Origin of the sequence: Arthrobacter cheniae, assembly GCF_003602275.1 — a bacterium.
GTDB lineage: Bacteria > Actinomycetota > Actinomycetes > Actinomycetales > Micrococcaceae > Arthrobacter_D > Arthrobacter_D cheniae.
Genome location: NZ_QZVT01000004.1, coordinates 114926 through 502604, shown reverse-complemented (window position 1 = coordinate 502604; position 387679 = coordinate 114926). Strand labels below are relative to the sequence as shown.

At 66.5% G+C, this 387679-nt stretch carries 354 protein-coding genes, 9 tRNA genes, 1 other RNA gene, 2 pseudogenes and 2 riboswitches; of the genes and pseudogenes, 196 read left to right on the top strand and 170 right to left on the bottom strand.

The genetic code is table 11. The features are described 5' to 3' along the window. Positions 1–145 precede the first annotated feature (145 nt). Positions 146–1999, top strand: coding sequence for an alpha/beta fold hydrolase (locus D6T63_RS10215; RefSeq protein ID WP_120148912.1), 1854 nt, complete (start codon positions 146–148; stop codon positions 1997–1999). Positions 2000–2210: 211 nt separating this feature from the next. Next, the gene (locus D6T63_RS10210; protein WP_120148911.1) at positions 2211–3242 is read left to right on the top strand and encodes an LLM class flavin-dependent oxidoreductase; all 1032 of its coding nucleotides are present in this window, start codon (positions 2211–2213) and stop codon (positions 3240–3242) included. A 171-nt stretch (positions 3243–3413) separates the two neighbouring features. Here the strand turns inward: D6T63_RS10210 and D6T63_RS10205 are convergent, their stop codons facing one another. Both D6T63_RS10205 and D6T63_RS10200 read right to left on the bottom strand, forming a co-directional pair. Then, on the bottom strand, positions 3414–4214 hold the full coding sequence (locus D6T63_RS10205) for a response regulator transcription factor (RefSeq protein ID WP_120148910.1): 801 nt from the start codon (positions 4212–4214) through the stop codon (positions 3414–3416). A 108-nt stretch (positions 4215–4322) separates the two neighbouring features. Further along, the gene (locus D6T63_RS10200; protein WP_120148909.1) at positions 4323–5807 is read right to left on the bottom strand and encodes an MFS transporter; all 1485 of its coding nucleotides are present in this window, start codon (positions 5805–5807) and stop codon (positions 4323–4325) included. Between the two features lie 89 nt (positions 5808–5896). Here D6T63_RS10200 and D6T63_RS10195 point away from each other — a divergent pair, with 89 nt between their 5' ends. Continuing rightward, entirely contained in the window at positions 5897–6457 is a 561-nt protein-coding gene (locus tag D6T63_RS10195) for a TetR family transcriptional regulator (RefSeq protein ID WP_120148908.1), read from the top strand. Positions 6458–6671: 214 nt separating this feature from the next. On the opposite strand, the gene D6T63_RS10190 is transcribed toward D6T63_RS10195, so the two are convergent. The 3 genes from D6T63_RS10190 to D6T63_RS10180 form a co-directional block, all read right to left on the bottom strand. Continuing rightward, a complete protein-coding gene (locus D6T63_RS10190; RefSeq protein WP_120148907.1) occupies positions 6672–8111 on the bottom strand; it encodes a phytoene desaturase family protein in 1440 nt (479 codons plus the stop codon). A gap of 43 nt (positions 8112–8154) precedes the next feature. Beyond that, positions 8155–9258 (bottom strand): lipid II:glycine glycyltransferase FemX, encoded by a 1104-nt coding sequence (locus D6T63_RS10185; RefSeq protein WP_182976947.1) that lies wholly within the window; start codon positions 9256–9258, stop codon positions 8155–8157. 140 nt (positions 9259–9398) lie between these two features. After that, on the bottom strand, positions 9399–10868 hold the full coding sequence (locus tag D6T63_RS10180) for a glycosyltransferase family 87 protein (RefSeq protein ID WP_120148905.1): 1470 nt from the start codon (positions 10866–10868) through the stop codon (positions 9399–9401). Positions 10869–11058: 190 nt separating this feature from the next. On the opposite strand from D6T63_RS10180, the gene D6T63_RS10175 reads away from it, so the two are divergent. After that, positions 11059–12144 (top strand): inositol-3-phosphate synthase, encoded by a 1086-nt coding sequence (locus tag D6T63_RS10175; protein ID WP_120148904.1) that lies wholly within the window; start codon positions 11059–11061, stop codon positions 12142–12144. A gap of 67 nt (positions 12145–12211) precedes the next feature. Here D6T63_RS10175 and D6T63_RS10170 read toward each other — a convergent pair whose 3' ends face one another. Then, complete coding sequence (locus D6T63_RS10170; protein ID WP_120148903.1) at positions 12212–12832, bottom strand: MerR family transcriptional regulator; 621 nt, start codon at positions 12830–12832, stop codon at positions 12212–12214. 103 nt (positions 12833–12935) lie between these two features. Here D6T63_RS10170 and D6T63_RS10165 point away from each other — a divergent pair, with 103 nt between their 5' ends. Beyond that, a complete protein-coding gene (locus D6T63_RS10165; protein ID WP_120148902.1) occupies positions 12936–13433 on the top strand; it encodes a DUF2306 domain-containing protein in 498 nt (165 codons plus the stop codon). A gap of 42 nt (positions 13434–13475) precedes the next feature. Here D6T63_RS10165 and D6T63_RS10160 read toward each other — a convergent pair whose 3' ends face one another. The 5 genes from D6T63_RS10160 to D6T63_RS10140 all read right to left on the bottom strand — a co-directional run bounded on the left by D6T63_RS10160 (position 13476) and on the right by D6T63_RS10140 (position 20286). After that, entirely contained in the window at positions 13476–15143 is a 1668-nt protein-coding gene (locus D6T63_RS10160; protein ID WP_120148901.1) for a formate--tetrahydrofolate ligase, read from the bottom strand. Positions 15144–15169: 26 nt separating this feature from the next. After that, positions 15170–15949 carry a phosphatase gene (locus tag D6T63_RS10155; RefSeq protein WP_120148900.1) on the bottom strand — a complete coding sequence of 260 codons (780 nt, stop codon included), beginning with the start codon at positions 15947–15949 and terminating at the stop codon, positions 15170–15172. 24 nt (positions 15950–15973) lie between these two features. Beyond that, positions 15974–17221, bottom strand: a complete 1248-nt coding sequence (gene mshA / locus D6T63_RS10150; RefSeq protein ID WP_120148899.1) for a D-inositol-3-phosphate glycosyltransferase — start codon at positions 17219–17221, stop codon at positions 15974–15976. Between the two features lie 972 nt (positions 17222–18193). Further along, positions 18194–18844 (bottom strand): histidine phosphatase family protein, encoded by a 651-nt coding sequence (locus tag D6T63_RS10145; RefSeq protein WP_235830659.1) that lies wholly within the window; start codon positions 18842–18844, stop codon positions 18194–18196. Continuing rightward, complete coding sequence (locus D6T63_RS10140) at positions 18841–20286, bottom strand: CCA tRNA nucleotidyltransferase (protein ID WP_120148898.1); 1446 nt, start codon at positions 20284–20286, stop codon at positions 18841–18843. Before D6T63_RS10140 ends, D6T63_RS10145 begins: the two co-directional genes overlap by 4 nt. Before the next feature lie 192 nt (positions 20287–20478). Here D6T63_RS10140 and D6T63_RS10135 point away from each other — a divergent pair, with 192 nt between their 5' ends. The 5 genes from D6T63_RS10135 to trxA all read left to right on the top strand — a co-directional run bounded on the left by D6T63_RS10135 (position 20479) and on the right by trxA (position 25971). After that, on the top strand, positions 20479–20958 hold the full coding sequence (locus D6T63_RS10135) for an NUDIX hydrolase (RefSeq protein ID WP_235830673.1): 480 nt from the start codon (positions 20479–20481) through the stop codon (positions 20956–20958). 70 nt (positions 20959–21028) lie between these two features. Continuing rightward, entirely contained in the window at positions 21029–22756 is a 1728-nt protein-coding gene (murJ, locus tag D6T63_RS10130) for a murein biosynthesis integral membrane protein MurJ (protein ID WP_120148962.1), read from the top strand. 73 nt (positions 22757–22829) lie between these two features. After that, positions 22830–24395, top strand: coding sequence for an ABC transporter substrate-binding protein (locus D6T63_RS10125; protein ID WP_147394330.1), 1566 nt, complete (start codon positions 22830–22832; stop codon positions 24393–24395). 189 nt (positions 24396–24584) lie between these two features. Then, positions 24585–25622, top strand: coding sequence for a thioredoxin-disulfide reductase (gene trxB / locus D6T63_RS10120; RefSeq protein ID WP_120148895.1), 1038 nt, complete (start codon positions 24585–24587; stop codon positions 25620–25622). Positions 25623–25644: 22 nt separating this feature from the next. Beyond that, entirely contained in the window at positions 25645–25971 is a 327-nt protein-coding gene (trxA, locus tag D6T63_RS10115; protein WP_120148894.1) for a thioredoxin, read from the top strand. Between the two features lie 2625 nt (positions 25972–28596). Here the strand turns inward: trxA and D6T63_RS10110 are convergent. From D6T63_RS10110 to rpmH, 8 genes are all read right to left on the bottom strand, one after another. Further along, complete coding sequence (locus tag D6T63_RS10110; RefSeq protein WP_120148893.1) at positions 28597–30015, bottom strand: ParB/RepB/Spo0J family partition protein; 1419 nt, start codon at positions 30013–30015, stop codon at positions 28597–28599. A gap of 77 nt (positions 30016–30092) precedes the next feature. Then, a complete protein-coding gene (locus D6T63_RS10105; protein ID WP_147394331.1) occupies positions 30093–30971 on the bottom strand; it encodes a ParA family protein in 879 nt (292 codons plus the stop codon). Between the two features lie 332 nt (positions 30972–31303). Then, positions 31304–31975: a 16S rRNA (guanine(527)-N(7))-methyltransferase RsmG gene (rsmG, locus tag D6T63_RS10100; RefSeq protein WP_120148892.1), complete on the bottom strand. Its 672-nt coding sequence runs from the start codon at positions 31973–31975 to the stop codon at positions 31304–31306. Further along, a complete protein-coding gene (locus tag D6T63_RS10095) occupies positions 31968–32528 on the bottom strand; it encodes a Jag family protein (protein ID WP_120148891.1) in 561 nt (186 codons plus the stop codon). The genes rsmG and D6T63_RS10095 overlap by 8 nt, the downstream gene beginning before the upstream one ends. Further along, positions 32525–33487 (bottom strand): membrane protein insertase YidC, encoded by a 963-nt coding sequence (gene yidC / locus D6T63_RS10090; protein WP_120148890.1) that lies wholly within the window; start codon positions 33485–33487, stop codon positions 32525–32527. Before yidC ends, D6T63_RS10095 begins: the two co-directional genes overlap by 4 nt. Before the next feature lie 14 nt (positions 33488–33501). Further along, complete coding sequence (gene yidD, locus D6T63_RS10085) at positions 33502–33852, bottom strand: membrane protein insertion efficiency factor YidD (RefSeq protein ID WP_407923730.1); 351 nt, start codon at positions 33850–33852, stop codon at positions 33502–33504. Then, positions 33849–34208 (bottom strand): ribonuclease P protein component, encoded by a 360-nt coding sequence (gene rnpA, locus D6T63_RS10080; RefSeq protein WP_328588669.1) that lies wholly within the window; start codon positions 34206–34208, stop codon positions 33849–33851. Before rnpA ends, yidD begins: the two co-directional genes overlap by 4 nt. A gap of 103 nt (positions 34209–34311) precedes the next feature. After that, the gene (gene rpmH / locus D6T63_RS10075; RefSeq protein ID WP_022892375.1) at positions 34312–34449 is read right to left on the bottom strand and encodes a 50S ribosomal protein L34; all 138 of its coding nucleotides are present in this window, start codon (positions 34447–34449) and stop codon (positions 34312–34314) included. A gap of 465 nt (positions 34450–34914) precedes the next feature. On the opposite strand from rpmH, the gene dnaA reads away from it, so the two are divergent. From dnaA to D6T63_RS10020, 12 genes are all read left to right on the top strand, one after another. Then, positions 34915–36330, top strand: a complete 1416-nt coding sequence (gene dnaA / locus D6T63_RS10070) for a chromosomal replication initiator protein DnaA (RefSeq protein WP_120148960.1) — start codon at positions 34915–34917, stop codon at positions 36328–36330. Positions 36331–36814: 484 nt separating this feature from the next. Then, on the top strand, positions 36815–37939 hold the full coding sequence (gene dnaN, locus D6T63_RS10065) for a DNA polymerase III subunit beta (RefSeq protein WP_120148887.1): 1125 nt from the start codon (positions 36815–36817) through the stop codon (positions 37937–37939). 64 nt (positions 37940–38003) lie between these two features. Beyond that, positions 38004–38900 (top strand): phosphogluconate dehydrogenase (NAD(+)-dependent, decarboxylating), encoded by an 897-nt coding sequence (gene gnd / locus D6T63_RS10060; protein ID WP_120148886.1) that lies wholly within the window; start codon positions 38004–38006, stop codon positions 38898–38900. Between the two features lie 10 nt (positions 38901–38910). Continuing rightward, positions 38911–40194, top strand: coding sequence for a DNA replication/repair protein RecF (gene recF, locus D6T63_RS10055; RefSeq protein ID WP_120148885.1), 1284 nt, complete (start codon positions 38911–38913; stop codon positions 40192–40194). After that, positions 40187–40813 (top strand): DUF721 domain-containing protein, encoded by a 627-nt coding sequence (locus D6T63_RS10050; protein ID WP_235830658.1) that lies wholly within the window; start codon positions 40187–40189, stop codon positions 40811–40813. The genes recF and D6T63_RS10050 overlap by 8 nt, the downstream gene beginning before the upstream one ends. A gap of 273 nt (positions 40814–41086) precedes the next feature. Next, positions 41087–43099, top strand: a complete 2013-nt coding sequence (gene gyrB, locus D6T63_RS10045; RefSeq protein WP_120148959.1) for a DNA topoisomerase (ATP-hydrolyzing) subunit B — start codon at positions 41087–41089, stop codon at positions 43097–43099. Between the two features lie 134 nt (positions 43100–43233). After that, entirely contained in the window at positions 43234–45909 is a 2676-nt protein-coding gene (gene gyrA, locus D6T63_RS10040) for a DNA gyrase subunit A (protein ID WP_120148883.1), read from the top strand. Continuing rightward, positions 45906–46442, top strand: coding sequence for a DUF3566 domain-containing protein (locus tag D6T63_RS10035; RefSeq protein WP_120148882.1), 537 nt, complete (start codon positions 45906–45908; stop codon positions 46440–46442). Before gyrA ends, D6T63_RS10035 begins: the two co-directional genes overlap by 4 nt. A gap of 87 nt (positions 46443–46529) precedes the next feature. Next, positions 46530–46603: transfer RNA gene (locus D6T63_RS10030), tRNA-Ile, on the top strand. A 38-nt stretch (positions 46604–46641) separates the two neighbouring features. After that, entirely contained in the window at positions 46642–46758 is a 117-nt protein-coding gene (locus D6T63_RS19530; protein WP_220725914.1) for a DLW-39 family protein, read from the top strand. 43 nt (positions 46759–46801) lie between these two features. Next, a tRNA-Ala gene (locus D6T63_RS10025) sits at positions 46802–46874 on the top strand. 88 nt (positions 46875–46962) lie between these two features. Further along, on the top strand, positions 46963–47883 hold the full coding sequence (locus D6T63_RS10020) for a DMT family transporter (protein ID WP_120148881.1): 921 nt from the start codon (positions 46963–46965) through the stop codon (positions 47881–47883). 100 nt (positions 47884–47983) lie between these two features. Here the strand turns inward: D6T63_RS10020 and D6T63_RS10015 are convergent, their stop codons facing one another. Beyond that, positions 47984–48916, bottom strand: coding sequence for a hypothetical protein (locus tag D6T63_RS10015; protein WP_120148880.1), 933 nt, complete (start codon positions 48914–48916; stop codon positions 47984–47986). Positions 48917–49078: 162 nt separating this feature from the next. Here D6T63_RS10015 and D6T63_RS10010 point away from each other — a divergent pair, with 162 nt between their 5' ends. Together D6T63_RS10010 and D6T63_RS10005 are read left to right on the top strand one after the other, a co-directional pair. Next, a complete protein-coding gene (locus D6T63_RS10010; protein WP_120148879.1) occupies positions 49079–49621 on the top strand; it encodes a peptidylprolyl isomerase in 543 nt (180 codons plus the stop codon). A 4-nt stretch (positions 49622–49625) separates the two neighbouring features. Then, a complete protein-coding gene (locus D6T63_RS10005) occupies positions 49626–50498 on the top strand; it encodes a rhomboid family intramembrane serine protease (protein ID WP_120148878.1) in 873 nt (290 codons plus the stop codon). A gap of 219 nt (positions 50499–50717) precedes the next feature. Here the strand turns inward: D6T63_RS10005 and D6T63_RS10000 are convergent, their stop codons facing one another. Further along, a complete protein-coding gene (locus D6T63_RS10000) occupies positions 50718–50966 on the bottom strand; it encodes a cell division protein CrgA (protein ID WP_120148877.1) in 249 nt (82 codons plus the stop codon). Positions 50967–51229: 263 nt separating this feature from the next. On the opposite strand from D6T63_RS10000, the gene D6T63_RS09995 reads away from it, so the two are divergent. Genes D6T63_RS09995 through D6T63_RS09990 form a run of 3 tightly spaced genes read left to right on the top strand, consistent with a single transcriptional unit; the run spans position 51230 to position 52779 of the window. Next, positions 51230–51964 carry a class E sortase gene (locus D6T63_RS09995; RefSeq protein ID WP_120148876.1) on the top strand — a complete coding sequence of 245 codons (735 nt, stop codon included), beginning with the start codon at positions 51230–51232 and terminating at the stop codon, positions 51962–51964. 5 nt (positions 51965–51969) lie between these two features. Then, on the top strand, positions 51970–52131 hold the full coding sequence (locus D6T63_RS19225) for a hypothetical protein (RefSeq protein WP_182976946.1): 162 nt from the start codon (positions 51970–51972) through the stop codon (positions 52129–52131). 3 nt (positions 52132–52134) lie between these two features. Beyond that, the gene (locus tag D6T63_RS09990; RefSeq protein WP_120148875.1) at positions 52135–52779 is read left to right on the top strand and encodes an aminodeoxychorismate/anthranilate synthase component II; all 645 of its coding nucleotides are present in this window, start codon (positions 52135–52137) and stop codon (positions 52777–52779) included. A 56-nt stretch (positions 52780–52835) separates the two neighbouring features. Here the strand turns inward: D6T63_RS09990 and pknB are convergent, their stop codons facing one another. From pknB to D6T63_RS09955, 7 genes are read right to left on the bottom strand one after another with little or no spacing between them, the layout of a single operon-like run. Then, positions 52836–54812 carry a Stk1 family PASTA domain-containing Ser/Thr kinase gene (pknB, locus tag D6T63_RS09985; protein WP_120148958.1) on the bottom strand — a complete coding sequence of 659 codons (1977 nt, stop codon included), beginning with the start codon at positions 54810–54812 and terminating at the stop codon, positions 52836–52838. Between the two features lie 37 nt (positions 54813–54849). Continuing rightward, complete coding sequence (locus D6T63_RS09980) at positions 54850–56649, bottom strand: protein kinase domain-containing protein (RefSeq protein WP_120148874.1); 1800 nt, start codon at positions 56647–56649, stop codon at positions 54850–54852. Then, positions 56646–58088, bottom strand: coding sequence for a peptidoglycan D,D-transpeptidase FtsI family protein (locus D6T63_RS09975; protein WP_120148873.1), 1443 nt, complete (start codon positions 58086–58088; stop codon positions 56646–56648). Before D6T63_RS09975 ends, D6T63_RS09980 begins: the two co-directional genes overlap by 4 nt. Continuing rightward, on the bottom strand, positions 58085–59509 hold the full coding sequence (locus tag D6T63_RS09970) for an FtsW/RodA/SpoVE family cell cycle protein (RefSeq protein WP_120148872.1): 1425 nt from the start codon (positions 59507–59509) through the stop codon (positions 58085–58087). The genes D6T63_RS09975 and D6T63_RS09970 overlap by 4 nt, the downstream gene beginning before the upstream one ends. After that, complete coding sequence (locus tag D6T63_RS09965; RefSeq protein WP_120148957.1) at positions 59502–61088, bottom strand: PP2C family protein-serine/threonine phosphatase; 1587 nt, start codon at positions 61086–61088, stop codon at positions 59502–59504. Before D6T63_RS09965 ends, D6T63_RS09970 begins: the two co-directional genes overlap by 8 nt. A gap of 44 nt (positions 61089–61132) precedes the next feature. Then, positions 61133–61621 carry an FHA domain-containing protein FhaB/FipA gene (locus D6T63_RS09960; protein ID WP_120148871.1) on the bottom strand — a complete coding sequence of 163 codons (489 nt, stop codon included), beginning with the start codon at positions 61619–61621 and terminating at the stop codon, positions 61133–61135. Then, positions 61618–62355 (bottom strand): FhaA domain-containing protein, encoded by a 738-nt coding sequence (locus D6T63_RS09955; protein ID WP_120148870.1) that lies wholly within the window; start codon positions 62353–62355, stop codon positions 61618–61620. The genes D6T63_RS09960 and D6T63_RS09955 overlap by 4 nt, the downstream gene beginning before the upstream one ends. A 321-nt stretch (positions 62356–62676) precedes the next feature. On the opposite strand from D6T63_RS09955, the gene D6T63_RS09950 reads away from it, so the two are divergent. Continuing rightward, a tRNA-Leu gene (locus tag D6T63_RS09950) sits at positions 62677–62759 on the top strand. A gap of 153 nt (positions 62760–62912) precedes the next feature. After that, positions 62913–63950, top strand: a complete 1038-nt coding sequence (locus D6T63_RS09945) for a M14 family zinc carboxypeptidase (RefSeq protein ID WP_120148869.1) — start codon at positions 62913–62915, stop codon at positions 63948–63950. A gap of 39 nt (positions 63951–63989) precedes the next feature. Here D6T63_RS09945 and D6T63_RS09940 read toward each other — a convergent pair whose 3' ends face one another. The 4 genes from D6T63_RS09940 to D6T63_RS09925 form a co-directional block, all read right to left on the bottom strand. Next, positions 63990–67412, bottom strand: a complete 3423-nt coding sequence (locus tag D6T63_RS09940) for an error-prone DNA polymerase (protein ID WP_120148868.1) — start codon at positions 67410–67412, stop codon at positions 63990–63992. Positions 67413–67477: 65 nt separating this feature from the next. Further along, positions 67478–69094 (bottom strand): DNA polymerase Y family protein, encoded by a 1617-nt coding sequence (locus D6T63_RS09935; RefSeq protein ID WP_120148867.1) that lies wholly within the window; start codon positions 69092–69094, stop codon positions 67478–67480. Further along, complete coding sequence (locus D6T63_RS09930) at positions 69091–69894, bottom strand: hypothetical protein (protein ID WP_120148866.1); 804 nt, start codon at positions 69892–69894, stop codon at positions 69091–69093. Before D6T63_RS09930 ends, D6T63_RS09935 begins: the two co-directional genes overlap by 4 nt. 138 nt (positions 69895–70032) lie before the next feature. Then, positions 70033–70425 (bottom strand): DUF5997 family protein, encoded by a 393-nt coding sequence (locus D6T63_RS09925; RefSeq protein ID WP_120148865.1) that lies wholly within the window; start codon positions 70423–70425, stop codon positions 70033–70035. Positions 70426–70467: 42 nt separating this feature from the next. Here D6T63_RS09925 and D6T63_RS09920 point away from each other — a divergent pair, with 42 nt between their 5' ends. Further along, complete coding sequence (locus tag D6T63_RS09920; RefSeq protein WP_120148864.1) at positions 70468–71202, top strand: LysR family transcriptional regulator substrate-binding protein; 735 nt, start codon at positions 70468–70470, stop codon at positions 71200–71202. A gap of 82 nt (positions 71203–71284) precedes the next feature. Here D6T63_RS09920 and D6T63_RS09915 read toward each other — a convergent pair whose 3' ends face one another. The 8 genes from D6T63_RS09915 to D6T63_RS09880 form a co-directional block, all read right to left on the bottom strand. Next, positions 71285–72382, bottom strand: a complete 1098-nt coding sequence (locus D6T63_RS09915) for a phosphatase PAP2 family protein (RefSeq protein ID WP_120148863.1) — start codon at positions 72380–72382, stop codon at positions 71285–71287. Positions 72383–72540: 158 nt separating this feature from the next. Continuing rightward, complete coding sequence (locus D6T63_RS09910) at positions 72541–73236, bottom strand: FadR/GntR family transcriptional regulator (protein WP_120148862.1); 696 nt, start codon at positions 73234–73236, stop codon at positions 72541–72543. Further along, positions 73233–74414 carry an L-talarate/galactarate dehydratase gene (locus D6T63_RS09905; RefSeq protein ID WP_120148861.1) on the bottom strand — a complete coding sequence of 394 codons (1182 nt, stop codon included), beginning with the start codon at positions 74412–74414 and terminating at the stop codon, positions 73233–73235. The genes D6T63_RS09910 and D6T63_RS09905 overlap by 4 nt, the downstream gene beginning before the upstream one ends. 71 nt (positions 74415–74485) lie before the next feature. Then, entirely contained in the window at positions 74486–75406 is a 921-nt protein-coding gene (locus tag D6T63_RS09900) for an AEC family transporter (protein WP_120148860.1), read from the bottom strand. 91 nt (positions 75407–75497) lie between these two features. Then, entirely contained in the window at positions 75498–76766 is a 1269-nt protein-coding gene (locus tag D6T63_RS09895) for an enolase C-terminal domain-like protein (RefSeq protein WP_120148956.1), read from the bottom strand. A 59-nt stretch (positions 76767–76825) separates the two neighbouring features. Continuing rightward, entirely contained in the window at positions 76826–78436 is a 1611-nt protein-coding gene (locus tag D6T63_RS09890) for an aldehyde dehydrogenase (NADP(+)) (RefSeq protein WP_120148859.1), read from the bottom strand. Positions 78437–78446: 10 nt separating this feature from the next. Continuing rightward, entirely contained in the window at positions 78447–79361 is a 915-nt protein-coding gene (gene kdgD, locus D6T63_RS09885; protein WP_120148858.1) for a 5-dehydro-4-deoxyglucarate dehydratase, read from the bottom strand. 131 nt (positions 79362–79492) lie between these two features. Further along, positions 79493–80377, bottom strand: coding sequence for a LysR family transcriptional regulator (locus D6T63_RS09880; RefSeq protein ID WP_120148857.1), 885 nt, complete (start codon positions 80375–80377; stop codon positions 79493–79495). A 136-nt stretch (positions 80378–80513) separates the two neighbouring features. On the opposite strand from D6T63_RS09880, the gene D6T63_RS09875 reads away from it, so the two are divergent. Genes D6T63_RS09875 through D6T63_RS09860 form a run of 4 tightly spaced genes read left to right on the top strand, consistent with a single transcriptional unit; the run spans position 80514 to position 84063 of the window. Beyond that, the gene (locus tag D6T63_RS09875; protein WP_120148856.1) at positions 80514–81527 is read left to right on the top strand and encodes a Bug family tripartite tricarboxylate transporter substrate binding protein; all 1014 of its coding nucleotides are present in this window, start codon (positions 80514–80516) and stop codon (positions 81525–81527) included. Further along, positions 81527–82120: a tripartite tricarboxylate transporter TctB family protein gene (locus D6T63_RS09870; RefSeq protein WP_235830657.1), complete on the top strand. Its 594-nt coding sequence runs from the start codon at positions 81527–81529 to the stop codon at positions 82118–82120. Before D6T63_RS09875 ends, D6T63_RS09870 begins: the two co-directional genes overlap by 1 nt. A 9-nt stretch (positions 82121–82129) precedes the next feature. Then, on the top strand, positions 82130–83656 hold the full coding sequence (locus D6T63_RS09865) for a tripartite tricarboxylate transporter permease (RefSeq protein WP_120148854.1): 1527 nt from the start codon (positions 82130–82132) through the stop codon (positions 83654–83656). Further along, complete coding sequence (locus tag D6T63_RS09860) at positions 83653–84063, top strand: universal stress protein (RefSeq protein WP_120148853.1); 411 nt, start codon at positions 83653–83655, stop codon at positions 84061–84063. The genes D6T63_RS09865 and D6T63_RS09860 overlap by 4 nt, the downstream gene beginning before the upstream one ends. A gap of 263 nt (positions 84064–84326) precedes the next feature. Here the strand turns inward: D6T63_RS09860 and D6T63_RS09855 are convergent, their stop codons facing one another. Next, positions 84327–84821 (bottom strand): Dps family protein, encoded by a 495-nt coding sequence (locus D6T63_RS09855; RefSeq protein WP_120148852.1) that lies wholly within the window; start codon positions 84819–84821, stop codon positions 84327–84329. A 216-nt stretch (positions 84822–85037) separates the two neighbouring features. Between D6T63_RS09855 and D6T63_RS09850 the strand changes: the two genes are divergently transcribed. Continuing rightward, positions 85038–85574 (top strand): SRPBCC family protein, encoded by a 537-nt coding sequence (locus D6T63_RS09850; protein WP_326964152.1) that lies wholly within the window; start codon positions 85038–85040, stop codon positions 85572–85574. Between the two features lie 53 nt (positions 85575–85627). On the opposite strand, the gene pstS is transcribed toward D6T63_RS09850, so the two are convergent. The 5 genes from pstS to D6T63_RS09825 form a co-directional block, all read right to left on the bottom strand. Continuing rightward, a complete protein-coding gene (gene pstS, locus D6T63_RS09845) occupies positions 85628–86734 on the bottom strand; it encodes a phosphate ABC transporter substrate-binding protein PstS (RefSeq protein WP_120148850.1) in 1107 nt (368 codons plus the stop codon). 78 nt (positions 86735–86812) lie between these two features. Then, positions 86813–87028 (bottom strand): hypothetical protein, encoded by a 216-nt coding sequence (locus D6T63_RS09840; protein WP_120148849.1) that lies wholly within the window; start codon positions 87026–87028, stop codon positions 86813–86815. A 103-nt stretch (positions 87029–87131) separates the two neighbouring features. After that, the gene (locus D6T63_RS09835) at positions 87132–87929 is read right to left on the bottom strand and encodes an SDR family oxidoreductase (protein ID WP_120148848.1); all 798 of its coding nucleotides are present in this window, start codon (positions 87927–87929) and stop codon (positions 87132–87134) included. 134 nt (positions 87930–88063) lie between these two features. Then, positions 88064–88531, bottom strand: a complete 468-nt coding sequence (locus D6T63_RS09830; RefSeq protein ID WP_407923728.1) for an Hsp20/alpha crystallin family protein — start codon at positions 88529–88531, stop codon at positions 88064–88066. A 209-nt stretch (positions 88532–88740) separates the two neighbouring features. Next, a tRNA-Val gene (locus D6T63_RS09825) sits at positions 88741–88814 on the bottom strand. 177 nt (positions 88815–88991) lie between these two features. Here D6T63_RS09825 and D6T63_RS09820 point away from each other — a divergent pair. The 3 genes from D6T63_RS09820 (at position 88992) to nhaA (ending at position 91459) form a co-directional block, all read left to right on the top strand. Continuing rightward, a complete protein-coding gene (locus D6T63_RS09820; protein ID WP_120148847.1) occupies positions 88992–89243 on the top strand; it encodes a DUF2630 family protein in 252 nt (83 codons plus the stop codon). After that, positions 89243–89974 carry a haloacid dehalogenase type II gene (locus D6T63_RS09815; RefSeq protein WP_120148846.1) on the top strand — a complete coding sequence of 244 codons (732 nt, stop codon included), beginning with the start codon at positions 89243–89245 and terminating at the stop codon, positions 89972–89974. Before D6T63_RS09820 ends, D6T63_RS09815 begins: the two co-directional genes overlap by 1 nt. A gap of 69 nt (positions 89975–90043) precedes the next feature. Then, positions 90044–91459 carry a Na+/H+ antiporter NhaA gene (nhaA, locus tag D6T63_RS09810; protein ID WP_120148845.1) on the top strand — a complete coding sequence of 472 codons (1416 nt, stop codon included), beginning with the start codon at positions 90044–90046 and terminating at the stop codon, positions 91457–91459. A 7-nt stretch (positions 91460–91466) separates the two neighbouring features. On the opposite strand, the gene D6T63_RS09805 is transcribed toward nhaA, so the two are convergent. Then, entirely contained in the window at positions 91467–91718 is a 252-nt protein-coding gene (locus D6T63_RS09805; protein ID WP_147394329.1) for a hypothetical protein, read from the bottom strand. Next, positions 91715–92554: a non-homologous end joining protein Ku gene (ku, locus tag D6T63_RS09800; RefSeq protein ID WP_120148843.1), complete on the bottom strand. Its 840-nt coding sequence runs from the start codon at positions 92552–92554 to the stop codon at positions 91715–91717. Before ku ends, D6T63_RS09805 begins: the two co-directional genes overlap by 4 nt. A gap of 69 nt (positions 92555–92623) precedes the next feature. On the opposite strand from ku, the gene D6T63_RS09795 reads away from it, so the two are divergent. The 3 genes from D6T63_RS09795 (at position 92624) to D6T63_RS09785 (ending at position 96395) form a co-directional block, all read left to right on the top strand. Next, the gene (locus tag D6T63_RS09795; protein ID WP_120148842.1) at positions 92624–93118 is read left to right on the top strand and encodes an SRPBCC domain-containing protein; all 495 of its coding nucleotides are present in this window, start codon (positions 92624–92626) and stop codon (positions 93116–93118) included. Between the two features lie 77 nt (positions 93119–93195). Next, positions 93196–95790 carry an ATP-dependent DNA ligase gene (locus D6T63_RS09790; RefSeq protein ID WP_120148841.1) on the top strand — a complete coding sequence of 865 codons (2595 nt, stop codon included), beginning with the start codon at positions 93196–93198 and terminating at the stop codon, positions 95788–95790. Positions 95791–95930: 140 nt separating this feature from the next. Next, positions 95931–96395 carry an SRPBCC family protein gene (locus D6T63_RS09785; protein WP_120148840.1) on the top strand — a complete coding sequence of 155 codons (465 nt, stop codon included), beginning with the start codon at positions 95931–95933 and terminating at the stop codon, positions 96393–96395. A 111-nt stretch (positions 96396–96506) separates the two neighbouring features. On the opposite strand, the gene D6T63_RS09780 is transcribed toward D6T63_RS09785, so the two are convergent. After that, positions 96507–97208 (bottom strand): FadR/GntR family transcriptional regulator, encoded by a 702-nt coding sequence (locus D6T63_RS09780; protein ID WP_120148839.1) that lies wholly within the window; start codon positions 97206–97208, stop codon positions 96507–96509. A 136-nt stretch (positions 97209–97344) separates the two neighbouring features. Here D6T63_RS09780 and D6T63_RS09775 point away from each other — a divergent pair, with 136 nt between their 5' ends. The 3 genes from D6T63_RS09775 to D6T63_RS09765 are packed head-to-tail and all read left to right on the top strand — an operon-like array spanning position 97345 to position 101494. Next, the gene (locus tag D6T63_RS09775) at positions 97345–98709 is read left to right on the top strand and encodes an SLC13 family permease (protein ID WP_120148838.1); all 1365 of its coding nucleotides are present in this window, start codon (positions 97345–97347) and stop codon (positions 98707–98709) included. Between the two features lie 44 nt (positions 98710–98753). After that, positions 98754–99986, top strand: a complete 1233-nt coding sequence (locus tag D6T63_RS09770) for a CaiB/BaiF CoA transferase family protein (protein WP_120148837.1) — start codon at positions 98754–98756, stop codon at positions 99984–99986. Next, positions 99983–101494 (top strand): carboxyl transferase domain-containing protein, encoded by a 1512-nt coding sequence (locus tag D6T63_RS09765; protein ID WP_120148836.1) that lies wholly within the window; start codon positions 99983–99985, stop codon positions 101492–101494. The genes D6T63_RS09770 and D6T63_RS09765 overlap by 4 nt, the downstream gene beginning before the upstream one ends. A 102-nt stretch (positions 101495–101596) precedes the next feature. Here D6T63_RS09765 and D6T63_RS09760 read toward each other — a convergent pair whose 3' ends face one another. Together D6T63_RS09760 and D6T63_RS09755 are read right to left on the bottom strand one after the other, a co-directional pair. Next, a complete protein-coding gene (locus tag D6T63_RS09760) occupies positions 101597–102829 on the bottom strand; it encodes a saccharopine dehydrogenase family protein (RefSeq protein WP_120148835.1) in 1233 nt (410 codons plus the stop codon). Between the two features lie 55 nt (positions 102830–102884). Continuing rightward, the gene (locus D6T63_RS09755) at positions 102885–103997 is read right to left on the bottom strand and encodes a GTP pyrophosphokinase (RefSeq protein WP_120148834.1); all 1113 of its coding nucleotides are present in this window, start codon (positions 103995–103997) and stop codon (positions 102885–102887) included. 64 nt (positions 103998–104061) lie between these two features. Between D6T63_RS09755 and D6T63_RS09750 the strand changes: the two genes are divergently transcribed. Next, complete coding sequence (locus D6T63_RS09750; RefSeq protein ID WP_407923727.1) at positions 104062–104958, top strand: alpha/beta hydrolase; 897 nt, start codon at positions 104062–104064, stop codon at positions 104956–104958. Between the two features lie 24 nt (positions 104959–104982). On the opposite strand, the gene D6T63_RS09745 is transcribed toward D6T63_RS09750, so the two are convergent. The 3 genes from D6T63_RS09745 to D6T63_RS09735 are packed head-to-tail and all read right to left on the bottom strand — an operon-like array spanning position 104983 to position 107403. Next, positions 104983–105780, bottom strand: a complete 798-nt coding sequence (locus tag D6T63_RS09745; RefSeq protein ID WP_120148833.1) for an isocitrate lyase/PEP mutase family protein — start codon at positions 105778–105780, stop codon at positions 104983–104985. After that, on the bottom strand, positions 105777–106415 hold the full coding sequence (locus D6T63_RS09740; protein ID WP_120148832.1) for an alpha/beta hydrolase: 639 nt from the start codon (positions 106413–106415) through the stop codon (positions 105777–105779). The genes D6T63_RS09745 and D6T63_RS09740 overlap by 4 nt, the downstream gene beginning before the upstream one ends. 10 nt (positions 106416–106425) lie before the next feature. Further along, positions 106426–107403, bottom strand: a complete 978-nt coding sequence (locus D6T63_RS09735) for a ring-cleaving dioxygenase (RefSeq protein WP_120148831.1) — start codon at positions 107401–107403, stop codon at positions 106426–106428. Positions 107404–107564: 161 nt separating this feature from the next. On the opposite strand from D6T63_RS09735, the gene D6T63_RS09730 reads away from it, so the two are divergent. The 5 genes from D6T63_RS09730 to D6T63_RS09710 all read left to right on the top strand — a co-directional run bounded on the left by D6T63_RS09730 (position 107565) and on the right by D6T63_RS09710 (position 111370). Continuing rightward, on the top strand, positions 107565–108047 hold the full coding sequence (locus tag D6T63_RS09730) for a PGPGW domain-containing protein (RefSeq protein ID WP_120148830.1): 483 nt from the start codon (positions 107565–107567) through the stop codon (positions 108045–108047). Between the two features lie 118 nt (positions 108048–108165). Further along, entirely contained in the window at positions 108166–109086 is a 921-nt protein-coding gene (locus D6T63_RS09725; RefSeq protein ID WP_120148953.1) for a carbohydrate kinase family protein, read from the top strand. A gap of 68 nt (positions 109087–109154) precedes the next feature. Next, positions 109155–109682, top strand: coding sequence for a YbhB/YbcL family Raf kinase inhibitor-like protein (locus tag D6T63_RS09720; RefSeq protein ID WP_120148829.1), 528 nt, complete (start codon positions 109155–109157; stop codon positions 109680–109682). Between the two features lie 67 nt (positions 109683–109749). After that, a complete protein-coding gene (locus tag D6T63_RS09715; protein WP_120148828.1) occupies positions 109750–110559 on the top strand; it encodes an HAD family hydrolase in 810 nt (269 codons plus the stop codon). Next, positions 110537–111370: a glycerophosphodiester phosphodiesterase family protein gene (locus D6T63_RS09710; protein ID WP_235830656.1), complete on the top strand. Its 834-nt coding sequence runs from the start codon at positions 110537–110539 to the stop codon at positions 111368–111370. The genes D6T63_RS09715 and D6T63_RS09710 overlap by 23 nt, the downstream gene beginning before the upstream one ends. A 155-nt stretch (positions 111371–111525) precedes the next feature. On the opposite strand, the gene D6T63_RS09705 is transcribed toward D6T63_RS09710, so the two are convergent. The 3 genes from D6T63_RS09705 to D6T63_RS09695 form a co-directional block, all read right to left on the bottom strand. Further along, positions 111526–112989, bottom strand: coding sequence for a glycoside hydrolase family 43 protein (locus D6T63_RS09705; RefSeq protein ID WP_120148826.1), 1464 nt, complete (start codon positions 112987–112989; stop codon positions 111526–111528). Positions 112990–113108: 119 nt separating this feature from the next. Then, entirely contained in the window at positions 113109–114110 is a 1002-nt protein-coding gene (locus tag D6T63_RS09700) for a hypothetical protein (RefSeq protein WP_120148825.1), read from the bottom strand. Between the two features lie 56 nt (positions 114111–114166). Beyond that, the gene (locus D6T63_RS09695) at positions 114167–115495 is read right to left on the bottom strand and encodes a uracil-xanthine permease family protein (protein WP_120148824.1); all 1329 of its coding nucleotides are present in this window, start codon (positions 115493–115495) and stop codon (positions 114167–114169) included. A 100-nt stretch (positions 115496–115595) separates the two neighbouring features. Between D6T63_RS09695 and D6T63_RS09690 the strand changes: the two genes are divergently transcribed. Further along, entirely contained in the window at positions 115596–116444 is an 849-nt protein-coding gene (locus D6T63_RS09690; protein ID WP_120148823.1) for an SDR family NAD(P)-dependent oxidoreductase, read from the top strand. Then, entirely contained in the window at positions 116444–117811 is a 1368-nt protein-coding gene (locus D6T63_RS09685; RefSeq protein WP_120148822.1) for an aldehyde dehydrogenase family protein, read from the top strand. The genes D6T63_RS09690 and D6T63_RS09685 overlap by 1 nt, the downstream gene beginning before the upstream one ends. Before the next feature lie 5 nt (positions 117812–117816). Here D6T63_RS09685 and pgm read toward each other — a convergent pair whose 3' ends face one another. Next, a complete protein-coding gene (pgm, locus tag D6T63_RS09680) occupies positions 117817–119448 on the bottom strand; it encodes a phosphoglucomutase (alpha-D-glucose-1,6-bisphosphate-dependent) (RefSeq protein ID WP_120148821.1) in 1632 nt (543 codons plus the stop codon). Positions 119449–119579: 131 nt separating this feature from the next. Here pgm and D6T63_RS19220 point away from each other — a divergent pair, with 131 nt between their 5' ends. Together D6T63_RS19220 and D6T63_RS09675 are read left to right on the top strand one after the other, a co-directional pair. Next, on the top strand, positions 119580–119747 hold the full coding sequence (locus tag D6T63_RS19220) for a hypothetical protein (protein WP_182976944.1): 168 nt from the start codon (positions 119580–119582) through the stop codon (positions 119745–119747). A 52-nt stretch (positions 119748–119799) separates the two neighbouring features. After that, the gene (locus D6T63_RS09675) at positions 119800–120996 is read left to right on the top strand and encodes a glycerate kinase (RefSeq protein WP_120148820.1); all 1197 of its coding nucleotides are present in this window, start codon (positions 119800–119802) and stop codon (positions 120994–120996) included. Here the strand turns inward: D6T63_RS09675 and D6T63_RS09670 are convergent. Both D6T63_RS09670 and D6T63_RS09665 read right to left on the bottom strand, forming a co-directional pair. Then, a complete protein-coding gene (locus tag D6T63_RS09670) occupies positions 120993–122516 on the bottom strand; it encodes a long-chain-fatty-acid--CoA ligase (RefSeq protein WP_120148819.1) in 1524 nt (507 codons plus the stop codon). The genes D6T63_RS09675 and D6T63_RS09670 overlap by 4 nt on opposite strands. Before the next feature lie 119 nt (positions 122517–122635). Further along, positions 122636–124027 (bottom strand): amidase, encoded by a 1392-nt coding sequence (locus D6T63_RS09665; protein ID WP_120148818.1) that lies wholly within the window; start codon positions 124025–124027, stop codon positions 122636–122638. 166 nt (positions 124028–124193) lie between these two features. Between D6T63_RS09665 and D6T63_RS09660 the strand changes: the two genes are divergently transcribed. From D6T63_RS09660 to D6T63_RS09645, 4 genes are all read left to right on the top strand, one after another. Beyond that, positions 124194–124520 carry a rhodanese-like domain-containing protein gene (locus D6T63_RS09660; protein ID WP_120148817.1) on the top strand — a complete coding sequence of 109 codons (327 nt, stop codon included), beginning with the start codon at positions 124194–124196 and terminating at the stop codon, positions 124518–124520. After that, positions 124517–125455 (top strand): prephenate dehydratase, encoded by a 939-nt coding sequence (gene pheA, locus D6T63_RS09655; RefSeq protein WP_120148816.1) that lies wholly within the window; start codon positions 124517–124519, stop codon positions 125453–125455. Before D6T63_RS09660 ends, pheA begins: the two co-directional genes overlap by 4 nt. A 79-nt stretch (positions 125456–125534) precedes the next feature. Beyond that, positions 125535–126509, top strand: a complete 975-nt coding sequence (locus D6T63_RS09650) for a DNA topoisomerase IB (RefSeq protein WP_120148815.1) — start codon at positions 125535–125537, stop codon at positions 126507–126509. 109 nt (positions 126510–126618) lie between these two features. Beyond that, positions 126619–126966 carry a hypothetical protein gene (locus D6T63_RS09645; RefSeq protein WP_120148814.1) on the top strand — a complete coding sequence of 116 codons (348 nt, stop codon included), beginning with the start codon at positions 126619–126621 and terminating at the stop codon, positions 126964–126966. Here the strand turns inward: D6T63_RS09645 and D6T63_RS09640 are convergent. Next, positions 126963–128096 (bottom strand): diacylglycerol/lipid kinase family protein, encoded by a 1134-nt coding sequence (locus D6T63_RS09640; RefSeq protein WP_120148813.1) that lies wholly within the window; start codon positions 128094–128096, stop codon positions 126963–126965. The two genes, D6T63_RS09645 and D6T63_RS09640, sit on opposite strands and share 4 nt — an antisense overlap. A 92-nt stretch (positions 128097–128188) precedes the next feature. Here D6T63_RS09640 and serS point away from each other — a divergent pair, with 92 nt between their 5' ends. After that, on the top strand, positions 128189–129469 hold the full coding sequence (gene serS, locus D6T63_RS09635; RefSeq protein WP_120148812.1) for a serine--tRNA ligase: 1281 nt from the start codon (positions 128189–128191) through the stop codon (positions 129467–129469). 44 nt (positions 129470–129513) lie between these two features. Next, positions 129514–130350, top strand: coding sequence for an HAD family hydrolase (locus D6T63_RS09630; protein ID WP_120148811.1), 837 nt, complete (start codon positions 129514–129516; stop codon positions 130348–130350). Positions 130351–130363: 13 nt separating this feature from the next. Here D6T63_RS09630 and D6T63_RS09625 read toward each other — a convergent pair whose 3' ends face one another. Together D6T63_RS09625 and D6T63_RS09620 are read right to left on the bottom strand one after the other, a co-directional pair. Next, positions 130364–130993, bottom strand: coding sequence for a hypothetical protein (locus D6T63_RS09625; protein WP_120148810.1), 630 nt, complete (start codon positions 130991–130993; stop codon positions 130364–130366). Between the two features lie 121 nt (positions 130994–131114). Beyond that, positions 131115–131681 (bottom strand): inorganic diphosphatase, encoded by a 567-nt coding sequence (locus D6T63_RS09620; protein ID WP_120148809.1) that lies wholly within the window; start codon positions 131679–131681, stop codon positions 131115–131117. A 191-nt stretch (positions 131682–131872) separates the two neighbouring features. Between D6T63_RS09620 and dacB the strand changes: the two genes are divergently transcribed. The 25 genes from dacB (at position 131873) to dhaM (ending at position 156387) form a co-directional block, all read left to right on the top strand. Beyond that, positions 131873–133312: a D-alanyl-D-alanine carboxypeptidase/D-alanyl-D-alanine endopeptidase gene (dacB, locus tag D6T63_RS09615; protein WP_120148808.1), complete on the top strand. Its 1440-nt coding sequence runs from the start codon at positions 131873–131875 to the stop codon at positions 133310–133312. A 79-nt stretch (positions 133313–133391) separates the two neighbouring features. After that, the gene (locus D6T63_RS09610; protein WP_120148807.1) at positions 133392–134531 is read left to right on the top strand and encodes a zinc-dependent metalloprotease; all 1140 of its coding nucleotides are present in this window, start codon (positions 133392–133394) and stop codon (positions 134529–134531) included. Next, positions 134524–135708 (top strand): tRNA lysidine(34) synthetase TilS, encoded by a 1185-nt coding sequence (gene tilS, locus D6T63_RS09605; protein ID WP_120148806.1) that lies wholly within the window; start codon positions 134524–134526, stop codon positions 135706–135708. Before D6T63_RS09610 ends, tilS begins: the two co-directional genes overlap by 8 nt. A 3-nt stretch (positions 135709–135711) precedes the next feature. Continuing rightward, positions 135712–136263: a hypoxanthine phosphoribosyltransferase gene (gene hpt, locus D6T63_RS09600; protein WP_120148805.1), complete on the top strand. Its 552-nt coding sequence runs from the start codon at positions 135712–135714 to the stop codon at positions 136261–136263. A 178-nt stretch (positions 136264–136441) separates the two neighbouring features. Then, entirely contained in the window at positions 136442–138499 is a 2058-nt protein-coding gene (gene ftsH / locus D6T63_RS09595) for an ATP-dependent zinc metalloprotease FtsH (RefSeq protein WP_120148804.1), read from the top strand. A gap of 66 nt (positions 138500–138565) precedes the next feature. Beyond that, positions 138566–139183 carry a GTP cyclohydrolase I FolE gene (gene folE / locus D6T63_RS09590; RefSeq protein WP_120148952.1) on the top strand — a complete coding sequence of 206 codons (618 nt, stop codon included), beginning with the start codon at positions 138566–138568 and terminating at the stop codon, positions 139181–139183. A 12-nt stretch (positions 139184–139195) separates the two neighbouring features. Further along, positions 139196–140107, top strand: coding sequence for a dihydropteroate synthase (gene folP / locus D6T63_RS09585; protein ID WP_120148803.1), 912 nt, complete (start codon positions 139196–139198; stop codon positions 140105–140107). Further along, positions 140104–140565, top strand: a complete 462-nt coding sequence (folB, locus tag D6T63_RS09580; RefSeq protein ID WP_120148801.1) for a dihydroneopterin aldolase — start codon at positions 140104–140106, stop codon at positions 140563–140565. The genes folP and folB overlap by 4 nt, the downstream gene beginning before the upstream one ends. Beyond that, entirely contained in the window at positions 140562–141056 is a 495-nt protein-coding gene (folK, locus tag D6T63_RS09575) for a 2-amino-4-hydroxy-6-hydroxymethyldihydropteridine diphosphokinase (protein ID WP_120148799.1), read from the top strand. The genes folB and folK overlap by 4 nt, the downstream gene beginning before the upstream one ends. 6 nt (positions 141057–141062) lie before the next feature. After that, on the top strand, positions 141063–141548 hold the full coding sequence (locus tag D6T63_RS09570; RefSeq protein ID WP_120148796.1) for a DUF3180 domain-containing protein: 486 nt from the start codon (positions 141063–141065) through the stop codon (positions 141546–141548). Continuing rightward, positions 141541–142056, top strand: a complete 516-nt coding sequence (locus D6T63_RS09565) for a PH domain-containing protein (protein WP_120148793.1) — start codon at positions 141541–141543, stop codon at positions 142054–142056. The genes D6T63_RS09570 and D6T63_RS09565 overlap by 8 nt, the downstream gene beginning before the upstream one ends. Then, positions 142053–143582, top strand: a complete 1530-nt coding sequence (locus D6T63_RS09560) for a PH domain-containing protein (protein WP_120148791.1) — start codon at positions 142053–142055, stop codon at positions 143580–143582. Before D6T63_RS09565 ends, D6T63_RS09560 begins: the two co-directional genes overlap by 4 nt. Next, positions 143583–144020, top strand: coding sequence for a hypothetical protein (locus tag D6T63_RS09555; RefSeq protein ID WP_120148789.1), 438 nt, complete (start codon positions 143583–143585; stop codon positions 144018–144020). It begins immediately after the preceding gene. After that, on the top strand, positions 144007–144936 hold the full coding sequence (locus D6T63_RS09550) for a Rossmann-like and DUF2520 domain-containing protein (protein WP_120148787.1): 930 nt from the start codon (positions 144007–144009) through the stop codon (positions 144934–144936). Before D6T63_RS09555 ends, D6T63_RS09550 begins: the two co-directional genes overlap by 14 nt. 93 nt (positions 144937–145029) lie before the next feature. Continuing rightward, positions 145030–145956: a pantoate--beta-alanine ligase gene (gene panC, locus D6T63_RS09545; protein ID WP_120148785.1), complete on the top strand. Its 927-nt coding sequence runs from the start codon at positions 145030–145032 to the stop codon at positions 145954–145956. 83 nt (positions 145957–146039) lie between these two features. Then, complete coding sequence (gene lysS, locus D6T63_RS09540; RefSeq protein WP_120148951.1) at positions 146040–147497, top strand: lysine--tRNA ligase; 1458 nt, start codon at positions 146040–146042, stop codon at positions 147495–147497. A gap of 38 nt (positions 147498–147535) precedes the next feature. Then, positions 147536–147697, top strand: coding sequence for a hypothetical protein (locus D6T63_RS09535; RefSeq protein WP_326963926.1), 162 nt, complete (start codon positions 147536–147538; stop codon positions 147695–147697). Between the two features lie 83 nt (positions 147698–147780). After that, positions 147781–148110: a histone-like nucleoid-structuring protein Lsr2 gene (locus D6T63_RS09530; RefSeq protein WP_120148781.1), complete on the top strand. Its 330-nt coding sequence runs from the start codon at positions 147781–147783 to the stop codon at positions 148108–148110. A 123-nt stretch (positions 148111–148233) separates the two neighbouring features. Next, the gene (locus D6T63_RS09525) at positions 148234–150741 is read left to right on the top strand and encodes an ATP-dependent Clp protease ATP-binding subunit (protein WP_120148779.1); all 2508 of its coding nucleotides are present in this window, start codon (positions 148234–148236) and stop codon (positions 150739–150741) included. Positions 150742–150898: 157 nt separating this feature from the next. Further along, the gene (locus D6T63_RS09520; protein ID WP_120148777.1) at positions 150899–152923 is read left to right on the top strand and encodes an alpha/beta fold hydrolase; all 2025 of its coding nucleotides are present in this window, start codon (positions 150899–150901) and stop codon (positions 152921–152923) included. 37 nt (positions 152924–152960) lie between these two features. After that, positions 152961–153470, top strand: a complete 510-nt coding sequence (locus tag D6T63_RS09515) for an amino-acid N-acetyltransferase (protein WP_120148775.1) — start codon at positions 152961–152963, stop codon at positions 153468–153470. 130 nt (positions 153471–153600) lie between these two features. Continuing rightward, on the top strand, positions 153601–153777 hold the full coding sequence (locus tag D6T63_RS09510; RefSeq protein WP_120148773.1) for a CsbD family protein: 177 nt from the start codon (positions 153601–153603) through the stop codon (positions 153775–153777). Positions 153778–153995: 218 nt separating this feature from the next. Then, positions 153996–154997: a dihydroxyacetone kinase subunit DhaK gene (dhaK, locus tag D6T63_RS09505; RefSeq protein WP_120148771.1), complete on the top strand. Its 1002-nt coding sequence runs from the start codon at positions 153996–153998 to the stop codon at positions 154995–154997. A gap of 2 nt (positions 154998–154999) precedes the next feature. Continuing rightward, complete coding sequence (gene dhaL, locus D6T63_RS09500; protein WP_120148769.1) at positions 155000–155650, top strand: dihydroxyacetone kinase subunit DhaL; 651 nt, start codon at positions 155000–155002, stop codon at positions 155648–155650. Then, the gene (gene dhaM / locus D6T63_RS09495) at positions 155647–156387 is read left to right on the top strand and encodes a dihydroxyacetone kinase phosphoryl donor subunit DhaM (RefSeq protein WP_120148767.1); all 741 of its coding nucleotides are present in this window, start codon (positions 155647–155649) and stop codon (positions 156385–156387) included. Before dhaL ends, dhaM begins: the two co-directional genes overlap by 4 nt. Before the next feature lie 7 nt (positions 156388–156394). Here the strand turns inward: dhaM and D6T63_RS09490 are convergent, their stop codons facing one another. Then, entirely contained in the window at positions 156395–157426 is a 1032-nt protein-coding gene (locus D6T63_RS09490; protein WP_120148765.1) for an HhH-GPD family protein, read from the bottom strand. A gap of 86 nt (positions 157427–157512) precedes the next feature. On the opposite strand from D6T63_RS09490, the gene D6T63_RS09485 reads away from it, so the two are divergent. Continuing rightward, positions 157513–158241 (top strand): hypothetical protein, encoded by a 729-nt coding sequence (locus tag D6T63_RS09485; RefSeq protein ID WP_120148763.1) that lies wholly within the window; start codon positions 157513–157515, stop codon positions 158239–158241. 79 nt (positions 158242–158320) lie between these two features. Here the strand turns inward: D6T63_RS09485 and disA are convergent, their stop codons facing one another. The 3 genes from disA to D6T63_RS09470 form a co-directional block, all read right to left on the bottom strand. Then, complete coding sequence (gene disA / locus D6T63_RS09480) at positions 158321–159397, bottom strand: DNA integrity scanning diadenylate cyclase DisA (protein ID WP_120148761.1); 1077 nt, start codon at positions 159395–159397, stop codon at positions 158321–158323. A gap of 183 nt (positions 159398–159580) precedes the next feature. Beyond that, entirely contained in the window at positions 159581–160966 is a 1386-nt protein-coding gene (radA, locus tag D6T63_RS09475; RefSeq protein WP_120148759.1) for a DNA repair protein RadA, read from the bottom strand. 58 nt (positions 160967–161024) lie between these two features. Further along, positions 161025–162152: an FUSC family protein gene (locus D6T63_RS09470; protein WP_120148756.1), complete on the bottom strand. Its 1128-nt coding sequence runs from the start codon at positions 162150–162152 to the stop codon at positions 161025–161027. A gap of 224 nt (positions 162153–162376) precedes the next feature. Here D6T63_RS09470 and D6T63_RS09465 point away from each other — a divergent pair, with 224 nt between their 5' ends. From D6T63_RS09465 to pstB, 4 genes are all read left to right on the top strand, one after another. After that, positions 162377–163495: a phosphate ABC transporter substrate-binding protein PstS gene (locus tag D6T63_RS09465; RefSeq protein ID WP_120148754.1), complete on the top strand. Its 1119-nt coding sequence runs from the start codon at positions 162377–162379 to the stop codon at positions 163493–163495. A 138-nt stretch (positions 163496–163633) separates the two neighbouring features. After that, positions 163634–164566, top strand: coding sequence for a phosphate ABC transporter permease subunit PstC (gene pstC / locus D6T63_RS09460; protein WP_120148950.1), 933 nt, complete (start codon positions 163634–163636; stop codon positions 164564–164566). Continuing rightward, positions 164567–165673 carry a phosphate ABC transporter permease PstA gene (gene pstA, locus D6T63_RS09455; protein WP_120148753.1) on the top strand — a complete coding sequence of 369 codons (1107 nt, stop codon included), beginning with the start codon at positions 164567–164569 and terminating at the stop codon, positions 165671–165673. Positions 165674–165703: 30 nt separating this feature from the next. Next, a complete protein-coding gene (pstB, locus tag D6T63_RS09450) occupies positions 165704–166483 on the top strand; it encodes a phosphate ABC transporter ATP-binding protein PstB (RefSeq protein ID WP_120148751.1) in 780 nt (259 codons plus the stop codon). Positions 166484–166591: 108 nt separating this feature from the next. Here pstB and D6T63_RS09445 read toward each other — a convergent pair whose 3' ends face one another. The 3 genes from D6T63_RS09445 to D6T63_RS09435 form a co-directional block, all read right to left on the bottom strand. Next, on the bottom strand, positions 166592–167602 hold the full coding sequence (locus tag D6T63_RS09445) for an inorganic phosphate transporter (RefSeq protein ID WP_120148749.1): 1011 nt from the start codon (positions 167600–167602) through the stop codon (positions 166592–166594). Continuing rightward, a complete protein-coding gene (locus D6T63_RS09440) occupies positions 167603–168220 on the bottom strand; it encodes a DUF47 domain-containing protein (RefSeq protein WP_120148949.1) in 618 nt (205 codons plus the stop codon). A gap of 216 nt (positions 168221–168436) precedes the next feature. Then, positions 168437–169084, bottom strand: coding sequence for a hypothetical protein (locus D6T63_RS09435; RefSeq protein ID WP_120148747.1), 648 nt, complete (start codon positions 169082–169084; stop codon positions 168437–168439). 139 nt (positions 169085–169223) lie between these two features. On the opposite strand from D6T63_RS09435, the gene D6T63_RS09430 reads away from it, so the two are divergent. Then, a tRNA-Lys gene (locus D6T63_RS09430) sits at positions 169224–169297 on the top strand. 62 nt (positions 169298–169359) lie between these two features. On the opposite strand, the gene D6T63_RS09425 is transcribed toward D6T63_RS09430, so the two are convergent. Next, the gene (locus tag D6T63_RS09425) at positions 169360–170115 is read right to left on the bottom strand and encodes a ZIP family metal transporter (RefSeq protein WP_120148746.1); all 756 of its coding nucleotides are present in this window, start codon (positions 170113–170115) and stop codon (positions 169360–169362) included. A gap of 261 nt (positions 170116–170376) precedes the next feature. Here D6T63_RS09425 and D6T63_RS09420 point away from each other — a divergent pair, with 261 nt between their 5' ends. The 4 genes from D6T63_RS09420 (at position 170377) to D6T63_RS09405 (ending at position 173717) form a co-directional block, all read left to right on the top strand. After that, complete coding sequence (locus D6T63_RS09420) at positions 170377–171645, top strand: endonuclease/exonuclease/phosphatase family protein (RefSeq protein WP_120148744.1); 1269 nt, start codon at positions 170377–170379, stop codon at positions 171643–171645. Between the two features lie 227 nt (positions 171646–171872). After that, positions 171873–172115: a hypothetical protein gene (locus tag D6T63_RS09415; protein WP_120148742.1), complete on the top strand. Its 243-nt coding sequence runs from the start codon at positions 171873–171875 to the stop codon at positions 172113–172115. 145 nt (positions 172116–172260) lie between these two features. Further along, entirely contained in the window at positions 172261–172998 is a 738-nt protein-coding gene (locus D6T63_RS09410) for a hypothetical protein (protein ID WP_328588666.1), read from the top strand. Beyond that, positions 172995–173717 carry a hypothetical protein gene (locus D6T63_RS09405; protein WP_120148739.1) on the top strand — a complete coding sequence of 241 codons (723 nt, stop codon included), beginning with the start codon at positions 172995–172997 and terminating at the stop codon, positions 173715–173717. The genes D6T63_RS09410 and D6T63_RS09405 overlap by 4 nt, the downstream gene beginning before the upstream one ends. A gap of 274 nt (positions 173718–173991) precedes the next feature. On the opposite strand, the gene D6T63_RS09400 is transcribed toward D6T63_RS09405, so the two are convergent. From D6T63_RS09400 to D6T63_RS09380, 5 genes are all read right to left on the bottom strand, one after another. Next, positions 173992–174270 (bottom strand): HPr family phosphocarrier protein, encoded by a 279-nt coding sequence (locus tag D6T63_RS09400; protein WP_120148737.1) that lies wholly within the window; start codon positions 174268–174270, stop codon positions 173992–173994. A 51-nt stretch (positions 174271–174321) separates the two neighbouring features. Further along, positions 174322–176448, bottom strand: coding sequence for a PTS fructose transporter subunit IIABC (locus D6T63_RS09395; protein ID WP_120148736.1), 2127 nt, complete (start codon positions 176446–176448; stop codon positions 174322–174324). After that, the gene (locus D6T63_RS09390; RefSeq protein ID WP_120148735.1) at positions 176448–177470 is read right to left on the bottom strand and encodes a 1-phosphofructokinase family hexose kinase; all 1023 of its coding nucleotides are present in this window, start codon (positions 177468–177470) and stop codon (positions 176448–176450) included. Before D6T63_RS09390 ends, D6T63_RS09395 begins: the two co-directional genes overlap by 1 nt. Next, positions 177467–178234 carry a DeoR/GlpR family DNA-binding transcription regulator gene (locus D6T63_RS09385; RefSeq protein WP_120148733.1) on the bottom strand — a complete coding sequence of 256 codons (768 nt, stop codon included), beginning with the start codon at positions 178232–178234 and terminating at the stop codon, positions 177467–177469. The genes D6T63_RS09390 and D6T63_RS09385 overlap by 4 nt, the downstream gene beginning before the upstream one ends. A gap of 176 nt (positions 178235–178410) precedes the next feature. Beyond that, positions 178411–178665: a DUF6458 family protein gene (locus tag D6T63_RS09380; protein ID WP_120148731.1), complete on the bottom strand. Its 255-nt coding sequence runs from the start codon at positions 178663–178665 to the stop codon at positions 178411–178413. A 347-nt stretch (positions 178666–179012) separates the two neighbouring features. On the opposite strand from D6T63_RS09380, the gene D6T63_RS09375 reads away from it, so the two are divergent. Together D6T63_RS09375 and D6T63_RS09370 are read left to right on the top strand one after the other, a co-directional pair. Next, complete coding sequence (locus D6T63_RS09375; protein ID WP_120148729.1) at positions 179013–179282, top strand: GlsB/YeaQ/YmgE family stress response membrane protein; 270 nt, start codon at positions 179013–179015, stop codon at positions 179280–179282. A 216-nt stretch (positions 179283–179498) separates the two neighbouring features. Then, positions 179499–180254, top strand: a complete 756-nt coding sequence (locus D6T63_RS09370; RefSeq protein ID WP_235830655.1) for a hypothetical protein — start codon at positions 179499–179501, stop codon at positions 180252–180254. On the opposite strand, the gene D6T63_RS09365 is transcribed toward D6T63_RS09370, so the two are convergent. After that, complete coding sequence (locus D6T63_RS09365) at positions 180251–181498, bottom strand: DUF445 domain-containing protein (RefSeq protein ID WP_120148726.1); 1248 nt, start codon at positions 181496–181498, stop codon at positions 180251–180253. The two genes, D6T63_RS09370 and D6T63_RS09365, sit on opposite strands and share 4 nt — an antisense overlap. A gap of 131 nt (positions 181499–181629) precedes the next feature. Here D6T63_RS09365 and D6T63_RS09360 point away from each other — a divergent pair, with 131 nt between their 5' ends. Both D6T63_RS09360 and D6T63_RS09355 read left to right on the top strand, forming a co-directional pair. Continuing rightward, positions 181630–182496 (top strand): glycerophosphodiester phosphodiesterase, encoded by an 867-nt coding sequence (locus tag D6T63_RS09360; protein WP_120148725.1) that lies wholly within the window; start codon positions 181630–181632, stop codon positions 182494–182496. Between the two features lie 38 nt (positions 182497–182534). After that, a complete protein-coding gene (locus D6T63_RS09355; protein ID WP_120148723.1) occupies positions 182535–184349 on the top strand; it encodes a glycoside hydrolase family 15 protein in 1815 nt (604 codons plus the stop codon). A 149-nt stretch (positions 184350–184498) separates the two neighbouring features. Here D6T63_RS09355 and D6T63_RS09350 read toward each other — a convergent pair whose 3' ends face one another. Beyond that, a complete protein-coding gene (locus D6T63_RS09350; RefSeq protein WP_120148722.1) occupies positions 184499–185689 on the bottom strand; it encodes a zinc-dependent alcohol dehydrogenase in 1191 nt (396 codons plus the stop codon). A gap of 102 nt (positions 185690–185791) precedes the next feature. Between D6T63_RS09350 and D6T63_RS09345 the strand changes: the two genes are divergently transcribed. Continuing rightward, positions 185792–186529, top strand: a complete 738-nt coding sequence (locus D6T63_RS09345; protein ID WP_120148720.1) for an AzlC family ABC transporter permease — start codon at positions 185792–185794, stop codon at positions 186527–186529. Beyond that, complete coding sequence (locus D6T63_RS09340; protein WP_120148718.1) at positions 186526–186837, top strand: AzlD domain-containing protein; 312 nt, start codon at positions 186526–186528, stop codon at positions 186835–186837. Before D6T63_RS09345 ends, D6T63_RS09340 begins: the two co-directional genes overlap by 4 nt. A gap of 22 nt (positions 186838–186859) precedes the next feature. On the opposite strand, the pseudogene D6T63_RS09335 reads toward D6T63_RS09340, so the two are convergent. The 3 genes and pseudogenes from D6T63_RS09335 to pta form a co-directional block, all read right to left on the bottom strand. Continuing rightward, positions 186860–187199 (bottom strand): annotated as a pseudogene (locus D6T63_RS09335) (YnfA family protein). A gap of 36 nt (positions 187200–187235) precedes the next feature. Then, complete coding sequence (locus D6T63_RS09330) at positions 187236–188351, bottom strand: acetate/propionate family kinase (protein ID WP_120148717.1); 1116 nt, start codon at positions 188349–188351, stop codon at positions 187236–187238. A gap of 37 nt (positions 188352–188388) precedes the next feature. Continuing rightward, positions 188389–190470: a phosphate acetyltransferase gene (gene pta, locus D6T63_RS09325; protein ID WP_120148716.1), complete on the bottom strand. Its 2082-nt coding sequence runs from the start codon at positions 190468–190470 to the stop codon at positions 188389–188391. A 196-nt stretch (positions 190471–190666) separates the two neighbouring features. Here pta and D6T63_RS09320 point away from each other — a divergent pair, with 196 nt between their 5' ends. Beyond that, on the top strand, positions 190667–191014 hold the full coding sequence (locus tag D6T63_RS09320; RefSeq protein WP_120148714.1) for an ArsR/SmtB family transcription factor: 348 nt from the start codon (positions 190667–190669) through the stop codon (positions 191012–191014). A 12-nt stretch (positions 191015–191026) separates the two neighbouring features. Next, entirely contained in the window at positions 191027–191524 is a 498-nt protein-coding gene (locus D6T63_RS09315; protein ID WP_120148712.1) for an SRPBCC family protein, read from the top strand. A gap of 60 nt (positions 191525–191584) precedes the next feature. Here D6T63_RS09315 and D6T63_RS09310 read toward each other — a convergent pair whose 3' ends face one another. Together D6T63_RS09310 and D6T63_RS09305 are read right to left on the bottom strand one after the other, a co-directional pair. Continuing rightward, positions 191585–192730, bottom strand: a complete 1146-nt coding sequence (locus D6T63_RS09310; protein ID WP_120148711.1) for a fatty acid desaturase family protein — start codon at positions 192728–192730, stop codon at positions 191585–191587. A gap of 21 nt (positions 192731–192751) precedes the next feature. Next, positions 192752–193864, bottom strand: a complete 1113-nt coding sequence (locus tag D6T63_RS09305) for a ferredoxin reductase (RefSeq protein WP_120148710.1) — start codon at positions 193862–193864, stop codon at positions 192752–192754. A gap of 97 nt (positions 193865–193961) precedes the next feature. On the opposite strand from D6T63_RS09305, the gene D6T63_RS09300 reads away from it, so the two are divergent. Then, entirely contained in the window at positions 193962–195161 is a 1200-nt protein-coding gene (locus D6T63_RS09300) for a PucR family transcriptional regulator (protein WP_235830654.1), read from the top strand. Here D6T63_RS09300 and D6T63_RS09295 read toward each other — a convergent pair. Both D6T63_RS09295 and D6T63_RS09290 read right to left on the bottom strand, forming a co-directional pair. Further along, positions 195158–196021 (bottom strand): DNA-3-methyladenine glycosylase family protein, encoded by an 864-nt coding sequence (locus D6T63_RS09295; protein ID WP_235830653.1) that lies wholly within the window; start codon positions 196019–196021, stop codon positions 195158–195160. The two genes, D6T63_RS09300 and D6T63_RS09295, sit on opposite strands and share 4 nt — an antisense overlap. Beyond that, positions 196018–196812: an SDR family NAD(P)-dependent oxidoreductase gene (locus D6T63_RS09290; RefSeq protein WP_120148946.1), complete on the bottom strand. Its 795-nt coding sequence runs from the start codon at positions 196810–196812 to the stop codon at positions 196018–196020. Before D6T63_RS09290 ends, D6T63_RS09295 begins: the two co-directional genes overlap by 4 nt. Positions 196813–197065: 253 nt before the next feature. On the opposite strand from D6T63_RS09290, the gene D6T63_RS09285 reads away from it, so the two are divergent. From D6T63_RS09285 to D6T63_RS09270, 4 genes are all read left to right on the top strand, one after another. After that, a complete protein-coding gene (locus tag D6T63_RS09285) occupies positions 197066–197371 on the top strand; it encodes a DUF4193 domain-containing protein (RefSeq protein ID WP_120148709.1) in 306 nt (101 codons plus the stop codon). A 121-nt stretch (positions 197372–197492) separates the two neighbouring features. Beyond that, positions 197493–198134: an alpha/beta hydrolase gene (locus D6T63_RS09280; protein ID WP_120148708.1), complete on the top strand. Its 642-nt coding sequence runs from the start codon at positions 197493–197495 to the stop codon at positions 198132–198134. A gap of 76 nt (positions 198135–198210) precedes the next feature. Then, positions 198211–199155, top strand: coding sequence for an AEC family transporter (locus D6T63_RS09275; protein WP_220725913.1), 945 nt, complete (start codon positions 198211–198213; stop codon positions 199153–199155). 110 nt (positions 199156–199265) lie between these two features. Beyond that, complete coding sequence (locus tag D6T63_RS09270) at positions 199266–200078, top strand: YsnF/AvaK domain-containing protein (RefSeq protein ID WP_120148707.1); 813 nt, start codon at positions 199266–199268, stop codon at positions 200076–200078. 25 nt (positions 200079–200103) lie between these two features. Here D6T63_RS09270 and D6T63_RS09265 read toward each other — a convergent pair whose 3' ends face one another. Beyond that, the gene (locus D6T63_RS09265; RefSeq protein WP_120148706.1) at positions 200104–200502 is read right to left on the bottom strand and encodes a VOC family protein; all 399 of its coding nucleotides are present in this window, start codon (positions 200500–200502) and stop codon (positions 200104–200106) included. A gap of 212 nt (positions 200503–200714) precedes the next feature. On the opposite strand from D6T63_RS09265, the gene D6T63_RS09260 reads away from it, so the two are divergent. After that, on the top strand, positions 200715–201356 hold the full coding sequence (locus D6T63_RS09260) for an HAD hydrolase-like protein (protein WP_120148705.1): 642 nt from the start codon (positions 200715–200717) through the stop codon (positions 201354–201356). 65 nt (positions 201357–201421) lie between these two features. Here D6T63_RS09260 and D6T63_RS09255 read toward each other — a convergent pair whose 3' ends face one another. The 6 genes from D6T63_RS09255 to D6T63_RS09230 all read right to left on the bottom strand — a co-directional run bounded on the left by D6T63_RS09255 (position 201422) and on the right by D6T63_RS09230 (position 211791). Beyond that, positions 201422–202414 (bottom strand): Gfo/Idh/MocA family protein, encoded by a 993-nt coding sequence (locus D6T63_RS09255; protein WP_120148704.1) that lies wholly within the window; start codon positions 202412–202414, stop codon positions 201422–201424. A gap of 670 nt (positions 202415–203084) precedes the next feature. Continuing rightward, positions 203085–204965: an allophanate hydrolase gene (atzF, locus tag D6T63_RS09250; RefSeq protein ID WP_120148703.1), complete on the bottom strand. Its 1881-nt coding sequence runs from the start codon at positions 204963–204965 to the stop codon at positions 203085–203087. Beyond that, positions 204962–208711 (bottom strand): urea carboxylase, encoded by a 3750-nt coding sequence (gene uca, locus D6T63_RS09245; RefSeq protein WP_120148702.1) that lies wholly within the window; start codon positions 208709–208711, stop codon positions 204962–204964. The genes atzF and uca overlap by 4 nt, the downstream gene beginning before the upstream one ends. Further along, positions 208708–209373: an urea amidolyase associated protein UAAP2 gene (locus D6T63_RS09240; RefSeq protein ID WP_120148701.1), complete on the bottom strand. Its 666-nt coding sequence runs from the start codon at positions 209371–209373 to the stop codon at positions 208708–208710. The genes uca and D6T63_RS09240 overlap by 4 nt, the downstream gene beginning before the upstream one ends. Continuing rightward, a complete protein-coding gene (locus D6T63_RS09235; protein ID WP_120148700.1) occupies positions 209370–210245 on the bottom strand; it encodes an urea amidolyase associated protein UAAP1 in 876 nt (291 codons plus the stop codon). Before D6T63_RS09235 ends, D6T63_RS09240 begins: the two co-directional genes overlap by 4 nt. A gap of 46 nt (positions 210246–210291) precedes the next feature. Further along, entirely contained in the window at positions 210292–211791 is a 1500-nt protein-coding gene (locus tag D6T63_RS09230) for an amino acid permease (protein WP_120148699.1), read from the bottom strand. 216 nt (positions 211792–212007) lie between these two features. On the opposite strand from D6T63_RS09230, the gene D6T63_RS09225 reads away from it, so the two are divergent. Beyond that, positions 212008–212724, top strand: coding sequence for a TetR/AcrR family transcriptional regulator (locus tag D6T63_RS09225; RefSeq protein ID WP_120148698.1), 717 nt, complete (start codon positions 212008–212010; stop codon positions 212722–212724). A gap of 31 nt (positions 212725–212755) precedes the next feature. Here the strand turns inward: D6T63_RS09225 and D6T63_RS09220 are convergent, their stop codons facing one another. From D6T63_RS09220 to D6T63_RS09205, 4 genes are all read right to left on the bottom strand, one after another. Continuing rightward, positions 212756–213103, bottom strand: coding sequence for a hypothetical protein (locus D6T63_RS09220; RefSeq protein WP_120148697.1), 348 nt, complete (start codon positions 213101–213103; stop codon positions 212756–212758). A 146-nt stretch (positions 213104–213249) separates the two neighbouring features. Continuing rightward, on the bottom strand, positions 213250–214179 hold the full coding sequence (locus D6T63_RS09215; protein WP_120148696.1) for an NmrA family NAD(P)-binding protein: 930 nt from the start codon (positions 214177–214179) through the stop codon (positions 213250–213252). Between the two features lie 214 nt (positions 214180–214393). Further along, positions 214394–216856 (bottom strand): Ig-like domain-containing protein, encoded by a 2463-nt coding sequence (locus D6T63_RS09210; RefSeq protein ID WP_235830652.1) that lies wholly within the window; start codon positions 216854–216856, stop codon positions 214394–214396. A gap of 27 nt (positions 216857–216883) precedes the next feature. Continuing rightward, a complete protein-coding gene (locus D6T63_RS09205; RefSeq protein WP_147394328.1) occupies positions 216884–217492 on the bottom strand; it encodes a hypothetical protein in 609 nt (202 codons plus the stop codon). Positions 217493–217721: 229 nt separating this feature from the next. On the opposite strand from D6T63_RS09205, the gene D6T63_RS09200 reads away from it, so the two are divergent. Next, on the top strand, positions 217722–218789 hold the full coding sequence (locus D6T63_RS09200) for a hypothetical protein (protein ID WP_147394327.1): 1068 nt from the start codon (positions 217722–217724) through the stop codon (positions 218787–218789). Positions 218790–218900: 111 nt separating this feature from the next. Here D6T63_RS09200 and D6T63_RS09195 read toward each other — a convergent pair whose 3' ends face one another. Next, entirely contained in the window at positions 218901–219809 is a 909-nt protein-coding gene (locus D6T63_RS09195; protein WP_120148944.1) for a LysR family transcriptional regulator, read from the bottom strand. Between the two features lie 74 nt (positions 219810–219883). On the opposite strand from D6T63_RS09195, the gene D6T63_RS09190 reads away from it, so the two are divergent. Then, positions 219884–220816 (top strand): EamA family transporter, encoded by a 933-nt coding sequence (locus D6T63_RS09190; RefSeq protein WP_120148693.1) that lies wholly within the window; start codon positions 219884–219886, stop codon positions 220814–220816. A gap of 340 nt (positions 220817–221156) precedes the next feature. On the opposite strand, the gene D6T63_RS09185 is transcribed toward D6T63_RS09190, so the two are convergent. Then, positions 221157–221921, bottom strand: a complete 765-nt coding sequence (locus D6T63_RS09185; RefSeq protein WP_120148692.1) for a metallophosphoesterase family protein — start codon at positions 221919–221921, stop codon at positions 221157–221159. A gap of 119 nt (positions 221922–222040) precedes the next feature. On the opposite strand from D6T63_RS09185, the gene D6T63_RS09180 reads away from it, so the two are divergent. Then, on the top strand, positions 222041–222502 hold the full coding sequence (locus D6T63_RS09180; protein ID WP_235830651.1) for a BLUF domain-containing protein: 462 nt from the start codon (positions 222041–222043) through the stop codon (positions 222500–222502). Between the two features lie 224 nt (positions 222503–222726). Then, positions 222727–222993, top strand: coding sequence for a hypothetical protein (locus D6T63_RS09175; RefSeq protein ID WP_147394326.1), 267 nt, complete (start codon positions 222727–222729; stop codon positions 222991–222993). A gap of 716 nt (positions 222994–223709) precedes the next feature. Here the strand turns inward: D6T63_RS09175 and D6T63_RS09165 are convergent. The 3 genes from D6T63_RS09165 to D6T63_RS09155 all read right to left on the bottom strand — a co-directional run bounded on the left by D6T63_RS09165 (position 223710) and on the right by D6T63_RS09155 (position 226678). Then, on the bottom strand, positions 223710–224636 hold the full coding sequence (locus tag D6T63_RS09165) for an SDR family oxidoreductase (protein ID WP_120148690.1): 927 nt from the start codon (positions 224634–224636) through the stop codon (positions 223710–223712). Between the two features lie 187 nt (positions 224637–224823). Next, positions 224824–225663, bottom strand: a complete 840-nt coding sequence (locus D6T63_RS09160; protein WP_120148942.1) for a helix-turn-helix transcriptional regulator — start codon at positions 225661–225663, stop codon at positions 224824–224826. A 391-nt stretch (positions 225664–226054) separates the two neighbouring features. Continuing rightward, complete coding sequence (locus D6T63_RS09155; protein ID WP_120148689.1) at positions 226055–226678, bottom strand: maleylpyruvate isomerase family mycothiol-dependent enzyme; 624 nt, start codon at positions 226676–226678, stop codon at positions 226055–226057. Positions 226679–227310: 632 nt separating this feature from the next. On the opposite strand from D6T63_RS09155, the gene D6T63_RS09150 reads away from it, so the two are divergent. After that, positions 227311–228390, top strand: a complete 1080-nt coding sequence (locus D6T63_RS09150; protein WP_120148941.1) for a TerC family protein — start codon at positions 227311–227313, stop codon at positions 228388–228390. Positions 228391–228450: 60 nt separating this feature from the next. On the opposite strand, the gene D6T63_RS09145 is transcribed toward D6T63_RS09150, so the two are convergent. The 4 genes from D6T63_RS09145 to D6T63_RS09130 all read right to left on the bottom strand — a co-directional run bounded on the left by D6T63_RS09145 (position 228451) and on the right by D6T63_RS09130 (position 231788). Further along, complete coding sequence (locus D6T63_RS09145) at positions 228451–229218, bottom strand: SCO1664 family protein (protein ID WP_120148688.1); 768 nt, start codon at positions 229216–229218, stop codon at positions 228451–228453. After that, positions 229218–229790, bottom strand: a complete 573-nt coding sequence (locus D6T63_RS09140; protein WP_120148687.1) for a DUF3090 domain-containing protein — start codon at positions 229788–229790, stop codon at positions 229218–229220. Before D6T63_RS09140 ends, D6T63_RS09145 begins: the two co-directional genes overlap by 1 nt. Positions 229791–229805: 15 nt before the next feature. Then, positions 229806–230507, bottom strand: a complete 702-nt coding sequence (locus tag D6T63_RS09135) for a histidine phosphatase family protein (RefSeq protein ID WP_120148686.1) — start codon at positions 230505–230507, stop codon at positions 229806–229808. Positions 230508–230648: 141 nt separating this feature from the next. Further along, positions 230649–231788, bottom strand: coding sequence for an ROK family transcriptional regulator (locus D6T63_RS09130; protein ID WP_235830650.1), 1140 nt, complete (start codon positions 231786–231788; stop codon positions 230649–230651). Between the two features lie 227 nt (positions 231789–232015). On the opposite strand from D6T63_RS09130, the gene D6T63_RS09125 reads away from it, so the two are divergent. Genes D6T63_RS09125 through D6T63_RS09105 form a run of 5 tightly spaced genes read left to right on the top strand, consistent with a single transcriptional unit; the run spans position 232016 to position 236393 of the window. Continuing rightward, the gene (locus D6T63_RS09125) at positions 232016–233023 is read left to right on the top strand and encodes a substrate-binding domain-containing protein (protein ID WP_120148684.1); all 1008 of its coding nucleotides are present in this window, start codon (positions 232016–232018) and stop codon (positions 233021–233023) included. A 31-nt stretch (positions 233024–233054) separates the two neighbouring features. Then, positions 233055–234092: an ABC transporter permease gene (locus tag D6T63_RS09120; protein ID WP_120148683.1), complete on the top strand. Its 1038-nt coding sequence runs from the start codon at positions 233055–233057 to the stop codon at positions 234090–234092. After that, a complete protein-coding gene (locus D6T63_RS09115) occupies positions 234089–234847 on the top strand; it encodes an ATP-binding cassette domain-containing protein (RefSeq protein WP_120148682.1) in 759 nt (252 codons plus the stop codon). Before D6T63_RS09120 ends, D6T63_RS09115 begins: the two co-directional genes overlap by 4 nt. 20 nt (positions 234848–234867) lie before the next feature. Further along, entirely contained in the window at positions 234868–235743 is an 876-nt protein-coding gene (locus tag D6T63_RS09110) for a sugar phosphate isomerase/epimerase family protein (RefSeq protein ID WP_120148681.1), read from the top strand. Further along, on the top strand, positions 235740–236393 hold the full coding sequence (locus tag D6T63_RS09105; RefSeq protein ID WP_120148680.1) for a nucleoside/nucleotide kinase family protein: 654 nt from the start codon (positions 235740–235742) through the stop codon (positions 236391–236393). Before D6T63_RS09110 ends, D6T63_RS09105 begins: the two co-directional genes overlap by 4 nt. Positions 236394–236473: 80 nt before the next feature. On the opposite strand, the gene D6T63_RS09100 is transcribed toward D6T63_RS09105, so the two are convergent. Then, the gene (locus D6T63_RS09100; RefSeq protein WP_120148679.1) at positions 236474–237937 is read right to left on the bottom strand and encodes a protein adenylyltransferase SelO; all 1464 of its coding nucleotides are present in this window, start codon (positions 237935–237937) and stop codon (positions 236474–236476) included. A gap of 71 nt (positions 237938–238008) precedes the next feature. Beyond that, positions 238009–238923: a LysR family transcriptional regulator gene (locus tag D6T63_RS09095; protein ID WP_120148678.1), complete on the bottom strand. Its 915-nt coding sequence runs from the start codon at positions 238921–238923 to the stop codon at positions 238009–238011. A gap of 71 nt (positions 238924–238994) precedes the next feature. Here D6T63_RS09095 and hisD point away from each other — a divergent pair, with 71 nt between their 5' ends. The 6 genes from hisD to D6T63_RS09065 all read left to right on the top strand — a co-directional run bounded on the left by hisD (position 238995) and on the right by D6T63_RS09065 (position 243721). Then, entirely contained in the window at positions 238995–240341 is a 1347-nt protein-coding gene (gene hisD / locus D6T63_RS09090; RefSeq protein ID WP_120148677.1) for a histidinol dehydrogenase, read from the top strand. Continuing rightward, positions 240338–241144 (top strand): ABC transporter substrate-binding protein, encoded by an 807-nt coding sequence (locus tag D6T63_RS09085; RefSeq protein ID WP_120148676.1) that lies wholly within the window; start codon positions 240338–240340, stop codon positions 241142–241144. The genes hisD and D6T63_RS09085 overlap by 4 nt, the downstream gene beginning before the upstream one ends. Positions 241145–241178: 34 nt before the next feature. Next, positions 241179–241838, top strand: a complete 660-nt coding sequence (locus D6T63_RS09080; RefSeq protein WP_120148675.1) for an amino acid ABC transporter permease — start codon at positions 241179–241181, stop codon at positions 241836–241838. Beyond that, a complete protein-coding gene (locus D6T63_RS09075; protein ID WP_120148674.1) occupies positions 241831–242682 on the top strand; it encodes an amino acid ABC transporter ATP-binding protein in 852 nt (283 codons plus the stop codon). Before D6T63_RS09080 ends, D6T63_RS09075 begins: the two co-directional genes overlap by 8 nt. Positions 242683–242768: 86 nt before the next feature. After that, the gene (locus D6T63_RS09070; protein ID WP_120148673.1) at positions 242769–242963 is read left to right on the top strand and encodes a hypothetical protein; all 195 of its coding nucleotides are present in this window, start codon (positions 242769–242771) and stop codon (positions 242961–242963) included. Between the two features lie 62 nt (positions 242964–243025). Continuing rightward, positions 243026–243721, top strand: a complete 696-nt coding sequence (locus D6T63_RS09065) for a DsbA family oxidoreductase (protein WP_120148672.1) — start codon at positions 243026–243028, stop codon at positions 243719–243721. Here D6T63_RS09065 and D6T63_RS09060 read toward each other — a convergent pair. After that, positions 243718–243981 (bottom strand): hypothetical protein, encoded by a 264-nt coding sequence (locus D6T63_RS09060; RefSeq protein WP_120148671.1) that lies wholly within the window; start codon positions 243979–243981, stop codon positions 243718–243720. The two genes, D6T63_RS09065 and D6T63_RS09060, sit on opposite strands and share 4 nt — an antisense overlap. A 73-nt stretch (positions 243982–244054) precedes the next feature. Further along, positions 244055–244900, bottom strand: a complete 846-nt coding sequence (locus tag D6T63_RS09055) for a metal-dependent hydrolase (protein WP_120148670.1) — start codon at positions 244898–244900, stop codon at positions 244055–244057. A gap of 213 nt (positions 244901–245113) precedes the next feature. Between D6T63_RS09055 and D6T63_RS09050 the strand changes: the two genes are divergently transcribed. After that, entirely contained in the window at positions 245114–246082 is a 969-nt protein-coding gene (locus D6T63_RS09050; protein WP_235830649.1) for an MsnO8 family LLM class oxidoreductase, read from the top strand. 55 nt (positions 246083–246137) lie between these two features. Here D6T63_RS09050 and D6T63_RS09045 read toward each other — a convergent pair whose 3' ends face one another. Beyond that, positions 246138–246380, bottom strand: a complete 243-nt coding sequence (locus D6T63_RS09045; RefSeq protein WP_120148668.1) for a hypothetical protein — start codon at positions 246378–246380, stop codon at positions 246138–246140. 107 nt (positions 246381–246487) lie between these two features. After that, positions 246488–246952 (bottom strand): Fur family transcriptional regulator, encoded by a 465-nt coding sequence (locus tag D6T63_RS09040; RefSeq protein ID WP_120148667.1) that lies wholly within the window; start codon positions 246950–246952, stop codon positions 246488–246490. A 284-nt stretch (positions 246953–247236) separates the two neighbouring features. On the opposite strand from D6T63_RS09040, the gene D6T63_RS09035 reads away from it, so the two are divergent. The 3 genes from D6T63_RS09035 to D6T63_RS09025 all read left to right on the top strand — a co-directional run bounded on the left by D6T63_RS09035 (position 247237) and on the right by D6T63_RS09025 (position 251527). Next, positions 247237–248307 carry a PRC and DUF2382 domain-containing protein gene (locus D6T63_RS09035; protein WP_120148666.1) on the top strand — a complete coding sequence of 357 codons (1071 nt, stop codon included), beginning with the start codon at positions 247237–247239 and terminating at the stop codon, positions 248305–248307. A 38-nt stretch (positions 248308–248345) separates the two neighbouring features. Continuing rightward, positions 248346–249482 (top strand): aminotransferase class V-fold PLP-dependent enzyme, encoded by a 1137-nt coding sequence (locus tag D6T63_RS09030; protein WP_147394325.1) that lies wholly within the window; start codon positions 248346–248348, stop codon positions 249480–249482. Positions 249483–249688: 206 nt separating this feature from the next. Beyond that, positions 249689–251527 (top strand): immune inhibitor A domain-containing protein, encoded by a 1839-nt coding sequence (locus D6T63_RS09025; RefSeq protein WP_235830648.1) that lies wholly within the window; start codon positions 249689–249691, stop codon positions 251525–251527. A gap of 62 nt (positions 251528–251589) precedes the next feature. Here D6T63_RS09025 and D6T63_RS19525 read toward each other — a convergent pair whose 3' ends face one another. Next, positions 251590–251940: a hypothetical protein gene (locus D6T63_RS19525; RefSeq protein WP_147394324.1), complete on the bottom strand. Its 351-nt coding sequence runs from the start codon at positions 251938–251940 to the stop codon at positions 251590–251592. A gap of 823 nt (positions 251941–252763) precedes the next feature. Between D6T63_RS19525 and D6T63_RS09015 the strand changes: the two genes are divergently transcribed. Continuing rightward, a complete protein-coding gene (locus D6T63_RS09015; protein ID WP_120148662.1) occupies positions 252764–253615 on the top strand; it encodes an alpha/beta fold hydrolase in 852 nt (283 codons plus the stop codon). A 126-nt stretch (positions 253616–253741) separates the two neighbouring features. Here the strand turns inward: D6T63_RS09015 and D6T63_RS09010 are convergent, their stop codons facing one another. Genes D6T63_RS09010 through D6T63_RS09000 form a run of 3 tightly spaced genes read right to left on the bottom strand, consistent with a single transcriptional unit; the run spans position 253742 to position 255617 of the window. Then, on the bottom strand, positions 253742–254263 hold the full coding sequence (locus D6T63_RS09010) for a flavin reductase family protein (protein ID WP_120148661.1): 522 nt from the start codon (positions 254261–254263) through the stop codon (positions 253742–253744). Between the two features lie 46 nt (positions 254264–254309). Next, on the bottom strand, positions 254310–254750 hold the full coding sequence (soxR, locus tag D6T63_RS09005) for a redox-sensitive transcriptional activator SoxR (protein ID WP_235830647.1): 441 nt from the start codon (positions 254748–254750) through the stop codon (positions 254310–254312). A 9-nt stretch (positions 254751–254759) separates the two neighbouring features. Beyond that, positions 254760–255617, bottom strand: a complete 858-nt coding sequence (locus D6T63_RS09000; protein ID WP_120148659.1) for an SDR family oxidoreductase — start codon at positions 255615–255617, stop codon at positions 254760–254762. Positions 255618–255826: 209 nt separating this feature from the next. On the opposite strand from D6T63_RS09000, the gene D6T63_RS08995 reads away from it, so the two are divergent. The 6 genes from D6T63_RS08995 to D6T63_RS08970 all read left to right on the top strand — a co-directional run bounded on the left by D6T63_RS08995 (position 255827) and on the right by D6T63_RS08970 (position 262718). After that, complete coding sequence (locus D6T63_RS08995) at positions 255827–256915, top strand: Gfo/Idh/MocA family protein (RefSeq protein ID WP_120148658.1); 1089 nt, start codon at positions 255827–255829, stop codon at positions 256913–256915. Beyond that, entirely contained in the window at positions 256915–257676 is a 762-nt protein-coding gene (locus tag D6T63_RS08990; RefSeq protein WP_120148657.1) for a ThuA domain-containing protein, read from the top strand. The genes D6T63_RS08995 and D6T63_RS08990 overlap by 1 nt, the downstream gene beginning before the upstream one ends. 102 nt (positions 257677–257778) lie before the next feature. Continuing rightward, a complete protein-coding gene (locus D6T63_RS08985; RefSeq protein ID WP_235830646.1) occupies positions 257779–258477 on the top strand; it encodes an SGNH/GDSL hydrolase family protein in 699 nt (232 codons plus the stop codon). A 102-nt stretch (positions 258478–258579) separates the two neighbouring features. Beyond that, positions 258580–261063 (top strand): sensor domain-containing protein, encoded by a 2484-nt coding sequence (locus D6T63_RS08980; RefSeq protein WP_120148655.1) that lies wholly within the window; start codon positions 258580–258582, stop codon positions 261061–261063. Positions 261064–261104: 41 nt separating this feature from the next. After that, entirely contained in the window at positions 261105–262358 is a 1254-nt protein-coding gene (locus D6T63_RS08975) for an amidohydrolase (protein WP_120148654.1), read from the top strand. Positions 262359–262403: 45 nt separating this feature from the next. Further along, positions 262404–262718, top strand: coding sequence for an MmcQ/YjbR family DNA-binding protein (locus D6T63_RS08970; RefSeq protein ID WP_120148653.1), 315 nt, complete (start codon positions 262404–262406; stop codon positions 262716–262718). Between the two features lie 34 nt (positions 262719–262752). Here the strand turns inward: D6T63_RS08970 and D6T63_RS08965 are convergent, their stop codons facing one another. The 7 genes from D6T63_RS08965 to D6T63_RS08935 all read right to left on the bottom strand — a co-directional run bounded on the left by D6T63_RS08965 (position 262753) and on the right by D6T63_RS08935 (position 270942). Then, positions 262753–263754, bottom strand: coding sequence for an acyl-CoA thioesterase (locus tag D6T63_RS08965; protein WP_120148652.1), 1002 nt, complete (start codon positions 263752–263754; stop codon positions 262753–262755). A 44-nt stretch (positions 263755–263798) separates the two neighbouring features. Beyond that, positions 263799–264842, bottom strand: coding sequence for an alcohol dehydrogenase catalytic domain-containing protein (locus D6T63_RS08960; protein WP_120148651.1), 1044 nt, complete (start codon positions 264840–264842; stop codon positions 263799–263801). A gap of 53 nt (positions 264843–264895) precedes the next feature. Then, a complete protein-coding gene (locus D6T63_RS08955) occupies positions 264896–266521 on the bottom strand; it encodes a BCCT family transporter (protein WP_120148650.1) in 1626 nt (541 codons plus the stop codon). Positions 266522–266847: 326 nt separating this feature from the next. Then, a complete protein-coding gene (locus D6T63_RS08950; RefSeq protein WP_182976942.1) occupies positions 266848–268050 on the bottom strand; it encodes an MFS transporter in 1203 nt (400 codons plus the stop codon). Between the two features lie 171 nt (positions 268051–268221). Continuing rightward, on the bottom strand, positions 268222–269508 hold the full coding sequence (locus D6T63_RS08945) for an ATP-binding protein (RefSeq protein ID WP_120148648.1): 1287 nt from the start codon (positions 269506–269508) through the stop codon (positions 268222–268224). 23 nt (positions 269509–269531) lie between these two features. Continuing rightward, positions 269532–269876 (bottom strand): hypothetical protein, encoded by a 345-nt coding sequence (locus tag D6T63_RS19210; RefSeq protein WP_182976941.1) that lies wholly within the window; start codon positions 269874–269876, stop codon positions 269532–269534. Between the two features lie 145 nt (positions 269877–270021). Next, a complete protein-coding gene (locus D6T63_RS08935; protein WP_120148647.1) occupies positions 270022–270942 on the bottom strand; it encodes an AEC family transporter in 921 nt (306 codons plus the stop codon). Positions 270943–271337: 395 nt separating this feature from the next. Here D6T63_RS08935 and D6T63_RS20095 point away from each other — a divergent pair, with 395 nt between their 5' ends. From D6T63_RS20095 to D6T63_RS08910, 5 genes are all read left to right on the top strand, one after another. Continuing rightward, on the top strand, positions 271338–276368 hold the full coding sequence (locus tag D6T63_RS20095) for a rhamnogalacturonan lyase family protein (protein WP_328588665.1): 5031 nt from the start codon (positions 271338–271340) through the stop codon (positions 276366–276368). A 160-nt stretch (positions 276369–276528) separates the two neighbouring features. Beyond that, entirely contained in the window at positions 276529–276870 is a 342-nt protein-coding gene (locus D6T63_RS08925; protein ID WP_120148646.1) for a thiamine-binding protein, read from the top strand. 46 nt (positions 276871–276916) lie between these two features. Beyond that, a complete protein-coding gene (locus D6T63_RS08920; RefSeq protein WP_235830645.1) occupies positions 276917–277477 on the top strand; it encodes a GNAT family N-acetyltransferase in 561 nt (186 codons plus the stop codon). 56 nt (positions 277478–277533) lie between these two features. Further along, positions 277534–278346: a spermidine synthase gene (locus D6T63_RS08915; RefSeq protein WP_120148645.1), complete on the top strand. Its 813-nt coding sequence runs from the start codon at positions 277534–277536 to the stop codon at positions 278344–278346. Positions 278347–278476: 130 nt separating this feature from the next. Then, positions 278477–280207 (top strand): cation:proton antiporter, encoded by a 1731-nt coding sequence (locus D6T63_RS08910; RefSeq protein ID WP_120148644.1) that lies wholly within the window; start codon positions 278477–278479, stop codon positions 280205–280207. 111 nt (positions 280208–280318) lie between these two features. Here the strand turns inward: D6T63_RS08910 and D6T63_RS08905 are convergent, their stop codons facing one another. Further along, positions 280319–281233 (bottom strand): LysR family transcriptional regulator, encoded by a 915-nt coding sequence (locus tag D6T63_RS08905; protein ID WP_235830644.1) that lies wholly within the window; start codon positions 281231–281233, stop codon positions 280319–280321. A 116-nt stretch (positions 281234–281349) separates the two neighbouring features. Here D6T63_RS08905 and D6T63_RS08900 point away from each other — a divergent pair, with 116 nt between their 5' ends. Beyond that, positions 281350–282159 (top strand): 3-hydroxybutyrate dehydrogenase, encoded by an 810-nt coding sequence (locus D6T63_RS08900; RefSeq protein ID WP_120148642.1) that lies wholly within the window; start codon positions 281350–281352, stop codon positions 282157–282159. Between the two features lie 68 nt (positions 282160–282227). On the opposite strand, the gene D6T63_RS08895 is transcribed toward D6T63_RS08900, so the two are convergent. Next, the gene (locus D6T63_RS08895) at positions 282228–283679 is read right to left on the bottom strand and encodes an NCS2 family permease (protein ID WP_120148641.1); all 1452 of its coding nucleotides are present in this window, start codon (positions 283677–283679) and stop codon (positions 282228–282230) included. Between the two features lie 153 nt (positions 283680–283832). Between D6T63_RS08895 and D6T63_RS08890 the strand changes: the two genes are divergently transcribed. Beyond that, complete coding sequence (locus tag D6T63_RS08890) at positions 283833–284459, top strand: copper resistance CopC family protein (protein WP_120148640.1); 627 nt, start codon at positions 283833–283835, stop codon at positions 284457–284459. 23 nt (positions 284460–284482) lie between these two features. On the opposite strand, the gene D6T63_RS08885 is transcribed toward D6T63_RS08890, so the two are convergent. After that, positions 284483–285136 carry an FAD-dependent monooxygenase gene (locus D6T63_RS08885; RefSeq protein ID WP_235830643.1) on the bottom strand — a complete coding sequence of 218 codons (654 nt, stop codon included), beginning with the start codon at positions 285134–285136 and terminating at the stop codon, positions 284483–284485. Between the two features lie 250 nt (positions 285137–285386). On the opposite strand from D6T63_RS08885, the gene D6T63_RS08880 reads away from it, so the two are divergent. Beyond that, positions 285387–286418 (top strand): universal stress protein, encoded by a 1032-nt coding sequence (locus D6T63_RS08880; protein ID WP_120148639.1) that lies wholly within the window; start codon positions 285387–285389, stop codon positions 286416–286418. 19 nt (positions 286419–286437) lie between these two features. Here the strand turns inward: D6T63_RS08880 and D6T63_RS19205 are convergent, their stop codons facing one another. Both D6T63_RS19205 and D6T63_RS08860 read right to left on the bottom strand, forming a co-directional pair. Then, the gene (locus D6T63_RS19205) at positions 286438–287949 is read right to left on the bottom strand and encodes a C40 family peptidase (RefSeq protein WP_182976940.1); all 1512 of its coding nucleotides are present in this window, start codon (positions 287947–287949) and stop codon (positions 286438–286440) included. A 179-nt stretch (positions 287950–288128) separates the two neighbouring features. Then, a complete protein-coding gene (locus D6T63_RS08860; protein WP_326963824.1) occupies positions 288129–288500 on the bottom strand; it encodes a metallopeptidase family protein in 372 nt (123 codons plus the stop codon). A 195-nt stretch (positions 288501–288695) separates the two neighbouring features. Between D6T63_RS08860 and D6T63_RS08855 the strand changes: the two genes are divergently transcribed. The 13 genes from D6T63_RS08855 to D6T63_RS08795 all read left to right on the top strand — a co-directional run bounded on the left by D6T63_RS08855 (position 288696) and on the right by D6T63_RS08795 (position 296991). Next, positions 288696–288768: transfer RNA gene (locus tag D6T63_RS08855), tRNA-Glu, on the top strand. 88 nt (positions 288769–288856) lie between these two features. After that, positions 288857–288930, top strand: a tRNA-Asp gene (locus tag D6T63_RS08850). Positions 288931–289000: 70 nt separating this feature from the next. Next, positions 289001–289073, top strand: a tRNA-Phe gene (locus tag D6T63_RS08845). A 273-nt stretch (positions 289074–289346) separates the two neighbouring features. Continuing rightward, complete coding sequence (locus tag D6T63_RS08840; protein ID WP_120148636.1) at positions 289347–289847, top strand: hypothetical protein; 501 nt, start codon at positions 289347–289349, stop codon at positions 289845–289847. Positions 289848–289965: 118 nt separating this feature from the next. After that, entirely contained in the window at positions 289966–290424 is a 459-nt protein-coding gene (locus D6T63_RS08835; RefSeq protein ID WP_120148635.1) for an Asp23/Gls24 family envelope stress response protein, read from the top strand. An 8-nt stretch (positions 290425–290432) separates the two neighbouring features. Next, a complete protein-coding gene (locus tag D6T63_RS08830; protein WP_120148634.1) occupies positions 290433–290624 on the top strand; it encodes a DUF2273 domain-containing protein in 192 nt (63 codons plus the stop codon). Positions 290625–290713: 89 nt separating this feature from the next. After that, a complete protein-coding gene (locus tag D6T63_RS08825; RefSeq protein WP_120148936.1) occupies positions 290714–291073 on the top strand; it encodes a hypothetical protein in 360 nt (119 codons plus the stop codon). Next, positions 291070–291672: a DUF6286 domain-containing protein gene (locus D6T63_RS08820; RefSeq protein ID WP_120148633.1), complete on the top strand. Its 603-nt coding sequence runs from the start codon at positions 291070–291072 to the stop codon at positions 291670–291672. The genes D6T63_RS08825 and D6T63_RS08820 overlap by 4 nt, the downstream gene beginning before the upstream one ends. Further along, positions 291669–292379: a hypothetical protein gene (locus D6T63_RS08815; RefSeq protein ID WP_120148632.1), complete on the top strand. Its 711-nt coding sequence runs from the start codon at positions 291669–291671 to the stop codon at positions 292377–292379. Before D6T63_RS08820 ends, D6T63_RS08815 begins: the two co-directional genes overlap by 4 nt. A gap of 181 nt (positions 292380–292560) precedes the next feature. Then, positions 292561–293910, top strand: coding sequence for an ABC transporter substrate-binding protein (locus D6T63_RS08810; RefSeq protein WP_120148631.1), 1350 nt, complete (start codon positions 292561–292563; stop codon positions 293908–293910). Between the two features lie 142 nt (positions 293911–294052). Further along, positions 294053–295018, top strand: a complete 966-nt coding sequence (locus D6T63_RS08805) for a carbohydrate ABC transporter permease (RefSeq protein ID WP_120148630.1) — start codon at positions 294053–294055, stop codon at positions 295016–295018. After that, positions 295015–295977: a carbohydrate ABC transporter permease gene (locus D6T63_RS08800; protein WP_120148629.1), complete on the top strand. Its 963-nt coding sequence runs from the start codon at positions 295015–295017 to the stop codon at positions 295975–295977. Before D6T63_RS08805 ends, D6T63_RS08800 begins: the two co-directional genes overlap by 4 nt. A 3-nt stretch (positions 295978–295980) precedes the next feature. Then, positions 295981–296991, top strand: coding sequence for a LacI family DNA-binding transcriptional regulator (locus D6T63_RS08795; RefSeq protein ID WP_120148628.1), 1011 nt, complete (start codon positions 295981–295983; stop codon positions 296989–296991). Positions 296992–297119: 128 nt separating this feature from the next. Here D6T63_RS08795 and D6T63_RS08790 read toward each other — a convergent pair whose 3' ends face one another. From D6T63_RS08790 to D6T63_RS08765, 6 genes are all read right to left on the bottom strand, one after another. Beyond that, the gene (locus D6T63_RS08790) at positions 297120–297959 is read right to left on the bottom strand and encodes a hypothetical protein (protein WP_120148627.1); all 840 of its coding nucleotides are present in this window, start codon (positions 297957–297959) and stop codon (positions 297120–297122) included. 5 nt (positions 297960–297964) lie between these two features. After that, a complete protein-coding gene (locus D6T63_RS08785; RefSeq protein WP_120148935.1) occupies positions 297965–298774 on the bottom strand; it encodes an exodeoxyribonuclease III in 810 nt (269 codons plus the stop codon). A 26-nt stretch (positions 298775–298800) separates the two neighbouring features. Next, complete coding sequence (gene nadE, locus D6T63_RS08780) at positions 298801–299625, bottom strand: ammonia-dependent NAD(+) synthetase (RefSeq protein WP_120148934.1); 825 nt, start codon at positions 299623–299625, stop codon at positions 298801–298803. A 122-nt stretch (positions 299626–299747) separates the two neighbouring features. Further along, positions 299748–300746 carry a sugar phosphate isomerase/epimerase family protein gene (locus D6T63_RS08775; protein ID WP_120148626.1) on the bottom strand — a complete coding sequence of 333 codons (999 nt, stop codon included), beginning with the start codon at positions 300744–300746 and terminating at the stop codon, positions 299748–299750. A 96-nt stretch (positions 300747–300842) separates the two neighbouring features. After that, a complete protein-coding gene (locus D6T63_RS08770) occupies positions 300843–302015 on the bottom strand; it encodes a Gfo/Idh/MocA family protein (protein WP_182976939.1) in 1173 nt (390 codons plus the stop codon). A gap of 89 nt (positions 302016–302104) precedes the next feature. After that, positions 302105–303148, bottom strand: coding sequence for a substrate-binding domain-containing protein (locus D6T63_RS08765; protein WP_120148625.1), 1044 nt, complete (start codon positions 303146–303148; stop codon positions 302105–302107). Between the two features lie 154 nt (positions 303149–303302). Between D6T63_RS08765 and D6T63_RS08760 the strand changes: the two genes are divergently transcribed. The 3 genes from D6T63_RS08760 (at position 303303) to D6T63_RS08745 (ending at position 307777) form a co-directional block, all read left to right on the top strand. Further along, on the top strand, positions 303303–304823 hold the full coding sequence (locus tag D6T63_RS08760) for a sugar ABC transporter ATP-binding protein (RefSeq protein WP_182976938.1): 1521 nt from the start codon (positions 303303–303305) through the stop codon (positions 304821–304823). Further along, complete coding sequence (locus tag D6T63_RS08755; protein ID WP_120148624.1) at positions 304820–305872, top strand: ABC transporter permease; 1053 nt, start codon at positions 304820–304822, stop codon at positions 305870–305872. The genes D6T63_RS08760 and D6T63_RS08755 overlap by 4 nt, the downstream gene beginning before the upstream one ends. A 615-nt stretch (positions 305873–306487) precedes the next feature. After that, complete coding sequence (locus D6T63_RS08745; protein ID WP_120148622.1) at positions 306488–307777, top strand: ROK family transcriptional regulator; 1290 nt, start codon at positions 306488–306490, stop codon at positions 307775–307777. A 104-nt stretch (positions 307778–307881) separates the two neighbouring features. On the opposite strand, the gene D6T63_RS08740 is transcribed toward D6T63_RS08745, so the two are convergent. The 7 genes from D6T63_RS08740 to D6T63_RS08710 all read right to left on the bottom strand — a co-directional run bounded on the left by D6T63_RS08740 (position 307882) and on the right by D6T63_RS08710 (position 317449). Next, a complete protein-coding gene (locus tag D6T63_RS08740) occupies positions 307882–309966 on the bottom strand; it encodes a PQQ-dependent sugar dehydrogenase (protein ID WP_220725911.1) in 2085 nt (694 codons plus the stop codon). Positions 309967–310353: 387 nt separating this feature from the next. Next, a complete protein-coding gene (locus D6T63_RS08735; protein WP_120148620.1) occupies positions 310354–311754 on the bottom strand; it encodes an alkaline phosphatase family protein in 1401 nt (466 codons plus the stop codon). A 37-nt stretch (positions 311755–311791) separates the two neighbouring features. After that, a complete protein-coding gene (gene eboE / locus D6T63_RS08730) occupies positions 311792–312925 on the bottom strand; it encodes a metabolite traffic protein EboE (protein ID WP_182976937.1) in 1134 nt (377 codons plus the stop codon). Beyond that, positions 312925–313803: a TatD family hydrolase gene (locus tag D6T63_RS08725; RefSeq protein WP_120148619.1), complete on the bottom strand. Its 879-nt coding sequence runs from the start codon at positions 313801–313803 to the stop codon at positions 312925–312927. Before D6T63_RS08725 ends, eboE begins: the two co-directional genes overlap by 1 nt. Positions 313804–313815: 12 nt before the next feature. Next, a complete protein-coding gene (locus D6T63_RS08720) occupies positions 313816–315324 on the bottom strand; it encodes an EboA domain-containing protein (RefSeq protein WP_220725910.1) in 1509 nt (502 codons plus the stop codon). Continuing rightward, entirely contained in the window at positions 315321–316202 is an 882-nt protein-coding gene (locus tag D6T63_RS08715; protein WP_120148618.1) for an SCO3242 family prenyltransferase, read from the bottom strand. Before D6T63_RS08715 ends, D6T63_RS08720 begins: the two co-directional genes overlap by 4 nt. After that, positions 316199–317449, bottom strand: coding sequence for an inositol-3-phosphate synthase (locus D6T63_RS08710; protein WP_235830642.1), 1251 nt, complete (start codon positions 317447–317449; stop codon positions 316199–316201). Before D6T63_RS08710 ends, D6T63_RS08715 begins: the two co-directional genes overlap by 4 nt. 720 nt (positions 317450–318169) lie before the next feature. On the opposite strand from D6T63_RS08710, the gene D6T63_RS08705 reads away from it, so the two are divergent. The 4 genes from D6T63_RS08705 to D6T63_RS08690 all read left to right on the top strand — a co-directional run bounded on the left by D6T63_RS08705 (position 318170) and on the right by D6T63_RS08690 (position 322494). Then, positions 318170–319354 (top strand): ROK family transcriptional regulator, encoded by a 1185-nt coding sequence (locus tag D6T63_RS08705; RefSeq protein ID WP_407923732.1) that lies wholly within the window; start codon positions 318170–318172, stop codon positions 319352–319354. A 449-nt stretch (positions 319355–319803) separates the two neighbouring features. After that, on the top strand, positions 319804–320745 hold the full coding sequence (locus D6T63_RS08700; protein ID WP_120148617.1) for a sugar phosphate isomerase/epimerase family protein: 942 nt from the start codon (positions 319804–319806) through the stop codon (positions 320743–320745). Between the two features lie 133 nt (positions 320746–320878). Then, positions 320879–321454 carry an orotate phosphoribosyltransferase gene (gene pyrE, locus D6T63_RS08695; protein ID WP_120148616.1) on the top strand — a complete coding sequence of 192 codons (576 nt, stop codon included), beginning with the start codon at positions 320879–320881 and terminating at the stop codon, positions 321452–321454. 38 nt (positions 321455–321492) lie between these two features. Then, the gene (locus D6T63_RS08690; RefSeq protein WP_120148615.1) at positions 321493–322494 is read left to right on the top strand and encodes a thioesterase domain-containing protein; all 1002 of its coding nucleotides are present in this window, start codon (positions 321493–321495) and stop codon (positions 322492–322494) included. A 16-nt stretch (positions 322495–322510) separates the two neighbouring features. Here D6T63_RS08690 and D6T63_RS08685 read toward each other — a convergent pair whose 3' ends face one another. Beyond that, a complete protein-coding gene (locus tag D6T63_RS08685; RefSeq protein WP_120148614.1) occupies positions 322511–323290 on the bottom strand; it encodes an HAD-IIA family hydrolase in 780 nt (259 codons plus the stop codon). A gap of 74 nt (positions 323291–323364) precedes the next feature. Here D6T63_RS08685 and D6T63_RS08680 point away from each other — a divergent pair, with 74 nt between their 5' ends. The 6 genes from D6T63_RS08680 (at position 323365) to D6T63_RS08650 (ending at position 328178) form a co-directional block, all read left to right on the top strand. Next, positions 323365–324033, top strand: coding sequence for a TrmH family RNA methyltransferase (locus D6T63_RS08680; RefSeq protein WP_407923726.1), 669 nt, complete (start codon positions 323365–323367; stop codon positions 324031–324033). Between the two features lie 600 nt (positions 324034–324633). Continuing rightward, positions 324634–325344, top strand: coding sequence for a ribulose-phosphate 3-epimerase (gene rpe / locus D6T63_RS08670; protein WP_120148611.1), 711 nt, complete (start codon positions 324634–324636; stop codon positions 325342–325344). Between the two features lie 20 nt (positions 325345–325364). Next, a complete protein-coding gene (locus D6T63_RS08665; RefSeq protein ID WP_120148610.1) occupies positions 325365–325838 on the top strand; it encodes a ribose-5-phosphate isomerase in 474 nt (157 codons plus the stop codon). A 197-nt stretch (positions 325839–326035) separates the two neighbouring features. Continuing rightward, positions 326036–327055, top strand: a complete 1020-nt coding sequence (gene fbaA / locus D6T63_RS08660; protein ID WP_120148609.1) for a class II fructose-bisphosphate aldolase — start codon at positions 326036–326038, stop codon at positions 327053–327055. A gap of 5 nt (positions 327056–327060) precedes the next feature. Further along, positions 327061–327192, top strand: coding sequence for a hypothetical protein (locus D6T63_RS20015; RefSeq protein ID WP_268878016.1), 132 nt, complete (start codon positions 327061–327063; stop codon positions 327190–327192). Continuing rightward, positions 327189–328178, top strand: a complete 990-nt coding sequence (locus D6T63_RS08650) for an HAD-IIA family hydrolase (RefSeq protein ID WP_182976936.1) — start codon at positions 327189–327191, stop codon at positions 328176–328178. Before D6T63_RS20015 ends, D6T63_RS08650 begins: the two co-directional genes overlap by 4 nt. Positions 328179–328365: 187 nt before the next feature. On the opposite strand, the gene D6T63_RS08645 is transcribed toward D6T63_RS08650, so the two are convergent. The 5 genes from D6T63_RS08645 to D6T63_RS08625 form a co-directional block, all read right to left on the bottom strand. Next, complete coding sequence (locus D6T63_RS08645; protein ID WP_235830640.1) at positions 328366–329349, bottom strand: arsenic resistance protein; 984 nt, start codon at positions 329347–329349, stop codon at positions 328366–328368. 218 nt (positions 329350–329567) lie between these two features. Continuing rightward, positions 329568–330749, bottom strand: a complete 1182-nt coding sequence (locus tag D6T63_RS08640) for a cation:proton antiporter (RefSeq protein WP_120148607.1) — start codon at positions 330747–330749, stop codon at positions 329568–329570. Between the two features lie 281 nt (positions 330750–331030). After that, positions 331031–331726 (bottom strand): DUF5134 domain-containing protein, encoded by a 696-nt coding sequence (locus D6T63_RS08635; RefSeq protein WP_120148606.1) that lies wholly within the window; start codon positions 331724–331726, stop codon positions 331031–331033. 186 nt (positions 331727–331912) lie between these two features. Next, positions 331913–333415: an APC family permease gene (locus tag D6T63_RS08630; protein WP_120148605.1), complete on the bottom strand. Its 1503-nt coding sequence runs from the start codon at positions 333413–333415 to the stop codon at positions 331913–331915. A 434-nt stretch (positions 333416–333849) separates the two neighbouring features. Continuing rightward, positions 333850–334317: a copper amine oxidase gene (locus D6T63_RS08625; RefSeq protein ID WP_235830639.1), complete on the bottom strand. Its 468-nt coding sequence runs from the start codon at positions 334315–334317 to the stop codon at positions 333850–333852. Between D6T63_RS08625 and D6T63_RS08620 the strand changes: the two genes are divergently transcribed. The 5 genes and pseudogenes from D6T63_RS08620 to D6T63_RS08600 all read left to right on the top strand — a co-directional run bounded on the left by D6T63_RS08620 (position 334242) and on the right by D6T63_RS08600 (position 336929). Next, positions 334242–334661 (top strand): DUF3151 domain-containing protein, encoded by a 420-nt coding sequence (locus D6T63_RS08620; RefSeq protein ID WP_120148604.1) that lies wholly within the window; start codon positions 334242–334244, stop codon positions 334659–334661. The genes D6T63_RS08625 and D6T63_RS08620 overlap by 76 nt on opposite strands. 212 nt (positions 334662–334873) lie before the next feature. Beyond that, positions 334874–335077, top strand: a complete 204-nt coding sequence (locus tag D6T63_RS08615; RefSeq protein WP_120148927.1) for a helix-turn-helix domain-containing protein — start codon at positions 334874–334876, stop codon at positions 335075–335077. A gap of 126 nt (positions 335078–335203) precedes the next feature. Next, entirely contained in the window at positions 335204–335701 is a 498-nt protein-coding gene (locus tag D6T63_RS08610) for a DUF2975 domain-containing protein (RefSeq protein ID WP_120148603.1), read from the top strand. Continuing rightward, positions 335701–335934, top strand: a pseudogene (locus D6T63_RS08605) (helix-turn-helix domain-containing protein); the annotation flags it as partial. The gene D6T63_RS08610 and the pseudogene D6T63_RS08605, both read left to right, overlap by 1 nt. A gap of 131 nt (positions 335935–336065) precedes the next feature. Then, the gene (locus tag D6T63_RS08600) at positions 336066–336929 is read left to right on the top strand and encodes an oxygenase MpaB family protein (protein WP_120148602.1); all 864 of its coding nucleotides are present in this window, start codon (positions 336066–336068) and stop codon (positions 336927–336929) included. 180 nt (positions 336930–337109) lie between these two features. On the opposite strand, the gene D6T63_RS08595 is transcribed toward D6T63_RS08600, so the two are convergent. Next, positions 337110–337715 (bottom strand): hypothetical protein, encoded by a 606-nt coding sequence (locus tag D6T63_RS08595; protein WP_120148601.1) that lies wholly within the window; start codon positions 337713–337715, stop codon positions 337110–337112. A 231-nt stretch (positions 337716–337946) separates the two neighbouring features. Here D6T63_RS08595 and D6T63_RS08590 point away from each other — a divergent pair, with 231 nt between their 5' ends. After that, complete coding sequence (locus tag D6T63_RS08590; RefSeq protein ID WP_120148926.1) at positions 337947–339236, top strand: adenylosuccinate synthase; 1290 nt, start codon at positions 337947–337949, stop codon at positions 339234–339236. 81 nt (positions 339237–339317) lie between these two features. Here the strand turns inward: D6T63_RS08590 and D6T63_RS08585 are convergent, their stop codons facing one another. After that, positions 339318–340103, bottom strand: coding sequence for a SurA N-terminal domain-containing protein (locus D6T63_RS08585; protein WP_120148600.1), 786 nt, complete (start codon positions 340101–340103; stop codon positions 339318–339320). A gap of 114 nt (positions 340104–340217) precedes the next feature. Continuing rightward, complete coding sequence (locus tag D6T63_RS08580) at positions 340218–340724, bottom strand: DUF427 domain-containing protein (RefSeq protein WP_235830638.1); 507 nt, start codon at positions 340722–340724, stop codon at positions 340218–340220. A 79-nt stretch (positions 340725–340803) separates the two neighbouring features. Here D6T63_RS08580 and D6T63_RS08575 point away from each other — a divergent pair, with 79 nt between their 5' ends. The 8 genes from D6T63_RS08575 to mmsB all read left to right on the top strand — a co-directional run bounded on the left by D6T63_RS08575 (position 340804) and on the right by mmsB (position 350866). Then, positions 340804–341610, top strand: a complete 807-nt coding sequence (locus D6T63_RS08575; protein WP_120148598.1) for a carbon-nitrogen hydrolase family protein — start codon at positions 340804–340806, stop codon at positions 341608–341610. A 4-nt stretch (positions 341611–341614) separates the two neighbouring features. Then, positions 341615–342715 carry a LacI family DNA-binding transcriptional regulator gene (locus tag D6T63_RS08570; protein ID WP_120148597.1) on the top strand — a complete coding sequence of 367 codons (1101 nt, stop codon included), beginning with the start codon at positions 341615–341617 and terminating at the stop codon, positions 342713–342715. A gap of 165 nt (positions 342716–342880) precedes the next feature. Continuing rightward, positions 342881–344575, top strand: coding sequence for a ribulokinase (gene araB / locus D6T63_RS08565; RefSeq protein WP_120148925.1), 1695 nt, complete (start codon positions 342881–342883; stop codon positions 344573–344575). Then, positions 344572–345294, top strand: a complete 723-nt coding sequence (locus tag D6T63_RS08560) for an L-ribulose-5-phosphate 4-epimerase (RefSeq protein ID WP_120148596.1) — start codon at positions 344572–344574, stop codon at positions 345292–345294. The genes araB and D6T63_RS08560 overlap by 4 nt, the downstream gene beginning before the upstream one ends. Beyond that, a complete protein-coding gene (araA, locus tag D6T63_RS08555; protein WP_120148595.1) occupies positions 345291–346805 on the top strand; it encodes an L-arabinose isomerase in 1515 nt (504 codons plus the stop codon). The genes D6T63_RS08560 and araA overlap by 4 nt, the downstream gene beginning before the upstream one ends. Positions 346806–346863: 58 nt before the next feature. Continuing rightward, a complete protein-coding gene (gene chvE / locus D6T63_RS08550) occupies positions 346864–347979 on the top strand; it encodes a multiple monosaccharide ABC transporter substrate-binding protein (protein ID WP_120148594.1) in 1116 nt (371 codons plus the stop codon). 117 nt (positions 347980–348096) lie between these two features. Next, on the top strand, positions 348097–349626 hold the full coding sequence (gene mmsA, locus D6T63_RS08545; protein WP_120148593.1) for a multiple monosaccharide ABC transporter ATP-binding protein: 1530 nt from the start codon (positions 348097–348099) through the stop codon (positions 349624–349626). A gap of 4 nt (positions 349627–349630) precedes the next feature. Next, a complete protein-coding gene (gene mmsB, locus D6T63_RS08540) occupies positions 349631–350866 on the top strand; it encodes a multiple monosaccharide ABC transporter permease (protein WP_120148592.1) in 1236 nt (411 codons plus the stop codon). A 178-nt stretch (positions 350867–351044) separates the two neighbouring features. Here mmsB and D6T63_RS08535 read toward each other — a convergent pair whose 3' ends face one another. From D6T63_RS08535 to sfnG, 4 genes are all read right to left on the bottom strand, one after another. After that, positions 351045–351665 carry a PTS sugar transporter subunit IIA gene (locus D6T63_RS08535; RefSeq protein WP_120148591.1) on the bottom strand — a complete coding sequence of 207 codons (621 nt, stop codon included), beginning with the start codon at positions 351663–351665 and terminating at the stop codon, positions 351045–351047. 142 nt (positions 351666–351807) lie between these two features. Next, positions 351808–352308, bottom strand: a complete 501-nt coding sequence (locus D6T63_RS08530) for a CoA-binding protein (RefSeq protein ID WP_120148590.1) — start codon at positions 352306–352308, stop codon at positions 351808–351810. Beyond that, complete coding sequence (locus D6T63_RS08525) at positions 352305–353684, bottom strand: O-acetylhomoserine aminocarboxypropyltransferase/cysteine synthase family protein (RefSeq protein ID WP_235830637.1); 1380 nt, start codon at positions 353682–353684, stop codon at positions 352305–352307. The genes D6T63_RS08530 and D6T63_RS08525 overlap by 4 nt, the downstream gene beginning before the upstream one ends. Next, positions 353684–354862 carry a dimethylsulfone monooxygenase SfnG gene (gene sfnG, locus D6T63_RS08520; protein WP_120148589.1) on the bottom strand — a complete coding sequence of 393 codons (1179 nt, stop codon included), beginning with the start codon at positions 354860–354862 and terminating at the stop codon, positions 353684–353686. Before sfnG ends, D6T63_RS08525 begins: the two co-directional genes overlap by 1 nt. After that, positions 354856–354960: riboswitch (SAM riboswitch) on the bottom strand. Its footprint overlaps the gene before it by 7 nt. 230 nt (positions 354961–355190) lie before the next feature. Between sfnG and D6T63_RS08515 the strand changes: the two genes are divergently transcribed. The 4 genes from D6T63_RS08515 (at position 355191) to D6T63_RS08500 (ending at position 358858) form a co-directional block, all read left to right on the top strand. Further along, positions 355191–356450 carry a glycoside hydrolase family 6 protein gene (locus D6T63_RS08515; protein ID WP_182976935.1) on the top strand — a complete coding sequence of 420 codons (1260 nt, stop codon included), beginning with the start codon at positions 355191–355193 and terminating at the stop codon, positions 356448–356450. 97 nt (positions 356451–356547) lie between these two features. Beyond that, positions 356548–356775 (top strand): hypothetical protein, encoded by a 228-nt coding sequence (locus D6T63_RS08510; protein WP_120148587.1) that lies wholly within the window; start codon positions 356548–356550, stop codon positions 356773–356775. Positions 356776–356894: 119 nt separating this feature from the next. After that, a riboswitch (cyclic di-AMP (ydaO/yuaA leader) is annotated at positions 356895–357075 on the top strand. 3 nt (positions 357076–357078) lie between these two features. Then, positions 357079–357975: a LysM peptidoglycan-binding domain-containing protein gene (locus D6T63_RS08505; RefSeq protein WP_120148586.1), complete on the top strand. Its 897-nt coding sequence runs from the start codon at positions 357079–357081 to the stop codon at positions 357973–357975. Between the two features lie 220 nt (positions 357976–358195). Continuing rightward, positions 358196–358858 (top strand): DUF6766 family protein, encoded by a 663-nt coding sequence (locus D6T63_RS08500; protein ID WP_120148585.1) that lies wholly within the window; start codon positions 358196–358198, stop codon positions 358856–358858. A 74-nt stretch (positions 358859–358932) separates the two neighbouring features. On the opposite strand, the gene acs is transcribed toward D6T63_RS08500, so the two are convergent. From acs to D6T63_RS08480, 4 genes are all read right to left on the bottom strand, one after another. Continuing rightward, complete coding sequence (gene acs, locus D6T63_RS08495; RefSeq protein ID WP_235830636.1) at positions 358933–360867, bottom strand: acetate--CoA ligase; 1935 nt, start codon at positions 360865–360867, stop codon at positions 358933–358935. Further along, positions 360858–361721, bottom strand: coding sequence for an ABC transporter permease (locus D6T63_RS08490; RefSeq protein WP_120148584.1), 864 nt, complete (start codon positions 361719–361721; stop codon positions 360858–360860). The genes acs and D6T63_RS08490 overlap by 10 nt, the downstream gene beginning before the upstream one ends. Further along, positions 361718–362755 (bottom strand): aliphatic sulfonate ABC transporter substrate-binding protein, encoded by a 1038-nt coding sequence (locus D6T63_RS08485; RefSeq protein ID WP_120148583.1) that lies wholly within the window; start codon positions 362753–362755, stop codon positions 361718–361720. Before D6T63_RS08485 ends, D6T63_RS08490 begins: the two co-directional genes overlap by 4 nt. Positions 362756–362853: 98 nt before the next feature. Further along, positions 362854–363666 carry an ABC transporter ATP-binding protein gene (locus D6T63_RS08480; RefSeq protein WP_120148582.1) on the bottom strand — a complete coding sequence of 271 codons (813 nt, stop codon included), beginning with the start codon at positions 363664–363666 and terminating at the stop codon, positions 362854–362856. Between the two features lie 252 nt (positions 363667–363918). On the opposite strand from D6T63_RS08480, the gene D6T63_RS08475 reads away from it, so the two are divergent. Next, positions 363919–364335 carry a CoA-binding protein gene (locus D6T63_RS08475; RefSeq protein ID WP_120148581.1) on the top strand — a complete coding sequence of 139 codons (417 nt, stop codon included), beginning with the start codon at positions 363919–363921 and terminating at the stop codon, positions 364333–364335. A gap of 3 nt (positions 364336–364338) precedes the next feature. On the opposite strand, the gene D6T63_RS08470 is transcribed toward D6T63_RS08475, so the two are convergent. Continuing rightward, positions 364339–365187, bottom strand: a complete 849-nt coding sequence (locus tag D6T63_RS08470) for a DUF1206 domain-containing protein (RefSeq protein ID WP_120148580.1) — start codon at positions 365185–365187, stop codon at positions 364339–364341. Between the two features lie 183 nt (positions 365188–365370). On the opposite strand from D6T63_RS08470, the gene D6T63_RS08465 reads away from it, so the two are divergent. After that, a complete protein-coding gene (locus D6T63_RS08465) occupies positions 365371–365937 on the top strand; it encodes a DUF1990 family protein (protein ID WP_120148579.1) in 567 nt (188 codons plus the stop codon). A 79-nt stretch (positions 365938–366016) separates the two neighbouring features. Here D6T63_RS08465 and D6T63_RS08460 read toward each other — a convergent pair whose 3' ends face one another. Beyond that, complete coding sequence (locus D6T63_RS08460; protein ID WP_120148578.1) at positions 366017–367636, bottom strand: amidase family protein; 1620 nt, start codon at positions 367634–367636, stop codon at positions 366017–366019. A 241-nt stretch (positions 367637–367877) separates the two neighbouring features. Here D6T63_RS08460 and D6T63_RS08455 point away from each other — a divergent pair, with 241 nt between their 5' ends. After that, complete coding sequence (locus D6T63_RS08455; RefSeq protein WP_147394323.1) at positions 367878–368279, top strand: hypothetical protein; 402 nt, start codon at positions 367878–367880, stop codon at positions 368277–368279. A gap of 39 nt (positions 368280–368318) precedes the next feature. Here the strand turns inward: D6T63_RS08455 and purL are convergent, their stop codons facing one another. The 5 genes from purL to D6T63_RS08430 all read right to left on the bottom strand — a co-directional run bounded on the left by purL (position 368319) and on the right by D6T63_RS08430 (position 373432). Further along, positions 368319–370592 (bottom strand): phosphoribosylformylglycinamidine synthase subunit PurL, encoded by a 2274-nt coding sequence (gene purL, locus D6T63_RS08450; protein ID WP_407923731.1) that lies wholly within the window; start codon positions 370590–370592, stop codon positions 368319–368321. A 15-nt stretch (positions 370593–370607) separates the two neighbouring features. After that, entirely contained in the window at positions 370608–371396 is a 789-nt protein-coding gene (gene purQ / locus D6T63_RS08445) for a phosphoribosylformylglycinamidine synthase subunit PurQ (protein ID WP_407923725.1), read from the bottom strand. Further along, positions 371393–371653, bottom strand: coding sequence for a phosphoribosylformylglycinamidine synthase subunit PurS (purS, locus tag D6T63_RS08440; protein ID WP_120148575.1), 261 nt, complete (start codon positions 371651–371653; stop codon positions 371393–371395). The genes purQ and purS overlap by 4 nt, the downstream gene beginning before the upstream one ends. A gap of 208 nt (positions 371654–371861) precedes the next feature. Then, positions 371862–372464: an SSI family serine proteinase inhibitor gene (locus D6T63_RS08435; RefSeq protein WP_182976934.1), complete on the bottom strand. Its 603-nt coding sequence runs from the start codon at positions 372462–372464 to the stop codon at positions 371862–371864. An 83-nt stretch (positions 372465–372547) separates the two neighbouring features. Further along, complete coding sequence (locus tag D6T63_RS08430) at positions 372548–373432, bottom strand: 3-methyladenine DNA glycosylase (protein ID WP_120148573.1); 885 nt, start codon at positions 373430–373432, stop codon at positions 372548–372550. A gap of 219 nt (positions 373433–373651) precedes the next feature. Here D6T63_RS08430 and D6T63_RS08425 point away from each other — a divergent pair, with 219 nt between their 5' ends. Next, positions 373652–376825 carry a S8 family peptidase gene (locus D6T63_RS08425; protein WP_120148922.1) on the top strand — a complete coding sequence of 1058 codons (3174 nt, stop codon included), beginning with the start codon at positions 373652–373654 and terminating at the stop codon, positions 376823–376825. A gap of 149 nt (positions 376826–376974) precedes the next feature. On the opposite strand, the gene D6T63_RS08420 is transcribed toward D6T63_RS08425, so the two are convergent. Continuing rightward, complete coding sequence (locus D6T63_RS08420) at positions 376975–378264, bottom strand: aspartate kinase (RefSeq protein ID WP_120148572.1); 1290 nt, start codon at positions 378262–378264, stop codon at positions 376975–376977. Positions 378265–378494: 230 nt separating this feature from the next. On the opposite strand from D6T63_RS08420, the gene D6T63_RS08415 reads away from it, so the two are divergent. Continuing rightward, the gene (locus D6T63_RS08415; protein WP_120148571.1) at positions 378495–379427 is read left to right on the top strand and encodes an ABC transporter ATP-binding protein; all 933 of its coding nucleotides are present in this window, start codon (positions 378495–378497) and stop codon (positions 379425–379427) included. Next, the gene (locus D6T63_RS08410) at positions 379424–380560 is read left to right on the top strand and encodes an ABC transporter permease (RefSeq protein ID WP_120148570.1); all 1137 of its coding nucleotides are present in this window, start codon (positions 379424–379426) and stop codon (positions 380558–380560) included. The genes D6T63_RS08415 and D6T63_RS08410 overlap by 4 nt, the downstream gene beginning before the upstream one ends. Before the next feature lie 51 nt (positions 380561–380611). On the opposite strand, the gene recR is transcribed toward D6T63_RS08410, so the two are convergent. The 4 genes from recR to ffs form a co-directional block, all read right to left on the bottom strand. Beyond that, on the bottom strand, positions 380612–381208 hold the full coding sequence (gene recR, locus D6T63_RS08405; protein ID WP_120148569.1) for a recombination mediator RecR: 597 nt from the start codon (positions 381206–381208) through the stop codon (positions 380612–380614). A gap of 203 nt (positions 381209–381411) precedes the next feature. Further along, the gene (locus D6T63_RS19770; RefSeq protein ID WP_235830635.1) at positions 381412–385401 is read right to left on the bottom strand and encodes a DNA polymerase III subunit gamma and tau; all 3990 of its coding nucleotides are present in this window, start codon (positions 385399–385401) and stop codon (positions 381412–381414) included. Next, complete coding sequence (gene gluQRS, locus D6T63_RS08395) at positions 385398–386351, bottom strand: tRNA glutamyl-Q(34) synthetase GluQRS (RefSeq protein WP_120148568.1); 954 nt, start codon at positions 386349–386351, stop codon at positions 385398–385400. The genes D6T63_RS19770 and gluQRS overlap by 4 nt, the downstream gene beginning before the upstream one ends. Positions 386352–386381: 30 nt before the next feature. Continuing rightward, an RNA gene (gene ffs / locus D6T63_RS08390) (signal recognition particle sRNA small type) lies at positions 386382–386477 on the bottom strand. A 111-nt stretch (positions 386478–386588) separates the two neighbouring features. On the opposite strand from ffs, the gene D6T63_RS08385 reads away from it, so the two are divergent. Continuing rightward, a tRNA-Ser gene (locus D6T63_RS08385) sits at positions 386589–386673 on the top strand. Between the two features lie 51 nt (positions 386674–386724). Here the strand turns inward: D6T63_RS08385 and D6T63_RS08380 are convergent. Beyond that, complete coding sequence (locus D6T63_RS08380) at positions 386725–387642, bottom strand: oxygenase MpaB family protein (protein ID WP_120148567.1); 918 nt, start codon at positions 387640–387642, stop codon at positions 386725–386727. Between the last annotated feature and the right edge of the window lie 37 nt (positions 387643–387679).

Here is a 387679-nt window from a genome sequence, read left to right as displayed (position 1 = left end):
ACAGCGCCGTCATCACCTACCTCAACCGCGTCGGACTCGCCGCACGCGACCCCTTCGACTGCCCCATCATCAACCAATACCGCCGACGCTAGACACACACCGACACCGTCTGCTTCGCTTCCCCACTCGAGAGTGACCTGCACCCATGGCTTCCATCCGTCTGAGCGGGTTCCTGCCTTTCCTCCTTCAGCGACGCACCAACCAGCCTGCCGACGATCCGACGAGCGCAGAACCCGTGCCCGTGTCCTATCGCGCCTCGACCACTGTCCGGACGACTCTTCGTCCAGGCAGCGGCGATCACCTCGACGTGTCGTATCGCCTCCATTCCTCACGCAGGGCGACCGACGGTGGACAACGACAGGTCTTCGTCCTGGTGCACGGCATCGGGATGTCGCACCGCTACTTCGCTCGCCTGCAGGCAGAGCTGCTCCCCTATGGCGACACCATCGTCCTTGACCTGCCCGGATTCGGGGGAACCCCCACACCGGCCAGGCAACTCGGCGTCGCGGACTACGCGGCTGTCATCGCAGGGGCGCTGGAGGACGCACGGCTCTCCTCGTGCGTCGTGATCGGGCACTCGATGGGCGCCCAGTTCGTCACCGAGCTCGCGATCCAGCATCCCGAGCTCGTCTCGGCCGTGGTGCTCATAGGCCCGGTCACGGATACGTCCCATCCGTCCGCTGCCCGGAACGCCGGCGTCCTGGCACTGGACACCCTGCTGGAACGGCCGGTCACGAACCTCCTGGTCGGCGGGGCCTACCTGCGGTGCGGTATCCGCTGGTACCTGCAGGAGTTGCCCGTGATGTTGGGGTATCGACTGGATGAACGGATAGCCCACGTGGCCCGGCCGGTGCTGATCCTGCGCGGCTCGCTGGATCCGATCGCCAGCGGGACTTGGTGCCGCAAGCTGGCCGGGGCGGCCCGGGACGGGAGCGTGGTAGAGGTGCGAGGCCAATCCCACGCCGCGCATCGCGCTGGTGCCCGCGACGTCGCTGACGCCATCCTGCACCTGGTCGGCAGCCTCCCGGTCCACCCATCCGTCACCGCCAACGTCGACGGACATGCCCGGGCGGATCACGAGGAGCATCCCTCCCGCCGCACCCTCGCCGTTCCCTCACGGACGTCGACGGTCTCTGCCGAAGGATCGACGACGACACCGCGTCTCCCCCGCTCGGGATCACCCTCGGACTGGCGGAGCATCACCGTCGGCGACCGCGAGTGCCGCGCGTACGTCATGGAAGACCGGATCAGGGACCACGAAGCCCGGGGTGGAGGTCGCCCGTCGACGGACCCGATCCCGGTGTTCGTGCTGGTCCATGGGATCGGCATGTCCCACCGCTACTTCCTTCGATTGGGGCGGCAGCTTTCCCGTCATGGGACGGTCCTCGTGATCGACCTGCCAGGTTACGGTTGGACCGGTCGACCCGCCCACAGGGTCACCAACCCCGCAAGTGCCGAACTCCTCGCCACTCTGCTCGACCACCTGGGCGTCTCATCGAGCATCGTCATCGGCCATTCCATGGGTGTCCAGACGGCAACGGAACTTGCTGTCCGGCGGCCGGACCTCGCATCCCGGCTCGTCCTCATCGGAGCGGCAGTCGACGTTCGACGACGAACCGTGCCCGAGCAGGCGCTCACGCTGGGGTTGAACTCGATCCTCGAGAAACCACTGCTGAACACGGTGCAATTCCTCGACGTCCTTCGGTGCGGGCCCCGCTGGTACTTCGCGGAACTGGCGGTTGCCATGAGCTATCCCCTGGAGGAACGCCTACCCCTCGCAACCCAACCGGTTCTCGTGCTGCGCGGGTCCCGCGACCTGGTCGCAGGAGACCGTTGGTCGCGGAGCCTCGCGGATTCCTCACGCGACGGCACGCTCGTCGTCGTCGACGGAGCTCCGCACGCCGTCCACCACAGTTCGGCCGCCGTCGTCGCGCGCCACATTGTCGCATTCATCGCAGAGGCCGAGACCCGCATGCCGGCCGAGGTGTCATCGCACTGATTCACCCGGTCCTGGTGGTCGGTGGGTTGTGCCGGTGCCGGCGCGGGTGGATCGAAGCCCTCCTTACCTTGCCCGGCACTGCCGATCGCGCAGCGTCTCTCCTTTGATCGTCGGTCGATTTCCATGCGTATGCATGGAATAAGCCGGAGCCGCGACCCGTTCTATCTGCAGGTCCGCAGTGGGCCTGATCTGCAAACACGGGAGTTGCACCATGGCGCGCGAACTGGAATTCGGACTGGACACCTTCGGGGACGTCACACGCGGCGAGGACGGTCGGCCCGTCTCCTATCCGCAGGTCATCCGGAACGTGATCGCCGAAGCCGTCCTCGCGGACGAGGTAGGCGTCGACTTCATCGGCGTGGGCGAACACCACCGGGACGACTTCTCCATCTCGGCTCCCGAGATCGTCCTCGCCGCCATCGCCGGACAGACGAAGCGCATTCGCCTCGGCTCGGCCGTCACGGTGCTCAGTTCCGACGATCCGGTCCGCGTCTACCAGCGCTTCGCCACGCTCGACGCCGCCTCGAACGGCCGGGCCGAGGTAATCCTCGGCCGCGGATCCTTCACCGAGTCCTTCCCCCTCTTCGGTTACGAGCTCTCCGACTACGAGCGGCTCTTCGAAGAGAAACTCGACCTGTTCTCCGAGCTGATCAAGGAGGGTCCCGTGACGTGGTCCGGCAGCACGCGACCCGGACTGGAGCAGCACGAGGTCTACCCGAAGACCGACGGCGGACGCCTGAAGACATGGATCGGTGTCGGTGGAAGCCCTGAATCGGTGGTGCGTGCAGCACGCTACGGGATGCCCCTCATGCTCGCCATCATCGGTGGCGACCCCGCGCGCTTCGCACCCTACGTCGACCTGTACCACCGGGCGCTGACGCAGCTCGGCCAGCCCACGCTTCCCATCGGTGTGCACTCCCCGGGGTACATCGCGGATTCGGACGAGCAGGCCCGTGAGGAGCTGTGGCCGGACAATCGCATCATGCGTGATCGTATCGGCCGCGAGCGCGGGTGGGGCCCGACGACAAGGGACGAGTTCGACCAGGAGGCCGACTTCGGCTCGCTGTACGTCGGCTCTCCGGAAACCGTCGCGAAGAAGATCGCGACGACAGTGCAGACCCTCGGTATCGACCGCTTCGACATGAAGTACAGCGCCGGCCCGCTGCCACATGAGAAGTTGATGCACAGCATCGAGCTCTACGGCACGAAGGTCATCCCGATGGTCCGGGAGATTCTCGCCTAGGTTCGGCGACGCTCCGACCCGCCTTCGCCCTTTCTTCGGTTTTCTTTCGGCGTTCAGGCATGGCCCCCTTGAAGGGTGTCGACCAGAGTGGACGTAAGGAGTCCACCACTCCTTTTTTCTCCCCGCCGGTTCCGGTCCGTCCACCGCAACCGGCGGGGAGACTGGAGAAATTCAGCCGAGGCTTGACGGCATCATCCGGTAGCCCACGCCGCGAACCGTGCGGATGAAGCGCGGGGCCTTCGTGTCCTCGCCAAGCTTCTTCCGCAGATTCCGGATATGAACCTCGACCAGGTGCTGGTCGTTGACCCAGCCGTCCCCCCAAATACGCGAGAGCAGTGTCTCCCGCTGCCAGACCCGCCGTGGTCCCGAGACGAGCGTGGCCAGGAGATCGAACTCGATCCGCGTCAGCGGTAGCTCGGTCCCGTCGAGCGTGGCGATCCGGCCCTCGGTGTCGATGGTGATGGTGCCGTGGACCAGGAGACCCTCAACCTGCTCCGCAATCGCGGGCGCCGCGGTCGCGGTGGCGACCGACGCCGGGGACGCCTCGTCCGGGTCTGCGCCGAGCAGGGGCTGGGACACGTTGCGGACGGTGCTCCTCGGGCGACGGAACATCGCGTTGACCCGCGCACCGACCTCCCGCGGACTGAAGGGCTTGACCACGAAGTCGTCCGCGCCGATTTCCAGGCCGATGAGGCGGTCGATCTCGTCCTTCCGGGCGGTAATCATGATTACGTAGGCGTCCGTCAGCGGCCGGATCTGGCGGCACACCTCCACACCGTCGATATCGGGGAGGTTGAGGTCCAGGGTCACGAGATCGGGCTGGTGTTCCCGCACGAGTGCCACTCCCTGCCGTCCGGTCTCCGCCTCGATGGTGGTGAACCCGTTCATGCCGAGGGTCATGACCAGAAGTTGCCGCACATCGGCGTCGTCTTCGATGATGAGTGCAACACGCGCGTCGGGGTCGGAGGTCATAACTGACACACTGCCAGAAGATCGAAGCGCGACCGAGCGCATCGGAGTCGTTCCTCCGATTTTTCGGTCGGCACCCCCGTCGAGGGCACCACGCGAGAGCCGGATGGCCTAGCCAAGGTGTGCGGACTCGCCCGACTGCGAAAACTCTTCCCTCGCGACCCTGATCATGAACCAGGAGATCGGCGAGGCGAGGGCGAGGGCCACGGCTGCGGCCAGGAACACGACGGAGTAGCCGTCCACGAGTGGCTGCAGTCCACCGGCGTTCCCTTCCGCCGTGCCGGTACCCGCACCTACGGCGTAGAGGGCGGTGAAGACCGCGGTGCCGATGGATCCGCCGATCTGCTGCGTCGCCGTCACGGCGGCGCTGGCCACTCCCGAGTCCCGGGGTTCGATCCCGAGGAGGGCGACGTTCTGGAGGGGGACGAAGATGAACGCGAGGCCCACGCCCAGCAGGATCTGCCCGGGCAGCACCTCGAGCACGTAGGACCCGCCCACGGTGATGCGGCTGAGCAGCAACAGTCCGGTCGCGGCGATCAACGGACCGACGGTCATGAGGATGCGGGGACCGACCCTGGGCAGGAGGCGCGACACCACGCCGGCACAGATGATGATGGCCGCCGTCATGGGTAGCGAAGCTAGTCCGGAGTGCAGCGGGCTCAGGCCGAGGACGATCTGGAAGTAGAGCGTCAGGTAGAGCAGTGCCCCGAGCAGTGCGGCGCCCACCGCGATCGACGAGAGGTAGGCGCCGGCCCGGGCCCGGTCCGTGATGATGCGCAGCGGTAGCAGTGGATGTGCCGCACGCGATTCCACGAGGATGAAGAGGGCCAGCAGGAGGACGCCGAGGGCCAGGAAGCCGAGGGTGTCCAGGCGGATCCAGCCGGCCTCGGCACGCGAGAAGCCGTAGACCACGGAGGCGAGCCCGAGGCTCACGAGGACGGCACCCGGTATGTCGTAGCGGGTGCTACCCTCGGCCCGGCTCTCGCGGAGCAGGGGGATGCCGGCAGCAATGGCCACCACGGCGATCGGGACGTTCACGAGCAGGCACCAGTGCCAGCTGAAGTACTCCGTCAGGACTCCACCGAGCAGGAGGCCGACCGCTGCTCCACCGCCGGCGATCGTTCCGTAGACCGCGAAGGCCCGTACCCGGTCGCGGCCTCCGGGGAACGTCACCGAGAGGATGGCGAGCGCTGCCGGAGCCAGCAGTGCGGCGAACGCACCCTGAAGTCCGCGGGCGAGCAGGAGCAGTTCACCCGAGGTTGCGATGCCGCCCATGGCCGAGGCGAGGGCGAAGCCGCCCATGCCGACGAGGAAGGAGCGCTTCCTTCCCCAGAAGTCGGCGATCCGACCACCGAGGAGCAGGAGGGCGCCGAAGGTCAGGGCGTAGAGCGTGACGACCCAGCTGCGGTCGCTGTCGGACATTGCGAGCTCCAGCTGGGCCTGGGGCAGGGCGATGTTCACGATGGTTCCGTCGAGGACGACGGTGAGCTGCGCGAGGGCGACGATGGCGAGTACGAGCCATCGGTTGGCGGGCGCCTTGTCCCTGGCGGTGTCCAGAATGGACGGGTTGGCGAAACCCGAGGGTGGGGTGGTCATGGATCTCCTCAGAAGTGGTGTCGGATCGAGGGTATGGTCCACGTCGGGCGGGAGTCAAACGAACTAGTTCGTTTGGGTATACTCGAGGGATGCACTCGACGACGGACGTAAGGTCACGCATCCTCTCGGCTGCCCGGACCGAGTTCGCGTCCTCCGGGCTGGCGGGTGCGAGAATCGATCGCATCGCGAAGGCGGCGAGTGCCAGCAAGGAACGCCTCTACGCGCACTTCACCGACAAGTCGGCGCTCTTCCAGGCCGTCCTGGATGTCAATGCAGCCGAGTTCCATCAGGCCGTCGTGCTCGATCCGGGAGATGTGCCCGCTTTCGTTGGTGCGGCCTTCGACCACACGCACGATCATCCCGACATCCTTCGGATGCTGACGTGGGCGCGGCTCGAGGGCGTCCAGTACGACCTGCCATCGGGGTCCTCGCCGGACAGCAAGCTTTCGGCGCTGAGGGAAGCGCAGGAACGCGGACTCGTGGATACGTCGTGGGCCCCCGAAGAGCTCCTGCCCCTGCTGTTCGGAGTCGCGCAGGCGTGGGTCCAGGCTCCCCTGGTGGCCCGCTGGAATGCACCCGCGACTCCTCTTGCCGCACACCGCGCCTCCGCGGTGGAGGCGGCACGCCGGATCATCCGATCCGAAGCCTGACCCGAGGTCGCACCCCGCCCATTGCACTCGACGTGGACTCGACCGGGGTCCCGGCAACCGCAGGATGGTCCGACCCGGGCGATAGTGGCGGGGACCGCGCACTCCTCGGTCCGGCAAGGTCCGGCAACCGGACGTTATGAAAGGCCTTTACGGAGACGCAGTGGGTCACCCTGCAGGGAAGATCGCGCGGTACCCGTTCTGACCGACGGGCTCCTCAGAGGCCGAGCGCCGGGACGGACAGGCCGAACTCGCGCCTGAGGGCGAGCTTCGCCGCGTTGAGCCCGGCCATGCCGTGCACTCCTGGCCCGGGCGGTGTCGATTGCGAGCACAGGTACACCCCCTTGATGGGAGTCGCCCATGGCTGCAGCGAGGGCACCGGCCGAGCGACGATCTGCCGCAGGTTTACCGCCCCGCTGCTGAAGTCCCCGCCCACATAGTTCGCGTTGTACACCTCGAGCTCGCTCGCGGTCGTCGTATGGCTGCGGACGACGACGTCGCGGAACCCGGGCGCGAAGCGCTCGACCTGCGCGGTGACGGCCTCTGCCATGTCCCGCGTGGAACCGCGCGGTACGTGGCAGTAGGTCCATAGCGTGTGCCGACCGTCCGGCGCGCGCGTCGGATCGAACGACGACGGCTGGGACAGGAGCACGTACGGACTGTCCGGATGCTCGCCCTGGTTGACCTGCTTCTCGCCGGCGGCGATCTCCTCGCGGGTCCCCCCGAGGTGAGCCGTCCCGGCCCTGTGGAGTTCGGGGTGTGTCCATGGCACCGGACCGGACAGGATGAAGTCCACCTTGCAGGCCGCGTTGCCGTACGTGAATGCGGAAAGGGCCTTCTCGTACGCCGCGGGCAGACGCCCGCGGGACATCGCCTGGAACGTCTTGGGCGCTACGTCGAGGAGCACCACGCGCGCGTCCGACACCTCGGCCAGGGTCTCGATCCTGCTGTTGGTGATGATCTCGCCGCCGTGCCGCCGGACGTCCAGGGCGAGGGCGTCCGCGATGGACTGGGATCCGCCCACCGGGATGGGCCAGCCCACGGTGTGCGCCAGGAGGTTGAGCACCAGGCCCGCCCCCGCTCCCGTCAGGGACGGCAGCGTTCCCACCGGGTGCGCCATGACACCCGTGACGAGCGCTCTGGCCTCATCGGTGCGGAAGCGGCGGTTCCAAGTCGGCAGTCCCTGGTCGAGGACCGCCAGCCCGAAGCGGAGCGCGGCCTCCGGCCGCTTCGGGATGCGGACGACATGGTTGAGCGTGAACGCGAGGATCCCCTCCTCGCGATCACTCAGTGGCTGCAGCAGTCGGCGATAAGCCTCGCCGTCAGCACCGAGCCCGGCCACCGTCTGCTCCATGCTCCGGTAGGCCACTCCGGCCCGGCCGCCGTCGAGCGGGTGGGCGAAGGACACCTCGGGGACGGCGAATCCGATGCGGCGGCTCAGCTGGAAGGCGCGGAAGAAAGGGGACGCAAGTGCCATCGGGTGGACTGCGGAGCAGAAATCATGGAGGTGGTCGCGATCCATGAGCTCGACGGAACGCGAGCCGCCACCGATGGTGGGAGCAGCCTCGTGCACCCTGACGGACAATCCGGCTCGTGCCATGACGACGCCGGCCGCGAGTCCGTTCGGCCCGGAACCGACGATCTCCACATCCACCATGGGATTTCCTCTCCTGAAGCAGCGGGGTGTCTCCCCACCCGGACTACATTTCTGCGGCGGTCGGGCTGACGCGTCCGCTTTCTGATCTCCGTACCAGACCGGACGCGCGCCGGACGATACCTCCTGCAGCGGCAGGAGCTGCCCGCCGTGCGGCCAGCAGGGCCGAGACGGCGCGATAGCGGACAGGACTCAGCGGGATGTCATAGGTGGTAGGCACCACCACGACATTTTTCGAGAAGTTCCGCTTGAAGGTGGTGACGTTCGCGAGCGACGGGTAGTTCGCGCTCTCGATGCCCGTCAGGCCACAGGCGGTGTTGCCCGCGGCCTTCAACGTCCGGAACGCCTCCCACAGCAACAGGTACGGGGCGAAGGTGCTGCGGGCCGCGTGGGTGCTGCCCGCGAAATAGTAGACCGCGTAGCCGCGGTATTCCGTGGTGATGAGCCAGCTCAGGGGAATGCCATCGCGATAGGCGACGAGAAGGCGCAGGTGGTCACCCAGCACGGCCAGCAGCGTCTCGTAGTAGGACGAGTCGAACGACTGGAAGCCGTCGCGCTCCGCGGTCTCCTGCATGATGGGGAACAACTCGCGCGCGAAGACGTTCTTCCATTCCTCTCGAGGAATGTGTTCGATGGTGACTCCGTTGCGCTGCGCCCTGCGGATGCTGTTGCGTGCATTGGGGCGAAAACTCTTGAGGAGTCCGGCTTCCGACGGCGTGAGGTCGACCACGATCTCACGCTCGTACCAGCCGTGCTCGATCGGACCCGTAGCCGGAGCCTGGAGTGTTGCGACCTGCATCCTCACGTACAGCGGATGCGCGGTCGGATGGTTGCGAAACTGCTCTCGCACCGTCTCCATCATCACGCGCTCGGCAGCCGGTGTCCGCTGGGCGAACCACACGGGTCCGTTGACGACGACGACGGATTCCCTGGAGCGGCGCACCACGTGGACGTAACTGGCAGTCGCTACGAGTGCCCCCGCCATGTCCCTGTATTCCCAGATCCCGAGCGGCGAGCGGCCCAGTGCGCGCTCGAACTCCACCCAGTCGGGCGTCTGTTCAAGCGGTATCACGACGTCGGGATGCGTGGCGGCGATCGCGTCGAAAGCGCTCCTGTCGAGCGTGCTGGCGGTCAGGGATGGTGCAGTCACTGAGGTCTTCCGGTGGAGGTTCATCTGGGGCCTGGTCGACGGGCGCCCTGGTGGCCGGCCATTCGTACCCACGGGTGCTGGCTCGGCCGGGCGATCCGCGCGGTCCGGCCAGCCTATCGGAGCAGAACGGCGACGTCCGGTCACCGCTCGCCGAGGGGTCCTGCTCGCACGGCCTTGCGCGGACGGAGGCGGGAGTGCAGTGTGAATCGGTCCGGTGCGTCATCGAACAGTCCGCCGTGCGGATCATCGATGCCGATGCGCCGCACCAGGTCCTGCCGCGGAGCCAGGATCTCCGAGACCACGACGGCCATGACGTATGCCATTCCTAGAATATGTGCCATGACCGCCCAGGCATATACGCCCAGCCCGAGGTTGTGCTCCGGGGCTCCTCCACTCGTCATACCGCCCAGGTATAGCCAGACCGCCCACCAGTGGAGCACCTCGCCGAGTTGCCATACGAACACCACCCGCCATCGGGGCACAGCCAGGGCCACCAGGGGGACGAGCCATAGGGCGTACTGCGGTGAATAGACCTTGTTGCACAGGATGAACGCCCCCACGATCAGCAGGGCGAGCTGTGCAAGGCGCGGCCGACGCTCCGCACGCAGGGTGAGGACCGCGACGCCGGCACATGCGAGCCCGAAGATCCCGACGGCTCCGATGTTGACCGCGGCGGGCGACAGCGCCGCGACGTCGGCCTGACGTGCCAGTGCGTTGTAGACGTACCACCCCGAGGAAAAGCCCGCGTCGCGCGTTTCCGAGAACGTGAGGAAGTAGCCCCAGCCCTCGGGGTCCCGCAGGAGGAACGGCACATTGACCACGAGCCAGGCGCCCGCGGTGCCCGCGAGCGCCGCGAGGAACGGCCGGTACCGCCCCGAGCGGAGGGAGAGGACCAGCACCGCACCCAGGAGCAGCACCGGATAGAGCTTCACCGCCGTGCCCAGACCCCAGAGAATGCCCGCAAGGACCGGGCGGTCGCGGGCGAAAGCCAGCATCCCAGCCGTCGCGAGGAGCACGGCCCACAGGTCCCAGTTGATGCTCCCGGACAGGATGATCACCGGGGCCGTCGCGACGATGGCCGCGTCCCAGGGCCTGCGACTTGCGAGGCGCAGGGTCACCAGCACGGTCAGAAGCCAGACCCCGGCGACGAGCACCATGTTCAGGTCGAAGAAGAGCAACGCTTTCGACTGGATCTCTGCACCACCGGCGACGGCGTCGACGATGAACGCGGTGGCGGACGCCAGCAGGCCGAGCAGCACGGGGTACTCGAAGAGCGCACCGGGTGTGATGAACGGCAGGACGCCCTCACCGAGCCCCCGGCTCTGGTAGAGCTCCGGCCAGTCGGAGTAGCACGCGCGGTAGAAGTGGTCCGGCGAGGACCACCCGCCGACCCTGCAGGGGTTCTTGGCGACGGCGGCGAGCACCGCCGAGCAGACGGTGAAAAGGATCAGGACGCGCTGCAGGGTGAACCAGCGCGCGGAGACGCGTCCCGGGTCCGCATGGCGCCCGAGGGGGCCGCCGATCCCCTCCACCAGGGGCCGGAGGAAGGCGTCGGACCGGCTCGGGATGCTGATGCGGTAGGGCCCGCGCCCGCCCGTCCCGGAAGTCATGCACCGAGCCTAGCGGCCCGGCCGCGGCGTACTTCCGCTGCTGACCCGGTTGACGGGCGGAACCGGAGGAAGGCAAGGAATGGGGGTGCATACTCCGGCGTTATGAAGTGAACGTAGACTGGCAGTTCCTGCCGACCGCGCCCTGCGCGATGACGGCGGGGGCATATTCAACGGGCTTTCGAGGAGAACTGTGGGACAGAACCCCATTCGCGTGGCAATCATTGGAGTCGGCAACTGTGCCGCGTCGCTTGTACAGGGCGTGCACTACTACCGTGACGCGGACGCATCGGGGGTCATCCCCGGCCTCATGCATGTCGAATTCGGCAAGTACCACGTGGGGGACGTGCAGTTCGTGGCGGCGTTCGACGTCGACGGCAAGAAAGTCGGCCACGATCTCGCCGAAGCCATCGGTGCGAGCGAGAACAACACCATCAAGATCGCCGACGTGCCCCCCACCGGAGTGATCGTGCAGCGCGGCCACACCCTGGATGGCCTGGGCAAGTACTACCGCGAGACCATCGTCGAGTCCGACGAGGAACCCGTCGACATCGTCGCGCAGCTCAAGGCCTCGAAGGCCGACGTCCTGGTCTGCTACCTGCCCGTCGGATCCGAGCACGCAGCGAAGTACTACGCGCAGTGCGCCATCGACGCCGGCGTGGCCTTCGTCAATGCCCTTCCCGTGTTCATCGCGGGCACCAAGGAATGGGCGGACAAGTTCACCGAGGCCGGGATCCCGATCGTGGGCGACGACATCAAGAGCCAGATCGGCGCCACGATCACGCACCGGGTCATGGCGAAGCTGTTCGAGGACCGCGGCGTCACCCTGGACCGCACCTATCAGCTGAACGTCGGCGGCAATATGGACTTCAAGAACATGCTCGAGCGCGATCGCCTCGAGTCGAAAAAGATCTCCAAGACCCAGGCCGTCACGTCGAACGTCAAGGCCGAGCTGCGCCCCAACGACGTACACATCGGCCCGTCCGACTACGTGGCATGGCTCGATGACCGCAAATGGGCCTTCGTGCGCCTCGAAGGCCGCAACTTCGGTGACGCTCCGGTCTCCCTCGAGTACAAGCTGGAGGTCTGGGACTCCCCGAACTCGGCCGGAGTCATCATCGACGCCATCCGCGCCGCGAAGATCGCCCTGGACCGCGGCATCGGGGGGCCCCTGCTCTCCGCTTCCAGTTACTTCATGAAGTCCCCACCGGAGCAGTACGCGGACGACATAGCCCACGAGAAGGTCGAAGCGTTCATCCGCGGCGATATCGAGCGCTAGAACTGCAGGTGGATGAGGGGGGCGGGACACGTCGTGTCCCGCCCTCCTCATCTCTAACCGGGCCGCGTCACCGTGCACCGTACCGCCGGATGGAGTGGCTCGCCTGGGCAAGGGCGACGAGCGCGAGGATGAGCTGGTTGTGCAGGTGCATTCCGATCGCCGCCGTCAGGATGAACTCCTCGATGCTCTCCTGCACGTCGGTGACCGCCAGTTGTGCTTCGGCGATGGCGTCGGCCGCCCGTGCGTAGGAGGCCAGGACCGCTGGGTCCGTGACCACGCCGGCAGCCTCCATCACGGCGAGGTGCTCACCGACGGCGGCACGCGCTCCGCTCTCCTCATCGGCCCACCCCATCACTTGGACGAGATCGTCGACTGCCGCGGACTCGCGCACGCCGTCTCCGCGGTATCCCAGGACCACCGATTGCACCGTTGCCAGCAGGGCGAGCCGCTGCTCGGCCGAGGCGTCGGCGCCGGCGGACGCGTCGATGATCCGGCGGATGTCCTCCAGGCCCAGGCCGATGGAGGCCCGGAGACCCTGAATGAGCCGTAGCCGCCGCACGTGCCGAATCCCGTAGGCCGCCCTGGTCGGATGGATGGCGTCGCCCGCCTCCAGCAGCCCTGAGCGAAGGTAGAACTTGATGCTCGCAGCGCTGATCCCACTCGCCTCGCTGAGTTCGCCGAGCCTCATCCAGGCGCTCCTTCCACAAGTGCGTACAACGGCGGGTGGGATAGCTGCACACGCATCAGCTGTCCTGATATCCATCACGAGATAGTAGAACTATCCTAACAACATGGACTGGAACCCGCTTCTCGCAACGCATGTCGTCGCAGCCCTCGTCGCACTGGTCATCGGGCCGGTGAATATCCTCCGTCGACGGCGCGACCGCACCCACCGCGTCCTCGGCTATACGTGGGCCGCCTCCATGTACTACGTGTGCGGAAGCAGCTTCTGGATCGTGACCGACGGACGCTACAGCTGGCTCCACGGCCTGTCGGCGTTCACGGTCGTCACGGTGAGCCTCGGCATTCTGGCAGCGGTGAGGGGGAACATCCCGGGACACCTGATGAACATGGTCGGCAGCTATCTCGGTCTCCTGGCAGCGTTCGGCTTCGCTGCTGGTGTTCCCTCCCGCGCGATTCCGCGCCTGCTTGTGAGCGATCCCGCCACGGCCTGGTTCGTGGTCGCCGTCGTCGTCGCAGGCGTCGCCGCGCTCTACCTGACGGTGCGCCCGAGACGACGGCAGACGACGGCGATCGTCCGCGTCACTTCGGCGCGTGTCGGCACCTGACCTGGAGCGGCCCGCGCCGGACAGGAGGGCTGGAGAGGGCGGCTAGAACAGTCCGACGGCGTTGCCCTCGGCGTCGACGTCCATCCGGAGGGCGGCAGGCTCTTTCGGCAGTCCCGGCATCGTCATCACGGATCCCGTCAGGGCGACGATGAAGCCCGCCCCTGTCTTCGGGATCAGGTCACGGACGTGGACAGTGAACCCCTTCGGCGCGCCGAGCACGCTCGGGTCATCGGAGAACGAGTACTGCGTCTTGGCCATGCAGACGGGCAGGCGCGACCAGCCGTTCGCCTCGATCTCCTTGAGTCGTCGCAGGGCGGGCACCGAGAAGTCGACCCCGTCGGCCCCGTAGATCTCCTGGACGATCGTGCGGATCTTGTCCTCGACGGAGAGGTCGAGGGAGTAGAGATGGGAAAAGGTGACGGGCCGCTCGAGGGCGGCGAGCACCTTCGCCGCGAGCTCGTCCCCGCCGGGTCCACCACCGCCCTGGCCCCACACATCGGCGACGGCGGCGTCGATGCCTTCGCCTGCGCACCAGGAGATGAGCCAGTCGAGCTCCTCATCCGTGTCCGTCCCGAACCTGTTGACGGCGACAACGGGTGCGATGCCGAACCTCTCGATGTTCCGCACATGACGGAGCAGGTTGGCGCTCCCGTGCCGGAGGGCTTCGACATCGGGTTCCGAGAGATCGGCCTTCGCTACTCCGCCGTGCATCTTCAGGGCACGGATGGTCGCGACGATGACGACGGCGTCGGGCGCGACATCCGCGACGCGGGCCTTGATGTCCATGTACTTCTCGGCCCCGAGGTCCGCTCCGAACCCTGCCTCCGTCACCACGATATCGGCGAGGCTCCGGGCCGTCCGCGTGGCGATCACCGAATTGCAACCATGGGCGATATTCGCGAAGGGTCCGCCGTGCACAAGGGCCGGTGTGCCGGCAATGGTCTGCACGAGGTTCGGCTTGATGGCGTCCCTGAGTAGCAGCGCCAGGGCACCCTCGACGCCCAGGTCGCCGACGGTCAGCGGCGTGCGTTCGAAGGTGTAACCGAAGGTGATGGCAGAGAGGCGCGCCTTGAGGTCGTCGAGGTCCCGGGCCAGGCAGAAGACCGCCATGATCTCCGAGGCGACGGTGATGTCGAACCCGTCCTGCCGCGGTGTACCCTGAGCCGGTCCGCCGAGCCCGATGACGACCTCGCGGAGAGCCCTGTCGTTGACGTCGAGGACACGCTTGAACGTGATCCGGCGCGGATCGATCCCGAGCTCGTTCCCTTGGTGGATGTGGTTGTCGATCAGGGCGGCCAATGCGTTGTTCGCCGAGGTGATGGCGTGGAAGTCACCCGTGAAATGCAGGTTTATCTCGTCCATGGGTAGCACCTGCGAGAGCCCGCCGCCCGTCGCGCCTCCCTTCATGCCCAGCACCGGACCAAGGGACGGCTCGCGGAGCGCGATCATCACGCGCCGGCCGGCCCTGGAGAGCGAGTCGGCGAGGCCGACGGTGCAGGTGGACTTACCCTCCCCCGCCGGAGTCGGGCTCATGGCGCTGACCAGGACCACCTTGCCGGGCACCCGGCCGTTGTCAGGGAGCAGTCGTGGGTCGATCTTCGCCTTGAAGTGACCGTGGAGCTCGAGCGCCTCGCGCGGTATGCCCGCCGCGTCGGCTATGTCCCCGATGGGCCTGACCGCGGCGGCGCGGGCAATCTCAAGATCGCTCATGCAGCAAACCTATCAGCGCCTTCGTGTCATGCCGGAGGCAACCCGGCGCGATCGAGGACGTAGGCGATCAGCGGATCGTAGAGCCCCGGACATACGTTGTCGTCGAGCGGGACGGCTACCTCGATCTGCCCCTGCGCCTCGGAGACGAAGAGTCCCGGATCGTTGCAGTCGGCGAATCCGATGGTCGGCAGGCCTGCGCTGGCTGCCTGTCCTGCCCACCCGTGATCAGCAACGACAAGGTCGGGCATATCGAGACCCTCACCGGCGAGGGTTTGCAGGCTCAACCGCATGGGTTCCGGCAGGTGCGTGTGCATCAGGCCGCCGTGCTGGTGCCATACCAGCACCCCGAAGATCTGTCGGATGTCGCCCGCACCGAAGCGGCGTCCCTCGGACACCTGCACCACGGTGGCACCGGCGGCCGCGGCGCCCCGTGCCAAAGCTGCGTGAACGGGCAGCAAGCCTGCCGGATGCCCGGTCGCGAAGAGGATCCGATCCCCCCGATGGGCGGAGGTACCCAGGCGGTCGGCGAAACGGTCGAGTGCGGCGACGCAGAGGGCGGCGTCGATGGTGTCATCGCCCCCGAGATGACCGCGGTCGGGGCTGATTCCCACGCGCTCGTGCATGAGGTCGAAGACGTCGTCGTACGTCCAGTCCCGCGTCAGCCGGACGCCGAACTCGAGGTTCTCGTTCCCCTCGAGGAACAGGCGCATGTGCTTGAGGTTGTCCTGTCGCGAGGTCGCCACCTTGCCGGTGATGCGGACGGAATCGAGGTACGCAGCGAGCTCGGAGGGAATCACACCTCCCATCCTAGGCGGCGTCGACGGCGTGCTTCAGCCCGCGGTCGCGGGTGAGAAGCGCTCCACAGCGGTGCGGTAACTCTGTGCGGTCAGCAGGGCGGTGCGCTGCCAACCGAAGGCGAGTGCGTGCGTGGCGGCCCCTCGCCCAAGCGACTCCCGCAGGCGCATGTCGTCGTACAACCGCTCGAGGGCATCGGCCCAGCCGCTCGCGGAATGCCCGTCCACGAGAAGTCCGCTCCGCCCGTCGCTGATGGCCTGCGGCAGTCCGCCGACGTTCGCGGCGATGACCGGGGTACCGCAGGCCTGTGCTTCGAGCGCCACGAGGCCGAAGGACTCGCTGAAGGACGGCATGACGACCGCGTCGGCCGACCGGAACCACTGCGCGAGATTCGTGGCGGTGACGGGCGGATAGAGCCGGATGTCCTCGGTCAGCTCGGCGTCGTCGATGAGGGGCTGCAGGGCGAGTGCCTCCGATCCGCTGCCGGAACCGAGGATGCTCACGGTGAAGGGGATGTCGGGCCGACGACGGCGGAGCTCCTCGGCCGCGGCAACAAGCACCTGGGGGCCCTTCAGCTTTTGGATCCGACCGGCGAAGACCACGTGGAACTGCTTCAACGGGAAGCCGAGAGCGGCCCTCGCGGCACGTCGGTCGCCGGGATGGAAGGTCGAGAGGTCCACGCCGGGAGCCACGACGTCGATGCGGTCCACTGAGGCGCCGTAGAGCGAGACGAGTTCGGCAGCCTCGGTGCTCGTATTCGCGATGAGCCGCGCTGCGCCGGTGACGATGTCCTGCTCGCCGGCGATCCTCTCGGCCGGCTCTGGTGTGCCGAGCGACTTCATCCGCAGGTCCTTGACCTTCGCCATGGTGTGCATCGAGTGCACGAGGGGCAGGTTCATCTGCCTGCTGAGCGTGAGGCCCACTGTCCCGGACACCCAGTAGTGGGAGTGCAGGACATCGAAATGACCGTCTGCAAGGAGGTGCGCGGCGTCAGTGATCGCGTCGGCGAAGGTTCCAGTGAGCCCTGGGAGGGATTCCTTGGGGATGCGCTTGCGGGGTCCTGCCTCGAGATGGTGGACCACGACGCCGTCGCCCAGCACCTCACGGCTCGGACGCCCCTCGCCCGCCGCGCGCGTGAAGATCTCGACGTCGATCCCCACGCGTGCGAGTTCGAGGGCCGTGCTCCGGACGTAGACGTTCATGCCGCCCGCGTCTCCCCTGCCGGGTTGCTCGAGGGGTGAGGTGTGCAGGGACAGCATGGCTACGCGCCGGACGCCTGACACACCTTCTCCCTTCCGACCGGCGTGGGGAAGGGAGCCGGTCGAGTGACCCTCACGACCCTATAACGCGCTGTTCGTGCACCGAATTCCGGCCCAGATATACCGGGCATACGAACACCGACCTTCAAGGCGAAAGCCCGCGCCGGGAAGCGCGGGCTTCGCTCATTGTCGTGATGATCCTCGGGTCCGTCACTTGATGTACAGCCTGTGGCTCGGTTGCTCGAACCGTTGTGAATCGTCCCAAGGGCCGCGGGACTGGCTGGACAGGATCCGTCCCCAGAGGGAGAACCCGTTCCTCCATCTCCCGAGCATGCGCTGCACATCCTTCCTATGGTGGAAACCGGGCATGGAAACCGATGGCACACCCGACAGGTCCTGTACGGGACCGGCGCCGGGCGGGAGGGGTGTCAGTGATCCGCTCATGATGAATTCACCGCCGGCTGCAGATTCCAGCGCAACGGGTGGAGGTGGCAGGGCACGTCCTTCGGCCACCGTCCCGGAGGGAGGGGCCGCTGACGGTGCAGCCTTATTGACGAATTGGACATGGTTGGGCTGGGAATTGGGCATTATCGACTTTCAATAGGTGCATTCAGGCGCAGAAATGCCGCGAATTGGCATTGCTGAAATGAAAAGGAAGGAAGCCGCACACGGGTGCGAGGGTGGTAGAGCGATCAACCGGCTGACGCCGGTGCGCGAACTTCCTAGTGCGAACGAATGACGAAGGCAGGATTGGCGCCGCGGGCAAGGGCACCGCCGGACATAGTATTCACAATCTCCACCTCCAATTCGTTGATATCACCTACGGTCGTGCGGCCAGGCGTTCCCCGAACTTCAAGTTGGGAAGGCCCAATGGCACGTACATAAAGCTACCGTATGAATTACCTTTTGGCATAGCCTTGTACAAATATTCATTCAGGTAATTTCGCGGGAAGTACTTCCTGCCGGCGGGCGTGGGGCATGCCGCCCGATGAGGTCCTAAAGGTTCCAGTGCACGATAGCCGGCGTGTGCTTGTCCCAGCCGAGCGCGCAGACAGCAGCCGTGCCGAGGACGAAGTGACGACCCTCGATGGCGTCGAGCTGCAGCCACCTCGCCGCGACGATCCGCAGGAAGTGCCCGTGTGCCACGAGGAGCGCATTCTGCACGGGCTTCGCATCGGGATCCCTGTCCGCAGGAGTACCACAGCCTGCCTGTACCCGTGAGATGACGCGGTCCGCACGCTCCGAGACCTGGTTCAGCGTCTCGCCGTTGGGAACCCCGTCCTTCCAGATCAGGTAGCCCGGATTTTCCTTGCGGACGACTGCACTGTCGCGGCCCTCGTTGTCGCCGTAGTCCCACTCGTGAGCGAAGGGAAGGATCTCCGCGTCGGGAAAGCCCGCTAGTTCTGCCGTGCGGACAGCGCGCTGCAGCGGTGAGGTGACCACGAGATCGAAATCGATGCCTGCGAAGTGCTCACGCGCAGCCAGCGCCTGCTCCTCTCCATGCCCGGTCAGCGGCAGATCCGTCAACCCCGTGTAGCGACCATCCCTGGACCACTCCGTCTCGCCGTGCCGCAGGAGCCAAAGCTTCGGAAGGGGAGTTCCTGCGGCGGTGGGGTCCGCTGCTGCTGCGCCTGTCATCGGCTTCATGGTGTGCTCTCCTGGGATTCGGGCTGCTCGCTCCACCACTGGCGGAGCTTGGTCTCGGCGTCGACCGGGTTCTGCGGACCGTGCTCCATGCGTTCCTCGAGGAGGAAGCGGTACGCACGCCCCACCACGGGGCCGGGACGGATTCCGAGAAGGCCCATGATCTGCCCGCCGTCGAGGTCGGGGCGGATCGAGTCCAGTTCCTCCTGGTCGGCGAGCGCGGCGATGCGTGCCTCGAGATCGTCGTATGCGAAGGCCAGCCTTTCGGCCTTGCGCCGGTTCCGGGTGGTGACGTCGGAACGTGTCAGTCGGTGGAGTCGCTCGAGGAGGGGTCCGGCGTCGCTCACGTACCGCCGCACTGCCGAGTCACTCCAGCCGGCCTCGCCATAGCCGTAGAACCGCATATGGAGTTCGACCAACCGGGCGACGGCCTTGATGGTGTCGTTGTCGAACCGGAGCGAACGCAGCCGTTTGGCTGCGAGCTTGGCGCCGACGGCGTCGTGGTGACGGAAGCTGACTGCTCCTCCAGGCTCGAATTTCCGGGTGGCGGGCTTGCCGATGTCGTGCAGGAGCGCTGCGAGGCGCAGGACGACGTCGGGTGTGGGGACCGGTCCGTCGTCGCGCGTCTCGAGTTCGCAGGCCTGGCGCAGGACAGTGAGCGAGTGCTGGTAGACGTCCTTGTGACGGTGGTGCTCATCCGATTCGAGACGGAGGGCGGAGACTTCCGGGAGGACATGTTCGGCCAGCCCGGTGTCCACCATGATGTTGATGCCGGCGTCCGGTGCCGCGCCCTGGATCAGCTTCACCAGCTCATCCCGAACGCGTTCCGCCGAGATGATAGAGATGCGGTCGGCCATCCTGGTCATCGCCTCGGACACCTCCGGAGCCACCGTGACGCCCAACTGGGAGACGAAGCGCGCTGCTCGCATCATGCGCAGCGGGTCGTCGGAGAACGACGACGTCGGTGTGCCGGGGGTGTGCAGAATCCCCGCGTGGAGGTCCCGGACCCCGCCGAACAGATCGACGAGTTCGAGGGAGGGCAGCCGGAGGGCCATGGCGTTGATGGTGAAGTCACGGCGCACGAGGTCCTCTTCCAGGCTCGTACCGAAGGCGACGATCGGCTTGCGCGAGGACGGATCATAGGCCTCTGCCCGATACGTCGTGATCTCGATCTGGTAGCCGTCCTTGCGGAGGCCGATGGTGCCGAACGCCCGCCCGATCTCCCAGTAGGCGTCCGCCCAGCGCCGGACGACGGCGAGTGTCTGGTCCGGATCGGCGTCGGTAGTGAAGTCGAGATCCGGCGACACCCTGCCGAGGAAGAGGTCACGCACCGGTCCGCCCACCAGGGAGAGCTCGTAGCCCGCGTCCTCGAAGAGCTCGCCGACCTCGAGGACAACGGGAGGGAGGTGTGCGGTGAGGGTCGAAGTGTCCAGCAGGTGCGCCATAGTCCCTTAAGGGTGCCAGATCGAGACCCGTTTACCACACCGCGTCCGGGTCCGCACCGGCCCCTGACGGTGCCATTCACCCCGGCCCGTGCCGGGTCGCGCCGTCATCGTCCTCTGTTAAAGATCGATAGAGTGGTCTGCATGGACCGACCCGTTCCAAGTGCTCCGAAGCGCACCCCTTTGACCGTGTCAATGGGAACCACGGGTATGCCTGCCGTACAGCACCAGTTGCCCACGGTGGAGGAGGTCTCGGCCGGCGGAATCGTCGTCGATGCCTCGAAGGAGACGCTCGACGTCGCCATCATCGCCCGGTTGAATCGCGGTGGACGCCTCGAATGGTGTCTGCCGAAGGGCCACCCCGAAGGTGTCGAGGACAACGAGGAGGCGGCGGTCCGGGAGATCGCCGAGGAGACCGGTATAGAGGGCAGGATCGTCTCCGCCCTCGGCAGTATCGACTACTGGTTCACCGTCAGCGGCCACCGCGTGCACAAGACCGTCCACCATTTCCTGCTCATCGCGACCGGCGGCTACCTGACCATCGACAACGACCCCGACCACGAAGCCGTCGACGTCGCCTGGGTACCCCTGCAGGAGCTTGGACGCAGGTTGTCCTTCCCCAACGAGCGGCGCATCGCCGACCTCGCCCGAGAGGTCCTGCCCGAGCACCTCTGAGCTCGCCGCACCTCTTCCCGTGAACGCCGTCGCACGCCGTCGTGCCCACAGGGGTGAGACGATGGGAACGATGTCTGAAACGAACACAGCCTCGATCCCCCTGCAGGATGCGGGCCGGCCCGTCCGCGAGGACCGGTCCGCCCCCCGCAATGGTTCCACTGCCCGCTCGAGTGCGATCATGGCCGCCGGCACCCTCGTCTCGCGGCTCCTCGGCCTGGTGCGCGTTGCTCTCCTGGCCACGGCGATCGGGGCAACCGGGCAGGTCTCGGACCTTTTCACCTCGGCCAACAATCTTCCGAACTTCATCTACCTCATGCTCGCGGGAGGGGTCTTCAACGCGGTCCTGGTGCCGCAGATCATCCGCGCCAGCAGGCAACCCGACCGGGGAGCGGATTACGTCAGCCGGCTTCTCACCCTCGCGGCGGCGGGCCTGCTCGTGTTGGCAGTGCTGGCGACGCTCGCCGCACCGGTCATCGTCGGCCTGACGACGAGCTTCACGGGAGCCAACCTCGCCCTCACCACCGCCTTCGCCTTCTGGTGCCTGCCGCAGATCTTCTTCTACGGCTTGTATGCGGTGGCCGGCCAGATCCTCAACGCCAACGGATCCTTCGGCCCCTACATGTGGGCGCCCGTCGTCAACAACGTCGTGTCGATCTGCTTCCTGGTGGCCTTCATCATGCTCATGGGAAGCGAACAGGCCGAACGGCACACCCCGGAGACATGGACTATGACGCAGACAGTCCTGCTGGCGGGCGGGACCACGCTCGGCATCATCATCCAGGCGCTCGTGCTGTTCATCCCGCTGAAACGACTGAACCTGGGCCTGAGGCCGAAATTCGGTATCCGCGGAACAGGACTCGGACGAACCGGGAAGCTGGCGTCCGTCACTATCGTGACGATGCTGATCGGCAACGGTCTCTACCTCGTCAACCAGCGCGTCGCCACCATCGCCTCCGATGCCCGGCAGGGGCTCCTCGCACAGGATCCTCCTGTACAGATCGCGGGCTCGACGAACCTCGAGTTCGGCGCCATGGTCTACCAGTTGCCGCACGCGGTCATCGCCCTGTCGCTGGCCACGGTCATGTTCAACCAGCTCTCGTCCGCGCACGCCAACGGTGACCTACCGGCCGTGCGGGCTACCCTCTCGCAGGGACTCCGCATTATCGGTGTCGCAACGGTCTTCGGCGCAGCCGCCCTTCTCGCCTTCGCCGGCCCTTTGGGGATCCTGTTCAGCGAATCACCGGAGAGCGCGGCTATCAACGGAGTGATCATCGCGATCCTCGCGGTGGGTGCTCCGTTCCTCAGCGCCAATTTCTTCCTCAACCGCGTGTTCTATGCCAGCGAGGACGTCAAGACGCCGCTGAAGATCCAGTTGATCCTCTCGGTCGTCGGAGTCGCCTTTGCCCTTGCCGCCGGTATGTTCGATCCCCGGCTCATCGTTCCCATGCTCGCCGTCGCCTACTCACTCGGCAACGTGATCGCCGTCGTCGTGAGCCATGTCTTCCTGACCCGCGCGATCGGGTCCTACGGCGCAGGGCACGTCTTCGACGTACACGTCCGGCTGACCATCGCCGGCCTCATCGCCGCCGTTGCCGGCACCACCCTGTGTTGGGCGTTCGGTGGATACGACCCCGCAGGGTTCGTCTGGCAGTCCAAACTCAACGCCGTTCTCGTGCTGGTGCTCGGCGGGACAGTGATGTTCGCCGCTTACCTGGCCATGCTGAAACTGCTGCGCGTCACCGAACTCAGCGAGTTCGCAGACCCCGTCCTCGCGCGATTCCGGCGCGGCGGCGCCTGAGGTGCCAGCCCGGGAATAAGCTGACCGACCGGTAGCATGGGTAAAAATCAGCCAGCTTTGCCGGGAGGAACACGTGCCAGAAGCAGTAGACGTCGGTTCAGTGCTGGGCGGTCGCTACAAGGTGACCGCCTACGTGCTGGCATCTGCTGAGAAGGATCTCGTGCTCGACGGCGTGGATCAGGTCCTCAACCGGCCCGTCAGTATCCTCGTGGCATCGGCAGGGAACGCGGCACAGGTCGCCACCAGCGCCCGCGAACTGGCGACAGGCGACAGGAACGAGGACATCCAGGTCCTGGACCTCGGCATCACGGAGTCAGGCACCTACCTCGTCACCAACCGCGCGGCCGCGGCGGACATGCTGGACCTGATCGTGCAGCAGGATGCACCGGTCCAGGATCAGCCCTATACAGAGCCGTTCTTCACCGACACCCTCGGTTCGGAGATCTTCGGCGGGCCGAGGTCAACGGAACCCGAGACCTACGACGACGACGAGGACCACTACGAGGAGTACGACCGCCGGCACCAACGGAAATCACGCCTGTCCGGCCTCCGGGAGCGCTTCGGGCGGCACGGTGACGAGGAACCGCAGCAGAACCACACCCCTGATCAACCTCCTGTCGCGGCCGAGCCGGTTCCAGAGCGCCGTCCGTCCTCGCACCTCGTACCACCGCCCCCTCGCCAGCGCCCGAGCGCGGCTTCACCCACGGCCTACCTCGACGAACCACACGAGCAGGATGACGACTCCAGCCGGCGTCGCTCGGGTGCGTCCGGGGCCGTCGGCGCAGGGGTTGCAGGAGTCGCGGCCGGAGCGGCAGCAGCCTCGGCCTCGCAGCCGTCAGCGCGGGCTGCATCACGTTTCCCGCTGTCCGGCGGCCGCGACCATGGGAACGCGTCTGACGGGGCCGACGGCCCTGACGACGTGAATGACGACGACCGCTTCGACGATGATACTGATGACAACGACAGCGGCGGCCGCGCGTTCACACGCATCCTCGTCGGCGTCGTGCTCACCGTCGTCCTGGTGGTCGCAGTCGTGATCGCGGCAACACAGCTCGGGTCCCTCTTCAGTGAAAGTCCGATCGCGGCAAGTGACCCGGAGCAGAGCACCAGTGCACCGGTGACGGAGGGTCCGACGACGCCGGCCACACCATCTGCCGAACCCACCCCAGAAGCCGTCAGCCCTGTGGTTTCCGGCATAACCCGTGTCGTACCGGACAACCAGGGGCTCGACGCCGCCAACGATCTCAATCTGCCCCTGATCATCGACGACAACCCCGCGACATTCTGGGGAAACCAGGTCTATGCCAGTGAGACCTTCGGTGGCTTGGCGACCAGCCTTGCGCTGGTTGTGCAGCTCGAACAGGATGCCACGATCACCCAGGTGGCCATCGATCAGCTGAACGGCTCGGGCGGAAGTTTCTCCGTCCTCGTCAATGACCAGCCCACGCTCAGTGGAGCCCAGCAGATCGCCCAGGGCGGATTCACAGCGCCTACGGTGACTCTTCCCATCCCGGATGGTTCCGACGGTCCCCGGACCGGTCGCTACGTCATCGTCAACTTCACTCAATTGCCGAGGCTGTCCAACATCCAGGCGCAGTACCCCTTCGGCCTCCGTATCGCGGGAATCCGCGTCAGCTGAGCCCCAGGCGGCCCGACAACGCGCTTTACCGGCCCCTTTTCCGAGGCGCCAACTCGGAGTCCGCGACGGAATAACCAGATGTGTGGTTCCGTTGAAAGAGGTGTCCGCTGGTAGTCCCGACAGGCCATATCAGCGATCGAAATGACAGAAAGGTCTTCCGAGAACGTGACAACGCACACTGAGGTCCAGATGGACACGCCCACATCAGCAGGCCCCGACGGCGAGCAGAAGGTCCACGACGTCATCATCGTTGGATCCGGACCGTCCGGGTATACGGCGGCCGTCTACACGGCGCGGGCGAACCTGAAGCCGGTGATGATTGCGAGTTCCGTCAAGGCGGGCGGTGAACTCATGAATACCACCGACGTCGAGAATTACCCTGGCTTCGCCGATGGCGTGATGGGGCCCGATCTCATGGAGCAATTCGAGAAGCAGGCACGCCGCTTCGGTACCGAGATCCTGTACGAGGACGTCGTCTCAGCGGACCTGTCCGGCGACATCAAGAAGCTCACCATCGCCACAGGTGAGGAATTCCTAGCTCGCGCAGTCATCATCTCCACCGGTTCGGAGTACCGCGAAATCGGACTGGACGACGAGAAGCGACTGTCCGGACACGGCGTCAGCTGGTGTGCAACGTGCGACGGTTTCTTCTTCCGCGATCAGGACATTGCTGTTGTCGGTGGCGGGGACTCCGCCATGGAGGAGGCCCTCTTCCTGACGAAGTTCGCACGCTCGGTTACGGTCATCCACCGGCGTGACAGCCTTCGTGCCTCGAAGATCATGCAGGATCGCGCGTTCGCCCACGAGAAGATTTCCTTCCTCTGGAATTCGGAAGTGGTAGGCATCCACGGCGCTGACAAGGTCACAGGGCTCAAGGTGGCCAGCACGGTCGATGGCACCACCACCGACATCAACGTGATGGGAGTTTTCGTTGCTATCGGTAACGATCCGCGGGTGGACCTCGTGAAGGGTCAGCTCGAGCTGACGACCGAGGGCACCATCGCTGTCCAGGGTCGGACCTCGAAAACATCGCTGGCCGGTGTGTTCGCTGCAGGAGATGTTATCGACCCGACCTACCGTCAGGCCATCACTGCCTCCGGTAGTGGATGTGTCGCAGCCTTGGACGTCGAGCACTACCTTGCTGACACGGTCAGCGCGTCTCTAACTGCTGCGCGTGTGCCGACCCCGCCGGCTGAAGCAGTTTCTGAAACCGCATCCCTCTCGTAGATCAACCATAAGGAGTTCGCAAATGAGCAACGCAAAGGATGTGACGGACGCGTCTTTCGACGCCGACGTCCTGCAGTCAACCAAGCCGGTCATCGTAGATTTCTGGGCAGAATGGTGCGGCCCTTGCCGCATGCTGTCACCGATCCTCGATGCAATCGCGGCTGAGCACGCCGAGAAGGTCGACGTCGTCAAGGTGAATGTCGACGACAATCCGGCCATCGCCGCAAAGTACGGCATCACGTCGATCCCGGCCGTATACGTCTTCCAGGGTGGAGAGGTTGCCGCTACGTCCATCGGTGCCAAGCCCAAGCAGGTCCTGGAACAGGAATTCGCAGCTTTCATCAATTGACTCACGCTCAAGAGAAAAAGGGTCTGCCGACATCGGCGGGCCCTTTTTCTCTTGAGTGGCAACATCAGTCCTCGGGAGACCCCCTCCAGGATGTGGCGCCGGGCTAGATCTGCCGAGAAGGACCCGCTTGCTCGCAGCTGTCACCAGTGTCTCGGTGTCGACGACGTCAGCAGCGACGAGAGTGCACGGCTACCTGGTTTCGACTCGGACCGGGGAACATGGAAGGGGTGAGGAGAACGAGAGTTCGTACCGCCCTCAGAATGATCTGGGCCCCTGAGAGTGTCGGAGGGGTGAGGAGAACGAGAGTTCGTGCCGCACTGAAATTGACTTGGGCCCCTGAGCGTGTCAGCCAGAGCCCTAGCGAATGTGCATCCTAGCGATCATCACCAAGATGCTGGCGCACTGACAGCGTTGGGCATCGCGGACCAACCGCCGTCGGTCGCTCGACCCGGTTACGGAGAAGCCACCTGCTGCACCCCAGACCGGCAACCCTCCTTCGTTTCACGTGAAACTATCATCGCCGTGCTCCGGAAAGCGACAAGGAAAACAACCGTGGAACATTGTCGGGCAATGGCCATATGGATCAACGTGGACCTGGGGTGAAACAGCCGGGACTGCTCGTCTGGTGGGCGCAGGGTGCATACCCTTGAGCCTCAATGGATGACTTCACCGGCAATCACCAGCCGCTAAACGAGTAGTTAGATAGTGAGCCTCAGCCCCTCTCAGGGAACAACCTGCCGCCCCGCGAGCCAGCAACGGAAACAGGCGCCAATTCCATTCAACGAATAATAGTCCAGGGCCGACTGAAGCCAGATCAATGTTTCACGTGAAACAAGGCGTACCTCTCGCTGCTATTCGGACACAACGGCTCCCACTGATCACGCCGGCCGCACGAGGTACTGCAATCGGTAGACCCGCAACTACGTGGGTCCTACCCAGCCTGTAGCCCCGACCCACGAGCGGGGAGGGGATCGATGGCAGCGCGCGCTGCACCAAGCTGCCCAGCACCAGGTCACCGCTCACAGTCCCGCTCGCACCCACTAAACATCCTGCTCCCCGTTGAGCTCCCAGGACGGCGGGCCCTCTCCGGCCTTCTCCTGTTGAGACTCCGAACAATGGAGGAACCTTCCCTCCCGCGATACAGAGCGTGCAAGAATCGTCTAGGAAAGTGGGAGTCCCGAGGATTCCATAATCTGACCGGCGGCGTTGGCCGTGTACATCGGTCGGACGAGGTGAGTGCTCCCGTGGAGATCCAGTAGGGACGCCGCAGGAGGGATGCTCACGACCCGCTCCTCGGCGCATGCGACCAGGAAGCCATTTTCATGCCCCTGGTGGCCTTGTCAATCCTCAGTGTCCTCGTCAGCGCGGGGTACACCTCTCGGAAGGATTGTCACTCCAGGTCGGCGAGACCTTGGGAAGGTAAGGGGGCTCGAGCACATATTCCGCCCGCGAGGCGATAGCCACCGCTGACACTGCTATAAGCCGTATGCTGAGCCGCTTTATTCACACCCAAATCAATATCCATCGCTCCTTCTCTGGCCGCACCAAAGCACCTCCAGCTCGGCCCCGTGCTCCGGTTTTCAGTCCAGTCCCAGAACGCCGCTCTGAATATTCTTACTCTGCTGCACAACACAAGAACATGGACTGATCAGATGCGTGCTAGCAAAATCTGAAAAGCAGGAGCCGACAACAAGGAGCACAGAAGCAGGAGCGAAACCAAGGAGCAAGGCACTTTGAGCAAGGAGCAAAGATCCACAGGAGACTAAACACGAGAGACTCGCAAGAGCTACCGATCATCAGTGGGAACGATCGGCCAAAGACACCAGACAAGGCAATGACTACCGAGTCGTCAGCATCAGCCGCTGGCCACGGGCTTCGGATCTCCAGCAGTGACTGCTAGCGATCCTAGAGGAATCACGAACGTCGGCGGTTGCCTCCCGCTAGCCGAGGGGTAGCTCTTGCCTGTTTCACGTGAAACATGCGCCGGCTTTGCTCGTCGGAGTGTCCGCCAAAACGGACCGCACCGGAATCTATAGAAACAGTCCACGGAGTGAAAACAAAGCCGACAGGAGCTTGGCGCTGCGCTGATCTCAGAACTGAACCCGAGCGGCTTTAGGTTGCTACTTCTGGTCTTCCGGCCGCGCACGCCGGTCGCTCGAGTCCACGTAACGCCCTCTTCTAACTGCACAGCCACCACGGGCACGGCCCTTTTACCAACCCGCTCGCGTATGCTGCGACCGTGCCGTTCTGGCGCGAGACACACCTGCATCCATTCCCACTAGAGTGCGCCCCTGGTCAACAGACAGTGGGACAACGCAAATCACAGCCCGGCGCGGCTATCACGTGTTGGAATAGGCGATTTGAGGGACGAGGAACACGGGCATGTTTCACGTGAAACAGGCGGGGTCTATGCCGCCGAGCACTCTGACGATCTGTTGGAGCAGTGCTGGCCGGTCAGGGAGCATGGGATAGCGTGACCAAAGCTGCCTATAGCGCGAAACCCGAAGCTGGACTTGCGGGTGCAAAACACCTGTCCGCCACTGCAAATCGTGTTTCACGTAAAACTTCACTGATGGACTAAAGAAGCGGTGCGGTCGTCATTTAGCGACGCCTACTGCAGTCCATCTACTCAGGAGAAGGAGAAAGGACGCCAATAATTCGATTGAGGTCGTCGACGCTCGCAAACTCAATACTGACGCGGCCCTTTTTCGCCCCCAGTGTGATCTTCACACTGGTATCCAAACGGTCCGACAGCGACGTAGCAAGGTAGTCCAACCGCTCGTGGCGCGCTCCATCTTTCGGCGACGCGGGCTTACTAGCCCTGCGGAGCCCACCGCTCAAGGCGACAATCTCCTCCGTTGACCGCACAGACAAGCCTTCAGCGACGATACGCTGAGCAAGCTTCTCCATCTCTGCACCGTCTGCCAGTCCGAGGAGGGCGCGCGCGTGACCTGCTGACAAGATCCCGGCTGCAACCCTCCGCTGAACCATCGGTGGCAGCTTCATCAAACGTAGGGTGTTGGAGATTTGTGGACGCGACCGACCGAGACGCCCTGCGAGTTCGTCATGTGAGCAGCCGAAGTCCTCGAGGAGCTGTTGGTAGGCAGCTGCCTCCTCAAGGGGGTTCAGTGCGCTCCGGTGCAGATTCTCGAGCAATGCATCCCGCAGCAGATCATCGTCAAGGGTAGATCTGATGATGGCCGGAATCGTCTCCAGCCCTGCTTCACGTGAAGCGCGCCAGCGACGTTCGCCCATCACCAGCTCGAACTCGGTCTCGTCGTTTTCCTGGGAGGGCCTGACGACAACCGGCTGCAGGACACCGACTTCACGAATGGAGTGAACGAGCTCGGCTAGCTCGTCCTCGTTGAACTCGACTCGGGGTTGCTTGCGATTGGGGTGGATGCTGCCGATGGGCAGCTCGGCGAAGGTAGCTCCTGGCACGGCAACAAGCCCGCTGGCAGCCTCCCCGGCCGCACTCGTAGCGGCCGGCATGTCAACAGCGCCGGTGTTAGTTGAACCCGCCGAAGGAACTGTCGTTTCACGTGAAACATCCTCGGTGACTGACCCAACATTGTCTGTCGTGTCCCGATCCGGCGCTGTCTTCTCTACCTGCCCGCGGTTCGCTCCCTCAGTCGTAGGCGATAACACGAGCCCCGTCTCGTCCTTTTTAAGGGAAGGAGAAACGTCCACCTTGGACACCGGCGCATTGGCGTTTGAGGCTTGCTTTTGATTTACAGGATCTTGCTTTGACGGCCGTGCAACTCGTTTTGATTGCGCATCGAGGACGTTCTTGTTGATGCCGCTTCGAAGCGCCGAGGAGTAGGAACGCCGCTGCTCGGCCACGTCTTCCGCGGTAACACGCTCGAAGAACAGGTCGGCAGGACGTCCGGACTGCTTTCTGGAGGCAGCGTCGTCCGATTCCGTTATCGATTCCTCCGGATCGACACGAGGAACGGGATGCGTCTGCTCCCGAACCTCTTCCTCAGGTGCACTGGGGATGAGTGCTCCCAGCCCCCTGCCAAGACCGCGCCGCTTTTCCGCCATGTCATTCCTTCCAAGGTGTGGAGACTTCATCCACAGCTACACTTCGTCGGCTCACGAGGAACCGGTATTCAACACTGCTAAGAGCGGGAGGCAATCTCCGCTGCCGCTTCCTGGTAGGAGAGCGCGCCGCTCGACGAGGGGTCATAGGTCATGACGGTCTGCTGGTAACTAGGGGCTTCGGAGATCCGAACCGACCGCGGTACAACAGCTTTCAAGACCTGCTGAGGGAAGTGTTCGCGCACCTCTGCGGCGACCTGGGCTGCGAGATTGGTGCGGCCGTCGTACATGGTCAGGAGAATCGTCGATACAACGAGATCCGCGTTCAGATGCTTCTGAATCATCTCGATGTTCTTGAGCAGCTGGCTCAATCCCTCGAGTGCGTAGTATTCGCACTGGATCGGAATCAACACTTCCTGCGCCGCAACGAAGGCGTTGACCGTCAGAAGCCCCAGGCTTGGCGGACAATCGATGAAGACGAAGTCGAGCCGAGGTTCCCCCTTCGATTCCCGTTCCCGCGCGTAGACATCGATGGCCCTTCGCAGCCGCTGCTCCCTTGCAACGAGGGATACGAGTTCGATCTCCGCGCCGGCGAGGTGGATCGTAGCCGGTGCACAGATCAGGTTCGGCACATCCGGGCAACGTGCAACGACATCGCCCAAAGGAACATCATCGATCAGGACGTCGTAAATCGAATCGACATCCGCGTGGTGATCGATGTTCAGGGCTGTAGAGGCGTTACCTTGCGGATCGATGTCTATGACAAGAACCTGGAGACCAGCTGTGGCCAGAGCGGCGGCGATGTTCACCGTCGTCGTCGTCTTGCCGACTCCGCCCTTCTGGTTGCTGATGGTCATGATACGAGTGCTGCTCGGTTTTGGCAGCTCCTTGCCCGAGAGCTTCTCGCGACGCTTGGCCTCGCTCGCTAGTTCCCGTCCGAGCGGGGAAGAATCGTCCATCGTTTCCAACACGTTTTTGCCCTTTCCCGGCTTCTTTGCCGCCGGAGCTTCAGTCGCCGCCGGAGCTTCAGTCGCCGCGGGCAGCGGGACGCTGGTTTCACGTGAAACTACTCCGGTGTTCGCCGGATCACCAAACACTCCGGTTTGTATTTCCCGTAGGCCCATCGCGAGTGAGGACCCTGTCAGCAGCCGGGGCTCGGGCTTTTTCATGGGGGCGTCCTTGATGGTCACTCAGTAGCTCACTCTCACATGCCAGACGTCGTTATCTACAAGGGTAGCCGGAAGATCACGGCTCTTCGGGACCAGCACTTCGTGGACCACGCGGGGTCCGGTCAGGCTGGACGAACCGGTATCCGGACGACGGTGGTCGGCTCTTCGAGGACGTCCGTGCCGACCGTGACGATCTCCGGAGTTCCCCCGCCCAATTTGCGGATCACCTTCCTGGCCTTTTCAATCTCTTCTGCAGCACTTTGCCCCTTGATGGCCAGCACCGCTCCACCCGGCTTCGACAGGGGAATCGTCCATCCGGCGAGCGTGGTGAGTGCAGATACTGCCCGGGCAGTTACATAGTCACCGGCGATATCCCCGATCACCTGCTCGGCGCGGGCTCTGTGCACCGTCACGTTGGTCAGGGACAGGTCCTCGATGACCTCGGCGAGCCACGTGACGCGCCGCTCGAGCGGTTCGACGAGATGGAGGTGGAGGTCTGGCCTGGCAATGGCAATGGCCAGGCCAGGAAGCCCTGCGCCACTACCTACGTCTACAACGGTGGAATCGCTACTCATCAGATCGGCAACCACGGCGCAGTTCAGCACATGCCGTCCCCACAGCCTGGGGACTTCCCGCGGACCGAGAAGCCCACGTTCGATGCCGGAGGAGGACAGGTGCCCGACGAAAGCGCGAGCGGAGTCCACATGCTGTCCGAATACAGATCGGGCGGCGGCCAGCTCCGCCGGACTCGGCTCGGGAGCGGCACCTGAAGGCTGGCCGGCGACCTCAGTCATCACTGGGCGATACGACGATGTGTCGTGCCTGGCCCTCGCCCTCGGACTCACTGACCAGACCGAGGTCTGCGACGACGTCGTGAACGATCTTGCGCTCGTACGCTGACATCGGGGCCAGCGCCAGGTCCTGGCTGCTCTCCTTGACCTTGTCAACGGCTTCCCGCGCAATCTTCGTCAGTTCACGGCCGCGGCGGTCCCGGTAGCCGTCGACGTCCAGCACGAGACGCGATCGCGCGTCGGTCGCGGTCAACACGCTCAGCCGCGTGAGCTCCTGCAGCGCCTCGAGCACCTCGCCGTCGGCTCCGACAAGTGCACCCAATCCGGTATCTTCAGTTCCTTCGGAGACGATTGAGATGTAGGTTCGACCGCTCCGCACCTCGATGTCGATGTCTCCATCGATGTCGGCGATGTCCAGCAGCTCCTCCAGGTAGTCCGCTGCCACATCGCCCTCTTCATCGAGGCGCGAGGACTTGGTCCCATCCGATGCACCGGCCTCCTCCGGGGACTCTGCCTCGCCGAGCTCTGGCGTCTGCTCTTCATTGTCCACGGTCATCGCTTCTTCCTCTTCTTACGCTGGGGCTGAACGCGCTGCACACGGGCCTCAGGAACGGCTTCGATGGCCGGCTCGGTCTTACGCTCACCGAGCAGCGGAACCATGGGCAGGCCCTTCTTGGCACGGCGCTCCGCGAGCGCCTTCGCCGCGGGAGAACCAGGCGTCGGCATCCTCCGGATCACGTAGAACTGTTGCACCATGGTCCAGATGTTCGTGGTGGTCCAGTAGACCAGGACGCCGATGGGGAAGTTGATGCCACCGATGCCGAAGACCAGCGGGAGGATGTAGAGCATGATCTTCTGCTGACGCATGAAGGGGCTCTGCATCGCCTCTTCGGACATGTTCTTCGCCATGATCTGCTTCTGCGTGATGAACTGCGACGCCGTCATGGCGATGATCATGACGACGGACAGGAGGATCACGCTGAGGTTCCCGTCGGCACCGAAGCTGCCGAGGAACGTCGAGGAGAGGGGGGCACCGACGATCGTGGCGTTGTCGAACTGCCGGACCGATTCCGCCGACAGGGCTCCGATCGTCTCACCCTCTTCGCTCGCACGGGAGATGCCGTTGAGCACAGTGAAGAGTGCGAAGAAGAAAGGCATCTGGATGATGATGGGCAGACAGGCAGCGAACGGGTTGGTCCCGTGCTTCTTGTACAGCGCCATCTGTTCCTGCGTCATCGCCTGGCGCGAGAGCTGGTCCGTCTTGCCCTTGTACTTCTGTTGCAGCTTGCGAAGATCGGGCTGCAGCGCCTGCATGCCCCGCTGGGCCTTGATCTGCTTGACGAAGACCGGGATCAGGGCGGCACGGATGACGACGACGAGCCCGACGATCGACAGCACCCAGGTCCACCCGGATGCGGGGTCCATTCCGAGGAACGAGAAGCCCTCGTGGAACATGAACATGATCCACGACACGAGCCACCTGAACGGCGCCAGGATCGTCTCAAAAAAACCCATAATCTGTTAGCTCCTCAAGCCGCGGGGCGGCTTTCGTCATCGACCGGGATCACCGGGTGGTTCAACACAACAATCGGGGGGATCTTCCCTGGCGGGAAGATCCTGGAACCTTCGGGCACGTGGTCAACGCCGCCGTCGTTCCAGGGGTGGCAGCGGGCCACCCGTCGGGAGGCAAGCCAGCTTCCCTTCACGAAACCGTGTACGGTGACCGCCTCGAGTGCGTACGCCGAACAGCTCGGGTAGAAACGGCACACCTGTCCATACAGCGGAGAGACGACCTTCCGGTACGCGATCAGCACAGCGATCGCAGCCAGGCGGGGCAAGCCGATGAGGAAGGCCAACACACTGACGGCGACTCTGCTCACGATACTCCGCCTTCCTTCTCCGACTTCTCCCGGCGCTCCAGCTTGCGGGCCACCGCGGTCGAGCAGGCTGTGAAGTCATCCTGCAGAGTGCCCCAGTCAGCCTCTGCTGCCGCCGGAAGTGCGCGGACAACGACGTCGAACCCAGAAGGGTGCAGGGTGACCCACTCCGCCGAAGCATGGCGCAGCCTTCGTTTAACGACATTGCGCGTGACGGCGTTCCCCACGTTCTTACCGACGATGAAGCCGACTCTCGAGGGCGAGGACTCCGACGTCCTGAAGCCGTATAACACGACGTTCCGGCGCCCTGAGCGGGCACCGGAACGTACGGTACGTGCAAAATCCGCTGCCGTTCGCACTCGGTGGATCACTGGAAGCACGTGGACCTCCTGCTCCTTGCTGAAGGAGGAGACCCTGTGCCGTTGCGATCACCCGAGGGTTGCATGGCGAGGGAGGAACCGCTTATGCCGAGAGTTCGGTACGGCCCTTGCCACGGCGCGCCGACAGGATGGCACGACCAGCGCGGGTGCGCATGCGAAGACGGAAACCGTGCTTCTTGGCACGACGGCGGTTATTCGGCTGAAAAGTCCGCTTGCTCACTGTGATTACTCCAGAACGATCTTGAGATGCGTCCGGCCCATTACAACAAGGGGGAAGAACAGACTGACGCGATGAAGGTGTACATCCGACATTCGCTGGAGGAGCTGTCACATCCCGAGGCCTCTTAGTACCCGGGAACACCTGTGATGGCATGCGAAATGCAGACATGTTGGACTACATCACGTTAGGGGACGCGGCTGTTGGGCGTCAAACTCGCCGTCGTCGGGCTGTGGGCTGGTTTCATCTACAGCCTGTGGACAACTAGCGCTCGAACCACACTACACGCATCGTCAGGAGCACCGGGTGAGCCCCTCCTCACCACCCCCGCAGCCGCTCCAGTCCGCTATCTTCTGCACTTTTGATCCCTTAGTCTTGGCTCTGGTCCGTTTATCCACGACATGTGTACAACTCTGTGGATGACGGACCTTTTCGAGCGTGGACAGCACAGCCAAGAGGGGTTTTTTCGTGGGTACTGATGAGGTAAATGACGTCGGGAGTTCCTGGCGTAAAGTCATCCGGACCCTCGAACAGGACGATCGCGTGACGCCGCGGCAACGCGGTTTCATGGTCCTTGCGCAGGCACAGGGACTCATCGGATCGACCATGCTGATCGCCGTTCCGAATGAACTGACTCGGGAAGTCCTGCAGACACAACTCAAAGGAGCCCTCGACGACGCCCTCCGTGACGTCTTCCGGGAGGACATCCAGTGTGCTTTCGTCATCGATCCCGAGCTGACTCCCGCGGTGGAAGAGGTTCCCGACCAGGAACCTGTCGAGCAGAGCTTTCCCGAGCCGAAGGGTGATGCAAAACCGTCTCCGACCCCGCCCAGCAACTCCCACGAGTTCGGGCGTCTCAACCCCAAGTACATTTTCGATACGTTCGTCATCGGCTCGTCGAACCGCTTCGCGCATGCCGCTGCCGTAGCTGTCGCCGAGGCTCCGGCAAAGGCTTACAACCCCCTTTTCATCTATGGGGACTCGGGGCTCGGCAAGACCCACCTGTTGCATGCCATCGGCCATTACGCCCGCCACCTGTACACCGGCATCCGCGTCAGGTACGTGAACTCCGAGGAGTTCACCAACGACTTCATCAACTCCATCCGCGACGACGAGGGTTCGAGCTTCAAGCAGACCTACCGCAACGTGGACATCCTGCTGATCGACGACATCCAGTTCCTGTCCGGCAAGGACCGGACCATGGAGGAGTTCTTCCACACATTCAACGCACTTCACAACCACAACAAGCAGGTCGTCATCACCTCCGATCTGCCACCCAAGCAGCTCATCGGATTCGAGGAGCGCATGCGATCTCGTTTTGAGTGGGGCCTCCTGACCGACATCCAGCCACCCGAACTCGAGACGCGCATCGCGATCCTCCGCAAGAAGGCGATCAGCGACAGCCTCAGTGCACCCGATGACGTCCTCGAATACATCGCCTCCAAGATCGCCACGAACATTCGTGAGCTGGAGGGGGCCCTCATCCGGGTGACGGCGTTCGCCAGCTTGAACCGCCAGCAGGTGGACGTCAACCTGGCGGAGGTGGTCCTGAAGGACCTGATTTCCGACGACGGTGCACGCGAAATAACGTCGGCGGTGATCATGGCGCAGACTGCGGACTACTTCCAGATCAGCATGGAGGAACTGTGCAGCAAGTCGCGGACGAGGACCCTCGTCACCGCGAGGCAGATCGCCATGTACCTGTGCAGGGAACTAACTGATATGTCGCTGCCGAAGATCGGGGCGGAGCTCGGTGGGCGAGACCACACCACCGTCATCCACGCTGACCGCAAGATCCGCGAGCTGATGGCGGAACGACGCGCGATCTTCAATCAGGTCACGGAGCTGACGAACAGGATCAAGCACAAGCAGCGTGAGGCCTGACCGTTCCTGACCGGGCTCGTCAGCCACGACTGTAATTAACAGGTGTGGATACGGCTGTGGATAACTAGGGGATCAACCGCTGTCATCCTGAGGACAACTCCCTGTCTCCCTGTGGATCCGCAGAACTACAAGGATTCCGCCCACAGGCGCCCACTGCAGGCAGTCGTGTGGACCCACACCTTGTCCACAGGGCAGATCGGCATCAGCTCCCGGAGGAGAGCACTTATCCACAGAATCCACAGCAGTTATTAACACTACGAACCTTAAACTTCAAAAGTTCTTCAAATAACATTCCACGTACCGATCACACCTCGCCCCCGGGCTCCGGACCCTCCTGGGATCGCCTGCTATCGGGCTAAGCTTTCACCCAGTAGGGTTGTAGTTCCCCGTGCCCGGGCACTCCGTGGACGACGTTCGACCCCATTGCCCGCCGGCATCTCGCTGGTGGCTGTTTTTTTGATCTGGCGAAAGGCGGCACTGCTCCGTGAAATTCAGAGTTGAGCGGGATGTATTGGCAGAGGCTGTCTCCTGGACCGCACGCTCGCTTTCGCCACGTCCGCCGGTGCCCGTGCTCGCAGGTCTGCTCATCAAAGCCGAGGCCGGCACCCTGAGCCTCGCGAGTTTCGACTACGAGATCTCGGCACGTCTGGAGATCGCTGCCGACGTTTTGGAAGAAGGCACGATCCTGGTCTCGGGCCGGCTCCTGGCGGACATCTGCAGAAGCCTCCCCTCCGCACCCGTCGAGGTCTCGACCGAGGGCTCGAAAGTCACTCTTACCTGTCGTAACAGCCGCTTCAACCTGGCAACGATGCCCGAAGCGGAGTATCCGGAACTGCCGAAGCTGCCGGACGTCAGCGGCGTCGTCGATGGCGAGGCTTTCTCTCAGGCTGTTTCCCAGGTGATCATCGCCGCGAGCCGCGACGATACCCTTCCCATCCTCACCGGGGTCCGCATGGAGATCGAGGATGACCTGATCACCCTCCTCGCGACCGATCGTTACCGCCTGGCACTCCGCGAAGTCTCATGGAAGCCCACAACTCCGGGGATCTCGACCAGCGCACTGGTCAAGGCAAAGACCCTCAATGAGGTCGCAAAAACTTTGGGTGGTGCAGGCGATCTCAACATCGCTTTCTCCGAGGACTCGGAGCTCATCGGGTTTCAATCCGGGGGGCGCCGCACCACCTCACTCCTCGTCGACGGCGACTATCCGAAGATCAGGTCCCTGTTCCCGGAGAAAACGCCGATCCACGCTACTGTCCAGACGAGCATGCTGGTCGAGGCAGTTCGCCGTGTATCGCTCGTGGCCGAGAGAAATACGCCCGTCCGGCTCGCGTTCGCCGAGGGTCAGGTGACACTTGACGCCGGCACCGGAGAGGATGCGCAGGCATCGGAAGTCATTGAAGCCACCCTTGACGGCGATGACATCACCGTGGCATTCAACCCCCACTACCTGAGTGAGGGACTCGGTGCGTTCAGCAGCCCCTACGTCCGCTTCTCCTTCACCTCACCTCCCAAGCCTGCAGTGATGTCGGCTCAGGATGATTCGACGGGTGAGGACAGGGAAGACTACAGGTACCTCCTGATGCCTGTGCGGCTGCCGAACCAGTAGCCGTACGGCACGTTCACCAGTCGTCCGGACCGTCGTCGGATTCGTCTCGCAGAAAGAGAAACTCATGCACATCGGCCTCATTGGACTCGGAAAAATGGGCTTCAACATGAGGGAGCGATTGCGTGGGCAGGGTATCGACGTCGTCGGCTTCGATCGAAACCCCGGGCTCACCGATGTAGCGGACCTCCAGGAACTGGTCGCCGCACTCCCCGCTCCCCGAATCGTCTGGGTCATGGTGCCGGCGGGCGAGATCACCCATGGCGTGGTCAAGGACCTGTCCGAAGCCCTGTCAGCGGGTGACATGGTCATCGACGGCGGCAACTCGAAGTTCACGGATGACCAAATCCATGCGACGCTGCTTGCTCAGAAGGGCATCAGGTTCCTGGATTGCGGCGTCTCCGGTGGTGTCTGGGGCCTGGAGAACGGCTACGGACTGATGGCCGGTGGCAGTCAGGAGGATGTCGAACTCGCGATGCCCATCTTCGATGCCCTTCGCCCTGACGGGGATCGGGCAGAGAGTTTCGTGCACGTGGGCGATGTCGGGGCCGGCCACTACGCCAAGATGGTCCACAACGGCATCGAGTACGGGCTGATGCAGTCGTACGCCGAGGGCTACGAACTCCTCGAGGCCAAGGACATCGTCAAGGATGTCCATGGCACCTTCGCCGCCTGGCAGAAAGGAACCGTCGTCAGGTCCTGGCTCCTGGATCTTCTCGTCAAGGCATTGCAGGAGGATCCGGGTCTGTCGAAGATCGCCGGCTTCGTCGAGGACTCCGGCGAGGGTCGATGGACCGTCGAGGAGGCCATTGCCAATTCGGTTCCTGCTCCCGCCATCACGGCAGCCCTTTTCGCTCGTTTCACCTCGCGCCAGGAGGACTCACCGTCCATGAAGATGGTGTCCGCGCTCCGCAACCAGTTCGGCGGTCACGCCGTGAAGCCCGCCCAGCCGAAAGTCGAGTAAGTGATGTCCGGTGTACGTTGAGCACCTCTCGCTCACCGGGTTCCGGAGCTATGCGCAGCTCGATATCGCGATAGAACCCGGCATCACGGTGTTCGTCGGACCGAATGGTGTGGGTAAGACGAACATCGTCGAAGCAATCGGCTACCTCGCCACGCTTTCGTCCCACCGGGTCAGCACCGACAGACCGCTCATCGCTCTCGACGCTGACCGGGCGATCATTCGCGGACGCTTTGTACGTGGTGAGCAGCGTACGAGCGTCGAGGTGGAGATCAACGCCGAGACGGCGAACCGAGCAAGAATCAACAGGGCGAACCCGGTGAGGGCACGGGATGCCGCGGGCATCCTCAAGACGGTCCTCTTCGCACCCGAAGACCTGTCCCTGGTCAAGGGTGATCCGTCGGCCAGACGGCGTTACCTGGACGACGTCATGGTGTCCCTGCTTCCGCACCAGTCCGCGCTGCGCGCCGACTACGAGCGAGTGCTCAAGCAGCGGAACGCCCTGCTGAAATCGGCCCGTGCCGCCGGAAGGTTCTCGACGGCACACGACGCAACGCTCGATGTGTGGGACCAGCACCTCGCCGAAGCAGGGGCACGGTTGTTGTCCGCCCGCCTCGTACTCGTGGACCAGCTTCGCCCCCACGTGCAGCGCGCCTACGAAGAGCTGACCGATGGATCGAAGGAAGTGGACACCCTGTATGCGTCGAGTATCTCGTCCTCGGACGTTGATATGGTCGCCGCGATCGATGACGCCGGCGGTGCCACGGCTCGGGGCGACGCGGCGCGAGCCCTGCGGGAGCTTCCCCTTCCGGACCTCACCGAACTGTTCGTCGCGAGTCTGCTGCGACATCGGAAGAAGGAATTGGAACGGGGCATCTCGCTCGTCGGGCCTCACCGGGATGACCTCACGCTCCAGCTCGGGCAGGTGCAGGCGAAGGGATATGCATCGCACGGGGAGACCTGGTCGATGGCCCTCGCGCTGCGCCTCGCCACCCACTACCTGCTGCTGGAGGAGGACCGCACCCCCGGGGGCGACCCCGTCCTGATCCTCGACGATGTTTTTGCAGAGCTCGACACACAGCGGCGTAACCGCCTGGCCGCCATCGTGGCCCCGGCCGAACAGGTGCTCGTCACGGCCGCGGTAGGAGACGACATTCCGCAGGCGCTCCTCGGCCGACAGATCCGGGTGGTGCCCGGCGGTATCGCAGATGGGGGAACATCTCCAGACTGCGGTTCAGGACACGAACCGGGGCCGCAGGCCTCCGAAGGCGGGGATCGCGGTGATTCGAGTGTCTGAGCAGCGCCCGCCGGAGGATTCCGCGAAGGGTGACGCAGGAACACCGCCCGCACCGGACCGCCGCCGCACCAGCGCCGATGACGGGGAGGAACCGGACGTCGCCCCGGCAGAAGCCCAGGGATTCCCGGAGCAAGATGCTCCACAGGCGCTCCTCAATAGATTGCGCAACGCCTCGCAGTCCAGGGGTACGCCGCGTGAGGCCGGAACGAAGCGGACGGCGAAGTCCGGCCGCCGGCGCTACTCGCCCGAGCCGGTGTACGGCGGTCGGGACCCGGAGGGTGTCGGGAACGTCTTCTCCCGCATGCTGGCCGAACGCGGCTGGAAGTCCCCTGTCGCCGTCGGATCAGTGCTCTCGCGCTGGAGTGAGATCGTGGGAGCCGACATCGCAGCGCACTGCGTGCCGGAAAGCTTCGACGCCGACACCGTGCTGGTGCGGTGCGACTCGACCGCCTGGGCCACCCAGCTACGCCTCATCACTCCGCAGGTGCTGAAGAGGTTCGAAGCCGAGCTGGGAGCCGGCGTCGTCACCCGGCTCTCCGTCGTCGGACCGGCCGCTCCGAGTTGGCGCAAGGGTGGGCGCACTGTGAAGGGGCGCGGCCCGCGCGACACCTACGGATGAGGTGGAACGGGTGGAGGTACGGACGATCGCTGAGTGGCCTGTAGGGCAATTGTGGATGTGCCCGGCGTATCCGTCCTCATGGACGGACGCGGGTCGGCTCTGAAGCCTCTTCAGCGGCCAATGAGGGCCTGTTGGTGCGGGTTTGCCGCCCTCCGCAGGGTAGAATAGGACGAGATTGTTTTGGTCCACCCAGTTGAGGAGCCGTCTGCGCCTGTGGCACAAGAAAACGAGTTGAACGCGAGTGATGTGTTGATCGGCGAGGGTGAGTCCCCGATTCTGGAGGCGGCGACGGAGCACGCTTACGGAGCCAACGAGATCACCGTCCTCGAAGGACTGGAGGCGGTTCGCAAGCGCCCCGGTATGTACATCGGATCCACCGGACCTCGCGGGCTGCATCACCTGGTCTACGAGGTCGTCGACAACTCGGTCGATGAAGCCCTTGCAGGATACTGCGACCACATCAAGATCAACCTGCAGGTCGACGGTGGTGTCAAGGTCGTCGATAACGGCCGCGGCATCCCCGTGGACATGCATCCCACTGAAGGTCGGCCGACCGTGGAGGTCGTCATGACCATCCTCCACGCCGGCGGCAAGTTCGGCGGTGGCGGTTACGCCGTCTCGGGCGGCCTGCACGGGGTCGGCATCTCGGTCGTCAACGCACTCTCGAAGCGTGTGGAAACCGAGGTCCGGCGCCAGGGCCATGTCTGGCACCAGTCGTTCGCGGATGGTGGAAAGCCCGTGGGTGAGCTGAGGATGGGTGAGGAGACCGCGGAAACGGGTACCACCCAGACCTTCTACCCTGATGATTCGATCTTCGAGAGCACCGAGTTCGACTTCGAGACGCTCCGGGCGCGGTTCCAGCAAATGGCCTTCCTCAACAAGGGCCTGCGCATCACCCTCACCGACGAGCGCGTGCAAGCGATCGAAACGGATGAGGTCGTCGAGATCGCCGACGCGCAGAAATCCGATGAAGGGCCCAAGAACCGGGGCGTGGAGTACCTGTACGAGAACGGGCTCCTCGACTACGTCCGCTACCTCAATTCGGCCAAACGCGTGGATGTCATCCATGAGGATGTCATCGCTTTCGAAACCGAGAACCCGGACCGGAAGATGGCCGTCGAGGTCGCCCTGCAGTGGACCTCCGCCTATTCGGAGAGTGTCCACACGTACGCCAACACGATCAACACTCACGAGGGCGGCACCCACGAAGAAGGTTTTCGTGCAGCCATGACGACCCTGATCAACAAGTACGCGCGCGAGAAGAACATCATCAAGGAGAAGGACGACAACCTGACCGGTGATGACATCCGCGAGGGTCTGACTGCTGTCATCTCGGTGAAGCTGTCCGAACCGCAGTTCGAAGGCCAGACCAAGACGAAGCTCGGCAACTCCGAGGTGAAGGGCTTCGTGCAGCGCGTGGTCACCGACCAGCTGGGTGACTGGCTGGAGCGCAATCCCGGCCCGGCCCGCGATGTGATCCGCAAATCGATCCAGGCCTCGCAGGCACGCATGGCTGCCCGCAAGGCGAGGGAGTCCACCCGACGCAAGGGACTGCTCGAGTCCGGCGGCATGCCGGGCAAGCTCAAGGACTGCCAGTCCAAGGACCCGGCTCGTTCGGAGATCTACATCGTCGAGGGTGACTCGGCCGGAGGTTCGGCCGTCCGCGGACGCAACCCAGAGACGCAGGCAATCCTCCCGCTGCGCGGCAAGATCCTCAACGTGGAGCGGGCCCGCCTCGATCGCGCCCTCGGCAACAGCGAGGTCCAGGCGATGATCACCGCGTTCGGAGCCGGCATCGGGGAGGACTTCGATGTGGCCAAGGCCAGATACCACAAGATCGTGCTGATGGCGGATGCCGACGTCGACGGCCAGCACATCACCACGCTGCTGCTCACCCTCCTGTTCCGCTACATGCGGCCGCTGATCGAGAACGGCTTCGTGTACCTCGCGCAGCCGCCGCTCTATCGCATCAAGTGGTCCAACGCGAAGCACGACTACGTGTTCAGTGACCGCGAGCGTGACGAGGTCATCAAGATGGGACTGGCCAAGAACCAGCGACTGCCGAAGGACAACGGGATCCAGCGCTACAAGGGCCTCGGTGAGATGGACTACACGGAGCTGTGGGACACCACCATGGATCCCGACCACCGCACGCTGCTCCAGGTGACCATGGATGACGCCGCTGCGGCGGACCAGGTCTTCTCGGTGCTCATGGGCGAGGACGTGGAGTCCCGGCGCAACTTCATCCAGCAGAACGCCAAGGACGTGCGTTTTCTCGACATCTAAGTGCCAACACACGGCATCTCGCCGGCGCGAAGAGTCATGCTCGCTCCTCGCGATGTCGAAGCGCCTACACGATATGCCGGGCAGCGACCGCGTCTTCTTTGTGGTTGAGAACCTTTCACGAACGGAATTGATTCATGAGTGACGTCACCACCGGAAACGGCAATGGACCGGACGAGCCCCTCGAGGGTGAGGTCCTGACCGACCGCGTCGAGCAGGTCGACCTGCAGACCGAGATGCAGCGGTCCTACCTGGACTACGCCATGGCGGTCATCGTCGGACGTGCGCTGCCGGACGTGCGCGACGGACTGAAGCCTGTTCATCGCCGTGTCCTGTATGCGATGTTCGACGGCGGCTACCGGCCGGACCGATCGTTCAACAAGTGTGCCCGTGTTGTCGGCGAGGTCATGGGGCAGTATCACCCGCACGGGGATTCGGCGATCTACGACGCCCTCGTGCGCCTGATCCAGGACTGGACCATGCGCTATCCGCTGGCGCTCGGACAGGGTAACTTCGGCTCACCCGGCAATGACGGCGCTGCGGCTCCGCGGTACACCGAGACGAAGATGGCCCCGCTCGCCATGGAGATGGTGCGGGACATCGATGAGGAAACCGTCGACTTCCAGGACAACTACGACGGCAAGAACCAGGAACCGACGATCCTCCCGTCGCGCTTCCCGAATCTGCTCGTCAATGGGTCATCCGGCATTGCCGTCGGTATGGCCACCAATATCCCGCCGCACAACCTCCGCGAAGTCGCGGATGGCGTGCAGTGGTACCTCGAGAATCCCGAGGCCTCGAAGGAAGAGCTGCTCGAAGCGCTGATCACCCGCATCAAGGGCCCGGACTTCCCGACCGGCGCCCAGATCCTGGGACACAAGGGCATCGAGGACGCCTACCGGACCGGTCGTGGCTCGATCACGATGCGCGCGGTCGTCAATGTCGAGGAGATCCAGAACCGGACCTGCCTCGTCGTCACCGAACTGCCCTACCAGGCGAACCCCGACAACCTGGCGATCAAGATCGCCGAACTGGTCAAGGACGGCAAGGTCAGCGGCATCGCAGACCTGCGGGACGAGACATCGGGCCGAACCGGCCAGCGCCTGGTGATCGTGCTCAAGCGCGACGCCGTCGCGAAGGTCGTGCTCAACAACCTGTACAAGCACACCCAGCTGCAGGACAACTTCAGCGCGAACATGCTGGCGATCGTTGATGATGTTCCCCGGACGCTCAGTCTCGATGCCTTCGTGCGGCACTGGGTCACCCACCAGCTCGAAGTGATCGTCCGGCGCACGCGGTACAGGCTGCGGAAGGCGGAGGAGGAGGCACACATCCTCCGCGGCCTCCTGAAGGCGCTCGACGCACTGGATGAGGTCATCGCCCTGATCCGGGCCTCCTCCACGACGGAAGAAGCGCGCGACGGGCTGATGGGGCTGCTGTCCATCGACGAACTCCAAGCCACAGCCATCCTGAACATGCAACTCCGCCGCCTCGCGGCGCTCGAGCGGCAGAAGATCCAGGACCGACACGCAGAACTCGAGACGATGATCACCGAGTTCAACAGGATCCTCGCTTCCGAGGATGTCCAGCGCGGAATCGTCAGCACCGAGCTGTCCGACATTGTCGCGAAGTTCGGTGACGATCGACGCACGGAGATCCTCATGGGCTACGACGGCGACATGAGCATGGAAGACCTGATTCCCGAAGAGGAGATGGTCGTCACCATCACACGCGGCGGGTACGTGAAGCGCACGCGCAGTGACAATTACCGTCAGCAGGCCCGCGGTGGCAAGGGCATCAAGGGGGCCCAGTTGCGCGGCGACGACGTCGTCGAGCACTTCTTCGTGACCACCACCCACCACTGGCTCCTGTTCTTCACCAACCTGGGCAGGGTCTACCGTGCGAAGGCCTACGAGCTCGTGGAAGCGGCACGGGACGCCAAGGGGCAGCACGTAGCGAATCTCCTGGCCTTCCAGCCGGACGAGACGATCGCCCAGGTCCTGGATCTGCGGGACTATCAGCAGTCGCCCTATCTTGTCCTCGCCACCAAGCGTGGACTGGTCAAGAAGACACGCCTCGAGGACTACGACACCAATCGGACCGCCGGTGTCATCGCTATCAACCTCCGCGACAACGACGAGCTCGTCTCGGCGCAGCTCGTGTCCGGAAGTGACGACATCATGCTCGTCTCGCGCAAGGGACAGTCCCTGCGGTTCACGGCCGACGACGACGCTCTGCGACCCATGGGGCGCGCCACCTCCGGCGTGACCGGCATGAAGTTCCGAGAGGATGACGAGCTCCTGGCGGCCAATGTCGTCACTGACGACTCCTTCGTCTTCATCGTCACCGAGGGGGGCTTCGCCAAGAGGACCCGCGTCGACGACTACCGCGTCCAGGGACGAGGTGGGCTCGGCATCAAGGTCGCGAAGCTCGCCGAGGAGCGAGGTGACCTCATCGGTGCCCTCGTGGTGCAGGAAGAGGATGAGGTGCTGGTCGTCATGGGCGGCGGGAAGGTCGTCCGTTCGGCTGTCACCGGTGTTCCCGCGAAGGGACGCGACACCATGGGCGTCATCTTCGCCAAGCCGGACAAGACCGACCGAATCATCGCCATCGCCCGCAACAGCGAGCGGAGCGTAGGCGTGGAGGAAGGCCTCATCGAGGATCCGTCCGAAGCGAGCCCGGACGTCGAGGTCATCGACACCGTGACGCCGGCGGAGGAACCTGCAGAGTTCACAGCCGATGAAGTACGGTTGTCGACAGAGGAAACGGCTGAGCCTGACGCTGAGTCGCCGGAACACGGAGGTAACGAGTGAGCTCGGCCAACACCAACCCGCGGACTACCAGTGGACAAGTGCGATCGCCTGGTGCTCCGCCGCGCGTGAATGCTCCGGCTCGTCCCGCGCAGCGTCCTGCCTCGGCAGGCAATCAGTCCGGACGCCCGACCCAGCGACCGGGGCTGGTCAAGCCGGCTCCGAAGGCGAAGGCCCGCAAGGCACGCCTGCTCGTCAGCAAGGTGGACCCCTGGTCCGTACTCAAGATGTCCTTCCTGCTCTCGGTCGCCCTTGGCATCGTCACCGTCGTGGCATCGTTCGTGATCTGGACCGTGCTCGATCTGACGGGCATCTTCGATGGTGTCAACGAGTTGCTGCGTGAGATCGCCGGGTCCGAGAGCGGGGGCTTCGATCTTCGTCAGTTCGCTTCACTGCCGCAGGTACTGTCCTTCGCGACCATCATCGCCGTGGTCAATGTGGTCCTTCTGACCGCCCTCGCCATGCTCTCGGCGGTGCTCTACAACATCTCCTCCACCCTGGTTGGCGGCATCGGCGTGACGCTCACCGATGATTGAGATACCGGCCTCCTCGGTTCTTCCGTGACGATTTGAAGATTCCCGAGACACTACTGTAAAGTCGTATCTCGGCCCGAAGAGGTATCGGGGCGTATAGCTCAGGCGGTTAGAGCGCTTCGCTGATAACGAAGAGGTCCCAGGTTCAAGTCCTGGTACGCCCACGGATCCACCACTCGCAGGTAACTGCTAGGAGACTGTCGTGAAGAAGTTGCTCATTGCAGTAGCGGCTGCGGCCGGTGTTCTGGCCTACAAGCGGTGGCAGGATTCAGAGAAGAGCAAGAACGTCTGGAGCAGTGCGACGGACGACGTAGCGTAAGCAACGGACAGTGTGCACCTTCACGGTGAATGCAGTCCGATTCGGGGGCATGGCGCAATTGGTAGCGCACCTGCTTTGCAAGCAGGGGGTTCGGGGTTCGAGTCCCCGTGCCTCCACCGAAGAGAAGGCCCCGGTCATGGACCGGGGCCTTCTGCGTTGGCAGCCCGCCGCACACTCGTCCGAGCAGTGCCATAGTGTTGCCGGGTGATCATCTTCCTCTCTGTCCTGGGCGTGATCGGTGTGTCCGCATCCGGGCCGATCATGGCAGCAACGGCAGCTCCGGTCCTCGCAATCGCTTTCTGGCGAAATCTGCTCGGGGCGATCCTCATGGGAGGGCCTGCGGCGGTGTCGAAGCGGGCCGAGTTCGCGTCGCTGCGGTGGTCGGACTATCGGCGGCTCGCGATCGCTGCGGTTTCGCTTGCGCTCCACTTCGTCTGCTTCATCACCGCACTCAAACTGACGTCCGTCGCTGCGGCTACCGCGCTCGTCTGTCTCCAGGTGGCATGGATCGCACTGTTCAACGCGCTGCTCGGATCCCGTCCGCACAGTGCAGTGGTGGGGGGCTTGGGTGTTGCGTTCGTGGGGGTCGTGATCATTACCGGATTCGACCTGTCACTGTCCCGGGACGCAGTGCTGGGGGACCTCCTGGCCCTTCTCGGCGGGGCGCTGGCAGGTATTTACCAGATGGCCGGTGCAGCAGCGCGACGGACGATGTCAACGGGAACCTATACGACCCTTTGCTACGGAGCCTGTGCGGTGATCCTGCTGATCCTGTGCGCCGCTACCGCACAACCAGTCGTCGGCTTCACCCCGGCTGCCTGGGCGGGCATCCTCGCCGTGACACTCATGGCGCAGATCATGGGACACTCGGTCTTCAATCATCTTCTCGCCGTGATGAGTCCGCTCGTTGTCTCCATGATCATCCTGTTGGAAATTCCGGGTGCGGCGGTCCTCGCAGCTATATTCCTCGATGAGAAACTACCGACAGGAACCTACGGCGGGCTGGTGTTGATCCTTGTTGGGCTCGCGATAGTCATCCGTGGTCAGCAACGGAGGAACGGACAGCGCCAATCCCCGAAGATGGCAGCAGCATCGGATCCTCCGCCGACCCCCGGCGGAGACTGACTCTTCGCACGATCGAACATTCCGTCAGGTGCATATTTATATCCGCCACGAAAAAGCCCCCCGGCTCAGCCGGGGGGCTTCTCCGTCCGACCGTACGGTCTCAGGCCTTGGGCTCGTCCGGCGAATTGGCCGAGTGCTTGGCCGAATCGGTGACATCCTTCGCCTTGTCGGCAACGGTCTGGGCCGCGTCGGCGGCCTTGTTCTTGCTGTCGGCGTTCTTGCTGACGTCCGACGCATCGCTGGACAAGGCTGCGGCGCGGTCGGCTGCCTCCTTCATGCCGGCGACGACCTCCTTTGCTTCCTGCGACTTCTGGCTCGACACGGGGGCGGGGGTTGCCTTGATAGGAGCCGGGGTCTTCCAAGGATCCTCGACAGGCTTCGAGGCCCGCCATGCAGCTACACCGGCGATGATGCCGGCCGCGATGATACCGAAGATCAGCCAGCCCTGACCGGACTTGCGGGCCTGGCTCCTCTTCAGGTCCTTGGACGCCTGCATTGCTGCAGCGGCGAGGCGCTTCTGGGCATTCTTCACGGCATTCTTGTCACCAGTCGCCTTGATGACGGCCTTCTCGACGACGGGGGGAAGGGTCGCTGCAGCGAGTGATCGGGAGGCGCTGTCAGCGGCTTCTCCGAGCTTCGCGGAGAGCGCGGGCAGATAGTCGTCGACAACCTTGCCCTTGGCCGAGTTCAACGCGGGCGAGGCCTTGTCCAGCGTCCCCTGGATCCTGGGGGTCGTCTCGTCGATGAGCTGGGAGATGGCCGGACCCACCCTGTCGATGCTGTCCTGGATCCTGGGGGTCACCACGGAGATGCCTCCGGAGATGCCCTCGGTCACCTTACGGACGGTGTCCTGAAGGGCCGGACCGGCCGTTTCGATGCCCTTCTCCCAACGGGGCTTGGCCCAGCCGTAGGCCGTGGCCACGTGTGGTGTCGCCCAGGTCTGTGCTGCGGTGACATTCGTCGCCAGGCCAGCGGCAAGTCCGGCAGCGAAGCCTTCCTCGAGTTCGCGGGTGGCGCGTGCGTTCTTCTTCACAAAAACCTCCAGGGGTGGCTGATCGTTTTCACCAGCCTACTTCGCATGGGCAGGGGGTGCCATCCATGCCACCTGAGGGTGCTAGGTCGGCGACCCGTTCCACTCTGCGCGGAATAAGACCGGTCACCTTTATTGTCAGGACCCGCATGAAAGAATAGCGCTATGACTGCTATACCGACAGCAAAAGCGACCATCCATACCAACCAGGGCGACATCGAGGTGAATCTCTTCGGGAACCACGCTCCGAAGACGGTCAAGAACTTCATCGGCCTCGCCACCGGCGAGATCGCCTGGACCCACCCGCAGACCGGTGAGGAGAGCAACGCCCCCCTGTACAGCGGCACCATCTTCCACCGGATCATCAAGGACTTCATGATCCAGGGCGGAGATCCCCTGGGCCAGGGCATCGGCGGACCCGGTTATAAGTTCGACGACGAGATCAACCCCGACCTGACATTCGCCGAGCCCTACAAGCTGGCCATGGCGAACGCCGGTCTTCAGGGCGGCCGGGGAACCAACGGTTCGCAGTTCTTCATCACGTCGGTGCCTACGACCTGGCTTCAGGGCAAGCACACGATCTTCGGCGATGTCACGGACGAGGAGTCCCGCAAGGTCGTGGACAAGCTGAACTCGATTCCCACCGACAGGAGGGACAAGCCCTCGGACGACGTCGTCATCGTGAGCATCACCGTGGAACAGCTCTAACCGCATGTCCTATGGTCTCCCCGCGCCTGACGCCGAAAGCCAGCAGGCGCCCGTCTGCCCCCGGCACCCTGATCGCATCAGCTATGTGAGGTGCCAGAGGTGCGGCCGTCCGGCGTGCGCGGAGTGCCAGCGGCCCGCAGCCGTCGGTTTTCAATGCGTCGACTGCGTGCGTGAACAGGCTGCCCGCGCACCGGTCCGCAAGACGGCTTTCGGTGGCGTCGCGCGCGGGGGGGCCCCCGTTGTCACATACACCCTCATCGGCGTGTGCGTGGTGGTGTTCCTGCTGCAACTCGTGGTGCCGGGACTCACCAGGGCTTTCTCCTATGCCCCCATCTATACGGCGGGCGCGGGCGGAGTGATTCCGGCGGAGCCCTGGCGGATGCTCACGGCGGCTTTCCTCCACTCGCCGAGCTCGTTCCTTCATGTGGCGTTCAACATGTACGCGCTGTACATCCTGGGCAAGGTCCTCGAACCCGCCATGGGCAGGGCGAGGTTCCTGGCGCTCTACCTCATCTCGGCGATCGCCGGCTCCGTCGGGGTCTTGCTCCTGAGTAATTTCCAGCAGTCGGTCGTCGGTGCATCGGGGGCCGTGTTCGGACTGTTCGGGGCCCTGTTCATCATCCAGCGCAAGCGTGGGGGCGATGTCCGCCAGATCGTCGTTCTGATCGCCATCAACGCCGTCCTCGGTTTCGTCGTCCAGGGCATCGCCTGGCAGGCGCATCTCGGTGGGCTTCTCGCAGGCGCCGCTTGTGCCGCCGTCGTCGCCTACGCTCCGAAAGGCTCGCGCCAAGCGCGGCTCCAGTGGGCCGGGCTCGCGGTGGTCGTCTTGCTGTTGGGTGTGCTGACGTTCGTCGGGGTCTCGCTTCTCCCTGTGTGAGGTATCAGGTGAGGGAGGGGTCGGTGTGCGAACACCGACCCCTCCCTCACTTGTCCACACCCTTTATCCACACGGGGGATAACTTACACACATGTAATTCCACACCTGTGGATAAGCAGGGCCCGGAGTTTCGCGGAATTTGGTGAACGATCAACAATCCTGTGCACACCTGTGGATAACTTCATGCACATGGTGTGTACAGAGGCAGGGTGAGATCGGCTAACGCCACCGCGTCGTCATCAGGAAGCCGATGATCGCGATGCCGAAGCCCGCGAGGATGTTCCACGAACCCCAGGCTGCAACGGGCAGGGTGGACATCGAGATGTAGAACGTGATGATCCACAGCAGGCCGACGATCATCAGACCGAACATGACGTACTTGTACCAGGCGGGATTCGGCTTGGGCTGTGAGGATTTCGCGGCGGGCGCAGCGGAGCTGGCTCTCTTGCGGGGCTTGGACTCGGGCACGGCTTCTCCTCGACGGGGTGCAGCTGCTGGTCAGCTGCACCGATGTTCTTGCTGGCCGCTCAGAAGTGTCCCGACCTGCAGGTTATCCTGAAGGAGAATCGACACCCGGCGGTCCGGTTCTTGCACGATTCTAGCCAAGAACCGCAGGATACCGGTGCATCCCGAGCTCAGGAGTGGCAGTGGCCAGATCAACGCTCGACGCCGCCGTCGAAAGCCGACCTCAACGCACCAGGCCCACGCGCCGTCGTCGGACGCCCTTCCAGATGGTCGCGCAGATTCTGGGTGAACTGCTCATCACCGTCGGAATCGTCCTGCTGCTGTTCGTGGGTTGGGAGCTCTGGTGGACGAACATCGACTCGGGGATCAAGCAGGATCAGGCGCTGGAGCAGTTTTTCTCGGATGTGACCCTTGCACCTGAGCCTCCAGCGCCCTCGACCGACGGCGGTGAAGACGCACCTGCCGTCGAGGACTTCGGGGAACCGGCAGTCCTTGCGCAGAGTGCACTCACCGGTACCTTCGGAGTGGTGTACGTCCCCCGCTTCGGCGAGAACTATTCACGGCCCATCACGGCCGGCGTAGGAACCGATGTGCTGGACAACCTCGGACTCGGCCACTACCCCGGCACCGCTGCACCCGGGGCGGTAGGGAATATAGCGCTGGCAGGCCACCGGCAGACGCACGGCCAGGTGCTCGACCAGATTCATACCCTGGTTCCCGGTGACCGCATCTACCTCCAGACGCGCGACGGCTACTACACCTATGTCTTCCGCAACACGGAGATCGTGCTGCCGGATCGTGTGGATGTCATCGCTCCCGTCCCCACGGATCCCGCTGCTGAACCCCTGGACCGCATTCTCACGCTGACCAGCTGCAATCCTCGCTTCGGCGCCCAGGAGCGTATTATTGCGTACTCGGTGATGGAGTCCTGGCGTCCCTTGGATGCCGGGCCGCCGCCGGAGATCGCGGAGCAGGTCGCCCGCGCTGCAGGACAGGCATAGACACGATGTACGGATCGATTTTCCGCGCTCTTCCCGGTCCCCTGTGGATGCGCATCGTCCTGTCCGTGGTCCTGGTGCTGGCAGCCGTCGCGGTACTCCTGGTCTTCGTGTTTCCCTGGATATCCCAGTTCAGCCCGCTCACAGATTCAACGATTGGTTCCCCGTAACTCATGGCTCACACCACCCGAATCCTCGTCGTCGACAACTACGACAGTTTCGTCTACACCCTGGTCGGCTACCTGCAGGAACTCGGCGCCGAGACCACCGTGGTCCGGAACGACGACGTCACGCTAGCGGAAGCGCAGGACATGGCGGCATCGCGGAACGGTGTCCTCATCTCTCCAGGTCCGGGAACACCGGCCGACGCCGGTGTCTGTGTCGATCTGATCCGTTGGTGCGGTGAGCAGGCCAAGCCCATGCTCGGGGTCTGCCTGGGTCATCAGGCGCTCGCCGAGGCATACGGGGGAACGGTCACGCACGCACCTGAACTCATGCACGGCAAGACGTCGCTCGTCGAACACGACGGGACGAGTGTTTTCGCGGGACTTCCGTCACCGGTTACCGCGACGCGGTACCACTCTCTCGCAGCCGTCAGCGACAGCGTACCGGCAGAGCTCACCGTCACGGCCCGCACCGCCAGCGGCATCATCATGGGCCTCGAGCACAGGACGGCACCCCTCTGCGGCGTACAGTTCCATCCCGAGTCCGTCCTCACGGAGGGCGGCTACCAGATGCTGGGTACCTGGCTCGAATCCCTCGGTCTCGAGGGTGCGGCAACCAGGGCCGCGGGCCTCAGTCCGCTCATCGCGCGCTAGGTACCGCCCGAAGGGAAGGACCAGGCCCGTCGACGAGCTGACCTGCTGGTCGTCGCCTAGTTACCGTCCTCGGTGGGACGGGTGTTGGATCCGTCACCCGTGCCTTCGGTCGGCCGGTTACCCGGTTCCTCCGACGGGGCCTGTGTGGGTTCTGGGGACTGCGTGGGCTCGGCCGGCTCCACAGGTTCGGGGGCAGGTGCCTTCGCGACGGTCAGGACGATCTGCGTACCCTGATCGACCTCGGATCGAGCCTGCGCGGATTGTGCCGTGATGATGCCCGGGGCGACGACGCTGTTCTCCACCTCGCGAACGGTGAAGGGCAATTGCACCGCGGGGTCCGCCAGGAGTGCCTCGGCCTGCTGGACGGTCAGATCGGTGAGCAGGGGCACGGTGACCTTGCCGTTGGACAGCACCAGATCGACGGAACTGCCGACCGGCACAGTCTGGCCGGCCTGGGGGTTGGTGGTGATGACCCTGCCGTCGGGAACCTCGGCGCTGGTCTCCTCCGTGATGGCGCCACCCCGCAGACCGAGTTCCTCGAGTTGGTCACGAGCCGAGGATTCGGTGAGACCGGCGAGCGAGTCGGGCAGCAGCACGTTGGCGGGGCCCTGCGAGACGGTGATGTTGACGCGCGATTCCGGCTCCACGGAGGCACCCGCGGACGGATCCGACGAGATGACACTGCCGGCATCCACCGTTGCGTTGTACTCCTCGTCGGTAGAGGGGATGAGTCCAACATCGACGATGGCATCGGTTGCGTCCGCCTCCGTCATCCCGACGAGTTCGGGAACGACGACGGTCGTCACTTCAGGCTGGTCCTGATTGCCCAGCAGGGTGCTGAGCACGAAGTAGCCGGCAGCAAGGACCAGGAGAACCGCCACGAAGAAGACGGTGATCCAGGCAGTACGGGCGGAATTCCGCCTCCGGTCCGGTTGCTGCCCCGCACCCCCCGAACGCAGGACGTCGGACCGGTCATCCTCTTCGATCCGATCGGAGGCCTGGAGGCGGCCGTCCGTCATCGCACGTTCGGCGGAGACCCGATCCATGGCGCGCGTGTGGGGACCCGACAATGCGGCTGCGGCGGACCCGGCAAGCGTCGCCGCGCCGACTCCTTGCGCACGCGTCTGCGGGGCAGTGATATTTATCGCTTCCGTCGGTGCTACGACGGCGCCGGGCAGGATGATGCCTCGGCCGGCGTCCAGCAGTGCCTTGCGGAAGCCCGCTGCATCCTGGAAGCGGTCCTCGCGGTCTTTCTCAAGGGCCCTGGCCAGCACGGAATCCAAGGCGGGCGTCACATCGGTATTGAGACTGCTCGCCGTCGGAGGTTCCTCCCGGACGTGCTGGTAGGCCACGGATACCGGGCTGTCCCCGACGAACGGTGGCCGGCCGGTGAGCAGTTCGAACAGCAGACACCCGGCGGAGTACAGGTCGCTGCGTGCATCGACCTTCTCACCCCGTGCTTGCTCGGGCGAGAGGTACTGCGCCGTGCCGAGGACGGCCTGCGTCTGCGTCATGGTGGCCTGCGAATCGGCCATCGCGCGGGCTATGCCGAAGTCCATCACCTTGACGGCGCCGTCGAGCGTGATCATCACGTTGGCCGGCTTGATGTCCCTGTGGACGATGCCGGCCCTGTGGCTGTACTCCAGCGCGTCGAGGACACCCGCAAGGTAGGTGACGCTGTCCTTGGGCGTCAGGTCACCGGCCTTGACATGGGCGCGGAGGGTTCGGCCGGCTACGTACTCCATGACGATGAAGGGGACACGGACCTCGTGCTGCGGTCGGTCGGGGATTTCCTCCTCGCCCGTGTCGTACACCGAGACGATGTTCGGGTTGTTCAGCCCCGCAACAGCCTGTGCCTCCCGCCTGAAGCGCGACTGGAACAGCGGATCCCGAGCCAGGTCCTGCCGCAGGAGCTTGATCGCGACCGAGCGCCCGAGCCGCAGGTCTTTGCCGAGGTGGACGTCGGCCATCCCTCCGCGCCCGATCAGCTCGAGTACCTCGTATCGTCCGTTCAGGACCCGCTGGGTATTCACCGGCTTCCGTTCCCCGGCCATTGGCGCTCCGGAGGGATCATGGGCTGGAGGTCGCTGTCGCTGTCGGCGCCGGCGTCGGGGTCGGCGTCACCGGGGCCACCGGGGCCTCGGTCTCCGGCGGACCGGACGACACGACGTAGTCGACCTGTGTTCCCGCGGGCAGTACGGCTCCCGCCCCCGGATTGAGTCGGAGGACGGTCCCGGCGGGCTGCGGGGACTGCTCTTCACCGACGTTGACCGGCCTGAGCCCGAGATCCACGAGGATCCCCTCGACGTCGGCCGCGGAACGGCCCTGCAGTCCTCCCGGGACGGTGACCTGCTCGACCGGCTCCGGGCCCTGGGACACGGTGAGCGTGATGGTTGTGCCTGGTGCCTGTGCGCCGCTGGGATTGATGGCAAGCACCGTCCCGGCTTCCTGGTCCGCGAACTGCGGCTCGACGTCGACGCCGAAACCAAGGGCGATCAGTCGCTGGGTGGCTTCCTGCTGGGACAGTCCGAGGTACTCGCTCGGCGAGATGATGACGTCGTCGCTCGCCTCGGTGGTGCTCGGGGCAGGTGACGACGACGGTGTGGTCGGGGTGGCAGAAGGGGACCGGGATGGAGTGCTCGACGACGACTCAGCGCTCGCGGAAGAACTGGTCGTCCCGGCGGGTACGTTGTCGGAAGTGTCGCCGGTCAGCAGTGGCTGGAGGACCAGAAATGCGATGGCGGCCAGGGCCAGCAGCAGGAGCACGATGAGCGGGATCAGCCAGGGGCTCCGGCGGTCCTCGTCCTCACGGTCGGCCGGGGCGGGCTCGGGTACGTCGGGATCCTCCTCGGACCAGTCCCGTGATGCTGCGATACCGGCAGCTGCACCGGCCGCGGCGGGAGCGGCGACGGTGGGCAGGGCCGACGTGGTCGGTGCGGGGACCGCCGTCGTCGCCTGGGTGTCCTGGCGCGGCACCGCGGCGGTCGGCACGTCCGCACCGGCGGCAGCGAAGGCCAGCATCCCCGGCACGGCCGCCTCGGCGGCGCGGACGTCACCGGAGCGGATGGCCGCTACGGCGCGTGCAAGCGATTCGGCGTCGCGCGGCCGGCCGGCCGGATCCTTCGCGAGCATCGATCCGATCAGGGCGCGCACGGGGCGCGGGATGGACTCGGGCAGCGGCGGCGGAGCATCGTTCACCTGGGCGAGGGCGATCGCGATCTGGGACTCGCCCGAGAACGGACGCCGCCCGGCCAGCAACTCGTAGCCGATCACTCCGAGCGCATAGATGTCGGAGGAGCCCGTGGCCGGCTGGCCGGTGGCCTGTTCGGGAGCGAGGTACTGCGCGGTGCCCATCACCTGGCCCGTGGCCGTCAAGGGAACCTGGTCGGCTAGCCGGGCGATACCGAAGTCGGTGATCTTGACCCGGCCGTCGGGCATGACGAGGATGTTGCCCGGCTTCACGTCCCGGTGCACGAGGCCCTGACGGTGCGCGACGGCGAGGGCCGTGGCGGTCTGCCCCACGATGGAGAGCGTGCGGTCCGGTGAGAGGACCTGCTCCTTCTCGATGACGGCGGACAGGGGTTGTCCCGGGACGAGTTCCATGACGAGGTAGGCGGAGCCGCCCTCCTCGCCGTAATCGAAGACGTTGGCGATGCCCTCGTGGTTCAACAGCGCTGTGTGGCGCGCTTCGGCCCGGAAGCGGTTGAGGAACGCGGGATCGCCCGAGTACTCCTCCTTGAGGATCTTGATCGCGACGACCCGGCCGAGGATCTGGTCCCGGGCCTTCCAGACCTCGCCCATACCGCCGATGGCGACGCGCTCGGTCAGTTCGAACCTGCCGCCCAGGGTGATTCCTGACGTGGGCCTCATCTGTTCAACACCGCCTCTATGAGTCTCTTGGCACTGGGTGAGGTCAATTGCTGACCGGTGGGGATGTCCACGTTCTCCATCACGATCGATATGGCTACCTGCGGGTCATCCGCGGGCGCAAAGCCGGTGAACCACGCGTTGTCACCTGTTTCGGAGAACTCGGCGGTCCCTGTCTTGCCGGCTACCGCGACACCGGGGACCTGAGCTCCCGTCGCCGTTCCGTTGTCCACCACGTTGACCATCCAATCGGTGAGCTGGTTCGCAGTCTCCTGGCTGACGGACTGCCGGAGTACCTCCGGCTGGGGAGACTCGATGAGCTCGAGATCGGCGGCGCGGACGGATTTGATGAGCTGCGGCTTCATCTGCTCGCCGTCGTTCGCGATGGCTGCGGAAACCATGGCCATCTGAAGGGGCGTCACCAGGGTGTCGAACTGCCCGACCGCGGACTGTGCCAGCTCTGGTTCCGTCAGATCCGACGGGAACGTGCTGGCGATGACCCGCGTGGGTATGGCCAATTCCTCGCCGAAGCCGAACTTCGCGGCCTGCTCCTGGATGGCGGCCTCGCCGAGGTCCAGTGCGATGTTCGCGAAAGCCGTGTTGCATGACTGCTCGAGGGCGAACTCGAGGTCCGCCGTCGTCCTGCTCGCACAGCCGCCCGTCACGAAGTTCGGCAGGGTGTACTGGATGCCCGGGAATTCGAGCGCCGGTGGATTGGGAATCTCCGATTCGGCGTCGTAGCGGCCGGACTCGACTGCTGCAGCGGCATCGATGAGTTTGAACACGGACCCGGGTGACACGAGCGACTCGGTGGCAGGATTCGTGTAGATCGACAGTCCGGGCTGTTCGGAAAGCGCGGCGGCGTTCTCGGCGATAACGGCCGTGTCGTGACCCGCGAGCAGGTTCGGGTCATAGGTGGGCTTCGACACCATGGCGAGGATGTTGCCGGTGGAGGGTTCCATGACCACGATCGAGCCCCGCTGGCCGTCCGGGATGAGGTCGTAGGCGAGTTGCTGGATCTCCGGGTCGATCGTCAGTTCGACGTTGGCGCCCTGTGCGTCGACGCCGGAGAACAGCCGCACCACGCGGTCGTAGAACAAGGAGCTGTCCGTGCCGGACAGGATCTCCGATTGAGCATCCTCGAGTTGTGTGGACCCGAGCGACAGGGAGTAGTAGCCCGTGAGGTGCGCGTACAGTTCGGGCTCCTCGTAGACGCGCTGGTAATTGAACTGATCGTTCGACGGGACGGATTCGGCGACGGCGCGACCGTCCACGAGGATGGCTCCTCGTTGCCGCCCGAACTCCTGGTACAACTGGCGGCTGTTCCACGGGTTCTCCGTGAGCTCCTCCGCCTGGAAGAACTGCACGAAGGTCAACGATCCGAGCACGAGGGCGAACATGCCCATGGCTACGACCCATGCGCTGCGAATGGCCTGGTTCATCGGGAAACCTCCTTCGTGGACTTCTTCTTGACGGGCTTTCCGTTGACGCCGAGTGGCTCGAGGAACGAGTCCTTCATCGGGGTGGTGGGAGCCGGCCGACGGGCCGTCTCCGAGATGAGCAGGATCAGCGCCACGATGAGCCAGTTCGCGAGCAGCGATGATCCTCCTGCGGACATGAAGGGCGTGGTGAGTCCGGTGAGAGGGATCAGACGCGTGATCCCGCCGATGACCACGAAGCACTGGAGGGCAATGGTGAAGGACAGTCCGCAGGCGAGCAGCTTCCCGAAGCCGTCCTTCGTGCCGAGGGCTGCCCTGATGCCTCGGGAGACCAGGAGGACGTACAGCATCACGATGGCGACGACACCGATGAGTCCGAGTTCCTCACCGAGCGCAGCGATGATCATGTCGCTGTTGGAATACGTGACCAGATCGGGTCTTCCCGCTCCCAGGCCTGTCCCCATCAGGCCGCCGTTCGCCAGCCCGAACAGACCCTGCACCACCTGCGCACTGCCGCCTGGCGCGCGGTCGTAGACCTCGGGGGCGAAGGCATTGATCCACGAATCGAAGCGGAGCGCCACATGGCTGAACAGTTCAAGGGCGACGAAGACGCCGACGGCGATCATGGCCAGGCCGATGAGGACCCAGCTGACTCGGCTTGTGGCGATATAGATCATCACCATGAAGAGTCCGAAGAAGAGGATCGAGGAGCCGAGGTCGCGCTGGAAGATGAGGACCCCGATGCTCACGAGCCAGGCGGCACCCATCGGGGCGAGATCCCGGAAACGAGGGAGCTGGAGCGGACCTATCTTCTTGCCGGCAAGAAGGATGAGATCGCGGTTGGTGGAGAGGTATCCGGCGAAGAATACCGCGAGCGTGATCTTCGCGATCTCACCAGGCTGGAAGGTGCCGAAGCCCACCGATATCCAGATTCGGGCTCCGTTGATCTCGAGGCCGAGCGGAGTCAGGGGCAACAGGAGGAGGATCGCGCTGACGATCAGCGAGATGTACGTGAAACGACGAAGGATCCTATGGTCCCGCAGCAGGATCAGGAGGACCGCGGCCGCACCGATGGCCACTGCCGTCCAGAGCACCTGTTGGGGCGCCACCGGAGTGAAGTCGGGATTGATCTGCGCCGCTGAGAGATCGAGGCGGTGGATCATCGCCAGACCGATCCCGTTGAGTGCGACGACGATGGGAAGAATCACCGGGTCGGCATATTTCGCCCTGAACCGCAGGATCAGGTGGATGAGCAAGCTCATCGCACTAAGGGTGATCGCCTGTGACCAGAAATAGTCGCCGAGCGCCTCTTCGCGTCCGATGCCCGCGAGGTAGTTCGCGCAGACAGCGACGGCGAGGGCCAGCAGGAGCAGGAAGAACTCGACAGTGCGACGGGATCGTGGAGCGGTCAGGACATCACTCATTTGCTGCACCTCCGCAGTCGACGGGGGACGGCGCCGCGTCCGAAGTAGCACCGGTTGAAGCGTTGGACGTCGGCCTCGCCGAACTACTCGGCTCCGGCGTAGGGCTTCCGCCGGCGGTGCGTGCCGCTGTGGGTTCCGCTGACGGGGACGGCGACGGGGACGGCGACGGGGACGGGGACGGGGATGCGGTCGATGGTGAGGGCGACGCTGAAGACGTCGGTGCCGCACTCGGCCCGGCAGGCTCACAGGAGACGGCCCGTAGTTCACCCCGAAGATCCCCGACGATGCGCTGTGCCTCCTCGAGACTGCCCGCCGGCAGGGTGTTCGACACCTGCGACCGCTGGTACTCGGGCAGGTTCGCCACGGGAATATCAGTCATCTCGTAAACCTCGCTGAGGCCGATGGGACCGATCCGCTGAGGGACACCCGTGTAGATTGCCACCCGGTTCTCTGCCTCTGCGACGTAGTACCGCGTCTGCGTCCAGGTGTAGCCGAGTCCCAGGACCGCCATCAGGATCAGGGTCATCAGCGAGAGGAAGGCCGGGACAAGCCAGCGCCTCGTGCGGGTCGGTTGCTCGTCCTCGCCGTCCTCGCCATCCTCGGTGGCATCGGTCCCGGCTCTGTGCGTCAGCATCATTGCTGCACGGCGTTCGGTGGATCGCTGCGTGACGATCGGGATCTGGCCGGTCTCGGTGGCAAGGGCGGCGGAACCGACCAGCACGTGCGGCCTGGTCAGCAGATCCTGGCGGATGACGTCCGCGCGGATGGCGGCCCCGGAGAGCTCTGCCGTTGAACCGGTTTCCTGTGACGCCGAGGCGGAACCATCGACAGGTTCATCGCGCTCACCCGCTGCCTGGCGTGCTGGGGGGATGCTCGCCGGTGGCGTGACGTCGTCCCGGGCTTCAGCTACCTCGACGACGCCGATCGTGATGTTGTCCGGTGAGCCTCCGGCGAGGGTCAGTTCGACGAGCGTGTTCACGCAGTCGCGGATGTCTCTCGTCTCACGCATGACCTGCTCGACCACGCGGTCGTTGAGGACGGCGTTCAGCCCGTCGGAGCAGAGCAGCCAACGCTCTCCCGGCTCGGCATCGAAGGAGTCGAGATCGAGCTCGGGGCTTGCGTCCACGTCTCCGAGAACCCGCATCAGCACGTTCTTGTGCGGGTGGACGTCCACGTCCTCGGGTTTCAGGCGGCCTTCCTCGACCAGGCGCTGCACGAAGGTATGGTCCGTGGTGATCTGCTCGAAGACGCCGTTCTTGAGGCGATAGGCCCTGGAGTCCCCGATGTGGGCCAGATGCAGGGTCTGGTCCTCGAGGAGGATGGCGGTCACGGTGGTGCCCATGCCCGCGAGTTGCGGGTTCGTGGCCACCAGTTCGGAGAGCAGTGAGTTCGCTGTCTGGATCTCATCGGCGAGGTGCGTTCCGGCATCGCCGTCGTGCCGGTCGTGATCGAGATGAACGAGGTCGAGGACCGTGGAGGCGGAGGCGACATTACCGCCCGCATGGCCGCCCATACCGTCGGCCACGACGGCGAGATATCGGCCTGCGTAGGCGGAGTCGTCATTCTTCGCGCGCACCATGCCCACGTGGGAGCGGGCGGCGAACCTCAGGGCAAGCCGCACTCCTACGGCCTCAATTCGATGACCGTCTTACCGATCCGGACGGGAACGCCCGGTTCGACGGGCAGCGCACGCGTCAGTTGGGCGCCGGCAAGATAGGTTCCATTGGTCGAACCGAGGTCCTCGATGAACCATCGGCTGCCCTGCGGGAACAGGCGCGCGTGGCGCCCGGACGCGTAATCGTCCTCGAGGACGAGCGTGGCTTCCTGGGCGCGTCCGAGGAGGATGGGACTCGCTGCGAGTTCCACGCTGGTCCCGGTGAGGGGCCCCTCCGTGACGACCAGTCTCCGGACAGGCGTCCGGACAGGAGCCGGTTCCTCGACCAGGTTCGGGTTCTTGCGGATCTCCCGGGCTGTCGGCGTACCCACCTTGTTGCGACGTCCCACCACGAGGTCACGGCGCAGGGCTCCGACAGTACTGAGCACCAGGACCCACAGAAGGATCAGGAACCCGAAACGCAGCAGCGTGACGGTGAGTTCGCCGGCCTCGCTCATCGCCCGCCTCCGTCTTGCGTCGGCACGAGGCGGAACGTCAGGCGCGAACGCCCCATGGTGATCGTGGAACCATCCGTGAGCTCAGCCTGGCCGTTGACACGCTGACCATTGACGTAGCTGCCGTTGGTGGAGCCCAGGTCGACGGCGTAGGTCCGGCCTTCCTGCAAGCGGATCTCCAGGTGCCTCCGGGACACACCGGTGTCATCGACGAGGATGTCCGCCTCGGAGGAGCGTCCGAGCACGATCGAACCGGAATTGATCGAGTAGCGCTGGCCATCGATCTCGAGAACCGGTTGGTAGCGGGTGGGCTGACGCCGGGGTGCTGCCGGGGCTGCCGGCCCGGCGGGGCGACGCGCGGCCGCCTGCTTCTCGATCGACGAATCGATCTCGAAGATTCCCGCCTTGAGGTCGGGGTCGTGCTCGAAGGAAACACGCACGGGCCCCTGAAGGGTGTACTGCTGGCTGTCGACGTGGGCGATGACGACGTCGCACAGTTCTTCGGCGAGGGCAGATCCCCACTGCTGGGCACGCTCGAAGTCCGCATCCGACAAGCGGGCGGTGAAGACATTGGGGGCCAGGGTGCGACCCTGCGCGAGGACGAGTGACCTGTTGTCCAGTTCCTTGCGGAGGGCACTCGCGATCTCCAGGGGCTGTACCTGGGACCGGGAACTTGTGGTGAAGGCGCCACGAACCAGTTTTTCGAGGCCGCGCTCTACTCTGTCGAGAATCCCCATCGTCTGCCTCCTCCCCCTGTCGCACTGTGGTTTCAGGCCCTGGCAGCAGAGTGCTGCCGGGCTTCACCCGGTCTTCCTGACGGCAGTGTCCAGCCGGGCATGTTCCATCCGATACTACTGGGAGCCTCTGGCAATGGGCTCCAAGCAGGTGTCCGGGCGATTGCTTTGTCCTAACGATCACCGGCCACCGTCCATCGGAGGCTCTCCTCGGGTGGGCTCGATCGCAGGCCTGTTTAGGTAATTGCGGTTGCGCTCCGCTATGCTTATTTCTGCTGTTCACAACCCCCTGCGCATGGCGCAGAGAGTTGGAATCTCGAAATTGCGCGAGTGGCGGAACGGCAGACGCGCTGGCTTCAGGTGCCAGTATCCGAAAGGGTGTGGGGGTTCAAATCCCCCCTCGCGCACAGTGATCGACAGGTACAGGGCTCCCGCTCAGCGGGGGCCCTTCTTGCGTCTCCGGCCCCTTTCATCGGCGGAATTCCCGATCGGTTGGTTGACAGAAGCAACGGTCAGCGGTTCACTGTGAGCACCGCACCCCCCTCCCGAGGAGACCGAGTATGAAGACATCCAGGACTATCGCCGCACTGTCCCTTGCAGCGCTCATGGCATCAGGCACGGTTGCCGCTCCCGCCGTCGCCGTCGGGGAAGGCCCGAACTACGGTGGGAACGAGACGATCAACACCTCGATCCTGCGCACCTACGACGAGATGGTCACCGAACTCCAGAAGCAGGATGCCCGGCAGCCTGCTATGGAACTCGAGGTGATCGGGCAGTCCGTCAAGGGCCGCGACCTCTACCTCGCGAAATACATCACCAACCCCGATAACCCGACGATCCTCTACCTGACACAGCAGCACGGCAACGAGCAGCTGACCACGGAGGGGGCGCTGGAATTCATCAAGCACCTCGGCACCGGTAAGACGACGGGAGTGCTCGGTGGAGTCAACATCCTGATCGTCCCGATGCTCAATCCCGATGGTGCGATGGGCGACGTCGATTTCCCACTCGACGGCTACATCGCCGACGGTGGCAGGAACCTGACCCGAGCCAATGCGACGGGGACGGACCTGAACCGCGATCACGTGGCCAAGATGCAGCCGGAGACCCAGGCGCTGCATGAGAACGTGATGCGGGCCTACGACATCGACTACATGATCGACCTGCACCACCAGGGCACGCAGAGCGAGCGCGACGGCGAGCTGGTCTCGGGTTCGATCCTCTACCCCACGACGCCGAACGCCGACCCGGCCGTGGTCGAAGGTTCGAAGCGTCTCGGCGCTGTCGTGTTCGACGCTGTGGACTCGACCGGCTGGGGCCACCTCGGCCGGTATGTGGGGGGATCGGCAGAGACGATCAGCCGCAACGGGATAGCTGTCGAGTACGGCATCTCCACACTGCTCTTCGAGATGCGCGGCATGTCCGACAACACTGCTGAATCCGCTGTGCTCGGTCAGAAGAGCAACGGCTACCTCATCAAGCAGACGGTGACCACGCTCGATGCCACCACGAGGGCTATCGCGGACGGATCGATCGATTCGGTCGATACCTCCTTCTGGGAGACGTTGCCGGAGCAGACGACGCGCGTCACCGAGTAAGGAGTCCGTCCCGGCTTCCGCCGGCGGGTCCCGTACCCGTCAGCGGAAGTCGCGCGACTTGGTGGTGGCCTTCAGCTGCAGCACCTCGATGCGGTCCGCGACGATGTTGACGATCCCCTCGGACGACCTTTCGAGCAGGCCGCGCACGATCACGCTGCTGGCTTCCCGCGCCACCCGGCGGTGGCGCTGCCAGACGCCCACGGAGCAAATGACGTTGACCAGTCCCGTCTCGTCCTCGAGGTTCATGAAGGTGATGCCACTCGCCGTAGCCGGCCTCTGCCGGTGGGTGACGACTCCCGCCACCTCGACGCGCCGTCCCGATTCCGCCGTCTTCAGCTCGACGGCGGTGAGGGCGCCGCGGCGGGTCAACCGGCTCCTGGCATGACGCACGGGGTGATCGTCCGGTGTGATGCCGGTGGACCAGAGATCCGACCCCACCTTGTCGATGTCCGAGAGTTCCGGCATCAGCGGGGGCTGGATATAGACGGCCGTGCCCTTGATCTGGCCCTCGCGCTCCGTGGAGGCGGGCCCCGCGTTCCATAGGGCCTCGCGGCGGCTCAGGCCCATCGAGTCGAAGGCGCCCGACGCAGCGAGGGCCTCGAGTTGGCCCGCGTTGACCCCTGTCCGTCGTGCGAGGTCCGGCATGTCCTCGTAGGGTCCGTTGCGTTCCCGCTCGGCGACGATCTTCTCAGCCAGCTTCAGGCCGAGTGTTTCGACGCTGACGAGCCCCAGCCGGACCGCGTAGTTGCCGTCGCGGCGGTGTGGCGTCGAATCGAACGGTGTGTCCCGGTCGAAATAGCCGACCGGAGGCTGCTCGTCCTCCGTGCAGCAGTCCATGCCGGTGCTCCGTCCGCGGGGATCGTCCGATGGTTCGTACCCCTCGAGCGGTTCGAGGTCGGCGTGTACCCCCGAGTGCAGGATGTCGGGGCGCAGCACGACGGCGCCGTGTCGCCGGGCGTCCGCCACGAGTGTCTGCGGTGAATAGAACCCCATGGGCTGGGCACGTAGGAGTGCTGCGAGGAACGCCCCGGGATAGTGGAGGCGCAGCCAGGCACTGACGTAGACCAGCAGCGCAAAGCTGATCGAATGGCTCTCTGCGAACCCGAAGTTCGCGAAGGCATGGATCTTGTTGTAGATGGTGTCCGCGATGTCCCCGGTGATCCCGTTGGACTCCATGCCCTCGTACAGCTTCGCTTTGAGGGAGTCGATCCGCTCCTCACCCCGCTTGGAGCCCATGGCCCGGCGTAGGAGGTCCGCATCAGCTCCTGAACAACCGCCCACCACCATCGCCATCTGCATGAGTTGTTCCTGGAAGAGCGGTACGCCGAGTGTCCGTTCGAGGACCGGTTTGAGGTCGGGGTGGATGTACCGGACCTCCTCCTCGCCCATCTTCCGCTTGATGTACGGGTGGACGGCTCCGCCCTGGATGGGGCCCGGCCGTACAAGGGCCACCTCGATCACGAGATCGTAGAACTGGCGCGGCAGCAGGCGTGGAAGCATGCCCATCTGTGCGCGGCTCTCCACCTGGAAGACCCCCACGGAATCAGCGAAGCACAGCATGTCATAGACGCCCTGCTCCTCCTTGGGGATGGTGTGCAGCTCCCACTTCTCCCCGAAGTGCCGCTCCACGAGGTCGAAGTTGTACTGGATGGCGGCGAGGATGCCGAGGCCCAGCAGGTCGAACTTCACCAGTCCCATCCAGGCACAGTCGTCCTTGTCCCACTGCAGGACCGTCCGGCCCTCCATCCGTCCATGCTCGATAGGGCATACTTCTCCCACCGGCCGGTCGGTCAGCACCATGCCGCCGGAGTGGATGCCCATGTGGCGCGGGAACTTCAGGATCTCCTGTGCGAGGCTGACCACCGACTCCGGGATGTCGTGGTCGCTGCTCGAGACGAGACCTCCCCACCGTTCGATCTGCTTGGACCACGCGTCCTGCTGGCCCGGGCTGTGGCCCAGGGCCTTCGCCATGTCCCGAACGGCGAATTTGGGACGGTAGGTGATGACATTGGCCACCTGCGCTGCATTGAAGCGTCCGTACTTCCGGTAGACGTACTGGATGACCTCCTCGCGGCGGTCCGAGTCGAAATCGACGTCGATGTCCGGTTCCTCGTCACGCATGCTCGAGAGGAAACGCTCGAAGGGGAGCTGGTACTTGATGGAGTCCACGGCCGTGATCTCCAGCAGGTAGCAGACCGCCGAGTTTGCCGCCGATCCCCGTCCCTGGCAGAGGATGCCGTTGCGGCGCGCATAGTGCACGAGGTCGTGGACGATCAGGAAATACCCCGGGAAGTTCTTGTCCTCGATGACCTCCAGCTCGCGTTCGATCCGTTCGCGGACATCCTCCCGGTTCGCATAGAGCTTGTCCGCCCCCTGCCAGACGAGCTCACGCAGGTAGCTCATCTGCGTGTGGCCCTCCGGCAGGTCGATATTCGGCAGGCCGGGCCTGACGCTGCGGAGCGTGAAGGAGAGGTCGGCGGCGATGTCCACGGTACGCTCCACCGCTCCGGGGTAGTTCCTGAAACTCCGCGCCATCTCCGCCCCGCTGCGCAGGTGGGCGGCACCGGCGGCAGGAAGCCAGCCATCCATCTGGTCGAGGCTCCGCCGGGCCCGGACCGCGGCCAGTGCGGAGGCGAGGCGGTGCTGCCTGGGAGTGGCGTAGTGCACGTTGTTGGTGGCGACGGTGGGGAGCGCCAGGCGGGCCGCGACGGAGGCCAGGGCATCATTGTGGGCGGTGTCGAGAGGATTGCCCTGGTTGATGAGCTCGACGGCGACCGACTCGTGGCCGAACAGGTCGACGAGCTTCCGGAGTTCGGCCTCGGCCGCGGACTCTCCGCCAGCGACGAGTGCCGAGCGGACAGTGCCCTTCCGGCACCCTGTGAGCACCATCCACTGGCCGGCAGCGTGCCCGGCCAAGCTCTCGAGGTCGTAGCGTGGCTTTCCTTTCTCGGCATCGGTGTTGAGCTGGGCCTCCGTGATGGCGGTGGACAGGCGGTGGTAGCCGGCAGATCCTCGGGCGAGGATCACGAGGTGCTGCCCCTCGGGATCGGCCTCCCCGTTCTGCGGCTTGGACAGATCAAGGGACAATTCCGTGCCGTACATGGTCAAGAAGCCGGGGTACTTCTCAGCGGCTTCGGCGAAGTGGACGGCGCCGTACAGCCCGTCATGGTCGGTGAGGGCCATACCGGCGAGGCCGAGCCGCTGGGCCTCCTCGGCGAGGTGCTCGGGGCTCGATGCGCCGTCGAGGAAGCTGAAGTTCGAGTGGACATGCAGCTCCGCGTACGGCACCACGGGACCGTCGGGAACAGGGACCTCTGCGGGAGCGGTGTAGGGCTGGCGCTTCCGGGACCAGGCGGGGCTGTCGCCGCCGTCGGCCCCGAGGGGTGGCGCGCCGGGCCGTGTGGTGTCGGAGAGGTTCCGCTCGAAGTCCGACCAGGGAATAGGTGGGTTGTTCCAGCCCATGGCGTCCCTCCCTGTCCTGGATGTGTTGCGGTGCTTCGGTTGTCTGAGAAGTGCTGGGTGAGTGGTCAGTCGTAGCTGGCTTCGACCCACCACGCGTGGTCCTCGAGCAGCAGCAGCCAGGCTGAGCCGGACTGGTCCACCAGCTGGAAACGGTTGAGCACCCGGCCCTTCGGGTCCCACCAGCGCTCGTTGATGGGCCAGGGACCGGCCCAGGAGTGGACCGGCCGCCGTCCGCCGTCCGGTCCTGCGCTGAAGAAGGCGGGATCAGCGCTCAGGAGTCCGCGGAGGTCGACGTCCACCGGGTTGCCGCGGGAATCGACGACGACGGCGGGAACGGGCTCGGCGAACACGGTGGCGGGAACCGGGCCGGGCAGGCGTCCGGGCCAGGGCTGGTCGCGGTCCTTCACCGGGGTTTTCGCGGACTGCTGTGGGTTGACCGCGGCGTCGCCCCACGGGATGAAGACGCGGCGGTCCGCCAGGAGCCGCCCGCCCGCGATGATCGCGGTGAGCACGGCCCCGTGGCCCAGCATGCTCTGTACGCGGGCCAGGCCATGGTGGATGCCTTCGTCCGGTCCCGTGCCCCAGAGACCGTCCGCGTGGTCGCTGAGGTTCTCGACGATATCGGGCACGATCTGGACGCGGGTGATGCCCGAAGTGAGTCCGTGGTCGGATGCGTTGGTGCCCTGGAGCTGCCAGCGCACCCGGTCCACGACGTCGTCGGCGTCGAACCAGCGCGGGTGCTGCCAGCGGCGCTCGGATACCTCTCCGGATTCGGTGTGCAGCGAGACGTGCAGTGCCGTGCAGACGAGTCCTGCCTCGCGCAGGGCGTCGACGAACTCGCCGGCCCTGGTCCGAAAGGCGAAGGCGAGTTGGTCGATGCGGGCGAGGGGTGGCTCGAAATCGGCGACGGTGTCCAGATGGGGCGGCGGTTTCCGGGCGACGACGGTCCGGTGGTCGAGCCCGCTGGCCTGGCGATGCGCGAGGGCGCCCTCGATGCCGAAGCGATTGCGGACATCGGAGGCCTGGAGCGCCGCGAAGTCGCCGAGGGAGCGGATGCCGAGGCGCTTGAGCAGCACGGTGAGCTTCGGTTGCTCGAGGACCTCCAGGGGGTAGCTGCCGAGGAACCAGGCCGAGCCGCCCTCGGGGATGACGACCAGCTGCTCGACGTCGACGTCCAGCTGATCGGTGGCCTTGGCCGCCTGCTCGGCCGCGAACGGCCCGTCGGCTATCCCGATCCGCACATCGGTGAGGCCGATGGCTGCAAGGGTCTGGAAGACCACCTCCGCGGCCTTGGCCTCGCTCCCGTAGTAGCGCGAAGGCCCCTTGACCCTGATGGCGCACAGCCCCGGACGGATGACCTGGACGCCGGGCATGATGGTCTCCACGGCGGCGATCACGGGCTCGAAGGTGCGTTCATCGAGCGACGGATCGTAGGGAAGCGAGACGAGCCCCGTGCTGCGCGCCTGAGCCTCCCTGATGCGCAGGCCCCGCTTCACTCCGTCCTGCCGTGCCGTGGGAGAACACGCGAAGACCTCGCCGCGGTCCACGAGGGCGAGTGCGGTATCGGTGGGTAGGGAGTGCTCGCGCAGGGCCGCCGTGATGGGCCAGTCGGGACACCAGAACGTCATGATCCGGGTGGCAGGAGCCGTGCCGGCGGGGACTGGGGACAGGGTGGCCGTCATGAGGACCTCACCAGCTGGGGCTCGAAGAGGGCGTCTGTCCCGGCGGCGACCTGTGGTGTCAGGGCGTCCGGAAGCACGTGTCCGTCCGGTGTGGTGCCCTGCAGATCTGCCAGTCCCACATAGGCATGGCGAAGACGTCCCGAAGGCTGGGTCGCGGTGATCTTCATGCGGCGCGTCCTCAGGTGTCCGGTCCCCGAGCCGAGGCCTTCCCAGGCGCTCTCGGCCACGCCGAGCGTGGAGTCGCTCTGCTGCCAGGGGCCGAGGGTGATCAGTGCTGCGCCGCGCTGGCGGAGCCGCGCCTTCAACCGGGCACCTTCAGTGGGGGCGAGGTGCTCCGGAGCCCGGGTCAGGACGATCGAGACGACATCCACGAGGGCGGCCGTGACGGTGAGCCACTGGGATCCGGGGTCCGGGACCAGGATGAGGCGTTCGAGGTTGATGCCGAAGCCCTGGGCCGCCTCGATGCTGAAGTCCGGTATGCCGATGACGCTGCACCAGGCGCCCGTCGCGGAGGGGCCGGCCAGCAGGGCCATGGCGAGGGTCGTGGAGTTGCGGACGGCGTAGGAGCCGCCGGACTGGAGGCCTCCGCCGGGCAGGATCCGCGCGAGGGCGGGCACCGTGGGCAGCCGCCGGGAGTCGAGCTTGCCGGCCTGCATGCTGTTGATGCGGGCCTGGAGTCCGAGTACGACGTCGACTGCCGGGCTTCCCGAGAGGCCTCTGGGCTCCGTACGTGACGGTCCCTCGAAGTCGGGGGAGGGCTCATCCCATTCAAGGGCATGGCCGGCAGCTGGAGGCGTCACTCCCTAATATTCGAATACGTGTTCGATTAAGTCAATCGGCGCGCCTCCGCAGGAATGGGCTCCTTCTGTGGTATGGGCGCGCTTCTATTCCATGCCGGTCCGGCTTGCAGAAGCCCGGCAGTTCGTGGAACCCGATGATCAGGAGTCGGCGGCCTTGCCCTCGGCGTCGCGCTCCTTGACCCGCGCGGCCTCTGCGCGCACAGCTGCCTGCGTGGACCGCTCCGAGACCAGCCATGCCGGCGGCTCCTGGAGGAGGGCGGTGATCTGCTCGCTCGTCAGGGGATCGGTGATCCCGCCACGGGCCAGCCCGCTGATCGATATGCCGAGCTTCTGCGCGACGACGGGACGAGGGTGCGGGCCGGTGCGGCGCAGTTCGGCGAGCCATTCCGGCGGCGTCTGCTGCAGTTCGTTGAACTCCGCGCGCGTCAGTTCCGTCTCCTGGAAGTCCTGGGGGGCGGCGGGCAGGTAGATTCCCAGTTTCTTGGCCGCGGTGGCGGGCTTCAGCGTCTGGGGGGTTTTAGCGGGAGTCATGGACCCAGCTTAACGGTCACGGGCAGGCGCTACTGTGATCAGGTGCCCACCGACCAGCCCAGAAGCATTTCCGTCGGCTTCGTGCCGGGTGTGACACCGGGCAAGTGGGTTGCCCGGTGGCGCGAACGGCATCCGGATGTGCCCGTCGAATTGCACCAGCACGACGACGCCCTGCCGGCGCTCAAGGACGGTTCCGACGATGTCGTCTTCGTGCGCCTGCCCGTCGAACGCGAGGGGATCCACCTGATCCCCCTCTATGAGGAGCAGGCCGTCGTCGTGATGTCGCCCGAGAACGAGCTGTCGCTCTACGACGACGTGCCGGCGGAAGAGCTCGACGGGGAGGCACTGCTCGACGTCGCGGAGTGCGGCGGCCCGAGGACGGCCGTGGAGGTCGCGGCCTCCGGCGCCGGCGTCGTCATCCTGCCGATGTCCCTCGCCCGGCTGCATGCGCGGAAGGATGCGGTGCACCGGCCGGTCCCGGGACTGCCGACCACCACCATCGGCATCGCCTGGCGCGTGGAGGACGAGTCCGACGACGTCGAGGAGTTCATCGGCATCGTCCGCGGGAGGACCGCACAGAGCTCACGGCAGCCGTCCCAGCGTGAGACGCCGAAGAAGACGGCGTCACAGAAGGCTGCCGCGAAGAAGGCGGCTGCCGGGGGTGCCGGTGAGCACAAGGGCAAGGATCAGAAGGGTGGCACAGGCCAGAAGGGTGGCAGGAAGCCTCCGCCGAAGAAGCCGTCCCGTCCCTCCGCCTCCCGGGGGAAGCGCCGCTGACCTCGCAATGACACCGGTGTCGGGTGGATCCGCCGTCGTGCCCGCGCTGTAACCGTTCGAACCCTCGTGGGGTGGAGATTCGCTACGTGGCCCGTTCCTGTGCTGGTGTCCCGCGGGACACCAGTGGTCCCCTAATGCGGAGACCTTCGTCCCCCAGCAGGGTGGAACGTCGGTTGGTCGGCTGCGTCGCGCGTGCTGCCAGCCACGTCGCGAATGCACCTAGGGCAACGCCGGCAACAACATCGACGAGGTAGTGCCACCCGAAGTAGACGGTGGCAAGGGCCGTGAGCAGGACGTAGATCCAGAGCATCGCCCGGAGGACCACCGGTAGGCGGATCAGGTGTGCTACCAAGGCGGCGGTGAAGGTCACGGACACATGGAGGGATACGAATGCCGCGATACCGTGCACGGATTCGGTGGCATACGGATCGGAGAGTACTCGTACCCGGTTGCGGTACAGGGACTCGCCGAGGTTGGTGACAGCAGTGTCGGGCAGGTCCGTGAAGTGGGCAGGCTCAACGAAGATCGGACCCAGGGAGGGCAAGACGTAGTAGCTCGCCGCACCGAGGATCCAGTTGAAAGCCAGTGCACTGACATACCAGGCGCCCTGGGAAAGCTGCCGCGACCAGACGAGGGCCGCGGCGACGGACAGGGGAACGAAGATCAGGTAGGAAAGGTAGACGGCGGACAGGACATGGGCACTCACTCCCGTACCCAGAATCTGCTGGAGTGCGTCCCCCGGATGGACGCCCCCCGTGAGCCATCGATCACTTTCCTGCAGGAGGGGATCCACCACCCGGTCACGGACGAACGGCAGGAAACTCTTCATATTGCGGTACGACACGTATGCGAGATAGAAGGTCAGCAGGCCCACCGAGGTGGTCACCAGTCGTTCTACGGGCCAGCGACGGCGGAATTCGGCCGCCACCAGATGGTGCGCGTTCCGCATGGGGGGCCGCTCGAGAAGCGTCCGCGGAACTACGTCGACGAAGATCATCGCCATCAGGATCAGTGGCAGGCGGACGTAGCTGGGACCGAGGAAACCGTCCGGGTCACGTAGCGGAAGGCCGTACACCAATGCCGTCAATGCTGTGAGCACGGTGAAGGACACCGCCACCGCGAACGGGATATGGAAAAGCCCATGGGAGAACCGCCTGGGCGGTAGGGCTTGTAACTTCATCAGATATTTCTAACCCATAATGATGGGTTTAGGTGAATGGGCTCGCTGTTGCGATGCCCCGAGTCGCGTGGATTCGCTTCAGCCAGAGCCCCTTCGTTACCGAAACCCCGGTGCTTTTCGTGATATCCGCCATCGGCATCGCCGACAGGAGCACACCGTCAGCCGCGTGTAGTCACCAGGGCCAGGCGTGCTCGAGTCTGGGAGAGGTGCGTGCGCATCGCAGCGGCGCTGCCTTGTGGATCCTGTCGTTCGATGGCGTCATGAATCGCCTGGTGTTCATCGACGACGCGACGGAAATGCGTGGCTTGCGCTTCTTGATCCGCCTGCAGGAGTCGTGTTTGCGGCATGGAGATCATCGTCGGTCCAAGGGATTGGAGCAGGTCGAGATAGAGCCGGTTGTTAGCGGCAACGGCGATGGAGCGGTGGAAGTCGAAGTCGGTGGTCACGGCTGCTGATGGCTTGTGGTTCGCATGCTCGAATGCGTCCAGGGCTGTACGGATGGCGGCAAGTTGCGTGGTACTTCGTCGTTGCGCGGCCAGTCCCGCGGTTTCGACTTCGATACCGATGCGGAAGTCGAGCAGGTCGAGTCGATCCTGGTGGCTCTGGTTTTCCTGCAGTGGCGCCGAGAATGAGTGATCAGTCGGTCGGGTGAGGACGTAGGTACCTTTGCCGCGGTACTTTTCTACGAGGCCTGCGGTTTGCAGGCGGGACAGCGCTTCGCGAATGACCGTGCGACTGACCTTGAACTCGTTTTCGAGTGCGCTTTCGGCGGGCAGTTTGTCTCCGGGGCACAAATGCCCCTGGATGATCTGCTGCCGGATGGTCTCGACGACGGCGGTGCTGAGGTTGCTCATTTCCTCCCGAACTCTACGGTGTCCGTAACCCATGCGTGTGCCTGGTCGCTGAGGGTGAAGCCGAGTCCGGGGCGGTTGGGGACGATCATTCGCCCTTGATGGGTTTCGAGTCGCTCGTTGAAGAGTGGGTTGAGCCATTCGAAGTGTTCCACCCATGGTTCCCGCGGGTAGCTTGCCGCCAGATGTAGGTGAATCTCCATGGCGAAGTGCGGGGCCAGCTGAAGTCCTGCCTGGTCGGCGAGGGCGGCGAGGCGCAGGAACGGTGTGATGCCTCCGATGCGGGGGGCATCGGGTTGGATGATGTCGACGGACCGGTTGGTGATGAGGTTGATGTGTTCGCTGACGCTGGAGAGCATCTCGCCGGTCGCGATAGACGTGTCGAGGGCTTGTGCGAGTTGGGCGTGGCCTTCGGCGTCGTAGGCGTCGAGTGGTTCTTCGATCCAGACGAGGTCGAACTGCTCGAGGGTCCGTCCCATGCGCATGGCTGTCGGCCGGTCCCATTGCTGGTTCGCGTCGACCATGAGGGGAACATCTGCCCCGAGGTGTTCGCGGATCGCTGTGACCCGGGAGATATCGACCTTGGAGTCGGGGTGGCCGACCTTGATCTTGATGCCTCCGATGCCCTCGGCCAGGGACAGTGTGGCGCGTTCCTTCACTTCCTCGATGGGAGCCTGGAGGAAGCCGCCCGAGGTGTTGTAGGTCTGGACCGAGTCGCGGTAGGCGCCCAGGAGTTTGGCCAGGGGCAGGTCGGCGCGCTTGGCCTTCAGGTCGTACAGGGCGATGTCGAGGGCGGCGATGGCCTGGGTTGCCACTCCGCTGCGGCCCACCGAGGCGCCGGCCCACAGCAGCTTCTGGTAGAGCCGGCCGATGTCGCTGGGATCCTCCCCGAGCAGGTTGTCCGCGATTTCCTTCGCGTGGGCGTACTGTGCCGGCCCGCCTGCGCGTTTGGAGTAGCTGAAGCCGATGCCGCGGTAATTGTTCCCGGTAGTGATTTCCGCGAAGAGGAACACGATCTCCGTCATGGGCTTCTGCCGCCCGGTCAGCACCTTCGCATCACTGATGGGGGTCTGAAGGGGAAGTGTCAGGGTTGAGAGCTTGACATGCCGGATCCGGTCCGTCGTCGCTACCCCTCCCGACAGTACGGAGAGGGGGTTGGGGAATCTGGTTTCGGTCGTCATCGGTCGTCCTTCATCGGCGGGCCACGTCATACATATAATACATGTTTGTAAGTTGTATGACAGCTGCGAGTTCAGGCGAGGAGGGCAGCGGCCAGGAGAAGAACGGGGACCGCACCGGCAGAGGACAGGAGCACGACGTCCCTGGCGGTCGCCGTCGCCTTGTCGTAGCGGCTGGCGAACATGAAGACGTTCTGCGCAGTAGGTAGGGATGCCATGAGGACGGCGCCGAAGACGAGCTGATCGTCGAGGTGGAATACAAGGGCAGCGAAGACGAAGGCGATGGCCGGCATGACGACCGATTTCAGGACCGTCGCGGTAATGACGTCCACCCGGTTCACCCGCTCTGACAGGGGTGAGTTCCCGTGGAGCGACATGCCGAAGGCCAGCAGGACCAGGGGCACCGCGGCTCCACCGAGCAGGAGCAGAGGCTCCCACAGGACGGCAGGGAGTGTCAGGCCGCTCCAGGACAGGGCCACACCGACGAAACTGGCGATGATCATGGGGTTCCTGACGGGCTGGCTGATGATGCGCCGCACGGATGGTGGATGACCCGAGGTCAGGTCGAGGAGTGCCAGGTAGGTAGGGGCGAGAACCAGCAACTGCAGGAGCAGGACCGGCACGACGGGCGTCGCGTTGCCGAGAGCGTAGACGGCGATGGGGATACCGATGTTGTTGGCGTTGACATAGGAACTCGACATCGCCCCGATGGCGGTTTCTGCCGCTGGGCGCCGGAAGAAGAGCCTGCTCGCCAGGATGTACAGAGCTGCCGTTCCGAGTGCTGAGATGACGGCGACAGGAACGTAGGCGGAGAAGATGTCCGTCATGTCCGCTTCGGCCACGACGGTCAGTAGCAGTGCGGGGTTGGTCAGGAAGAATGCGGTTCCGGTAAGCGCCTGCGGTGCCGTCGGGCCGCCGATCTGCAGGCGGCCGGCGATGTAGCCGACGAGGATGACGATGCCGATGACGGTGAATCCGGCGAGTACCCCGATCACGGCCGTCTGTTTCCAGCAGGAGTACCCTCCCCGGAGCCGCGGACAGTGCGGAGCCGGGGAGGTACGGACGACCGTTTCCTGGTGGGTGCGATCAACGGACGAGGCAGGGTTTCTTCGGGTCGAACTGCCAATCCGGGACGAGGTACTGCATGGCGGCGGCATCGTTGCGGGAGCCCAGACCATGCTCGAGGTAGAGCTCATGTGCTGCCTGAAGGGCGTCCCGGTCCAGCTCGATGCCCAGGCCGGGTCGCCTGGGAACGGTGATGAAGCCGTTCTCGATGGTAAGAGGCTCCTTGGTGAGGGGCTGGCCATCCTGCCAGATCCAGTGCGTGTCCAGGGCTGTGATCTTCCCGGGCGCTGCGGCGCCTGCATGGGTGAACATGGCCAGGGAGATGTCGAAGTGGTTGTTCGAGTGCGATCCCCAGGTGAGGCCGAAGTCGTTGCACAGCTGCGCGACGCGGACGGAGCCCTGCATGGTCCAGAAGTGGGGATCGGCGAGAGGGATGTCGACAGCGTTCGAACGGATGGCATGCGCCATCTGGCGCCAGTCCGTGGCTACCATGTTGGTTGCTGTCGGCAATCCTGTCGCTCGCTTGAATTCCGCCATGGTCTCGCGTCCGGAGAACCCGCCTTCCGCTCCGACGGGGTCCTCGGCGTAGGCAAGAACCGCGTGAAGGTCGGAGCACAGCTCGATGGCGTCCTTGAGCAGCCACCCGCCGTTGGGGTCCAGCGTGATGCGGGCATCCGGGAAGCGGGCAGCCAGGGCCCTGACCGCTTCCACCTCCTCCGCACCGGAGAGCACGCCGCCTTTGAGCTTGAAGTCCTGGAATCCGTACCGGTCCTGGGCGGCTTCGGCGAGGGCAACGATTGCTTCCGGCGTCATCGCTTCCTCGCGCCGCAGCCGACCCCAGGCATCGGAGGTGTCATCCCCGCTGAGGTAGGACAGGTCCGTCTTGTTGCGATCGGCGATGTAGAAGAGGTAGCCGAGCATCTGGACGCGGTCGCGCTGCTGACCTTCACCGAGCAATTCGGCAACCGGAACCTCGAGGTGCTGACCCATGAGGTCCAGGAGCGCGGACTCAATGGCGGTCACGGCGTGAATGGTGGTGCGCAGGTCGAAGGTCTGGGCACCCCTGCCTCCGGCGTCGCGATCCGCGAACCGCTCGGACACCTGGCGGAGCAGTTGCCGGTAGAGCGCGATCGGCTTCCCGACGAGCAGTTCGCCGGCCTCCTCGATGGTTGAGCGGATTGCTTCCCCGCCGGGGACCTCTCCGAGTCCGGTGTGGCCGGCAGTGTCGGTGATGATGGTGATGTTGCGGGTGAAGTACGGGCCGTGCGCACCGCTGAGGTTCAGCAGCATGCTGTCGTGCCCGGCAACGGGGACGACCTCGATGGAGACAATGGTCGGTGTGGAGGATGTCACTGGGACTCCTCCACGCTGACGACAGTGCCGTCGACCCGGCGGTTCAGCTTCCAGGGGTTTGCTTCCTGCAGCGGTGCCGGCAGCAGCTCGTCGGGGATGTTCTGGTAGCTGACGGGGCGCTGGAACCGCATGATGGCCAGCGAGCCGACGGACGTGGAGCGGGAGTCCGATGTTGCCGGGAACGGTCCACCATGGACCATGGCGTGCCCTACCTCGACACCGGTGGGCCAGCTGTTGAACAGGATCCGGCCTACCCGGCGCTCCAGGACCGGCAGCAGGGGTGCGATCGCGGTATTGTCCGACGACGTCGCATGAATCGTTGCCGTGAGCTGACCCTCGAGCGCTTCGGCGGACGCGAGGAGCTCGTCTTCACTGCTGTAGCGGATGAAGATCCCGGCGGCACCGAAGACTTCCTCCTGAAGGCCCAGGTTGTCCCTGAAGGTGTCCGTCGTGGTGGAGAAGAGCACCGCGCCCGGCGCATTCTCCGTGGGGCCCGGCCGGCCCTCGGCGACGACGGTGACGTCGGCTTCGTTCCGAAGCTTGGACACCCCTGCGGCGCATGCGTCGGCGATGCCCCGGGTGAGCATGGTGGAACCCTGCGTCGCGCGCAGTGCCGTGGAAGCTGCGGCGACGAGGCGGTCTCCCTGCGTTCCGGTGGGAACGAAGACAAGGCCCGGGTTGGTGCAGAACTGTCCTGCACCCATGGTCAGCGATCCGACGAGGCCGGACGCGAGGGTGTCGACGTCATCCAGGATGGCCCCGGGGAAGACGAAGACCGGGTTGATCGAGGACATTTCCGCGTACACCGGGATGGGTTCGGGGCGCGCCGCGGCGGTCGCCATGATGGCGGTGCCGCCTCCGCGGGATCCGGTGAAGCCGACAGCCTTGATGTGCGGGTCGGCGACGAGTGCCTGGCCCACGGATGTGCCGGCCCCGAAGATGAGGGAGAAGACTCCTGCCGGGAGCCCGGAATCTTCGACAGCCCGGGTGATCGCGTGACCTACGAGTTCAGCGGTACCGGGGTGTGCGTTGTGCGCTTTGACGATGACGGGGCAGCCGGCCGCCAGGGCTGAGGCCGTGTCGCCTCCGCCCGTCGAGAAGGCGAGCGGGAAGTTGCTTGCCCCGAAGACGGCGACCGGACCGAGTCCGATGTGGCGCTGCCGGATGTCCAGCCGGGGCAGGGGTGCACGGTCGGGCAGGGCTGGGTCGATGCGTGCCTGCACGTGGTCGCCCTGGCGGACGACAGCGGCGAAAAGGCGCATCTGTCCCACGGTGCGGGCACGCTCACCTTCGATGCGGCCGGCGGGAAGACCGGTCTCGAGGACAGCCCGTTCGGTGAGTTCCGAACCGAGGGCATCGATGTTGTCGGCAATGCGCTCGAGGAATGCAGCCCGCTCGACGGGGGTTGTAGCGCGGTACGTGTCGAAGGCGGCGGCTGCGGCGGCCGTCGCCTCGGCGAGCTCGGATCCGTCGATCAGGGTGATGAGTGGTTCCAGTTGCTCATTGGTGGCCGGGTTGATGGCCCGCGCGGTGCCCGCGGATCCCTCGACCGGGCGGCCCGCGATGAGGGACTGGCCAGTGATGGTCGGGCTGAAGGTGGTGGTCATGGCGGAGCTCCTAGCTGATCTTCTTGATCAGGGTGGACAGTTCGAACTGGTCGGCGTCGGTGAGGTTCTGCAGGGGCGGACGTACGAGGCCACCGTTGCGGCCTACGGCGTCGAGCCCGCCCTTGATGATGCTCACGCCGTATCCCTTCACCCGGTCACGGATGTCCAGGTAGGGGATGACGAAGTCGTTGAGCTTCTCGTAGACGGCAGTCCTGTTCTGCGCGATGACGTCCTGGTAGAAGGCGAGGGCGAACTCCGGAACGAAGTTGAACATCGCTGACGAGTAGGTGCTCACCCCGAGCTGCAGCAGGGGCAGCGCGAAGGTCTCGGCGGTGGGAAGTCCTCCGATGTAGGTGAGGCGCTCACCGACCCGGGCGTAGATGCGGGTCATCTGTTCGATGTTGCCGATGCCGTCCTTGAACCCGATGAGGTTTGCGTTGCGGTCGGCGAGGATCGCGACAGAGCGGTCGTTGAGGACCGCATTTGCGCGGCTGTAGACGATGACACCCAGCGAGGTTGCTGCGCAGACAGCGCTCACGTGTTCGATGAGCCCTTCCTGGTCGGCCTCGGTCAGGTACGGCGGCATGAGCAGGATTCCGTCGGCTCCTGCGTCTTCGGCGGAGCGGACATGTTCGATCGCCGAGAACGTACCACCGGTGGCTGATGCGATGACGGGCACCTTGCCGCCGATCTCATCGACGGCAACGCGGACGACACGGTCCATCTCTGCGGTCGTGAGTGAGAAGCCTTCACCGGTGCCGCCGGCAGCGAAGAGTCCAGCGACGTCGAAGTCCGACTGCCATGCCAGGTGCTCCCGGTAGCGGGCTTCGTCGAACTGGAGTTGCTGGTCGAAGTGCGTGACGGGGAATGAGAGGAGACCCGACTTGATGCGTTGCGCCAGCTCGGAGGGATTCAGGTGAGCCACGGGGAGACCCTTCGGTAGAGGTGGCGCGACCGTCGGGCGCCAGGAGGTTTGATAGAACCCAGCGTATGAACGACACCGATACGTGTCTAAGACTGTTTTAGAATGAAGCGATACCTTCCGGGTATCACGGGTTAGTGGATTCGTTCGGTGATCGCGTCGAGGACCCGGTGTAGAGCAGGGTTCTTGGATGCCTTCAGCCAGATGGCGAAGAGCTCGACGGCGTCGGACCCGAATCCGTCGAGGTCGCAGTACTGCACCCCGTCGATCCCGAGAGCCGTGGTGGAATGCGGCACCAGCGCGATACCCCGGTGGGCTGCGACGAGGGAAACCATGGTCAGGATCTGCGCCACGGTGTGGACGTAGTGGAGCTGGCCGGACGGAGCCAGTCGGACGATGAGGTCGTAGAAATACTTCGCCTGGGTGGGAGAGTGCATGATCAGCGCTTCGCTCTTCAGGTCCTCGATGGTGAGAGGCCGACCCGTGGCGGCAAGGTGGTGACCTTCAGGCACCGCTGCAACGAGCGGTTCGCGATACAGCAGGCGGGAACCGAAGACTTCCTGATCGAAGGGAGGGCGGGCGAGCCCGAGGTCGATATCGCCGTCCCGTAACGCGTCGATCTGTTCGCGGGTCACCATCTCCCGCAGCTCGATGTCGACTTCGGGCAGCTCGCTGGAGATCTCGTTGAGCAGGGCGCCCAGGATCCCGAAGGTGGACGCCGCCGTGAAGCCGATCCTGATCGATCCAGCCGATCCCTTGGAGATGCGCCGGGCCAGGTCCGGGGCGCTTTCGGCCAGTGCCAGGAGGCGCTGCGCTTCGCCGAGGAACGCGTTGCCGGCAGCTGTGAGGGTGACGCCACGACTGTCCCGCTCGAAGAGCTGCACAGCGATGGCCTTCTCCAGCTTCTGGATCTGGCGGCTCAGCGGGGGCTGCGTCATGCGCAGCCGCTCGGCCGCCCTGCCGAAGTGCAGTTCTTCGGCGACGGCGACGAATCCACGTAGCTGATCGAGGGAATACATGATGCACAGAGGGTATCAGTTCATACTTTATTGGGCTTAGACATGCATGATGCTGCTTTCTAAGCTTCTTCTATCAGGCTCTGCGTGACTGCCATCACAGGTAGGTACTCCCGGGTCTTCATCAAAGGAGATTGCAATGATCCATTCGAAGTTCGCCCGTCGTTCCACCTCGGCCCTTGGCGTAGCGGCTGTTCTGGCACTGACTCTCTCGGCCTGCGGTGGCAATGTCGCCAACTCCGGCGCAAGCGAGGACGGAACCGAGTTCCCCTCCGGCCCGGTGACACTGACCATCGGACAGGATCCCGGTGGGAGCACCGACCTCATCGGTCGTGCCATCGCCGAGAATGCCTCGGAGGCCCTTGGAGCTCCGATGCCCGTCGTGAACAAGCCCGGTGCCAACGGCGCCCTTGCAACCCAGGAAGTGGCCAACGCGACGCCGGACGGGCAGACGCTCATCCTTCTCAATGCCTCCCTGATCGCCATCACACCCCTGGCCGTGAGCGAGGACGAAGCGGTAACCCTCGACGATCTCGACGTGATCAGCGGCATCTCACAGGACGACTACGTCCTCGTTGCAAACGCTGAATCCGAGTACGAGACCGTGGAAGACATCGTCGCCGCGGGCAAGGCATTCAATTTCGCGACCACCGGTGTCGGCACAGGCAGCCAGCTCGCCCAGGCACTGCTGTTCAAGCAGGCAGGGGTCGAAGGCACCGACGTTCCCTTCGACGGCGGATCCCCGGCCATGACGGCGATCCTCGGCAACCAGGTCGACTTCGCCACCATCCAGCTCGGGGAGGCGATGCCCCAGATCGAGGCCGGTACCCTGAGGCCGATCGTGACGTTCTCGGACGAGCGCAACCAGTACCTCCCGGACGTCCCGACCGCCCTCGAGGCAGGCTATGACGTCCCGGTGTCGCAGTACCGTGCGATCGCAGCCCCCAAGGGCACCCCGGAACCGGCGCTCAAGAAGCTGCGCGAAGCGGTCTCGGCCGCGTTCGAGAGCGAAGAGTACAAGACCTTCAACGAGGAGAACCTCTTCACCCCTCACGAGATCGACGGCGAGCAGGTCACCGAGGAATGGACGGCCAACGCCGCCAAGTACAAGGAATTGGTGGAGAAGTACGACATCGACCTCGGCGGCGAGTAGTGACTTCATCACCTGACGCGAGCCGCCGGGCAACCGGCGGTTCGCACCCCCTCCACCCTGAGCCCACACACCAGGCTCCCGACCACGGGCACCACCTCGTCGACGACCTGACGCCGGAAGACCTCGCTGCCCAGTGGGAGCAGGAAAAACCCCCTGCAGCCGGACCGGGTGCGAACATCGCCTCCGCGATCGTCGTCACCGCCATCGGGATCGCCGGCACCATCGGTTCACTCGGGCTTGGCCTGGGCTCGCCGGCAGATCCCGAACCGGGCCTGTGGCCGTTCCTGATCAGCGTCCTGCTGATCGTCCTCGGCATCGCCCTTGCCCTGTTCGGACGAAACGTCCTTGATGCGGAGAAGTTCTCCCGCTCCAGCCTCCAGGTCGCGGCGGGGCTGGGCAGCCTCGTCGTCTTCACGCTCCTCATCGGCCGGATCGGCTTCGAGATTCCCGCCCTGCTCCTGAACGTGATCTGGCTCCGCTTCCTGGGCAAGGAAACCTGGCGAATGACGGCACTGCTGAGCGTGGGAATCACCACCGCGTTCTATCTGCTCTTCGTCCTCGCCCTCAATGTGCCCATCCCGCATCTGTTCTAGGGAAACCCCATGGAATTTTTTGAACCGGTACTGAACGGTTTCGGCGTCGTCCTCGAGCCGACGAACCTCCTGTACTGCCTGCTCGGCGTCGTCATCGGCATGCTGATCGGCGTCCTGCCCGGCCTCGGTCCTGCGGCGACCATCGCAATCCTGCTGCCCCTGACGTACGGCATCGAACCCGTCACCGCCATCATCATGCTCTCGGGTATCTTCTACGGCGCACAGTACGGCGGTACGATCACCTCGGTCCTGCTCCGGCTACCCGGAGAAGCCTCTTCTGTCGTCACCGTCTTCGACGGATACGCTCTCACCAAACAGGGCAGGGCAGGCACCGCGCTCGGTGTCGCCGCCATCGGATCCTTCGTCGGCGGCACGGTAGCCATCATCGGCCTCACCTTCCTCGCACCGCTCGTCGCCGGCTTCGCCCTCGACTTCGGCCCACCCGAGTACACGGCGCTGGCTCTGCTCGGCATCCTCCTGGTCGCCACCGTCAGCAATGGCGGACGCCTCAAGTCGCTGATCGCAGCTGCCATCGGGCTCCTGCTCGCCACCGTCGGCAGGGACGGATTCACGGGTGAATCACGCTTCACGCTCGGTAGCCTGTCCCTCGCGGACGGACTCGACTTCGTGCCCATCGCCATGGGGATCTTCGGTCTCGGCGAGATCCTGTACAACCTGGAAGAGCGCCACAACAAGGTGCAGGCGCCCGCGAAGGTCGCCAACGTGTGGCCTTCACGCAAGGACCTCAAGCAAGCTTCCGGTGCCATCGGCCGCGGTTCCGTCCTGGGCTTCTTCCTCGGCATCCTCCCCGGCGGAGGCGCGACCCTGTCGTCGCTGGCCGCCTACGCCATGGAGAAGAAGCGCGCGAAGGACCCCTCCCGGTTCGGTCGAGGCGCGATCGAAGGGGTTGCAGGACCGGAAACCGCGAACAACGCGGCAGCAACTTCCTCGTTCATCCCACTGCTCACACTCGGCATCCCCGCCAATGCGACCATGGCCATCATCTTCGGCGCACTCCTGATCCAGGGTGTGACCCCGGGCCCGCAGCTCGTACAGAACGACCCCGAATTGTTCTGGGGCGTCGTGAACTCGATGTACATCGGCAACATCCTGCTCCTGATCATGAGCATCCCCCTCGTCGGGATCTTCGTACGGATCCTCCGCGTTCGCCCTGCGATCCTCGCCCCGGTGACAGTGCTCATCACCCTGATCGGCGTCTACACGATCAACAACAGCGTCTTCGACATCTGGCTGGTCATCTTCTTCGGAATCATCGGCTACCTCATGAAGAAGTTCGGGTTCGAACCCGGCCCCCTCGTCCTCGCCTTCGTCCTCGGAGCGCTGCTCGAGGAAAGCCTCCGCCGCTCGCTCCTGCTCTTCGGCGGCGATGCGACACAATTCGCCGGCCGGCCCATCACCGCCGTGCTCCTCTTCGTGTTCATCGTCGTCATCATCCTGCCCTTCATCCAGAAGGCCCTGAAGCAGCGCACGACCAGGAACTCGACCGTCACCAACGACCACAAGGAATCAGTATGAGCATTCTCATCGGATACGTCCCGACACCCGAAGGGGAAGCGGCCCTCGAGGCGGGCCTCAAAGAGGCTCGGCTGCGCGACACGAACGTCGTCATCCTCAACTCACCCCGCAAAGGTGCCCCCGTCGACGCCGCCCTCATCCCCGAGGAACAGGTCACGGAGCTCATCAGGCGGGCCAGGGCTCTCGGGGTCGACGCCGTCGTCCGACAGCCAGGACACGACAACGACCTCACCGAAGAATTCATCGACCTGGCCGAGGAAGTGGACGCATCGCTCATCGTCATCGGGCTACGGAAGCGCAGCCAGGTCGGCAAGTTCATTCTCGGCAGTCACGCCCAACGCATCCTGCTGCAGGTCGACCGACCCGTCCTCGCCGTCAAAGCGAGTGACGAATTCAGCTCCCGCTGAGGACTCGTGCCGGCGATAGCCGGCACGTGACAGTTCCGGGGCCATCCTGAAAACCGTAGCGCGGCAGGGTGGCCCCGGTCATGTTCCACCGTTCTTCCCTCGTCCTCCAACGGGCGGACAGCGGTGAAGAGCGTGAACTCGTGAGGAACTCCTCGACACCGTCGGTGTCGAGGAGTTCCTGGCCGTGGTCTACAGGAGGCCGCCTGGACGCAGGAATGGGGCGCCGATGGGCGCCCCATTCCTGGCTGGACGGGTACTGCGAGTCAGACCGTCGCGTGATCCGTGCCGGCCGGCGTGACGACCTCGGCGGTCGGCTCCATGTTCTCGGCATCGACCATCCATGCGTACTGCTCGAGCTTGGCGATGAATCCGTGCAGGAGGTCCGCGGTGGTGGGGTCCTCCTCGTCGATCTGGTCATGCACATCGCGCATGGTCTTCACCGAGGCATTGAGCATGCGGACCACGAGACCCACGGTGTCCTTCGTCGAGACGAGACCGGCCGGGAACGGGTCGATCTTCGTGCCCTCGGCGACGGCAACGCTGCGGCCGTCGGGAACGGCGTGCAGTGCCCGCATGCGCTCCGCCATCTCGTCTGCGAAGAGGCGTGCGTCGTCGATGATTTCGTCCAACTGCAGGTGGAGGTCGCGGAAGTTCTTGCCGACTACATTCCAGTGCGCCTGCTTGCCCTGCAGGTGCAGTTCGATGAGGTCGACCAGGACGGCCTGCATGTTGTCCGTGAGGGTGGGTGAAGCCTTCATGAATCCTCCAGTGCTAGAGAAATTTCCTTCACCCGGCAGGGCGCGAACGCGCCGTTCAACGCCGGGTGGACTCCTTTCACCCTAGCCCTGGGCGTTGGCCAAATCCAACCGATCTGCATACGCTAAGGGAACTTACGGTTTTGCCGTGCCGGATGTCCCGAAAGGGAGTATGGGCGGTGCCGACATCCCTACGAAGGAGGAACCGTCTTGGCTTCAGTGCAGGAATCTATCGACGTAGCAGTACCGGTCAGCACGGCCTACAACCAGTGGACCCAGTTCGAGAGCTTCCCCCAGTTCATGGGCGGCGTGGACTCGATCACGCAGACCTCGGACACCCACACCCACTGGGTGACGAGCATCGGCGGCGTGAAGCGCGAGTTCGACGCCGAGATCACCGAGCAGCACCCCGATGAGCGTGTCGCCTGGAAGAGCACGGATGGCGAATCGCATGCCGGAGTAGTCACGTTCCACCGCCTCGACGAGAACACCACGCGCCTCATGGTGCAGATCGACTGGCACCCTGAGACCTTCATCGAGAAGGTCGGCGCCGTCGTCAATGCCGACACCACTCAGGTGAAGGGTGACCTCAAGAGGTTCAAGGCGTTCATCGAGAAGAGCGGCGGAGAGACAGGCGCATGGCGCGGGAATGTCGACGCGCCGCCCACCGGCGGTTCGGACGCCACCCCGGCGAACAGCACCCTGCCGGACACGTCCACGAACGATCCGGACTCGGGCGGGCCGCGCGTCGGCTGACACAGGGAGACAGGCAGGCGGATCCCGTTGGGGCTTCGCCTGCCATCCCCTGACTAGGGGATGTCGCCGACCTCGATCGAGGCGAGGGCGTCGGTGGCCTGCCGGGACAGCTCCTCGGAGATGGGTGAGCTCTTCGCGGCTTCGGCGGCTTCCGCCTGGCCGTCGGCGCTGACCGCGTAGGTACCGAAAGCGCGGACGACGGCGGCCGTGGCCTCGTTCTCGTACCGTGCGCAGTACACGTGGTAGGACACCAGGACGAGCGGGTAGACGCGTGCGTCGTCAGTCGTGCGGTCGAGGTCCAGCGCTATGTCGTAGTCCTGGCGTCCTTCCACGCGCGTAGCGAGGTCGACAGCAGCCGCGGCCGCGTCCGAACTGACCGGGACGTAGGCCTCGCCGACTTTCAGGGCCACGCGGCCGAGGGGGTCGCCGACGGCGGAGTCGTCCGCATAGGTCACGGCACCCACCGTGCTCGCAACCGTACTGACCACGCCGGCGTTTCCCTTGGCGTTCTCGTTCTCCAGCTCCGCGGGCCAGGTGCCGTCTGCCTCCTCGGTCCAGACCTCGGGCACGACGGCATGCAGGTAGTCCGTGAAGTTCTCCGTCGTCCCGGAGTCGTCGGACCGGCTGACGGCCGAGATCGGCAGGGCCGGGAGGTCGACGTCGTTCTGGGCCGCGATCACGGGATCGTTCCACGTGGTGATCTCGCCACGGAAGATGCGCGCGACCGTTGCGGCATCGAGCTTCAGTTCCGTGATGCCGGGCAGGTTGAAGGCGACGCTGATCGGCGAGACGTAGGCCGGGATGTTGAACGCGCCGCCCGGCCCGCAGGCGTCCGTCGACTCGGCGAGCTCCTCATCGCTCAGGTAGGCATCCGAGCCGGCGAACCCGACGGCGCCCGCGAGCAGGGCACCGCGTCCGGCTCCCGAGCCGTCGGGGGAGTACTGCACCTGTGCCCGCGGGTACAGGGTCGCGAAGCCGGAGCGCCAGGCATCCATGGCCGGTCCCTGCGCGGAGGACCCGGCGGCGGTGACGGCACCCTGCAGGCTCGTGTCCCCACGCTGCGCTGCCGCTTCCTGCTCATCGCCCAACGGGTAGTCGGAGCCGCACGCGGTCAGTACGACGACGGCGAGGGTCAGGGAGAGGGTGGCTCGGATTCTCACCGGAGCAACGTTACAGGTGGCTAATCGGTGAACCCAAGGTGAACAGCGGGTGGACGGGCCGCTCGGGTGAGGGTCGGGTCAGCCCCGACGAAGGCGGTACCCATCCGCCCGGTGTACGAGCCGTCGGCCGGCACCGTCCCTCAGCTGGATCCACACCACAGAGGCGTCGTCGGTCCTCATGTCCAGGACGCCGCGGAGCTGGGCCCCGGCCGGATGCTGGAGGGTGACATGCTCGCCGCACAGGAAGCCGGACCAGTCCTGGACATCGGGATCGTCGGAGGGGGAGGTGTCCACGGTGGGCCTTTCGAGAGGTTCAGGAGAATCCCACGCTAGCCAGCGCCCCTGAACACCGGATGAACGCGCGCTGAAGGTTGTCACACGCGCTCATCGGTCCGGGTCAGAGCGTGCGCCATTCCCCGCTGGTGAGGTGGGAGCCGGCCTGTGGACCCATGAGCAGCATGCCGCCGTCCACCACGAAGGAGGCGCCGTTGACGTAGCTGGAGGCGCCGGAAGCAAGGAAGACGACGACGTCGGCGATCTCCTCCGGCGCACCGGGCCGGCCCAAGGGGATGCCCGGGCGGTCCATGGTGTGGGGATCCTGTTCCTCGGAATCGTTCATCGGAGTATTGATCTCACCGGGCAGGACAGCGTTGGCGGTGATGCCGCGGTCGGCGAGTTCCAGTGCGATGGTCCTGATAAGACCGCCGAGCCCGTGCTTGGAGGCGTCGTAGGCGGCCGATCCCACGCGCGGCTGCTCCTGGTGCACGCTGGTGACCGCGATGATGCGCCCGCCCCTGCCGCCGTCGATCATGTGCCGCGCCGCACGCTGGAGGCAGACGAAGGCCCCGTCCAGGTTGGCGCCCATGGTGCCTCGCCAGGTATCCCAGTCCGTCTCCATGAACATGGTGCCGCCGTTGACGCCGGCATTGTTCACGAATACGTCGAGGCCGCCGAGCTCCTTCGCCAGTTGGTCGACGACGTCGCCGCAGGCAGGGGCATCGGTGGTGTCGAGCTGGGCGACGGCGGCCTTGGCGCCCTTCTCCCGGACGAGGCGCGCGGTTTCCTCGGCCCCCTCCTGATCCGAATGCCAGGTAACGCCGACGTCGCACCCCGCAGCCGCGAGGGCTATGGCGGTGGCCCGGCCGATGCCGGAATCGGAGCCGGTGACGATTGCTTTGCTCGGTGTGAAATCCATACGGCCATCCTCAGGGCCCGGGTCAGTGCCGGGCAAGGGAAATCTGGACTCCGAAGCCGGGCCGGTCGTCACAGGTGGTATGGCGTTAAATAAAGTACCCCCGGGCGCGGGCCCGGGGGTACTCCAGGGAAAGATCACGCCTCGACGGCGCCCTGTCCTTCGGAGCGGGACTCGACCGCCGTCGACTCGACCGGAGTGGAGGACTCCCCGCTCACGATCTCGATCTTGCGGGGCTTTGCACGCTGGCTGACGGGGATGGTCACACTGAGCACCCCGTTCTCGTAGCGGGCCGCGATTCCCTCGGTGTCGACGCCCTGACCGAGGTTCAGCTGCCGCAGGAACGAGCCGCTCTCACGCTCGCGGGTCAGCCACTTCACTCCCTCGGCGCCGCGCAGGGTGCGTTCCGCGCGGATTGTCAGGAGCTGACCATCGACATCGATGTCGACCGACCCGGGATCGATACCCGGAAGGTCGGCGGAGAGGATGTAGTGGTCCTTGTCGCGGTACAGGTCCATCGGCATGACACGGAGCCCGGGACGGTTCTCCAGCAGGGCGCCGGCAACGCGGTCGAGCTCGCGGAACGGATCAAATTTCATGGCCACTGGAAACAACTCCTTCGCTTGTGCCACCGGCAGGTGGTCTGTTCTTCGTAGTTGAGCGTCCTTCGCTCAACTACGAAAAATGTTAGCACTCGACCTCCTTGAGTGCTAACCCCTTCCTGTTCGCCCAGGACGAACATTACCGACACGAAAAAGGCCCGTACCGACGTGCCGATACGGGCCTTTCCTTCGCTGTCACCAGCCGATCCTCGTGCCTGCGCGGGGCCTCGATCCCCGGGCCTTCCGCGTGTGAAGCGGGTGCTCTACCAGACTGAGCTACACAGGCAATTGGTTCTCACATAGCTTAGGGCATCCCGGCGGCGCGCCAAATTCCCCTGGCCCGTCGAAGGTGGGATCACCGTCGCTGGTCTTCACTCCGCAGCCTCAGTAGCCTGAAGGAAAGCCGCCTGAGTATCTTGCAGCCACTCCGCTCATGCCGGCACGACGACGAAGGGAACGCATCATGGACGACCAGGAAATCCTGCAGCGCATCCAGGCACTCGTGCAGGAGGAACACGAGCTCCGCGACCAGCCCCAGGACGCCGGCGACGGCGAGGCCCACCAGGAGCACGCCGCGCGACTCAGGAAGGTCCAGGAAGACCTCGACCAGAGCTGGGATCTCCTCCGCCAGCGTCGCGCGAAGGCCGACGCCGGTGAGAACCCCGCCGACGCCGATGCACGGCCGATCAGCCAGGTTGAGGGGTACCGCCAGTAATGACGCTGCCGCTGGTGCTGTTCGATGTCAACGAGACCCTCTCGGACATGGGCCGCATGACCCAGCACTTCGAGGAGATCGGGGCTCCTCCGCAGCTCGCCGGGCTGTGGTTCGCCTCCGTGCTGCGGGATGGTTTCGCGCTGACCGCGGCCGGGCAGAACCCCTCCTTCCGTGATATCGCCGCGGGTGCATTGAGGGTGGTCCTGGCCGACCAGGTGCTGAACAGGGACGGCGATGCGGCCGTGGAGCACGTGCTCACGGCGCTGCAGAACCTCCCGGCACACCCCGACGTGCACGACGGCGTCCACGACCTGTCCGGTGCTGGTTTCGACATCGCTGCGCTGACCAACGGTGCAGCGACGACGGCAGTGGGCCTCCTCGAGCGCACCGGTCTCCGCAGTTCCTTCACCGCGGTCCTCTCGGTAGAGGATGCCCCGCGATGGAAGCCCTCCCCGGAGGCGTACGCCTATGCCCTGTCCGCACTGGGCCGGGAAGCGGGCGATGTCGTGCTCGTCGCCGTCCACCCATGGGACATCGACGGGGCCGCACGGGCCGGGCTCCGTACGGCCTGGCTCAACCGGAGCGGTGTGCCCTACCCTCCCGTCATGATGCGCCCCGATCACGAGGTGTCGACGATCGGCGGCCTGCCGGGCGTCCTGTTGGGGGAGAGCGCAGCTCGTCAGCTCCCTGATCCAGGTCCCGGGGAGACGGACCGAGGCCCTGCAAGCTAGGCTGGGAGTTCTGGTGAGCCGGGAAGTCTGGTCGGCGCTCCCATGAGCGTGCCCGATAGAAGGACCCCGATGAACACCCAGCCATCATCCCCGCAGCCCCCGTCACCGCCCGGCAGCCACGTCTTCTCCCGCAGCAGCTATCCCGAGCACCTGCGCATCACGACCATCCTGCGTAAGGAGACGGTGGGTGGGGCACTCCTGCTCCTGGCCACGGTCCTCGCCCTGATCCTCGCGAACTCGCCGGCCGCTGACACCTACTTCGCCCTGCGGGACTTCCGGTTCGGCTACGAACCCTGGCATCTGGAACTCAGTGTCGGTGCCTGGGCCGCGGACGGACTGCTCGCCATCTTCTTCTTCCTGGCAGGGCTCGAACTCAAGCGCGAGTTCGTCGCGGGGGACCTCCGGAAGTTCGACCGCGCCGTCGTCCCCGTCGCCGCGGCCATCGGCGGTGTGATCGTGCCCGCGCTGGTCTACGTCGCCATCACCGCGACTGCCGGACCGGAAGCGCTGCGTGGCTGGGCCATCCCGACCGCGACCGACATCGCCTTCGCCGTCGCGGTCCTCGCGGTCGTCGGTTCCTCGCTGCCGAGCGCGCTGCGGATCTTCCTCCTCACGCTCGCCGTCGTCGACGACCTCCTGGCCATCAGCATCATCGCCTTCTTCTACTCCGAGGACATCCAGGCTCCTCCACTGCTCATCGCGATCATTCCGCTGGCCCTCTACGCCTTCCTCGCACAGCGCTTCCCCACCTTCTTCCAGCGCCGCGCCTGGGCCCCCTGGGTGATCCTGCTGCCCATCGGCTTCGTGGTGTGGGCGCTCGTCCACGAGTCAGGGGTCCACGCCACAGTGGCCGGCGTGCTCCTCGGCTTCGCCATCCCGGTGCTGCCGAAGGGCACGAAGGCGGGCGGGGGCGACGTCGACGTCCGGCGAATCGACGTCGAAGACGAGGACGGGCCCACGCAGGCGCACGACGTCATGCCCGACGGACTGGCGGACACGCTCGAGCACCGCATCCGCCCGCTATCCGCCGGTTTCGCCGTGCCGGTCTTCGCGTTCTTCTCCGCGGGGGTGGCCATCGGCGGTCTCGAGGGGCTGATCAGTGCAGTCACCGATCCCATCGCCGTCGGGATCATGGTGGCGCTCGTCATCGGCAAGCCTGTCGGGATCCTGCTGGCTACCGCGGTGGTCACGAAGACCACGAAGGCGAGCCTCGATCCTGATATCGCCTGGGTGGACATCGTCGGTGTCGCGATCCTGGCAGGCGTGGGTTTCACGGTCTCGCTGCTCATCAGCGAGCTCGGCTTCGGGCAGGGGACTCCCGAGGACGATCACGCCAAGGTGGCCATCCTCGCCGGTTCGCTGATCGCCGCGCTCTGCGCCTCGGTCCTCCTCCGCCGACGCAACACGCGCTACCGGCAGCTCGAGGAGCAGGAGAAGATCGACGCCGACGGAGACGGCGTTCCCGACGTCTTCGAGAGGCGCTAGGGCAGGGTCAGACCTTCCGCCAGAGCCAGGACAGGGTCAGGGCGCCTGCGCTTCGGCGGAAGCCGCTTTGCCCGGTGACGACTTCCAGGGCCGCCCAGACGGCGAGGCATACGGAACTCGCGAGGCGCAGGCGCTCGCGGTTCTTCTCCTCGAGCGCCAGAAACGACGCCGCGCCCAGCAGGGCCCAACCCAGGATCGGTGCGTTCGGCTTCTGCGCCACCGTCTGGCGGCCGAGGTCGTCCGTGAAGAAGCCCATCATGCTCCCTTCTGCTTCGAGGTGGCGGCGGCCTTCTTGGCCCCGGCCTTCTTCTCACGGTTCTTCTCGACGCTGCGGCGAAGGGCCTCCATGAGGTCGAGCACGTTGTCGCCGTCGTCCTCGTCCTTGTTCACACCGAAGGTTTCTTCGGTATCGAGGGTGTCGCCCTTCTCGATCTTCGCGTCGATCAGGGTGCGCAGCTGGACCTGGTAGTCGTCGGTGAAGTTCTCCGGGTCGAAGTCGGTCGAGAAGGATTCGACGAGCGCAGCCGACATCTGCTTCTCCTTCGCCGAGATCCGCACCTTCTCCTCGAGAGCGGGGAACGCGGCCTCCCGCACCTCGTCATCCCACAGCAGCGTCTGCAGCATGAGCACGTCCCCGCGGACCCGCAGCGCGGCCAGGCGGCTCTTCTGCCGTAGGGAGAACTGCACGATCGCCGTGCGGTCCGTCTCCTCGAGGGTGCGTCGCAGCAGGACATATGCCTTGGTCGAGGTGCTGTCCGGCTCCAGGTAGTAGGCGCGGTCGAACATAATGGGATCGATCTGGTCGCTCGGGACGAACTCTACGACCTCGATCTCCCGGCTCCGCTCCACCGGCAGGGAGGAAAGGTCCTCGTCCGTCAGCACCACGGTGTGTTCGCCGTCGTCGTACGCCTTATCGATGTGCTTGAAATCGACCACCTCGCTGCAGACCTCGCAGCGGCGCTGGTAGCGGATCCGGCCGCCGTCCTTGTCGTGCACCTGGTGCAGGGAGATGTCGTGGTCCTCGGTGGCGCTGTAGACCTTCACCGGCACGTTGACCAGGCCGAACGCGACCGCACCCTTCCAGATGGCTCTCATGGACCAAGTGAACACCAAGCAGGCTTACCGGGCCAGTGGAGGCGGGGCTGCCACCCCTAGACTTGGGGGGTGACTTCCGAGACCATAGAGCCCATCGTCAGCAAGACCACCACCGACGACGGCGGCACCGTACTGCGCCTGGAGTTCCAGTTCGCGTCTCCTCCGACCGTGCTGTGGAAGCACCTGACCGACGCCGACAAGCTGAAGTACTGGTTCCCCTGCGAGATGGAGTTCGAGCCGCGGAAGGACGAGGAGATCCTGTTCCGGTACGCGGACCAGAAGCCCCTGCGCGGCACTGTTCTGGAGGCGGAGCGGCCCTCGGTGCTCGCCTACACCTGGGAGACCGACACACTCCGGTGGGAACTGACCCGGACCGGTGACAACGGTGCGCAGCTCGTGCTGTTCCTGACTCCGGGTAGCCCCAGGCACTCGGCGACCATGGCGGCCGGCTGGCATCTCACCATTGCCGGGCTCGACGACTTCCTGAACAAGCGCAACCTCGGGCAGAACCCTGCGCTCTGGGACGTCTACGTGGATCGGTACCGCAAGCAGTTCGCCGACTAGGGATTTCGCCGCGCTTCCACGCGCCGGGACGCTGATTGGTACTGGAATCCCGGGAACATCCGGTCAAGACTGGGTCAATGGCTCCTTCCCGCACTGCACGGCAGCAGACCGTCACCGTGGAAGGTCGCACGCTCCGCCTCTCCAGCCTGGACAAGGTGCTGTATCCCGCCACCGGGACCACCAAGGCGGACGTCCTCGCCTACTACGCCGCCGTCGCCCCCCACGTCATCCTCCATGCGGGCCACCGTCCGGTCACGCGGAAGCGCTGGGTCCACGGCGTGGGGACGGCCGAGGAGCCAGGGCAGGTGTTCTTCCAGAAGAACATCGATGACAACGCTCCGGCCTGGGTGCCGCGCAACGCCATCCAGCACAAGGACCACACCAACGTCTATCCGATGGTCGACGACCTCGCGACCCTGACCTGGCTGGGGCAGATCGCCGCGATCGAGATCCATGTGCCGCAGTGGCGCTTCGGGCCGGACGGCGCGAAGGGGAACCCGGACCGCATGGTCCTCGACCTCGATCCGGGTCCCGGAGCCGGTCTCGCCGACTGCGCCGCGGTGGCCCTGTTGGCGCGGCCCATCCTGCAGGACATGGGGCTCGAGCCGTTCCCCGTCACCAGCGGGTCCAAGGGCATCCATCTCTACTGCGCGCTCGACGGCAGGCAGACCTCCGAGCAGGTATCCGCCGTGGCGCACGAACTGGCACGGGCGCTCGAGGCGGATCACCCTGACCTCGCCGTCAGTGACATGAAGAAAGCGCTGCGCTCCCGCAGGGTCCTGGTGGACTGGAGCCAGAACAACGCGAACAAGACGACGGTGAGCCCCTACTCCCTGCGGGGGCGCTTCGAGCCGACAGTGGCCGCACCCCGTACCTGGGAGGAGATCGAGGCCGAGGATCTCGCGCATCTGGGCTACCGGGAGGTCCTGCAGCGGGTCGAGACCCTCGGTGACATCCTGGCACCGGCGACGCCGCCGCTTCCGGCCAGCGACGGCGCACCCGCATCGGCGTCGGACCGGTTGTCGACCTACCGGGCCATGCGGGACGCGTCGAAGACTCCGGAGCCGGTCCCCGACGGCGTCGGCCCGACAGGAGGCAACAGCTTCGTCATCCAGGAGCACCACGCGCGGCGCCTCCACTACGATTTCCGGCTCGAGCGCGAGGGCGTGCTGGTGTCATGGGCCATCCCCAAGGGACCGCCCCTGACGCCGAGCAAGAACCACCTCGCTGTGCAGACCGAGGATCATCCGCTCGACTACGGCGCCTTCGAAGGAACTATTCCGAAGGGGGAATATGGTGGGGGAGAGGTGACCATCTGGGACACAGGCACCTTCGAGCTCGAGAAGTGGCGCGACGGCAAGGAAGTCATCTGCACACTGCATGGCAAGCCCGACGGCGGCCTGGCCCTGGGCGGCACGGCGATCCGGCGCTACGCCCTGATTAATACCGGCGGCGGCTCGAACGGCAGGAGCAACTGGCTGATCCACCTCATGAAGGAGCAGCCGGCGGAGGCGCGACTCCCGTCGGCCGGTGCTGACGGGCTTGATAACCCGCAGGCAGAGGACCCAGCGAGGCATCCGGTCGTGTCCGGGGACGACCCCGAGAATGCATCCGCAAACCGGGACGCGGACGTGATCGAGGACGCGCGGTCGGTGTCCGCAGAGTCGCCTGGACAGGCCGCGACCGCATCGGGCAGATGGGTCGGTGCGGGAAGTGCCCGACCGATGCTCGCGACGCTCAGCTCCGAACAGGGAATTGCCGATCCCGATCAGTGGGCCTACGAGATGAAGTGGGACGGCGTTCGCTGCATCGCGGTGGTGAAGGACGGGACGGTGACCCTGGCGAGCCGCAACGGCATCGACACCACGCCGACCTACCCGGAGTTCGCTGACCTGGGGAATCTCCTCAGTGCCGGGAGCGCCGTGCTCGACGGCGAGATCGTAGCCCTCAACGCCAAGGGTCGCCCGGACTTCGGCCTGCTGCAGACCCGCATGAAGCTCACCCACCGGGCCGAGATCGACGCCGCACGGAAAAAGACACCCGTGGTGCTCATGCTGTTCGACCTTCTCGAGCTCGACGGCAACGACCTCACCGGGCTCGAGTACTGCCAGCGGCGGGAGCTGCTCGAGAAAGCCGTCGACGAAGCGGAGGACCGCCACATCCAGGTTCCCCCGACCCTCGACGCGACACTCGAGGAAGCGGTGGAGGCAAGCCGGCACCTGGGCCTCGAGGGCATCATGGCCAAACGCCTGACGAGCGACTACCAGCCCGGGGCGCGGTCGGCGTCGTGGGTGAAGATCAAGCACCTGCACACGCAGGAGGTCGTGGTGGTGGGCTGGAGGCCGGGCAGGGGAAATCGCGCCTCGAAGGTCGGTTCGCTCCTCGTCGCCGTGCCCGACGGCGTGGACCTGCGCTACGTGGGACGTGTGGGTTCGGGACTGACCGAGCGCGATCTCGCAGAGGTCGGCTCGCGACTGAAGAAGCTGGCGCGGAAGACGGCTCCGCTCGACGGCGTTCCCGGCGCTGATGCGTCGGACGCGCACTGGGTACGGCCCTCCCTGGTCGGGGAGGTCCAGTACAGCGAGCACACCGGTACGGGACGGTTGCGCCATCCGGTATGGCGGGGCTGGCGACCCGACAAGACGCCGTCGGACGTCGTCGTCGAGATGTGACTCGAGGGGTCCTGCGCCGATCACCGGCGGAACAACCACAGGAACCTGCGCGTTCGGGGCTATAGGGGGGAAGGCACGACGACCGCGTGCCGACCCTCGCAAGCGACGCATGTCGACCACCACCTGAAGGAGAACGCCGTATGAGTGAGACAAGAATTTCCGCGACACGGACCATCGATGCTCCGGCGGGAGCAATCTTCGCCTTCCTGTCCAACCCCGCGCACCACGCGGCGCTGGACGGATCAGGCATGGTGCAGTCGGACAGCAAGTCCGATCGCATCACCGCCGCCGGCCAGGTGTTCACCATGAACCAGAACTGGGACAAGATGGGCGGTGACTACCAGACGGACAACCACGTGGTGGGCTACGACGAGAACAAGCTGCTCGCGTGGAAGACCGCACCGGCCGGCGAGGAGCCCCCGGGATGGGAGTGGGTCTGGCGCTTCGAGGCCAGCGGCCCCGATTCGACCGACGTCTCGGTCACCTACGACTGGTCCGCCGTGACGGACAAGGACCTCCTGAAGACGATCAGCTTTCCTGCCGTGCCGCAGGAGGCACTGGACACGACGCTGGCGAACCTCGCGGCGCAGGTGTCCGAGGACTGATCCCCGCAGTACCCGATAATCGAAGGCGGCCGGCTCCCCAGGGGGTCGGCCGTCGTCGTTCCCGGTGGTTCGTGTGCTGGCCGGGTGCACGGTCTTCCGGACCCGGCGACGCTACTTGAGGAGCGCGACGTCCGATACGAGCTCGATGTGCCGCTGCATCGCCTCCGCGGCGGCAGCGGCATCCTGTGACCGGATGGCGCCGGCGATACCGCGGTGCGAGACCAGGGACTGCTCCGGCCGGCCCGGCTGGGCGAGGGACTCCAACCGGGTCTCGAGGACCATCTCGCCGATGAAGGCCATGAGCTGCGCCATCACGGGGGAGTGCGCCGCTGCCGTCACAGCCTGGTGGAACAGTTCGTCGCCGTGCGCTCCGCGGTCGCCGTCGTCGATCTCCGCCTGCATCGCCGCGAGGGCGTGATCGATCGCTACGAGATCCTCCTCGGTACGCCGTTCCGCGGCGAGGGCTGCGAGTCTCACCTCGAGTGTGCTGCGGGCCTCGACGATGTCGGGAAGGCGGCTCTGGTGTTCACGCAGCCCCTTGATGACGCTGGCCACGCTCGCGCGGTGACGGAGGACTGCGCCGGTGCCGTGCTGGACGTCGATCACGCCGAGGACTTCGAGGGCCACGAGCGCCTGGGCGAGGGTGGCCCTCGAGACGCCGAGCCGTTCGGCGAGGTCGCGTTCTGCGGGTAGCAGGTCCCCTGGGCGCAACCTGGCGGACTCGATATAGCCCAGGAGCTGCTCGACGAGCTGCTCGTACAGCCGGGGGCGGGCAAGGCGCCCCAGCGGTTGCGGACTCGCGGCGTCACTCATTCTGGCTCTCCCCGATAGTGGTGGGCTCATGCTACCGGTCCATTATTGACAGGGACACCCACTCTCCTACAGGCTAGTCCAGTGGTCCTGTGCTTCAGGTCACACCACCCTGTCCGTCGCCCGCTGGAGGATAACGATGTCCGCTCCACTCCTATCGATCATCATCCTCGCGGCGATGTTCCTGATAGCCACCCTGCTGCCCATCAACATGGGCGCACTCGCGTTCGTGGGGGCGTTCCTCCTCGGAGCGGTCTTCCTCGGCATGGAGACCGACGACATCATCGCCGAATTCCCGGGCGGGCTCTTCCTCACCCTCGTGGGGGTGACCTACCTCTTCGCCATCGCCCAGAACAACGGCACCATCGACCTGCTCGTCCGGGGCGCGGTGAAACTCGTCCGCAACCGCGTCGCCCTCATCCCGTGGGTCATGTTCCTGATCACCGCCGTCATCACCGCGGTCGGCGCCCTCGGCCCCGCCGCTGTCGCCATCATGGCTCCCGTGGCGCTCGGTTTCGCGGCCCGCCACAAGATCTCCCCGCTCCTCATGGGCATGATGGTGGTCCACGGCGCACAGGCCGGCGGGTTCTCACCCATCGCGGTCTACGGCGTGATCGTCAATGACATCGTCGGCGGATCCGGCTTCGATTCGAGCCCCCTCGCACTCTTCCTCGCCAGCTTCATCTTCAACCTGCTCATCGCCGTCGTGCTCTTCGTCGTCCTCGGCGGGCGGACGCTCATGTCCTCGCGGATGACCCACTTCGTCGAGGAGGCGGCCGAAGCCCGGCTCAACGCGAGTCCCGGGGCGCGCCGCGCGGACGTCGCCTACAAGGGCACCGGCAGCGGCACCTACGGTCCTCGTGACCCTGCCGGCGACGGCGGTGTCGCCACGGTGACACGCGAGGACCGCATCTCGCAGGTCGCCACCATCATCGGCCTGATCGCGCTCGCCGTCATCGCACTCGGCTTCAAGGTCGACGTCGGATTCGTCGCCATCACGGTCGCCGTCATTCTCGCGCTGATCTCGCCGAAGGCCCAGAGCGGTGCCGTCAACAAGATCGCCTGGTCCACCGTGCTGCTCATCTGCGGCATGCTCACGTTCGTGGGCGTCCTGGAGGCCGCCGGGACGATCGAATACGTATCCGATGGTGTCGCTGGCCTCGGTATGCCGCTGCTCGCGGCACTGCTCATCTGCTACATCGGCGCCGTGGTCTCCGCCTTCGCCTCGTCGACGGCGATCCTCGCGGCCCTGATCCCCCTCGCCATCCCGTTCCTCGAGACCGGTGCCGTGGGCGCGGTCGGCGTGGTGTGCGCCCTGGCGGTGTCCTCCACCATCGTCGACGTCTCGCCCTTCTCCACCAACGGTGCCCTCGTGCTCGCCAATGCACCGGAGGGGACGGACAAGGAACGCTTCTACAAGCAAATCCTCGGCTACGGCGCGATCGTCGTGGTCGCCGGACCGGTCATCGCGTGGCTCGTCCTCGTGGTGCCGGGCTGGCTGTAAGCCGTCCGCCCGCACGCCACCGCACGAGCAACTCCGGAGGAAGAATGAACGCCGAGACATCCGAAGCCACCATCCACGGGAGCGGTGGACGCGGGGGCCCGCTCGCCGGGCGCCTCGTCGTCGACCTCAGCCGGGCGCTCGCAGGCCCGCACGCCGGGATGATGCTCGGGGACCTCGGTGCGCGCGTGATCAAGGTCGAGACCCCCGGGACCGGTGACGATACCCGAGGGTGGGGGCCGCCCTTCGTGGGTCCGGAGGATGATCGGCAGTCCACCTACTTCCTGTCCTGCAACAGGAACAAGGAGTCGATCGCGCTGGACCTCAAGAGCGACGACGGCAGATCCGTGCTCACGGAACTGCTGCGCCGCGCCGACGTCGTGATCGAGAACTTCCGGACCGGTGTCCTCGACCGGCTCGGCTTCTCGACGGACGCGATGCTCGAACTCAACCCCGGCCTGGTCATCCTCTCCATCACTGGCTTCGGCCACGACGGGCCCGAGGCGAAGCGCAGCGGGTACGACCAGATCGTCCAGGGTGAGGCAGGACTCATGTCGATCACCGGGCCGGACCCTGACAATCCGCAGCGCGTGGGCGTCCCCATCGCGGACCTCCTGTCCGGGATGTACGGAGCGTACGGCGCCGTCGCCGCCCTGCTGGAGCGCGAGCAGACGGGCCGGGGACAGGTGGTGCGCACCTCGCTGCTGGCGGCCATCATCGGAGTCCACGCCTTCCAGGGGACACGGACCACCGTGGCCGGTGAGGTGCCGCAGGCGCAGGGCAACCACCACCCGTCGATCGCGCCGTACGGCCTGTTCAGCTGCCGCGGCGGCAAGGTGCAGATCAGCGTGGGCAGCGAGAAGCTGTGGGCCACCTTCACGGCGGCCTTCGGGATCGACGCCGCCAGGCCGGAGTTCGCCACCAACGCGGACCGCGTGCGGAACCGGGACCTGCTGATCGGCGTCATCGAGGATGCCTTCTCCGCCTACGAGGCCGAGCCGCTGCTCACCAGACTCAATGAGGCGGGCATACCCGCCGGCAAGGTGCGCACCCTCGATGAGGTGTACGCCTGGGAGCAGGTGCACTCGCAGGGGCTGCTCATGACCGTGCAGCATCCGGTCCTCGGCGACATCGCCCTGCCCGGACCGCCACTGCGCTTTTTCGACGGCACCTCCGAGACCACGACCACCAGCCATACGGCCCCGCCACTGCTCGACGGCGACGGTGCGGCAATCCGCGCCTGGCTCGCGCAACCCGCGCCCGGCGGTGCCGGCGCGTGAGCTCCGATGCTCCGGCCAGGCACCTCACGGCCCTCGAGCTCATCGACGCAGTGCTCGACACGGGGTCCTTCGCCTCGTGGGACAGTGCCGTGCCCACGCCGTACCCCGGCGCCACAGCGTCCTATGAGGAGGAGCTACGGCGGGCTCGGGAGAAGAGCGGTGCTGACGAATCCGTCCTGACGGGTGAGGGGCTCATCCACGGCCGACGCGTGGCCGTCATCGTCTCGGAGTTCACGTTCCTCGCAGGCTCGATCGGGAGTGCTGCCGCGCACCGGATCACCGCGGCGATCCTCCGGGCCACGGCGGAGCGGTTACCCCTGCTCGCCGGACCGGCCTCGGGCGGTACGCGCATGCAGGAGGGGACACCGGCGTTCCTGTCCATGGTGGACATCACCGGGGCGGTCCGGGCCCATCGGCAGGCCGGACTGCCGTACCTCGTCTACCTCAGGCATCCGACGACCGGCGGCGTCATGGCATCCTGGGGTTCCCTCGGCCACGTCACGGTCGCGGAACCGGGGGCGCTGCTCGGGTTCCTGGGTCCCCGCGTCTACGAGGCGCTGTACGGGAAGCCGTTCCCGCCCGGGGTCCAGACCGCCGAGAACCTCTTCGACAAGGGCCTCATCGACGCCGTCGTCCCGCCCGAGCACCTGGCGGGGATCGTCGACAAGGCCCTGACCGTGCTGCTCGCGCAGCCGTCCGCCATGCCCGAGCCACCGCCGACCGCATCCGTCCGCCCTGGGGCCGGTGACGCGTGGGCCTCGATCCTCATCTCCCGCAATCGCCGGAGGCCCGACCTCCGCCGCCTGCTCGCCTATGGTGCCCGGGACGTCCTGCCCCTGAACGGTACGGGCCAGGGGGAGAAGGACCCGGGACTCCTGCTCGCCCTGGCACGCTTCGGTGAGCAGCCGTGCATCGTGCTCGGGCACCAGCGGCCCCGCCAGCCGGGCGACTCCGTGATGGGGCCGGCGTCGCTGCGCGAAGCCCGCCGCGGCATGAAGCTCGCCGAGGAACTCGGCCTGCCCCTGCTCACGGTCATCGACACCGCAGGCGCGGACCTGTCGAAGGAGGCCGAGGAGGGCGGGCTCGCCGGCGAGATCGCCCGTTCCCTGCACAATCTCATCGGGATCGCATCGCCGTCGGTGTCCGTGCTGCTGGGACAGGGTGCGGGTGGAGGGGCGCTCGCGCTGCTGCCCGCCGACAGCACCATCGCCGCCGAGCATGCCTGGCTCTCGCCGTTACCCCCGGAGGGTGCGAGCGCGATCGTGCACCGGACGGTGGATCGGGCTCCGGAGATGGCTGAGGCGCAGGGGGTGAAGGTCGCTGCGTTGGTCGACCGGGGCGTCGTGGACCACGTGGTGGACGAACGGCCCGACGCCGCCGACGAAGGGCGGGCGTTCTGCGAGCGGATGGCCGTCGCCATCGAGTACGAGCTGGCCCGGGTCAAGGGCCTTCCCTCAGCAGACCGGCTGGTGCGTCGCGCAGGAAAGTACCGGGCCGGAACTCGCTGACCCTCGACATGATCGACCCGCGCACGCTCACCGTGGCACGCGATGTCAGAAGGTGGCCACAGGTACGGTGCACCACGTACGACCAGTGCGCCACTTCCTGCGTCAGGTGAGGGACGTGACCTCGTAGGTGTGGCCCGCCGCGCGCAGCCGCTGCACCAGGACGTCGCCGAGTGCGGTCGCCGGGGTCAGCGATCCTGCGGTGGGCGTCAGGCGGTCGCCGTCGAGGGCCAGGGAGAGCGCAGCCTCACCGGCCATCACGGCGGTGGCAGCGTATCCCGGGTCACCCGGCCCGGCTGCGACGGCCCGGTACCGCCGGCCGCCCGCCGTGGAAGCAGTGACCTGGGAGCGGAACCAGCCCGAGCGCCGCGCGGTTTCGCTCGGGCCCGCACCAGGCGACGGGAGGACCCGGTCCATCAATTTCCTCGTGGGGGGCAGGGCCAGTGCGGCTCCGAACACCCGGAGGCCGAGCGCCATCGCTCCGGCGGTGACGGCGCCGACGGGCCCCCGCCCGATACCCATCACCTCGCCGTACCGCAGGGACCGACCGTAGGCCCAGCCCTGCAGGGCGTTGCTGCGACGCACGATCCGCGTATTCGCCGATGCCATGATGAAGGGTGCGGTCCACAGGCCGTCCTCCGAACGGCCGACCCACCCCAGGTCCGACGGCTGCCCGGTGGAGGGCTCCGCCGTCCGGTCCGGACTGAGGGAGTAGGGATCCCCCGCGAGCGATCGCAGCACAGGGTCCGCTCGCATGCCGTCGAGCTGCCCACGCATCGACTCGATGGTGCCGCCGCTGAAGCCACCCTTCGCCCTGGCGACGAGCTGCACCTCGGTCAGTCCACCCGCGCCGTCGGCCTCCACGGCCTGGTGCAGGAGGAGCACCGCGAGGTCCGACGGGACGGAGTCGTAGCCGCACGCATGGACGATCCGTGCACCGGTGGTCCTTGCCAGGGCGTCGCAACGATCGATGGCTTCACGGACGAAGGACACCTCGCCCGTCAGGTCCCCGTAGTGGGTGCCGGCGCGGGCACACGCCTCGACGACGGGCAGCCCGTACTTCGCGTAGGGACCCACCGTGGTGAAGAGAACCCTGGTGCCCGCGGCCAGCGCAGCGAGTGAGTCAGGGTGCTCCGAGTCGGCCTCGATGAGGGCCCAGCCGTGTGCGGCGACGGGCAGCCTGGAGCGTACCGCCTCGAGCTTCACCCTCGACCTTCCGGCGAGCCCGATGCGCAGGTCCGGTGGAGCGTGGTCCGCAAGATATCCGGCGATCAGTTCACCGACGAAGCCGGTGGCACCGAAGAGGACGAGGTCGTGATCGCGCGCTGGGGCCGCCATCACAGCAGTCTTCCACGGCAGCGGCCGGACCGACACGAGGAACCGCCCACGCAGGTCAGCCCTCGCCGGGGTGCAGCGCCCTGTACATCTCCATCTGTCGGCGCCTCCGCTCGAGGCTGTCGCGGCGGGGTGTGCTGTCGGCGTCGGGCGCTTCCGCGGTGAGGTCTATGTGGCGCTCGCCGTAGTGCCAGAGCAGCATGTCGTCCAGTAGCCGGTCGGGACCGGGTGAATACCGGTGGTCGAGCGCCTTCCGCACCGTGGTGATGGTGTCGGACTGCAGGAGGGACACCAGTTCGAGCGTGGTCTTCAGCCCATGGGCGGCGAGCAGCTCGGCGGCCCAGCCCCAGTTGTCGTCCGACTTCCGGTCCACGTGGGGGAGCAGTGTCTGCCACACGTCGCGGATGCGGTTGGGCGTGAGGGGCGCACTGCCCTCCCCGTCCTCGTCCCAGAACCCGGTGACCGTCTCGTACCGCTCGTGCAGTTCGGCGAAGACCGACTCCACGGTCTCGAGCATGGCTGCCGTTCCGGTGAACTGCCGGTCGAAGTAGGGGCTCCAGGCCTTCGGGTTGGATGCCTTGAACCGGATGTCGTGCTCGATCTCGGACCAGGCGTGGGCCAGCACCGTGCGCACCTGCACCTCGAACAGGTAACTGCCGGCGGCTTTGGTCTCGGGGTCCACGGCCTGCCAGAAGGTGCGGACGACCTCGTTGTGGATGGTGCGCATGATGAGGTGGCGGCTCGAGTAGCCGTACGTGCCGGATTCGATGGAGCCGATGTCCTTCTCCCGGTCGCCGCGGCAGTCGAACTCGTGGCGCTGGCGCTTGAGCTGGTTCGCCGCCAGGTCCACCTCGTGCGGGAGCGTGGTGATGATGCGGAGGCCCACCAGGTCGGTGAGGTTGCGCATGGGTTCCGGGAACACGAGGACCGGCGGCAGGCCGGGGTCCGGGGACGGCAGGGTGCGTGAAGCCTTGTCGCGGAAGGACTCGACCGTCTTGGTGCGCCCGGTGACGAACAGGGGCTTGAGGTCGGTCCCGTCGAAGATTGCGGCGATGCTGTCCCGCATCGCGGCGGTGACACGGTCCAGGGCCGGCCGTACGCGCTCGTACTCGCGCGTATGCGCCTCGACGCCGGGCCGCAGCCGCTCGTCGAGATCATCCCATGCGCCCATGCACCAAGCCTTTCCGAGGAGAGCCTTCATCGTAGCCAACCCTCGTGACGGATACGCTGTCTCCGTGAATCCTGTGGGTCGACGCTCCGTCCTTACCCTCGCGGCCGCCGTCGGCGCGGCCGTCCTCGCAGCCTGCGGCATCAAGGCGGATGCGAAGGCACCCTCCGTGGCACCGCAGCGCTACGCCTACGGCGAGGACGCGAGCCAGTTCGCGGACCTCTACCTGCCCGCCGGGGAGGTGCTCGGCGTCGTCGTCATCATCCACGGCGGCTACTGGCGCTCCACCTACGGCGCCGAGCTCGGCAAGCCACTCGCCGAGGACCTCGTGGCGCGCGGCTATGCCTGCTGGAACCTGGAGTACCGGAGGGCGGGCGGCGGTGGCGGATGGCCTGCGACCTTCGACGACGTCGCGGCCGGTATCGACCACCTCGCCACCGCAGCGGCGGAGCACGGGCTGGACCTCCGCTCGACGACGGCGCTCGGGCACTCGGCGGGCGGGCACCTCGCCGTGTGGGCGGCCGGCCGCCCGGGAATGCCTGCAGGCGCGCCGGGTGCGGGCATTCCTGCGGTGAAGCTCACCGGCGTCGTCAGCCAGGCCGGTGTCCTCAACCTGCGGGAGGCACGGGACCTGGGCCTCAGCGACGACGCCGTCGTGAACCTGATGGGTGTTCCGGAGGCGGACGATCCGGAGCGCTATCGCCTCGCGGATCCCATGACCGCCGTCCCGCTGGACGTTCCCGTCTACGCGGTGCACGGGAAGAAGGACACCACGGTGCCGCTCAGCCAGTCGGAGAGCTACGTCCGGGCGGCGACGGCGCTGGGCGCGAGGGCGGAACTCGTCGTCGTTCCGGGCAACCATTTCGCCATCATCACCCCTGGCTCGAAGGCGTGGGACACCGTCGTCGACCTCCTGGGGGCGGCCGTGGATGCAGCGGACCCCGGCCTGCCCGCTGCGGGCTGACCGGGGTCCTGGCACCTGCGGGTCCTAATTGAGGGGGAGGGTACCCTCGGGCAGGGCTCCGCCGGCCAGCAGTTCGCGAGCCGAGTTCGCCAGCGCGGTCAGGGCCACACGCTGCGTCCACGGCCCGTAGGAGATGCGGGCGACGCCGAGTTCCTGCAGGCGGGACGGTGCGAGGCTCCCGGGTACGTTGATGACGCTGAGGCGCTGCGGGCCGAAGGCCTGGACGAGCGTGGTCACGGCGCGCTCGTCGAGCAGTCCCGGCACGAAGACGTTCGTGGCGCCGATAGCGAGGTACGCCTTGCCGCGCTCGACGGCGTCGGCCAGCACCTCCTCGGGGTCACGGTCGCCGGCCTTGACGAAGGCGTCGGTGCGGGCGTTGAGAACGAAATCGATGCCCTCTGCCTGGCCTGCCTTGAGCACGGTTTCCATCTGCGCCACTGCCTCGGGGAGCGGACGCATCTGGTCCTCGATGTTCGCTCCGACGATCCCGACGCCGATCGCCCGGCGCACGGTGTCCTCGGGATCGCCGTAGCCCGACTCGAGATCGGCGGAGACGGGCAGGTCCGTTGCTGCGGCGATCCGGCCGACGGCCGCGATCATCTCCGCGACGGGGATGTTCTCGCCGTCGTCGTAGCCGAGCGACGCCGCAATGGAGTGGCTCGCCGTGGCGAGGGCCTTCATGCCGGGGATATCGGCGATGGTTCTCGCGCTGATGACGTCCCACACGTTGACGACCTGCAGGATTTCGGGAGCGGAGTGGAGTCGAGCGAGCGCGGTCGCCTTGAGGGCGAGGCCATTGTGGTCGGTGGTTGCTTCGGTCATTGCGTGACCTTCCGGGTGTGCGAGGCGATCCAGGCGGCGGCGCCGTCTACCTCGGTGGGATGGATACCGTGGCCGCCCTCACGGACGTACCGGCTTACTTCGGCGCCGCGGCTCTCGAGGATCGAACCGACGCGGACCACACTGTCGATGGGGGCCATGGGATCGGCCTTCCCGTTGAACAGGGCGATCGAGGATCCGGACAGGTCTGCCTCGATGCTCCGCCCGTCCAGCGGATACATCCCGGAGAAGGCGACGGCGGTCGGGACGGTGTCCGGGTGCAACAACACGGCGCCCAGCGCGATGTTCGCACCGTTGGAGAAGCCGACGGCGACGAGCGGACGGTCGGCGATCCCGTAGTGCGTCCGGGCCCACTCGACGAAACCGGCGAGCTCGCCGGCGCGAAGGACGACGTCGTCGACGTCGAACAGGCCTTCCCCGAAGCGGCGGAACCATCGGTTCATGCCGTGTTCCTGCACCGGACCCCGCGGTGCGAGATACCCGGCGCCGGGAGCGAGCCGCTCCGCGAGCGGAAGGAGGTCCTGCTCGGTGCCGCCCGTGCCGTGCAGGAGCAGCAGCACGGGTGTGCCGGGTGCTCCTGCACTGAACAGGTGGGGCCACTCATGCGTGGTGGTCATGTCCGCACTCCTACTTGAAGAAGGCCTGGACGGCCGGGTTGTTCTCCGTGGGCAGCTCGATCTTCGCGACCGCGTGGGAGATGGCCTCACGGTTCGGCTCGAGCCATGGCGGCAGCTTCAGGGAGCGACCGAGTTCCAGCAGGGGCTCGTCGATGTCGAAGCCCGGCGTGTCGGTGGCGATCTCCAGCAGTGTTCCACCGGGCTCACGGAAGTAGATCGAGGTGAAGTACTGGCGGTCGAGGATCGCCGTCACGCCGTAGCCGCGCTCGGCCAGCTCCTGGCGCCACAGTTCCTGCGTCTGCTGGTCGGGCACCCGGAAGGCGATGTGGTGCACGGTGCCGCCGGCCACGAGGCCGCGCTCACCGCGCGGGTCCGTGACGACGTCGACGACGGTGCCGGGTTCGCCGTCGTGCGTACTGAGGCGGTAGCGGCCGTCCTTCTCCGCGAGGACGTTCATTCCGAGGTCGCGCGTGAGGGTCTCGAGGGTGCGGGTGGGGTCCTGGACCGTCAGGACGGACGAGTGCTGGCCGCGCACGGCGTACTCGGCGGGAACGGACGCGGAGTCCCAGGGGTTGCGGGGGTCCGAGACGGACGAGGCCACGAGGTCGATCTGCAGGCCATCGGGATCGCGCAGCGAGAGGCGTTCTTCCTCCGACGAGGCGCGGGAGATGGCCGACTCGACGCCGATCGCCCTGAAGTGCTCCTGCCACCAGCCGAGAGTGCCCTGTGGGACCGAGAAGGCCGTGGTGGTCGACTGCCCGCTGCCCACGCGTCCGCTGCGGATCCCCTGCCAGGGAAAGAAGGTCAGCAGCGAGCCGGGGCGGCCGGACTCGTCGCCGTAGTACAGGTGGTAGGTGCCGGGATCATCGAAGTTCACGGTCCTCTTGACCAGGCGCAGTCCCAGTCCCCTGATGTAGAAGTCGATGTTCTTCTGGGGGTCACCGGCGATCGCGGTGACGTGGTGGAGACCTTCGGTCTGAGCAGTCACGCTGTCCTCCTTCGTTGGAACCGGTACACCCGTACCGGTATGTTCATGCAAACGCATGTATCTCGCCTATTGTTCCCCAACCGTTCGCCTTCTCGGGGTGGTAGGCACCGGACAGCTGCTGAGCGTCGTACCTGCCCAGCTTCCTGTGTCATCCTGAGTTCATGGCAGCGAAAGAGCGGGTCCATGGCTGGGTCCGCCGCACCGTGATCGAGGTGGTCGGTTGGACCCTCGTGGTGCTCGGCGTCGCTGCCCTCGTCTTGCCCGGACCCGGGCTGCTGCTCTGCGCAGCAGGTCTCGCCGTCCTGTCCCAGCAGTACCACTGGGCACGTCGATACCTGAAGCCGCTGAAGGCGAACGCCTATCGTGCAGCCGCGATCGGGGTCAGGACCATCCCCCGGATCGCCATCAGCTGCGCGAGTGCCCTCCTGATCATGAGCTTCGGCCTCGTCTGGATCCTGCAGCCGCAGGTGCCGTCCTGGTGGTTCCTCGAGGACCGATGGTGGCTGTTCGGCGGAGCAGGAACGGGCATCAGCCTGATCGCCTCCTCGGTCATCGCCCTCGTCCTGATCGCCTACAGTGTCCGGCGGTTCCGCGGCCGGCCCATCCCCGAGACGCGACCGGTGCTCAGGACGGACGCGGACTAGGGACGGGTGCGGACAGGAATGCTTGATGCGGGATGATCCTGGTCGACGCCGACCAGGATCCGGGGGGGGCAAGGAAAAGTCCGAGTGACCGATGACCGTCGGCTGGTACGTTGAAAGCGTGCTTACCGTTATCGGGGAAACCCTCATCGACGAAGTCGTCAGCGACACCGCCTCCATGCGCGCGCACGTGGGTGGCAGCCCGATGAACGTCGCCGTCGGGCTCGCGCGGCTCGGTCATCCCGCGCAGTTCGTCGGCCGGTACGGCGACGACGAGTACGGCCGCATGGTCCGGCAGCACCTCCGCGACAACTCGGTCCCGTTCCCGGTCGAGCCTGACGGCTCGCCCACCAGCGTCGCCACCGCGCGCCTGGACCCGGCGGGAGGCGCGTCCTACGACTTCCAGCTCGTCTGGGACCTACCGGCGCTCGCTGAGCAGAAGGACAGCCTCCTCGACGGATCCACGCTGCTGCATACCGGCTCGATCGCCACGATGCTGTCGCCGGGAGCGGACGAGGTCCTGTCGCTCGTCATCGCGGCCCACCCGCTCGTTACGGTCAGCTACGATCCCAACTGCAGGCCATCCATCATCCGGAACCCCGAATACGCCAGGGAACAGGCCGAGAAATTCGTGGCGCTCGCCGATGTGGTCAAGGCCTCCGACGAGGATCTCGCATGGCTGTACCCGGACCGGACCCCCGAGCAGTCCGCACGCGCCTGGCTGGAAGCAGGTGCCGCCGTCGTCGTCGTGACGCGCGGTTCGAAGGGTCCGTGGGGTGTTTGCCGTGCGGGCGAGGTGTCCGTACCCGCGCCCTCGACCAGCGTCGTCGACACGGTGGGTGCGGGTGACTCGTTCATGGCCGCGCTCCTCGCGGCCCTCGTGGATCTGGAACTCGATGGCGCCCATCGTCGGGACGAGCTGCGCCGAATGAACCTCGGGCAGCTCGCCGGAATGTTGCAGTACGCGGCCCGAGCAGCGGCCATCACGGTCTCCCGTGCGGGCGCGAATCCGCCCTCACGGAGCGAGATGGCACACGCCTGACGCCGTCGCGTTCCATAGGCCCGAAGGCAGTTCGAAGACCACCCGATGATCCCCAGAGGAGCACAGCGATGACTTGCGATCCGTACGCAGACCTTCCGCAGGTACCCGAGTTCGAGCTGACCAGCGAGAGCATCACCCACAATGAGCCCCTCGACACCGCACAGGCGTCCGGCATGATGGGCGCAGGCGGCGAGGACCAGTCCCCGCAGCTCAGCTGGAGCGGTTTCCCCGAGGGCACGAAGAGCTTTGCGGTAACCGTCTACGACCCCGACGCGCCGACCGCGAGCGGTTTCTGGCACTGGGCCGTGTTCAACCTGCCCGCGACCACCACCGCGCTGCCCGCCGGCGCGGGTACGGACGGCTCGGACCTCCTGCCGAAGGGAGCCGTCCAGCTGCGGAACGACGGCGGCTTCGCCGGTTTCGTGGGCGCCGCACCTCCTGCCGGCCACGGCCCGCACCACTATCACGTGGTGGTGCACGCGGTGGACGTCGAGTTCCTCGACATCCCGGCCGAAGCCACGCCGGCCTACCTCGGGTTCAACCTGTTCTCGCATTCGATCGGGCGGGCCCGGCTGGTCGGCACGTTCGAGCAGTAAGGCACCCGTCCCGGCGGCCGGCGCGGCCGCCGGTAGGGTGGAAGTCCAGAACCTGAAGGAGTCAGCGATGCGCCTCGTGGCGAGCGACATGGACGGGACCGTCGTGGGACACGACGGCAGGATGAGCGAGCGCACCATCCGCGCGTTCCGGGCGTGTACGAAGGCAGGGGTCGACGTCGTCTTCGTCACGGGCCGGCCGCCACGCTGGCTGCAGCCGTTGCGGGAGCAGCTCGGGCACACCGGGATCGTCATCTGCTCGAACGGCGCCCTCACCTACGACCTCGAGGGCGAGCGCGTCCTCGACGCGAAGCTGCTGGGGGCCGAGGACGTCTATGCCGCTCGCGATATCATCCGCGGTCTTTTCCCAGCGGCGACGTTCGCCGCGGAGACGGTCTCGGGCTTCAAGGTGGAGTCGGGTTTCGCGGATCCGGCCACCTCCGAGCTCCTCGGCGGTATCACGGCGCAGCCCTTCGAGCATTCACTGCCCGGGGAGCAGGTCGTGAAGTTCCTGGCCAGGGAGAAGAACATCTCGCCGGACGAGTTCCTCGCGGCCGTCAGGCCCGCTGTCGGACACCTTGTCTCGACGACGCACTCCGCGCCCACCATGGCGCTCCTCGAGATGGCCGTCCCAGACATCAACAAGTCGGTCACGCTCGCCCGGTACGCGGCGGAACGCGGGATCGACGCCGCCGACGTCGTCGCCTTCGGTGACATGCCGAACGACGTGCAGATGCTCGACTGGGCGGGCTTCGGCTACGCCATGGCATCCGGCCACGCGGATGCGCTGGCCGCCGCGAACCTCGTCGCACCGCCCTTCGACGAGGATGGCGTGGCGCAGGTACTGGAGGAACGGCTTGCCCGGCTCCGCACGATCTGAGCGCGGCCGCTACCCCTACCTGGACACCCCGGCCGGCCCGTCCGGCCGGCCCCGGCCCCTCGCGTTCTCGCATCGCGGCTTCGCGCCCGAGGGCGGCGAGAACACCCTGGCGTCCTTCGGGCGCGCGGTGGATCTCGGCTTCGGGTACCTCGAGATCGATGTACGTGCGTCGCGGGACGGGGTGGTGATGGTCTTCCACGACGAGGAGCTGCACCGCGTGACCGGCACGCCCGGGCTGGTTTCCGCACGGACTGCGGAGGAACTGGGCGGACTGCAGGTCGGCGGGGGCGGCGGAATCCCGACGCTCGAGGACGTCCTGCGCCGCTGGCCCGGCCTGCGGCTGAACATCGACGTCAAGAGCGACGATTGCGTGCAGCCCTTCGCTGATCTCGTCAACCGCATGGCCGTGCACGACCGGGTGCTCCTGGCCTCCTTCTCGGACAGGCGCCGCAGGCGGGTACTGCGCCTGCTCGATGCTCCGACGGCGTCCTCTGCGGGCATGGCCGTGAACGCACTCCTGAAGCTCCTCGCCCCCTCGGGCCTCGCCGCCCCGCTTGCCCGGATTGCCGGAGTGCAGGCGCTTCAGGTCCCCGAGACGTACCGCGGCGTGCGCGTCGTCACGGGACGATTCGTGGAGGCCTGCCACGCTGCAGGACTCCAGGTCCATGTGTGGACCATCAACGACCGTGAGGACATGGACCGGTTGCTCGATCTCGGCGTCGACGGCCTCGTCTCCGATGCCGCCGACGTGCTGGCCGCCTGCATGACCGCACGGTCCGCATGGCCCCAGGGCAGTTCCCTCGACCGGTAGGCGGGGTCGGGTCGGGCTTCCTGAATGCGGAAACCCGGTTGCGGCCACTCCCGCAACCGGGTTCCCTGGTGTCGATGGATCATCGGGGTATCGCGCCCACCGCTGACCCATCGAGCCTGATGACTGCGGCGCCCTGGTGCTGGACGCCGCAGGGTCTACATGCGGCCCTTGCCGGGTTTCGGGTTCACGGTCAGCTCCACAGGGTCCGTGGTCACCGTGCCGTGGGGATTGGAGAAGGTTGCCCGGAACAGACGCCCGTCCTGCGTGGCCAGGACCTTCTTGACCTCCACCGTCGACGTGTAGGTGCCGTCGTCGTTCCGCTCCGCACGCTGTGTGACATCGGCAGGCTGCCAGGTGGCGCCGTCGTCGTCCGAGCTCTCCCAGACCGCGACGGGTTCAGGGGTGCCGGTGGCGCTCGCCGTGAAGTGCGCCTTGTGTCCGTCCCGGACAGTCGCTGCCGCGGGAGCCGACACGACGGCGGGCAGCTCGACGGTCTGGTCCACCGTGGGCCAGCCGTCCTCCCACCCCAGCTTCTGCAGGCCGAGGGTCGGGATGTACGGGGCCGCTGTGTTGGTGCGGTCGTAGTAGTGGAACGCGAGGTAGTCGCCGAAGACGGACTGGCCGCCGACGCCGTTCATCGCGCCGTGGGATTCGAGGAGGATCGATCCGCCGCCGCCGAACATGTCACGGCCCTCCTTGTCCAGGTAGGGGCCGGTGATGGATTCCGAGCGGCCCACGGCGATCTTGTACGTGGAGTCCGCTCCGCGGCAGCAGAAGTCGAACGAGGTGAACAGGTAGTAGTAGCCGTCGCGGTGGATGATGTAGGGCGCCTCGATGGGGTTGCCCGGGATGAAGCGGTCCGCGATGTTCACCGTTCGGGACTGCCAGTTCTCCACCGGCTTGCCGCTGGGCCATTCGAGTGGCACGAGGAAGATGCCGTACCAGAAGGAACCGATGGACATGTAGGGATTGCCGTCGGCGTCCTCGACGATCCCGGCGTCGATGGCATTGAAGGTTTTGTCGGGATTGCCCGGATCGAGGCCCGTGACCGGAGACTCGACGACGAGACCCTGGTCTACCCACTCGTAGTCGGGGTCCTCGGGGTTCAGTGTCGTGTTCGTGGCTAGAGCCGTGAGGGAGTTGTCGGTGCCGAAGCGCGAGGCCGAGTAGTAGAGGTAGTAGGTGCCGTCGTTCTCGTAGATCTCCGGCGCCCAGAGGTTCTCGGGGAGCACTCCGTCCGCGTAGCGCTCGTCGATCCAGGCGGGGATTTCGTCCCACACCGTACCCGTGTACTCCCAGGTGGTACCTTCGTCGCGCGAGGACCACATCTGGATGGTGCCGCCGTTCTCCCGGGCGAGCAGGCCCGTGGAGTAGACGTACCAGGTGCCGTCGTCATCGATGATGAGCGCCGGATCGTGGATGGGGCTGGTCGCTCCGACCACGGACTTGCCGCCCACCAGGTCATCGAGGCTGCCGGCGGCGGACTGCTGCGTGAGGGCGGTGGGTGCTGCCGGGGCCTTCGGGTCCGCCGACGCCGGCATCGCCGCACCTGCCAGCGCAAGGGTCAGCACGGCGACGATACTCGCCGGGCGCGACCAGAATCTGTGACGTGACGTCATTATCACGTGGTCCTTTCGATGGGGGAGTGGGCAGGCGACGACTTCGCTCGGCCCGTTTACATCGTTGTCTACATCGTTGTAGAACACTCGCACGCGCAGGGAGGGCAGTCAAGGGCGCATCAGTTTTCGAGGACAGGATCCGAAAGGGTCCGCAGGTGCGCGAGCGCCGCCGGGGCGTAGGCGCGCATCGACTCGTCGTCCGCATAGACCAGCAGGCGCAGCCATGATCCGTACCGGTGCACTGCCGCAAGCCTCAGGGCGGGCTCGACAGCAGCTCGAAGTTCCGGCAGCGGGGCATAGGACGTCCAGCGCTCGAGGTAGGCGTCGACGACGGCCTGGATCCGGGGATCGTCCGCCGTCGTGTTCCACTGCGCCCGCATCTGCGTGATGGGTACCAGCAGGGCGCTGAACGGGTGCGCCCAGTACGAATCGGCGAAGTCGAAGAACCGAAGCGGGTCGGTGCTTCCACCGGGGAGGAAACAGTTCCGCGCGTGCAGATCGTTGTGGTCGAGCGAGAGTGGCATGGCGACGCCGCGCAGCACCTCCACCGCGTCGGAAATGGCCGGCAGGCGGCGCACGACGTCGTCCGCCTCCTCCGGGGACAGGTGCAGCGGGTGCTCCGCCGGCAGGCCCGTGTGCAGCAGGAGCTGGTTCTCGACGAAGTTGGCGGCCACCTCCGGGTTCATGAGAACGAGCCCGGCCCGGGACAGCCGCTCCCCATGAGGCGCCACGGCTTGCTGCAGGTCGGCGAAGTCACCGGTGATGCGCGCCCAGAGCGAGGCGTCGTCCACGTCCAGGGTATCCAGCGTGGCGCCGTGGTCCGCTGTCAGCAACCAGCCTCGCGAGGGCTCGATGGCGAGGGGAGCCGCGACATGGTCCGGTGCGAGTTCGCCGAGGAGCGACATGATCGAGGCTTCCGCGAACTGCCCGAGGTTGTTCTCCTTGAACCACAGCGTCCCGTGGTCCGTGGGCACGGTCAGCTGCGTGGACCAGAAACGGATCCGCTGCTGTTCGGCCGGTCCCAGGCGCGTCACACCGAAGGACTCCAGGACGAGGTCGATCCACTGCACCGCCTGCTGACGCCACTCCGGAGAGGCCCAGACCTCCCGGGAATTGTTCATCGGGGACGAGGCACGGGTCGGCGGGGCATGCCGTCCATTCTTCCATCGGCCACGGGTCAGCCGAGCTTCGAGGGCCTGCTGCCGTGGTCACTCGATTCGAGTTCCTCCGGCCCGGCGACGTGCTCGCTGCCGCGGACGCGGGCGATCGCCGTCATGCCGTGGAAGATGATCAGCGCCGCGGCCGTACCGAGCGCGATGCCCGCGAAGCTCAGGTCTCCGACGGTCCACGTGAAGTCCGCGATGCCGATAACGAGCGCCACACCCGCCGTGGAGAGGTTGATCGGATTGGAGAAGTTGACCTGGTTCTGGACCCAGATACGGACACCGAGGATGCCGATCATGCCGTACAGGACCACTCCCGCGCCGCCGAGCACCCCGGGCGGGACGGTGGCGATGAGCGCGCCGAACTTCGGGAAGAGGCTGAGCAGGATCGCGACGATACCCGCCACCCAGTAGGCCGCCGTCGAGTAGACGCGTGATGCGGCCATCACGCCGATGTTCTCGGCATACGTGGTGGTTCCGGATCCACCGCCGGCACCCGCGATCATGGTCGCGAGCCCGTCGGCCATCAGGGCGCGGCCCGTCATGGGATCGAGGTCCCGGTTGGTCATCGCGGCCACGGACTTCACGTGCCCGATGTTCTCCGCGACGAGGACGAGGACCACGGGGATGAAGAGTCCCACCACGGACAGGTGGAACTCGGGTGCCGCGAAGTCGGGCAGCCCTATCCACGCGGCGTCGCCGATCGCCGCGAAGTCCACCTCGCCGCGGAACATCGCGACGACGTAGCCCGCCAGCACTCCGACGAGGATGGAGAGCCGCCCGAGGATACCTTTGAACAGGACCGTGACGAGCAGGATCGCGATCACCGTGACAAGGGCCGTGAGGGGTGCCTGCTCGAAGCTGGCCTTGGCTGTCGGCGCGAGGTTGAGGCCGATCAGCGCCACGATGGCACCCGTGACGATCGGCGGCATGGCCACCTGGATCCAGCGCGCCCCGGCCCTGTGCACGATCAGCCCGATGATCGCGAGCGCAGCCCCGGCCATGATGATGCCGCCCAGGGCTCCGGCCGCTCCGCGCTGGGACTGCGCCGCAGCGATCGGCGCGATGAATGCGAAGCTCGAACCGAGGTAGCTCGGCACCTTCCCGGCAGTGATGATGAGGAACAGGAGGGTTCCGATCCCCGAGAACAGCAGCGTGGTCGACGGCGGGAACCCGGTGATGAGCGGGACGAGGAACGTGGCGCCGAACATCGCGACCACGTGCTGCGCACCGATGCCGATGGTCCGGGGCCATGAAAGCCGCTCGTCGGGAGCGACGAAGCCGCCCGGGCGGACGTTCTTGCCGTCCCCGTGCAGTGTCCACGTGATGCTCCGTGCGCTCATGGGTGTGCCTTCCGAAGATGGTCGAGGGGTTTCGGGAAATCCTATCCGCAGCACGTGACCGGGATGTTACGTTGCTTGTCAGCGAGCGGAGGAGCAGGCGATGCCATTCACGGTTCTGGGACGTACCGTGCTGGTGACCGGCGCGGGGATGGGCATGGGCAGGTTGTACGCCGAACGTGCTGCGCGCGAGGGGGCTGCCGCCGTCGTGCTGTGGGACATCGACGGGCGGGCTCTCGACGAGGTGGTGGTGAGCCTCGGTTCCAGCGGTGCGTCCCTTCACAGCTACGTCGTCGACGTGGCTTCGATCGAATCCATCCGGGCGGCGGCGGGCGCCGTCCTGAATGACGTCGGCGTGCCGGACGTGCTGGTGAACAACGCCGGCATCGTGCGCGGCAAGTACTTCTGGGAGCACGACCACCTCGACGACATAGACCTCACCCTCCGCATCAACACCGGTGGTCCGATGCACATCACGCGGGCGTTCCTTCCGGCCATGATCGAACGCGCGACCGACGCCCGGATCCTGAACGTGGCGTCCGCCTCGGGGACTCTCGCGGTTCCGCGCATGAGCGTCTATGCGGCCTCCAAGTGGGCGGTGATCGGCTGGAGCGATTCCCTCCGCCTGGAACTGGTCGCGGCCGGTCACCCCATCGCCGTCACCACGCTCATCCCGAGCTACATCAGGACCGGCATGTTCGAGGGTGCCCGCGGCCCGCTGATGACTCCACTCATGGAACCGGAGTACGTGGTCGGCAAGGCCTGGCGCGCCACTCTCGCAGGGAGGGCGCGTGTCCAGCTGCCATGGACCGTCCAGCTCGCGGGCACGCTTCGCAACGTGCTGCCGCAACCCGTGTGGGACGTCGTCGCCGGGCGCGTGTTCAAGGTGTACAGCTCCATGGACCACTTCACCGGGCGCCCCGGCGTTCCTGCCGAACGGAAGGGCAACTGATGAGCGCCGTGGAACTCCTGGCCGACCTGCGCCGAACCTTCCGGGCGGGAACCACCCGGCCCGCCGGCTGGAGGCGCGCCCAGCTCGAAGCACTGCGCCGCCTGCTCACCGAGCGCGAGGACGAACTGACCGGCGCCCTGGAGGAGGACCTCGGCAAGAGCCGGACGGAGGGGTTCCTCTCGGAGGTCGCCGCCGTCCGGGCCGAGATCGACTACGCGCTGAAGCACCTCGACCGCTGGATGGCGCGGGAGAGGATCGCGGTGCCCGGGGGGCTGCGTCCCGCCCGCGCGTGGGCACAGGCCCGGCCCCTCGGCGTCGTCCTGATCATCGGACCCTGGAACTACCCGTTGAATCTCGTGCTGGCGCCGCTCGTCGGAGCGCTGGCCGCGGGAAACGCCGCGGTGCTCAAGCCCAGCGAACTCGCAGCCTCGACCTCCCGGGTACTCGCACGCCTCGTGCCGCAGTATCTGGACCGGGATGCCGTCGCGGTCGTCGAAGGGGGCGTCGAGGTCAGCACGGACCTGCTGGCGCAGCCCTTCGACCACGTGTTCTACACGGGCGGTGAGCGCGTGGGGAAGATCGTGATGAAGGCCGCGGCCGAGCACCTCACGCCGGTGACGCTCGAGCTGGGCGGCAAGTCACCGGCCGTCGTCGTCGGCGGGAACCTGCGTGCCGCGGCCCGCCGCATCGCCTACGGCAAGTTCATGAACGCAGCCCAGACGTGCGTGGCGCCCGACTACGTCCTGACCACGCCGGCCGCCGCGCCCGTCCTCGCCGACGCGCTCGCGGCTGCGGTCCGGGACTTCTACGGCAGCGACCCGAGGACCTCGGGCGACTACGGGCGCATCATCAACGAGCACCACTTCGACCGGGTCGTGGGCCTGATGGACGGCGGCACCGTCGTCTCCGGTGGCCGGCATGATCGCGCCGACCGGTACATCGAGCCGACCGTCCTGAGGGAGGTGGACCCGGGGTCCGCGCTCATGCAGGAGGAGATCTTCGGTCCGCTGCTGCCCATCCTCGAGGTGGAGGACCTGGACGCGGCAATCCGCTTCATCGCAGCGCGGCCGCATCCGCTCGCCGCCTACCTCTTCAGCGACCGCGACGAGCACCTGGAAGCCTTCACGGAGCAGGTGCAGGCCGGTGGCCTCGCCCACAACGTGTGCACCATCCAGCTCGCGGTCCCCGGCCTGCCCTTCGGTGGCGTGGGTGCGAGCGGGACGGGCAGCTACCACGGGCGGCAATCCTTCAGGACGTTCAGCCACGTACAGCCGGTATTCTCCAAGCCGGTCGGGGTGGATACGCTGCGCCTCGCGTATCCACCCTTCGGTCCGATCAAGAGGAAGCTGCTGCGCAGGCTCCTCTGAGCGGATCAGCTGATGACGCTGTCCACGAGGGCCTTCGCCTCGGCCTGCACCTGCTTCAGGTGTTCCTCGCCCCGGAAGGACTCGGCGTAGATCTTGTAGACGTCCTCCGTGCCGGAGGGACGCGCGGCGAACCAGGCGTTCTCGGTCGTGACCTTGAGTCCGCCCACGGGGGCACCGTTGCCGGGTGCCTCGGTGAGGCGGGCCGTGATCTCCTCGCCCGCGAGGGTCGTGGCGGTGACGTCCGAGGGCGAGAGCTTCCCGAGGGCCGCCTTCTGCTCGCGCGTCGCTGCTGCATCGATCCGTGCGTACACGGGCGCGCCGAAGCGATCCGTCAGGCCCGTGTAGTGCTGGGACGGCGTCTTCCCCGTGACGGCCGTGATCTCCGAGGCCAGCAGCGCCAGGAGGATGCCGTCCTTGTCCGTGCTCCACGGCTTCCCGTCGAGGCGGAGGAAGGACGCTCCGGCAGACTCCTCGCCGCCGAACGCCAGTTCGCCGCTGAGCAACCCTGGCACGAACCACTTGAAGCCCACGGGGACTTCCTGCAGCACGCGTCCGAGGTCCGTGGCGACACGATCGATGATCGACGACGACACGAGGGTCTTGCCGATCACGGCGTCCGCACGCCAGTTCGGCCGGTTCGCGTAGAGGTACTGGATGGCGACGGCGAGGTAATGGTTCGGGTTCATCAGCCCGGCGTCGGGCGTGACGATGCCGTGGCGGTCGGCGTCGGCGTCGTTGCCCGTCGCGATGTCGAACTGGCCGGCCTGCTTGATCAGCGACGCCATGGCGTACTGCGATGAGCAGTCCATCCGGATCTTCTCGTCCCAGTCGAGCGTCATGAACGCCCACTGCGGATCGACGGTCGGGTTGACCACGGTGAGGTTCAGGTTGTGGCGCTCGCCGATCGCACCCCAGTAGTCCACGGCCGCGCCACCCATGGGGTCCGCGCCGATGTGCACGTTCGCCGAGCGGATGGCATCGAGGTTCAGGACCGACGGCAGGTCGTCGACGTAGTGCTGGAGGAAGTCGTAGCTGCTGATGCCCTCGGCTGTCCGCGCCTGCGAGATCGGCATGCGCTGCACGCCCCGCAGCCCGGACTCGAGGAGGTCGTTGGCGCGATTCGCGATCCAGGTGGTGGCATCCGAGTCTGCGGGCCCTCCGTGCGGCGGGTTGTACTTGAAGCCGCCATCACCCGGGGGGTTGTGCGACGGGGTGATGACGATGCCGTCCGCCTGCTCCGTTCGTGTCGCGTTGTACGTGAGGATGGCGTGCGAGACGGCAGGGGTGGGCGTGTAGGCGCCGCGGGCGTCGATGAGGACGCTCACGTGGTTGGCGGCCAGGACCTCGAGGGCCGTGTTCTGCGCCGGCTCGGACAGCGCATGGGTGTCCTTGCCCATGAAGAGCGGGCCGGTGATGCCCTGCCCCGCACGGTATTCGACGATCGCCTGGGTGATCGCCACGATGTGACCCTCGTTGAACGAGGACTTCAGCGACGACCCGCGGTGGCCCGAGGTGCCGAAGGCGACGCGCTGCGCGGGATCCCCGAGATCGGGCTCGACGTCGAAATACGCGTCGAGCAGTTTGGTCACGTCGACGAGGTCGGTGGGGAGGGCTACAGTGCCCGCTCGATTAGCCATGGCCCCAGCATGCCAAAGAACTCGGCCGATTACACCCGTCGCGCCCTTCTGCAGGTTGCCGGGACCCCGATGATCAGTAAGCTGAGTATCAGCACCCAGCCAGGGGCAGACGGATCACGGAAGGCAGCATCATGAGCGAGAACTCCAGCGACACCCCGACCGGCGATCCCGAGGAACAGGGTGCGGACGAGGCCGGCAAGCTCGAGGAGCAGGCGGCGGGCGGCTACGGCGGACCCGGGCCCGAGGATGAGGTGGCCCCCGATTTCGAGGCGGACAACGGCGGCGGGTCCGGCAGCTGACACCCTCCGTTCCGGCCCCGAACGGGGCTGGACGTGGGGCTAGGGTGGTCGGGTGACCACGCCTGCGCATCAGCGCCCGCTCAAGATCGTCCTCGCTCCCGATTCCCTCAAGGGCAGCCTTCCCGCAGCGGAGGCTGCCCTTGCCATGTCGAGGGGGGTGGTCGCGGCCGCCGCCCGTCTCGGCCACCCCGTGCCCGACGTCGTCCTGGCGCCGCTGGCCGACGGCGGGGAGGGGACGCTCGATGCGCTGCTGGCAGCCTGGGGGGCGGAGCCGCGGACCGCACGGTGCCACGACGCCGCCGGCCGGGCGCGCACCGCGCGGTACGGCATCTCGACGACTCCTTCGGAGCACGGCCCCGACGCGCGAGGCGTCCTCGAGGCGGCGGAAGCCAACGGCCTACCCCTGGTGGCGGACCTTCCCCTCGACGCCCTCACGGCCACCAGTTACGGCGTGGGGGAGATCGCCCGTCGGCTCCTCGACGACGGGGCCGGGGAGATCCTGCTCTGCATCGGTGGATCAGCGACCACCGACGGCGGCACGGGGCTCCTGTCCGCCCTGGGCGCCCGCTTCCTCGACGCCGACGGCGATCCCCTTCCGCCCGGCGGCGGCTCCCTCGCGGCCCTCGCCTCGATCGACACCTCCGGCCTCCACCCACGGGCGCAGGAGGCACGCTGGCGCGTCGCGGTCGACGTCGACAATCCGCTCTGCGGCCCGCGGGGCGCCGCCGCGGTCTTCGGCCCGCAGAAGGGCGCGACGCCCGATGACGTCGTCGTCCTCGATCACGGGCTCGCCCACCTCGCCGGCATCCTCGAGGAGCTGACGGGTGTCGCCGTCCTGGACCTGCCGGGCGCGGGTGCCGCCGGCGGACTGCCCGCCGTGCTCGTGGCCTTCCTCGACGCGGAGATCGTCCCCGGCTCGGCCCTGGTCGCAGACGCCGTCGGACTGGCCGGTGCGCTCACCGATGCCGACCTCGTCCTCACGGGCGAAGGCTCCTTCGACTCGCAGTCCCTCGGCGGCAAGGTGGTGCAGGCCGTCGTAGAGAATGCCCCTGCCACCTGCGCGGTCGTGGCAATCGCCGGTCGTGTGCAGCTCACTGCGGCCGAGGTACAGGACGCAGGACTCGCGGCGGCCTTCTCCATCGCGACCGGACCGATGGAGCTCGACCTGCTGATCAGGGATGCCGGGGCGCTGATGGAGGAGGCCGCCGCGCATGTCTACGGTCTCTTCAGCGCAGTCCGTCGGAGTTAGACCTTGATCTCACGCTTGAGGATCTTGCCTGTGGGGCCCTTGGGTAACGCGTCGACGAGCACCACGCGGCGCGGGTACTTGTAGGCGGCCATCCGCTCCTTGGCGAACTCGACGATCTCCGTTGCGAGCGCATCTCGGGCGGCATCGTCGGCGGGCACGTGCTCGGCCTTGATCCCGACGACCGCCACGATCTCCTCGCCGTGGAGGTCGTCCGGCACCCCGATGACGGCGGCTTCAGCTACAGCGGGGTGCTCGTACAGGACCTCCTCGACCTCGCGCGGGTAGACGTTGTAGCCGCCGCGCAGGATGACGTCCTTCTTGCGGTCCACGATGAACAGCAGCCCGTCCTCATCGATCCGGGCCAGATCGCCCGTGCGGAACCATCCGTCCGGGATGGCTGCCGCAGTGGCCTCCGGGTTCTCCCAGTAGCCCTTCATGACGCAGTGTCCGCGCACGGCGAGCTCGCCCACCTCGCCCTGGGCCACCTCGACGCCCTCGGGATCGAGCATGCGCACCTCGACGCCGTCGATCGGGGTGCCGATCGAACCGGGCTTCCGGAGCTGCCCCACCCGGTTGAAGCTCACGATCGGCGAGGTCTCCGACAGGCCGTAACCCTCCAGGAGGTCCGCCTCGAAGACGCGCTCGAACTCGTGCAGCACCTCGACGGGGAGTGCGGAGCCGCCGGAGACCGCGACGCGGACGGAGGAGAGATCCGTGGTCGTCACGCCCGGGTGGCGCAGCATCGCGATGTACATCGTGGGGACGCCCTCGAAGATGGTCACGTGATCCCGGGCGATGATCTCGAGAGCCTTGCCCGGCTCGAAGCGGGGCAGGAGCGTCACCGTGGCCCCGGTGAGGACTGCGGCGTTGAGGGCGCAGGTCTGCCCGAAGATGTGGAAGAAGGGCAGGCCGCCGAACAGGACCTCACCCTCCTTGGTCCCCATGAGGTCGCGGGACGTCTCCGTGTTGCGGGCGAGGTTCGTGTGCGAGAGCGTGGCGCCCTTGGGCCTGCCGGTGGTGCCGGAGGTGTACAGCACGACGGCGGTGTCCTCCCCGTCGAGTTCGACGACGCCCGGAGTGGGCTCCGCGGCGGACACACGCTGCATGAATGCGCCGCTGTCCACGGTGATCACGCCGACCTCACTGCCCACGTCCGAGCCGGAAGCCTCGGCTCCCGCCTCGGCCTCGGCGATGATCCCCTCCCAGGCGAAGACGAGCCGTGCCCCCGAGTTCGTGAGGTGGTAGGCGATCTCCCGTCCCTTGAGCAGGGGGTTGAGGGGGACGACGACGGCGCCCGCGCGCAGGACCCCGTAATAGACGAATGCCATTTGCGGAATATTCGGCATGATCAGGGCGACGCGGTCCCCCTGCCGGACGCCGTGCTCCGCGAGGATGGTCGCGACCTTCTGGCTGAGCACCTCGAGAGCGCCGAAGGTGACCTCGACGTCGTCGAGCTTGATGGCCACCGCCGAGGGGCTCCTCGTTGCGGTGGCCACGAGGTTGTTGGCGAGGTTCGGCACGCGATCTCCTTTGATCCTTCGATGACTTCCGGCCCGCCGGTACAGAAGTTACCGGTGAGTAGAAGTCTGTGGGATCGGGGGCGGCCGCGCAACAGGATCTGGCCGGAAGCGGCGCGGTCCTATCCCAGCGCCTCGATCTGTGCCGTCACCGCGAGGAGCTGCGCCTCCTCACCGGGGCGTCCGATGAGCTGCACGCTCATCGACAGGCCATCCGGCAGGCGCAGCGTGGGGACGGTCACGGCCGGCAACCCGCAGACGTTCACCATCGAGGTGTACGGCGAGTACCGGCACTGCCGCGCGTAGTCGGTGTCGCCGTCGGCGTCGGTGTACCAGCCGATGGGACGGGGCGTCATCGCCACCGCCGGCGTCAGGATCATGTCGTAGCGGGAATACTGCTGGATCGTGTCCTGCTCGAACTGCCGCAGGACGTCGACGGCGCCCGCGAGTTCCGCCGCAGTCCTGCCCATCGCCCTGCGGCGCAGCACCCGGGTGATGTCGGTCAGCCTGCTCTCGCGCTCGTCCGGGATGGGCGCGGTGGCGAGACCGGCGGTCCAGACCAGCTGGAAGGCGTCGTGGTAGCGGCGGTCGTAGGTCAGGTCGGTGTCGACGACGTCGTGCCCGGCCCGCTGCAGCACCTGGATCCCGGAGTGCAGGGCGTCCGTCGCAGCGCTGTCCAGGCTGATGTCCATGGCTCCCGAGAAGGGCGAGGCCGTGCTGACGCCGATCCGGAAGCGGCCCTCCGCACGCAGGGCCGCTTCCAGGAAGGAGCCGGGATAGCGTGATGCTGCGCTCGTCGGGCGGTAGTTCGGCTCCTGCACCAGGGCGTCGAGGAGCAGACCGGCGTCGGCGGCGGAGTGGGCCAGCGGACCGGCGACGACGAGTTGCCCGAGGTCCGCCTGTCCCGAGCCCGAGGGCACGCGGCCACGGTTCGGCTTGAGGCCCACCAGGCCTGTTGCCGCAGCGGGGATGCGGATGGAGCCGCCGCCGTCCGTCCCCGGCGCGAAGGGGATCATCCTGGCGGCCACCGCTGCGGCACTGCCGCCCGAGGAGCCGGCCGGGCTGAGACGCCGGTCGAGCGGGTTGCGGGCGGGGGGCGCGATGCTGTTCTCGCTGTAGCAGCTCAACCCGAACTCCGGGACCTGGGTCTTGCCGAGGCTGATGGCTCCGGATCGTCGCAGGATCGAGGCCAGGGGGGCGTCCTTCTCGGCGACGGCGTGATCGAGGGCGGCCGTTCCGAGGGTGGTCCGCACGCCCGCGACGTCGGTGAGGTCCTTGTGGGCGAGGGGCACACCGTGCAGCGGACCGAGGGCGACGCCGGAGGAGTGCAGGCGGTCGGCATGGTCCGCCGCGCGGAGGGCGTCGTCGTGCGTGATGGTGATGAAGGAGCCGAGATCCGGATTGAGGACATCGATCCGACGGAGGAAGTGGTCCGTGACTTCACGGGCACTGACGTCCCCGCGCGCCAGCGCATCCCGGAGGGTGAGGGCTGGGAGTTCGTGCAGTTCGCTCATGGGGGCTCCAGTGGGAGGCGGGGCGGTGACGGAACCCGAGGGTCCCCGGTGTCGACGGGGACAGGTCGATCGACAAGCACAACTATAGGAGCCGGCCGGCGGTGGGCCCGGCCGTGACCGCCCGTAGCAATAGCGGTGCTGCGCCGGAGCGTGAAAAGGTAGGAGTATGAGCGAACTCCACGACGTACCGGTGACGGCAGTGCCCGACGACGCGCGCATCCTCGATGTGCGCGAGGACTACGAGTGGGAGGCCGGCCATGTCGACGGCGCCGTGCACATCCCGCTCGACCAGCTCCCCGCACGATTCGGCGAGCTCGATCCCGACGAGGACCTCCATGTCATCTGCCGCAGCGGTGGCCGATCCCAGCGTGCGGCCGAATGGCTCGAGGGCAACGGCTACACCGCGATCAACGTGACAGGCGGGATGGGCGCCTGGCTCGAGGCGGGCAAGCCGATGGTGTCCGAGACGGGCAGTGAGCCAACCGTCCTGTGACGCCGTCCGAGACGTCCTCCTACACCTACCTGGGGCCGGAGGGAACCTTCACCGAGGCCGCCCTGCTGCAGGTGCCCGGCGCCGGGGCCGCCCGCCGCGTCCCTGCGTCGACCGTCGGGGCTGCGCTCGACGCCGTCCGGTCGGGAGCCGTCGATGCCGCCATGGTGCCCATCGAGAATTCCGTGGAAGGCGGTGTCAGCGCGACCCTGGATGCGATAGCTGTCGGTGAGCCCCTGCGGATCCTGCGCGAGGAGCTCGTCCCGATCACCTTCGTGCTCGCCGCCCGGCAGGGCACCGCGCTCGACGCCGTCCGTCGCATCGCGACGCACGGCCATGCCTGGGCGCAATGCCGGAACTGGGTGGACGCACATGTCCTGGCTGCTGAGTACTTTCCTGCGTCATCGACCGCCGCCGCCGCTTACGGCCTTGCCGATGGTGATGGCAGCTATGACGCCGCCATCTGCTCGCCGCTAGTGGCGGAGCGCCTGCAGCTTTCCGTCCTGGCGATGGACATCGGGGACGTCACCGATGCCGTCACCCGCTTCGTGCTCGTGGGGCGACCGGACGTGCTTCCGCCGCGCACCGGGGCGGACAAGACGACGCTCGTCATCCCCCTGCCCGAGGACCATCCCGGCGCCCTGATGCAGATCCTCGACCAGTTCGCCGCACGCGGCGTGAACCTCAGTCGGATCGAGTCGAGGCCCACGGGCCAGTTCCTCGGCGATTATTTCTTCAGTGTCGACGCCGACGGGCATGTCGGGGACGCCCGGGTGGCGGATGCCCTCAAGGGGCTGCACCGCATCAGTCCGGGGCTCCGATTCCTCGGCTCCTATGCCCGTGCGGACCGCCGCTCGCCCGAGGTCGAGCGACACACCTCCGACGACGCCTTCGGCGCAGCGGACGCCTGGCTCGGCGGGATCCTCGGTAACCGCTAGATATCGCAGTGCTGGGAGTACCGAAGCACAGTAGGCTTACTATCGAAGGTCCTCCTCCCACTCGAAGGCTGGTTCTACGATGGCTCGATTGCGCCGCAGCAACACGCGCAGGCCCGGTATCTCCCGCCGACGCCATGGCAAGGGCTTCAGCTACCGTGCGCCGAATGGCGAGCTGCTGCAGGATCGCGACGAGATCGAGCGCATCAGGGACCTCGTGATCCCACCCGCCTGGAAGGACGTGTGGATCGCGCCGTACCCCAATGGCCATGTCCAGGCCATCGGCACGGACGACGCCGGCCGGCGCCAGTACATGTACCACCCGGCCTGGCGCGAGCAGAAGGACCGCGAGAAGTTCGACCGCGCCCTCGACTTCGGGGCCAAGCTTCCGAGTGCCCGCCGCGTCATCACCCAGCACCTGCGCAGCGACGGAGTCTCACGCGAGCGCGCCTTCGCCGCCGCGCTCCGGATCGTGGATGCCGGCGCCCTCCGGATCGGCTCCACGCAGTACGCCGAGGCGAACGGCTCCTTCGGAGTCACCACTCTGCTCGTGGAGCACTGCACCATCGAGGGTGACCTCGTCATCTTCGACTTCCCCGGCAAGAGCGGCCAGCAATGGGACACCCGCCTCGAGGACGCGGACCTCGCCGCCGCCCTGCGCCCCATGATGGAGCGTCAGGACGCTGACACCGTCCTCGCCTATCAGACCGACGACCGGATCTGGCACCACGTCGACGGCTCGCAGCTCAACGAGTTCCTCCGGCAGGTCACGGGCGGTCCGTTCACCGCGAAGGACTTCAGGACCTGGCAGGCCACCGTTGTCGCCGCCATGGCACTGGCCAAGGAGGACCTCAAGGCGACGAGCCGCACCGCGCGCCAGAAGGCCGTCAGCGCCACCATGAAAGCTGTCGCGGACCACCTCGGCAACACCCCGACCGTCGCCCGCAGCTCGTACGTCGACCCCCGGCTCGTCGACAGGTTCATGAGCGGCGAGGTCATCCCCATCACCACCTACTCGGCCTCCGAGAAGGCTGTCCAGGAACTGCTGCGCGACTGACCGGAATCGGCCGGCCGCAGCACTTCCGCATATCCAAACCATCCCGATCGTCAGTACGCTGGCAACGGGCGCCCAACGAGGAGCGCATCCTTCGACGAAAGGCAGCATCATGACCGAGAACGCTCATGGAGGACACATCGTCAACCCCAACAAGGGTGACGGCTCGACGTCGGATCCGAACTGGCACGGCGACATCGGGGACCAGGGCAACGACCTGCGTTTCGCCGAGGAGCAGGCCCTCATCAAGGAGCAGGCCGACCGCGCCGACCGCGACCCCTCGGAGGCCGTCGCGGCTTCCGAGCAGGAGGGTCACTACACCAGCTCCGAACCCGCCGAAGGATCGGGCGGCTACACCTCCGCGCAGGATCCCGTGAAGGAGGGCGAATACACCGACAAGGACAGGCCCCTCGTCGACGATCCCGAGGGCGAGGGCGAGTACACGGACCGCGACCGCTAGGAGCGGCGCAGGAGCCGCTGCCACCTTCTCTGGAGGTCCGACGGCAGGTCCGAGGTGGACCCCGATGGTCCGGGAGCCGACGCCGGCACCCGGACCATCAGTGCGCCCGGGTCCACCCGGGCCGTCAACGACGTCGTCGAGCCGGAAGCGTCGCCGTCGAGTTGGGTGTCGATCGGGTCGCCGGACCAGACGGTGACCTCCCGAGCCCGGTAGTAGCTGATGACCGGGATCACGCCGCTGTGCCGGAGCAGGATCTTCGCCGCCATCCAGGTCCAGCCGACCAGGCTCCGGGGGCTGAGCACCACCACGTCGAGGTAGCCGTCGTCGATCATTGCGTTCGGCACGAAATCGACGCCCGCCGGCAGCTTCCCGCAATTCGCCACCAGCAGGCTGCGGACCTTCCGGCTCTGCGGCGGCTGGCCGTCCAGGCTGATGGAGATGCGTCGTCGTCGGCCCGGCAGGTGGCGCACGCCCGCCTCGCTGTAGGCGAGCCACCCGAACTTGTCCTTCAGGTCCTGCTTGGCATCGGCCACCACGCTCGCATCGAAGCCGACCCCTCCCATGACGAGGAACGGCTGCTCCGAACTGGTGTGGGTGCTGTCGTTGCGGAGGGTGATGCGCGCCATGTCGATGCGTCGCTCGTACCCGTGCAGGGCGAGGCGGAGGCACCCGGCGATGTCGTTGTAGGGCAGGCCCAGGTTCCTCACCAGAAGGTTCCCGGTGCCGAGCGGCAGGAGCCCGAGGGCCGCCGGCCGGTGCGCGAGGGCCTGTGCCACGGCGCGGACCGTGCCGTCGCCCCCGGCGGCGATGACGACGTCGACGCCTGCGTCCAGGGCTCGCTCCGCCTGGCCGGTGCCCGGGTCCCCGATGGTGGTCTCGAGGACGAGGGGCGGCTCCCAGCCGGCATCGGAGCAGGCCTGCTCCACGAGTGCGCGGGTGATATCGGCCTGCAGCTTCGAGGGGTTGAGCACGAGGGCGACGCGCTGATGCCCTCCGGCAACCGGCATCGGTTCGTGGACGGAAGCCGTCGGTGTACGGGTCTGCTGCAACCGCCGGACCGACCAGTAGCTCTGGAGGGACGCGACAGCGGCGGAGGCCGCGGCGGTTCCAGCGAGTAGTTTGCGGCGCATGGTCACCCACAATAGCGGCGCGCCACCCCCCGCACCTCCCCGACGCTTCCCCTGCGCCGTGGCCGTGCAGGGCGTTGGGTAGTCTTGACCGTGTGATTGACGTCAACGACCTCCGCCTGAATCCAGAGCAGTTCCGAGCATCACAGCGCGCCCGCAGGGCGGATGAATCCCTCGTCGATGCCATCCTCTCGGCGGACGCGACGCGGCGGGAGTCCGTCACCCGGTACGAGACGCTCCGAGCGGAGCAGAACGCGTTCGGCAAGCGGGTCGCCCAGGCCAAGGGCGAGGAGAAGCAGGCGCTCCTGGCAGAGGTCAAGGAGCTGGCGGCGTCCGTGAAGGCGGCGGCCGCCACCGCTGAGGAAGCCAAGGCCGAGCAGGAGGTCCTCCTGCGCAAGCTGCCGAACCTCGTGCAGGAGGGTGTACCCGAGGGCGGGGAGGACGACTACGTGGTCCTCCGGAAGGTAGGAACCCCCCGGGACTTCGCCGCGGACGGCTTCGAACCCCGGGACCACCTCGAGATCGGTGAACTGATCGGGGCGATCGACATGGAGCGGGGCGCCAAGGTCTCCGGCTCACGCTTCTACTTCCTCAAGGGTGTCGGTGCAAGGCTCGAGATCGCCCTGCTGCAGATGGCCCTCGACCAGGCGATAAAGGCGGGCTTCACGCCCATGATCACGCCCACGCTCGTCCGCCCGGAAACCATGCAGGGCACCGGCTTCGACATAGCCCACGACGCCGAGATCTACCGCCTCGAGGAGGACAACCTCTACCTCGTCGGAACCTCCGAGGTGGCGCTCGCCGGATACCACTCGGACGAGATCATCGACCTGACCGCCGGACCCGTGCGCTACGCCGGCTGGTCCTCCTGCTACCGGCGCGAGGCCGGTTCTCACGGCAAGGACACCCGCGGCATCATGCGCGTGCATCAGTTCAACAAGGTGGAGATGTTCACCTACACCTCCGTCGAGGACGCCGCCGCAGAGCACGAGCGCCTCCTCGCCTGGGAGGAGGAGATGCTTGCGAAGGTCGAGCTGCCCTACCGCGTCATCGACACCGCCGCGGGAGACCTCGGTATGTCCGCCGCACGCAAGTTCGACTGCGAGGCGTGGGTTCCCACCCAGGCCGATTACCGGGAGCTGACCTCGACGTCCAACTGCACCACCTTCCAGGCCCGTCGGCTGAACATCCGCGAACGCCAGGAGGGCGAGGGACAGAAGGGCACGCGCGCCGTCGCCACCCTGAACGGCACGCTCGCGACGACGCGCTGGATCGTGGCAATCCTCGAGCATCACCAGAACGCCGACGGCTCGGTCACCGTCCCCGTTGCTCTGCGTCCGTATATTAACGGACTGGAAACGCTTCCGGTACTGTGAGCGCGGCTCTATCGGTGCGTCAGTGGGGTCTGGTTGACTGAACCATGAGCACCTCCATCAATGTCGGCATCGATGACCGACAGAAGAACCGAACACAGCATCTGATCGCCCTCGACGTCGACGGCACCCTCGTGGATCACGAGGGCTCCATGACGGAAGAGGTGCGCGACGCCGCGCAGGCCGTCATCGAAGCCGGGCACGACGTCATCATCGCCACGGGCAGGTCCCTCGGAGCCACGGTGCCCGTCATCCGGCTCCTCGGGATCACGAGCGGCTACGCCGTCTGCTCCAACGGGGGTGTCACGCTGAGGATCGATGCCGCAGCCCCCGGAGGGTTCGAGGTCCTCGAACGGGTGACGTTCGATCCCCGGCCGGCCCTGACGGCTCTTCGGGAGCGCCTGCCCTCCGCCAAGTATGCCCTCGAGGACGATCGCGGCAGGTTCCTCTCCACCGAGAGCTTCCAGGACGCCAGCTTCGGCTCGGAGGCGGAGAGCGTCGACTTCGAGGAGATGCTGGAGAGCCGCGCCGTACGCGTGGTGGTGTTCAGCACGGACAGTTCCGCAGAGGAGTTCGGCGAAGCCGTGGCGTCGATCGGGCTGCACGGCGTCACCTACTCGGTGGGCTGGACCGCGTGGCTGGACATCGCTGCCTCGGGTGTGACGAAGGCCAGTGCCCTCGAGGTGCTGCGGCAGCGCCTCGGGACGGACCCCCGTCTCACGGTGGCCGTGGGGGACGGACGGAACGACATCGAGATGCTGCAGTGGGCCGGGCGCGGGGTCGCCATGGGACAGGCGCCGGAGGAAGTGCGGTCCGCCGCGTCCGAGGTCACGGGAAGCGTGTACGACGACGGCGCCGCGAAGGTACTGCGCTCCCTGGTCTGACCGCGGAAACGCCTCAGTCCGCGAGGGACGCCTCGGGCAGGGACGCGGGACCGTGCGTCAGGTCCAGCAGGCGGGCGGCGGCCGGCCGGGTGGCCCACTCCTCCATCCAGTGCGAGCGGACGACGGCGCGGCTGACGGCCTGCGCGGTGATGCCCAGCTCCTGCGCCACGTACTTCTGCTGTCCGCGGGCGCCCGGCGTCATCAGATCGAGGACGGTCCATTCCGCATCGGTGCGCGTGTAGACGATCTGCCCGAGCAGCCGGAGGACGGCTTCCGCCTCCGCCGCGATCTCGCCGTCGGGGCCTTCCACGGCGAGCGGGATCCGTTCGCCGGTCTTCCGGGCCCGGTTCACGGCTCGACGTGCGTACACCAGTCCGTAGCCCTCGGCGTCGACGATCCGATCGGGCACGGGGGGAGTGAGGCCGCCGACGCCGATGCCCACGTGCCAGCGCCGGTACCGGATGGCCCGCAGCGCCGCGTCCACGGCGGTGGACGCGGAGTCCACGACGCCCTGCACCTCGTCGCCCACCGAGCGCTGGAAGGGGACGACGGCCGGGAGGTAGCGCAGGGCCTTCAGGAGTTCCCCCACGAGGTCTCCGACGTCGCGTGAATCACGCTGGTTGATCGTGAGGACATAGTGCATGGCATCAGTATGGACGTAGGCGGCGGAAATCAACCGGACGACGTTGCTTATCCAAGCCATTCGATGCACGGAGCTCCCGCAGCACGATGCGCTGCGGGAGCTCCGTCGAACGAGGAAGGCGCTAGCGGCCCTCGGGTGTCTCCGTCGTGTTCCGCGCGGCGACGTCGACATCGCGGCCCTGCGGCTCGTCGTGCGCGCTACCTTCGCCGATCTGCCTGAAACGTTCGAGTGAGGCTTCGATCTCGGCTTCGGCTTCCTCGCGGCCCGCCCAGTCAGCGGCCTCGACCCACTTGCCGGGCTCCAGGTCCTTGTACTTCGTGAAGAAGTGCTTGATCTCGTCCAGCAGGAAGTCCGACACGTCGGACAGTTCCTTGATGTGATCGAACCGGGGATCGACGGGAACACAGAGGACCTTCGCGTCTCCGCCGCCGTCGTCCGTCATGTTGAACACCCCGATGGGGCGCGACTCCACGAGTACGCCCGGGATCAGATCGAAGTCCTGCAGCATGACGAGGGCATCGAGCGGATCGCCGTCCTCCCCAAGCGTGTTCTCGAAGTAGCCGTAGTGCGTGGGGTACTGCATTGCGGTGAAGAGGACGCGGTCCAGGCGCAGTCGGTGTGTCTCGTGGTCGATCTCGTACTTGACGCGCGAGCCCTTGGGGATCTCGATGGTGACGTCGAGCTTCATGGCAACTCCTGTGGGTGTAGGTCGGTGGTGCTGTGGCGGCCGCGGTCGCGCCTTCCGGGGAAGGGGCGCGCAGCCGGTCTACTGTTTATCGTCAGCCCTAACATATCGGTCGGGCGCCGGTACCAAAGTATTTCCCCGTGGGCTGGGCGCTGCTCCGCGGCGCCTTGCGGGACAGCTTGCGAAAGGACACCATGATGCGACCGCTCCGCCTGCTGGCCGTGCTGGTGCTGGTCCTGGTCATGGCGGCGATCGCGGTGCCCCTCGCCACCCACCTCACTCCCGTCGTGCTGGCCGCCGTCGATCCGCCGCCGTCCGTCGCTCCTCCCGTCACTCCGGCGCTGCAGGTCCCGCCCACGTCCGTCGCGGTGCCCGACGTCGTCACCCCGCTCTCGCTGTCCGCGCCGGCCCCGGATCCGACGGTGCTGGGTGCTGAGCTCGACGCCGCCCTGGGTATTCCGGGCCCGGGCTCCTTCTCGGGGACGGTGGTCGACTCCACGGACGGCACGGTCCTGTACGCGAGGGACGCCGCGCGGCTTCAGCCCCCTGCGTCCAACATCAAACTGTTCACCGCCGTCGCGTCCATGACGTTCGGGCAGCCGGACCGCACCCTGACGACGTCGGTCCTCACGTCCCTGTCCGCCCCTGGCGCGCTGTTCCTCCGCGGGGGCGGTGATGTGCTCCTCGGTTCCGGGCCGTCCGCTCCGGACGCCGTCGTCGGGCACGCCGGCCTCGGGACGCTCGCGGCTGACACCGCCGCCGCCCTCCCCGTGGGCTCGGGGCCCTACTCCGTCCTCCTCGACGACTCCCTCTTCGCCGGCGCCGGACTGAATCCCACCTGGGCCCAAGGGGACATCGACGCCGGTGAGATTGCACCGCTGCATGCCCTCGCCGTCAACTCGGCGTGGATCGAGGAGGGGCGCGCAGGTGGACCCCGCTCCCAGGACGCAGGCCTCGATGCCGCCCGAACCTTCACGGCAGCGCTGGTGGATGCCGCCGGGGAGCGTGGCATCAGCATCGAGACGGACGTCCAGCGACGGGCCACGCCTGAGGACGCTGCGGAGGTCGCAGCCGTGGAATCCGCCACGCTCGAGGCACAGGTGCGCCGCATGCTGGAAATCTCCGACAACTACCTCGCCGAAGCCCTCGCGCGCACCGCCGCCCTCGACAGCGGGCGCCCCGCCTCCTTCGGCGGAGCGGCCGAGGCGCTGGCCTCCGCCGCGGGACGGTTGGGGGTTCCGGAGGAGGGCCTCCTGATCGGGGACGCAGCAGGGCTCTCCGTCCGGAATGCCGTCTCGCCGGCCCAGCTCGCCTCCCTCGTGCGCGGCACCACCGCCTCGAAGGATCCCGGTCTCGCCGCCGTCGCGCAGTCCCTTCCGATCGCGGGCCTGACGGGAACCCTGTCCACCCGATTCACGGCCGAGGACCCGGCTGCCGCTGCCGGTGCGGGGACCGTGCGGGCGAAGACGGGCACCCTCAACGCGGTCACCGGCCTCACCGGGCACGTCGTGACCGCGGACGGCCGCCTCCTGGTGTTCTCCTTCCTCGCCGACGGCCTCGATGGCAACACGCTCGAGGCGAGAACCGCCGCGGATCATGCCGCGGCGCTCCTGGCGGCCTGCGGCTGCCGCTGACCCGTTCGCCGACAGACGAACCAGCCCCACCGTCGGCTCTGCGGAGCCCTCCGCCGGCGGGATGTGATCGAATAGGCGCATGTTCAGGAACGAGTCCGCAGCACCCCGCCCGCAGCTGGTCAACTGGGACGTCGCGGCTTCGACCGCGGCATCCCTGACTCCCGCCGGACCCACGATGAAGCCGGCGGAGATTGCCCGCGCGGTGCAGAACATGCGCGAACTGGCGGATGTGTCCGTGGGTCACGTGCACTCCATCTCGCGGCTCGACGCCGCCCGTGACCTCCGGGATTCGGAGCTGCTCATCGTCGACCGCGCGTCCTGGGCGAAGGCGAACTCGCAGAGCTTCCGCACGCTCATGGAGCCGGCGCTCGACCAGCTCGCGACGACACGGCCGGAGGTACTGAAGTCCGCGTCCCTGACCCTCGGCGGGAACCTGACGGGCGCGCAGCTCGGCGCGATCCTGGCCTTCCTCTCGAGCAAGGTGCTCGGGCAGTACGACCCGTTCGTGCCCTCGCGCAACGGCCAGGGCGGCCGTCTCATGCTGGTGGCCCCGAACATCATCTCCGTCGAGCGGGAACTGAACGTCGATCCGTCCGACTTCCGGCTCTGGGTCTGCCTCCACGAGCAGACGCACCGCGTGCAGTTCGCCGCCGCGCCCTGGCTCAAGGACCATATGACCGGGCACATCGGCGAGCTGACATCGGGCCTCATGGACAAGGCGGACTCACTCTCCGAGCGGCTGGGTACGGCCGTGAAGAACATCACCACGGCGAGGTCGCGGGCGCTCAGGGATTCCCCTGCCGCGGACGGTGTGCCGGCGCAGGACATCGGGGTGCTGTCGATCCTTCAGGACCCCGATGACAAGGCGCGCCTGTCCCACCTGACCGCGGTCATGAGCCTGCTCGAGGGCCACGCGAACGTCGTCATGGATGGGGTGGACGGCAGTATCGTCCCGTCGGTCAAGACCATCCGCCGTCGCTTCAACGCCCGGGGGAAGTCACGCGGGCCGCTCGAGAAGGTCATCCGCCAGCTGATGGGGCTGGACGCCAAGATGCGCCAGTACAGCGACGGCGCGAAGTTCGTGCGGCGGGTCGTGAGCCAGACGGGCATGGACGGCTTCAATGCCGTCTGGCAGTCGGCCGAGCACCTGCCCACCGAGCGGGAGATCCACGCGGCGGACGAGTGGATCGACAGGATGAGCCTGCGGCGTCATGGCTAGGCGCCCGCGGCTGCTTCCCGCCGTCGGTACGGCACGCAACCTGCTGGAGGCGAGTCTCGAGGGACTCCTGGCGGACACGGCGCCGCGTCAGGGACGGAGGTCGAGGGATGCGGACGAATCGTCGACCGCCACCGCGCCGGCCCGGACTCCCTCCACGGCGGATGCCCCGGGGGCAGTTCTGCCGCTCGTCCTCGTCGCGTGCAGCGGCGGTCCCGATTCGCTGGCACTCGCGGCGGTCGCCGGGCACTTCGCGCACACGGGCCGGTGCCGGGTCGGCGCCGTCGTCGTCGACCACGCACTCCAGCCGGGCAGCGCGGCGACGGCCGAGAAGGCCGCGGGAGCGGCACGGGACCTCGGGCTGCAGCCGGTCGAGGTGCACCGCGTCAGGGTCGACCGCGACGGCATGGGTCCCGAGGCTGCCGCCCGCAGCGCCCGCTACGCCGCGCTCGACGAAGCCGCGGCCACGCTGGGTGCATCCGCGGTCCTGCTCGGCCACACGCTCGACGATCAGGCGGAGCAGGTGCTGCTGGGGCTCGCCCGCGGATCCGGTACACGCTCGCTCGCCGGGATGCCCGCGCGTCGAGGCCTCTACGTGCGTCCATTCCTCGACCTCCGACGCGCCGATACCGAGGCCATCTGCGCGTTCTACGCGCTCGACCCCTGGCACGACCCCACGAACCTCGACCCGAGCTTCGCCCGGTCCCGCGTGCGCGGTGACGTGCTGCCGTTCCTCGAGGACCAGCTCGGCCCGGGCATCGCCCAGGCGCTGGCCCGCACCGCCCGCATCCTCGGACAGGACGCCGACCACCTGGAGCAGCTGAGCGCCAGGGAGTACGCATCATTGAGGGTTCTGGGCGACGACGGGACCCTGCTTCTCCCGGAGGATGGCCTGCGGGCCCTGCCTCCGGCGCTGAGGCAACGCGTCCTCGCCCTCGCGGCCCTCGAACTGGGGGCATTCCAGCCCAGCTTCGAGCGACTCCGGGCCGCGGAGTCCCTGCTGGACCGCAGGGGGTCGGCCGGACCGGTGCAGCTCGGGGGGAAGGTGAGTGTCCATCGCCAGGTACGCGGGCGGGCGGTTCTTCGCGGAGAACCAAGCTATGGCAATCTTGTCCTCAGTAACAATGGCAGCAACAACGGCCCCGGTGTGAAGCAGTCGCACCGTCCAACCCAGGAGTAATCGGTGGATTCCAACGACGTCCAGTCAGATCTCAAGCACGTCCTCTATACCAGGGAAGAGATCCAGCAGCGGATCAACGAGCTGGCGCAGCAGATCGACGCGGACTACGCGGGACGGGACATCCTCCTCGTCGGCGTCCTCAAGGGGGCCGTGATGGTCATGGCGGACCTCGCGCGGGCCCTCCACTCCCACATCACCATGGACTGGATGGCGGTCTCGTCCTACGGCTCAGGGACGCAGTCCTCCGGCGTCGTCCGCATCCTCAAGGACCTCGAGACCGACCTCATGGGCAAGCATGTCCTGATCGCGGAGGACATCATCGACTCGGGGCTGACACTGTCCTGGCTCAAGGCGAACCTCCTTTCGCGCGGTCCGGCCTCGGTCGAGATCTGCACGCTGCTGCGGAAACCCGACGCCGCGAAGGTCGACATCGACGTCAAGTACGTGGGCTACGACATCCCCAATGAATTCGTCGTCGGCTACGGCCTCGACTTCGCGGAAAAATACCGCAACCTCGATTTCATCGGCACCCTGGCGCCCCACGTTTACGAATAGAGCCCTTTCGGGCTGCATTTCCGCCGCTACGCCAAGAGGGAACTATTGGTGCAATCCGCGCGTGGACAATCTCGGACGGTGTATAGGTTGAGGTGCTCAAAGGGCACCCATACGGTAGAGCGCCCGCACAAATTCACTTGCATCAGCAGGAGGGACAGGGCTTGCTGCCCTGAGACGAATGAAATTCAAGAACATCTTCAAGGGGCCGATCTTCTGGATCGTCCTGGCGGTCGTGGCGCTCCTGCTGGTGCTTCCGGGCCTCTTCGGCACGGGCAGCTCCCGTGTCGACACCAACGTCGGCCTGCAGTTCCTCAGCGAGGACAAGGTGGAGCAGGCCAAGATTTACGACGGCGAGCAGCGCGTGGACCTGACGCTGCGGGAGGATTACCAGGACAAGGGCAAGAACGTCCAGTTCTACTACAGCCTGGCGCGTGCCGAGAGCGTGGTCGACGCCATCAACACCTCGGACACGGACGGCTTCACGGACCAGCCCGCGGAGAGCAACTGGCTCCTCAGCCTCGCCGGACTGATCTTCCCCATCCTGATCCTCGGTGTCATTTTCTGGTTCCTCCTCAGCCGGATGCAGGGCGGCGGCTCCAAGGTCATGCAGTTCGGCAAGTCGAAGGCCAAGCTCATCACCAAGGACATGCCGCAGGTGACGTTCGACGACGTCGCCGGCGCTGACGAGGCGGTGGAGGAGCTCCTGGAGATCAAGGAGTTCCTGCAGGAGCCCGCCAAGTTCCAGGCCCTCGGCGCGAAGATACCGAAGGGCGTCCTCCTGTACGGTCCTCCCGGTACCGGCAAGACCCTCCTGGCCCGCGCCGTCGCAGGCGAGGCCGGCGTACCGTTCTACTCGATCTCCGGCTCGGACTTCGTCGAGATGTTCGTCGGTGTCGGTGCCTCCCGCGTGAGGGACCTCTTCGAGCAGGCCAAGAACAATTCGCCCGCCATCATCTTCGTCGACGAGATCGACGCCGTCGGGCGCCACCGTGGTGCCGGCATCGGCGGCGGCAATGACGAGCGTGAGCAGACCCTGAACCAGCTGCTGGTCGAGATGGACGGGTTCGATGCAACCACCAACGTGATCCTCATCGCCGCGACCAACCGTCCCGACGTCCTCGATCCCGCGCTCCTGCGCCCAGGTCGCTTCGACCGCCAGATCGGCGTCGAGGCCCCGGACATGAAGGGTCGCGAGCACATCCTGTCCGTGCACTCCAAGGGCAAGCCGATGGCGTCGGGTGTGGACCTCAAGGGTGTCGCGAAGAAGACGCCCGGGTTCACCGGCGCAGACCTGGCGAACGTACTCAACGAGGCCGCGCTGCTCACCGCGCGCTCGAACGCGCAGCTCATCGACGACCGCGCCCTCGACGAGGCGATCGACCGCGTAATCGCCGGACCACAGAAGCGCAGCCGTGTGATGAAGGAACTGGAGCGGAAGATCACCGCCTACCACGAGGGCGGCCACGCCCTGGTGGCTGCGGCCCTCCGCAACACCGACCCGGTGACCAAGGTGACCATCCTGCCGCGCGGTCGCGCACTGGGCTACACCATGGTCATGCCGAGCGACGACAAGTACTCCATCACGAGGAACGAGCTGCTGGATCAGCTGGCGTACGCGATGGGCGGCCGCGTCGCCGAGGAGATCGTCTTCCACGACCCGTCGACAGGTGCCTCGAACGACATCGAGAAGGCTACCGGCACCGCTCGAAAGATGGTCACCCAGTACGGTATGAGCGAGCGCATCGGCGCCGTGAAGCTCGGCCAGGGTGCCGGTGAGCCCTTCCTGGGCCGCGACATGGGGAGTGACCGGGACTACTCCGACCAGATCGCCCTGGTGGTGGACGAGGAGGTGCGCCGCCTGATCGACAATGCGCATGACGAGGCCTACCAGATCCTGACCGAGAACCGCGATGTCCTCGACCAGCTGGCACTCGAACTGCTGGAGCGGGAGACCCTGAACCAGGCGGAGATCGCCGAGGTCTTCACCTCGGTGCGGAAGCGCGACCTGCGCGAGGTGTGGCTGTCGAAGCAGACGCGTCCCGTGCACTCCCTGCCCCCGGTCGTCTCGAAGAAGGAGCGTGCGGAGGCGCTCGAGAGCGGACAGCCCGCTCCCGAGTCCGTCGCTCCTCAGGACCAGATCGCCGACGCGAACATCCCCAGCGACTTCGACGTCGCCGGCTCGGATCTTCCGTCGCCTGAATCGGGCACCGGCCCCGGGGACAGCCGGGAGAGCTAGTCCTGCAGCGGTACGCCGCCGGTCATCGGGCCGGTGGTGAGCAGTGCCCGATGAAGGGAGATGTCCATGACAGATTTCGACGACCAGGTGGTGGACGCTGCCCTGATCGCTACAGGATCCCCCGTGGACCAGCCCCGCATCGCTCGGGCGGTCAGGGAGATCCTTGCAGCGATCGGCGAGGATCCCGATCGGGACGGTCTGCTCGAGACCCCGACGCGAGTGGCCCGGGCCTACGCGGAGATGTTCGCCGGGCTCCATCAGGATGCCGCCGAGGTCCTCTCGACGTCTTTCGACCTGGAGCACCAGGAACTCGTGCTGGTGAAGGACATCCCGTTCTACTCGACGTGTGAGCACCACCTGGTGCCCTTCCACGGGACCGCGCACATCGGGTACATCCCGTCCGAGGACGGCCGGGTCACCGGGCTCAGCAAGCTCGCGCGACTCGTGGAGGTGTACGCCCGCCGACCGCAGGTGCAGGAGCGGCTGACGACCCAGATCGTCGATGCGATGATGGAACACCTGAAGCCCAAGGGTGCGATCGTCGTCATCGAGTGCGAGCACATGTGCATGTCCATGCGCGGAGTGCGGAAGCCCGGCGCGAAGACCGTCACATCTGCGGTGCGCGGCCAGATCCGCGAGACGGCGACACGTGCCGAGGCCATGAGCCTCATTCTCGGAAAGTAGGAACCCGACTCCATGGATTCACTCGCCGCAGCGCCCGGAACCGGGCCGTCGACGTCGCCGCTGCCCGTCATCCGGCCCGCCCGTGCAGCCAGGACCGTCAGCGATCTGCCGACGGACCGTGCCGTCGTGATGGGCATCCTCAACGTCACTCCGGACTCGTTCAGCGACGGCGGCAAGTATGCGTCCACCGATGACGCCATCAGCCACGGGCTGCGCATGCACTACGGCGGATCGGACATCATCGATGTCGGTGGTGAATCCACACGGCCGAACGCCCGTGAGGTGTCGGTCGAGGAGGAACTGGACCGCGTCCTGCCCGTGCTCAGGGCGCTCGTGAAGGCGGGAGCGCTCGTGAGTATCGACACGATGCACGCGGAGACCGCCCGGCAGGCCCTCGATGCCGGGGCTGCGATCGTCAACGACATCTCGGGCGCCGAGTTCGATCCGGCCATGCCCGGGCTCGTGGCTGATCGTCAGGTGCCCTACATCCTCACGCACCGCAGGGGCACCACGACGACTATGGACAGCTTCGCGGAGTACCGGGATGTCGTCGCCGAGGTGGCTGCTGAGCTGACCGGGCTGCGGGACCGCTTCGTCGCGGCCGGAGTGGCGGCGGAGCAGATCATCCTCGATCCCGGGTTGGGCTTCGCCAAGACGGACGAGCACAACTGGGTCATCCTCCGGAACCTCGACGTCTTCACCGGGCTGGGCCATCGCGTGCTCGTCGGGGCCTCCCGCAAGCGGTTCCTCGGAACGCTGCTGACGTCCGCCGGGAAGGCTGCGGCGCCGGTAGAGCGTGATCACGCCTCGCTCGCCGTCGCCACCCTGGCGGCTTCGACCGGTGCGTGGGGCGTCCGCGTCCATGACCCGGCCGCAACCCTCGACGCCGTCAAGGTCGCCGCCGCCGTGGGTCCACGCCCATGACCACGGACGGAACCGTCGGCAGGGCTGCGAGCGTCTCCCGCGGGCAGGCGCCGAAGCCCGCCACCGCCCCGGGCCGTCCCGGCTCGCCCTCCGGCCTCCTCGACACCGTGGTGCTCAGGGGCATCACGGCCAAGGGGTACCACGGCGTCTTCGATCACGAGCGCCGTGACGGGCAGCCCTTCGTTGTGGACATCGTGCTGCATCTCGACCTGCAACCGGCCGGCACCAGCGACGATCTGGCCCGGACTGCGCACTACGGGGACCTCGCCGACCTGGTGCACGGCATCATCGGGGGCGATCCGTTCGACCTCATCGAAGCCCTTGCGGAAACCATCGCGTCGGCGGTCCTCGCCTCCTTCCCGGTCGCCGCCGTCGACGTCACGGTCCACAAGCCGAAGGCTCCGATCGAGGTACCGTTCGGCGACGTCGCCGTGACCCTCCGCAGGAGCCGACCGTGACCGGCACCGTCCGGTCCGTCCTGGCCCTCGGCAGTAACCTCGGAGCCAGCAACGACACCCTGGTCCTCGCCGTCGCCGACCTCGTGGAGCCGCACCGCGTGCGCCTCCACGCCGTGTCGCCCGTGGTCCGCACCAAGCCGGTCGGTGGTCCCGAGCAGCCGGACTACCTCAACATGGTCATCGAGGTGGAGACGGACCTCGGCCCGTACGAGCTCCTGGCGCTCTGCCAGGCCGTCGAGGAGAAGTATCATCGCAAGCGCACTGTCCGGTGGGGTCCGCGAACCCTCGATATCGACATCATCACGTACGGATCCTGGACCTCCGACGATGTGACCCTGACGATTCCGCACCCGCGGGCGGCGGTCCGCGCCTTCGTCCTGCAACCCTGGGCATGGATGGATTCCGGTGCCCGGCTCAACGGGCGGCCGGTCGCAGAGCTGGCCGCGGAGGCAGAGGACCTTGCGGGCCTGGTGCCCTTCGAGGGAGTCTAGGACGCTGTGACTACCCTCCGGTTCCGCTGGCTGGTCCTGATAGGGCTGCTGGCCGGGCTCGCAGGCTGGCTGACCAACCTGCTCGCCACCCGCAACGGATACGGCACGCCGACCCTGCCCCTGACCTCGCTCGTCACCACGGCGCTGATCATCGCCATCACGCTGGTGTTCGGGCTCCGCGTGCTCCGATGGCGCAACGGCAAGCGGGACCGCGCCCTCGATCCCATCCTGGCGATGCGGACGCTGGTGCTCGCGCAGGCCTGCGCCTACGCCGGCGCCCTGAACCTCGGCTGGCATGCGGGCATCTTCGTCGATCAGCTCGCCCTCCTCTCCGTCCGCTCGGCCAGCGGTCCGCTCTGGGGATCCGTGGCCCTCATGGCGGGCGGAATCGTCATGACTGTGGTGGGATTGGTTGTCGAGAGCTTCTGCAGGCTTCCGCCCGACGACGACGGCACAGGCGCTCCGGGCTACAGCGAAGGGGAATATGCGTAGGGAACCGATCGATCCGTCCGGACTCGAGTGGTCGAGGGTGTCTCCGAAGTACCTGCGCGTGAGGCTCCTCGGATGGCTCATCGGATCGCTGGTCTGGCTCGTAGTCGCGAGTATCCCCCTGGTGCTGCGCCTCACCGGTGTGTGGGATTCGTTCCCGCCCCTTCCGGTCGCCTGGGCCCTTCCCGCGATCGCGCTGACCAGCGCGATCTGGCGCGGGCTCCTTCTCCCGCGCCAGGTGCGGGCCATCGGATACGCCGAGCGCGACGACGACCTCCTGGTCCGCCAGGGTGTGTTCTTCCAGCGCACCATGGTGGTGCCCTACGGCCGCATGCAGTACGTGGACGTCGCCGTCGGGCCGCTCGAGCGGGCCTTCGGTATCTGCACCCTGAAACTCCACACGGCCTCCCCTGCAACGAACGCCTTCATCCCCGGCCTGCCCACGGAGGAGGGCACGAGGCTGCGTGAGCAGTTGTCCGCGCGGGGAGAAGCCAGGCTGGCCGGGCTGTGACAGCCGCGCCAGGACCGTCCGCAGGCGTACCCGAGGGCGACCAGGAGCGCGAGCAGTCAGCCGGAGCCCCGACCGCCGTCACGTCCACGCCCGGGTCCACCGCTGCCTTCGCTGCGCACGCCTCCGAGGGGGGACCGACCACCGACGAGTGGCGCCGCGTCCACTTCATCTCACCGCTCGTGCGCGGCTGGATCGCGCTCGTCGCCATCCTCTACTTCGTCGGCAGGGACTGGTTCGAGGGCCTCTTCGACTCCGGGTCGAGGGGCCGGGGACCCCTGCCCGAGGGCGTAGGGCTCCTGATCGCCGCGGGGGTCGTGCTCGGCGTCGTGGTGATCATCGCGGCCGCCTTCCTCGTCTCCTGGTACTTCACCCGCTACCAGGTCACGGCCGAACATGTACGCGTGCACACCGGCGTGGTCTTCCGGCAGCAGCGCCAGGCGAGGCTGGACAGGGTCCAGGCCATCGACATCGTGCAGCCGTTCCTCGCCCGGATCTTCGGGCTCGCGGAGCTGAAGTTCGAGGTGGCCGACGCGGGGGAGTCCGCCGTGCGTCTGGCCTTCCTGAAGCTCGACGACGCCAGGAAACTGCGTGCCACCATCCTGGCCCGCGCGGCAGGCGTGGATACGGACCCGGAGCACCCGGAGGAGATCGTCGAAGCGCCCGAGCGCGAAGTGGTGGCGATCCCGCCGGGCCGGGTGATCGGCGCGGCGCTCCTCTCCGGTACGACGATCGCCCTGGTGGTGGCCGCCGCCGTCATCATCACGCTCGGCGTAACCCTGGATACCCCGATCATCGCCACCTCCTTCATCCCGGTCGTCATCGGCGTCGTCGGTGTCTACTGGTCTGCGCTGAGCACCGGCTACAACTTCCGGGCGGCGACCTCACCGGACGGCATCCGCGTCCGCTACGGCCTGCTCGATACCCGGGCACAGACGATCCCACCCGGACGCGTGCAGGCGCTCAGCATCGTCCAGTCGCCGCTGTGGCGGCTCAAGGGCTGGTACCGCGTGACCGTCAACGTCGCGGGCTACGGTGCATCAGCGTCGAACGAGGGGCAGGCCCGCGCGAGTCTCCTGCCTGTCGGGACACGGGACGAGGTGCTGCAGATCCTCGCCCTCGTGCTGCCCGATCCGGGGACGACACGCCCCGTCGAGGTCTTCGGAGCCGGGATGGTGGGCCGCGACGGGGGCGAGGGTTTCGTCACGACTCCGCGGCGCGCGAAGTGGCTGGCGCCCCTTGCCTGGCGCCGCAACGGATTCGCCGTCACCGACACCGCGCTGCTGATGCGCTCGGGTGTCCTCTGGCGGCAGCTCGTCGTCGTCCCGCACGAGAGGACGCAGTCGCTGTCCCTCGAGCAGGGGCCCGTCGACCGCCGGTTCGACGTGGCCAACCTGCAGTTCCAGACGACTCCCGGACCTGTGGCCCCCCGCGTGCTCCTCGCGGACTCCGCCACGGCCTGGGACCTCTTCCACGGCCAGGCTGTGCGGGCCGCGGAAGCCCGGCGCCGGAGCGCGCCGGAGCACTGAATGAAGCCCGTTCCGATCGCCGCCAGGACCTTGGCGCAGGGAGGCGAAGCGACGATGAGCACGGCGGCGGACGACGTCGACGCGTCAGGTGCCCGCGACGGAACCGGGGACGAGCTGCGCCGGATCCCGGCTGCCTCGCCGGACAGCACGGAACCGGCATCGGTGCACCCGGGTGCAGCAGGCGATCCAGCCAACCGGACCGCGGACCAGCGTGCCGGACTGCCTCACGGCCGACAGGGCGACCAGCGTGCCGGCCTGCCTCACGGCCGACAGGGGGACCAGCCGGACAGCCGGGTCGAGGACGGGCCCGACGGTCCGTCCGCCGGTCGGTCGCCGGACCGGGAGCCAGCCGTGGCCGGGGAGTCCGTCATGCCAGAGCTGCCGCGCTATGTTCCCGCACCTCCCCGGGATGAGGAGCCACTCGATGGCCGGCGCTGATCCGTCCCGCCGTCCGGGCAGGCTCGGCGTCGGAATCGTGGGGGCCGGCAGGGTCGGCGCGGTGCTGGGAGCAGCCCTGCGTTCCGCGGGACACGCCGTCGTCGGGGTATCCGCCATGTCCGAGGCCAGCCGCGAGCGCGCGGAGAACCTCCTGCCCGGTGTGCCGATCCTCGAGGTTCCGGACGTCATCGAGCGGGCCGAGCTGGTGCTCCTGACCGTGCCCGACGACGCCCTGCCGACGCTTGTCGAAGGCCTGGCCCAGCTCAAGGCCTGGCAGGCAGGACAGCTCGTGGTGCATACCTCGGGGCGCTACGGCACCTCCGTGCTCGGGCCCGCCCGCGCGGCCGGTGCCATCCCGCTGGCCCTCCATCCCGCCATGACCTTCACGGGGCTCAGCCTCGACCTCGGCCGCCTGCCGGACTGCATGTTCGGTATCACGGCGCCCTCGGCGGTGCTGCCGATCGCGCAGGCACTCGTGGTCGAGATGGGAGCGGAGCCCGTGGTCATCGAGGAGGAATCCCGTGTGCTGTACCACGCCGCCCTCGCGCATGCATCGAACCACCTCGTCACCATCGCCGCGCAATCCGCGCAGCTCCTCGCCGACCTCGGCGTCCAGCACCCGGACCGCATGCTCGGGCCGCTCATGAAGGCTTCCCTCGAGAACGCGCTGTCCTCGGGCGAGGGTGCCCTCACGGGACCGGTGGCACGCGGCGACGCCGGAACGGTGCGCGCCCACCGCGCGGCTCTCGAGGCGCACGATGCCCCGGACACGCGCCAGGCCTACCTAGGTATGGCCCGTGCCACTGCCCTGCGTGCACTCGAGCGGGGCGTCCTCACTCCGGTGCAGGGGGAGGCGATCCTCGCCGCCCTGGCCGACGTGCCCGGACCGCCGGGTGCGGCGCCGGACGAGCTGTAGGCCTGCCCTGTCCTCTCCTGCCGTGCGTTGCCGCGGCCGGCACCTCCTCCGACTCCCCGAAGGACCCTTCGTGACCTCGACCGGCACCGACGCATGACCACCACCCCTCTTCTCGTCTCCACGCCCGCCGACCTGCGTTCGACGACGGCTTGCCTCCTCGATGGAGCCCGATCGCGCGCCGCCGCGGGGCACGGGCCCTCGCTCGGGCTCGTCCCCACGATGGGCGGGCTGCACGAGGGCCATGCCTCCCTTGCCCGCACGGCGCGCGGTGACAACGACGTCGTCGTCGCCTCCATCTTCGTGAACCCCCTGCAGTTCGGGGACCCGGCTGATCTGGAGCGTTACCCCCGCACACTCGATGACGACGTCCGCCTCCTCGGCTCGTGCGGCGTCGACGTCGTGTTCGCTCCGTCCGTCGGGGATATGTATCCGGGCGGGGAACCGCTGGTGCGTGTTGGTGCGGGGCGCATGGGCGAGATCCTCGAGGGGGCGTCGCGGCCCGGTCACTTCGACGGGATGCTGACCGTCGTCTCGAAGCTCCTCAACCTCGCGATGCCGGGTGCCGCGGCGGAGTATCGCGCGTACTTCGGGCAGAAGGACGCGCAGCAGCTCGCCCTCATCCGCCGTATGGTGCTCGACCTCAATGTCCCGGTCCGCATCGAGGGCGTCCCGATCGTGCGCGACGACGACGGCCTCGCCCTCTCGAGCCGGAACCGCTTCCTCGGCGCGGAGGACCACCGGGCTGCGCTCGTGCTGTCGAGGGTCCTGCGCTCGGTGCGGGAAAGGGTCGAGCACGGCCGGCCCCTCGACCTGGACGCGGCCCGTGCCGAGATCGCCGCGGAGGAGCGTGTGGACCTCGACTACCTCGAGGCCGTCGATCCGTCATCGTTCACGCCGCTCACGGGGGATGCCCTGCCCGTCGTCGGGCCGGCCCTCGTCGTCATCGCCGCCCGGGTAGGTGCCGTCCGACTGATCGACAACACCGTCATCCAGGCTGGATCGGCCCGCCCCACCCACTGACACGGGGTGTCCGGCCGAGAGCCGTAAACTTGTCTTCCGTGACCCACGACGACACCCTCCCCGCTGACGACCTCAACGAGCAGATGCGCTTCCGGCTGCAGAAGCGTGCAGCACTGCTCGACGCCGGGATGGAGCCCTACCCGGTGAAGCCCGAGCGGACGCACGCGCTCATCGAGATCCGTGATCGGTTCGCGGACCTCGGGGCGGGGGAATCGAGCGGACTGGAGGTCGCCGTCGTCGGGCGCGTCGTCTTCATCCGGAACTCGGGCAAGCTGTGCTTCGCGACCCTGCAGGAGGGGAACGGCACGAGGCTCCAGGTCATGCTGAGTCTCGCCGAGGTCGGCGCGGACGGTCTCGCCGAATGGAAATCCCTGGTGGATCTCGGCGACCACGTGCAGGTGCACGGTGAAGTGATCAGCTCGCGGCGCGGTGAACTGTCCGTCATGGCGGACTCGTGGACCATGGCATCCAAGGCCCTGCGCCCACTGCCCACCCTGCATGTCGGCGTCAACGAGGAAACGCGCGTACGCCAGCGCTACGTCGATCTGATGGTGCGCGAGGAAGCACGCCGGATGGTCCGGACGCGTGCTGCCATCACCCGGACGCTCCGGGATACGCTCCACGGGCACGACTACATCGAGGTGGAGACCCCCATCCTCCAGCTCGTGCACGGCGGTGCGACGGCTCGCCCCTTCGACACCCACCTCAACGCCTTCGACCAGAAGATGACTCTTCGCATCGCCCTCGAGCTGTACCTGAAGCGCGCCGTGGTCGGTGGGATCGACCGCGTCTACGAGATCGGCCGGATCTTCCGGAACGAGGGCGTCGACTCCACCCACAGTCCCGAATTCACGATGCTCGAGTGCTACGAGGCCTACGCCGACCAGTTCGTCATGGCGGATCGCATGAAGGAGATGATCCTCGCCTGCGCCGACCTGCTGGGCTCGCGGACCATCGAGACGGCACAGGGCAGCATCGACCTGGACGGCGACTGGGCCTGGCTGGGCGTCTACCCGGGGCTGTCGTCAGCCGTGGGCCAGGAGGTCACCCCGGACACAGGACTGGAGGACCTCCGATCGATCGCGGAGCGCCACGAGGTGTCCCTCGATCCGTCGTGGGGCGTCGAGAAAGTGGTGCTCGAGTTGTTCTCCGAGATCGTCGAGCCGACGCTCATCCAGCCGACCTTCGTCTACGACTACCCGCCCTCGGCGCAGCCCCTCGCCCGTCCGCACCGCGACGACCCGCGGCTGATCGAAGCCTGGGACCTGATCATCGGCGGGATGGAGCGGGGCACCGCGTTCTCCGAGCTCGTCGATCCAGTGATCCAGCGTGAACGCCTGACCGAGCAGTCCCGGCAGGCCGCTGCGGGTGACGACGAAGCCATGCAACTCGACGAGGATTTCCTCAGGGCGCTCGAATACGGAGCACCTCCCATGGGCGGCATCGGTCTCGGGATCGACCGGTTGGTGATGCTTTTCACCGATGTGGGAATTCGCGAGTCGATCCTCTTCCCCATTCTCAGGCCCGAGGGTGGTCAGTAGTCATGGAATATGTGGCAGTCCTCCTACCATCAGCCTGCTTGGCAGTCCTTTTCTACTTCGTGATCAAGGCCATATTCAATGCGGACCGAGCCGAGCGCGAGGCCATGGCGCGGGCGGAGGAATTGCAGGATGCCGAGGATGCGCGCGCGGCCGAACCCGGGTCGGATAAGAATGACGGTCAGGAAATCGATCCCCGATAGAAACTCCTTCTTTGACCTTGATTGAAGCGTGGCCCATACTCATTTATGGGGCTTTGATATCGAGAAACCAATAGGAGAGCATAGTGGCGCAGAAGGTAAAGATCATCCTCATTGATGACATTGACGGCGGAGAGGCCGACGAAACGGTTCGATTCGGTCTCGATGGCGTGCAATACGAGATCGATCTCTCCGAGAGCCACGCCTCGGAGCTCCGTTCGGCCCTCGCCGACTACGTCGGCGCAGCCCGTCGCGGCAATCAGTCGAAGCAACAGCGCTCGAGCGCCCCGTCGACCTCGCGCAACCAGGAAGCGGCCCAGATCCGTGAATGGGCCAAGGAGAACGGCTACAACGTGTCGTCGCGTGGCCGCGTGAACAGTGAAATCGTCGAGGCGTACCGCGCGGCACAGCGCTGACCACCACCACCTGGCCCTGAAGCGGAAGACTTTCGGCGTTATCTCGCCTGTGGCGAACACGCACCCAAAGCACACCCCGTACCCGTAGCATCGAAATACGCGTTAGCTAGGAGTGTGTGTCTGATGTTCGAGAGATTTACAGATCGTGCCCGTCGAGTTGTTGTGCTGGCCCAAGAAGAGGCCCGCATGCTCAACCACAATTACATCGGCACCGAGCACATCCTGCTTGGCCTGATCCATGAGGGTGAGGGTGTCGCCGCCAAGGCTCTTGAGTCGCTCAGCATCTCTCTGGGTGCCGTAAGGGAACAGGTGCAGGAGATCATCGGCCAGGGCCAGCAGGCCCCGTCCGGTCACATCCCCTTCACCCCCCGGGCCAAGAAGGTGCTGGAGCTCTCCCTGCGGGAGGCACTGCAGCTCGGCCACAACTACATCGGTACCGAGCACATCCTGCTCGGTCTCATCCGCGAGGGTGAGGGCGTCGCAGCGCAGGTCCTGGTGAAGCTCGGTGCCGACCTCAATCGTGTCCGCCAGCAGGTCATCCAGCTGCTGTCCGGCTACCAGGGCAAGGAGCCTCCTGCTGCAGGCGGCCCCCAGCAGGAGGGAACTCCTGCCGGATCGGTGGTGCTGGACCAGTTCGGGCGCAACCTCACGCAGGCTGCACGCGAGTCCAAGCTCGATCCCGTCATCGGGCGCGAGCAGGAGATGGAACGCGTCATGCAGGTGCTCTCCCGCCGTACCAAGAACAATCCGGTGCTGATCGGTGAGCCCGGCGTCGGCAAGACCGCCGTCGTGGAGGGCCTCGCCCAGGCGATCGTGCGGGGTGACGTGCCCGAGACCATCAAGGACAAGCAGCTCTACACGCTTGACCTCGGGTCCCTGGTAGCCGGTTCGCGCTACCGCGGTGACTTCGAGGAGCGACTGAAGAAGGTCCTCAAGGAGATCCGCACGCGTGGCGACATCATCCTGTTCATCGACGAGATCCACACCCTCGTCGGCGCAGGTGCAGCAGAGGGTGCCATCGACGCCGCGTCGATCCTGAAGCCGATGCTTGCGCGAGGCGAGTTGCAGACCATCGGTGCCACCACTCTCGACGAATACCGCAAGCACATCGAGAAGGATGCAGCGCTCGAGCGCCGTTTCCAGCCGATCCAGGTCGCCGAGCCATCCGTGGCGCACGCGATTGAGATCCTCAAGGGCCTGCGCGACCGTTACGAGGCACACCACCGCGTATCGATCACGGACGGCGCTCTGACCAGTGCGGCCACGCTCGCCGAGCGCTACATCTCGGATCGTTTCCTCCCGGACAAGGCGATCGACCTCATCGATGAGGCGGGAGCGCGCCTGCGCATCCGCCGGATGACGGCCCCGCCTGAGCTCAAGGAGATCGACGAGCGCATCGCGGACGTGAAGCGGGAGAAGGAGTCGGCCATCGACTCCCAGGACTTCGAGGGTGCCGCTGCGCTGCGTGACAAGGAGCAGAAGCTCCAGGACGAGCGTAGTGACAAGGAGCGCCGCTGGAAGTCCGGCGGCCTGGACGACATCGCCGAGGTGGATGAGGAACTCATCGCCGAGGTGCTGGCGAACTCCACCGGCATCCCCGTGTTCAAGCTGACCGAGGCCGAGTCCTCGCGACTGCTCAACATGGAGGCAGAGCTGCACAAGCGGGTCATCGGGCAGAACGAGGCCATCAAGGCTATCTCGCAGGCTATCCGCCGTACGCGTGCCGGTCTCAAGGATCCGAAGCGTCCTGGTGGTTCCTTCATCTTCGCCGGCCCTACGGGTGTCGGTAAGACGGAGCTCGCCAAGGCCCTCGCGGAGTTCCTGTTCGGTGAAGAGGACGCCCTCATCACGCTGGATATGTCCGAGTACTCCGAGAAGCACACCGTCTCGCGGCTCTTCGGTGCCCCTCCGGGCTACGTGGGCTACGAGGAGGGCGGCCAGCTGACAGAGAAGGTCCGCCGCAAGCCGTTCTCCGTGGTGCTCTTCGACGAGGTGGAGAAGGCGCACGCCGATCTCTTCAACTCGCTCCTGCAGATCCTCGAGGACGGCCGGCTGACCGACAGCCAGGGCCGCATGGTGGACTTCAAGAACACGGTGATCATCATGACCACCAACCTCGGTACCCGCGACATCTCGAAGGGCGTCATGACGGGCTTCCAGTCCGGCACCGACACCACCACGAGCTACAACCGGATGAAGGCGAAGGTGCAGGAAGAGCTCAAGCAGCACTTCCGCCCGGAGTTCCTGAACCGTGTCGATGACACCGTGGTGTTCCCGCAGCTCACCCAGGACGAGATCGTCGAGATCGTGGACCTGTTCCTCGAGCGCCTGAGCGGCCGCATGGCCGACAAGGGCATGACGATGGAACTGACCCCCGCGGCGAAGGTACTCCTCGCGACCCGGGGCTACGATCCCGCGATGGGTGCGCGGCCGCTACGCCGCACCATCCAGCGTGAGATCGAGGACCAGCTCTCGGAAAAGATCCTCTTCGGCGAGATCAAGTCGGGCGAGCGCATCGACGTGGATGTCGAGGGGGAGGGCGTGGATGCGCGCTTCACCTTCGTCGGACACGGCGCCCCGAAGGCGCTCGAGGACGCACCGGCAGCGCTGGAAGCGACCGTTCCGGAGTAGTACCGGCACGCAGCACGAATCGACGGAACCCGCCCTGGTGATCAGGGCGGGTTCCGTCGTATCCGGGCAGCGCACGCTATTGGGTGCCCACGGCAACGGAATTCATCCGTCAGTGAACCTGTGTGACCGTGCCCACAGAGGGTGGTAGAGATGACGCATGACCACCCCCTTCTCGTCCCTTGATGACTTCGTCGCACTGCCGCGCCTGAGCGGGCTCGTCCTGAACAGGGAAGGCACTCGTCTCGTGACGTCCGTGGCAACCCTGAACCCGAAGAAGACCGCGTACCAGAGCGCCCTGTGGGAGGTCGACCCGACCGGCAGCCGGCCCGCCCATCGTCTGACGCGCAGTTCCGCCGGTGAGTCGGGTGCCGCTTTCCTCGCAAGCGGTGACCTGCTGTTCACTTCCTCCCGGCCGGATCCGGACGACGACGGCGGGGAGAAGCGCCCGGCACTCTGGCGCCTTCCCGCGGAGGGCGGGGAAGCCTCGCTGCTCCTGACGCGGGAGGGCGGAGTGTCCGGGGTGCTGACGGCCGACGCGGCGGACGTCGTCATGGCCACTGCCGACTCCCTCGCCGGTTCGGCAAACGAGGAGGATGACGCCGAGCGCCACAAGGCCCGGAAGGAGGCCGGTGTAGCCGCCATCCTCCACTCCGGATATCCCGTGCGCTACTGGGACGCCGACCTCGGCCCGGACGAGCCGCGATACTTCGGACTGACGGACCTCCACACGGACGACGGACCTACCCTCGATGACCTGATCCCGTCCGCCCGCAGTGGCCTGCGGGACGCCCACGCCGTGTTCAGCCCGGACGGATCCGCGCTCTTCACCTCCCTCACCGTCCCCGAGGAACGCGGGTCCCAGCGCACGGTGCTCGTCCGCGTCGACGTCGCTACCAAGGAGCAGACCGTCCTTCTCGACGACCGGGAGAACGACTACTCCCCGGGCCCCGTCAGCCCCGATGGCCGCTACCTCGCGGTCACCCGAGACCGGAGGACCACGGCCGAGCTCGCGCCGCAAACAAGTCTGCTGCTGCTTCCCCTCGACGGCGGCGAGCCGACCCACCTGGCCGCCGACTGGGACAGGTGGCCGTCGCCTGCCGGCTGGCTTCCGGACGGCTCCGCGATCGTGGCCACGGCGGACGACGACGGTGGCGCGCCCGTCGTCGTCATCGACATCACGACGGGGGCGGTGCGGAGGGTGACGCAGGATGCGGCGGCGTACTCCGAGGTCCAGCTCTCACCGGATGGCACGACGGCGTTCGCCCTCCGGAGCTCCTACCTCTTCCCGGCCGAGGTCGTCCGGATCGACCTGTCCACCGGCGCCACCGAGCGACTCCGGAATCCGTCCGAGCGCCCCGAACTGCCGGGTTCGCTCGAGCGCGTAGAGTCCGTCGGAGAGGACGGACATCCCGTGAAGTCGTGGCTGGTGCTGCCCGAGGGCGCTTCAGCGGACGCTCCCGTCCCGGCGCTGCTCTGGATCCACGGCGGCCCGATCGGTTCCTGGAATGCCTGGACCTGGCGCTGGTCACCCTGGATCATGGCGGCTCGCGGTTATGCCGTCCTGCTGCCCGATCCCGCGCTGTCGACGGGCTACGGCCAGCGCATGGTGGACCGCGGATGGGGCTCCTGGGGCAGCGCGGCGTACACCGACCTGATGGCTGCGACCGATGATCTCGTAGCCCGGGATGACATCGATCAGACGCGCGTGGCGGCCATGGGTGGCAGCTTCGGTGGATACATGGCCAACTGGGTGGCCGGTCACACGGACCGGTTCGCCGCGATCGTGACCCACGCCAGCCTGTGGGCCCTCGACCAGTTCGGCGGTACCACCGACGCCGCCTACTACTGGGCCAGGGAGATGACACCCGAGGCTATGCGTGAGAACTCACCGCACTCACACGTGGAGAACATCAGGACGCCCATGCTGGTCATCCACGGGGACAAGGACTACAGGGTCCCCATCGGCGAGGGCCTGCGGCTCTGGTACGACCTGCTGTCCGCGTCACAGCTACCCGCCGACGACGACGGCCATACACCGCACCGCTTCCTGTACTTCCCGGACGAGAACCACTGGATCCTGAAGCCGCAGCATGCGCGCATCTGGTACGGGGTGGTGGAGGCCTTCCTGGCGGCGAACGTCCTCGGCGAGGAGCGCGAGCTGCCTCCGGAGCTGGGACTCTAGGGGCGCAGGCGGGTGATCGGTTTGTAGAGTGGACTGAATGACCATGCCCTTCACCATCCGCCCCGCCCGCACCTCGGACGTCCCCGCCATCAAGTCCCTCGTCGAGCCGCTCGCCGAGGAGCGCATCCTGATGGCGAAGGAGACGGTCGCGTACTACGAGGGCCTGCCCGAGTTCCGCATCGCGGAGTCCGACGGCGGGGAGGTGCTCGGCTGCGGCGCGCTCCACATCATGTGGGAGGACCTCGCCGAGGTGCGCACCCTGGCCACGTCGCCGGCTGCTCGCGGGCACGGCGTCGGCCGTGCCCTGGTCGAGGAACTGCTCTCGGAGGCCCGGAGCTTCGGGGTGAGCCGCGTATTCTGCCTCACCTTCGAAGTCGGCTTCTTCCAGCGGCACGGATTCGAGGTCATGGCGGACCAGTCCGCCGTCGATCCCCGGATCTACTCGGAGCTCCTGCGTTCCCACGACGAAGGCATCGCTGAGTTCCTGGACCTCGCCCGGGTCAAGCCGAACACCCTCGGCAATACGCGGATGATCCGGCAGCTCTGAGCCGGGGGAGACCGCCGGGCTGGTCTCGAGGGTCCCGCAGGGATAAGGTAAGACTACTTAGCATTCCTTCGGGAATGCTGACATGCCACCGGAACCGGTGGCTGTACACCGACTGAAGGAGGTCCGAATCATGGGACTGGATGACAAGATCGGGAACAAGGGCGAAGGCCTGGGCGGAAAAGTGAAGGAAGGCCTCGGCAAGGCGTCCGGGAACGAGAACATGGAGGCCGAGGGCCATAAGGACCAGGCGAGCTCGAAGCTCAAGGATGCGGGCGAGAACGTCAAGGACGCGTTCAAGCGCGACTGATTGATTCCTGGCTGCACCCGTCATCGGGCGGCCTGCAGACCTGAGGGAGGGCGCCCGGCTCCGGGCTCCTCCCTCAGCCAGTTAATCGGGGTGCGGCGGGGACGTCGGCCTATAGGCAGGCGCAGGAACGGGCGGTAACGTGTCCCATGGCCGGCGTGGTCCATGTGAGGCGGGCTGCTGGCTGTCAGAATGTCCGCTACAGCCAAGGAGCAGCCGCTGTGAAGAAGCTCATCAATGACCCCAGGGCCGTGGTCAACGAGTCTGTCGAAGGATTCGGCATCGCGCATGCCGACCTCGTGACCGTCCACCCGGATCCCCTGTTCATCACCCGCAAGGACGCGCCGGTGCAGGGCAAGGTCGGGCTCGTCTCCGGCGGTGGAAGCGGTCACGAACCGCTGCACGCGGGTTTCGTGGGCCGTGGCATGCTCGACGCCGCCGTACCGGGAGCTGTTTTCACCTCGCCTACACCCGACCAGATCATCCCCGCCACCACCGCCGTGAACGGCGGTGCGGGCGTCCTGCACATCGTGAAGAACTACACGGGCGACGTCCTCAACTTCGAGACGGCCGCAGAGATGGCGGAGGCCGAGGGCGTCGCCGTGCGCTCCGTTCTCGTCAATGACGACGTCGCCGTCGAGGATTCGCTCTACACCGCCGGCAGGCGAGGGGTCGGGGGGACGGTCTTCGTCGAGAGGATCGCCGGCGCGGCAGCGGAGCGGGGTGATGACCTCGACGGCGTCACGGCAGTCGCCCAGCGCGTGGTGGACAGCGTTCGCTCGATGGGGGTCGCCCTCGCTGCCTGCACCGTGCCGCATGCCGGGGTGCCGAGCTTCGACCTCGCCGAGGACGAGATCGAGATCGGCATCGGCATCCACGGAGAGCCCGGCCGCCACCGCATAGCCATGGAGGATGCCGACGGCATCACCCAGCGGCTGCTCGACCCCATCGTCGCGGATCTCTCGCTCACCTCGGGAGACCGGACGATCGTCATGGTCAACGGGATGGGCGGAACGCCCGCCAGTGAGCTCTACATCATGTTCCGCAAGGTCGCGCAGCTGCTCGACGGACTCAGCGTGACGATCGAGCGTTCCCTTGTCGGCAACTACATCACGGCTCTCGAGATGCAGGGCGCGTCCCTGACGATCCTGCGGGTCGATCAAGAGATGCTCGAGCTGTGGGACAGCCCCGTCCACACGGCCGCCCTTCGTTGGGGGGCATGAGCATGGCCGATGCCCTCGATACCGAGTGGGCGGTCCGCTGGATGCGCGAGACAGCTCGCGTCGTCGCCGAGAACCGGGTACTCCTGATCAACCTCGACCGCGTCATCGGTGACGCCGACCACGGGGAGAACCTCGACCGGGGCTTCACGGCCGTCGTCGCGAAGCTCGATTCGAGCGAGGCGCCGGAGACCCCTGCCGCCGTCCTCAAGCTGGTGGCCATGACCCTCATGTCCACCGTGGGCGGAGCCGCCGGTCCGCTCTACGGAACGGCCTTCCTGCGCGCGGCGACCTCGCTGGGGGACGCGGCCGAGATCGATCCGAATGCTGCTGCCGCGATGATCAGGGCCGCACGGGACGGGATCGTGGCGCGAGGGAAGGCGGAGATCGGGGACAAGACGATGGTGGATGCCTGGACCCCTGCCACCGAGTCCGCCGAGACCGCCGCGCAGGCCGGGGCGACAGCCCCCGAGGTGCTCACCGCAGCAGCCAACGCCGCCCATGCGGGCGCCGGCGCGACCGAGCCGCTGATCGCCCGCAAGGGCAGGGCGAGCTACCTCGGTGAACGGAGCGCCGGCCACCAGGATCCGGGAGCCGTATCGACGGCTTTCATTCTCCAGGCTGCCGCCGAGACCGCCAGGGAATTGTTCGCATGACCGTCGGCCTGGTCATCGTCTCGCACAGCCAGAAGATTGCAGAGGGCGTCGTCGAGCTCGCAGCGCAGATGGCGCCCGACGTGGTGCTCGCCGCCGCCGGGGGAGCGGGGGATGGCGACGGCCCCTCACGGATCGGCACGAGCTTCGAGCGCGTGCAGGCGGGGATCGAGCAGGCGTCGGGCGGTGACGGGGTGGTGATCCTGACCGACCTCGGTTCGGCCGTGATGACCGCGGAGATGGTGCTCGAGTTCCTCGAGCCGGAGGTGCGGTCCGCCGTCCGGCTCGCGGAGGCGGCCCTTGTGGAGGGTGCCGTGGCCGCCGCCGTCCAGGCGCAGGGCGGCGCCACGCTCGACGACGTACTCCGGGCTGCCGATGGTGCCGTGGTCTCCATCCGCGCCGAGGAGCTGGAACCGTTCGTCACCCATGCCGCAGCCGCTCCGGGCCAGGCCGGCGCCGCCCCGGCACAGGAGGCCGGACCTGTGGTCAGCGGCTCGTGGGTCCTTCCGAACCAGATGGGGCTCCACGCCCGGCCCGCTGCGGCACTGGCCACGGGCCTGACCGATCTCGACGCGGAGGTGACCGTGAACGGGGTCGACGGCAAGTCCGTGATGCTGCTGATGACCCTCGGCCTCGGCCAGGGTAGGACGGTCACTGTCGAGGCGACGGGGCCCGATGCCCAGGCCGCTGTGGACTTCGTCGGACAGGCGGTCGAGTCGGGATTCGGCGAGCCTTCCTGACGGCCCGTCAGGTGGGAAGGCGGATGCCGTCGTCGTGCTCCTCGGCGAGGCCGTCCGCCAGAAGACCGGTGAGGGCGCGCTCGAGCTGCTCGGTCGGAGCCTGCAGCCCGTGCAGGGTACTCAGCGCACCTGGCCGGGCTGTACCGCCGGACGGCAGGGAAAGCGTGGTCGGCGGTCCCTGCATGCTGAGATCCACGGGCGCCTCCATGAGCAGTGAGCGCGGCACGGCATGGTCGGCGTCCCGCAGGACGGCGACGATCGCGCCGCGCACCTGCCGGTCCGTGCCCGCCCACGACTGGCCCTTGGGGATGTAGCCGGGAGCAGGGCGTCCGGCAGCCACCCAGGCACAGGCGTCGATGACAGGGCAGGCGTCGCACTTCGGCGCCCTGGCTGTGCAGATGACCGCGCCGAGTTCCATCACGGCGGCGTTCCACCGCACGGACAGGTCGGCGTCGCCGGGCATGAGCGCCACCGCCCGCTTCATCTCCGCGGACGTCAGGGCGGGAGCGGGCAGGGCGCTGCCGCCCATGAGCCGGGCGTGTACGCGACGTATGTTGGTGTCGACGACGGTCTCGCGCCTGCCGAAGGCGAAGGCGGCCACCGCGGCAGCGGTGTAGGCACCGACGCCGGGCAGGGTGAGGAGCTCATCGCGGGTGGTCGGGATCTCTCCGTCGTGATCCGCCACGATCGCCAGTGCGGCGGCGTGCAGACGAAGTGCCCGGCGGGGATAGCCGAGCCGGCCCCAGTGCCGTACGGCCGCTCCGGACGGTTCCGACGCGAGGTGGGCCGGGGTGGGCCAGCGCTGGAGCCATTCGAGCCAGACCGGCAGTACCCGGACCACGGGGGTCTGCTGCAGCATGATCTCGCTGACGAGGATGCCCCAGGGCGAGCATGTAGGATCCCGCCAGGGCAGCTCACGGGCAGCATCCTCGAACCAGTCCGTCACCCGGGTGTGGAGGTCATCGAGGAGTGGTCCGGACGGTTCCGGAACTCCGGTGGTGCGCACGGTTGCCGCGGGTGTTCCGCTACCGGGGTTCATAGGTGCTCCTGGTTTCTTGTCGTGAATACTCTATCCACCGGCGTGGTGCCCGGAAGAAAGCTCGGGCCCCTCCCTAGCCTTGTTGGATGGAATCAACGGGCGACCACGGCGGCGACCACGGCAGGGGCAGGCGGGGCGGAGGCAGGCGGCTGAGCCCGGCCACCTACCGGAGGCGGCGCCTGGCGGTGATGATCCTCGCGCTCCTCGTGGTCGCAGGGCTCGCCATCGGCGGCGTTGTTCTTGCAGCGGCCCTCGGACGGGGTGCGGATGCGACAGCCGGTGCCACCCCGACCCCTGGCGCAACCGCCGAAACCGAGACCCCTGCCGCCGGGGACAGTACGGCTCCTCCGAGCACGGCTCCCTCCAGCAAGGCGTCGCCGGCGCCGACGCGCACGACTGCTCCTGCGGAACCCTCGCCCACGTCGTCGGACGGCTGCGACGCATCGAAGGTGGTCGTCGCGGCCGAAACCGACAAGGAGTCCTACGGGACGGACGAGAATCCTGTCCTGACCCTCGTGGTCCGCAACGAGGGAACCACGCCCTGCGACGTCAACGTCGGAACGTCGCAGATGCAGTTCGAGGTGACCTCCGGGGACGAAAGGGTGTTCTCCTCCACCGACTGCCAGCAGGCCTCCCAGGATCTCGAGCGCGCGATCGCGCCGGGTGGGGAGGAACGCGCAACGTTCGAATGGTCCCGGAACCGCACCGTGCCGGGCTGCACCACGGTCGATGAAGAACCCGCTTCCGGCAGTTACACCGTCACCACGCGGCTCGGAGCCAGGAGCAGCACTCCGGTGGAGTTCACCCTCCAGTAACCCGACAGACCACGCGGGTGATGCGCTGCACGATCGTCGCCGTCGCTACAGGGCACCTCCGCGGGTGCGGCATAGTCCGCTACATGAAGCGGTCGAGCAGGCTCGTCTCGGCGATCCGCGACAGGCCCTCGCGCACTGTTCGCGCTCGCTGCTCGCCGATCCCGTCCACCGCCATGAGGTCGTCGATGTTCGCGGCCATGAGGTTCTGGAGACCGTCGAAGTGGTCGACGAGGCGGTTCGCGACCGCCGGAGGGACGGCCTTGATGCCGGACAGCAGACGGTAGCCCTTCGGCTGGATGACCGCCTCCAGTGAATCGATGGACGGGTTGAACCCCAGCACGCTCGCGATGGTGCCGAGGTCGATCAGGTCCGTCGAGCTGAAACCCTGCAGGGTCGCGACGCGCTCTTCGACCGGCGCGGAACTGGTGCGGAGATCCATGTAGTCGCGCAGCACCATCTCACTGCCCGGTCCGAGCCCTGTGGTGAGCTCCTCGACCTGGAGCGACAGCAGACGGCCGTCGACGCCCAGTTCCAGGACGTACTGCGAGATCTCCTCGGAGATCCGGCGGACCATCTCCTGGCGCTGCAGGGTGACGGCGACGTCCCGTACAGTGACCATCGCCTCGATCTCCAGGGCGGAGAGAGCGTTCGTGACCTGGTCCAGCCGTGCCCGATAACGCTCGAGCGTAGCCAGGGCCTGGTTCGCGCGGGCCAGCACCGGCTCCGAACCCTCGAGCACGTGGCGCAGGCCGTCGATATAGAGGGCGATGATCTGCATGGACTGGCTGACGCTGATGACCGGGAGGCCGGTCTGCTTGGCGACCCGCTCGGCGGTGCGGTGGCGTGTGCCCGATTCCTGCGTCTCGATGGTGTGATCGGGTACGAGCTGGACCGCTGCGCGGAGGATCTTGCTCGCGTCCTTGTCGCAGACGATGGCACCGTCCATCTTGGCGAGTTCGCGGAGCCGGGTCGGCGAGAACTCGATGCCGATGTCGAATCCGCCGGAGCAGATCGAGTCCACGGTGCGATCGAAGCCGAGAACGATCAGCGCTCCTGTGCGTCCCCTCAGGATTCGCTCAAGACCGTCGCGCAACTGGGTTCCCGGGGCTACTCTGGCGAGGGTGGCTTTGAGCGAGTCCTCTGGACTTCGAACCATGGGCCTATCCTTTCGCCGCCGCACTGTTGGAAGCCCGGCACGGTCGGGCGACCGCCATCGAGCTTCGGACGGCGGGCAAAGCCCACGGATGTGCCCGCGCAGCCGAGGATAATACTACGTGCGCGCGCAAATTCCTCTGTATCGGCCCCGGTCGCAGATCGGTAACACTGCCGGGGCGCCCGCCTAGAACAGCAGTGCCAGCGCTTCGGCCAGGGTCGAGACCTCCCGCACCGAAAACCCCTTGGGGACGGGGCCTGTCCCGCCGGGAGACGCGGGGACGATGGCGTGGGTGAAGCCGAGACGCTCCGCCTCCTGGATGCGTCGACCGATGCCGGGAACGGGACGGACCTCGCCCGCCAGTCCCACTTCGCCGAACGCGATGAGCCGCGCGGGCAGGGGGTGGTCCGTCTTGGCGGATGCGATGGCAAGGGCGACGGCGAGGTCCGTCGCCGGTTCGGTCAGCCGGACACCGCCCACAGTCGCCACGTAGCTGTCGTCCTTGTGGAGGCTGACGGACGCACGGCTCTGCAACACGGCCAGCAGCATCGCGACGCGTGAGCTGTCGAGACCGCTCGTGGCCCGCCGCGGCTGCGCGTTCGGGGATTCGGCGAGCAGGGCCTGCACCTCGGCGAGAAGCGGACGGCGTCCCTCGAGCGTCACGGTGATGCACGTGCCGGACACCGGGTCCTTGGTCCGTGACACGAAAAGGCCGCTGGGATCAGCCAGTCCCTCGATGCCACCGTCGGTCAGATCGAAGCAGCCCACCTCGTCCGTCGGCCCGTACCTGTTCTTGACGGCCCGCAGGAGCCGGAGGCGGGAGTGGCGCTCGCCCTCGAACTGGCAGACGACGTCGACGAGGTGCTCGAGCAGCCTCGGTCCGGCGATGGAACCGTCCTTCGTGACATGACCGACGAGGAGCGTGGTCATACCGCGGGCCTTCGCCACCCCGATGATCGACGCCGCGACCTCCCGCACCTGCGTGACGCCACCGGCGCTGCCGTCCACGGCAGCGCTGCTGAGGGTCTGCACGGAATCGACGATGAGCAGTGCCGGCTCGATCTTCTCGACTTGGCCGAGCGCCTGGCCGAGGTCCGTCTCGGCGCTGAGGTACAGGGAGTCGGCCACGGCATCGATGCGGTCCGCCCGGAGTTTGACCTGGGCTGCGGACTCCTCGCCGGTGACATACAGGACGTTCTTGCCGAGCCGGGCCACCCTCGCGGCGACGTCGAGCAGCAGGGTCGACTTCCCCACCCCCGGTTCACCGGCGAGGAGGATCACGGCACCCGGTACGAGTCCGCCTCCCAGCACACGGTCCAGTTCATCGATCTTGGTCGGCTGGAAGCCGGACAGCGTCGCGTCCACGTCGGCGATACGCCGGGCCGGCGTGGTGACCGCCGTCGCCGCCGTCGTACGGGCGACCACCTGGCCCGTTTCCTCGACGGTCCCCCAGGCCTGGCATTCGCCGCAGCGGCCCACCCACTTCGCCGTCGTGTATCCACACTCCGCGCAGCGGAAGTTCGGGGTGTTGCTGCGGCCGGCGCGTGCGGCGGTCGATGTCTTCGTGGTCATGGAATCAGGCTACCGGCGGCCACCGACAGAGCCGCCCACGCCGCCCGTATGTGTGTGCTCAGAGTCGGGGGAGGTACTCGGCGGCGTCCTCGTGGGAAAGCCCGGTCGCCTCGAGCAGGTCGACGACGAGCGGGCGCAGGAGCAGCACGAGGCCCTCGCCCTCGAGGCGGCTGATCCCGAGCGTTTGCGGATGCAGGTCCGTGGCAACGGCCGCCAGTTCATTGCGCGCCTGCCGCTGGTTCAGACGGCGCTCGGCGGAGTCCCGCGCGGACAGGGAGCGGCTGAGGACGTCGACGGCGTCGGCCGTGTCCTCCAGCGACTGGCTGAGGCTCTCGATCGCCTCGTCCGTCAGGGCCGCGTGGTTGATGGCCGATGTCAGGCGGCGCGAGAAGACGCGGCTGTTGCGGATGGCGAGGTCGATGGACTCGACCGCGCTGCGCAACGACCCGAGTTCGTCCCGGTGGCGCCGATAGGCGGGGGAGATCTTTGCGACCTCCTGCGCCGCCCGCATGCTTCCGGTGAGGCTGTCGAGCTGCGACTGGCAGTTCCTGGCACGCACCAGCGCGTGCCAGGCGAGGGTCGAGTCGCTCTGGCGAAGGGCGGAAGCACTGTCCCTGAGGACGCCGGACAACTCGCCGAGCAGTCCCCGCACGTTCGTCTTCGGCTCACGGCGGGGGTCCCGGGGCAGCAGCATGGTGATGACGAGCGCGAACAGGCCACCGACGAGTGCGTCGACGCTGCGTGTGAAGGGTCCACCTTCGGGAGCCGGAAGCAGCACTACCAGCAGGGACTGCAGGCCGAGCTGTGTGGTGAAGATGGTGCCGCTGTCGAGGAAGCGTGCCAGCAGGATCGAGATGAACAGGACCACGGCAGCTTGCCACAGGCCGGTGCCGAAGAGGGTGAGCAGGAGATCGCCGACCGAGATGCCGAGGGTGCAGCCGATGCCCACCTCGAGCACGCGTCGCAAGCGCGGGTCACGGGAGAAACCGAGGGAGATCATGGACGACGTCGCCGCGAAGAGCGGTCCGTTGTGGCCGAGGACCTCCTCGGCGAAGGCGTACGCACCCACCGCGCACACCGTCATCTGCAGTGCCGTGAGTACCGAGTTCGAGCTGCGCTTGACCCCTATCCGCGAGCGCTTGCGCAGGAAGGCGAGGGCTGAGGTGAGTCCCTGGCGCGGCGGCATGCCCTCAGTCTAGGAGGTGCGTCGGAGCGAGACGTTCGTCTCATTCAGCGGTGCGAACGGGCTGGACTAATGGAATAGCCCCGCGCTGTTCACTTTCCGTTAATGTCCCTTGGTCAGTCTCGTTACCTGCGCTCCTTAGGTTGAAGGATGTACAAGAACGCGTACATCTCTACCGAGTGCCACTCGTGCACCGATGAATACATCCCTGGAAGGGGCAAAATCTAGTGAAGGCTCTTCGCTTTGGCCGCGCTGCGGCAGTTATCTCCGTAGCCGCGCTGGCGCTGACCGCTTGTGGTTCCGACAACGCCACCAACGAGCCCGCCGCGGAGGGACCCGCGTCCTCCGCCGCAGGCACTGCCGTGTCCGGGACCCTGACCGGCATCGGCGCCTCGTCGCAGAACTCTGCGATGGAGGCCTGGAAGGCCGGGTTCGAGGCCGCCAACCAGGGCGCCATGGTGCAGTACTCCCCGGATGGGTCCGGCGCAGGGCGCAAGGCCTTCGTGAGCGGCGGCGCCCAGTTCGCCGGCTCGGACGCCTTCCTCAAGGACGAAGAGATGGCCCAGTCCGTGGAGGTCTGCGGCCCGGACGGTGCGCTGAACGTCCCCGCGTACATCTCCCCCATCGCGATCGCCTTCAACCTCGGTGACGTCACCGAGCTGAACCTCGACGCCCCCACCATCGCGAAGATCTTCAAGAAGGAGATCAGCACCTGGAACGATCCGGCGATCGCGGCCCAGAACGAGGGCGTCGAACTGCCCGACACCCCGATCACCGTCGTGCACCGCTCGGACGAGTCGGGCACCACCGAGAACTTCGTCGACTACCTCGCCGCTGCGGCTCCTGAGGACTGGACCTACGAGGTCGGGGGTGCATGGCCCGCCGAACTGCAGTCCGAGAACGCCAAGGGCACCTCCGGCGTCGTCCAGACCGTGACTTCGACCGACGGCGCCATCACGTACGCCGATGCATCCGCTGTGGGGGACCTCGGTACGGCCAAGGTGAAGGTCGGCGAGGAGTACGCCGAGATCAGCTCCGATGCGGCCGCGAAGGCCGTCGAGGTCGCAACCCCGGTCGAGGGCCGCGCCGAGCTCGACATGTCTCTCCAGCTCGAGCGTGACACCACCGAGTCCGGCACCTACCCCGTCGTGCTCGTGAGCTACCACGTCTACTGCACCACCTATGACAGCCAGGAGACCGTCGACCTCGTGAAGGCATTCGGCTCCTATGTCGTCAGCGAGGACGGCCAGACCGAGGCCGCAGGCTCCGCCGGCAACGCCCCTCTGTCGGAATCTCTTCGCGAGAAGGCCCTGCTGGCGATCGACTCCATCAAGGTCGCCTCCTAGCGAAGGACCCTTCGGTCCCGTCTGGTCTAATGGAGACCGGACGGGACCGTCCGCCGTTCACGGCTGGAACCAGCAGTGACCGGCCCGGCACCCGGGCAGGTCACTGCACCTGAAATCGACCGCCTGGAAGGCAAAGACGTGTCAACCAACTCGCTGAAAGCGTCGACAGATCGAGGCCGTGCAGGCGACAAGATCTTCTCCGGAATCTCCCTCGCCGCCGGCGTCCTGATCCTGGCAGTGCTCTTCAGCGTCGCAGTGTTCCTGCTCGTACAGGCAGCACCGACCTTCGTCGCCGATCCGGCCGAAGTGACCGGCGGTAACGGCTTCACCGCCTACATCCTGCCGATCGTCATCGGTACGGTCGTCGCGGCCACGATCGCGCTGCTGATCGCGACGCCCGTCGGTATCGCCGTGGCCCTGTTCATCTCGCACTACGCACCCCGGCGGTTTTCCCGCGCCTTCGGCTACGTCATCGACCTGCTGGCAGCCATCCCGTCGGTCATCTACGGCGCCTGGGGCTACATCGTCCTCGCCCCTCAGCTGGCCAAGGTCTACACCTGGCTCGCCGAGAACCTGGGGTGGATACCGTTCTTCACCGGGCCGGCCAGCCAGACCGGAAAGACCATGCTCACCGCGGGTATCGTCCTCGCCGTCATGGTCATCCCCATCATCACCTCGCTCAGCAGGGAGATCTTCCTGCAGACCCCGAACCTCCACGAGGAGGCGGCGCTCGCGATGGGTGCCACGCGCTGGGAAATGGTCCGCATGGCCGTCCTGCCCTTCGCTCGCCCCGGCATCATCAGCGCCACGATGCTCGGACTCGGCCGCGCCCTCGGGGAGACCATGGCGGTTGCCCTGGTCCTCTCGCCCGGAGCGCTCGTCGCGAGCCTCGTGAAGTCCGGCAACCAGACCATCGCGGCCGAGATCGCCCTCAACTTCCCCGAGGCCTTCGGACTGCGGCTCAATGAACTGATCGCGGCGGGCCTCGTACTCTTCGTCATCACGCTGATCGTCAACATGATCGCGCGCTTCATCATCACGCGGCACCAAGAATTCTCGGGAGCTAACTAAATGGCAGCGAACCAGACGCTCCAGCGTCGCCAGTCCCACCTGACGCGCGGACACCTCCCTTCGTATGCCGTGTGGGTGGTCCTGGCGGCCTCCGTCGTCCTTGGGGCAGCCCTCGCCACCCTGATCGGCTTCTCCGTCGTCGGCTGGGCCGTCATCACGGCCATCGTCTTCGTCATCACGGCCACGATCGTCACCGCCGTCGCCGAGGGTGAGCGCAAGGCGAAGGACAGGCTCGTCACGTTCCTCGTGTACGGGGCCTTCCTGATCGCCCTGCTGCCGCTCGTCTCGGTGCTCTGGACCGTCCTGGAGCGGGGCGTACCAGGGCTCAACTACAACTTCCTCTTCACCTCGATGAACGGCGTGACCGGCGCTGTGGACAATCAGGCGCTCGAGAACGGGACGCCGGTGCTGGGCGGCGCCTATCACGCGGTGGTGGGCACGTTGCAGATCACGCTCTGGGCGACGCTGATCTCCGTGCCCATCGGTCTGCTGACCGCCGTCTACCTCGTCGAGTACGGGGCCGGCAGGGGCCTCACCAAGGCCATCACGTTCTTCGTCGACGTCATGACGGGCATCCCGTCGATCGTCGCCGGCCTGTTCGCCGCCGCCCTGTTCTCGCTCCTCTTCGGTCCGGGTACGCGCACCGGTTTCGTGGCCGCCGTCGCCCTTTCCGTCCTCATGATCCCCGTCGTGGTCCGGTCCACGGAGGAGATGCTGAAGATCGTGCCGAACGAACTCCGCGAAGCCTCCTATGCACTGGGAGTGCGCAAATGGCGCACGATCACCAAGGTGGTCATCCCGACGGCGATCTCCGGTATCGCCTCTGGCGTAACCCTCTCGATCGCCCGCGTCATCGGCGAGACCGCGCCTATCCTTGTGACGGCGGGATTCGCGAGTTCCATCAACATGAACGTCTTCAGCGGCTGGATGAGCACGCTGCCGACCTTCATCTACTACCAGATCCTCACCCCGACCTCCCCGACGTCCCCGGATCCGAGTACCCAGCGCGCCTGGGCCGCAGCGCTCCTGCTGATCCTCATGGTGATGCTGCTGAACCTGGTCGCCCGTTTCGTCGCCCGCATGTTCGCCCCCAAGACCAGCCGCTGACCACCCGCGGTATCTACCGATAAGGAAGCAATGTCCAAGCGAATCGACGTCAAGGACCTGAACGTCTACTACAGCAAGTTCCTTGCCGTGGAGGACGTCAACATCAACATCGAGGCCCGTTCGGTGACGGCGTTCATCGGTCCGTCGGGTTGCGGCAAGTCCACTTTCCTCCGCACGCTCAACCGGATGCACGAGGTCATCCCGGGTGCACGGGTGGAGGGAGAGGTCCTGCTCGACGGCGACAACCTGTATGACTCCGCCGTCGATCCCGTGTCCGTGCGCGGCCAGATCGGCATGGTCTTCCAGCGGCCCAACCCGTTCCCCACCATGTCGATCCGTGACAACGTGCTGGCCGGCGTGAAACTCAACAACAGGCGCATCAGCAAGTCCGACGCCGACTCCCTCGTCGAGAAGTCCCTGCAGGGCGCGAACCTGTGGAATGAGGTCAAGGACCGCCTGGGCCGCCCCGGATCGGGACTCTCCGGCGGCCAGCAGCAGCGCCTCTGCATTGCACGCGCGATCGCCGTGTCTCCTCAGGTGATCCTGATGGACGAGCCGTGCTCCGCCCTCGACCCCATCTCCACCCTGGCCATCGAGGACCTCATCAACGAGCTCAAATCCGAGTACACGGTGGTGATCGTGACCCACAACATGCAGCAGGCGGCGCGGGTCTCCGACAAGACGGCCTTCTTCAACATCGCAGGCACGGGCAAGCCGGGCAAGCTCATCGAGTACGGCGACACCACCACCATCTTCAACAAGCCGGCCGTGCAGGCTACCGAGGATTACGTCTCCGGCCGCTTCGGATAGACCTGGCAGGCGGGAACGACGGCGGCTCCCTCCCAAGGGGGTCGCCGTCGTCGTTCGCGCGGCCTGTCCCGGTCTACGGCCTGCAGCAGCCGTGGGCCGGCCTGCTTGTTACAAGAGTGGATTCAATGCCAGGAAGAACACGGCGCCCATGATCGCGGTGGCAGGTGCGGTCCCGAGCCAGATCAGGAGGATTCGGGCCACCCGCGGTCGCTGGACGGACGCGAACCGCTGATTCGCACCGGCGCCGACGATCGCCGAGGTCATGGTGTGCGTGCTCGAGAGCGGGAAGTGCAGGGAGATTGCGCCGATGAACAGCATGGCCGAACTCACCCCCTGGGCCGTCATGCCACGCAGGGGGTCGATGTCCACCAGCCGTTTGCCGAGCGTGTGGGTGATGCGCCAGCCGCCGAAGAGGGAGCCCGTCGCGAGCAGCACGGCGGCGAACAGTTGCACCCAGAGAGGGATGTCGGAGCCCGTCGCGTAACCCGAGCCGACCAGGGCCAACAGGATCACCGCCATGGTCCGCTGGCCGTCCTGCAGGCCGTGCCCCAGGGCGAAGACCCCGGCCAGTACGGACTGGGCCATGCGGTTCCCGCGGTTCACCTTCGCCGGTGAGCCGTGACGCAGCAGCCACGTCGCCGGGAACACCGCTGCGTAGGCCAGGAGATAGGCGACCACCGGCGAGAGCACCAGAGGCAGGATGATCTGGAGCAGAAGCGTCTCCCCGGCGCCGCTCATCGCCGGACCGTTGGTGAGCTGCGAGGCGCCGCCCGCGCCGATGACGCCGCCGAGCAGCGCGTGGGTGGACGACGACGGCTTGCCGCGGTACCAGGTGATGACGCCCCAGATGCAGGCAGCGAGCAGCGCCGCCATCAGGATGCCGAGCCCGGTGGCGCCCTCGGGTAGGCCGAGGGCGGCGTCAGTGAAGAACAGGGCCAGGGACGTGCTCAGCAGGGCGCCGATGAGGTTGAAGAGTGCCGCGAGCAGGACGGCGACCGTCGGGGTGAGCGCCCTGGTCCGCACGGCAGTCGCGACGGAGTTCGAGACATCATGGAAGCCGTTGAGGAAGGCGAAGCCGCCTGCGGCGACGATCACCGCACCGAGGAGGAGGGGCTCCACCTACGATTCCTTGACGAGGATGCTGCCCACCTGGGTTGCGACCCGCCGGATGTCCTTGGTGACGTCCACCAGTTGGTTGGCGACATCACGGTGCCGCGCGTATACGAGGGGCTTGTGATCGTTGAGGAGCTCCGCGCACCAGCTGCGGTGCGTCCGTTCGGCACGCCGCGCCAGGCGCAGGATCTCGATCCAGTACTCCTCGAGATCCTCCATCGAGTTCAGCCGCTGCATGGCGACGGCGGTCAGCTCCGCCTGCCGGTTGATGACCTCCAGCTGGTCGGCGGCACGCTGGCTCAGCTTGCTCAGCTTGTAGAGCGCGATGAGTTCCCCGGCGCCGTCGAGTTTCTCGATGGCCTCGTTCAGAAGGCGGGAGAGGACGTAGAGGTCCTCCCGTGGCAGCGGATTGATGAATGAGGTCCGCATGGAGGTCAGGAGGGCGAAGTGCAGATCCGTGGACGCCGACTCGTGCTGGTGCAGTTCCTCGGAAAGGTGGTCGTATTCTTCTGTGGAGGCGCCGAGAATGGCAGACATCGTCCCTACGCCGAGCACCAGCTGGCGCGCCATCCGCGCGAGCAGTTCGAGCCCAGCATTCTCCTGAGGGAAGAGGCGTAGTTTCACGGAGTCTTCCTCGAAGGATCGGATGGTGTCAGCGTTGCGGCTGCCGTCGCACCGGGTCCCGGTGAACAAAGTAGTGGCGTCGAACCGGGAGCGCCTCTCGGCGGAAGGCCGCTCGGAGCGGCTGAGTGTTGAAGCCCGGGGGTTCCACGGTTCGACGCCGTGTTAAGTCTTGCCCTACCGGGAGCCGCTGTCAACAGCAGCCCCCGGTAGGGCGGTTCAGTCGAGCTCCCCGCGCCGCCAGGACGCGGCAGCATGCTCCAGGTCCTCCGCGGTCTTGATCAGCTGATGCGAATTGCGCGTCAGCCGGGAGGCATGCGAGCCGTTCGCGAGCTCGGCGCCGTCGGCGTGGTGCGCCTGGCCCAGCGCGACGACGCGGCAGAACGCCGCAAAGCGTTCGAGGGCGACGTCGAAGTCGCCCTCGAACGCGCCGGACAGGATCGTGTCTGCCATCGCTGTCATCTCGGCGGCTCCTGGAGGTTCGGCGACACCGGCGACAACCTTCGACACCTGCGCGTCCTCCTTGCCGGATGCGAAGTAGGCGGCGATACGATCCGGGTTCTGCTGGGTGGCTGCGCGCAATGCGTACAGTCTCCACAGAGCTCCCGGCAGCGAACGAGCGGGGCTTTCGGCCCACATCTCGGCGATGGCTTCGAGGCCCTGCTGGTCGGCTAGTTCGACGAGGCGGCGGGTCACATCGGGATCGTCGGCATCACGCCCGTGATGCACGAGGGCGTGCGCTGCCATGTGGGCGGCCTCGGAGACCCGTGAGGGATCTACTCCCCCCGCGAAGACCTCGAAGTCTGCGGGAGCGAATGGCTTCGGCTTGTGGGGCCGTGGGCTGTTGTTCGTGTAGTCGCCGTCCATGGAACGAGGATACTCCTGCCTGATTCCCGGCCATGGGACGGGGTGCCCGCCGCAGTCCTCGGGGCCAGGGCGATTGCGATAAAGTTAGCGGGTCGACGCTGCACGACGTCGGATCCTCGGTCCGGTGCAGCGTGATGTGGGGCCCTTAGCTCAGTTGGCTAGAGCAACGGACTTTTAATCCGTGGGTCGAGGGTTCGAGCCCCTCAGGGCCCACCCGTTCGAAGAAGGACCGCGGAGTAGTCCGCGGTCCTTCTTCGTATCCGCGGTCGGTGAGCCTAGCCGGATACCTCATGGACCACGAAGGCGGTGAGGAATCCGAGCGCGGCGATGAGTCCTGTGAACATGTGCTGGCGTTCGAACGCCTCGGGAATCATCGTGTCGGCCACCATGGCGAGGATGGCTCCGGCGGCGATTGCCGTGATGAACGCGACCGTCACGCCCGACGCCCCGGCCAGGAGCGAGTACCCGGCAAGGGCGGCCAGGCCGGAGATGAGCGCTATGCCGCCCCACAGGCCGAACACGTATCGGGAACCGCGCCCGGCGGTCTTCATGCCCGCAGTACTCGACAGTCCCTCCGGGACGTTGGAGATGAAGATCGCTATCAGCACGGCCGGATTGACTGCTCCTCCAGCCACGAGTCCGAGGCCGAGGACGACTGATTCGGGAATGCCGTCGAGCAACGCCCCGAGCGCGATCGCGTTGCCGCTGCCGCCACTGTCCGCCTCCGACGGCTGTTGATCGCCAGATCGTTTGCGGTGCTGGGCGCCCTTGCGTGCCAGCACGGCATTGGCCCCGACGTAGGTGACGGCTCCGACGAGAAAGCCGGACGCCGTGGGAACGAGTCCGCCGACGTCCTCCGCCTCGCCGACCAGCTCGAAGGCGAGCGCGGAGATCAGCACTCCGGCGCCGAAGGCCATCACGAAGGAAACGGTGCGCGGCGGCACCTTCCATTTCCACGCGATCGCCGCCCCGATGACCAGGGCACCTCCCGCGATCGCACCCCACGCGAAGGCTTGTAGCCACAGAGGCATGGAGCCTCCCTTCCGGTGCCCTACGGCACGACGACGAAACCTGGCCCAGCCTGACACAGGAGGACGGGAGGTTGCAGGGCGACAAACCGGAGCGCGGACGATTGACGTCGCGGACGTCTCCCGGATGACGACTTTGAATCGTTATCAGCCGGCCCGTTTCGCCGGGTCCTCGCCAGCTAGGCTCGGGGTACCGGGGTGAACCACCGTCGGTGTCGCCTGCCCGATCGGGCATCGGCGGTCCGACGACCTGAGGAGGGGTACATGCGGGTCCTGGCGCTGTGCTCGGCCGGTGTGCTGGCCGTTTCCCTCCTCGTAGCAGGTGTTCCCGCCGCAAGTGCAGTCCCGGCGGATGACTCGCGCTCCGTAACACAGGACGGCCAACCGATCAGGCAGGACGTCCGGTTCGCGACCTACAACGCGAGTCTCAACCGATCTGCCACAGGTGAGCTCGTCAGCGACCTCAGCACTCCCGGCGATGCGCAGGCCCGTGCGATCGCGGAAGTCCTGCAGATCAACCGCCCCGACGTCGTTCTCCTCAACGAGTTCGACTACGTACCGGGCAACAGGGCCGCCGACCTCTTCAGCAGGAACTACCTGGGCGTCAGCCAGAACGGCAAAGCGCCCCTCGAATATCCCTACGTCTACACAGCGCCGTCCAACACCGGCGTCCCCAGCGGTGACGACCTCAACAATGACGGGCGGATCGGTGGAGCTGACGATGCCCTCGGCTTCGGGATGTTCGAGGGCCAGTACGGCATGGTCATCTACTCGAAGTACCCGATCCAGACGGAGTCCGTCCGCACCTTCCGGAACTTCCTCTGGAAGGACATGCCCGGCGCGCTCCTGCCCGACAATCCGGCAACGGAGGCGCAGGGAGACTGGTACTCGGCGGATGAGCTCGGTGACTTGCCCCTGTCCAGCAAATCGCACTGGGACGTGCCGGTGAGTATCGCAGGCAGGACTGTCCACGTCCTCGCGAGTCATCCGACTCCCCCCGTCTTCGACGGGCAGGAGGACCGAAACGGCAGGCGCAACAGCGACGAGATCCGCTTCTGGTCCGATTACGTCACCGGCGGCGGAGATGCCTCCTATATCTACGACGACGACGGCGCGGCCGGCGGCCTCAAGCGCGGTGAACGCTTCGTCGTCATGGGTGACCAGAACAGCGACTCCCTTGACGGGGACTCGCTCGACGGCTCGATCGACCAGCTGCTCGGCAACAAGCTGGTCCAGGACCCGCTGCCGTCCTCCGACGGTGCCACCGAGGCGTCGGCCCTGCAGGGGAGTGCCAACGCCGGTCATCGAAGTGATGCCCAGTTCGACACGGCGGACTTCGAGGATCAGAGCGCCGGTAACATCCGGGCCGACTACGTGCTGCCGTCCCGCACATTGAGGGTCACGGCGTCGGGCGTGTTCTGGCCACGCGCAGGTATGCCCGGTGCGGAGCTGACCGGGATCTTCCCGTTCCCCACCAGTGACCACAGGCTGGTCTTCGTGGACCTCACGCTGACCGGCGGACGGCAACGCTAGGCCCTTGTCCGAGCGCTGGAGCCGGGTGTACGGTCGGAAACATGAGGACAATTCCGTTTCAGTAGGCGATCCGGGTTCGCCCGCGATCCGCGCCATGTGTCGATGACACCCCTTCCGCAGGCGCCCGCTGAATCTGTCCGACTCCCCGGCACTCCCGCAGGTATCCCTGCCGTTGTGCTGTCGTGTTCCGACGCATTGCACGGGCGCACACCTCAGAGAGGAACACCATGACCAGCACGCCCCAGAACGAACAATCCCCGACCGGCACCGAGAGCGCAGCGAGTACCAGTGAGGTCACCGCGCCGACGGGCTCCCAGCCGCGGAGACTGCAGGATGATCCAAGAGCAAAGCTGGCGCTGGCGAAGAAGAGCCAGGCCGCCAACCCGACAGCTTCAACGGGAGCCGGCCATGTGAAAGCCGCCAATGAAAGCAGCAAGCAGGGCAAGAAGGAGAAGAAAGTCCGCTGGTGAAAGGCTAGGGAAACCGACTCATCGTGTGATGCCGACGGGTTAAATGGAGCTGGCTCCGAGTTCTGCGTATGGGGGAATCGCAGAAGTCGGAGCCAGCGATCTCAGTATACTTCGACACGACACCGTAAAGTCCAATCGAAAGGTGATGATGGCCGTCACAGCCAAGGCGTTCCAGCTGTGGCGTTCCCGGATCGCACCCCAGGACACTGTGTCCGATGTCTGCAGGGTCGCGGGGATCAAGAGGTCCACGCTCGCGCAGCAGCTCGTGCGCGGCAAGGTGTCGGTGTCGACCATCGTCTCCATCGCGCGGGGCTACAGTCTTCCTCCTGTGGAGGCGCTCGCCGTTTTCGAAGGCTTCGGGGACGTGCCCGCCGGTGTCCGCCCGCCGACGGACGATGAGCTAGTCAGTCAGGTGAGCCACGTCGACATCCTCAGGCTCCTCGTGGCGCGCAGCGAGGACAAGGAGTATGCGGGGAGCGATCTACAGCTGAATCTCGCCCCGTTCCCCCATCGGAATTCGGTGCGCGCATGGATCGAGGCCATCGACCCGGGGGACCTCCGCCAGCAGCTCGCCGAGAGTACCGGCGTCGCTCGACAGAACCTGTCGGCCCAGCTCACAGCGGGTCGCCTCGCCCCCGAGATCGCAGTGCAGGCAGCGCGGATCGCCGGCGTCTCACTCACCAGCGGGCTGGTGGTCACCGGACTCCTCACTCCGGAGGAGGGAGGGTGGCCGCAGGATGGCCGGGCCCGCGCCCTCTGTGCGTTGCCTGACCTCGACCTGGTCCTCCTCGCCCGGGATCGGCTCGACGTCCTCGGCAAGCAGATCCGCAGGGCAGAACTCGAGGATGGCAAGGACCGCGCGATGTGGGAGAACCTGGGATGAACAATCTTGCTATCCAGTGGATCGTCCTGGCGGTGTGCGCGCTCGGCGCGATCGTCCGCCTCCCCGGTGTCCTTCACGGGCGCGGAAAGGTGGTTTTCACTGCCCTGGTCCTGTTGACGATTGCCGTCGCACTGTCCCTCGACGCCATCTACCTGGCCGTGGACGCCCTGATGGGCGGCGTCAATCTGGCAAACCTGCTCATCCGGTTCTTCCTGTACGCGGTATTCCTGCTGATCGGTGTCAGGATGGCCGCTGCCTTCGATTCCGCTGGTGCCCGCCGCATGATTGTGGGCCCCTTCGGGATCGCCGTCCTGATCATCACCATCTCCGCGACCGTGTACTTCTTCCTCGCGAGCGAGTTGCAGGGCAGTTCGACGGGATTGCGCGACTTCGGGTCCCAGGACACCGTCCTGCAATACGCCGCCGTCGGCCGGCTGTATCCCGCCTACGTAGCGGCGTGCCTGGTGGTGCCGGGGTTCCGGGCGGCGTTCGACAGGGGCTCCCGCCCCCTGCACCGGGTTGCCAGTGGGCTGCTGGCCTGCGGATTCGCCATCGTGGTCGCCTATGTCGTGTTGCGGCTCATGCCGATCGAGCTTCAGCAATGGGACATCATCCTGCCGTTCCTGGCCATCCTCCTGACCGTTCTGGGACTGTGCCTGATCTGGCTCAGCCACATCGTCAGCAGGCGGAGCCACAGGCAGGCGAACAAACTCGCCTAGCCGCCTCGTCCGGCACGATGCCGACCAAGGAGCACGCGACGGGAAAGTGACGCAATCGTGTCCCTGACCTATTCACGTTTTCATGATCGTGTGGAAATATAATGATTATGTAACTGCCGCTGCCCGTGGGGGGGGCAGCGGATTGTTATCCGGTAGGTAGGTGGGCCCATGAGAACGGGTGGACCCAGCTACCTGTCCAACAGTGTTGGGGACGCACAAAGGGCACCATCCGCCATGTATCGACAGCGGATGGTGCCCTGTGTTGTTGAGGTTGCTACTCGGCGTCGTGGTCCGTCTCGATGATGCGGGCCAGGCTCTCCAGCGCGTCCTCGGCGCCGTCACCCTCGGCGCGGAGGACGATCACGTCGCCGTGCGACGCCCCCAGGCTCATGAGCGAGAGGATGCTCGAGGCGTCCATCGCCTCATCCGCCGGCTCGCCGTCCATGGCGATCGTGACCTCGATGGGGAGCTCACCCGCGGCCTCCGCGAAGATGGATGCCGGACGGGCGTGCAGACCTACGCGACTCGCCACTGTTGCTCTGCGTTCTGCCATGATGCGCTCCTTCGATGGGTGGGTTCCCAGTACAGCCAACCGGACTGCGGGTCAGGCTGCAACCGGCTCGGCGACCGGGGCGTCCTTCTTGCTGGTGGCATAGCGCTTCAGGGCGATCACGGCCAGCGCCGAGATGACCGTACCGACGAGGATGGCGATGATGAACATCGCGACGTTCCCGATGGCGAAGAAGACGAAAATGCCTCCGTGGGGTGCCTGCGAGGTGACGCCTGTACCCATGACGATTGCTCCGGTCACAGCGGAACCGAGGAGCGATGCGGGGATCACGCGCAGCGGATCGGCAGCGGCGAACGGGATGGCGCCCTCGGAGATGAAGGCTGCTCCGAGCAGCCACGCCGCCTTGCCGTTCTCACGCTCGGCGACGGTGAAGCGGCGGCGGTCCAGGAGCGTCGCGAGGGCCATCGCCAGGGGAGGGACCATGCCGGCAGCCATCACGGCGGCCATGATCTGCAGCGGTGCGGGATTGTCCAGCGAACCGGCGCTCAGTCCCGCGACGGCGAAGGAGTAGGCCACCTTGTTGACCGGTCCACCCAGGTCGACGGCCATCATGAGCCCGAGGATGAGGCCGAGGCCGACGGCGGCGGTACCGGTGAGCCCGGACAACCAGCCGTTGAGGCCGGCGGTCAGCGCTGCAATCGGTCCGCCGAGCACGAGGAACATCAGCCCGGAGGCGACGATCGACGCGACGAGCGGGATGATCACCACGGGCATGAGGCTGCGCAGCCAGCGCGGCACGGACAGCCGGCCGATCATCAGGGCGATGTACCCGGCGAGCAGGCCGCCGACGATACCGCCGAGGAATCCTGCATCCATGAAGCCCGCGACGGCGCCCGCGACGAAACCGGGCGCGATGCCGGGCCGGTCCGCCAGGGCGTAGGCGATGTAGCCGGCGAGCGCCGGGACCAGGAAGCCAAGGGACAGCTGGCCGATCTTGTAGGCCACGGCGCCGAGGTAGGTACCCAACCCGCCTTCGGGCAGGTTCGCGAGGCTGTTCTCCAGGACGACCACGTCGGCGGTCTCCGTGATCAGGTACCCGCCGAGCAGGAAGCCCAGGGCGATCAGGAGTCCGCCCCCTGCGACGAAGGGGATCATGTAGCTGACGCCCGTGAGCAGCGCGCGCTTCAGCGTACTGCCGATGCTGTCCCGACCGCCGTCGTCGTCGGCCTGCTCATCACCGCCCGCGGTGCCGGCGACCCGGCGCGCATTCGGATTGCCGGCGGCTGCGACGGCTTCGTCGACCATTTCCCCGGGCTCGTCGATGCCGCGCTTCACCGGAGCGCTGATGACCGGCAGCCCGGCGAAGCGGTGCTTGTCGCGGACGTCGACGTCGACGGCGAAGATCACGGCGTCGGCAGCTGCGATGACTGCGGGATCCAGGGGAGTGGCGCCGGAGGAACCCTGCGTCTCGACCTGCAGGTCGATGCCCCTCTCCTGGGCGGCGGCGACCAGTGAATCAGCGGCCATGTAGGTGTGCGCGATGCCGGTGGGGCAGGCGGTGACCGCGACGAGGCGACGCGCTTTCGTCGTGGTGGACCGCTCGGGATCGACGGCGGGCCCCGTGGTGTCGGTGCCGGCCGGTGATGTTCCCAGCGTTTCGGCCGCTTCACGCGACCGGGCTTCCGAGGCGGATCCCGCTGATCCTGCAGGCCCTGCGGATCCGGCAGCGTGTGCGCCGGCCCCCGCCGTCGCTGCGGCGCCGGCGTCACCGATCCCCAGGGCGCCGTTCACGAGCACGACGACGTCGGCTGGTGTCCTGGCGGCGCGCAGTGACGCGTTGAAGTCCTTCTTGATCAATGACCGCGCGAGCTTGGACAGGAGTTTCAGGTGCTCCTGGTCAGCCCCGTCGGGTGCAGCGATGAAGAACACGAGGTCGGCGGGGCCGTCCTTTGCCCCGAAGTCGACGGGCGGAGACAGGCGCGCCATGGCGAGCGTGGCCTCCGTGACAGCCTTCGACCGGCAGTGCGGGATGGCGATGCCGCCCGGTACGCCGGTTGAAGTCTTTTCCTCCCGAGCCAGGGCATCGGCGTACAGGCCATCGACTTCGGTGGAGCGGCCCTGCGCGGCGACCTGTTCCGCGAGGAAGCGGATCACCGAGGCTCGCTCGGTCCCCAGGTCCTTGTCCAGAGTGACGAGCTCCGGAGTGATGAGATTCGACATCAGAAATCCTCCTGTGCTTCCGGTCCGGCTATGGACCCGGGGGTGCTTGGTTCGATCACGGGCAGCGTGACCATGAGGGGGGTGACCGCGACGGCGGCCGGCGTTGTCTGGTGGAGCGATGGAACGGTGGAACCGGGAAGGGCGGCAGCTGCCGACCCGTGGGCAACGGCCTGGCGCAGGCAGTTCTCCGGGAGTTCGCCTGCGCTGTGCGCCAGCAGGTAGCCGGCCAGCGCGGAGTCTCCCGCGCCGACCGTGGAACGCGCCGTGACGGGGGGATGCACGGCGTGCCATGCTCCCGTGTCCGTCACGAGCAGGGCGCCCTTGGAGCCAAGGGTCGCCAGCACCGCACCTACCCCCGCGGCGACGAGCACCGCGCAGGCCTTCGCGGCCAATTCATGATCCTGCTCCAGCTCGTCGCCGGTACCGATACCCGTCAGCTCACTGAGTTCCTCGGCGTTGGGCTTGAGCAGGTCGGGGGCAGGGACACCTGCGGCGGCCTCCATGAGGGGCATCCCGGAGGAATCGATTGCCACGAGGGGCGCTGATAACCCGTACGCTTCGCGCACTGCGGCCGTGACCTTCGTGTAGAAGGTCGGCGGGACGCCCGGGGGGAGTGATCCGGCCAGGACCAACCAGTCCGCGCCGTTGCTCTCGGCGACGACGACGGCGAGGAGTTCGTCGAGGAGCGCGCCCGAGAGTTCGGGGCCCGGCTCGTTGATCTTCGTCGTCGTACCGTCCGGTTCGGTGATCGCCGTGTTGGTGCGAAGTCCTGCACCGATGGGCAGGTTGCGGAAGGGGACGGCGATGCTCCGCAGCCCGGCGAGGACGGGGTCGTCGTCGTCCCCCGGGAGGACCGCGAGCGTGGGCGTTCCGGACATCACGAGAGCACGGCTGACGTTGACGCCCTTACCGCCGGCCTCCTGGACGACATGCGTGGCGCGCTGCACGGCACCGCGGGTGAGGGGACCGGTGAGCTCGACGGTGCGGTCGATGCTGGGGTTCGCCGTAAGAGTGAGGATCACGCGACGGTCACCTCCACATCGGCGTCGGCGAGTGCTTCGGCAAGGGGGCCCCGCGGTGCACGATCGGTGATGAGTACATCGATATCCTCCAGGTTGGCGAAGCTGATGAGGGTCTCTTCGTCGAACTTCGATGAGTCCGCCAGGAGCACCACGCGCCGGGCGGAGTGGACGATCGCGGTTTTCACGGCGGCCTCGTCGATGTCGGGAGTGCTGAGGCCGAAGCCGGCAGCGATGCCGTTGGTGCCGATGAACGCGACGTCGGCCCGCAGGCGGGAGAAGTGGGCCACCGCGCTGCTGCCGACTGCCGCGCTGGTGAGGGCGCGGACGCGGCCTCCCACCAGTTCCACGCTCAAGCCGGCCCCGGAGATGAGCGCCGCGACAGGGACTGAATGGGTGACGACGGCAAGTGCAGGGCGGGCCTCGCTGACGAGGAGGTCCGCGAGGGCGCCGGTAGTGCTGCCTGCATCGACGATGACAGCGCCGGCCAGGGGAGCGAGCGAGAGGGCGGCCTGGGCGATGCGCTTCTTCTCCGGTGAGCGCTGGGAGGACCGGCTGGTGAGGCTCGGTTCGTTCGTCGTAGCCCCGGTACCCGCGATCGCTCCACCGTGGACTCGACGCAGGACGCCGTCCGTCTCGAGGAGTGCGAGATCCCTGCGGACCGTCTCCTTGGTGATGCCGAAACGGGATGAGAGACCCGCTACAGTGACGCGACCGTCGGCAGAGACCAGCGTGCTGATCTGGCGATAGCGCTCTTCCGCGAACATGAGGACTCCGTTGTCTCCTACTACCGGGGCTACTCGGCAACATGTGGCTTTATCTTCGTTTGAGAGACTTTAGTTCCGCTTTTTGCGATACGTCAAGCACTTTTCGGCGATTACCAAGCCCGAACACACAAAAGCAGGGCTGGAGCAATGCTCCAGCCCTGCTCTTGACTCGTTGGCTACAGTCCCGTGTCGCGGGACTCCCGCCTGGTGATCGTCTCGCCCGTATTCGGGTCGACGACGGACCGCGACTCTGACACACGGGCCTGGCGACGAGGAGCGGCCAGGATCAGGGATGCGATGAGGCCGATCACGCCGACCACCATCAGGATGTAGCCGACGAGAGTGATGTCGACGAAGCTCACCTGAGCCTGGACAGCGAAGGCAAGGATTGCACCGAGTGCAATAAGGAAAATAGAGGAACCGATTCGCATGAGTATTACTCCTTCGGATTGACTTCATTGGCAGTTTCGAGAGAATTCCCCAGCCGTTTCACTGACTCTGCCGCTCTCTCCCAGCGCGGCCCGCCTGGTGCCAGCATACGGGCAGATTCGCTGGAATCCGGGTGCTCACGTGGCGTGGTGGCGATTCGAAGACCCCGCAACGGTTCGGCAAAGTTCTCCGTCCAGGTCTTGATAAGCAGGATTAGCATGATGCTAGGATTGCACCCTAAGCATGCTGATGAAGTACAGTTGGAACAAGTTGCACTGCGGTGCATCACGCTATTGGCCAGTAGCCCGTCCAGCGGACGGGTTGCCCAAAATCACTCAAGGAGCACCTCATGAGTTTCATCGGTTTTCTTATCCTCGGCCTCCTCGCCGGCGCTCTCGCCAAGCTGATCCTCCCCGGCAAGCAGGGTGGCGGAATCTTCATCACGATGCTTCTCGGCGTCATCGGCGCGTTCCTCGGTGGCTTCATCGGTGGCAGCATCCTCGGCGTCAACCTCGGTAGCACCTTCTCGCTGATGTCGATCCTCTTCGCAGTCATCGGCGCCCTGATCGTGCTCGCCATCTACGGTGCCATCACGGGCCGCAAGCGCTCACGCGTCTAGTCAGGAGTTCCGGCTGAACCCTGGGGGAACAGCTGCCGAAGGGCGTCACCGGATCGTCGGTGGCGCCCTTCCCTTGTTCAGGGGACGCATCACCAGAGCCGGCGTCGGCAACAGAACCCAGGGCCGGCCGAGTGCATGCGCACCTACACTCGATCCAGGGCACGTCACAGCACCGGAAGGACCATCATGTTTGGCCGTAACAAGGAGAACCCAGCCATGAAGGCTGCCAGCGGGACGCTGTTCGACAAGGACGGAAACCCGAAGCCCGCGATCCTCCGCGGGATCGAGCGGGCGCTGGATGTCCAGCGCCCCCTGATCCTCTCCAATCTGAACCGGCTCCGCCGTCGCCACCCGGATGCATCACCCGCGGAACTGGCACGTTTCCTCGAGCGCGACTACCTTCGTGCGACGACGGCGGCAGGCGCAGCGGTCGGTGCCACCGCTGCGGTACCGGCCGTGGGAACCATTGCGTCCCTCGGTCTCTCGGCCGCCGCGACCGTCGGATTCCTCGAAGCCACCGCCCTCTATGCGGAATCGATCGCCGAGTTGCACGGAGTCAAGACGGTGGACCCCGAGCGGTCGCGGGTCATGGTGATGGCCATCCTCATGGGCGAGGAGGGCATGGCGCTTGTCCGCTCCATCCTTGGTGCCTCGGCCGGCCAGGGTGCTCCCCAGTACTGGGGCCAACTCGTGAACAAATCAGCGCCGACTTCGATGGTCAAGACCATCACCGGCTCCATCCAGCGCCGCTTCCTCAAGAAGTTCCTCGCAAAGCAGGGTGGCTTCATGCTCGGCCGGGCGTTGCCCTTCGGCGCCGGTGCAGTGATCGGCGGGACCGGCAACCACCTGATGGGCAAGGCAGTCATCAAGACCACGCGCGAGGCGTTCGGGCCCCTGCCGCAGACCATTCCCGGCGAACTGGCCGAGGTCCTGCAGCTGCCCGGATCAGGTTCCGAGCAGAAGCGGACCTAGCCGAAGATCGCGTCAGCGATGGCGAAGATCGCCAGCCCTGCCAGCGAACCGACCACCGTGCCGTTGATGCGGATGAACTGCAGGTCCTTGCCGACCTGCAGTTCGATCTTCCGGGATGTCTCCTCTGCGTCCCACCGACCCACTGTCTCCGAGATGACTCCGGCTATCTCGCTTCGATAGGTCCGCACCGCGTAGGAGGCGCCATCGGCGATCCAGCGGTTCACCTTCCCGGCCAGTTCCGCATCCGTGGTCAGGCGGGAACCGAAGTCCCGCACCGCCGCCTTGAACTTGGTCGTCAGTTCGCTCCCGGGGTCGTTGACCGCTTCGAGGAGGGCGTTCTTGATCGTCGACCACGTGCGCGCGGTCAGGTCCCTGACGCGCGGGTCGTCGAGGAGTTGTCCCTTGATCTCCTCGGCCTTGGCGATCGTCTCGGGCTTGTGCTGCAGGTCCTGCGCGAGCTCGCGGAGGTACTTGTCGATGGAGATGCGGACGTCGTGCTGTGGATCGTCCTGCACCGCGCGGATGAACTTCGAGAGTTCGGCGTGCACGCGATCGCCGACGACGCCGTCGACGAGTCGCGGTACCCAGGTGGGGGAGCGCTGCGCGACGACCCTCGTGACAACGGCGTAGTTCGCGTCCACCCAGTCGCCTGCACGATCCACCAGCAGGTCCACCAGCCGATGATGGTGCCCCTCGGCGAAGATGCGCTCGGCAATGCTGCCGACCGGCGGCCCCCAGGGCGGGTCGAGCAGGTGCTTCCTGACCATGGACTCGATGACGCCCTGCACGGCGTCGTCGTTCAGGACCGTGAACATCCCGCGAATCAGGGCCGCACCCTCAACGGCGACCCGGTCGGCGCTGTCCGGCTTCTCCAGCCACGCACCGGCCTTCTGCGCGATCCGCGCGGAATCGAGCTTGGCGCGGACCACGTCCTCCGAGAGGAAGTTCTCCTCGACGAACTGGCCGAGCGATTCGCCGATCTGGTCCTTCTTGCGGGGGATGATCGCGGTGTGCGGGATCTTCAGTCCCATCGGGTGCTTGAAGAGGGCCGTCACGGCGAACCAGTCCGCGAGGGCCCCGACCATGCCACCCTCCGCTGCGGCGCGGACGTACTCGAGCCACGGATAGGTATCCTGCAGGGCGAAAGCCACCACGAAGATGGCCGCCATGACCACCAGTAGTCCCGTAGCCAGCATCTTCATGCGGCGCAGGGCGGCCGCCCGCTCCGTGTCGGTGGCGGTCATCAGATCATTCACCCTCCCGAGTCTATCGAGGGAGCACGCTGGTCCGGTTGCGGTTGGGGGCCGATGGTGTCCCGATTGCGGGGTCACGTACCGTATGAGGGATATCACCGACGCGACTGAAGGGATGCCCCGTGCCCCCCGTGATCTTCGCCCACCGCGGCAGCAGCGGAACCTATGCCGAGCACACCCGTGCTGCATACCTGCAGGCGCTCGCGGACGGCGCCGAAGGCGTGGAGTGCGACGTGCACCTGACCCGCGACGGTCAGCTCGTGTGCATCCATGACACCACGCTGGAACGGACCACCGACGGGTCCGGTGACGTGGCGGACCGCACACTGGCCGAACTGCGGATGCTCGACGTGTGCTCGTGGAAGGGCGTCGGCATTCCTGCGGGGTATGGCGATGCTGCACACCAGCTCCTCGCCCTGTCCGACCTGCTGGTCCTGCTTCGCGAGTCCGGTCGGCCCATCAAGCTGGCGATCGAACTGAAGCATCCGAGCCCCTTCGGACTGAGGTTGGAGGAGGCGCTGATCGCGTTCCTGATGGACGAGGGGTGGGACCCGGAGTCATCGATGCTGGGCCTGGTCGAGGTGAGCTTCATGAGCTTCAACCCCGACTCCATGCTGCAGCTCGCCGAGTCGGTCCCGCACCATGTGCTGTGCCAACTCGTAGCGGATGTCAGCCCGCAGGAGGTGCGCGACGCCCTCAGCTTCGGGTCCATCGCCGAGGGTGCCCTCATCGCCATCATGCAGAGGGCCTTGAAGGAGGGAGAGGAACTGATCGACCGGCAGGAGATCGGTATCGCGGGGCCCAGCCTGCAATATGTGCGGGACCACCCGGAAAGAATCCAGCGGTGGATCCACGACGGCGTGCGCGTGCGGGCCTGGACGGTCAATACCGAGGAGGACGCCCGGTTCCTCGCCGGACTCGGTGTCCAGGAGTTCACCACGGATTACCCGGCCCGGATCCGGCTGGCCTTCGAGGGCAACCTGAAGTAGCCGTCCAGCAGCCGGTTCCGTTGTGGTTGAGTTGGAAAATGCAATCACCGATCGAGGAATACGCACTCGTTTCCGACCTCCACACCGGTGCGCTCATCTCCCGGAACGGCAGCGTGGACTGGTTGTGCTTTCCGCGATTCGACTCCGATTCGGTCTTCGCCGCCCTGCTGGGCACGCCGGAGCACGGCCGCTGGCTGGTCGCACCGGACTCGGCTACGGCCGAGGTGGTGAGCCGGAGCTACATCCATTCCACCTTCGTCCTCCAGACGCACTGGAGGACCACCGAGGGTGAAGTGCTGGTCACCGATTTCATGCCGGTGACCGACCGCAGGGCGAACGTGGTACGGCGCATCCAGGGACTGGCGGGCACGGTCAGCGTACGGCAGGAACTGGAGATCCGCTTCGGCTACGGCGACATCCTCCCATGGGTCAGCCAGGGCACGGACGACGGCGTCCCCGTGCTGCTGGCGATCGCCGGACCGGATGCGCTGTTGCTCCGCGGGCCCCGGCTGAGAGCAAAAGGTCACCGTCACGAGGGTATTTTCGAGGTGACTTCGGGCGACGTCGTCGACCTCGAACTCGTCTGGTACCCCTCGCACCGGGAGACCCCGCCTCCGCTCGACGTCGACGAGCAGCTCGACTCCGCCATCAGCTACTGGAAGGCCTGGGGCGCCAGTTGCGTGGACGACGGCGAGTACTCGGAGGCGGTGCGGCGCTCGCTCCTCGTGCTGCGGGCGTTGACGCACGAGGACACCGGCGGCATCGTCGCAGCTCCCACGACCTCCCTGCCGGAGCAGTTCGGTGGCGCACGCAACTGGGACTACCGCTTCTGTTGGCTCCGGGACGCCGCCCTGACACTCGAAGCCATGATGACGCACGGATTCGCCGAGGAAGCACTCGAGTGGCGCAACTGGCTCCTGAGGGCCGTCGCCGGGGATCCCGAGGACCTGCAGATCATGTATGGGCTGGCGGGGGAGCGCCAGCTGCCGGAACGCGAACTGGACAACCTGCCGGGGTACGCGGGTTCCACCCCCGTGCGTGTCGGCAACGGTGCCGTGGATCAGTACCAGGCCGACGTCGTCGGGGAAGTCATGGTGGCACTCGAGAAACTGCGCGGCCACGGAGTCACGGAGGACAATTTCTCGTGGCCCCTGCAGCGCGCACTGCTGGGCTTCGCGGAGAACCACCTCGACGACCGTGACCACGGCATCTGGGAGATGCGCGGCGAGCTGCAGTACTTCACCCACTCCCGCGTGATGATGTGGGCGGCCTTCGACTGCGCCGTCCGCGCCGTGCGGGACCACGGCCTGACAGGGCCCGAGGAACACTGGACGGAACTGAGGGACGGTCTGCGCGCCGAGATACTGGAGCGCGGTTTCAACCGCGAGCTCAACACATTCACCCAGGTCTACGACGGCACGGAGGTGGATGCATCCCTGCTGCAGCTTCCGCAGGTGGGCTTCCTCGACTATGACGATCCGATGATCCTGGGCACGGTCGAGCGGATCGAGCAGCACCTGCTGGATCCCGAGGGGCTGCTTCTGAGGTATCGCACCGGCGAGTCCGACGACGGCCTCGAGCCGGGCGAGCACCCCTTCCTCGCCTGCTCCTTCTGGTTGGTGGAGCAATATGCCCACAGTGGTCGGCTCGACGATGCCAAGCGGCTCATGGACCAGCTTGTGGGCTACTGCAACGAGCTCGGCCTGCTGTCGGAGGAGTACGACGCCGAGAACGGGCGCATGGCGGGCAACTTCCCGCAGGCCTTCTCGCACCTCGGGCTCGTGCGGGCGGCTGATGCGCTGCACGTGGCCCGCGGCGAGGCCGGTTCCCACGACGCGATGGCCCGTGAGTAGTGCCGAGGGATGCGACGGCGGGAGCCCGACCCGAGGGCCGGGCTCCCGCCGTCACGTCTGTCCTCGTCGCGCCCGGGGTGGCGCGCTAGGGGTTACGCCCGGGGTGGCGCGCTAGGGGTTACGCCCGGGTGGTGCCCTGGGGGGGCGCTCTAGACCGTGATGCCCTGCGGCTTGAGGACCACCTTGATCGTGCCGTCCGTCTTCTTCTGGAAGTTCTTGTATGCGGCCGGGGCCTCGTCGATCGAGACCTCGTGGGTCATGAGGTCCGTGACGCCCAGGGGGTCCGAGGGCTCCTCCACGATCGGCAGGAGCTCGTCCGTCCAGCGGCGCACGTTGCACTGGCCCATGCGGAATTGAAGCTGCTTGTCGAACATATTGAGCATCGGCATGGGGGTCGCTGCGCCACCGTAGACGCCGCTGAGGGACAGGGTGCCGCCGCGGCGGACGGCGTCGATCGCGGAGTGGAGGACGGTCACGCGATCACTGCCGCCGGTTTCCATCACCTTCTGCGCGAGCTTGTCCGGGAGGATGCCGACGGCGTTCTGGGCGAAGGCGCCGATGGGGGAGCCGTGTGCTTCCATCCCGACGGCGTCGACGATGGCGTCCGGTCCGCGGCCGTTGGTCATGCTGCGCAGTTCCTCGGCGGTGTTCTTCGTGAAGTCGATGGTCTCGATGCCGTGCCGCTTCGCCATTTCCCGGCGTTCCGCGACGGGCTCGACCCCGATCACCCGGTGGCCGAGGTACTTGCCGATGCGTGCGGCGAACTGGCCGACGGGTCCGAGGCCGTAGACAGCGAGCACGCCGTCCTTCGGGACGTCCGCGTACTGCACGCCCTGCCAGGCGGTGGGGAGGATGTCGGAGAGGTACAGGTAGCGCTCGTCGGGTAGATCGTGCCCGACCTTCACGGGTCCGTAGTCGGCAAAGGGGACACGCAGGTATTCGGCCTGCCCGCCGGGAACGGAGCCGTACAGCTCCGAGAAGCCGAAGAGCGCAGCACCCGACCCTGCCGCATGGACCTGTGTGGTCTCGCACTGCGACTGCAGTCCCCGCTTGCACATGAAGCAGTACCCGCAGGAGATGTTGAACGGGATGACCACGCGGTCGCCCACCTTCAGGTTGGTGACCCCCGCGCCCACTTCCTCGACGACGCCCATCGGCTCGTGCCCGAGGATGTCACCCTTGTGCATGTAGGGGCCGAGCACCTCGTAGAGGTGCAGGTCCGAGCCGCAGATCGCCGTCGACGTGACGCGGATGATGGCGTCGGTCGGCTCCTGGATGGTGGGATCAGGGACGTTCTCGACGCTGACGTTGCGCTTGCCCTGCCATGTCACTGCCTTCATGTGGCGCTCCTCCGGTTAGTAAGTAGGCTTTCCATTTCCACTATCTACCTCTTCGACACGGATGGGAAGCCGAAGCCCCTCATCCCCTAGCCTTGTCGGGTGATGCTCCTACAATCCCCGGCAGTCCGTGTCGCCCTTTCGGTGGCCATCGCCACAGGGTTGTACGGACTGTCCTTCGGCGCGCTGTCCGTCGCCGCGGGCCTCGATCTCCTGCAGACGATGGCGCTGAGCCTGCTGCTGTTCAGCGGCGGCTCGCAATTCGCATTCATCGGTGTCATCGCCGGTGGTGGGTCCGGCATCTCCGCACTGTCGGCCGCGACCCTGCTCGGTATCCGCAACGGCGTCTACGGGATGCAGATCAACGTCCTGCTGCGTCCCGCACGCTGGCGGAAACTCGCGATGGCGCACCTGACCATCGACGAATCGGTGGCGACGGCGACGGGGCAGAGCGATCCGGACGAGCAGCGGCGGGGATTCTGGGCGGCCGGAGCCGGCGTCTTCGTCCTCTGGAACCTCTTCACGCTGGTGGGCGCGCTCGCAGGCAACGCCATGGGCGACCCGGCGCGGTGGGGACTCGACGGCGCAGCGGTCGCGGCATTCCTCGGGCTGCTCTGGCCGCGGATCAGGGCGAAGGAACCCGCTGCCATCGCCGTCGTCTGCGCAGTGGTCACGCTGATCGCCGTGCCGCTCGTGCCACCCGGCGTGCCCATCCTGATCGCGGCCGTCGTGGCCGCGGTCCTCGGGCTTTCCGGCCTCGGGCCGGCGACGGAGGGCCTGGAGCCCGACGTCGAGCCGTACCCCCCGGGCTCCGCCGCTCGTGGGGCCGAGGGGGACGCATGAGCCTTTGGGGCTGGATCCTGCTGGCGTGCGTGATCTCGATCGCCACGAAATATCTGGGCTTCCTGGTGCCCGCAAAACTGCTCGACAACCCGCGGATGCTTCGTGTCGCCGGGTCGCTGACCATCGGACTGCTGGCCGCGCTGACCGCCGTCAACACGTTCGCCTCGGGTCAGACGCTCGTGCTCGACGCGCGGGTCGCGGCGCTGGTTGCTGCCGCCGTCGCGCTCTGGCTGCGGGCGCCGTTCCTGGTGGTGGTGGCCGTCGGTGCGCTCGCCGCCGGGCTGGCACGGCTGCTCGGGGCGGTGTAGGGCGAGGACAAGGGCCGGAGGGTCACGCCGTCGAACGTGGCATGGCCATGATCAGCGCGACGCCGACCAGGCAGACCGCCGAACCGATCACGTCCCAGCGATCGGGGCGGAAACCGTCGACGAGTACACCCCACGCCAGCGAGCCGGCCACGAAGACGCCACCGTACGCCGCGAGTATGCGCCCGAAATTCGGATCGGGCTGCAGGGTCGCCACGAAGCCGTAGGCTCCCAGGGCCATGATGCCGAGACCGGCCCACCACCAGGGCCTACCCTCACGGACGGCTTGCCAAATGAGCCAGGCGCCGCCGATCTCCGCCCCCCGCGGCCAGGACGAACAGCAGGGCCATGCGCAGGATCGTCATGGACTTAGTGTGCCCGAGTCCTCACTCCCGAACGCCCTACGAGCCGCTGACCACGGCGGCCGTCGCCTCCGCGATGGCCGCCTCCTCATTCGTCGGCACGACGAGGACGGGGAAGGCCGAGGCCGGTGTGCTGATCACGCGCGCCTGCTTGCTGCGCTCGCCGTTCTTCTCCTCGTCGAGCTCGAGACCGAGGGCGCCGAGCTTGGAGACCACCGCGGTGCGGAAGTTGGGCGCGTTCTCGCCGATACCGGCGGTGAAGACGAGGGCCTGGGCTCCGCCGACCGCGACGTGGTAGCCGCCGACATACTTCGCCAGCCGGTAGGACGCCACCTCGATTGCCAGCTTCGCCCGATGTTCACCGGCATCGGCGGCTTCGGCCACCGAACGCATGTCATTCGTGCCCGCCAGACCCTTGAGTCCGCTGTTCCGATTGAGGAGGGTATCGAGGTCCTTCTCGCTGTATCCCTCACGCAGGAGGAAGAGCAGGATGGACGGGTCGATGTCCCCGGACCGCGTACCCATCACGAGGCCCTCCAGCGGAGTGAAGCCCATGGACGTGTCGATGCTCTCGCCGTCGCGCACGGCCGTGATGGACGCGCCGTTGCCGAGGTGCGCGATGACGCCGGTGAAGGAGTCCGCGCCGAGCAGCTCCGCGGCCCCGCGCGCTACGTAGGCGTGCGAGGTGCCATGGAAGCCGTAGCGGCGGATGCCGAACTTCCGGTACAGCTCGTCCGGCACGGCGTAGCGCCAGGCGTGCTCGGGCAGGGTGCGGTGGAAGGCGGTGTCGAAGACGGCCACCTGAGGCATGTTCGGCCACTTCTCGGTGATGGCCCGGATACCGGTGACGGCTGCGGGATTGTGCAGGGGCGCCAGTGGATTGAGCCGTTCGATGGCCCGGGTGATCTCGTTGTCGATCAGCACCGGTTCGCTGAAGCGCTCACCGCCGTGCACCACGCGGTGCCCGACGGCGTCGATCCCGCGTCCGTCCAGTGCGGCGGCCACTTCGCCGTCCACGCGGTCGAGCGCCGCAGCGTGGTCCGGCACCTCGGCTTCGCCGATGCGTTCCACCAGGCCTTCCGCGAGGACGTCGTCGCCCTCGCGGACCTGGTACTTGAGCGAGGACGAGCCTGAATTGATGACGAGGATGATCATGGGGTCCTGTCCTGGCGAGCGGGCGGAGGGCTGGGGGTTAGGAAGCGGCGGGCTGCTGGGCCTGCACCGCGGTGATGGCGACCGTGTTGACGATGTCCTCGACGGTGCAGCCCCGCGAGAGGTCGTTGACCGGCTTGCGGAGGCCCTGGAGGATGGGTCCGACGGCGACGGCGCCGGCCGATTGCTGCACGGCCTTGTACGTGTTGTTGCCGGTGTTGAGGTCCGGGAAGATGAACACCGTCGCCTGCCCGGCCACCGAGGATCCGGGAAGCTTGGACGCTGCGACGGAGGCATCCACGGCGGCGTCGTACTGGATGGGCCCCTCCACCGCGAGGTCGGGCCGCTGTTGCCGCACGAGTTCCGTGGCACGCCGCACCTCGTCCACCGCGCCGCCGCTGCCGGACTCGCCGGTGGAGTAGGAGAGCATCGCTACGCGGGGCTCGACGCCGAACTGGGCCGCGGTCTCGGCCGAGGCGATCGCGATGTCCGCGAGCTGCTCATCGTTGGGATCCGGGTTCACGGCGCAGTCGCCGTAGACGAGCACACGGTCCTGCAGGAGCATGAGGAACACCGAGGAGACGATCTTCACGCCGTCCTTCGTCTTCACGAATTCGAGGGCGGGCCTGATGGTGTTCGCGGTGGTGTGGGCGGCGCCGGACACCATGCCGTCCACCTTCCCGAGCTGGACCATCATCGTCCCGAAGTATGCGCCTTCGAGCATACGTTCCCGCGCCTGCTCCAGCGAGACGTTCTTGTGCGCGCGGAGCCGGGCGTACTCGACGGCGAACTCCTCACGCAGCTCCGACGTCGAGGGATCCACCAGGGTGAGCCCGGTGAGGTCTATGCCCTGCCCCGTGGCGAGCTCGCGCACCTTCGCCTCGGGCCCGAGGATGGTCAGGTCGCAGACGTCCCGCCGGTGCAGGATCTCTGCGGCCTTCAGGACGCGGAGGTCCTCGCCCTCGGGGAGCACGATGTGCCGACGCTCGGACCGGGCCCGCTGGATCAGCTCGTGGAGGAAGCGCAGCGGCGTCATGTTGACCGGTCGGGGGAGCTCGAGGCGTTCGAGCAGTTCCTTCTCATCCACCCGGCGCGACCAGGCGCCGAGGGCTGCCGCTGCCTTCCGGCGCAGTCCGCTTGCGATCTCCCCGCGAACCTCGCTGACGCGGCGGGCTGCCGTATAGGTGTCGTCGTCGAGCGCGAAGACGGGGAACGGAGCCTGCGCGAGCAGGGCGAGGATATTGGGATCCGGCGCGAGCCCACCGGTCAGGATCATGCCCGAGGGCACGGGGAACTCGGGGGAGAACGACGACGCGAGGGTCGCCACGAGGACGTCCGCGCGGTCGCCGGGGACGATCACGAGGGCTCCGTCCGTCAGCAGGTGCAGGAAGTTCCCGACGTTCATCGCTGCGACACGGACGCTGACGACGTCGCGCTCGAGGTTGGAGTTGCCGGCGATCTGCCGGGCACCGAGTGCCGCGGACACCTCGGAGACGGTGGGCTGGGAGATCTCGGTCAGCTCGGGGATCACGTAGACGGGGCGCCCGGAGCGTCCGGGGCGCACGTGCTCGCTGATGGCGGTGACGGCGTCGTCCGCCGCCCGGTTCACCATCATGGCGAGCAGCGAGACCTTCGCTGCGTCGAGCTCCCGGCGGGCGACGTCGACGGCGTCCGCTGCTTCGTCGACGGACATGTCCTTGGCGCTCACGACGGCGAGGACCATGGCGCCGAGGTTGTTGGCGAGGCGGGCGTTGAGGTCGAACTCGACGGCGGCATCATTGCCGGAGAGGTCCGTTCCCTCGACGATGACGACGTCGCACTCCGCGGCGATCCCGCTGTAGATGGCGACGCAGCGCGCGTCGATCTCGGCCCGGTCGCCCGTGACGAGCAGGGCGCGGGCCTCGGCGCGGGTGAGTCCGCCGCGGGCCCGGCTGTCCGGGAGCTTGAAGGCACGCTGCATGAGGCCCACCATCGGATCAGCGGCGGGGTCGTCGCCCTCGACGATGGGCCGGAAGAATCCCACGCGGTCGGCGTGCCGGTGCAGCATGTCGGCCAGCCCCAGGGAGATCAGGGATTTGCCGGAGCCGTTGGTCATGGCGCTCACATAGATTCCGCGGGTCATGGGGCCAGTCTCGCAGGGTCCCCGGACCCTCGCCATAACCGGTGTCACGTCCCCGCACATCCCTCAGCGCAGGGCCAGGTGCGTAGAACACCCCGGGGAATCGTTCGGACAGGTGCGCGCCCGCCGCTTTCATCCTGCCATGCAGGCAACACCTGACCGTTGACGGCGGCACCACCCGGGAGTAACGTACAACCATATGGTTGTAGATATGTTGAGCGAGGACGAGGTGGACCGCCTGTTCCAGGCCCTTGCCGATGCGACACGGAGGGACATCGTGGCGCGCGTCCTCATCGCCGAATATTCGGTATCCGGCCTGGCCGAGCAGTACGACATGAGTTTCGCCGCTGTACAGAAACACGTGGCCGTCCTCGAGCGGGCCTCACTCGTCACCAAGGAGAGACGCGGACGGGAGCAGATCGTGCGGGGACAGGTCGACGGCGTGCAGAAGGCCCGCCGCCTGCTCGACGAGTACGAGGAAATCTGGCGGCAGCGAGTCGACAGGATCACGGACATCCTTGCAGCCGATGCGCAGGATGAGGACTAGGAAGGCAGCATCATGGCGGTCATCAGTACGGAGAAGGACATCGAAGCACTGAGCTTCAGGCTTGTCGCGGAATTCGACGCCGGCGTCGAGCGCGTCTGGCGGATCTGGGCGGATCCGAAGCAGCTCGAGCGGTGGTGGGGCCCACCGACATGGCCCGCGACCTTCGACGCCTACGAGTTCGAGCAGGGAGGGCGCGCGGCCTACTACATGACGGGCCCCGACGGCGAGAAGGCACGGGGCTGGTGGCGCATCACCGCAGTGGAGCCGCCATACCGCCTGGCGTTCGACGACGGTTTCGCGGACGAGAACGGTGACCCCGTGGCCGACCTCGGCGAGACGCACGCGACGGTGACCCTGGAAGACATGGGCGGCCGGACCCGCATGATCATGGTGACGGCGTTCGAGTCCCTCGAGCAGCTCAACCAGATGGTCGAGATGGGCATGGAGGAGGGGCTGAAGCTCGCCCTGGGGCAGGTGGACGCACTCCTCGCGGAGGACGCCTCGGTCTGAGGCGGGCACGTGAAGGCGCCGCCGCCCCGGATGCACCCGGGACGACGGCGCCGGCCGTGCTTACGCCGTAGCAGCCTTCGGCGTGCGGTTGGGCAGGGCGAGCTTGAAGATCTTCGCCCAGGTGGACCCGACCTGCTTGGGCAGGGGGCCCGTGGTGTACGGCAGCTTGTAGCGCGTGCAAATCTCGCGGACCTTGACGGCGACCTCGGCATACCGGTTGGACGGCAGGTCGGGGAAGCAGTGGTGCTCGATCTGATGGGACAGGTTGCCGGTCATGAGATGCATGAACTTGGAGCCGGAGATGTTCGCTGAGCCGATCATCTGGCGGACGTACCAGTCTCCGCGGGTCTCGCCCTCGACCTCCTCCTCGGTGAACGTGTCCGTGCCCTCTGGGAAGTGGCCGCAGAAGATGACGGCGTGCGCCCAGAAGTTACGGATGGCGTTCGCGGCGAGGGTGCCGTACAGGGCCTGCTTGCCGGACCCGGTGAGCATCGCGACCGCGGGGGTAGCGGCGTAGTCCTTGCTGAACTGCTTGACGACCTTGACGCCCACCGCCTTGAGATCGCGGTTCATGGCCTCCTTCGTCTTGAGGCCCTCCTTGTACTCGGGGATCTCGAGGTCGTACAGCGCGATACCCCATTCGAAGACCGGCGCCAGGATGGCGTTGTACAGGGGGTTGCCCAGGTTGAACGGGCGCCACGGCTGGTCGGGGTCCATGCGGAGCAGGTTGTATCCGACGTCCCTGTCCTTGCCGATGACGTTCGTCCAGCGGTGGTGCAGGTCGTTGTGTGTGTGCTGCCAGGAGCGCGCAGGCGTGACGAAGTCCCATTCCCACGTGGTGGAGTGGATGTCAGGATCGCGCATCCAGTCCCACTGGCCGTGCAGGACGTTGTGCCCGATCTCCATGTTCTCGAGGATCTTGGCGACGCTCAGCATGGCCGTCCCGGCGAACCAGGCGGGCTTGTACTTGCTGAACAGGAGGGTGCCACGGCCCGCGAACTCGAGGCTGCGCTGCACCTTGATGACGCGGCGGATGTAGGCGGCGTCGGTGGCCCCCCGCTTGGCGAGGATTTCGTCGCGTACGGCGTCGAGTTCACGGCCGAGCTCCTCGACCTGCTCGTCGGTCAGGTGCTTGGCGGCATCGGGGCGGACCAGGGGGTGGCCCGACGCCGCAAGGGCGCCCGGGCGGGTCAGCGTGGTGGTCATGGGGACTCCTCTGGTGGGGGATTAAAGATCGAGGTTCACGGGTCCGGCGGCAGCCGAGACGCAGGTCTGGATGAGCTGTCCGGGATTGTTGTGCAGTTCGCCGGTGCGGAGGTCCCGCACCTGTCCGGCGCGCAGCGGGATGAGGCAGCTGTGGCAGATGCCCATGCGGCAACCGCTGGGCATGAGGACGCCCGCGTCCTCGCCGATGTCCAGAAGGGGGGTGTCGCCGTCGGCCTGCACCTCACGGTCGGACTGCTCGAAGGTGACGAGGCCGCCGTCGTGCCCGGCGCCCGTCAGCAGGTCCGTGCTGAACCGCTCGATGGTCAGTGTGCCCGTGGTGGCCGCCTGCGTTCCGGCGCCGGACGAGAGGCCGGGCATGGTGCTCGCGGTCTCGAGGGCGGCCTCACGCTGCCACAGTTCCTCGGCGTTGTTCAGGAAGCCTTCGGGGCCGCAGGCGTAGGCGGCGCGTGAGCGCCAGTCCGGGCACAGGTCCGCGATGGTCTTCGCCGTGAACTCGAGCCGTCCGCGGGCGCTGGTGAACCAGTGGCGCACCGTGAGGTTGGAGAACTGGTCTGCAAGCTCGTCCAGCTCCTCGCGGAAAAGGCTTTTTTCCGGCGTGCTGTTGGAGTTGATGAGTACCACGTTCGCGTCGGGGCGACGGGGGATCAGCGTGCGGATCATCGACATGACGGGCGTGATGCCGCTGCCTGCCGTGAGCATGAGCAGGGAGCGCGGGTGCTCGGGAAGCACGAAATCACCCTGGGGCGGTGCGAGGAACAGGATGTCGCCCGGCTTCGTGTCGCGGACGAGGACGTGGGAGACGGCCCCGGCATCTTTGACGGTGATCGCCGGGTCGTGCCCGGCGGCGGTGCTCAGGGAGTAGGAACGCCAGTGGCGGACACCGTCCAGCTCCACGCCGATCCGCGCCCACTGCCCGGCCTTGTGGGCATGCCAGCCGTGGCCGGGGTGGAAGTAGATGGTGGCGGAGTCCTCGGTCTCATGCACCACGCGGGAAACGACCCCGCGGAGCTGGCGTGAGGAATACACCGGGTTGAACAGGGCCAGGAAGTCTTCCGGTGTGAGCGGTGTCGTAAGCGCGGAAGCTGCACGCGCCAGCTTTTTGAGCCGGATCATTCGGTTAACGATATAGCCTCTCCCGCTAAAACTCTTCACTCATGACATACAGTTGACGGAGAAGAATTGTCTTGACGAATTAGATGAGGTAGCTGGCGTGGGTCCTGACGAGGTAGGTGTGGCCCCACCCGAGCCGCCATGGCTGGCTCTTCCCGCGGACGTGAGCGAGCGATTGAGGCCGCTCACCCCGGACCTCGTCGACGCCATCATTCAGGCTGTTCCCCAGCTGGTCCCGGCCTACGCCCGGCCCATCGAGGGCGATTTCGGCAGGGGCCTCCGCATGGGTGTCGCGGCCGCCCTGGAGCGGTTTCTCGAATTGCCGGGCACGAGCCTGCCCGCCCTCTCCGACCAGAGCCGCCAACTGGTGGCGGGCCTCGGCCGCGGCGAATTCCGTCAGGGGCGCAGTATGGATTCGTTGCTCGGCGCCTACCGGATGGGGGCCCGCGTGACTTTCAGGGAGATGTCGCGCCGCTCCATGGAGGCCGGGCTCGGCTCGGCCGTGGTGGTGGATCTCGGGGAGTCGATCATGGCGTACATCGATGAGCTCTCCGCGGTGAGCGCCGAGGCTTACGCGTTCGCGCAGTCCGAGCGCGCCGGCGCCGTGGACCGCCGTCGTGCCGAGTTGCTGGAACTGCTCCTCCTCGGGGAGTCCGACGAGACGGTACTGCGCCAGGCCGCCTCGCTCGCCGACTGGGCCGTGCCCGCGCAACTCGCCGTCGTGACCCTTCCGCTCGAGCGCGCCCAGGGGCTCCGCCAGAGGTTGACGCCGGGCGCCATCGTGATCGAGCGGGAGACCGACGCGGTCGCCCTGGTGCCCGAACGCGGACCAGCGTGGCGCGCCGACCTCCACCGGACCCTCACGGGGAGGAGCGCGGCCATCGGGCCCGCGGGCGAGCTGGAACAGGTGGCCGAGTCGCTGCGGCTGGCGGTCCTCGCCGCGTCCATGCTGCCGCCACGCGAGGGCGATGACGAGCCGCCCGTGTGGGCGGACGAGCACCTCATCGAGGTGGTGCTGGCGGCGGAGCCCTCGGCCATCGGGGAGCTCGCCCGGCGTCGGCTCGCACCGCTGGCCGGTCTGCCTCGGAACCAGCGGCAGAAGCTCGAGGAAACCCTGCTGGCATGGCTGCGGCACTGGGGTCAGCGGACGCCCATCGCCGACGAGCTCGGGATCCACGCGCAGACCGTCGGCTACCGCGTCCTGCAGCTGCGGGAGCTCTTCGGCGACGACCTCAAGGACCCGAAGGTCCGCTTCGAGCTGGAACTGGCGCTGCGCAGCGGACGGAAGGTCCCGGCCTAGTCCCCGCTGTAGGTCGCGAGCGTCCAGAGGTGGAACAGGGCGTAGGCGCGGTAGGGGCGCCATTCCTCGGACAGGCGTTCGGCGTCCCTGATGCTCGGGTTACCCATGGCGCGCCGGGCCACGAGGTCGCCCGGCGTGAAAGCGTCCGGGTCGCGGAGCACGCGCACGGCGAGGTAGTCCGCCGACCACGGACCGATGCCGGGGATCGCGAGAAGCTCCCGCCGCAGCTGTGCCTGGTCGGCCGAGGCATCGAGGAACAACCCGTCGACGACGGCGCGTGCCACGTTCTGCACCGTCGTCGCCCGCGTGCGGGTCACGCCGACGGCTGCACGCAGCTCCTCGGGCGGTGCGTCGGCGATGACCTGCGGAGTGGGGAACAGTGTGAGGCCCGACGGCGACGCCGACCCGTAGGCGGCGGCGAGCCGACCGCCGAACGTGCCACCGGCCGCCACGGACACCTGCTGCCCGAGGACCGTCATGATGGCGGCCTCGAACGCGTCGGGATAGCCGACCGCCCTCAGTCCGGGCCGGTCGCGTACCAGCGGGCCGAGGAGCGGGTCGCCATCGAAAGCACGGGCGATGGCGCCGGTGTCCGTGTCGAGGTCCAGCCATGCCCGGGTGCTGTCGATGAGGTGCTCGAACTCGCCGTCGTCGTCCGTGTCCGCTGTCAGCCCGACGTCGTCCGGCCGGATGGTGACGGTGACGCGGCGCGGGCCGGCCGGCGTCCCGAGCATGCGTGTGTGCGTGCGGTCCGCGCGGTCCGCAACCTCACAGCCGGGGATGGCGTGGTTTGCGAGGATCGCTGCCATGGGCCCGGGTTCGAGTACGCCGTTCGGGATGAGGACAGCGCTCCGGCTCACGGGAGGATGGCGTCCACGTATCCGCCGTCCACGCGCACCGCTGCGCCCGTGGTCGCCGACGCGAGCGGGGACGCCAGGTAGGTGACCATGTTGGCGATCTCCTGAGGCTCGATCAGGCGCTCCAGCAGTGACTGGGGCCGGTGGTCCTTCATGAACTGCCGCTGCGCGTCCTCCCAGTCGAGGTCCTTGTCCACCAACTGGTACACGAAGTCCTCCACCCCGCCGGTGTGGGTGGGGCCGGCGATGATCGAGTTCACGGTGACGCCCGTGCCCCTGGCCTCCTTCGCGAAGCCGCGCGAGACGCCGAGCAGCGCCGTCTTCGAGACGCCGTAGTGGATCATCTCTGCGGGGATGACGACGGCGGAGTCGCTGGCGATGTACTGGACGCGGCCCCAGCCGGCCGTCATCATTCCGGGCAGGTACGCGCGCGTGAGCCGGATGGCGGTGAGCACGTTGACCTCGAAGTAGCGGCGCCACTCGGCGTCATCGATTTCCAGGGCCGGCCGCGCACCGAAGATGCCGAGGTTGTTGATGAGGATGTCGACGGCGGGCAGGACGGCCAGAGCTCCCGCGAGTCCTTCGTCCGTGGTGACGTCCGCCGCCACAGCTACAAGATCGGCGTCGGGCACGTCCTTGCGGATGACCTCCATGGCGCGGGAGACGCTACGGTTGCTGCGGCCGTTCACTCCCACGCGGGCGCCCGCGGAGGCGAGCGTGGCGGCGATGGCCAGTCCGATGCCCTGTGTGGATCCTGTCACGAGGGCCGTCTTGCCGCCGAGGTCGAGTGCCAATGCCATGAGGAGCTCCTGGGATGATGGGGATTGGCTTCAACCCTACGACGGCGCGTGCGGGCATTCGCCCCGCCTACCATGCCGGGGCTGTTCCGTCACATTGCGGTACGGATTGACGTGAGCAGACCTGTTGGAGAAAAAGTCCAGCCGTAGCGGGTATATTGCTCCCGGTATATGGAATACTTCCGCCTCTTCCGAGGTTGAGAGTGGCATCTGGGCGACATTCCCGCCCCATAGAAGGAGATCTACCCCCATGGCAACCGACTACGACGAGCCACGCGTTCGCCCGGAAGACCAGCCGGCCAACGAGTCCCTCGAGGCAATCCAGGCACAGCGCAGCGCGACCACGCAGACTGCGTTGATCGATGTCGAGGACGGCGAAACCGCTGAAGGGATCGACCTCCCCGGGGCCGATCTCTCGCACGAGGAACTCCTCATCCAGGTCATCCCCCAGCAGGAGGACGAATTCACCTGCATGTCCTGTTTCCTGGTGCACCACCGCAGCCAGCTTGCGCGCGAGAAGAACGGTGACAAGTTCTGCATGGAGTGCGAGGGCTGACAGCTTCCCGCAGTGCATGAAAGCCCCTGGCCCCACCGGCCAGGGGCTTTCATCGTGAGGGGCACCGATCGATGGGTGAAGAGGGTCCCACCGACATTCCCAGCCGCAGTACGGTGGTGGGATGAATTCCTCGCACGTCATCGTCCTGCCCGGCGGTGGCTACGGCATGCTGTCGGACAATGAGCGGGAGATCGTCGCCGACCGGCTGCGCTCCCTCGGACTGTCGGCCAGTATCTTCGACTATCCCGTCCAGGCACGGCACCCGGCCCCGCTCGACGCCGTCCGGGCCGAGATCCGGAGGGTGCGGTCGGCCGGAGCCGAGCGGGTGGCGCTTCTCGGCTTCTCCGCCGGAGGGCACCTCGCGGGCCACGCCGCGCTGGCAGCCGGCGAAGAAGCCGATGAGCGTGTCGACGCCGCCGTCCTCTGCTATCCCGTGGTCTCGATGGAACTCGCGACGCACCGCGGCTCCCAGGACGAACTGCTCGGGCCCGACGCTGGTGGGGAGCTCCGCGCGGCGACGTCGCTGGACCGACTGGTAACGGCCGACGCCCCGCCGTTCTTCATCTGGCACACCGCGGCGGACGAAGCCGTGCCGGTACAGCACGCGTACCTCCTGGCGCAGGCGCTCGCAGCCCACTTCGTTCCGCACGCCCTGCACGTCTTCACCGAGGGCGAGCACGGCCTGGGACTGGCCGAGGGACAGGGCGCCGCCGAACAGTGGATCCGGCTGGCCGCCGAGTGGCTCCAGGCGCGGGGCTGGTGATCGGGGCCGTCCTGACCGCAGCCCTGGCACGAGCCCGGCGTCGCGCGTCGCCTGCTCGTCCAGCCTGCGCCACCTCATGATCCTGCAGACCCTGGTGGCGCTCGGTCCGGTGATCGGGCTGATCGCGCTCGGTTACGGCATCAGGGCACGCAGCTTCCTCTCGCCGTCGTTCTGGCCGCCGGCCGAGCGGCTCTGCTACTTCATCCTCCTGCCGGCCCTGTTCATCAACGGCACCGCGACGGCGGATCTCGCGGGCCTGCCGATCGGACTCATGGCGCCGATCCTCGCCGGACCCGTCATCGTCACGGCGCTCGGTCTCGTGATCGCGCAACGCTGGCTGGACCTCGATGGACCGGCCTTCACCTCGGTCATCCAGGGCAGCATCCGGTTCAACAACTATCTCGGCCTGTCGATCGCCCTGGCCCTCTTCGGGTCCGACGGCGTCGCGCTCGCTGCCATCGCCAATACCGTCCTCGTTCCACTCGTGAACGTCCTCTGCACGCTCGCGTTCGCTCGCTACGGCTCGGAGCGACTCACCATCGGCGGAACGGTTCGGAGCATCATCACCAACCCGTTGATCCTCGGCTGCGTGATGGGCATCCTGCTCAACGTAACCGGCGTCGGATTGCCGCCGGGCATCGCCGAATTCGTGCGGACCCTCGGCACGGCGTCACTGCCGCTCGGCCTGCTGTGCGTGGGGGCGGCGCTCGAGCTGCGCAGCATGGGCCGCAACCTCGGCGCGGTGCTGATGGCGACTGCGGTCAAGTTCGCGGTTCTGCCGGGCCTCGGGATCGCGGGCTGCCTGCTCTTCGGGCTGACCGGGGAGCCTGCAGCCACTGTGATCCTCTTCCTTTCCCTCCCGACGGCGTCGTCGGGAGGGAAAGGCGAGGGCGCTGGGCGGCGATTCGCGCCTCATGGCGTCCACCATCACGCTGCAGACCGTAGCGGGAGTGCTGTACCTGCCCATGGTGTTCCTCGTGATCGGGGTCCTCACGGGCTGAGGCTGCGCGGACAGCGGTAGCCGCTGGCCTGGAATGGACGACAAACCGGGAATTGGGTAGTAAGCATGCTTGCTATCGGGGGTGACGCGACCTACGGTGATGAAAAGTCAATCTCCTCGAAAGGGCCATCATGATCACGCTCGACCAGATGAAGAACTCGATGAACGCCGGCGCCAATGTGCTGAGCGAGGACGGAGCAGTTCTCGGTCCCATGGGCCAGCTCTACGTCGACGACGCCACCGGGGAACCCAGCTGGGTGACCGTGACCACGCACACAATGGGGAAACCGGAATCGTTCGCCCCGCTGCACGGCGCAACCCTCGACGGCCGCAACGTCCGCCTGCCCTACACCCATGCGAAGGTGTACGACTCCCCGAAGATGTCGCTGGACGGGCACCTCAGCCCGGAGGAGGAGCAGCACCTCCTGCGCTACTACGGGCTCATGGCGGCAAAGGACGACGACGGCACTGCGGACCAGGCAGCTCCCGACGCCGGCCGCACCCGCAGCCAGTCCTCCCGCCCCGAGGGCGACTACGCGATGACGCGCTCCGAGGAACAACTCCGGGTAGGAACCGAACTTCGCGAGACGGAGCGCGTACGCCTCGTTAAGCGCGTGGTCACCGAGGACGTCACCATGACCGTGCAGATCCGGCGTGAGGAGCTCGTTGTGGAGCGCGTACCGGTCAAGGATGGAGCACCCCTCTACGACGACGGTGCAGGCACCTTCAGCAAGGCCGAGCGCGACCGGCTCTACGCGGCCGTCGAGACCGCCTTCAACGGCGACGTCGTCGAAATGGTCCTGTACGAGGAGAAGCCACGCGTCGAGATCGACGTGGTCCCCATCGAACGCGTGCGCATCAGCCGCGAGGCGCGCACGCACGACGAAACGGTCACGGGGCAGGTGCGCAAGGAAGTGATCGAGACAGAGCGCATCGAGCTGTAGGAACCGGCGTCGGACTGCCGCGCGCCTAGTCCTCGCGCGAGGACAGCACGCAGAATTCGTTGCCGTCGGGGTCGGCGAGAACGTCCCAGCTCACGTCCGGGCCCTGCCCGACGTCGACCCTTGCGGCGCCGAGCGCCAGGAGCCGCGCGATCTCCGCGTCGCGGTCGTCACCGGTGTGCGGCGCAAAATCCAGGTGCAGGCGGTTCTTGCCCTCCTTACGGTGCTCGACGGAAACGAACACGAGGCCGGGCGGGACCTGCTCGAAGCGGAGCCTCGGCGCAAGCTCGCGTGCCCACGGCGGCACGAGTACGGCCTCGTCGGGGTCCTCGAACATGATGTCCCAGCCGAGGGCCTCGGCCCACCACCGGGCGAGGGCTCGATGGTCCGTGGATTCGATGACGGTGGAGTACCAGCGCAGGGTCATGCCCCGATTGTGCTCCGACCACCGGCGTGGCGCACCGTCATCCGGACAGGCACTGTCCGCGAGGTCTCAAGCGGAATCTGGTCGCGTTCTCGTCCGGCGCGCCGTACTCATCCAGCGCGGTAGGTGTCGCCGTCGCCGTGACGCTACAGCGAACGGGCTACGCTTCGGGTCGTGGGTGACGGCACGTGTCACCCACAGAGAGGTCGAGACGAATGGTTGATTGGGGTCGGGACTCGGACGAACTCATCTCCGCGATGATCATCCAGGGAACGGGTGCCCGGGTGATCTGGGACTTCGACGGCGTGGTGGCGCACACGGAACCCCTGCACGAAGACAGCTTTCGTGAGTTGGCACGCCGTCGGGGCTATCACTTCGCTGATGACTTCTTCGCCGACCTCATAGGGAACACCGAGCACTGGATCTGGTGCCGCCTAATCGAACGCGGCTTTCCCGCCGAGACGGGTCAGATCCAGGGCCTCTATTCTGAGCGCGCCGTCGTCGTTGCTGAAGCAGCGAAGCGGAGCCTCGAACCGTCGTGGGTAGCCTCACGATTGATGCCGGCGCTGTCAGGAGTAGCTGCGCAGCAAACCGTCGTATCGAACGGGAATCCTGACCTGATCGAAGAACTCCTGCAATCGTGGAATCTGGCCAGATACGTCGATGTTGCTCGACGCGGACCTACCGAGGACAAGGAAGTTGTTTTTCGAGCCCATTGCCTGCTCCCCTGCGTGGTCCTGGAGGACAGCGACCATTACCTCGGCATCGGCCGGGAACTTGGAGCATTCACTGTGGGCGTGCGGCATTCACACAACCCACGAGCCACGCTGAATGCCGACGTGACCACTGCGCTGTAGGAATTCACCGCGAGAGCAGCCCTCATGCGCACTGCCTGCCGCTGCGATACGTTCCGGATCGTGGTTCAGGCGCCGTCTTGTGATCGCGCTGCACTGTCGAGCGCTTCCAGCACCCGCGCGTTGTTCGCGGCGTCTGCCAGATCGTACCGAAGCGGCACGCCGTTCAGAACACTGTCGGCGAAATGTTCACCCATCCGTACGAAGTGGTTCCCGCCCTTGATCCTGTGGTGAATGCTGTCCTGCCCGAAGTGATGCTCCTCCAGAACGGAGTCCTCTTCCAGAAGGCCGAAAGGATTGTCGAGGTAGAGCCGGCCCTTGGTGCCCGTGAGCTCCAGGAAGTTGCGGCGCTCGAGGTTGACCCCGGTATCGAAGAGGGCGGTGGCGCTTCCGGGAAAGCGCAGCATGCCCGCGAAGCTCGTATCGATCCGGCCTGTGTCGCTGGCGTCACGGTAGTTGCCGAAGGCTGCGACGTGAACCGGCTCCTGGCCCGTGACCATCCGGCTGACGTTGACGCAGTAGCCTCCTGCGTCGAAGAGTGCACCACCGCCGAGACCGGTATACCAGCGAATGTTGTCATCTCCGCCGGCGTCGAAGGTGTGTCCGACGTGGAGAAAGGTCAAGGTACCCACTGCACCGGACGCGAGTAGCTCCTGCAGCTTCTCGAAGCGCGGGTGGAAACGGTACATGAAGCCTTCCAGGACCCGGAGTCCGGTCTCCTCGGCTTTGCGCGTGATCTCCTCGACCTCCGCAGCGCTCATCGCAAGGGGCTTCTCACACAGGACGTGCTTGCCTGCGTCCAAAGATTTCAGAACCCACTCACGATGCAGTGCGTTCGGCAGCGAAATGTAAACAGCGTCGATGTCCGGCGAGGCAAGCAGCGCCTCGTAGGAGCTGAACGCCTGCGGTACGCCATGCTTGTCGGCGTACTCCCTGGCCCTTTCCTCCGTACGGGAGGCGATACCTATGACCTCACCGTTCCGTGTCTGCTGCAACGCCGGGATCGTCTTGCGGATGATGCGGGCGGTGCCCAGTACGCCCCAACGCAATGTCTTGCTCACGCTATTCTCCTTTTCAACCACCCCGGCTGAGCCAGGATGGAGTCGCAAACCCACGGATCGATCGCTACCGGTACCGGTTGTTGCTGCATCCTACGACGTGAAAGCGTTCAGGTCGTTGAGCTCCGCCACGGTGGTGACACGCGCGTGATGGGCGGGTTTCCGATGCCTGTGTGGAGCGGCCTCTACCGTGGGGGAGCGGGCGCGCCTGGCGCGTGGCTCGAGCCGTTGCTCGGGGAAATAGTGCTGTTCCCCTCACGCAGCCGGCTTCTTGACCGTGCGAGGGGAACCCACCGCCACGAAATCGTTCCGGCAATGTCTCCGACTGAATCTCACATACCGCGTCCGGTGACAGCCAAGTTCCTTCAGTGTGCGCCCTGCTCCACAGAAGCGCAGCATCAATCGCAACTTCAGTCCCAGTATCAATCGAGGCAGGGGCGGTCGACGGTGCCTACACGACGTCCCCGGGCAGTAGCCACGCGTATCGCCCTTGTCCATCGGACGAGATGCGCGAGGGGCCTCTCGTCCCCGGCTGGTCCTGTGCGGCGTGGAACATCTTTCGCCACCAGGACATCCCGGATTGCCCGTCGCTGTCGCAACGTGGGTCAGCTTCGCCTGCACGTGTCGCGGGTGCGGCAGAAGTTTCCCGGAAGCTTCCCGAGGACCGTCGCATCTACCCTCGCCTGGAATCGGTGTAGGAACCGCGCGAGAGCGCCGTCACGAGGAAGTCGCGTACGGCGCCGTGGGACCGGTGCCCTACGGTTTCCCGCCCTGAACCCGCCGGCGTGGCGGATGTTGCTGCCGTCGCGAGGAGCCAGTCCCCGTGATGGGTGATGTCCTCGCCGGTTGCCGCGGCTACGGCATCACAGGCGAATCCGACGGCTGTGGTGCCGTCGCTCAGGCGCACGGAACCGAGGAGCATGGGTTCGGGCAGCACGGCCAGGAACCGGCCGAGAGCCGCTTCGGAGAGGATCCACCGTTCGCCGACGAGTTCTGCGCCGTCGTCCGAGCGGTACACGCCGGGTTTCGGCGGCTGAGTATCCAGCGCCACCATGCGGTAGCGGGCGGCCGTGCGCACCGGACCGGCCCAGAAGCCGCCGAGTGCCTCGAGGTCGGCAGCGAGGACCTGACCGCGGCGGTGCGCGCCGACGACGACGAGCGGGACGCCCGACGCTCCGGCCGCCAACGGCCAGGGCCGGCCTGCGGCGGCAGCTCGGCGCTCCTCACCACCGGTACTGCCGGCGGTGCCGGCGGCGAAGAGGGCGGGAGGAGCGGGCGTGACCTCGATTCGGCGGGCGATATCCGCGACGACGGCGTCGTCGAACGTGCGCCCCACCACCGTCACCCCGAACTGCGAGCCCTCCACTTCGCCGGCGGGCACTGCAACCGCGCACATATCGAACAGGTTGCAGAAGTTCGTGTACGTTCCCATGCGCGAGTTCACGCCCACGGGGTCGGCCGCGACCTCCGCGAGGAGCGGATGCAGGGGAGCCGTTGGCACCAGGAGGGCGTCGAAGCCGTCGAGCAGCGCGAGCGCCTCCCGCTTCAGGTCGGCGAGCCGGGCGGTGTCCGCCACGTACGCGCTGGCAACCAGGGTGCCGGCGCGGCTGATGATGCCGGCGACCGTGGGATCAAGGCCGGCCGCACCGTCGTCACCGGCGGCGCTGTCGACGAAGGCACCGACGGCGGCATGGCGCTCCGCCACGAGTGCGCCGTCGTAGAGAAGGCGCGCGGCCTGCAGGAACAGGTCGATCGGAATGGGGTGGACGTCGGCACCGGATGCCTCGAGCCGGGAGACCTGGCGTCCGAATTCCGCAGCCCAGGCGAGTGCGAGCTCGGGCAACTCTGCCGGAACGGCGACACGGGGCCGGGTGGGGGCGGCCAGGCGTATGTCGGCAGGCCACGCACGCGCGCCGCCGGCCATCACACCCATGGCGCGTTCCGCCGTCGACAGGTCCCGGGCCAGGATGGTGACCGCGTCCCAGGAACGGCAGGCCGGCACCACACCGTCCGTCGAGACGACATGCAGGGTCGGTTTGATGCCCACGATCCCCTGGAGGCCCGCGGGGATGCGGCCGGAACCGGCGGTGTCGGTGCCGATGGCGATGTCGGCCAGCCCGAGGGCGACGGCGACGGCGGACCCGGAACTGGACCCGCCGGAGATGTACTCGGGACGACGCGAGTCACGGACAGCCCCGTGGGGGCTGCGCGTGCCCACAAGCCCTGTCGCAAACTGATCGAGGTTGGTTGCACCCAGCACCACTGCGCCCGCGGCGCGCAGGCGGCGCACCGCTTCCGCGTCCTCCTCCGGGAGGTAGGCGAAGCCCGGGCAGGCCGCGGTGGTGGGGATCCCCGCCACGTCCACGTTGTTCTTCACGGCGAGCACGAGGCCTGCCAGGGGCAGCTCCTCACCCCGGCCGGCCCGGGCGTCGATGTCGGCGGCCTCGGCGAGCAGGTCCTCCGTGCTGCGGATGGTCAACCAGATCTCGGGCCGGTCAACGGCGTCGATGGCGGCCAGTGCCGCGCGTACACGGTCGGTTGCCAGGGTGTTCATGCTGCTACCTCTTCTGTTGCGCGTGCCTCGGGTTCCTGCTGTCGTGGTGCCTGTCCCGGATCGGGCGACGTGTCCGGGGATGAGCCCAGGACCACCAGTGCCTCGCCGGCCACGACCTGCGACCCTGCGAGGGGCAGGACCTGCAGCACCAGGCCGTCGCAGGGAGCGCTGAGGACGGTCTCCATCTTCATGGCTTCGAGCGAGACGAGGGGCTGTCCCTTCAGCACCGTGTCGCCCGGCGCAACGTCCACCTTCCAGACGCTGGCGGCGAACGGCGCGGAGACGAGGGAGGCGCCGTCGGGCACCACCAGCTCCTCCGGCTCGGGAATAATGGCCGCGGCGGCGTCGGCGCGGTCGAACTCGCCGGCGTCGGCCCATGCCTTGCGTTCGACGGCGAAGGCGGCGGACTGCTGCACCCGGAACTCCGCAATGGATTCGCTGTTGTCCGCCAGGAAGCGCTCGTGCTCGGCGAGGGAGAAGGTGCCCTCCTCGATCTCGACTCCGCGACCCCGGCCGGCGGCCATGTCGGCGCGCAGGTCCAGCAGTTCCTCCGGGCTGACCGGGTACCAGGAGATGCGGTCGAAGAACCGCAGCAGCCACGGGGAGCCCGGTTCGAAGGGTGCGGAATCGGCGTAGCGCGACCAGACCTGGGTGGTGCGGCCCACGAACTGGTAGCCGCCGGGTCCTTCCATCCCGTAGATGCACATGTAGGCACCGCCGATCCCGACCGCGTTCTCCGGCGTCCAGGTCCTTGCGGGGTTGTACTTGGTGGTGACGAGGCGGTGCCGCGGGTCCAGCGGTGTTGCGACGGGCGCCCCGAGGTACACGTCGCCCAGACCGAGCACCAGGTATTCGGCGTCGAACACGGTGTCGAAGACGTCGTTGACCGAGCCCAGCCCGTTCACGCGCCGGATGAACTCGATGTTCCACGGGCACCACGGGGCGTCGTCGCGCACGCCGGCCATGTACCGCTCGATCGCCTCACGGGTCGCCGGGTCGTCCCAGGACAGGGGCAGGCGCACCGTACGGCTGGGCACCACGAGTTCGGAACTGGCCGGCAGGGAGCTTTCGATGTCCTGCACCACCTGCAGCATGCGGCGGGTGGACAGGACGGTCGGATCCACCTTGATCTGCAGGCTGCGGATCCCGGGCGTCAGGTCCACCACGCCGGTGAGCCGCATCTGCTCGATGGACTGGTGAAGGGCATGCACCCGGGCCCGGAGGCCGAGGTCGAGCACCATGTCGCCGTACTCGACGAGCAGGTTGTCGTCGCCGGATCGACGGTAGGTCACTGCCGGCCGGCCGGGTTCCTCCGCGACCCGCGCGAGCACGCCGTCGTCGAGGTCTCCGCCCCTGAGGAGGTGCCTGCGCAGGGGGGAGGGACCGGCGCCCGGCTCCGGGGCGTCCGGCAGGATCAGCTGCCGGCCCGGACCGAGGTCCCGCAGCGAAGGTGCCTGCGCGGCCTTGACCGGGACGAAGCGTACGGTGTCGCCTGGGCGGAGCTGTCCGAGCTTCCAGCGGTCGGCCGTCACGACGGTCACCGGGCACACGAAGCCGCCGAGACTGGGGCCGTCCGGTCCGAGGAGGATGGGAGTGTCACCGGTGAAGTCCAGGGCACCGACCGAATAGGGGGTGTCGTGGATGTTGGACGGGTGGAGGCCGGCCTCGCCGCCGTCGTTCCGTGCCCAGCGGGGTTTCGGCCCGATGAGCCTGACGCCGGTCCGAGCGGAGTTGAAGTGAACCTCGTAGTCCGTTGCGAAGAGCTCGTCGATGTCTTCGCGCTGGAAGAACTCCGGTGCACCGTGCGGGCCTTCGAGGACAGTGAGCTCCCAGTGGGAGGTCAGGACAGGCCGGGCGTCGAGCGGCACGCGTGATTCCCGCACGTGGGATGCCGTCACGGGCACGTCCGCCTGCACGGTCCTCAGCACGTCACCGGTCCGTAGGACGCGCCCCGCGTGCCCGCCGAACTGGCCGAGGGTGAAGGTGGACGCGCTGCCGAGGTGCAGGGGGATGTCGAGGCCGCCAGCGAACAGGACGTAGCCGCGCAGGCCCGCTCCCTCCGCCGTGCCGACGTCGAGCGTTCCGCCCGCCGGCACCGTGATTTGTTCCCAGGCCGGCACCTCCGCGCCGTCGACCGTGACGCTTACCGCCGCACCCGTCACGCACACGGTGGTGTCGTGCGAGAAGGTCAGGGCGGGTCCGGTCATGGTGAATTCGAGGCCGGGGGCACCCTCCGGGTTGCCGAGGGCCTGGTTGCCGAGGCGGAAGGAGAGGTCGTCCATGGGACCGCTCGGAGGGACGCCCACCTGCCACAGACCGGTGCGGCCCGGCCAGTCCTGCACGCTGGTCTGCAGGCCGGGGCGCTCCACGGTGATGCGCGGTTCGGGGTCGCCCACGGCGTCGAGCGTGCTGGTCGAATGGGCAGCCGCCCGGACGACGTCGAGGGTGCTGACGGCGCGGAGCATGCCGAGGTTGGTCTCGATGCCGTCGATCCGCGTGCCGGTCAGGGCGACGGCCAGCCGGTCGAAGGCCTCGTCGCGGCTGCTGCCGGAGGTGATGATCTTGGCCAGCAGGGGATCGTAGTTCGTGGAGACCTCGCTGCCGGTCTCGGCCCAGGTGTCCACGCGGACGTGGTCCGCCTCGGGGTAGGCGGCGTTGGTGATGGTGCCAGCACTGGGCTGGAATCCCCGGGCGGGATCTTCCGCGTACACCCGGGCCTCGACGGCGTGGCCGGACACCGGGACGCTGTCGGGGACGCCGGCGAGGACGGCCTCGGCGTCGGGCCCGCCCTGCGCGAGGCGGAGCATCCACTCGACGAGGTCGACGCCGGTCACCGATTCCGTCACGGGGTGTTCGACCTGCAGGCGTGCATTCACCTCGAGGAAGGATGCCTCCCGGCGGACGGGGTCGTAGACGAATTCCACGGTCCCGGCCGAGCGGTAGCCGAGTGAGGCGCAGAGCGCGCGTGAGCTGCGGTGCAGTTCCTCGCGTAGCTCGTCCGGCAGGTCGGGGGCGGGCGCCTCCTCGAGCACCTTCTGGTGTCGTCGCTGCAGGGAGCAGTCGCGGTCACCGAGGCTGACGACCCGGCCCTCTCCGTCACCAAAGACCTGCACCTCCACATGACGGGCGTTCTCCACGTACCGCTCCGCGAACACGCCCGCGGTGCCGAAGCTTGCTCCGGCGAGGCGGGCCACTCTGGGGAAGCTGTCCGCGAGCTCCTCCTCCGTGTGGCACACCGTCATACCGATGCCGCCTCCACCGCCGGTCGCCTTGAGCATCAGTGGGTAACCGATCGATGCCCCGGCAGCAAGGGCCTCCTCCACGCCGTCGAGCAGGCCGGACCCGGCGATCATGGGGACGCCTGCGGCGGAGGCGGCGTCACGCGCCGTGTGCTTCGTGCCGAAGATGCGGAGCTGATCCGGTGTGGGGCCCACGAAGACGAGTCCGGCCGCCTCGACGGCCTCCGCGAAGCCGGCATCCTCGGACAGGAACCCGTAGCCGGGGTGGATCGCGCCGGCGCCGGTGGACGCGGCAGCGGTTAGCAGGGCGTCGATCCGCAGGTAGGACTCCTTGGCGGGGGCCGGCCCGAGGAGGACGGCCTCGTCGGCCAGTTGGACGTGGCGTGCACCGCGGTCCGCCTCGGAGAACACGGCGACCGTGCGCAGCCCGAGTTTCCGGGCGGATTCGATAATGCGGCAGGCGATCTCCCCGCGGTTGGCCACGAGCAGGGTGTCGAAACGGTTCATGCGGCATCCTCCGGGTGGGTGACGATCATGCGGACGGGAGTGGGGTCGAAGCCGTTGCACGGGTTGTTGACCTGCGGGCAGTTCGAGACGAGCACGAGGGTGTCCACCTCGGCCCGAAGTGCCACCCGCTTGCCGGGAGCGGAGAGGCCGTCGACTATCCCGAGGGCGCCGTCGGGGTCCACCGGCACATTCATGAACCAGTTGATGTTGGGGACGAGGTCCCGCTTGCCGAGTCCCCAGCGGGACCCTTCGATGAGGAAGTTCTCCACGCACGCATGCTGCTCGCGCGTGTGCTGGCCGTACCGGAGGGTGTTCGATTCCTGGGAGCAGGCGCCGCCGATGGTGTCGTGCACGCCTACCTCGTCGGCGACGACGGTCATGAGGGGGAGACCCGTCTCGGCGCGGAGCACGGAACCGGTGGTGAGGACGATGGAGCGCTGCTGGGCGATGGTGACGGCGGCGGAGTACCGGACGGTGGTGTCGCCGGCGGCGTAGAGCAGGCAGTCGACGGCCTGGTTTCCGTCGAGGTCCACGATGGTGAGGACATCGCCGGCGACGACGACGGCGGACCAGGGCCCGCGTGCTTCGACGTACTCGTCGAGGACGACGGCGCCGGGCACGAGCGCCGTGCTGCTCGCCGGCTGCGAGAGGATCGTGGTCATCGGGTGCTCCTTGCGGCGAGATCATGTTCGGTGTTGTTCAGTGCCTGCAGGTGTTCGGGAGCCAGTGGTCCCACCAGGCTTCCGTCCGCCAGCGCGGTGAGGTCCTCAGGGGCACGCCAGGCGGCGAGCTCGACGGCGGTGCCGGTGAAGTCGGTCCGCGGGTCGAGGGGGTGGGCGGTGTTGGCCAGGACGACGACGGTGTCCAGCTGCAGCAGCAGATCCACATGGGTTTCCGTGCCGGTGCTTCCCGAAAAGCGGATGCTGCCGTCGTCGTGCACCCGGATGCCCTTGAAGAGGGTCAGTGACGGCGCGACGTCCCGCGGCCCGAGGCCGTTCTTCAGCGCCCCGAGGGTCAGTAGTTCGCGTGCGGCGGGCGAGGCGCTGTGGGCCGTGCCTGCTCCGTATTTGGCCGTGTTCCCGGCCAGGGTGGTGGCGCCGGTGAGGGCGTCGTGGTGGACCGAGGTGTCCTCGACGATCGTTGCGAGGACGCGTCCGGCGTCGGACAGGAGGGGGTGCCCTGTCCCTGGGTAGGCCTGCCACGGCACCTTGACGGTGTCGGCGGCATTGAAGCGTTCGTGGAGTGCGCCGGCCCGGTACAGGAGGGTGTGCACGCAGGCGTCACCCGTGTCGGTGAGCCGGACGCGGGTGCCCCGGGCGAGGTGCATGGTCGTGTAGCGGCCGAAGGCCAGTGTCTCGGACCAGACCAGGCGGTCGGCGGCACCGTCGGGCAGTGTGCCCGTGACCCGGGAGGGTGCTGTGGACACCGGCACGTGGCGCATGGTGTCCGCCGTGCGGCTGTGCTGGTCACGGGCGTGGGCCCGGGCTCCGGCCGTGGTGGCCGTGCCCGCCGGGGTGTCGGTGGTCTGGGTCATGTTCTTCCTATCAGGGCTGGGGGAGCAGGTGATGCTTGCGAGCGGATTACGAGGAGGCCCTGGCTGCGATGCTCCGGCGGATCCAGAGTCCCAGGAGCAGCACGATGGTGACCATGAGCGGAGCGGAGTAGAGGAGGATCCCGTTCTCGCCGGCGGGGTCGTACACCTCGGGACGTGGCCAGGCGAGGTTGATGACCATGACGGCGCCGTAGAGGACGGCGAGCACATTCACGGGCAGGCCCCAGCGGCCGAGGGAGAAGAGGCCGGACGGCATGGTCTGTCCCACGCGGTCCCAGTCGCCGCGCAGCCGGTTGACCAGTTGCGGAACGGTGACCAGCAGGTAGGCGATGTACACCATGACGATGCAGACACTCGTCAGCGTGGTGAAGAGCGCGGCGTTTCCGACGTTGATCGCCAGGACGCCGACCGCGAGGGCCCCGATGACGATGGACGGCCACATCGGGGTGCCGCGGCGGGGGTGGACGGTGGAGAGCAGTGCCGAGGCCGGCAGCTTCCCGTCGCGTGCCATCGAGAAGACCAGGCGCGAGCCGGCGGTCTGGATGGCGAGGGTGCAGACGAAGATGGCGATGGCGACGTCGACCAGCAGGACCTTGCCCCAGAACGTGCCGAGGACGGCGGTCAGGACGTAGGGGAGGCCCTCGGTGGCGAGCCGGCCGTCGTCGAGGCTCGGCGCTGCCATCAGGGCAGTGATGATCATCAGGGCCCCGCCGATACCGGAGATCACGAGCGCGGAGATGATGGTGCGGGGTGCCGTGCGCCGCGGGTCCCTGGTTTCTTCTGACAGTTCGCCGGCGGAGTTGAACCCGACCATGACGTACGCCGCCATGAGGCCCGAGACGAGGAATGCTCCCACGGCACCGAGATCCGAGCCCTGCAGCACCGTGGTGTCCATCACGACGTCGGGCCCGCGCTGCGCTGCGGTGATGAGTGCGAGGACGACGGCGATGACGCCGACGATCTCGCAGGTCACGCCGATGGAGTTGACGTGGCTCATGAGCCGCACACCCATCACGTTGATCACGGTGGTGGCGACGAGGAGGATGGCACCGAGGACGACGGCGTTCGCGGCACCGGTGACGGTGTTGAGGGCGGGATCACCCCCGACCACCTGGAACCCGCTCCACAGCTGCGGCAGGACGACCTGGAGTGCGATGGCCGCCGCAGCCGCGGTGACCACCTGCGCCACTGCCATGAACCACCCGGCGAACCAGCCCACCGTCTCGCCGCCCACGCGCCGCGCCCACTGGTAGACGGCCCCGGAGAGCGGATACCGTGCGGCCAGTTCGGCGAAGTTGAGGGCCACGAGGAGCTGGCCGACGAGGACGATGGGCCAGGTCCAGAAGAACGCCGGGCCGGCGAACGAATACCCGAAGGCGAAGAGCTGGAAGATGGTCGTCAGGATCGAGACGAAGGAGAAACCGGCTGCGAAGGATGCATAGCGGCCCAGCTTGCGGTGCAGGGAGGGCTCATACCCGAGGGCGGTGAGGTCGGCGTCGTCCGTGGTGGTCGAGGTGGAAATCGTCATCGGGGGCTCCGTGCTTCGAACGGGGATGGGGCGAAGAGGGGAAGGCGTCGGAAGCCCTCGGTAATACCGGTCAAGTGATAGTTTTCCAACCCGGCATCCCGCGCGGGTTTCACCGCCGTAAAAAGCGTGTGAGGAGCTTGTTTCCGCGATGTTTCGCGATTTCCCTGCGAGGGGGCATCGCTGTCCGGCCGTTTTCCCGGATGCAAGAATGAAGCCGTGACACTAGCCGGCCCTGGACGTCCCCGAGCGCGACAATCCACCTGCCCCGGAGCCACCGCCCGTGAGGAGATCCTCGACGCGGCAGCGGAGCTCTTCACCACTCAGGGCTACGCCACCACCTCCACGCGCGCCATCGCCGAAGCCGTGGGCGTCCGCCAGTCCTCCCTCTATCACCACTTCGCCACGAAGGACGACATCCTCGAGGAGGTCCTGGCCGGGACGGTCGCGGAGGGGCTGGCCTTCGCGCGGGCAGTGTCCGCTGACATGGGGAAGGCCGACGATGCCGTGTCTCCTGCGGCTCGGCTCCATGCCGTGGCGCTGTTCGACGGGACGCACCTGTGCAGCGGCCGATGGAACATCGGTATCCTCTACCACCTGCCCGAAGCGAGGGATGAGCGGTTCCGTGGTTTCCTCGCGGACCGCGAGGAGCTGCGGGGCCTGTACCGGATTCTCGGGTGCGCGGTGGTTCCTGCTCCGCTGTGGCCCGGAGATCCCCAGCACCACGGGGAGCTGGCCTTCCGTCTCGTCGAATCCCTGGTGAGCCTCCGGGCCGACGGCCAGGTGACCCCGGACTCGCCGCTGCAGGTGGCCGACGCGGCCATGGTGCTCTGTGGTGCAGGCACCCTGCTCGAGGCCATTCGGGCACAGAGCCGTGCGCTCATCGCGGGTCTCGGGCGCGAGATGCCGGACCTCTCGGTGGTCGGCGCGCGCTAGAGCTGTACGCGCCTTGATCGGCTCAGCGCAATCAGCGGCCGAGCCTGCCGTCATCGGGAACCTGCAGCTCGATGATCGTGCCGTAGTCCTGCTCCCACCCGTAGTCCACGCTCTTCACGCGGAGGCGCTCGGGACTGGCTTCGACGATCTGCACATTGATGGGGTCGTCGCGGTCCTCGAGGGTGAGCAACCAGGTGTCGGCAAGGTAACTCAGGCCGACGTTCTCGAGGACCTGGCCGGCGTCGTCCTCATCGGCCGCAGCCGCGAGCCCGTAGCCGAACACGGTGACGGGCAGGTACTGCTCCCCCTCGGGCACGAGGTAACCGAGGAGCTCACCGTCGCCCCGCCGGTAGTACGGCATCCAGTGCGCAGGGATCATCGATCCAGCCTCGGCAGGCGCCGGCCCGCTGACGACGGGGCGCCCGCTGTTGCGGACGCTCCGTCGTCGTGCTGCGGGGAACGCTACCGGTGAGGTCCACCCGGTAGGTGCTGGTCGCCGAACCGTCCTCGCTCGGACCAAGCCGTCTACTTGGAATCGACCGTCGTTCTTTGCAGGTGCGCCTGAAGCACGTCACGCACCGATGTCCAGTTGTGCGGACCGTAGCGTTCGTTGTCGACATGGTGCAGTTCGGCCTCGCCGCTGAACATGCTGACGAAGTACTGCATGCCCTGCCAAGCCGGGAACGTCGCGTTCTTGTCCTTCGACAAGAATCGCCCGATCTTGCTCATCGCGGACAGGGTCCCCGTGGTGCCGGCCCACTGTGTGGTGAAGGGTGTACCCGTGAGTTCGCTCAGGGTCCGGGTAATGTCGCGGGCGGTGACGCGGTCACCTGCAACCTCGACGACGCGGGGAGCATCCGCATCTAGGGCCACGAGCGCGACGACACGTGCGACGTCGTCCTTCGTGGTGAAGTCGAGGACCTGGTCGGGGGAGGACCAGAACAGGACACGGTGCCGCGCGAACAGGATCATGGGGGCCTGTCCCGTGAGCATGTCGGTGAAGGCACCGTTGAGGACGGACGTCACGCGGAGTGGCGCGGCGTCGAGATCGGCGGCGAACTCGCGCCGGAGCTCGAAGTTGCGGTTGCTGCCGGGAGTCACCCGGCGGTAGTCCGCCGAGTAGTCCGACGGGATGAAGCGCTTCACTCCGGCGTCCACAGCAGCCGCGAGCAGGACCCGCTGAGCGTCAAGAATGACGGTGCTCGCACCGCTGACAGCCGAAATGACGGTGTCCACGCCTGACAACGCGATCGTGAGGGTGGACTGATCCGTGTATGCCGCCTCGTGGATTTCCACCCGATCCTCCCTGGCATACATGCCCTGGGCCGTCCCGCTGCCGGGGCGTGTCAGAACCCGGACGAGGGTGGCCGGGTGTGAGTTGTCGCCGAGCAGCTCGCGAACGATGCGGGCGCCGAGGTCGCCCGTGGCGCCTGCGACGAGAACGGTGCTGATCATTGTGGTGGGCCCTTTTTCTCTGCAGTTGTCGGCTCGGCGAAAGCTGGACGATTGGTGGATTCAGAGGAGGTTCGCGCAGTGGCTGCTCGAGGATGGGTACAGGCTCTGTAGGACGCTCATAGGTTGGTGCGGTCTGACGGGCGGGAGCCTCCGGGGGAAGCGTTGCGGACTCCTCCGTGCCACCGGATGTGGAGGCAGTGCTGATGTACGGGGGTCAGAAGTCTCTGTCGAGGGGGCCTGTTTCGGTGACCGGGGCGCTGGAACTGGGGGTGCCGGTGGTGCTGGCGACTGCGGTGGTGGGGTTCCAGATCATGGTCGATGGGGTGATCGTGGTGCGGAGATTGCCAGGTCCGTTGGTGGCGGCGCCGAGTGCCACCGTGATGACCGTTCGTGGAACTCCGTTGGTAGTCACAGTGGTGGCTGTCATCGTCGCGATGAAGGTGGCAGTCTTACGGTTCCTGACGTAGTTCTGCATGAGATTGACCGTGCCGAGGGTGACAGTGGTGCCGGAACGCTGGATGTCGACGGTGTCCCCGATGTTGCCGAGACCGAGCAGGTTCCCGTCCCGCAAGCGAACGGTCACGGGCAGCGCGGCTCCGGTCCATCCGGAGACAACAGTGGCGGTGTTGACCTGCTGGCTGTAGGTGAACGTCATGGAGTCGCCGGCTCCCAGTGCTCCTGGTGTCCCGGGACCGTTGGTTGTCTGGATGTCGGCACCGCGTAGCGGACTGTTATCTACCCTGCGGGCGCTGACGGTCGCCGACAGGGTCTCCCGTCCGGTGTTGTCCGTGAGGACCGCGCGCAGGTCATAGAGACCGTCGGGGACGCTCTTGGTGTCCCAGTCACAGCTGTACGGGGTGACGGTGGGGATGCAGCGCGTGGTCCAGGCGGTGGTTCCCGTGGGCGCGGATTGGATACGTACTTGCCGGATTCCGGCGGTGGAGTTCGCCGATGCCGTAAGTCTTGCTATTCCGGTCAGGTAGGCGCCGGGGTCTTCTACCGACACGGAGGCAATGGTGTTGTCCACCGTTCGATTCGACACGACGGCTGAGGTTGTACTGGTACCTGCAGCGTCGGTGGCGATAGCACGGAAATTGTAGGCGCCGGCGGTCAGGGTCGTCGTGTCGAACCGGCACGAGAACGGCGCCGTATCGATGGTGCACATGGTTGTCCAGGTGGGTGTGCCTGTTCGGTTGTACTGCATCTGGACCTGGGCGATACCGGAATGAGCATCGGTCGCGGTTGCTGTGAAAGTTCTGGTTCCACTCAATGGCGTACCGGAGTCGCTCAGGGTGACGACGGGCGCCAGATTGTCGACCAGGACATCAGTGATGGTTTCCGAGTAGGTCGTCGTGCTTCCCGATACGGCGACGGCGCGCAAGTCGTAGTAGTCGTTGGTAAGACCGCCAGTGTTCCAGGCGCAGTTATAGGGTGCGGCGACGGTCGTGCACAGAGCGCTCCACCGGTTGCTTCCGGCCAGGGAGTATTCCGTGCGTACCGAGTAGCTGCGTGAGCCTGAGCCGGAGAGGGTCGCGGCTAGAACGACTGTGCCGCGCTGAATTTCGCCGGGGTCTGCAAGGGTGACCATGAAGGTGTTGGATACCGTGGTGTGCACCTCGGCGGAGGTGGCGCTGAGGCCGATGGTGCTGGTGGCGGTGGCGCGCAGACTATACGAGCCGTCCGGCACGCTTAGGGTGTTCCAATCGCAAGCGTAGGGAGCGGTGGTCACCGTGCACACGGCTGTCCACGTGGTGCCTCCGTCTGCCTGGTACTCGATTGTGATGTTGCTGATGGCGGTTTCGGTGTCGGAAGCTTCAGCGGCGAGGGCCGTGGTGGCCTGCACTGATGGGCCGGGGCTGACCATGGTGACGGACGGCGGGGTCCAGTCAGCAGCTGCACCGAACGTATTCGGGGAATTTACGGTGGTGGCTGTGAAGGCGGCGGTCGATGACATGATGCCACTGGCGACGACGAGAGCCAGTATCACTGCAATCATTCCTACGGCCGCACCAACCCTGACCGTGAAGCCCGCGACGCCGGATGGAGCAACTCCGTCACTGCCTGCAGGATCCTCCTCATCAGCATCTTTATCGTGGGGATCACTGCGCGGACCGCCGAAGAGGGCCATGACGATGGCGAGGAGAGTCAACGCGGACCACCATGCAAGCGACGAATAATCCCTGATGTTCAGCCACAATCCGGGCAGACCGATCATCGGAACCAGAAGCCGTGCCTGTCCCGTGATCTGCTCGAGGGTCAGCGGCGTGCTGTCCACGTCGGCGTTCGCATCGCCGGCGGTGACGAAGGTGCCATCCGTATTCTCGGCGACGATTCTATGGAGCCGGGTTTTGTCCACTCCACTGGGCTCCGCGAAGGCAGGACTGGTGTACTCCACCACTCCGCCGACGGGGGCGGGCGTTCGGGGTTCCAGGGGAGCGGCGAGAACGACGTCGCCAGCACTGATGTGTGGTTCCATCGACCCGCTTTGGACAACCGTGCCGTGCAAATTCAGCGACGGCAGCAGAAGGGGCAGGATCGCGATCAGGGCAAGGCTGAGCACCACACCCAGATATAGGCGCGACAGGGCGGACGCCACGAAGGACACCCACCCGTCAGCGGAAAACACCAAGCCGAACCGGGAGGACACCGGGACGTGCCCGGGTTCCTCCCGGTTCACAAAGTCACTGTCTCCTGTATGCCCGCGTTACGGGGCAGTTGGGGAGTCGTCTGACTGGAGCTCCCAGACGAGATCGATGCCGGTCCGCGCGCCCTGCAGGGCGTTGATCGCGTCCTGGCTCATGTCGCCGGTTTCAAAGCGCCAGGTGGCCCGGTAACTCTGAGTCTCTCCGGGGGTGCCGGCGGTCTGCCAGGCGGAACCGCCCGTCGCGAAGTCACTGTTGACCGTTGCAAGGGTCGACAGCGGTAGCTCCGGTACGGTGTTCTCGGCCGCTGGGATGAAGTCGGTGCAGTCGGCGAAGGAGCCGCCGGTGCCTTGCTCCAGGTCGATGAAGATCCTGTCCTCCATGCCGCGCGAGGGGATCAGGTTCTGGGTATAGGCCCGCACTTCCCCGGCGACGTTCGACTGGGAGGTGACCACAATGCACTTCTCGCCGGACTGCCCTGGAACGATGTTCTCTACGGTGAACGCGGCAGCTCCGAGGTCATCATCGTTCAGGACGACATTTCCGGTGCTCCAGGAGTTACCGGCATTGCGCGTAGAAGCGGTGAATGCAGCCTGCGAGCCCTGCCAGACCATCCCCCCGGCAACGAGCACAGCAAGAGGAGCGGCACCGAGCATAGCGATTTTGCGCATGCGCGCTGAAGGATTTTTCATGGTGTGAGACCTTTGGTTGAGACCGTGTCAAACTGAAGAGTGTCAGCTGGAACTTGCCGGACGAGTGCCCCTCGTGTATAACTCGACGCCCAGCACCGACATCGCCAGCGTACAGGCAAGGAACGCTGCTGCCTACGGAGGCCGTCCCGCTGGGGCGCGTTGATACGCACTCTTGACGCCGGTTAAAAGGTTGGAGCAAAATTCGGGCATGCAAGGCCCCCTGCAGGATGAAGTTGCTCCCGATCAGCCAGGAGCCACGATAACCGTGGCCCGACGTGACTACGACGACCTGCTGATTACCTACAGCTTCTTGCGGTGGATGATGATTGGGCTTCCCTTCCTGCTGTTTTTAGTTACCGCCTGGTATGCGCGGGAGACTGGGGGATTCGAGAGTTCGATCAGCGCCTACTACGGCGGCCCGATGAGAGACGTCTTCGTCGCGGTAATCATCGCTACCGCCGCGTGTATGGTGACCTACCGCGGGTGGTTCGCAGTGGAGGATTTCGCACTGAACTCGGCGGGCTTTTTCGCCGTCTTCGTGGCGTTGGTACCAGCCGAGTTGGATACCATCATGCGTGACTTGCGCAATCGTGAAGCGGCCCTTGCCGTTGCCTTGAGAAGCGATGGTGACCTTCCGGACGAATTGCCCACTGCGCTCAGGGGCGCAGAGCCGGCATTGACCGCGGAGGGGTACGGCTTGTCTCTGCGGATCACACTGACCGTCGTCCTCTTGTTCTGCGCCGTGTTGCTGATCAGAGAGTTGATCAAGTCCCGCCGCACTGTAAACCTCCTCGTCAGGGGCGGACGGGGTAAGCGCGCAATAGTTCTCTGCACAGCAGCGGCAGTAATCTTTTTCGTCACCTTGGCATACTCACAATTGTTGTCCGTCGCAGTTGACAGGGTGACGCTGCCGGGGCTTTCCTTGAATTCATTCCAGTTCGATGTGCACACTATCGCAGCAATTTTCATGATCGCCTCGTTGATAGTGGTGGTGTTTAGCCATGGGTGGCCGAATATTGCAGCAGAAGGCGACCCAGAGCGCACTGTGCAGGCAGCGGATCGCACCTTGCGCCACTTTTACAAAATCTTGGCAGGGCTCATGTCGGTTGGCTCTATAGCCGTATTTCTCCTAGCGTCGAAATACGACGCCGAGCACAGGGTGTTGATTCTGGAGTGGTACGAGATTGTGCTCTTTTGCTGTTTTTGGTCTCTGGAAACGATTAGATGGATCAAGTACCTTCGTGGCGCTAAATCGACCACGCCGACCACGACGTAGCGCTCACCTCCATATCCTGGTGGTAAGCCACTGTCAAAGTACCGCGCGACCGCGAGATAAGGCGGCCCATCGCGGCACGTGCCCATCGCGGTGAGTGCAACGCGATGGGGTTCAGCTAACCGTCTGCAGTGTGATCTCGCGCAGGAGCCCTACTACATGTCCGATGCCTGGGCTTTGAGCCATCGTCCTGCGGTGCACCAGCCCTACCTGGCGTGCCGGTACGGGGTTGATCATCGGTATCGCGATCACGTCGGCGGGCAAGGGGGAACGGCCAAGGCGAGGCATGAGCGCGACGAGTGCTCCTTGTTCGACCATCGCTATGTGGGTTGCGAAGTCAGGGTCGTACACCTTGATCTGCGGAATGCGTCCCAGATCGGCGAAGATCCGCAGGAGAGCCTCGTTGCAGATGGCGCCGTGCGGGGTGCTGATCCAGTGCTCGTTGATCAGTTGGGACGGTTCAACCTCCTCATACCCGGCAAGAGGATGGTTGCGGTGGACTAGCAGGTCCGCGACATCCTCACACAGCCATTCGAGTAGTAGATGGTCGGGCACCTCCAGTGGCACGGAGTTCCAGTTGTGGACGATGCCCAGATCGGCTGTGCCGTCAGCGACATGGGCTACCGCTTCGCGTGGGTCTTCCGCGACCACCGTGACATCCAGATCAACTTTGGAGGTACTGATTCTTCCCAGCATCGGTCCCACCAGACCCCGGCATGCGGTGGAGAAGGACACAACCCGCAGCCGGCCATGCGGTGCAGTTGGATCAGCTAACAGTGTGGCCTGGAGTTCTTCCAGTTCCGCGAGAATACGGCGCCCGTACGAGGCAAGGGCATGGCCGCGTTCGGTGAGCAGCACTCCGCGTCCGTGCCGCTCCAACACCGAAAAGCCGGTTTGTTTCTCCAGTTTCTTGATCTGCTGGGATACGGCTGACGGACTGAAACCCATCATCTGCGCGGCAGCAACAACGGATCCGTGCTGCTCGACAGCTGCTAGGGCTTGCAGTGCCCCGATATCCACCATGAAGCAAACGTACACGGTAGCGGTTGGAAATCAACGCTGGTGCTTCATCCCTTCGCTACGACAGGATGATGAATATGAGTCTCCGCCATTCCCTTCTTGCCGCCCTCGTCGCCGTCCTATGGGGGCTGAACTTCGTGGCCATCGAGCTAGGTCTTCATGCCAACGGCCGCGATGTCCCGCCTTTGCTGTTCGTAGCGATGAGGTTCGCTCTGGTGGTGTTTCCCTGGATCTTTTTCGTGCGGAAGCCTGACGTGAGTTGGGCGGCAATTCTCGGCGTGGGATTCTTCATGAGTGCCGGGCAATTCGGGCTGCTGTACCTGGCCCTGGCGCTAGGCATGCCGGCGGGTCTGGCCTCCCTGGTGCTTCAAGCACAGGTACTGCTGACCGTGCTGCTGGCCGCCGCGTTCCTCGGTGAACGTCCGAGTCGGCGCCAGATCGCCGGTGTCATCCTAGGTGTTGCCGGTCTGGCCGTCGTAGCCCTGGGCCGCAGCGCGGTAGCGCCACTGCTTCCGTTGATCATCGTGCTCGGAGCAGCTCTTTCCTGGGCTGCTGGCAACGTGATCGCACGCAAAGCCAAAGCCGCATCCGGACTCGGGTTGGTGGTCTGGTCCGGCGCCGTCGTGCCGCTGCCCCTGGCTGGGCTCTCTCTCGTCATCGACGGTCCGGAAGCTGTCGCCGCAACGATTACCGATCTGCAGACCGCCACTGTCCTGAGCGCCCTCTACACAGCGATTTTCGCGTCCCTGATCGGCTACGGGATCTGGAACCACCTCCTGGCCAGATACCCGTCATCTGCGGTGGTGCCGTTCACCTTGCTCGTTCCCGTCGTCGGAATGAGTACCGCCTGGCTGATCCTGCAGGAACAGCCAACCATCACCGAGATAGTCGGCGGACTGCTTCTCCTAGGCGGAGTAGCCACAGCAGTGCTTACAGGCGGCCGGAACCGCACCGAACAATCACCCCCGACCCCATCACCCGCTCTAGCAACCACAACCGCCAAGCAGTAGGTAAACGAATGTGATGTTAAGCAACTCGGGGGGGGCAGCTCTTCTCCAAGCCATGTCTGAAGAGGATCCGGGCCGAAGTCTTCGTGGTCCTCGATGGAGCCGTCGACATGCACTACCGCGACGACACTGGTGAATACGTAGAATGACTCACTCCAGGGCGCATCTGCTACGCCGAACCAGGAGACGAGCACGTCGCCTACCCAGCCCCCGAAGCCCGCATCCTCGTGATCGAACGACAAGGCAGCATCTGATGAAGAGCCCTGTCCGATAAAAAGCCACGACGGTGTCTACATAGGTGTGTTTGGTCAGTGAGCACGGCAGTCTCAGAAGACATACTCCTTCACTGGGACGGGCGGCCGTCTCTGGGTCCGAAGGCTTTGATGGCGTCCGTATCGGTTGCAGGGTGGCGAACTGCATCCTCCAACCAATTGGTGACTTGCGGGAAAGTTGACGTCGACCGGACGGCCTCGATGAGTTGATTACTGTCGAGGATTGTTCGAGCGAAGGTGACAGCACCGTCGTCAAGCAGCGCCCAGTGCGCACCGGCCCTACCGTAGGGAAGCCCGACGCTGCCGGGATTGATCACCAAACGGTTCGCGGCGAGTCGCATGAACGGCATGTGTGTATGCCCGCAGACAATCGTCTGCACCTCCGTCGGCATCTCCTGCAGGACTTGCTCCCAGCGTTCGAGTCGGCTGTCGACGAGGACAACTTCCTCATCGTCACGAGGGGTGGCATGACAGAACAAGACGGAACCGAAGCCCTGCACATCCAGGATGAGTTGCTCGGGCATGTCGGCCAGGAGCTCGAGATGAGCAGGCGACAACTGGGCTGCACCCCACACCGAGAGGGGGTCATCATTGAGGCCGACATCCATGCCTTGAGCCATCTGCAGGAGCTCTCGGTCGGCGTTACCGCGGATCAGAACTGCGCGATCACCTAGTCCGATGAGTCGATCCAGCACTTCAGCAGGTTGCGGGCCCCACGTGTGGTCGCCGGTTACGACTATCAGCTCAGCGGCTTGCACAGCTGGCTCCGCGAGTACCCGGTTTAGAGCCGGAAGCATCCCATGAATGTCGGAGAGTACCGCGATGGTGGTCGTCATGCTCTCAGCGTGCCCGAGCTCGGTCTCTTCAGCTAGTCGACTGATCCCATCGATTCAGTACGCATTTGTTGAGAAGTGGAAGCTTAAGTTGCTGCCGTACCTCGGCTAGGCTCGCTGCCATGATGCTCCAGGAGGATCAGTTGCTATCGATTGTCTATACCAGTACCGCCGTGGACCTCTTCACGGAGGCGGATCTGATCGCATTGTTGACGACAAGCCGACGCAACAACGCTGAAACGCTGGTGACAGGCATGTTGTTGTACCGGGAAGGCCGTTTTCTTCAGGTTCTCGAAGGCCCGGCGATGTCTGTGCGTGAGCGAATGAGCGCCATCATCGAGGACACCCGTCATAGAGCGATCCGCATCCTGGTCGAGGACACCGCAGAACAACGACAATTCCCGGACTGGACCATGGCCTACGAGTCCATCAGTCCCATCATGTCTCACGAGCTATCCGATGAGGTGCCTGGCTACGAGCGGACGTTCGCCGATGCTGACTCGGACCCGGACCCCGCTAGGACAATCCGCACCCTTCAGAAGCTGATCCGCTGGTTCCAGGAACGTGCGATCCCACTACGGTGACTCCAGCAGCTAACGCTGTGTGTGTGCGTGCGTGAGAGTACCCTCATGATGTCCCGACTCCATGTCGCGGACTCCGCCGGATACCGATGACCCTGGTGGACAGCCGAGCCTGGTGGCACAACCATGTGCTGAGCCGGTGTGTTGAATCCACATTGTGACCCAGTCGAGACGTGTCCTCGCCCGCTCTGTGATCGACGGGTAAGGACACTTGGAGCATGGCGCTCATGGGGATTGAAGCAGGACGAAAAGTGCAGTGGCTCAGGGACAACAAATCGGCCCTGCCGTCGATGGCGGTGCTGCTCGCCGTGACTGTGTTTTGGGTTGTTGGAGCAGTGGGCGGTATCGGTTTCCTGACCGAGGCGAGTTCGCCCATGTCGATGCTGGTCGGACTCTACGTCATGCTCGCGGGCGTCGCCGTGTCGATCATCGTCGCCACGCTTGCGCTCAACGATCTCGTGAGCCGATACTCCCGGCCGCGCACCCGCCGCTGAAACAACGCGCCATCAGGGCTGCTCGTCGCCCAGTGATAGCGAGTTGCTCAAGTGGCCAGCCATCTTCCACTCAGTGCCCGATCAACTCGCCCATGCCACTTTGATTCTTCGATCGCCCCAGAAACCGTGGTGCAGCTCAACGGTTGCAAGATGATGCTGCGGAAATCGTGAGAGCTGGGTAGGGCCGTAAGCCTCAAGAAATCAATGCCGTGGACGGTCCGATCGACGCTCGGCTCCATCTATCCGAGAGCAAGAGGCGAGGGTCTGCGTAATTCGGTGTGATCGGGGCGCAGTAGTCGTAGAACGCTTTGACCGGGTCACTTCGCCTTTAGGGTCACACGGATCGTCACGCCTCAACTGTCTGTCCGGCGAGGTGCGAAGTGATGAGTACGTTGTCCAGTCCCCGGAGAGGGCTGTCGTCGGGTAAGGGGTTCGCTCTCGCGCACGTCCAGCGTGGCACCGGCGATCGTGCCGTCGAGCAGTGCTTGGGTCAGGGCCTGTTCGCACTACAGCCCAAGCAAAGAGGCAGTGTCGGAGTGCGCTTGTACCTTCAGCGCTACCCAGTGCACGGGTGACCTCTGCTTGGCGGAAGTTCTCCAGTCCCTCGACCTCGATTCTGATGCGAAGAGCTAGCGGGGAAGGGAGCCCGCCGACGAAACCTCGCCGGTTCGCCTTGAGTGGCCGTGGCAGGCGAGTTCTAGGATGGATCCTCCTGGTCAGCGGGCTGTTCTCAGATTGATGAGCTGTTCGGAGGCTTCCCAGATACGGTGTGCGTCGTCCATGTTCTGCATGGGTGCCCAGTGTTCCTGGGCGGTGGGTGGACCGCCTGCGGTGCGTTTGGGTCCGAAGAACTGGTCACCGCTGTCGGGGGTTGTGGCTGCCATGAGCGCGGGTAACGCTGCGTTCTGTGGGGTTCCGGCCAGGCCGATGAGGGAGAGTGCCCCGATGAGGCGGCGCTCCGGGGGTACACGGTCGCGTCCCATTCCGGGCTGCGCGGCGAGCAGGTTCGTGGGGGAAATGCCGGGGTGTGAGAGGTTGCTGCTGATGCCCCACCCGTTGACGCGGCTTCTAGCGTCGAGTTCTCGGGCGAACAGGCCGACGGCGATCTTGGAGCTGATGTAGGCCTTCATTACGTTGTAGTTCTGCTCGTAGTTCAGGTCTGCCCAGTCCACGGTGCCTTTCCGTGCAGCGACGCTGGTCTGGTGGGTGACACGGGCGTGGCCTTCCCTGAGGAGCGGCATCAAGCCCAGGGTGAGCGCGAAGTGGCCGAGGTGATTCGTGCCCCATTGCAGTTCGAACCCGTTTTGGGTGACCTGCCGTGCGGGTGGGCGCATGACGCCGGCGTTGTTGACCAGGATGTTGATGGTTCGTCCCTCGGCGGAAAGGGTGGTGACGAGATCGGTGACGGAGGTCAGGGAGGACAGGTCCAGGGGTCGGGTGCTGACCTCCGCGCCGTCGACGCCGGTGCAAATCCCTTCCGCTACGGCGGCGCCTTTGTCCTGGTTGCGGACGGGCATGATAACTTCCGCGCCGGCTTGTGCGAGACGAGTGGCGATGACGGTGCCGATGCCGTCGCTGGCGCCGGTGACGACGGCGATCTGTCCGGTCAGGTTAGGGATGGGGAGGTCGTAACTTCGTGGCATCTCAGGGTCCTTCGGTCGAGTGTTCGGTGATCACCGGGATCGGTGCCTGAGTTCATGCTGTACCGGTTGCCGCACCACATCTAGGACCTGTCGATCCACGGATAACGAAGCAGCGGATGATTGTCGCTACTGGGACGCCACAGGCTCCGACGCCACATGCTTCGCGACCAGATGCTGTGAGGCAAGGTCAGGGGCTGATGGTTTGCGCGCCGATGACCGTCAGCAGTTGCAGTTTCTCGTAGCTGTCGCTGCCCGGCACTGCCGTGTAGACGAGTAGGCGGTGGGATTGGTCTGGGTCGAGTAGGGTCTGGCAGTTCAGATCCACTCGGCCGACGGTGGGGTGGAGGAATCGTTTGACCTCGGGCGGCTGCACGCCGACTTCCTGGGTGTCCCAGACCCGGCGGAAGTCTTCATTGTCCTGTAGGAGCGCGGCGAGTTCGGCGGCACGTGAGCCTGGTCCGCGGAGGGCGACAAGCTGGCGGAGTCCTGAGGCGTAGAGAAGGGACAGTTGGTCACGTTCCTCGGGTGGGTACGCTTCCCTGACTGTCGGGTCGGTGAACCACCGGTACCCGATACTGCGCCCTGGGCCTGTGCGCAGTGAAGCGTCTCCGAGCAGGGCCAGGCCGAGAGGTGTCTGCCGCAGAGTGTCTCCTACCTCGGTGATGATCTCCGCCGGCGTATCGGTCAGCCGGTCGAGGATCCTCAGCAGCCCGGGACTGACGAACTCGCTGCGGACGCTACGGGAAGGAGGTGTGTGTCCGGCGAGGCGAAAGAGATGATCCCGTTCCCCGAGAGCCAGATGCAGCCCTTGGGCGATCGAGGTGATCATTTGCTCCGAAGGGTGCGGTCCGGTGCCGCGCTCCAACCGGGCGTAGTAGTCGGTTGACATGTGACACAGCCCGGCTACTTCCTCACGGCGCAGGCCACTGGTCCTCCTTCGCTGGCCCCGCATCAGCCCTACATCCTCGGGCTGCAGCGCCTCACGGCGATGCCGCAGAAACGAGCCCAAACCTTCACGATCAATCATGCCGACCATCCCTTCGTAGCAGGCCTTCTGTCTAGCGCGTTGACGCTCAGCTATCCACGGTCTCTCAGACCACCCTTAGATGAAGGCTAGGGCCCGGAGTCGTAAGGGCTGATGACCTGAAGTGGCTCCCATACGAGACCCTGCTGTTCTTCGGCCTTGTCGAGGGGTCGTGGTCGGCCGCGGAAACCCTGCGCGAAGCCGAGTCCGGTGTTCGACTGGCTGTGGCTGTCCTGACATGGTCAAGCAGCCGCCGTCAGGGCAGCCCCGTCCCAGATTCCTCATCGGTCGAAGTGGGTGACAGTCTTTGGTCGGACACGGACCGGACCCTGATATCTGACACGGACACTGTGTCTTGTGCAGAGCACGGAGGTCATGGCTGGTCTCATCCCGCTCAGGCGTTCAGGCGTTCCTGCAGAAGCGAGAGGCCGGGTCCCTGGAGATTTTCTAGGGCTGCCGGACGTCCGGACGCCACGAGAAGAAGCGACAACGCTGGTCCCAGGACGACCTGCCCCGAACCGATCGTGAATCCTTCATCAGTCGCGGTGAGTTCCAAGCCAGCAAGCCGTTTCCTCCCGCCGGATAAGCGGTCACCCGAGAGGTAGATCAACGCTTCCTCCAACGTCAGGTTGACGACTGGGCGCTTGATACCGAGAGGTCGCCTGATGTCCTCACCGTGCACGACGATCTCGATGAGTCTGGTGATGAACGGCCCGGGAGGCCTGGTGGTGCTGGTCATCGACGCCCTATATTTTCGAAGCGTTCCTGCAGGAGTAACGGCTCGTTCGGCTGCTACTTCCCGCGCGTTCGCTCGGTCGAAGTCAAAGCCCGCCCGAGCGAGGGACACCCAAAAGCCGCGTCGAGTGGTTCCAGCTGACCCGGTCAGGTGAGCAACAACATCGTGAACATCCCAGGCTACGCATGAAGAGGCAACGGACCACTGCGCGTCGGTCAGCGATGCGAGATCTTCAGCCAGGGCTTGGCGTTCCTGATGCACGAGCTGCCAATTATTCTTCATGTTCGTCCTTCGTCCTTGAGTGCTTATAAAAGCAGTAGACGCAACTGAACCTCAGAAATCATCGGCAGGAACAGAAAGCGGAAGTACCGGATTCAGAACTCCGGCGTTGCACCTGAATTCATCAGCACCCGGCCCCTACCGCTCGAGGGTTTTTCCCTTGGCGCTTGCGCTGAAGCTGTCGGTGGGGCATCGGCTGACCCTGCTTACTGGGAGTGGTACAGAATCGACGGCACTCTGAAGAGGTCCGGGTATTTCGAGATGGGTGAGCCGGTAGACGAATGGACCACATATGACCGGGACGGCATGCCTTACAAAGTGACTGATCGGGGTCGTGGCCCAGCAAAGCATGAGTGAAACTTCATCGTCCCGCTGAGGGATCGACTAGCGGCTTTTTTGGCGGCGGGTTCGAGCTGGCACATGATCAGGGAAGTCTTCCCCGGTCCCTCCTCGACAAAGGAACTAGCACCCGACCCGATGCGTTAGCATCGATGTATCAAGGGGAGTACTCCCGACTGCGATGGACCCGTCACTACGGATGCACTGATGCATCCCGGGCCATCGGTACCGGCTCAGGCCGGGCGGAGGAGACCTTGGCGCCTATGTCCGACGCCTACCCCTCTGGAGTACACCTCATGCAGGTCACCCCCACCATCTGGTTGATCACCATTGCCGTGACGATCCTCTTCTTCGTCTACGAGTTCTTCGCGCACGTGCGCACACCCCACGAACCGACCATCGGTGAATCCGCACGCTGGTCCGCCTTCTACATCGGCCTGGCCCTGCTGTTCGGCGTCGGTATCGGCACCGTCTCCGGCTGGACGTTCGGCGGCGAGTACTTCGCCGGCTACCTCACCGAGAAGGCCCTCTCGATCGACAATCTCTTCGTCTTCCTCATCGTGATGACGGGCTTCGCGGTACCCAAGAAGTACCAGCAGAAGGTGCTGATGATCGGCATCATCATCGCCCTGATCCTGCGTGGCGCGTTCATCGCCATCGGCGCCGGTCTGATCGAGAACTTCTCCTGGATCTTCTACATCTTCGGCGCACTGCTGCTCTTCCTCGCCTACAAGCAGGCCTTCGGCAGCCACGACGCCAACCCGGCTGACGGCAAGTTCATGCAGCTCGTCCGCCGCGTGCTCCCCGTCACCGACGAGTACCACGAGGACAAGCTCACCGTGAAGAAGGGTGGCACGCGCTACGTCACGCCGATGCTGCTGACCATCATCGCGATCGGCTTCGTGGACCTGATCTTCGCCGTCGACTCCATCCCCGCGATCTACGGCCTCACCAACGAGGCGTACATCGTCTTCACCGCCAACGCCTTCGCCCTCATGGGCCTGCGTCAGCTGTTCTTCCTCATCGGCGGACTCCTCGAGCGCCTGGTCTACCTGGCGCAGGGCCTCGCCGTGATCCTCGCGTTCATCGGCGTGAAGCTCGTCTTCCACGCCCTGCACGTCAACGAGCTGTCCTTCATCAACGGCGGCGAACCGCTCCTCTGGGTGCCCGAGATCCCGATCTGGCTCTCGCTGCTCTTCATCGGCGCCACGATCGCCGTCGCCACCGTCGCCAGCCTCTTGAAGACCCGGGGCGACGGCGCGAAGAAGGATCGCGATCAGGTTGAGGGCGAGCCCGTCGTCACGGCCGATGCCGAGGGTACGGACATCGAGTCCGGGCTCGACGACGGCAAGAGCACCGCGACCAGCCGGAAGTAACCCGCTCGACGACGAACGTCCCGGTTTCCTGCTACAAGAGGCCGGGACGTTGTGCGTCCGTCAGAACAGCGGCCAGGGCACGGCCGGCATTTCGCCACGGGGAACCGGAAACCGGCCGGCCGATCGCAACCGGGCGCAGCGCGCGGCGAGCGTAGCGATTTCCTCGGCGGTGAGCAGGTCCGCCAAGTCCCGGCCCAACTCACCGTTCAACCCGTCGCTGACACGATCGATGCCATCGAGCTCCTCGGCGGTGAGCGGGTCTCCCAGCCACCCCCAGAGCACAGTGCGCAGCTTGTGATCACTGTTGAAGGTAAGTCCATGATCCACGCCGTGTCGGTGTCCGTCCTCCATGGCGAGGACGTGGTCGCCTTTGCGGTCGGCGTTGTCGACGACGACGTCGAAAACGGCCATGCGTCGCAGAGCCTGCGAGTCCTCGTGAATGAGGGCGACTCGTCGGTTGTTCTCGTCTCGACCCTCGAGGACCTGCTTCCATCCGGTCTCCGGTACATCGTCGGCCGCGACCAGATCAACCGCCGTCTGGTCGGGGTCCGTCTCCTGCCAGAGTTGCACCATTCCCTCGCCGAACGGACCATCGCGCAACCACGTGCGCGGCACGATGTTCCAGCCGAGAACCTCGGAGACCAGGTAGGCGGCAACCTCCCGGTGCGCCAGGAACCCGTCCGGAAAGTCCCACAACGGCTTTTCGCCCTTGATCGGCTTATAGACGACAGCCGCCTCGCCGATGCTGCCCAGGAAGGTAGCGTTCGACGCCGTCGTGATGCGGCCGGTGAGCGTCAGCTCGGCGGTCACCAGGTCGGGCGCCGGCATCAGACCTCGGGAACGGTGCAGACATGCCCGTCGGCGTCTATGGGGTAACCGCAGAGCACGCAGATCGGACGCCCGGCGCCCACGACCTCACGGGTGCGCTTGGCGAAGGCACGGGCGGTGCCGACCGGCATGCGGACCAGCAGCATTTCCGGCGCGTCGGTGCCGTCTTCATCGAGCGATTCCTCGATGGCATCAGCATCAGCATCAGCATCAGCATCAGCATCGATGAGTGGGTAGGCCTCGATGACGACTTGCGCCGTCGTCGGGTCCCACCCCAGGCTCATGGTGCCGGTCCGGAACTGTTCCTCGACGGCCTCGAGCTGGTCATTGTCGACAAGTTCGACGGGAGTGCTCGTGGGAATGCTGAAGGGATTGCCCTCGAGCTTGATGAGCTGGTCGAGGATCTCGTCGATCTTCTCGGCGAGCAGGGCAGACTGCTGTTTCTCCAGGGCGATACTGACGATCTGCTTTCCGGTGCGCACCTGCAGGTAGAACGTGCGTTCCCCCGGAACGCCGATGGTGCCGACGATGACCCGATCGGGCCAGGCAAACTCGTGAACAATTGTGGGCATGGAACTATTTTAGGCTCATGAGGTTCGTGGCGCCGTGTGCCCTGCGCCACCGCCTACCGGCGCATCGTCGGACTGGCCGCTGTTCGACAACCACGACAGATCTCCGGCGTCGGTGTTGGTTGCGAAGACGCTCGGCCGACTGGTGCCGTACCGCACGATCGATACGGAGGCGGGGCCCACGTTGATTCGCTGGAACAGGTCGAGGTGCATGCCGAGCGCGTCGGCGAGGATCGACTTGATGATGTCGCCGTGGCTCACTGCCACCCACACGGCCCCTGGCCCGTGCTCTGCCTCGAAGGCAGCATCGTGGCGTCGAATTGCTGCCACCGACCTGGCCTGCATCGCGGCCATGGATTCGCCACCGGGAAAGGTCACGGCGGACGGTTGCGACTGCACGACCGACCACAGATCCTCGGTCGCGAGCTCGGTGAGCGTGCGGCCCTGCCACTGGCCGTAATCGCACTCGGTGAGGTCGGGATCGAGAGGCGCGTGCGGGGTGCCGGTCTGCCGATCGAGGATGAACCGGGCGGTCTGCTGACAGCGCTCGAGGGGGCTCGACACCACTCCGACGACGGGAACGGCCGCGATCCGGTCCCCGGTCAGGGCCGCCTGGTCGCGCCCGATCTCGTCCAGGCTGACGCCGACGGATCGACCGGCCAGCAGTCCGGTGGCATTCGCTGTGGTGCGGCCGTGCCGCACGAGGATAACTGTGGCCATCCATCCACCCTAACCACCCGCTCGACGACGGTGTTACCGGGTGTTCTGAGCAGGGGAGGACCCATCCGTTCTGAGGAATCACCAGGACTGCGGCCTCGGGCCCAGCCGGTATGCGGAAGGGGTGTGCTATGCGCAATTGTCCTAGCTAGCGACCCTATCGGCGGTCGTGGGCCGCAGCATGGGCAACGGGAGGTCAGAAAAGACGGATTGAGCGACGAGCAGCGCGAGGCCGATGATGCCGGCCTGCTTTCCCTGCGTGGCGCCCACGATCTGGATCCTGCGCGTGGCGAGTGGCAGGGACCGGCGGTACACGGCGCTCTTGATGCCGGCGAACAGGTAGTCGTCCGCCGCGGCCAGCTGCCCGCCGATTACGACAACTTGCGGATTGAAGAGATTCACAGTGACCGCGATGGCCTCGCCGAGGAGCTGGCTCGCGTTGCGCGCCAGCCGAACGGCATCCCGATTGCCACTGCGCAGCAACCTGACGGCATCGTCCACCGAATCTGCATCGACGCCGAGGGCCTGGAGGTCGCGGAGGATCGCCCAACCACCCGCATAAGCCTCCAGGCATCCGATGTTGCCGCATCGGCACTCCGGTTCGTCCCGCACGTATGCGGGCTTCGAGACGTAGTTGTGGCCGATATCCCCCGCGGCCCCGTCCGCTCCCCGATGTAGCCGGCCATCTGAGATCAAGCCGGATCCGACGCCGGTGCCCACCTTCACCATGAGGAGGTGCCTGACCTCGGGGTGCGATACCTGCTGTTCCCCGAATGCCATCGCGTTTGCGTCCTTGTCGACGATGACGGGGCAGTCGTAACCGCGGCTGAACCAGCCGGGAATGTCGTACTGGTCCCAGCCCGTCATGATCGGCGGGTGCACCACCTGCCCGGACGCCGTGTCCACCGGACCGGGCACGCTGATGCCGATGCCCACCACGGAGTCGGGCAGGGCGGCGGCGCCCTTGAGCAGGCGCACGAACTCATCCCCTACGAGACCAAGGACGATGTCGGGGCCCTCGGTGACCGGGATGGTGAGTTCCACTTCAGCCAGGATGGTTCCGGAAAGATCGCATAGCCCTACGCGCATTCCGGTTGCGCCGATATCAGCGACCAGCAGATGCCCACCCGTGCGGTTGAAGGCAAAAGACTCCGCTGGGCGGCCCTTCGTGGACTCCGCTCCGGAGGGGGTTACGAGACGCGTATCGAGGAGTGAGTCGATGCGCTGGTTGATGGTCGAGCGGGACAGACCTGTCCGCGCAGCAACCTCTGTTTTCGTGAGCACGAGTCCTGATCGAAAGAGTTGCAGGATTTCCACGGTGCCACCTGTTGCACCACCTGTGGGCGGTGGTGTGTACGGACTGTCGCCCACTCTCACCCCTTCGTTGCGGACCCTGCTTGTCATATTAACCCGATCAGAGCTGGTAGTTGCGTACGTCACAACCTGTAGTTATGCTAACACCCAACGTTACTTCGACGTACATATGGTTTTCAAAGTCAGAAGGGGCAACGATGCCACAGCTACGGAACACCTTGATCGTTATCGCCGCCACCACTGTGGGAGTTGTCTCCCTCGCGGGGTGCAGCACCACCGCCACCACGCCCGCTGCGTCCGGGGGCGGAGAAGCAAAGACCGCCGCCGTCATCAAGGGCCTCGACAACCCGTTCTTCCAGTCGATGGAAGAGGGCATCAAGGCAGCTGATGACTCCATCACGGTCCAGGCCGCCCAGGACATCACCGACACGAGCGGCCAAGCGGACCGGCTCTCCTCGCTGGCCGGCCAGGACTTCAGTTGCTTCATCATCAACCCCATTAGCGGCAACAACCTGCTGCAGGGCGTGGCGCAACTCAAGGCCAGCGGCAAGACCGTCGTGAACATCGACAGCCCGGTCGATCCGGACGCTGCAGCGTCCGCGAACGCGACGCCCGACACCTACATCGGCACGGACAATGTCTCCGCGGGCAATCTGGCCGGCGAGCACATGGCGAGCCTCGTCGACGACGGCGCGAAGGTCGCCGTGATCGGCGGCATCGCCGGTGACGTCACCAGCGGCGACAGGGTCACGGGGTTCACGGAGGGACTCGGTGGAAAGGGCCAGGTCCTGGAGACCGTCTCGGCGGACTGGGATCGCCAGGTCGCCCTGACCAAGGCCGGGGACCTGCTGCGCGCAAACCCGGATATCGCTGGCTTCTTCGTGGCCAACGACATCATGGGCCTGGGTGTCGCCCGCGCCGTCGCGGATGCCGGCCTCACCGGAACAGTGTCCATCATCAGCGTCGACGGCGTCCCCGAGGGCCTGTCGGGCGTGGAATCCGGCGAGCTGACGGCGACCGTGGCCCAGTACCCCTACGCCATCGGCGAGATGGGGGCCCAGGCTTGCGCAGCAGCGGCTGCCGGCGACGAGCTCCCCGAGAACGTCGAGGCACCGGTGGCCCTGGTCACCAAGGACAACGTCTCCGACGCCCTTGCCGCCGCACCCGCACCCTTCGAAGACTTCGACAATCCATTCGCTCAGTAGCATTCAGGCCCGACCAAGGAAGCCAGGCGCCATGTCCTCCGTTCCGCATACATCCACGCCTCCGGTAGGGAAGACACCGCCGGCAACCAGTACCCGACAGCCCCCGTCTCCGAGTGCGCCGCACGGCGACCGCTGGTATTCGAACCTGCGGCGCATCGGATTCTGGGCCGACCACGCCGCCATCATCGGCCTGGTGTTGCTCGTCATCGTGTTCACCGCCCTGAATCCGGTCTTCCTGACTCTCGGGAACGTCCAATCGATCCTCGTCGCGTCGTCGATCCTGATGGTCCTCACAGTGGGTCAGGCCTTCGTGATCCTCAGTGACGGCATTGACCTGTCCGTCGCATCGACCATGACCCTCGGGGTGATCGCCTTCGGTATCGCCTTCTCCCAGGGCGCAGGCCTGCTGATCAGCATGATTTCCGCCGTCGTGGCAAGCGCGCTGATCGGCTTCCTGAACGGCATTCTCGTGGCCAAGGGCAAGATCACCGACTTCATCGTGACCCTCGGATCACTCTCCGTGGCATCCGGCCTCGCCCTGGTGCTTTCGGACGGAAAGCCGATCTCGGTCTTCAGTGTGGACCTGATCAATTTCTCCACGCATGGCCTGCTGATCTTCGGCTTTCCTTTCATCGTCGCTGCGGTGATCGCCGTTCTGGCTCACGTGCTGCTCTTCAGGACTCGCTTCGGAACGCACCTGTTCGCGACCGGCGGGTCGAAGGAAGCAGCCCAGGCTACCGGCATCAACACGGCCCGCATCAAGATCGCGGTCTACACGATCTCCGGTGTCCTCGCCGGTATCGCTGCCATCATGCTCATCGCACGGGTAGGCGCCTCCGAACCGGCAGCGAACATGACGTTCCTGCTCAACTCGGTCGCCGCCGTCGTCCTGGGAGGTATCAGCCTCGCCGGTGGAAAGGGGAACATCTTCGGACCCATCGTGGGTGCACTGCTTCTGACGGTGCTCACCAACGGACTCACCTTGATGAACGTGTCGCAGTTCTACCAGCCCCTGGCCGTCGGCGTCGTCGTCATCCTCGCCGCCCTACTTTCGAGGTTCCAGAAATGACCACCACCACGACCCAACCGATCGTCGACGTGCAGGATGTTTCCCTGTCCTTCGGCAACGTCAAGGCCCTCCAGAACGTGAGTCTCACGCTCGCCCCCGGTGAGATCACCGCGATCGTCGGAGACAACGGCGCCGGGAAGTCGACACTGGTCCGCTGCATCTCAGGTATCCACCGTGCGCAGTCAGGCTCCATCCGGTTCGACGGCGAGGAGACACACTTCCGCAACCCGGAGGACGCCCGGGAAAAGGGCATCGAGACCGTGCATCAGAACCTGGCGCTGGTTGATGACCTCACCGTTTGGCAGAACCTCTTCCTGAACCGCGAACTCACCCGCGGCCTTGGACCGATTCGCTTCCTTGATCGGAAGGCGATGCGCCAGGAGGCCGAACGCATGGTGTCCACCCTCGCCGTGAACGTGCCGGCCGTGAAGTCCAAGGTCCGCCGACTGTCCGGCGGGCAGCGGCAAGCCGTGTCCATCTGCCGGGCTGCGGGCTTCAGTTCCCGGCTCGTCATCATGGACGAACCCACTGCCGCGCTCGGTGTCCAGGAAACGGCGAAAGTCGAGCAACTGATCCTCAGATTGCGCGACGACGGACACCCGGTGCTCCTCATCAGCCACAATTTCAGCCAGGTCATGCGACTCAGCGATCAGGTCTGGGTCATGCGCGCCGGCCGATGCGTCGCAGGCAGGCGCACCAGCGAAACCACCGGCGACGAGATCGTCGCCCTCATCACCGGCTCCCGCGAGCAGTAGAGACGAAGGAACGAATTCCCATGACCATCCAGAACAAGCTTGGTGTCCACGCTCTCGTGTGGGCAGGCGACACCTCCCGCGACTCCGTCGAGACCGTCATCACCCGTACAGCCGCCGCAGGCTATGACCTCGTCGAGTTCTCCCTCCACGACTCGCTGAACCTCGACGTCGAGCACGCCAGGAAACTCCTCGTGGAGAACGATCTCGGAGTGGTCTGCTCGCGCGGGCTGGCCTTCGACGCCGATGTCTCCAGCGATGATGCGGCGACGGTCGACCGCGGCGCGAAGCTGCTCCAGGACTCGCTGCAGATCACGCACGAACTCGGTGGTACCCATTTCACCGGGGCCCTGTTCAGCGCCCTCGGCAAGTACGGCGCCCCCATGACGGCCGCAGGCAGGGACAACGTGGTGGGTGTCCTCAAAGAACTCGCCGCCGAGGCGAAGTCACGCTCGATGACCCTCGGACTGGAGATCTGCAACAGATACGAGACGAACGTCATCAACACCGCGCACGACGCGCTGCGCCTGGCCGATGACATCGGCGAGGACAACGTGCTGATCCACCTCGACACGTACCACATGAACATTGAGGAGAACGATCTCGTGACCCCGGTGTACGAGGTGGGGGAGCGGTTGGGCTACGTGCACATCGGTGAGAACCACCGTGGCTACCTCGGCTCGGGACACCTCGACTTCACGTCGTTCTTCCACGCCCTCGCCGGCATCAACTACTCCGGTCCCATCACCTTCGAGAGCTTCTCGTCCGCCGTCGTCGCCCGTGGCCTGTCCAACGACCTCGCCGTCTGGCGGAACCTGTGGACCGACAGCGAGGACCTCGCGGTCCACGCACGTACCTTCATGGAGAACCACCTGCACGCGAACCAGGCCACGCGGTGACCCTGGAGGAACTCCTTCAGCGGATCGCGCAACTCAAGACGCAGGCCGACTCCGTGATCATCGGGGTCGTCGGCGCTCCCGGGGCAGGCAAGACGACGCTCGTCGAACAACTCATGATGCGGCTCAACGCCGGGCAGGAGTCACCGGAGCTCCAGCGCCATGCGCATGTGCCGATGGACGGATACCACCTCGCCGACGTCGAACTCACCCGCCTGGGCAGGCTCGACCGAAAGGGGGCACCCGACACCTTCGATGCGTACGGGTATGCAGCGCTCCTCAAACGGCTGAGAGAACGGCACGACGACGTGGTCTACGCGCCGGGATTCGAACGGACGCTCGAGCAACCGATCGCCGGTGCGATCCCGGTCTTTCCCGCAGCCACCACCATCCTCACCGAAGGCAATTACCTCCTCCTCGATACGCCTGGCTGGCATGAAGTGCGGGAGCAGTGCACCGAGATCTGGTACTGCGAGCAGGACGACGACGTCAGGATCCAACGCCTGATCGACCGCCACGTACGGTTCGGGAAGAGCCCAGCCGCTGCCGCCGAGTGGGTGACGCAGGTCGACGAGCCGAATGCGCACTTGATCCGCAGCACCCGGGACCGAGCGGATCTCGTCGTCAGGTTGGAAGAAGTCGCCGCTGCCTGATGACCTGCGGCGTTTGTCACACAGGTCTTGGCTTGATCACGGCACGACAATCCAGCAGTGTGACAGCTTCCTGCCGGCTCTCAGGTGCCGCAGTAGGTCGTGTATTCACCGAAGTTGTCCGGGGCTCCGGCGGCAAAGCGCTCCAGGCCGGGGCGCTCCTCGAAGGGCCGTCGGACGGCATCGACGAGCTGGTCCAGTGGTTCCAGGTCTCCCGCGGTCGCGGCCCCGAGAGCCTCCTCGACAAGGTGGTTCCTCGGGATGTAGACCGGATTCACGCGGTCCATTGCGTCGGCGTCCGGCCCGAGGGCCAGCCATCGCTCGGCCCAGGCGTCGAAGGCGGCGACGTCGAGCACCTTGTCGCGCGCGGGCCGGGCGTCACCACGCACCACCGAGCTGAGGCCCCGGAAGAAGGACGTGTAGTCGACGTGGTTGTCCTGCAGCAGGGTGAGGACCTGATCGGCGAGCGGTGATGCGTCCTCGTCCGCGACGTCGTCGGGCAGTCCCAGCTTCGCCTTCATCCCGGAGAGCCACGCCGCGCTGTACTGGGGGCGGAACTGCTCGAGCGTCGCGACGGCGGTCTTCACCGCCTGCTCCTGGTCCTCGCCGATCAGCGGCAGCAGTGCCTCCGCGAGGCGCGCAAGATTCCATTCCGCGATGAGCGGCTGGTTGGCGTAGGCGTAGCGGCCGGAGTGGTCGATGGAGCTGTAGACGGCGGCGTAGTCGAAGACGTCCATGAACGCGCAGGGCCCGTAGTCGATGGTCTCACCCGAGATGGTCATGTTGTCCGTGTTCATCACGCCGTGGATGAAGCCCGCGAGCATCCACTGCGCCACGAGCGATGCCTGTGCCGTGATGACGGACTCGAAGAGCGCCAGATGCGGATTCTCGGCCTGGGCCGCGGACGGGTAGTGGCGGTTGATGGCGTGGTCGGCGAGGCGCTTGAGGAGGTCCTGGTCACCCGTAGCCGCGGCGTACTGGAAGCTGCCGACACGCAGGTGGCTACTGGCGACGCGCGTGAGGAGGGCCCCGGGCAGCATCGTCTCGCGGCGCACCGCACGTCCGGTAGCGACGACGGCGAGGGAACGCGTGGTGGGAATCCCGAGTGCGTGCATGGCCTCGCTGACGATGTACTCGCGCAGCATGGGGCCGACGGCGGCGAGCCCGTCACCGCCGCGGGCGAAGGGCGTGCGGCCCGAACCCTTGAGATGGACGTCCCGCAGTTTCCCTTCGGTGTCGGTGATCTCGCCCAGCAGCAGGGCGCGGCCGTCGCCGAGGCGCGGGTTGAAGCTCCCGAACTGATGTCCGGAGTACGCCTGGGCTACCGGCACCACTCCGACGGGCACCGATGTCCCCGTCAGGAGACCGAGGCCGTCGGGGGAGCGGAGGAACTCGACGTCGAAGCCGAGCTCGGCGGCGAGACCTTCATTCAGGGCGAGGATCTGGGGCTCAGGAGCTTCGTCGGCCTGCCAGGCGACCGCCATCTCGGGCAGGTCCCGCGCGAAGCGACCGTCGAAGGTGACCTTGGACTGTGTAGGCACGCTCATCCTTCAACCGTACGCCGCGGCTTGGAGCTCCGACACGGGTACAGAGGGGTTGCGCAGCGGCGGAACGGCCATCACACCAGGCTGGTCAGCCCCTCCTGTGCGGCGACGGCGTGCTGGGCCAGGGCGGAGAACCGCCTGGTCGCGGGTGAGAGGTACCCGTGCTTCCGCTGGACGAGTGCGATCGTGTCGTACAGCGGTTCGGCGAAGGGGAAGCTCCGGACCTGGTCCTCGGTTCGGAGCGACGCCAGGATACCCCGTGCCATGAAGGACTCACCGGCACCGGCAGCCACGAGGTCGTACGCCGTCTCGGCGTGTTCCACCTCCATCTGGCCCTCGATGGACAGCCCCGCAAGGCTCGCGCGCGCCTGGAGCTGCCGCCGGGTGGGGTCCATCCAGCCGGCGTTGGCGTCGTAGAGGACGAGTTTCGCTTCGGCCAGCTCCTCGATGGTGACGGGTCCGGCGTCGGGATCGCGGGTCGAGGAGATGAAGCGGACCTCGTCCCTCGCCAGCTGCCGGACCTCGAGGTCCTGGGCGTCGACGGGAAGGACGACGAGCCCGCATTCGATCTCCCCGCTGGCTACGGATGCGGCGACGACGTGCGAGTTCAGGCCGATCATCCGTACCCGGACGTCCGGGTACTTGCGGTGGAACTGCACGACGAGGTCCGCGAGGTCGTAGTTCGCGGCGTACCTGAGAACGCCGAAGGTCGAGACACCCCCGGTCAGTGTGTGCAGCGCCTGCACGGCCTCCACGCCGCGGCGGGCCGAATTCACGCAGTCGAGAGCGTGCGGGTGAAGCTCTTCGGCCGCAGGCGCCGGGGAGAGTCCCTTCGAGGTGCGCGTGAAGAGCGAGGAGCCCAGCTCCTGTTCGAGCCGGGAGATCAGTTCGGACGCGGATGCCTGGCTGATACCCAGCTCCTTCGCCGCCGCGCTCAGCGAACCAAGGGCATAGACCGCGAGGAACGCACGCAGCTGGTTCAACGTCATAGGGGAAACCTATATCTTCTACTGGCAAAAGGTGGGTTCCCCTATGTTCCTGCCGGACCTACGCTTCCCGCATGGAACTGAATGCCCATCACGCCTCGTTCATCAGCGGATCCTACGAGTGCCTGAAGAGTGCGGCGATCGGCGGGGTGCCCGCGCAGCGGTTGCCGAAGGTCGTGGAGACCGTATCGGAGATGCTGTCGGTCATCGAGAAGGGCGGGCGCGACGCCGTCCTGGAGTACTCACGCACCCTCGACGGGTGGGGAGGCGGCGACCTCGAGATGGGTGCGGACTCCCTCCGGCGCACCGGGGACGCCCTCGAGCCCGCATTGCGCACAGCACTCGAGGCCGGGGCGGAACGCACCAGGAACTTCGCCGGGCTCCAGCTCCAGCATCTCCAGGACTTCGAGGCCGAGGTGATGCCGGGAGTGGTGGTGGGCCACCGGTACATCCCCGTCCAGCGTGTCGGCGCCTACCTCCCGGCCGGTCGCTTCCCCATCCTCGCCAGCGCCTTCATGACGGTCGGCGTCGCCAAGACGGCGGGCGTGCCCACCGTCGTCGCCTGTTCGCCGCCCACCTCCGCGACCGCCGGCAACCCTGCGGTGTTCTACTCCGCCTATTTGTCCGGCGTGGACCGGGCGTTCGTCGTCGGTGGTGTCCAGGCGCTCGCCGCCATGGCCTTCGGGCTGCTCGGGGAACAGCCCATGGACATGCTGGTCGGTGCAGGCAACGCCTTCGTCACCGAGGCCAAACGGCAACTCTTCGGGAGGGTGGGGATGGATCTGCTCGCCGGCCCGTCCGAGGTGGCCGTCATCGCCGATGACACCGCGGACCCCGTCATCGTCGCCGCGGACCTGCTCGGCCAGGCGGAACACGGCCCGCAGTCTCCCGCGGCTCTCGTCACCACCTCCCGCGAACTCGCCGTCGCGGTTCTCGCCGAGGTTGACCGCCAGTTGGAGGACCTGTCCACGCGGGACATCGCAGGAGCGGCGTGGCGCGACTACGGGACGGTGTACGTAGCGGACGACCGCGCGACCGCCGTCGAGCTCATGGACGTGCTCGCCCCCGAGCACCTGGAAGTCATCACGGCCGATGACGCCTACTACCAGACGAACCTCACCAACTACGGCTCGCTCTTCCTCGGTCCCTGGTCGACGGTTGCCTACTCCGACAAGGGCATCACCGGCACCAATCACGTCCTGCCCACCGGGGGTGGCGCGCGCTCCTCCGCCGGGTTGTCCGTCTCACGTTTCCTGAAGCCGCTGACCTTCCAGCGCATCGACCGCTCGGCCACGATGAACCTCGCTCCGCTGGTCTCCGAAATCTCCGCATACGAGGGCATGGAAGCCCACCAGCGCACCGCCGACTACCGCATCGCCCGATTCGGGAACCACGCAGCACCGACCAAGGAGCAACCATGAACAGCAGGCGAGCAGCAACCTCGATCGCAGCCGGGGCACTGGGAATCGCCCTGACCCTCACCGCGTGCGGGGGCGGCGATTCCGGCGGCAGTGAGGGAGGAGGGGGCGACGGTGAGATCACGACGATCACCATCGCCACCTCCAACGACGCGCCCTTCTCCTTCACCGACGAAGCCGGTGACCTGCAGGGCATCGACGGCGAGATGATCAACTGGATTGCCGAGAAGAAGGGCTGGGAGGTGGAGGTCTTCGTCTCCGAGTTCGCCACCCTGATCCCCGCTATCAAGGCCGGAAAGGCGGACACCGTCGTGGACGCCATGTACATCACGGACGTGCGCAAGGAAGAAGTGAACTTCACGGACACCTGGTACCAGCAGGGCGAGGGCATGGTGGTGCCCGGCGACTCGACCATGACCAACCGCGACGACGCCAAGGGCACCGTCATCGGAGTCCAGACCGGCACCACCTTCATCGAACTGGCCGAGTCCCTCGAGCCGAAGGAGATCAAGTACTTCGACTCACAGGCGGCACTCCTCACCGCGGTGGAGAACAAGCAGGTCGACGTCGTCTTCACCGACGCGGCCGTCGTCGCCTACAGCCTCGTCCAGAACCCGAATGACGCCATCAAGATCGTCGACCCCTATGAGCCCTTCTTCCCCGGCCTGATCGGAGCAGCAGTCCCCAAGGAGAACACGCAGCTGCTCGAGGAACTGAATTCCGGCCTCGCCGAGCTGAAGGCCTCCCCCGAGTACATGGAGATCCTCACGAAGTACGGACTGACCGAGAGCAACGCCGTCGACTGACCATTCCTTCCCGTTCCACCGAGGTCGAAAGGACATCGTCATCGAATTCATCGAGAGCACCCTCAGCTACTTCCCGCGCCTGCTCGCCGCTGCGCCGATCGTCATCCAGCTCGCGCTGGGGGCAATGGTGCTGGCCCTGGTCCTGGGACTGCTGCTGGCCCTGGCGCGGATCTCGAAGTCGAGGATCCTCCGGGGGATCGCCCTGGTCTACGTCGAGGTCATGCGGGGGACGCCGCTCCTGGTCCAGCTCGTGTACATCTTCTTCGTACTGCCGGCGATCGGGGTCAATATCGACCCGGTGCCGGCGGGAATCCTCGGGCTCGGGTTGAACTACGCGGCCTACCTGTCCGAGGTGTTCCGCTCTGCCATCCTGTCCGTCGAAGCCGGTCAGACGGAGGCCGCGCTGTCCCTCGGCTACACGCCGGGCAAGGCCCTGTGGAAGGTGGTGCTGCCGCAGTCGTTCATCGTCTCGCTCGGGCCGATCGGCAACTACTTCATCGCCATGGTGAAGGACACGGCGCTGACCTCGGTAATCGCGGTGACCGAGATCCTGAAGACCGCGAACGTCATCAACGCGCAGACGTTCGAGACCACCCAGGTCTACACGGCAGCTGCCCTGCTGTACCTGCTGATCAGCCTTCCGCTGTCCCGCATCGTGAGCGCGCTTGAGAAGAGGGCGAGGGTCCATGTCTGACGAAGTGATCGTGAGTGCCCGGGACGTCCACAAGACGTTCACGGTGACGAAGACCCCCGGGATCTTCAGCAGGCTCCGGGGAGCGCGGACCGAGATCAACCGGATCGAGGTGCTGAAGGGTGTCGATCTCGACGTCCACAAGGGACAGACCGTGGTGATCCTCGGCTCGAGCGGGTCCGGCAAGAGCACGCTGCTGCGCTGCATGAACAAGTTGGAGACCATCGACAGTGGCCGGATCCTCGTCAACGGGCACCTGGTGGGCTACGAGGAGCGCGACGGGAAGCTCGTGGACGAGAAGGCCTCTGTCACGGCACAGAAGCGGACCGATCTCGGCATGGTCTTCCAGCAGTTCAACCTGTTCCTCAACAAGACGGCGCTGGGCAATGTGATGGCGCCGCTGCAGGACGTGAAGAAGATGCCGCGGGAGGCGGCGGAGGAGCTCGCCCTCCAGAACCTCAAGCGGGTCGGACTGCTGGACCGCAAGGACAACTACCCGTCCAAGCTGTCCGGCGGCCAGAAGCAACGCGTGGCCATAGCCCGCGCGCTGGCCATGGATCCGAGCGTGATGCTCTTCGATGAGCCGACGTCGGCACTGGACCCGGAGTTGGTGGAGGAGGTGCTCGCCGTCATCAAGGCCATCGCCGCGCAGGGAACCACGATGGTGATCGTCACCCACGAGATGCAGTTCGCTCGCGATATCGCGGACGTGATCGTGGTGATGGACCAGGGCATCATCGTCGAGAAGGGAACGCCGGACGAGGTGTTCTTCAGGCCGAAACACGCGAAGACCTATGCGCTGCTCAAGCGGTCCGGGCTGGCGGTGGAACCTCCGGCCGCCTCGTGATTCCTGTATCTCGCAGGCTTTTCCGCGTAAACTCATCAGCCACCTGATGTTTCAGGTGACGAGGCGGACGATCGAAGGAGATCCAAATGGGTATCAGCAACATGGTCAAGAATGCTGCCGGACGCTACATCGGCAGGAAGGGCACCGGAACGACGACGGGACGGCCCGTAGGTGGAGCCGGTAGGGGAGTCGGTGGCGGCGTCGGTCGCGGCCGAAGCGGCAGCCCCGTTCCTTCGGGCAAGGTCGGTGGAATCCTTCGCAACCTGCTCAACCGCCGCTAGGAAGAATGCTCGGGCCCGTCCCGCGGGGAATAGGGCCCGAGCATCCCGCGGTTGAAAAGGATATGCAGATAGAGATTTGGTCAGATGTGAAGTGCCCATGGTGTTTCGTGGGTAAGCGCCGTTTCGAGAAGGCCCTGGCGGACTTCCCCCACCGTGATGGCGTCGAGGTGACGTGGAAGAGCTACCAGCTGGACCCGAGCCTCCCCGATCACTACGAGGGTACCGAGCAGCAGTACCTCGCGGAGCGCAAGGGGATCGACCCCGACCAGGTCCGTCAGATGTGGCAGCACCTCGCCGAGCAGGCCTCGGGTGAGGGGCTCGATTTCGACTTCGACCGCATTGTCGTCGGCAACAGTTTCACGGCCCACCGCTTCCTGCACCTCGCGAAGTCGCACGGACTGGGCGACGCTGCCAAGGAAGCAATCATGTCGGCCCATTTCGAGCAGGGCTTGGACACCTCTGACATAGACACCCTCGTCTCCCTGGGCACCGGGATCGGTCTCCGCGAGGACGAAATCCGCGAAACCGTGACCGGCGACCGCTTCGCCGACGATGTGCGTCGCGACATCGAAGAGGCGCAGACCCTCGGGGTCCAGGGCGTGCCATTCTTCGTCATCGACCGTAAGTACGGCATTTCCGGCGCCCAGCCTGCCGAACTGTTCCGGCAGGCACTCGACCAGGCGTGGCAGGAAGCGCATCCGCTGGTGTCACTGACGCAGTCCGCCGATGGTCCGGCGTGCGGACCTGACGGCTGCTAGCGGGCCGTTCCCGTGACGGGACGACGGCGGGGTGGCACCCCGCTCGTGGGGGGACACTGTGCCATCTTCTTCAGATCGTCCTGGACCCGGGCCAGCTCGCGTTGTCGCTGGGCCTTGAGTTCCTGGGCGTCCGGCCGGTGGTGCCGCCTCGGCTCGGAGGCGGCAGCGGATGACGCCTCCGCGTCATCCTCCGGAGCGCCGTCCTCGTGCACGGTCTTCTCGTCATTCAGGGGATCGAAGAACAATCCGTCGCGATGCATCAGCTCTCCTCCAGCGTCCGGTATCTTCCTCCGAGGTTAGCCTTCCCGTGTTTCCGACTGTTTTCGTGCGCGGTCAGCCGAGACCTGAGGCGTGCGCGACGACAGTGCCGCCGTCGTTGATCCGTGACACGGCCCAGCCGATACCGCCGATCGCGTAGAGCGAGACGGGCACCAGGAGGCACCACTCACGGACGGACCCGGCGTTGCCGAGGACGGGCACCGCGATGTTCCCGTTGGGACGCCAGACCTGCGCGACCACCGGCAGCTTCGCAAGATTGCGCGGACGCCGAAGGCGGAAGGGGTAGACGGGATTGCACCCGCCGGTGGTCAGCATGTCGCCGAGGATGTGGACGACGACGCCGATGCCCACCGCGAGCGGGAACCAGAACTGCTCCTCCGGCGCGAAGGCTGTGACGAAAGCTCCTGCTGTGAGCCCGACAGCCCACGGAGAACGGCGCATGCCATCGGGGATGATCTTCAGCGCCTTCGCCGCAAAGGAAACCAGCAACACGGTCAGCACCCCCGCACCCGGGTATACCGTCCCGAAATCGACGGTGTCCACGGTCCACAGCCCGGAAATGAAGGCGACGGCGACGAAGCAGGCGACGCCGAGCAGCGAATGCGTGCCGCGCCGGTGGCCGCCGGAGATGGTGCCGATCCCGGCGCACAGCAGGTTGGACAGCGGTGGCAGGGAATGCGCGATCGTGGCGTTGTGATGGTCGGCGTCCGGCAGCAGGGCTGCGCCCGCCGTAACGAGGGCCCCGGTGACGACGCCGACCGGGCTGACGTCGAGCAGTCCGAGGCCGAGTGTCACGGACTCCGGAAGACCGGGGATCAGCAGTGCCGGATGCACCTCGATCCGGGTGGTCGCGGCGACCCAGGCGGCGGCGCCGCAGGCAGCATGGTGGGCGCCCATCATGGCGGGGTGTCCTCTCGGTGAGACCGGGCCGGACTGCAGGATCGCAACCGGCGGAAGGGTCCCATCCTGTCGTGTGCCACCGTCATTCTCCGGGATGACCGACGAGGTCGGACACGCGGCACGGGTCTCCGCCTGGCGCCGGCCCAAAATCCCTGCCGGAATGACTTCCGCACATCAGGGGTTTCCGGAGGTATGCCCCTTCGCTTTCCCGCCGTGTCCATACTCGATCGTGCGCAGTCCCGTTCCGGGTCCTCCGAGGAGGCCACACTGCAGCAGGTCATCACGCGGGCACGGCGTGCGGAGCGGCTCGGCTACCGGAGGTTCTGGGTTGCAGAACATCATGGGGTGCCGGGTATCGCGGGATCCGCCCCCGCCGTCCTGGCCGCAGCGGTGGCGTCGGCCACGACGACGATCCGCGTGGGTACGGGTGGGATCATGCTCCCCAACCATCAGCCGCTGGTCGTTGCCGAGCAGGCGGCCACCCTGCGCGCGCTGTCCGCGGGACGGTTCGACCTGGGTGTGGGCCGTTCGCTCGGCTTCACGCAGGCTGTACGTGCGGCACTGCGGGCGGACAAGAAGGACTCGGAACGCTTCGGAGCGGACATCGCAGAGCTGCTCGCGTTCCTCGGCGGCTCCTCGGCCGTCACCGCGCGGCCGCAGGACGGCGGGCGGACACCCGTGTTCGTACTCGCCACCGGGCAGGGAGTGGACATCGCGGCGCAGGCCGGTCTCGCCGTCGTGCTGGGCGGTCCTGCCCTGTTCCGGGACCGCGCCAGCGTGCTGGAACGCTACCGGGACTCGTTCCGGCCCTCACCCTGGTGGGACCGGCCGTACATCGTCGCCTCACTCAATGTGTCGGTCGCCGAAACGACGCCGGACGCCCGGCACCTGCTCCTGCCGGAGGCCCGGGCGCTCGCCGTCTCACGGACGAAAGGCTTCTTCCCTGCGTTGGAGGCGGTAACCGGCCATCAGCTGAACGCAAGGGAGACCGGGCTCGTGGAGGAGTCACTCGGCTCCGCGATCTACGGAACGCCTGCTGAAGTAACGCGGCAGCTCGCCGATCTCCACGCGCGGACCGGCGCGGACGAGTTCCTCGTCAGCGGCGGAGCGTTCGATCTGGAAGCCCAGGAGCGCTCGGACGAGATGCTGGCGGGGCTGGTCGCAGCTCAGGCCCGGCCGTGACGGGCAGTCGCGGCTCGGGCCCAGGCATGACGGGGTGGTTGTCCCCAGCAGGCGGTCAGCTGGAGTAGGTGTAGCTGCCGCCGCGCAGGTCCGTCGGCATCGAGGTCGTGACGTAGGTGCCGCGCCCCATCGAGAAGGTCGGCGTGGAGCCGGTCACATATTGGCCTTGTGTAGCCGGCTGGGGCATGTTGCTGGTCACGTACCTGCCACCCTCACGTACTGGCGAGGTGGATTCGACGACCGGCGACGAGGTTACGGTGGGGCGGCGGGTGAGGTTCGGGCGCTCGATGAGAGTCATGGCTGGTTCCTTCGGTCGGTGCGGTCGGTCGCGTGAAGCGCCGGCGGCTTGTTGTGGGCGTGCTTGATCGCGGGTGGTCGGTCAGGACCACGAGGGGAGATGCGGTGTCAGTCGATGTGCTCTGGAGTGGAGAAGTCCTGGCACTCCCGGCACAGGCCGTTGAACGTGACTTCTGCTGCAAAAACAGCGAAGCCGGACGCATCGGACGGAGTGAGGCAGGGTGCCGCTCCGATGACGCAATCGACGTCCTTGATCGCTCCGCAGCGGATACACACCAGATGATGGTGGTTGTCCCCGACACGGCATTCGAACAGGGCAGGTGAACCCGCCGGGTCGAAACGACGGACGAGTCCCGCTCCCGTGAGGGCTGCCAGGATTCCGTAGACGGCCTGGCTCGACGTGCCCTTCAGTACGGGACGAACCTTGTCCGTGACCTTCTCCGCACTCGAGTGCGGATTGTCCTGCAGGGCCTCGAGGACGGCGACGCGTGGGACGGTCACCCGTAACCCGGCAGCGCGGATGGACTGCCGGAGCGTGTCCGTCCGGGAGTCGGATTCAGGTGATTGCGTCATGCATCAAGCCTACGTCTTGTTTTGAATGACTCAAAATAAGGAGGCTGTCAGATGCATCACAGGCAGTGCCCCGGACGTCCTTCTCCCCTTCGCTCACGACGGCGGTCTCTGTGCAGCAGGGGATTGTCGCGGCGCTCGCCCTCGTGGATCGGGACCGGACGCCGACCGATCGTCCTGTCCAGCCGGATCAAAACAGTAAGCCTGCTTGTTTTTCCGCCTCCGGTCGTTCTACTCTGACGATCGCCGCCCGATTCCCGGCGGCCGGATCCGATGACAGGAATGCCATGCTCTCCATGAACGATCTCACGCCCCTTCACGGCCGTCGCAGCGCCGTCGTCACCGAGCAGGGCGACAAGGTGGGATCGCTGGGGGAGGTGTACCTCAGCGATGTCACCGAGGACCCCACCTGGATCACGGTCCACACTGGCCTGTTCGGCACCAAGGAATCCTTCGTCCCACTTCACGGTGCCACGGTGCAGGGCGGCCACGTCGTCGTGGCCTACCCGCGGGACCTGATCAGGCGCGCCCCCTCCACGGAGCGCGACGGACAGCTGGGTCCGGGCGATGAGAACGGGCTGTACCAGCACTACGACCTGGTGGACCCGGCCGCGCCGGCTCAGCAGGATGCCTCCACCAACGAACAGTCATCGATCGGGCAGGTCGCGCCGGCCGGGCAGGTCGCGGCGGTCTCGCCGGCTCAGCCGGAGGTACCGGTCGGTCACGACGAGTCGATCACCGCGGACGTACCGGTCAGCCCGGACGTTCCGGTCAGGAGCGACGAACCCGTGGCTCGCGACGAGACCCTCGGTGGGCTGGTGGCTGATGGGGCTGACTCCGGCAAACGGTGGATGATCCGCTCGGAGGAACGGCTCCGGGTGGGCACGGAGCAGTATGAGGCCGCTCGCGTCCGCCTGAGGAAGTACGTCGTCACCGAGGAAGAGACGAAAGCGGTGCCGCTGCGCAGGGACGAACTTCGGGTCGAGCGGGAACCGATCGGCCCGGGAACCCTCGACTTCGTGCCCGACGATTCGCTGTTCCAGGAGGACTCCGTGGAGATGGTCGGGCACGAGGAAGTTGCCGTGGTGCGGAAGGAGACCGTGGCCGTCGAACGCGTCCGGCTGAACAAGGCAACGATCACCGGGAGGACGACGGTCAGGGAGCAGGTTCGGAAAGAGCGCATCGAGAGCAGCGTCGAGGGTGAAACCGCAGGTGGCACCCGGAAGGGACGTCGCTCGTCCGCAACCGGACGAGCCTCTGGGAAGACCTCCGCAGGCCACGACGACGAGGACCGGTCCTCGAGGGTCGCGACGAACAGCCCCAATGCGCTGATCAAGGGGAAGAAGAAGCGGCGCTGACCAGGAGGCAGGAAGCACGGGAAAGTATCGTGGGCCTGATGGCACCCACCGAGAACGACGATGCCGAAGCGTTCGCGTCCTACCAGTCCGCCTTCTCCGAGGAACCCGGCTACCTGAATTTCGCGAGCTACGGCCCGCCGTCGAGCAATGTCCGTGACCGCGTTGCGCATCTCCTGGAGACGGCCGGCAACGGCGAAGTCGGCGGTATGGACCACCTCCACGGTGAGGATCTTCGCGCGCGGTCGGCGTTCTCCCGGCTGACGGGCTTCCCCCTGGACCAGGTCGGCCTGACCGCCAGCACGTCGCTGGGGTTGTTCCAGGTGGCGTTCGGCCTCGCCGGTGGAACCGTGCTGGTCAGCGCCGGCGAGTTCCCGGCCAATACCTACCCGTGGCTGCGGACGAGCGGTGCAGGCCGGGCCCGCGTGGAACTGATCGGCGTCCCCGGCACCCACGTGACGCCCGACGTCGTCGCCCGTGGACTCACCGACGATACCGTCGCGGTCAGCGTGAGCGCGGTCGACTTCCGCACGGGCTACCGCGCGGACCTCGCCGGTATCCGGGAGGTGATCGGACCGGACCGTCTTCTCGTGGTGGACGGCGTCCAGGGGTTCGGCGTTGTCGACAACGAGTGGACGCTGGCCGACGTGCTGGTCGCAGGTGCCCAGAAGTGGGTGCGCGGTTCCTGGGGCGTGGCCGCTATCGCGGTATCGCCGCAGGGCGTCGAGCGGATCGAGCCGCTACTCACCGGGTGGACCGGCGTCACCGACTCCAAACGGTACGACGGCGACGAGCATCCGCCCCTGCCGGGGGCAGAGCGCTTCTCCATCTCGAACCTCTCGCCCTACGCGACCGGTGCGTTCGCCGAGGCCCTCGAGCTGATCGAGTCGGTGGGAGTGCCGGCCATCGAGGGCATCATCGCCACTCACGCACAGGCTCTCGTCGACAGGCTCGACGATGCCGGCGTGCCGGTCCTCTCACCGCGTGACCGCGGCGAACGGGCGGGCATCGTGGCCGTGGGGCTTTCCGGACGGGCAGCCGAGGCGCAGCTGGCCCTCGCGGGAGCAGGCATCTCCACCACGCAGCACGGGGAGGACCGCATCCGGCTCTCCGTCCACGCCACAACCCGTTCCGAGGTGTTCCAGGAGGCAGCAAGGGTGCTATCGGCGTTCGCCTGAGTTGCGCACTATAGACGGCAGCCCGCCCCTGCGCCAGAGCTCGTGCTGTTGTCGCCCGGCGGATCAAGGATCATCTCCACAATGTCCGAGCGCAGTGCTAGCGTCCCGTCCAGAACGTGTGACCTAGGCAACATGTTCGTAACCTCAGGCACTTACCCTGAGCGTGGTCTACATCGGCTGGGACATTGCCATAAAAAGGAGAACCCTTGAATTCCACTACTCGTACCCGGGGGCTACGGTGCGCGATGGCGCTCGCCGTGACCACCGCCGTCGTGCTCGCTCCCGTGAGCGCGCAGGCCACCACCGGCACCGCAGCGGATGCGCCGACAGCGGCGTCGTCGTTCACGGCCTCACCCGGGGCTGACGGCCGCGCTGGTGCGGCGGAAAAGCTCGACGACCGCTCCGATCCCGCGGCGGAAGAACGTCGCGACCTCAACCAGCAGGCCGTGGAGATGGTGATCTCCGGCGAAGCGAAGGTCGAGAACCGCGGCGGCTCGAAGTCGGTGAAGGTCGCTCCAGGTCAGTGGGCGCAGTACGGACTGGAGGACAGCGACCAGATCCTGTCCTTCCTCGTCGACTTCGGCGATGCGACGGATCCGCGGTACCCCACAGCCGCTCCGGGCCCCATCCGCAACACCATCAAGGAACCGGACCGGGCCGTGGACAATTCCACGTACTGGTCCGACACCTTCGACCGCGAGCACTACCTCGACATGTTCTTCAGCGAGGAGGGCGAATCGCTGAAGGGCGTCTACGAGGAGATGTCGAGCGGCCGTTATACGGTCGACGGCGACGTCAGCGACTGGGTGACCGTGCCCAACTCCTCCGCCAGCTACGGCGAGACGGAAAGCCAGGCGGACATGACCCGCTTCGTGCAGGACACCGCCGATGCCTGGTACGAATCGCAGGTCGCCGCCGGAAAGACGGCTGCAGAGATCGACGCGTACCTCGCGACGTTCGACCAGTGGGACCGCTACGACTTCGACAAGGACGGCGACTTCGACGAGGCCGACGGCTACATCGACCACTTCCAGGCGATCCACGCCGGGGAGGGTGAGGAGGCGGGTGCTGCCTCGTCCGCCATCTGGTCGCACCGCTGGTCCGTCGGCCAGGCAGGACGCGGTACCTCCGGTCCGGTAGCCAACCCCTTCGGCGGCATCAAGATCGGCAATTCGGACCTCTGGATCCGCGACTACACCACGGAGCCCGAGAACGGCGGCCTCGGTGTGTTCGCCCACGAATACGGACACGACCTCGGACTGCCGGATCTTTATGACACGAGTGGTGGCGAGAACGGCACAGGCTTCTGGACCCTTATGAGTTCCGGATCCTGGCTCGGCCATGGTGACGGCTCCATCGGCACCACGCCCAACCACATGGGTGCCTGGGAAAAGCTGCAGCTCGGCTGGCTGGATTACGACGTCGCCACTGCCGGCGTGAAGTCGACGCACGAAATCGGCCCTTCGTTCCACGCCACGAAGGCGCCGGAGGCCGTCGTCGTGAACCTGCCGAAGGACGCCGCGGGCAACAACCGCTTCTACATCGCCGAGAACCGCGTGTACGCGGGGTACGACGCGACGCTCGCCTCGGGTCCGTACAACTTCGGCTGGGGCGTCACGGCGCCTGACACCGTGGAGCACTACGCGTACCAGGACGGCCTGAGCATCACGTACTGGAACACGGCGCAGCGCAACAACAACACGCGCCAGCACCCGGGCTCCGGCTTGGCCCTGCCCGTGGACGCACACCCGAAGGCCCTCACCTGGTCCGACGGCACGATCGTCCGCAACCGCATCCAGAGTTTCGACGCGACATTCGGCAAGCAGGCCACCGACGCACTGAGCCTGCACCGCGAGGTTCCGTCGGGCATGACCACGCTGACGGCGCCGTCGCAGCCCGGCGTCGCCGTGTTCGACGACACCAACCCGAACGCCTACTACGACGCCGCGAACCCGCAGGGCTCGGTCGTGGTGGCAGGCACTGGAACGAAGATCGAGGTCGTCCAGTCCAACGCGACCGGGAAGCTGACCCTACAGGTCCGCTGACGCTCGAGATGTGCACGCAGAAGGAGCCGGGAGGTGACTCCCGGCTCCTTCTGTGCCCGGCCCTAGTGGGTGCGTCGCGTACGCCGCGGTTGCGACACGACGGCGACGCCGAGGGCAAGGGCGACGGCCACGATACTGAGGATCCCGGCGGCCACGTAGCGCAGCGGTGGTCCGGTTTCCACCTGGGCCGCCGGCGCCGCGAAGGCCTCGTCGGCCGGCGGCTGCGCCGTGGTGGAATCCTCGGCGGGTGCGGTCCGGACGGATCCCGAGGGGTTCGAGGAAGGGACTGCTGGAGCTGGAGCCTCGGCACCTCCCACACCGACGGCGTTATTGGCCGGCCGGGGGAGAGCCGGCGCAGCGGAGGCCGACGCCGGAGCGTCGGGAGGCGCCGCAACCGATGCGGATGGGGACATCGAGGGGGATGGTGATGTCGACACTGTGGGGGCGGTAGAGGAGGGTACCGACGGAGCCGGGGCCGGCTCGGGCACGACGCCGGGCGAAGCGGTGGGATCCGGCGTATCGGCCGCAGGCCCGGACGGTATCGCGCTCGGCGGCGTCGAGGGAGGAGCACCGGACGGCTCGACGGGTGGACTTGCCGGTGCGGGACGTGGCGGTGGTCCTGGAGGCCGAGTGGGAGGGCCTGGGGCATCCGTCGGCGGAGCGATGACCTCCTCCATCGGGGGTGAGGGCACCACCGGGCCTACCTGCCCTGCGATCGTCGGGTGCGCAACGGAGACGCCGGGAACGGCCAGCAGGAATCCGCTAGTGAGCACGAGGGTTGCAAGGGCGCGGGAGAAGCGCATGGCGTGGTCTTTCGGGGGACGGGACCGGATTCTTCTGATCCGAAGCATGCTGAAGGCTCGTTGAATTCTACGCCGAAACCACGCCTGGACCCACTCCTGCGTGCCGCACGTCCGGTGCTTGACGCGGTCATCGAAGCAGTGCTGGGGAGACGCGACCGCTCCGCCACGGGTGCCTGCATTGTTCTCCTCAACGATGATGCGCCGGCCCCTGCCCTGATTGCCGGGAGGAGGTGCGGCACCGCCGTGAGGGGCTCCGGCGGCCCACCAGCTTCGACTGTTGACGGGTACTTCCGGGCGGCGGAAGCTGGAGGCAGCCCACCGGACCGTCCCTGCCGCTCGTCCATCCGGCAGCTCGGCCACTCCGAAGACAAAGGGTTATCAACGCACCACAGCGGACCGGATCCGGTCCGCTCCTGAGCGTGAAAGGTACAGCATGCCCTTCCTCACCATCCCAGCAGCGCATTCGACCACCCCGGTGGACCTCCACTACGAGGACTATGGCGTCGGGAAGCCGATCGTCCTGATCCATGGCTGGCCCCTCAGCGGCCGTTCCTGGGAGGGGCAGGTCCCCGCCCTCGTGGCGGCCGGCTATCGCGTCATCACCTATGACCGCCGTGGCTTCGGCCAGTCGTCGCAGCCGTGGTCAGGCTACGACTACGACACCTTCGCCGCAGACCTCGAAGCGTTGCTCGACGAACTGGACCTGCACGACGTCGTCATCGTCGGCTTCTCCATGGGCGGTGGCGAACTCGCCCGGTATGTCGGCACCTACGGGGAGGAGCGCGTCGCGAAGCTCGTCTTCGCCAGTGCGGTGACGCCGTACCTGTGGAAGTCGGAGGACAATCCTGACGGCGGCGTCGACCAGGACCTGGCTGACTGGTTCTCGACCGGAATCACCGGTGACCGGGCGGCCTTCCTCCACGAGTTCCTGAAGATGTTCTTCACGGCAGGCAAGCCCACGCTGCTGAACCGGCCGATGGTGAGCGACGAGCAGATCGCCTACAACCTGTCGATCGCGCTCGCAGCCTCGCCGAAGGGCACCCTCGATGCCACTGCGGCCTTCGCGACGACGGATTTCAGGAGTGACCTGGGCAAGGTCACGGTGCCCACCCTCGTGATCCACGGTGATTCGGACACGATCGTGCCCTTCGAGGTCAGCGGCAAGAGGACGGCGGCGGCCATTGCCGGCAGCGAGACCGTCCTGATCGAGGGCGCCCCGCACGGGCTGACGGTGTCCCACCGTGACGAGTGGAACCGGCACCTGCTCACTTTCCTCGCCAAGTAGTTCATCCGCCAAGGGCCACCCATCCTCCCGGAGGCTGGGTGGCCCTTCGGCTGCCGCCGTCCACGGCGGTGGTCCGACCTCGACGGTGGTCCGACGTCGACGACGGTGGCGTGGTGCCTGCAGTGGTCAGCCCAGCAGAGAGTGGTCGCCCAGTCGATGGTAGGAGCGGTTGTGGTAGACGAGCGGCGCGACGTCGTCGTTCCCGCCCTGCTCGATGGAGAGGACCTCCGCGGCGAGGATCATCGATCCCCCGACCGCCAGGCGGTGCAGGAGGCGGCACCGCAGGGCCCAGGGCGCCTCGGTCAGAAGCGGCTCGCCCGACGGAAGTGCGCGCCACTGGGTTGCTCCGCCGAAGCGATCGGCCCCGCGGGTCGCGAAGAGGCGGGCGATGTCGAGCTGGTCCGCTCCGAGGAGATGCACGATCAGTGTGTCAGCCTGCACCAGGACGGCGGCAGACGACGACGCCGTCGAGACCGAGAAGGCGAGGACGGGCGGATCCGCTGAGACCGAGGACACCGACGACGCCGTCAGGCCGACCGGTCCGGCCGGCCCCTGCGCCGTGATGACCGCGATGCCCGCGGGATGGGCGCGGAAAGCGTCCTTGAAAAGATCGGTGGTGGGGATGGCACACTCCATCGGGGCAGTCATGGTTTAAACGCTAGAACCTCAACAGAGGTTGAGGTCAAATCGGGGATCACGGTTCGAGGAGGGTGGACGGGATGCCGCGGCGGCCCGCATCGTCGTTCGGGTTGACGAAGCCGCACGAGGCCAGCGAGAGGCAGCCGCAACCGATGCAACCGCCCAACCGATCCCTCAGGTGCTCCAACTGGGCGATGCGCTGCTCGATCTCCTGCCGCCACACACCCGATAGCCGTTGCCAGTCCTCCTGGTCCGGCACCCCGTCCTGCGGCAGCGCGTCGAAGGCGGTGGCGACGGTGGCGAGCGGGATCCCCGCTCGCTGCGCCGCGCGGATGACTGCGACCCGGCGGAGGATCGAGCGGTCGTACCGGCGCTGGTTGCCCGAGGTGCGACGGCTCCTGATGAGGCCCTGCCGCTCGTAGAAGTGCAGGGCCGAGACGCTCATGCCGCTACGCGCGGCAAGTTGTCCTACCGACAGGTCCTGGTCGTTCTGCACGCCGCGTCCCTACCCGCCCAGGAGCTCACCGACGTACTGCTTCAGCGGCGTCGTCGGGCGGCCGATGATCCGCGACAGGGTGCCGTCGCTCTCTGCGAGGAGACCGTCGGCGATATTGGCGTCGACGGCGGCGACGAAGCCGGCCGTGCCGTCGTCGAGCCCGAAGCCCTGCAGCGCGGCGACGTGCTCGTCCGTGGACACCTGGTTGACCGTGACCTCATGGCCTGCGACCTCGGCCACGGCCGAAGCGAGTTCGTCGACGTTCCAGGGCTCGTCGCCGCCGAGTTCGAGGATCTCGCCCGCGTAGTCCTCCGACAGCAGGACGACGGCGGCTGCTTCCGCGAAGTCACGACGGGTGGCGCTGGCGACCCTGCCGGTGCCCGCGCTGGTCAGGATGATCCCGGTCGAGGCGGCCTGACGGATGGTGTCGTCATAGTTCTCTGTGTACCAGTTGTTCCGTAGCACCGTGTAGGTGAGTCCGGAGCCTTCGAGCAGCCCCTCGGTGGCCTTGTGTTCGGGTGCGAGGACGAGGGCCGAGGTGGAGGCCTTCGGGGCGCTCGTGTAGACGAGTGTGGCGTCGACCCTGCGGGCGGCGTCGATGACGGCCTTGTGCTGCACCGAGCGCTTGCCCACCTCGTTGCCCGAGATGAGCAGGATCCGGTCGGCCCCCACGAAGGCGTCGTCGAGCGTGGAGGGGTCGGAGTAGTCGATACGGGCGGTGCGGACGCCGCGGTCGGCGAGCTTGCCGAGCGCATCCTCGTTGCGGCCGGCGGCGACGACGGTCGACGGGTCGACGCCGCGGGCCAGCAGCTGCTCGACGACCTGGCGGCCGAGGTGGCCGGTGGCTCCGGTAATGACGATGGTCATGGATGTCCTCCTGCTCAGGCACCCGTTGGGTGCGACTACAGGCGGTAACCGGCTTCGGCCGAAAAGGCTTCCCGAAAAAGCGTGCTTATAGCTGGTGTCGCTGCTCGACGGGAACCAGGAGGCCGTGGACACCGGGCCCGGCGAGCCGGTAGGACTGCTGGAGGGACGCGTACCGAAGCTGCCCGATCCGACGGCGAAGGACGGCATTCTTGGACGAGCACGCATCGCATGGGCAACGCCGCCTGAGGGTAGGGGTGGTAGGGATCGGCTGGGCCGGCCGCCAGCACCTGGAGGCGTACGCGAACAGCGACGACGTCGAGATCATCGGCCTGGCAGGCTTGGAGCCGGACCTCCTCGCGGAACTCCAGGCCCGGTACGGCATCCCGCACGCCGTCGAGCGGTGGGAGGACCTCATCGCCCTGGAGGGACTCGACGCCGTCAGCGTCGCCGTCCCCACCTTCCTGCACGCGCCCATCACCGTCGCAGCCCTGGAGCACGGACTCCATGTGCTGAGCGAGAAGCCGATCGCCCGGAACGGTGACGAGGGCCAACTCATGGTCGATGCCGCCCGAAGGGCCGGCCGCGTCCTCGAGGTCGCATTCAACCACCGCCGCCGCGGCGGCATCGCCGCCCTTAAACGCGTGATCGACGACGGCGTCCTCGGCCGCCCCTACTACGCCAAGGCCTCGTGGCTGCGCCGGTCCGGCATCCCGTCGCTCGGCAGCTGGTTCACGAACCGGGAGATGGCCGGCGGCGGACCGCTGGCGGACATCGGCGTGCACGTCATCGATTACGCCCTGCACCTGCTGGGTGAACCGAAGGTCCTCTCGGTCTCGGCGTCGACCTACTCCGAACTCGGTCCGAAGGGCCGCGGCGGGGGTGTGTACGGCGCACAGGCCGCCGGCTCGGCCTTCGAGGTCGAGGACTTCGCGTCCGCGTTCATCCGGCTCGACGGCGGTGCGACCCTGCTGGTCGAGGCCGGCTGGGCGGCCTACCGCGACGAGGAGGACGTGATGGACTTCCGCGTCTACGGCACCGACGGCGGTGCGGAGATGAGGAGGGTCGGTACGGCGAACAGTGCCGTCGAGAGCCTCCACGTCTACACGGAGGAGGGCGACTTCGACCCGGAGGTGGGTCCGTCACCAGGCCACCAGGGCGTCGTCGACGACTTCCTCGCGGCCGTCCGCGCGGGGGAGGCGCAGTGGACCCGGCACGACGGCGCCGTCGCCCTGCACCGCGCCCGCATCATCGACGCCTGCTACGCATCCGCAGCCCAGCACCGGGAGGTACAGCTCTGATGGGAGCCGGCACATTTTCCACCGAGCCCACCGTCGTCGTCTGGAACGAGGGCGTCCACGAGGCCCGCAATCAACCGGCGACCATCGGGACAACCTACCCGCGGGGCATCCACGGTGCCATCGCGGAGTTCCTCGCCGGGTACTTCCCCGGATCGGACATCACGACGGCGACCCTCGCGGACCCCGAGCACGGCCTGACGGAGGAGCGCCTGGCCGGTACCGACGTGCTGGTGTGGTGGGGGCATATCGCGCACGGCGAGGTGTCCGACGACGTCGTGGACCGGGTGCACCGCCACGTACTGGCAGGCATGGGTCTCGTGGTGCTGCACTCCGGCCACTTCTCGAAGATCCTCACCCGTCTGCTCGGCACCACGTGCTCGCTGAAGTGGCGGAACGACGGCGAACGCGAACTGGTCTGGACGGTCAAGCCGTCCCACCCGATCGCAGCTGGTATCGAGAGCCCGATCGTCATTCCCGAGCAGGAGATGTACGGCGAACTGTTCGACATCCCCGAGCCGGACGACCTCATCTTCATCAGCTCCTTCGAGGGCGGCGAGGTGTTCCGCTCGGGCGTGACCTTCTCGCGCGGAAAGGGCCGGATCTTCTACTTCAGCCCCGGTGACCAGGAGTACCCCGTCTACCACCACCCGCAGATCCAGCGGGTGCTCGCGAACGGCGTCGACTGGGTGGCGCGGCCCGGCTCCGTACGCTCCGCCCCCGGGGTGGAGAACCCGGCGCGGGACTGGTTCCTGGGCGACTAGCGGAGTTCAGCGAGCTGCCGGACAGCCTCCACGGCACCTCCTCCCGGATCGGGCTGGTCACCGGTGTGCGTCCCTTGTACCCCGGACGGAACCGGGACGCCAGTGCTGCACGTACTGGTGGCCATGGGCGCCCGCGGTTCACCATGGGGGATCGACGATCCAGGAGGAAGCATGGGGCATGTGGTGCTGCTCGGAGATTCGATCTTCGACAATGGACGGTACGTGGACGGTGGCCCCGACGTCGTCGCGCAGGTCCGCGACGCCCTGTCGGAGGATTGGAGAGCCACCCTGTTGGCCGTCGACGGCGATGTCATCGGTGGCGTCGCCCGGCAACTGCGGTCCGTGCCGCCCGACGCCACCCACCTCGTGGTCAGCGTCGGAGGGAACGATGCCCTGGGATACCGCCACCTGTTGCAACGGCCGGTGGACAGCGTGCCCGAGGCGCTCCTCGCCTTCCACGACGTCCAGCGCGACGTTGGTCGCGCCTACGGATCGATGCTCGACGGGGTCACCGCGCGGGGTCTACCCGTCGCCGTCTGCACCATCTACGACACCCCCGCCTCGGAACCGGGCTACGCCGTGGTCCGCACGGCGCTCGCCTTCTTCAATGACTGCATCACGCGGGCTGCGTTCGCGCGCGACGTGTCCGTCGTCGACCTGCGCCTCGTGTGTGATGACGACGGCGACTACGCCAACCCCATCGAGCCCTCCGTGCAGGGCGGCAGGAAGATCGCGGCAGCCATCTCCGCATTCCTCCTTCCCGGTCCGCCCGGGAGTCGACCGGTGGTCCTGGCACGCTGATGGGGGAGAAGTGGTTCCCCCAGCAGGCTCCGCAGGGTTAGCGTTCGGCTATGGGGACGGAAGTCCAGCAGTGCACCGTCCACCGAGCTTCGGAGTAGCAGCATGGTAGATACCGGCACGAACGGCAGCGCCATCACTCCGCAGGAGTTGAGTGACGGCGGAGTCCTCGACAGGCACGCCCTCTTCGAGTCCGTCGTCACCCATGCCGGTGACGTCGTCCTGGTGACGGGGGCAGAACCGATCGACGCGGCGTCCGGCGGACCGAAGGTCGTGTACGTCAACCCGGCCTTCACCCGCATGACCGGGTACGAAGCCCACGAGATCCTCGGCCGGACGCCCCGGATCCTGCAGTCCCCGGCGACGGACCGCCGGGAGCTCGACCGGCTGCGGGCCGCGTTGCTGGCCTGGCGACCCATCGAGGTCGAGCTGCTCAACGTGCGCAAGGACGGTAGCGAGTTCTGGGCGCAGATCAGCATCACGCCGGTCGCGGACCGGGCGGGGCACTTCACCCACTGGATCGCCATCCAGCGGGAGATCACCGAGCGTAAGCGCCGCGAGCTGGGTATCAAGACCATGCTGGACAGCACCTCCGACCTCCTCCTCGTACTCGACGACGGCCGCGTCACCGCAGCCAGCACCGCGTCCCGGGCGATCCTCGGGTACGAGCCCGAGCAGGTGCAGGGCCGGTCTTTCGAGGATCTCGTCCATCCTGGCGACCCGGCGCCCACCCGGGCGATCCTGGCGGGGGCCGCCGTCCCGCACCTCGGCACCCGGGCACCCGTGACCGTACGCGTGAAGCACCGGGACGGGACCTGGCGTTGGCTCGAGCTGCAGGCCTCGCAGCTGACGAAAGACGAGGACGGACTCACCGGCGTCGTCGTGGCCTGCGCCGATGTCACGGACCGGGTGCGGGTCGAGGAGGAACTCGAGGTGACCAACGGGCGCTTCCGCAGCGCCTTCGACGACGCCCCCATCGGGATGGCCATCACGTCGCTGACCGGGCAGTTCCTCCAGGTCAACAACGCACTGTGTGATCTGCTCGGACGCACCCCGTCGATGATGCTGGCGCACTCCGTGCAGGATGTGACCCACCCGGATGACGTCCTGCACTCCGAGCGCCAGCGAAGGGCGCTCACCCGCGGTGCGCAGGACACCCATCAGCACGAGACGCGCTTCCTTCATTCGGACGGGACCGTCGTCGGAATCCTGCATTCCTCATCGGTGGTGCGTGATGCCCAGGGCACGCCCACGCTGCTGATCGACCACGTCGAGGACATCACGGACCGCCAGAACCTCGAAGCCAGGCTCCAGCACCAGGCTCTTCACGACACCCTGACGGGCCTGCCGAACCGTGCACTGTTCATGGACCGCCTCGAGCGAGCGCTCGCATCGGAGGACGGGAGCGGTTCGGCCCGGGTCGCAGTGCTGTTCTGCGACATCGACAGGTTCAAGACCATCAACGACACGTTCGGCCACCACGTCGGCGACCTCGTCCTGACGTCGATCGCGCAGCGCATCCAGTCGGTCCTCCGTCCCACGGACACGGCAGCCCGGCTCGGCGGGGACGAACTCACCGTCCTCTGCACGTCCTCGAGCGCGGCGAAGGCGCAGGACACTGCGGACCGTATCCGCGCAGCGCTCGCCGAGCCGGTCACGATCAACGAAGCGCAGATCCCGGTGACCCTGTCCATGGGGATCGCCCTGTCCGCGCCGGGGAGGAGCACTGCGGAACAACTGCTGCGTGACAGCGACGATGCGATGTACGCGGCGAAGGGCTCCGGACGGAACCGGTACACCCTGCACGACGAGGCGCACAGCGAGAGCATCCGGCGCCGCCTCCAGCTCAAGGCCGCATTGCCGGACGCCATCCTCCAGGGCGAGCTGAGCCTGCACTACCAGCCGCAGATCGACCTCAACACGGAGGAGCAGGTGGGCAGCGAGGCACTGGTGCGGTGGCACCACCCGACGCTGGGCATACTCATGCCGGGCGAGTTCATCGAGCTCGCGGAGGAAGCCGGGTTGATGCGTCATCTGGGCCGCTGGGTGCTCGGCGAGGTCATGCGCAGGGTGGCCCTGACGGGACGCCGGGGCGTCGGCGCTCGCGGTGTCATCTGGATGAATACCTCCGCCTCCGAGCTGGACGATCCCGACTTCGCGGTCGGTGTCGAGAAGGCACTGTCACAGCACGGCGTCCCCGGGAGTGCCCTCGGGTTCGAGATCACGGAGAGTGTCCTCATGACCAACCTCGGCCGGGCACGGGGTAATCTCGCCCTGCTGCGGTCGCTCGGTGTTCAGCTCGCCATCGACGATTTCGGGACCGGGTACTCGTCCCTGTCCTACATCGGACAGTTCCCGGTGGACACCATAAAGATCGACAGCTCGTTCATCGCGGGCCTCGACAGCCCTGCCCGCCGCAGGGAGTCCTTCGCCGTCATCACGGCAGTGATCAGTCTCGCGCACTCGCTGGGGCTGACCGTGGTGGCCGAGGGCATCGAGACGCAGACGCAGTCGATGATCCTTCACGGACTCGGGTGCGACCAGGGTCAGGGCTACTTCTTCGGGAAGCCGCGCGCCTCCGGCACCTGATCCGATGGCATCCGCGTGCGGGCGGTGCGTAGGGTCGGAGGATGCAGCCCGACAGGATCATCGCCCTCCGCCGCCAGTTCCACGCCCACGCCGAGCCGGGCTTCCTCGAGTACCGGACAGCATCCGTGATCCTCGCAGAGCTCCGCTCGCGCGACATCCCGGTGACCACCGGTGCCGGTGCGATCGACGTCGCCCGCATCGCGCTGCCACCCACGCAGGCCGAGCAGGACGAGTGGGGGCGCCGTGCCGTCGAGGCGGGTACCGCGGCCGACGACGTCGCCTACTTCCAACAGCACGGGACGGCGATCATCGCCGAGCTGCAGGGGAACAGGCCGGGGCCTACCTGGGGCCTCCGCGTCGACATCGACGCCCTTCCCGTCGAGGAGGAGTCGGCGGACGACCACGCCCCTGCCGCAGGCGGTTACCGCTCCGTCACCCCTTACATGCACGCCTGCGGACACGACGGGCACGCCGCGATCGGCCTCGCGCTCGCCGACCGGCTGCAGGACGGCGACTTCCCGGGCCGGGTCCGCATCCTGTTCCAGCCCGCCGAGGAGGGTGTTCGTGGCGCCCAGCCGATGATCGACGCCGGGGTGACGCGCGGCGTGGATCGCATGCTCGCGGTGCACCTCGGGGGGAATCTGCCGACGGGGACCGTGGTCGGCGGCGTCACGGACGCGATGGCCACCACCAAGTGGACGGCGCGGTTCGAAGGAGAGGCGTCCCACGCCGCAGCAGCTCCCGAGCTGGGGCGCCACGCACTCGCCGCGGCCGCGCAGGCGACACTCGCGATCCTCGGGCTCACCCGGTTCGCGGCGGCGGACACGAGGGTCAACGTCGGTACGTTCCACGCCGACGGCAGCGCCAACATCATCCCAGCCGTCGCAACGATCACCTACGAAACGCGCTCCACCTCCAACGACGTCCTGGACGACCTGAACCGGCGCGCCGAGGCGGTCGTACAGGGCGCTGCGCAGATGTACGGGGTGACGGTGATATCGAAGACCTACGGCAGGGCCGCGGTGTCCCAGCCCGACGGCGACCTGCTCGAGGGCCTCGCCCGGGCGGCCGATGGCGTCCCCGCCGTCACCACCTTCACCCCGAAGGGAGCCTCCGGAGGCGGCAGCGATGACGCGCACCTGCTCATCCGCGCCGTGCAGGAGGCAGGCGGACTCGGCACCTACGTCTTCGTCGGCGCATCCAATCCGGCACCGCACCACCACCGCCGGTTCGATGTCGACGAAAATGCCATCGTCATCGCCGTCGACCTGCTCGAGAACCTCTTCAGGAGCTGAAAGAAACCGCTGGACCCCTCAGAGGTCCGGTGCCATCGTTGGTGGATGGTCGGTGAAGACGACGTACGGTCCCTGTGCCTGGCCCTGCCCGGGGCATCCGAGCGGTTGAGCTGGAACCGGCCTGCGTGGTTCGCCAGGACCCTCTTCGCCCGCATGTGGGACGACACCGTGCTGACCGTCAAGACGGACGAGCGCGACGCCCTGCTCGCCACGCAGCCCGGAGCGTTCTTCGTCCACCCGCACCATGAGGAGTACAGAACCCTGGTGCTCGTGCGGCTCGGCCGGGTCGACGCCGCGGAACTGGCGGAGCTCATCGAGGAGTCCTACCGGATCGCCAATGCCGTGCGCTCCCGTACCTGAGCGGTATCGCTGCTGCGGGCCGGGTGCAGCAGTCCTACTCGTTTCCGCCGGAGCCCGGGCGCAGGTGGGTGGGCAGTACGCTCCCCGGCGCACGGCTGCGGATGAGCAGGAGGTTCCGCGCGTGCTCGTGGAGCCGGCGATCCTCTTCCGACCGCGGCGCCCAGGGCGGCACGGGCACAGCCGTACCCTCGTCGTCGCGCGCCACCATGACGGTGAGGCAGGTGGTGGTCAGGTCCATCTCGCGTGACCTCGGGCTGCCGGACCGCACATGCACGGCGACGTGCATGCCCTTGTGTCCGGTGTAGACGAGGCGCGCCTCCACCTCGACGACGTCGCCGATCCGCAGCGGCTTGAGGAACCGGACGCCACCGGAGAAGACAGCCACGGTATCGAGACCGCAGTACCGGGTGGAGCAGACGTACGCGGCTTCATCGATCCAGTCCATGACCGTCCCGCCGTGCACCTTCCCGCCCCAGTTGACGTCGGTGGGGGCAGCGAGGAAGCGGAGCACCGTGCGCTCCGCGGTGCCTGCGTCGGTGTACTCCTGGCGGCGCATCTCCTCGACGATGTCCTTGCGGACCGCGATGCGCGCCACCGCGTGGTCACTGTCCAGCCGTTCGGCGTCCGTGCGTGGCTCGAACGCGGGTACGGGGACGGGCTTGCCGTCAGGACCGACGGCCACGAAGATCACGAGGCATTCGCTGCGTTTCCCGCCGTCGTCCCCTGAGACCGAGCCGGAGGAGACCACCGTCCGGATGTGCATGGAGGACGTGCCCGTGTGGACGATCGTCGCCTCGACCTCCACGAGATCGCCCACCACCACCGGATCCGCGAAATGGATGTTTCCCACGTAGGCCGTCACGCAGTAGGTCTTGGCCCAGCCCACGGCTGCGGCATAGGCGGCCTTGTCCACCCACTCCAGCACGGTCCCGGCGTCCACGGAGCCGCTGTGACCGAGGTCGGTCGGCGACGCGAGGAAGCGGAGGGTGACGGAATTCTCGAGGGGAGTGTCGACGGCGGACGAGGGTGCGGTCATGCACCAGTATCACCACGGCGCGGGGGGAACCGGTAGCCGGGGCGTCAGGGCCCGAGATCGATGACGGTCACTCCGCCGGCCGACCGGTCACCGGCCATCGCCACGAGCGCATCGGGGACCTCGTCGAGGGTGATCCTGCGCTCGATGAGGTCCTGGGGGCGCAACCGGTCCTCGGCGACGAGGGCCAGCAGCTCGGGGTAGTCCTGCGCAGGCATGCCGTGGCTCCCGAGGACGGAGAGTTCCCTGCCGATGACTGCTCCCATGGGCAGAACCGGATCGGAGGGGAAAAGGCCGATCTGCACGTGCCGGCCGCGGGGGCGGAGCGAGAGGATGCCGACGGCGGCGGTCTCCTCCCGGCCGAGCGCGTCGACGGACACATCGATACCGTCCGGCACGGCTGCACGCACGGCCGCAAGCACCTCCTCCCGCGACAGTCCACGCGAGTTGACGGTGACTGCGGCGCCGAAGCGGTCGGCCCGGGCCAGCGCGTCGTCGTCGATGTCGACGGCGACGACCCGCGCACCCAGCGCCGTACCGATCATCACGGCGCTGAGTCCTACGCCGCCACAACCGACCACCACGAGGGACTCGCCGCCCTCGAGGCGGGCCTGGTGGACGAGCCCGCGGTACGACGTCGCGAAGCGGCACCCGAGGAGGGCGGCAGCACCGGCGTCGAGCGTGGCAGGCACCGCGATGAGGTTCGTGTCGGCGTCGTGGAGTGCCACGAGTTCCGCGAAGGAGCCCCAGTGGGTGAAGCCGGGCTGGGTCTGGTTCCGGCACACCTGGCCGTTGCCGGAGGCGCACTCGGGGCAGTGGCCGCAGGCGCAGACGAAGGGCGTCGTGACGCGGTCGCCGACAGCGAAGCGGTGGACGTCGTCACCGACCTCCTCGATGATCCCCACCAGTTCGTGGCCGGGGACGTGCGGGAGGGTGATGCCGTCGTCGTGCCCCAACCAGCCGTGCACGTCGCTGCGGCACAGACCGGTGGCTTGGACGCGGACGACGACGCCGCGAGCCGAGGGGGCGGGTTCCGGGACATCCCGGAGGACAGGGCGGGCGGAGAACCCGTCGAAGCAGACAGCGCGCATCGCACCATTCTGCCCCGCGCGTTCCCCGCCCGGTGCATCGCCCTGATGGGCGGTCAGGACGCCTGCTGTGTCACCTTCCGGGCCGCGCGGGCACCGGTCCTGCGTGCAGCAAGGATCATCGGATCCTTGCGGAGGTCCATCATGAGGGCCACGCACAGCCCGATCATGACGAGCAGGAACGGTGCGGCCGCGATGATCGTCAGCGTCTGCAGTGCCCCCAGGCTTCCCACGGAGAGCAGGACGGCGGCCACTCCACCGGTGAGCGCGCCCCACATGATGGTCAGCCACTTCCGAGGCACCGCAGCGCCGAACGAGGACAGCGACCCGAGCACGATCGACGAGGCGTCGGCTCCGGAGATGAAGAAGATGGCTACGAGGATGACCACGAGGATCGAGGTCACGGAAGCCAGCGGGTACTCGGCGAGGAGGGCGAACATCGCCGACTCCTGGCTTTCGGCGTTGGCCGCCGCGATGTCCACGCCGTTGTCCTGCAGGTTGAGCGCGGAGCCGCCCCACACGCCGAACCAGAGGACGCTGATGACGCTCGGCACGGCGACGACGCCGATGACGAACTCACGGATGGTGCGTCCCCGCGAGATCTTGGCGAGGAAGGAGCCGACGAAGGGCGTCCACGAAACCCACCAGGCCCAGTAGAAGATGGTCCATGCGGCCAGCCACTCGTGGCCACCGAAGGCACCTGTGCGCGACGACATCTGCGGCAGGCTGACGAGGTAGTTGCCGGCCGAGGCCGGGATGAGTTCGAGGATGAACACGGTGGGGCCCACGACGAACAGGAAGAACAGCAGGGCAAGGGCCAGGATCATGTTGCCGTTGGACAGCCACTTGATGCCACGGCTGACTCCGCTGACAGCGGAGATGACGAAGCAGACGGTCAGCACTGCGATCAGGGTGATCTGCAGGGGCAGGCTGCTGCCTACGCCGAACACCTCGGTCAGGCCGCCGTTGATCTGCAGGACGCCGAGGCCCAGGGACGTGGCGGAACCGAAGAGGGTAGCGAAGATCGCGAAGACGTCGATGGCGCGCATCGACTTCGGGATGGAGCGGCCGCGGAAGAGGGGCGAGAAGGCGGCGCTGAAGCCGGTACCCCGGCCCTTGCGGAAGCCGGAGTAGGCGAGGGCGAGGCCGACGACGGCGTAGATCGCCCAGGGGTGGATGGCCCAGTGGAAGAGGGTGTAGTTCATGGCTTCACGGGCCGCTTCGGCGCTACCGGGCTCGATGCCCTCGACGGGCGGCGTGAGGTAGTGGGAGATGGGCTCGGTGACCCCGTAGAACATGAGCCCGATGCCCATGCCCGCGCTGAACATCATCGCGATCCAGGAGACCCTCGAGAACTCGGGCTTCTCGCCGTCCTTGCCGAGGGGGATCCGGCCGTACTTGCTGAACGCGAGGAACAGCGCGAAGACGACGAATCCGCTGGCCGTGAGCACGAAGGCCCACCCGAAGTTCGAGACGAGGCCGTTGAGCACCGAGGTGGTGACCGCAGAGAACTGGGTAGGGAAGACGACCGCTGCCAGCATGAGCAGGATGACGATCGAGAGGGAGACGAAAAGCACCGGTCGGTCCAGCGCAGCCTTCGCGGGGGTCTCTCCGGGAGGGGCCTCGAAAGGCGTGGCCTCACTGGGCGGTGATCCTTGGATGGGCTCGGTGGAATTAGACATGCGCCTTACGTTACGCCGTGATGATGGCCTGGTCCCAGTGTGCGAAGGGTGAAATAACGCTTGCTGGGCACTTTTCCCGTGCTCCCGACGTCGTCCGCTTCCTGCCGTTCCACGCCGTCAACCTGCTCACCGCAGGCCTCTCGCTTCCCAGCGTGCGCCCCGGATAGAGTCGAATCGACGCGCACGCCGTGCGGCGCATCGAGTGACCGCCTGCAGGAGCGCCGACGCGCCCGCCCGCCGGCCGGATCGGTATTCTATCCGATCACCGATTGTGACCAAGCACCCATCCAGAGGCCTGTTCTACGTGCGAATATGCCCCCGCGAGGTCATTCCTGCCGGAGCCGACGCCGTTCCCGCCGGTCCTTGGCGGTGTCGGTCGCAAGGCTCAGGCCGAGTCCTGTCGCGACAAGGAGGATCATCACGAACGGCAGGACCTCGAGTCCGATGCCGTCGAGCAGGAGCCCGCCGAGGAGCGCTCCGCCGCCGATGCCCACGTTGAACGCCGTCGTCTGAAGGGCCGCGGACAGGTCGCGCGTGCGGAAGGATGCTGTCCGCAGCATGCGGGTCTGCAGCATCGCGGGGATGCCGCCGAAGGCCGCACCCCAGACGATGACCGCGATCAGCACCAGCACGGTGTTCGTGGTCACGAGGGCCAGCGTGAGCACGGCGGCCATGACGACCAGGACGACACCGGCGAACGCCTTCTTCGGGAAGCGATCGGCGGCATAACCTGCACCGATGAGGCCGATGATCCCTGCGCCGCCGTAGAGGAACAGGACCAGGGCGATGGACCCGGGCTCGAAGGATGAGACGTCCGTCAACCAGGGGGCGATATAGGTGTAGAAGGTGTTCTGGCCGGTCAGGATGATCAGGATGACGATGCACAGCAGGATCACGGCGCGGAAGCTGGGGTCGCGCGTGAGGGGCACACGCTCCTCGCCGGCCTTTCGCGCCACGTGGTGGTTGACGGGTGGGAGGAACTTCACGATCACGAGGGCCAGGATCGCGACGACCACTCCGATGATGGTGAAGGCCGCGCGCCAGCCGAGCGCGTTGCCGATCGCCGTTCCCACCGGGACGCCGAGGACGAAGGCGGCCGTTCCGCCGCCGGCGGTGATGGCGACCGCCTTGCCGAGCTGGTGGGCAGGAACGAGGTGGGCTGCGTAGGCAGCCACCACGGCCCAGAAGAGGCCGTGCGCCAGTCCGCCCATGATGCGCGCGGCGACCAGCACGCCGTAGGTCGGCGCGACGGCCGCGAGGACGTTCGCGACGGCGATCACCAGGAGCACGACGACGATCAGCGACTTGCGCGAGAACCGCTGGGTCACGGCGGCGAGTGGGGTTGTCGCGACGACGACGGTGCCCGCGAAGATCGTCACGAGGTAGCCGGCCGTCGAGATGCCGACGCCGAGGTCGCGTGCCATGGCGGGCAGGAGGCCCGTGGGCAGGAATTCGCTGGTCACGGAGACGAAGATGGCACCGGCGAGGGACAGGAGACCCACGTAGGGAAAGGGCGCGGTGGCCGTCACGGGCGGAGAGGAAACAGACAAGGGACACCAATCATGGGAACTTCCGGTGGGCTTTGCCTCGGCTGCACCGTTGAAGGCCGAAGGGCATGCTGAAGTCAAGGCTAGCTACGACCCCGACCCTTGGCCTAACACCGGGAAGGAGGATGACATTCCGTCCCTGCCACGAAGCGCCTAGAGACGGGCGATCGACTCTATGTCCTCCAGGAACGCCTCAGCGACGTCGCGTGACACGGTTGCCCGCGTTTCAGCGATCGCAGCGAGGTAGTCCTCTGTTCGGGGACCGGTGGGAGCATCCGCCTCGTCCTCCGAGTAGAGGGCCTTCTCGAGGGCGCCCTGGGATGCCTTCTGGGCGGCGTACTCGATGTCCGCAGGAGAGAATCCGTCGGTCTCCATGACGAGGGCCGGGACATCGACACTGGCGAGGACCTGCCCGGGGATGTATTTGGACCAGATGGACCGTCGCGCCTCGTCGTCCGGCAGCCCGATCGGGATCACGTAGTCGAAGCGGCCGTGCCGGAGGAACGCGGAGTCGAGCGAGCGGATGAAGTTGGTCGCGCAGACCAGGAGGCGGTTCGGCTGATCCCGGAAGGTGGGGATGATCTTGAGCAGCTCGTTGGTCACCCCCTGCATGGCCGACGGCGGCTCTCCGCCGCGCTGCACCGCAATCTCCTCCACCTCGTCGATGAAGACCACTGCATGCTCCAGGTCGGCGATCTTGACGAACGTCTCGCGAAGGGCGCCCGCCAGGCCGGCGGGATCCGAAGCGAGCCGGGACGGGAACACCTCGACGAAGGACCATTCCAGGCGCGAGGCGATGGCGCGTGCGAAGGTCGTCTTCCCGGTCCCGGGAGGGCCGAACAGCACCACCGCGCTGGGAGCGACGACACCGAACTGCTCGGCCAGGTCGGCTCTGGCCAAGGGCATCACCAGGCGACGCTCGAGCAGTTCCTTCTCCCGCTGCATCCCGCCGATCGAGTCCCACAGCCCGCGGGGAAGCAGCCGGCCCCCCAGCTCGGTGAGGGCACTGAGCTCGTTGCGCTGGATCGGGATCTGGCGCTCGAAGTAGCGGAGGTTCTTCTTCGCCGTGAAACCCTGCTCGGCGAATGCGTCTATGCGAAGACCCGTCTCGGGCAGGAGGACAGAGAGCTTGGACAGGCCCAGCGGCGCCATCCGCTTCTCCAGGGCGGCGAGCATGCGGCCCCCGATGCCCTGGCGGCGATGGCTCGATGCGGTCGACAGGAAGACGATCCAACCCTGCGCATGTGCGGCGCGGCCCACGGCCGCGCCGACGATGACATCATCCTGGACGGCAACGACGGCATAGTCCTGCTGGCTGGAGGCAAGGACCTCCGACAACCCGTAGACGGGCTCCACCTGGGTTGTCCGCATCTCCTCCCAGAGATGAAGGATTCCGTCCAGGTCCTCGGGGTGGAAATCGCGGATACGCGGCTGTGTCATCGAAGGCTCCTACTACCGGCTCTCTACTGACGCCCGGTGTCCGACCGGAACCGGCCGTGCGCGCCTCCGGCCTGTCCGCCGGAGGCCTCGACGATGTCCTCGAGCTCCGCGCCGGCGTAGGCGCTCGCCATTCCGCCGTCGTCCTCCTGCTGCGGAACGAGGCTGAGGCGGGGGCCGGCTTCGCGACCGTCGAGTTCCTCGTCGAGCTCGTCCTTGCGGAAGGCTGTCTCGGCGTCGACCTCGCCTTCGGTCGCGAACTCGTGCTCGATCTCCCGGTGCACCTTGCTGTTGAGGACTTCGACGTCCTGGTCCCTGAGCCGCTCGAGGTTCGCGGGGAACGGCTCTTCCGGGGAGATCCTGCTCTTCATGCCCATCCCATCTGCAGGCCGTGAAGCGCACGGCGACCGCTTGAATGCTAAGGGCCGCCGGGGGTGGCGACAAGCAGTGTGCTTCGCATCCTCGCACAACAGCCCACCCGACGCCGACGACCCGTGCCGGGGCGCGGATCGGGACTCATGCAAGAAGGGCGGCGACGACGATCAGCGCAGGGATGGCCAGCACGGAGGACAGGAGGACGGTGTCCCGAGCCAGGGGGATGCCGCGGTCGTAGCGGGCGGCGAACATGAAGACGTTCTGGGCGGTGGGCAGCGCGGAGACGACGACGGCGCCGAGCAGTCTCTCGCCGTCGAGCCCGAAGAGATGATGAGCCACGAGATAGGCGGCCACCGGCATCAACGCGCTCTTGAGGAGGGTGGCCGTCAGGACCTGCAGGCGGTCCGGACCCGCCCTGAGCGGGCGGCTTCCCGGGAGGGACATCCCGAACGAGATCAGGACCATGGGAACGGCGGCGCCGCCGATCAGGGCAAGCGAATCCCACACCGGAGCCGGCGGCCTGAACCCTGTAGCGGAGACCGCGACGCCCAGGAGAGAGGCGATGATCATCGGGTTGCGGAACGGCTGGGTCAGAACGGCCCGGACGGAGGGCTTCCTGCTCGATGTCAGGTCGAGGATCGTCAGGTAGAGCGGTGCCAGCAGCAGGAGTTGGACGAGCAGGACCGGCGCGATCAGGGTGGCGTCACCGAGGGCATAGACGGTGATGGGGATGCCGATGTTGTTCGCGTTGACGTACGAACTCGCCATGGCACCGATCGCCGTCTCGGCAGCGGCCCGTCGGAAAAGGAATCTGCTGACCAGCACGTAGAGGGCCGCAATGGCCAGCGATGAGAGGAGGGCGATCGGCAGGTATTCGGAGAACACCGATCGGAGGTCCGCATCCGCCAGCACGGTGAACAGCAGTGCCGGGTTGGTCACGAAGAACGCCACCTGGTTGAGCGCGAAGCCCGCCTGCGTGCCCCCGATGACGAGCCGCCCGGCGACATAGCCCACGAGGATCACGGCACCGACGACGGCGAAGCCTCCCAGCACTCCCAGCATGCTTCCTCCTCCCGGGCCCTCCACGGGCGCCCCCTAGAAACCTAGTGCGTCCTCCGCCGGGCGGAGGACGCACCAGAGACCGTGGAGAGCACGGAGCTACGGAGTGCCGCGCGGCTCCGGATCCTGCTCGGCGCCATCTGGGGCGAGGACCTGCGGCGATCGTCCTGCCCCCGCACCTGGTTGCGCGCCTCCATCGGTGGAGCGATGGTCTCCGACCGACCCGAGCGCTATTCGGAAAGCCTTTTCCCAAAACCCTTGATCGGCGTACCCGCCGCCGTTAGGCTGACGGCACGTCTTCCGCTGAACCGCTCCAGGACGCCGCCGTACCCGGCTTCCTGGAAGGGCGATCGACGCCGCACACCGTTTTCAATGACGAAACGAGAAGGTACCTCTCCATGCCACCCACCGGTCTCAACCGCGCCCTCCTGCGCTCTCCGCTCCTTGCCGGGGCAACCGTCCTCGGCGTCTGCCTCGCCGGGGCTCCGGCGCTCGCCGTCGATGCCCCATCCGTCACAGCCGATCCTCCGTCCGTCGCAGCGGAGGCGACGTCGTCGCTCCCCGCACCGCTCAACGTGCGCCTGGCGCGCGTCACCGCAACCGCCGTCATGCTCCGCTGGAACGAGGTGCCGGGCGCAACCGGCTACCTCGTGTCCCGTGCGGACACCGTCGACGGCGAGTACGTCCAGGTCGCGGAAACCGCGGGCGACGTCTTCGCGACGGATGGGTCCGTGGATACGTCCTCGCCGCGCTTCTACCGCGTCCAGGCTCGCGGCGCGGACGGCATCACCGCACCCTCGCCCGCTACGGCCTCGAGCGTCTTCGCCAACCCACCGGCACTGCCCGACGGCGTCCTCACCTTCGATCTCGGTCCGGGTGCCGTAGCGCCCGGCGCGACGGCCATCAGCGACACGACGGCCTACGGCGCGGGAACGCGAGCCGGCTTCATCGACCCGTCGAAGGTCACGGCGACCGATCGCAGCACGCAGGACGCCACCCGGTCCGACTTCGTGACGATCGGCGACACGGAGCTCGTGGTGGACCTGCCGAACGGCGACTACACCATCGGCCTCATCGCCGGTGATGCCGCGGGCCCCACCGACCTCGCACTCATCGCCGAGCAGATGACCAAGGTACAGCCCACCACCCGGGCGGCGGGCCAGTACCTGGAGATGTCCTTCGACATCGCCGTCGTCGACGGGCAGCTCAACCTCGACGTCGCGGGAACCGCCGCCAACCTGAACGGCCTGACCATCACCCGGCAGGCCGACCGGGCGCAGGCTCCCGAGCCGACGGTCTGGCTCACGGGTGACTCGACTGTCCAGACGTACCGCTCCGACGTGGCACCGCAGGCGGGGTGGGGGCAGATGATCGACCGCTTCCTGTCCGACGACATCGCGGTGGACAACAGGGCGATCGGCGGGCGGAGCTCCAAGAACTTCATCAGCCAGGGGCGCCTCGACGAGGTGCTCCGCGGCATCGAGCCCGGCGACTACCTCTTCGTGCAGTTCGGCCACAACGACAACAGCTACGGCGTGGATGATCGCTTCGCTGCTCCCGCCGACTACTACGAGTACCTCCGGACGTATGTGGACGGCGCGAAACAGCGCGGCGCGACGCCGGTGCTCGTGACCCCGGTCTCCCGGCGGGCCTTCGGGGCCGACGGCAAGGCCGTGGTGTCCTTCCCCGCCTACGTCGAGGCCGTACAGAAGCTGGCTGCAGAGACCGGCACGCCGGTCGTCGACCTCGCGGCGTCGAGTCGTGCCCACCTCGACGAGATCGGCGCCGAGGCCGCGAAGTCCGTCTACCTCCACGTGCCTGCCGGGGTCTACCCGAGCCGCCCCGCCGGCACCGTGGACGACACCCATTTCCAGGAGTACGGCGCAATCCAGATGGCCCGGCTCGTGGCCGAGGATGTCGCGGGGCTCGACATCCCGCTGGCCGGCGAGGTCGAGGAAGCCGAGCCACCGGCAGCAGTGCCGGCGGCTCCGACGGGCGTCGTCGTCGCCAGCGTCTCCAACTCGACCGCGCAGCTCACCTGGCGCGCAGTCGAGGGCGCGGACATCTACCGCGTGTTCCGGAAGGACGCCGGTGCGGGTGAGGACGCCTACGCCCTCGTGGCCACCTCCACCCTCCCGCAATCCGCTGTCCCGGGCCTCGCGGAGGGCCGGGAGTACGATGTCCGCGTCGTCGCCGTCAACGGTCGCGGAGAATCCGCACCTTCCAGCGCCGTACGGATCGCCACGAAATCGCCCCTGTACCGCTTCGACGTCCAGCAGGCCGGATCGCCGGTCATGCCGGACTACACGGAGGTGAACCAGACGAGCGCCTACTCGGCGCAACGCGGCTGGGGCTTCCTGAACACTGCGGGCCTGGCCGGGCGTGACCGCGGCATCGCCTTCACGCCGCCGCCCACGGACCTCGAGCGTGACTTCCTGCTGCCGACACCGAGCCACGACTTCGCCGTCGACGTGCCGAACGGCTCCTACGCGGTCAAGACGTACAGCGGTGACTGGATCGGCACGAGCCGCTCCAATGTGCAGCTCGAGGGCAAGGACTTCGGTTCGGCCAACGCCGGCCGTGCCGCCGTCGCGCAGAAGACCAGCGAGCCCGTGCTCGTCACCGACGGCCAGCTCAACCTGGTGATGACCGGGACGTCGTCGCGCCTCAACGGTATCGAGATCACGCCGCTGCAGCTGGCGCCGTCGGGCCTCGCACTGAAGGACCTCAGCATCGATGGGGCAGGCGTCGCCGTGTCCCTCACCTGGCAGGCGCCCGAGGGAGCCGCGGGCTACCGCGTGTACCGGACCGCTGACGGTTCGACCGAGCGTGCCGCGATCGGGGACACGAAGGATGCCGCGTTCACCGATACCACCGCCGACGTCGGACTCGAATACACCTATACGGTCGTGGCGCTCACCGCGGGCGGCACCGAATCCGTCGCGTCGAACGCGCTGGTCCTCACCACGGTGGATCCTGACGTACCCACCGCAGCAGTGCCGACCGGACTCACCCTCGGCGCCGTCAACAAGAACGACGTGACGATCAGCTGGACGCCGTCGGACGGCGCCCTCTTCTACCAGGTGTACCGGGCGGAGCCGAAGGCGGATGGATCACTCGGCGACCCCGAGCTGGTCGGGCGGGCGGACAGCGCATCCTTCACCGACACGAAGGTTCTGACGACCATCGAGTACACCTACGCTGTCGCGGCGGTCAACGCAGGCGGCGCGTCCGAGCGTTCTTCGACGATCACCTCGCCGGCCGCCACCACCCTCCAACGGCAGGCCGAGCGCCTGGACCGCGCTCCGGTCGCGGTGCAGGGCGAGGGCGGCACCTATATCGGTTGGCGCATGCTCGGACTGGATGACGACGGCATCGCCTTCCACGTCTACCGCGACGGCGAGCGCATCACCGACGAACCCGTCACCACGAGCACCAACCTGCTCGACGCCGACGGCGCGGCGGAGTCCGTGTACCGCGTGAGTTCCGTGGTCGACGGCGTCGAGCGCTGGGTCACCGAGGACTTCACCGTCTGGACCCAGCAGTTCCTCGACGTCCCGATCGAGAAGCCCGCCGACGCCGTCACCAAGGACGGCCAGCCGTACTCCTACAAGGCGGGCGACTCCTCGGTGGGCGACGTCGACGGTGACGGCGAGTACGAGGTGATCCTCAAATGGGACCCGACGAACAGCCGCGACAACTCACAGGCCGGCTACACGGGGACCGTCTACATCGACGCCTACAAGCTGGACGGCACCCGCCTGTGGCGGATCGACCTCGGGAAGAACATCCGGGCCGGCGCGCACTACACCCAGTTCCAGGTCTTCGACCTCGACGGGAACGGCACGGCGGAGGTGACACTGAAGACCGCCGAAGGCACCGTGGACGGCGCGGGCTCCGTGATCGGTGATGCCGCAGCCGACTACCGGAACTCTTCCGGCTACGTCCTGAGCGGTCCCGAATACCTCACGGTGTTCGACGGTGCGACGGGCGCGGCCATCGACACGATCGATTACGTGCCGGCCCGCGGGGACGTAGGAGCCTGGGGCGATACCTACGGCAATCGCGTGGACCGCTTCCTGGCCGGTGTGGCCTACCTCGACGGCGAGAAGCCGAGTGTCATCTTCAGCCGTGGCTACTACACGCGCGCGGTGGTCGCCGCCTTCGATTTCGACGGCACCCACCTCACCTCACGCTGGACGTTCGACTCCGACGAGTCGGGCAGCCAGTACCGGAGCCAGGGCAACCACGAGTTCTCCGTCGCTGATGTCGACGGCGACCAGAAGGACGAGATCGTCTTCGGCTCCATGACCATCGACGACGACGGCGAGGCGCTCTACACCACGGGCCTCGGCCACGGCGACGCCCTGCACGTCTCGGACTTCGATCCGACGAATCCCGGCCTCGAGGTCTTCGCGGCGCACGAGGACATGGGAGCATCCGGCAGTCGCGGGGCCACCTATCGTGACGCTGCGACGGGAGAGATCATCTGGTCGATTCCGGCGGCACGTGATACCGGACGGGCAGCCATGGCGGACATCGATCCGAACCACGCCGGCGCCGAGGGCTGGGCCATCGGTGGGGATGCAGCCTACAACTCGCCGGTCGGGCAGCTCCGCTCCTCTGCAGGCGAACTCCTGTCGGAGAAGATCCCGGCTGCGAACTTCGTCACCTGGTGGGATGGAGACCTGCTCCGCGAGATCACGGACAACGACTACGACGCGGCAGTGGCCGCGGGCGTTCCGACCATCTCGAAGTGGAACCCCGAGACGCAGGCGTCCGAGGAGCTGTACCGGGCAGGCGGGACCCTGAGCAACAACACCACCAAGGCGAACCCCGCCCTGCAGGCCGACCTGTTCGGCGACTGGCGCGAGGAGATCGTGACCCGGACGGAGGACTCGTCCGCCCTGCGCATCGCGACGACCGTCGACGTCACCGACCACCGGTTGCGGACGCTTCAGTCGGACCCCGTGTACCGGCTCGGCGTCGCGTGGCAGAACACCGCCTACAACCAGCCCCCGCACACCTCGTACTTCCTGGGTGCGGACATGCAGGCCCCGGCGGCACCGAGCATCACCTATACGGGAGAGGACAGCGGACCGGGCGAGCTGGTCAACCCCGAGCCGTCCTTCACCCCGGGTCCTGCCAGGGCCAAGGAGCTCAGGGAGTCCACGCGCGTGGATCTCGGCCTCGCGGGGGAGAAGTTCGGCCATGGCTCCAGCGAGGTGACGCTGGAGAACCTCGAGGCCGAGGACTGGTTCTACGTCTACCTCAACGGCACCGGCCTCGGCTGGCGGCAGGCGTCCGACGACGGCGAGGTCGGCGTGACCACGCCGTCCGGCACCCGGCCCGGTGACAACAAGGTGGTCGTCTTCACCGGCGACGGCACGCTTCTCGGGTGGGAGGCGCTCAGGGTCACCGGCCCCTGACGCTGCTGACGGACGGAGGCCCGGACGATCATCGTCCGGGCCTCCGCTCCGTCACCGGGGGAACCACCGTCGTCGTGCCGGGGGTCTGTGCAACCGACCTCGTCACCATCAGTGGCGGCCGACCCTCCCGCGGACAGTGACCGCGTGCCAGACTGGGACCATGCTCGTAGCCTTCAGCGTCGCCCCGTCCGGATCCTCCGATCTCTCCCGGGAGAACCCCGACGGGTCGGTGCACGACGCCGTCGCCGCCGCGGTCGCCGTCGTGCGTGAATCCGGCCTGCCCAACCACACCGACTCCATGTTCACCACGATCGAGGGTGAGTGGGATGAGGTGATGGCCGTGGTCAAGCACGCCACCGAGGCCGTCGGGCGCTACGGCACCCGCGTCTCGCTCGTGCTGAAGGCGGACATCCGTCCGGGCCACACGGGCGAGCTGACGGGCAAGCTCGACCGGCTCGAGGCGGCGCTCGCGGAGCAGGAGCAGTTCGAGGGCCACTCCTGACACATCCGGTCACCATTCGGTAGCCCCAGGACACTAAGCTGAGGGGGTGACACAGCATCTATCGACGCTGCCCTACGTGATCCGGTCGGCCACGGTCGATGACGCCGAGGCGTACGCCCGCACCCACGTCGCCGGGCTGCACGAGACGTACGAGCACATCATGCCGCCGGAGTACCACGCCTACTACGACGCCCAGCTGCCCGCGATCATCGAACGTCGGCGCGCGGCTTTCGAGGAGGCTTCGCGGACCCCCGATAGTGCGCGGAGCTGGCTGGCGTTCGACGACGGCGAGCCGGTCGCGATCGCCACGTCCGGTCCGGGGCGCGACGACGACCGCCCCGACTTCGAACTGCACCACATCTACACGCTGCGGAGCACGCATGGAACGGGGCTCGGGCAGCGCCTGCTCGACATCGCGATCGGGACCAGGGCCGCCTACCTGTGGATCCTGAATGGCAACCCGCGGGCCGAGCGCTTCTACGTCCGCAACGGCTTCGAGCCGGACGGTACCTCCATGCTCTGCGGCACTACCTGGCATCACAGGCCGATGTTCCGGATGCACCGCCCCGACCGGGGCCCGGCGGGGACGGCGCCGGCCCGCGGCTAGCATGGGACCATGCCCTTCTCCGTCTGTCCGGACGTCCCCCGGACGAGCCGACCCTGATGGCGAAACCCACCGGGCCGCGCCCCGAGATCGGCGAGTTCCCCATCGACACGGGGACGTGTGAGCTCGAACCCGATCCGTACAACGCCGACGGCTGGGTCCTGCGCATCAACGGCGTGCCCAGTTCGCATATCGACCTGGCCGATCCGCTGCACCTCGACTTCGAGTACATGCGCTGGATCGCCTCGCTCGTGGACTCGCGCTGGTCGTCGACGGAGAGGCTTCGCGCGCTGCACCTCGGAGGGGGCGCCTGCTCGCTCGCCCGCCGCTTCGCCGCCTCGCATCCGCAGGCCCGCCAGGTCGTCGTCGAGCTCGACGGCCGACTGGCCGACCTGGTGCGCGAATGGTTCGACCTGCCGCGCGCGCCGCTCGTGAGGATCCGTGTCGGCGAGGCAAGGGCTGTGACGGAGTCGCTGAGCGAGAACAGCCGAGATCTCGTGATCCGCGACGTCTTCGCCGGCGCAGTGACGCCGGAGCCGCTGATCACGCGCGAGTTCACGCGGGCGGCGAAGCGCGTCCTCGCGGCCGACGGGGTGTACGTGGTCAATTGCGGCGACAGTCCGAACCTCGCGATGGCCAAGCGCGAGGCCGCGACCATAGGGGCGGAGTTCGAGCACACGGTGATCATCGCCGATCCCGCGATGCTCAAGGGGCGGCGCTACGGCAATGTGATCATCGCGGGCAGCGATGCGCCGCTCGGCGGGGATCCGGGGTTGGTGCGCGGGCTGCTCGGCGGGGGAGTGCCGGCGCACCTCTGGCAGGACGCCCGGGTCCGCGCTTTCGCGGCCGGAGCGCAGGTCCTCGCGGACTGAGACGGTAGGACGCCGCTTATGGGGGGCGCATCGGACACCCCGCCATAGCGTGTACGCAGGCCTCCGTGAAGGGTCACGGGCGTCGGTCACCCACCCGAACCCCAAAAGCGCGCCGCACTAGGCTGGCAGGGTGGAACTGGGACTGCTGGGCATCATCGTCATCGCCGTCCTCGTGGCGGTCGCTGTCCTCTCGAAACGCGTGGGCGTCGCAGCGCCGCTGCTCCTCGTCGTCGTCGGTATCGGCCTGTCCTTCGTCCCCGGTGTGCCGAGCTTCAGCATCCCGGACGAGTGGATCCTCACCGGAATCCTGCCACCCCTGCTCTATGCTGCCGCGATCAAGACGCCCGTGATGGACTTCCGGCGGAACCTCACACCCATCGCGAGCCTGTCCGTGGCGCTTGTCGTCGTCTCCTCGTTCGTCACCGGACTCCTCCTCCACGCGCTGCTCCCTGATCTCGGTCTGGCGGCGGCTATCGCGCTCGGCGCCGTCATCAGCCCGCCCGACGCCGTCGCGGCCACGTCGATCGGCCGCCGGCTGGGCCTGCCGCCCCGGCTCCTGACCGTGCTCGAGGGTGAGGGGCTGGTCAATGACGCCACGGCCCTCGTGCTCCTGCGCAGTGCCATCGCGGCATCGGCCGGAGCGCTGAGCGGGTTCGGGGCCGCCGTCGCAGACTTCGCGTTCGCCGTCGTCGTCGCCGTGATCGTCGGGTATGCGGTCGGGGTGGTGACCGTTTTCATCCGCTCCACGCTCGATGACCCGGTGCTGGACACCGCCCTCTCCTTCGCGGTCCCCTTCATCGCCTTCATCCCCGCCGAGGAGCTCGGGGCGTCGGGAGTGCTGGCCGTCGTCGTCGCCGGTGTGTATACGGGCCACCGGAGTGCCAGCCACCTCGACGCCCGCGCACGCATCAGCGACAACGTGAACTGGCGGACGGTGCAGTTCCTGCTCGAGAACGGAGTCTTCCTGCTGATCGGCCTCGAGGTCCGGGGCCTGCTGCAGAACATCGACGAGTCGTTGCTGACGGTGGGGGAGACGGTGCTGATCGGCCTCGTCGCGACGCTCGCGCTGATCGTGCTGCGCTTCCTGTGGGTGTTCCCCCTCGTCCTGCTCATGCGGAGGCTGCCGAGCAGGGCCGCGCGCCGTTCCATCCAGCTGCGACGTGGGCTCGGCCGGCTCAAGAAACTGCCCACCCTCGATCCGAGGCAGGAGCGGCGGAAGAGGGCGCTCACGCGCATGTTCGAGCGGCGGCAGGCGGACCTCGAGCTCGAGCGGCGTGAGGGCTTCGGCTGGAAGGGTGCCACCGTGCTCGGCTGGTCGGGGATGCGCGGAGTGGTGACGCTCGCGGCGGCACAGTCCCTGCCGGAAGCCTTCGCCTACCGGGAACAGCTCGTCCTGATCGCGTTCACGGTCGCCGTCACCACCCTCCTGGTGCAGGGCAGCACGCTGCCGGCGCTCATCCGGGTGCTGAAGGTCCAGGGGGTCGACGCCGACACCGACCGGGAGGAATCGGCGACCCTCTTCGACGAGCTGCGCGTCGAGGGCCTTCGGGTCCTCGACGATCCGCAGGTGGTCATCGGCGAAGGTATCGAGGTGGACGAGGACGTGCTGGACCGCGTGCGCCTCGACACGGGCATGCGGAGCGAGTTCGAATGGGAGAAGGCGCGGCTGCCCGATCAGAAGCTGGTGCGCTCGCCGCACCGCCAGTACCGTGACCTCCGGTTGGCAGTCCTCGAGGCCGAGCGGCAGGCATTGCTGGCTGCCCGTGCCCGCGGAACCTATTCCTCACGCGTCCTCGCCCGGGCGCAGCGCATCCTCGATGTGGAGGAGACCCGGCTGCGTCCACGCGGCAGCTCATCCTGAGGGACATTGTCGGGTGAGCAGGTTCGTCCGGGGCGCAGGTCAGAAGGACGGACGCCCCCGGCCGCGGACGTCGCAGGGCGGTGCATCCCTTTGTGGGGTACGCGCCTGGTCCTACGGTCCCGTCCGACCGGCGCGGTCCCGCCCGAGGAGTTCCGACTCGAGCGCGAGCGTTCCTTCGCGCAGGGCCTGGACGACGGCGGCGACGGCAGGTTGCCGCAGCGAGTCGGGCCGCACCACGAGCCAGTAGTCCAGTTTCTCGGCGACGAGATCGGGAAGGATGCGGACGAGGTCCGCGTGGCGATCTGCCATGAAGCACGGCAGGAGGCCGAGGCCTGCGCCGGCACGCGTCGCCTCGACGTGCACGAAGACATTGGTGGAGCTCAGGGCATCCCTCATCGCCGGCAGCAGCCTCCGTGGTGCGTCGAGGCTGTCCACCTGCAGCATCGAGTCGATGAAGTAGACGAGCGGATGCGTGACCACTTCGGCCAGATCCGACGGCGTGCCGGCCGACGTGAGGTAGTCCCGGGAGGCGTACAACCGGAGGACGTAGGCGCCGAGGCGCGTCGCTTCGGCGCGATGCACCTGGGGTTCCCCGACCACCACCTCGAAATCGAGCCCGGTGCGGGTCTGGGACGCGCGACGCGTCGCCGCCACGATCTCGATACTGAGCCGCGGGTTCTCGTTCCGGAGCCGGGCGAACGCCGGAGCGGCGATGAAGGCGCTGAAGCCGTCCGTCGCACTCATGCGCACGACGCCGGCGAGGGCACCTCCGTCGTCGTCACGCAGGTGCGCGACGGCGGCCGCGACACTCGCTGCGGCGTCGGCGGCCCTCCTGCCGAGGTCTGTCAGTTCCCACCCACCGGCACTGCGGGACAGGACGTGACCGCCGAGGGCCTTCTCCAGAGCGGTGATCCGGCGCGACACCGTGGTGTGGTTGAGGCCCAGGGTCTCGGCGGCCGTGGTGAACCGGCCGGTCTGCGCGACCGCCCGGAGCACAAGCAGGTCCTGTGCATTGGGAGTGGGCATGTCTGCAGTATCGCAGAGTAGGCGTGCCGAAGTGGTCATTGGTCCCGCCGTACGCTGCAGGAATACTCAGGGGAAGTGCGGGGGCTCGCCCCGCTCCCCAGCGCGGAAGGACAGCCATGAGCCTCGATGAAGCGGCAGCGCACTCCGGTCGGACCGGTCCCGGCCCGGCCCGTCAGGGGGAAGGAGTCCTCAGCGGGCGACGAGCCGTCATCACGGGCGGCGCCAGTGGTATCGGCGCGGCCTGCGCGCACGCCCTCGCAGCACTCGGCGCGGATGTCGTGGTCGCCGATCGTGACGGGGACGGTGCAACCGCACTCGCGGGCGAGTTGGGCGGGGAAGCGTGGGCCGTCGACCTGCTCGACACCCGGGCTCTGGAGGAGCTCACACTCGAGACGGACATCCTCGTGAACAATGCCGGGATCCAGGTGGTCAGCCCCATCGAGCAGTTCAGCCCGGACGACTTCCGCCGGATCCAGAAGCTCATGGTCGAGGCGCCTTTCCTCCTCATCCGTGCAGCATTGCCGGGCATGTACGCGCGCGGCTTCGGCCGGATCATCAACATCTCCTCGGTGCACGGACTGCGCGCGTCACCGTTCAAGTCGGCCTACGTCACGGCGAAGCACGGGCTCGAGGGACTGTCCAAGGTGACGGCCCTGGAGGGCGGCGAGCACGGAGTCACGAGCAACTGCGTGAACCCGGGCTACGTACGGACGCCCCTCGTCGAGAACCAGCTCACCGATCAGGCCCGCCTCCACGGCATCACCGAGGACGAAGTGCTCTCGAAGATCATGCTCACCGAGTCCGCCATCAAGCGCCTCGTCGAGCCGGGGGAGGTCGCCTCCCTCGTCGCGTGGCTCGCGGGCGACGACGCCGGGATGGTCACCGGCTCGTCCTACGTCATGGACGGCGGCTGGTCCGCCCGCTGACCCCCGGGTCAGCCCACAAAGCCGGCGACGACGGCGGTCCCCCATCCGCCGTCGTCGCTTTTTCTCGGTCAGATACCGAGCAGCTCCTCGATGGGGCCGATGCCGAAGAACACCACGAAGGCGGCGGCCACGGCCCACATCAGGGGGTGCACTTCACGGCCCCGACCCTGGATCGCGCGGATCAGCACGAAGGCGATAAAGCCTGCGCCGAGCCCGTTCGCGATCGAATAGGTGAACGGCATGAGGGTGAAGGTGAGGAAGGCCGGGATGGCGATGCCCCAGTCGTCGAAGTCGATGCGGCCCACCTGCGCCACCATCATGAAGCCGACCACCACGAGCGCGGGGGCCACGGCCTCGAACGGGACGAGGCTGATGAGCGGTGTGAAGAACATCGCGAGCAGGAACAGCATGCCGGTCACGACGTTCGCGAGGCCTGTCCGGGCGCCCTCGCCGATACCGGCGCCGGACTCGACGTAGATCTGGTTCGAGGACACCGAACCGACACCGCCTGCCACAGCACCGAGGGCGTCGATCACGAGGACGCGGTCGACGCCGGGGATGTTGCCCTTCTCGTCGACGAGCTTGGCCTCGTTCGCGAGCCCCACCATGGTGCCCATGGCGTCGAAGAAGATGCTGAGGAGGATGGTGAAGGTCAGCAGGAGCGCAGCTGTTCCGCCGAGATGACCGAACGCGCCGAACAGGCTCACGTTACCCACCAGGCTGAGATCGGGGATCCCCACCCACGCACCGCTGGGCAGTTCGGGCACCACGAGCGACCAACCCGCGGGGTTCGGGTCCTGGCCGGGGATGAAACTCGGACCCACGTTCACGACGGCCTCGACCACGACGGCGAGCACTGTCGCGGCGAGGACGCCGATGAGGATGGCGCCGCGCACCTTACGCACCACGAGGGCGATGGTCAGGATGAGGCCGAAGACGAAGATCAGGGTGGGCCAGCCGATCAGCACGCCGCCGAAGCCGAGACCCACGGGGACAGTGGTGTTGGCGACGTCGGGCACGCGGCGTACGAAACCGGCGTTGACCAGGCCGATCAGCGCGATGAACAGGCCGATCCCGACGACGATCGCCGTCTTGAGGCTCTCGGGCACCGCATTGAAGACCGCCGTCCGGAAGCCTGTCAGCACCAGGACGAGCATCGTCAGGCCCGCGAGCATGACGAGCCCCATGATGTCCGGCCAGGTGAGCCCGGGGTTGGTCGCCACGGTGATGGCCACGAACGCGTTGACGCCGAGGCCGGTCGCCAGGGCGAAGGGGTACTTCGCCCAGGCACCCATGACGATCGTCAGGATGCCCGCTACCAGTGCCGTCACGGCCGCGACGCGCTCGAAGCCGAGCTCGGTGCCCGACGAATCGGCGCCGGCGAGGATGAGGGGATTGAGGACCACGATGTAGCTCATGGCGAAGAACGTGGCGAGGCCGCCGCGGATTTCGCGGGAGAACGTCGACCCCCGCTGCGTGATGTCGAAGTAGCGATCCAGCACGGAACCAGTTTTGAGCAAGAGGGGATCCTAGGGCGGAAGGGTCGGGGAGCAATCGCGAAGATTCTATCCCGGAGTACCGCCGGCATGAGGTTCATGACGACCCTCCGGGGCCAGGCATCGCCCGCGAACGCATCCCAGCACCCCGTCAGGCACTCCGCGTAGGGTTGAACCATGGCTGCCCTTCCACTCCCGTCCACTCTGCTTCCGGCGACTCGACTGCGCGGACGCCGTCGTCGCGCGCTGTCCTTCGGCGCCCTTGTTCCCGCCATCCTCCTCGCTCTCGCCCTACTCCTTGGCGCGGGTGGCCCGGCCGGCGCGCATGACGAGCTGACCGGGACCAATCCGGCCGAGGGTGCCACTGTCGACGTGTTGCCTCCGAGCCTCGAACTGGGCTTCTCGAACGTGCCGTCAGGGATCGGGGCGCAGGTGCAGGTCCTCGATGAGGCGGGAGCTGACTGGGCTGACGGCCCCGTGTCGATCGTCGACCGCACCGCTACGCAGCCGCTACGGTCAGGGGCCCCTGCGGGGGAGTACACCGTCAACTGGCGCGTGGCGAGCTCGGACTCGCACCCCATCGAGGGCACGTTCGCCTTCACCACGCTTCAGGGCTCGTCGACGGTGCCGGATTCGGTGACGACGCCCGGTCCTGTCGAGACGCAGGATGCCCCGGCCAATGAGACGCAGACAGCCGGGGTGAGCGATTTCCCGTGGAGCATCGTGCTGATGATCGCAGCACTGGTAGCCATCGCCGTCGCGCTCGCGCTCACGGCGCGGAAGAAGCTCGGAGCCGACAGGTAGGAGCCGGGTCCGATCAGGCCGTGTCAGGCGCCGAGCGGTGAGATCGCTGCGCGGGGCGGTGCCAGTCGATTGAGCGCCGCGGGCCCCTGGGACTGGATGATGTCGCTGACGAGCTTGGCCTGGCGCACGATCTCCCGCGTGGTGGGTGTCAGCAGTTCGCCGACCCCGACGAGATGCAGTCCGATTGCCCGCAGTGCGGCCTTGAAGTCCCGGCCGATCGCGATGCCCATCGAGCGCAGGAACTTGCGCAGCTCGTTCTGGGGGTACTTCGTGAGGACCACATGGTCGGCGAGGAGGACGCCGTCGGCTGTCTGGACCGCCCACTTCTTGGGCCCTACGGAAGCGGTGATGAGCTTGGGGTGACCGATGATGCTGAGATGCTCCGCCACCGTGCTCTGCCGGACGTCGAGCTGGTGGGCGGCAGCGTAGCCGCGGAGGAGTCGCATCAGTTCGGTGCGCTCGGATAAGGACACGGAGTCCGTCATGACGGTGCGCATGGCGCCGGAGTCGAAGCATTCGAGGCTCTCAACGACGATGGAGTCGATTCCGCGGCGGCTCAGTTCACTGGCGACGGCCAGACCCGAGAGCCCCGAACCGATGACCACGGTGCTCGTATGCTCTGCCGATGCGGGAACCGCGGACGCAGAGCGGACCGGATCAAGCGGCAAGGAATCCAATGAGTTACCTCCACACGAAGCATTGGTCCCGTACGGCCCGGCGCCTCTTCCGGGCCGTACGGACTCTTGGTTGCGAACGGGTCATCCAAGAGCATTACGCAGGGAGGCCGCCCAGGAGGGAGCCCCCGCAACGGGTCATCGAAGACTATATAACTTTTCACACCGTGAATAGACCGATCCCCCACAGTGCGCTACAAATGGTGGACCGGCCGCTTTTGGCGGCGGGACATGCGACCGAGGGAGGCCTGCCGTGGGCAGCGAGCACGCAGAGGGTTTGTCGCAGGGGTTGGAACAACACGGGATCGTCGTAGGTATCGACGGCTCGGACCAGAGCACGTGCGCCCTTCTCTGGGCAGCGCAGGAGGCCGAGCGCCGAAAGGCCCCGCTCTACGTGGTGACGGCCTACACCGTGCCGGTCTTCGCGGCATCGAGCATGGACGCCGGTTATGCCACCGTGGACGACGACGTCATCCGTGAGAGCGCGCAAGCCGTCCTGCAGGAGTCCCTCACACACCTCGAGGGACTACGGGTGGACGTGCATCCCAGGATCGAGACGGGCGACGCCGCAGGGGTGCTCCTCGATCTCTCCGAGGAAGCCGAACTCATGGTCGTCGGCTCCCGCGGCCGCGGCGGCTTCGTCGGCCGCCTGCTCGGTTCCGTCAGCAGCGCCCTGCCGGCCCATGCCAAGTGCCCGACGGCGATCATCCCCGTCTGCACGGGGGCACGGCTGGGGCACCCGGAACTCGGGCGCAAGCAGGGCAGGGACAAGGACAAGGACAGGGACAAGCCGGCGGCTGTCGTCGAACCCGTCGTGGTGGTCGGCGTGGACGGTTCGGAGCAGGCCCGGATGGCGTCGCTCGCCGCTGCGGAGGAGGCACGCACGAGGGGACTCGCACTCCGGGTCATCTGCTCGGTCGCACCGTTCAACGGCTCGCTGGCGTGGGTCCCGGCACCTGTCGACCGGGAGGCCCTGCACGCCGACCTCGCTGTCCAGTTGGCGGCCGGGCGTGACTGGCTGCAGAGCCACTACCCCGACCTGGACATCACCGTCGACCTCGTCGACGGACCGCCTGCGGAGGTGCTCATCGCAGCGTCAGCGACGTCGGAGTTGCTGGTCGTGGGAACGCGGGGTCGCGGCGGATTCGCCGGCATGCTGATGGGATCAACGAGCCAGGGCGTCCTGCACCATGCGCGCGGGCCGGTGCTGGTGGTTCCGGACAGGGCAGACCCACGGCTCGAGGACCGGCGTTCGTTCGGGCCGATGATCGCTCCGGGCCGCTAGTCCGGGCGCTCCTGCTGGTTCAGGCGCGTCCCGCCGAGGGGTTCAGAGGGCCCATGCCGCCCATGGCTGCGAGATCGGTGATGACGATGCCGTCGGTGGGGTTCAGGGCGTTCACGACCTGATTGCCGCCGATATAGATGGCCACGTGCCAGATGTCGCCGCCGCTGCCCCAGAAGACCAGATCGCCCGGCTGCATCTGTGACAGCGGAACGTGCTGCACCGCGAAGAACTGCTGGGCAGCGGTCCTCGGCAGTGACACCCCGGCCGAGGCGAATGCCTGTTGGGTGAGGCCTGAGCAGTCGTAGCCGAGGGGTCCGTTGCCGCCCCAGGCGTAGTAGTAGGGACTACCCCTCTTGGACATCGCGTAGCTCATGGCTACGGCTCCGGCGCCACTACTCGACGGCGGTGTGGGTGCAGGCTGGACGGGGGCGGGTCGGACGGGCGCTGGCTGCACCGGGGCAGGTCGGACGGGCGCCGGCTGGACGGGGGCTGGTCGGACGGGCGCCGGCTGCACCGGAGCAGGTTGTGGGGGCGCCGGTTGGGCAGGGGCGGCGGTACGTACGGGTACAGGTGCCGCCGTCGGTCCGGGCGCCGGCGCAGCTGCGGGCGCAGGCGCGCCCTGAACCGGAGCAGCGACCGGCGGGACCTGTGCCTCTGTCCTGATGAGCGCAGGATCGCGCAGCGGCGGTGTGCTTGCAACGGACGGACCCGGCTCTGGTACGACGGGTGCTGCGGCTGCTGCCGACTCCGCGATGATGCGGGCGAGGTCGCGCTCACGCTGGGCCTGCTCGAGGCCGGCGATGCGCTTGTCCTCGAGTTCGGCGGTCGTATGACGGAGGGTGGCGAGCTGCCCCACCAGGGTGGTCCGCTCCTCCTCCTTCTCGGTCACGAGGCGTTGCGCGCCGGCCGCCGCAGTCCGGGCCTCCTCGCCCGCGGCCTCTGCGGCATCGGCGGCCGCCTGGGCCGCCTTGTGTGCCTCCGCGGCATCCTCGGTCAGGGAGATCCACGCCTCGGTCGCCGCCTTGGCATCATCCAGCGTGCGCGTGCTGCTGCTCGAGAGCCCGTAGAGGGTGGAGGCCCGGTACATGACGTCGTCGAGGTCGCTCCCGTCGAGGATGCTCTCGATACCTGGGTTCATACCGCCGGACCTGTAGAGGTCGCCTGCGAGCTCTCCGACCTGCACCTCGGCAGCGGTGTGTGTGCGTGCCGCCACCGCTGCGCGGTGATCCGCCTGGTCCGATGCAGCACGGCGCTCCTGCAGGACGGCCAGGGCGGTCGTGTAGGTGTCCTGCATCTTGAAGGCGTCGAGTTGAGCCTCCTGTAGCTGCGTCCCGGCGGTCGCGATGATGCCCTCGATGTCCGTCACGAGCCCGGCCGTTGCTGCAGCGTCATCCTGCGCACGCCTCATGTCGGCCGGCGAGGGGAGCTCGGTAACTCGCGGGGCGATGACCTGGGAGGCTGCCAGCGCTGGTGAGACTGCGGAGCACCCGATGAGGACAGTGGCAGCGAGGGTGGCAACACTGCGGCGCACGGAGTCCCTTGTTCTACATATTGACTGCACGTTGTGCCGCTCTCTCGCCCGAAACTGCCGTTGGTGGATCACGCAACAGTCCCGACCATAGGTGCCAATAACCACATTGGCAACATGAGTCACTTCAGTATCGTAAACAACAACGGTGTCATTTACGAGGATCTGCGCGGCGTGTCGCGTCAGCTCCAGCCGAGCTCGTGGAGCCGATCGTCGTCGATCCCGAAGTGGTGGGCGATTTCGTGGACGACGGTCACGAGGATCTCCTCCACGAGCTCCTCCTGGGACTCGCACAGGCGCATGAGTGGCCCACGGAAGATGCTGATGCGATCAGGCAGGGAGCCTGCTTCCCACCAGGAGTCCCGCTCGGTGAGCGGGGTTCCCTCGTACAGACCCAGCAGCTCGGTGTCGGACGGCTCACCTGGTAACGGCTCGTACTCTTCGACCACGATGATCGCCACATTGTTCATGGCGCGGGCGAGGTCATCGGGAATGCGGTCGATGGCGTCATCGACGGCTTCCTCGAACTCTTCCCGGGAGATCTCGAATGGCACGCCCCGATCGTACAGACCGTCCGCCTGCCTCCATGCCTCGGCAGCGAAGGCCACGAGTGCGAGCTCTCTGGCGCAGACCAGGGATTTTGTGTAATCGACGACGTGCCCCTATAGTTTTATAGGTCCACGACAGGGAAAGATCCGCCGGAAATGCTTGTCTTCCGGAAGGTTGCAGGAACCCGATCCGTGGTCCAGGCCCCCATCGTCTAGCGGCCTAGGACACCGCCCTTTCACGGCGGCGGCACGGGTTCGAATCCCGTTGGGGGTACGCAGGGGCAGCTCTCACGGGCGGTCAACCGGAATGAAAAGTGCTGGTAGGCTGGAGCTCTTGCAAAAATTGCAAGTGAAGTTAGTAAGGCCCTGTAGCGCAGTTGGTTAGCGCGCCGCCCTGTCACGGCGGAGGTCGCGGGTTCAAGTCCCGTCAGGGTCGCTCAGGCGGCTGGATCCCCTCGGGGAGCCAGGCCGGGCTGGATACGGTGATCATCGGAAGATGGTCGCATGGCTCTGTAGCTCAGTTGGTAGAGCGTTCGACTGAAAATCGAGAGGTCACCGGATCGACGCCGGTCGGAGCCACTGCTGAAAACCCCGCAGTTCCCCACGGAACGCGGGGTTTTTCTTATGTCCGAAATCGGCTCACCACGTTCTTCACCGACAGTGCCCTCGGTGCTCCCAGCCAACACGGGGGTTCGCGCCGTAGCATCACCGGGTGCGGCCCCGCAGGTCCCCAGGCGTGAGTCCTCGACCCCGAGCAGGCGTCCAGTCGGTTGCCTGGGGGAACCGCCTGGGATAGTAGTGGAGGTTTCACGCGTTGAACCCCCGGCATGAACCGAGACGAAAGGGCACCCCGTGAGATTCCTGCATTCCGCAGTCGGACTCTGTGCCCTGACCGTTGGCCTGACCGGGTGCAGCTTCGAAGCGCCCTCACCTGCCGAGACGATGCTCACCATGCCCGCGAGCCCTCCAGCAGTGCCGAGCACCCGTGCGTCGCCGGACGCATCCCCGTCCGCACGTCCGGACGGCGCATCTCCCGACACGGAGCAACCGGACGTCCAGTCCGGCGAGGATCCCTCGAAGCACTGCGTGATCGTCGCTGCCGGCATGACCACGGCCATGCTCGCCCCACTGAGTCTTCGCTCCTCCACGGATCCGCACGACCTCGTGGTGCTCGAGCAGCAGATCCTCGACCTTCGCGCGAAGGTGCCCGCCGATCTGCAGGACGATTTCACCATGCTGGCATCTTCCGTGGAAGCGCCGCCCGAGGGTTCGGGCACCTTCGACGAGAAGGCCTTCCGTCGTGCCATGGTGCCGGTGCAGGATTGGCTCGGGCAGCATTGCACTACCTCCTGACGCCCTCCACCCTGCTCCGCTCCGCCCTTGTCCCCGACGCCTTCCGCGAATAGCCCCGGACGGCCACCGTGCGGCAGTACCGTGGCTTAGGCTGGGCACACATGAAAGGGAGTCCTCGATGATCGAGCAAGCCATGGGGCGGCCCCTGCCCGTCCTCCAGGGCACACCAGCCGGACGAACGGTGATCGGAGACCCGGCCGCCGTCAAGATCGCTGCCATCGCGGCCCGGGCCGTCCCGGGTGTGCATTCACTCGGGCCGGGTGCCGGGCGTGCGCTCGGAGCCATTCGTGACGCGGTCGGTGCCAGCGACCTCTCGCAAGGCGTGAAGGTCGAGGTCGGTCAGACCCAGCTCGCGGTCGATATCAGCCTCGTCGCGGACGATGGCTTCGCTCTCAACGCCCTCGCGGACGCCGTGCGCGTCGCGGTCTACGAGGCTCTCACGGAACTGGTGGGGCTCGAGGTGATCGAGGTCAACGTCGAGATCCTCGACGTACACCTCCCACCGCCGGCGGAGCCGAAGATCGTCGAGCGCGTTGGTGCCACCGGTGCGACCCAGCTCAAGCAGCCGGTGGAATGAGCCCCGCGATGACTCCCACCACAATCGGCATGGCGGCCGGCGCGGTCCTCGCTTTCGCGGCCCTGATCTTCGGCTTCTGGGGATTCCTCCTGACCCTGGTCCTGGTGCTCTGTGGTGCCGTCGTCGGGCGCATCGTCGAGGGGAAGCTCGACCTCCGAGGCGTCATCGACGCCCTGGCCGGCCGACGCTCGTCCTCGTGACCGGCGAGCCCGGTCCCGAGCTCGACCCCGATCGCCCCCGCACCGTGACGAACTCCGTGACGACCCTCGTGACCACCGAAGCGGTGTCCATGGGCGTGGCTGCCCTCGCTGGGCACAACCGCATCACCACGCAGGCGCTGACCAGTACTGCGCGGGCAGCTGCAGCGGAGGTGCTCGGTGTCGCGCCGACGCAGGTGAAGGCGTCCTTTTCCGATGACAAGGGCCTCCTTGCCCTCCTCCTCGCCCTGCCTCTGCCCGTGCCGGCCCTGACCCGCGTGGCGGATGATCCCAGCATCGTCGACTCCTTCGGGGGTCCCCTGTGGTCCCGCGCAGCCGCCGCCCGGACACCGATCCTCGACCGCGTGCAGCAGCTGACCGGCGCGCGGCTGAGCCGAGTCGACATCCGTATCATCGGCAGCACCGTCACCAAGGGGGCGAGGGTGTTGTGAGTCCGACCCCGCTCGACCGCTCCGCGCCGGCGTCGACCGCCCGTCTCGTGCGCCGGGAACTGCACGCTTCGCGTGCCGTCCCCTCGGTTCTGACCGCGATCCTCCTGATCATCGTCTGCCTCGTCCTGCTGTTCGAGGCCGCGCTAAAGGCGTTGGGGGACAACCCGTTCCTCGTCGACGTCGAGGCGGTTGCCGCATGGATCGGGGCGTTGCCGAGTGGGGTGCCTGCATCGTTGCTCGGCACAGGCTCCTTCCTTCTGCTCGTCCTCGGTGTGCTCCTGCTCCTCCTCGCACTCCTTCCCGGACGCCGCGCCCGCTACACGATTCCGAATGAGCGGGCCGCCGTCGTGGTCGACGCCGAGGTCGTGGCGTCCTCGCTCGCCCGTCGGGCACGCGCGGAGGCGGGAGTTGCGCCCGAGCAGGTGCTGGTCACCGTCGGCCGCTCGTCGGTCACGGTCCAGATCCGGCCCACGTCCGGGATTCCCGTCGACGCGGAGGCCGTCCGCGCAGCCGTTGCCGATGACCTCCGGCGCTCGAGCGTGGAGCCCGAGCCCCGCATCACCGTCGTCGTGGCGGAATCGGGGGTCATCGGACAATGAACACCACGCCGCGCTTACTCAACCGAATCGTGCTCGCCGTCGTGGGGATACTCCTGCTCGCGGCCGGTGCCGCCGGGCTCGTCCTCCTGACACTGCCCGCGGTTGCCGTCTGGTGGGGCGGCGCTGCGCCGCGGGTGGCCCAGGCGATCGGTGACGTCCGCACCGCCACCACGCTCGAAGGGCAAGCCGATACCTGGCTCTGGATTGCACTCGCGGCGGTGCTGCTCGTCCTGATCGTGCTGCTCGTGCTCTGGATCGCGGCGCAGGGGAGGGGCCGAACAGGGCTCTTCGCGTCCGTAGACGCCCGGTTTCCCGCACCGCACGGCCGGCACGTGGGGCCGCCGGCCGGAGGATCAGCCGGTGGTCGGTCCTCCGGAATGGGGTCGAGGGGCGTGCAGTCGGAGGATGGAGGGACGCTTGGGTCGGTGACCATTACGGCCGCGGCCGCGGAGCAGGCCCTGAAGGCTGCGCTGCTGGAACGCTCCGAGCTGGTCGGCGCTTCGGTCAGCACGTGGCAGGTCCGGGGCGTGCCGGGCCTATGGGTGAGGGTCTTCCCTCGCAAGGGTGCGGCGCCCTATGCCGTCGCCGCCGAGGTCTCCAGACTCGTCGAGGCGCTGGACCGGGTCACGGGATACCGTACTCCGGTGCTGATCAGCATCAGTTCGGGCACCCGTGTCCGTTGGACGCGTGCAGACCGCGTCAGCTGAATCCTGATTCCAGTTACGATTCGGTATCAGCAGGGTGATGCTGCTCCGCCGGGTTGTCACTCGGGGATGTAAGCGCTTACTCTTGCGATATCAATCAGGAAGGCGGCGCATTCCTGGGCTGGGCGGCAGCGACGCCGCGAGCCTGACGAACACGGGCCGCAAGACAAAGGAGTCTGTTTCAATGGCGAATATTCGCTCACGGAAATTAACGCTGCCCGTTGCAGCACTCAGCGTTTCCCTCCTGGCTCTCGCCGGGTGCGGGTCGGAGGGATCCGACGGTGCAGGAGGTTCCGGCGACGTGGACTGTGCCGCCTACGAGTCCTACGGGACGTTCGACGGCGCCGAGGTCAGCGTCTACTCATCCATCGTCGATCTCGAAGCGGAATACCTCGAGAACTCCTGGGCCGATTTCTCGGAGTGCACCGGTATCGAGGTGGCGTTCGAGGGCTCCAAGGAATTCGAGACCCAGGTCGGCGTCCGCGCCCAGGGTGGGACTGCTCCCGACCTCGCCATCTTCCCTCAGCCGGGCCTGCTCGCCGCCCAGGCGGGCAACCTGAAGCCGGCTCCGCAGGCGGTTTCGGACCTCGTCGATGAGGGCTGGAGCCCTGACTGGAAGAAGTACGGCACCGTTGACGGCACTTTCTACGGGGCTCCGATGCTCGCGAATATCAAGGGCTACGTCTGGTACGTCCCCGCGACTTTCGAAGAGAAGGGCTGGGAAGTCCCCGCCACCTGGGACGAGATGACCGAGCTCACGGAGAAGATCGCCGGCGAGGAAGAAGAAATCAAGCCCTGGTGTGCAGGTTTCGAATCCGGCGAAGCAACCGGCTGGCCCGGAACCGACTGGATCGAGGACGCCGTGCTCCGCGAGCACGGCCCCGACGTCTACGACCAGTGGGTAGCCCACGAGATCCCGTTCGACGACCCGCGGATCGTCGAGTCCTTCGACCGCGTCGGTGACATCCTCAAGAACGACGACTTCGTCAATGGAGGGTTCGGCGACTCGCGTTCGATTCTCTCGACCGCCTTCGCGGAAGCCGGCCAGCCCGTCCTCGACGGACAGTGCGCCATGCACCACCAGGCATCCTTCCAGGCTGCCAACTGGCCCGAAGGGACCAACGTCGCCGAAGACGGCGATGTATGGGCCTTCATGACTCCTCCCGTCGATCCTGCCGCTGGAACGGCGATCACCGGTGGCGGCGAGATGGTCGGCGCCTACGCCGACCGTCCCGAGGTCGTTGCACTGCAGACGTACATGGCCACGGCTGAATTCGCCAACGCCCGCGTATCCCAGGGTGGTGCGATCAGCGCCAACAAGGGACTGGATCCGGAGCTCGCCGGATCGGACCTCGACCGTCAGTCGATCGAGTTGCTGCAGGATCCCAACACCGTGTTCCGCTTCGATGGTTCCGACCTGATGCCGGGTGCGGTCGGTTCCAACTCCTTCTGGAGTGGCATCGTGAACTGGATCAACGGCTCCTCCACCGAGGAAGTAACGAAGTCGGTCGAGGACAGCTGGCCCTCGTCCTAGGCCACTAGCAGCAGGGCGCCCCACCGAATGGTCGGGGCGCCCTGCTGTACCCGGCAGGGCAGGGCGGATTGCACAGTGAAATTCGCCCTACCCTGCCGCCCCTCCCAATTCTTTTCATAACGCACACCAAGGAGGCTGGGCTGTGGAAGATATTGCAGACAAAGGTTTACAGGTGGTGGTGGGCCTTGCTGTGTTCGCAGCCGTCATCGGCCTCATCATGCTCATCGTGGACCGGGCGCCGAAGTCGGCGCGAGACAAGGTCCAGATTGCGGGATTCCTGGCTCCGGCACTGGTCCTGCTTGCAGTAGGGCTGGTGTTTCCCGCTCTGCAGACGTCCTACCTGTCCTTCACGGACCGCAACGGAGCGTTCGTAGGACTCGATAATTTCGTCTGGATGTTCACGCAGCCGGAGGCACTCATCACCCTGAGGAACACCCTCATCTGGGTGGTCCTCGTCCCACTGCTCGCCACGTCCGTCGGACTCGCCTACGCCGTGTTCATCGATCGCGCCCGTGGCGAGAAGGCACTGAAGGCGCTGGTGTTCATGCCCATGGCCATCTCCTTCGTCGGAGCCGGTGTCATCTGGCGCTTCGTCTACGCCTACAAGGGCGCCGAACAGGACCAGATCGGACTGCTGAACCAACTGCTGGTCTGGTTCGGGCAGGAGCCGAAGCAATTCCTGCTCGATGCCCCCGAGAACACGTTCTTCCTGATCGCGGTGATGATCTGGATCCAGACGGGATTCGCGATGGTGGTTCTCTCCGCGGCGATCAAGGGCATCCCCACCGAGATCGTCGAAGCGGCAAGACTCGACGGTGCCGGCGCCTGGCAGCAATTCCAGAATGTCACCATCCCCACCATTCGCGGCTCCCTCATCGTGGTGGTCACGACCATCACGATCGGGACTCTCAAGGTCTTCGACATCGTCCGTACGATGACCGCGGGACAGTACGAGACCTCTGTGGTCGCCAACGAGATGTACACCCAGGCCTTCAGGGCGGGTGAGCCCGGACGGGGCGCCGCCCTGGCCCTGATCCTGTTCCTGATGGTGCTGCCGGTCGTCATCTACAACGCCAGGCTGCTCCGCAAGCAGAAGGAAATCCGATGAGCACTGTCCCCCTCGAGAACAAGAAGGATCTCCTGCCGGAGGTCGACGACGCCTCCCGGGACCGCTCCACCATGCAGAAGCGCGTGAGGCAGCGGCTGACCTCGCGCCGGGCCACTGCGGCGGCGATCATCATTGCCGTGATCTGGACGATCCCCACCCTCGGCCTGCTCATCTCGTCGTTCCGGCCGGAAGCCAACATCAAGGGCAACGGCTGGTGGAACGTCTTCACCGACCGGCAGCTGACACTCGAGAACTACGCCGATGTGCTGAGTCCGGGAGGCAGCCAGTCGCCCAACCTGCTGTCCTATTTCGTGAACTCGCTCGCGATCGTGATACCGGGAACCATCTTCACGCTGGTCCTCGGCGCGATGGCCGCCTACATGTTCGCGTGGGGGCGGTTCAAAGGCAAGGACAGCCTGTTCATCTTCGTCTTCGCGCTCCAGATCGTCCCGCTGCAGATGGCACTCATCCCGCTCCTGCAGCTGTTCACGCAGGTCCTGAAGATCGGTGAGTTCCAGCTGCTGCCGAGCGGCACGTATGCGCAACTGTGGGTGGCCCACACCATCTTCGGACTTCCGCTGGCGATCTTCCTGCTGCACAACTTCATCGCGGAGATCCCGGGAGAGGTCATCGAGGCAGCCCGCGTCGACGGCGCCGGACACAGCACGATCTTCTGGCGCATCGTCGTCCCCCTCGCCACTCCGGCCCTCGCCTCCTTCGGAATCTTCCAGTTCCTCTGGCTGTGGAACGACCTTCTGGTGGCCCTCGTGTTCTCGGGCGGAGGGGCCGACGTCGCCCCGATCACCCAGCGCCTCGCGGAAATCCAAGGGTCGCGCGGTGGTGAGTGGCAACGCCTGACGGCCGGCGCCTTCGTGTCCATCATCGTTCCGCTCGCGGTGTTCTTCGGGCTTCAGCGCTACTTCGTGCGAGGCTTGCTGGCCGGTGGCCTGAAGGGTTAGGACATGACCAGTATCGACGACGTCGCGGCCTCCCTCGGGGTGTCGACGGCGACGGTGTCCCGCGCACTGCGCGGGCTGCCGGGCGTAGCCGAGGAGACACGCGCAAGAGTCACCGCGACCGCGAACAAACTCGGCTACGTGCCGTCGTCGTCGGCGTCCGGTCTTGCTTCCGGCCGCACCATGGCCATGGGTGTCCTCGTCCCGGTGATCGATCGCTGGTACTTCTCCGCCGTACTCGAAGGCGTGGACCGCCAGTTGCGTGCTGCCGGCTACGATCTCATCGTGTTCAGCCTCGGCGGCGACGGCGTGAACCGGGACCGCGTATTCCATCGCTCCATCCTCCGCAAGCGCATCGATGCGCTACTGGTGATGTGCATGCATCTGACGGAGGAGGAGCGGACAGCGGTCCAGGAGCTCGAGTACCCGAACATCGTGATCGGTGGTGCCGTCGAGGGTGTACGCCACGTCGGGATCGATGATGCAAGGGCGGCCCGTGATGCTGTGGAGTACCTGATCGGGCTCGGCCATACTCAGATCGCCCACATGCGCGGGGGCGGGTCCTTCGACATCGACTTCGAGGTGCCGCGCCTCCGTGAGCAGGCGTTCCGGCAGACGATGGCAGACCACGGCCTTCCCGTGCGCGAGGACTGGTCGGCCTTCGGTGACTTCAGGTTCTCGACGTCCCGGTCCTCGGCGCTGAAGCTGCTCGCCGATCCGCTGCATCGTCCGACGGCGGTGTTCTGCTCCTCGGACGAGATGGCATTCGGCGTCCTCAAAGCCGCCGCGGAACTCGGGATCGCGGTTCCAGGCCAGCTGTCGGTCATCGGCATCGACGACCACGAGTTCGCCGAGCCGATGGGTCTGACGACCATCCGCCAGGATCCCGCGGATCAGGGCGCATTCGCAGCGGACCTCCTCCTGGGTGAGCTACTGCGCCATGAGCCATCCGAATATCCTCCGTCGCGGCCACACCTTCTGGTCGAGCGGCAGTCGACGGGACCGGTCGGAGCCTGAGCGCCGGGCGTCGCCTACGTGCGGCTCCGTGGGTTTGCACCGACGGATCGTTGGTGTGGTGGCCGTGCTCGGCTTTCAGCACGCCGTCCTCGTTCCAGGGCGCGCTACGGTTTCCGCAACCGGTCTGTTCAGGATGCGCGCGCAAGCTGTCGGATAGGGATCCATCGCGAGGCGAGGCGCCGGTAGGACGCCGCTGCACCCATCATGTCCGCCTCCGCGAGGCTCTCGATCCCCAGGCGGACATCCATGGGGGAGTCATCGGGGAAGACGCGATCTGCCACCGGGCCGTAGTCCACTTCCACCACGGCATCACGACGGAAGATCTCGAGCCATTCCACGATCTCCGTGAGTTCGTCGAGGAGGTCCATCTCCGGAGCGCCGATGGCGAGCTGGGCGACGCAGCGCCTGCCGCGGTCGATGCAGTCTCCGATCCTCGCGGTGACGCGCACGGTGGTGACCCGGCCGTCATCCTCGACCACCTCCGTGAGGTCGTCCTCATGGATCAGCGCAAACCAGGCGAATGGCACACCCCAGGTGGCGGACCGCGTGTGCAACTTGGCGACGGAGTCGGCGAAGGTGTCCGGATCGAGCCTCGCTTGGTGGGCCTCACGAGCGACGTCGGGCACGAGGACGTCGATCAGTGGCCCACGGAGGCTGTGGTCGAGCGATTCCGCAGCCAGTGTCGTCCTGACGGCGAGCTGGTTCGGGCAGTAGTAGGGCGCCGTCCTACCGCTGGCGGTGGGGAACTGCGTCACCCGCACGAGGTCCGGCTCGTGGTGCGGGAACGGATCGGAGACGGAGCGCAGCACGCGCCGCAGGGACTGGTCGTGCTCGATCGACTCGGTCAGCTCCCGCTCACGCGCGCGCTGCTCCAGAATAGCCAGTTGCTGGGCGTCCGAGAAGGCGTCGAGGGGCTCGTAGACGCGGAGGTAGGAGACGTAGGGGAACGGCCGGGTCGGGTCGCCCATCCGGCTCACGGCCCGCTGAGTTCCACGATGACGGGAGCGTGGTCAGAGGCACCTTTGCCCTTGCGCTCCTCGCGGTCCACGAAGGCGTTGGTCGCGCGCCTGGCCAGGGCGGGTGAACCGAGGACGAAGTCGATGCGCATGCCCTCCTTCTTGGGGAATCGCAGCTGCTTGTAGTCCCAGTAGGTGTAGAGGCCGGGGCCCGGCGTGTACGGGCGTGCCATGTCCGTGAAGCCGGAATCGAGGAAGGACTGGAAGGCGGCGCGCTCGGGCGGGCTTACATGGGTGTATCCGCCGTCGACGAAGAGGTCGATATCCCACACGTCCTCGTCCTGGGGCGCGATGTTCCAGTCACCCATCAGGGCGATCTGCGCCTCGGGGTCCTCGGTGATCCACTGCTGGGCGTGGCCGCGGAGGGTATCGAGCCAATCGATCTTGTAGGGCATGTGCGGGTCGTCCAGGGCGCGCCCGTTCGGGACATACAGGCTCCAGACCCTGACACCCCCGCACGTTGCGGCGATGGCACGGGCCTCCTGAACGGGCTCTGTTCCAGGCTTGCCGAAGGTGGGCTGGTCAGGAAAGGTGCGCTCGACGTCGTCGAGCCCTACCCGGGACGCGATGGCGACACCGTTCCACTGACCGAGGCCGAAGTGCGCCACCTCGAAGCCGCTGTTCTCAAACAGGTCCCAGGGAAAGTTGTCGTCCTTGCACTTCGTTTCCTGGATGGCCAGGACGTCGACGTCGGAGCGGTTGAGCCAGGCTTCGACGCGGTCGGCGCGGGCACGGAGGGAATTGACGTTCCAGGTGGCGATCTTCACGGTCTCTACGTTACCAACGGCGGTGTTCAGCCCCGCCACCATGAATCGAAGATCGTCACGGGCACCGTTCGCTTGTGCCGTGTGATCCAGTAGCGATGTTCGATGGCTTTCGCGGCGTCGGCATCGACTTCGCGTCCCTCGAGGTAGTCGTCGATCTGCTCGTACGTGAGACCGAGCTCGTGCTCGTCGGCCCGGCCCGGCAGATCGTCCAGCAGGTCCGCCGTCGGGATCTTGTCGAACAGGGAGGCAGGGGCGCCGAGCTCCTGGAGCAGCGCGCGGTTCTGGCGCTTGTTGAGGCCGAAGAGGGGGAGGATGTCCGCTCCGCCATCGCCGAACTTGGTGAAGAAGCCCGTGACGGATTCGGCGCCGTGGTCCGTACCGACGACGAGGAGGTTGTGCTGTCCGGCCATTGCGTACTGGGCGACCATGCGGGCCCGGGCCTTGGTGTTGCCCTTGGTGAAGTCGGAGATGTGCTCGCCCGTGGCGCGCGCGTACTCCTGCTGGATGCCATCGACGGCGGGCGCCACGTTGAACACCTTCGAGGTGCGGGGCTGAATGAAGGCGAGGGCCGCCTGGGCGTCCTCCTCGTCCTTCTGCATGTTGTAGGGAAGCCGCACCGCGATGAAGTCGGCGTCCACCCCCTCGGCGCGAAGCTCGTCGACGGCGAGTTGGGCGAGCTTCCCGGCAAGGGTGGAGTCGAGCCCTCCGCTGATGCCGAGGACGAAGCCACGAGTGCCTGTGGACCGCACATAGTCCTTCAGGAATCCCACGCGGCTGCGCACCTCTGCAGCAGGTTCGATGGTGGGCTTGACGCCCATCTCCTCAATGATCCGGGCCTGAAGTTCGCGCATGGACACAGGCTACTCCGCTTCGATTTCTACGACGTTACGAACGACGCGCGAGCAGAGGGAGCGGGGCCGCCGCGCCGGGGCGTGCCGCGACGGCCCGGGGCGGCGACCTGCTGGTCGAGGAGCTACTGGTTGAAGGCGGCGTCGAACGACGTCTCCGACGGGGCGAAGTCGAATCCCTTCAGGAAGGCGAGGGCCTCGGGTGCACCCTGCAGGCGGTCCATGCCGGCGTCCTCCCATTCCACGGAGATGGGGCCGGAGTAGCCGATAGCTGTCAGGGCCCGGAAGCTGTCCTCCCAGGGAACGTCGCCGCGACCGGTGGAGACGAAGTCCCACCCTCGGCGGGGATCCCCCCAGGGCAGGTGCGAGGACATGATGCCGTTGCGGCCGCCACCCATGCGCATCTTCGTGTCCTTGCAGTCCACGTGGTAGATCCGGTCCTGGAAGTCCGAGATGAACGCCACGGGGTCGATCTGCTGCCACATGAAGTGGCTCGGATCCCAGTTGAGGCCGAACGCGGGGCGGTGACCGATGGCCTCGAGCGTGCGCTGCGTGGACCAGTAGTCGTAGGCGATCTCGGAGGGGTGCACCTCGTGTGCGAAGCGGACACCGCACTCGTCGAAGACGTCGAGGATGGGGTTCCAGCGGTCGGCGAAGTCCTGGTATCCGGCATCGATGACCGACGCCGGGACGGGCGGGAACATGGCCACGTACTGCCAGATGGAGGATCCGGTGAAGCCGACGACGGTGTCCACGCCTAGCTTCTTCGCGAGCCTCGCGGTCAGTTTCATCTCCTCCGCCGCACGCTGCCTCACGCCTTCGGGGTCGCCGTCGCCCCAGACCTTCGGCCCGACGATCGCCTGGTGGCGGAAGTCGATCGGGCTGTCGCAGACGGCCTGGCCCTTCAGGTGGTTCGAGATCGTCCATACCTTGAGGCCGTTGCGTTCCAGGATGTCGAGCCGGTCCTGGATGTAGGCGTCGTCGTCCCATCGCCACGCGTCGAGATGGTCGCCGGACACGGCGATCTCCAGTCCGTCGTAGCCCCACTGGCCGGCGAGTTCGGCCACCTTCTCGAAGGGGAGATCGGCCCACTGGCCGGTGAACAGGGTGAAGTTGCGTGGCATTCGAGTGCTCCTTGCGGGGTAGTCAGTGCTGAGCTGGAGGCGTTCGGTCTGTGGCGACAGCCCGACGGAGGAGGCGCGAGCCTGAGGGGGTCGGACCTAGATCGTCTTGGTCCAGACGCTGTCTGCGGCGGCGCTGCGCTCGACGCCGTCAAGTACCTTCTGTACCTGCAGACCGTCGGCGAAGGAGGGCTCAGGCTGGCGCTGCTCCATGACAGCCTCGACGAAGTCCTTCGCCTGGTGCACGAAACCGTGTTCGTAGCCCAGGGCGTGGCCGGTCGGCCACCATGCCGACATGTAGGGGTGCGCGGGCTCCGTGACCATGATGTTGGTGAACCCCTGGCGCGTATCCGGCGCTGTCGTGTCGTAGAAACCGAGGGAGTTGAGGTTCTCCAGGTCGAAGGAGATCGCTCCGGTGGAGCCTGCCACCTCGAGCCGGAAAGCGTTCTTGCGGCCGGTGGACATGCGTGTCGCCTCGAAGGATCCGACGGCGCCGCCGTCGAACCGGCCACTGAACAGTGCGAGATCATCCACGGTGACAGAACCTCGCTCGGAGACCGCAGTACCAGCCAACCCTGATGCCTCTCCCAGCAGGGGGCGTTCATGAACGAAGGTGTTGAGGATGCCGCTCACGCCGATCACCCTCTGGCCGGTGACGAACTGCGCGAGGTCGACGGCGTGGGCGCCCAGGTCGCCGAGCGCGCCCGATCCGGCGTGGTCCTTCTGAAGGCGCCAGGTCAGCGGGGCGTCGGGATCGACGAGCCAGTCCTGCAGGTAATTGGCCCGGACCTGCCGTACCTCCCCGATGGCTCCGGACTGGACCAGGTCGCGGGCGAAAGCGGTCGCAGGGACCCGACGATAGGTGAAGCCGACCATGGCGAAGACATTCGTGCCGGCGCGCTCTGCCGCCTCCGCCATCGCTTCGGCCTCCTCGAGGGTATTGGCGAGCGGCTTCTCGCACAGCACATGCTTTCCCGCCTCCAGCGCAGCAATGGCGATCTCGGCGTGCGAACCACCGGGAGTGACGATATCGACGACGTCGATGTCGTCACGGGCAATGGCTTCCCGCCAGTCCGTGGCAGTTTCCTCCCACCCCCATTTCCTGGCTGCGGCTTCCACGCCCTGGGCATTGCGTCCGACGAGCAGTGTCATTTCCGGTCGGGCTGGAAGGTCATAGAAGCGTGGAGCAACCCGCCAGCCCTGTGAATGGGCGGCGCCCATGAATCCGTGTCCGATCAGGGCAACCCTCAGGGGTGGTACGTCGTTCAGCATGTTTCCTCTTATCCGGCGGCGGTTGTAGTAGCTGTTGGATCGAAGCGGGGAGCCCTTGCCAGTGACAGGGCTCCCCGCCGTTCATGCTTCTACGACTCGAAGGCGGTCGGCAGGTACTGATCCACGTTGTCGCTCGTTACGACCGGTGCATTCAACACGACGCGCTTCGGGACCTCTACTTCCACGAGGTCGCTCATCGCCTTGTTCTGGACGATGAGGCGAGCGAGGCGGATGCCGTCCGCCGCCTGGGTGGAGGGGTAGATGACGGTGGCCTGCAGGACGCTCTCGCCCGACTCGATCTCGCGCATGGCGTTGGCAGAACCGGCGCCGCCGACCATGAAGAACTCATCGCGGCCCGCATTGTCGATGGCGGCCAGGACGCCGACGCCCTGGTCATCGTCGTGGTTCCAGATGGCGTCGATCTTCGGCGCAGCTGACAGCAGTTGCGACGTCGTCGCCTCGCCTCCCTGGACCGTGAAGTCCGCGGCGACGCGGTTGTCGACGTCGAGACCGCAGGATTCCAATGCGTCCGCGAACCCCTTGCTGCGGTCCTGTGTCAGGGGCAGCGAATCGATGCCGGCTATCTCGGCGACGACAGCCTCATCGTTGCCTTCCAGCTGCTCGCAGACATAGGTGCCGGCGCTGACTCCCATTCCGTAGTTGTCGCCCAGCACGGTTGTACGTGCTGCGAAGGGGCTCGAGAACTCACGGTCGACGTTGATGACGGGGATGCCGGCCTCCATGGCCTGGATGGCGACCGGTGTCAGGGCAGCACCGTCGGTCGGCAGCAGCACGATGGCGTCGACGCCGTCGTTGATGAATTGCTCGACCTGGCTGATCTGCAGGTTGGCGTCGTTGGTTCCCTCGGCCACACGCAGATCGACGTCCGGGTACTCCTCGGCCGCTGCAGTTGCAGCGCTGTTGATTGCACCCAGCCAGCCGTGGTCCGCGGCTGGTCCGGAGAACCCGATGACCACCTGGTCACCCTCGGCCTGGTTGCCTTCGACCGAAGCGTTGGTCGGCTGCGTGTTGGTGTCTTCCGAGCCCGCCGTGCACCCGCTGACCAGGGCGCCGACAGCCAGGAAGGCACCGGTGGTGACGAGCATTTTCCGGCTGGTACGAACTGCAAGCATCTGTATCTCCTCGATGAGTTAGGTGCGTCATCGCAAGGAGGCGGTGGGTGGATCCATGGCTGCGGCCTTACGTGACTGGAATCACAATAACAGAAGAACGAGGGAAATCGACGACTTTGGGCCGATAGTCGACATAATGTGTTAGCTTAGTCACATGTTCGAAGATGATCAGCCGCGGCCGTTGCTCGAAGTTCGGGGAATCACCAAGCAATTTGCTGGTGTCCAGGCACTGAAAGGCGTAGACCTGCAGGTTCTTCCGGGGGAAGTCCATTGCGTCATGGGGCAGAACGGCGCAGGAAAATCCACCCTTATCAAGACCCTCTCCGGCGTCCATCAGCCCGATAGCGGGGAGATCCGCTGGGAAGGCAAGGAGATATCCCTCGCCGGTCCTACCTCGGCGCTCGATCTTGGCATCGCCACCATGTACCAGGAGCTCGACGTCGTCGACGGGCTGTCCGTCGCCGAGAACATCTTCCTGGGGCACGAACGCTCCAGCGGTGGAGTGCTGCAGGTCAAGAAGACCAATGCCCTGGCTCGCGCGCTGCTGAAGCGGCTCGGACACGGCGACCTCCCGCCTTCCACCGAGGTCGGTACGCTGTCGGCGGCCAACAAGCAGATCGTGAGCATGGCCCGTGCCCTGTCGCGTGACACGAAGATGATCATCATGGACGAACCGAGCGCCATCCTGGACTCCGGGGAAGTCGCGAACCTCTTCCGTGTGGTCCGTGAACTCACGGCGCAGGGGATCGCCGTGGTCTACATCTCGCACCGGCTCGAGGAGATCCGGCAGATCGGCGACCGCATCTCCGTCATCAAGGACGGCCGCAGCACGGCAAACGGGCTCAGCGTGACGGATACGCCCAGGGAGCAGCTCATTCGGCTGATGACGGGCAGGGACGTCGAGAACGTCTTCCCGGTACGCACCCCCATCCCGGTGGACGCACCCGTCGTCCTCGAGGTCGAGGACCTGGAGCTCGACGGACACTTCGAGAGGGTGAATTTCACCGTCCGGGCGGGAGAGATCCTCGGCTTCGCCGGACTCGTGGGCTCCAAGAGGTCCGAGATCCTCGAGACCATCTACGGAGCCCGCAAGGCGTCCGCCGGAAAGGTCCGGGTCAACGGCAAGCCCCTCCGGGCGGGGTCGGTGAATTCAGCAGTCAACGCAGGAATCGGCCTCTCGCCGGAAGAGCGCAAGAGCCAGGGACTCATCCTCGACGAACCGATCTTCAAGAACGTCACGCTGTCGACGTTCGAACGCTTCGCCCGTGGCGGCTATCTCAACGAGCGTGCGGAGCGCGATGCAGCACGGGGGCAGATCACAGCACTGGAGCTGCGCCCGGCTGATCCTGACCGGCCGGCCCGAACGCTGTCCGGCGGCAACCAGCAGAAGATCCTCCTCGCCCGCTGGCTCGTCCACGGAACACCAGTGCTTCTGCTGGACGAACCCACCCGCGGGGTCGACGTCGGCGCGCGGGCCGAAATCTACGCGCTCATCCGGAAGCTCGCCGCGGATGGTACAGCCATCATCGTGGTCTCGAGCGAGATCGAGGAAGTACTCGGCCTTGCCGACAAGGTACTGGTCATCGACGACGGCAAGGTCCTCACCCAAACCAACGCAAGCGATATCGACGAGCACGGCGTGCTCGACCTCGTCATGAAGGGAAGTGCCGCGTGAGCGAGCAGAAAACCAAGGCGGCTGAACCGCGTACCGACGCGACGGACGAGCCCAGCAGCCACAAGTCCAACCCCGTCCGAAGCGCCCTGAGGGGCTCTTCGGGGCGGAACCTGGGCTTGATCATCGCACTCGCACTGCTCATCGTGGTAGGTGGGGTCACCAGCGGAGACCGTTTCCTCAACGTCGAGAACATGCTGACCATCCTGCGCTACGCATCGATCATCGGCGTGGTGAGCATCGGCGTCACCTTCGTCATCACGGCCGGCGGCATCGATCTATCCGTGGGCTCGGTCATCGGCCTGACGACAGTGGTCGCCAGCCTCACGAGCGTGCAACTGGCAGCAACCCAGTCGTCCTGGATCCTCATGGTCATCGTGGCGCTCGCCGTCGGCGCAGGTGCTGGACTGATCAATGGAGTGTTGATCGCGTACGGCAACGTCGTCGCGTTCATCGCCACATTGGCAATGCTCGTGGGAGCACGAGGTCTCGCGGAGCTGATCTCCGGCCGCAGCACCCAGATCGTCTCCAACAGGGACTTCCTGCAGGTCATGCGCTCCGAGCTCCTGGGCATCCCCATCCTCATCTGGATCTTCGTGATCGTCGCAGCCGCAGGTTGGTTCCTCCTGAACCGCACCACGTTCGGGCGCCGTACCATCGCCATCGGTGGAAACCTCGAAGCATCGCGCCTGGCGGGCATCAAGGTGAAGCGCCACCTGGTCTACCTGTACGTCCTCGCAGGCCTCACCTCCGGCATCGGCGGCGTCATGTTCCTCGGCCGCACCACGGCCGGTACGTCCACCCATGGCCTGCTCCTCGAACTCGACGTGATCGCTGCCGTCGTGGTCGGTGGGACGCTGCTCATCGGTGGGCGCGGCACGATCATGGGCACCGTCCTCGGCGTGCTGATCTTCAGCACCCTGGTCAACGTCTTCACCCAGAACAACCTGGATACCTCCATCCAGGCGCTGGCCAGGGGCCTGATCCTCGTCGGCGCCGTTCTGCTGCAGCAGCGCTTCGCAGCCCGCGGTCCGCGCCGAATGAAGAGCTAGGTCAAGCTACAGGCCGCCGCCGGGACGGCTGCCAGAAATTCCCGAGGAAGGGACGATGACGCGGGTGGCGGGGACTTGAACTCCAAGGGCTTGCACCAGGAGCTGAGCGGCGCTACGGACTTCGACCTGGTCGATGGTGCTCTTCGACAGTTCTTCACGAACGCGAAACTGCGCGCTGTCTCAGTACGTGTGTTCACGCCAATCCCCTCGCTGATCGCATTCGCGGACATGATGCGCCCGGATACGGGGCTTATCCGATCATGCTGGTCCTGCGGCTCCTCCTCCTCGGCCATGACGACGGTCGAGGAGGAGGCCCGTCCCGCAGTAAGGCCCCTGCAGGCTGACGTAATGCCTGAGGTCCTGCAAGCGAGCCCCGCACACATGCGGCTCCGTCCCGAAACAGTCCAGCATCAGTCGCACCCGGTTGATCCCCGACATCTCTTGGCGCCTCCTCTGCCGTTATCATGAAGGAACTGATCCTGCTCCAAGGCAATCTGCTCGGAAGGATCTGAACCCGGGTAGAAGGGAAGACGTGATGCCTGCGGCCACATCCTCCCTCAGCGCTTCGGCCTCAGGTCGAAGTAGCGAATCTGCTGCACGTGAGGATCCTGCGACATGACATCCTTACCGCCCGAGCGCAGTCGGCGAATTCTTACGGGTACGAACCTCGGCAATAATCGGGATTCCACCCGCCAGCACAATCTCTCCACCGTTCTCGGGCTCGTACATTCCTTGTCGGGAGTGTCCCGCTCGCAACTCACCCGGGCGACCGGGCTCAACCGCTCGACGATCGCAGCGCTCGTTGCGGAGCTCGTTCAGCTGGGTCTCGTTGTAGAAAGCGACCTGGACCAGGCGCAGCAGTACGGCCGCCCGAGCATAATGATCCAGCCGAGTCCCGGCGCGTTGGCCTTGGCCGTGAACCCCGATGTCGATGTGGTCACGGTCGCCCTTGTCTCGCTCGGCGGGCATATCGTCAACGCCGTTCGTTTTCACACCGTGCGCGCTCCGTCGGCCGCTGAGGTGGTGAATATCGTGTCCGCAATCTACGCGGGCATGCGGACCTCGCTTCCCGCACATCAACGGGTTGTCGGAGTCGGTCTTGCGATCCCTGGCCTGGTGGATCCCGTCGGCGGAACCGTCATCGATGCGCCGCACCTGGGCTGGCGAGACGAGCCTCTTGCGGCCAGGCTCAGTGAGGCGCTGAAGCTTCCCGTGATTGCAGCGAATGACGCCGTAGCGGGCGCACGAGCGCAGGCAACCTTCGGCGCCGGTTGCGGTGTGTCCGATCTTGTCTATCTCTACGGCGGCGCCAGCGGCATCGGCGGTGGAGTGATCAGTGGCGGGCGCCTCATCCACGGTTCCTCCGGTTTCGCTGGGCAGTTGGGCCACACGCACGTCCGTACGGGAGGGGTGCGGTGTACCTGCGGATCCAATGGATGCCTCGAAGCCGAGATCACCCGCGAAGAGCTGATCGCCGCAGTGGATCTTCCTCACGGCGAGACGGAGAACCTCGAAGAAGTCATCATGGAGCGCCTCCAGGATCAGGTTCAGTCCTCTGATCTGCGGGAAGTCATTGACCGGCAGGTCCAGGTGTTGGCTGTCGGGCTGAAGAGTGTGGTCAACCTCCTCAATCCCTCGATGGTCGTCCTGGGTGGTTTTCTGAGGATTCTCGTCCGGGCCGCCCCTGGTGCCCTCAGCGAGGCGTTGAGCACGACGGCGACCCGGGGGCCGCGCGAGAATGTGTCCATCGAGCTCGCGCCCCTAGGGGATGATTCGATTCTGGTCGGCGCTGCCGAATTGGCCTTCGAGCCGCTCATCCGTGACCCTGCCGGATTCCTGCGCCTGCGTACCGCCGTCGTAGAAGCCGTCCATAACGAGATTCCAGTGCCGGCGCAGACGGCCTGAGAGCACGAAGCAGGCCCTGCTTCAGCCTGAGCTGAAGCAGGGCCTGCTATTTTCCCCTGGGCGGAGGATCTTCAGGGCCTAGTCACCCTGCTGATCGTCGCGCATCAGTTGGTCGCCGTGAGTACCACCTCAGCGGTTCCGGTCAACGGAGCTGATGCCTGATCGCCCGCGTCGGTGTAGGTTGCGCTGAAGACGGCGGAGAGATCATCGACAGCGGGGTCGTGGCCCTCAGGCACGGTGGTGGTGATGGTACCCGTGCAACCACTGGTTGTGGTTTGCGGATGGCCGTGGGTGTGGTGACCCAGGATGTAGGTCACCTGGACCTTCGAGCAGTCAACAGGCTGGTCATCCGTCACTCGGACATCAAAGGTGACGGTATCGCCGAATTCGAAGCCCTGGCTCGCGACGGGACTGATGAACTCGACGACCGGGGCCTGGTTTCCCACTTCGATCGGCACCTCGACGGAGGAGTGGCGACCGCGGTGCTTGCCACCGAGATCGGTGACCTTCAGGCTCGCCGTGGAGGTTCCGTTCTCCTCGTACGTCCGGGTGGGGTTGGCTTCCTCGGAGTCCACGACGCCATCGGAGTTGAAATCCCACTCGTAGCGGAGCTTGTCGCCGTCCGCGTCGGTGGTGCCTTCGCTCGAGAACTGGACGGTCAGCGGTGAAGCTCCCACAGTCGGTGTGCCGGAGGCTGCAGCCACGGGGCTGTGGTTCCCGTTCACGCCGATGTGGTCGATGCGGGACAGCTGCGCATCGGGGTTCTCTCCGAAGTAGCCGTCACCGTATTCAAGGACGTAGAGGGCGCCGTTGGGCCCGAATTCCATGTCAATGGGATTATCGACGACCAAGGAGCGGGCCACGTTCTCGATCGAGGCGAGGTCGCCGTTGTCGACAGTCATGGCCTTGATGTAGTCGCGGGTCCACTCGTACAAGAAGGATTTACCGTCGTAGTAGGCAGGCCAGGCGACGGGTGCCTGACCACTCGTTGCCTTCGTGTCGAATTCGTAGGCCGGGCCGGCCATGGGGCCGATTCCGCCGGTTTCGAGCTGAGGGAATTCGGACGAGGCGCCGTAGCTGTACCAGACTTCTGGTTGGGCTACCGGAGGCAGCTCGCGAAGCCCGGTGTTGTTCGGCGACTCATTCACGGGTGCCGCGCAGTCGAAGGCCTTACCGGAGGTGGAGGTGGCGAAGTCGTAGTCGTTGTACGGCAGTTCTGCGGTAGCGCAGTAGGGCCAGCCATAGTTGGACGGTTCGGTGACAACAGCCCATTTTCCTGTGCCGGAGGGTCCACGGAGGGGATCCGCCGTCCTGGCATCGGGTGAGTAGTCAGCAATGAAGAGTTCGCCCGTGCTCTTGCTCAGTTCGATGCGGAATGGATTGCGCAAACCCATCACGTAGATCTCAGGTCGGGTCTGCGCTGTACCCGGCTCGAAGAGATTGCCCTCGGGGACGGTGTAGCCGCCACCGTCCTTCGGGGTGATGCGTAGCACCTTGCCGCGCAAGTCATTGGTATTGCTGGAGGTTCGCTGGGCATCGAATGCCGGGTTGCTGTTCGGACGTTCATCGAGGGGCGTGAAACCGCCCGACGAGAACGGATTGGTGTCATCACCGGTCGAGAGGTAGAGATCGCCCTGGGCGTCGAAGACGATGTCACCGCCGACATGGCAGCAAATGCCCCGGTCCACGGGAACCTCGAGGATCTCCTGCTCGCTGGCGAGGTCGATGGTGGAGCCGTCGAACTTGAAGCGGGAAAGAGTGAGGGAACCCTTGAACTTCTCGAAGTCCGCCGCCGTGCCCGTGGTAGGTGCATCACCCTCGTTGACCCCTGTGGTCGAGGGGTCATCGACCGGAGTGTCCTGTGGCGGTGAGTAGTACAGGTAGACCCAATTGTTGCCCTTGGTCCCGAATTCGGGGTCGAGCGCGACGCTCTGCAGGCCCTCTTCGTCATGCTGATAGACATCGAGTGTTGCGGCAAGGCTATTGAGTCCGGTCTTTGCATCGTTGAGCCAGACCTCGCCACCACGGGTGGTGTGCAGAACATTCTCGTTGGGAAGTACCGCGAGATCCACAGGCTCGCCCGGGCCGTCGTTGAGTGTTACTTTCTGGAAGCTCGTGTCCGCCGGCGCGGCTTCCGCCGGAGCGCTGGGCTCGGCCACCGCCGGGGTGACGGCAAAGGACGTTGCCATGAGTGCTGCCATCGCCAGCCCGGCGCCTACTCGGACTGAGCGTCTCTCTGAAAAGCTGGTGGCTCTGCTGCGGCGCACCGGAGCTTTCGCTACCTCGTGTCGATTGACTGTCATCATCCACTCTTTTCTCGTCATTGAGGACCCGGACCAGCCGGACTCGAGTCACCTGAAACGCTAGTAGAAGGTCACTCAATTAGCTAGTGGTCTGACAAAACAAAGTGCTTCAATTACGCCTCTAATATTCGGGCAGCAAAAAGTAACCCCTGGCATAAAAGGGTTTAATCCCCTTTGCACTGCAACAGACTTTTGTTGCGCGAGGATCTAAAGCTTGCGAGGAGGGGTGGTTTTGCCGTACTCATCAATCCGATGCACGGTCGAATGTTCGCGCTATACCTCAAATCCCTGCGTCTGGAGCACAAGGCCCTTCACAGCAGCGGCAGGGACCTGCCGACCGCTGCTGAGGAGGGCCTCCACCAAGGGGGGGACTCGATGATCCGAACCGATGATCAGTGGTCTGCCGTCCGGGGACTCAGGTAGTCGTCCGTGGGTTCCGCGTACACATGTCGGATCAAGGGGGACCGTGCTCATGGCGTACCGCAGACCCGTTTTTTTCTTGGCCAGATTCATTCCTGCTTTTGCCTTCGCCAATCTGTCCGCTGGATCGAAGAACAACTCAGCGGGGTCGTAGCCGGGCTTACGGTGGATATCAACGCCTCGTGCGTATTCCGGCGCACGCTGATCGTCGAGCCAGAAGTAGTAGGTGAACCAGGCCCCGGGCTCGGCGATGACGATGAGTTCCCCGGACCTCTCATGGTCGAGGCCGTGGCGTGCCTGTGCCTCCCGGTCGAGGACCTCGTCCACGCCGTCGATGCCGCGAAGAATAGCGGCGACCCGTTTGAGGTGAGCTGGATCCGACACGTAGACGTGGGCTACCTGGTGGTCGGCGACAGCAAAGGCGCGGGAGGTCCACGGGTCGAGTTGTTCCCTGCCGCCCTGGACGTAGACCTCGAGCAACCCCTCCCGCCGCAGAACACGATTGATGTCCACCGGGGTGTGGGCTTCTTCGATCCCGTACTCGGCCACCGTGATCACCGTGTAGTTCTGCGCCTCGGCGTCGTCCAGCAGTGGGGCGAGCGCGCTGTCGAGCTCGGCGGCTGCATGGGCGGCCTGTGGCGAGTCGGGCCCGAACCGTTGCAGGTCGTAGTCCAGGTGCGGCAGGTAGGCCATCAGCAGCTCTGGCGCCTGAGTGCGCATGATGTGCCTGGTGGAGTTGACGATCCATTGACTCGACGCGATGGACGCCGTAGGACCCCAGTACTGGAAGAGCGGGAAGTCGCCGTAGTGGGCCACCAACTCGTCGTGCAGCTCCGCCGGGCGCACGTAGGCATCGGGAGACTTGCGGCCGTCCGCATGATAGATGGGTCGGGGTGTCACCGTCAGATCGGTGGACATTCCCATGGCGTACCACCAACAGATGTTTCCAGCACGGTATGTCGGATCCTGCCGGCGGGCGGTCTCCCAGATCTTCTCACCGCTGACGAGCCTGTTGTGCTGACGCCAGAAGGAAATATCCCCGAGTTCCCTGAAGTACCACCCGTTTCCCACGATCCCGTGCTGCGCCGGGGCCAGGCCGGTCAGCATCGTGGACTGGACGGTGCAGGTCACGGCAGGCAGCACGGTGGCCAGTTCCGAGGACCATCCCTGTGTGGCCAGCCGGGAGAGACGAGGCATCCGGCTCAGTGCCTTGGCGGTCAGGCCGACGACGTTCAACAGCAGTACGGGTTTCACGGTTTTCCTTGCATCGGGCTGTCAGTGGTGCGCGGCATCAACAGTTCTGGAGTGACGGCTGGGTAGGAGACAGGTTCGACCCTGCCCATGCGATCTCAGCTGCAATCCCTTCAGTAATACCCACCGACGCGCCGGGCAGCACGCTCCAGGTATAGGTCTCGATGTCGAGGTGTACCTCAGGCCCATAGGCCAACTGGCCGACTTCGGCCACGGTCCGCACCAGCACGTCCACGGTGGTTCTCAGCGGGGCGGACGGCACGTGGTGGAGTGGGACATGGAAGTGGACCCGCCATGCATTCTCCCGCGGCAGGTCGGTGAGTGCTTCCGGGAGATCGTCGGCAGCCAGGACACCGGTGGGCTGCAGCTCCCGCACCTGGTGGAGATAACGCGGCTCGACGAAGCCCTCCAGAGCCTCCCGTGCTGCCGGATCGGAGGGGTCGGTGACGTGCAGGGCGGCTGAGGCCTGCACCTTCACTATCCGCAGGCCCGCCGCGTCGATCTCCTTCACGGCGTCGGCAGGGTCTGCGAATGAGACGGCGAGGTGGCAGGTGTCCACACACAGCCCTACGAATTCAGGATCGATACCCCGGTGGATTCGAGCTCCCAGCCACTCGACGACATCAGCGACCGTGTCCAGGACACACCCCGGCTCCGGTTCGACGGCGACGCGAATGGTTCTTCCCGTGCGCTCGCGGAGATCCCGCAATCGGGAGCTGAGCTCGGCGAACGCGGCAGTGGCGTCATCGTCGTCCTGCCGCGTCCAGGGCTCACGCCACGCAAGAGGCAGGGTGGAGATCGAACCGGCTGTGTCCTCCGGCAGCAATGCCGCGAGCACCTCGGCGCAGTTCAGGGTGTAGTCCAGCCGCTCGCGCTCCGCCCAGGTGGGTTTATAGACCTCGAGTTTGACCACCTCGTTGTGGAAGCCACCGAAGGGGAATGCGTTGATGGTGTGTAGCTGCAGGCCTTCAGCGCTGAGGACATCGTGGAGAGCGGCCCGGTCCTCGGCGCTGCCGGCCAGCTGGGCGGCCAGTTCGGCAGGTAGCCACAGTCCGACGCCGAGAGTGTCCAGGCCTGCGGTGCGGCGGATCGGCCCCGAGTACTCGTGGAGTTGCCGGATCACGCCGTCGAGGTCCTCGGCTGGATGGACGTTGGTGCAGTAGGAGAGCAGCATCAGGCGCGAGCACCCCTGAGAACCGAATTGCCCTCGAAGCCCGCCGTAGCGTCCAGCGGCCCAGCCTCATCGAACCCCGGAATCGGACCGAGGATCAGCTGTCCGCTTTGTCCATAGAACTCCACAGGGTTGCACCACAGGACCTGGTCGACGTCGTCGCTCGTGAAGCCGGCCGCGAGCATGGCATTGGCGGTACTGAAGGTCTTCAGCGGGTCGGACCTGCCCCAGTCAGCAGCGGAGTTGACCAGCACCCTTTCGGTCCCGTACCGGGCGAGGATGGCAACCATGCGCTGCTCGTCCATCTTCGTGTCCGGGTAGATGGAGAATCCCATCCAGGCTCCCGCGTTCTTCACCAGTTCCACATTCGTCTCGTTCAGGTGGTCGACGACGACCATCCCGGGAGCGACTCCCGACTCGCGCACGACGTCGAGGGTGCGGTAGGTGCCGGCGAGCTTCTCCCTGTGCGGAGTGTGCACCATCACCGGCAGTGAGAACTCGAGAGCGAGTTCCAACTGCCGGCTGAATGCCTCGTCCTCGGCGGCAGTCATGGAGTCATAGCCGATCTCACCAACGGCAACGACGCCTTCCTTGATGAGGTAGCGGGGCAACTCTTCCAGAATGGGAACGCACCGGGGATCGTTCGCCTCCTTGGGGTTGAGGGCGATCGTGGCGTGATGCCGAATACCGAACTGGGCGGCACGAAACCTCTCCCAACCCAGTAGTGAGTCGAAGTAGTCGATGAAGGAACCCACGTTGGTGCGGGGTTGCCCCGACCAGAAAGCAGGCTCCACAAGGGCACGCACTCCACTGGCGTACATGGCTGCGTAGTCATCGGTGGTGCGGCTTGTCATGTGGATGTGCGGGTCGAAGAGGCGCATGGGTGGCTTCCCTTAGGACGAAGTCGAGTAGCTGGAGGAGGCTTGCAGGAGCAGCTGGACGTCATCCGGGACAGGTCTCCCTGCGGCGGTGCGTTCGGCGGCGAAGTCGCTCGCCATCCGGGCGAGTTCGTCGTCGGCCCGTTCCGTAAGATGGGCGACGGCCTGGAGACTGATTCCCATGAAGACCAGCTTCAGAACGGCATGGCGCCAACTGTGCTGGTCCAGATAGGTGGCCGCGAACGGACCGACGGCGGCAGCAACGACACCGCTTTCATTGGTCCGTAGGGCCTCGTTCGTCAGGCGCAGGCCTACGGACACGACCGTGTCGGGAAGTTGCTGCGAGCCTGTGGACAACGCTCCTAATCCCCTGAGTACCCCACGGCGTTCCGCTGAGTCGCCGTTGCCATAGAGCGTCAGCAAGGCCTGAGCCAGTTCATCTGGCGGGAGGACATCCCCCAGTCGACCGATCAACTGGCCCCTCAGGTGGTCACATGCGGTGCCGAAGAGAACACCGGTCGGATCGTTGTCCGGACGTATCGGACCGCGGCCGACGTGGCGACGGGCCAAGGTGAAAATCGTGGAAAGGGTGCCGGTTCCTGTGGCGATCGCCGTCGCGCTCTCCTGCAGCCACCGTCCGTTCTCCCCAATCCTCCCTGCGTCGTGCCAGCCGGCGCGAAGGGCATGAATACTCCGTGCCGCCAGTCCCGGAGCGTCATACGAGTGTCGAGGTAGCTCTACTGCGGCCACGCCGCGGTAGTCCAATTCGGCCAGGGTAGCGAGTGCCAGGGGCAGGTCCACATCTCCTTCGCCGAACGGGAGGTGTTCGTGGGCGTGGGGCCGCATATCGTCCAGTTGCACGTTGGCCAGTAGAGGGCCTGCCAAGAGAAGGGCACCACGCACACCGTCCGGCTCGACCACGACACAGTGCCCGATGTCCACCGTCACCCGCAGGTTGCGAGGATTCCCCAGTTCCGCCCGAAGACGCAGCACGTCAGAAACCGTTTCCACCACCATGCCTGGTTCAGGTTCGACGGCGAGGAGAACCCCCTTGTCACGGGCGTATTCGACGATCTCCGCGACGCGTGAGGTGAGGCGCTGCCACCCCACTTCCGCGGTGGTTCCCTCCGGCAGGACGCCGGAGAAGAAGGACACGCATTCTGCCTGCAGGGCTGCTGCGATGTCGATAGCACGGCGGAGGAATACCACGCGGGTTGTTGCCTCGTCATCCACCAGTGCAGGCCGGTGCTTGTGGCGGGGATCGAGCAGGAATCGAGTGCCCGTTTCGATCACGACACGAAGCCCCAGTTCGTCGAGCAGGCGTCGTAGTGACTGCAACTGGTCGCCCAGGTCCTCGGCGTAAGGGTCCAGGTGTGGGTGGCCCAGAGTCAGTGCCACGGCGTCGTATCCCTGCTCGGCTATCAGTCCAAGCGCCACAGGCAGGGGATGGTCGGCGAATCCGTTGGTGCCGTACCCAAGGCTGAAGGGCATCGTCGACGTCGAGGTGAGGCCTGATGCCGTCATGACTCGCTTATCCTTGAGCCTCTTGGACGGGACCGCAGAATCTTACCGACCAGATCGATGGAGGCAATCACTACTCCAGCGGCAACATTCCCATGGCGAAGCGTGAGTGCTGCCTGCAGGGGGACCATCGCCCGAATCCCTGCCTTCGTTGCCTCGAGTGCATTGCCAGCCACCGGTTCTCGTGCAGCGCGGGCCTGGGCCGGCATGCACCGCGCCGCGTAGGTGGCCGCCGCCGCAAGTACGGCAAGCGTTCGACTGCGGGTTCCGAGAGTGCCGGCTACGACTGCTCCGGCAAGGAGCCCGGTGCTGGCAGCGGCGCTGGAAGCTATGACCGTCGTTGTTCCTTCGACCTCACCGCGCGACAGGAGGGTGACGGCAATCGTGTGTCCTCCCATGATGCCTGCGGCGGCGAGTGCGGGGCGTAGGTGCCCGAAGCCGGCGCCCATGAGGACGTCGAGAGCGCGGCACGTCCCCATAGTGATCGCGCCGGGCACTGCGTAGTTCTTCGCCAGGAGGTCGTAGGTCCAGATCGAGGTGGCGAGAGGGATTGCCAGTGCGAACGCCCGCCTGCCTCCACCGGTGGCGCTGAGAGCGAGCCCGGCAACGGTGAGGGTCGAGGCCGCACAGAGGGCGGCACGGGCGCTGATCCTCCCGGACGGAATCGGCCGTTCCGGGCGCTCGTCCGCATCGGTGCCGCGGTCGGAGTAGTCGTTCAGCGCCATGCCGCCGGCGTAGAGGCAGGCACTCGCAAGAGGGAGCGCGATCCGGCGACCGCTGAGCATGTGCCCGGCCGCGGACCCACCCGCGAGGGTGTCGCCGAAGACGGTGAGAATGGCCGGGGCCCGAACCAGTTCAAGATAATCGTTGACGCGGCTCATTGCTGATCGACGATTCCCGTGCCGGCTGCAGTCGATGAGCTCATGGTCTGTGCCCATTCCACGAGGTTGTCGGTCTGACGGGAGAAGGAGTGCTCATTACTTCCCCACGGATCCTTGAAGAAGAACCCGAGAGCGCCTACATGGCCCTTCTCGCCGGAGGCGTGGGCGAGGGCCATCAGCCGCGAGAGGTCGAGCACCATAGGAGCGGCGAGCATCGAGTCGAAGGCGGTCCAGGTTGTCTGGAGGGTGAGACGGGAACCGAGGAAACCTTCGATGTTGATGTGGTCCCACGCGACTTTCGTCTCGCCCAGATCCTGGACGTTGTCGATGTGCAGTGGGGTGGCGGCACCTCCGGTCAACTCCCGTAGTCCTCGGTTCTTGGACTGAAGCTTCCCCGAAACTGCCCGCGGGTCCGCGAGAGTGGCGCCATCACCACCGCCGAGCAGGTTGGTTCCCGCCCAGGACAGGACGCGGAGCCCGCGCGCGGATAGGGCCGGTGCCACGACTGAACGCAGCCAGGTCTGTCCCGTCTTGCCGTCCTGCCCCGCGGTCGGAACTCCTGAGCCGACGGCAAGTTCGTACAGTGCAGGCACATTAAGAGCGGTGGAGGGAGTGAAACAGACGTAGGGCGAGCCGGCCAGGACGGCGGCGTAGGCGCTGATGGAGCTAGGAGGCAGAACAGAGCGTGACGGGTCTTCCAACGCGGCCAGGAGCATATCGATGTCCGTGAATTCAGGGACGGTTTCCACGGGCGCTTCGGTGGAGGCCACATCGAGGACGATGACACGGCTCAGGCCGTGGGAGATTCTGAAGTCGGAAATATCCGAGGCGAGGCGACGCGCTGCCTCAGCTTGTGATTCTGATTCCTGCCGAGGATCGTAGCCGGGCCGAACGCGCTGGTCGGCTTCCACCAGCTGGGATCGGACGGACTCGAAGAGGTGTAGGGGTAGCATGCCCGATTCGACGAGTGCCTCGGCGCGCTTCGCCATCGAGACATCACTGATGTCATGGCCGCCCACCACGAAGTCGGCGAACCCAGGAAGATCGACCCCGTCGAACACCGCCTGTTCCGTGACGCATCCGGTGGCGTCAGCGAAGCCGGCTGATATAGCAGCGAGTCCCATCGTGGCCGTCGTCGCCACGGAGCCCCGTGCGCCGATGAGCCAGATACCCGTCTTGCCGTAGTCGTGGGAGGTCGGACCTGCGCTCATGGTTGCGCTTCGTACCGCTTTGGCTGCTGTAGCCACGTCAGTTTCCTTTCAATGTGCTGTGGAGCTTGGCGCACGAGTGTTCGAGACATGGTCGGGAGCATCTGGATGGGTCCTCCGGCTGGCGTAGAGGACATCGGTCGGCACGTGGGCGGCTCCCGAGGGCTGAACGGTCGGGAGGTGCAGGTCAGGGAGCTGGAGCTGTCCTCGACGGATGCGGAGGTGGTGAGGGGTGCACTCCTGATCCACCGCGAAATGCTGCTTGGAGCCGTGCGGTCCGAAGGATCGGTGTCCAGTCGACTTCACCTTCGCCGACATCAGTCCGGATCACCCTCGAGGAACCCCGATGTGAAATGCAGGAGCTCGACCCCTTCGCGCGAACAAAGGCTGCAAGTGTGAGACCTCGATCAAAACTTCCTCCTTGAAGTGATGCCGCGTCTCTGGCGGGCTGATCGCCTGAGCTGGTGAAGAACACCGTGGTCACCCGTGAGACGCCGATCACAACGAACCTAACACGGCTAATAGCGACGAACAACGGATGTCCGCATCCGGACCGCCGTATCCAGGGATCGGCGATGAGCAGTTCAGTCGACACTGGAAGGGCTTATGTGAAGTCCGCACCGCTCTTACTCCGAAGCGCCCCCGCCATCGCGAGTGGGGCAATTAGCACGAGATCCCGCGAAGTTCGCTCCCGCTGTTGACTGTGAAAACTGCCATCGGTTTCGTCGATTCATATGCTCTAATTGCACGGTGACTGACATAAGTAGCTTCGACGGTCTTGCCTCTTCTGGAGCAAGCGAGTTGTTCCAGATCCTCAGAGACGGCCGGCCCCGGACCAGATCCGAACTCGCCGAGCAGATGGGGCTCGCACGGTCGACGGTCACCCTTCGCATCGAGGCGCTCATGGAACTGGGACTCGTGGGCTTCGTCAATGACGCCGTGTCCACCGGCGGCCGTCCTTCTTCTCGGATCGCGCTCAAGGCTGGAAGCAAGGTGGTTCTCGGTGTCGACATCGGCGCATCCCATTTGCAGGTAGCGGTCACCGACCTCACGGGGCATATTCTTCAACAGAGTGCGCGCTCCATCGAAATCACTCAGGGTCCCGATGTAGTGCTTCAAGCCGTTGTCGAACTCGGCAGCAAGCTCCTCATAGACTCCGGTCGAGTTCTGACTGACCTGTTGGCTATCGGGATAGGGGTGCCCGGCCCGGTGGAACACCGTACCGGCAGGCCGATCAACCCGCCCATCATGCCCGGCTGGAACGGCTACGACGTTCCAGGGTACCTACAGCGCCATTTTCACGTTCCGGTACTGGTGGACAATGACGTCAACATCATGGCGCTCGGTGAGCGCAATGTCGCCTGGCCGAAGGTCGACAACCTCGTCTTCGTGAAGGTCGCCACGGGAATCGGCGCGGGCATCGTCTCGAGCGGCATGTTGCAGCGGGGAGCGGACGGCGTAGCGGGCGATATAGGGCACATCCGCGTGCATGGCGGCACCGGGGTCCCCTGTCACTGCGGGAACCAGGACTGCCTTGAAGCAGTTGCCTCGGGGCCGGCTGTGGCGTCCAAGCTACGTAGTCTGGGACTGGAGGCGAGCACCGGCGAGGACGTTGTCCGGTTGGTGGGGGAAGGCAGCACAGGAGCCATCCACGCGGTGCGCCAGGCGGGGAGGGACGTAGGCGAGGTGCTGTCCGCCTGTGTCAGTCTCATCAACCCTTCCGTCATCGTCATCGGCGGCTCCATGGCGCTGACCGGGGAGCAGTTCATCGCGGGTATACGGGAAATGGTCTACTCACGGACCATTCCGCTGGCGACTCAGCATCTCCAGATCGTCCAATCCAGTTCAGGGCCGAATGCGGGGGTACTCGGCGCGAGCATGCTTGCTATTCATCACGCAATGTCCCCGCATCGCATTGATGCCATGGTCCTCGGTCTCTCCTGATGGATAGCAGATTCTCCGGAGCTTTTTGCGGCCAACTGGCTACTTTTGCTTGACAGACAGCAAAAGCCCGCCTTAGCCTCGAGACACGGATCTGGTCTCGCCCAATACTGAAAAAACGCGGGGTTGCCGCGGAGGACGTAGAAGGTAGGGGCGGGCGGCACGCTGGGGCCCGCTCGCAGTGCAACCAAGCCGTATGCCAATGTCCATTCGTGCAACAAGAAACGCAACACCGCGCTATAGACACCCCGTCTTGTCGGCTCAGGGTCGATCAACCGCGATACCGACGACGAAGCTGTCGTTGACCATCGCGCACGATCGTCGAGGATGGCCGAAGCAGGTCTCCACAGCTTGAGTCGTACGTATTCCCTCATGACCGCTGCGTTGCAGCTCCACATGCTGTCCGGGACCAACGACGGTCCCGACAGCATTCTCGCCAGAAAGGCAAACACATGTGCTTCGGATTCGATGCCAAAGGTGCCCTCCGCCAATCACTCGAGCAGAAGGGATTCGATCGGCGTAACTTCCTCCGGGGAGCCGTCGCGGCAGGCGTAGGTGCTGGGCTCGCCGGTGTCGGCGGAACCGCTGCCATGGCGGCCCCGGTCGGCAAGGCTGCCGGGCAGCGGGTTCCGCCCGGCCTCATCAGCATCCAGCTCTATACGCTGCGCTCGATCATGTCCGGTGCGGGGGTGGACAGCACGTTCCAGAAGCTTGCCGACTACGGCTACACGAAGGTCGAGCTCGCCGGTTTGTACGGTCGCACCGCCGTGTCGATGCGGTCCACCCTCGACTCGTTGGGTATCACCCCCTCGTCCAGCCACGACGGGATCAGCGCCACCCCGGCGGCCCTGCAAACCAAGATCGCCAACGCGGCCGTCCTGGGCCAGACCTACATGAACGTGCCCTACCTCGCCTCGACCAAGGCCGACGACTGGCGCCTCTGGGCCGACCAGATGAATGTGGAGGCTGCTGCTGCGAGCGATGCCGGCCTGAAGTACGGCTACCACAACCACGCCCACGAGTTCACCACGGACCTCGGCGGCGGTCTCACGCCATGGGAGATCTTCACGACCCGGCTCGACCCGACGCTCGTCCACCTCGAGGTGGACCTCTACTGGGCGGTGACCGGCGGTGTCGGCGTCGGCGCGGCGGATCCGATCCAGTTCGCCATCGACACCATCCAGCAGGCGCCGCAGAAGACCCTGCAGTACCACGTGAAGGACCGTGACACTGCCGGCGGTTTCGCGGATCTCGGTACCGGGAAGATCGACTTCGGCCGAATCTTCGAAGCGCACAAGCCGAAGGAGTACATCGTCGAGAACGATCAGCCGGACGTGACGCCCCTGCAGACCGCGGAAGTGGGCTACAACTACCTGCGGGCCCTGCGCTACTAGCCGGAGGGGATCCACAGCGTGAGGAGAGCCGGGCCCGCACTTGTGTGTGGGCCCGGCTCTTGCCACGGACAGTCCTGATCAGCTCCAGCCCTGTGGGATCGGGCATCCGTGCCGCCCCTACTAAGCTGGTCGCATGACCGCCGAGACCTCCGCGCAGACCACCGACCGCTCCCGGCTCCTCGAGCTCATCAAGGAACTCGCCGTGGTGCACGAGCGCGTCACGCTCTCCAGCGGCGTAGAGGCGGACTACTACATCGACCTCCGCCGCATCACGCTCCACCACGAGGCCTCCGTGCTCGTGGGACGCGTCATGCTGCAACTGCTCGACGACGCCGGTATCGCCTTCGAGGCGGCCGGCGGTCTGACGATGGGTGCCGATCCCGTCGGGACCGCGGTCATGCACGCGGCGTCCGGGGCCGGACGCCCCATCGACGCCTTCGTGGTCCGCAAGACGCAGAAAACCCATGGGATGGGCCGCCAGGTCGAGGGGCCGGACGTCTCGGGACGCCCCGTCGTCGTGCTCGAGGACACCTCGACCACGGGTGGCTCCGCGCTGACCGCCGTCGAGGGCGTGCGCCGCGCAGGCGGCGATGTCCAGGCCGTCGCGGTCATCGTCGACCGCAGCACCGGGTCGAAGGAGCGCATCGAGTCCGAAGCCGGGGTGCCGTACCTCTTCGCCTTCGGCAAGGATGAGCTGGGCCTCGACTGACGGGCACGCAGCGCAGGGCAGGCAGGACGAAACGACGCGTGGCGAACGATGACGCCCGAACACTGCAGCGGGCGCTGGAGTTCCGTGAATCCTCCCGCCGGTCCTTCCTGATCGGCTCGGCGGCTGCGGCAGTGGTGACCACGGACCTCGCTTTCACGCGCGTCATCCAGTCACAGCGCGAGCAGACGCGGATCCTGCCGCTCGATGACGACGACGCCCGCGCCCGGTTCCCCAACGACCGCTGGGTGCTGTTCCCCGGGTACAAGACCAGTTGGGAGGAGGGGCTATGGATCCTCAACTCGCTGCGTCCGGCCCTGTCGAAGCGGGCGCAGATGGCCGTCATGGGCTACTCGAACCGTGGCCTCGACATCAACAACGTCGTCGCCACGATGAACCGCTACGTGGACAACTTCCGGCTCGAGAAACTGTATTTCTACGGCCACAGTTTCGGCGGCATGGTCGCGGTCGAGGTGGCTGCCCGCCTCCGTGACCGCGGCATCCCCGTGGAGCTGGTCCTGCTCGACTCGTCCCCGTCCAGCCGCTACGACGTGCTGGACCAGCGGATGTTCGATGGCGTCGTGCTGCTGTACGAGGCCGGCGTGCGCGTGCCGATCAGCGTTCGCGGTACCTACGAACTCGGTGAACGGATAGTCCACAAGAACGAGCGGACGTGGAGCCAGGTCGTCGATCAGACGCTCGAGCAACTCTCGCCGTTGGCGCCGAGCAGCGAACTCATCCAGTCGGAATCCTCGTACATCTACCACTTCGACGTCACCCGCTTCCGGCTGTCGCTCGGCGATACGAGGGTGGTCTTCGCCGGGAACCCGAACGACGGCGTCGTCGACTATGCGAGGGCGCGTTCCGGCTGGGCGCGGGAACTGCCCGACAACTTGCTCCCCGTCGACTACGTGACGGACGGTGCGTTGCCTGCCCATGCGAGTCCGCAGTGGAACCCGGGGATCTATCAGGAGGTCGTGGCGACGGTCCAGCGCGAGTTCGTCCCGGTACCGCGGGGCGGCGGCTGGAAACGCTACTTCTAGGCCTGGACCGGTCGGCTCACACCTGATCGATCAGGTCCGCCACCGAGTTGCAGATCTGCGCAGGGCGGAACGGGTAGGCATTGATGTCCGCCGCCTGGGTGATGCCGCTGAGCACCAGGACGGTGTGCAATCCAGCCTCCATGCCCGCGATGATGTCGGTGTCCATGCGGTCGCCGATCATGGCCGTGGTCTCCGAATGTGCGTCGATCTGGTTCATCGCCGAGCGGAACATCATGGGGTTGGGTTTGCCGACGATGTAGGGGTCACGGCTCGTCGCCGCAGTGATCATCGCGGCGATCGCCCCCGTCGCGGGAAGGGGGCCTTCCTTCGAAGGGCCGGTGACGTCCGGGTTGGTCGCGATGAAGCGCGCTCCTTCGAGGATCAGGCGGACAGCCTTGGTGATCGCCTCGAACGAGTAGGTGCGGGTCTCGCCCAGCACCACGTAGTCAGGATTCGTGTCCGTGAGGACGAAACCGGCCTCGTGCAGCGCCGTCGTGAGCCCTGCCTCGCCGATGACGTAGGCGCGGCCTCCCGGCAGCTGGTCACGGAGGAATTGCGCCGTGGCCAGCGCCGATGTCCACAGGTTCTCCTCCGGGATCTCCAGCCCGGACGCCTTCAGGCGCGCGGCGAGGTCTCGCGGCGTGTAGATCGAATTGTTGGTCAGGACGAGGAATCGCTTCGACGTGGCCACCCACCGTTCGATCAGCTCGGCTGCGCCCGGAATGGCCTGATTCTCGTGCACCAGCACGCCGTCCATGTCGGTGAGCCAGCACTCGATGTGTTCGTTCTCGCGCATGGATGTCCTTTCAGAGGGTGGAGCTGACCTACGTGGGCCAGTCTTGCATCTTTGCCGCCGACTACGCTGGGACCGTGAGAGAAACACTGTCGGAACCCGTCGACGCCGCAGCGCCGGACGAGGCGCCCGGGACACCCGCCGTCGGCGTCGGACCCTGGGAGGGTGAGTGGCCCGACGGCGATCACTGGGACCGGGGCTTGCTGGCTTCCGGTGACACCCGGAACGTCGTCGATGCCTACCGCTACTGGACGCACGAGGCGATCGTCGCGGACCTCGACGAACGGCGCCACGGTTTCCACGTGGCCATCGAGAACTGGCAGCACGATCTCAATATCGGCTCCGTGGTGCGGACGGCGAACGCCTTCCTGGCGAGGGAGGTCCACATCATCGGGCGACGGCGGTGGAACCGGCGCGGCGCCATGGTCACCGACCGCTACCAGCACGTCCGCCACCACCCCACCGTCGCCGACTTCACCGCCTGGGCCGCAGCTGAGGGCCTGGCCGTGATCGGGATCGACAACTTCCCCGATTCCGTACCCCTCGAGACCTTCGAGCTGCCCGAGAAGTGCGTGCTGGTGTTCGGCCAGGAGGGACCCGGCCTCACGCCCGAGGTGCACGAGGCGGCCGAGGCGACCCTCTCGATCGCTCAGTTCGGCTCGACGCGCTCCATCAACGCCTCGGCTGCCGCTGCCATCGCGATGCACGGCTGGGTGCGGCGGCACGTGTTCGGCCAGGGCGCCTGATCGAAGACCGCCGGCGTGCGCCGTCGTCATTAGCACCGACGTCCCCTGCGTCCGGGAGGTCCGCTCGCTAGGATGAGGAGCAAAGCACTCACCACCACTAAGGAGTCCCNAATCCAACGAAATCCTCAACCAGCTCGACGCGATCGGCATCTCCTACGACGAAATCGTCGACAAACTCGAAACCGAAGGCCTCGACAAATTCGTCACCAGCTGGTCCGAACTCCTCGCCGACGTCGAAGCTGCCCTCGCCAGCGCACGTAACACCACCGGAGGAATTCTCGTCAGCTAGGCACCTCCACACGGCGTCACTCGTGCTGTGCAACAGCCAAGCGAATAGAGTTCTCGGCTGTTGTGCAGCACGAGCCGTGAGCAGGATATTCGCAGCGAAGGGTCCGTTGAGGCACGATATCGAGATGGATCCCACCTGGAGTCTCCCCTCAGCGGTACCAAAGGTCGAAACCCCCTCTTGTACCCGCGACCAGCTGCCGTAATTCCGGCTGGGCACGTACCGTCGTGCCTGGTACGGGCTGTTCCTCACGCTCCCAAGCTCACGCATAGCACTCATCCGCAAGCTTTGACCGCTACCGAAAGGTAAACACCATGCCCTCTTCACCTTTGAAGTGCTGCATCAATCCCAGCATCCTCTCGGCCGACTTCGTCAACCTGGCGTCAGAGCTGGCCCGGATCAGCAACGCCGACGCCGTGCACGTGGATGTCATGGACAACGATTTCGTGCCGAATCTGACGATTGGTCTGCCCGTGGTGGAACGGTTGCAGGATGTCAGCCCGATCCCGTTGGACGCCCACCTCATGATCTCCAATGTGGACCGGTGGGCCCCGCAGTTCGCCGACGCCGGTCTGAGTTCGGTGACATTCCATGTCGAGGCCTCCGATGCCCCTATAAAACTGGCCCGCGAACTTCGCGCTCGGGGAGCCAAGGCGGGGATGGCTCTGCGCCCGGCCACCCCGGTGGAGCCGTACCTGGATATGCTCCCGGAACTGGACATGCTGTTGATCATGACGGTGGAACCCGGATTTGGCGGTCAGGCATTCCTGGACGTCATGCTGCCCAAGATCCGCCGTGCCCGTGCGGCAGTCGATGGTTCCGGGGTGGACGTGGCCATTCAGGTCGACGGCGGCATCACTGAGGAAACCATCACGCGGGCCGCGGAAGCCGGCGCCAATGTCTTCGTAGCGGGATCAGCCGTGTACGGAAAGGCATCGCCCGAGGAAGCCATCGAGTCGCTGCGCGCGAAGGGACAACTCGCGCTGACCCCAAAGGCACCCCGCCTGAATACAACCGCCTCCTAACTACGCCTGAAGGACCACTTATGCGCGTTCATATCGCAACCGACCATGCCGGCATGGAGCTCAGCTCCCACCTCATCACCGCACTGTCAGCCGATGGCTACGAGATGGTTGACCACGGGCCTGCCTCCTACGACGCCGAGGACGACTATCCGGTGTTCTGCATCAATGCGGCCGCCGCGGTGGTGGCTGACCAGGTGGCCGGCGTGGATGCCCTCGGGATTGTGCTGGGCGGCTCGGGCAACGGCGAGCAGATCGCCGCGAACAAGGTCAAGGGTGTGAGAGCCGCCCTGGCCTGGAACCTCGATACAGCGAAGCTGGCCCGCGAGCACAACGACGCCAACGTAGTAGCAGTGGGCGGACGCCAGCACACCGTGGAGGAAGCCACCGAACTGGTCAAGGCTTTCCTCTCGGAACCATTCAGCAACGCCGACCGCCATGTGCGCCGCATCACCAAGATCGCCGCCTATGAAACCACCGGTGAGCTCGCCAACTGAATCAGCGCCTACCAGGAGTAGGCTGCGGCGCACGAAAGAGCTAACGGTGCGACGTTGCGGACTCTCGACAGCTGCCTGAAGGACGGAAGGTCCTTCCACAGAAGGACCTTCCGCCTGTCCCCTTGCCTGACAGAATTCGGCGTTTGCCCTGACCAGCAGGGAAAAGCCCACAAGTAGAACTTTTAATTGGAGTCAGTATGCCTATTGCCAGCCCTGATGTTTATGCCGAGATGATTGATCGTGCGAAGGCGGGCGGTTTTGCGTTTCCTGCGGTGAATGTGACGTCGTCGCAGACGTTGAATGCTGCGATGCGTGGTTTCGCTGAGGCTGGTTCTGATGGGATTGTGCAGGTGTCCACCGGTGGTGCTGCGTATTGGTCCGGTGCGAGTGTGAAGGACATGGTGGCGGGGTCGTTGGGGTTCGCGGCGTTCGCGAAGGAGGTGGCGCGGAAGTATGACGTGAATATCGCGTTGCATACCGATCACTGTCCCAAGGACAAGTTGGATGATTTCGTGTTGCCGTTGCTCGCGGCGTCCGAGGACGCGGTGAGGAATGGTCGGGATCCGATTTTCAATTCGCATATGTGGGACGGGTCGGCTGAGTCCCTGGAGGAGAATCTGCGGATCGCCCGGGAGATCCTGCCTCGTGCGGCGGCGGCGAAGATCATCCTGGAGGTGGAGATCGGGACCGTCGGTGGTGAGGAAGATGGTGTGGAGCATGCGATCAACGACAAGCTGTACAGCACGGTCGAGGATGCGTTGGCGACGGTGGAGGCGCTTGGTGCCGGTGAGCATGGCCGGTATATCACGGCGTTGACGTTCGGGAATGTGCATGGTGTGTACAAGCCTGGTGGGGTGAAGTTGCGGCCGGAGATCCTCAAGGACATCCAGGATCAGGTCGGTCGGCGGATCGGGAAGGACAAGCCGTTCGATCTGGTGTTCCATGGTGGGTCGGGGTCCTCGGATCGGGAGATCGCCGATGCTGTTTCCTATGGTGTGATCAAGATGAATATCGATACCGATACGCAGTACGCGTTCACCCGTCCGGTGGTCGATCACATGCTCAGGAATTATGACGGTGTGTTGAAGGTCGATGGTGAGGTCGGTAACAAGAAGGCCTATGACCCGCGGGTGTGGGGTGCCTCGGCCGAGGCCGGTCTCGCGGCGCGTATCGTCGAGGCTGCGGTGTCCCTGGGCTCTGCCGGGCAGAAGCTCTGATCCCGGTGGCTGAGGAATTCCGCAGGAACCTGATGGGCCCCGAGCCCACCCTCCTACCGGAGGAATCCGACGTCGTCGCACGCCTCGCAGCACACCACGCGCGGACCAGCAATGCCAGCGAGAGTGGTAGTCGATGACCGCACGGTTGATCGATGGTTTCGATGGCCTGCTCGCAGATCTCGACGGCGTGGTGTACGTGGGGCCGCGGGTGATCGACGGGGCGACCGAAGCGCTGGAACGGCTCGCGGAGGAGGGCAAGAGCCTGGCGTACGTCACCAACAACGCGTCCCGCTCCTCCGAGCAGGTCGCTTCGCATCTGCGGGAACTGGGGGCACCTGCCATTGCTGCGCAGGTTTTCGGATCCGCGCTGGCCGGTGCAGAGTTGCTCGCCGGGAATGTTGCCCCGGGCGCATCGGTGCTGGTCGTCGGGAGTCAGACCCTCGCGGACGCCGTCAGGGCGCAGGGACTGATCGTCGTACCGTCCGCGGCCGATCGGCCGGACGCCGTCATTCAGGGGTTCTCCCCCACGCTTGCGTGGAAGGACCTGGCCGAGGCCTCCTACGCGGTCGCCGCGGGTGCCGTCTGGGTAGCGACGAATACGGATATGTCGCTTCCTCAGGAACGGGGGTTCGCTCCCGGCAACGGAACAATGGTGGCTGCAGTTGCAGCGGCGACCGGCAAGTCGCCCATGGTGGCCGGGAAGCCCGAAGCAGCCCTGTTCGAGACCGCGGCACGCCACTCCGGCGTCGAGCGGGCTCTCGTCATCGGGGACCGGCTGGACACCGACATCCTGGGCGGAAATCGCGCCGGCATGGCAACAGTCCTCGTCCTTACAGGCGTGGACACAGTCCGTACAGCCCTGGCTGCGTGCGTGAGCGAGCGTCCGGACTACCTGATCCGCTCCATGGGCGAGCTCTATGAGGAGTACCCAGCGATTACGACCGACGACGGCAATTACTTCTGTGGCACCTCTGTAGCCAGAGTTTCGGGATCAACGGTGAGTATCAGCGGTCTCGAGGACGACCTCGACAGCTGGCGCGCTGCCTGTGCCGCCTGGTGGGCCGCCCACCCCGACACGACACCGGACGGTGATCCAAAGCCCGTGTTCACGACAGCCGGCTAGCGACCGACACTCACCGGTTATCGATCCGATCCCATTGGTCGACAACTTGCGCAGCACCTGCACGATAGGAGACCGGTGCCGGCCTCCGAAGCTATACAATTCACTGCTTAAATGACGCACTGCTTGAATAAGGGAGAGTGTGTGGCACTGGCCCCAGCCGGTAGGGCTGAGGCCAGTGGTCCTGTAGTCATGCGTGGCTGGTGATGTTGCGTGGAATCAGTCGGGGTAGAGCTTTGACATAGGTGACCATGCCGAGGAGCTCGACGAGCGTTTGGGTGACGACGACCAGTGCTACCAGGGCCAAGGGTTCCGGTAGTGCCAGGGCCAGCGGAAGAACGACGAGGGAGTTCCTGGTCGCTCCGCTGAAGACCACGGCGGTCGTGCTGCCCGCGTCAAGGCGGGCGGTGCGTGCGGCGACCATCCCTACGGGGACCATGATGACCAGGAACGCGATGTAGATCGGGATGACCGCGAGCAGTGAGCGTAGCTCCTGCCCAACTCCGACTATCTGGGACCCAATTACAATCGCCAGCGTGAGCATCATCAGGGGAACCATAAGGCCCTGCATGAGGGCCATTATGCGACGGGCTGCCAGGGCTCGGCCTGCCCACCGCTGGGTCAGTGCGGCTGCAACCAACGGAATGATGATCAGCACGACGAGGGCTTCGATGAAGGGCCCCGGTTCAATAGCTGAGACCAGGTCCGGGCCGATGAAGATCAGCAGGTAGAGCGGCAGTAACAGCATCTGGGTGAGCATCAGCAGTGGTGCGGCCGCGAGGAGCCGGTCGCTTGATCCGCCGGCCAACCCGGAGAACACGATGACGTAATCAATACATGGTGCGAGCAGGACCATCATCACCCCGACCAGCAGGGCCTGGTCGTCCGCGACGAAGCGGGACAGGGTGAAGACGATGACCGGCACGATGAGGAAGTTCAGGATCATGACCGTGGCCATGAAACGTACATCACGCACCGCTTGCCCGATTTTCCCAAACGGTATCCCGAGAAACGTGGCGAACAGCAACAGGCCCAGGACGGGATTGATCGACAGCTCCAGTGGCTCGGCGGCTGCTGGTACCAGCCACCCGAAGAGGCCGCCGGCAACGATTGCCAGAAGATAGAGGCGAATCTGGTGTTGTTCCATGCCCTCAACGAGGCGTCCCGTATTCATGATCCGACCCTACGTGTATTACCCATGCGGGTCGGTGACGCGCCCGACCAGTAGGGGACTGCTGAGAGATTCATCAATTCCTTACCTGCTCGGATGAGCTTCGCTGGTGTAATAAGTTTTGGTCGCTGGATGCCTGCGACAAGCTCCACCGATCACCAGGGGACTCCTTCATATCTTTCAATAACTTCATTTCCATCAACCTGGGATGGGCGGTTCAGCTAGGTTTTTCCTACACTGTCGTTCAATGGGCTGAACATTCCCACCAACGGTTCGATGTAGCGTGCGGCCAACGGACCGACAACGGCCATGATCAGCACATAGGCCGTTGCCAAGGCTGCTAATTCCTGGGTGACTGCGCCGGAAGCGACCGCCAGTCCGGCGATGATGATTGAGAATTCCCCGCGCGCCATAAGCGTCGCTCCGGCACGGAGCCGGCCTGAGCGGGTGATGCCCACTCCCTTTGCGGCCCAGATACCGGTGGCCATCTTGGTCGCCGCAGTGATGACAGCGAGGACTAGCGCCCAACCAAGTACTGGCGGGATGGAAGCAGGATCAGTGTTCAACCCGAACGCCACGAAGAAGATCGCGGCGAAGAGGTCCCGCAAAGGTGCCAGAAGGCGTGTGGCGTTGTGCGATGTGGCACCGGAGATCGCGATGCCGAGCATGAATGCTCCCACTGCCGCCGAGACCTGCATGGCTGATGCGACGCCGGCTACGAGTAGTGCCGCGCCCAAGACGTTCAGGAGGAATACCTCGGAGTTCTCGCTGTCGACAGCCCTGGATACATGGTGTCCGTGACGCAGCGCAACCACAAGGACCAGGCTCACCACAGCCAGTGCGATGCCGACCGTGGTGAGTCCGCCGAGGAAACTGACGCCCGCAAGGATGGCCGTGAGCACGGGAAGGTATATAGCCATGGCCAGGTCTTCGAACACGAGAATGGAGATCACCACACGGGTTTCGCGGTTGCCCATCCGGCCTAGATCAGTGATCACTTTCGCTGCGATCCCCGACGAGGAGATGTATGTGACTCCCCCCAACACCACGGCACCTACGAAACCCCAGTTCAGGAACAGGGCAAGCGCTGCTCCCGGTAGGAAGTTGAGGAAGAGGTCAAGAACTCCGGCCTGCCATGACCTTCGCAGCCCGGTGAAAAGCTCGGACGCCGTGTACTCCAGTCCGAGCATAAGGAGCAGCAGGATGACGCCGATTTCCGCGGACAGGTGAGAAAATTCCTGCATGCCGTCGAGCTCGATGAATCCGCCCGTGCCGAAGGCTAGCCCGCCCAGGAGATAGAGCGGGACGGGAGACACTCCCACCCGTCCGGCCAGCCTCGCCAACAGGCCGAGGCAGAACACCACAGCCCCCAGTTCAATGAGCGTCAGGGCCGTTGAATTCACGGCCGCTACCCCTGGCCCAAAGGGAACGGGTGACTTGTCGTCACTGAGGGGAGCGCGGATTGAACTACCGCTGCATCACGAGTTCGACCAGCGGACGGACGGCGATCATCACGTCCGAGGAGGACAGACACGACGCTGTGGGTGATGATGCTCATGACGGCTTCCTCTCTGAAGCTTCCACTCGCCGAATAGGCCTGGTGAATCATTGTTGTCGACGCCGGCCGATGAATGCCTGCACGCGCAGGCTATGGGTCACATCACCGTGTGCGACGGTATGTCGTTCATGCCGTCATCGTGGCGAACATCAGGGCCATGGCAGCAGCTCCGAGGGCTTCGAGGCTGTGCTCCGTGCGACCGAAATGCCGTGGGTTCACCTGGTTGCGGGTACTGGCTCTTGTGGTCCGCCCGCGCAGTAGAAGGACGAGGAACACTACCGCTGCAACTCCGAAGAGTGCTGTCAGGAGAAGCGCCAGGTCAGGTGAGTGACTTATTCCTGTGTCCGCTGCACCCTGTGCCGCCTGTGTCTGGCTGGCAGGTGCCATTGCATGGTGACCGTGTGACACATTGGTCGGTGCCGGAACGGGTCCAGAACCGGCACTGGTTGAGGGGGCCATCATTGCAACCATGAGAGCCGCACCAGCCATGGTGATGCTGTGGTAAACGCATTTCAGCCGGCCCTGACGACCTGCGCAGAGGATTTTGAATTCCGGCCGGGCAACTGCCTGTATGACGAACCACAGCGCTGCACCGGCGAGGACTGCGATCTGAGCCAGCATGGTCGACGATGCCAGGTTCCACAACATTGCAACCATCAGCAGGTTCATGAATCCGTGAAGACTCTTATTGACCCGGTCCGTGAGCTGGTGGGACCGAGCCGCATGCAGAAGGTGATAGCTACCGCTCAGCAGCAGGACGGCCGTGAAAGTCCAGGTGATTGCCGGGATAGTAAACACTTGGACCACACTCTCACTGATCATTCTGGGGGTTAGCTTCGGTGTGGGGTCCCCGATGCTGTTTCCAGCATCGGGGACCCCCGGAGGATACCGCTCCTTCTCCAGCTTTCAGATAGGTCCGGAACCGGTCAGGTGCATCGGCCTCGGATCTTGCTCGTCCAGGCGTAGGAGATGAGCATCGCTAACGGAAGCGACGTAGGCAGGTTCCTGTTACCTGATGGGATCTGGAAGCCTGTCCAGATCTGCGGCCTCGTCATCCAAATCGTGATCTGACGAGCGAATTGCGGCTGCTTCCTTATCGTGGCGTTTCAGCTCATGTTGGGTGTAGAACCAGATGGGTACGTAGATCCCCAGTACACCGAAGGCCACGATGGTGGAGGTCCACCCGATTTCGAGGCTGTTCAGGTAGACCACACCGATCACGCTCAGGGGCACGTTGAACAGGCCGAAGAACAGGCCGACACCCTTCCAACCCTTGGGTGCCAGGAACGGCCTTTTCAGGTCAGCGTAGGCGGGGTTGTTCTTTGTGATGACGTAGGCGAACAGGCTGAAGCCGTGGGCGATGGTGTAACCGATCGCTGAGGCCGCAAGAACCGCGGCAGCATTCCCCATCGAAATCAGGAAGAGGTTGAAGACCGCGATGACTATCAGCGAAACATAGGGGGTTCCGTGGCTGTTGGTGTGACGGAACATCCTGGGAAGGTTACCTTCCACCGCCATGGAGTGCATGGCGCGGGAGGAGCCAAGGTATGCGGTCTGGATGATCAGGACCATGGCGGCCATCAACATGACGATAACGACGGTGAGCATGATACCGGTCTGACCGAAGACCGCCTGCGCCACGGGGATCAGGGGTGATACGGATTCGGCGATGACACCGTCGACTCCGAGCACGCCGATTACCGAAGCTTGCATCAGGACATACAGGAGCAAGCAGATGATGCCGCAGGCGAACAGTGCCTTCGGCGCATCCTTGGAGGGGTTCTTGTATTCGGGGCCATACATGGCTGCCGTTTCCCAGGCACAGGCACTCCAGTGGGCGATTCCGAAGACACCGAAGAGGATCAGGATATGGTGCATGTCCCAGGCCCAGTCGGTCGGCCACCAGTTGCCGGTGATGTTGCTCATCTCGACGTGTCCGGTCGCGAAGGGCGCCACGGTCAGGATGACCAGCGGTATCAACGATAGAGCTGCCAGGAAGTAGCTCAGGATGGCGCCGTCCTTCAGGCCGAACCAGTTCACCGCGAACAATCCACCGAAAATCACCACACCTGCCCCGAGAGACAGCTGGTACTCGGTGAAAGCTGCGCCCAGCGCCGGAAACAATTCGTGCAGGTAGCCACCGACCAGCAGGGCGAAGATCGCCAGGATGGGGTTCCAGCCGAACCAGTAGCTCCAGGCGGTGAATCCACCGATGAGCTTGCCCTTACCGTGCCGACCTGGATATTTATCCGCATATATCTGCTGTGCGAAACCTGGCACCCCAGAGGTCTTGGGGAAGGTAGTCGCCATCTCTGCGTATGCGGTGTTCTGGAAGAAACCCTGAAGGGTCGATAATGCCCAGATCAGGATAGCTGCAGCAGAGACATACAGGGGGAGATAACCCAAGGATGGAAGAATCAGCAGTGGCACGCCCAACGCGATAGCCGTACCCTGCTTCCAGTCGATTGATCTCTTAAGACCATCGACTCCATCCACATGCTTTTCACTCATAACAATCTTCCTTTGACGACGTTGTCGGAACTTCTAGTTATGTCGACCGTTGGCCAGCTTCTATGGGACGGATTCCGCCGTGCGAAGTAGATGCAGGTCAGAGAGTCGGGGGGTTTCGTTGTGTGCAGACGCACAAGGGAATGTCCCTGTGTGCTCATGCGAAGTGGAGGTCCTGTCGTAACCGGAGGCCGGCCGGCCCCCTGGTCCGCAGTCGTTCATCAGATCGAACGGGGGACGAATGACCTCCGGGCTCATCCGTAGAAGCTATGAGCCTTCGTTGAGGATCCCGCTGCATTGAGAACTCGACTGGAGACTCTGCTGCAGGGACACGGGTTTTGAAAGGCTAAGGTCCCGGAGAGCGCTGTGGCGGTAAGCCGTGTTACGTCCCCCGGGACCTCATTGAAACAATTGCTGATCAGGCAGCTGGATACTGCTTAGTGGGTGGTTTGTCCTTGGTCTGAGCTGCAGTGGTTGGTTGTGGCTGATACGCGGGGTAGGTCCAGGGTGGGGTTTTGGTCGAAGAAGCCGTGGGGTTCGAGGAGGAAGCCGATGTTCTGGCGGGGCATGATGGGCCAGTCCTCGAGCCGGACGACGTGGTGCATGCCGAAGGTGTACCAGACGACGAGGTCTTCATCGACGATGTTCCGGTCCTTTTGGGTCCAGACGTGCACGCCGTCGTGTTCGCCGGTGGCTTGGTTGGGGAACTCTCCGGCGGCGAAGCGTTCTGTGCGGTCGTAGGCGGTGACCCAGAGGTTGTTGCGGGCGAACTGGGCGCGCTTGCTGACGAAGGACTCGTTCCCGNTGCCGGGCAGAAGCTCTGATCCCGGTGGCTGAGGAATTCCGCAGGAACCTGATGGGCCCCGAGCCCACCCTCCTACCGGAGGAATCCGACGTCGTCGCACGCCTGGCAGCAGGAGATGAAGCCCTCGACCTCGCAGCACAACACCCGACGTCCTCGCTCGTCTGGGCGATCCTCGCTGACGAGGCGTACAGAGAAGGACGGACCATCGAGTCCTACGCGTACGCTCGCACCGGCTACCACCGCGGCCTCGACGCGCTCCGGCGCAGCGGCTGGCGCGGCGCCGGTCCCATCCCGTACGCGCACGAGCCGAACCGCGGCTTCCTCCGCGCGCTGTATGCGCTCGGCCGCGCAGCAGCGTCCATCGGTGAGATCGAGGAGGCCGAGCGCATCGCGGTGTTCCTCAAGGAGTCGGATCCGGAGGCGAGCGCACAGCTGGCGAACTGACATATCAGAGGTCACCGGGAAGGGCGGGGGATGCGCGAGCACCCCGCCCTTCCGGTCTGTCAGGGGATGGGTCCGTGAGTGCCGTAGCACACCCGAATCGTGACACCGAAAACCATAAACGAGTAGTCGCATTCCTTGTGCAGCTGTTGCCCCTGCGACCAGAGTTAAAGCTTCCACAGAGCGTGGTGAGGCGAATGGGAGCGGTGTTGGCTATGTCCACAGGAGTAAGCACGGGGCAGCTGTATACAGTCGCGGAAGTGGCCGCCATGATGCGGGTGTCGAAGATGACCGTCTACCGGCTGGTGCAATCGGGGACGATCCACAGCATCAGGTTCGGCAGGTCCTACCGGGTCCCGCAAAGCGCCGTGCGCAACTACCTCGACGCGACGAATCCCGGGTCGGACTTCTCGATCTGATCTGAGCGCGGCCAGGTCCGGCCCGTCCCCGGAACCTGGTGGCTGCGGTTACCGTACTATCGACGCTCTTGATATGTGTATCGATTAACGATAGCTTCGTACTGACAATCAGTAGAAGGAGCTGTCATGCGCCACCTCACCGTCCTCGCACTGCGCATCGTTCTGTGCCTGATGTTCGCAGGCTCTGTCTTCATCCAGGTAGTGATGTTGTCGCTGCTTCGGCTCGACCTCGACACCGCCGATCCCGACGTCGCCCTGATCAGGACTCCGCTCGTCGTGCTGACGGTACTCGGGATCCTCGCCCTGCAGGTGGCCGCCGTCTGCGTCTGGGGGCTCCTGACCATGGTTCGGCGGGGCACGGTCTTCTCGTCGGATGCCTTCCGCCTGGTGGACATCGTCATCGGGGCCTTCGCTGCCGCGAGCCTGTCCACCTTCGGTCTTGGTGTGGCACTGGCCCCTGGGGAAGCGGTGGCGCCAGGGGTGGTGCTGCTCATCGGGGGAGTCGCGGTCATGATCGCGGCCGTGGCGCTGGTCGTGCTCGTGCTGCGCGCACTGCTCGTCCAGGCCGTGAGGACGGACACCGAGGCCCGTGACCTGCGCACCGAACTCGACGAGGTCATCTGATGCCGATCATCGTCAGGATCGATGTCGAGCTCGCGCGGCGGAAGATGAGCGTGGGGGAGTTCGCGGAGCGGATCGGACTGACGCCCGCGAACGTCGCAGTGCTCAAGAACGGTCGCGCCAAAGCGGTCCGCTTCAGTACCCTCGAGGCCATGTGCAGGGTGCTCGACTGCCAGCCCGGGGACCTTCTGGAGTGGGTCGACGACGACGGATCCCCTGTCGGCGAGCGGGCAGATCAGGGCGACGCCGTGCAGACTTACGGGGGCGAGGCCACTCCGACGCCGCATCCCGACTCCGCCCGTGCTCACGGGGGCAGCGCGGAGTCGCAGAGTGGTGATTCTTCCGCATCCCGTGCCGGAGGTTCCGTATGAGGAGCCTCGCTCGGTTCTTCCCGGCCGCTCCCGCGCCCGGTACCGCCGGCGACGCGGGTCTCTTCGGCCCGGAATCCACGGCCTGGCAGATTGCACGCGAACGGTTGATCGTCGCCGGCGGGCCCGCCGCACTCCTGCTGCAGATCGCGCATCCGCTCGTCGCGGAGGGCGTGCGTGCGCACAGCGATTTCTCCACCGACCCTCTCCAGCGGCTACGCGGAACGCTCGACGCCGTGCTCACCGTCACCTTCGGCGACCGGGACCAGGTACGTGCTGCGGCCGGCCATGTGGCGCGGAAGCACCGTCCCGTGCACGGTTCCCTGCCCGAGCAAGAAGGTTCCATTCCCGCAGGGACCGCCTACAGCGCCTACGATCCGGAGCTCGCGCTCTGGGTGTTCTCGACGCTGGTGTGGACGGCGATCGAAGTGACGCACGCCTTCCTGCGCCCCCTCGAACCTGCGGAGCGCTCGGCCTACTACCGCGACATGCGGCAGCTGGGCCACGTCTTCGGCGTCCCGGACCCACGTCTGCCCCGCGATTACGAGGCACTTGGCCGCTATGTCGCCGAACAGATCGGCGAGACACTCGCCGTCGGGCCGACTGCGCAGCGGATCGCCCGGCAGATCCTCGCGCCGGAACCGCCGATCTTCGCATGGCCGCTGCGACCTGTCCCTTCCATCCTGGCCGCGGGCGTCCTTCCGGCCGCACTCCGCGCTGCGTACGGTCTGCCCTGGCGACGGCGGGAACGGGTGGTGTTCGCCGTCGCTCGTCGCGCCGCGCGCGTCGTCGTACCCCTCACTCCAGCCCGGCTGCGGTACTGGCCGCACTACCTCGTAGCTCGCGACCGGATGGGCCTGTAGGCACCGCCTCGACCCCAATCGCTGCAACTGCCGGCGCTGCAACTGCCGGCGCCGCACCTGTCGACGCCCGCAACCGCTCAAGCGCCCGCGCGACCGCCCAGCCCGCTCAGCTGCGCGGGGATGGCGATTCGTGCGGTCCGGGCGAGCGGACGGCCGGCACCCGGAGCCCGGCCAGGGCGGTCAGGCGGCCTCGGGGCGGCGGATCGTCGTCGTCACCGACACCAGCTGCGGGCGCGGCGGGGCGGAGCTGAAGCCGAACCGCACGGGCGGGCTGACAGGCGCGAGCGCGCCGAGGTCGCGTCCCTGCCAGGTCGCCGTCGCCCCGGACACAGCCCGGGCCGATGTCACTCCGTAGTACTCGGTGCGGCCGTGGCCTGCAGAGCCCGCCGTCGCCACGCCCTTCACCAGCAGAGACGCCACCGGGTTGATGAGCGCGAGCCAGCGCGGATGCGTGGCCAGGCGCGACGGGACGAGGCCGAGCAACCGCCCGAGCAGGGTGACCGCGCCGACCTCCGCGAGGACCTGCAGGTCCCCGGCGTCGACGACGAGCCGGTGCGGCGTCAGCGTCGAGGTGATGGGCGACAGCAAGACGTCGTCGAACGTGTAGGTGGCGCCGACGTAGTCCGCGATCTCCTGCCGGGGCGCCAGCAGGGTGCGCCTGCCCGCGGCGTCCTCCATCATCACGTCGGTGAACGCTCCGAAGGGGGAAGTGTCCCAGCGGCCGATCACGAGACGGGTGCCCGAGGCGGTGCCCATTCCGGCGATGTGTCCTTCGAAGACGTCCATGTCCCCATTGTGCACGGAGGTTCAGTGCTGCCCGGCAGCCCGGTCGGGCCATCGCAACGGAACCGCAATCGTGCTGCCCGGGCTTTTTCGACGCCCCCTGAGTGCCTCGGCTAAACTCGGACGGTAAGAGCCCCAGTGGCCGCACGGTGTGCGGCCGGTTGGGGCGTTCTGATGCACGGCGTACTTTCCGCGGTTGCGCGGGAGGAACCCGTACCGATGGGGGAGGATCCCATGCCAGCAATCGTCATTGTCGGAGCCCAGTGGGGCGACGAGGGTAAGGGCAAGGCCACTGACCTGCTTGGCGGCCGGGTCGACTACGTCGTGAAGCCGAACGGCGGCAACAACGCCGGGCACACCGTCGTCGTCAACGGCGAGAAGTACGAGCTGAAGCTCCTTCCTGCCGGCATCCTCAGCCCCAACGCCATTCCGATCATCGGCAACGGCTGCGTCATCAACCTCGAAGCCCTCTTCGAGGAGATCGACGGGCTCGAGGCCCGCGGCGCCGATACCTCGAAGCTGCGCGTGTCCGCGAACGCGCACCTCGTGGCGCCGTACCACCAGGTGCTGGACAAGGTCACCGAACGCTTCCTCGGGAAGCGTGCCATCGGCACCACGGGCCGCGGAATCGGCCCCGCCTACATGGACAAGGTGGCCCGCCTCGGACTGCGCGTCCAGGACGTCTTCGACGAGTCGATCCTGCGCCAGAAGGTCGAGGGTTCGCTCAAGCAGAAGAACGAACTGCTCGTGAAGGTGTACAACCGGCGCAACGTCGAGGTCGAGGAGGTCGTGGAGTACTTCCTGTCCTTCGCCGAGCGGCTCAAGCCCCTCGTCATCGACTCCACCTTCGTGCTCAACGAGGCGCTCGACGCCGGCAAGGTCGTCCTCATGGAAGGCGGCCAGGCCACGTTCCTCGACGTCGACCACGGCACCTACCCGTTCGTGACGTCGTCGAATCCGACCGCAGGCGGTGCGTCCGTCGGGTCCGGTATCGGCCCCACGCGCATCAGCCGTGCGGTGGGCATCATCAAGGCCTACACGACGCGGGTCGGTGCGGGTCCCTTCCCCACCGAGCTCTTCGACGACATGGGGATGTACCTGCAGACCAAGGGCGGCGAGTTCGGCGTGAACACGGGCCGCCCGCGCCGCTGCGGCTGGTACGACGCCGTGCTTGCGCGCCATGCCTCGCGCGTGAACGGCTTCACGGACTACTTCGTGACGAAGCTCGACGTCCTCACGGGCATCGAGACCATCCCGGTGTGCGTGGCGTACGACGTCGACGGCGTACGCCACGACGAGATGCCCATGACGCAGACCGAGTTCCACCACGCGAAGCCGATTTTCGAGTACTTCGACGGATGGACCGAGGACATCACGGGAGCCCGGACCATCGAGGACCTGCCCGACAACGCACAGACCTACGTGCGCGCGCTGGAGAAGCTGTCCGGTACGCGGTTCTCCGCGATCGGCGTCGGCCCGGACCGCGAGCAGACCATCGTGGTCAACGACCTCATCGGGAGCTGATACCTCCGGATACAGGAACGGCCCCCACGCCTGGCGAGGGGGCCGTTCCTGTGCCTGCCATCGGGTCGGCAGGCACAGGTACTAGAGGTTGACGGTGATGTCTGCGCCCTCGCGCAGCTCCGCGATCAGGGTTTGCGCGGCAGCCGACAGTTTCTCGCCGGACAGCTGTTCCTCGATCTGCGCACGCACGTCCTCGAGCGGCGGGATGGGCGTTGCGGTTTCGCCGGATGATTCCTGCTGGGCGACGGCGGCGTCGTAGGTGTCCTGGATCTCCTGGTCGGTAGGCGCGGTATCTCCGGCTTCCTCCGCGATCAGCGCATCCAGTTTCACCTGGTCCGAGAGCTGCTGGTCGAAGGCGGCGTCGTCGAGGCCCTGCTCAGCGAACGCAGCACGCAGCTCTTCCTCCGAGCCGAGCTGGCTGCTCTCCAACAGCTTGTCGGTCGCGGCGGTGAGGGCCTCGGGACTGGCCTCGATACCCCGCTTCTCCGCCTCCTGCCGCAGCAGTTCGGTGCTGACGAGGTTGTCCGCGACGGTGGTCCTCAGCTGAGCCTGATCGAGTTCCTGCCCGCTCGCCTGTGCGGAGGACGCGGCCTGCTGGAACTGGCCCTCGTAGGTGGTGGTGAAGATGTCGCGGCCGATCTCCGTGCCGTTGACGACCGCGACGACCTCGGGGATGTCCGCGAGGTCCGGCTCAGGGAGGGCTGCTGCGGACTCCGACGCCCCGGCGGCAGGCTCGCTGGCGGCGCTGGATTCCGCGGCGCCGTCCGCAGGGTCTTCCCCGCTGCCGCAGGCGCTCAAGAGGGCGGCCGATCCGATGAACGCGGCAGCGAGTAGCCGCCTTTTCCGTGCTGTGGCTGGGAAGGCCATAGGTGCTGTCCTCAAAGTTGGAGAATGATCAGCCTGCAACTGTAGCAATCGCCCGTGGCAGTTCGCTCGACATTCCCTGTACGCCCGCTGGGTACGCCGGCGGTGCGGACGGTGTCACCAACCCCACGTACCTGCGCCTCCCTTGAACGGTCCGACGATCGAGGCCGTGATCCAGCCACCGTAGAAGTCACCCTCCTGCGCCTGGACCGTCTCGCCGTCCACGGTGCATGCGTCCATCTGGGAGGGGTAGATCGCGGCGCGGGTGGACAGATCCTCGTAGCCGCGGACGGGAGTGGGGTAGGTCCAGGCTCCGCGGGGGCTGCTCGCACCGCCGGTGACGACGTCGAAGTAGCCGGCTGCTCCTTTGAACTCGCAGTGCGTGGTGCCCTCGACCGGAACCAGGACGCCGGGCGCGAAGTCCCCGATCGGCAGGTAGTAGACCGGTGGGTGGCTCGTCTCGAGGACCCGGACCGCCCTGTCGGTCCGGGCGATCAGCTGCCCGCCGAAGCGGACCTCGATGATCGCCGACGTCCGCTCCACGCGTGGCGGCCGGGGGTAGTCCCAGACGGACTCCTGGCCGGGGCCGGGCGTGACGCGCTTGCTCCTCATCGGGTTCTTCATGGAACGAGGGTACTCCGGCGCGCCGGGCGGGAGTCTGTACGCTTGACGGACGGCACGGCGGACAGGTGAGGATGGCAGCATGAAAGTCAGCGTTGGTCAGTTCAAACCGGGTGGGGACGCCCCGGCAAACCTCGCGGTCATGCGGGAACTCGCAGGGCAGGCGAGTTCCGAGGGCTCCGAGCTGATCGTCTTCCCCGAGGAATCCATGTTCTCGATCGGCAACGTGGAGGGCTCGCTCCAGCGGGCCGTGGAGGACAACTGGACCTCCTTCGTCCAGCAGCTGTCCTTCCTCGCGGCCGAGCACTCCATCGCCGTCGTTGCCGGCGGGTACGAGTCGAGCGGCGAGGAACGGCCCTTCAATACGCTCGTCCTCGTGGACGCCACCGGCCGGATCGTCGACACCTACCGCAAGCTCCACCTCTATGACGCCTTCAGCTACTCCGAGTCCACGCGTATCAAACCGGGCGACGGCGGCATCAAGGTCGCCGACCTCGGCGGGGTCCGGGTGGGGCTCATGACGTGCTACGACATCCGCTTTCCCGAGCAGGCGCGCGCGCTGGTCGATGCCGGTGCCGACCTCCTCTGCGTACCCGCCGCATGGTTCAAGGGCGAGCACAAGGTCGACCACTGGGAGACCCTGCTCAAGGCACGCGCCATCGAGAACACGGTCTGGGTGGCCGCGGCCGGAACGTCGAGTGGCCACACGATCGGCCACTCGGCCATCATCGACCCCATGGGTATTCCCCAGGTGCACCTCGAGGACGAGGAGCGCGGGATCGTCACCACGGACGTGACCCGCCGCAGGGTCGACGACGTCCGCGAGTTCCTCCCGGTGCTCCGCAATCGGCGCTTTGCGCGGAACGACACCATTGTCGACTCCCACTGACGCGGTGAACGCCGCGGGCAGCGTCGCCGCGGAGAGCCGGCAGCGGCCAGCGGACCCCGCCCGCGCCGCGAACATCCGCGATGTGGCCCGCCGCGCCGGCGTCTCCCACCAGACGGTCTCCCGCGTCATCAACGGGCACCCGAGCCTCCGGGCCGAGACGCGCGACCGCGTGCTCGCCGCGATGGACGAGCTCAGCTTCCGTCCGAATCGGGCCGCCCGCGCGCTCGTGACCAGCCGGTCCACCACCATCGGCGTGCTCGTGAGCAAGGGTTTCGAATACGGCCCCGCCGCCAGCCTGCAGGCCATCGACAGCGCTGCGCGGGAGGCAGGGTACGGCGTCGACGTCGCGCACCTCGACGACGTCGACGGCGATTCGATCCGTGCGGCCCTCGACCGGCTGCTTGCCCACGGCGTCGACGGGCTCATCATCCTGGCGCCCCAGACCCAGACTCTCGGCGAGATCGAACGGCTGTCGATCACGCTGCCCTTCGTGACGGTCCATTCGGCGAAGGCCCATGACGACCATCGCCTGTCCGTCGACCAGGCAGGCGGAGCGGCTCTTGCCACCCGGCACCTGCTCGAGCTCGGTCACCGACGCATCGTGCACGTGGCCGGTCCGGACGGCTGGTTCGAGACCGAGGCGCGTATCCGGGGATACCGCAGCGAGATGGAGGCCTGGGGATGCACGCCGGAGAATCTTCTGACCGGGGACTGGACAGCCGAGTCGGGTTACAGGGTGGGACTTGGCATGGCACGGGATCCGGGCGTCACCGCGGTGTTCTCCTCGAACGACCAGATGGCACTCGGGCTCTTCCACGCCTTCCGCGAGAACGGGCGCAGGGTGCCTGAGGACATGAGCGTGGTCGGGTTCGACGACGTCCCGGAAGCTCCGCACTACTGGCCGCCGCTCACGACAGTGCGGCAGGACTTCCCGGAGCTGGGCAGACGGTGCGTCGCGAGGTTGCTCGGGCTCATCGGGGACGGAGGAGCGGGGGTGGTGCCGGGCGTCGCCGGCGCCGCGCCCGATGTGATCCCCGAACTCGTCGTCCGCGCGTCGACAGCGGAGGTAGCGGCCGATACGTCCTCGTTACCCGCGGATCATTGACATCGCCCACGGAGGCACGCTTACACTGGTAGCTGCAATGTGAACGGTCACATGGATGGTCACGTGATCCGTACACCACCACTTCGATCCACCAGAGCACTGCTACGCGGTGTCGAGAAGAACAAAGAGGTCCTTCCCTTGAGTGACTCCACCACGGGCGCATCCATGACCGGGGCATACGCCGGCACCGGAACCACCTACGTCATCGGCGTCGACTACGGCACCCTGTCGGGGCGCGCCGTCGTCGTCCGCGTCTCCGACGGCGCCGAACTCGGTGCCTCCACGCTCGACTATCCCCACGCCGTCATGGACGCCACGCTGGCGGCCACCGGGGAGCAGCTCCCACCCGAGTGGGCGCTGCAGGTCCCATCGGACTACGTCGACGTCCTCCGCGTGGCCGTTCCCGCGGCCGTGAGGGAAGCGGGCATCGACCCGCAGGACGTCATCGGCATCGCCACCGACTTCACCGCCTGCACCATGGTGCCCACCCTCGCCGACGGCACACCGCTCAACGAGGTGCCCGGGTACGAGGGCCGCCCGCACTCCTACGTCAAGTTGTGGAAGCACCACGCAGCGCAGGGCCAGGCCACCCGCATCAACGAACTGGCCGCCGAGCGCGGTGAGGCCTGGCTGCCCCGCTACGGCGGGCTCATCTCCAGCGAATGGGAGTTCGCGAAGGGACTCCAGCTGCTCGAGGAGGACCGCGAGCTGTACGACCTGATGGAGCACTGGGTCGAGGCCGCCGACTGGATCGTCTGGCAGCTCACGGGCGAGTACGTGCGGAACGCCTGCACCGCCGGGTACAAGGGCATCTACCAGGATGGCGCGTACCCGTCCGACGAGTTCCTCGCGGCCCTCAACCCCGACTTCGCCGGTTTCGCCCGCGAGAAGGTCGCGCACACCATCGGCGCACTCGCGTCGAAGGCGGGATCACTCTCGGAGGAGGCAGCGGCCTGGACGGGACTGCCCGCGGGCATCGCCGTCGCCGTCGGGAACGTCGATGCGCACGTGACAGCCCCCGCAGCACAGGCGACCGATCCCGGTCAGATGGTGGCCATCATGGGCACCTCGACCTGCCACGTCATGAACTCGGACCGGCTGAGTGAGGTGCCCGGCATGTGCGGCGTCGTCGACGGCGGGATCGTCGAGGGCTTCTACGGCTACGAGGCCGGGCAGTCCGGCGTCGGCGACATCTTCGCCTGGTTCGTCGCCAACCAGGTGCCCGGCGAGATCAAGGACGCCGCCACGGCACAGGGCCTGAGCGTGCACGAGTACCTGACCGAACAGGCGCAGGTGGAGCCCGTCGGCGCCCACGGTCTCGTGGCCCTCGACTGGCACTCCGGCAACCGTTCCGTCCTCGTGGACCACGAGCTGTCCGGCACCATCGTGGGCCTGACACTGGCCACCAAGCCGCACGAGGTGTACCGGGCGCTGCTGGAATCGACGGCGTTCGGAACCCGGAAGATCGTCGAGACCTTCAACGCCGCCGGCGTTCCCGTCACCGAGTTCGTCGCCGCAGGCGGACTCATCCGCAATCCCTTCCTGATGCAGGTCTACGCGGACGTCCTCAACATGCCCATCTCGGTGATCGGCAGCTCGCAGGGACCAGCCCTGGGTTCCGCCATCCATGCCGCGGTCGCCGCCGGTGCCTATGAGGACATCCACGCGGCCGCCGCCGCGATGGGCCGCCTCGACAGGGCCGCTTACACTCCCGATCCCGAGAGCGCGGCCGCCTATGACGCCCTCTATCGCGAGTACGCCGAACTGCACGACTACTTCGGCCGTGGCGCCAACGACGTTATGCATCGGTTGAAAGCCCTCCGCCGTTCGGCCCGCACGCCGCAGGCAGTGTCGGCATGACCGGCGCCACCGCCTTCGGCCCGGAGATCGAAGCCGCGATCGCCGGGGTCCGCAGGGACGTCGCAGCGCTGCATGCGGAACTCGTGCGCTACGGACTCGTCGTCTGGACCGGCGGCAACGTCTCCGGCCGCGTCCCCGGAGCGGACCTGTTCGTCATCAAGCCCTCCGGCGTCAGCTACGACGAGCTGACGCCGGAGAACCAGATCCTGTGCGACCTCGACGGCAACGTCATCGAGGGAACGCCCGGGTCGGACCGGTCGCCGTCGAGTGACACCGCCGCCCACGCCTACGTGTACCGCCACATGCCCGACGTCGGCGGCGTGGTGCACACGCACTCCACCTATGCGGTGGCCTGGGCCGCCCGCGGCGAGGCCATCCCCTGTGTCATCACGGCAATGGCGGACGAGTTCGGCGGGGAGATACCCGTGGGTCCCTTCGCGATCATCGGTGACGACTCGATCGGTCGCGGAATCGTCGAGACGCTGGCGAACCACCGCTCCCGTGGCGTCCTGATGAAGAGCCACGGGCCCTTCACCATCGGCAAGGACGCGAAGGATGCCGTCAAGGCCGCCGTCATGCTCGAGGACGTCGCCCGCACCGTCCACATCTCGCGCCAGCTCGGCGCGCCCGCAGGCATCCAGCCCGAGCACATCGACTCACTGTTCGACCGCTACCAGAACGTGTACGGTCAACCCACGACTCCAGGAGCCCCCGCATGAGCCCCCTCAGCACGACCCTCGATGCCTATGAAGTCTGGTTCCTCACCGGGAGCCAGGACCTCTACGGTGAGGAAACCCTGCAGCAGGTCGCGGAACAGTCCCAGGAGATCGTCCGGATGCTCGGCGAGTCCGGCCTTCCCGTGAAGGTCGTCTGGAAGCCGACGCTCAAGGACTCCGCCTCGATCCGCCGGATGGCGCTCGAGGTCAACGCCGCTGACCAGGCGATCGGCGTGATCGCCTGGATGCACACCTTCAGTCCCGCCAAGATGTGGATCGCGGGCCTCGACGCCCTCCGCAAGCCCCTGCTGCACCTGCACACCCAGATCAACGTCGCCCTGCCGTGGGCCGAGATCGACTTCGACTTCATGAACCTCAACCAGGCCGCGCACGGCGACCGCGAGTTCGGGTACATCCAGTCGCGGCTCGGCGTGCCGCGGAAGACCGTCGTCGGGCACGTCTCGAGCCCCGACGTCTGCGCGAAGGTCGCCACCTGGCAGCGGGCCGCTGCCGGCTGGGCTGCCGTGCACGAACTCAAGGTCGCCCGCTTCGGTGACAACATGCGCAACGTCGCGGTCACCGAGGGTGACAAGACGGAGGCGGAGCTGCGGTTCGGCGTCTCGATCAACACCTGGGGCGTCAACGATCTCGTCGCCGCCGTCGAGGCCCAGTCCGAGTCCGACATCGATGCGCTCGTGGCCGAGTACGAGGAGACGTACGACGTCGTCCCCGAACTCCGGCGCGGCGGGAACCGGCACGAGTCGCTGCGCTACGGCGCGCGCCAGGAACTCGGCCTGCTGTCCTTCCTCGAGGAGGGTGGCTTCGGTGCCTTCACCACGAACTTCGAGGACCTGGGCGTGCTCCGCCAGCTGCCAGGCCTCGCCGTCCAGCGGCTCATGGCACGCGGCTACGGCTTCGGTGCCGAGGGCGACTGGAAGACCGCCGTCCTCGTCCGGGCGGCCAAGGTGATGGGTGCAGGACTGCCCGGCGGCGCCTCCCTGATGGAGGATTACACCTACCACCTGGTGCCGGGGGAGGAGAAGATCCTCGGAGCGCACATGCTCGAGATCTGCCCTACCCTGACCACGTCCAAGCCCTCCCTGGAGGTGCACCCGCTCGGAATCGGCGGCAAGGAAGACCCCGTACGGCTCGTGTTCGACACGGACGCCGGTGCCGGCGTCGTCGTCGCGATGTCGGATATGAGGGACCGCTTCCGCCTCACGGCCAACGCCGTCGAGGTCGTCCCGCCCGACGCCCCGCTTCCCAACCTGCCGGTCGCCCGCGCAGTGTGGAAGCCGGAGCCGAGCCTCGAAACGTCCGCAGCGGCCTGGCTCAGTGCCGGCGCCGCGCACCACACCGTCCTCACCACCGCGGTGGGCCTCGAGGTCTTCGAGGACTTCGCGGACATCGCCGAGGTCGAACTGCTGCGGATCGACGCCGATACCAGGCTGCGTGACTTCCAGCGTGAGCTGCGCTGGAACGCCGCATACTACCGGCTGGCGCAAAAACTGTAAGAGCTCCTCCCCGAAAGCCGGCAACGCTGCCGGAAACCACTCACAAGAAAGTTCCACCATGAATCGGAAATACCTGGCCGGCATCGCGGCCGCCAGCATCCTGACCCTCAGCCTCACCGCCTGCGGTGGGAGCAGGGGCGGCGGCGACGCCGCTGCCGAGGGCGGATCCAATGAAGGTGCAAAGATCGGCGTGGCCATGCCCACGCAGCAGTCCGAGCGCTGGATCGCCGACGGCGAGAACGTCAAGAGCCAGCTCGAGGAGCTCGGCTACGACGTCGACCTCCAGTTCGCGAACGACGACATCCCGACGCAGATCTCGCAGATCGAGAACATGATCAACGGCGGCGTGAAGGCCCTCGTGGTCGCCTCGATCGACGGCACCACGCTGACGAGCGTCCTCGACCAGGCCGAGGCCCAGGACATCCCGGTCATCGCCTACGACCGCCTGATCAACGAGTCGGACACCGTGGACTACTACACGACCTTCGACAACGAGGAAGTCGGCGTCCAGCAGGCCACCTCGCTGCTCACCGGCCTCGGCATCCTCGACGCCGAGGGCAAGGAGACCGGCGAGATGGGTCCGTTCGACGTCGAGCTCTTCGCCGGAAGCCCGGACGACAACAACGCGACGTTCTTCTGGGACGGTGCGATGAAGACGCTCAAGCCGTACCTGGACAGCGGCGTGCTCCGCGTGCCCAGCGGCCAGACGGAGTTCGAGCAGGCAGCGATCCTCCGCTGGCTGCCCGACACCGCCCAGGACCGCATGGAGGACCTCCTCACCGTCGGCGGCGGCGAGCGGCTCGAAGGCGTCCTCTCGCCCTACGACGGTCTCTCCATCGGTATCATCTCGGCCCTGACCTCGGGCGGTTACTCGGCGGACGAACTCCCGGTCGTCACCGGGCAGGACGCCGAGGTGGGCTCGGTGAAGTCCATCGTCGAGGGTGAGCAGTACTCGACGATCTTCAAGGACGTCCGCGAGCTCGGCAAGCAGGCCGTCACCATGGTCGACGCACTGATGAAGGGCGAGGAGCCCGAGGTGAACGACACCGAGACGTACGACAACGGCGTCAAGGTGGTCCCTGCCTACCTGCTCGAGTCGCAGATCGTCACGGTCGACAACTACGAGGCAGCGCTCGTCGAGACCGGCTACTACACCGAGGACGACCTCAAGTAACCGTTCCACAGCACTCCTGATACCTGTGGCTCCGTACCGCTCCGGTCCGGAGCCACAGGCTGCTGTACCTCGCCCGGCCGTCGCCGGGACTTCCACTCAAGTAAGCGAGGCTCGACCATGGCGGAGAACATCCTTCGGATGCGCCGCATCACCAAGACCTTCCCGGGCGTGAAGGCACTGCAGGACGTCAATCTCGACGTCGCGCGCGGAGAAGTCCACGCGATCTGCGGAGAGAACGGGGCCGGGAAATCGACCCTCATGAAAGTGCTGTCGGGTGTGTACCCGCACGGCACGTACGACGGCGACATCGAACTCGAGGGTTCCGTCGTCGAATTCAAGGACATCCGCGACAGCGAGCGTGACGGCATCGTCATCATCCACCAGGAGCTCGCCCTCTCACCCTTCCTCTCCGTCGCCGAGAACATCTTCCTCGGCAACGAGCGGGAGAAGCGCGGGTTCATCAACTGGAACGAGACCAACGTGGAGGCAGCCAAGCTCCTGCGCCGTGTGGGCCTCGACCTCAACCCCGTGGTGCGTGCGGGCGATATCGGTGTGGGAAAGCAGCAACTCGTCGAGATCGCCAAGGCACTGTCGAAGAACGTGAAGCTGCTGATTCTCGACGAGCCCACCGCAGCCCTGAACGACGAGGACTCCGCGCACCTCCTCGGGCTGGTGAAGGGACTCCGTGACGAGGGGATCACGTGCATCATCATCAGCCACAAGCTCAACGAGATCCGGGCGATCGCCGACTCCGTGACCATCCTCCGTGACGGCCGCACTATCGAGACGCTGAGTCTCCACGATGGCTCCGTCACCGAGGAGCGCATCATCAAGGGCATGGTGGGCCGGGACATGGAAAGCCGCTATCCGGACCGCACGCCGGTGATCGGCGAGGAAGTGCTCCGCGTCGAGGACTGGACGGTGCATCACCCGCAGGAGGGTTCCCGCGTGGTGGTCGACTCCGCGAACCTCTCGGTCCGTGCCGGTGAGGTCGTCGGTATCGCCGGCCTGATGGGCGCCGGCCGCACCGAGCTCGCCATGAGCATCTTCGGGCGGAGCTACGGTTCACGTATTACCGGCACTCTCTACAAGAACGGGACGCCGATCACGGCGCGCAGCGTCGGGGAGGCGATCCGACACGGTATCGCGTACGCCACGGAGGACCGCAAACGGTACGGCCTGAACCTGATCGACGACATCAAGCGCAATGTCTCCGGTGCGGCCCTCGGCAAACTGGCGAAGCGCGGCTGGGTGGACAGCGGACGCGAGGCCGTCGTCGCCGGCGAGTACCGCCGCTCGATGAACATCAAGGCACCCACCGTCACGGCCATCACCGGCAAGCTCTCCGGCGGTAACCAGCAGAAGGTGGTGCTCTCGAAGTGGATGTTCTCGGACCCCGACGTCCTCATCCTCGACGAACCCACGCGCGGGATCGACGTCGGTGCCAAATACGAGATCTACACGATCATCAACCGCCTGGCTGCGGAGGGGAAGGCCGTCATCGTCATCTCCTCGGAGTTGCCCGAGCTTCTCGGCATCTGCGACCGCATCTATACCCTCGCCGAAGGCCGCATCACCGCCGAAGTGCCCATCGGGCAGGCGACCCCCGAACTTCTCATGCAGTACATGACCAAGGAAAAGGACTGATTCCATGGCAACCACAGTCAAAGACCCCGCAGTGACCGCACCTCCGCCTCCCGTGAAGCACGGGCTGGCCTTCCTCACGAGCCGGCTGCGTCAGATCGGCATCTTCGTAGCGCTCATCGTCATCGTCGCCCTGTTCCAGGTGCTGACCGGGGGCGCGCTGCTCATGCCGGACAACGTCTCGAACATCATCGTCCAGAACAGCTACATCCTGCTGCTGGCCATCGGCATGGTCATGATCATCGTCGCCGGGCATATCGACCTGTCCGTCGGGTCCGTGGCGGCCTTCGTCGGCGCGATGTCCGGCATCATGATCCAGGACTGGGGCTTCACCTGGTGGGTGGCCTTCATCGCCTCGCTCGTGATCGGCGGGATTGTTGGCGCCTGGCAGGGCTTCTGGGTGGCCTACGTGGGCATCCCCGCCTTCATCGTGACACTCGCGGGCATGCTCGTGTTCCGCGGACTCACGCAGATCGTGCTCGAGAACCAGCGCATCACCGGGTTCCCCGAGGAGTACCGCCAGCTCGGCGGCGGCTTCCTCTTCCCCGGGCTCTTCCCACCGGAGACGAACCTCCTCGACTGGACCACGGTGGTCCTCGGCGTCGTCGCCGTCGTCCTTCTCGTCGCCAGCCAGCTCCGGGGGCGGGCCACGCGCGCGCGCCTGAAGCTCGAGGACGAGCCCGCGGCCTGGTTCTTCACCAAGCTCGCGTTCATCGCCGCCATCATCCTGGGCCTGACCTACCTGCTGGCCGGCTCCCGCAGCGGAACGCCGATCGTCCTCGTGGTCCTCGGCATCCTGATCGTCGCCTACAGCCTGGTCATGAGCAACAGCGTGTTCGGTCGCCACATCTACGCTCGCGGTGGGAACCTGCAGGCCGCACAGCTCTCGGGCGTCAACACGAAGCGCATCGACTTCATGCTCTTCGTGAACATGGGCGTGCTCGCGGCCCTGGCGGGACTCATCTTCACCGGTCGCCTGAACTCGGCCGGCCCGGGTGCAGGCAACCTGTTCGAGCTCGACGCCATCGCGGCGGCGTTCATCGGTGGTGCAGCGGTGACCGGTGGCGTGGGAACCGTGATCGGCGCCATCACCGGCGGTCTCATCATGGGCGTGCTGAACAACGGCATGTCCCTGCTGGGTGTGGGGATCGACGTCCAGCAATTCATCAAGGGCATGGTGCTCCTGCTCGCCGTCGGGTTCGACGTCTTCAACAAGCGCCGCGCCTCCAACGCCCTCAAATAGGCCGGCAGCAGGAAACGAAGAAAGGATGGGCAGGGCGCGACGCCCGCGACCTGCCCATCGATCACCGAACTATGAGCGCCGCTTCGAGGCTCATTCCCCAACGGGCCTCGAAGCGGCCTTCTCATTCCCGCAGGTCTGTGGCGCGAAGAGCCGATCGGGGCTCACACACCGCAGCGACCTACGCCCCACCCCGGGTAGCCGGTGGATCCTGTCCAGCAGGCGTAGCCTTCGCATCTCCGGCGGCGGCAACAACGACGGCGGCGGCGGCGGCGGCGGCTCCGGCGACGGATTCACCCTGCGCCACGCCGTCGTTCCTGGCTGCAGCGGCTTCAGCGGTGGCACCGGCTCCGACGCCCAGCGCTCCCTCGACGAGCCGCACGACATCCTCGCTGGTTTCGGCAGCCCTCAGGGAGGCGGTGAAGTCCTTCCGGATGAGCGATCGCGCGAGCTTCGAGAGCACCTTCAGGTGCTCCGCGTCGGTGCCGGGTGACCCGGCGATGAAGAACACGAGGTCAGCTGGGCCGTCCTTGGCACCGAAGTCGACGGCGGGGGACAACCGTGCCACGGCGAGCGTCGGGACGAGCACGGCTTTCGACCGGCAATGGGGGAGGGCGATTCCCCCAGGGATTCCTGTCGCGGTTCTCTCCTCACGTGCCAGGGCATCGGCATAGAGGCCGTCCGCCTTGCTGGCGCGTCCCTGTCCCGCGACCTGTTCAGCGAAGTAGCGGATCACCGAGGACCGGTCTGTGCCTACATTCGCATCCAGGGTGACAAGCTCCGGAGTGATGAGATCGGACATTGGACTTCCTCCTGTGCAAAGGGTGTTGCCTGGGGTGCGTCCGCTACGGCCTGGACCGCCGGCACCTACCGTCGTCGCGTCCCCTGCTGCCGGTCGAACAGTCGCATCCGTCGCTGATGCCGAGGGACCTGACGAAGAAGCCCTACGAGGTGATCTGCCGCTTCGAGGAGATGATACCCGTGTTGAACCCCGCCAGGTTGAGCCCGCCGTGGAACCGCGCATGCTCGATCTTGATACACCGGTCCATCACGACGTTCAGGCCGGCTGCTTCGGCGTCCCGCGCCACGTCCTCGTGCCAGGAACCGAGCTGCAGCCAGAGCGTTTTCGCGCCGACGTCGAGCGTCTCCTTCAGGACGGAGGGGAGGTCGTCGTGCTTGCGGAACACGTCGACGACATCGGGAACCTCGGGCAGGTCCTCGAGGGACGGGTAAGCCGGCTGCCCGAGGATCTCCTTGGCCACCGGATTCACGAAGTAGAGGCGGTACGGGGAACTCGACTGGAGGTAGGTGGCCACGAAGTAGGACGCGCGCGACGGCTTGTCCGACGCCCCGACGATCGCGACGGACCGCGCGTTCCTGAGAAGCGCGAGGCGTTCGGGTGCCGACGGGCCTTCCCAGGTACGTTCCGGTGCAGTACTGCTCATGCTCCCACTCCTACCGCGCGCGTTGCCGAGGCGTCGTCGTCGTTTCCTCCGGCGGACTCCTGCGGGAGGTCGTCGAAGGCTTCGTCGGAGGCGTCGAAGGCGAGGTCGAGCGCCTGGTCGAGATCCCACAGGATGTCACCGAGGTCCTCCAGCCCCACGGAGATGCGCACGAGGTCCTCGGGTACGCCGGCCGCGACGAGCTGCTCGGCGGAGAGCTGCTGGTGCGTCGTCGAGCCCGGATGGATCACGAGGGTGCGCGAATCACCCACGTTCGCGAGGTGCGAGGCGAGTTGCAGCGACTCGATGAATTTCTGCCCGGCCTTGCGTCCGCCCTTGATGCCGAAGCTGAACACGGACCCGGGGCCCTGGGGCAGGTATTTCTTCGCGCGCTCGTGGTGCACGTGCGTGGGCAGACCTGCGTAGTTGACGTACTCCACGCGGGGGTCGGCCTGCAGCCACTCCGCCACGGCCTGGGCGTTCTCGAGGTGTTCGTCCAAACGCTGGGCCAGGGTCTCCACGCCCTGCAGCAGCTGGAATGCGGACATGGGCGAGAGCGACGGCCCGATGTCGCGGAGCTGCTCGGTCCGGAGCTTCGTCAGGAAGCCGTACTCACCGAAGTTCGCCCACCACTGGATGTTGCCGTAGGAGGGGACGGGCTCGGTCATCATGGGGAACTTGCCGTTTCCCCAGTCGAACCTGCCGCTCTCCACGATCACGCCGCCCAGGGTGGTGCCATGCCCACCGATGAACTTGGTGGCGGAGTGGATGACGATGTCCGCGCCGTGCTCGATCGGCCGCACGAGGTACGGCGTGCTGAGGGTCGAGTCGACGATGAACGGGACGCCGGCGTCGTGGGCCACTTTCGCCAGACCTGCGAGGTCCGCGATCTCACCCGAGGGATTCGCGATGACCTCGGCGTACACGGCCTTGGTGTTCTCGCGGATGGCGGCTGCGTAGTCCGCCGGATCGGTGCCGGGAACGAAGGTGGTCTCGATACCGAAGCGCCGCAGCGTCACGTCGAGCTGCGTCACGGTCCCGCCATAGAGCTGTGAGGCCGCAACGATGTGGTCGCCGGCCTGGCACAGCGCAGCGAAGGTGAGGAACTCCGCGCTCATGCCCGACGCCGTCGCTACCGCGCCGATGCCGCCCTCCAGCGATGCGATGCGCTCCTCGAAAGCCGCCACCGTGGGATTACCGATGCGCGAGTAGATGTTGCCGTACTTCTGCAGCGCGAAGAGGTTTGCGGCGTCGTTCGTGTCCTTGAAGACGAACGACGTCGTCTGGTAGATCGGGACGGCTCGGGCGCCATGGGTGGCGTCAGGGGTGCCACCGGCGTGCAGTGCACGCGTGCGGAAACCGAAGGAGCGTTCTGCCATCAGACACCTGCCTTGCTGGGGAGGGTACCGGCGAGGGTCTCGCCCGGATCGAAGTCGACGCCTGCCTTGCGTGCCGCATCCGCTTCGAGTTCACGCACGATCGGCAGGATGTCGGTGCCGAAAGCCGCGACCTCCTCCTGGAAGTGCAGGTAGCAGGTGAGGAACAGATTGACGCCGATCTTCTTGTACTCGACGATCCGCTCGGCAATCTGCTCCGGGGTACCGATGAGCTGGGTCTTGAAGCCGTCGTTGTACTGCACGAGGTCCTCGAACGAGGAGTCCGCCCACATGCCCTTGCCATCCTTCGTGGAGGCGCCGGCTTCCTGCACCGCGTCACGGAAACCCTCGACCGCGGGCCGGTGCGCCTTCTCGACGATCTCGCGCAGCGTGTCGCGGGCCTCCTTCTCGGAGTCGCGGGCGATCACGAAGCCGTTGAGTCCGTAGCGGGGGCGCCGACCCACTTCGGCTGCGGACGCCTGGACGCCGGCGATATTCTCCTTGAAACCCTCGAGGTCCTTGCCGTTCGAGAAGTACCAGTCAGCGACGCGCCCGGCAGTGGCCTGCGCCGCCGTGGAGTTGCCACCGAAGAAGACTTCCGGATGCGGGCGTCCCGGAACGTCCACGGGAGCGGGGCTCAACGTGAAGTTGTTGATGTTGTAGTACTTGCCGGACTGGGTGTAGCCCTGCTCGGTCCACAGTCCGCGCAGGATCCGGATGAATTCCTCGGTGCGGACATAGCGCTCGTCGTGCTCGAGCCACTCGAGGCCGAAATTGACGAACTCGTCCTTGAGCCAGCCGGAGACGATATTGACAGCGGCGCGGCCGTTCGAGATGTGGTCCGCGGTGATGATGAATTTTGCCAGCACGCCGGGGTGCCACATGCCGGGATGGACGGCGGCGATGACCTTGAGCTTCTCGGTCGCAGCCAGGAGGGCGAGCGAGAAGCTCGTGGCCTCATGCTGCTTGTCCGCGCCGTAGGAGGCGGCGTATCGAGTCTGCGAAAGGGCGTACTCGAAGCCGGCGTCCTCCGCGATACGCGCGAGCTTCTTGTTGTAGTCGAAGTCCCAGCTCGTGCGCTGCTCGATGGTCGAGACCACCAGGCCGCCACTGACGTTGGGAACCCAGTAGGCGAATTTCAGGGGGGTGGAAAGGTCGGCGACGCTCATTATTTCCTCCATCGTCCTGGCAGTAGCACCCTCATGTCGCCGTTCGATGGCGGCAGCCAGGGTTGCTGCGGCTTCATGGAGCCAGGTCTCTCAGCCGCTCGGGATGGTCGGTTCGAGTCTGACACCGGGACGCTGCAGAACCAAACAATGTGTCCCCGTATGAGGTGCCGCCGAGGTGACTTCCAGCCGTACCGGGAGTCTTGACAAAGTTGGGGACAACAACAAAGACTGGCCGTGGGAGCGCTTCCACGGGGGTGTGGAAGTCGCTACCGATCGGGCTTCCACGCCACCATCCACAGTATGAGGAGCAATGATGCTCAGCATTTCCAGGACCTGCGCCATGACGCTTGCACTTGCAGGAGTCCTCGCCTCCACCGCCCTGTCGGCAATCCCGGCCGCAGCACAGGGCCCCACGGGCGGGCAGCCGACGTCGGGGGAGCCGACCGCCACCGAGTTCTACGTCCCGAAGCAGAACCACTACCACGAGGCACAGCGCCAGATCGCGGACCTGCGGTCCTCGGGTGACCGGGCGGCGGCCGACAGCCTCGGCGAGATGATCTCCACGCCCCAGGCCGTCTGGGTCACCGGCAGCGATCCGACGACGGTGACGCAGGAGGTCAGGAACACCACGCACCGCGCCGCGGGCAAGCGGCAGGTGCCTGTACTGGCCGCCTACAACCTGCCGTTCCGGGACTGCTCGCAGTACTCCGCCGGTGGCGCAACGGACGTCGCCGGGTACAAGGCATGGGTCGATGCGCTCGCCGCCGGAATCCAGGACAGGGCGGCCATGGTGGTGCTCGAACCGGACGGACTGGGCATCATCCCCTGGTACACAGCACTGGACGGCAATCTCGAGTGGTGCCAGCCGGCGGAAGCGAATTCCGCGACTGCCGCCGCCGAGCGCTTCGAGATGCTCAACTACGCGGTGGACCAGCTCAAGGCCCTCCCCAACACCAAGGTCTATCTCGACGGGACGCACAGTGCTTGGCTGGGGACGGGTGAGATCTCGAGCCGGCTCGTGAAGGCCGGTGTCCAGAAGGCCGACGGCTTCTTCCTCAACGTCTCGAACTACGAGCTCACCGAGCGGCAGCTGAAGTTCGGCTCGTGGGTCTCGCAGTGCATCTACTACGCGACGGAGATCAATCCGGGCGCCTACGGATCCTGCGCAAGCCAGTATTACCCGGCTTCGCCCTCCGACTTCTCCACCTGGGGTCTGACCGACGCCTGGTATGCACAGAACGTGGGCGCTGCCGCCAATGCCCCGTCCTCCGATGAGCTCGCGCACTTCGTCATCGACACGAGCCGCAACGGCCGGGGCCCCTGGGTTCCCTCGGCCTCCTACCCCGACCCCCAGGTCTGGTGCAACCCGCCGAGCCGCGGGCTCGGCTACCTGCCAACGTCCGACACCGGCAATGAGCTCGCCGACGCCTTCCTGTGGATCAAGGTCCCGGGTGAGTCGGACGGAGAATGCAGCCGTGGTCTGACGGACAACGATGGAGTCGATCCCGAGTGGGGCCGCGTCGATCCTTCGGCCGGCGCCTGGTTCCCCGAGCAGGCCGTGGACCTGATCGCCAACACAAGCGCACCCGTGCGCCCCTAGCTTCCAGGTCCACGACGTTTCTCTCAAAAAGCTGTGGGCAGCCCCACTCGCATCCAGCGAGTGGGGCTCCATGCTTTCAGGCGCCTAGGGTTGAGCCATGGAGGAATGGAAGACGGCGACTCGCCTGCAGGAGCGCAGGCTGTGGAACACCCTTGCCTGCGTGGGCGTCGTCCTGACCCTCGTCCTCGCCGCCAGTATCCTCGTGGCGATCCGATACTCGGATGATCAGCCGACGGTCTGGTTCCTGGTGCAACAGGCGGTCCTGCTCGCCCTCAGTTCCGGCGGCACCGTTGTCGCGATCCGTCGGTGGCGTGCCCACGTCTAGGGGCAGGGTAACCTCCGTTATGCAAATGTGACAAACCGGCGGAACGCTGGCTATCGTCGTCGGGTGCCCCCGTCCACGTGGGGTGCTCCCGTATGGATTGCCGAGCCCTGCCGCCGATCGGGATACGTTCGCAAACACGAAGGCAGGGACGGGGGAACCACTAGTTCCACCGGGCGCGCAGATCATCTGCAGGCGTCCTCGGGGTTAAGCCGCACCCCACCGCCCACCGGCGGTGCCCGCGGCCGGGTGACTCCCATCCGAACCCGACAGCTCACCCCGCAGGCATGGGAGAGGTATAGATCCATGTCACGAATCACTTCACCTGCACGCCACCGCGCCGTTATCGAGGGCAACCTCGCTCTGCAGGGTCTGTCCCGTGCAGCAAAGAACCACGCCACTACCGTCGGCCGTCCCGTTGCCATCGTTGCCGTCACGTCGGGCCTCGCGCTCAGCGCCGTCGGTACCGCCAACGCCGGTGAGTACACCGGTCAGGACACGACGGTGGCATCCGTGGCCGTCCAGGCTCCCGCCGCAGCGGTTGCACCCGTTGCAGAGGCAGCCGTTGCACCGGCAGCCGGCGCAACCCACACCGTCGTCGCCGGTGACACACTCGGTGCCATTGCGGCCAGCTACGGCGCGGACCTCAACACCCTGATCGGTGCCAACGGGCTCTCGGTAGCTTCGGTCATCTTCCCGGGCGACACCATCACCATCCCTACCGGTGACGTGGCCCAAGCACCCGCAGCAGCCGTGTCGGTGCCCGTAGCCATCCCGGCGGCTCCGGTCCAGCAGGCCGCAGCCGTCGCCCCGGCGCCGGCCGTGTCCGCAGCTCCGGAGTCGGGCATGTACCTCGCCTCCGCCGACATCACACCGGTGGCATCAGCCAGCGGAGCCGCCGGAACCCTCGTGGCTTCCGCGCAGTCGCAGATCGGAGCAACCCAGGACTGCACCGTGCTGGTCGAGAATGCCCTGAACGCCGCGGGAATCCCCGCAGGTGACCTCGGCCCCTCGCAGTTCTTCCAGTTCGGTTCCACCGTGGCCTCCCCGGCCCCGGGCGACATCGTGATCACCTCCGGGCACGTCGCTATCTACGTCGGCGACGGCCAGGTCATCAGCAGCGGCATGAACGGTGTGAACTCGACCATGCAGCACCCCCTCTCGGACCTCGCGGGAGCATCCTTCGTTCGGGTAGCGGGCTAATACCGGAACGGACCACTGACGGGGAGCGGCAGGCGCTTGGACGGGGCGCCTGCCGCTTCCTTCCGTTAAACGGGGTGGTCTCGACCGGTCGGAGGAACGTACGCTCCGGCAGCGATGCAACCGGCAATGACGCGACCATTCCGCTTGCCGAGCCACTGCCGCCTTCCTAGCGTTGTAAAAGCGAACAGCGCGCTCGGTCGGAGGAAGGACGGGTACCATCATGAAGCTCTGGATCAGGGACCGCGGCCTCCTGCTCGTGAATGCGGCCCTCTTCCTGATTTCCTTCGTCGGTATGGTGATCAGCGGCGTCCTCAACTACAACGAGGAGCAACGTGCCCACGGAGAACCGGGCGTGACCCTCCTCGGTTTCTTCGGTACCGGCGATTTCCTGGAGGCGACGTTCGAGAACTGGGAGTCCGAGTTCCTGCAGATGGGGATGTACGTCGTGCTGACCGCGTACCTGTTCCAACGCGGTTCCTCCGAGTCGAAGCTGCCGGACAAGCACGAACCGCAGGACGACGATCCGCGTACTGCCGCCACGGAACGCGACACCCCCTGGCCCGTGCGCCACGGCGGCCTTCTACTCAGGCTGTACGAGCACTCACTGTCCATCATGTTCTTCGTCCTGTTCGCGGCGTCGTTCCTGCTGCACGCCGTGGGCGGGAGCGAGGCCTACAACGAGGAGCAGGCAAGCCACGGCGCGCCCGGGGTCACAGTGTTCGGATACATGGCGACGTCGCGGTTCTGGTTCGAATCTTTCCAGAACTGGCAAAGCGAATTCATGGTCATCGCCGTGATGATCGGCGCGTCCGTCTACCTGCGCGAACGTGGGAGTGTGGAATCCAAGCCCATCGCGATGGCGCATCGGGACACCGACACGTAATCGTCGCTCTTTCGACCACCACCTGTGCATCATCGATACCGAACGGTGCGCTGACGGGTCGGGACCGCACGGGTTCACGGACGACGGGCGAGGACGTCCTGGATGCCGGGAATGCATCCCTCGTTCTGCAGGGACGTCGTATCACCGAGCTGTGTGCCCTCGTAGAGCTGCGTCAGCAGGCGCCGCATGATCTTGCCGGAGCGGGTCTTCGGCACATCCTGCACGACGACGACGGCTGCCGGCCGCGCGATCGCTCCGATCGCCTGCGTGACATGAGCGCGCAGCGTCGAGGCGACGTCGGCCTCGGGATCTGCCCCCGATGCCAGCACGACGAAGGCAGCGATGGCGTGGCCCGTCAGCGGGTCCGCGATGGGACAGGCGCCGGCCTCCGTCACGAGCGGATGTTCCACGAGGGCCGACTCGATCTCGATCGTGGACAAGCGATGCCCTGACACGTTGATGACATCGTCCACGCGCCCGAGGATCCAGGTGTCTCCGTCGTCGTCGTACCGCGCGCCGTCACCTGCGAGGAACCACCCCTGCGCCGCGAACGTCCGCCAGTAAGAGTCGAGGTAGCGCTGCGGATTCCCCCAGACGGTGCGGGCCATGGCTGGACCGTGGCGGTCCACGACGATCAGGCCCTGCACCCCGGGAGGGACGCCCAGCCCGTCCTCGTCGACGATGCGCGTGCTCAGGCCGGGAAGTGCCCTCGCAGCGCAGCCGGGCTTGAAGGCGGCGTCTGTGGGGCTGGGAGAGAGGACCGTGGCGCCGGTCTCGGACTGCCACCAGGTGTCCACGACGGGAACCTCGTCCCGGCCGAGGTTCCGGCGGAACCAGCGCCATGCCTCCGGATTGACGGCTTCGCCGACCGTGCCGAGCACGCGGATGCTCGAGAGATCGTAGTCGGACGGGACTCCGTCCGGGAACCAGCCCATCAGCGAGCGCACCAGCGTGGGAGCCGTGTAGTAGCTGGTGACGCCGTAGCGCTCGATGATCTCGAAGTGGCGGCCCGCATGCGGTGTGTTCGGTGTGCCCTCGAAGATGACCTGGGTGGCGCCGTTCGACAACGGTCCGTACAGCTCGTACGTATGTGCCGTGACCCAGGCGAGGTCCGCGGTGCACCAGTGGACGTCACGGTCCCGCCCTGCTGCATCCGGGTTGCTGAAGAGGTGCTCGAAGCTCCAGGACGCCTGCGTCAGGTAGCCGCCCGAGGTGTGGACGAGACCCTTCGGCTTCCCCGTGGTTCCCGACGTGTACATGATGAACAGCGGGGTCTCGGCGTCGAACGCCTCCGGCTCGTGGTGCGGGGACGCGGTGTCGACGACGTCGTGCCACCACACGTCGCGGTCCTCGGTCCAGCTGACGTCCGAGCCCGTGCGGCGCACCACCAGGACGTGCTCGATGCTGTTCTCCCCGGATACCGCGGCGTCGGCGTTGTCCTTCACGGGTACCGCGGCGCCGCGGCGGAACTGCCCGTCCGTGGTCACCAGCAGCTTGGCGCCGGTGTCCTCGACGCGGAAGCGCAGCGCCTCCGCCGAGAACCCGCCGAACACGAGGGAATGCACGGCGCCGATCCGGGCGCAGGCCAGCGTGATGACGACTGTCTCCACGAGCACGGGGAGATAGATGACCACGCGGTCGCCCTGTCCGATTCCGAGGGCGAGCAGCGCGTTCGCCGCGCGTGAGACCTCGTCCCGCAGGTCCGCGTAGGTCACGGTCCGGCGGTCGCCCGGCTCGCCCTCGAAATGGAGCGCCACACGGTCGCCGTTGCCTGCCCGGACATGCCGGTCCACGCAGTTAGCGGCTACGTTCAGCGTGCCTCCCGAGAACCACTCGATGACGGGAACGCTGAGCGTCCCATCCGCCTGCAGCTCGGCCTTCTCGAAGGAGTGCAGCGTGTCCCAGGGCGTGTTCCACTCGAGCCGTGCGGCCTGCTCGGCCCAGAACGCGAGGCGGTCGGCCTCGTCCTCGAGCGGAAGCGAAGGCTCCGTCGTCGTCGCTACGCCCACCGCCGCACCGCCCAGCGCTCGGCGATGCCGAGGAGTGCGTCCGTGATCTTGCCGATGACGGCCAGCAGGATGATGGCGAGGATGATGCGGTCCACGCGGCCCGTCTGCTGGGAATCGGTGAGCAGGAAGCCCAGCCCCATCGAGGACGCGATGAGTTCGGCCGCTACGAGGAACAGCCAGGACTGGGCCAACGCCAACCGGAGGCCGGAGAAGAGGGCCGGGACGACGGCGGGCAACTGGACCGTGGTCAGGAGCCGGACGCCGTTCACCCCGAAGGCGCGAGCGGCCTCGACGAGGTTGCGGTCCACATGACGCAGCCCGAGGTAGAGGGTGGTGAACACGGGGAAGAACGCGCCGATGGTGATCAGCGTGACCTTGGAGTCCTCGTTGATGCCGATCCAGAGCACCAGCAGGGGCACCCATGCGAGGGACGGGACGGCGCGGAGGGCGCCGACCGTCGGAGTCAGCAGGACGTCGGCGAGGCGCGAGAGTCCGAGCAGGGCGCCCGCCAGCACCCCGAGCAGGGATCCGATGAGGAACCCGAGGATCACGCGCTGGGTGGAGATGAGGATGTGGGTGGCGAGCTGCCCGCGCTCGATGAGGTCGACTGCGGCCGCGAGTACGGACGCCGGCGAGGGCAGCTGCGACGGGCGGAAGAATCCCGAGGCCGTGCTGAGGTGCCAGGCAAGCAGGATCAGTGCGGGGACGATCAGCCCGAGGAGGATGATCCCCGCACGGCGGCCCGCCGTTCCTCCCGGCCTGGAGCCGCGCGATGCTGCCGACGCGCTCGTGATCGCCGAGCCCGTCGCCTCGAGCCCCTCCTTGCTGACGGGGGTCGCATACTCGGCACTCATGAGCCCGAGCCGATGGAGGCCGGGTCGGCCTTCTCGACGAGCGAGGGGTCGAAGAGGGATCCGAGGGCGTCGTCGATCTGCTTCTGGGTCTGGACGTCCCCGGTCTCGACGAATACGGGACCGATCTTCTCGAGGACGCTGCGCTGCGCGTCGCCCGGCGCGGGGTCGACGTCGAGGTTGGTGCGGTCGATGATGACGGAGCTGGCGACCGCCGGGTCGATAGCGGCGACCTCTGCGAGGATGGCTGCGGTCTCCTCGGGGTTCTCCTTCGCCCATTCACGCGCCTTCTCGTACGCGTTGACGACGGTCTGCGCGACGTCGGGCTTGTCCGAGAGGAAGTCCTCGGTGGCGTTGAGGAATCCGTAGGTGTTGTAGTCGATGTCGCGGAAGAAGAGCTGCGCGCCGTCCTGTTCGGAGGCGGCCATGATCGGGTCAAGTCCGGACCAGGCATCGACGGCGCCGCTGGCCAGTGCTGCTCGGCCGTCGGCATGCTGGAGGTTCTCGATGGTCACCTCCGACTGGTCAACTCCTGCCGCTTCGAGCGCCTGCAGGAGGAAGAAGTAGGGGTCCGTTCCGCGCGTCGCCGCGACCGATCTGCCGCGCAGGTCCTCGACGCTCGTGATGCCGGAGTCCGGCAGGGTCACGAGCGCAGCCCACTCGGGCTGCGAGTAGATGTCGATGGCCTTGATCGGCGAGCCGTTGGAACGGGCGAGGAGGGCGGCGGAACCGGCGGTGGAGCCGACGTCGATCGCCCCGGCGCGTAGGGCCTCATTGGCCTTGTTGGACCCGGCGGACTGCACCCAGTTGACAGTGATGTCCTGGTCGGCGAGCTCGTCCTCGAGCCAGCCCTGCTCCTTGATGATGAGGCTCAGCGGATTGTAGGTGGCGAAGTCGATGTTGAGGGTCCCGCCCTGCGTCCCGTCCTCGGATACTGGCTGCGTGTCGGCCGCGTTCTCGCCGGCCAGGCAGCCGCTGAGACTGAATGAGAGAGCGGTGGCAAGGGCGAGGGTCGGCAGGAAGGCACGGCGGTTCATGGTGGTCCTTTGATGGTTGGTGCGAGAGGGGAAAGACAGGGATGCGCCCGCGGTCCAGGGAGACGCGGTGCGGGCAGGGCTGAGTGCGGAGGTCCGGGCTAGTGCCCGGTAACGCCGAGCATCGAGAGCAGCGAGCTGCGAAGGGCGCCGAGTTCCGTGGAGTTGCGGTTGCGCGGACGTGCGCCGGGTACGGGGACGAGCTCCGCGACGGTGGAACCGTCCTGCCCGTCGTCGTTCCGCCCGAGCACGAGGATGCGGTCCGCGAGCTGGAGGGCCTCGTCGACGTCGTGTGTGACGAGCAGCACCGTCGTGGGCTGTGCGCTGTGGATGTCCAGGAGGAGGTCCTGCATCTTGATGCGCGTCAGGGCGTCGAGCGCCCCGAACGGTTCGTCGAGCAGCAGCACCCCCGGATTGCGGGCCAGCGCCCGGGCCAGCGATGTGCGCTGGGCCATGCCACCGGACACCTCCCGCGGTCGGTGCTTGGCGAAGGTGTCGAGGCCCACGAGTTTCAGCAACTCGAGGACCTTCGCCTTGCCGGCGCTCGCACTGGAGGATTTGGGCAACCCGATCGCCACATTGGCCTGCAGGGTGTGCCACGGCAGAAGTCGCGGTTCTTGGAAGGCGACGGCGCACCGCTCGTCGATGCCGGCCACCGGGGTGCCATCGATCAGGACCTCGCCGCTGTCGGGGACGTCCAGCCCGGCGGCGGCGCGCAGGAGGGTGGACTTGCCGCAGCCACTCGTGCCGAGGATGGCCAGGATCTCGCCCGGCTCGACCTGCACGGACACGTCCCTGAGGACGACGCGGCGGTTGTCGGCCGGTCCGAAGCTGCGCCCGAGGCCGGAGAAGTGCACGGCGAGGGCCTGCTTGGAGTGGGACTGGGTAGTGCTGGGTGCCAGAACTGCGGTCATGGTATCTCCATCGGTCCTGGCGGTAGCACCCTACGGACCGAGCCTTCGCCACCGTGTCACGGTGGTTCCCACGGCTCGATCCTTGTTACCGTCCGACGTCAGGGGACGTCGGACGACCAGGGTTGCTGCGGCTTCATCGATCCAGGTCTCTCGGCCGCTCGGGATGGTCACTTCCATGAAACGCCCGCAGCGCTTCGGGAGCAAAATGGAGCGTGTAACAAAGGCTGTAACAATCGGCACCAGGGAGGCACCATGGCACACCGGAACGATCCAGAGGTGATCAGGAGGCTCCTGACCGAGCACGGCAGATGGGCCGTGGTCGGCCTGTCGAACAACCCGCGCAGGGCCGCGGTAGGAGTATCACGGTTCCTGATGCAGGCCCTCGGTATGGACGTCGTTCCGGTGAGCCTCAGGGGCGACGACGTGCATGGGCAGAAGGGCTACACCCTGCTCGCGGACATCCCGGGGGACATCGACGTCGTCGACTGCTTCGTCAACTCGTCTCGCGTGGGCGCCGTCGTGGATCAGGCCATCGCCGTCGGCGCGCGCGCCGTATGGCTGCAGTTGGGGGTCATCGACGAGGACGCCGCCCGCCGGGCCGCCGCTGCAGGACTCGACGTCGTGATGAACGCGTGTCCTGCCATGGAGGCGCCGGCGCTCGGGCTGTGACCGTCACATGCGCTGGTACTTCGAGCGCGCCACCATGAAGACGCCGTAGGCCATGAGGCCCAGGGCCACTGCGCCGAGGAGCCACGTTCCGAATGGCTGGTCGCGGAGGGACTTCAGCGCGCCGTCGAGCCCGGTGGACTGCTCGGGGTTGTTCGTGACGGTGGCGACGACGACGAGGACCCCGAGGACTCCGAGTGCGAAGCCCTTGGCGATGTAGCCCACGATCCCGAGGGCCGTGACGGCGGTGCCGATCCTGTCCGGGGGCAGCCCCGAGAGTTTTCGCCGGAACCGACGCGTGGCGCCACTGTAGATGAAGTAGCCCCCGACGACGATGATGCCGACACCGATCGCGAGAAGGAGTGCGGCGCCCGCCCGGTTGGACATCAGGGAGGCGCTCAGCGAACTCGTGGTGCTGCTGCTGTCGCTCGAACCACCGAGCGCGTACCGGCCGAACGTTGCGCCGATGACGGCGTAGACGACGGCTTGTCCACCACTCTTCAGCCTGAAGGTGAGCTTCTTCCTGTCACGGAGTGCCTTGGCGCCGAAGAAGATCTCGCTGAACTGGAACAGGGCGAGCGCAAGGCAGCCGATGAAGCAGAACCACAGGAGCGCTGTTCCGCCCGTGCTGCTCGCAAGCTGGCCGATGGCACCGCTCTGATCCGCGCTGCCGGCCCCACCTCTCGCCAGTCCGAGCGCTATCAGCCCGATCAGGAAATGCAGGACGCCCGCCGCGACGTAGCCGGCGCGGGCTGCGAGCTCGAAGCCTCTCGAATCAGCAGCATCCTCTGCGGCGTCGGTCGCGGTGTCGGCCGCGCCCCTGTGCCTCCTGTTGGACGCCGTCCCTGATGCCATGATGGTCCTGCTTTCCTGTCGGAACGGTGGGTTGGACGTGCAGATGAATCCGGGCTCTCATCCTCCCACCGGAACCGTTCCATGTCCCGCCGCCGGCTTGCCGGATCCACTACGTTGGGACGCGGGACGGCGATCGAACCCGGGTAGGGACGCCGCCGGCGAGCACCGATGGAAGAAGGATGCATGGAGCAGTTCACGTACGGGGATCGCGGCGCGACGGACAGGCCGTTCCCGGAGTCCTTCGACGGGAGGTGGCCGCCCGGCTACACCGTGATGGTCGAGTCCCGTGAGATCGCGACGAACGACCCCTCGGCCGCTTTCATCGCTCTGACGGAAGGCATCCTCGCGTGGGAACTTCACCGCGGGGCGGGGCTCACCATGCGGTCCGACGCCAGGCGAGCCGAGCCGGGGGTTGTCGTGGTGGCTGGTTTCGGCGTGGGTCCCGCGCGCATCAAGGCGCCGTGCAGGGTCATCTGGTCGAGGGCTCCACAGCTCGACGGTGCCGGCAGGGCCGTGCCCGGCCAGCGGGGCGGGTTCGGCTACGGCACGCTGCCAGGTCATCCGGTCAAGGGGGAGGAGGGCTTCTACGCGGAGCTGACGGCGGACAACCGGCTGCTGTTCATCTGCTCCGCCTACAGCGTTCCGGCCGGCCTCGCCTTCCGGCTCGCATCACCCCTGACCCGGCTCACGCAGCGATTCGTCCTCTCGCGGTACATAAGAGCTGCGCGGGCGTTGGCCTCGGCCGGCTGAGAGGAGGCCGTCACCCCTCGGGGCAACGGCCTCCTCCTTGCTGTCTGCCGTCGCTACGTCCTGGCAGCGACGGTGCCCGCTACTGCTTGCCCTTGCCCGGCTTTGCGTCGGCGGTCGTGCAGGAGGAGTCCCACTCGCTGACCGGCACCACCGATGTGCAGCGGAACAGCGACGGGTTGATGTTCTGGGGTGACTGCCAGGCCTTGGTGGCCTGCTCGAAGTCGTAGGCGAATCCCAGCAGGGACGCTTCACTCCAGGCAGTGCCGAGGAAGACGACGCCGGAGGGCCGACGGTTCGCCTCGGAGTATCCCGAAGGGACGATGACCGACGGGTAGCCCGCCCGCGCGCCGACGCCTGTGGTCCCCGAGTTCGACACGATTGCGTCCAGGTCATTGGCGGCGAGGACGGAATCGATCGCTGCCCTGCTCTGGGTGAGTCCCGTGTCCCGTGCCGCCACGTACTGCGCCTGCTGCGCAGGATCGTCGAGGTCGACGGCTTCCGAGTCGGTGAGGAGTGTCTGCCCGAACTTCAGCGCTGCCGGTGCGTTGGCGCTGTTGTAGGTGATGATGTCGCTCAGGGTGTCCATCGGTGCGTTCTCGGGTAGACGCGACAGGTAGGCGTTGAGGTCACGCTCGAATTCGAGGGTGAGGATGCTGGGCGCGGTGCTGCCGCCCACCGTGACGGGCACGAGCGTCGCACCCTGGGCCCGCAGCGCGTCGAGTGACGCCGTGTATACGGGATCGGTGGTGCTCGCTACGAAACCGAGGCGCTTCCCCACGAGCGCGCTGTCGCTCAGGGCCGCCGTGAAGTCGGCGGCGTCGCTCGGGTTGGCAGCCGTCGCGGGGTCCTCGGGGTCGATGCTGGTCATCGCCGTGAGCAGGGCCGCGGCGTCGTACACGGATTTCGTCATGGGTCCGGCGGTGTCCTGTGTGGCGGAGATCGGGATGATGCCGGTCCTGCTGGCGATGCCGACGGTGGGCTTGACGCCCACCAGTGAGTTGGCCCGCGCGGGGCTCAGGATGGACCCGGAGGTCTCCGTGCCGACGGTGAGCGTCGCGAGCCCAGCCGCGCCTGCCGAGCCGGAGCCCGCGCTGGAACCGCTCGGCGTCTGGCTGGCGTCATAGGGGTTCAGCACCTGGCCGCCGAGCGAGCTGTAGCCGGCGGGCATCCCGTTGGTCATGAAGTTCGCGAACTCGGTCAGGTTCGTCTTGCCGATGATGATCGCACCTGCCTTCTTCAGCTCGGTGACCAGAGGGGCGTCCGCCGCGGGGTAGGAGTTGGCGAGGGCCACCGAGCCGGCGGTCGTCGGCATCCCGGCCACGTCGATGTTGTCCTTCACCAGGATGGGCACCCCGTGGAGGGCGCCACGAAGCGTGCCCTTCTTCCGCTCGGCGTCGAGCGCCTTCGCATCCGCCAGCGCGGAGGGGTTGATGGCGCGCACGGCGTTCAGGTGTGGTCCGTTGATGCTCACTGCGGTGATGCGTTCAAGATACGCCTGCACCAGGGCCTCGGAGGTGAAGCTGCGGGACGCCAGCCCCGCCTGTACCTCGGCGACACCGGCGGTGCTGAGGTCGAGGGCGATGGGCTTGGGTGCGGCTACGGCGGGACCGGCGACGACGGCAGCGGCCAGGAGTCCCGTGGCGAGACCTGCGGTGACGCGCCGGGCACGGGGCCGCGACGGCGAGAGGATGAAAGGCATTCGGTGTCCTTTGATGAGGTGATGAGCAGGTCCGACGGAAACGCGGGGGTGGTCGCGCTCCGGGGGACTGTGCCATCCCACCAGCGGTGCGTTTCCTCGCGGCGGCGGCAGCATTACGCCGCGGTTACGTCATGTCCATGCCTCGTGTCCTCCGGCCGGACCCGGCCCCTGGTGTCGCTCACCGCTGTGACCCTCGTCGGGCGGCAGCTAGGCTTTCGGGGAGCCGATCGAGAGGGGCAGGATGCCACACGGATATTCCGACGAGGACTGGAGCCTGATGATGGAGGCTGCCAGGAACATCATGGTACACACCGCCCGCAGGCAGGAATGGATCCTCTACTCGGATCTCAACCGTGAAGTGAGCGAGGACGCGGACACAGTGCCCTTCGACTTCTCGCGGGACACCGACCGCGCGGCGCTCGGGACGCTCTTGGCCGACATCGTCAAAGCCGATCTTCTGCACAGCCGATTCATGGTGTCGTCCGTCGTGAAGCTCTCCGCCTCCGATGGCCCCGGTGATGGCTTCTACTCGCTGGCAGAGAATCTGGGACACCTCGAGGCCGGCGCGTCCGAGGACCGGAAGTTCGAGTTCTGGGTCGAGCAGCTGAAACTGACCCACGACCACTACCGCCGGCGTGTCTGACGTTCCGGTCGGCGGGACGCCGTCCCGCCGACCGGACTCCTAGCCGAAGTGCTTCGGCAGCGTCCCCTGGTGCGCCTCGCGGAGCTGGTCGATCGGCAGGTTGAAGTACCCCTGCACGTCGAGCGCCTCGTTCTCCGTGTCCACCACGCCGATGCGCATGGTGGGGAAGTTCCGCGCCGTGCACATGTCGTTGAAGCGGACCTCCTCCGAGCGGGGCACGCTCACGACGGCGCGTGCCTGGCTCTCGCTGAACAGGGCCGTGAAGGCGTCGATCCCGTCGCGCTCGCAGACCTCGTCGAGCCCGATCCGGGCACCGACGCCGAAGCGCAGCGCCATCTCGCTCAGGCCGGCGGCGAGCCCGCCCTCCGAGAGGTCGTGGGCGGCGTCGATCATGCCGTCACGCGAGCAGTTGACGAGGATCGCGGCGAGGGTCCTCTCCGCCGTGAGGTCGAGCGCCGGAGGCTTCCCGCCGAGGTGTCCGCGCAGGTTGGCCCACTCCGAGCCGTCCAGTTCGGCCGCCGTCGTCCCCAGCAGGTAGACGGCCTGGCCGTCCTCCCGCCAGCCCGACGGCGTGCGGCGCGCGACGTCATCGAACACGCCGAGGACACCGACCACCGGCGTGGGGTGGATGGCGACGCCACCGGTCTGGTTGTAGAGGGAGACGTTGCCGCCGGTGACCGGCACGCCGAGTTCCTGGCAGGCATCGGCGAGGCCGCGGACGGTTTCGACGAACTGCCACATGACCTCGGGGTCCTCGGGTGAGCCGAAGTTCAGGCAGTCGGTGACGGCGAGGGGCTCGGCGCCCGACGTCGCCACGTTGCGATAGGCCTCGGCGAGGGCCAGGCGCGCCCCTTCGTACGGGTTGAGGTAGGAGTAGCGGCCGTTCGCGTCCGTGGAGATGGCGACGCCCAGACCGGTTTCCTCGTCCACGCGGACCACACCGGCGTCGTCCGGCATGGCGAGCGCGGTATTGCCCTGCACATAACGGTCGAACTGGTCGGTCACCCAGTCCTTCGAGCACATGTTGGGTGAGGCCATCAGTTCGAGGACGGCCTCGCGCAGGTCTGCCGGCTGCTCCGGCCTGAAGGCATCCGCCTGCACGGCGTCGAGCCACTCGGGGCGGTGGAAGGGCCGCTCGTAGACGGGTCCTTCATGGGCGACGGTGCGGGGATCTACGTCGACGATCTTCTCGCCGTCCCACTCGATGATGAGGCGCCCGGTGCCGGTGACCTCGCCGAGCCAGGAGTACTCCACGGCCCACTTGTCCATGATCGCCTCGAACGCCTCGACGTTCGCGGGCGTGACCACGGCCATCATGCGTTCCTGCGACTCCGACATGAGGATCTCCCCCGGAGTCAGCGAAGGGTCGCGCAGCAGGACGTTGGTGAGCTCGACATGCATGCCGCCGTCCCCGTTGGAGGCGAGTTCCGATGTCGCGCACGAGATACCGGCAGCACCGAGGTCCTGGATGCCCTCGACCACAGAGGCCTTGAACAGCTCGAGGCAGCACTCGATCAGGACCTTCTCCGCGAACGGGTCCCCCACCTGGACGGCGGGACGTTTCGACGGTTTCGAGGAATCGAAGGACTCGGAGGCGAGCACGGACGCGCCCCCGATGCCGTCACCTCCGGTGCGGGCGCCGAACAGGACCACCCTGTTGCCGGCGCCGGACGCGTTGGCGAGCCGGATGTCCTCGTGGCGCAGCACGCCGACCGCGAGGGCATTGACCAGCGGATTGCCCTGGTAGACGGAGTCGAAGACCACCTCGCCACCGATGTTCGGCAGGCCGAGTGAGTTCCCGTAACCGCCGATGCCCGCGACGATGCCGTGGACGAGGCGCGCGGTGTCGGGGTGGTCGATCGCGCCGAAGCGCAGCGGATCCATGACGGCGACCGGACGGGCGCCCATCGAGATGATGTCGCGGACAATCCCGCCGACGCCGGTAGCCGCGCCCTGGTACGGCTCCACGAACGACGGGTGGTTGTGGCTCTCCACCTTGAAGGTCACGGCCCAGCCGTCCCCGATGTCGACGACACCCGCGTTCTCACCGATACCCACGAGCAGGTGCTCCTTCATGGCGTCGGTGACCTTGTCACCGAACTGGCGCAGGTGCACCTTGGAGGACTTGTAGGAGCAGTGCTCGCTCCACATCACCGAGTACATGGCCAGCTCTGCCCCGGTGGGCCTGCGGCCCAGGATCTCCTCGACGCGCTTGTACTCGTTCTCCTTCAGCCCCAGTTCGGCCCAGGGGAGCGCCTGTCCCGGGGTGGCCTCGGCGTTCGCGACCGTGTCGATATTGAACTTCTTGGACATTGTCCCTGCAGTCACTTAGCCCACCAGTTTCTTGAGTACCGACGTGAAGATGCCGAGCCCGTCCGTACCGCCGCGGACTCCTACCTCGCCGCGGGCAGAGGAATCGGGGCCGAAGCCCGCCTCCACCGCGTGCTCGGGGTGCGGCATGAGCCCGACGACGTTGCCCGCAATATTCGAGATGCCGGCGATGTCCCGGCGCGAGCCGTTCGGGTTGCCGTCGACGTAGCGGAAGACCACGCGGCCCTCACCCTCGAGTTCGTCGAGCGTGCGGTTGTCAGCGACGAACTGGCCGTCCTGGTTCTTGAGCGGGATGACGAGTTCCTCGTCCTGGGCGTACTCCGACGTCCAGAACGTGCCGGCGTTCTCGACCCGCAGGCGCTGGTCGCGGCAGATGAAGTGCAGGGAGTTGTTCTTGATCATCGAGCCCGGCAGCAGGTGTGCCTCGGTGAGGACCTGGAACCCGTTGCAGATGCCGAGCACGGGAAGGGCGTCCGCACCGCCGGATGCTGCTGCGGTGATCTGCTCCATGAGGGGAGCGAAGCGGGAGATGGCGCCGGCGCGCAGGTAATCGCCGTACGAGAATCCGCCGGGGATGATGACGGCGTCGACGTCGTGCAGGTCATGGTCGCCGTGCCAGAGGTGGATGGCGCTGCCGCCGGCCAGGCGCACTGCGCGGACGGCATCGCGGTCGTCGAGCGAGCCGGGGAAGGTCACGACGCCGATCTTCACGCCGTTGAGCGGGCTGTCCTCGTTGTTCGAGGCGACGGGCTGGGGTCCGCCGATGAGCGGGGTCTCGACAGTCACTGCTCGTCCTCCTCGATGACCTCCACGCGGGTGACGTCCTCGATGACCGGGTTGGACAGCAGCGTGGTGGCCGCATGGCGGGCCTGCTCCAGGACCTCCGGGGTGACGTCACCGTCCACGGTCAGTTCGAAGCGCTTCCCCTGGCGGACTCCGGCGAATCCGGTGAGGCCGATCCGGGGGAGTGCACCTGCGATCGCCTTACCCTGCGGGTCGAGGATCTCGGGCTTGGGCATGACGTCGACAACGATCCGGGGCATCCGGCAACTCCTGTGCGTGAGCGGCAAGTGCTGGGGGTTCCAGCCTTAGATGCAGGGGCCCGGAAGTGCCGTCTCACGCCGCGTCTTGATCGACACCGGCGCTCCGCGAGCTTGCGCCACAAGTCTACCGGGAATTCCCCGGGCACCTGTCCGGCTGCCGGCCCGGCGGCGGTGCAGTGACCGCCCGCGACCACGGCCCGGCCCGGTCCTACTGGCCGCCCGGCGTGCCGAGGATGTCCCGCACCCTGTCCCACCGCGAGATCTCACAGCCGTCCGTGAGGGCGAATGCGGCGAGGACGGACGTGCCGTTCAGGTCACCGGTGATGCTGGCCGTCTGGGGGCCTCCGTACTCCTGCGTGCAGATGACATCCTTGTTCGGCCGCGCGGTGAAGAACCCCGTTCCGAGCCGGGCGAGCGTTGCGCAGGCGGCCTCCGCGTTCGGGAGGGTGGATGCGGGGCCGGGAGCGCCGTCGACGCACTCGAGGATGTACTGGACCGGTTCTGCGGCGGCGTCCTGCTTGACGGAGATGGTCAGCAGGGCGCTGCCGGCCGATGCGGCGGGAGGAGCAGCGGCAGTCGGGACAGGTGTTGGCGACGGTGAGGCCGATGGGCCGTTCGCCGTCGGGGAGGGCGCCGGTGACGGCTCGGGGGTGGAGGACTGCACGGTGGTCTCCTGCTCTGTGGGTTCTGCCGCCGGCCCGCCCTGGGTGCAGGCGGAGAGGGCGAGGGACAGGGCGGCGAGGGGAAGTGCCAGCCGGATGACGGTGCGGCTCGGTGTGCCCGCTCCCGATGTCGGATCGGTGTTGCTCACGGTGTCCCCCTCGGCTGGTTTTCCAGCGTAACGGCTGGTGGTAGGACAACGAAGGACGACGGCGCTGCGTCCCGGCTCGAGGGTCACACCGGCCCGAGGGCACTCTCCACCTGATGGAGGAGCCGGACCCGGAGCGCCTGGGACTCCTCGGCGAAGCCGCGCTGCAGCCGGACGTACTCCGCCTTGCCTGCCGCCGTTTCGATGGCGATGGGCGGGTAACCCCAGGCCTCGAGGTCGTAGGGCGATGCCCTCATGTCCATGGTGCGGATGCGCCAGGAGAGCTCGAAGCAGTCCATGATCATCTCGCTCGGCAACAGGGGGGTCAGCTTGTACGCCCACTTGTACAGGTCCATATTCGCGTGGAGGCAGCCCGGCTGCTCGAGGTCCCGCTGCGTCTCGCGGGTCGGCGCGAGTTCATTCAGCGGAGCGGCTTCGGGTGTGTAGAACCGGAAGGCGTCGAAGTGCGTGCAGCGCAGGCGGGCGGACTCGACGACGCCGTCGGTCCCCGCCGCTCCGAGGCGCAGCTCGAGGTACTCGTGGCGCACGCCGTTGACGGACGATCGGTACGCCATGGCCCATTCGTGGAGGCCGAAGCAACCGAACTGGGCGGGTCGCGACGCCGTCCTGCCGAGAATCAGCCGGGCGAAGTCCACGACCTCCCGTCGCTCCTCGGCGAACCTGGACACGTCCACCCGGACGCCGTCGCCTTCGGCGAGATAGTACTTCCAGCCGGCGCGGGCCTCGGCCGCGGGGCCGGTCAGGACCACGCCTGCCCCGGGATGCCAGCGGAGCAATTGCCCGGGCTTCTGGTTGTAGTAGGTGAACAGGAAATCCTCGACCGGGTGCTTCGCGCCGCGTGACCGCCGGTCCAGGTAGGGCCCGGAGAAGCGCGCGACCCGGTCCTGGTGCTGCCGTTCGCGGTCCTGCCACTCCGCCTCGGGGAGGCGGGTCAGGAGCGCGGCATGCATTATTCCATTATCACCCCGCCTCCCATTGGTAAATACTCTGGGAAAGTTCTGGAAGCCGTAGCGGCGAGTTGCTGGTCACCCTGTGTTGCCTCGGGTAAGTTTGTGCTCGCCGTGGTGTCTGTGAGCGTCATCACAGGTCGGGAATCCTATCCGGGAGACCACGGCATCGGGGGAACGGTCATGGCCGGCCCGCACTTTCACGAGAGGCACTACCTTCTTATGACACAACGGAGAAAAGCCGGGCGGGAGCGCAGCACCCTGCGCGCTGCCACGGCTATCGTTCTGGGTCTGCCGCTACTGCTGACATCGACGGCTGTGGCACCTGCTGTTTTCGCCGCGCCCGCGCCTGTCACCGCGGTCACGCCCCAGAAAGCGCCGGTCAAGGCGCTGGACCCCGCGCAGTACCCGGACGGCAAGTACATCGTCGTACTCGCCGACAAGCCGCTTGCCACCTACGAGGGCGGAGTGGAGGGAATCGCACCGACCAAGCCGGAGAAGGGCGCGAAGCTCGACGCCGACGCCGAGAACGTCAAGCAGTACTCCGCATTCCTCGAAACCAAGCAGCAGGACATCGCCGCCGAGGGGAACGTGGAGATCAAGCGCACCTACACGGCGGCGCTGAACGGCTTCTCCGCGGACCTGAGCACCGATCAGGCCGTCGAGCTCGCCAAGAGCGACGAGGTCCTTCTCGTCGCGCCGGACGTCGAGAACGCCCCTGACTACTCGAGCATCGATTTCCTCGGCCTCAGCGGCAACAAGGGAACGTGGAAGAGCCAGTTCGGTGGCGAGAAGAACGCCGGAGCAGGCACCGTCGTCGGTGTGATCGATACGGGCTACGCGCCCGACAATCCCTTCCTCTCGGGCAGCCCCGTGAAGCCACTGCCGGGTAATGCTCCTGCCAAGGTCGGCGAGCCCTACCTGGACGCCAAGGGCAACATCGCGATGCTCAAGACCGACGGCACGACCTTCGTCGGGGAATGCCAGGTCGGTGAAGGCTTCGACGGCAGCCTCTGCAACTCGAAGGTCCTCTCGGCCCGCTACTTCGCCGATGCCTTCATCGAGACGGTCCCCGAAGGGGATCAGGCTCCCCAGGAAGTGATCTCGCCCGTGGATATCGACAACCACGGCACGCACACCGCAAGCACTGCGGCCGGTAACGCCGGCGTGACCCAGACGGTCGACGGCCGGAACTTCGGCGTCTCCTCCGGTGTCGCTCCGGCCGCAAAGGTCTCGGTCTACAAGATCTGCTGGGAGGACAAGGATCCCGCAACGGGAGGCTGCTACTCCTCCGCTGCGGTCGACGCGATCAACCAGGCCGTCCTGGATGGCGTGGACGTCCTGAACTACTCCATCTCGGGCAGCACGACGACGACGACGGACCCCGTGTCCCTGGCCTTCCTCTCGGCAGCCTCCGCGGGTGTCTTCGTGGCGGTCTCGGCCGGCAACTCCGGCCCCACGGCCAGCACCGTCAACCACGGCGCACCCTGGCTGAGCACGGTCGCCGCGAGCACGTTCAGCTACGAGCTGCAGGGCACGGCCGAATTCTCCGATGGCACCAAGTACCGCGGTGCATCGATCATGCGCACCGGTGTCCCGGCCAGCCCGGTCGTTCTGGCCGTCGGTGCAGCCGCTGCCGCAGCGCCGACGGCGCCGGCTCTGTGCGGACCCAACACCCTGGATCCCGCCAAGGTCGCCGGCAAGATCGTCGTTTGTGACCGTGGCGTCGTCGACCGCGTCGCCAAGAGCACCGAGGTCAAGCGTGCCGGTGGCGTGGGCATGATCCTCGTGAATCTCGTCGACTCGTCGACGGACACCGACCAGCACGCAGTACCCACGGTGCACGTCAATGCTCCCGAGGGCCCCGAGCTCAAGACCAAGGTCGCAGCCAACCCTGCCCTCACCGTCGCCCTGCTGCCCACGGACACCACGGGCAAGCCGCTTCCGCCCACCCCCCAGGTGGCCGGGTTCTCCTCGCGCGGACCCCTGCTCGCCACGGATTCCGATCTGCTGAAGCCGGACATCACCGCCCCCGGTGTCGCCGTCCTCGCGGGCGTCTCCACCGTCGGGTCCGCCGGTGAACAGTTCGGCTTCCTCTCCGGAACGTCGATGGCCTCGCCGCACGTCGCCGGCCTCGGTGCTCTCGTGCTCGGCAAGAACCCCACCTGGTCGCCTGCCGCCGTGAAGTCCGCGATGATGACCACCGCGTACCCGCTCAAGAAGGCGGACGGCAGCGTCGAGACCGATGTCCTCGCCGTCGGCGCAGGCCACATCAACCCCGCATCGGTGCTCAGCCCGGGCCTGGTCTACGACCAGTCCCCCGATGACTACCTGCGGTTCATCGCCGGCACCGGAGTGGATCTCGGCATCGACGGCATCACCCCCGTCGCGGCCAAGGACACCAACGTGCCGTCCTTCGCGCTCGGTAACCTGATCGGCCGCACCGAGGTCACCCGCACGGTCACCGCGACCACGCCGGGCCTGTACCGCGCAACCGCCAACGTGCCGGGTGTGAAGGTCACGATCACGCCGTCGATCCTCAACTTCAGCGCAGCCGGCGAGACCCGCACGTTCAAGGTCTCCTTCGAGAACCAGAGCGCCGCCGCCGGCCAGTTCGCCGCCGGATCGCTCACCTGGTCCGGTCAGGGCAAGAAGGTCACCTCGCCGGTGGCCGTCCGCCCGCAGACGCTGAAGGCTCCCGCCGAGGTCAACCTCGCGGGTGGCGCCAACGGCAGCGGTTCCTTCAACGTCACCTCGGGCACCAGTACGCCCATCCAGATGACACTCGACGGTCTGGCCAGGGCTGCGACCACCGCAGTCGAGCTGGTCCCCGGAGACGTCGTCAATGGGAACGACGCGTCGAACGCAGTACAGGACGTCACGGTCCCCGCGGGAACGAAGACCGCCAGGTTCTCGATCCTCGCTGACGACCCGACGTCCGATTTCGACATGTTCGTCATTCCTCCGTCCGGCCCAGCCGTGACGGTGGCGACCGCTGACGCCAGCGAGACGCTGATCCTCGAGAACCCTGCACCGGGTACGTACCGGATCGTCGCGAACCTCTTCAGCAGCACCGACAACGCGCCGACCTCCGGCACCATCGAGGCCGTCCTGCTGAACGGCGCGGCCGGCAATGCGACGCTCACACCGAACCCGTTCGCGCTCGCCAATGGCAGCACGGGCGCGGTGACCCTCAACTGGACCGGGCTCACCGCCGGCACCTACGTCGGTCGCGTGACCTACGCAGGATCACCGACCATCACCTACGTGAGGGTCGTCGTCGACGGCGCGGGAGTCGCCACGGTGGAGCCTTCGGCTGACCCGGCCGCGATCACCCCCGCGGACAAGCTCGTCACGGGTCCTCGCGAGGCGATCACGCCGACCGGGAACAAGTGAGCACGTCCTGATCAGTACAACCTGACCGACTGACGACGAAGGCCGGTGGATCCCCGATCCGCCGGCCTTCGTCGTGTCCGGTGTCGGCCCGGGCAGGGGGTTTCCCCCACCCAGGGCGCCTACCCGTGCCGTGCGGGGCTGCGGAAGGGCTAGCGACCCGTCCCGGCGTAGACGGTGGCCGTGGTGTCGCCGTCGAGCTCGAAGGCCGCGTGCACGGCGCGGACCGCGTCGTCGAGCAGGTCCGCGCCCGTAACCACGGAGATGCGGATCTCCGAGGTGGAAATCATGTCGATGTTCACTCCGGCATCGGAGAGTGCACGGAAGAAGCGGTAGGAGACCCCGGGGTTGGACCGCATGCCTGCACCGATCAGCGAGAGCTTACCGATCTTCTCGTTGTATTCGACGGCCTCGAAGCCCACCCGGTCCTGGGCCTCGCCGAGCGCGGCGAGGGCGTCGGCGCCGTCGACGATCGGCAGAGTGAAGGAGATGTCTGTGCGGCCGGACCCGTGCGTGGAGACGTTCTGCACGATCATGTCGATGTTCGTGTTGGCGCCCGCGACGATCCCGAAGATCTCCGCGGCCTTGCCGGGGATGTCCGGAACGCCGACGACAGTCACCTTCGCTTCGGATCGGTCATGCGCTACGCCGGAGATGATGGGCTGTTCCAAGGGTTCTCCCTCTTGAATCTTGATCTGGTCGTCGGGGCTGGGCAACACCCAGGTGCCCTCGTTGTGGCTGAAGGAGGAGCGGACGTGGAGGGGGACGCCGAATCGCCGCGCGTACTCGACGCAGCGCAGATGCAGGATCTTCGCTCCGGACGCAGCCATCTCGAGCATCTCCTCGCTGGAGATCGTGTCGATCTTCTGAGCGGACGGGACCACACGTGGATCAGCGGTGTAGACGCCGTCCACGTCGGTGTAGATCTCGCACACGTCGGCATTGAGCGCTGCCGCGAGGGCGACGGCGGTGGTGTCCGAGCCGCCGCGGCCGAGGGTCGTGATGTCATTGCTATCGCGGCTCATGCCCTGGAACCCGGCGACGATCGCGACGTCGCCCTTCTCGATGGCCGTCCGGATGCGATGCGGCGAGACGTCGATGATGCGCGCCTTGCCGTGGATGGCGTCCGTGATCATGCCGGCCTGGCTGCCCGTGAAGGATTGCGCCGAGGCACCGACCCCGTGGATCGCCATGGCCAGGAGGGCCATCGAGATACGCTCACCGGCGCTGAGGAGCATGTCCATCTCGCGGGCGTTCGACGCCGCAGGATTCACCTGCGTGGCGAGGTCCAGCAGTTCGTCCGTGCTGTCACCCATGGCCGAGACGACGACGACCACCTGGTGACCGGCGGACTGCGTGTCGACGACGCGCTGCGCCACGCGCTTGATGCCCTCGGCGTCGGCGACGGAGGATCCGCCGAATTTCTGGACTATGAGGCTCATGCACTCGCTCACTGATGAAGGACGACGGCGGTGGGACCTGCCGCGCTGACTGTTTCGTAAGGGGCGGCAGCACCGGCGCCTCGGAAAGGGGACCGGACTCCGATGCCCGTGCCAGTGTAGCGGCGGCTGAATTGCCCACCCAAAGTCTGGGTCCGAATAAGAACGGATCGGTACCCCGATTGTCTCCCTCCCTCCGGTGCTGACAGGGAGTCGTCGCCTACTCTCAGAACATGACCAACGAACATGGGGGAATCGTTGTCGAGGGAGTTGCCCGGAGCTTCGGTTCCGTACAGGCTGTCCGCGACATCGATTTCGAGGCTCCGCCCGGGGAAGTGACCGCACTGATCGGTCCCAACGGCTCCGGCAAGACCACACTGTTGCTGATGCTCGCGAGCCTCCTTGCTCCCGATTCCGGCACTGTCCGCGTCGCCGGGTTCGATCCCGTCACGCAGCCCGCGGAGGTCCGGACCCGGGTGGGCTGGATGCCGGACACGCTCGGCGTCTGGGACTCGCTGACGGTACTCGAGGTGCTGAAGACCGTCGGCGCCCTGTACGGGATGAAGGCCGCGGAGTGCGCCCTGCGAGCGGACGAACTGCTCGTCGCCGTCAATCTCACGGAGTTCGGACAGCAGCCCGCCCGCGTGCTCTCCCGCGGACAGCAGCAGCGGCTCAGCTTGGCCCGCGCGCTCATCCACGATCCCGAGGTGCTGCTGCTGGACGAACCGGCGTCCGGCCTCGATCCCGGATCCCGCGTGGAGCTCAGGTCCCTCCTGCGGACCCTTGCCGCCGAAGGGAAGACCGTCGTCGTATCGAGCCACGTCCTGTCCGAGCTCGACGAGATCGCCGACCGTGCCGTATTCGTCAGCCGCGGGGAGTCGGTCAAGAGCCAGACGCTCGATGAGGCAGGCAACCAGACGCGCCGCTACTACGTCCAGGCGCAACCGATGGCGGCGCTCGCCGAAGCGCTGGGAAGGTACGGCGTGCGCTTCGAGGTGCGAGGTGATTCCCGGCGCGAGGAGTTCCTCGTCCAGCTCGGCAGCACCGCGGAAGCCTCGTGGCTGCTCCGCACCCTGGTGATGGGCGACGTCGTCGTCACCGCCTTCGCACCCGCCGGCGGCGCGCTGGAGGAAACCTACATGAGCCTGGATACGGACAGACGATGAGCACCGTGGCTGAACCCTCGACCCCCAACCCCGTGCGGACCACCGCCCGCCTGCCCTTCCATACCGCCGTCCGTACCGTCTTCCTGCTCGAGATGAAGCAACGGCTGCGCGGCAAGGCCTGGTACTGGATGCTCGGCATCTGGTTCGTGGTGATCGGCTTCATCTTCGTGCTCGCCACCGGCGTCATCGGGACGACTGACAACCAGGGCGGGATCCTCTTCGACCTGGTGGTCGGATTCGTGCTGTTCTTCGGCCTGCTCGTCGCTCCCGGGCTTTCCGCCAACGCCGTCAACGGAGACCGTGCGGGCGGGACGCTGGCCATCCTGCAGGTCACCCTCCTGACACCCGGACAGCTTCTTGCCGGCAAGTGGCTCGCCTCGTGGGTCGGCTCCCTCGCATTCCTCCTCCTCAGCAGCCCCTTCATCTTCTGGGCACTGGCGCTCGGCGGAGTCGACGCGCGGGAGGCTTTGGTCTCGCTCCTGATGCTCGCCGTCGAGCTCGCCGTCGTCTGCGCCATCGGTGTCGGCGTCTCGGCCGTCGCCTACCGACCCCTGTTCTCGATCGTCAGCACCTACATGCTGGTGGCCCTGCTGGCGATCGGCACCCTGATTGTCTACGGCCTGAGCACGCAACTGGTGATGGAGGAGCGGACCATGACGACGTCGTACTACACGTACCCGGACAGCAGCGTCGACGACATGGGCGTCCCGGACGCGAATGCGGAGCTGGAGTGCGTCACCCAGACCAACCTGTCCATGGTTCCCCGCACGGAATACATCACCTGGATCCTCTCCGCCAACCCGTTCGTGGTGGTGGCCGACGCCGTGCCCTACAACCTGGAGGACTACCCCGACCCCGAGGTGCCCCCCGGCGCTTTGACGAACGGGCCGTACTACACCCCCGGTGTCATGGAGACGATCAGCCAGGGTGTACGCGCTTCCCAGGCGGGACCGGACGACAACCAGACCTGCGAGGAGTCCGCACAGCTCATGCAGCCTCTTCCGCAGGGAACTCCGATCTGGCCGCTCGGCCTGGGGATCCAGGTCCTCCTCGCGGGAGCGCTTCTCCTCCTCGGGCGGCGCAAGCTGACGATGCCGGCCAAGCGTCTCGCGCAGGGCACGCGCATCGCCTAGGACGGCACGGTCCGGCCTGCCGCTCCGCGCCCGGTTGGCCGGAGCCTCCGGTCAGGACATGACGCGGCGGCCCTCGAAGGCTCGGCCGAGGGTCACCTCATCGGCGTACTCTAGGTCACCGCCCACGGGCAGACCGGAGGCGAGCCTGGTCACGGGGATGCCGATGGTCCTGAGCATGCGCACGAGGTAGGTGGCGGTCGCCTCGCCCTCGAGGTTCGGGTCGGTGGCGATGATGATCTCCTGGATCTGCTCGTCCGAGAGCCGGGCGAGCAGCTCGCGGATGCGCAGCTGGTCCGGACCGACGCCGGCGATGGGATTGATGGCGCCCCCGAGCACGTGGTACCTACCGCGGAAGGAGCGGGTGCGTTCGACGGCGATCACGTCCTTGGATTCCTCGACCACGCAGATCATGGTCGGATCACGGCGCGGGTCACGGCAGATCGCGCACTTCTCCTGCTCCGCCACATTTCCGCAGACAGTGCAGAACTTCACGCGTTCCTTCACGGTGGTGATCGCCGTGACGAGTCGCTTCATGTCGTCGCTGTCGGCTTCCAGGATGTGGAACGCGAGGCGCTGGGCCGACTTCGGCCCCACGCCGGGCAGGCGTCCGAGCTCATCGATCAGCTCCTGCACTGCGCCTTCGTACACGGTGTTCCTTCCCTGCAATCATCCGGTGATGCTCCTGTGACACGTCCGGCCGGGCCGGGGATCATGGGAGTGTCCCGTCCCGCCTGATCAGCGGGACCGGGTACCTCTTCTATTGTCAGCCATACCTGATCTCGTTCCGCGCACGATGAGGCACGGCGGTTGTGCTCTCAGCGAGGTTCGGGAACGTCCGTCCTCCAGCCCGGCTACTGACCGTCGACGCCACGTTCCTCGACGAGGCGCCCGTTGAGGATGCGCTCGATCGCGGTGCGTCCCACGAGTCCCGATTCCTCGATCGTCTCGTCGTCGGCGCTCGGTTCGTCCTCGACGAACCGGAGGTCGACGGCGCCGAGGGCTGCGGCAGCTTCCTCTGCGCGCTTCCGCTCGGCTTCATCGAGCAGCTGCTGATAGCGGCTGACCGGCTTCTGCAGCACGTTCTCGGCGGAGACCGGGCGCACCGGCGCGGCGGCCACGCTCGGAGAAGCCGAGCCGACAGCGCCGACCGGCCCGCCTGTCACCGGGGAGGGGCGCTGGGACGAGGATGCAGCCGACGGATCGTGCCCCTCGCCGTCTGTCGCCGCCTGCTTGCCCTGGGCCGGTGCTGCTTGTCCGAGGTTCGCCCCGGCCTGGCCGTCGCCCTTCGCTGGAGGCGCGGCAGCCGGGGGACTCCACACCACACTGCGAGAAGGCGACTCGGGTGCTTGCCGGACGCCTGGGCCTGCTGGGCCGGAAGCAGGCTCGGCGGCGGGGTTACGCCGCGAGGCCGGTACTTCCTGCGCGGGGCCGCCGGCTGCGCTCCTTCCGGGGGCAGCAGCCGGGTGTGAGCCGGACCGGGTTGCCTGATCGGTGCGTGACGGTGATGGTGATGGTGATGGTGACGCGGCCCGGGCATTCGGCGCCGCCTGTCCGGACAGCTGTCGTGCCTGTGTGCGCGGCGGCTGGGCCGGCCGACGCTCATTCGGATCCTTGGGCACCGACCCCCAGCCCGGACCGGGGTCGAAAGCCTCTTCGGGAGGCTCGACGAGGGCCCAGGATTCATCGGACATGGTTGGATCCCACGCGCTGACAGCTTCAGTCCCGGGATCGACGGGAGCACCTTGCCGGCCGGGACCTCGTGGCCCTTGCGCAGTGGCGTTGCCGGATGTGCGCGGGGCGGACCTCCGCGCAGCTACCGATGCAGGCTGCGCTGCAGATTGACCGTGCGTATCACCGGAGCCCACGGTGCTTTTGTCTGCGGCGGAGAGTGTAGACGCCTGAACGGCGTCAGCAGCTAACGATCCAGGCAGCGATGCAGATTCACGGTGCGTATCACCGGAGCCAACCGTGCTGCTGTCTGCGGCGGAGAGCGTGGACGCCTGAACGGCGCTATCGGCGACGGGCATGCCTTCGGTGGCGGCAGTGCTCGCAGCGGCGTCAGTGCGGTCGGTGCGGTCGGTGCGAGCACTGCGGTCGGTTCGGTCGGTGACGGGCGCGTGCCTCGGAGCAGCGAACGCGGGGGTGTCGCCGATGCGTGCCGCCGCTGTCGGCGTACCTGCCGAATCGGCGGTACTGGCTCCGGCTGCGGGCCGCGTGCCATCCTGGCCGACGAGGACCTCGCCGGGAACGTGTGTCGGTGGTAGGTGTGACCCGGTGGGGTCGCTGCTGGGTTCGGGTGCAGGTACGGGCTGAGCGCTGTCCGCTTCGACCGGTCCGCCGTCGGTCTCGGACGTGGGGATCGTGCTGCCAGAGGTGGCGGAACCGCCGGCAGGCGCGGCATGACCGGGACGCTGTTGCCCCCCGCCGCTTCCGGCGGAAGGCTGTGCATCCTGGCCGGCAGCAATTCGGGGAGTGACGGGTGCGCCGAAGTCGTGCGCGGGCGCGGAGGAAGCCGGGCCCGGGTTTCTTCCCGGGCCGCTAGACGGTACTTTTGGGCCCGACTCACCCGCCCCGCCGGCGTCGTGTACTGCCTCGATGGAACAGGTGAGCCCAAGGACCTTGTGGATGGCCTGCTTCACGTTGTCCATGTGTGGACCACGCTGGAAGCCGATGGCGGTGCCCTGGTTGGCGAATGCCAGGACCAGTTGGTTGCCCTCGAACGACCGCGGTTTCGCTGAGACGTTCACGATGAGCCAGGTGGCTCGCTTGATCTTCGCTACCTCGTCCATGATCTCGGGCCAGGCGCGGCGGACCATCTCGACGTTTCCGCCGCCCGACGAAGCCGGCTGTCCCTGGTGGCCCGGCTCGGGCGTTCGGGACTCCTGGCCCTGACCGTTCTGCACCGAGCCCTGCTCGGGTGCTCCAAGGGGCCGTTCGTACGTCTCCCGTGACGGGGGCGAAGCCGCCCGCTGCGGTGCTGTTTCAGGTCGGCCCGGCGCTTCGGCCCGGCCGTCAGCCGCCGCAGCCTGCTGATCCTGGGGAGCCTCGGCCCGCCCGCCCGTCGAGGCGACTGGTTCCGGGGCAGTGGGAGCGTCCGCGCTTCGGTCCGGGACAGACCCTGAACCGGCTCCGTGCCCATCGTCGTGCGCTCCGGCGGTCGCACGCGCATCCTGCGGCTGAGCGGTCGGAACATCCTGGCGCGGGGTTGCCGGGCCCGATGTCACCGGGCCCGACGTCACTGGGCCTGGTGTTGCCGGCCCCGACGATCCAGCTGGGCCCGACCGTTCCGACGATTCCGCGGGGCCCGACGAAGCGGGTGTCCGACCGGGAGCGGGTACTGACCCGGTGGCTGCCGCAGGCTTGTCCGGTGTCTCCTGCGGTTTCGCGTTCTCGAAGGCAGAACCTGCCGACACACCCCACGCGGCGCCCCAATCCGGTGATGAATCAGCCGTGGCAGGGGCCGCGCCGGGTCGATCGGCACGGCCGGCAGCAGGGAGCGCCGGGGACTGCGCACCCGGGATTGCTGCAGGAACGGCAGGGGCTGCCGGGTCGGCGGCAGGAAGCGACCAGCGGGCCGCTGCCTCCTCGGCGGTGCGGGGGACGTCGAGCCGTGCTCGTGCCGGCGGTTTCGGAGCTGCGTCGGCTTCCGCATCGACCTGGGGGGTGGGAGCACCACCGGCGTACTCCAGGCGACGCTCGATGCGGTCCACCCGGGCGAGCGTGCCGCGCGCCGTGGCATCCGCCGCCGGGAGCAACAGCCGCGCGCAGAGCAGTTCAAGGTGCAGGCGCGGCGAGGTGGCGCCTGTCATCTCGGTCAGCGCTGTGTTGGTGACGTCTGCGTCACGGGACAGCTCCCCGGCACCGAGCTGTGTCGCCTGGGTGCGCATGCGGTTCAGCTGATCGTCCGGGACTCCGCGAAGGATGGACGCAGCGCCCTCCGGCACGGCATTGATGACGATCAGGTCGCGGAACCGCTCCAGCAGATCCTCGACGAAGCGCCGTGGATCATGACCGGTCTGGATGACGCGGTCCACGGCATCGAACACCGTTCCCGCATCTCCGGCAGCGATGGAGTCGACGACGTCGTCGAGCAGGGTTGCGTGCGTGTAGCCGAGCAGTGATACCGCCAGCTCATAGTCGAGCCCCGCCTCGCCCGCGCCGGCCATGAGCTGGTCGAGCACCGAGAGCGAGTCGCGGACGGAGCCGCCTCCAGCCCGGATGACGAGGGAGAGGACGCCGGGGGCCACCGGCACGTTCTCCTGCCGACACAGCAGTTCCAGGTAGCCCATGAGGGGCTCCGGCGGGACAAGCCGGAAGGGATAGTGGTGTGTTCGCGAGCGGATGGTGCCGATCACCTTGTCCGGCTCGGTCGTCGCGAAGATGAAGAGGATATGCTCCGGCGGCTCCTCCACGATCTTCAGCAGCGCGTTGAAGCCGGCCGACGTGACCATGTGGGCCTCGTCGATGATGAAGATCTTGAAGCGGTCACGGACCGGGGCGAACGTCGCGCGCTCGCGGAGGTCACGGGCGTCATCGACGCCACCGTGGCTGGCGGCGTCGATCTCGATGACGTCCAGGCTGCCGGAGCCGTTGCGTGCGAGCTCGACACAGCTGTCACAGGTTCCGCACGGCGTGGAGGTGGGGCCCTGGGCGCAATTGAGGCAACGGGCGAGGATACGGGCCGAGGTGGTCTTGCCGCAGCCGCGCGGACCGGAGAACAGGTAGGCGTGGTTGATGCGGTCCTTGTCGATGGCCGCCATCAGGGGTCCGGTGACGTGCTCCTGACCGATGACGTCCGCGAAGGTCTCGGGACGGTAGCGGCGGTAGAGGGCTGTACTCACGGATGAACCTTATCGGTTGGTGCTGACGGTTTACATGCCGGGTCGACGGCGGTGGAGGACAGGGTCGCCGGATCCACGACCCAGGGGTGGCGCGGCAGCCGGCCGGGGTCGAAGGCTGCGAGGGCCGCGTCGAGCGATCCGCACGGAAGGCCGAGGGACGAGAGGATGATGCCCAGGACCGCGGGCGCCGTGCAGCCCTGGCCGGCGAGGTCCTCCAGTGTCACAGCGCCATCCCGTTTTGCCAAGCGGCGGCCCCCTGCCGTGACCGCCAGCGGGACATGGGCGTAGCTGGGGGCCGCCAGGCCGAGCAGCGATGCGAGATGGGACTGCTGTGGAGCAGCGGTGAGCAGATCGTCACCGCGCACCACCTGGTCGATTCCCTGGGCGGCGTCATCGACGACGACGGCGAGGTTGTAGGCGATCACGCCGTCATTCCTCCGCAGCACGATGTCGTCGACCGGAGCGGAGACACGCCCGGCCAGCACGTCCTCGACGACCCACGCGGCGACCTCGGATCGCAGCCGGAGCGCCGGCCTGCGTCCGTCCCGCCGTCGGGCCCGCTCTCCGTCGCCGAGATCACGGCACGTTCCGGGATAGGAACCAGGGCGCGCATGCGGTGCGCTCGCGGCCTCGGCGACGTCGCGGCGCGTGCAGAAGCATTCATAGGTGAGGCCCCGCGCGATCAGGAGGTCCAGTGCCGCCGTGTACCGGTCGGTCTGCTCGCTCTGACGGAGGACGGGGGAATCGGAGCGGATTCCCAGGGCCGATAATTCGGTCAGCTGCTCGGCCTCGGCACCCGCGCGGGCACGGTCCAGGTCCTCGACGCGGATCAGGAACCGTCGGCCCGTCGACCGTGCGAACAGCCACGCCAGGACGGCGGTGCGGAGGTTGCCGACGTGCAACCGGCCGGAGGGGCTGGGTGCGAACCGACCGGCGCCCGTCTCTGCCACCGTGCCCCCCTGCTGCTGTGCTCGCTTAAAAGTGAAGACCCCCCATGCACCTGCCAGAGCCCGCTTACCCTTGCTACCTTCCGGTCCTGGGGGAGTTCACAGGATGACACCACATGAGGGGCCGGGAAATAGTCTACACAGTCGAATGCGCCGCTTTCGAATCGTCGGAGCGCCCCGGACCACCAACGATTCGGCAGGATGCCCTTGTATGGGTATTCTGGTATCTGCTCCAAATGAGGAGGATTCGCCTAGCGGCCTATGGCGCACGCCTGGAACGCGTGTTGGGTTCACGCCCTCGGGGGTTCAAATCCCCCATCCTCCGCTTGTAGCTTTGAACAGCAGGACCCCGGCCCACCAGCCGGGGTCCTGCTGTTTAAGCTGTCCGGGGCCCGGCGGTACCGCTGACCCGGCGGATCCGGTTCTTCGCTGCAGTCTCCGCAGGCCCCTCAGGGCCGAGGCCCAGCCGGATCACCCCGAGGACGAGCCTGACGGCGCTGCGGATGGGCAGGGGGATCGGCCCGAGGGATGGAACGCGGAGCCCGAGCATCTCGCGGTGCCTCGGCTCGAGCGTTGCGACCGCCCCGGCGAAGAGGACCCGGTAGCCGAGTCGCTGCGATCGGGGAAGCGGCGGGCGGCGGATGTAGGTCAGCGCCTCCTGCACCTGGTCGCTGTTGGCCAGTTCGTCGTCGAACGCTGCAAGTTGCGACCGGAGCTCGGCCTCCGACCGCGGTGGGTCCTCGAGCCCCATGAGCTCACCGGCGGCGGCCCACTCCGCCACGTACTCGTCCACTCCGCCGGGAATGGCTCCGCCGTACGCGGCGTGCGCGGCCACGAAGGCGTCGGTGAAGGCCAGATGCACCCAGCGGATCAGGTCCGGATCCGCTGCGGAGTAGGGCTTCTCGGTGCCGCGGCTGTCGACGTAGGTGCCGCGGACCCTGGTGTGGAGCCGCTGCACGAAGGCCGAGCCCTCCTGCGCGGCGACCCTCGAGCCGTAGGTGACGGTGAAGATCCAGCGGATGGTGTTGGCGAGGCGCCCGAGTGGCTCCTCCCGGAAGCTCGAATGCGCATGCACGCCGGCCATGGCGCCCGGGTGCAGCGCCTGGAGCAGCAGGGCACGGATGCCCGCGACGGTCGGGGTCATGGAGCTGTGAACCGTCCACACGGCGGAGCCGACGGGGAAATACCCGAGGTCGTCGCCGTTCTCGAACTCGAACTGCCATTGGGGAATGGTGGGATCACCGTCGGTGAAGGTGGTGCGGAGCTGCGTCTTCCACGCGGCGATGATTCCCATACGGCGATCCATCCTGTCGGTGACCCTACCGCCGGCT

Bases quoted from the DNA above. Each gene is read 5' to 3' on its own strand.
- D6T63_RS10215 (WP_120148912.1), top strand. From the start codon at position 146: ATGGCTTCCATCCGTCTGAGCGGGTTCCTGCCTTTCCTCCTTCAGCGA.
- D6T63_RS10210 (WP_120148911.1), top strand. From the start codon at position 2,211: ATGGCGCGCGAACTGGAATTCGGACTGGACACCTTCGGGGACGTCACA.
- D6T63_RS10205 (WP_120148910.1), bottom strand. From the start codon at position 4,214: ATGACCTCCGACCCCGACGCGCGTGTTGCACTCATCATCGAAGACGAC.
- D6T63_RS10200 (WP_120148909.1), bottom strand. From the start codon at position 5,807: ATGACCACCCCACCCTCGGGTTTCGCCAACCCGTCCATTCTGGACACC.
- D6T63_RS10195 (WP_120148908.1), top strand. From the start codon at position 5,897: ATGCACTCGACGACGGACGTAAGGTCACGCATCCTCTCGGCTGCCCGG.
- D6T63_RS10190 (WP_120148907.1), bottom strand. From the start codon at position 8,111: ATGGTGGATGTGGAGATCGTCGGTTCCGGGCCGAACGGACTCGCGGCC.
- D6T63_RS10180 (WP_120148905.1), bottom strand. From the start codon at position 10,868: ATGACTTCCGGGACGGGCGGGCGCGGGCCCTACCGCATCAGCATCCCG.
- D6T63_RS10170 (WP_120148903.1), bottom strand. From the start codon at position 12,832: ATGAGGCTCGGCGAACTCAGCGAGGCGAGTGGGATCAGCGCTGCGAGC.
- D6T63_RS10165 (WP_120148902.1), top strand. From the start codon at position 12,936: ATGGACTGGAACCCGCTTCTCGCAACGCATGTCGTCGCAGCCCTCGTC.
- D6T63_RS10160 (WP_120148901.1), bottom strand. From the start codon at position 15,143: ATGAGCGATCTTGAGATTGCCCGCGCCGCCGCGGTCAGGCCCATCGGG.
- D6T63_RS10155 (WP_120148900.1), bottom strand. From the start codon at position 15,949: ATGGGAGGTGTGATTCCCTCCGAGCTCGCTGCGTACCTCGATTCCGTC.
- D6T63_RS10145 (WP_235830659.1), bottom strand. From the start codon at position 18,844: ATGAAGCCGATGACAGGCGCAGCAGCAGCGGACCCCACCGCCGCAGGA.
- D6T63_RS10140 (WP_120148898.1), bottom strand. From the start codon at position 20,286: ATGGCGCACCTGCTGGACACTTCGACCCTCACCGCACACCTCCCTCCC.
- D6T63_RS10135 (WP_235830673.1), top strand. From the start codon at position 20,479: ATGGGAACCACGGGTATGCCTGCCGTACAGCACCAGTTGCCCACGGTG.
- murJ (WP_120148962.1), top strand. From the start codon at position 21,029: ATGTCTGAAACGAACACAGCCTCGATCCCCCTGCAGGATGCGGGCCGG.
- trxB (WP_120148895.1), top strand. From the start codon at position 24,585: ATGGACACGCCCACATCAGCAGGCCCCGACGGCGAGCAGAAGGTCCAC.
- trxA (WP_120148894.1), top strand. From the start codon at position 25,645: ATGAGCAACGCAAAGGATGTGACGGACGCGTCTTTCGACGCCGACGTC.
- D6T63_RS10110 (WP_120148893.1), bottom strand. From the start codon at position 30,015: ATGGCGGAAAAGCGGCGCGGTCTTGGCAGGGGGCTGGGAGCACTCATC.
- D6T63_RS10105 (WP_147394331.1), bottom strand. From the start codon at position 30,971: ATGGACGATTCTTCCCCGCTCGGACGGGAACTAGCGAGCGAGGCCAAG.
- rsmG (WP_120148892.1), bottom strand. From the start codon at position 31,975: ATGACTGAGGTCGCCGGCCAGCCTTCAGGTGCCGCTCCCGAGCCGAGT.
- D6T63_RS10095 (WP_120148891.1), bottom strand. From the start codon at position 32,528: ATGACCGTGGACAATGAAGAGCAGACGCCAGAGCTCGGCGAGGCAGAG.
- yidC (WP_120148890.1), bottom strand. From the start codon at position 33,487: ATGGGTTTTTTTGAGACGATCCTGGCGCCGTTCAGGTGGCTCGTGTCG.
- gnd (WP_120148886.1), top strand. From the start codon at position 38,004: ATGCACATCGGCCTCATTGGACTCGGAAAAATGGGCTTCAACATGAGG.
- gyrA (WP_120148883.1), top strand. From the start codon at position 43,234: ATGAGTGACGTCACCACCGGAAACGGCAATGGACCGGACGAGCCCCTC.
- D6T63_RS10010 (WP_120148879.1), top strand. From the start codon at position 49,079: ATGACTGCTATACCGACAGCAAAAGCGACCATCCATACCAACCAGGGC.
- D6T63_RS10005 (WP_120148878.1), top strand. From the start codon at position 49,626: ATGTCCTATGGTCTCCCCGCGCCTGACGCCGAAAGCCAGCAGGCGCCC.
- D6T63_RS09995 (WP_120148876.1), top strand. From the start codon at position 51,230: ATGGTCGCGCAGATTCTGGGTGAACTGCTCATCACCGTCGGAATCGTC.
- D6T63_RS19225 (WP_182976946.1), top strand. From the start codon at position 51,970: ATGTACGGATCGATTTTCCGCGCTCTTCCCGGTCCCCTGTGGATGCGC.
- D6T63_RS09990 (WP_120148875.1), top strand. From the start codon at position 52,135: ATGGCTCACACCACCCGAATCCTCGTCGTCGACAACTACGACAGTTTC.
- D6T63_RS09980 (WP_120148874.1), bottom strand. From the start codon at position 56,649: ATGAGGCCCACGTCAGGAATCACCCTGGGCGGCAGGTTCGAACTGACC.
- D6T63_RS09975 (WP_120148873.1), bottom strand. From the start codon at position 58,088: ATGAACCAGGCCATTCGCAGCGCATGGGTCGTAGCCATGGGCATGTTC.
- D6T63_RS09970 (WP_120148872.1), bottom strand. From the start codon at position 59,509: ATGAGTGATGTCCTGACCGCTCCACGATCCCGTCGCACTGTCGAGTTC.
- D6T63_RS09965 (WP_120148957.1), bottom strand. From the start codon at position 61,088: ATGGTGCGCGCGAAGAATGACGACTCCGCCTACGCAGGCCGATATCTC.
- D6T63_RS09960 (WP_120148871.1), bottom strand. From the start codon at position 61,621: ATGAGCGAGGCCGGCGAACTCACCGTCACGCTGCTGCGTTTCGGGTTC.
- D6T63_RS09955 (WP_120148870.1), bottom strand. From the start codon at position 62,355: ATGGGGATTCTCGACAGAGTAGAGCGCGGCCTCGAAAAACTGGTTCGT.
- D6T63_RS09945 (WP_120148869.1), top strand. From the start codon at position 62,913: ATGAAGACATCCAGGACTATCGCCGCACTGTCCCTTGCAGCGCTCATG.
- D6T63_RS09940 (WP_120148868.1), bottom strand. From the start codon at position 67,412: ATGGGCTGGAACAACCCACCTATTCCCTGGTCGGACTTCGAGCGGAAC.
- D6T63_RS09935 (WP_120148867.1), bottom strand. From the start codon at position 69,094: ATGACGGCCACCCTGTCCCCAGTCCCCGCCGGCACGGCTCCTGCCACC.
- D6T63_RS09925 (WP_120148865.1), bottom strand. From the start codon at position 70,425: ATGACTCCCGCTAAAACCCCCCAGACGCTGAAGCCCGCCACCGCGGCC.
- D6T63_RS09915 (WP_120148863.1), bottom strand. From the start codon at position 72,382: ATGAAGTTACAAGCCCTACCGCCCAGGCGGTTCTCCCATGGGCTTTTC.
- D6T63_RS09910 (WP_120148862.1), bottom strand. From the start codon at position 73,236: ATGAGCAACCTCAGCACCGCCGTCGTCGAGACCATCCGGCAGCAGATC.
- D6T63_RS09905 (WP_120148861.1), bottom strand. From the start codon at position 74,414: ATGACGACCGAAACCAGATTCCCCAACCCCCTCTCCGTACTGTCGGGA.
- D6T63_RS09895 (WP_120148956.1), bottom strand. From the start codon at position 76,766: ATGCTGCTGAACCTCAGCGGTGCGCACGGCCCGTACTTCACCCGCAAC.
- D6T63_RS09890 (WP_120148859.1), bottom strand. From the start codon at position 78,436: ATGACCACCACCTTCAGCCCGACCATCACTGGCCAGTCCCTCATCGCG.
- D6T63_RS09880 (WP_120148857.1), bottom strand. From the start codon at position 80,377: ATGTATTCCCTCGATCAGCTACGTGGATTCGTCGCCGTCGCCGAAGAA.
- D6T63_RS09875 (WP_120148856.1), top strand. From the start codon at position 80,514: ATGATCCATTCGAAGTTCGCCCGTCGTTCCACCTCGGCCCTTGGCGTA.
- D6T63_RS09865 (WP_120148854.1), top strand. From the start codon at position 82,130: ATGGAATTTTTTGAACCGGTACTGAACGGTTTCGGCGTCGTCCTCGAG.
- D6T63_RS09860 (WP_120148853.1), top strand. From the start codon at position 83,653: ATGAGCATTCTCATCGGATACGTCCCGACACCCGAAGGGGAAGCGGCC.
- D6T63_RS09855 (WP_120148852.1), bottom strand. From the start codon at position 84,821: ATGAAGGCTTCACCCACCCTCACGGACAACATGCAGGCCGTCCTGGTC.
- D6T63_RS09835 (WP_120148848.1), bottom strand. From the start codon at position 87,929: ATGGATTTCACACCGAGCAAAGCAATCGTCACCGGCTCCGATTCCGGC.
- D6T63_RS09820 (WP_120148847.1), top strand. From the start codon at position 88,992: ATGGACGACCAGGAAATCCTGCAGCGCATCCAGGCACTCGTGCAGGAG.
- D6T63_RS09815 (WP_120148846.1), top strand. From the start codon at position 89,243: ATGACGCTGCCGCTGGTGCTGTTCGATGTCAACGAGACCCTCTCGGAC.
- nhaA (WP_120148845.1), top strand. From the start codon at position 90,044: ATGAACACCCAGCCATCATCCCCGCAGCCCCCGTCACCGCCCGGCAGC.
- D6T63_RS09805 (WP_147394329.1), bottom strand. From the start codon at position 91,718: ATGATGGGCTTCTTCACGGACGACCTCGGCCGCCAGACGGTGGCGCAG.
- ku (WP_120148843.1), bottom strand. From the start codon at position 92,554: ATGAGAGCCATCTGGAAGGGTGCGGTCGCGTTCGGCCTGGTCAACGTG.
- D6T63_RS09790 (WP_120148841.1), top strand. From the start codon at position 93,196: ATGGCTCCTTCCCGCACTGCACGGCAGCAGACCGTCACCGTGGAAGGT.
- D6T63_RS09785 (WP_120148840.1), top strand. From the start codon at position 95,931: ATGAGTGAGACAAGAATTTCCGCGACACGGACCATCGATGCTCCGGCG.
- D6T63_RS09780 (WP_120148839.1), bottom strand. From the start codon at position 97,208: ATGAGTGACGCCGCGAGTCCGCAACCGCTGGGGCGCCTTGCCCGCCCC.
- D6T63_RS09775 (WP_120148838.1), top strand. From the start codon at position 97,345: ATGTCCGCTCCACTCCTATCGATCATCATCCTCGCGGCGATGTTCCTG.
- D6T63_RS09770 (WP_120148837.1), top strand. From the start codon at position 98,754: ATGAACGCCGAGACATCCGAAGCCACCATCCACGGGAGCGGTGGACGC.
- D6T63_RS09760 (WP_120148835.1), bottom strand. From the start codon at position 102,829: ATGGCGGCCCCAGCGCGCGATCACGACCTCGTCCTCTTCGGTGCCACC.
- D6T63_RS09755 (WP_120148834.1), bottom strand. From the start codon at position 103,997: ATGGGCGCATGGGATGATCTCGACGAGCGGCTGCGGCCCGGCGTCGAG.
- D6T63_RS09745 (WP_120148833.1), bottom strand. From the start codon at position 105,780: ATGACCGAAGCAACCACCGACCACAATGGCCTCGCCCTCAAGGCGACC.
- D6T63_RS09740 (WP_120148832.1), bottom strand. From the start codon at position 106,415: ATGACCACCACGCATGAGTGGCCCCACCTGTTCAGTGCAGGAGCACCC.
- D6T63_RS09730 (WP_120148830.1), top strand. From the start codon at position 107,565: ATGGCAGCGAAAGAGCGGGTCCATGGCTGGGTCCGCCGCACCGTGATC.
- D6T63_RS09720 (WP_120148829.1), top strand. From the start codon at position 109,155: ATGACTTGCGATCCGTACGCAGACCTTCCGCAGGTACCCGAGTTCGAG.
- D6T63_RS09715 (WP_120148828.1), top strand. From the start codon at position 109,750: ATGCGCCTCGTGGCGAGCGACATGGACGGGACCGTCGTGGGACACGAC.
- D6T63_RS09705 (WP_120148826.1), bottom strand. From the start codon at position 112,989: ATGACGTCACGTCACAGATTCTGGTCGCGCCCGGCGAGTATCGTCGCC.
- D6T63_RS09700 (WP_120148825.1), bottom strand. From the start codon at position 114,110: ATGAACAATTCCCGGGAGGTCTGGGCCTCTCCGGAGTGGCGTCAGCAG.
- D6T63_RS09695 (WP_120148824.1), bottom strand. From the start codon at position 115,495: ATGAGCGCACGGAGCATCACGTGGACACTGCACGGGGACGGCAAGAAC.
- D6T63_RS09690 (WP_120148823.1), top strand. From the start codon at position 115,596: ATGCCATTCACGGTTCTGGGACGTACCGTGCTGGTGACCGGCGCGGGG.
- D6T63_RS09685 (WP_120148822.1), top strand. From the start codon at position 116,444: ATGAGCGCCGTGGAACTCCTGGCCGACCTGCGCCGAACCTTCCGGGCG.
- pgm (WP_120148821.1), bottom strand. From the start codon at position 119,448: ATGGCTAATCGAGCGGGCACTGTAGCCCTCCCCACCGACCTCGTCGAC.
- D6T63_RS19220 (WP_182976944.1), top strand. From the start codon at position 119,580: ATGAGCGAGAACTCCAGCGACACCCCGACCGGCGATCCCGAGGAACAG.
- D6T63_RS09665 (WP_120148818.1), bottom strand. From the start codon at position 124,027: ATGAGCGAACTGCACGAACTCCCAGCCCTCACCCTCCGGGATGCGCTG.
- D6T63_RS09660 (WP_120148817.1), top strand. From the start codon at position 124,194: ATGAGCGAACTCCACGACGTACCGGTGACGGCAGTGCCCGACGACGCG.
- D6T63_RS09650 (WP_120148815.1), top strand. From the start codon at position 125,535: ATGGCTCGATTGCGCCGCAGCAACACGCGCAGGCCCGGTATCTCCCGC.
- D6T63_RS09645 (WP_120148814.1), top strand. From the start codon at position 126,619: ATGACCGAGAACGCTCATGGAGGACACATCGTCAACCCCAACAAGGGT.
- D6T63_RS09640 (WP_120148813.1), bottom strand. From the start codon at position 128,096: ATGCGCCGCAAACTACTCGCTGGAACCGCCGCGGCCTCCGCCGCTGTC.
- D6T63_RS09630 (WP_120148811.1), top strand. From the start codon at position 129,514: ATGAGCACCTCCATCAATGTCGGCATCGATGACCGACAGAAGAACCGA.
- D6T63_RS09625 (WP_120148810.1), bottom strand. From the start codon at position 130,993: ATGCACTATGTCCTCACGATCAACCAGCGTGATTCACGCGACGTCGGA.
- D6T63_RS09620 (WP_120148809.1), bottom strand. From the start codon at position 131,681: ATGAAGCTCGACGTCACCATCGAGATCCCCAAGGGCTCGCGCGTCAAG.
- dacB (WP_120148808.1), top strand. From the start codon at position 131,873: ATGATGCGACCGCTCCGCCTGCTGGCCGTGCTGGTGCTGGTCCTGGTC.
- D6T63_RS09610 (WP_120148807.1), top strand. From the start codon at position 133,392: ATGTTCAGGAACGAGTCCGCAGCACCCCGCCCGCAGCTGGTCAACTGG.
- tilS (WP_120148806.1), top strand. From the start codon at position 134,524: ATGGCTAGGCGCCCGCGGCTGCTTCCCGCCGTCGGTACGGCACGCAAC.
- ftsH (WP_120148804.1), top strand. From the start codon at position 136,442: ATGAAATTCAAGAACATCTTCAAGGGGCCGATCTTCTGGATCGTCCTG.
- folE (WP_120148952.1), top strand. From the start codon at position 138,566: ATGACAGATTTCGACGACCAGGTGGTGGACGCTGCCCTGATCGCTACA.
- folP (WP_120148803.1), top strand. From the start codon at position 139,196: ATGGATTCACTCGCCGCAGCGCCCGGAACCGGGCCGTCGACGTCGCCG.
- folB (WP_120148801.1), top strand. From the start codon at position 140,104: ATGACCACGGACGGAACCGTCGGCAGGGCTGCGAGCGTCTCCCGCGGG.
- D6T63_RS09565 (WP_120148793.1), top strand. From the start codon at position 141,541: ATGCGTAGGGAACCGATCGATCCGTCCGGACTCGAGTGGTCGAGGGTG.
- D6T63_RS09555 (WP_120148789.1), top strand. From the start codon at position 143,583: ATGAAGCCCGTTCCGATCGCCGCCAGGACCTTGGCGCAGGGAGGCGAA.
- D6T63_RS09550 (WP_120148787.1), top strand. From the start codon at position 144,007: ATGGCCGGCGCTGATCCGTCCCGCCGTCCGGGCAGGCTCGGCGTCGGA.
- panC (WP_120148785.1), top strand. From the start codon at position 145,030: ATGACCACCACCCCTCTTCTCGTCTCCACGCCCGCCGACCTGCGTTCG.
- lysS (WP_120148951.1), top strand. From the start codon at position 146,040: ATGCGCTTCCGGCTGCAGAAGCGTGCAGCACTGCTCGACGCCGGGATG.
- D6T63_RS09525 (WP_120148779.1), top strand. From the start codon at position 148,234: ATGTTCGAGAGATTTACAGATCGTGCCCGTCGAGTTGTTGTGCTGGCC.
- D6T63_RS09520 (WP_120148777.1), top strand. From the start codon at position 150,899: ATGACCACCCCCTTCTCGTCCCTTGATGACTTCGTCGCACTGCCGCGC.
- D6T63_RS09515 (WP_120148775.1), top strand. From the start codon at position 152,961: ATGACCATGCCCTTCACCATCCGCCCCGCCCGCACCTCGGACGTCCCC.
- D6T63_RS09510 (WP_120148773.1), top strand. From the start codon at position 153,601: ATGGGACTGGATGACAAGATCGGGAACAAGGGCGAAGGCCTGGGCGGA.
- dhaL (WP_120148769.1), top strand. From the start codon at position 155,000: ATGGCCGATGCCCTCGATACCGAGTGGGCGGTCCGCTGGATGCGCGAG.
- dhaM (WP_120148767.1), top strand. From the start codon at position 155,647: ATGACCGTCGGCCTGGTCATCGTCTCGCACAGCCAGAAGATTGCAGAG.
- D6T63_RS09490 (WP_120148765.1), bottom strand. From the start codon at position 157,426: ATGAACCCCGGTAGCGGAACACCCGCGGCAACCGTGCGCACCACCGGA.
- D6T63_RS09485 (WP_120148763.1), top strand. From the start codon at position 157,513: ATGGAATCAACGGGCGACCACGGCGGCGACCACGGCAGGGGCAGGCGG.
- disA (WP_120148761.1), bottom strand. From the start codon at position 159,397: ATGGTTCGAAGTCCAGAGGACTCGCTCAAAGCCACCCTCGCCAGAGTA.
- radA (WP_120148759.1), bottom strand. From the start codon at position 160,966: ATGACCACGAAGACATCGACCGCCGCACGCGCCGGCCGCAGCAACACC.
- D6T63_RS09470 (WP_120148756.1), bottom strand. From the start codon at position 162,152: ATGCCGCCGCGCCAGGGACTCACCTCAGCCCTCGCCTTCCTGCGCAAG.
- pstA (WP_120148753.1), top strand. From the start codon at position 164,567: ATGGCAGCGAACCAGACGCTCCAGCGTCGCCAGTCCCACCTGACGCGC.
- pstB (WP_120148751.1), top strand. From the start codon at position 165,704: ATGTCCAAGCGAATCGACGTCAAGGACCTGAACGTCTACTACAGCAAG.
- D6T63_RS09435 (WP_120148747.1), bottom strand. From the start codon at position 169,084: ATGGACGGCGACTACACGAACAACAGCCCACGGCCCCACAAGCCGAAG.
- D6T63_RS09425 (WP_120148746.1), bottom strand. From the start codon at position 170,115: ATGCCTCTGTGGCTACAAGCCTTCGCGTGGGGTGCGATCGCGGGAGGT.
- D6T63_RS09420 (WP_120148744.1), top strand. From the start codon at position 170,377: ATGCGGGTCCTGGCGCTGTGCTCGGCCGGTGTGCTGGCCGTTTCCCTC.
- D6T63_RS09415 (WP_120148742.1), top strand. From the start codon at position 171,873: ATGACCAGCACGCCCCAGAACGAACAATCCCCGACCGGCACCGAGAGC.
- D6T63_RS09410 (WP_328588666.1), top strand. From the start codon at position 172,261: ATGATGGCCGTCACAGCCAAGGCGTTCCAGCTGTGGCGTTCCCGGATC.
- D6T63_RS09405 (WP_120148739.1), top strand. From the start codon at position 172,995: ATGAACAATCTTGCTATCCAGTGGATCGTCCTGGCGGTGTGCGCGCTC.
- D6T63_RS09400 (WP_120148737.1), bottom strand. From the start codon at position 174,270: ATGGCAGAACGCAGAGCAACAGTGGCGAGTCGCGTAGGTCTGCACGCC.
- D6T63_RS09395 (WP_120148736.1), bottom strand. From the start codon at position 176,448: ATGTCGAATCTCATCACTCCGGAGCTCGTCACTCTGGACAAGGACCTG.
- D6T63_RS09385 (WP_120148733.1), bottom strand. From the start codon at position 178,234: ATGTTCGCGGAAGAGCGCTATCGCCAGATCAGCACGCTGGTCTCTGCC.
- D6T63_RS09380 (WP_120148731.1), bottom strand. From the start codon at position 178,665: ATGCGAATCGGTTCCTCTATTTTCCTTATTGCACTCGGTGCAATCCTT.
- D6T63_RS09375 (WP_120148729.1), top strand. From the start codon at position 179,013: ATGAGTTTCATCGGTTTTCTTATCCTCGGCCTCCTCGCCGGCGCTCTC.
- D6T63_RS09370 (WP_235830655.1), top strand. From the start codon at position 179,499: ATGAAGGCTGCCAGCGGGACGCTGTTCGACAAGGACGGAAACCCGAAG.
- D6T63_RS09365 (WP_120148726.1), bottom strand. From the start codon at position 181,498: ATGACCGCCACCGACACGGAGCGGGCGGCCGCCCTGCGCCGCATGAAG.
- D6T63_RS09355 (WP_120148723.1), top strand. From the start codon at position 182,535: ATGCAATCACCGATCGAGGAATACGCACTCGTTTCCGACCTCCACACC.
- D6T63_RS09350 (WP_120148722.1), bottom strand. From the start codon at position 185,689: ATGAAGGCAGTGACATGGCAGGGCAAGCGCAACGTCAGCGTCGAGAAC.
- D6T63_RS09345 (WP_120148720.1), top strand. From the start codon at position 185,792: ATGCTCCTACAATCCCCGGCAGTCCGTGTCGCCCTTTCGGTGGCCATC.
- D6T63_RS09340 (WP_120148718.1), top strand. From the start codon at position 186,526: ATGAGCCTTTGGGGCTGGATCCTGCTGGCGTGCGTGATCTCGATCGCC.
- D6T63_RS09330 (WP_120148717.1), bottom strand. From the start codon at position 188,351: ATGATCATCCTCGTCATCAATTCAGGCTCGTCCTCGCTCAAGTACCAG.
- pta (WP_120148716.1), bottom strand. From the start codon at position 190,470: ATGACCCGCGGAATCTATGTGAGCGCCATGACCAACGGCTCCGGCAAA.
- D6T63_RS09320 (WP_120148714.1), top strand. From the start codon at position 190,667: ATGGTTGTAGATATGTTGAGCGAGGACGAGGTGGACCGCCTGTTCCAG.
- D6T63_RS09315 (WP_120148712.1), top strand. From the start codon at position 191,027: ATGGCGGTCATCAGTACGGAGAAGGACATCGAAGCACTGAGCTTCAGG.
- D6T63_RS09310 (WP_120148711.1), bottom strand. From the start codon at position 192,730: ATGACCACCACGCTGACCCGCCCGGGCGCCCTTGCGGCGTCGGGCCAC.
- D6T63_RS09305 (WP_120148710.1), bottom strand. From the start codon at position 193,864: ATGATCCGGCTCAAAAAGCTGGCGCGTGCAGCTTCCGCGCTTACGACA.
- D6T63_RS09285 (WP_120148709.1), top strand. From the start codon at position 197,066: ATGGCAACCGACTACGACGAGCCACGCGTTCGCCCGGAAGACCAGCCG.
- D6T63_RS09280 (WP_120148708.1), top strand. From the start codon at position 197,493: ATGAATTCCTCGCACGTCATCGTCCTGCCCGGCGGTGGCTACGGCATG.
- D6T63_RS09275 (WP_220725913.1), top strand. From the start codon at position 198,211: ATGATCCTGCAGACCCTGGTGGCGCTCGGTCCGGTGATCGGGCTGATC.
- D6T63_RS09270 (WP_120148707.1), top strand. From the start codon at position 199,266: ATGATCACGCTCGACCAGATGAAGAACTCGATGAACGCCGGCGCCAAT.
- D6T63_RS09265 (WP_120148706.1), bottom strand. From the start codon at position 200,502: ATGACCCTGCGCTGGTACTCCACCGTCATCGAATCCACGGACCATCGA.
- D6T63_RS09260 (WP_120148705.1), top strand. From the start codon at position 200,715: ATGGTTGATTGGGGTCGGGACTCGGACGAACTCATCTCCGCGATGATC.
- atzF (WP_120148703.1), bottom strand. From the start codon at position 204,965: ATGAACACCCTGGCAACCGACCGTGTACGCGCGGCACTGGCCGCCATC.
- uca (WP_120148702.1), bottom strand. From the start codon at position 208,711: ATGAACCGTTTCGACACCCTGCTCGTGGCCAACCGCGGGGAGATCGCC.
- D6T63_RS09240 (WP_120148701.1), bottom strand. From the start codon at position 209,373: ATGACCACGATCCTCTCGCAGCCGGCGAGCAGCACGGCGCTCGTGCCC.
- D6T63_RS09235 (WP_120148700.1), bottom strand. From the start codon at position 210,245: ATGACCCAGACCACCGACACCCCGGCGGGCACGGCCACCACGGCCGGA.
- D6T63_RS09230 (WP_120148699.1), bottom strand. From the start codon at position 211,791: ATGACGATTTCCACCTCGACCACCACGGACGACGCCGACCTCACCGCC.
- D6T63_RS09220 (WP_120148697.1), bottom strand. From the start codon at position 213,103: ATGATCCCTGCGCACTGGATGCCGTACTACCGGCGGGGCGACGGTGAG.
- D6T63_RS09215 (WP_120148696.1), bottom strand. From the start codon at position 214,179: ATGATCAGCACCGTTCTCGTCGCAGGCGCCACGGGCGACCTCGGCGCC.
- D6T63_RS09205 (WP_147394328.1), bottom strand. From the start codon at position 217,492: ATGCGCAAAATCGCTATGCTCGGTGCCGCTCCTCTTGCTGTGCTCGTT.
- D6T63_RS09200 (WP_147394327.1), top strand. From the start codon at position 217,722: ATGCAAGGCCCCCTGCAGGATGAAGTTGCTCCCGATCAGCCAGGAGCC.
- D6T63_RS09195 (WP_120148944.1), bottom strand. From the start codon at position 219,809: ATGGTGGATATCGGGGCACTGCAAGCCCTAGCAGCTGTCGAGCAGCAC.
- D6T63_RS09190 (WP_120148693.1), top strand. From the start codon at position 219,884: ATGAGTCTCCGCCATTCCCTTCTTGCCGCCCTCGTCGCCGTCCTATGG.
- D6T63_RS09185 (WP_120148692.1), bottom strand. From the start codon at position 221,921: ATGACGACCACCATCGCGGTACTCTCCGACATTCATGGGATGCTTCCG.
- D6T63_RS09180 (WP_235830651.1), top strand. From the start codon at position 222,041: ATGATGCTCCAGGAGGATCAGTTGCTATCGATTGTCTATACCAGTACC.
- D6T63_RS09175 (WP_147394326.1), top strand. From the start codon at position 222,727: ATGGGGATTGAAGCAGGACGAAAAGTGCAGTGGCTCAGGGACAACAAA.
- D6T63_RS09165 (WP_120148690.1), bottom strand. From the start codon at position 224,636: ATGCCACGAAGTTACGACCTCCCCATCCCTAACCTGACCGGACAGATC.
- D6T63_RS09160 (WP_120148942.1), bottom strand. From the start codon at position 225,663: ATGATTGATCGTGAAGGTTTGGGCTCGTTTCTGCGGCATCGCCGTGAG.
- D6T63_RS09155 (WP_120148689.1), bottom strand. From the start codon at position 226,678: ATGAAGAATAATTGGCAGCTCGTGCATCAGGAACGCCAAGCCCTGGCT.
- D6T63_RS09150 (WP_120148941.1), top strand. From the start codon at position 227,311: ATGCAGGTCACCCCCACCATCTGGTTGATCACCATTGCCGTGACGATC.
- D6T63_RS09145 (WP_120148688.1), bottom strand. From the start codon at position 229,218: ATGCCGGCGCCCGACCTGGTGACCGCCGAGCTGACGCTCACCGGCCGC.
- D6T63_RS09140 (WP_120148687.1), bottom strand. From the start codon at position 229,790: ATGCCCACAATTGTTCACGAGTTTGCCTGGCCCGATCGGGTCATCGTC.
- D6T63_RS09135 (WP_120148686.1), bottom strand. From the start codon at position 230,507: ATGGCCACAGTTATCCTCGTGCGGCACGGCCGCACCACAGCGAATGCC.
- D6T63_RS09125 (WP_120148684.1), top strand. From the start codon at position 232,016: ATGCCACAGCTACGGAACACCTTGATCGTTATCGCCGCCACCACTGTG.
- D6T63_RS09120 (WP_120148683.1), top strand. From the start codon at position 233,055: ATGTCCTCCGTTCCGCATACATCCACGCCTCCGGTAGGGAAGACACCG.
- D6T63_RS09115 (WP_120148682.1), top strand. From the start codon at position 234,089: ATGACCACCACCACGACCCAACCGATCGTCGACGTGCAGGATGTTTCC.
- D6T63_RS09110 (WP_120148681.1), top strand. From the start codon at position 234,868: ATGACCATCCAGAACAAGCTTGGTGTCCACGCTCTCGTGTGGGCAGGC.
- D6T63_RS09100 (WP_120148679.1), bottom strand. From the start codon at position 237,937: ATGAGCGTGCCTACACAGTCCAAGGTCACCTTCGACGGTCGCTTCGCG.
- D6T63_RS09095 (WP_120148678.1), bottom strand. From the start codon at position 238,923: ATGACGTTGAACCAGCTGCGTGCGTTCCTCGCGGTCTATGCCCTTGGT.
- hisD (WP_120148677.1), top strand. From the start codon at position 238,995: ATGGAACTGAATGCCCATCACGCCTCGTTCATCAGCGGATCCTACGAG.
- D6T63_RS09085 (WP_120148676.1), top strand. From the start codon at position 240,338: ATGAACAGCAGGCGAGCAGCAACCTCGATCGCAGCCGGGGCACTGGGA.
- D6T63_RS09075 (WP_120148674.1), top strand. From the start codon at position 241,831: ATGTCTGACGAAGTGATCGTGAGTGCCCGGGACGTCCACAAGACGTTC.
- D6T63_RS09070 (WP_120148673.1), top strand. From the start codon at position 242,769: ATGGGTATCAGCAACATGGTCAAGAATGCTGCCGGACGCTACATCGGC.
- D6T63_RS09065 (WP_120148672.1), top strand. From the start codon at position 243,026: ATGCAGATAGAGATTTGGTCAGATGTGAAGTGCCCATGGTGTTTCGTG.
- D6T63_RS09060 (WP_120148671.1), bottom strand. From the start codon at position 243,981: ATGCATCGCGACGGATTGTTCTTCGATCCCCTGAATGACGAGAAGACC.
- D6T63_RS09055 (WP_120148670.1), bottom strand. From the start codon at position 244,900: ATGATGGGCGCCCACCATGCTGCCTGCGGCGCCGCCGCCTGGGTCGCC.
- D6T63_RS09045 (WP_120148668.1), bottom strand. From the start codon at position 246,380: ATGACTCTCATCGAGCGCCCGAACCTCACCCGCCGCCCCACCGTAACC.
- D6T63_RS09040 (WP_120148667.1), bottom strand. From the start codon at position 246,952: ATGACGCAATCACCTGAATCCGACTCCCGGACGGACACGCTCCGGCAG.
- D6T63_RS09035 (WP_120148666.1), top strand. From the start codon at position 247,237: ATGCTCTCCATGAACGATCTCACGCCCCTTCACGGCCGTCGCAGCGCC.
- D6T63_RS09030 (WP_147394325.1), top strand. From the start codon at position 248,346: ATGGCACCCACCGAGAACGACGATGCCGAAGCGTTCGCGTCCTACCAG.
- D6T63_RS19525 (WP_147394324.1), bottom strand. From the start codon at position 251,940: ATGTCCCCATCCGCATCGGTTGCGGCGCCTCCCGACGCTCCGGCGTCG.
- D6T63_RS09015 (WP_120148662.1), top strand. From the start codon at position 252,764: ATGCCCTTCCTCACCATCCCAGCAGCGCATTCGACCACCCCGGTGGAC.
- D6T63_RS09010 (WP_120148661.1), bottom strand. From the start codon at position 254,263: ATGACTGCCCCGATGGAGTGTGCCATCCCCACCACCGATCTTTTCAAG.
- D6T63_RS09000 (WP_120148659.1), bottom strand. From the start codon at position 255,617: ATGACCATCGTCATTACCGGAGCCACCGGCCACCTCGGCCGCCAGGTC.
- D6T63_RS08990 (WP_120148657.1), top strand. From the start codon at position 256,915: ATGGGAGCCGGCACATTTTCCACCGAGCCCACCGTCGTCGTCTGGAAC.
- D6T63_RS08980 (WP_120148655.1), top strand. From the start codon at position 258,580: ATGGTAGATACCGGCACGAACGGCAGCGCCATCACTCCGCAGGAGTTG.
- D6T63_RS08975 (WP_120148654.1), top strand. From the start codon at position 261,105: ATGCAGCCCGACAGGATCATCGCCCTCCGCCGCCAGTTCCACGCCCAC.
- D6T63_RS08970 (WP_120148653.1), top strand. From the start codon at position 262,404: ATGGTCGGTGAAGACGACGTACGGTCCCTGTGCCTGGCCCTGCCCGGG.
- D6T63_RS08965 (WP_120148652.1), bottom strand. From the start codon at position 263,754: ATGACCGCACCCTCGTCCGCCGTCGACACTCCCCTCGAGAATTCCGTC.
- D6T63_RS08960 (WP_120148651.1), bottom strand. From the start codon at position 264,842: ATGCGCGCTGTCTGCTTCGACGGGTTCTCCGCCCGCCCTGTCCTCCGG.
- D6T63_RS08955 (WP_120148650.1), bottom strand. From the start codon at position 266,521: ATGTCTAATTCCACCGAGCCCATCCAAGGATCACCGCCCAGTGAGGCC.
- D6T63_RS08945 (WP_120148648.1), bottom strand. From the start codon at position 269,508: ATGACACAGCCGCGTATCCGCGATTTCCACCCCGAGGACCTGGACGGA.
- D6T63_RS19210 (WP_182976941.1), bottom strand. From the start codon at position 269,876: ATGAAGAGCAGGATCTCCCCGGAAGAGCCGTTCCCCGCGAACCTCGAG.
- D6T63_RS08935 (WP_120148647.1), bottom strand. From the start codon at position 270,942: ATGCTGGGAGTGCTGGGAGGCTTCGCCGTCGTCGGTGCCGTGATCCTC.
- D6T63_RS20095 (WP_328588665.1), top strand. From the start codon at position 271,338: ATGCCACCCACCGGTCTCAACCGCGCCCTCCTGCGCTCTCCGCTCCTT.
- D6T63_RS08925 (WP_120148646.1), top strand. From the start codon at position 276,529: ATGCTCGTAGCCTTCAGCGTCGCCCCGTCCGGATCCTCCGATCTCTCC.
- D6T63_RS08915 (WP_120148645.1), top strand. From the start codon at position 277,534: ATGGCGAAACCCACCGGGCCGCGCCCCGAGATCGGCGAGTTCCCCATC.
- D6T63_RS08905 (WP_235830644.1), bottom strand. From the start codon at position 281,233: ATGCCCACTCCCAATGCACAGGACCTGCTTGTGCTCCGGGCGGTCGCG.
- D6T63_RS08900 (WP_120148642.1), top strand. From the start codon at position 281,350: ATGAGCCTCGATGAAGCGGCAGCGCACTCCGGTCGGACCGGTCCCGGC.
- D6T63_RS08890 (WP_120148640.1), top strand. From the start codon at position 283,833: ATGGCTGCCCTTCCACTCCCGTCCACTCTGCTTCCGGCGACTCGACTG.
- D6T63_RS08835 (WP_120148635.1), top strand. From the start codon at position 289,966: ATGATCGAGCAAGCCATGGGGCGGCCCCTGCCCGTCCTCCAGGGCACA.
- D6T63_RS08830 (WP_120148634.1), top strand. From the start codon at position 290,433: ATGACTCCCACCACAATCGGCATGGCGGCCGGCGCGGTCCTCGCTTTC.
- D6T63_RS08825 (WP_120148936.1), top strand. From the start codon at position 290,714: ATGGGCGTGGCTGCCCTCGCTGGGCACAACCGCATCACCACGCAGGCG.
- D6T63_RS08815 (WP_120148632.1), top strand. From the start codon at position 291,669: ATGAACACCACGCCGCGCTTACTCAACCGAATCGTGCTCGCCGTCGTG.
- D6T63_RS08810 (WP_120148631.1), top strand. From the start codon at position 292,561: ATGGCGAATATTCGCTCACGGAAATTAACGCTGCCCGTTGCAGCACTC.
- D6T63_RS08800 (WP_120148629.1), top strand. From the start codon at position 295,015: ATGAGCACTGTCCCCCTCGAGAACAAGAAGGATCTCCTGCCGGAGGTC.
- D6T63_RS08795 (WP_120148628.1), top strand. From the start codon at position 295,981: ATGACCAGTATCGACGACGTCGCGGCCTCCCTCGGGGTGTCGACGGCG.
- D6T63_RS08790 (WP_120148627.1), bottom strand. From the start codon at position 297,959: ATGGGCGACCCGACCCGGCCGTTCCCCTACGTCTCCTACCTCCGCGTC.
- nadE (WP_120148934.1), bottom strand. From the start codon at position 299,625: ATGCGCGAACTTCAGGCCCGGATCATTGAGGAGATGGGCGTCAAGCCC.
- D6T63_RS08775 (WP_120148626.1), bottom strand. From the start codon at position 300,746: ATGCCACGCAACTTCACCCTGTTCACCGGCCAGTGGGCCGATCTCCCC.
- D6T63_RS08770 (WP_182976939.1), bottom strand. From the start codon at position 302,015: ATGCTGAACGACGTACCACCCCTGAGGGTTGCCCTGATCGGACACGGA.
- D6T63_RS08765 (WP_120148625.1), bottom strand. From the start codon at position 303,148: ATGCTTGCAGTTCGTACCAGCCGGAAAATGCTCGTCACCACCGGTGCC.
- D6T63_RS08760 (WP_182976938.1), top strand. From the start codon at position 303,303: ATGTTCGAAGATGATCAGCCGCGGCCGTTGCTCGAAGTTCGGGGAATC.
- D6T63_RS08745 (WP_120148622.1), top strand. From the start codon at position 306,488: ATGACATCCTTACCGCCCGAGCGCAGTCGGCGAATTCTTACGGGTACG.
- D6T63_RS08740 (WP_220725911.1), bottom strand. From the start codon at position 309,966: ATGGCAACGTCCTTTGCCGTCACCCCGGCGGTGGCCGAGCCCAGCGCT.
- eboE (WP_182976937.1), bottom strand. From the start codon at position 312,925: ATGCTGCTCTCCTACTGCACCAACGTCCATCCAGCCGAGGACCTCGAC.
- D6T63_RS08725 (WP_120148619.1), bottom strand. From the start codon at position 313,803: ATGCGCCTCTTCGACCCGCACATCCACATGACAAGCCGCACCACCGAT.
- D6T63_RS08720 (WP_220725910.1), bottom strand. From the start codon at position 315,324: ATGACGGCATCAGGCCTCACCTCGACGTCGACGATGCCCTTCAGCCTT.
- D6T63_RS08715 (WP_120148618.1), bottom strand. From the start codon at position 316,202: ATGAGCCGCGTCAACGATTATCTTGAACTGGTTCGGGCCCCGGCCATT.
- D6T63_RS08700 (WP_120148617.1), top strand. From the start codon at position 319,804: ATGTGCTTCGGATTCGATGCCAAAGGTGCCCTCCGCCAATCACTCGAG.
- pyrE (WP_120148616.1), top strand. From the start codon at position 320,879: ATGACCGCCGAGACCTCCGCGCAGACCACCGACCGCTCCCGGCTCCTC.
- D6T63_RS08685 (WP_120148614.1), bottom strand. From the start codon at position 323,290: ATGCGCGAGAACGAACACATCGAGTGCTGGCTCACCGACATGGACGGC.
- rpe (WP_120148611.1), top strand. From the start codon at position 324,634: ATGCCCTCTTCACCTTTGAAGTGCTGCATCAATCCCAGCATCCTCTCG.
- D6T63_RS08665 (WP_120148610.1), top strand. From the start codon at position 325,365: ATGCGCGTTCATATCGCAACCGACCATGCCGGCATGGAGCTCAGCTCC.
- fbaA (WP_120148609.1), top strand. From the start codon at position 326,036: ATGCCTATTGCCAGCCCTGATGTTTATGCCGAGATGATTGATCGTGCG.
- D6T63_RS08650 (WP_182976936.1), top strand. From the start codon at position 327,189: ATGACCGCACGGTTGATCGATGGTTTCGATGGCCTGCTCGCAGATCTC.
- D6T63_RS08645 (WP_235830640.1), bottom strand. From the start codon at position 329,349: ATGAATACGGGACGCCTCGTTGAGGGCATGGAACAACACCAGATTCGC.
- D6T63_RS08635 (WP_120148606.1), bottom strand. From the start codon at position 331,726: ATGATCAGTGAGAGTGTGGTCCAAGTGTTTACTATCCCGGCAATCACC.
- D6T63_RS08630 (WP_120148605.1), bottom strand. From the start codon at position 333,415: ATGAGTGAAAAGCATGTGGATGGAGTCGATGGTCTTAAGAGATCAATC.
- D6T63_RS08615 (WP_120148927.1), top strand. From the start codon at position 334,874: ATGTCCACAGGAGTAAGCACGGGGCAGCTGTATACAGTCGCGGAAGTG.
- D6T63_RS08610 (WP_120148603.1), top strand. From the start codon at position 335,204: ATGCGCCACCTCACCGTCCTCGCACTGCGCATCGTTCTGTGCCTGATG.
- D6T63_RS08600 (WP_120148602.1), top strand. From the start codon at position 336,066: ATGAGGAGCCTCGCTCGGTTCTTCCCGGCCGCTCCCGCGCCCGGTACC.
- D6T63_RS08595 (WP_120148601.1), bottom strand. From the start codon at position 337,715: ATGGACGTCTTCGAAGGACACATCGCCGGAATGGGCACCGCCTCGGGC.
- D6T63_RS08590 (WP_120148926.1), top strand. From the start codon at position 337,947: ATGCCAGCAATCGTCATTGTCGGAGCCCAGTGGGGCGACGAGGGTAAG.
- D6T63_RS08585 (WP_120148600.1), bottom strand. From the start codon at position 340,103: ATGGCCTTCCCAGCCACAGCACGGAAAAGGCGGCTACTCGCTGCCGCG.
- D6T63_RS08580 (WP_235830638.1), bottom strand. From the start codon at position 340,724: ATGAAGAACCCGATGAGGAGCAAGCGCGTCACGCCCGGCCCCGGCCAG.
- D6T63_RS08575 (WP_120148598.1), top strand. From the start codon at position 340,804: ATGAAAGTCAGCGTTGGTCAGTTCAAACCGGGTGGGGACGCCCCGGCA.
- araB (WP_120148925.1), top strand. From the start codon at position 342,881: ATGACCGGGGCATACGCCGGCACCGGAACCACCTACGTCATCGGCGTC.
- D6T63_RS08560 (WP_120148596.1), top strand. From the start codon at position 344,572: ATGACCGGCGCCACCGCCTTCGGCCCGGAGATCGAAGCCGCGATCGCC.
- araA (WP_120148595.1), top strand. From the start codon at position 345,291: ATGAGCCCCCTCAGCACGACCCTCGATGCCTATGAAGTCTGGTTCCTC.
- chvE (WP_120148594.1), top strand. From the start codon at position 346,864: ATGAATCGGAAATACCTGGCCGGCATCGCGGCCGCCAGCATCCTGACC.
- mmsA (WP_120148593.1), top strand. From the start codon at position 348,097: ATGGCGGAGAACATCCTTCGGATGCGCCGCATCACCAAGACCTTCCCG.
- mmsB (WP_120148592.1), top strand. From the start codon at position 349,631: ATGGCAACCACAGTCAAAGACCCCGCAGTGACCGCACCTCCGCCTCCC.
- D6T63_RS08535 (WP_120148591.1), bottom strand. From the start codon at position 351,665: ATGTCCGATCTCATCACTCCGGAGCTTGTCACCCTGGATGCGAATGTA.
- D6T63_RS08530 (WP_120148590.1), bottom strand. From the start codon at position 352,308: ATGAGCAGTACTGCACCGGAACGTACCTGGGAAGGCCCGTCGGCACCC.
- D6T63_RS08525 (WP_235830637.1), bottom strand. From the start codon at position 353,684: ATGGCAGAACGCTCCTTCGGTTTCCGCACGCGTGCACTGCACGCCGGT.
- sfnG (WP_120148589.1), bottom strand. From the start codon at position 354,862: ATGGAGGAAATAATGAGCGTCGCCGACCTTTCCACCCCCCTGAAATTC.
- D6T63_RS08515 (WP_182976935.1), top strand. From the start codon at position 355,191: ATGACGCTTGCACTTGCAGGAGTCCTCGCCTCCACCGCCCTGTCGGCA.
- D6T63_RS08510 (WP_120148587.1), top strand. From the start codon at position 356,548: ATGGAGGAATGGAAGACGGCGACTCGCCTGCAGGAGCGCAGGCTGTGG.
- D6T63_RS08505 (WP_120148586.1), top strand. From the start codon at position 357,079: ATGTCACGAATCACTTCACCTGCACGCCACCGCGCCGTTATCGAGGGC.
- D6T63_RS08500 (WP_120148585.1), top strand. From the start codon at position 358,196: ATGAAGCTCTGGATCAGGGACCGCGGCCTCCTGCTCGTGAATGCGGCC.
- D6T63_RS08490 (WP_120148584.1), bottom strand. From the start codon at position 361,721: ATGAGTGCCGAGTATGCGACCCCCGTCAGCAAGGAGGGGCTCGAGGCG.
- D6T63_RS08485 (WP_120148583.1), bottom strand. From the start codon at position 362,755: ATGAACCGCCGTGCCTTCCTGCCGACCCTCGCCCTTGCCACCGCTCTC.
- D6T63_RS08480 (WP_120148582.1), bottom strand. From the start codon at position 363,666: ATGACCGCAGTTCTGGCACCCAGCACTACCCAGTCCCACTCCAAGCAG.
- D6T63_RS08475 (WP_120148581.1), top strand. From the start codon at position 363,919: ATGGCACACCGGAACGATCCAGAGGTGATCAGGAGGCTCCTGACCGAG.
- D6T63_RS08470 (WP_120148580.1), bottom strand. From the start codon at position 365,187: ATGGCATCAGGGACGGCGTCCAACAGGAGGCACAGGGGCGCGGCCGAC.
- D6T63_RS08465 (WP_120148579.1), top strand. From the start codon at position 365,371: ATGGAGCAGTTCACGTACGGGGATCGCGGCGCGACGGACAGGCCGTTC.
- D6T63_RS08460 (WP_120148578.1), bottom strand. From the start codon at position 367,636: ATGCCTTTCATCCTCTCGCCGTCGCGGCCCCGTGCCCGGCGCGTCACC.
- D6T63_RS08455 (WP_147394323.1), top strand. From the start codon at position 367,878: ATGCCACACGGATATTCCGACGAGGACTGGAGCCTGATGATGGAGGCT.
- purL (WP_407923731.1), bottom strand. From the start codon at position 370,592: ATGTCCAAGAAGTTCAATATCGACACGGTCGCGAACGCCGAGGCCACC.
- purS (WP_120148575.1), bottom strand. From the start codon at position 371,653: ATGCCCCGGATCGTTGTCGACGTCATGCCCAAGCCCGAGATCCTCGAC.
- D6T63_RS08430 (WP_120148573.1), bottom strand. From the start codon at position 373,432: ATGCATGCCGCGCTCCTGACCCGCCTCCCCGAGGCGGAGTGGCAGGAC.
- D6T63_RS08425 (WP_120148922.1), top strand. From the start codon at position 373,652: ATGACACAACGGAGAAAAGCCGGGCGGGAGCGCAGCACCCTGCGCGCT.
- D6T63_RS08420 (WP_120148572.1), bottom strand. From the start codon at position 378,264: ATGAGCCTCATAGTCCAGAAATTCGGCGGATCCTCCGTCGCCGACGCC.
- D6T63_RS08415 (WP_120148571.1), top strand. From the start codon at position 378,495: ATGACCAACGAACATGGGGGAATCGTTGTCGAGGGAGTTGCCCGGAGC.
- D6T63_RS08410 (WP_120148570.1), top strand. From the start codon at position 379,424: ATGAGCACCGTGGCTGAACCCTCGACCCCCAACCCCGTGCGGACCACC.
- D6T63_RS08380 (WP_120148567.1), bottom strand. From the start codon at position 387,642: ATGGGAATCATCGCCGCGTGGAAGACGCAGCTCCGCACCACCTTCACC.